The organism is Janthinobacterium sp. GW823-FHT01H08 (assembly GCF_058797855.1).
On record NZ_CM179504.1, the window covers coordinates 4,832,780 to 5,294,152 of the forward strand.

General features: G+C 63.7%; 396 protein-coding genes, 3 tRNA genes, 1 other RNA gene and 1 pseudogene (2 of these 401 only partly in view). 211 read left to right on the plus strand and 190 right to left on the minus strand.

Annotation, left to right across the window (positions count from 1 at the left end; genetic code table 11):
- From AC3RCG_RS21730 to AC3RCG_RS21750, 5 genes are all read right to left on the minus strand, one after another.
- Window positions 1-2,136, minus strand: the 5' portion of a protein-coding gene (locus AC3RCG_RS21730) for a hybrid sensor histidine kinase/response regulator (protein ID WP_492402023.1). The gene continues 1,263 nt to the left of window position 1, outside the view; the window shows 2,136 of its 3,399 coding nt (coding positions 1-2,136); it begins with the start codon at window positions 2,134-2,136; its stop codon lies off the left edge, out of view.
- Window positions 2,133-3,257: a hybrid sensor histidine kinase/response regulator gene (locus tag AC3RCG_RS21735; RefSeq protein ID WP_070312869.1), complete on the minus strand. Its 1,125-nt coding sequence runs from the start codon at window positions 3,255-3,257 to the stop codon at window positions 2,133-2,135. Before AC3RCG_RS21735 ends, AC3RCG_RS21730 begins: the two co-directional genes overlap by 4 nt.
- 106 nt (window positions 3,258-3,363) lie before the next feature.
- Window positions 3,364-3,972, minus strand: coding sequence for a chemotaxis protein CheB (locus tag AC3RCG_RS21740; RefSeq protein ID WP_070291833.1), 609 nt, complete (start codon window positions 3,970-3,972; stop codon window positions 3,364-3,366).
- A 1-nt stretch (window position 3,973) separates the two neighbouring features.
- The gene (locus tag AC3RCG_RS21745; RefSeq protein ID WP_200899269.1) at window positions 3,974-4,798 is read right to left on the minus strand and encodes a CheR family methyltransferase; all 825 of its coding nucleotides are present in this window, start codon (window positions 4,796-4,798) and stop codon (window positions 3,974-3,976) included.
- 140 nt (window positions 4,799-4,938) lie between these two features.
- Window positions 4,939-5,925 carry an aldo/keto reductase gene (locus AC3RCG_RS21750; protein ID WP_492402022.1) on the minus strand — a complete coding sequence of 329 codons (987 nt, stop codon included), beginning with the start codon at window positions 5,923-5,925 and terminating at the stop codon, window positions 4,939-4,941.
- 89 nt (window positions 5,926-6,014) lie between these two features.
- Between AC3RCG_RS21750 and AC3RCG_RS21755 the strand changes: the two genes are divergently transcribed.
- On the plus strand, window positions 6,015-6,905 hold the full coding sequence (locus AC3RCG_RS21755) for a LysR family transcriptional regulator (RefSeq protein ID WP_492402021.1): 891 nt from the start codon (window positions 6,015-6,017) through the stop codon (window positions 6,903-6,905).
- Window positions 6,906-6,972: 67 nt separating this feature from the next.
- Window positions 6,973-7,482, plus strand: coding sequence for a GAF domain-containing protein (locus AC3RCG_RS21760; RefSeq protein ID WP_492402071.1), 510 nt, complete (start codon window positions 6,973-6,975; stop codon window positions 7,480-7,482).
- On the opposite strand, the gene AC3RCG_RS21765 is transcribed toward AC3RCG_RS21760, so the two are convergent.
- Window positions 7,483-8,070, minus strand: coding sequence for an O-methyltransferase (locus AC3RCG_RS21765; RefSeq protein WP_492402020.1), 588 nt, complete (start codon window positions 8,068-8,070; stop codon window positions 7,483-7,485).
- 38 nt (window positions 8,071-8,108) lie between these two features.
- The gene (locus tag AC3RCG_RS21770) at window positions 8,109-8,999 is read right to left on the minus strand and encodes a DMT family transporter (RefSeq protein WP_070221066.1); all 891 of its coding nucleotides are present in this window, start codon (window positions 8,997-8,999) and stop codon (window positions 8,109-8,111) included.
- Between the two features lie 101 nt (window positions 9,000-9,100).
- Here AC3RCG_RS21770 and AC3RCG_RS21775 point away from each other — a divergent pair, with 101 nt between their 5' ends.
- Together AC3RCG_RS21775 and AC3RCG_RS21780 are read left to right on the plus strand one after the other, a co-directional pair.
- Complete coding sequence (locus AC3RCG_RS21775) at window positions 9,101-9,880, plus strand: AraC family transcriptional regulator (protein ID WP_070291837.1); 780 nt, start codon at window positions 9,101-9,103, stop codon at window positions 9,878-9,880.
- A gap of 81 nt (window positions 9,881-9,961) precedes the next feature.
- Window positions 9,962-12,424, plus strand: coding sequence for a tetratricopeptide repeat protein (locus AC3RCG_RS21780; protein ID WP_070291838.1), 2,463 nt, complete (start codon window positions 9,962-9,964; stop codon window positions 12,422-12,424).
- On the opposite strand, the gene AC3RCG_RS21785 is transcribed toward AC3RCG_RS21780, so the two are convergent.
- From AC3RCG_RS21785 to AC3RCG_RS21800, 4 genes are read right to left on the minus strand one after another with little or no spacing between them, the layout of a single operon-like run.
- Window positions 12,421-13,071, minus strand: coding sequence for an FABP family protein (locus tag AC3RCG_RS21785; RefSeq protein ID WP_070291839.1), 651 nt, complete (start codon window positions 13,069-13,071; stop codon window positions 12,421-12,423). The two genes, AC3RCG_RS21780 and AC3RCG_RS21785, sit on opposite strands and share 4 nt — an antisense overlap.
- A 56-nt stretch (window positions 13,072-13,127) precedes the next feature.
- Window positions 13,128-13,532: a hypothetical protein gene (locus tag AC3RCG_RS21790; RefSeq protein ID WP_492402018.1), complete on the minus strand. Its 405-nt coding sequence runs from the start codon at window positions 13,530-13,532 to the stop codon at window positions 13,128-13,130.
- A gap of 2 nt (window positions 13,533-13,534) precedes the next feature.
- Window positions 13,535-14,338 carry a type I methionyl aminopeptidase gene (gene map, locus AC3RCG_RS21795; protein ID WP_492402017.1) on the minus strand — a complete coding sequence of 268 codons (804 nt, stop codon included), beginning with the start codon at window positions 14,336-14,338 and terminating at the stop codon, window positions 13,535-13,537.
- A 17-nt stretch (window positions 14,339-14,355) separates the two neighbouring features.
- Window positions 14,356-14,955 (minus strand): TetR/AcrR family transcriptional regulator, encoded by a 600-nt coding sequence (locus AC3RCG_RS21800; protein ID WP_492402016.1) that lies wholly within the window; start codon window positions 14,953-14,955, stop codon window positions 14,356-14,358.
- A gap of 113 nt (window positions 14,956-15,068) precedes the next feature.
- On the opposite strand from AC3RCG_RS21800, the gene AC3RCG_RS21805 reads away from it, so the two are divergent.
- Both AC3RCG_RS21805 and AC3RCG_RS21810 read left to right on the plus strand, forming a co-directional pair.
- Window positions 15,069-16,583: an AMP nucleosidase gene (locus tag AC3RCG_RS21805; RefSeq protein ID WP_070221052.1), complete on the plus strand. Its 1,515-nt coding sequence runs from the start codon at window positions 15,069-15,071 to the stop codon at window positions 16,581-16,583.
- Window positions 16,584-17,015: 432 nt separating this feature from the next.
- The gene (locus AC3RCG_RS21810; RefSeq protein ID WP_070312843.1) at window positions 17,016-19,538 is read left to right on the plus strand and encodes a TonB-dependent receptor; all 2,523 of its coding nucleotides are present in this window, start codon (window positions 17,016-17,018) and stop codon (window positions 19,536-19,538) included.
- A gap of 97 nt (window positions 19,539-19,635) precedes the next feature.
- Here AC3RCG_RS21810 and AC3RCG_RS21815 read toward each other — a convergent pair whose 3' ends face one another.
- The 3 genes from AC3RCG_RS21815 to AC3RCG_RS21825 form a co-directional block, all read right to left on the minus strand.
- Window positions 19,636-20,604 (minus strand): IS1595 family transposase, encoded by a 969-nt coding sequence (locus tag AC3RCG_RS21815; RefSeq protein WP_070308398.1) that lies wholly within the window; start codon window positions 20,602-20,604, stop codon window positions 19,636-19,638.
- A 140-nt stretch (window positions 20,605-20,744) separates the two neighbouring features.
- The gene (locus tag AC3RCG_RS21820) at window positions 20,745-21,215 is read right to left on the minus strand and encodes a cyanophycin metabolism-associated DUF1854 family protein (protein WP_070221406.1); all 471 of its coding nucleotides are present in this window, start codon (window positions 21,213-21,215) and stop codon (window positions 20,745-20,747) included.
- A gap of 2 nt (window positions 21,216-21,217) precedes the next feature.
- Window positions 21,218-23,488, minus strand: a complete 2,271-nt coding sequence (locus AC3RCG_RS21825; protein WP_083286938.1) for a cyanophycin metabolism-associated ABC transporter — start codon at window positions 23,486-23,488, stop codon at window positions 21,218-21,220.
- Between the two features lie 467 nt (window positions 23,489-23,955).
- On the opposite strand from AC3RCG_RS21825, the gene AC3RCG_RS21830 reads away from it, so the two are divergent.
- The 6 genes from AC3RCG_RS21830 (at window position 23,956) to AC3RCG_RS21855 (ending at window position 34,646) form a co-directional block, all read left to right on the plus strand.
- Entirely contained in the window at window positions 23,956-26,133 is a 2,178-nt protein-coding gene (locus tag AC3RCG_RS21830) for a cyanophycin synthetase (RefSeq protein ID WP_492402015.1), read from the plus strand.
- A 57-nt stretch (window positions 26,134-26,190) separates the two neighbouring features.
- Window positions 26,191-28,761, plus strand: a complete 2,571-nt coding sequence (gene cphA, locus AC3RCG_RS21835; RefSeq protein ID WP_070221408.1) for a cyanophycin synthetase — start codon at window positions 26,191-26,193, stop codon at window positions 28,759-28,761.
- A 282-nt stretch (window positions 28,762-29,043) separates the two neighbouring features.
- On the plus strand, window positions 29,044-31,710 hold the full coding sequence (locus AC3RCG_RS21840) for a TonB-dependent receptor (RefSeq protein WP_492402014.1): 2,667 nt from the start codon (window positions 29,044-29,046) through the stop codon (window positions 31,708-31,710).
- 304 nt (window positions 31,711-32,014) lie between these two features.
- Entirely contained in the window at window positions 32,015-32,299 is a 285-nt protein-coding gene (locus AC3RCG_RS21845; protein ID WP_139143546.1) for a hypothetical protein, read from the plus strand.
- Window positions 32,300-32,343: 44 nt separating this feature from the next.
- A complete protein-coding gene (locus AC3RCG_RS21850) occupies window positions 32,344-33,240 on the plus strand; it encodes a MurR/RpiR family transcriptional regulator (RefSeq protein WP_492402013.1) in 897 nt (298 codons plus the stop codon).
- Between the two features lie 83 nt (window positions 33,241-33,323).
- A complete protein-coding gene (locus AC3RCG_RS21855; protein WP_492402011.1) occupies window positions 33,324-34,646 on the plus strand; it encodes an aspartate aminotransferase family protein in 1,323 nt (440 codons plus the stop codon).
- Here AC3RCG_RS21855 and AC3RCG_RS21860 read toward each other — a convergent pair.
- From AC3RCG_RS21860 to tssF, 6 genes are all read right to left on the minus strand, one after another.
- Window positions 34,643-34,906 (minus strand): PAAR domain-containing protein, encoded by a 264-nt coding sequence (locus AC3RCG_RS21860; RefSeq protein WP_070221412.1) that lies wholly within the window; start codon window positions 34,904-34,906, stop codon window positions 34,643-34,645. The genes AC3RCG_RS21855 and AC3RCG_RS21860 overlap by 4 nt on opposite strands.
- A 19-nt stretch (window positions 34,907-34,925) precedes the next feature.
- Window positions 34,926-35,741, minus strand: coding sequence for a hypothetical protein (locus AC3RCG_RS21865; protein ID WP_492402010.1), 816 nt, complete (start codon window positions 35,739-35,741; stop codon window positions 34,926-34,928).
- 595 nt (window positions 35,742-36,336) lie between these two features.
- Complete coding sequence (locus AC3RCG_RS21870; RefSeq protein WP_070311017.1) at window positions 36,337-38,586, minus strand: T6SS effector phospholipase Tle3 domain-containing protein; 2,250 nt, start codon at window positions 38,584-38,586, stop codon at window positions 36,337-36,339.
- A 24-nt stretch (window positions 38,587-38,610) separates the two neighbouring features.
- Complete coding sequence (locus AC3RCG_RS21875) at window positions 38,611-41,355, minus strand: type VI secretion system Vgr family protein (protein ID WP_492402009.1); 2,745 nt, start codon at window positions 41,353-41,355, stop codon at window positions 38,611-38,613.
- A gap of 48 nt (window positions 41,356-41,403) precedes the next feature.
- Window positions 41,404-42,432: a type VI secretion system baseplate subunit TssG gene (gene tssG / locus AC3RCG_RS21880; RefSeq protein ID WP_083286936.1), complete on the minus strand. Its 1,029-nt coding sequence runs from the start codon at window positions 42,430-42,432 to the stop codon at window positions 41,404-41,406.
- Window positions 42,393-44,225 (minus strand): type VI secretion system baseplate subunit TssF, encoded by a 1,833-nt coding sequence (gene tssF / locus AC3RCG_RS21885; protein ID WP_492402008.1) that lies wholly within the window; start codon window positions 44,223-44,225, stop codon window positions 42,393-42,395. Before tssF ends, tssG begins: the two co-directional genes overlap by 40 nt.
- Before the next feature lie 291 nt (window positions 44,226-44,516).
- Here tssF and AC3RCG_RS21890 point away from each other — a divergent pair, with 291 nt between their 5' ends.
- Window positions 44,517-46,751, plus strand: a complete 2,235-nt coding sequence (locus AC3RCG_RS21890) for a serine/threonine protein kinase (RefSeq protein WP_492402006.1) — start codon at window positions 44,517-44,519, stop codon at window positions 46,749-46,751.
- Window positions 46,752-46,768: 17 nt separating this feature from the next.
- On the plus strand, window positions 46,769-47,305 hold the full coding sequence (locus AC3RCG_RS21895; RefSeq protein WP_070221418.1) for a hypothetical protein: 537 nt from the start codon (window positions 46,769-46,771) through the stop codon (window positions 47,303-47,305).
- 285 nt (window positions 47,306-47,590) lie between these two features.
- Here the strand turns inward: AC3RCG_RS21895 and AC3RCG_RS21900 are convergent, their stop codons facing one another.
- Together AC3RCG_RS21900 and AC3RCG_RS21905 are read right to left on the minus strand one after the other, a co-directional pair.
- Window positions 47,591-47,905, minus strand: coding sequence for a hypothetical protein (locus tag AC3RCG_RS21900; protein ID WP_492402004.1), 315 nt, complete (start codon window positions 47,903-47,905; stop codon window positions 47,591-47,593).
- A gap of 340 nt (window positions 47,906-48,245) precedes the next feature.
- Window positions 48,246-50,000, minus strand: coding sequence for a hypothetical protein (locus AC3RCG_RS21905; protein WP_492402002.1), 1,755 nt, complete (start codon window positions 49,998-50,000; stop codon window positions 48,246-48,248).
- Between the two features lie 501 nt (window positions 50,001-50,501).
- On the opposite strand from AC3RCG_RS21905, the gene mutS reads away from it, so the two are divergent.
- Window positions 50,502-53,192 carry a DNA mismatch repair protein MutS gene (mutS, locus tag AC3RCG_RS21910; RefSeq protein WP_492402001.1) on the plus strand — a complete coding sequence of 897 codons (2,691 nt, stop codon included), beginning with the start codon at window positions 50,502-50,504 and terminating at the stop codon, window positions 53,190-53,192.
- Complete coding sequence (locus AC3RCG_RS21915) at window positions 53,189-54,226, plus strand: hypothetical protein (RefSeq protein WP_492402000.1); 1,038 nt, start codon at window positions 53,189-53,191, stop codon at window positions 54,224-54,226. Before mutS ends, AC3RCG_RS21915 begins: the two co-directional genes overlap by 4 nt.
- Before the next feature lie 339 nt (window positions 54,227-54,565).
- Here AC3RCG_RS21915 and AC3RCG_RS21920 read toward each other — a convergent pair whose 3' ends face one another.
- A complete protein-coding gene (locus tag AC3RCG_RS21920; protein ID WP_070221423.1) occupies window positions 54,566-55,111 on the minus strand; it encodes an FKBP-type peptidyl-prolyl cis-trans isomerase in 546 nt (181 codons plus the stop codon).
- A gap of 93 nt (window positions 55,112-55,204) precedes the next feature.
- Between AC3RCG_RS21920 and AC3RCG_RS21925 the strand changes: the two genes are divergently transcribed.
- On the plus strand, window positions 55,205-56,326 hold the full coding sequence (locus AC3RCG_RS21925; RefSeq protein ID WP_070311005.1) for a cupin domain-containing protein: 1,122 nt from the start codon (window positions 55,205-55,207) through the stop codon (window positions 56,324-56,326).
- 353 nt (window positions 56,327-56,679) lie between these two features.
- Complete coding sequence (locus tag AC3RCG_RS21930; RefSeq protein WP_071650198.1) at window positions 56,680-56,934, plus strand: hypothetical protein; 255 nt, start codon at window positions 56,680-56,682, stop codon at window positions 56,932-56,934.
- A 168-nt stretch (window positions 56,935-57,102) separates the two neighbouring features.
- On the opposite strand, the gene bamC is transcribed toward AC3RCG_RS21930, so the two are convergent.
- The 8 genes from bamC to AC3RCG_RS21970 form a co-directional block, all read right to left on the minus strand.
- Window positions 57,103-58,296: an NlpB/DapX family lipoprotein gene (gene bamC, locus AC3RCG_RS21935; protein WP_099408978.1), complete on the minus strand. Its 1,194-nt coding sequence runs from the start codon at window positions 58,294-58,296 to the stop codon at window positions 57,103-57,105.
- Window positions 58,297-58,377: 81 nt separating this feature from the next.
- Window positions 58,378-59,256 carry a 4-hydroxy-tetrahydrodipicolinate synthase gene (dapA, locus tag AC3RCG_RS21940; RefSeq protein ID WP_492401999.1) on the minus strand — a complete coding sequence of 293 codons (879 nt, stop codon included), beginning with the start codon at window positions 59,254-59,256 and terminating at the stop codon, window positions 58,378-58,380.
- Between the two features lie 84 nt (window positions 59,257-59,340).
- Window positions 59,341-59,913: a class I SAM-dependent methyltransferase gene (locus tag AC3RCG_RS21945; RefSeq protein WP_070291804.1), complete on the minus strand. Its 573-nt coding sequence runs from the start codon at window positions 59,911-59,913 to the stop codon at window positions 59,341-59,343.
- Between the two features lie 42 nt (window positions 59,914-59,955).
- Window positions 59,956-60,633 carry a site-2 protease family protein gene (locus tag AC3RCG_RS21950; RefSeq protein ID WP_070221427.1) on the minus strand — a complete coding sequence of 226 codons (678 nt, stop codon included), beginning with the start codon at window positions 60,631-60,633 and terminating at the stop codon, window positions 59,956-59,958.
- Window positions 60,634-60,727: 94 nt separating this feature from the next.
- A complete protein-coding gene (locus AC3RCG_RS21955; protein ID WP_070221428.1) occupies window positions 60,728-61,351 on the minus strand; it encodes an L-threonylcarbamoyladenylate synthase in 624 nt (207 codons plus the stop codon).
- 38 nt (window positions 61,352-61,389) lie between these two features.
- The gene (gene htpX / locus AC3RCG_RS21960; RefSeq protein ID WP_426055581.1) at window positions 61,390-62,274 is read right to left on the minus strand and encodes a protease HtpX; all 885 of its coding nucleotides are present in this window, start codon (window positions 62,272-62,274) and stop codon (window positions 61,390-61,392) included.
- 213 nt (window positions 62,275-62,487) lie between these two features.
- Window positions 62,488-63,321 carry a 3',5'-nucleoside bisphosphate phosphatase gene (locus tag AC3RCG_RS21965; protein ID WP_070291791.1) on the minus strand — a complete coding sequence of 278 codons (834 nt, stop codon included), beginning with the start codon at window positions 63,319-63,321 and terminating at the stop codon, window positions 62,488-62,490.
- Between the two features lie 90 nt (window positions 63,322-63,411).
- Window positions 63,412-64,287 carry an alpha/beta fold hydrolase gene (locus tag AC3RCG_RS21970; RefSeq protein ID WP_230505710.1) on the minus strand — a complete coding sequence of 292 codons (876 nt, stop codon included), beginning with the start codon at window positions 64,285-64,287 and terminating at the stop codon, window positions 63,412-63,414.
- A gap of 207 nt (window positions 64,288-64,494) precedes the next feature.
- Here AC3RCG_RS21970 and AC3RCG_RS21975 point away from each other — a divergent pair, with 207 nt between their 5' ends.
- From AC3RCG_RS21975 to AC3RCG_RS21995, 5 genes are all read left to right on the plus strand, one after another.
- The gene (locus tag AC3RCG_RS21975) at window positions 64,495-65,019 is read left to right on the plus strand and encodes a gamma carbonic anhydrase family protein (RefSeq protein WP_070221433.1); all 525 of its coding nucleotides are present in this window, start codon (window positions 64,495-64,497) and stop codon (window positions 65,017-65,019) included.
- A gap of 4 nt (window positions 65,020-65,023) precedes the next feature.
- Complete coding sequence (gene hslO, locus AC3RCG_RS21980; protein ID WP_070291788.1) at window positions 65,024-66,004, plus strand: Hsp33 family molecular chaperone HslO; 981 nt, start codon at window positions 65,024-65,026, stop codon at window positions 66,002-66,004.
- A 151-nt stretch (window positions 66,005-66,155) separates the two neighbouring features.
- The gene (locus AC3RCG_RS21985; protein WP_492401998.1) at window positions 66,156-68,570 is read left to right on the plus strand and encodes a TonB-dependent receptor; all 2,415 of its coding nucleotides are present in this window, start codon (window positions 66,156-66,158) and stop codon (window positions 68,568-68,570) included.
- Window positions 68,571-68,593: 23 nt separating this feature from the next.
- On the plus strand, window positions 68,594-69,712 hold the full coding sequence (locus AC3RCG_RS21990) for a glycerophosphodiester phosphodiesterase (RefSeq protein ID WP_492402069.1): 1,119 nt from the start codon (window positions 68,594-68,596) through the stop codon (window positions 69,710-69,712).
- A gap of 152 nt (window positions 69,713-69,864) precedes the next feature.
- Window positions 69,865-70,146, plus strand: coding sequence for a hypothetical protein (locus AC3RCG_RS21995; RefSeq protein ID WP_070291786.1), 282 nt, complete (start codon window positions 69,865-69,867; stop codon window positions 70,144-70,146).
- A gap of 230 nt (window positions 70,147-70,376) precedes the next feature.
- On the opposite strand, the gene ftsB is transcribed toward AC3RCG_RS21995, so the two are convergent.
- From ftsB to pyrG, 3 genes are all read right to left on the minus strand, one after another.
- The gene (ftsB, locus tag AC3RCG_RS22000; RefSeq protein ID WP_070221436.1) at window positions 70,377-70,700 is read right to left on the minus strand and encodes a cell division protein FtsB; all 324 of its coding nucleotides are present in this window, start codon (window positions 70,698-70,700) and stop codon (window positions 70,377-70,379) included.
- 61 nt (window positions 70,701-70,761) lie between these two features.
- Window positions 70,762-72,045 (minus strand): phosphopyruvate hydratase, encoded by a 1,284-nt coding sequence (gene eno / locus AC3RCG_RS22005; RefSeq protein ID WP_070260371.1) that lies wholly within the window; start codon window positions 72,043-72,045, stop codon window positions 70,762-70,764.
- A 140-nt stretch (window positions 72,046-72,185) separates the two neighbouring features.
- Window positions 72,186-73,838, minus strand: coding sequence for a CTP synthase (pyrG, locus tag AC3RCG_RS22010; RefSeq protein WP_492401997.1), 1,653 nt, complete (start codon window positions 73,836-73,838; stop codon window positions 72,186-72,188).
- Between the two features lie 246 nt (window positions 73,839-74,084).
- On the opposite strand from pyrG, the gene AC3RCG_RS22015 reads away from it, so the two are divergent.
- Entirely contained in the window at window positions 74,085-74,492 is a 408-nt protein-coding gene (locus AC3RCG_RS22015) for a PRC-barrel domain-containing protein (protein ID WP_070221439.1), read from the plus strand.
- Between the two features lie 113 nt (window positions 74,493-74,605).
- Here AC3RCG_RS22015 and AC3RCG_RS22020 read toward each other — a convergent pair whose 3' ends face one another.
- The 5 genes from AC3RCG_RS22020 to AC3RCG_RS22040 all read right to left on the minus strand — a co-directional run bounded on the left by AC3RCG_RS22020 (window position 74,606) and on the right by AC3RCG_RS22040 (window position 79,916).
- Complete coding sequence (locus tag AC3RCG_RS22020) at window positions 74,606-76,861, minus strand: TonB-dependent receptor domain-containing protein (protein ID WP_492401996.1); 2,256 nt, start codon at window positions 76,859-76,861, stop codon at window positions 74,606-74,608.
- Between the two features lie 50 nt (window positions 76,862-76,911).
- On the minus strand, window positions 76,912-77,685 hold the full coding sequence (locus tag AC3RCG_RS22025; protein WP_492401995.1) for an energy transducer TonB family protein: 774 nt from the start codon (window positions 77,683-77,685) through the stop codon (window positions 76,912-76,914).
- Complete coding sequence (gene exbD / locus AC3RCG_RS22030) at window positions 77,682-78,107, minus strand: TonB system transport protein ExbD (RefSeq protein ID WP_230505702.1); 426 nt, start codon at window positions 78,105-78,107, stop codon at window positions 77,682-77,684. Before exbD ends, AC3RCG_RS22025 begins: the two co-directional genes overlap by 4 nt.
- 3 nt (window positions 78,108-78,110) lie before the next feature.
- On the minus strand, window positions 78,111-78,866 hold the full coding sequence (exbB, locus tag AC3RCG_RS22035; protein WP_492401994.1) for a tonB-system energizer ExbB: 756 nt from the start codon (window positions 78,864-78,866) through the stop codon (window positions 78,111-78,113).
- A gap of 141 nt (window positions 78,867-79,007) precedes the next feature.
- Window positions 79,008-79,916 carry a ChaN family lipoprotein gene (locus AC3RCG_RS22040; RefSeq protein ID WP_492401993.1) on the minus strand — a complete coding sequence of 303 codons (909 nt, stop codon included), beginning with the start codon at window positions 79,914-79,916 and terminating at the stop codon, window positions 79,008-79,010.
- Window positions 79,917-80,097: 181 nt separating this feature from the next.
- Between AC3RCG_RS22040 and AC3RCG_RS22045 the strand changes: the two genes are divergently transcribed.
- Entirely contained in the window at window positions 80,098-81,507 is a 1,410-nt protein-coding gene (locus AC3RCG_RS22045) for an FAD-binding oxidoreductase (protein WP_492401992.1), read from the plus strand.
- 70 nt (window positions 81,508-81,577) lie between these two features.
- Here the strand turns inward: AC3RCG_RS22045 and AC3RCG_RS22050 are convergent, their stop codons facing one another.
- The 4 genes from AC3RCG_RS22050 to AC3RCG_RS22065 form a co-directional block, all read right to left on the minus strand.
- Window positions 81,578-82,051, minus strand: a complete 474-nt coding sequence (locus AC3RCG_RS22050; protein ID WP_492401991.1) for a GNAT family N-acetyltransferase — start codon at window positions 82,049-82,051, stop codon at window positions 81,578-81,580.
- 39 nt (window positions 82,052-82,090) lie between these two features.
- Window positions 82,091-85,246 (minus strand): error-prone DNA polymerase, encoded by a 3,156-nt coding sequence (locus AC3RCG_RS22055; protein ID WP_492401990.1) that lies wholly within the window; start codon window positions 85,244-85,246, stop codon window positions 82,091-82,093.
- A 165-nt stretch (window positions 85,247-85,411) separates the two neighbouring features.
- Window positions 85,412-85,762, minus strand: a complete 351-nt coding sequence (locus AC3RCG_RS22060; RefSeq protein ID WP_219136869.1) for an HVO_A0114 family putative DNA-binding protein — start codon at window positions 85,760-85,762, stop codon at window positions 85,412-85,414.
- Entirely contained in the window at window positions 85,759-86,124 is a 366-nt protein-coding gene (locus AC3RCG_RS22065) for a toxin-antitoxin system TumE family protein (protein ID WP_409028062.1), read from the minus strand. The genes AC3RCG_RS22060 and AC3RCG_RS22065 overlap by 4 nt, the downstream gene beginning before the upstream one ends.
- Window positions 86,125-86,266: 142 nt before the next feature.
- Between AC3RCG_RS22065 and AC3RCG_RS22070 the strand changes: the two genes are divergently transcribed.
- The gene (locus tag AC3RCG_RS22070; protein ID WP_492401989.1) at window positions 86,267-87,052 is read left to right on the plus strand and encodes a PhzF family phenazine biosynthesis protein; all 786 of its coding nucleotides are present in this window, start codon (window positions 86,267-86,269) and stop codon (window positions 87,050-87,052) included.
- 177 nt (window positions 87,053-87,229) lie between these two features.
- Window positions 87,230-89,632, plus strand: coding sequence for a TonB-dependent receptor plug domain-containing protein (locus AC3RCG_RS22075; RefSeq protein ID WP_492401988.1), 2,403 nt, complete (start codon window positions 87,230-87,232; stop codon window positions 89,630-89,632).
- A gap of 86 nt (window positions 89,633-89,718) precedes the next feature.
- Here AC3RCG_RS22075 and AC3RCG_RS22080 read toward each other — a convergent pair whose 3' ends face one another.
- Entirely contained in the window at window positions 89,719-90,345 is a 627-nt protein-coding gene (locus tag AC3RCG_RS22080; protein ID WP_492401987.1) for a hypothetical protein, read from the minus strand.
- A 129-nt stretch (window positions 90,346-90,474) separates the two neighbouring features.
- Between AC3RCG_RS22080 and AC3RCG_RS22085 the strand changes: the two genes are divergently transcribed.
- Together AC3RCG_RS22085 and AC3RCG_RS22090 are read left to right on the plus strand one after the other, a co-directional pair.
- Entirely contained in the window at window positions 90,475-92,673 is a 2,199-nt protein-coding gene (locus AC3RCG_RS22085; protein WP_492401986.1) for an OsmC domain/YcaO domain-containing protein, read from the plus strand.
- Between the two features lie 15 nt (window positions 92,674-92,688).
- On the plus strand, window positions 92,689-93,288 hold the full coding sequence (locus tag AC3RCG_RS22090; protein WP_492401985.1) for a 2-hydroxychromene-2-carboxylate isomerase: 600 nt from the start codon (window positions 92,689-92,691) through the stop codon (window positions 93,286-93,288).
- Window positions 93,289-93,290: 2 nt separating this feature from the next.
- Here the strand turns inward: AC3RCG_RS22090 and coaD are convergent, their stop codons facing one another.
- The 5 genes from coaD to AC3RCG_RS22115 all read right to left on the minus strand — a co-directional run bounded on the left by coaD (window position 93,291) and on the right by AC3RCG_RS22115 (window position 98,832).
- Complete coding sequence (coaD, locus tag AC3RCG_RS22095; RefSeq protein WP_492401984.1) at window positions 93,291-94,439, minus strand: pantetheine-phosphate adenylyltransferase; 1,149 nt, start codon at window positions 94,437-94,439, stop codon at window positions 93,291-93,293.
- Window positions 94,440-94,535: 96 nt separating this feature from the next.
- A complete protein-coding gene (locus AC3RCG_RS22100; protein ID WP_492402067.1) occupies window positions 94,536-95,867 on the minus strand; it encodes an ATP-binding protein in 1,332 nt (443 codons plus the stop codon).
- 2 nt (window positions 95,868-95,869) lie between these two features.
- The gene (locus tag AC3RCG_RS22105) at window positions 95,870-96,529 is read right to left on the minus strand and encodes a response regulator (RefSeq protein ID WP_034750756.1); all 660 of its coding nucleotides are present in this window, start codon (window positions 96,527-96,529) and stop codon (window positions 95,870-95,872) included.
- A 73-nt stretch (window positions 96,530-96,602) separates the two neighbouring features.
- Window positions 96,603-98,120 carry a Do family serine endopeptidase gene (locus AC3RCG_RS22110; RefSeq protein ID WP_436540849.1) on the minus strand — a complete coding sequence of 506 codons (1,518 nt, stop codon included), beginning with the start codon at window positions 98,118-98,120 and terminating at the stop codon, window positions 96,603-96,605.
- Between the two features lie 247 nt (window positions 98,121-98,367).
- Entirely contained in the window at window positions 98,368-98,832 is a 465-nt protein-coding gene (locus tag AC3RCG_RS22115; RefSeq protein ID WP_121670224.1) for an Hsp20 family protein, read from the minus strand.
- Between the two features lie 208 nt (window positions 98,833-99,040).
- Here AC3RCG_RS22115 and AC3RCG_RS22120 point away from each other — a divergent pair, with 208 nt between their 5' ends.
- Both AC3RCG_RS22120 and AC3RCG_RS22125 read left to right on the plus strand, forming a co-directional pair.
- Window positions 99,041-100,924, plus strand: coding sequence for a M61 family metallopeptidase (locus AC3RCG_RS22120; RefSeq protein ID WP_492401982.1), 1,884 nt, complete (start codon window positions 99,041-99,043; stop codon window positions 100,922-100,924).
- Between the two features lie 70 nt (window positions 100,925-100,994).
- Window positions 100,995-101,345, plus strand: coding sequence for a hypothetical protein (locus AC3RCG_RS22125; protein WP_230505688.1), 351 nt, complete (start codon window positions 100,995-100,997; stop codon window positions 101,343-101,345).
- Window positions 101,346-101,543: 198 nt separating this feature from the next.
- On the opposite strand, the gene AC3RCG_RS22130 is transcribed toward AC3RCG_RS22125, so the two are convergent.
- The 4 genes from AC3RCG_RS22130 to imuA all read right to left on the minus strand — a co-directional run bounded on the left by AC3RCG_RS22130 (window position 101,544) and on the right by imuA (window position 105,286).
- Window positions 101,544-102,302: an alpha/beta hydrolase family protein gene (locus tag AC3RCG_RS22130; protein WP_492401981.1), complete on the minus strand. Its 759-nt coding sequence runs from the start codon at window positions 102,300-102,302 to the stop codon at window positions 101,544-101,546.
- 70 nt (window positions 102,303-102,372) lie between these two features.
- Window positions 102,373-103,077, minus strand: coding sequence for a glutathione S-transferase N-terminal domain-containing protein (locus tag AC3RCG_RS22135; RefSeq protein ID WP_492401980.1), 705 nt, complete (start codon window positions 103,075-103,077; stop codon window positions 102,373-102,375).
- 81 nt (window positions 103,078-103,158) lie between these two features.
- Window positions 103,159-104,646, minus strand: a complete 1,488-nt coding sequence (locus tag AC3RCG_RS22140; protein WP_492401979.1) for a Y-family DNA polymerase — start codon at window positions 104,644-104,646, stop codon at window positions 103,159-103,161.
- Window positions 104,576-105,286 (minus strand): translesion DNA synthesis-associated protein ImuA, encoded by a 711-nt coding sequence (imuA, locus tag AC3RCG_RS22145; protein WP_070310954.1) that lies wholly within the window; start codon window positions 105,284-105,286, stop codon window positions 104,576-104,578. Before imuA ends, AC3RCG_RS22140 begins: the two co-directional genes overlap by 71 nt.
- Before the next feature lie 206 nt (window positions 105,287-105,492).
- Between imuA and AC3RCG_RS22150 the strand changes: the two genes are divergently transcribed.
- On the plus strand, window positions 105,493-106,758 hold the full coding sequence (locus AC3RCG_RS22150) for a putative Na+/H+ antiporter (protein WP_070310952.1): 1,266 nt from the start codon (window positions 105,493-105,495) through the stop codon (window positions 106,756-106,758).
- 51 nt (window positions 106,759-106,809) lie between these two features.
- Here the strand turns inward: AC3RCG_RS22150 and AC3RCG_RS22155 are convergent, their stop codons facing one another.
- The 3 genes from AC3RCG_RS22155 to AC3RCG_RS22165 all read right to left on the minus strand — a co-directional run bounded on the left by AC3RCG_RS22155 (window position 106,810) and on the right by AC3RCG_RS22165 (window position 111,612).
- Window positions 106,810-108,843 carry a GNAT family N-acetyltransferase gene (locus AC3RCG_RS22155; protein WP_409028052.1) on the minus strand — a complete coding sequence of 678 codons (2,034 nt, stop codon included), beginning with the start codon at window positions 108,841-108,843 and terminating at the stop codon, window positions 106,810-106,812.
- Window positions 108,844-108,921: 78 nt separating this feature from the next.
- Window positions 108,922-110,136: an MFS transporter gene (locus AC3RCG_RS22160; RefSeq protein ID WP_492401978.1), complete on the minus strand. Its 1,215-nt coding sequence runs from the start codon at window positions 110,134-110,136 to the stop codon at window positions 108,922-108,924.
- 288 nt (window positions 110,137-110,424) lie between these two features.
- Window positions 110,425-111,612 carry an extracellular catalytic domain type 1 short-chain-length polyhydroxyalkanoate depolymerase gene (locus AC3RCG_RS22165; protein WP_121670232.1) on the minus strand — a complete coding sequence of 396 codons (1,188 nt, stop codon included), beginning with the start codon at window positions 111,610-111,612 and terminating at the stop codon, window positions 110,425-110,427.
- A gap of 412 nt (window positions 111,613-112,024) precedes the next feature.
- Between AC3RCG_RS22165 and AC3RCG_RS22170 the strand changes: the two genes are divergently transcribed.
- Window positions 112,025-112,609, plus strand: coding sequence for a PRC-barrel domain-containing protein (locus AC3RCG_RS22170; protein WP_070221465.1), 585 nt, complete (start codon window positions 112,025-112,027; stop codon window positions 112,607-112,609).
- A 189-nt stretch (window positions 112,610-112,798) separates the two neighbouring features.
- Here the strand turns inward: AC3RCG_RS22170 and hrpA are convergent, their stop codons facing one another.
- A complete protein-coding gene (gene hrpA / locus AC3RCG_RS22175; protein ID WP_492401977.1) occupies window positions 112,799-117,007 on the minus strand; it encodes an ATP-dependent RNA helicase HrpA in 4,209 nt (1,402 codons plus the stop codon).
- Between the two features lie 56 nt (window positions 117,008-117,063).
- On the opposite strand from hrpA, the gene argA reads away from it, so the two are divergent.
- The gene (argA, locus tag AC3RCG_RS22180; protein WP_046685875.1) at window positions 117,064-118,374 is read left to right on the plus strand and encodes an amino-acid N-acetyltransferase; all 1,311 of its coding nucleotides are present in this window, start codon (window positions 117,064-117,066) and stop codon (window positions 118,372-118,374) included.
- 73 nt (window positions 118,375-118,447) lie between these two features.
- Here the strand turns inward: argA and AC3RCG_RS22185 are convergent, their stop codons facing one another.
- The 3 genes from AC3RCG_RS22185 to kdsA all read right to left on the minus strand — a co-directional run bounded on the left by AC3RCG_RS22185 (window position 118,448) and on the right by kdsA (window position 125,763).
- Complete coding sequence (locus tag AC3RCG_RS22185) at window positions 118,448-120,193, minus strand: ShlB/FhaC/HecB family hemolysin secretion/activation protein (RefSeq protein ID WP_083293701.1); 1,746 nt, start codon at window positions 120,191-120,193, stop codon at window positions 118,448-118,450.
- Window positions 120,194-124,678, minus strand: coding sequence for a two-partner secretion domain-containing protein (locus AC3RCG_RS22190; RefSeq protein ID WP_492401976.1), 4,485 nt, complete (start codon window positions 124,676-124,678; stop codon window positions 120,194-120,196). It lies immediately after the preceding gene.
- A 239-nt stretch (window positions 124,679-124,917) separates the two neighbouring features.
- Complete coding sequence (gene kdsA / locus AC3RCG_RS22195; RefSeq protein ID WP_034750794.1) at window positions 124,918-125,763, minus strand: 3-deoxy-8-phosphooctulonate synthase; 846 nt, start codon at window positions 125,761-125,763, stop codon at window positions 124,918-124,920.
- A gap of 219 nt (window positions 125,764-125,982) precedes the next feature.
- Here kdsA and AC3RCG_RS22200 point away from each other — a divergent pair, with 219 nt between their 5' ends.
- Both AC3RCG_RS22200 and AC3RCG_RS22205 read left to right on the plus strand, forming a co-directional pair.
- Window positions 125,983-126,255: an oxidative damage protection protein gene (locus AC3RCG_RS22200; RefSeq protein ID WP_034750797.1), complete on the plus strand. Its 273-nt coding sequence runs from the start codon at window positions 125,983-125,985 to the stop codon at window positions 126,253-126,255.
- A gap of 171 nt (window positions 126,256-126,426) precedes the next feature.
- On the plus strand, window positions 126,427-126,951 hold the full coding sequence (locus AC3RCG_RS22205) for a DUF6622 family protein (protein WP_492401975.1): 525 nt from the start codon (window positions 126,427-126,429) through the stop codon (window positions 126,949-126,951).
- Window positions 126,952-126,982: 31 nt separating this feature from the next.
- Here AC3RCG_RS22205 and rpiA read toward each other — a convergent pair whose 3' ends face one another.
- Window positions 126,983-127,666: a ribose-5-phosphate isomerase RpiA gene (gene rpiA / locus AC3RCG_RS22210; RefSeq protein ID WP_492401973.1), complete on the minus strand. Its 684-nt coding sequence runs from the start codon at window positions 127,664-127,666 to the stop codon at window positions 126,983-126,985.
- A gap of 208 nt (window positions 127,667-127,874) precedes the next feature.
- Between rpiA and AC3RCG_RS22215 the strand changes: the two genes are divergently transcribed.
- The 23 genes from AC3RCG_RS22215 (at window position 127,875) to AC3RCG_RS22325 (ending at window position 147,928) form a co-directional block, all read left to right on the plus strand.
- Entirely contained in the window at window positions 127,875-128,243 is a 369-nt protein-coding gene (locus AC3RCG_RS22215) for a response regulator (RefSeq protein WP_070222443.1), read from the plus strand.
- A gap of 2 nt (window positions 128,244-128,245) precedes the next feature.
- A complete protein-coding gene (locus AC3RCG_RS22220; RefSeq protein WP_070222465.1) occupies window positions 128,246-128,872 on the plus strand; it encodes a chemotaxis protein CheC in 627 nt (208 codons plus the stop codon).
- Between the two features lie 5 nt (window positions 128,873-128,877).
- Window positions 128,878-129,837 carry a diguanylate cyclase gene (locus tag AC3RCG_RS22225; protein WP_492401972.1) on the plus strand — a complete coding sequence of 320 codons (960 nt, stop codon included), beginning with the start codon at window positions 128,878-128,880 and terminating at the stop codon, window positions 129,835-129,837.
- Between the two features lie 149 nt (window positions 129,838-129,986).
- Window positions 129,987-131,654, plus strand: coding sequence for a sensor histidine kinase (locus tag AC3RCG_RS22230; RefSeq protein WP_139142972.1), 1,668 nt, complete (start codon window positions 129,987-129,989; stop codon window positions 131,652-131,654).
- Window positions 131,651-132,352: a response regulator gene (locus AC3RCG_RS22235; protein WP_070222441.1), complete on the plus strand. Its 702-nt coding sequence runs from the start codon at window positions 131,651-131,653 to the stop codon at window positions 132,350-132,352. Before AC3RCG_RS22230 ends, AC3RCG_RS22235 begins: the two co-directional genes overlap by 4 nt.
- Window positions 132,353-132,604: 252 nt before the next feature.
- Complete coding sequence (locus tag AC3RCG_RS22240) at window positions 132,605-132,751, plus strand: hypothetical protein (protein WP_157814672.1); 147 nt, start codon at window positions 132,605-132,607, stop codon at window positions 132,749-132,751.
- A 75-nt stretch (window positions 132,752-132,826) separates the two neighbouring features.
- Window positions 132,827-133,000 (plus strand): Flp family type IVb pilin, encoded by a 174-nt coding sequence (locus AC3RCG_RS22245; RefSeq protein ID WP_070222439.1) that lies wholly within the window; start codon window positions 132,827-132,829, stop codon window positions 132,998-133,000.
- 94 nt (window positions 133,001-133,094) lie between these two features.
- Entirely contained in the window at window positions 133,095-133,268 is a 174-nt protein-coding gene (locus tag AC3RCG_RS22250; protein ID WP_071654391.1) for a Flp family type IVb pilin, read from the plus strand.
- The gene (locus tag AC3RCG_RS22255) at window positions 133,265-134,335 is read left to right on the plus strand and encodes a phosphatase PAP2 family protein (protein ID WP_492401970.1); all 1,071 of its coding nucleotides are present in this window, start codon (window positions 133,265-133,267) and stop codon (window positions 134,333-134,335) included. Before AC3RCG_RS22250 ends, AC3RCG_RS22255 begins: the two co-directional genes overlap by 4 nt.
- Window positions 134,332-134,919, plus strand: coding sequence for an A24 family peptidase (locus AC3RCG_RS22260; protein WP_492401969.1), 588 nt, complete (start codon window positions 134,332-134,334; stop codon window positions 134,917-134,919). Before AC3RCG_RS22255 ends, AC3RCG_RS22260 begins: the two co-directional genes overlap by 4 nt.
- A 40-nt stretch (window positions 134,920-134,959) precedes the next feature.
- Entirely contained in the window at window positions 134,960-135,580 is a 621-nt protein-coding gene (locus tag AC3RCG_RS22265) for a methyltransferase family protein (protein ID WP_070222435.1), read from the plus strand.
- A 31-nt stretch (window positions 135,581-135,611) separates the two neighbouring features.
- Entirely contained in the window at window positions 135,612-136,958 is a 1,347-nt protein-coding gene (locus tag AC3RCG_RS22270) for a DUF8689 domain-containing protein (RefSeq protein ID WP_070222432.1), read from the plus strand.
- Entirely contained in the window at window positions 136,955-137,803 is an 849-nt protein-coding gene (cpaB, locus tag AC3RCG_RS22275) for a Flp pilus assembly protein CpaB (protein WP_070313226.1), read from the plus strand. The genes AC3RCG_RS22270 and cpaB overlap by 4 nt, the downstream gene beginning before the upstream one ends.
- A gap of 22 nt (window positions 137,804-137,825) precedes the next feature.
- The gene (locus AC3RCG_RS22280; RefSeq protein WP_070289156.1) at window positions 137,826-139,427 is read left to right on the plus strand and encodes a type II and III secretion system protein family protein; all 1,602 of its coding nucleotides are present in this window, start codon (window positions 137,826-137,828) and stop codon (window positions 139,425-139,427) included.
- 9 nt (window positions 139,428-139,436) lie between these two features.
- Window positions 139,437-139,721 (plus strand): hypothetical protein, encoded by a 285-nt coding sequence (locus tag AC3RCG_RS22285; RefSeq protein ID WP_070222427.1) that lies wholly within the window; start codon window positions 139,437-139,439, stop codon window positions 139,719-139,721.
- A gap of 46 nt (window positions 139,722-139,767) precedes the next feature.
- On the plus strand, window positions 139,768-141,318 hold the full coding sequence (locus AC3RCG_RS22290; protein ID WP_121670235.1) for a pilus assembly protein TadG-related protein: 1,551 nt from the start codon (window positions 139,768-139,770) through the stop codon (window positions 141,316-141,318).
- Window positions 141,319-141,325: 7 nt separating this feature from the next.
- Window positions 141,326-141,793: a TadE/TadG family type IV pilus assembly protein gene (locus AC3RCG_RS22295; protein WP_070289154.1), complete on the plus strand. Its 468-nt coding sequence runs from the start codon at window positions 141,326-141,328 to the stop codon at window positions 141,791-141,793.
- A 10-nt stretch (window positions 141,794-141,803) separates the two neighbouring features.
- Window positions 141,804-142,322: a TadE/TadG family type IV pilus assembly protein gene (locus AC3RCG_RS22300; protein ID WP_121670236.1), complete on the plus strand. Its 519-nt coding sequence runs from the start codon at window positions 141,804-141,806 to the stop codon at window positions 142,320-142,322.
- 36 nt (window positions 142,323-142,358) lie between these two features.
- Window positions 142,359-143,510 carry a CpaE/TadZ family protein gene (locus AC3RCG_RS22305; protein WP_070222419.1) on the plus strand — a complete coding sequence of 384 codons (1,152 nt, stop codon included), beginning with the start codon at window positions 142,359-142,361 and terminating at the stop codon, window positions 143,508-143,510.
- A 53-nt stretch (window positions 143,511-143,563) separates the two neighbouring features.
- Entirely contained in the window at window positions 143,564-144,931 is a 1,368-nt protein-coding gene (locus AC3RCG_RS22310) for a TadA family conjugal transfer-associated ATPase (RefSeq protein WP_070222417.1), read from the plus strand.
- A gap of 10 nt (window positions 144,932-144,941) precedes the next feature.
- A complete protein-coding gene (locus AC3RCG_RS22315) occupies window positions 144,942-145,916 on the plus strand; it encodes a type II secretion system F family protein (RefSeq protein ID WP_070289153.1) in 975 nt (324 codons plus the stop codon).
- A gap of 19 nt (window positions 145,917-145,935) precedes the next feature.
- A complete protein-coding gene (locus tag AC3RCG_RS22320) occupies window positions 145,936-146,883 on the plus strand; it encodes a type II secretion system F family protein (protein ID WP_070289152.1) in 948 nt (315 codons plus the stop codon).
- A gap of 13 nt (window positions 146,884-146,896) precedes the next feature.
- Complete coding sequence (locus AC3RCG_RS22325) at window positions 146,897-147,928, plus strand: LytR C-terminal domain-containing protein (protein ID WP_492401967.1); 1,032 nt, start codon at window positions 146,897-146,899, stop codon at window positions 147,926-147,928.
- 8 nt (window positions 147,929-147,936) lie between these two features.
- On the opposite strand, the gene AC3RCG_RS22330 is transcribed toward AC3RCG_RS22325, so the two are convergent.
- The 3 genes from AC3RCG_RS22330 to edd form a co-directional block, all read right to left on the minus strand.
- Window positions 147,937-148,449, minus strand: a complete 513-nt coding sequence (locus AC3RCG_RS22330; protein ID WP_492401965.1) for a Rhs element Vgr protein — start codon at window positions 148,447-148,449, stop codon at window positions 147,937-147,939.
- Window positions 148,450-148,511: 62 nt separating this feature from the next.
- On the minus strand, window positions 148,512-149,141 hold the full coding sequence (eda, locus tag AC3RCG_RS22335) for a bifunctional 4-hydroxy-2-oxoglutarate aldolase/2-dehydro-3-deoxy-phosphogluconate aldolase (protein ID WP_070222407.1): 630 nt from the start codon (window positions 149,139-149,141) through the stop codon (window positions 148,512-148,514).
- A 3-nt stretch (window positions 149,142-149,144) separates the two neighbouring features.
- Window positions 149,145-151,058: a phosphogluconate dehydratase gene (gene edd, locus AC3RCG_RS22340; protein WP_070222405.1), complete on the minus strand. Its 1,914-nt coding sequence runs from the start codon at window positions 151,056-151,058 to the stop codon at window positions 149,145-149,147.
- 337 nt (window positions 151,059-151,395) lie between these two features.
- On the opposite strand from edd, the gene pgi reads away from it, so the two are divergent.
- Window positions 151,396-153,060 carry a glucose-6-phosphate isomerase gene (pgi, locus tag AC3RCG_RS22345; RefSeq protein WP_492401964.1) on the plus strand — a complete coding sequence of 555 codons (1,665 nt, stop codon included), beginning with the start codon at window positions 151,396-151,398 and terminating at the stop codon, window positions 153,058-153,060.
- Window positions 153,061-153,074: 14 nt separating this feature from the next.
- Window positions 153,075-153,971 carry an SMP-30/gluconolactonase/LRE family protein gene (locus tag AC3RCG_RS22350; protein WP_492401963.1) on the plus strand — a complete coding sequence of 299 codons (897 nt, stop codon included), beginning with the start codon at window positions 153,075-153,077 and terminating at the stop codon, window positions 153,969-153,971.
- 128 nt (window positions 153,972-154,099) lie between these two features.
- On the opposite strand, the gene AC3RCG_RS22355 is transcribed toward AC3RCG_RS22350, so the two are convergent.
- Entirely contained in the window at window positions 154,100-155,053 is a 954-nt protein-coding gene (locus AC3RCG_RS22355) for a chemotaxis protein (protein ID WP_070222400.1), read from the minus strand.
- 172 nt (window positions 155,054-155,225) lie between these two features.
- Between AC3RCG_RS22355 and AC3RCG_RS22360 the strand changes: the two genes are divergently transcribed.
- The 4 genes from AC3RCG_RS22360 to tal all read left to right on the plus strand — a co-directional run bounded on the left by AC3RCG_RS22360 (window position 155,226) and on the right by tal (window position 159,139).
- Complete coding sequence (locus AC3RCG_RS22360) at window positions 155,226-155,519, plus strand: hypothetical protein (RefSeq protein ID WP_492401962.1); 294 nt, start codon at window positions 155,226-155,228, stop codon at window positions 155,517-155,519.
- Window positions 155,520-155,615: 96 nt separating this feature from the next.
- Window positions 155,616-157,088 (plus strand): glucose-6-phosphate dehydrogenase, encoded by a 1,473-nt coding sequence (gene zwf / locus AC3RCG_RS22365; protein WP_034750861.1) that lies wholly within the window; start codon window positions 155,616-155,618, stop codon window positions 157,086-157,088.
- Window positions 157,089-157,218: 130 nt separating this feature from the next.
- The gene (locus tag AC3RCG_RS22370) at window positions 157,219-158,073 is read left to right on the plus strand and encodes an SIS domain-containing protein (RefSeq protein WP_034750862.1); all 855 of its coding nucleotides are present in this window, start codon (window positions 157,219-157,221) and stop codon (window positions 158,071-158,073) included.
- Between the two features lie 130 nt (window positions 158,074-158,203).
- Complete coding sequence (tal, locus tag AC3RCG_RS22375; protein ID WP_070222399.1) at window positions 158,204-159,139, plus strand: transaldolase; 936 nt, start codon at window positions 158,204-158,206, stop codon at window positions 159,137-159,139.
- A 154-nt stretch (window positions 159,140-159,293) separates the two neighbouring features.
- On the opposite strand, the gene AC3RCG_RS22380 is transcribed toward tal, so the two are convergent.
- Window positions 159,294-160,145, minus strand: a complete 852-nt coding sequence (locus tag AC3RCG_RS22380; RefSeq protein WP_121670240.1) for a hypothetical protein — start codon at window positions 160,143-160,145, stop codon at window positions 159,294-159,296.
- Window positions 160,146-160,349: 204 nt separating this feature from the next.
- Here AC3RCG_RS22380 and AC3RCG_RS22385 point away from each other — a divergent pair, with 204 nt between their 5' ends.
- The 3 genes from AC3RCG_RS22385 (at window position 160,350) to AC3RCG_RS22395 (ending at window position 164,621) form a co-directional block, all read left to right on the plus strand.
- Window positions 160,350-161,423: a patatin-like phospholipase family protein gene (locus tag AC3RCG_RS22385; RefSeq protein ID WP_070289145.1), complete on the plus strand. Its 1,074-nt coding sequence runs from the start codon at window positions 160,350-160,352 to the stop codon at window positions 161,421-161,423.
- A gap of 122 nt (window positions 161,424-161,545) precedes the next feature.
- Window positions 161,546-163,279, plus strand: a complete 1,734-nt coding sequence (locus AC3RCG_RS22390; protein WP_070222396.1) for a methyl-accepting chemotaxis protein — start codon at window positions 161,546-161,548, stop codon at window positions 163,277-163,279.
- A gap of 166 nt (window positions 163,280-163,445) precedes the next feature.
- Window positions 163,446-164,621, plus strand: a complete 1,176-nt coding sequence (locus tag AC3RCG_RS22395) for a tetratricopeptide repeat protein (RefSeq protein WP_409028039.1) — start codon at window positions 163,446-163,448, stop codon at window positions 164,619-164,621.
- Here AC3RCG_RS22395 and hemW read toward each other — a convergent pair.
- From hemW to rph, 3 genes are all read right to left on the minus strand, one after another.
- The gene (gene hemW / locus AC3RCG_RS22400; protein WP_492401959.1) at window positions 164,618-165,892 is read right to left on the minus strand and encodes a radical SAM family heme chaperone HemW; all 1,275 of its coding nucleotides are present in this window, start codon (window positions 165,890-165,892) and stop codon (window positions 164,618-164,620) included. The two genes, AC3RCG_RS22395 and hemW, sit on opposite strands and share 4 nt — an antisense overlap.
- Window positions 165,889-166,473 carry an RdgB/HAM1 family non-canonical purine NTP pyrophosphatase gene (gene rdgB / locus AC3RCG_RS22405; RefSeq protein WP_070222390.1) on the minus strand — a complete coding sequence of 195 codons (585 nt, stop codon included), beginning with the start codon at window positions 166,471-166,473 and terminating at the stop codon, window positions 165,889-165,891. The genes hemW and rdgB overlap by 4 nt, the downstream gene beginning before the upstream one ends.
- A gap of 138 nt (window positions 166,474-166,611) precedes the next feature.
- The gene (gene rph / locus AC3RCG_RS22410) at window positions 166,612-167,340 is read right to left on the minus strand and encodes a ribonuclease PH (protein WP_046685905.1); all 729 of its coding nucleotides are present in this window, start codon (window positions 167,338-167,340) and stop codon (window positions 166,612-166,614) included.
- Window positions 167,341-167,642: 302 nt separating this feature from the next.
- Here rph and AC3RCG_RS22415 point away from each other — a divergent pair, with 302 nt between their 5' ends.
- Together AC3RCG_RS22415 and AC3RCG_RS22420 are read left to right on the plus strand one after the other, a co-directional pair.
- Complete coding sequence (locus AC3RCG_RS22415; RefSeq protein ID WP_070222388.1) at window positions 167,643-168,533, plus strand: YicC/YloC family endoribonuclease; 891 nt, start codon at window positions 167,643-167,645, stop codon at window positions 168,531-168,533.
- A gap of 3 nt (window positions 168,534-168,536) precedes the next feature.
- Window positions 168,537-168,863: a hypothetical protein gene (locus AC3RCG_RS22420; RefSeq protein ID WP_070222386.1), complete on the plus strand. Its 327-nt coding sequence runs from the start codon at window positions 168,537-168,539 to the stop codon at window positions 168,861-168,863.
- 15 nt (window positions 168,864-168,878) lie between these two features.
- Here the strand turns inward: AC3RCG_RS22420 and AC3RCG_RS22425 are convergent, their stop codons facing one another.
- On the minus strand, window positions 168,879-169,289 hold the full coding sequence (locus AC3RCG_RS22425) for a DoxX family protein (protein ID WP_071650226.1): 411 nt from the start codon (window positions 169,287-169,289) through the stop codon (window positions 168,879-168,881).
- A 199-nt stretch (window positions 169,290-169,488) separates the two neighbouring features.
- On the opposite strand from AC3RCG_RS22425, the gene gmk reads away from it, so the two are divergent.
- From gmk to AC3RCG_RS22440, 3 genes are all read left to right on the plus strand, one after another.
- Complete coding sequence (gene gmk / locus AC3RCG_RS22430) at window positions 169,489-170,127, plus strand: guanylate kinase (protein WP_080753685.1); 639 nt, start codon at window positions 169,489-169,491, stop codon at window positions 170,125-170,127.
- Window positions 170,128-170,185: 58 nt separating this feature from the next.
- A complete protein-coding gene (rpoZ, locus tag AC3RCG_RS22435; RefSeq protein WP_010400723.1) occupies window positions 170,186-170,389 on the plus strand; it encodes a DNA-directed RNA polymerase subunit omega in 204 nt (67 codons plus the stop codon).
- A gap of 82 nt (window positions 170,390-170,471) precedes the next feature.
- Window positions 170,472-172,754 carry a RelA/SpoT family protein gene (locus AC3RCG_RS22440; RefSeq protein WP_070222384.1) on the plus strand — a complete coding sequence of 761 codons (2,283 nt, stop codon included), beginning with the start codon at window positions 170,472-170,474 and terminating at the stop codon, window positions 172,752-172,754.
- A 100-nt stretch (window positions 172,755-172,854) separates the two neighbouring features.
- On the opposite strand, the gene AC3RCG_RS22445 is transcribed toward AC3RCG_RS22440, so the two are convergent.
- Window positions 172,855-173,499, minus strand: coding sequence for a transposase (locus AC3RCG_RS22445; protein ID WP_071653818.1), 645 nt, complete (start codon window positions 173,497-173,499; stop codon window positions 172,855-172,857).
- A 71-nt stretch (window positions 173,500-173,570) separates the two neighbouring features.
- Window positions 173,571-174,137, minus strand: a complete 567-nt coding sequence (gene greB, locus AC3RCG_RS22450) for a transcription elongation factor GreB (RefSeq protein ID WP_492401956.1) — start codon at window positions 174,135-174,137, stop codon at window positions 173,571-173,573.
- A 115-nt stretch (window positions 174,138-174,252) separates the two neighbouring features.
- Between greB and AC3RCG_RS22455 the strand changes: the two genes are divergently transcribed.
- The 12 genes from AC3RCG_RS22455 to AC3RCG_RS22510 all read left to right on the plus strand — a co-directional run bounded on the left by AC3RCG_RS22455 (window position 174,253) and on the right by AC3RCG_RS22510 (window position 187,129).
- Window positions 174,253-174,840: a hypothetical protein gene (locus tag AC3RCG_RS22455; RefSeq protein ID WP_492401955.1), complete on the plus strand. Its 588-nt coding sequence runs from the start codon at window positions 174,253-174,255 to the stop codon at window positions 174,838-174,840.
- A 17-nt stretch (window positions 174,841-174,857) separates the two neighbouring features.
- Window positions 174,858-176,360: a sensor histidine kinase gene (locus tag AC3RCG_RS22460; protein WP_492401954.1), complete on the plus strand. Its 1,503-nt coding sequence runs from the start codon at window positions 174,858-174,860 to the stop codon at window positions 176,358-176,360.
- A gap of 30 nt (window positions 176,361-176,390) precedes the next feature.
- Complete coding sequence (locus tag AC3RCG_RS22465; RefSeq protein WP_034753998.1) at window positions 176,391-177,038, plus strand: response regulator; 648 nt, start codon at window positions 176,391-176,393, stop codon at window positions 177,036-177,038.
- Between the two features lie 201 nt (window positions 177,039-177,239).
- Window positions 177,240-178,811 (plus strand): diguanylate cyclase, encoded by a 1,572-nt coding sequence (locus tag AC3RCG_RS22470; RefSeq protein WP_070222378.1) that lies wholly within the window; start codon window positions 177,240-177,242, stop codon window positions 178,809-178,811.
- 342 nt (window positions 178,812-179,153) lie between these two features.
- Window positions 179,154-180,665, plus strand: a complete 1,512-nt coding sequence (locus tag AC3RCG_RS22475) for a flagellin N-terminal helical domain-containing protein (protein ID WP_070222376.1) — start codon at window positions 179,154-179,156, stop codon at window positions 180,663-180,665.
- Window positions 180,666-180,749: 84 nt separating this feature from the next.
- Window positions 180,750-181,121, plus strand: coding sequence for a flagellar protein FlaG (locus AC3RCG_RS22480; RefSeq protein ID WP_070289140.1), 372 nt, complete (start codon window positions 180,750-180,752; stop codon window positions 181,119-181,121).
- Between the two features lie 231 nt (window positions 181,122-181,352).
- Window positions 181,353-184,034, plus strand: coding sequence for a flagellar filament capping protein FliD (gene fliD / locus AC3RCG_RS22485; RefSeq protein ID WP_254679472.1), 2,682 nt, complete (start codon window positions 181,353-181,355; stop codon window positions 184,032-184,034).
- A gap of 22 nt (window positions 184,035-184,056) precedes the next feature.
- The gene (gene fliS / locus AC3RCG_RS22490; RefSeq protein WP_070222372.1) at window positions 184,057-184,503 is read left to right on the plus strand and encodes a flagellar export chaperone FliS; all 447 of its coding nucleotides are present in this window, start codon (window positions 184,057-184,059) and stop codon (window positions 184,501-184,503) included.
- A 3-nt stretch (window positions 184,504-184,506) separates the two neighbouring features.
- Window positions 184,507-184,833 (plus strand): flagellar protein FliT, encoded by a 327-nt coding sequence (locus AC3RCG_RS22495; RefSeq protein ID WP_070289139.1) that lies wholly within the window; start codon window positions 184,507-184,509, stop codon window positions 184,831-184,833.
- Between the two features lie 26 nt (window positions 184,834-184,859).
- Complete coding sequence (gene fliK / locus AC3RCG_RS22500; RefSeq protein WP_070222369.1) at window positions 184,860-186,038, plus strand: flagellar hook-length control protein FliK; 1,179 nt, start codon at window positions 184,860-184,862, stop codon at window positions 186,036-186,038.
- Complete coding sequence (locus tag AC3RCG_RS22505) at window positions 186,031-186,357, plus strand: EscU/YscU/HrcU family type III secretion system export apparatus switch protein (RefSeq protein WP_035821344.1); 327 nt, start codon at window positions 186,031-186,033, stop codon at window positions 186,355-186,357. The genes fliK and AC3RCG_RS22505 overlap by 8 nt, the downstream gene beginning before the upstream one ends.
- 25 nt (window positions 186,358-186,382) lie before the next feature.
- Window positions 186,383-187,129: a flagellar brake protein gene (locus AC3RCG_RS22510; RefSeq protein ID WP_083287058.1), complete on the plus strand. Its 747-nt coding sequence runs from the start codon at window positions 186,383-186,385 to the stop codon at window positions 187,127-187,129.
- A gap of 139 nt (window positions 187,130-187,268) precedes the next feature.
- On the opposite strand, the gene fliE is transcribed toward AC3RCG_RS22510, so the two are convergent.
- The gene (fliE, locus tag AC3RCG_RS22515; protein WP_230502628.1) at window positions 187,269-187,571 is read right to left on the minus strand and encodes a flagellar hook-basal body complex protein FliE; all 303 of its coding nucleotides are present in this window, start codon (window positions 187,569-187,571) and stop codon (window positions 187,269-187,271) included.
- Between the two features lie 328 nt (window positions 187,572-187,899).
- Here fliE and fliF point away from each other — a divergent pair, with 328 nt between their 5' ends.
- From fliF to fliR, 13 genes are all read left to right on the plus strand, one after another.
- Complete coding sequence (gene fliF / locus AC3RCG_RS22520) at window positions 187,900-189,615, plus strand: flagellar basal-body MS-ring/collar protein FliF (protein WP_070289137.1); 1,716 nt, start codon at window positions 187,900-187,902, stop codon at window positions 189,613-189,615.
- Window positions 189,608-190,606 (plus strand): flagellar motor switch protein FliG, encoded by a 999-nt coding sequence (fliG, locus tag AC3RCG_RS22525; protein ID WP_034754023.1) that lies wholly within the window; start codon window positions 189,608-189,610, stop codon window positions 190,604-190,606. Before fliF ends, fliG begins: the two co-directional genes overlap by 8 nt.
- 43 nt (window positions 190,607-190,649) lie before the next feature.
- Window positions 190,650-191,351 (plus strand): flagellar assembly protein FliH, encoded by a 702-nt coding sequence (locus AC3RCG_RS22530; RefSeq protein ID WP_070222451.1) that lies wholly within the window; start codon window positions 190,650-190,652, stop codon window positions 191,349-191,351.
- A gap of 89 nt (window positions 191,352-191,440) precedes the next feature.
- A complete protein-coding gene (gene fliI, locus AC3RCG_RS22535; RefSeq protein WP_227742184.1) occupies window positions 191,441-192,757 on the plus strand; it encodes a flagellar protein export ATPase FliI in 1,317 nt (438 codons plus the stop codon).
- Between the two features lie 32 nt (window positions 192,758-192,789).
- A complete protein-coding gene (gene fliJ, locus AC3RCG_RS22540) occupies window positions 192,790-193,230 on the plus strand; it encodes a flagellar export protein FliJ (RefSeq protein ID WP_070289135.1) in 441 nt (146 codons plus the stop codon).
- A 19-nt stretch (window positions 193,231-193,249) separates the two neighbouring features.
- Window positions 193,250-194,536, plus strand: coding sequence for a flagellar hook-length control protein FliK (locus AC3RCG_RS22545; protein ID WP_492401952.1), 1,287 nt, complete (start codon window positions 193,250-193,252; stop codon window positions 194,534-194,536).
- A gap of 186 nt (window positions 194,537-194,722) precedes the next feature.
- Window positions 194,723-195,235: a flagellar basal body-associated protein FliL gene (fliL, locus tag AC3RCG_RS22550; RefSeq protein ID WP_070220126.1), complete on the plus strand. Its 513-nt coding sequence runs from the start codon at window positions 194,723-194,725 to the stop codon at window positions 195,233-195,235.
- Window positions 195,236-195,241: 6 nt separating this feature from the next.
- Window positions 195,242-196,228, plus strand: coding sequence for a flagellar motor switch protein FliM (fliM, locus tag AC3RCG_RS22555; protein WP_070220128.1), 987 nt, complete (start codon window positions 195,242-195,244; stop codon window positions 196,226-196,228).
- 50 nt (window positions 196,229-196,278) lie between these two features.
- Window positions 196,279-196,713, plus strand: coding sequence for a flagellar motor switch protein FliN (gene fliN, locus AC3RCG_RS22560; protein ID WP_070220130.1), 435 nt, complete (start codon window positions 196,279-196,281; stop codon window positions 196,711-196,713).
- Window positions 196,710-197,312 (plus strand): flagellar biosynthetic protein FliO, encoded by a 603-nt coding sequence (gene fliO, locus AC3RCG_RS22565; RefSeq protein ID WP_492401951.1) that lies wholly within the window; start codon window positions 196,710-196,712, stop codon window positions 197,310-197,312. Before fliN ends, fliO begins: the two co-directional genes overlap by 4 nt.
- Window positions 197,302-198,078 carry a flagellar type III secretion system pore protein FliP gene (gene fliP, locus AC3RCG_RS22570; protein WP_070220134.1) on the plus strand — a complete coding sequence of 259 codons (777 nt, stop codon included), beginning with the start codon at window positions 197,302-197,304 and terminating at the stop codon, window positions 198,076-198,078. Before fliO ends, fliP begins: the two co-directional genes overlap by 11 nt.
- A gap of 10 nt (window positions 198,079-198,088) precedes the next feature.
- The gene (gene fliQ, locus AC3RCG_RS22575; protein WP_034754044.1) at window positions 198,089-198,358 is read left to right on the plus strand and encodes a flagellar biosynthesis protein FliQ; all 270 of its coding nucleotides are present in this window, start codon (window positions 198,089-198,091) and stop codon (window positions 198,356-198,358) included.
- Between the two features lie 16 nt (window positions 198,359-198,374).
- Window positions 198,375-199,235 (plus strand): flagellar biosynthetic protein FliR, encoded by an 861-nt coding sequence (gene fliR, locus AC3RCG_RS22580; protein WP_492401949.1) that lies wholly within the window; start codon window positions 198,375-198,377, stop codon window positions 199,233-199,235.
- Here fliR and AC3RCG_RS22585 read toward each other — a convergent pair whose 3' ends face one another.
- A complete protein-coding gene (locus tag AC3RCG_RS22585; RefSeq protein WP_070289131.1) occupies window positions 199,236-199,889 on the minus strand; it encodes a LysE/ArgO family amino acid transporter in 654 nt (217 codons plus the stop codon). It abuts the gene before it with no gap.
- Between the two features lie 73 nt (window positions 199,890-199,962).
- On the opposite strand from AC3RCG_RS22585, the gene AC3RCG_RS22590 reads away from it, so the two are divergent.
- Window positions 199,963-200,865, plus strand: a complete 903-nt coding sequence (locus AC3RCG_RS22590; protein ID WP_492401947.1) for a LysR family transcriptional regulator ArgP — start codon at window positions 199,963-199,965, stop codon at window positions 200,863-200,865.
- A 9-nt stretch (window positions 200,866-200,874) separates the two neighbouring features.
- Here the strand turns inward: AC3RCG_RS22590 and AC3RCG_RS22595 are convergent, their stop codons facing one another.
- The 13 genes from AC3RCG_RS22595 to flgB form a co-directional block, all read right to left on the minus strand.
- Window positions 200,875-202,134, minus strand: a complete 1,260-nt coding sequence (locus tag AC3RCG_RS22595; RefSeq protein ID WP_409028032.1) for an MFS transporter — start codon at window positions 202,132-202,134, stop codon at window positions 200,875-200,877.
- Window positions 202,135-202,182: 48 nt separating this feature from the next.
- Complete coding sequence (locus AC3RCG_RS22600) at window positions 202,183-202,626, minus strand: MarR family winged helix-turn-helix transcriptional regulator (protein WP_492401946.1); 444 nt, start codon at window positions 202,624-202,626, stop codon at window positions 202,183-202,185.
- A 168-nt stretch (window positions 202,627-202,794) separates the two neighbouring features.
- Window positions 202,795-204,036 carry a flagellar hook-associated protein FlgL gene (flgL, locus tag AC3RCG_RS22605; protein ID WP_070220145.1) on the minus strand — a complete coding sequence of 414 codons (1,242 nt, stop codon included), beginning with the start codon at window positions 204,034-204,036 and terminating at the stop codon, window positions 202,795-202,797.
- Window positions 204,037-204,087: 51 nt separating this feature from the next.
- Entirely contained in the window at window positions 204,088-206,055 is a 1,968-nt protein-coding gene (gene flgK / locus AC3RCG_RS22610; RefSeq protein WP_070220147.1) for a flagellar hook-associated protein FlgK, read from the minus strand.
- 88 nt (window positions 206,056-206,143) lie between these two features.
- Complete coding sequence (gene flgJ / locus AC3RCG_RS22615) at window positions 206,144-207,070, minus strand: flagellar assembly peptidoglycan hydrolase FlgJ (protein WP_070220149.1); 927 nt, start codon at window positions 207,068-207,070, stop codon at window positions 206,144-206,146.
- 10 nt (window positions 207,071-207,080) lie between these two features.
- The gene (locus AC3RCG_RS22620) at window positions 207,081-208,196 is read right to left on the minus strand and encodes a flagellar basal body P-ring protein FlgI (RefSeq protein WP_070220151.1); all 1,116 of its coding nucleotides are present in this window, start codon (window positions 208,194-208,196) and stop codon (window positions 207,081-207,083) included.
- Between the two features lie 2 nt (window positions 208,197-208,198).
- Complete coding sequence (locus tag AC3RCG_RS22625; protein ID WP_070220153.1) at window positions 208,199-208,849, minus strand: flagellar basal body L-ring protein FlgH; 651 nt, start codon at window positions 208,847-208,849, stop codon at window positions 208,199-208,201.
- 50 nt (window positions 208,850-208,899) lie between these two features.
- Window positions 208,900-209,682 (minus strand): flagellar basal-body rod protein FlgG, encoded by a 783-nt coding sequence (flgG, locus tag AC3RCG_RS22630; RefSeq protein WP_070220155.1) that lies wholly within the window; start codon window positions 209,680-209,682, stop codon window positions 208,900-208,902.
- Between the two features lie 232 nt (window positions 209,683-209,914).
- The gene (locus tag AC3RCG_RS22635; RefSeq protein WP_034787153.1) at window positions 209,915-210,658 is read right to left on the minus strand and encodes a flagellar basal body rod protein FlgF; all 744 of its coding nucleotides are present in this window, start codon (window positions 210,656-210,658) and stop codon (window positions 209,915-209,917) included.
- Window positions 210,659-210,733: 75 nt separating this feature from the next.
- On the minus strand, window positions 210,734-212,281 hold the full coding sequence (locus AC3RCG_RS22640) for a flagellar hook protein FlgE (protein ID WP_070220157.1): 1,548 nt from the start codon (window positions 212,279-212,281) through the stop codon (window positions 210,734-210,736).
- A gap of 54 nt (window positions 212,282-212,335) precedes the next feature.
- Entirely contained in the window at window positions 212,336-213,034 is a 699-nt protein-coding gene (locus tag AC3RCG_RS22645; RefSeq protein WP_070220159.1) for a flagellar hook assembly protein FlgD, read from the minus strand.
- Window positions 213,035-213,049: 15 nt separating this feature from the next.
- Window positions 213,050-213,451 (minus strand): flagellar basal body rod protein FlgC, encoded by a 402-nt coding sequence (gene flgC / locus AC3RCG_RS22650; protein WP_034754081.1) that lies wholly within the window; start codon window positions 213,449-213,451, stop codon window positions 213,050-213,052.
- Window positions 213,452-213,453: 2 nt separating this feature from the next.
- A complete protein-coding gene (flgB, locus tag AC3RCG_RS22655; protein ID WP_070220161.1) occupies window positions 213,454-213,906 on the minus strand; it encodes a flagellar basal body rod protein FlgB in 453 nt (150 codons plus the stop codon).
- 190 nt (window positions 213,907-214,096) lie between these two features.
- Between flgB and flgA the strand changes: the two genes are divergently transcribed.
- The 4 genes from flgA to AC3RCG_RS22675 all read left to right on the plus strand — a co-directional run bounded on the left by flgA (window position 214,097) and on the right by AC3RCG_RS22675 (window position 216,679).
- Window positions 214,097-214,792 carry a flagellar basal body P-ring formation chaperone FlgA gene (flgA, locus tag AC3RCG_RS22660; RefSeq protein WP_070220163.1) on the plus strand — a complete coding sequence of 232 codons (696 nt, stop codon included), beginning with the start codon at window positions 214,097-214,099 and terminating at the stop codon, window positions 214,790-214,792.
- A gap of 111 nt (window positions 214,793-214,903) precedes the next feature.
- A complete protein-coding gene (gene flgM, locus AC3RCG_RS22665; RefSeq protein WP_034754089.1) occupies window positions 214,904-215,212 on the plus strand; it encodes a flagellar biosynthesis anti-sigma factor FlgM in 309 nt (102 codons plus the stop codon).
- Window positions 215,213-215,220: 8 nt separating this feature from the next.
- A complete protein-coding gene (locus AC3RCG_RS22670) occupies window positions 215,221-215,688 on the plus strand; it encodes a flagella synthesis protein FlgN (RefSeq protein WP_070220165.1) in 468 nt (155 codons plus the stop codon).
- A 427-nt stretch (window positions 215,689-216,115) separates the two neighbouring features.
- Window positions 216,116-216,679 (plus strand): FxDxF family PEP-CTERM protein, encoded by a 564-nt coding sequence (locus AC3RCG_RS22675; RefSeq protein ID WP_070220166.1) that lies wholly within the window; start codon window positions 216,116-216,118, stop codon window positions 216,677-216,679.
- A gap of 133 nt (window positions 216,680-216,812) precedes the next feature.
- Here the strand turns inward: AC3RCG_RS22675 and AC3RCG_RS22680 are convergent, their stop codons facing one another.
- From AC3RCG_RS22680 to AC3RCG_RS22730, 11 genes and pseudogenes are all read right to left on the minus strand, one after another.
- Window positions 216,813-217,670 carry a hypothetical protein gene (locus tag AC3RCG_RS22680; protein ID WP_492401943.1) on the minus strand — a complete coding sequence of 286 codons (858 nt, stop codon included), beginning with the start codon at window positions 217,668-217,670 and terminating at the stop codon, window positions 216,813-216,815.
- Between the two features lie 71 nt (window positions 217,671-217,741).
- Window positions 217,742-218,104 (minus strand): translation initiation factor Sui1, encoded by a 363-nt coding sequence (locus tag AC3RCG_RS22685; RefSeq protein ID WP_070220168.1) that lies wholly within the window; start codon window positions 218,102-218,104, stop codon window positions 217,742-217,744.
- Window positions 218,105-218,166: 62 nt separating this feature from the next.
- Window positions 218,167-218,955, minus strand: a pseudogene (motD, locus tag AC3RCG_RS22690) (flagellar motor protein MotD).
- A 5-nt stretch (window positions 218,956-218,960) separates the two neighbouring features.
- A complete protein-coding gene (locus AC3RCG_RS22695; RefSeq protein ID WP_046685945.1) occupies window positions 218,961-219,707 on the minus strand; it encodes a flagellar motor protein in 747 nt (248 codons plus the stop codon).
- Entirely contained in the window at window positions 219,689-220,420 is a 732-nt protein-coding gene (locus AC3RCG_RS22700) for an RNA polymerase sigma factor FliA (protein ID WP_010400804.1), read from the minus strand. Before AC3RCG_RS22700 ends, AC3RCG_RS22695 begins: the two co-directional genes overlap by 19 nt.
- A gap of 45 nt (window positions 220,421-220,465) precedes the next feature.
- A complete protein-coding gene (locus tag AC3RCG_RS22705) occupies window positions 220,466-221,329 on the minus strand; it encodes a MinD/ParA family ATP-binding protein (RefSeq protein WP_070220170.1) in 864 nt (287 codons plus the stop codon).
- Window positions 221,322-222,650 (minus strand): flagellar biosynthesis GTPase FlhF, encoded by a 1,329-nt coding sequence (gene flhF, locus AC3RCG_RS22710; RefSeq protein ID WP_070220172.1) that lies wholly within the window; start codon window positions 222,648-222,650, stop codon window positions 221,322-221,324. The genes AC3RCG_RS22705 and flhF overlap by 8 nt, the downstream gene beginning before the upstream one ends.
- A gap of 312 nt (window positions 222,651-222,962) precedes the next feature.
- Window positions 222,963-225,059 carry a flagellar biosynthesis protein FlhA gene (gene flhA / locus AC3RCG_RS22715; RefSeq protein ID WP_070289125.1) on the minus strand — a complete coding sequence of 699 codons (2,097 nt, stop codon included), beginning with the start codon at window positions 225,057-225,059 and terminating at the stop codon, window positions 222,963-222,965.
- Complete coding sequence (gene flhB / locus AC3RCG_RS22720; protein ID WP_070220176.1) at window positions 225,056-226,249, minus strand: flagellar biosynthesis protein FlhB; 1,194 nt, start codon at window positions 226,247-226,249, stop codon at window positions 225,056-225,058. Before flhB ends, flhA begins: the two co-directional genes overlap by 4 nt.
- 139 nt (window positions 226,250-226,388) lie before the next feature.
- On the minus strand, window positions 226,389-227,387 hold the full coding sequence (locus AC3RCG_RS22725) for a fumarylacetoacetate hydrolase family protein (protein ID WP_492401942.1): 999 nt from the start codon (window positions 227,385-227,387) through the stop codon (window positions 226,389-226,391).
- Between the two features lie 88 nt (window positions 227,388-227,475).
- A complete protein-coding gene (locus tag AC3RCG_RS22730) occupies window positions 227,476-228,186 on the minus strand; it encodes a pseudouridine synthase (RefSeq protein WP_492401941.1) in 711 nt (236 codons plus the stop codon).
- 245 nt (window positions 228,187-228,431) lie between these two features.
- Between AC3RCG_RS22730 and AC3RCG_RS22735 the strand changes: the two genes are divergently transcribed.
- Entirely contained in the window at window positions 228,432-228,809 is a 378-nt protein-coding gene (locus tag AC3RCG_RS22735; protein ID WP_492401940.1) for a hypothetical protein, read from the plus strand.
- 377 nt (window positions 228,810-229,186) lie between these two features.
- Here the strand turns inward: AC3RCG_RS22735 and AC3RCG_RS22740 are convergent, their stop codons facing one another.
- From AC3RCG_RS22740 to AC3RCG_RS22755, 4 genes are all read right to left on the minus strand, one after another.
- Window positions 229,187-230,188 (minus strand): S49 family peptidase, encoded by a 1,002-nt coding sequence (locus tag AC3RCG_RS22740; RefSeq protein WP_070220183.1) that lies wholly within the window; start codon window positions 230,186-230,188, stop codon window positions 229,187-229,189.
- A gap of 41 nt (window positions 230,189-230,229) precedes the next feature.
- Window positions 230,230-230,607: a Rieske (2Fe-2S) protein gene (locus AC3RCG_RS22745; protein ID WP_070289122.1), complete on the minus strand. Its 378-nt coding sequence runs from the start codon at window positions 230,605-230,607 to the stop codon at window positions 230,230-230,232.
- Window positions 230,604-231,263, minus strand: a complete 660-nt coding sequence (locus tag AC3RCG_RS22750; protein WP_070289164.1) for an HAD-IA family hydrolase — start codon at window positions 231,261-231,263, stop codon at window positions 230,604-230,606. The genes AC3RCG_RS22745 and AC3RCG_RS22750 overlap by 4 nt, the downstream gene beginning before the upstream one ends.
- Window positions 231,264-231,368: 105 nt before the next feature.
- A complete protein-coding gene (locus AC3RCG_RS22755; protein ID WP_070220186.1) occupies window positions 231,369-232,364 on the minus strand; it encodes an RluA family pseudouridine synthase in 996 nt (331 codons plus the stop codon).
- 691 nt (window positions 232,365-233,055) lie between these two features.
- Here AC3RCG_RS22755 and AC3RCG_RS22760 point away from each other — a divergent pair.
- The 12 genes from AC3RCG_RS22760 to AC3RCG_RS22815 all read left to right on the plus strand — a co-directional run bounded on the left by AC3RCG_RS22760 (window position 233,056) and on the right by AC3RCG_RS22815 (window position 256,128).
- Window positions 233,056-236,196, plus strand: a complete 3,141-nt coding sequence (locus AC3RCG_RS22760; protein WP_492401939.1) for an Rne/Rng family ribonuclease — start codon at window positions 233,056-233,058, stop codon at window positions 236,194-236,196.
- A gap of 88 nt (window positions 236,197-236,284) precedes the next feature.
- On the plus strand, window positions 236,285-237,625 hold the full coding sequence (gene chrA / locus AC3RCG_RS22765) for a chromate efflux transporter (protein WP_492401937.1): 1,341 nt from the start codon (window positions 236,285-236,287) through the stop codon (window positions 237,623-237,625).
- 499 nt (window positions 237,626-238,124) lie between these two features.
- A complete protein-coding gene (locus tag AC3RCG_RS22770) occupies window positions 238,125-239,624 on the plus strand; it encodes a TolC family protein (protein ID WP_492401936.1) in 1,500 nt (499 codons plus the stop codon).
- The gene (locus AC3RCG_RS22775) at window positions 239,621-240,403 is read left to right on the plus strand and encodes an efflux RND transporter periplasmic adaptor subunit (protein ID WP_409028023.1); all 783 of its coding nucleotides are present in this window, start codon (window positions 239,621-239,623) and stop codon (window positions 240,401-240,403) included. The genes AC3RCG_RS22770 and AC3RCG_RS22775 overlap by 4 nt, the downstream gene beginning before the upstream one ends.
- Before the next feature lie 34 nt (window positions 240,404-240,437).
- The gene (locus tag AC3RCG_RS22780; protein ID WP_070220194.1) at window positions 240,438-241,286 is read left to right on the plus strand and encodes a phage tail protein; all 849 of its coding nucleotides are present in this window, start codon (window positions 240,438-240,440) and stop codon (window positions 241,284-241,286) included.
- A gap of 65 nt (window positions 241,287-241,351) precedes the next feature.
- Window positions 241,352-242,365, plus strand: a complete 1,014-nt coding sequence (locus AC3RCG_RS22785; RefSeq protein ID WP_492401935.1) for a tetratricopeptide repeat protein — start codon at window positions 241,352-241,354, stop codon at window positions 242,363-242,365.
- 1 nt (window position 242,366) lies between these two features.
- Window positions 242,367-248,339 carry an Ig-like domain-containing protein gene (locus tag AC3RCG_RS22790; RefSeq protein ID WP_492401934.1) on the plus strand — a complete coding sequence of 1,991 codons (5,973 nt, stop codon included), beginning with the start codon at window positions 242,367-242,369 and terminating at the stop codon, window positions 248,337-248,339.
- Window positions 248,336-249,703 carry an efflux RND transporter periplasmic adaptor subunit gene (locus AC3RCG_RS22795; RefSeq protein WP_070289116.1) on the plus strand — a complete coding sequence of 456 codons (1,368 nt, stop codon included), beginning with the start codon at window positions 248,336-248,338 and terminating at the stop codon, window positions 249,701-249,703. Before AC3RCG_RS22790 ends, AC3RCG_RS22795 begins: the two co-directional genes overlap by 4 nt.
- 11 nt (window positions 249,704-249,714) lie before the next feature.
- Window positions 249,715-251,808 carry a site-2 protease family protein gene (locus AC3RCG_RS22800; protein WP_492401933.1) on the plus strand — a complete coding sequence of 698 codons (2,094 nt, stop codon included), beginning with the start codon at window positions 249,715-249,717 and terminating at the stop codon, window positions 251,806-251,808.
- A 99-nt stretch (window positions 251,809-251,907) separates the two neighbouring features.
- Window positions 251,908-253,029: a GTP 3',8-cyclase MoaA gene (gene moaA, locus AC3RCG_RS22805; RefSeq protein ID WP_492401932.1), complete on the plus strand. Its 1,122-nt coding sequence runs from the start codon at window positions 251,908-251,910 to the stop codon at window positions 253,027-253,029.
- A 62-nt stretch (window positions 253,030-253,091) separates the two neighbouring features.
- Window positions 253,092-254,939, plus strand: a complete 1,848-nt coding sequence (moeA, locus tag AC3RCG_RS22810; protein WP_492401931.1) for a molybdopterin molybdotransferase MoeA — start codon at window positions 253,092-253,094, stop codon at window positions 254,937-254,939.
- 322 nt (window positions 254,940-255,261) lie between these two features.
- The gene (locus AC3RCG_RS22815; RefSeq protein ID WP_492401930.1) at window positions 255,262-256,128 is read left to right on the plus strand and encodes an MHFG family PEP-CTERM protein; all 867 of its coding nucleotides are present in this window, start codon (window positions 255,262-255,264) and stop codon (window positions 256,126-256,128) included.
- A gap of 9 nt (window positions 256,129-256,137) precedes the next feature.
- Here the strand turns inward: AC3RCG_RS22815 and AC3RCG_RS22820 are convergent, their stop codons facing one another.
- Together AC3RCG_RS22820 and AC3RCG_RS22825 are read right to left on the minus strand one after the other, a co-directional pair.
- Window positions 256,138-257,514 carry a DNA recombination protein RmuC gene (locus AC3RCG_RS22820; protein ID WP_492401929.1) on the minus strand — a complete coding sequence of 459 codons (1,377 nt, stop codon included), beginning with the start codon at window positions 257,512-257,514 and terminating at the stop codon, window positions 256,138-256,140.
- Window positions 257,515-257,518: 4 nt separating this feature from the next.
- Window positions 257,519-257,914, minus strand: a complete 396-nt coding sequence (locus tag AC3RCG_RS22825) for a group II truncated hemoglobin (RefSeq protein ID WP_070224562.1) — start codon at window positions 257,912-257,914, stop codon at window positions 257,519-257,521.
- 132 nt (window positions 257,915-258,046) lie between these two features.
- Between AC3RCG_RS22825 and AC3RCG_RS22830 the strand changes: the two genes are divergently transcribed.
- Genes AC3RCG_RS22830 through AC3RCG_RS22840 form a run of 3 tightly spaced genes read left to right on the plus strand, consistent with a single transcriptional unit; the run spans window position 258,047 to window position 260,199 of the window.
- The gene (locus AC3RCG_RS22830; protein WP_492401928.1) at window positions 258,047-259,315 is read left to right on the plus strand and encodes an MFS transporter; all 1,269 of its coding nucleotides are present in this window, start codon (window positions 258,047-258,049) and stop codon (window positions 259,313-259,315) included.
- A 12-nt stretch (window positions 259,316-259,327) separates the two neighbouring features.
- Window positions 259,328-259,675: a GIY-YIG nuclease family protein gene (locus tag AC3RCG_RS22835; protein ID WP_492401926.1), complete on the plus strand. Its 348-nt coding sequence runs from the start codon at window positions 259,328-259,330 to the stop codon at window positions 259,673-259,675.
- Between the two features lie 56 nt (window positions 259,676-259,731).
- The gene (locus tag AC3RCG_RS22840; RefSeq protein WP_492401925.1) at window positions 259,732-260,199 is read left to right on the plus strand and encodes a MarR family winged helix-turn-helix transcriptional regulator; all 468 of its coding nucleotides are present in this window, start codon (window positions 259,732-259,734) and stop codon (window positions 260,197-260,199) included.
- Between the two features lie 6 nt (window positions 260,200-260,205).
- Here the strand turns inward: AC3RCG_RS22840 and cqsA are convergent, their stop codons facing one another.
- Entirely contained in the window at window positions 260,206-261,450 is a 1,245-nt protein-coding gene (gene cqsA, locus AC3RCG_RS22845) for an alpha-hydroxyketone-type quorum-sensing autoinducer synthase (RefSeq protein ID WP_492401924.1), read from the minus strand.
- Between the two features lie 132 nt (window positions 261,451-261,582).
- On the opposite strand from cqsA, the gene AC3RCG_RS22850 reads away from it, so the two are divergent.
- On the plus strand, window positions 261,583-262,932 hold the full coding sequence (locus AC3RCG_RS22850; protein WP_492401923.1) for a sensor histidine kinase: 1,350 nt from the start codon (window positions 261,583-261,585) through the stop codon (window positions 262,930-262,932).
- Window positions 262,933-262,935: 3 nt separating this feature from the next.
- Window positions 262,936-263,943, plus strand: a complete 1,008-nt coding sequence (locus AC3RCG_RS22855) for a response regulator (RefSeq protein WP_070289106.1) — start codon at window positions 262,936-262,938, stop codon at window positions 263,941-263,943.
- Here AC3RCG_RS22855 and AC3RCG_RS22860 read toward each other — a convergent pair.
- A complete protein-coding gene (locus tag AC3RCG_RS22860; RefSeq protein ID WP_492401921.1) occupies window positions 263,940-266,471 on the minus strand; it encodes an ABC transporter permease in 2,532 nt (843 codons plus the stop codon). The genes AC3RCG_RS22855 and AC3RCG_RS22860 overlap by 4 nt on opposite strands.
- A gap of 36 nt (window positions 266,472-266,507) precedes the next feature.
- On the minus strand, window positions 266,508-267,539 hold the full coding sequence (locus tag AC3RCG_RS22865) for an adenosine deaminase (RefSeq protein WP_492401919.1): 1,032 nt from the start codon (window positions 267,537-267,539) through the stop codon (window positions 266,508-266,510).
- Between the two features lie 570 nt (window positions 267,540-268,109).
- On the opposite strand from AC3RCG_RS22865, the gene AC3RCG_RS22870 reads away from it, so the two are divergent.
- The 14 genes from AC3RCG_RS22870 to AC3RCG_RS22935 all read left to right on the plus strand — a co-directional run bounded on the left by AC3RCG_RS22870 (window position 268,110) and on the right by AC3RCG_RS22935 (window position 285,009).
- Window positions 268,110-270,032: a PrkA family serine protein kinase gene (locus AC3RCG_RS22870; protein ID WP_492401917.1), complete on the plus strand. Its 1,923-nt coding sequence runs from the start codon at window positions 268,110-268,112 to the stop codon at window positions 270,030-270,032.
- A 72-nt stretch (window positions 270,033-270,104) separates the two neighbouring features.
- On the plus strand, window positions 270,105-271,373 hold the full coding sequence (locus AC3RCG_RS22875; RefSeq protein WP_070224543.1) for a YeaH/YhbH family protein: 1,269 nt from the start codon (window positions 270,105-270,107) through the stop codon (window positions 271,371-271,373).
- On the plus strand, window positions 271,373-272,974 hold the full coding sequence (locus AC3RCG_RS22880) for a SpoVR family protein (protein ID WP_046686270.1): 1,602 nt from the start codon (window positions 271,373-271,375) through the stop codon (window positions 272,972-272,974). The genes AC3RCG_RS22875 and AC3RCG_RS22880 overlap by 1 nt, the downstream gene beginning before the upstream one ends.
- A gap of 539 nt (window positions 272,975-273,513) precedes the next feature.
- Window positions 273,514-274,170, plus strand: a complete 657-nt coding sequence (locus AC3RCG_RS22885) for an energy transducer TonB (protein WP_034754161.1) — start codon at window positions 273,514-273,516, stop codon at window positions 274,168-274,170.
- Window positions 274,171-274,256: 86 nt separating this feature from the next.
- Window positions 274,257-275,189: a MotA/TolQ/ExbB proton channel family protein gene (locus tag AC3RCG_RS22890; protein WP_166448878.1), complete on the plus strand. Its 933-nt coding sequence runs from the start codon at window positions 274,257-274,259 to the stop codon at window positions 275,187-275,189.
- 5 nt (window positions 275,190-275,194) lie between these two features.
- Window positions 275,195-275,623 carry an ExbD/TolR family protein gene (locus tag AC3RCG_RS22895; protein WP_034754165.1) on the plus strand — a complete coding sequence of 143 codons (429 nt, stop codon included), beginning with the start codon at window positions 275,195-275,197 and terminating at the stop codon, window positions 275,621-275,623.
- Window positions 275,624-275,728: 105 nt separating this feature from the next.
- Window positions 275,729-276,160 carry an ExbD/TolR family protein gene (locus AC3RCG_RS22900; protein ID WP_176741207.1) on the plus strand — a complete coding sequence of 144 codons (432 nt, stop codon included), beginning with the start codon at window positions 275,729-275,731 and terminating at the stop codon, window positions 276,158-276,160.
- Between the two features lie 78 nt (window positions 276,161-276,238).
- A complete protein-coding gene (locus AC3RCG_RS22905; protein WP_070289101.1) occupies window positions 276,239-277,450 on the plus strand; it encodes a tetratricopeptide repeat protein in 1,212 nt (403 codons plus the stop codon).
- Between the two features lie 190 nt (window positions 277,451-277,640).
- The gene (locus tag AC3RCG_RS22910; RefSeq protein ID WP_070289100.1) at window positions 277,641-278,612 is read left to right on the plus strand and encodes a bifunctional riboflavin kinase/FAD synthetase; all 972 of its coding nucleotides are present in this window, start codon (window positions 277,641-277,643) and stop codon (window positions 278,610-278,612) included.
- Window positions 278,613-278,679: 67 nt separating this feature from the next.
- Window positions 278,680-281,580, plus strand: coding sequence for an isoleucine--tRNA ligase (gene ileS, locus AC3RCG_RS22915; protein ID WP_492401915.1), 2,901 nt, complete (start codon window positions 278,680-278,682; stop codon window positions 281,578-281,580).
- A gap of 83 nt (window positions 281,581-281,663) precedes the next feature.
- Window positions 281,664-282,173, plus strand: coding sequence for a signal peptidase II (gene lspA / locus AC3RCG_RS22920; protein WP_070224538.1), 510 nt, complete (start codon window positions 281,664-281,666; stop codon window positions 282,171-282,173).
- Window positions 282,174-282,190: 17 nt separating this feature from the next.
- Window positions 282,191-283,411 (plus strand): bifunctional phosphopantothenoylcysteine decarboxylase/phosphopantothenate--cysteine ligase CoaBC, encoded by a 1,221-nt coding sequence (coaBC, locus tag AC3RCG_RS22925; RefSeq protein WP_070312164.1) that lies wholly within the window; start codon window positions 282,191-282,193, stop codon window positions 283,409-283,411.
- A 32-nt stretch (window positions 283,412-283,443) separates the two neighbouring features.
- Window positions 283,444-283,893 carry a dUTP diphosphatase gene (dut, locus tag AC3RCG_RS22930; protein WP_070312166.1) on the plus strand — a complete coding sequence of 150 codons (450 nt, stop codon included), beginning with the start codon at window positions 283,444-283,446 and terminating at the stop codon, window positions 283,891-283,893.
- 12 nt (window positions 283,894-283,905) lie between these two features.
- On the plus strand, window positions 283,906-285,009 hold the full coding sequence (locus AC3RCG_RS22935; protein ID WP_492401914.1) for a M48 family metalloprotease: 1,104 nt from the start codon (window positions 283,906-283,908) through the stop codon (window positions 285,007-285,009).
- Between the two features lie 31 nt (window positions 285,010-285,040).
- On the opposite strand, the gene AC3RCG_RS22940 is transcribed toward AC3RCG_RS22935, so the two are convergent.
- On the minus strand, window positions 285,041-285,181 hold the full coding sequence (locus AC3RCG_RS22940; protein WP_162995759.1) for a hypothetical protein: 141 nt from the start codon (window positions 285,179-285,181) through the stop codon (window positions 285,041-285,043).
- A gap of 98 nt (window positions 285,182-285,279) precedes the next feature.
- Between AC3RCG_RS22940 and AC3RCG_RS22945 the strand changes: the two genes are divergently transcribed.
- The 5 genes from AC3RCG_RS22945 (at window position 285,280) to AC3RCG_RS22965 (ending at window position 289,031) form a co-directional block, all read left to right on the plus strand.
- Window positions 285,280-286,287, plus strand: coding sequence for an XdhC family protein (locus AC3RCG_RS22945; RefSeq protein WP_492401912.1), 1,008 nt, complete (start codon window positions 285,280-285,282; stop codon window positions 286,285-286,287).
- A gap of 66 nt (window positions 286,288-286,353) precedes the next feature.
- A complete protein-coding gene (locus AC3RCG_RS22950; protein WP_492401910.1) occupies window positions 286,354-287,271 on the plus strand; it encodes a DNA-3-methyladenine glycosylase 2 in 918 nt (305 codons plus the stop codon).
- Between the two features lie 57 nt (window positions 287,272-287,328).
- On the plus strand, window positions 287,329-287,694 hold the full coding sequence (locus tag AC3RCG_RS22955) for a COG4315 family predicted lipoprotein (RefSeq protein WP_409028005.1): 366 nt from the start codon (window positions 287,329-287,331) through the stop codon (window positions 287,692-287,694).
- Between the two features lie 21 nt (window positions 287,695-287,715).
- Window positions 287,716-288,237 carry an RNA polymerase sigma factor gene (locus AC3RCG_RS22960; protein ID WP_409028004.1) on the plus strand — a complete coding sequence of 174 codons (522 nt, stop codon included), beginning with the start codon at window positions 287,716-287,718 and terminating at the stop codon, window positions 288,235-288,237.
- Window positions 288,234-289,031, plus strand: coding sequence for an anti-sigma factor family protein (locus AC3RCG_RS22965; RefSeq protein WP_492401909.1), 798 nt, complete (start codon window positions 288,234-288,236; stop codon window positions 289,029-289,031). Before AC3RCG_RS22960 ends, AC3RCG_RS22965 begins: the two co-directional genes overlap by 4 nt.
- Here AC3RCG_RS22965 and AC3RCG_RS22970 read toward each other — a convergent pair.
- Window positions 289,028-290,254: an MFS transporter gene (locus AC3RCG_RS22970; RefSeq protein WP_492401908.1), complete on the minus strand. Its 1,227-nt coding sequence runs from the start codon at window positions 290,252-290,254 to the stop codon at window positions 289,028-289,030. The genes AC3RCG_RS22965 and AC3RCG_RS22970 overlap by 4 nt on opposite strands.
- Before the next feature lie 110 nt (window positions 290,255-290,364).
- Between AC3RCG_RS22970 and AC3RCG_RS22975 the strand changes: the two genes are divergently transcribed.
- Window positions 290,365-291,165 (plus strand): helix-turn-helix transcriptional regulator, encoded by an 801-nt coding sequence (locus AC3RCG_RS22975; RefSeq protein ID WP_492401907.1) that lies wholly within the window; start codon window positions 290,365-290,367, stop codon window positions 291,163-291,165.
- A 46-nt stretch (window positions 291,166-291,211) separates the two neighbouring features.
- Here the strand turns inward: AC3RCG_RS22975 and AC3RCG_RS22980 are convergent.
- Both AC3RCG_RS22980 and AC3RCG_RS22985 read right to left on the minus strand, forming a co-directional pair.
- Window positions 291,212-291,288, minus strand: a tRNA-Met gene (locus tag AC3RCG_RS22980).
- A 141-nt stretch (window positions 291,289-291,429) separates the two neighbouring features.
- Window positions 291,430-291,506: transfer RNA gene (locus AC3RCG_RS22985), tRNA-Met, on the minus strand.
- A 196-nt stretch (window positions 291,507-291,702) separates the two neighbouring features.
- On the opposite strand from AC3RCG_RS22985, the gene AC3RCG_RS22990 reads away from it, so the two are divergent.
- The 3 genes from AC3RCG_RS22990 (at window position 291,703) to AC3RCG_RS23000 (ending at window position 293,835) form a co-directional block, all read left to right on the plus strand.
- Window positions 291,703-292,281, plus strand: coding sequence for an NUDIX hydrolase (locus tag AC3RCG_RS22990; RefSeq protein ID WP_034747557.1), 579 nt, complete (start codon window positions 291,703-291,705; stop codon window positions 292,279-292,281).
- A 30-nt stretch (window positions 292,282-292,311) separates the two neighbouring features.
- On the plus strand, window positions 292,312-293,028 hold the full coding sequence (aat, locus tag AC3RCG_RS22995; protein ID WP_409028000.1) for a leucyl/phenylalanyl-tRNA--protein transferase: 717 nt from the start codon (window positions 292,312-292,314) through the stop codon (window positions 293,026-293,028).
- An 84-nt stretch (window positions 293,029-293,112) separates the two neighbouring features.
- Window positions 293,113-293,835, plus strand: coding sequence for an arginyltransferase (locus tag AC3RCG_RS23000; RefSeq protein WP_070224525.1), 723 nt, complete (start codon window positions 293,113-293,115; stop codon window positions 293,833-293,835).
- Between the two features lie 1,027 nt (window positions 293,836-294,862).
- Here the strand turns inward: AC3RCG_RS23000 and AC3RCG_RS23005 are convergent.
- Window positions 294,863-296,401 carry a PDZ domain-containing protein gene (locus AC3RCG_RS23005; RefSeq protein WP_492401906.1) on the minus strand — a complete coding sequence of 513 codons (1,539 nt, stop codon included), beginning with the start codon at window positions 296,399-296,401 and terminating at the stop codon, window positions 294,863-294,865.
- Window positions 296,402-296,521: 120 nt separating this feature from the next.
- Window positions 296,522-298,174 carry a S41 family peptidase gene (locus AC3RCG_RS23010; protein ID WP_492401905.1) on the minus strand — a complete coding sequence of 551 codons (1,653 nt, stop codon included), beginning with the start codon at window positions 298,172-298,174 and terminating at the stop codon, window positions 296,522-296,524.
- A 203-nt stretch (window positions 298,175-298,377) separates the two neighbouring features.
- Here AC3RCG_RS23010 and AC3RCG_RS23015 point away from each other — a divergent pair, with 203 nt between their 5' ends.
- The 3 genes from AC3RCG_RS23015 (at window position 298,378) to AC3RCG_RS23025 (ending at window position 303,191) form a co-directional block, all read left to right on the plus strand.
- Window positions 298,378-299,427 (plus strand): quinone-dependent dihydroorotate dehydrogenase, encoded by a 1,050-nt coding sequence (locus AC3RCG_RS23015; protein ID WP_121670284.1) that lies wholly within the window; start codon window positions 298,378-298,380, stop codon window positions 299,425-299,427.
- A complete protein-coding gene (locus AC3RCG_RS23020) occupies window positions 299,427-300,473 on the plus strand; it encodes an aldo/keto reductase (protein ID WP_121671176.1) in 1,047 nt (348 codons plus the stop codon). The genes AC3RCG_RS23015 and AC3RCG_RS23020 overlap by 1 nt, the downstream gene beginning before the upstream one ends.
- 294 nt (window positions 300,474-300,767) lie before the next feature.
- On the plus strand, window positions 300,768-303,191 hold the full coding sequence (locus tag AC3RCG_RS23025) for a TonB-dependent receptor plug domain-containing protein (protein WP_492401904.1): 2,424 nt from the start codon (window positions 300,768-300,770) through the stop codon (window positions 303,189-303,191).
- A gap of 83 nt (window positions 303,192-303,274) precedes the next feature.
- Here the strand turns inward: AC3RCG_RS23025 and AC3RCG_RS23030 are convergent, their stop codons facing one another.
- Window positions 303,275-303,832, minus strand: coding sequence for a PEP-CTERM sorting domain-containing protein (locus tag AC3RCG_RS23030; RefSeq protein ID WP_240453434.1), 558 nt, complete (start codon window positions 303,830-303,832; stop codon window positions 303,275-303,277).
- Between the two features lie 338 nt (window positions 303,833-304,170).
- On the opposite strand from AC3RCG_RS23030, the gene AC3RCG_RS23035 reads away from it, so the two are divergent.
- Complete coding sequence (locus AC3RCG_RS23035; protein ID WP_070224516.1) at window positions 304,171-304,782, plus strand: immunity protein Imm33 domain-containing protein; 612 nt, start codon at window positions 304,171-304,173, stop codon at window positions 304,780-304,782.
- On the plus strand, window positions 304,779-305,132 hold the full coding sequence (locus AC3RCG_RS23040) for an MmcQ/YjbR family DNA-binding protein (RefSeq protein WP_070224515.1): 354 nt from the start codon (window positions 304,779-304,781) through the stop codon (window positions 305,130-305,132). Before AC3RCG_RS23035 ends, AC3RCG_RS23040 begins: the two co-directional genes overlap by 4 nt.
- On the opposite strand, the gene AC3RCG_RS23045 is transcribed toward AC3RCG_RS23040, so the two are convergent.
- The 8 genes from AC3RCG_RS23045 to AC3RCG_RS23080 all read right to left on the minus strand — a co-directional run bounded on the left by AC3RCG_RS23045 (window position 305,129) and on the right by AC3RCG_RS23080 (window position 311,970).
- Window positions 305,129-306,061 carry a CysB family HTH-type transcriptional regulator gene (locus tag AC3RCG_RS23045; RefSeq protein WP_070224514.1) on the minus strand — a complete coding sequence of 311 codons (933 nt, stop codon included), beginning with the start codon at window positions 306,059-306,061 and terminating at the stop codon, window positions 305,129-305,131. The two genes, AC3RCG_RS23040 and AC3RCG_RS23045, sit on opposite strands and share 4 nt — an antisense overlap.
- Before the next feature lie 13 nt (window positions 306,062-306,074).
- Window positions 306,075-307,145 (minus strand): sulfate/molybdate ABC transporter ATP-binding protein, encoded by a 1,071-nt coding sequence (locus AC3RCG_RS23050; RefSeq protein ID WP_034747519.1) that lies wholly within the window; start codon window positions 307,143-307,145, stop codon window positions 306,075-306,077.
- Between the two features lies 1 nt (window position 307,146).
- Window positions 307,147-308,073, minus strand: a complete 927-nt coding sequence (cysW, locus tag AC3RCG_RS23055) for a sulfate ABC transporter permease subunit CysW (protein ID WP_492401901.1) — start codon at window positions 308,071-308,073, stop codon at window positions 307,147-307,149.
- Window positions 308,070-308,879, minus strand: a complete 810-nt coding sequence (cysT, locus tag AC3RCG_RS23060) for a sulfate ABC transporter permease subunit CysT (RefSeq protein WP_070224513.1) — start codon at window positions 308,877-308,879, stop codon at window positions 308,070-308,072. The genes cysW and cysT overlap by 4 nt, the downstream gene beginning before the upstream one ends.
- Before the next feature lie 279 nt (window positions 308,880-309,158).
- Window positions 309,159-309,797 carry a peroxiredoxin gene (locus AC3RCG_RS23065; protein WP_070224512.1) on the minus strand — a complete coding sequence of 213 codons (639 nt, stop codon included), beginning with the start codon at window positions 309,795-309,797 and terminating at the stop codon, window positions 309,159-309,161.
- 43 nt (window positions 309,798-309,840) lie between these two features.
- Window positions 309,841-310,407 (minus strand): RBBP9/YdeN family alpha/beta hydrolase, encoded by a 567-nt coding sequence (locus AC3RCG_RS23070; RefSeq protein ID WP_070224511.1) that lies wholly within the window; start codon window positions 310,405-310,407, stop codon window positions 309,841-309,843.
- A gap of 44 nt (window positions 310,408-310,451) precedes the next feature.
- On the minus strand, window positions 310,452-311,456 hold the full coding sequence (locus AC3RCG_RS23075; protein WP_070224510.1) for a sulfate ABC transporter substrate-binding protein: 1,005 nt from the start codon (window positions 311,454-311,456) through the stop codon (window positions 310,452-310,454).
- A gap of 130 nt (window positions 311,457-311,586) precedes the next feature.
- Window positions 311,587-311,970: a diacylglycerol kinase gene (locus AC3RCG_RS23080; protein WP_070224509.1), complete on the minus strand. Its 384-nt coding sequence runs from the start codon at window positions 311,968-311,970 to the stop codon at window positions 311,587-311,589.
- 153 nt (window positions 311,971-312,123) lie between these two features.
- Between AC3RCG_RS23080 and AC3RCG_RS23085 the strand changes: the two genes are divergently transcribed.
- Complete coding sequence (locus AC3RCG_RS23085) at window positions 312,124-312,903, plus strand: IclR family transcriptional regulator (RefSeq protein WP_046685991.1); 780 nt, start codon at window positions 312,124-312,126, stop codon at window positions 312,901-312,903.
- A gap of 104 nt (window positions 312,904-313,007) precedes the next feature.
- On the opposite strand, the gene pbpG is transcribed toward AC3RCG_RS23085, so the two are convergent.
- The 3 genes from pbpG to AC3RCG_RS23100 all read right to left on the minus strand — a co-directional run bounded on the left by pbpG (window position 313,008) and on the right by AC3RCG_RS23100 (window position 315,919).
- Entirely contained in the window at window positions 313,008-314,081 is a 1,074-nt protein-coding gene (gene pbpG, locus AC3RCG_RS23090; protein WP_492401898.1) for a D-alanyl-D-alanine endopeptidase, read from the minus strand.
- 177 nt (window positions 314,082-314,258) lie between these two features.
- Complete coding sequence (locus AC3RCG_RS23095) at window positions 314,259-314,978, minus strand: nitroreductase (protein ID WP_492401897.1); 720 nt, start codon at window positions 314,976-314,978, stop codon at window positions 314,259-314,261.
- 14 nt (window positions 314,979-314,992) lie between these two features.
- Window positions 314,993-315,919, minus strand: coding sequence for a DMT family transporter (locus AC3RCG_RS23100; protein WP_409027992.1), 927 nt, complete (start codon window positions 315,917-315,919; stop codon window positions 314,993-314,995).
- Between the two features lie 351 nt (window positions 315,920-316,270).
- On the opposite strand from AC3RCG_RS23100, the gene AC3RCG_RS23105 reads away from it, so the two are divergent.
- Entirely contained in the window at window positions 316,271-316,837 is a 567-nt protein-coding gene (locus tag AC3RCG_RS23105; RefSeq protein WP_070224506.1) for a phasin family protein, read from the plus strand.
- A 153-nt stretch (window positions 316,838-316,990) separates the two neighbouring features.
- Here the strand turns inward: AC3RCG_RS23105 and AC3RCG_RS23110 are convergent, their stop codons facing one another.
- The 6 genes from AC3RCG_RS23110 to AC3RCG_RS23135 all read right to left on the minus strand — a co-directional run bounded on the left by AC3RCG_RS23110 (window position 316,991) and on the right by AC3RCG_RS23135 (window position 322,383).
- Complete coding sequence (locus tag AC3RCG_RS23110) at window positions 316,991-317,710, minus strand: ABC transporter ATP-binding protein (RefSeq protein WP_070289244.1); 720 nt, start codon at window positions 317,708-317,710, stop codon at window positions 316,991-316,993.
- Complete coding sequence (locus AC3RCG_RS23115) at window positions 317,707-318,480, minus strand: ABC transporter ATP-binding protein (protein WP_034747484.1); 774 nt, start codon at window positions 318,478-318,480, stop codon at window positions 317,707-317,709. Before AC3RCG_RS23115 ends, AC3RCG_RS23110 begins: the two co-directional genes overlap by 4 nt.
- A gap of 12 nt (window positions 318,481-318,492) precedes the next feature.
- Window positions 318,493-319,710, minus strand: coding sequence for an ABC transporter permease subunit (locus tag AC3RCG_RS23120; protein ID WP_230502517.1), 1,218 nt, complete (start codon window positions 319,708-319,710; stop codon window positions 318,493-318,495).
- 31 nt (window positions 319,711-319,741) lie between these two features.
- The gene (locus tag AC3RCG_RS23125; RefSeq protein WP_070224504.1) at window positions 319,742-320,671 is read right to left on the minus strand and encodes a branched-chain amino acid ABC transporter permease; all 930 of its coding nucleotides are present in this window, start codon (window positions 320,669-320,671) and stop codon (window positions 319,742-319,744) included.
- Window positions 320,672-320,970: 299 nt separating this feature from the next.
- On the minus strand, window positions 320,971-321,918 hold the full coding sequence (ispH, locus tag AC3RCG_RS23130) for a 4-hydroxy-3-methylbut-2-enyl diphosphate reductase (RefSeq protein WP_070312810.1): 948 nt from the start codon (window positions 321,916-321,918) through the stop codon (window positions 320,971-320,973).
- 9 nt (window positions 321,919-321,927) lie between these two features.
- Window positions 321,928-322,383 (minus strand): FKBP-type peptidyl-prolyl cis-trans isomerase, encoded by a 456-nt coding sequence (locus AC3RCG_RS23135; RefSeq protein ID WP_070224501.1) that lies wholly within the window; start codon window positions 322,381-322,383, stop codon window positions 321,928-321,930.
- 120 nt (window positions 322,384-322,503) lie between these two features.
- Between AC3RCG_RS23135 and radC the strand changes: the two genes are divergently transcribed.
- From radC to rpmG, 3 genes are all read left to right on the plus strand, one after another.
- Entirely contained in the window at window positions 322,504-323,178 is a 675-nt protein-coding gene (radC, locus tag AC3RCG_RS23140; RefSeq protein ID WP_070301434.1) for a RadC family protein, read from the plus strand.
- 247 nt (window positions 323,179-323,425) lie between these two features.
- Window positions 323,426-323,662 (plus strand): 50S ribosomal protein L28, encoded by a 237-nt coding sequence (rpmB, locus tag AC3RCG_RS23145; protein WP_010400928.1) that lies wholly within the window; start codon window positions 323,426-323,428, stop codon window positions 323,660-323,662.
- A gap of 22 nt (window positions 323,663-323,684) precedes the next feature.
- Window positions 323,685-323,852, plus strand: a complete 168-nt coding sequence (gene rpmG / locus AC3RCG_RS23150) for a 50S ribosomal protein L33 (RefSeq protein WP_010400929.1) — start codon at window positions 323,685-323,687, stop codon at window positions 323,850-323,852.
- 132 nt (window positions 323,853-323,984) lie between these two features.
- Here rpmG and AC3RCG_RS23155 read toward each other — a convergent pair whose 3' ends face one another.
- The 5 genes from AC3RCG_RS23155 to AC3RCG_RS23175 all read right to left on the minus strand — a co-directional run bounded on the left by AC3RCG_RS23155 (window position 323,985) and on the right by AC3RCG_RS23175 (window position 329,312).
- The gene (locus AC3RCG_RS23155; RefSeq protein ID WP_416054748.1) at window positions 323,985-325,154 is read right to left on the minus strand and encodes a DesA family fatty acid desaturase; all 1,170 of its coding nucleotides are present in this window, start codon (window positions 325,152-325,154) and stop codon (window positions 323,985-323,987) included.
- A 172-nt stretch (window positions 325,155-325,326) separates the two neighbouring features.
- A complete protein-coding gene (locus AC3RCG_RS23160; RefSeq protein WP_492401895.1) occupies window positions 325,327-326,685 on the minus strand; it encodes a mechanosensitive ion channel family protein in 1,359 nt (452 codons plus the stop codon).
- 122 nt (window positions 326,686-326,807) lie between these two features.
- The gene (locus AC3RCG_RS23165) at window positions 326,808-328,127 is read right to left on the minus strand and encodes an RsmB/NOP family class I SAM-dependent RNA methyltransferase (RefSeq protein ID WP_070312812.1); all 1,320 of its coding nucleotides are present in this window, start codon (window positions 328,125-328,127) and stop codon (window positions 326,808-326,810) included.
- Window positions 328,128-328,148: 21 nt separating this feature from the next.
- Window positions 328,149-328,757 carry a phosphoribosylglycinamide formyltransferase gene (gene purN / locus AC3RCG_RS23170; RefSeq protein ID WP_230502511.1) on the minus strand — a complete coding sequence of 203 codons (609 nt, stop codon included), beginning with the start codon at window positions 328,755-328,757 and terminating at the stop codon, window positions 328,149-328,151.
- A gap of 156 nt (window positions 328,758-328,913) precedes the next feature.
- Window positions 328,914-329,312 carry a barstar family protein gene (locus AC3RCG_RS23175; protein WP_034747450.1) on the minus strand — a complete coding sequence of 133 codons (399 nt, stop codon included), beginning with the start codon at window positions 329,310-329,312 and terminating at the stop codon, window positions 328,914-328,916.
- A 401-nt stretch (window positions 329,313-329,713) separates the two neighbouring features.
- On the opposite strand from AC3RCG_RS23175, the gene AC3RCG_RS23180 reads away from it, so the two are divergent.
- The 6 genes from AC3RCG_RS23180 to AC3RCG_RS23205 all read left to right on the plus strand — a co-directional run bounded on the left by AC3RCG_RS23180 (window position 329,714) and on the right by AC3RCG_RS23205 (window position 336,865).
- The gene (locus AC3RCG_RS23180; RefSeq protein WP_070224495.1) at window positions 329,714-330,226 is read left to right on the plus strand and encodes a glycine zipper 2TM domain-containing protein; all 513 of its coding nucleotides are present in this window, start codon (window positions 329,714-329,716) and stop codon (window positions 330,224-330,226) included.
- A 97-nt stretch (window positions 330,227-330,323) separates the two neighbouring features.
- Window positions 330,324-331,112: a class I SAM-dependent methyltransferase gene (locus AC3RCG_RS23185; protein WP_492401894.1), complete on the plus strand. Its 789-nt coding sequence runs from the start codon at window positions 330,324-330,326 to the stop codon at window positions 331,110-331,112.
- 47 nt (window positions 331,113-331,159) lie between these two features.
- Window positions 331,160-332,926, plus strand: a complete 1,767-nt coding sequence (locus tag AC3RCG_RS23190; protein ID WP_492401893.1) for a GspE/PulE family protein — start codon at window positions 331,160-331,162, stop codon at window positions 332,924-332,926.
- A 68-nt stretch (window positions 332,927-332,994) separates the two neighbouring features.
- A tRNA-Lys gene (locus tag AC3RCG_RS23195) sits at window positions 332,995-333,070 on the plus strand.
- 707 nt (window positions 333,071-333,777) lie between these two features.
- Window positions 333,778-336,165, plus strand: a complete 2,388-nt coding sequence (locus AC3RCG_RS23200) for a BACON domain-containing protein (RefSeq protein WP_409027989.1) — start codon at window positions 333,778-333,780, stop codon at window positions 336,163-336,165.
- Window positions 336,166-336,460: 295 nt separating this feature from the next.
- Complete coding sequence (locus tag AC3RCG_RS23205) at window positions 336,461-336,865, plus strand: hypothetical protein (protein ID WP_139142976.1); 405 nt, start codon at window positions 336,461-336,463, stop codon at window positions 336,863-336,865.
- Between the two features lies 1 nt (window position 336,866).
- On the opposite strand, the gene AC3RCG_RS23210 is transcribed toward AC3RCG_RS23205, so the two are convergent.
- Together AC3RCG_RS23210 and AC3RCG_RS23215 are read right to left on the minus strand one after the other, a co-directional pair.
- On the minus strand, window positions 336,867-337,370 hold the full coding sequence (locus AC3RCG_RS23210; protein ID WP_492401892.1) for a hypothetical protein: 504 nt from the start codon (window positions 337,368-337,370) through the stop codon (window positions 336,867-336,869).
- A 3-nt stretch (window positions 337,371-337,373) separates the two neighbouring features.
- Window positions 337,374-338,420, minus strand: coding sequence for a lysozyme inhibitor LprI family protein (locus AC3RCG_RS23215; protein WP_492401891.1), 1,047 nt, complete (start codon window positions 338,418-338,420; stop codon window positions 337,374-337,376).
- 174 nt (window positions 338,421-338,594) lie between these two features.
- Here AC3RCG_RS23215 and AC3RCG_RS23220 point away from each other — a divergent pair, with 174 nt between their 5' ends.
- The gene (locus tag AC3RCG_RS23220) at window positions 338,595-340,754 is read left to right on the plus strand and encodes a prolyl oligopeptidase family serine peptidase (protein ID WP_492401890.1); all 2,160 of its coding nucleotides are present in this window, start codon (window positions 338,595-338,597) and stop codon (window positions 340,752-340,754) included.
- Between the two features lie 58 nt (window positions 340,755-340,812).
- On the opposite strand, the gene AC3RCG_RS23225 is transcribed toward AC3RCG_RS23220, so the two are convergent.
- The 5 genes from AC3RCG_RS23225 to AC3RCG_RS23245 form a co-directional block, all read right to left on the minus strand.
- Window positions 340,813-342,105: an MFS transporter gene (locus AC3RCG_RS23225; protein WP_492401889.1), complete on the minus strand. Its 1,293-nt coding sequence runs from the start codon at window positions 342,103-342,105 to the stop codon at window positions 340,813-340,815.
- Between the two features lie 154 nt (window positions 342,106-342,259).
- Window positions 342,260-342,991, minus strand: coding sequence for a BON domain-containing protein (locus AC3RCG_RS23230; RefSeq protein ID WP_492401888.1), 732 nt, complete (start codon window positions 342,989-342,991; stop codon window positions 342,260-342,262).
- Window positions 342,992-343,095: 104 nt separating this feature from the next.
- Window positions 343,096-343,800, minus strand: coding sequence for a hypothetical protein (locus AC3RCG_RS23235; RefSeq protein ID WP_492401887.1), 705 nt, complete (start codon window positions 343,798-343,800; stop codon window positions 343,096-343,098).
- Window positions 343,801-343,953: 153 nt separating this feature from the next.
- Window positions 343,954-345,687 carry a dipeptidyl-peptidase 3 family protein gene (locus AC3RCG_RS23240; RefSeq protein ID WP_121670301.1) on the minus strand — a complete coding sequence of 578 codons (1,734 nt, stop codon included), beginning with the start codon at window positions 345,685-345,687 and terminating at the stop codon, window positions 343,954-343,956.
- Window positions 345,688-345,781: 94 nt separating this feature from the next.
- Window positions 345,782-346,381, minus strand: a complete 600-nt coding sequence (locus AC3RCG_RS23245; RefSeq protein WP_492401886.1) for a short chain dehydrogenase — start codon at window positions 346,379-346,381, stop codon at window positions 345,782-345,784.
- A gap of 112 nt (window positions 346,382-346,493) precedes the next feature.
- On the opposite strand from AC3RCG_RS23245, the gene AC3RCG_RS23250 reads away from it, so the two are divergent.
- A complete protein-coding gene (locus AC3RCG_RS23250) occupies window positions 346,494-347,411 on the plus strand; it encodes a LysR family transcriptional regulator (protein ID WP_492401885.1) in 918 nt (305 codons plus the stop codon).
- A gap of 9 nt (window positions 347,412-347,420) precedes the next feature.
- Here AC3RCG_RS23250 and AC3RCG_RS23255 read toward each other — a convergent pair whose 3' ends face one another.
- Genes AC3RCG_RS23255 through AC3RCG_RS23265 form a run of 3 tightly spaced genes read right to left on the minus strand, consistent with a single transcriptional unit; the run spans window position 347,421 to window position 351,739 of the window.
- On the minus strand, window positions 347,421-348,893 hold the full coding sequence (locus tag AC3RCG_RS23255; protein ID WP_492401883.1) for an efflux transporter outer membrane subunit: 1,473 nt from the start codon (window positions 348,891-348,893) through the stop codon (window positions 347,421-347,423).
- A gap of 41 nt (window positions 348,894-348,934) precedes the next feature.
- Window positions 348,935-350,533, minus strand: coding sequence for a DHA2 family efflux MFS transporter permease subunit (locus AC3RCG_RS23260; protein WP_070289212.1), 1,599 nt, complete (start codon window positions 350,531-350,533; stop codon window positions 348,935-348,937).
- Between the two features lie 6 nt (window positions 350,534-350,539).
- Complete coding sequence (locus AC3RCG_RS23265; protein ID WP_070223739.1) at window positions 350,540-351,739, minus strand: HlyD family secretion protein; 1,200 nt, start codon at window positions 351,737-351,739, stop codon at window positions 350,540-350,542.
- A 144-nt stretch (window positions 351,740-351,883) separates the two neighbouring features.
- On the opposite strand from AC3RCG_RS23265, the gene AC3RCG_RS23270 reads away from it, so the two are divergent.
- Window positions 351,884-352,603 carry a TetR/AcrR family transcriptional regulator gene (locus AC3RCG_RS23270; protein ID WP_070312825.1) on the plus strand — a complete coding sequence of 240 codons (720 nt, stop codon included), beginning with the start codon at window positions 351,884-351,886 and terminating at the stop codon, window positions 352,601-352,603.
- Window positions 352,604-352,626: 23 nt separating this feature from the next.
- Here the strand turns inward: AC3RCG_RS23270 and AC3RCG_RS23275 are convergent, their stop codons facing one another.
- The 5 genes from AC3RCG_RS23275 to aceE all read right to left on the minus strand — a co-directional run bounded on the left by AC3RCG_RS23275 (window position 352,627) and on the right by aceE (window position 361,022).
- On the minus strand, window positions 352,627-353,796 hold the full coding sequence (locus AC3RCG_RS23275) for a hypothetical protein (RefSeq protein WP_492401881.1): 1,170 nt from the start codon (window positions 353,794-353,796) through the stop codon (window positions 352,627-352,629).
- 693 nt (window positions 353,797-354,489) lie between these two features.
- A complete protein-coding gene (locus AC3RCG_RS23280; protein ID WP_492401878.1) occupies window positions 354,490-354,618 on the minus strand; it encodes a hypothetical protein in 129 nt (42 codons plus the stop codon).
- A 153-nt stretch (window positions 354,619-354,771) separates the two neighbouring features.
- Window positions 354,772-356,559: a dihydrolipoyl dehydrogenase gene (gene lpdA / locus AC3RCG_RS23285; RefSeq protein ID WP_492490378.1), complete on the minus strand. Its 1,788-nt coding sequence runs from the start codon at window positions 356,557-356,559 to the stop codon at window positions 354,772-354,774.
- A gap of 10 nt (window positions 356,560-356,569) precedes the next feature.
- Window positions 356,570-358,231, minus strand: a complete 1,662-nt coding sequence (gene aceF, locus AC3RCG_RS23290) for a dihydrolipoyllysine-residue acetyltransferase (RefSeq protein ID WP_409027978.1) — start codon at window positions 358,229-358,231, stop codon at window positions 356,570-356,572.
- A 94-nt stretch (window positions 358,232-358,325) separates the two neighbouring features.
- Window positions 358,326-361,022 (minus strand): pyruvate dehydrogenase (acetyl-transferring), homodimeric type, encoded by a 2,697-nt coding sequence (gene aceE, locus AC3RCG_RS23295; RefSeq protein ID WP_099408847.1) that lies wholly within the window; start codon window positions 361,020-361,022, stop codon window positions 358,326-358,328.
- Between the two features lie 790 nt (window positions 361,023-361,812).
- Here aceE and folD point away from each other — a divergent pair.
- The 5 genes from folD to AC3RCG_RS23320 all read left to right on the plus strand — a co-directional run bounded on the left by folD (window position 361,813) and on the right by AC3RCG_RS23320 (window position 367,152).
- Window positions 361,813-362,658: a bifunctional methylenetetrahydrofolate dehydrogenase/methenyltetrahydrofolate cyclohydrolase FolD gene (gene folD, locus AC3RCG_RS23300; protein ID WP_070221908.1), complete on the plus strand. Its 846-nt coding sequence runs from the start codon at window positions 361,813-361,815 to the stop codon at window positions 362,656-362,658.
- A gap of 79 nt (window positions 362,659-362,737) precedes the next feature.
- Entirely contained in the window at window positions 362,738-364,822 is a 2,085-nt protein-coding gene (locus tag AC3RCG_RS23305) for a M3 family metallopeptidase (protein WP_492401875.1), read from the plus strand.
- Window positions 364,823-364,830: 8 nt separating this feature from the next.
- A complete protein-coding gene (locus AC3RCG_RS23310) occupies window positions 364,831-365,256 on the plus strand; it encodes a DNA polymerase III subunit chi (RefSeq protein WP_492401874.1) in 426 nt (141 codons plus the stop codon).
- Complete coding sequence (locus tag AC3RCG_RS23315) at window positions 365,253-365,627, plus strand: DUF2486 family protein (RefSeq protein WP_070289206.1); 375 nt, start codon at window positions 365,253-365,255, stop codon at window positions 365,625-365,627. Before AC3RCG_RS23310 ends, AC3RCG_RS23315 begins: the two co-directional genes overlap by 4 nt.
- A gap of 382 nt (window positions 365,628-366,009) precedes the next feature.
- Window positions 366,010-367,152, plus strand: a complete 1,143-nt coding sequence (locus tag AC3RCG_RS23320) for a branched-chain amino acid ABC transporter substrate-binding protein (protein WP_070289205.1) — start codon at window positions 366,010-366,012, stop codon at window positions 367,150-367,152.
- On the opposite strand, the gene AC3RCG_RS23325 is transcribed toward AC3RCG_RS23320, so the two are convergent.
- Complete coding sequence (locus tag AC3RCG_RS23325) at window positions 367,145-368,047, minus strand: LysR family transcriptional regulator (protein WP_492401872.1); 903 nt, start codon at window positions 368,045-368,047, stop codon at window positions 367,145-367,147. The genes AC3RCG_RS23320 and AC3RCG_RS23325 overlap by 8 nt on opposite strands.
- A gap of 108 nt (window positions 368,048-368,155) precedes the next feature.
- Between AC3RCG_RS23325 and AC3RCG_RS23330 the strand changes: the two genes are divergently transcribed.
- Entirely contained in the window at window positions 368,156-369,163 is a 1,008-nt protein-coding gene (locus AC3RCG_RS23330; protein WP_492402065.1) for an NAD(P)H-binding protein, read from the plus strand.
- A 21-nt stretch (window positions 369,164-369,184) separates the two neighbouring features.
- Here AC3RCG_RS23330 and AC3RCG_RS23335 read toward each other — a convergent pair whose 3' ends face one another.
- Together AC3RCG_RS23335 and ilvD are read right to left on the minus strand one after the other, a co-directional pair.
- On the minus strand, window positions 369,185-369,496 hold the full coding sequence (locus AC3RCG_RS23335) for a c-type cytochrome (RefSeq protein ID WP_070221905.1): 312 nt from the start codon (window positions 369,494-369,496) through the stop codon (window positions 369,185-369,187).
- A 220-nt stretch (window positions 369,497-369,716) separates the two neighbouring features.
- Window positions 369,717-371,582, minus strand: a complete 1,866-nt coding sequence (ilvD, locus tag AC3RCG_RS23340; RefSeq protein WP_492401871.1) for a dihydroxy-acid dehydratase — start codon at window positions 371,580-371,582, stop codon at window positions 369,717-369,719.
- A gap of 173 nt (window positions 371,583-371,755) precedes the next feature.
- On the opposite strand from ilvD, the gene AC3RCG_RS23345 reads away from it, so the two are divergent.
- Window positions 371,756-372,667 (plus strand): LysR family transcriptional regulator, encoded by a 912-nt coding sequence (locus tag AC3RCG_RS23345; RefSeq protein ID WP_230502471.1) that lies wholly within the window; start codon window positions 371,756-371,758, stop codon window positions 372,665-372,667.
- 79 nt (window positions 372,668-372,746) lie between these two features.
- Complete coding sequence (lgt, locus tag AC3RCG_RS23350) at window positions 372,747-373,571, plus strand: prolipoprotein diacylglyceryl transferase (protein WP_070311784.1); 825 nt, start codon at window positions 372,747-372,749, stop codon at window positions 373,569-373,571.
- A gap of 8 nt (window positions 373,572-373,579) precedes the next feature.
- On the opposite strand, the gene AC3RCG_RS23355 is transcribed toward lgt, so the two are convergent.
- From AC3RCG_RS23355 to AC3RCG_RS23375, 5 genes are all read right to left on the minus strand, one after another.
- Window positions 373,580-374,044, minus strand: a complete 465-nt coding sequence (locus tag AC3RCG_RS23355) for an EVE domain-containing protein (protein ID WP_070289203.1) — start codon at window positions 374,042-374,044, stop codon at window positions 373,580-373,582.
- 90 nt (window positions 374,045-374,134) lie between these two features.
- Window positions 374,135-374,312: non-coding RNA, 6S RNA (gene ssrS, locus AC3RCG_RS23360), on the minus strand.
- Window positions 374,313-374,501: 189 nt separating this feature from the next.
- Complete coding sequence (locus tag AC3RCG_RS23365; RefSeq protein WP_034747344.1) at window positions 374,502-374,813, minus strand: cell division protein ZapA; 312 nt, start codon at window positions 374,811-374,813, stop codon at window positions 374,502-374,504.
- Window positions 374,813-375,076: a DUF904 domain-containing protein gene (locus tag AC3RCG_RS23370; protein ID WP_070289202.1), complete on the minus strand. Its 264-nt coding sequence runs from the start codon at window positions 375,074-375,076 to the stop codon at window positions 374,813-374,815. The genes AC3RCG_RS23365 and AC3RCG_RS23370 overlap by 1 nt, the downstream gene beginning before the upstream one ends.
- A gap of 156 nt (window positions 375,077-375,232) precedes the next feature.
- Window positions 375,233-375,979, minus strand: a complete 747-nt coding sequence (locus AC3RCG_RS23375) for a hypothetical protein (protein ID WP_121670310.1) — start codon at window positions 375,977-375,979, stop codon at window positions 375,233-375,235.
- Between the two features lie 524 nt (window positions 375,980-376,503).
- Here AC3RCG_RS23375 and groES point away from each other — a divergent pair.
- From groES to AC3RCG_RS23390, 3 genes are all read left to right on the plus strand, one after another.
- On the plus strand, window positions 376,504-376,794 hold the full coding sequence (groES, locus tag AC3RCG_RS23380) for a co-chaperone GroES (RefSeq protein ID WP_010400979.1): 291 nt from the start codon (window positions 376,504-376,506) through the stop codon (window positions 376,792-376,794).
- Window positions 376,795-376,844: 50 nt separating this feature from the next.
- Window positions 376,845-378,494, plus strand: a complete 1,650-nt coding sequence (gene groL, locus AC3RCG_RS23385; protein WP_070221899.1) for a chaperonin GroEL — start codon at window positions 376,845-376,847, stop codon at window positions 378,492-378,494.
- 221 nt (window positions 378,495-378,715) lie between these two features.
- Window positions 378,716-379,189: a hypothetical protein gene (locus AC3RCG_RS23390; RefSeq protein WP_070289263.1), complete on the plus strand. Its 474-nt coding sequence runs from the start codon at window positions 378,716-378,718 to the stop codon at window positions 379,187-379,189.
- A gap of 4 nt (window positions 379,190-379,193) precedes the next feature.
- Here the strand turns inward: AC3RCG_RS23390 and AC3RCG_RS23395 are convergent, their stop codons facing one another.
- Together AC3RCG_RS23395 and AC3RCG_RS23400 are read right to left on the minus strand one after the other, a co-directional pair.
- Complete coding sequence (locus tag AC3RCG_RS23395; RefSeq protein WP_492401866.1) at window positions 379,194-380,432, minus strand: MFS transporter; 1,239 nt, start codon at window positions 380,430-380,432, stop codon at window positions 379,194-379,196.
- The gene (locus AC3RCG_RS23400; RefSeq protein WP_070289199.1) at window positions 380,429-380,968 is read right to left on the minus strand and encodes a PadR family transcriptional regulator; all 540 of its coding nucleotides are present in this window, start codon (window positions 380,966-380,968) and stop codon (window positions 380,429-380,431) included. The genes AC3RCG_RS23395 and AC3RCG_RS23400 overlap by 4 nt, the downstream gene beginning before the upstream one ends.
- Before the next feature lie 100 nt (window positions 380,969-381,068).
- Between AC3RCG_RS23400 and AC3RCG_RS23405 the strand changes: the two genes are divergently transcribed.
- Both AC3RCG_RS23405 and AC3RCG_RS23410 read left to right on the plus strand, forming a co-directional pair.
- Window positions 381,069-381,638, plus strand: a complete 570-nt coding sequence (locus AC3RCG_RS23405) for a GNAT family N-acetyltransferase (RefSeq protein ID WP_492401864.1) — start codon at window positions 381,069-381,071, stop codon at window positions 381,636-381,638.
- Window positions 381,639-381,756: 118 nt separating this feature from the next.
- Window positions 381,757-383,295, plus strand: coding sequence for a POT-type proton-dependent oligopeptide transporter (locus tag AC3RCG_RS23410; protein ID WP_162995845.1), 1,539 nt, complete (start codon window positions 381,757-381,759; stop codon window positions 383,293-383,295).
- A gap of 111 nt (window positions 383,296-383,406) precedes the next feature.
- Here AC3RCG_RS23410 and AC3RCG_RS23415 read toward each other — a convergent pair whose 3' ends face one another.
- Window positions 383,407-385,038, minus strand: coding sequence for an alpha-D-glucose phosphate-specific phosphoglucomutase (locus AC3RCG_RS23415; RefSeq protein WP_070289196.1), 1,632 nt, complete (start codon window positions 385,036-385,038; stop codon window positions 383,407-383,409).
- A 168-nt stretch (window positions 385,039-385,206) separates the two neighbouring features.
- On the opposite strand from AC3RCG_RS23415, the gene AC3RCG_RS23420 reads away from it, so the two are divergent.
- The 8 genes from AC3RCG_RS23420 (at window position 385,207) to AC3RCG_RS23455 (ending at window position 394,980) form a co-directional block, all read left to right on the plus strand.
- Window positions 385,207-385,701, plus strand: coding sequence for a sigma-70 family RNA polymerase sigma factor (locus AC3RCG_RS23420; protein ID WP_176741193.1), 495 nt, complete (start codon window positions 385,207-385,209; stop codon window positions 385,699-385,701).
- A gap of 8 nt (window positions 385,702-385,709) precedes the next feature.
- On the plus strand, window positions 385,710-386,804 hold the full coding sequence (locus AC3RCG_RS23425; protein WP_492401862.1) for a FecR family protein: 1,095 nt from the start codon (window positions 385,710-385,712) through the stop codon (window positions 386,802-386,804).
- Window positions 386,805-386,889: 85 nt separating this feature from the next.
- On the plus strand, window positions 386,890-389,313 hold the full coding sequence (locus AC3RCG_RS23430) for a TonB-dependent siderophore receptor (protein WP_070289194.1): 2,424 nt from the start codon (window positions 386,890-386,892) through the stop codon (window positions 389,311-389,313).
- Between the two features lie 274 nt (window positions 389,314-389,587).
- Entirely contained in the window at window positions 389,588-391,849 is a 2,262-nt protein-coding gene (locus tag AC3RCG_RS23435) for a TonB-dependent siderophore receptor (RefSeq protein ID WP_409027968.1), read from the plus strand.
- 59 nt (window positions 391,850-391,908) lie between these two features.
- Window positions 391,909-392,655, plus strand: coding sequence for a DUF4198 domain-containing protein (locus AC3RCG_RS23440; protein ID WP_492401860.1), 747 nt, complete (start codon window positions 391,909-391,911; stop codon window positions 392,653-392,655).
- Between the two features lie 2 nt (window positions 392,656-392,657).
- Window positions 392,658-392,993: a DUF3649 domain-containing protein gene (locus AC3RCG_RS23445; RefSeq protein WP_070289192.1), complete on the plus strand. Its 336-nt coding sequence runs from the start codon at window positions 392,658-392,660 to the stop codon at window positions 392,991-392,993.
- The gene (locus tag AC3RCG_RS23450) at window positions 392,990-394,612 is read left to right on the plus strand and encodes a PepSY-associated TM helix domain-containing protein (protein ID WP_492401858.1); all 1,623 of its coding nucleotides are present in this window, start codon (window positions 392,990-392,992) and stop codon (window positions 394,610-394,612) included. Before AC3RCG_RS23445 ends, AC3RCG_RS23450 begins: the two co-directional genes overlap by 4 nt.
- Complete coding sequence (locus tag AC3RCG_RS23455) at window positions 394,612-394,980, plus strand: DUF3325 domain-containing protein (RefSeq protein ID WP_070221888.1); 369 nt, start codon at window positions 394,612-394,614, stop codon at window positions 394,978-394,980. Before AC3RCG_RS23450 ends, AC3RCG_RS23455 begins: the two co-directional genes overlap by 1 nt.
- Here AC3RCG_RS23455 and AC3RCG_RS23460 read toward each other — a convergent pair.
- The 12 genes from AC3RCG_RS23460 to AC3RCG_RS23515 form a co-directional block, all read right to left on the minus strand.
- Window positions 394,967-396,775 carry a putative bifunctional diguanylate cyclase/phosphodiesterase gene (locus AC3RCG_RS23460; RefSeq protein WP_492401857.1) on the minus strand — a complete coding sequence of 603 codons (1,809 nt, stop codon included), beginning with the start codon at window positions 396,773-396,775 and terminating at the stop codon, window positions 394,967-394,969. The genes AC3RCG_RS23455 and AC3RCG_RS23460 overlap by 14 nt on opposite strands.
- 168 nt (window positions 396,776-396,943) lie before the next feature.
- The gene (locus AC3RCG_RS23465; RefSeq protein ID WP_492401855.1) at window positions 396,944-398,572 is read right to left on the minus strand and encodes a methyl-accepting chemotaxis protein; all 1,629 of its coding nucleotides are present in this window, start codon (window positions 398,570-398,572) and stop codon (window positions 396,944-396,946) included.
- Window positions 398,573-398,798: 226 nt separating this feature from the next.
- Window positions 398,799-400,274: a xylulokinase gene (xylB, locus tag AC3RCG_RS23470; protein WP_492401854.1), complete on the minus strand. Its 1,476-nt coding sequence runs from the start codon at window positions 400,272-400,274 to the stop codon at window positions 398,799-398,801.
- 17 nt (window positions 400,275-400,291) lie between these two features.
- Window positions 400,292-401,182, minus strand: a complete 891-nt coding sequence (locus tag AC3RCG_RS23475) for an AraC family transcriptional regulator (RefSeq protein WP_070289188.1) — start codon at window positions 401,180-401,182, stop codon at window positions 400,292-400,294.
- A 35-nt stretch (window positions 401,183-401,217) separates the two neighbouring features.
- Window positions 401,218-402,354 (minus strand): ABC transporter ATP-binding protein, encoded by a 1,137-nt coding sequence (locus tag AC3RCG_RS23480; protein ID WP_492401852.1) that lies wholly within the window; start codon window positions 402,352-402,354, stop codon window positions 401,218-401,220.
- Between the two features lie 2 nt (window positions 402,355-402,356).
- Complete coding sequence (locus tag AC3RCG_RS23485) at window positions 402,357-403,397, minus strand: NAD(P)-dependent alcohol dehydrogenase (protein ID WP_492401851.1); 1,041 nt, start codon at window positions 403,395-403,397, stop codon at window positions 402,357-402,359.
- 10 nt (window positions 403,398-403,407) lie between these two features.
- Window positions 403,408-404,235, minus strand: a complete 828-nt coding sequence (locus tag AC3RCG_RS23490) for a carbohydrate ABC transporter permease (protein WP_070221883.1) — start codon at window positions 404,233-404,235, stop codon at window positions 403,408-403,410.
- Entirely contained in the window at window positions 404,223-405,113 is an 891-nt protein-coding gene (locus AC3RCG_RS23495; RefSeq protein ID WP_492402063.1) for a carbohydrate ABC transporter permease, read from the minus strand. Before AC3RCG_RS23495 ends, AC3RCG_RS23490 begins: the two co-directional genes overlap by 13 nt.
- A 120-nt stretch (window positions 405,114-405,233) precedes the next feature.
- Window positions 405,234-406,478, minus strand: coding sequence for an ABC transporter substrate-binding protein (locus AC3RCG_RS23500; protein ID WP_492402062.1), 1,245 nt, complete (start codon window positions 406,476-406,478; stop codon window positions 405,234-405,236).
- A 173-nt stretch (window positions 406,479-406,651) separates the two neighbouring features.
- Complete coding sequence (locus AC3RCG_RS23505) at window positions 406,652-407,182, minus strand: GNAT family N-acetyltransferase (RefSeq protein WP_492401850.1); 531 nt, start codon at window positions 407,180-407,182, stop codon at window positions 406,652-406,654.
- A gap of 8 nt (window positions 407,183-407,190) precedes the next feature.
- Window positions 407,191-407,709 carry a GNAT family N-acetyltransferase gene (locus tag AC3RCG_RS23510; protein WP_070221881.1) on the minus strand — a complete coding sequence of 173 codons (519 nt, stop codon included), beginning with the start codon at window positions 407,707-407,709 and terminating at the stop codon, window positions 407,191-407,193.
- 36 nt (window positions 407,710-407,745) lie between these two features.
- On the minus strand, window positions 407,746-409,020 hold the full coding sequence (locus tag AC3RCG_RS23515) for an amidohydrolase family protein (RefSeq protein WP_409027957.1): 1,275 nt from the start codon (window positions 409,018-409,020) through the stop codon (window positions 407,746-407,748).
- Between the two features lie 382 nt (window positions 409,021-409,402).
- On the opposite strand from AC3RCG_RS23515, the gene phaP reads away from it, so the two are divergent.
- The 5 genes from phaP to AC3RCG_RS23540 all read left to right on the plus strand — a co-directional run bounded on the left by phaP (window position 409,403) and on the right by AC3RCG_RS23540 (window position 418,072).
- Window positions 409,403-410,293, plus strand: coding sequence for a TIGR01841 family phasin (phaP, locus tag AC3RCG_RS23520; protein WP_492401847.1), 891 nt, complete (start codon window positions 409,403-409,405; stop codon window positions 410,291-410,293).
- Window positions 410,294-410,458: 165 nt separating this feature from the next.
- Window positions 410,459-412,210: an ABC transporter ATP-binding protein gene (locus AC3RCG_RS23525; protein WP_070218015.1), complete on the plus strand. Its 1,752-nt coding sequence runs from the start codon at window positions 410,459-410,461 to the stop codon at window positions 412,208-412,210.
- Entirely contained in the window at window positions 412,200-414,008 is a 1,809-nt protein-coding gene (locus AC3RCG_RS23530; RefSeq protein WP_492401846.1) for an ABC transporter ATP-binding protein, read from the plus strand. Before AC3RCG_RS23525 ends, AC3RCG_RS23530 begins: the two co-directional genes overlap by 11 nt.
- A 126-nt stretch (window positions 414,009-414,134) precedes the next feature.
- Window positions 414,135-415,835 carry a methyl-accepting chemotaxis protein gene (locus AC3RCG_RS23535; RefSeq protein WP_492401845.1) on the plus strand — a complete coding sequence of 567 codons (1,701 nt, stop codon included), beginning with the start codon at window positions 414,135-414,137 and terminating at the stop codon, window positions 415,833-415,835.
- A gap of 383 nt (window positions 415,836-416,218) precedes the next feature.
- Window positions 416,219-418,072 carry a tetratricopeptide repeat-containing diguanylate cyclase gene (locus tag AC3RCG_RS23540; protein WP_070312841.1) on the plus strand — a complete coding sequence of 618 codons (1,854 nt, stop codon included), beginning with the start codon at window positions 416,219-416,221 and terminating at the stop codon, window positions 418,070-418,072.
- A gap of 57 nt (window positions 418,073-418,129) precedes the next feature.
- Here AC3RCG_RS23540 and AC3RCG_RS23545 read toward each other — a convergent pair whose 3' ends face one another.
- Both AC3RCG_RS23545 and AC3RCG_RS23550 read right to left on the minus strand, forming a co-directional pair.
- Window positions 418,130-418,459 (minus strand): hypothetical protein, encoded by a 330-nt coding sequence (locus AC3RCG_RS23545; protein WP_070312834.1) that lies wholly within the window; start codon window positions 418,457-418,459, stop codon window positions 418,130-418,132.
- A 149-nt stretch (window positions 418,460-418,608) separates the two neighbouring features.
- Window positions 418,609-419,877 carry a cytochrome-c peroxidase gene (locus tag AC3RCG_RS23550; RefSeq protein WP_492401843.1) on the minus strand — a complete coding sequence of 423 codons (1,269 nt, stop codon included), beginning with the start codon at window positions 419,875-419,877 and terminating at the stop codon, window positions 418,609-418,611.
- 164 nt (window positions 419,878-420,041) lie between these two features.
- Between AC3RCG_RS23550 and acpA the strand changes: the two genes are divergently transcribed.
- Window positions 420,042-422,162, plus strand: a complete 2,121-nt coding sequence (acpA, locus tag AC3RCG_RS23555; RefSeq protein ID WP_070289180.1) for an acid phosphatase — start codon at window positions 420,042-420,044, stop codon at window positions 422,160-422,162.
- A gap of 56 nt (window positions 422,163-422,218) precedes the next feature.
- Here acpA and AC3RCG_RS23560 read toward each other — a convergent pair whose 3' ends face one another.
- Window positions 422,219-423,136 (minus strand): hypothetical protein, encoded by a 918-nt coding sequence (locus AC3RCG_RS23560; protein WP_492401842.1) that lies wholly within the window; start codon window positions 423,134-423,136, stop codon window positions 422,219-422,221.
- Between the two features lie 180 nt (window positions 423,137-423,316).
- Here AC3RCG_RS23560 and AC3RCG_RS23565 point away from each other — a divergent pair, with 180 nt between their 5' ends.
- Both AC3RCG_RS23565 and AC3RCG_RS23570 read left to right on the plus strand, forming a co-directional pair.
- Window positions 423,317-424,189: a hypothetical protein gene (locus AC3RCG_RS23565; protein WP_070289178.1), complete on the plus strand. Its 873-nt coding sequence runs from the start codon at window positions 423,317-423,319 to the stop codon at window positions 424,187-424,189.
- Window positions 424,186-425,688 carry a hypothetical protein gene (locus AC3RCG_RS23570; RefSeq protein WP_070310371.1) on the plus strand — a complete coding sequence of 501 codons (1,503 nt, stop codon included), beginning with the start codon at window positions 424,186-424,188 and terminating at the stop codon, window positions 425,686-425,688. The genes AC3RCG_RS23565 and AC3RCG_RS23570 overlap by 4 nt, the downstream gene beginning before the upstream one ends.
- A gap of 321 nt (window positions 425,689-426,009) precedes the next feature.
- Here the strand turns inward: AC3RCG_RS23570 and AC3RCG_RS23575 are convergent, their stop codons facing one another.
- A complete protein-coding gene (locus AC3RCG_RS23575) occupies window positions 426,010-426,429 on the minus strand; it encodes a hypothetical protein (RefSeq protein WP_083287041.1) in 420 nt (139 codons plus the stop codon).
- 315 nt (window positions 426,430-426,744) lie between these two features.
- On the opposite strand from AC3RCG_RS23575, the gene AC3RCG_RS23580 reads away from it, so the two are divergent.
- Complete coding sequence (locus tag AC3RCG_RS23580) at window positions 426,745-427,815, plus strand: M29 family metallopeptidase (protein WP_492401840.1); 1,071 nt, start codon at window positions 426,745-426,747, stop codon at window positions 427,813-427,815.
- Window positions 427,816-427,818: 3 nt separating this feature from the next.
- Here the strand turns inward: AC3RCG_RS23580 and AC3RCG_RS23585 are convergent, their stop codons facing one another.
- Window positions 427,819-428,778: a LysR family transcriptional regulator gene (locus tag AC3RCG_RS23585; protein ID WP_492401839.1), complete on the minus strand. Its 960-nt coding sequence runs from the start codon at window positions 428,776-428,778 to the stop codon at window positions 427,819-427,821.
- 109 nt (window positions 428,779-428,887) lie between these two features.
- On the opposite strand from AC3RCG_RS23585, the gene AC3RCG_RS23590 reads away from it, so the two are divergent.
- On the plus strand, window positions 428,888-429,727 hold the full coding sequence (locus tag AC3RCG_RS23590) for a phytanoyl-CoA dioxygenase family protein (protein WP_492401838.1): 840 nt from the start codon (window positions 428,888-428,890) through the stop codon (window positions 429,725-429,727).
- Entirely contained in the window at window positions 429,727-430,548 is an 822-nt protein-coding gene (locus AC3RCG_RS23595; RefSeq protein WP_492401837.1) for a sugar phosphate isomerase/epimerase family protein, read from the plus strand. Before AC3RCG_RS23590 ends, AC3RCG_RS23595 begins: the two co-directional genes overlap by 1 nt.
- On the opposite strand, the gene AC3RCG_RS23600 is transcribed toward AC3RCG_RS23595, so the two are convergent.
- Window positions 430,533-431,471: a LysR family transcriptional regulator gene (locus AC3RCG_RS23600; RefSeq protein ID WP_070289172.1), complete on the minus strand. Its 939-nt coding sequence runs from the start codon at window positions 431,469-431,471 to the stop codon at window positions 430,533-430,535. The two genes, AC3RCG_RS23595 and AC3RCG_RS23600, sit on opposite strands and share 16 nt — an antisense overlap.
- A 130-nt stretch (window positions 431,472-431,601) precedes the next feature.
- Between AC3RCG_RS23600 and AC3RCG_RS23605 the strand changes: the two genes are divergently transcribed.
- From AC3RCG_RS23605 to AC3RCG_RS23660, 12 genes are all read left to right on the plus strand, one after another.
- Window positions 431,602-432,477, plus strand: a complete 876-nt coding sequence (locus AC3RCG_RS23605) for an aldo/keto reductase family oxidoreductase (RefSeq protein WP_492401836.1) — start codon at window positions 431,602-431,604, stop codon at window positions 432,475-432,477.
- Between the two features lie 21 nt (window positions 432,478-432,498).
- The gene (locus tag AC3RCG_RS23610; protein WP_492401834.1) at window positions 432,499-432,954 is read left to right on the plus strand and encodes a MarR family winged helix-turn-helix transcriptional regulator; all 456 of its coding nucleotides are present in this window, start codon (window positions 432,499-432,501) and stop codon (window positions 432,952-432,954) included.
- Window positions 432,955-433,129: 175 nt separating this feature from the next.
- Window positions 433,130-434,095, plus strand: coding sequence for an IS1595 family transposase (locus tag AC3RCG_RS23615; RefSeq protein ID WP_492401833.1), 966 nt, complete (start codon window positions 433,130-433,132; stop codon window positions 434,093-434,095).
- A 265-nt stretch (window positions 434,096-434,360) separates the two neighbouring features.
- The gene (locus AC3RCG_RS23620) at window positions 434,361-434,849 is read left to right on the plus strand and encodes a DUF6702 family protein (protein ID WP_492401831.1); all 489 of its coding nucleotides are present in this window, start codon (window positions 434,361-434,363) and stop codon (window positions 434,847-434,849) included.
- Between the two features lie 14 nt (window positions 434,850-434,863).
- Window positions 434,864-436,900, plus strand: coding sequence for a TonB-dependent receptor (locus AC3RCG_RS23625; protein WP_492401830.1), 2,037 nt, complete (start codon window positions 434,864-434,866; stop codon window positions 436,898-436,900).
- 103 nt (window positions 436,901-437,003) lie between these two features.
- The gene (locus AC3RCG_RS23630; protein WP_070223489.1) at window positions 437,004-437,738 is read left to right on the plus strand and encodes a 2OG-Fe dioxygenase family protein; all 735 of its coding nucleotides are present in this window, start codon (window positions 437,004-437,006) and stop codon (window positions 437,736-437,738) included.
- A 142-nt stretch (window positions 437,739-437,880) separates the two neighbouring features.
- A complete protein-coding gene (locus AC3RCG_RS23635) occupies window positions 437,881-439,242 on the plus strand; it encodes a hybrid sensor histidine kinase/response regulator (RefSeq protein ID WP_070310347.1) in 1,362 nt (453 codons plus the stop codon).
- 262 nt (window positions 439,243-439,504) lie between these two features.
- Window positions 439,505-440,227, plus strand: coding sequence for a CerR family C-terminal domain-containing protein (locus AC3RCG_RS23640; RefSeq protein ID WP_492401828.1), 723 nt, complete (start codon window positions 439,505-439,507; stop codon window positions 440,225-440,227).
- Window positions 440,224-441,639 carry an efflux transporter outer membrane subunit gene (locus tag AC3RCG_RS23645; RefSeq protein WP_492401826.1) on the plus strand — a complete coding sequence of 472 codons (1,416 nt, stop codon included), beginning with the start codon at window positions 440,224-440,226 and terminating at the stop codon, window positions 441,637-441,639. The genes AC3RCG_RS23640 and AC3RCG_RS23645 overlap by 4 nt, the downstream gene beginning before the upstream one ends.
- A 13-nt stretch (window positions 441,640-441,652) precedes the next feature.
- The gene (locus AC3RCG_RS23650; RefSeq protein ID WP_492401824.1) at window positions 441,653-442,837 is read left to right on the plus strand and encodes an efflux RND transporter periplasmic adaptor subunit; all 1,185 of its coding nucleotides are present in this window, start codon (window positions 441,653-441,655) and stop codon (window positions 442,835-442,837) included.
- An 8-nt stretch (window positions 442,838-442,845) separates the two neighbouring features.
- Entirely contained in the window at window positions 442,846-445,962 is a 3,117-nt protein-coding gene (locus tag AC3RCG_RS23655) for an efflux RND transporter permease subunit (protein WP_492401823.1), read from the plus strand.
- A gap of 131 nt (window positions 445,963-446,093) precedes the next feature.
- The gene (locus AC3RCG_RS23660; RefSeq protein WP_492401822.1) at window positions 446,094-447,065 is read left to right on the plus strand and encodes a hypothetical protein; all 972 of its coding nucleotides are present in this window, start codon (window positions 446,094-446,096) and stop codon (window positions 447,063-447,065) included.
- Window positions 447,066-447,083: 18 nt separating this feature from the next.
- On the opposite strand, the gene AC3RCG_RS23665 is transcribed toward AC3RCG_RS23660, so the two are convergent.
- From AC3RCG_RS23665 to AC3RCG_RS23695, 7 genes are all read right to left on the minus strand, one after another.
- Window positions 447,084-447,824, minus strand: coding sequence for a hypothetical protein (locus tag AC3RCG_RS23665; RefSeq protein WP_492401820.1), 741 nt, complete (start codon window positions 447,822-447,824; stop codon window positions 447,084-447,086).
- 95 nt (window positions 447,825-447,919) lie between these two features.
- Entirely contained in the window at window positions 447,920-449,314 is a 1,395-nt protein-coding gene (locus AC3RCG_RS23670) for an efflux transporter outer membrane subunit (protein ID WP_492401819.1), read from the minus strand.
- A complete protein-coding gene (locus AC3RCG_RS23675) occupies window positions 449,311-450,507 on the minus strand; it encodes an HlyD family secretion protein (RefSeq protein WP_070310334.1) in 1,197 nt (398 codons plus the stop codon). The genes AC3RCG_RS23670 and AC3RCG_RS23675 overlap by 4 nt, the downstream gene beginning before the upstream one ends.
- Complete coding sequence (locus AC3RCG_RS23680; protein ID WP_492401818.1) at window positions 450,494-452,188, minus strand: MFS transporter; 1,695 nt, start codon at window positions 452,186-452,188, stop codon at window positions 450,494-450,496. Before AC3RCG_RS23680 ends, AC3RCG_RS23675 begins: the two co-directional genes overlap by 14 nt.
- Before the next feature lie 188 nt (window positions 452,189-452,376).
- Window positions 452,377-454,788: a catalase gene (locus AC3RCG_RS23685; protein ID WP_492401817.1), complete on the minus strand. Its 2,412-nt coding sequence runs from the start codon at window positions 454,786-454,788 to the stop codon at window positions 452,377-452,379.
- Window positions 454,789-455,029: 241 nt separating this feature from the next.
- Window positions 455,030-455,383 (minus strand): ElaB/YgaM/YqjD family protein, encoded by a 354-nt coding sequence (locus AC3RCG_RS23690; RefSeq protein ID WP_230502386.1) that lies wholly within the window; start codon window positions 455,381-455,383, stop codon window positions 455,030-455,032.
- Between the two features lie 331 nt (window positions 455,384-455,714).
- Window positions 455,715-456,128, minus strand: a complete 414-nt coding sequence (locus AC3RCG_RS23695; RefSeq protein WP_230502384.1) for a DoxX family protein — start codon at window positions 456,126-456,128, stop codon at window positions 455,715-455,717.
- Window positions 456,129-456,312: 184 nt separating this feature from the next.
- On the opposite strand from AC3RCG_RS23695, the gene AC3RCG_RS23700 reads away from it, so the two are divergent.
- The 3 genes from AC3RCG_RS23700 (at window position 456,313) to AC3RCG_RS23710 (ending at window position 458,853) form a co-directional block, all read left to right on the plus strand.
- A complete protein-coding gene (locus AC3RCG_RS23700) occupies window positions 456,313-457,293 on the plus strand; it encodes an alpha/beta fold hydrolase (protein WP_492401816.1) in 981 nt (326 codons plus the stop codon).
- Between the two features lie 163 nt (window positions 457,294-457,456).
- Complete coding sequence (locus AC3RCG_RS23705; protein WP_492401815.1) at window positions 457,457-458,200, plus strand: sensor histidine kinase; 744 nt, start codon at window positions 457,457-457,459, stop codon at window positions 458,198-458,200.
- A gap of 8 nt (window positions 458,201-458,208) precedes the next feature.
- A complete protein-coding gene (locus tag AC3RCG_RS23710; protein ID WP_121670342.1) occupies window positions 458,209-458,853 on the plus strand; it encodes a response regulator in 645 nt (214 codons plus the stop codon).
- Between the two features lie 22 nt (window positions 458,854-458,875).
- On the opposite strand, the gene AC3RCG_RS23715 is transcribed toward AC3RCG_RS23710, so the two are convergent.
- Together AC3RCG_RS23715 and AC3RCG_RS23720 are read right to left on the minus strand one after the other, a co-directional pair.
- The gene (locus AC3RCG_RS23715; protein ID WP_492401814.1) at window positions 458,876-459,157 is read right to left on the minus strand and encodes a XapX domain-containing protein; all 282 of its coding nucleotides are present in this window, start codon (window positions 459,155-459,157) and stop codon (window positions 458,876-458,878) included.
- 72 nt (window positions 459,158-459,229) lie between these two features.
- Window positions 459,230-459,916: a hydrolase gene (locus AC3RCG_RS23720; RefSeq protein ID WP_035828118.1), complete on the minus strand. Its 687-nt coding sequence runs from the start codon at window positions 459,914-459,916 to the stop codon at window positions 459,230-459,232.
- Window positions 459,917-460,114: 198 nt separating this feature from the next.
- Between AC3RCG_RS23720 and AC3RCG_RS23725 the strand changes: the two genes are divergently transcribed.
- The gene (locus AC3RCG_RS23725; protein ID WP_492401812.1) at window positions 460,115-460,747 is read left to right on the plus strand and encodes a response regulator; all 633 of its coding nucleotides are present in this window, start codon (window positions 460,115-460,117) and stop codon (window positions 460,745-460,747) included.
- On the opposite strand, the gene AC3RCG_RS23730 is transcribed toward AC3RCG_RS23725, so the two are convergent.
- Window positions 460,721-461,373: the 3' end of a sensor histidine kinase gene (locus AC3RCG_RS23730; RefSeq protein WP_492401811.1), read on the minus strand. 2,422 nt of this gene lie beyond the right edge of the window; 653 of the gene's 3,075 nt are visible here — the last part of the coding sequence; its start codon lies off the right edge, out of view — the gene reads right to left on this strand; the stop codon is at window positions 460,721-460,723. The genes AC3RCG_RS23725 and AC3RCG_RS23730 overlap by 27 nt on opposite strands.

Consider the following 461,373-nt stretch of genomic DNA (forward strand, 5'->3'; position numbering starts at 1 on the left):
GTTCTCGATCTGGCTGCGGTCGACCAGAGTATTCCACAGCCCGCCGCCGCCCACCAGCACGATGTCGATCGCTTCGCCCAGCGCGCGCCGCAGCAGCGCATCCATGTTGCGCACCACGCGGGTCAGGTCGGCCACCACGGGTTTCAACGGTTGACGCCGCGCAAAGGCCAGCAGGTGCGACGACAATTTGGCGCCCCGCTCGACGGCGGCAATCGCCGTGTCCAGGCGCTGGCGCATGAGGCCATCCGTGCCCGCCAGATGCTGCAGCAAGTGCAAATTGCCGGAAATAATTTGCAGCACATTATTGAAATCGTGCGCGATGCCGCCCGTCAACTGGCCCACGGCTTCCATCTTTTGCGCCTGGCGCAACGCGTCTTCGGCCTTGGTGCGCTCACCGACTTCCTGTTCGACCCGGTGCTCGAGCGTTTCGTTCAATTCATGCAGCGCTTTTTCCACGCGGCGCCGGTCCGTGATGTCCGTCTTGACGGCGATCAGGGAACGCGTATGACCCTGCTCATCGACGAGGCGGCTGACATTGCTCGACACCCACACTTGCGTGCCGTCGGGCTTCAGGTAGCGCTTTTCCAGCGAAAACGACTCGCCCGTTTCCACCAGACGCTGGAACAGCACGTTGTTGCCGGGCACGTCCGCCGGATGCATGATGTCGTTCATGTTCAGGCTCAGCAGTTCCTCGGCGGAACGCCCCAGCATGCAGCACAGGGCACCGTTGACCCTCTGGAAACTGCCATCGAGGCCCAGCTCGGACAAGCCCACCGAGGCCTGGCCGAAAATGGCCGCCATGCGCTCCTGGCTGGCGTTGAGTTCGTCCTCGATCTGGCGCCGCTCCGTCACGTCGAACGACACGCCCACGTAGCGGCGCTGGCCCGGCATGCGGCCGGCCACCACCTCGCCCTGGCGCGCGATCCAGCGCAGCGCGCCATCGGCGGGGCGGCGGATGCGGTACTCGACGTATTCGAGGGGATTGGGCGCGACGTCAAGTTTGCTTGGTCCGACCTTTTGCTGGTCGCGCGCATCAACCAGGCTCACCAGCAGGCGTTCCGTCACTTCCACCTCGTCGGCAATGCCCCACAGGCGGCGGAACGTGGGCGACACCACCATCGCGCCCGTCTCGGGGAACCATTCGAAGGTGCCGATGCCGCCCGCCTGCTGGGCCAGGCGCAGCCGCTCCTCGCCTTCCATGCGTTCGGTCACGTCGATGCCTTCGACGAGGATGCCCGTCACCACGCCCTCTTCATCCTTGATGGGCTGGTACACGAAATCGATCTGGCGCTGGCCCGTCTGCCCGTCCGCCGCCTGCAAGTCCACCTTCACCTGGCGCCCCTCGTAAGGTTCTCCCGTGCGGTAGACCTGGTCGAGCAGCTCGATGAAACCTTGCTCCTTGACTTCAGGCAAGGCCGCTTCGACTGTCTTGCCCAGCACATCGCGGTGCCCGACCAGACGCAGATAATGCTCGTTCGCCAATTCGAACACGTGCTGCGGCCCGCGCAGCAGGGCCATGAAACTCGGCGCCTGCTGGAACAGGGCGCGCAGCAGCGCCCGCTCCTCGCCCAGGCGGCGGTTGGCCGCGCGCACGGCCTCGCTCTCGGCCTGCAAGGTGGTGTTGAGTTGGCCCAGCTCGGCCGTGGCCAGCTTCAGCTGGCGCCCCTCCTCCATGCGCGCCGTCAATTCCAGCGCCGTGCACAGCACGCCGTCGACCTGGCCGTCGGCGCCATGCACGGGCGTGTAGAACAGGTCGAAACAGACGTCCGTGCGCTGTCCGCCGCGCAACAACGGCAAACAGCATTCGCGGTGCACCTGCGTCTCGCCGCGCAGTCCCGCTTCGAGGATGCGCGCGTTCCAGTCCCAGATTTCCGGCCAGATGCCCGGCACCGTGCCGCCCAGCGCCGCCGGATGGCGCTCGCCTGCGATCTGGATGTAGTCGTCGTTGTAAATCATGACGTGCTGCGGGCCCCACATCAGCACCATCGCCATGGGCGAATTGAGCACGATGTCGACACTGGTGCGCAGATGGGCGGGCCAGCCATCGACGGCGCCCAGGCTGGTGGCGGACCAGTCGCGCTCGCGCACCAGTTCCCCCATGCTGCCGCCGCCGCGCGGCCAGGCTGGCGCGCTCATGTCGCCCGTCCCGCTTGCACGCACACCTGGCACTGGCGCGGAATGCGCACGGTCGCCAGCGTGCCCTGCGCGGCCGTCGAACTGAGCTCGAGCGTGCCGCCATGGGCCTTGACGAACATGTTTGCCGTGTACAGGCCCAGTCCCAGGCCCTGCCCCGTCCGGCGCTTCTCGCCCGCCTGCTGGAACGGTTCGAACAGGGTCGGCAGCAAGGTGGCGGGAATGACGCCACGATTGGCGATGCGCAATTCAATACTGCCGGCGTCCCGTCCGTCGAGGGCCAGTTGCACGGGCGCGCCCGGCTCGCCATGCGTGATGGCATTGTTTAACAGATTCGAGATGACTTGCGACAGCAGGCCCGCGTCGCATTGCCCGTGCAGCTCGCCCACGCTGCTGACCTCGACCAGCGGCGCCTGACCGGCCGTCTCGCATTCCTCGACGATGGCGCGCGCCAGCGCCAGGTAGTCGTGCATGCTGCCGCGCAATTCCATCGTGCCGGAACGGATGCGCGCCAGGTCCAGCAACTGGTCGACCATGCGCGCCATGCGCTTGGCGCTGCTTTCGATGCGCTGCGCCGTGACGATCACCTTCGGGTGGTCGCTCATCATCGGCAACAGCATGGCGCCGTTCATCACCACCGACAAGGGCGTGCGCAAGTCGTGACCCAGCACGGCCGTGAACAGTTCATTCAGGTGCAGCGCATGCTTGAGTTCGTCGAGCTGGGCCGACAATTCGCGTTTCTGCTGGTAGAGCTGCACCAGCACCGCCACCTTGCTTTGCAAGGCTTTCACGTCGATGGGCTTGTAGAGAAAGTCGACGGCGCCCGCCTCGTAGCCGCGGAAACTGTAGCTCGGCTCGCGCGACGCGGCCGTGAGAAAAATCAAGGGAATGCTGCGCGTGCGTTCGCTGCCGCGTATCAGCTCGGCCAGCTCGAAACCATCCATCTGCGGCATTTGCACGTCGATCAGGGCCAGCGCCACTTCATGCGTCAACAGCAGTTCCAGCGCTTGCGCGCCCGAGCTGGCCTTCAGGATGACAATGCCGGGCCGCGCCAGCACGGCTTCGGCGGCAACCAGGTTTTGCGCGATGTCGTCAACGACGAGGATATGAATAGGAGCGGTCACGGAATCATCTTCAGGCATCGCAACGGCAAGACGCCATCGTGTTTCGATATGGACATAAACATTGTTTCAATTCTCACATATATTACACGCACTACACTATTCCCATTCACTTGTGTTCGCCATCGCCGAGCAATGCCAGGCTGGCGGCCATTTGCGGCAAATCGAGCACGCGGTCGGCGCCGGCCAGCTTGAGCGCGGCGGCCGGCATGATGCCACAACTGGCCCGCTGCGGGTCTTGCACCCAGGCGCTGCCGCCCAGCTGCCGCACGCGCGCCAGGCCCGCCGCGCCGTCGGCCGAGGCGCCCGTCAGGATGATGGCCAGCATGGCGCGCCGGTAGGCATACGCAGCCGTTTCCAGCAAGACATCGATCGATGGGCGCGAAAAATACACGGGCGCTTCCTGTGACAGGGAAAAACAGCCATCGGGCTCGACTTGCAGGTGGTAGTCGGGCGGCGCGAAATACACGACGCCGGGTTGCAGCGGTTCCTTGTCCTGCGCTTCGCGCAAGGGCAGCTGGCAACGTTCCGCGTACAACTGCGGCAACTGGCTCGAGCGGCCCGGCGCCAGGTGCAGCACCACCACCACGGCCGCGCGGCAGGTGGCGGGCAAGGCGCGCAGCACGATGCCCAGCGCTTCTACGCCGCCGGCCGAAGCGCCGATGGCGATCAGGCGCAGGCCGGCCGGCGGTGGCGCGACGTCGGAGCTCGGCAGCATGTCAGGCACGCTGGAAGATGCGTTCGGCCGGGCTCAGCTCGTTAAAGCTGTCCGCATGGCGGCTGAAATGCAGGCTTTCCTTCATGCCCAGACCCAGGAAGCCCCGGTTCACCAGCGCTTCGTGGAACAGGCCCAGGCTGCGGTCCTGCAAATCTTTATTGAAATAAATCATCACGTTACGGCAGGAAACCATGTGCACCTCCGAAAACACGCTGTCCGTCGCCAGGCTGTGGTCGGCGAAAACGAACTGGCGCCGCAAGCGCCGGTCAAAGATGGCGCCCTTGTAGGCGGCCGTGTAATAGTCGGACAGCGAGCGCTTGCCGCCCGCCAGCTGATAATTCTCGCTGAACTGGGCGATGCGCTCGACCGGATAGATACCCGCTTCCGCGGCGGCCAGCGCTTCCACATTGATGTCGGTCGCATAAATCATGCTGCGCTCGAGCAAGCCTTCCTCTTCCAGCAAGATGGCCAGCGACCACACCTCTTCGCCGCTGCTGCAGCCGGCCACCCAGATCTTGATCGAGGGATAGGTGTGCAGGATGGGCACGACTTTTTCGCGCAAGGCGCGGAAATACGCGGGATCGCGGAACATCTCGCTCACCTGCACCGTAAAAAATTGCAGCATCTGCGCGAACATGGCCGGCTCGTGCAAGATGCGGTCCTGCAATTGCGACAGGCTGGCGCAGCCGAAGCGCTCCATGGCCTGACGCATGCGCCGGCGCAGGGAGGCCACGGAATAATCGCGGAAATCGTGCTGATAGCGCAGCAATATTCCCTCAAGCAATAATTTCAGTTCTATATCGAAAATATCGTCATCTAACAACATCCACCTCATCGGATACCTGACCGTTGAACACGGGGCAACACGCACCGTGCAGTCACTGCCAAATGCTAGCAGATCGTCGCCGATTATCCCGCAGGAAAAGCGTCAGTTAGGTACGCTGGCGTACGCTAGATCCAATTTTTTCACGCGTCCACGCCCTTCATGCCTTCCTCCGTATAGCGCGCGCCCGCCGCCATGCCCAGGGGAAAGGCCGCGTTCATCGCCGCCAGCTCCGCCCCGTCCAGCCGCACGGCCAGCGCGCCCAGGTTGTCGTGCAGGTAGGCGATGCGCTTGGTGCCGGGGATGGGAATGATGTCGTCGCCTTGCGCCAGCAGCCAGGCCAGCGCCAGCTGGGCCGGCGTGCAGCCTTTGGCGCGCGCGATGTCCCTGACCTGCGCGACGATGGCCTGGTTATGCGCCAGGTTGTCGGCGGCAAAACGGGGATTGAAGTGGCGGAAATCTCCCGCGTCGAGACTGGCCGCATCGGCGATGGCGCCCGTCAGGAAACCGCGCCCCAGCGGGCTGTAGGCAAAGAAACTGGCGCCCACGTCGCGGCAGGCGGCCAGTACGCCCTGCTCCGGCTCGCGCGTCCACAGCGAGTATTCGCTCTGCAAGGCCGCCACGGGGCAGAGCGCCGCCGCGCGCCGCAAAGTGGCGGCGCTCACTTCGCACAGGCCCACGGCGCGAATTTTTCCTTCTTGCCGCAATTGCGCCAGCGCTCCCATCGACTCTGCCAACGGCGTATCGAGGTTCAGGCGGTGCAGGTAAAACAGGTCGATGCTCTCCACGCCCAGGCGCGCCAGCGACGCTTCGCACGCCTGGCGGATGTAGGCGGGGGAATTGTCGACGCGGCGCGCATAGCTGCCCGGCTCGCGCGCCAGGCCGCACTTGGTGGCGACCAGCGCCTGGCCTGGGTGGCGCGCCAGGAAACGTCCCAGCAATTGCTCGTTGTGGCCAAAACCGTAGGCGTCGGCCGTGTCGAACAGGGTCACGCCCGCCGCCAGGGCCGCTTCCAGGGTGGCCATCGATTGCGCCTCGTCCGTGGCGCCATAAAATTCCGACATGCCCATGCAGCCCAGGCCCAGTGCCGAACTGTTCAAGCCGCTATTACCGATGCGTCGTTGTTGCATGCTGCTCTCCTCATGTGTTGACTCGATGCAGCCAGTCTAGGCCGTGCCGGCTGGCGGGGGAATGCGCGATTTCGTGATACCTTTCTGGTATGAGAGCCCTCGACACCCACGCCCTGACCCTGTTTTGCGCCGTCGCCCGTTGCCTGAACTTTCGCCAGGCGGCCGAACAATTGCACATGACCCAGCCGCCCTTGTCGCGCGCCATCAAGACACTGGAAGAAAAACTGGGCGTGCGCCTGTTCGAGCGCGACACGCAGGGCGTGGCCTTGACGCAGGCGGGCCGCACCCTGCTGCCGCAGGCGCTGCACATCCTCGACTTGCTGGAGACGGCGCACACGTCGCTGCAGCGTGATGCCGCCCCCGCACGCCTGCGCCTGGGTCTGACCAGCTCCGTGGCGGCCGGCCTGTTCCGCCCGCTGCTGGCGGCGCTGGAGGCGCAACTGGGCAATGTCCGGCTGGAACTGACGGCGGCGCCGTCGCCGCGCCTGGTGGCTGGCGTGCGCAAGGGCCAGCTCGACGCGGCCCTGCTCGCGCTGCCCAGCGCCACGTTCGAACTGGCCGTGCAGCCGCTGGCGCGCCAGCCCATGATGCTGGCCCTGCCCGCCGGGCACCGGCTGGCGAAGAAGCGCAAGCTCAGTCTGACCGACATCGCGGCAGAATCGATTTACTGGTTCGAACGGGCGCGCCAGCCCGCCTTCTTCGACCATTGCCAGCAAGTGTTTCGCCGCCATGGCTTCGCGCCCGCCTTCCTGCGCGAAGCGCCCGACCACCATGTGCTGCTCGGTGACGTGGCGGCCGGCAAGGGCATGGCGCTGCTGGCCGACTCGTTCCGCGCGCTGCGCCTCGCTGGCGTGGCCTACCGGCCATTGGCGGAGGGCGAGGAATTGGCGGCCGGCATCGGGCTGGCCTGGCGGGAAGAGCACGGCCATGCGGCCCTGCCCCTGCTGCGCCGGCTGGCGCAGGAACACCTGCAAAAGTGAGGGTCACACGCGGATGCGCCAGACGCGCTACCATAGCGCCTTCCCCATTTTGCGCTCCACCACGACCATGACGTTTACCCTCAGCGACGCCGCCTACGGCACCGATACCCCCGAAGCCAAGCAAGCCATGTATGCGGACCTGCGTTCGCAGCTGCAAGGCTTGCTGTCGGGCGAAACCGACTTCATCGCCAATACGGCCAACTTCAGTTCGCTGGTCTTCCACACGATGCCGGGCCTGAACTGGGCCGGCTTTTATTTCCTCAAGGGGGAGGAACTGGTGCTGGGACCGTTCCAGGGCAAGCCGGCCTGCATCCGCATCAAGAAGGGCCGCGGCGTATGCGGCACCACCGTGGTCGAAGGCAAGTCCATCGTCGTGCAGGATGTGCACGCGTTTCCCGGCCACATCGCCTGCGACGTCAATTCCCGTTCGGAACTGGTCGTGCCCGTGTTTGCACACGGCGAGATCGTCGGCGTGTTCGACCTCGACAGTCCTTTGACCGGCCGTTTCGATGACGTCGACGCGCAAGGCGTCGAATCGCTGGTGCGCGTGCTGGAAGCGGCTATCGTCGCTGAATAATCAGTTGCCGGACTTGACGGCGATGAATTCGCCCTTGCCGACAGTCGCCAGGCACGCCGTGTAGCGGCTGTCGGCGCGGATGGCTTCGATGAAGCCGGCCATGTCCGCGTAGTGCGAACTGGCGTTGTCGACCACCAGCACGCCGCCCGCCGCCAGCACCCGGTCCAGCTGCGGCCACCATTGTGCATATTGCTGGCGCGCGGAATCGAGGAAGATGAAATCGTAGGCGCCGTCCGCCGCATCGCGCAGCACGTCACCCGCGTCCGCCAGCAGCTGACCGATCACGCCTTGCAATTGCGCGCGCACGAAGTTGTCGTGCGCCATGTCGAACTTGTCCTGCGCCTTTTCCACCGTCACCACGCTGCCGCCCAGCGCCTGCGCCGCGCGCGCCAGCCACAGGGTCGAGTAACCGTTCGAGGTGCCGATTTCCAGCAGCCGGCGCGCGCCGCGCGCGTGCACGAGCACGGCCAGCAATTCGCCCGTATCGCGCGTGATATTGAGCATGCGGCTGGCGCGTTCCGTGTGCGCCGCATCGTTGCTGCTGCCGAAGGCTTCGAGTTCGCTCAACAGGGTATCAATGTCCGGCATGATGGCTCCTTGTGAAAAACATCAGCATAGCAAAAAAACTAGGCGCTGGCGCGGCGCAGGGGGCGCTTCAGGGTTTGCACCATCACCACACCCAGCAGGGTCACGCCGCCGCCGATCACATCGTAGCTGTGTAAGGTTTCACCGAGAAACAGCATGGCGATGATCACCGTGAACACGGGCAGCAGATTCATCAGGGTGGTGGCGCGGCTGGGGCCCAGCTTGGCCAGGCCATGCATCCACAAAAACGGCGCGATGATCGATGCGGGGATGCCGGCGAACAGCACCAGCGGCAAGCCGGCGCCCGTGACGGGCGGCGCCGACTGGCTCAGGTAATACACGAACAGCACGGGCACGGCGCACCAGACCTGGATCAGCAAGGAGTGCCAGTTATTCAGAGGAATCTTCCAGCGCTTGAGCAGCACGCCGTAGCCCGCATACGACAGGCAGGCCAGCAGCATCAGCGCGTCGCCCAAGGCCGCGCCATGGGCGATCAGGGCGGCCGGGTCGCCATGGCTGAGCAGGTAGCCAAGTCCCAGCAAGGACACGATGCCGCCGAACACGCCGCCCACGGTAGGCGCCTCTTTCAGCACCAGCACGGACAGGCCCACGGCCAGCAGCGGCATCATCGACGCGAGGATGCCCATGTTGGTGGCCGTCGTCGTCTGTGCGGCGATGTAGGCGAGGCACTGGTACATGACCATGCCCAGCATGCCCAGCACAAACAGTTTGCCCAGATACGGTGTCACCACGGCCCGCTGCTTCCACACGGCGCGTCCAAACACGAGCGCCAGCAGCACCCCGGCCAGCAGCCAGCGGAAGAACGAGATGGCGGCCGGATCGATCACGCCCACGGCCAGCTTGCTGACGATGGTATTGATGGCCCAGATCAGCACGGCGATCACGGGAAACAGATAATGCTTGGCTTGCATGCGGCGGACTCCAGATTTCAATACCGCCATTTTCGCATGGTCTGATTCCATGGATATAATGCATATCGGACAATCGATGCGAAGAACAGGACAAAGACACCATGGCCAGCAACCAGCATTTCCCCGCCGTTTCCGACGCCCTGCCCTATCCCGTGTACTTTCGCCTCGACGATTATCACGCGCACCAGCAGTTCGATTACCAGAGCCATCCGTGGGGCCAGCTCACCTATTGTTCCACGGGCGTGATGGAAATCATGGTGGCGGGCCAGCGCTATCTGTCGCCGCCCCAGTACGCCGTGTGGATACCGCCCGAGACCCTGCACGACGGCTATATCCGCCAGGACGTCGTGTTTCACTCCGCCTACATCGATGCCAGCCTGTGCGCGCAGCTGCCGGCCCAGCCGTGCGCGCTGGTATTGAGTCCCCTGCTCAAAGCCATCCTCGGCGACTTCGCCGACAGAAACGTCACCACGCCCGCCACCGCAGCCGACCAGCGCCTGGCGCAAGTGCTGGTCGACCAGCTGCAGCTGGCGCCGTGCAGCCGCAACTACCTGCCCGGCAGCGACGAGCCCGTCATCGCGGCCTTGCTGGCGGCCCTGCAGGCGGAGCCGGGAAGTAATCGCTCACTGGCCGAGTGGGCCGCGCAATTGCACGTCACCGAGCGTACTCTGGCACGCCGCTGCCAGCGCGAGCTGGGCATGCCGTTCGGCGAATGGCGCCAGCGCCAGCGCTTCCTGGCGGCCCTGCCCCTGCTGGAACAGGGAGAAACCGTGCAGGCGATCGCGCTGGAACTGGGCTACAGCACGGCCTCCGCCTTCATCGCCATGTTCCGCCGCCAGAGCGGCGGCACGCCGGACCAGTTCCGCCGCGGCCTGCGCTGAAAAAGCGGCTCCGCTTTGTCATGCTTTGTCATATGAGGATGCTAAAATTCAAACATCTTTCCAGAGAGCAAAAGGACGCGCATGAACCCCAGCACCGAGACGGCCCATGAAACCCAAGGCATCGAGGATGCGCCGCAGGTGACAGAGACGGCCGTGGCGGCGCCAGCGCCCGTCAAGCTCGGCAAGGAAGACATCCCCACCGTATTGGGCAAGCTGCGCACGCTGGTGCAGGACAAGACGCGTTTCGAGCCGCACGACATCACGCCGCTGGGCGAGGAAGACGTGCTGCAGGATTTTTCCCTGCAAGCCAATTACGCGCTCGAAGCGCGCTTCGAACAGCGCGTCATCAACGGCTATTTCACGCCCTCGGGCAATGACTGCCGATGTGGCTCCCACGAGGTGGGAGCGCTCGCTCACGCGCAGGAGAAGGAACGGCTGCGCCGCGCGGCGGGCAAGCTCGACAATGCCTTGCGCCAGGCGGGCCAGGCCTACAACGCCATCGAAGCGGGCGCCTACCTGCCGCACGCCGTCAAGTACTGGCACCTCGATACGTGCGTCCCCTGTTCGGGCAAAGGCCGCATCGGCTGCCACACCTGCCACGGCGCGACGACGGAAACATGCTGGAACTGCCACGGCGGGCGCACCGTCAGCTGCGACGCTTACGGCTGCTACGGCAGCGGCAAGGTGTCGTGCTCGTATTGCAGCGGCAGCGGCACGGTGGCCGAGCAAGTCACCGATTACATCACGGTGCAAGTGCCCACTACCACCTACAGCAACGGCAGCTCGCACACGAGCTACCACAGCGAAACGCGCACGCAATACCGCACCGAGCATCGCAATTGCTACCATTGCAGCTTCGGCAAGGTCACGTGCAACACCTGCCACGGTTCCGGCAACATCAATTGCGGCACCTGCCGCGCCAGCGGCAAGGTTACATGCCGCACTTGCAGCGGCGCGGGCGACTTGCGCTGCAACCCGTGCGACGGCTCCGGCAAGGTGGGCACGGCGGCCTGGGTCGACGTGCACGTGACGCCCGGCTACAGCGTCAGCCTGCCCAAGCCGGCGCCCGATGACGCGCGCCGCATCCGCGACAAGGAGAGCGTGCACTCACTGGCGGCCATTGCCAGCAGCCTGGCCCTGGCAAAAGTGAGCATTTACAATGAAGACCAGCCGCAGGAAGTCGACGCCCTGTATGCTGCCAAGCTGCGTATCGTGCGCCTGGACGCATCGTGCAACGCGGAAAAACACCACCTGGTGGCGTACGGCACGGACTTGCGCTGGCTGACCCTGGACGATATCGTGGAAAAGCTGCTGCGCGGCGACCTCAAGGCGCTCAGCGATGCGCTGGCCGGCAGCGCCGACGACGGCCTGTTCTCGGCCCACGTGCAGGGGCTATTGACGCCGCTACGCGACGTGGCCGCCTCGGAACTGAATGCGGACGTGATCGAGTCTGTCCTCAGCGGCGACGCGGATCACGCCCACGTCGATGTCGTCTCCGCCGACTATGCCAACAATGTGCGCACCTGCGTGCTCGGCGCCCTGCGCCAGGTCTACACGCGGCTGGCCAAGCAATTCTGGTGGAAAAGCGCGCTGGCCGCGCTGGCCGCCGCCATCGCCGCCTGGTTCTTCGCCGGCCGCGGCGCGGCCGCCGTTGCCGGCCTGCTCGTCACGGGCGCCGGCTACTGGCTGTTCAACCGCAAGGTGAAAAGCGTGCTCAGTGAAGCGCTGGGCGGCCAGCAGCAGGCCGCACGCGCCATGGGCATCGCCGGCAAGGGCCGCCGCAACCAGCTGGCGCAAGTGCTGATCCTCGCCCCCGCCAGCGTGGCCGTGCTGGCCGCCAGCTATGGCTTGCCCGTGCGCGTGCGCCCCGCTGCGCCTCCGCAGCAGGCGGCCATGGCCTCGGCGCCCGTTGCGCCCCATGCACCGGCCGCCGTGCCGCAGGACGCAAGTGCCGCCAAGGCCGTCAAGCTGTACGAAAATGGCGACAAGGCACAGGCGCTGGCCATGCTGGAAAGCCTGGTCGGCAAGGGCGACGCGGGCGCGTATGGTCTGTATGGCTGGATGCTGCTGATGGGCGAAGGCAAGCCCGGCCCCGTCACGGCGCCGACGGCGCAGCAGCGCGAAGCGCGCCAGGTGGCCGCCAAGCCCCTGGTCGGCAAGGGCCTGCTGAAGAACGACAGTTATGCGCTGACGGCGAAGGGCGTGATGCTGGCCGAAGGCTGGCAGGAACCGCGCAACATGGCGCGCGGGCTCGACCTGCTGAAACAGGCCGCGAACAAGGGCAATGCGCAAGCGATGCACTTATTGGGCCTGTACCACGTGCGCGGTTACCAGATTCCCGTCAATCACAAGGAAGCGCGCAAATGGTTCACCCTGGCCGCCGACAAGGGCAGCGCGGGCGACATCTACAACCTGGGACTGATGGACTGGGAAGGCGCCGGATTAAAACGCCCGGACCGCGCCAGCGCCATGCAGCGCTGGAAGATCGCGGCCGCCATGGGCGAGGAACGCGCGATCAAGGCCGTCGCCCAGGGACAGCCTTAAGCGGCGGCTGCCGCCAGCGCCTGCAGGGCCATCGGGTTCGGCGTGGGCTCGCCGACTTTCGTCAGCAGGTTGCGGTCCGTGTGGTGGAACGGTTCATCCTTGCCGCGAATGAGCATGACCGTGTCTTCATCGTAGCCCCAGGTGCCGTCGGCGTGGATATCGACCTTGATCCGGTATTCGACGGTGGTGAACGCGTGTTCGAGGAAGGGGTTCGAGCAGATGCCGTAGGCCGTCGAATCGCGCTTGGCCACCAGTTCGAAACTGGTGGCGTCCGCCGTCGTCGTGCCCGACGCCATGGCGATCTGGCCGCGCGGGATGGCCAGGGTCTGGATCACGGCGCCCGTGGCCGGCTCCCACAGCCAGTAGCCCACCTGCTCATGATAGGTTTTCACTTGGTCCGGCTTGGTGATGTGGATGTAGTAACGCAAGCCGTAGAACAGTTGCGGGCCGTTGGTGACGGGGTCGATCGGCTGCAGTTCGATGCGCTCGACGAAGGCCTGCTTGCGCGGACCGTCCGCTTTCGGCTTGACGTCCAGGCCGCGCGTGCCCGTCCAGATGCCGGCCATGCCGGTCAGCGGTCCCAGGTTGTTCAGGGTGTGCACGTCGGCGGACGGCTCGGTGTAGATATCTTCGGGAAAATCGCTCATGCGGAAGTCTTCAAAATGGGGCAACAGTGCTTGCCGCCATTGTAAGACGCAGGCCGCTATCTGGGAAAGAGCGTGATGTGGCGTTCGATGAACAGCAAGGCCGCTGCCGCCAGCGCGGGGCGCTGCGTTTCGAACACGGCCGCATCGCGCGTTTGCAGCAGGTTGGCGGCCGCCTCGGGCAGGCCCAATTCGCCGGCGACGAACGCCGCCACCGCGTCGATATTCGCGTACAGGGCGCTGTCGAAGCCTTCCCAGTCCACGTAGGCCAGCCACTCGGCCAGGGTCAGCACTTGGGCGACGGGCGGCGCCAGGGCCGCGATGCGTTCAGAACGCAGCACGCTGTCGTCGCGGATGCCTTCCTGCTGCAGGACGGCCAGCGCCACCTGCTGCAGCGCGTCTTCGGGATCGTGCCGGTACTTGTTCAGCAGGCGCTGCGTCAGGCTGGTACTGGCCGCATCCATGCTCAGACCAGCGGCTCGGTCGAACCGGTCAGGGTAAAGATTTCAAAGCCCGTTTCCGTCACGCCCAGCGAATGCTCGAACTGCGCCGACAGCGAACGGTCTTTCGTCACCGTCGTCCATTTGTCGGGCAAGACCTTGACCTGGTAGCTGCCCACGTTGAGCATCGGTTCAATCGTAAAGATCATGCCCGGTTCGAGCACGATGCCCGTGCCGGCGCGGCCGTAGTGCAGCACTTGCGGCGTGTCGTGGAAGACCTGGCCCACGCCATGGCCGCAGAAGTCGCGCACGGAGGAAAAGCCCTGCGCCTTGGCCACCGCCTCGATAGCGGCGCCCACGTCGCCCAGGGTCGCGCCCGGGCGCACGGTGTGGATGCCGGCCATCATGGCGTCATACGCCGTGTTGACGAGGCGGTTGGCCAGGATGGACACGGCGCCCACCTTGAAGGTGCGGCTGGTGTCGCCGAACCAGCCGTTGAATTTCGGCGTCACGTCGATGTTCAGGATGTCACCCACCTTCAGGATCTTGGTCTCGGACGGGATGCCGTGCGTGACTACGTGATTGACGGAGATGCAGCTGGCGTGCTTGTAGCCGTGGTAGTCGATGGTGCCGGGGATGGCGCCGGCGGCGCGCATGAATTCCTCGCACAAGGCGTCGAGTTTGGCCGTCGACACGCCCGGTTTGACGAAAGGCGCGATGTAGTCGAGCGTGTCGGCGGCGATGCGGCCGGCCGCACGCATGCCGATAAAACCTTCTTCGTCGTGCAGCGGGATTTTCTTGCCGTGTTCAAGCTGGGTGGAATAGCGCATGGGGATTCTTTTCTTTGTTAGTGTGATGTGGAATGCAAGGCCCAGCCGCGCACGGCATCGTGCGAGGCGCGCAGCATGGCGTCGACGCTGGCCGGTATCGGCCGCTCCTGGGTCAGGTAGGGCTTGACGACGGCCACGGGCGCGTCGATCAGCACGAATTTGAGCAGCATGTGATCGAGGTCCAGCTCCGTGGTGGCGGGCATGGCTTCGGCGCAGCGCACAAAGCAGGCGTCGAGCGCCGCCTGCTCCTCTTCCACGGCGGCCAGCAACTCCTCGCTGAGGCCACCGCTGAAATCGGGGCTGTCCGCGCATTGCAGCAGGAAGCGCGCATACACGGGCTTGCGCCGGCACCAGTCCAGCAGACCGTGCACGCCGGCCCAGGTGTCGCCGCCGAGCCAGCGGCTGGCCACTTCCTCGCGGAAGTCGCTTTTCACGCGCAGCCAGGCGCGCGCCAGGATGGCGTTGCGCGAATCGAAGCGGTGATACACGGAGCCGATGGGCGCGCCGGCCTTGACGGCGATGGCAGCCATCGACACGGCGCCCACGCCGCACTGGGCGGCGACGGCGATCGCGCTGTCGATGAAGTTGTCTTCGTTGAATTTGGCTAGTCTGACCATTCAAATAGAATACAGATTCTATTTGAATCCGTCAAGCGCCCCCGATATGCGCCAACATGAGTTGCCTTGCTGCCTTACAATGGTATGCACGAACCGCTACAAGGAGAATCCGCTTGCTTACGCCCCCCTTCATCGCCTCCTCCCGCTTCGACGATCCACGCCTGGCGTTGGAACAGGTGCAAGCCATCTACCGCAGCAGCATCGAACACTTGCGCGACGCGCTGCAGCGCTTTGTCGCCGGCGAAGACATGCACGAACGGGTGCGCGCCTGCTACCCCTTCGTGCGCATCCAGACCGACACCGTGGCGCGCGCCGACTCGCCGCTGGCCTACGGTTTTGTCGCCGGTCCCGGCGTGTTCGAGACCACGCTGACGCGCCCCGACCTGTTCGGCGACTATTATCTCGACCAGTTCACGCTGCTGCTGAAAAACCATAACAGCGGCCAAAAGGTACATCTGGAAGTGGGCGTCAGCGCCCAGCCCATCCCCGTGCATTTCTCGTTCGCCGAGCATGACCATATCGAGGGCAATATGGATGCGGGCCGCCGCCTGGCCATGCGCGACCTGTTCGACCTGCCCGACCTGTCGGCCATGGACGACGGCATCGCCAACGGCACGCACGAACCGGCGCACGGCGAAGCGCAGCCCCTGTCGCTGTTCACGGGACCGCGCGTCGATTATTCGCTGCAGCGCCTGCGCCACTACAGCGGCACCTCGCCGCAGCATTTCCAGAACTTCGTCCTGTTTACCAATTACCAGTTCTATATCGACGAATTCATCCGCCTGGGCCACGCCATGATGGACCGCGCGCCCGATGCGGCCGCGCCATCGGACGACGATGGCTACGTCGCCTTTGTCGAACCGGGCAACGTGGTCACGCGCCGTGTGGGCCAGACGGTCGAGAGCGAGGATGCGCTGGGCGCCGCCCCGCCGCGCCTGCCGCAGATGCCCGCCTACCACCTGCTGCGCGCGGACGGCAGCGGCATCACCATGGTCAATATCGGTGTCGGTCCGGCCAACGCGAAGACCATTACCGACCATATCGCCGTGCTGCGCCCGCACGCCTGGCTGATGCTCGGCCATTGCGCGGGCCTGCGCACCACGCAAAGCCTGGGCGATTACGTGCTGGCGCACGCGTATGTGCGCGAAGACCACGTGCTCGACGAAGACTTGCCGCTGTGGGTGCCGATCCCGCCGCTGGCGGAAATCCAGCAGGCGCTGCAAACGGCAGTGGCGGAAATCACCCAACTGACGGGGCATGACTTGAAACACATCATGCGCACGGGGACCGTGGCCAGCACGGACAACCGCAATTGGGAACTGCTGCCGCAGCGCACGCCGGAGCGCCGCTTCAGCCAGAGCCGCGCCATCGCGCTGGACATGGAAAGCGCGACGATCGCCGCCAACGGCTTCCGTTTCCGCGTGCCGTACGGCACCCTGCTGTGCGTGAGCGACAAGCCGCTGCACGGCGAAATCAAGCTGCCCGGCATGGCCAATCACTTCTACCGCGAAAGAGTCGACCAGCATCTGCGCATCGGCATCCGCGCCGTGGAACTGCTGCGCCGCCAGGGCGTGGACCGCCTGCACAGCCGAAAATTGCGCAGTTTTGCGGAAGTGGCGTTTCAATAAGCGCGCTTCCCCGTCATGCCGGCCGCCCTCCACGGGCGGCTTTTTTTTGCCCGTAGCGCTGACGCAATGCGGCAGGCAATCGTCGCAACGACACTATAAAACGTCACAAAAAAACAACAGATGTCTAGATCGGCATTATAAAAAAACAAAACTATCCACGCTTTTTTTGCTAATGGGAAAATTAAATTTATTTAACAATTGAAATTTAATGATTTCCTGCCATACACAAATCAAATTCATCCAGCGTCATTCTTCGAAGAGAGAATCCATACGCAAAAAGCAGAGCCGTCTTGACAGCCCAAGGCGAAAAATGGTCTGATGAATTGTAAATTTAAGCTGCTAAATTTATAAACATGGTAATTTTGAAAATACTTTCAAATAGCTAAATAAAAACCCTAAGGAAACTAAAGTTTCCTAGTTGGAGGATGGACAATGATTGAAAAGAAATTAAGCAAATCCTTGCGCATGATGTTTGCCGGCACTTTGGTCATGAGCGCAGGCTTCATGCACCAGGCCGCTCAAGCGCAGGAAGCCAAGGCTGACGAGAAATTGCAGCGCGTGGTCGTCACCGGTTCCGCCATCAAGCGCGTGGATGCCGAAACGGCCGCACCGGTGGAGATTTACACCAAAAAAGATATCGAGCGCACGGGCGCCACCAGCGTTGCCGAATTGGTCAAGAATCTGGCCTCGATCGACATCAATGATCAAGGCGAGCTGAGCGCCAACTCGCCTTCCGGTTCCGGCACCACCAACATCAAGATGCGCGGCTTGAGCGAACGCAACGTGCTGATCCTCTTGAACGGCCGCCGCCTGCCAACCAATGCGCTGGCTGACGGTTCGGGCGCGGGCGCCGCGGTCGACGTCAACGCTATCCCGCTGAGCGCGCTGGAACGCATTGAAATCCTGAAGGACGGCGGATCCGCCATTTATGGCGCCGATGCGGTGGCCGGCGTGATGAACTTCATCACCAAAAAGAACTACCAGGGCCTGGAAGCGAAGACCAGCTATGGTCAAAGCTCGCGCTCGGACGCCAAGGAAAAGACGGCCAACCTCGTGTACGGTTTTGGCGACTACGACACCCAGGGCTTCAACGTACTGGCCACGGTCGACGTGTTCAAGCGCGATCCGATCTACCGCAAGGACCGCGACCTGACCCGTTCGGCCGACTTCCGCCGCTTTGGCGGCCCGGATGGCCGCAGCGGCTTCCATCCTAGCGGCAATATCGCCGGCGGCGGCACCCTGGTGCCATGCCCACCGGACGATTTGAGCAACGGCTCCTGCCGTTTCGACGTCAACAAGACCTTGCTGACCTCGACCAACGGCGCCGATCGCGTCAGCGGCATGCTGATCGGCAGCCTGAAAATCAGCGACAACATCCGCGCGTTCGCGGAATTTACCTATTCCGAAAGCAAGGATGACTTCGAAGCTCAGGCTGCTCCGGGCAACTTCGTAGTCAATGGCAAGACCGTTGCCGGCCGCTTTATGCAAATGGGTCCTCGCAAGACCAACCGCAAGGGCACAATGACCCAGTTCTCGACGGGCCTGGAAGGCACGACGCGCGGCATCGACTGGGACGTCGCCATCGGCAAGGGCGTAAGCAAGGCCACCAACCGCGATTCGAACTACGCACATTACGATCTGTTCAACGAAGCGATCGAGAATGGTTCGATCGACCCGACCCGCACCGACAACCCGCAAGCCGCCGTCGACAAGATTCGCCTGACGCCTACGCGCGCCGGCAAATCGGAACTGACCTTCTTCAACGCCAAGGCCTCGGCGCCGATCATGGACCTGGCTGGCGGTGCGATGGCCTACGCCGTCGGCGTGTCGTACAACAAGGAAACGCTGAGCGACCAGCCCGACCAGAACCAGATCGATGGCCTGGTCTTCGGCAGCATCCAGCAAGCCTCCGTGAAGGCGGACCGCAATTCCAAGGGCATCTTCGGCGAACTGTCGATTCCCTTCCTGAAAAACGTCGAAGCTCAGGTCGCCTTGCGCTATGACGACATCTCGAATGTCGGCAGCAAGACCAGCCCGAAACTGGCTTTGCGCTACCAGCCGCTGAACAACCTGATGTTCCGCGGTTCGTATGCAGGCAGCTACCTGGCGCCATCGCTGAAACAGATGTATGGCGGCGTCGATGCCGGTGCCTATACGACGAACGACAAGGAAATCTGCAATGCCTTCCCTTCGATTTCCGGCAATTGCACCAACTTCTCCTACTACCAGGTCTCCGGCTCCAACAAGGACTTGAAACCTGAAACGGGCAAGACCTATAACCTGGGCGTGGTGTTCTCGCCAGTGAACTCGCTGACGGTCAGCATCGATTACTTCAAGATCGACAAGAAGAACGAGATCGGTACCCTGACGGAAACCAAGGCGATCGAGCGCGGCAACGTCGAAATCAAGAATGGCGACGCGCGCATCCTGCTGAACAACCAGAACCTGGCTACCACCGAAGTACGCGGTTTCGATACGGACGTACGCTACACCTCGCCGCAAACGATGTTCGGCAAGTTCACGATCCGCAATGCGTCCACCGTCTACACCCGCATGGAAACGCAGGATACGGAAACGGATCCGGTGCAAAGCACGCTGAAGACGTTCATGAACCCGAAATACCGCAACACGTTTACTGCGAGCCTGGAAAAGGACAATATGTCCGGCTCCCTGGTCATTCGCACGACGGGCGACATGATCGACTCTGACAAGCGCCGCGAAGAAATCAAGCCGGGCACCCGCACGATTCCTTCGCACACGGAAGTCGATCTGACGGGCCAGTACGTGGCGATGCAAAACCTGACCTTCACGGCCGGCATCAAGAATCTGTTCGACAAAATGCCGCCGTTTAGCGCAATGGGCGCGGGTAACCAGTACGGCACCCTGGGCTTTGCTCAGCTGTACAACGTGCGCGGCCGTTACTTCTACATCGGCGCAGGCTACAAGTTCATGTAATGTAGCGCAATCCCCGGCAGCCTGAAATGGCTGCCGGTACTGCCCCCGAAAGCCGCACGAGAGTGCGGCTTTTTTCATGCCCGGCAGACGAAAAAAGCTATGTCACCGTCAAATGTGGGAACTCGCCCAATGTTGCCTTCAATAATGTTTCTGGGGAGCGGATGCGCCCGGCGTCGAGTATCCAGCGCCAGCCCAGGTAATTCGGCAGGTAGCGCGTCGCCACGCCGTGAAAGGGGCCTAGCCATGCCCGCAGGCGGCTGTGATACGCGTTGACGTTCTGCACGTGGGCGGCGCCCTGCACGCGGATGCCTGCGCGCACATTGACGGCCTGGTGACTGATGCCCGCTTCACGCGCGAAGGCGCGATAGGCAGCGTGGTCGTCGGTGACCAGCAAGATGTCCTTGTCGATCACCGGCGGCAGGCAGGCATGCAGCTGCGCCTTGGTCAGCGCCCCTTTTCCCGCGACGAAATCGCGGGTTTGTCCCGTGCGGTCGCGCGCCACCAGGATGCAGACTTGTTCACTGGAAATGCCGTGCTTGCGGGCATGGCCGCCACGGCGGCGCGCCGGACGCGTCAGATGCCGCGCGCCCTTTTCCGATTCCAGCACATACAGCTCGTCCGCTTCGGCGATGCCATGCAGGCAATGGGGCCGGTCCGTCTTGGCCAGGCTTAAAAACCGGTGGCGCCAGCGAAAGGCGGTGTTGCGGTGCACGCCCAGCTGGCTTGCTGCCTTGCGCACGGAAGCCGACTCGAGCAGGCAGTTGGCGTAGTCGAGCCACAAGGTCTTGTGGCGCAAGCGGGCCAGCGGTGTGCCGGTGAGCGCATTGAAGGTGCGCCCGCACGGCACGCAACGGTAGCGCTGCAGTCCGTGCGCATGACCGTGCCGGTGCGCATGACTGCTGTTGCAGGCAGGACAGTGCAACCGCTGCCGGGCTACGCTTTCGACCAGTGCCACGGCGGCGTTCTGCGATCCTGCCCCGCGCAGCAGAGCAGTGCTCGCCAAACGCTGGCGACGGCTCAGTGCGGCGAACTGGGCGATGAAGGTTTTCCATTCGGCTGGCTGCATGGAAGGCTCCCGTTTGTCTGATATGTACAGTCAGACAGCCGGGGCTGGGGAAGATTCCTTGAGTTCCCCTATTTGTCGGGGACAGAGCCTAAAAAAAAACCGCTGCAGGCAGCGGTTTTCAGGTAACTCCAACGCTTACCTTACAGGAAGCGGTCGAGTATCTTGCGCGTCGTCTTGTCGATATTAAACATGTCGCGTATCAAAAAGTGGATGCCGTGGTTGTCGGCGATCAAGAGCGACGCGGCACCGATGCGGCGGATGTCTTCCTCGCCTTTCAGCACGAATTGCGTCTCGCCCCGGTCCGTGTCGACATGCCAGGTGCATGGCGTGGCGAAGCTGGAGACGCTTTTCACGCGCGCGATCTCGGGCATGAATTCGCGTCCTTCCAGCTCTTCCTGCAGCAGGCTGCGCGCCGGCTCCGGCATGGCGTCGAGGCGGTCGATCCACGCCACTTCCTTGCCGTTGCCCAGCACCAGCGAAATGCCTTCGTCCGGCGACTGGATGGGGAAGGCGCGCACGGGCGCCACGCCTTCAAAGACCTGGCCGTCCGCGTCCGTCATCACCAGCTTGCCGAAAGGGTCGCGGCTTAATGTAAAAGTTGTACTGGCCATGCTTATTCCTTGTCATCCAGGGCGAGTTCGTTGTTGCGCGCCTGTGCTTCGTAGAGGCGGAAATAGGCGCCCTCTTTCGCCATCAGTTCATCGTGACTGCCCACTTCGACGACCTGGCCACGGTCCAGCACCACCAGACGGTCGGCCCGGTGCAGGGTCGACAGCCTGTGCGCGATGGCGATCGTCGTGCGGCCCTGCACCAGATTGTCGAGCGCCTTCTGGATCTCTTTTTCCGTTTCCGAATCGACCGACGATGTCGCTTCATCCATGATCAGGATGCGCGGGTCGATCAGCAGGGCGCGGGCGATCGAGATGCGCTGGCGTTCGCCGCCGGACAAGCCCTGGCCACGTTCGCCCACCATCGAATCGTAGCCTTGCGGCAGGCGCAAGATGAATTCGTGCGCATGCGCGGCGCGCGCGGCGGCGATGATCTCCTGGCGCGTCGCATGCGGTTTGCCGTAGGCGATATTTTCCGCGATGGTACCGAAGAACAGGAACGGTTCCTGCAGCACCAGGCCGATATTGCGGCGGTAGTCGGACACGGCGAACGAACGGATGTCGACGCCGTCGAGCAAGATCGCCCCTTCCGACACGTCGTAGAAACGGCAGATCAGGTTGACCAGCGTGCTCTTGCCCGAACCGCTGTGGCCCACCAGGCCGATCATCTCGCCCGCCTTGATGTTCAGGGTGATGCCGCGGTTGACGGCGCGGTTGCCATAGCGGAAACCGACTTCGCGCAAATCGATCCTGCCTTCGATCTTCTCCAGTTTCACGGGCTGCGCCGGTTCCGGTACGCTCGACACATGGTCGAGGATGTCGAAGATGCGCTTGGCGGCGGACGCCGATTTCTGCGTCACGGAGACGATGCGGCTCATCGAATCGAGGCGGCCGTAGAAGCGCGTGCTGTAGGCGATGAAGGCGGTCAGCACGCCGACGGTGATTTCGCCGCGCGACAGCTGCCAGATGCCGAAGCACCAGATGACCAATAAGCCCATCTCCGTCAGGAAGGAAACGGTCGGCGAGAACAGCGACCAGACCTTGTTCAACTTGTCGTTGACGGCCAGGTTGTGCGCGTTGGCGTCGCGGAAGCGGGCCGCTTCGCGCTTTTCCTGCGCAAACGCTTTGACGACTCGAATGCCGGGGATGGTATCGGCCAGCACGTTGGTCACTTCGCTCCACACGCGGTCGATCTTTTCAAAGCCCGTGCGCAAGCGGTCGCGCACCAGGTGGATCATCCAGGCGATGAACGGCAGCGGCGCCAGGGTCATGATGGCCAGCCACGGATTCATCGACCACAGGATCACGCCCGTCATGATGATCATCAGCACGTCGGAAGCGAAATCGAGCAAGTGCAGCGAGAGGAAGACGCAGATGCGGTCGCTGCCGCTGCCGATGCGCGCCATCAGGTCGCCCGTGCGCTTGCCGCCGAAAAATTCCAGCGACAGCTTCATCAGGTGTTCATAGGTGGCCGAGCGCAAGTCGGCGCCCATGCGTTCGGACACCAGGGCCAGCACATAGGTCTTGCCCCAGCCCAGCAGCCAGGCCAGCAGGGCCGAACCGAGCAAGCCGCTCATGTAGTACACCACCAGCCACGGATCGATATGCTTGCCGTTCTGATACGGGATCAGCACATTGTCCATCAGCGGCGCCGTCAGGTAGGGCGGAATCATGTGCGCGGCCGTGGAGAGCAGCATCAGCATGAAGCCCAGGGCCAGCTGGCCACGGTAGGGATGGGCGAAACGCCACAGGCGGAACAGGGTCCAGGTCGATGGCGGCGTATGCAGCACCTTGGCGCAGATCGGACATTCTTCCTGCTCCGGCTCCAGAGGCGCCTTGCAGCTCGGACACACTTCCTGCTCCGCTTCCAGCACGGGCTGGCCCGTCAGGTGGCTGTCGAGGCGCTCGACGAACTGTTCCAGCACGCGGATCGCATGCAGATTCTGGCCCAGGGTAAAACGCCACGACGCCAGGCGGCCGTGGTCGTCGAACAATTCCAGGTGGCCGACGCCGGCGTGGTCGTGGTGCGTCAGGCGCAGTCCGTGGCGGAAAGACCAACTTTTCCAGGTGGTATCGCCCGGGGAACGGGCCAGTAAACGCTTCTCTGTGACAACAATTATGCCTTTTGTGAAACGTAATCGCGCATCGAGGTCAACCTCAACGCTACTTAAAACGTTCTCCCCTGGAGAAAGCTTGCTTTCCACTTCCGCCAGCCAGTGTTCCGGCAGCGAGGTAAGGGGAATAGTTGTTGCAGGAACACTCAGTTCAGTTGTCATCGTAAAGCATACTCCGGCTCGAGGCCAAGCCCTTCAGGGCGGGATTTGGGGGATGGGGCAGACGCCCGATCAATGTTTGTGTATTGCGCGATGGCGAGGTAGATGCACCAGTGGCAATTTCCTGTATTGTATCGAATGGATGCCTGCAGGTAATGAATGATGGCAAAACGGAGCAAAAAAATGCGCGGCCATCGTACAGGGGCAAGTATACAACAGCCCGCTGTTGCGCAAATGCTCCAGCTTAGCCCGGAGTCGGTAACTTTATAACAAGTATGGCAACAATTAGTAACAATTAGAATGACAACACCAGCAGAATACGAGAAGCAAACGCGACAAGAGGCCGCTAAAAGTGGCACACTGCGCATACCCGGGATAAAGAACCAAGCACGAGCCTGAAAAGACTCTGTAAAGCCAACATAAAGTATCTGGCGCCCAGACGCCTGGCTTGTTATCAAGAAACCACTTACATGATCAAGAAGAAGAACATCGAATTCGTCCGCGTCACCCACTTGCGCGGCCCCAACATCTGGACTTACCGCCCGGTGATTGAAGCCTGGGTCGACATCGGCGAACTGGAAGACTATCCATCGAATACCCTGCCCGGCCTGTACGAGCGCCTGGTGGCGTGGCTGCCCGGCATGATCGAGCACCGCTGCGGCGTGGGCGAACGGGGCGGCTTTTTCGAGCGCCTGCGCGAAGGCACATGGTCGGCTCACATCCTCGAACACGTGGTGCTGGAACTGCAAAACCTGGCCGGCATGCGCACGGGCTTCGGCCAGACGCGCTCGACCAGCCAGCGCGGCGTCTACAAGATGGCCTTCCGCACGCGCGAAGAGCACGTGGGCCGCGCCGCCCTGGCCTCCGCGCGCGAACTGCTGATGGCCGCCATCAATGATGAAGCCTACGACCTGGAAGCGGCCCTGGCGCCGCTGCGCGACATGGTCGACTCGCGTTGCCTGGGCCCGAGCACGGCGAGCATCGTCGATGCCGCCACCGAGCGCCGCATCCCTTCCCTGCGCCTGAACGACGGCAACCTGGTGCAGCTGGGCCACGGCGCCGCGCAGCGCCGCATCTGGACGGCCGAAACAGACCGCACCAGCGCGATTGCCGAAGGCATCGCCAGCGACAAGGATCTGACCAAATTCCTGCTCAAATCGTGCGGCGTGCGCGTGCCCGAAGGCAGCCTGGTGCGCAGCGCCGAAGCGGCCTGGGAAGAAGCGCAGGACATCGGCGTGCCCGTCGTCGTCAAGCCGTATGACGGCAACCATGGCCGCGGCGTGTCGCTGAACCTGATGACCGAAAGCGACGTGAAGGCGGCCTATGAACTGGCCGCGCGCAAGGGCGACAGCTCGGCCGTGCTGGTGGAAAGCTTCATCACGGGCGACGAACACCGTCTGCTCGTCGTCGGCAACAAGCTGATCGCGGCCGCCAAGGGCGAATCCCTATGGGTCGACGGCGATGGCACTTCCAGCGTGCTGGAACTGGTGAACACGCAGATCAATACCGATCCACGCCGCGGCGAAGGCGAAGATTTCCCGCTCGGCACCGTCAAGCCGCATGAATCGGGCGAGATCATTCTCGAACTGCAGCGCCAGGGCATGACCGCCCTGTCCGTGCCGCAGGCGGGCCAGAAAGTGCTGATCCAGCCGAACGGCAACGTGGCCATCGACGTCACGGACGACGTGCACCCGTCCGTCGTACATGCAGCCCTGCTGGCCGCGCGCGTGGTCGGCCTCGATATCGCCGGCATCGACCTGGTGACGAAGGATATTACCCGTCCCCTGGAAGAGCAGCGCGGCGCCATCATCGAAGTCAATGCCAGCCCCGGCCTGCTGGCGCACATCAAGCCAGGCGTGGGCCAGCCCCGCCCTGTCGGCGCGGCCATCGTCGACCACCTGTTCGCGGCCGAGGAAACGGGCCGCATTCCGCTGATCGGCGTGACGGGCACGCGCGGCACCAGCCTGATCGTGCGCATGCTGTGCAAACTGCTCAACCTGTCGGGCCTGCATACGGGCGCCGTCTGCAGCGAAGGCATGTATCTGGACCAGCGCCGCGTCGTCAGCAGCGATTGCGTGAACTGGGACGCGGGCCAGCGCCTGCTGCTCAACCGCACCGTGCAGACGGCCCTGTTCGAGAGCAATCCGCGCATGATCCTGGCCGAAGGCCTGGCCTACGACAAGTGCCAGATCGGCGTCGTCACGGACATGGGCAGCCTCGATAGCGTCAAGGATTTCGACGTGCTGGACGAAGCGGGCCTGTACAAGGCCGTGCGCAGCCAGGTCGACGTGGTCGTGCCGACGGGCGTGGCCGTGCTCAACGCCGCCAACGCGCACGTGCTGGAACTGGCCGAACTGTGCGACGGCACGGTGACCCTGTATGCGCAGGATGGCAGCTTGCCCGCCATTGCGGCGCAACTGGCCGCCGGCCAGCGCGCCGTATTCGTGCGCGGCAACCACATCGTGCTGGCCGAAGGCGGCATCGAAACGGTCCTGCTGTGCCTGGACCTGCTGAAACCGGCCACGGCCGGCAATGTCGACAGCGTACTGGCCGTCGCGGCCGCCGCCTGGGCCCTGAACCTGCCCGTCGACCTGATTTGCGCCGGCTTGCGTACCTTCGACGCGGCCCCCGGCTGCATCGGGAATTAAGACTCAAGCCCGGCTACGGCCGGGCCCACAAGAACACAACAGGATTACGGTTTAATTATGGAAGTATCTCGCGTACGGGCCTTGCGGGGCCCTAACCTCTGGAGCCACGACACCGCCGTGGAAGCCATTGTTTCCTGCACCACGCAGGAACTCGACATCGCCCAGCTGCCCGGCTTCGAAGCCCGCCTGCGCGCACTCTTTCCGCAACTGAGCCCGCTGCAACCGCTGGGCAATTACAACGCCGCGCCGATGGCGCAGGTGCTGGAACTGGCGGCGCTGGGCCTGCAGGCGCAAGCCGGCTGCCCCGTCACCTTCAGCCGCACCACGCCGACCCTGGAAACGGGCATCTTCCAGGTCGTCGTCGAATACTCGGAAGAAGCCGTCGGCCGCCTGGCCCTGGAACTGGCGCAGCAGCTGTGCCGCGCCGCGCTCGACGATGCGCCGTTCGACCTGGCCGGCGCCCTGCACCAGCTGCAGGAACTCGATGAAGACGTGCGCCTGGGCCCTTCGACGGGCGCCATCGTCAACGCCGCCGTGGCCCGCAACATCCCGTTCCGCCGCCTGACCGAAGGCAGCCTGGTGACGTTCGGCTGGGGCAGCAAGCAGCGCAAGATCCAGGCCGCCGAAATGGACGGCACCAGCGCGATTGCCGAAGCCATCGCGCAGGACAAGGAACTGACGAAAAAACTGCTCGATTCGGCCGGCGTGCCCGTGCCGCAAGGCCGTGTCGCCGTCGACGCGGACGACGCCTGGGCCGCCGCCTGCGAGATCGGCCTGCCCGTCGTCGTGAAACCGAAGGATGGCAACCAGGGCAAGGGCGTTACCGTCAATGTCACCACGCGCGAGCAGCTGACGGCCGGCTTCCTCGCGGCGCAGGAATTCCGCGACGACATCCTCGTCGAACGCTATCTGCCGGGCCACGATTTCCGCTTGCTCGTCATCGGCAACAAGATGGTGGCAGCGGCCCGCCGCGACCCGCCGCAAGTCGTGGGCGACGGCCAGCACACGGTGCGCGAACTGGTCGACCAGGTCAACCTGGACCCGCGCCGCGGCAGCGGCCACGCCACCTCGCTGACGAAAATCCGCTTCGACGACATCGCCCTGGCCAGCCTGGCCAAGCAGGGCTACGTGGCCGACTCCGTGCCGCCCGTGGGCCAGCGCGTGATCTTGCGCAATAACGCCAACCTGTCGACGGGCGGCTCGGCCACCGACGTCACCGTCGACGTGCATCCGGAAGTGGCGGCGCGCGCCGTCGCGGCCGCGCACATGGTGGGCCTCGATATCTGCGGCGTGGACGTCGTTTCCGACAGCATTCTGAAACCGCTGGAAGAGCAGAACGCCGGCATTGTCGAAGTCAACGCAGCACCGGGTTTGCGCATGCACCTGGCGCCGTCGTTCGGCAAGCCGCGTCCCGTCGGCGAAGCCATCATCGCCGCCATGTTCGCCGAAGGCGACGATGGCCGCATTCCCGTCGTCGCCGTCACCGGCACCAACGGCAAGACCACCACCGTGCGCCTGATCGCCCACCTGCTGACCACCTCCGGCCTGCGCACCGGCATGACGAACACGGATGGCGTGTACATCGAAGGACGCCAGATCGACAGCGGCGACTGCAGCGGCCCGCGCAGCGCGCGCAACGTGCTGCTGCACCCGGACGTGGACGCGGCCGTATTCGAGACGGCGCGCGGCGGCATGCTGCGCGAAGGCCTGGCCTTCGACCGCTGCCAGGTCGCCGTGGTGACGAATATCGGCGCGGGCGACCACCTGGGCCTGAACTACATCACCACCGTGGAAGACCTGGCGGTATTGAAGCGCGTGATCGTGCAGAACGTGGCTGACAGCGGCGTGGCCGTGCTGAACGCCACCGACCCGGCCGTGGCCCGCATGGCCAAGAATTGCAGCGGCACGGTGACCTTCTTCGCCGCCGACAAGACGCATCCCGTGATGGCCACGCACCGCGCGCAGGGCAACCGCGTCGTGTACGTGGAAGACGGCAAGCTGGTCGCGGCGCAAGGCAAGGAACGCCACGAAATCGCCCTGTCGCAAGTGCCCATCACGCGCAACGGCGCCATCGGCTTCCAGGTCGACAACGTCATGGCGTCGCTGGCCGCCGCCTGGGCCGTGGGCCTGGACTGGAAAACCATCGCGCTGGGCCTGAAAACCTTTGCCAATGAAGCCGACAACGCGCCGGGCCGCTTCAACGTGTTCGACTATCGTGGCGCCACGCTGATCGCCGACTACGGCCACAATCCGGACGCCATCCTGGCGCTGGTGCAGGCCGTCGAAAGCATGCCGGCCAAGCGCCGCTCGGTGGTCATCAGCGGCGCCGGCGACCGCCGCGACGAAGACATCCGTCAGCAGACGGAAATCCTCGGCGCCGCCTTCGACGACGTGCTGCTGTACCAGGACCAGTGCCAGCGCGGCCGCGCCGACGGTGAAGTCGTGGCCTTGCTGCGCCAGGGCCTGGACGGCGCCAAGCGCACCAGCCATATCGATGAAATCAACGGCGAATTCGTCGCCATCGACAAGGCCCTGGCGCGTTTGAGCGAAGGCGATCTGTGCCTGATCCTGATCGACCAGGTGGAAGAAGCGCTGGCGCACATCGCCAAGCGCGTCGCCGAAGCGTAAGCGCGCCAACTGCGCACAAGGGCGGCCTGCGGGCCGCCTTTTTTTTCGCTCCTGCGCGGCCGGCGCACCGGCGCGCATTTCATCGGCAGCGAACAGCGATGCCTGGGTGCGCCGCCAGGGCGCATGAATGCAGCAGGGATACCGGAATTGATATTGACTTCGCAAAAGAAGTCATTTGTGGGGCAAAGTCATTCCCACCTACCATGTTTCTTGAGCAGGTTCCAGCTCTGGCGGCGACTGCCGCAGCGTTCTCAACATAACTAAAATACAGGTGGAGACAAGATGAAGCAATCGATGGCAACGGGCACCCGCACGTCCCGGCACAACACACGTCTGACCTTGAAGGCCACAGTGGCCGCGCTGGCCGGCGCCGGCCTGCTGAGCAGCGCGTCCGTCTGGGCGCAACAGGCGCCCGCCGCGGAAACACCAGCGGCAGAAGTGGTAGAAACAGCACCGGCGGCAGCGCCAGCCGACAGCGGCATCGCCGTCGTCGCCGTCACGGGCGTGCGCAGGGCGGCACAGAGCGCGCAGACGATCAAGAAAAACAACGACCAGGTGGTCGACTCCATCGTCGCCGATGAAATCGGCAAATTCCCCGACAAGAACGTGGCCGAAATCCTCGGCCGCGTGACGGGCGTGCAGATCCGCCGCGAAAGCGGCGAGGCGGGCACCGTCATCATCCGCGGCTTGCCCGGCGTGGTGACCCTGCTCAACGGCCGCGAGATGTTCACCTCGGTGGGCCGCAGCCTGTACCTGGCCGACATTCCGACGGCCATGTTGCAGCGCGTGGACGTGTACAAATCGCAGGGCGCCGACATGGTCGAAGGCGGCACGGCCGGCGTGATCGACGTGCGCACCAACCGCCCGTTCGACTTCAAGGGCTTTACGGCATCGGGCAATGTGCGCGCCGAACACCGCGACAAGGCCGGCTCGACGGACCCGAACGTCAGCGGCATGGTCTCGAACCGCTGGAAGACCCCATACGGCGAATTCGGCGCCCTGCTCGGCCTGTCCTACCAGCGCGGCAGATACTATGACGAGACGATCTGGAACGCCGAACCCGTCAAACGCCCCGAAGCGGGCAACATCACGGGCCCCGATTCCGTCGGCATGATCCCGACCGTGGGCGACCGCAAGCGCTACGCGGCCAATGCCGCTTTCCAGTGGCGCCCGAACTCGCAGGTGGAAGTGTATGCGGAAGGCATGTCGACCCTGATCAAGCATGCGTTCGACAGCCAGTTCTTCGTCGGTTCGCTGCCCTGGGGCCAGAACCCGGACATCACCCTGATCCCCGGTACCAGCCAGGCGGCCACGGTGGGCAAGATCGACGGCCCGTGGTCGCCGTTTACCCTCGGTTCGACACAGGCGCGGCGCGACCGCTCGATCGGTTCGCAAGGCGCCATCGGCGCGCGCTGGGACATCACGCCGCAGCTACGCGCCACCACGGAGCTGGCGCGCACGGTGAGCAACTTCGAGCGCGAATTTCCCATCCTCGACTTCCTCGCCCACCCGACCAGCGTGATCGGCAGCACGAATGTGAACGGCGGCGCGCAGATCAGCTACCCCGGCTACAACATGCTGGACCCGAAGAACTACACGCTGCTCGGCTTCTACGATAACCACAGCCACGACGAAGGCAGCTCGACCGACTGGCGCGGCGACCTTACCTACGACATGGACAGCACGGGCTTTTTCCGCGAATTTTCGGGCGGCGTGCGCCTGGCCAAGCGCAAGGCCGAATCGATCCGCGAAAAAAATGGCCAGGGCGGGTTGATGTCGATTATGACTGCGGACGCGATTCCCGGCCTGGCTTGCGCCTCGCACGAGAACACGGGCAACTTCGGCCTGCAAAGCTGGCTCACGCCCTGCCGCGACTTCATGCTCAACAACACGGCCGCGCTGCGCCAGCTGTTTACGGGCAGCAGCGAACGCAGCCCGGACGATCCGATGACCCACTACAAGGATGTGGAAAAAACCAATGCCGTCTACGGCAAGGCGCGCATCGGCTTTGACCTGGCGCAGGTACCGGTCGATGGCACGCTGGGCGTGCGCGTGGTGCAGACCAAGCAGGACTTGCAAGGCAATTCCTCGCAAAACGGCATCGTCACGCCCGTGCGCGTGAAGACGTCGGATACGGACGTGCTGCCCAGCCTGACCCTGAAAGCCCTGCTGCGCCAGGACCTGATCGCCCGCCTGACCGCCGGCAAAGCCGTGCAGCGCCCGAACTTCGCCGACTTCAACCCCGGCGTGAGCCTGGGCCAGAGCCTGGAAATGGTGCGCCCGACTGGCAGCGGCGGCAATCCCGACCTCAAACCCGTGGAAGGCAAGAACCTCGATGCAGCGCTGGAATGGTATTTCGCCCAGACGGGTTCCGTCACGGCCACCGTGTTCCGCCACAATTTCAAGAACTACATCCTCTCCGGCTCGGCCAAGGAAACGTACGGCGGCATCGAGTACGACATCACGCGTCCGCGCAACACCTCGAAGGGCCATCTGCAAGGTCTGGAAATGGCTTACCAGCAGTTCTACGACAAGCTGCCCGGCTGGATGAGCGGACTGGGCCTGCAGGCGAACGCCACCTACATGACGGGCGAGCTGGAAGAGTTGAATGGCAGCGTGCACCCGTTCACGGGCATGTCGAAGTGGTCGGCCAATATCGTCGGCCTGTACGAACAGGGACCGTGGTCGGCGCGCCTGGCCTACAGCTGGCGCGACAAATATGTCGACGACTACAACTACCGCGGCAAGGGCATCCACCTGACCGTGGCGCCGACCAAGACCCTGGACGCATCGGTCTCGTACAAGCTCAACCCGAACACCACGGTAACGCTGGACGCGAACAACCTGCTCGACTCGACCTACCGCGACTACCACGACACGCCCGACTATGTGCGCGATGTGCGGCGCTATGACAAGGTCGTCGGTTTGTCCGTCCGCTGGAGCTACTAGTGGACACCTGACCAAACCGGCTGCGCGGCGCGCTTTGCGGCCGGCGATGCTCACGGCACTACAGTGCCGTTGCGCTTCTCGGCCACAAATCACTGCCGCTCGCGATGGTTTTGTCAGGCGTCGAGACGTTGTTAAAAACAATATACCTTTCTTCCTTCGAGGGTTTTCAGCGCCAGCCGGCAACGGTTGGCGTTTTTTTTGCTTTGTGGAATCTATCCGCCATAGGAATTGATCTGGCGCAAAGTGGTGGCGCCCGGGCGCTTTTATGCTGGCAGCTTGACCAGCGAACCCGGCGGGGGACAGCATGCGCGATGCACGGCACGTCGATATACAGTTATTTCAACCCGACATCCCGGTACGGCTCGACATGCGCACGGCGGCGCTGGTCGAACATGCGCTGGCCTTGCAGGAAATGGCCGGCACGGGCGCCGCCGCCCTGTTTTTGCATTGCCACGACGTGCCGCTGCCCACCGCCTTGCGCGTGCTGACGACGGGACCGCGCCGCAAACCGGCCGGGCCGCATCTGTTTGCCCGCCTGCGTCCGCGCACGGCCGCCCGGGTGCAGGGCGCGCCGCTACCGGCGCGCTGACGAATCCTGTACCATCGCCGCAACCTATCAAATGAGGCACGGCGATGCAGGCAGCGACACCCTACGATTCCTATGCGGCACTGATGGACCTGATCAAGGCGCGCCATGCGGAACTGAGCCCGCAATTCCAGGCCGGTGCCCGCTACCTGGCCGACCATCCGGACGAAGTGGCCGTCTCATCGATGCGCAGCATCGCCGCGCGCGCGCAGGTGCAGTCGGCCGCCCTCGTGCGCCTGGCGCAGCAGCTGGGCTTTGCCGGCTGGCCCGAACTGAAAGCCATCTTCGTCGAACGCCTGCGCGCGGGCCAGGCCGGCTATGCGGCAAAGGCGGGCGCGCTGGCCGGCAAAGAGGGGAAAGAGCGCGACCTGGTCACGGAAGTGTTCACGGCGCAGCAGCGCAACCTGGCCGCCACGGAAAGCGCCAACCACACCGCCCTGGACACGGCCGCCAGCCTGCTGCAGGCGGCACCCCGCGTGCACGTGGCCGGCTTTCGCGCCGCCCATCCGATCGCCTACACCCTGCACTACCTGTACCGGCTGGTGCGCCCCAGCGTGCAGCTGCTGAGCGGCCAGGGCGGCACCCTGGAAATGGACTTGCGCGCCCTGCAGGCGGGCGAAGCCGTCGTCATCGTCAGCTTCGCGCCGTATTCGAGCGAAGCGCTGCTGGTGGCGCAGGCGGCGCGCCAGGCCGGCTGCCAGGTCGTCGCCATCAGCGACAGCGCCATGTCGCCGCTGGCCCTGCAGGCAGACGCCAGCATCGTCATCGCCGTCGACAGCCCCTCGTTCTTCCCTTCCATCGTGGCCGGCGTCGCTGCCGTGGAAAGCCTGGTGGAATTGCTGGTGGCGCGCGCGGGGCCGGATGCCGTCACGGCCATCGGCGCGGCGGAAAGCCAGCTGCGGGCGCTGGGCGCCTATGCAAAAACATCGAATGATGCAAATTAAAACAAAATACATCAATCGTTGCAATGCGGCGCAACGCCTCCTATAATCGGCCATTCCCCCTTTGCCGATAAGAAAGCGATGCCATGAGCCATGTCTTCCACCGCAGCCTGACCGCCACCTACCCTGTCGCCGCGGGCGGCGACGGTCCCTACCTGATCGATGCCGACGGCAAGCGCTACCTGGACGCCTGCGGTGGCGCCGCCGTCTCTTGCCTCGGCCATTCGGATGCGGCCGTGACCGCCGCCGTGCAGCGGCAGATTGCCACGATGGCGTACGCGCACAGCGCGTTTTTCACCAGCGCACCGATGGAGCAGCTGGCCGATTTTCTCGTCGCGCGGGCGCCAGACGGCATCGACAGCGTGTATTTCGTCTCGGGCGGTTCGGAAGCGGTGGAAAGCGCGCTGAAAATGGCGCGCCAGTATTTCGTCGAGCGGGGCCAGCCGCAGCGCCGCCACGTCATCGCGCGCCGCCAGAGCTATCACGGCAACACCCTGGGCGCGCTGGCCACAGGCGGCAACGCCTGGCGCCGCCAGCAGTTCGAACCGCTGCTGATTGGCGTGACCCACGTATCACCCTGCTATGCCTGGCGCGACCAGCAGGCGCATGAAACGGATGCTGATTACGTGGCGCGCCTGGGCCAGGAGCTGGAAGACCATATCGCCGCACTGGGCGCGGAGAACGTCATGGCCTTCATCGCCGAGCCCGTCGTCGGCGCCACGGCCGGCGCCCTGCCCGCCGTCGCCGGCTATTTTGCGCGCATGCGCGCCATCTGCCAGCGCCACGGCATCCTCCTGATCCTCGACGAAGTCATGTGCGGCATGGGGCGCACGGGCAGCCTGTTCGCCTGCGAGCAGGAAGCCATCACTGCCGACCTGATCTGCATCGCCAAGGGCCTGGGCGCCGGCTACCAGCCCATCGGCGCCGTGATGGTGTCGAAGGACATCCGCGAGACCATCCGCGCCGGCACGGGCTTCTTCCAGCACGGCCACACGTATATCGGCCACGCCACGGCCTGCGCCGCCGCCCTGGCCGTGCAGCGGCAGATCGAGGAGCGCGATTTATTGGCCAACGTGCGCGCCATGGGCAGCTTGCTGCAGGAGCGGCTGCGCCAGCGTTTCGGCGAGCACCCGCACGTGGGCGACATCCGCGGCCGCGGCCTGTTCCTGGGGCTGGAACTGGTGCAGGAGCGCGCCGGCAAGCAGCCGTTCGACCCGGCCCGCCGCCTGCACGCGCGCATCAAGGCGCAAGCCATGCAGAACGGGCTGATGTGCTACCCCATGGGCGGCACCATCGACGGCCTGCACGGCGACCACATCCTGCTGGCGCCGCCCTACATCATCGACACCAGCCACGTCGAGGAAATCGTTGACAAGATGGGCATGGCCATCGACGCCTGCATCAGCTAAGGCCGCCCACTGTTGCCCACGGTAGAGATCAGGCTGGCGCCGCAGCTCGTCTTGTGCCCCTCGAAGGCCACGGGCACGCCATCGATCAGCACCTGCGGATCGCCCTCGGCGATCACGCAGCGCACATGGCCCTTGATCGGGCAGACGCAAGGGTCGCCCTTGCGCGCCACGGCCACGCCCAGCACCGTGCTGTTCGGCGCCGCGCCTACCACCTTGCCGCCGTGGCTGGTGGGGTCGTTCAAGCGGATCACGCCGCGCATATTGCCTCCTGATCGCGTTTCACTGTGAAAACCCCTGGTAATACTCGGGCGCATCGTGGCGCAAGCCCCACCAGGGCAGATATGCATGGTTGCCGCTGCGCGCGCGGAACCACGGTTTGTCGGGCCGGATCGGCCGCACGACGGCGGGCGGCGCCACCACCAGCGCCACGGGGGCAAGCAGGTCGCTGGTGCCGGCCACCAGCACGGGTTTACCGAAATGGTGCGCGTAAGCGATGCCCAGCGCCACGTTCGTCAGCGCCGTGCCCGCGCCCGTCTCGCCCAGCACGGCCGTCAGATTGAAGCTTTGCTTCAGCAGATCGAATTCCGGCAATTGCACGGTAAGCGTCTGCGCCAGCGCAGCGAGCCGCGCGGACGAATCCTGATGCGTATTGCCAGCGTCGTGGATGACATAACCGATCCCGGTCTCCGCTTGATTGGCCTTAGCCGCAGCCTCTTCGATGGCCGCCGTCCACGCCTGCACCAGTCGCGGCGGTTCGCCCTTTTTGACTTCAAAATCGGCAACCTTCTTGGCACTCGGATAGCCGAGCCACGCCAGCGGCGCCCGCTCCGTCTTGTAGTCGGGACCGGCCAGCACCAGCAGCACGAGGTTCTCGTTGATCTGCCGGTCCAGGGGACGGCTGGGCGCATCCCAATTCATGGCCCAGACGGTTTCCTTGGGGTGGGTTTGCAGATAGTCGAGCGCGGCGGAAAGTGACGTGAAACCGGCGTTGGGGCCGCCCATGGTGACGCGGACGTCGGGTGGGGTGGAGCGGGTCCACAGGGTGGGAGAGTGGATGTTGCCGATGCTAAAAGTCCTTGCAACTCTTTTGCGCACAAATGCTATCGTTTCGACCGGATCGAGCTTACCTTCTGGCAGGGCATATTCGATATGAATACCAGCCAACTCTCGCCAGCGTGATTTGTCCTCGGCTGAATGAACGTTATAAAAATATTCCGAGTCGGAGTAATACACATCATGGTACAAGTTCATTAACTCATTAATGTATTTTTCATGGTATCCATCGAAAGTTTCAGAGCCTTCATTACCTATAGCAATGGAGGCAATACTCTGCAACTTAGAATATTTTTCAGGTTTTTCTTTTACCATATCATCGTTCGGATTAGGCCGTGCCAGGCCAAGGGTCCAAAGTAGCTGCCATTCAGTGGGATAGTCTCTACGATGCAAAGGATTTAACCATTGCAACCCGACTACCTGAGCCAGAAATGGTCTCTGCACTAAAGATCCATCAATAGGAACGACAGGAGTCACTATGTTTGCCGATGTACGTAAACGGGCGCAAGCTGACAAAACTAAAACAATCAAAAACGCACCGAGTATAGATAACAATATAGATCTAGCCATGACATGATCTCCAACAAGATAAATATTTACTTAATATTTAGGAATTTATATGAAATGTGATTTCTCTTTATAAAAATGCTCGTTCACCGAAATTAGGACGAGAATCAAGAGCAGGGTTCTCTCTCACGTCAACTATGGATACAGGAAGATTTCCTTCTCCACCAGTCTGCTGAGACCATTGAGTAATGGTCAAACCATGCAATTTCCCATCATTAAAATATTCTTCGAACAATTTAGCGGATTCAGTATTATTTAGTGCCCTCAACAACCGCCAATCCGCCGCCACCCTCAACTTGCGCAGCTGGTCCGGCTTGATGCGGCACACGCCCACCGCCACGTCATACGCAAGCGCCCGCTCTGAGTGCATGGGGTTGGTCAGGATGGTGGAATGGTCGGTGGCGTAGGCGCCGGCCTGACTGGACATCATTTCCCCTACCCGCGTGCTGCGCCATTGCAGGTACTCGGCGTCGGGCGTGGCGTTGGGCATTTCCTGTTGCACTTTTTGACCCTCGGGACTTTTCCCTTCCCGTACGGCTTGCGCGCGTATCACCGCGCGCTGCTCGAATCGCAGGCGCGCCTCGTCATCGGCCGTGCCCCTGGCCCTGTCCATGCGTTTGGCTTCGTTTTTCCCAGCCAGCCCCTGCAAGCCGCCGGGCGGAATCTCATGATCGGCAAGGTAATCGTCGCCGGGCGCGCGTTGCTTGCCGGCCTGGCGCGATTCGCCGGGCGGCTCGTAGCCTTCGTCGAATTCCTCGCTGGTCTGGCCAAAGCGCAAGGACTGCGGCTTAAAGGGCGGCAGCAAGTCGGGCGCGTTCAGTTCGATTTTCCAATCTTTGTGGGGCGAGGCATTGCAGGGGCTGCGAGCCAGGCCCGTGGCCACGATGAACAGGGGCGCAAACCCGACCGTCAGGATGGTGGACAAGCGGCTCTCCTGACTGGCCTCGACGCCCTGTTTAATGGAATACGACGCATATTTCTGCGCCGGAAACCAGAAATCGTTGCCGCCCGACGCAGGCTTGCGCCAGTGATCGCGCCAGTAGTGATAGCTGCCCTGCTTGCCCACCTCAAAACCCTGGGCAAACACGCGCTGCACGCACACGCCTGCCGCCTCGGTGGCAGCCAGTTCGCCGCCGTCCTTGCCGTCCTTGGCCAGCGAACCCGACAGGCCGCGCCAGCCGATGCCCTCGATGGCCACGGACGACACCACCACATCGTGCGGATTGCAATAGATGGTCACCCTGCCATACGATGATTTCTTGCCGCCCCGGGCGGCGCCGGCAATCCCGTATTGCTCGCGGTCCGCCGCGGCGGAAAAACCGTGCTCCAGATTGGCCATGCAGCGGTCGATTTCCTCGTCCGTCTGCACCTCGCCCAGGCTGGCGCGCTGGCCGATGATGGCAAAGAAGTTTTTCAAGGTGGCGATGCGCGCCTGCACCGTCACCCTGCCCGTGCTGCCGTCCGCCGCGCGCAGGTTGCCGGCCACCCAGTTCTCGGCGCTATTGCATTTCGCCAGGCTGTACGGCGAATTACAAATCACATAGTTGTCGGCCACGCAGGGAACGCCATCCACCTTGGGCAGACGGGTGCCCAGAAAGGCCGCCGCCATCGCCACCATCGTGCCCTGGCTGTGGCACACGATGGTGACGGGCACGTCGGCCTGCTGTTGGCGGATGGCTTCGACCAGCTTGGCCAGGCGGTAGGCGGCCAGCACGAAATACGGGCGCGGCGGGCAGCTGTACACTTGCCGTTCCGGGAAGGGATTCATGTGCTGGATGGTGTTCCACAAGAATAAACCCTCGCTCAGCCCGTCCTTCCACAGGTCGGCCAGCGCGCTGCAGCCATTGGCAAACGGCCCGCCACCCCAGTAATTGTCTTCGTTCAGGTAGATGCACTTGCCGTATTGCTGCAGTTCCTCGCCGGAAGCCTTGTAGCCCCAGCGAAAACGGATCACGGGAGAAAAAGTGCCGGCATCGCGGATCAAGGTATCGGCCGACATCTCCGGATGGAGAAAGCCTTCGGCCGTGATTTCGGCGCCATAGCTGACCGGCTTCAGTTCGCCGCCTTCCACGCCACGGTGCTGCATATGATGGCAGGAACGCTTGAGGCGTTCGTTGAGGCCGTTGCACAGTCCCTCTTCGGCCGCCGCGTACCACTCGCCATCGGAATTGACGCCGTGCACGAAGATCACGATGCCGGGCAGCGGCAGTTGCTGCAGCGTGTCCCGGTCGCTGCTCTGGAAATTGGCGTTGCAGGAAAACTGACCGAGGATATCGATTTCGGGGTCGTCGCACAGCGGCGGGTGGGGATCGAATTGCATGGTGTGCTCTCCAGTGACGGGGGTTCAGGAACGGCGGCGGAAGAAAAATCCCTTCAGCCGCTGCAGGTGGTCGGTCGCCACCTTCGGCCCGCGCCCGTCGGCACCGCTGACGCCCGTCAAGGGACTGTCGCCTTCGCGCTCGATGTGCACTTCCACGCCTTCGACGGGCAAGCCGTCGGTGGGACGCAGCAAGCGCGGCACGCGGCCCAGCTCGCCTTCGCCGAAGGTGGGCAGTTCCGCCTTCATGCTGGCCGGGCCGCTCCAGTGGTGGCCATCGGTCTTCACCGTCAGTGCGCCGGGACCGCCCAGTTCCACCGCGCCGCCGGACAGTTTCAGGTAGGCGCCACCCGCCGTCATGAAGGTGATTTCGTCCTGCGCCATGCCGACCAGGCGCGTGCCGGCCGTCAGGCGGATGTCCTTGGCGGCGTCCGCCTGCAGCAGGTCGTGCTGGCTTTGCAGAAAAAATTTGCCGAAATGGGCCACCTGCACGATGCCATCCTGGTGCGCGAACAGGGAAATGCCCTTGCCCCCGTTGACGTTGCAGCGCTGGGCCGCGCTCAGTTGCAGATGCTGCTGGGCCACCATGTCGATATTCGCGCCCGCGTTGCCGGCAATGGTCCGGGGCGTGCTCAGCGCCACACCCTCGGGCGCCGTGATGCTGACGGCGGGCTGGTCGGCGGCAATCGCCGCTCCCAGCGCCTTGCTGCCGGCCGCGTCCAGCGCCAGTGCCTGGTGCTGGGCGGCAAACTCGCCCAAGGAGCTAAACAATTCCAGGCACTCCTTCATCACGGCGGCATGCTCGTTGCCGTCGAGCTGCTTGCCGCTGGCACCCAGCTGTTTCCAGGCCGAAATCAGCAGCGAGCGGGCCGTGCGCACGCTGCCGCTGGCGTCGCTGCGCAATTCAAAGCCGTCGCCGCGCTGCCGCCCTACGCCGTCGCTGCGCGGCTCGGTCAGGTAGCCGAGGTTCAATTGCGTGGCCGCCTGGTCGCTGGCCAGTTGCGCGCTGATTTGCGACGGCGTGTCGTCAAAGCACAGCTGGTTGCCGCGCCCGCCCCGCACTTCGCGGCTGCGCATGCCGGACAGATAACGGTTGCCCGGCAAGGCGCCGCGGCTGCTCAGGCCGGGTGGCGCGCCCACGGCGTTGTACAGCTGGCCCACGATGATGGGCCGGTCCGGGTCGCCGCCAAGAAAATCGATCAGCACTTCCGCGCCGATGCGTGGCAAGCTCAAGGTGCCGCATTGTTTGCCGCTGCCCGGGCCATTGCCGGTCCAGCTCGACGCCACGCGCACCCAGGCCGAATCGCGCTCCGTATCGGAAGCACCGGAACCGTTGGCATGCGCGTGGTCCGGCGCGCGCGTCGCAACAAAACGCACCTTGACGCGCCCCAGCGCATCGCAATGCACTTCCTCGCCGGCAGGCCCGACGACCAGCGCGCTTTGCAGGCGGACGACGGGGAAATCGCTGCGCGGATCAAAAGCGGGCACGATGGCGATGCCACGCCGCACGCAGGTAAAACGGTTGCGGTAGCGCAAAGCCGCCTGGCCATCGGCGCCGGCCCCTTGTGCCAGAGCGGCATCGCACTGCCAGCCGCTCTGTGCAAACAGGCGCCCGACCCTGGCATCGAGCCCTGTCGGCAAGTTATTGCTGGCAGCCACGCTCAAGGCCGTGATGACGAAACTGCGCTCGGCCACCGGGTGGCAGTCGATATCGGCATGCCCTTCCAGGCTGAACCATTGGCCCGCGCAAAAGTCGCGCACGCAGCCTTCTCCCTGGAAACACTTGCTGTCCATGTCGTGACGTGCCATCGCCAGCTGGCCCAATTGCCGCAATTCGTCATTGCTGCCGGCGGCCAGCGGCGGCTCCACGATATAGTCGTCGAGACTGGCCGCCAGGCGATTGCCATTCCCGCCCTGATCTGCTCCGCTGTGAGACTGCGTGGCCATGAACTGCGGACTGTGCGGGTGGCCATCGTCCCAGCTGTAGCATTCGAACTTTCCCGCTTGCAAGCGACGCACCGCACTCCAGGCCGTCACGGTATCCCTTTCCTCGGTGGCGTCGTCGCGGTGATAGCGTACCGTGCCGGCCGCATTTTCCGGCAGGCGGCTGGCGTCGTCGAACAGCAGCAGAGCATGCATGGGCATGGTGGTGGCGTTCGCGCTGGCGGTCGCTGCCGCCTGGAAACACCAGGCGATGCCGCGGCGCCTGAGCAGGCGGCGGATAAAGGCGGCATCGGATTCATTGTGCTGCATCGTGAATTCGCGCACGGGCAAGCTGCGCGCCGCCAGCGCCGCATCGATGGTGAGATCCAGGCTGGCGGCGAGCACGCTATTGCCCTGCCGCCACTCCTCAAACAGGAGCTGCACGATCTGCAATTCATGCTTGTTGCGAAACACGCGCGTGTTGACGCGTTTTTCCATCAACGCCAGGCCGTCGCGCAGCACCAGTTGATAGGTCGCCAGACCGCCATCGCTTTGCCCCGCGCTCGCTTCGGCGACGATGCCGCAGACCCTGCGCAGCTGCCCCTGGTCCGTCACGATCTGCAATTCGGCCGGCACGGCGATGAACTGTTTCAGCGGCAACCGCGCTTCGGTGGCGACGCACAGGATGCGGTATTCCAGGCCACCGCAGACGGCCTCGCTTCCGCTGATGCGCTGCGGCAGCAAGACATCCTCATTGCTGCCTTCCGGATAAGCGAGGCGCAGCCGCAAGGCTCGGTTACCAGCGGTCAAGGCCTTGTCCACGGCCAGCCATTGCGCGAAGTCTTCCATGGTTTTCTTCCTTCCAGCGGTCATCGGGGCACAATATGTATGGCGGTCTCAGGCGGAACCATCGAATCGTATGTCGTAATGCATGTCGTCACGGTCGCGAGCCGGCAGCTTGCCGGCCAGAAAGGCATCCTGCGCCAGGCAGGCGCCCATGCCCAGGACGCAGGTGCGCACGTCTTCCCGCCGCAGCACCAGGCGTATCTCGAAGCCCACGCCGGGCAAGCCGAACAGCGCCAGCATCTGGCGCAGGGCCAGCGCGCCCGTCCGGCCGGGCAAGAAATCCTCGTAGACACGGCGCTCCAACGGTCCCAGCACCAGGCGCACGCGCAAGTCGGCGCGCCGGCAGCGCTCGCCCAGCATGGCGCCGTGCCCCAGCCGGGCGTGCGCGGTGGCCAGCAGGGTGCGCTCCTGCGGCGCGCGCCGGAACCAGGCACCCACAAAACGCTGCATGCGCACGGGCACGCCAAAATACTCGGCCAGCACCGCCTGCATCACGTCGGCCGCCACGGGCCGATGCCGCAGCAAGGCCGCGTAATGGGCCAGCACATGCGCAGGCAAGCCATCCGCCTGCCGTGCCACCTCGGCAGGCCAGGCACCGGCCAGGGCCAGTTGCAGGGGCAGGAAATCGCCGCCGTTGGCGTCCATCTGGCATTCGATGCGGTAACGTGCCCAGGCCTGGTAAAACAGGGCCAGCGCGCGCTGCGACAGCGTATCGAGCCAGTCACGGGGACCGCCATCGCCCGTTTGCCGTTCGTGGCGGGCGAACGTTTCCGTGTAATGCAGCGGCAAGCTGCCATGCACGCCCAAAAAACCCAGCATTGCCGCTCGCACATGCACCTGCGTATGACCATCTGCTTCCTGCTCCAGCCACAGCTGTTCGATTTCTCCCGGCGCAAACGACAGCGATGCGCTGCCATGCAGGCGCAGGCAATCATCAAACACCTGCTCCTGCGAGATACCCTGCTGCATCAGCCAGGCAGACAGCAGCCGCACCGCCTGAAAGAAAGTGGTGCCGGACGGGTCGGCCAGCAGGCGCGCGACTACACCAGCGCCTGGTTTCCATTGCGGGGCAGGCAGCACAGCAACTCCTTTCCAGTCTTCTGCGACAAGACGATCAGGCGGGTAAACGAGCCCAGGTGCACGTACAGTCCGAGAAAACGTTCGATCACCTGGGCAAACGCATGCAAGCCGCTGCCGACAAAGGCTTCCTCATCGACGGATAGCAGGACGTCAATGCCGAACACCAGGCTGCCGCCCGCCTCGTCGTGCAGCCAGGTACTGGCGGCGCGCTGGCGCAGTCCGGTCATGCCCGCGATCTGGCGCGCGGCGCTGGCCGAACCGGGCAAGTTGTACAACTCGAGTATTTGCTTGAAGAGCGGCAAACCCTGCTCGCTCAGCGACTGATGATTCAGGGACAGTTGCGCGATCAGCCGCCAGTGCGACGCCACTCCCGCAGGGAAGCGGCCTGCAGCGCTGGGCTTGCGCAGCAGGCGCACCGGCAAGGCGCTGGCCATGCCGTCATGGCGCAAATCGCCAGCGGCATTGCCGAACACCAGGCGGCTGGGCAAATCGCGGTTGCTGCAGGTGAGCATGATGGACACCGTTTGCGTCGCGTCGTGCAGCGGCTGCATGGCGCCATCGACAAAGGCGATGCGCATGTCATAGCCGGGATTGCTCAGCGCCATGTCTTCGTCGCGCCGCGTCACCCAGTAGCGCCCCTGACGGCCGCCCGCCTCGCCGTGGCGCATCGAATAGAACGGGTGAAACGTGTCCAGCGTGGCACCCTGCGGCGTTTCACCGAGCACCTGCACACTGTCGACGCTGTGGATATCGTAGCAATGCGCCTGCCTGACCGATGGCAGCAGCACATGCTCAGCGCTCGTGTGCGTCAGGCGGATGGGATTGGCCGCCTGGCGGAACAGGTTGACGACGGGCGTGCATCCCAACACCAGATGCCTTGCCGACAGCGGCCGCAGGATGCGCGCGATATCCGTATCGACCTGCACCTCGGCCAGCAGCAGATGCACGGTGCAACGCCGGCACGCCGGAGGCAACAGGGGACGCATCGCGGCCATATCCAGGTCGACGAAATTGAATTTATCCGGGAAGGCAAACCATTCGCCCAGCAGGCGGTAAGCGGGATGCGATGCGGCCGGGGCCGGTATCAAGGCGTCTTCGGCGGAAAAACCGACCGGATGCAAGGGCACCGCGTCCAGCGCATGCCAGGCGCCATCGACTTCCACACAGGCGCGCCGGGTGCGCAGGAACAGGCTGTCGCGCAAGGTGGCGCAAAACGCAGGCTCGCCGTCGAGGAACAGACGCAGCATCGACAGCGGCAGCCCATCCAGCGTGGCTGTGGCGCCCGTCGCTTCGAGCGTGATGCTGATCGCCGCCCCCAAATCCGGCGTCAGGCGCAATGCGGGCGGCGCCGACACGATGGACTGAAAGCGCACGTCGGACAGGCGCAGCGGCGCCACGGCGACATCGTAGACAGTGGTGAACTTGCAGGTGACTCCCTGATGCTCGGCAGCATGCATGACTGTGCCGTGCGGGATCATGGCCGGCTCGGTCACCGTCGCAAGGTCGTTATCGATGCGGGCAATGGCGCAGGCAGGAAACGGGCGCAAATAATGGGGGAAATTCACTTCCAGCAAGGTTTCGCTGAAGGTGCCGAAACCATCAGCCAGCCGTTTGGCCGTACGTGCGTTGAACATGGCAAACGCCTGCAGCATGCGCGCCAGGTGCGGGTCGCCCGTGTCTCCGCCCTGGATGCCCAGCGCCCCCGCGATGGCCGGATAGCGCCGGGCAAACGCCTCGTTGTGCGCATGCAAGGTGCCCAGCTCGTGCTCGTAAAATTGCAACAACTCATCCATGCCAGCTCCCAACGCCTGACCCGCATATGTAGGTACAGCCCCATCAGCATTATTGAGGAAGCGGGGAAAAGGAAAATTGAGTTTGAACAAGATTGCAAGCATGAATCGGCAAGCAATGCCTTGCCCACGGCAGCAACTTTTGTTCACTCCTTGTCAATACCAATTGACTTATTCGAAACAATCGTTTTAAATCAGGAAGTTACTCAAAATCAATCATTTTGCGCACAAAGCCATCGCAATTCCCTTCCCGATGCCTGCTGCGCACCTTGATGCACTCTGAAGCCAAGGTATATGGAACTGCTCGACTCCCTGCGTCAGACCCCGTCGCAAGACGACACGATCAGCGGTCACTACGAAGTGCGCCGCTTGCTGGGTGAAGGCGGTTTCGGCCATGTATTCGAAGCGTGGGATTCCAAGCTGTGCCGTAGCGTGGCGCTGAAGCGCCTGAAACCGCAAGCCGATGTGCTGCATCCCGAAAAACTCATCAATGAAGCGCGCCTGGCCGCCTCGCTCAGGCATGCAGCCTTCGTACGCATTTTCGCCATCGAAGGCCAGGGCACGAGCCAGTCCATCGTCATGGAACTGGTCGAAGGCCAGACCCTGGGGCAATTCATGCACAGCGGCAAGGCTGACCTGCAGTCTGCGCTCGACATCGCCTACCAGATCGCCGACGCCATGGACGAGGCGCATGCGATGGACTTGGTCCATGGCGACCTGAAACCATCGAACCTGATGCTGGAAGCAAACGGCAGGGTGCGCATCCTCGACTTCGGCCTGGCGCGCCACATCGACCCGCAAGCCACACAAACGACCACCCTGTGCGACCTGCAGGGCACGATCGCCTACATGGCACCCGAACGCCTGATGGGCCGCCTGCCCGACACGCGCGGCGACGTGTATGCCTTGGGCGCCATGCTCTACGAAATGCTGGCCGGCCAGCGCCACTTCGCCCACCTGAACGGCCTGGCCCTGGCCGCCGCCCACATGCAGGCAACAGAACCGTGGCCCGACCTGCCGGACTCCGTCCCGCCCGCCATCAACGCCCTCGTGCGCGCGATGACGGCGCACGATCCGGCCGAACGGCCACGCACCATGCGCGACGTGCGCGAGGCGATAGGGGGGGGGCACAGAGAGACGACAACATTGGCAACACCTGTCGTGGCGACGCCACCGCCAGTAGATGTGGCGCCCGCAGTCTCCATCCGCTTGCCCATTCCACGCAAGCGCACATTACAAATCACTGCCGGGATTGCGCTGCTGGCTTTGGCTGCATGGCAAATGCCAATCATTTCTTCCACAGTGAAGTCATTCATCACAGCCAAAGAAGCGCCCGCACCTTTTTCGGAAATCGCCAGCATGGCAGCCGGTATGGAAGCTCTGCGGGTTTTCGACCGCGAGACCAGCCAGACGCAAGCGATCGAACATTTCAACACGGTACTCAAGCATAGTCCGCACAATGCGGCCGCAGCGGCAGGTCTCTCTCTCGCCTACAGCCTGCGCTATATTGGCGATGGCCGCGATGATACCTGGCTCCAGCGCGCCGATGCCAGTGCCCAGCAGGCCCTGATGTCCGACAATCAAGTGGCACTGGCCCATGTCGCCCATGCTTGGGTTCTGGATCTTCAAGGCAAGCAGGATGCGGCAATGCAGGCAACGGCGATTGCGCTCAATCTCGATCCACATAATATGCTGGGACTTGCAGGCAAAGCGCGCCTGTTGATACAGGCAAGTAAATTTGACTTGGCTCAAGTGACGCTGGACAAGGCCATCGAAATTTATCCACGCGAACGCCTTTTCCCTTTGCTCTTAGGCATGATGCGTTATCGTCAAACAGATTATGCAATGGCAGAGCAAGCCTTCCGCACCAGCATAAAACTGGACCCGCAATCGTCAAACGCCTACGCCTATCTGAATGCGGTTCTCCTACGCCAGAATCGCAATGATGAGGCACTTCAAGTACTTCAACAAGGCTTGCAACTACAACCGCATTGGGAGCTATACAGCAACCTTGGTACAAGCCTCTTTGCGAAAGGCGACTATTTAGGAGCAGTGCAGGCTTTTGAAAATGCAGTCTCATCCAATAAGGGTGGCCCTGGCATTTATATGCTTTGGGCTAACCTTGCCGATGCACAACGTTGGATCCCTGCACAAGCCGCCGCCTCCAAAAAATCTTATCAACGCGCAGTCACATTGCTCAAGCCGATATTGGCGCGCCAGCCTGACAATGCCACCTTTAACTCCCGTATGGCGCTGTACTCAGCCTATCTGGGAGAAAAAAAATATGCCATGGAACGGATGCGGCAAGCTATTTCAATTGCACCTGACAGCGCTGATGTCCATTTCAGAGCAGCCTTGACCCATGAGTTACTTGGCAATCGTACAGAAGCGATTCAGGCAGTGCTACATGCCTCCAAACTCGGCTACCCCATCAACCTGATCGATTCGGCCCCCGATCTGTTGAACCTGCGGCGAGATGCCCGCTACCAGCAATTTCTTATCAACATGGAAAGAGATAGTAAAAAATGACACTTGTAAGCCCTTGGATGAAGCTATCCGTACACTTCGATGCAGATCAAATCACCAACCAATTGGATTACAGCTTCACCTCGTGCGATGGAACGGCAGACCCCCGCCACGGTCCCTACATGGGCGGCGTACACTTCCAGAAAGGCCAGCACGTTTACCTCGACGTTACCTGCTGTGGCTCCAAGGAAAGCGGCTTCACCTCGTTCCAGATCGTCGACTGCTGCATCATCACCGTACCGCAATTGACGCAAATCGGTCCGAAAGTACCGACCGTGTACTCGCCGCCATCCCCATTCTTGCAAGCCGTGGGCGCCACCTATCATTTACCACTGGACTTCGAAATTCAGCAACTGCTGGGCGAACCGGAACTGCCGCCCCTGCACCGCATCCGCCAGGAGTGGAAACACAATCTGGACGTAGGCTATGCTGCCGGTCGCTGGGAATTGTCCTTCGTCATGACCGTGCGCATTATGCGCGGCGAAGACGTTCAACCGGAACTGCGCGTATTTTCTTTCGACCCGGAAAGTTCGGTCGGCGGTACCGTCGCTCTTTAAGGTCTGGCACCACTGGCTGAAACAGAAACGCATTACTGGAACAGGGCGCGAGCCCTTACGCGCCACTACCCTGTAAAACGCGAATGACGCCAGGCTTTATGTCAGCACACAAGCTAGTGTGCTGACCGTCAGTAGTAGACGCGTTGTTGGCTGGAGATATTCCTTCCTCGCAGGTATCTACTCCGCCTCGGCCGACTTTGAAAAATGGACGTGTCCCGCGACCTTCGCCAGTTCCAGTGCCAAATTTCAGTAATATGGATGGTGACATAACCATTCTGACGCCACTCACTTCCTTGTCCTGACCGCATCGAAATAAAAGCCGTTCCAATAGACCAGGATGCGGCCCGGTTCCTTCAAAAAGAGGTGGGTGCAGCAGACGTCGATCGCCGTGACCGGCTCGGGCAACCCCATGTTTGCCGAGCTCACATGCCCCTGCTCTCGAAACGAGCGCGCCAAGTCGTTGACGCTTCGCTTGTAGGTCGGCGATGCACACGCCGCTCCATTAAAAACGAACTTGTCCTTGGTGACCGCGACGGTTTTGCCGATCAACGCGCGCGCCTGCCGGTCCGACATCGAGGCGATGTCGGCGGCGTCGATCACCTTCGTCAACCGCTACTGGCCAAGGATGTCAACGTTGAGCTCGGCTCCGGCGCGCACGCCAGGAACTGACTCGGCATCCACAGCCGCCGTTCCGACGGATGCCCACACCAGCCCCACGAGGAAGAGCGCGAGACCACCTGCAATTTGCGGATCCTTCCAGGAACGGCGCTCAGCGACATGACTCTTCCTTTCGTGATGTGGTCCTGATGCTCTGTGGCCTTATGCTGCGTGCCTTTGGTGCTGTGGCCAAGTGCTGAGCCTGAGCTGGCGGGCTACTTCGCCGCGTCGCGGAAAGGTGTGCGTTGCTGGTATGGTCGGTGAGAAAAGTCTATCCAATCGATTAAGTGTAGGGACGTATGACGCGCAGCGTGGCGTTTCCCCTCATGCGGCACCATAGCGATGCAGATGGCAATGCTAGATCAAATCCATACCTCGCCTGCTCTCGGTCTTGTTTTTCGCGCGGCAGTTGCGCCAGATTGCCACCGGCCATCGTGTAAAAATAGTCCAGAACCTGATTTGGGTCTTCGAGCTTCAGCATAGTGTGATGCCGATGCTCGGGCAGGACGATGGCCACGGCATGCGGCCCGCCTGTCCACATGCTACGCTCTATTGCGCCCCTTTGCAGTAGCCTGCGGAACAGATTCCATTCGTAGATTGCGACACCATCGATCTGATAAGCGCTGAAAGACGGCAGCGTGTGCACAACGACATAATGCGAGTTCGCGAGAATATGCTGGTCGGTCAGCCTGATATCGCCCAGTGCGCCCTTAATCTTTGCAAGCACGTCCTTTTCCGTAAGTCGTTGGCGCAAGGCGACCAGTCGCTTCACGCCTTTCGTCAGCGGCCAATTCTTGCCGCCCCAATAATTCAATTCATCGCCCAGATCAGCCGTACGGCTATTGCGCTTCCACTTCGCCTGGATGAAAAATATCTGCCGCCGCGCCACCTCGAAAATGATCAGGTCGCAGTCGTACATCTTGCCTTTGCCATTTTCGCTCCGCTTGAATCCGGCCCGCACCACATAATCCGCTGGAGAAACGCGTCGCGTGATGTATTCCGTAATTTCCTTTTCAAATTTTTCGCCGAGGTCACGGGCCTGCTCCCCGCTCAGGGCGGCGGATTTGCAGCAATGGACCGCGTGTCCGAGCCCCGTTTTTCCCAGGCTCAGACAGCCGCCAGCGTGCACGTAAATGCCGCGATTAGATGGAATAGCAGCGGCGCGATCAGCCAGCACGAGGTTCAGCAGGTCTCGATCAAGTTCAAGTCGCTCACATAGAGCATCGTTCGGTATGACGCCCGCTTCGTCGGCGAGTCGGACAATTTCAAGCAGCGCAAACCAACGGCACAGTTCGCGCGCGCCGCTGATCAGTTCCGACGAGGAGGCATCGCGTGCCATATACGCGCCGATAGAGAAGAAACTGTCCAGAAAAGCGTCTTCCAGCGTGTCGAGCAGCTCGGGCCGCAACAGTGTCAGGATGCTGGCGGTGCGGGTCAGGTCGCCATGACGCAGGTGGGTAATAACGTCACGCAGCACCAGCGTCAACGACAGTTGAGACTGCGCCTCCATGGTCGTTGTGATCGTCCGGTTGTACAAGATTTCTCCACCGTGCGGCGTGAAGGAAAACGTCACCAGTTGGCGCGTTACCTGCGCTTCCAATATCCCCATCAGCGTCAGGAAGACCACTTCCTGGAAGCTGAATGCACGCACGGCAACCCGGCTGCTGTCAGCGTCGAGCTTGAACCGCTGGTTTGGCTGCTCGCTGCGCTGATGAACGAAGTCGGCGTGATCGCGGACGAGTTCCTCCAGCAGTTCGACCTGTCGGGCGAGCACCAGTTCCGGAACCAGCGGAAGTTGGTCAGGTCCCAACTGCGCGACCTGCTGAAAGACGCGCTCAGCCTGGTGCACCTGCGACAACAATGTTCCACCTCGCCACGTCGGCATTGAGCCTGCCAGCGCCCGATAAACCTGCGCCAGATGCGGCAACCGGTCAGCCACCAGCGCACAACTTTCGTCGGTAAAGGGCTTTCTAAAAAAACGGGAAAGTGTCTTCCTTTCCGGCTCTTCCAGCATGGCGGCATCGAGATATATCAGCATGGGCAACAGAAAGCGATGGCATCAGGTCGAATAATGATAAACGAGTTTATGATTGTTGCCACCTGTTGCTTTTGAGAGCGGCCCTATGACCAGCGTCTTTCCAGCTGCAATCGCCAGAGCGCAGCATGCCAAGATTGACTGGGCCCACGAATAACGATGGCCACTTCGCGAAATGGAGAGCGGAGCCTCCCCGTCCCGAAACACTCGCTCGATGGTCTACTTGAAGACTTGCTCTGCAAAGGCGGCCACGGCCACGGCCAAAGCAAGCACATCGTCTTGCGAAATGGAAATAGAATTTCATTCTACCCAGGCCGCCCCGACCTCCACGAGCGCGGCTTTTTCACACCCGCACGCAATACCCCGCCCCGCCCGCCGAAAGCGGTAAAATGACGGCCTTGAACCCAAGCTCCGCCCCACTGGCGCGGCCTAGCACACACAACAGCACCACCCACAGCCCGGCAGGCATGCCTTCCCTGCGGCCGGACCAACGACAAAGAACACATGACCACCGTCCCAAAAGAAATCAACGCCGCCGCGGCAAAGAAGAATTCGGCTGAAAAGCTCACGCCCATGATGCAACAATATTTAGGCATCAAGGAAAACCACCCGACGATGTTGGTCTTCTACCGCATGGGCGATTTCTATGAGTTGTTTTTCGAAGATGCGGAAAAAGCGGCGCGCCTGCTGGGCATTACCCTGACGGCGCGCGGCGTGGCCAGCGGCAACCCCATCAAGATGTGCGGCGTGCCGTTTCACTCGCTCGACGGCTATCTGGCCAAGCTGGTCAAGCTGGGCGAGTCGGTGGCCATTTGCGAACAGATCGGCGACCCGGCCACCAGCAAGGGGCCCGTCGAGCGCAAGGTCATGCGCGTGGTCACGCCCGGCACCCTGACGGATGCGGACTTGCTGCCCGAAAAGGCCGAGCGCCCGCTGCTGGCCATGTGCAGCATCACGCAGCGCAAGACAGTGACGACGGGCCTGGCCTGGCTGTCGCTGGCCAGCGGCGCCTTGAAACTGATGGAGTTTTCCGGCGACAGCGCCACCGTGGCGGCGCGCCTGCAGCAGGAATTGGAACGCATCGTGCCCGCTGAAATTCTCAGCGGCGACAACGGCAACCTGTTCGACGACTATGCGGGCACCCACATCAACCGCGTGCCGGACTGGCATTTCGACGTGGTGGGCGGCCACAAGGCCCTGCTCGATCAATTGGGCGTGGCGACCCTGACGGGCTTTGGCGCCGATGGCCTCGGCGCCGCGTTCGGCGCGGCCGGCGCGCTGCTGCGCTATGCGCAATCGACGCAAGGGCGGGGCTTGCAGCACGTGCGCTCCTTGACGACGGAAACGGAAAGCGAATTCATCGGCCTGGACGCGGCCACGCGCCGCAACCTGGAATTGACGGAAACCATCCGCGGGCAGGAATCGCCGACCTTGTTCTCTCTGCTGGATCATTGCCGCACGGCCATGGGTTCGCGCATGCTGCGCCACTGGCTGCACCATGCGCGGCGCGACCAGAACGTGGCGCGCGCGCGCCATGAAGCGATTGCCGCGCTGGCGCAAAGCGAAGCGGCCGGTCCGCTCGCCGCCACGCTGGCGCAAGTACCCGATATCGAACGCATCACCACACGCATCGCCCTGCTGTCGGCGCGTCCGCGCGACCTGGCCGCCCTGCGCGACGGCCTGCTGCAACTGCCGGCCCTGCGCGGCGACGTGGTCCGTTGTTATGGTCCTGGCCAAGGCGGCGAAAGTGGTTTGCTGGCCGCCATCCACGGAGCCCTGGCCACGCCGGCCGCCTGTCTGGACTTGCTGGTGCGCGCCGTGGCGCAGGAACCTGCCGCCATGGTGCGCGACGGCGGCGTGTTCGCCACCGGCTTCGATGCGGAACTCGATGAACTGCGCGCGCTGTCGGAAAACGCGGGCCAGTTCCTGCTCGACCTGGAAACGCGCGAACGCGCGCGCACGGGCATCGCCAACCTGCGCGTCGAATACAACAAGGTGCACGGCTTCTATATCGAAGTCACGCACGGCCAGACGGACAAGGTGCCGGACGACTACCGCCGCCGCCAGACCCTGAAAAACGCCGAGCGCTACATCACGCCGGAACTCAAAGTGTTCGAAGACAAGGCCCTGTCGGCGCAAGACAAGGCCCTCGTGCGCGAAAAGCTGCTGTACGACCTGCTGCTGGCCGACCTGGCGCCGCACATCGGCACCTTGCAGACGATTTCGCAGGGCCTGGCCCAGCTCGACACCCTGAACGCGCTGACGGAACATGCGCAGCAGCACAACTGGGCCGCGCCGCAACTGGTCGACGAGCCGTGCATCAACATCGTCGAAGGCCGCCACCCCGTGGTGGAAAAGCAGATCGAACGCTTCATCGCCAACGATTGCCGCCTCGTCAACGAACGCCGCCTGCTGCTGATTACCGGCCCGAACATGGGCGGTAAATCGACGTTCATGCGCCAGGTGGCATTGATCACCCTGCTGGCCTACGTGGGCAGCTACGTGCCGGCAGCGTCCGCCACCATCGGCCCCATCGACCGCATCTTCACGCGTATCGGCGCCACCGACGACCTGGCCGGCGGACGCTCGACCTTCATGGTGGAAATGACGGAATCGGCAGCGATTTTGAACGGCGCCACCGAGCATTCGCTGGTGCTGATGGATGAAGTGGGCCGCGGCACCTCGACCTTCGACGGCCTGGCCCTGGCCTGGGCCATCGCGCGCCATCTGATCGACAGCAGCCGCAGTTTCACTCTGTTCGCCACGCATTACTTTGAGCTGACGCAATTGCCGGACAGCCATCCGAGCGCAGCCAACGTGCATCTGTCCGCCGTCGAGCACAAGGACAGCATCGTCTTCCTGCACGCCGTGCAAGCCGGTCCCGCTTCGCAAAGCTACGGCTTGCAGGTGGCCCAGCTGGCCGGCGTGCCGCAACCCGTGATCAAGGCGGCGCGCAAGCACCTGGCGCGCCTGGAAGCGCAGGCGCTCGACGCCACGCCGCAGCGCGACCTGTTCGCCGCCCCGGCCGCCGATCCGTATGCGCAGGAAGAAGAAGAGGCAACGGCGCCGCTGGCGGCGCTGAACGCGGCACAGCAAGCCCTGCTCGACGCCATCGCCGACCTCGATCCCGACGCGCTCACGCCGCGCGATGCGCTGGAGCAGCTGTATCAGTTGAAACGGCTGGCCGCCGCATGACGATCCGGCGCGGCACGATCCGCCTGCTGGCCGCCGGCTTGCTGGCCGTCAGCCTGCCATGGCAAGCGGCGCTGGCCGCCCCTGGCGACCAGGCCGGCTTCGAGTTTGCCGTGCTGGGCCATTCCTTCAACGCGGGGCCCGACGATGGCCCCCTGAAAAAAGCCATCGCGGACACCAGCGCTTTCAACGCGTCCTTCGTGGTGGCCACCGGCATCAAGGCCGCCAGCGAATCGTGCAGCGACAAGCTGTACAGCCAACGCAAGGACTTGCTGGACGCCAGCAGTCCGCCGCTGATCGTCTCGCTGTCGGCCAGCGACTGGGCCAACTGCCGCAATTCGCGCGGCCGCATCAACGCCATCGAGCGCCTGAACCGCCTGCGCGACGTGTATTTCGCCGACGACCAGAGCCTGGGCCAGCGCAAGCTGACCCTTTCACGATTGTCATCGACGGCGAAATTCCGCAGCTATGCGGAAAATGCCCACTGGGAGTACGGCGGCGTGCTGTTTGCCACCATCAACCTGCCCGCGAATAACAACCATTTCCTGCCAGAAGCCGGCCGCAACAGCGAATTCGAAGACCGGCTGGTCGCCAACCGTTCCTGGCTGCAGCGCCTGTTCGCCATGGCGCAACGCAAGAAACTCGACGGCATCGTGCTGTTTTCCGATGGCGACATGGGCGTGCTCGATGAAGACGACAATTCGCTGCTGCCCAGCTTTAGTTCTAAACAGGATGGTTTTGCCGGACCGCGCAAGCAGGTGCGCACCCTGGCGAAGAAGTTCAGCGGCAAGGTGTTATTGATCGATACGCAGCGCGAAGCCGAAGCGGACGGCAAGGAAGGCAAAAACAAAAAGGCCGCGGCCAGGACGGACGCGCCAAAAATCAGCTGGAAAGGCAACCTGGGCCACGTCAGCATCGACAACGACTGGTCCGCCATCGCCGTACGGCCCGGCAAGACGCCATTCTTTGAGGTACGTCAACGTGCCACCCGCCCATCGGCGCAAGCGCGCGCCAGGGCGTCGACTGTGCGCCGATAAACGTGCGCCGCAATAGATAAAGGCCGGCACGCAGCCAGCCTTTATCTAACAAACAACAGGCGTTACGACCAACAAACGTCACGACGCCTGACAAAACCGTAGCGAGCGGCAGTGATTTGTGGCCGAGAAGCGCAACCGTACTCTAGTACGGTGAGCATCGCCCGCCGCAAAGCGCGCCGCGCAGCAGGTTTGGTCGGGTGTTACCCACCAGCGTTACGATGCCTGACAAAACCGTCGCGAGCAGCTGCGCGGCGTGGCCGAGAAGCGCAACCGTACTTAAAGTACGGTGAGCATCGCCGGCCGTGCCCCGCTGCGCGCAGTAGGTTTGGTCAGGAGTCCTCAGTGGATCGGGTGGGTGCGAAAGTGATCGCCCTCTTCGCCTTCATCATCTTCATCGCCATGGTCGTGGCCGTGTGCGCCATGCACGTGGCCATGGGCGATTTCTTCTTCGGTGGCTTCGCGCACGTCAGCGACGGTCAGCGAGAAGCGCAGCGCGATGCCGGCCAGTGGATGGTTGCCGTCCAGCACCACTTTGTCGTCGGCGATATCGGTCACGGTGAAGATCATCGCTTCTTCGTCCGGCGAATCGCTTTCCGGCATGCCTTCGAACTGCATGCCCACTTCCAGCGGCTCAGGCAGGCGATTACGTGGCTCGACCTTGACCAGGGCTGGATCGTATTCACCGAAAGCATCATCCGGTTCGATCTGGATCGTGTTGGAATAGCCAACTTCCTTGCCGTCGAGCTCTTCTTCGATCTTCGGCAGGGTGTTTTCATAATCACCGTGCAGGTAGACCATCGGCTGACGGCCGTCTTCGATCAGATTGTCTTGCGCGTCTGACAGTTTGTAGTTGACAGTCACGACCGTATTTTTGGCAATCTTCATTATGCTTCCTTTCATTGTATAAGCTGGCAAATTATACCTTCACGCCGCCAACGGCAGGCGCATTCCTGCATTTCCGGTTGTTATAATGGGCGCATGAAAAAATTAACTCTCCTCGGCGATATCACGCCGGCGCAATTCCTGCGCGACTACTGGCATAAAAAACCCTTATTGATCCGTCAAGCCGTGCCTGGCTTCAAGGCGCTGTTCGATGTCAAGGCCCTGACCGAGCTGGCTGCCCTGGACCACGTGGAATCGCGTCTGGTCAGCCATGCGGATGGACACTGGAACATGCAGCAAGGTCCGCTGACCAGCCTGCCCTCGCTGAAACAGAAGGAATGGACCTTGCTGGTGCAGGGCGCCAACTTGCACAGCGCCAAGGCAGATGCCCTGCTGCGCCAGTTCCGCTTCCTGCCCGACGCGCGCCTGGACGACCTGATGGTCAGCTTCGCCACCGATGGCGGCGGCGTGGGCCCGCATTTCGATTCCTATGACGTGTTCCTGCTGCAAGGCCAGGGCAAGCGCCACTGGCGCATCGGTGCGCAGAAGGACCTGAGCCTCATCGACGGCTTGCCGCTGAAAATCCTCAGCAACTTCACGCCCGACGAAGAATTCACGCTGGAACCGGGCGACATGCTGTATTTGCCGCCCCACTACGCGCACGACGGCGTGGCCATCGGCGACTGCCAGACGTATTCGATCGGTTTCCGCTCGCCATCGTTCCAGGAACTGGGCGAAGCTTTCCTGCAATTCATGGCCGATTCGATCGACTTGCCGGGCATTTACAGCGATCCCGACCTGAAAGCGTCGGGCAAGCCGGCGGAAATCCCCCGTGAAATGCTCAGCACCATCGCGGAAGAAATGAACAAGGTGCGCTTCACGGAAGAAGACGTGACCATTTTCCTGGGCGAACACCTGTCGGAACCGAAGCACAATGTGTTTTTCACGCCGCTGTCCAAGCCGCTGACGGTGGGCCGCTTCGCGGACGCCGCACAGAAAAAGGGTGTCGTGTTGTCGCGCAAGACGCTGATGCTGTATCGTGGCAAGAATGTCTTCATCAATGGCGAATCGTTTGCCATTGGCAAGGCCGACAAAACGGCCCTGGAAACCTTGGCCAACGAACGCGCCCTCGATGGCGCCGCCGTAGCACAGGCGTCCGATGACGTGATGGATGCTTTGTATACCTGGTATCAGGATGGCTGGATCGAACTGGCTTGAATGAGCGTGTCGTAGCAAAGTGGTATTACAGTAGGTAAAATAACAGCTTCTGCGCCAGCGCAATGAAACATATTATTTTTATATCGTTTTGTCGCGCTTTCGCAAATCGCTTACACTTGCTTGCAATTTGCTTCGGCAAATATTGCGATATCACAAAATAGTTGCGAATTTGCCTCTTGCTCCTATTGCGACGCACCAAAAATCGCTATAATATTCGGTTAGGAAGTTTCCGTTGTCTGGCAGGCACCACCTGGTACGAAAAGCCTTCGAAGACGACCTAACGAGCGATAATTACCGGTAATTATTCATCGCAACAATATTGATTTATTTTTTGAAATAATTAAGGAAAACAAATGAAAAAATCCCTGCTGATCGCCTCCCTGATGGTTGTTGCTCTGGCTGCTTGCAGCAAAAAAGAAGAAGCTCCTGCACCAGCACCAGTAGTTGAAACCCCAGCACCAGCACCAGCAGTTGAAGCTGCTCCAGCTGCTGCTGCTGACGCTGCTGCTTCGGCCGCTACCGACGCTGCTGCTGCTGCTTCGAGCGCTGCTTCGGCCGCTTCGGACGCTGCTGCTGCCGCTTCGGCTGCTGCATCGGCTGCTAAGTAATTAGCACCCAGCACTAGAGAAAGCCGGCCTTCGGGCCGGCTTTTTTGCGTCCGGCGTTTTATCCGCAGGATAAAACGCCGGACGCAGGCAATAAAAAGGCTGGCCCGGTTTCCCGGGCCAGCCTTTTTAATGCGCGGCAGGTTCTGATGCCTGCCGCGAATGTAGCGCTTATTTCAACTGGTCGTTCAGCAGACCCAGGATCTTCTCGGCCACTGGCGAGGTATCGGGTTTGCCTTCGTTGCTGAGGACGCTGACCAAGCTGGTCGAGCCAGTGCCGGCCTTGACCAGGACGCGGTAGCGCTGCGCTTCCTTGTCCTTGTCGGACGACGAGCCCCAGCTGAACAGCTTCGAGAAGAAGCCATCTTTCTTGACCGCGTCCGGATCGACGTAACGCACGAAATACGTGCCTTGCGTGCGGTCGCGGTCTTCCACGGTGAAGCCGACGCGGTCCAGCGCCAGGCCGACACGGCGCCAGGCGCGGTCAAAACCTTCATCGACTTCGATGCCGCGCGTCTGGGTGGCGGCGTCGCCCACCAGCTTGGCGTGCTGCGGCTGCACGATGGCGGCATCGACGGCCGTCTTCGCTTGCGCATCGTCGCTGGCCGCGCCCAGGCGCGTCATCAGCTTGGCCAGGAATTGCGCTTCCAGGCCCGGATCGTTCGGGCGAGCGGTCCAGGTGGTGGTTTCCTTGTCGCGGCCGGTGACAACCTCTTCCACGCCGCGGTGGCTGATGTAGATCTCGGTCGAGCCGTCGGCCAGGCGCTCCACGCGGGTACGGAACTTGTCTTTTTCACCGGTCGAGTACAGCGAATCGAAGGCCTTGCCGATGGTGCTGCGGATAAAGTCTTGCGGCACCTTGGCGCGGTTTTCGTTCCACTCGGTTTCCATGATGCCAGCCGTCGGCTGGTCGACGGCAATGGTAAAGCCCGAATCTTCCCAGAATTGCTTGAGCTGCGGCCACAGCACTTCAGGCGACTGCTTGACGACCAGCCAGCGCTGGTTGCCCGCGCGCTCGACCTTCACGCCGCCTGCCGTGACCGGCACCACGCCGACCACGCCGTCGGCGCCCACGACGACCGGGGTACCGGCCGTGGCATTGCGCTGCGCGTTGTAGCCGGACGCCGTGGCCACGCCGTTTTTCGCATCCGGCAAGGAGTAGCGGTTGTCCTGCTGCAATTGCGTCAGGTCAGGCGGCACGTCCAGGGTGCCGGCTTTCTTGACCGACTTGTAGTCGACCTTGTCGCCGCCGACTACCGAACTGATCATGCCGCAGCCCGCGAGGCTGGCTGCGACGGCGCCGATGACGATGCCGCGGACGGCGATGGTGGCAGGCGCCGATTGGTTTTTCTTGCAATTAGTCATGTCGTAACTGGATAAGAAGCTAAGTAGCAGCTGGAATCAGGGAAGGTCCGGACTGGTCAAGTCCGGGCTTGAAGTTCGGCCTTAAGACAGGACGCCGGCGTCGCGCAAGGCATCGCGCACGGTGGCATGGCAATTTTCAGCCAGTCGCACCAGTGGCAAGCGTATGCCGGCAGGCATCAGGCCCATTTCGGCCATCGCCCATTTGACGGGCACCGGGTTGGGCTCGACAAACAATTTCTGGTGCAGAGGGAAAACTTTGTTATTGATGGCAATCGCCGTGGCACGCTCGCCCGCCATGGCCGCGACGCACAGTTCGTGCATGGCACGCGGCGCGACGTTGGCCGTCACGGAAATGTTGCCGTGGCCGCCGCAGAACATCAGCGCCATGGCCGTCGGATCGTCGCCCGAGTACACGGCGAAGTCGGCCGGCACCAGGCGCAGCAGGTCGATGCCGCGGCCGATATTGCCGGTCGCATCTTTGACGCCGACGATATTCGGGATGGCGGACAGGCGCACGATGGTCTCGTTGCTCATGTCGGCAACCGTGCGGCCCGGCACGTTGTACAGGATGACGGGGATATCGACGGCTTCGGCGATAGCCTTGAAGTGCTGGTACATGCCTTCCTGGGTAGGACGGTTGTAGTACGGCACCACTTGCAAGACAGCATCGGCGCCCGCTTCTTTCGCGTAACGCGTCAGTTTGATGGCCTCGGCCGTGGAGTTGCCTCCGGCACCGGCGATGATAGGAATGCGTCCCTTGGCATGTTCGACGGTCAACTGGATCAGTTCGCAGTGTTCCTCCACGCTGACTGTTGCCGATTCGCCCGTTGTGCCAACGATGACGATGCCATCCGTACCCTCGGCGATATGCCAGTCGATCAGCTTGCGCAGACCTGGAAAGTCCAGACTGCCGTCTGCGTGCATCGGGGTGACGATTGCTACAATGCTGCCCTTGATCATAGTAAGTTTATAGCGCCGATAAATAAAACAACGATTGTAGCGGATAGCCCGCGCCTGTGGTGCATTCTGACATAGTATGGCCGCTCAAAACGTCGGCAGCAAGGCTGCCAACCGTGGAAAATCCGGCCGGACGGCACAAATTCGTTGCACCAGAGCAGCTTTTGGCTGTTCGACGCGCCCATCTTCATACGCTACCACACGCAAACCCTGCTGCACCGCCCAGGTCAGCATTTCGCCTTCCTTGAGCAGGAATTTCGGATTCGACGGCTTGCCGAACTGCTCATTACCCTCGGCAAACGTTTCATACAGCAGCACGCCATCGGGCGCCAGGCTGGCAATCATGGCTTCCAGCAACGGCCGGTGCAGATAATTGGTGACGACGATGCCGGCAAAGCGGCCAGGAGCGAAGGGCCACACGGCGCCCGGCGCCTCCAGGTCCACCAGCGAGGTGGTGATACCCGTGCCGGCCGCCTTTTCCAGCATTTCAGGATCATGGTCGAGCGCGAGCACCGGGTGGCCCAGGCTCACCAGGTGGCGCGCATGGCGGCCTGCGCCGCAGGCCAGGTCCAGCACTTCGCCGCCCGGGATCAGGGGTGCCCAGCGGCGCAGCCAGCCGGAAATCGTTTCAGTGTCTACTATTGGTTCAATTGCTTGCATCGGTACTTCCATCAATTATTTACAACCATCCAGTTGCTTGCATCAAGTCAACAGGGCCGTCAGGGGCGTGACCACGGTGACAAAAATGCCTATGACAAATTCGATCGCCGTCAGCAGGGCGCGGTTCAGGATGCCTGTGTACATCAGCAGCACCAGGGCGCCGAACACATACAGGCTGTAGCGCTCGATGCTGGCGTACGGGCGCGCCAGCTGCATCGGCAGCAAGCCCGTCATGATGCGTCCGCCATCGAGCGGCGGCACGGGAATCAGGTTAAAGACGAACATGGCCGCATTGACGCTGACGCCGGCGCCCGCCATCTTGCGGAAAAACATGCCCATTTCCGTCGGCGGCAGCACGCTGAGCACGACAAAGGCGATCATCCAGCCCAGGCCCATGACGAAATTGGCGCCAGGCCCGGCAAACGCCACCCAGGCCATCTGTTTCTTCGGATTGCGCAGGCGGCTGAAATCGACGGGCACCGGCTTGGCATAGCCGAACGGTACCTGGATCGTGAAATACAGTATCAAGGGCAGCAGGATCGTGCCGAAAGGATCGATATGCCGGATCGGATTGAGGCTCAGCCTGCCCTCGTTCGAGGCCGTGGGGTCGCCGAAATAGCGGGCGGCGTAGCCATGCGCCGCCTCATGCAGGGAAATGGCAAACAGCACCGGCACCAGGTACACCGCAACGGTCTGGACTATCGTATTGAAATCGCTCATGACCGCGATTCTACCAGAGGAGTCCCAGGCCCTTTCTTACGTTGTCATTAAGAACAAATGAAGAGCTGCGCCGCAACAGGTGGGCAATGCCCCTCTACAAGCCCAGCACGGCAGGGTCGCCGCGTCCCACGCGCACCACTTCCGGCTCTGGCCCCGTCAGGTCGATCACGGTGCTGGGGCCGTGCGCGCAGACGCCGCCGTCGATGATCAGGTCGACCAGTTTTTCCAGGCGTTCGCGGATGGTGTCGGCATCCGTCAGGCTCTCCTCGTCGCCGGGCAGGGTCAATGTCGCACCCAGCAGCGGCTGGCCCAGCTCTTCCAGCAGGCATTGCACGATGCGGTGCTGCGGCACGCGCAGGCCGATGGTCTTGCGCGAAGGATGGCTGAGGCGGCGCGGCACTTCCTTGGTCGCTTCCAGGATGAAGGTGTAGGCGCCCGGCGTGGCCGCCTTGAGCAGGCGGAACTGGCGGTTGTCGACTCTGGCATACACGCCCAGCTCGCTCAAGTCGCGGCACAGCAAGGTCAGATGGTGCTTTTCATCCACGCCACGGATGCGGCGCAGGCGCTCGACGGCGCCCTTGTCGTCGAGCTGGCACACCAGCGCGTAGCAGGAATCGGTGGGCAAGGCCACGACGCCGCCGGACTGGATGATCTGGGCCGCCTGCTTGATCAGGCGCAATTGCGGATTCTCAGGGTGAATCTGGAAAAATTGACTCATGTGTAAGCGTTCTGGCGAACCAGCTTGTTAAGTTAGCATTATTGTACGCCGCGCAGCGCGGCGATACGTTGTTCGATGGGCGGATGGGTGGCGAACAGCGCGCCCCAGCCGCCATTGCCGCCGCTGATGCCCAGCGCCTGCATCGATTGCGGCAGTTCGCCCGGCGGCACGCCGCCCAGGCGGGCCAGCGCATGCATCATCGGCGTGGGGCTGCCCAGCAGCTTGGCTGAACCGGCATCGGCGCGGAATTCGCGCTGGCGCGAGAACCAGGCGACGATGATGGAAGCGAGCAAGCCGAAGATCACTTCGCACACCATCACGGTCACAAAGTAACCGATGCCGCGCCCGCCGCCTTCGCGGTTGTTATTTTTCAACAGCACATTGTCGACAAAGAAACCCACTACGCGGGCCATGAAGACGACAAAGGTATTCACCACGCCCTGGATCAGGGTCAAGGTGACCATGTCGCCATTGGCAACGTGGGCGATCTCGTGGCCCAGCACGGCCTCGACTTCATCGCGGTTCATGCTTTGCAGCAAACCGGTGGACACGGCCACCAGCGCCGAATTCTTGAAAGCGCCCGTGGCAAACGCATTCGCGTCGCCTTCGTACACGGCCACCTCCGGCATGGCGATGCCGGCCCGCTCGGACAGCGCACGCACGGTATTGACCAGCCACAACTCCGTCGAGGACGTCGGGTTGTCGATCACGCGCGCGCCCGTGCTCCACTTGGCCATGGGCTTGCTGATCAACAGAGAAAAGATGGACCCGGTGAAACCCACCACCAGCGAAAACACCAGCAGGCTGCCCAGGTTCAGCGTACTGCCGCGCGCCGGATTGCCCACGCCCAACAAGCTGAGGACGAGCGACAGCACCAGCATCACGGCCAGGTTGGTTGCGATAAAAAGGACGATACGTTTCATGGGCGATGGCTCCAGATGACTATGTATAACAAGAATAACAAAAAGATATGCACGCAAACGCAGATTTCAAGCAGCGACACGACGGCGCATCGGCAGCCAGGAAAATCGTCGCGAGCGGCAGTGATTTGTGGCCGAGAAGCGCAACCGTACTGGAGTACGGTGAGCATCGCCGGCCGCAAAGCGCGCCGCGCAGCAGATTTGCCTGGCTGTCAGCTAAAACCAGTCGTGCCAGATGGGGGTTACGTTGGCAGGCAACGGCGGCAACATGGCAAAATCCACGCGCGATTCGCCCGGCGCATGGAAATCCGTGCCGCGCGAGGCGAGGAAGCCGTAGGCATTGGCCAGCTGCGCGTATTCCGGATACTGGTCCGGACTGTGGCTGCCCGTGACGACTTCGATGGCCGCGCCGCCGAGCTGCTTGAATTCATCGAACAGCACGCCTTGCGCCATGTCGCTGAAGCGGTAGCGGCCCGGATGGGCGATGACGGCCACGCCGCCCGCCCCGCGTATCCAGCCCACGGCTTCGGCCAGGGTGGCCCAGCGGTGCTCGACATAGCCCGGCTTGCCTTCCGACAGGTATTTCTTGAACACGTCGGGGATATTCGCGCATTTGCCCGTTTCCACGATGTAGCGGGCAAAGTGCGTGCGCGACATCAGATCGGGGTTGCCGACGAATTTCAAGGCCCCTTCATAGGCGTCGGGGATGCCGGCCAGGTCCAGCTGGCGGGCAATCTCGCGGCCGCGCGCGTCGCGCCCCGAACGCGTCTGGTGCAAGCCCTGCACGAGGCCCGGGTTGTTTTCATCGACTTGCAAGCCCACGATGTGCACGGTTTCGCCGGCCCACGTGATCGAGATTTCCACGCCGGCCACGAAACGCATGCCCAGGTCCAGCGCGGCCGCGCGCGCGGCGGCGACGCCCGATACTTCATCGTGGTCCGTCAGCGCCCACACATCGACGCCCGCCTTGCGCGCGTGCGCAGCCACGGCGGCCGGTGACAGCACGCCGTCAGAGATATTCGAATGACAATGCAGGTCGACTTTAAGCATGTGAAAACAATACCCTGCACGGGCTCAGCATGGAAGAAGTTTTCATTGTACGCTGCTTGTCAAATCGCGCTGCGGCGTTCCCGATACACATCAGGTCAAAAATGCTTCCACCAGGCGCGCCAGTGCCGCCGGCTGATCATGATGCAGCATGTGGCCCGCGTCCAGCATCATCTCGCAGCGCACATCCTTGATGCAGGCCAAACGCCGGTCGATCTCGATGCGCGCCTGTTCCTTGGGCCCCATCCATTGCCACATATTCGTCTCAATAGCTTCCACCCACAGCACGGGCGCCGTGATGCGGCGCCAGCAGGCCATCACTTCTTCCACCTGGTACAGGATGGGATTGACGCGCTTGTGCTGCGGGTCGCCCATGATGTCCCACTCCCCCGCCTCGTTCTGCGCCGACCAGTGTTCGGCGAGAAAGGCCGCGCGGTCGTCCGGCAGGCGCGGATTGGTCTTTTGCAGGCGCTCGGCTACGGCCTTTTGCGTGGGATAACTGCGCATGGCGGGCGGCTCGCGCAATTCATCCAGCCACTTGGCGTAGCGGCCCGGCGCCTGCTCCGGTTTTGTTGCCATCATGCCGAAGCCCTCCAGGTTGATGAAGCGGCTGATGCGCTCAGGCCGCACGCCCGCGTACAGGCCAGCCACGTTGGCGCCCATGCTGTGACCGAGCAGGTTAACGGGCGCGTCCGGCGAATAGTGCAGCAGCATGGCGTCCAGGTCGGCCAGGTAGTCGGGGAACCAGTAGGTGTCCGATTGCGTGTAATCGCTCAGGCCAAAGCCGCGCCAGTCGGGCGCGATCACGTGCCAGTCGCCGTGCAACTCGTCGACGACGAACTGGAACGAGGCGGCCACGTCCATCCAGCCGTGCACCATGAACAGGATGGGCGCGCCTTCGCGGCCCCAGTGGCGCACATGCGTGCGGGCGCCGCGGATGTTGATGAATTCGGAACGGGAAAGTTTCATGGGTTTCATCTGATTGCCTGCCTTGAAAGTGGCGCAGATGGCGCCACATGCTGTGTCTGTAGATAGGATGGACATAAAAGTACGACCGTTCGATAATTATACCGGATTGACGGTCGGCGCTCGGACTTGTCCTGCAACAGCGTAAAATAGCGCAAAACTTTCGCGTCCGGCCGCGCCCGGCGCTTCCACCACCGCCACAGGCTGACGATGACACTCTACCAATTGGGCGACTATGCGCCGCAGATTGATGCTTCCGCTTTTGTTGCCGACACGGCCAACGTGATCGGCAAGGTGACCCTGGAAGCGAATACCTCCGTATGGTTCGGCGCCACGATTCGCGGCGACAACGAACGCATCACCGTGGGCGCCAACAGCAATGTGCAGGAAGGCGCCGTGCTGCACACGGACCCGGGCTACCCGCTGGACATCGGCCGGAACGTGACCATTGGCCACCAGGCAATGTTGCATGGCTGCACGATCGGCGATGGCGCCCTGATCGGCATCCAGGCCGTGATCCTGAATGGCGCGAAGATCGGCAAAAACTGCCTGGTCGGCGCGGGCGCGCTGGTCACGGAAGGCAAGGAATTTCCCGACAATATGCTGATCATCGGCTCACCGGCGAAAGCCGTGCGGGCCCTGACGGCAGACGATATCACCAGGCTACAAGGCAACGCCGTGAACTATGTGCAGCGCGGCCAGCTATTTAATACGCAACTCAAGAAGATTGGATAAGAGAATGACGACTGAAACCACGGGCGCCGTCAGCGCAGCCGCCACCGGCCAGGATACCCTGCAAAAATTTATTTTCGACAATGCCGCCGTGCGCGGCCAGTTCATCGACGTATCGACCACCTGGCAGGAAGTGGTGTCGCGCCACGCCTACCCCACGGCCGTGAAAAAAGTGCTGGGCGAAATGGTGGCCGCCGCCGCCCTGCTGTCGGCCAACCTGAAATTCAACGGCTCCATCATCATGCAAATCCACGGTGACGGTCCCGTGCGCCTGATGGTGGTCGAATGCGATTCCGACCTTCGCCTGCGCGCCACGGCCAAGCTGGACCCGGACGCCGCCATTCCCGACGTGGCCACCGTGCCGCAATTGCTCAACGCCACGGGCAAGGGCCGCTTCATCATCACCCTGGACCCGGCCGACAAGGTGCCTGGCCAGCAACCGTACCAGGGCATCGTGCCGCTGGACGGCGACGACATGGCCACCGTGATCGAAAACTACATGTTGCGTTCGGAACAGCTCGACACGCGTCTGTGGCTGGCCACGGACGACACCGTCTCGCGCGGCCTGCTGCTGCAAAAACTGCCGCACCATGGCGGCAAGGCCGAGGCGACGCCCGTCTCGGAAGAAGACGCGCTCGACACGTGGAACCGCGCCGTGATGCTGGCATCGACCCTGAAAGAGGCGGAAATCCTGTCGACGGACATCGATACCCTGATGCAGCGCTTGTTCTGGGAAGAAACGATCCGCGTGTTCGATCCGCTGCACCCGAGCTTCCATTGCAGCTGCACGCGCGAAAAAGTGGGCAATATGCTCAAAATGCTGGGCGAGGAAGAAGTCAACAGCACCCTGGAAGAAGTGGGGCAAGTGGGAGTGAACTGCGATTTCTGCGGCCAGCATTACGAATTCGACAAGGTCGATTGCGCGCAGCTGTTCATCACGGATGCGCCGGCCGAGGTCTTGATTCCGCCAGCCGCCAGCATCAACTAAGCATTACAGTTTCGCCATGAATCTGCCGCGCCGCCCTTGAGGCGGCGCAATCGTTTCCACTGTCATCGTTCCGTCATCAGTTCGTCATCAGCCCGTCACGCGCCGCCGTTACGCTGCGCAGCTTGTATTACTTCCCACTTTCCACAGGCTGATGATGACCACCCACTTGACGCTGGCCCTGCGCCGCCATTCCTTCCACGTTTTGCTGGGCGCGTGCGCCGCGGGCTTGAGCTTGCCGGCCCTGGCGCAAACGGCCGTGGCCGCCGCCGTGGCATCCGCCACGACCGACATGGCAGCCGCTGCCGCCCCGGCTGCCGACGACAACGCCCCGATGGCCACCGTGGAGATTTCCTCGCGCAAGACGCGCTCCTCGGTTGCCCTGAGCAAGAATGAAATCCAGAAAATCCTGCCCGGCACGAATCCCCTCAAAGCCCTGCAAACCTTGCCAGGCGTCAGCTTCCAGACGGCCGATCCTTGGGGCAACAACGAGCAGAACCTGTCGCTGTTCGTGCATGGCTTTTCCGGCCAGCAACTCGGTTACACCATGGATGGCGTGCCGCTGGGCGACCAGCAGTACGGCAACTACAACGGCCTGTCGCCGCAGCGCGCCGTCATCAGCGAAAACGTGCGCAGCGTCGTGCTGTCCTCGGGTGCGGGCGACCTGGCGACGGCCTCGACCAGCAACCTGGGCGGCACCATCGAGACGTATTCCAGCGATCCGCTGGCCACGCAAGGCGCCAGCCTGCAGCAGACGGTGGGCAGCCACCGCACCTCGCGCACATTTGCCCGCTACGACACGGGCGTTTTCGGCGACGGCAGCAGCGCCTATTTTTCCATCCTGCACCACGAAGCGCGCGCCTGGGATTTCGATGCGTGCCAGGGCGGCGACCAGTTCAATGCCAAATACGTCAACCGCAGCGAGGCGGGCAAGCTGACCCTGTTCTTCAATTACTCGGACAAGATCGAGCCGAACGAAGACAGCACCGTGCACGTGGCGGGCGAAACGAGCGCACCGTACACGCGCCCCTTCCTGTACCCCGACTTCAAGGCGGCCCTGAACTACCTGTCGCCCACGGGCGCGACGCCTGCCGCGGACGGCAACAATTACCGCAATTACTACAGCGATGCGCAGCGCACCGATTACCTGGCCTACGCCAAGTTCGACGCAAACTTGTCAGATGGCATGACCTGGTCCAACCAGGTGTATTACCACAAGGATGACGGCGCCGGCGTGGTGGCCGGCCCCATCGGCGTGGCCGGCTTGCCGGGCCTGTTCAGCGTGTACTACCCGAAACAGAACCTGAAACAAGTGTTCGGCAACTCGGGCTACGCCGTGCGCACCACGGAATACGACATCAAGCGCGGCGGCTTCATTTCCACCGTGCGCAAGGAAATTGGCGAGCATCAGCTGGAAGCGGGCCTGTGGCTGGAACAGAACCGCTCGTCCGCCTACCGCCGCTGGTATGCGCTGGACGTCAACAACCCCACCTCGCCGTATGACCGCCCCAGCAATCCTTTGATCACGCAGTACGGCAGCGAGATCGACAACAAGGTGGTCCAGCTGCACCTGCAGGATGAATGGCGCATCCGCCCCGATATCGCCCTGCAGGCCGGTTTCAAGTCCAGCCTGCAGTTTGCCGACGGTCAATTCCCCGTGCAGCCGGCGCTGGGCGCCATCGCGGGCGGCTCGACGGCCTTGCCGGTCGGCACCATCAACACGAAAAAATGGTTCTTGCCGCAAGTGGGCGCGCGCTGGGACTTCACGCCGCAAGACCAGCTGTACTTCAACATCCAGAAAAACATGCGCCAGTTCGTCACCTATGGCGGCGGCGGCGCCTCGCCGTGGAGCTTGTCGAGTCAGGCCGCGTTTGATCTGTTCAAGCGCGACGCCAAGCCGGAAACGGCCCTCACCTATGAAGTGGGCGTGCGCGGCAGCCATCCTTTGAGCCTGGGCGCCATCACGGCCATCGATGGTCAGGTCAACGTCTACCACGTCGATTTCAGCAACCGCTTGCTGCAGATCAGCCCCACGCCCGTGATTTCGTCCATCATCGGCGGCAATCCCGTGCTGGCCAACGTGGGCAGCGTGCGCACGGACGGCATCGATATCGCAGGTACTATCCACTTCGGCAACAATTTTTCGTTCTACAATGCCCTGTCGTACAACCGCTCGCAGTACGCGGACAATTACAACAATGGCGCCGCGCTGGTCTTGACCGCCGGCAAGAACGTGCCCGGCTCGCCGGAATGGCTGAACAAGTTCGTGGCTTCGGCCACGTTTGGCGATATCGAAGTGCAACTGACGGGAGACTATGTGGGCAAGCGCTACGCGACGTACACCAACGATTTGTCGGTCCCCAGCTATTTCCTGATGGGCCTGGGAGTGTCGGGCAAGCTGCCGGCCATGGCCGGCTGGCTGAAAAACCCGCGCTGGCGCGTGAACGTCAGCAACCTGGCCAACCGCGAAGGATCGCTGAACGTGGTCGTGGGCGCGGCCGACAAGACGTACAACACCTTCCCCATCGCCCCGCGCCAGGGCTTCCTGACCTTGACGGCGGACTTCTGATGCGCGCGCCGCATCTCGCCCCTGTGCTGCCGCAACGGCACTTTTCGCGCCGCAACTTCGTCCAGGCGGCCGTGGGCGGCCTGGCCCTGGCGGCAGCACCGGGCTTTGCCGCCGGCCTGCTGGCCACGCCCCCGAGCCGCCCGCTCGTGTTCGCCCACCGGGGCGCCAGCGCCCTGCGCCCCGAGCATACCCTGGCGTCGTACGCCAAGGCCATCCTCGACGGTGCCGACTACGTCGAGCCGGACCTGGTGGCCACGCGCGACGGCATCCTCGTGGCGCGCCACGAAAGCAACCTGATCGACACCACCGACGTGGCGCGCCGGCCCGAGTTTGCCAGCCGGCGCGGCAAGAAGATGGTCGACGGCGAATGGCACGAAGGCTGGTTCGTTGACGACTTCACCCTGGCGGAACTGAAAACCCTGCGCGCCATCGAACGCTTGCCGAAAGTCCGCACCGGCAACACCTTGTACGATGGACAATTCCAGATCCCCACGTGGGAAGAAATCATCGATTTTGTTGCAGCGCAATCTACCGCCAGCGGCCGCGTCATCGGCCTCGTGCCGGAGCTGAAAAGCTCGACCTACTTCCGCGATGCGGGCCTGGCGCTGGAAGACCGTTTCCTGTCGACCATGCTGGCGCACGAATACACGCGCCGCGCGCCGATCGAAATCCAGTCCTTCGAAGTGGCGAATTTAAAGTACCTGCGCGAGAAGCTGGGACGGCGCGCCAACGTGCGCCTGATGCAGCTGGTGGTGGGCGGCGACGTGCGTCCGATGGATGTCGTCAAGGCGGGCGGAAAGCTGACGTTCGGGCAGATGACCACGCCGGCCGGCCTGCGCGACATCGCCGCCTACGCGGACGTGGTGGCGCCGCCAACGCGAGCAATCATCCCGCTGGACGCCGACCAGCGCCTGGCAAAACCCTCGTCCATCGTCGACGATGCGCACCAGGCGGGCTTGCTGCTGCACACGTGGACCTTCCGCCCGGAAAACCGTTTCCTGGCGGCCGACTTCCGCGATGGCAATGGCGAGAATGCGCGCAACGAAGCCGGTTCCGTGGCGGAGATGCGGCGTTACATCGAGACGGGACTGGACGGCTTTTTCAGCGACGATCCCGGTCTGGGACGCATCGCCGCCGGATAAACATTTGGTAACAAATTCTTTTTCAGGGCGTGGCTGGCGGCTACGCCCTTATTATTCGTTTCTTGAATTTCTGAAATTGGAATTTGAAATTAGACATATATCGCCAACTCCATTATTGTGCAATGCAACAACAGACCATTCATGGAGGGCATATGTCCACTTTTACCAACACCTACAGCAACGACAACGACAACTACTTCAGCAACCTGGGCCGTGCGACGCGCGCCTTCCTGGGCGCCCTGCTCGCTTCCAAGCCGTACAGCGAACTGGCCCAGAAGGAAGTCATCGCCAGCGCGACGACCAGCGCCGACGACGAACGCTATGTACGCCCAAGCAAGCGCGATTTCGCCCTGCTGAACTCGGAAGCAAACCGCTACGAAAAGCTGATGCCTAACCTCGCAGCCGAGTTGCGTTTCTTGGCCTCGCGCGGCTAACTAAATACTGAAAGGATTTTTATATGATGTTTCTCGAAACCGCACTGATCGCCGTAGCCGTCGTCGTTACCGGCATCCATTTCTACCTGATCTCGACCGGCAAGGCGCGTTTCTGATCAGCAAGCAACAAGGCAGTCGTGTATAGCAGTAGAAAGTAAGAAGTACCAGGTAGTAATACAGCTGTGATATGTCAGCCTGGCAATCGGTTCAGGCTGGCAAGTGGGAAGTACTCAGTGCGGCGCGGCAGCGTCCACCGGCGTTTCCTGCAGTGGCGGGGTTTGTCCCTTGCGCACGATCTGCACGAAAATCTCATTCTGTTTGACCATGCCCAGCTCATAGCGGGCACGCTCCTCGACGGCGCCCGTACCATCTTTCAGGTCGCGCACTTCGGATTCGAGCTTGGCGTTGCGCGCCTTCAATTCCATATTCTTTTTATTCGCCACCGCCACCTGGGCTTCCATGTCGGCAACGCGCAGCCAGCCGCCTTTACCCAGCCAGAGGGGAAATTGGATCAGCAGCAGCAGGGCTGCCAGGGCAAGCGTAATCAGGCGCATGGGGTAGTCGGTTAACAAACCGGCCGGATTTCTCCGGCCGGCCAGTGGGTTTTACATCAGCTTACTTCAGATTATAGAACGCATCGCGGCCAGGGTAGCTGGCGATGTCGCCCAGGTCTTCCTCGATACGCAGCAGCTGGTTGTACTTGGCCATGCGGTCCGAACGCGACATCGAGCCGGTCTTGATCTGCAGGGCGTTCGTGGCAACGGCGATATCGGCGATGGTCGAATCTTCCGTTTCGCCCGAGCGGTGCGAAATGACGGCCGTGTAGCCGGCGCGCTTGGCCATTTCGATGGCGGCGAAGGTTTCCGTCAGCGTGCCGATCTGGTTGATCTTGATCAGGATCGAGTTGGCGATGCCTTTCGAGATGCCTTCTTTCAAGATCTTGGTGTTGGTGACATACAGGTCGTCGCCGACCAGTTGCACTTTCTTGCCCAGTTCCTTGGTGAGGATCGCCCAGCCGTCCCAGTCGCCTTCATGCATCGCGTCTTCGATCGAGATGATCGGGTACTTGTCGCACCAGGTCGCCAGCAGGTTGGTGAACTCGGTAGCCGTCAGGCTCAGGCCTTCGCCTTCCATTTCGTACTTGCCGTTCTTGTAGAACTCGGACGCGGCGCAATCGAGGCCGATGGCGATCTGCGTGCCTGGCTCGTAGCCCGCTTCTTCGATGGCCTGGATGATCAGCTTGATGGCTTCCTCATGGTTGGCCAAGGATGGCGCGAAACCGCCTTCGTCGCCCACGTTGGTATTCAGGCCCTTCTTGTGCAGGATCTTTTTCAGCGTGTGGAACACTTCCGCGCCGTAACGGACGGCTTCCTTGAACGATGGGGCGCCCACGGGAATGATCATGAATTCCTGGATGTCCAGGTTGTTGTCGGCGTGCGCGCCGCCGTTGATGACGTTCATCATCGGCACCGGCATCTGCATGGCGCCCGAACCGCCGAAATAGCGGTACAGCGGCAAGCCCGCTTCTTCGGCGGCAGCCTTGGCGACGGCCATGGAGACGGCCAGGATGGCGTTGGCGCCCAGGCGCGATTTGTTTTCCGTGCCGTCCAGGTCGATCAGGGTACGGTCCAGGAAAGCCTGTTCATTGGCATCCAGGCCCATGATGGCTTCGGAGATTTCGGTATTGATGTTTTCGCATGCTTGCAGCACGCCCTTGCCGAAGTAGCGCTTGGCATCGCCATCGCGCAATTCCACGGCTTCGCGCGAACCGGTCGAGGCACCCGACGGCACGGCCGCACGGCCCATCACGCCCGATTCCAGCAACACATCGCATTCGACGGTCGGGTTACCGCGCGAGTCCAGGATTTCGCGACCGATAATATCAACAATAGCACTCATGTCATTCTCCAAAGTTAAGCGTAACAGGGGCTGCACACTGCGTTCTGATGCGCAATTGCACAAAGGGGGCAAAGAAACTCCCGGCGGGAACCATCTGGCCGGGAGCTGTCTTACGGGTAATACTGTCGTGATCGACCGCGTTATTGCGCAGCGGCGTTGGCTTCTTTGTGCGCCAGCGCTGCCTTGATGAACGAGGTAAACAACGGATGGCCGGTGCGTGGCGTCGACTTGAACTCGGGATGGTATTGCACGCCCATATACCATGGGTGGGCATTTTCACCCGTGCGTGGCAATTCCATGATTTCGCACAAATCTTCGCTCGGCGTGCGGGCCGAGACGATCAGGCCAGCCGCTTCGACACGGGCCAGGTAGTGATTATTGGCTTCGTAGCGATGGCGGTGACGCTCGGTCACCACGCTGCCGTAGATCTCGGCGGCGAGGGTGCCCGGATTGACGGCGCAGGTCTGCGCGCCCAGGCGCATGGTACCGCCCAGGTCCGAGTTTTCATCGCGCAACTCGACTTTACCATCGTGGTTTTGCCACTCATTGATCAGTGCAACGACCGGTTGATCCGTATCAAGGTCGAACTCGGTCGAATTCGCGTTCGGCATGCCAGCCTTGTTGCGCGCGTATTCGATCAGGGCCACTTGCATGCCCAGGCAGATGCCCAGGTAAGGGATCTTGTGCTCACGGGCGAACTGGGCCGCCTTGATCTTGCCTTCCACGCCGCGCTTGCCGAAGCCGCCCGGTACCAGGATGGCATCGTACTTGCCCAGGTTGTCGCAACCGGTCGTTTCGATTTCTTCCGAATCGATGTACTCGATGTTGACGCGGCTTTCCGTGTGGATGCCGGCGTGGCGCAGCGCTTCGATCAGCGACTTGTACGACTCGGTCAGCTCGACATACTTGCCGACCATGCCGACGGTCACTTCCGCCTTCGGGTGCTCCATCGTGTAGATCAGCTTGCTCCAGATCGACAGGTCGGCCGGTGCGGGATCGAGATCCAGCGCATCGCAGATGATCTTGTCGAGGCCCTGGTCGTGCAGCATTTGCGGCACTTTGTAGATGGTGTCGACGTCCCACACGGAAATGACGGCGTCTTCCTCGATGTTCGAGAACAGCGAGATTTTCGCGCGCTCGTCTTCCGGGATGGCGCGGTCGGCGCGGCACAGCAAGGCGTTGGGCAAGATGCCGATTTCACGCAGCTTTTGCACCGAGTGCTGGGTCGGCTTGGTTTTCAGTTCACCGGCCGAGGCGATGTACGGCACCAGGGTCAGGTGGACGAACGCCGTGTTCTTGCGGCCGGCGCGCAGGCTCAGCTGACGCGCCGCTTCCAGGAATGGCAACGATTCGATATCGCCGACGGTGCCGCCGATTTCGCACAGGGCCACGTCGTAGCCTTCGGCGCCACGGCGGATGTAATCCTGGATTTCATTGGTGATATGCGGGATCACCTGCACGGTCTTGCCCAGATATTCGCCCCGGCGTTCCTTGCGGATCACCGATTCATAGATCTGGCCAGTGGTGAAGTTATTCACCTTTTTCATGCGGGTGGAGATGAAGCGCTCGTAGTGACCGAGGTCGAGGTCGGTTTCGGCCCCGTCGTCGGTGACGAATACTTCACCGTGTTGCATAGGGCTCATCGTGCCAGGATCGACGTTGATGTACGGGTCGAGCTTGAGCATGGTGACTTTAAGGCCGCGCGATTCGAGGATCGCGGCGAGGGAGGCGGCGGCAATCCCTTTTCCAAGGGAGGACACAACGCCACCAGTGACGAAGACAAATTTGGTCATTGCAGATGGTGCCGAACGGCACGTGCGGGAAATTGAAATTATACACTAAAGCCCGCCTGCGTCGCCCCCCGCGCGCGGAAATTTGCGCCAAATACCGACTATCCCTCCCCCTCCTGCTGTCTACGCACAACAAAATTACCCGATAGCAAGAATTGAAATATTTCCAATTCCATACTTTGTGTGGGCGAGCGAACAGACCCTGCCGCGCCCTGGCGGCAGACTGGGATTTTTCAACAGGAGGTCACCATGAGCTACGAAGAACGCGACGCCTACGGCATGTATGTCAACCGCGGCCACAAAGGCCCCGGCCCTGAACTGATGGGTGCCGACACCCTGATCGGCGACCATGTGCACAACGCCAAGGATGAACACCTGGGCGAAATCAAGGAAATCATGATCGACATGCGCAGCGGCAAGATCGCTTATGCCGTCATGTCGCACGGCGGTGTCTTCACCATCGGCGAAAAACTGTTCGCCGTGCCCTGGGAAGCGCTGCTGCTCGACACCGTCAACAAGCGCTTCACCCTGAACGTCGACAAGGAACGCATCGAAAACGCGCCCGGCTTCGATACCGATAACTGGCCGAACATGGCGGACCAGACGTGGGCCAATTCGATCCACAGTTACTACGGCACGACGCCGCGCGAGTATTAAACAGGCAGCCTCATTTGGGGTCAGGCCCGCCGGGGGCGTGCGGTCCAATGGGCCGCATGCCGATTCCAGAGGAACTGACCCCTGCTTTAAGGCGTCGCAGCTTTAGTAAAAAACTAGAACCGGTACTCCAGCCCCGCCACATACGTCCTGCCCCGCGCCGTGCTCAGCGGCGTGTTGTCCTGCGACTGCGACGGCATCGAGTTCAGGCGGTTCAGCGCTTCCGAAAAATCCTTGTTCATGGCGTTCTGCACGGACAGGCGCAGGAACAAGTTTTTCGACATCTGGTAACTCGCATACAAGTCGATCACGGCCGGAATCTTCGGATTGTCGGCCTTCAGCACTTCACCCGTCGCTTCATCAGCTTCGTTGTCCGGCGACAAGCGGCGGTTCGACCCCGTGTGCTTGATGATCGCGCCGATCTCCATTTTATTGTCCAGCAAACGCGTGCCCACGTCGAGATTGTAATAAGTGCTGGGCAGCTCGCTGATGTCGGCCGCGCCAAACCAGGCGCTGGCGATCGAGGTGGGCTGGCTGGTCTTTTCACGCGTGTACGACAGGCGCGCATACGCCGAGCCCAGCTGGTACTGCGCTTCCAGCTCCCAGCCCCGCGTGCGCACGGGCGTGGCCGAGTTAATGTAGATATACATATTCGTCATGTAGTCATCGACATTCTGCCAATCATTGGCAAGCACTTCCGCGATATTGCACTTGCGGCCGCGGTCGCACACGAGGAAGGACTGGCTGGTGATATAGCCATCGATCTTGCTCTTGAAATACAGCGCCTTGAAATTCAGCACGTCATTCTTGCTCAGCAAGCCATGCAGGCTGGAATTGAAGCCCAGCTGATAGGTCGTCGCTTTCTCGCCCTTCAGAAACGGGTTCATCGAAGCCCCGCCGTCATTCGAGAAAAACACTTCCTGCGGATTCGGCCCGCGCATGGTGCGCTCGGCGCTGGCAAACGGCTGGAACCACGGCGTCACTTGCGCGGAAACGAGCAGCGAAGGATTGATGCCGTGTTCCTTCAGTGCAATGTGCGAAGCCCCTTGCGGGAAACATTTCACGCGTTCATCGCAGGCCGGCTTGTAGCCCGTCAATTCAAAACGCGTGGTGTTCAGCCCCGCGTTGACTTGGTAGATGCCGCGGTTGTATTGCAGGCCCGCATACAAGCTGCTGATCTTTTGCACGCCTTCGGGGCCGAAGGTATTGTTTTCAATCGATTGCTTGTTCGCATCCGGGTTGTCCGGATCGTCGACGAGGCTTTCCACGTGCTTGCTGTACTTGTTGCGCATCAACTTGCCGCCCACCGTCACCAGCGCATCGCCGCCGGCCAGCTTGAAGCTGCTCGTGTTGTTGATGTCGATGGCATCGGCGCGGTTGGCCGCATTCGTGTTGATGAAATTGGTCAGCGCTTCGGGCATGTATTTCTGGTTGCCACGGCTGCTGCTGGCCACCACATTGAGGTCGATCAATTCCGAAAACGGCGTGTAGTGATATTTGACGTAGTAGTCATCACTCTGGATATCGCGGCGCGTAAACGTGTTGCGGTAATCGCGTGCCGACAGTTCCAGCGAGTGGAAGTCGCTCAATCTGAGATCCAGCTTGAGCAACTGCGATTTCGGTTTTTGCTTGTAATAGCGGTTGTAGCCGAAACCGAATTCCTCGCTGTTGACGCCCTTCGCATTCTTGTAGTTGTTGCCGATTACGCTGGCGCTGGTGGCGGCCATGAAGCCTACGCTGCCGCCATCGAAGGCCGGGTTTTTCATGGCCACGGCCAGCATGGCGCTGCGCCCCACGCCGTTATTCCCTGTCGACATCTTCGTGCGCGCGCCCACCTTTTCGCCGGCGAAGACCACGTCATCGACGCCGATGGTGCGGAAGTTGGTGCTGCCGGCCAGCGCATTGACGCCGTCGCCGCCGACGACATTGCCGCGTGACACGTCCACGCCGATGATGAAGTTCGGATCGATCAGGGCGCCGAACTGGCTGCTGGGCACGCCGCCGTGCGACACGGACGACGGTGCGCTGCCATAGTAATTCTGGCTCACGCCATCGACCATCATGTTGATGCGGCCCACGCCCGACAAGCCGCGGATGTTGACGCTGACGGCGCCCTGCGCCGGATCGATCTGGGTAAACGTGCCCGGCATGCTGCGCACGATCTGGTCCACGGGTTGCAAGCGCGTGTCCGCGCCGCGCGCGCTGACGGCGCCCGGTTTTTCCAGCGCCTGCTGTTCCACAGGAATATTTTCACCCGATACATTCAGCGGCGAAAACACGACCTTGCCGTCGCTACTCTCTTGCGCCCATGCCTGCTGCGCCAGCAACGCCATGCAGACGCCCACGGCTCGTGTCATTGTCTTGATATGCATACACCCTCGATTTGTTATGGTTGGATTTTTAATGAATACAATCGGCATCCTCATGCCTTGTCCTGCCCTGGCTCCAGCTTGAACGACACGGGCAAGGTGACGGTCACCGTGCCCTGGTGCAATACATTGTCGGGCGGCGCCGGCAGCGGCTGCGCGCGCTGCAGCACTTGCAGCGCTTCGCGGTCGAGCAGCACAGTGCCCGATGAAGTGACCAGTTCGCTGGCCAGCAGCTTGCCGTCGCGGTCCACCTGGAAGCGTACCCAGGCGGCGCCGGCCCGCTTGCGCTGGCGCGCGTCGCCCGGATAGCGTTTGAAATGGGCCAGGTGGCTGAGCACCCGGCTTTGCCAGCTGGCGGGCGCAGCGCTGGCGGGCGGCGTGTCGCTGTCGAACGGCGCCGCCTGCGGACCGCGCACGGTGCTTGGCGCCGGCGTGGCGCTGCTGCTGGCCTGGGCTTGCATGGACGCTTCCCTGGCGGCATCCTTGCCGGGATCTGGCGACGGACTGGCTTCTGCCTTCGCTTCTTTTTCGGCCGCGACGATTTGCGGCGCGGCGGCGCGCGCCAGCACGGGCAACGCTTCTTGCCCGGTCGTACTCTTTTTCGGTTGGGCTGCGCTGGACGCGGCCGACTGGCGCGCCCCTGCCGCTGCCGCCTGTTGCGTCTCCGGCGACATCGCTTGCGCGGCAAATACGACCATCACGCTGGCGGGCGGCTGCGCGGGCGCGACAGCGACGGGCTGCCAGGCCGCACACAGCAGCAGCGACAGTGCGGTAGCCGCCACCAGCGACGTGGCGATGCCCCAGCTCAATACCGGACGGGGATTCACCCTTCCTCCCGGGCCACCAGGCCCACTTTCAGATAGCCGGCCTGGCGCAGGGCATCCATCACGCCCAGCACGTCTTCATACGCGGCTTGCTTGTCGGCCTGGAAGAACAGCGTACGCTGGCGGTCGCCGCCCGTCTGTGCATCGAGGAGGCGACCCAGCTGCCCGCGCGCCACAGGCGACTCGCCCAGGTACAGGCTGTGGTCGGCTTTCAGGGAAACGAACACCGGTTTTTCGGGGCGCGGCTCGGGCTTGGCCGTGGCGGCCGGCAAGTCGATCTTCAGGTCGACGGTGGCCAGCGGCGAGACCACCATGAAGATGATCAAGAGCACCAGCATCACGTCAATGAAGGGCGTGACATTGATCTCACTCAATTCCGGCATGTCGGCCGTGTCGTCGTCCTGCGATGGGAAAAGGCTGGCCATGGCTCAGGCCTGCTGGCGCACGTCGAGGTCGCGGCTCAGCATCAGCAGCACTTGCGCGGAAGCGGCCCGCAGCTGCGCCTTGTACTGATTGATGCCACGGCTCAAGACGTTGTAGATGACGACGGCGGGTATCGCCGCCACCAGGCCCAGCGCTGTCGCCAGCAAGGCTTCCGCGATACCGGGCGCGACGGTCGCCAGATTCGTGCTCTGGCTGACGGCGATGCCGATAAAGCTGTTCATGATGCCCCACACGGTGCCGAACAGCCCCACGAACGGTGCCACGGCGCCTATGCTCGCCAGCAAGCCGATGCCTTGCGCCATGCTGCGTACCTTGTGCGCGATCAATTGCTCCTGGCGAAACCCGGCACGCTCCTTCAGGGCCGCCGCCGGCGCGCTGGCATGCGACAGACTCAGTTCCTGCTGCACCTCGGCCAGCAGCTGCTGCGCCAGCGAATTGCTGCCTGCGCCCTCCACTTTGACGGCCGCGTCCGGCAAGGACGTTGCCGTCTTCAGCATGGCGACGGCTTGCGCCGCCGCGCGCCGCGCTTGCAGCAAGCTGGCGCCCTTCACCAGCAAGACCACCCAGGTGGCCAGCGCGGCGAGCAGCAAGCCGATGAGCACGCTTTTGACGATCTGGTCGGCGGCGAAGAACATGCCCAGCGGCGACATATCGTGCGGCAAGGCGGACGCTTGCGCCGTGGCATGGAACAGGGAAAGAAACACGCCGCCGGCGGCGGCTTTGATACAGAGGATACGCATGGGAGCTTCAACAGGTAACAGGCATGGCTGCGCCAACGGCGCGCACGCGCATGCAAAAAAATCGGAAAAACTACCTGGCTGCTGCGAAGAAGCTTGCTGGGGAGGAGTGCCGGGCTGAACGCCCGGCGGAGTTACAACGGATTACTTGGCGCTGGCGACGGCGGGTGCCGCCACCGGCGTGTACCACACAAAATCCGCCTGCGGCGCCAGCACCGTGGCGCCCTGCTGGGCGAGCACCAGTACCAGCGGCGCGGGGCCGCCCGTCAAGTCCTGTACATGCAGCGGCACGCCCAGGTCCTTGTGCGCATGGTAGGCGCCGGCGATCAGCACGGCGGGCGCGGGCGCGGCCAGCAGGCGCTCGGCCATGCGGCGGTCGCGCTGCTGCTGCACCGACAGCATGGCGGCCAGGCGCGGCGCATCGATCTGGTTGTCGTGCATGACGCGGATGATGTCTTTGAGTTTGTCATGCACCTTGCCATCATTGGCCAGATTCGAATGCTTGCCCTGCACGGCCGGCTGGTCGACAAACAGTTGCTTGATCTCGCTGCGGTCCAGGTTGGCAGACCAGACGGGATACGGCGCGCGCATCACGGTCATGACCAGGTCGCCATATTGCGCCCACTTCCAGCCCGGCTGCCAGGCCAGCAGCTCGGCCACGTGTTCGGGGCGCACGACGGGGTCCGTCTGCAGCCACGGCTTGACCTTGTCCACCTTCGCTTGCTGGTCCGGGTTCAGCATTTCCAGCAGCACGCTGCCTTGCGGACGCTGGCCCTGCAATTGCTGCAACAGCCACTGCTCGATCCGGTGGTGGCTGAGCTGGTCATGCTGCTCGCCGACGATGACCCTCGGGGCGGCGGCCAGCCGGGCCAGCAATTGCTCGGCAGTCAAGCGCTGGCCGCTGCGCAGGTCGACGATCTCGCCCAGCTGGCGCACGTCTTGCACAGTAGCGGATGCCGCAGTCGTGGTACTCAGCGGAGCGACGCTGCTGCAGGCGCTCAGCGCCAGCACGCAGACGGGCAGGACGGCGGCGAGGGACAGGGGGAATTTCATGGCATGGCCTTTCGGGTGGAAGCATGCATTGCAAAATAACTACTGGCGGGCATTTTAATAGAAATGATTCTCATTTACAACCTATGCACGGCGCACCATGCAAAATTTTTACAACTGGCAAAAATAGTGCTTCGGTGAAATCCCCGGGCGCGGAGTAGAATAAAAAAAACGGAGGACTTGCGTGAATCAAACTGACCAGTTGGCGGTACTGAAAAAACCGCTGCCCGTATCCCTTGCTGCCGTACTTTCCCTGATCTTTGCCGACCGCTTTTCCATGACGCAAGCCATGCGCGCACACCATGGCCGCGACGAGTCGAGCTATCCCCCCATGCTGCCCGATGCCGTCATCTTCGCCCATTCCACCGAGGAAGTGGCGGCCGCCGTCAAGCTGTGCAGCGCGCACGACGTGCCCGTCATCGCCTACGGCAGCGGCACCTCGCTCGAAGGCCATGTGCTGGCCCTGCATGGCGGCGTGACGATTGATCTGTCGCAAATGAATCACATGGTCGCCGTGCATAGTGAAGACTTGACGGCCACCGTGCAGGCGGGCGTCACGCGGAAGCAGTTGAACGAGGAAATCCGCGACACGGGCCTGTTCTTTCCCATAGACCCGGGCGCCAATGCCTCGCTGGGCGGCATGGCAGCCACGCGCGCCTCGGGCACGAACGCCGTGCGCTACGGCACCATGCGCGAAAACGTGCTGGCCCTGACGGTGGTGACGGCCGACGGGCGCATCATCAAGACGGGGACCAGGGCGAAAAAATCGTCGGCCGGCTACGACCTGACGCGTTTATTTGTCGGCAGCGAAGGGACCCTGGGCATCATCACGGAAGTGACCGTGAAACTGTATCCGCTGCCCGAAGCGATCTCGGCCGCAGTGTGCTCGTTCCCCGGCACGGGCGAGGCCGTCAGCGCCGTGATCCAGGCCATCCAGATGGGTATTCCCGTGGCCAGGGTCGAGTTTCTCGATGAAAATGGCGTGAAAGCCATCAATGCCTACGACAAGATGGCCTTGCCGGAAAAACCCTTGCTGCTGTTTGAATTCCACGGCACGCCGGCCAGTGTGGCCGAGCAGGCGCAGCTGGTGCAAGCCATCACGGCGGAACATGGCGCCAGCGATTTCGAATGGGCCAGCCGTCCCGAAGAGCGCTCGCGCCTGTGGGCCGCTCGCCACAACGCGTATTTCGCCCTGCTGCAGATGCGGCCGGGCAGCCGCGCCATTTCCACCGACTGCTGCGTGCCGATTTCGCGCCTGGCCGAATGCATCCTCGCCACCAAGGCCGATTGCGAGGCGCAGGGCCTCGTCTATGCCATCATCGGCCACGTGGGCGACGGCAATTTCCACGTGCAGATGCTGGTCGACCCCGACGACCCGGCCGACATCGCGCGCGCCGAAAAGGTCAACAGCGACATGGTCACGCGCGCCATCGGCATGGACGGCACGTGCACGGGCGAGCATGGCGTGGGCATGCACAAGATGGCTTTCCTCGTGGAAGAACATGGCGAGGGCGCCATCGACACCATGCGCGCCCTCAAGCACGCGCTCGATCCGAAGAACATCATGAATCCAGGCAAGATCGTGCGCTGGTAAAGAAGCGCCATAAGCCTGCAAGCAAAAAATGGGGTCAGACCCGCCGGGTCTGACCCCAGCCTTGGCCATTTTACAACTCCATGCGCATCGGCACGAAAGCGATGCCGCCCGTTTCCACCTTCGGCCCCGTGGCGACAAAGCCCAGGCTTTGATACAGGGGCAAGGCGTAGGCCGAGGAATTGACGGTAAACGCCGTCACATCGCCCCTGGCCAGCGACGCGTCGCGGGCTGCCTGCCACAAACGGCGCGCCATGCCGCGCCGGTGCAGGGCGCGCGGCACGAACATGTGGAACAGATGCGTGTTGTCGCGCATGGCCACCACGCCGGCCAGTTCGCCGTCGATATGAGCGAGCTGGTAGGCGTAATTGGGCAGCGACAGATAGCCTTCGATGGCGGGCTGGCGGCAGTTCTCGATGAACTTTTCCGCCCCCGCGCCGTCCGGGTGCAGGGTCAAAAAGGGCATCAAGTCGTCGATCAGGGCGACGATAGCGGGCGCGTCGGCGACCAGGGCGGGACGCAGTGTCGGTTCGGGTAAAGTAGTCATATGACAATCATGCCACCGCCTGGACGATATTGACAAGCCTCAACAAAAATCGCGGCTGCTGGTCCGCAAGCGCCCCAGCAAATGCGACATATCGACCAGGTGCTTGGCCACCAGGTTGCGCACGATGCCCTCCCTTTGCCACACGCCATACACGCCCAGCAGCGGCGCGCTCAGCACTTCGCGCCGCTGGCTTTCCACCAGGTCGGGCCAGACGATGACGTTGACGGTGCCCGTCTCGTCTTCCAGGGTCATGAAGATGACGCCCTTGGCCGTGCCCGGACGCTGGCGCACGGTGACGATGCCGCAGGCGCGCGCCACTTGCCCGCTCGTGTACGTCATCAGCGTGGACGCCGGCATGAAGCGCTGTTCCAGCAATTGTTTGCGCAGCAGCGCCAGCGGATGGCGGCCCAGAGTCAGGCCTTGCGCGCGGTAGTCGCTGACGATGCTCTCGCCTTCCGTCGGCGCGGCCAGCACGGGCAAATCTTCCTCTTGCGTGGTATCGCGCAGCAAGTCCCTGTCGGGCACGGCGCCGGCCGCCTGCCACAGGGCTTCGCGCCGGTGCCCGGCCAGCGCATGCAGCGCGTTGCCGGCAGCGAGCACCTGCAAGTCATGGCGGTCCAGGCCGCCACGCCGGGCCAGGTCGGCCACATCGACGAAGGCGGCGATGGCGCGCGCATCCTCGATGCGCCGGGCGGCCTCCGCGCGCATGCCGAACAGGCTGTTCAAGCCCAGGCGCACGGCCGGTGCATCACGCTGCCCGCCCTGCCCTGCCGGCGCTTCCAGCGCTGCCTCCCAGCCGCTGACGGCCACGTCGACGGGCAGCACCTGCACGCCATGGCGGCGCGCATCCTGCACCAGTTGCGAGGGACTGTAAAAACCCATGGGCTGGCTGTTGAGCAAGGCGCACAGAAAGGCAGCCGGTTCGTGGCATTTCAGCCAGGAACTGGCGTAGGTCAGCAGCGCGAAACTGGCCGCGTGCGACTCGGGAAAGCCGTATTCGCCAAAGCCCTCGATCTGACTGAAGATGGCCTCCGCGAACTCCCGTTTATACGCATTTTTGACCATCGTTTCGACGATGCGTTCCTTGTAATTGTTCATGCCGCCCTTGCGTTTCCAGGCCGCCATGGCGCGCCGCAGCTCATCGGCCTCGCCGGGCGTGAAATCGGCCGCGATGATGGCCACCTGCATCACTTGCTCCTGGAAAATCGGGATGCCCAGGGTGCGCCCCAGCGCCTTGTCCAGGCCCTTCGGATACTCGACCGGCTCTTTCTGCTGGCGCCGCTGCAGATACGGATGCACCATGCCGCCCTGGATGGGGCCGGGGCGCACCAGCGCCACCTCGATGACGAGGTCGTAGAATTCTCGGGGACGCAGCCGGGGCAGCATGCTCATCTGCGCGCGCGACTCGATCTGGAATACGCCGATGGTGTCCGCCTGGCACATCATGTCGTAGGTGGCGGGGTCTTCGCGAGGAATATCCTGCAGGCGAAATTCCTCGCCGCGCCGCCCACTGACCAGTTCCAGGGCGCGGCGCAGGGCCGACAGCATGCCCAGCGCCAGCACGTCGACCTTCATCAGGCCCAGTTCTTCCAGGTCGTTCTTGTCCCACTCGATGACGCTGCGTTCGGCCATGGTCGCGTTTTCAATCGGCACCAGGCGCGACAGCTTTCCCTGAGCGATGACAAAGCCGCCCGGATGCTGCGACAGATGGCGGGGAAAGCCCAGCAGCTGCTGCGCCAGGCCCGCCCACTGCTGCGACAATTCCGCTTCCGGGTCCAGCCCGCATTCGGCCAGGCGCTCCAGCAGATCGCGCTTGCCGTCGAACCAGCGATGCGCCTTGGCCACTTTTTCCACGATGGCCAGATCGATTCCCAGCGCCCGCCCGCTGTCGCGCAAGGCACTCTTCGGCCGGTAGCTGATCACCACGGCGGCCAGCGCGGCCCGCTCGCGGCCATATTTTCCGTAGATATATTGAATCACCTCTTCGCGCCGCTGGTGCTCGAAATCGACGTCGATGTCGGGCGGCTCGTTGCGCTCGCGCGACATGAAGCGCCCGACCAGGCAATTGCCGCGCGCCGGGTCCACTTCCGTGATGTGCAGACAATAGCAGACGGCCGAATTGGCGGCCGAACCCCGGCCCTGGCACAGGATGTTTTGCGAGCGCGCAAAGCGCACGATGTCGTAGACGGTCAAAAAATACGCTTCGTAGGAAAGATCCCGGATCAGCTCCAGCTCCTGCTCGATCTGCTCCTGCACGTTGGCTGGAATACCGAGCGGAAAGCGCAGCCGCGCGCCCGCATACGTTTCTTCGCGCAGATACGTCGCCGGCGTGTGGCCGTGCGGCACCAGCTCGACGGGATAGTCATAACGCAGGCTGTCGAGCGAAAACGTGCACAGTTTGGCGATGCGTACGGTTTCCGCCAGCGCTTGCGGCGGATACACATTGGCCAGGCGCAAGCGCGCGCGCAGATGCTGCTCCGCATTTTGCGCCAACGCATAGCCGCACTCGCCCACGGGTTTGCCCACGCGGATCGCGCACAGGGTGTCGAGCAGGGGCTTGCGCGACCGCACGTGCATGCACACATGGCCGACGGCTGCCACGGACAAGCCCAGCGCCTGCGCCGCCTCCTGCACGGCGCTGCGGTGCGCGTCATCCTGCGCCCGCTGCAGCAGGTTCAGGCCGATCCAGCTGCGCTCGCGGCCAAAGGTGGACGCCATCCACTCACCCTGCGCGCGCACGGTTTCCGCCTCGGCCGCATAGCTGGGCAGCAAGATCATCAGACAGCCGGGCAAGCCCCGCAAATGGGCAAACTCCGCCGATGGCGCGGTGAAATCATCGGGCGTCAGCAGATAGCGCCCCTTGGCCGCCCGCGTGCGCGCCATGGTGATCAGTTCCGACAAGTTGCCGTAACCATCGATATCGCGCACCAGGGCCAGCAGGGACGGCCCCGGACTGCCGTCGGCCTGCGTCAAATGGAAATGCGCGCCGATAATCAGGTGAAAACCGGCCCGCTTGGCCACCGCATGGGCGCGCACGACGCCGGCCAGCGAACACTCGTCCGTGATGGCCAGCGCCTTGTAACCGAGCTGCACGGAGCGCGCGACCAGCTCTTCCGCATGCGAGGCCCCATGCAGGAAGCTGAAATTGCTCAGGCAGTACAACTCAGCATACTCGGGTAAGACGGCGCCCCACATGATCTACCTCAATACTGTATATAAACACAGCATATTATACTCATCTGGAATCAAGTAGCCGGCTCCAGTCGGATAGTGTTCATTTTGATAGGCACACGGAGCGTCTGCCGGCCCGCGCTAGGCTTTGGCCTGTCGCATGACGGACCACATTGATAGTCCGGCAAATCAGTTAGCAACTATGCGAAACTCCGTCGCTGTGGCTACGGGGCGAACTTGATTTCGCTCCCGTTTCAATTCCACGATGCCGTAATTGGACATTGTTTTCAATGTGCGTGACAGGTTGCTCGGTTTACGGCCCGTTATCTCAGCCAATGCAGAGATGGATTCCGGTTGCGTTTCCAGAATCACGTGCAATAACGCCCGGTTTTCGTCGCTCAGGACTTCCGCCAGCGATTTGATCGAAGTGAACCAGACCTTGGGCTCATCCGCCTTCGGTTTATATATGCCGCGAGCGATGGCGAGCACGCGTTCGCGGATTTTCTCTTGCGGCATGATGCCAATAAAAATCGGTTTCATTGCTTTTTTACCTCCAGCAAAATGCGATCCACGTCAGCAAAGAAATCATTGATGAGATGCTGTGCATCCTTGAATTCGTATGGCACTCCCTGATCTGACGGATGCCGGTGTTTATGGTCGAATGCCACGATACGTCCCGCATATTTGAATTTCTTTGGCGGCTTTACCATGTGCGCATTGTCGTAACCGAGGATGCGTTTGCCATACGGTTCGTGCAGCGTCAGCGAGTAGCGTATGCCGTGAGGAATCTCATCCGACACCTCCGTCCGCCTGGCTTCTATCTTGATCCAATAACCGCCATCCTGGTCGAGGATGGAGCCATCCAGGTCCAGCAATGTATCAATGGCAGGATCGGTCCTCATGCGGGAAGTATATCATCTGCTGATATGTCACTTCCACGAAAGCGTCAATAGGCGCAGCCTTTGACTCCATCCAGCCAAGACATCGCGAAGCTTTGCACTTATTTTCGTTTATGCTGGTGTTTTATCTTGCCCATCGAGCGCCATGATCGTCCACTTATTAAAATGTTTCGGCACCGTACCCGGCGGCGGCAATGCGGCACTGGTCGTGGAAAACGACGGCAGCGGCGAAACGGCGCGCCAGACCTTCGCGCGCGAACGCCAGGTCAGCGCCTGCGTCTTCCTCGACCGGCAGGCGGACGGTGCCATCGTGCTCGACTATTTTTATCCGCACACGCGCAGTCCCTTGTGCCTGCACGCCACCCTGGCGGCCGCGCACGTGCTGCTGACGGCGCCCGGCGCGCCGGCGGCGCTGACGGTGAGCACGGCCATGCGCGGGCAAGCCTTGCAGCTGGTGCGCCGCGCGGAAGGGATATTCATCGGCTTGACATCGCAGCCGGCACCGGTCGTCATGCTGGAAAAATATGTGCCGTCGGAACTGATGGGCCAGCACATGCACTTGCTGTCGCCGCCCGTGATCGCGTCCGTCGGCAGCCCGAAGCTGCTGCTGGAAGTGGCCGACCGCACCACCCTGCGCGCGCTGCGGCCTAACCTGGAACTGATCGCCGACTGGAGCGCCTTGCATCAGGTCAGCGGCTGCTATGCGTATTGCCGCACGGGCGAGAGCGAATATGAAGGACGCAACTTCAACCACCGCGACCCGGCGCTGGAAGACAGCGCCACGGGCGTGGCGGCAGGCGCGCTATCGGCACATTTGCAACAGTCGCTGCGTCTGCATCAGGGCCACGTGACGCAGAAGCCGTGTCTGATCGAGGTGCAATACAGCACGCAGGCAATCTGGGTGGGCGGCATGGTGCAACGCAGCACCTGAACGGGGCATCGCGCACCAGTACAAGGCAAGCCCAGCAGCGCCCAAAAGAGAATCAACCAGGAAACAACAGTTACAGCAAATTTGTAATAACAAAACAAAGTATCGCTGGTGAATGCTGAAATGATGGCACTAGAATCAAGTCACGAATCTTGCTCATCAGCCAATTGGAGATACTGCGTGCCGACCCTCACCACCTTGCGTAAAGCCATCCTCATCAGCCTGTACGGCAGCGCCGCCCTGGCCGCCGTCAGTCCCGCCGCCATGGCCCAGAGCACGGAAGCGGCCGCCACGGACGGTCCCGTGCAAACGGTCAGCGTGGTCGGCTCGCGCCGGGTCGCCAGCTCCGCCACCGATACCATGGTGCCCGTCGATATCATTCCGATTTCCAAGGTGGCCGAGCAAGGCGGCCAGTTTGATCTGGCGCAATCGCTGCAATACATTTCGCCCTCGTTCAACTCCACGCGCCAGACGGGCGCCGACGGGGCCGACCTGATCGATTCGGCCGCCCTGCGCGGCCTCGGCTCCGACCAGACCCTGGTGCTGGTGAATGGCAAGCGGCGCCACACGACGGCCCTGGTCAACCTGTTCGGTGCGCGCAACCGCGGCAACACGGGCACGGACATGAATGCGATTCCTTTGCTGGCGATCAAGAACGTGCAAGTGCTGCGCGACGGCGCGGCCGCCCAGTACGGCTCGGACGCCATTGCCGGCGTGATCGACATCGAACTGAAGAAAAGCCTGGGCTGCGAAGCGGTGGCCGGCTACAGCCAGTACTCGGAAGGCGACGGCAAGAATTACATGACGTCCGCCTACTGCGGCATCGCGCTGGGCGACAAGGGCACGCTTGCCATCACGGGCGAATACCTGGACCGGGGCCGCTCGAACCGGGCCGACGCGGACAGCATGCGCATCATCGGCGACACCAAGTCCAAGAACAAGACCCTGTACGTCAATGGCGACTACGCCACCAGCGGCACGGGCAAGCTGTACTTCACGGCCGGCGCGCAGACGCGCGACGCGTCCAGCGCCGCGTTCGGCCGGGGCGGCATCGGCAGCGACGACATCCCTGCGCGCAATTCGGCCGCCATGTACCCGGACGGTTTCGTACCGTTCATTAACGGCAAGATCGACGACCAGTACGCCACCATCGGCCACCGCAGCCAGATCGGCGAATGGCATGCGGACTTTTCGCAAACCTATGGCTACAACAAGATGCGCTACGACATCAGCCATACCCTGAACGCCTCGATCGCCAACCTCGACCTGATGAACGGCGGCAAGGGCGTCAGCGCCAGCAGCTTTGACGCGGGCGGCTTCTCGTTCCAGCAGCTGACCAGCAACGCCGATTTCAGCCGCTACTACGATACGGTGATGAGCGGCATGAACGTGGCCTTCGGCGCCGAGTACCGCAGCGAGGAATACAAGATCATGGCCGGCGAACCGGGCTCCTACATCGACGCCGACGGCGTGGGCGTGGGCGGCAACGGCCGCAGCCAGGGCTTTCCCGGCTTCCAGCCCAGCGACGCCACCAAGGCCAAGCGCCACAGCATCGCCGCGTATGGCGACGTAGAACTGGACTGGACGGAACGTCTGAAAACCCAGGCCGCCCTGCGCTACGAAAAATTCAGCGATTTCGGTTCCACCGTGACGGGCAAGCTGGCCGCCAGCTACAAAGTGGCGCCCAACGTGCTGCTGCGCGGCTCGGCCAGCACGGGCTTCCGCGCACCGTCGCTGCAGCAAGTGTATTTCTCGTCCACCTTTACCGACTTCGTCAGCGGCGTCGCCACCGACGTGGTGCTGGCGCCCAATGGCGGCGCCGTCGCCAACGCGGCCGGCATTCCCAAGCTGAAAGAGGAAAAATCCACCAGCTTTACGTTTGGCGCTACCTGGACGCCGACGCAGGCCATTTCCGTGACGGCCGACTTGTACAATATCAAGATCAAGGACCGCATCGTGCTGTCGGGCCGCTTCAATGCCGGTAACTATCCTGACCTGGCCGCGCGCCTGGCCCTGCTGGGCGTGACGGAAGCGCAATTTTTCGTCAATTCCGTCGACACGCGCACGCGTGGCCTGGACCTGACGGCCTCGCACAAGGGAGAATTCGCCGGCAACCGCCTGAACACCTTCCTGGCCTTGAATTTGAGCAAAACGGAAGTGACGAAAGTCAAGACGCCCGCCTCGCTGACGGGCTTTGAAGACGTGCTGCTGTCCGAACGCGAACGCCTGTTCATCGAACAGGGCGGCCCACGTTCGAAAGCCACGCTGGGCTTCGATTACATCACGGGCAAGCTGGAGTCGGACTTGCGCATCATTTATTTTGGCCCGCAAACCCTGGGCACCTTCAGCGGCACGGCCGAGGGCGTACCGAACGCCCGCTACGCGGCCAAGACCTCGGCCGACCTGAGCTTCACCTACAGCATCAATAAAAATACCAAGCTGACCTTCGGCGGCAACAACATCTTCAACGTCAAGCCCACCACGCAAAACGCGGACGAAACGGATAACGGCTTCAAATACGACAGCGTGCAGTTCGGCCTGAACGGCGCCTCGTATTTCGGACGGCTGTGGGTGAAGTTCTGATCATCCTGTGCGCATAAGAAAACAGCGGAAAACAGCGGCTGCGCCAGCATGGGCAGCCGCTGTTTTTTATGCCGACATCCACGTCTTCACGTCCAATCCGGATTGTCGCTTGACTTGAAATGATGAAACAGCGAATCGTAACGCCAGCCATCCTCGGCCACGACACTGCAATCGGTGGCGCGTACGCAGTCATGCAGCAATTTGACTGGATCAGCAATAACAGGAACAGGTAATGTATCCAATATCCGTTTCCTGGCAGCAGGAAACTCGGCGTATTCCTCTGCAAAGTCCTGTTCGCTGAACCGAGCGGTCCGGCGCATCTCTTGCAAGTTGCCACGATCTGAAAACTTGAGCAGGTCGCGCCAGTAAGGCAGCGCCAGCATCATGGCAATCAGCTCCGTGAGATTGGCGGCGATACAGCCCGCCTGCCCCTCGGATGTAACATACAGGACAGGGCGTCGGTCGACCTCGCCATCGCCGTACGCCAGAAAAACGCCACCACTGCTTTCACCGGCCAGTACCATGAAAGGATGTTCTGGCTGCAGCGTGATCCAGGAGCTGTCCCGAGCGGCGCGGCCAAGGTCAAAATCGCAATACGATGCGAGCTCGTCCATCACAGTTTGCGATTTTTGTATATCAGCAAGAATAATCATAATAGAGAAACAACCTTCAGTGCGATAGGTGAAAAGCCATGGACTATCCGCTTGCTTCATAGCGGAACGTGCCCCCTTGGCCCACCCCAGCGGCTCCCGGCCAGCACGGCCGCGGTGAACAATCTTTGCCCTGCGGCGGAAAGCAAGGATAATAGCGCCTAACTCATAAGCACAGTATTGGATTACCTCATGGAAATTAAAGTCAACTTTCTCGACAAGCTGCGTCTCGAAGCCAAGTTCGACGATTTTACGGTCATCGCCGACCAGCCCATCCGCTACAAGGGCGATGGCTCGGCGCCTGGCCCGTTCGATTACTTTTTGGCATCGTCGGCACTGTGCGCCGCGTACTTCGTGAAGTTGTATTGCGATACGCGCAATATTTCCACGGAAAATATCCGTCTGTCGCAAAACAATATCGTCGATCCGGAAAACCGCTACCAGCAGATTTTCAAGATCCAGGTCGAGCTGCCGGCCGATATCTCGGCCAAGGACCGCCAGGGCATCCTGCGCTCGATCGACCGTTGCACGGTGAAAAAAGTGGTGCAGACGGGTCCCGAGTTCGTCATTGAAGAAGTCGAGAACCTGGATGCCGATGCCCAGGCCTTGCTGGCCCTGAATCCGGCCCCGGGCGCGAGTACCTATATCGTCGGCAAGGATTTGCCGCTGGAACAGACCATCGCCAATATGTCGGGCCTGCTGGCGGGCCTGGGCATCAAGATTGAAATCGCCTCGTGGCGCAACATCATTCCGAATGTCTGGTCGCTGCATATCCGCGATGCGCATTCGCCCATGTGCTTTACCAACGGCAAGGGCGCAACCAAGGAAAGCGCGCTGGCGTCGGCCCTGGGCGAGTATATCGAGCGCCTCAGCAACAACCATTTCTACGCGGGGTCGTTCTGGGGCGAGGACATCGCCAACGCGGATTTTGTCCATTACCCGAACGAGCGCTGGTTCAAGCCGGGCCGCAAGGATGCGCTGCCGAAGGAAATCCTCGATGCGTACACCCTGGGCATCTACGACCCCGATGGCGAACTGCGCGGCTCGCACCTGATCGACACCAATTCCGGCAATGCCGAGCGCGGCATCTGCTCGCTGCCATACGTGCGCCATTCCGACGGCGAGGTCGTGTATTTCCCGTCGAACCTGATCGAAAATCTATATGTCAGCAATGGCATGAGCGCCGGCAATACTTTGGTCGAAGCCCAGGTGCAATGTCTGTCGGAAATTTTCGAACGGGCCGTCAAGCGCGAAATCATCGAAGGTGAGATCGCCCTGCCCGACGTGCCGCAGGAAGTGCTGGCGAAATACCCGGGCATCCTGGCGGGCATACAGGGGCTGGAAGAACAGGGTTTCCCCGTGCTGGTGAAAGATGCGTCGCTGGGCGGCGTGTACCCGGTGATGTGCGTCACCCTGATGAACCCGCGCACGGGCGGCGTGTTTGCCTCGTTCGGCGCGCACCCTAGCCTGGAAGTGGCGCTCGAGCGCAGCCTGACGGAATTGCTGCAGGGCCGCAGTTTCGAAGGCTTGAACGACTTGCCGCAGCCGACGTTTGCCAGCGAAGCCGTCACCGAGCCGAACAACTTCGTCGAACACTTCATCGATTCGAGCGGCATCGTCTCGTGGCGCTTTTTCAGCGCCAAGGCCGATTACGATTTTGTCGAATGGGATTTTTCCGGCCACGGCGAAAACTCGAATGCCGAGGAAGCGGCGACCCTGTTCGCCATCCTCGCCGACATGGGCAAGGAAGTGTACACGGCCGTGTATGACCAGCTGGGCGCCACCGCCTGCCGCATCCTCGTGCCCGGTTATTCCGAGGTGTATCCGGTCGAAGATTTGATCTGGGACAACACCAACAAGGCGCTACTGTTCCGCGCCGACATCCTGAACCTGCATAAGCTGGACGATGCCAGCCTGGAAGACTTGCTCGACCGGCTGGAAAACAGCGAGCTCGACGAGTACGGCGACATCGCCACCCTGATCGGCATCGAGTTTGACGAAAACACGGTGTGGGGCCAGCTGACGACCCTGGAATTGAAGCTGCTGATTCATCTCGCCTTGCAGCAATTCGAGGAAGCGAAAGAACTAGTGGAAACCTTCCTGCAGTACAACGACAACACGCTCGAACGCAAACTGTTCTATCAAGCCTTGAACGTGGTGCTGGAGGTGGAACTCGATGACGAGCTGGAACTGGACGATTACGTGGTCAATTTCCGCCGCATGTTTGGCAACGCCCGCATGGACGCGGTGCTGGGCTCGGTGGACGGCAGCGTGCGCTTCTTCGGCCTGACCCCGACCAGCATGCAGCTGGAAGGCCTCGACAGGCACCAGCGCCTGATCGACAGCTTCAAGAAACTGCACGCGGCGCGCGCCAAGGCGGCTGCCGCCTGACCCAGGAGCGATACCATGGCCGCACTGGAATTCTGGTTCGATTTCGGCAGCAACTACAGCTACCTGAGCGCCATGCGCATCGAAGCGCTGGCGCGCGAAAAGCAGGTCCATGTGATCTGGAAACCCTTCCTGCTGGGCGTCGTCTTCAAGGCGCTGGGCTGGGAGACGTCGCCCTTCGTCCTGCAAAAAATTAAGGGCGACTACACGTGGCGCGACATGGCGCGCCAGTGCGAAAAGTACGGCTTGCCATGGCAGCAGCCGGGCGTCTTCCCCCGCACGGCCCTGCTGCCCATGCGCGTGGCGCTGATCGGCGCGGACCAGGGGTGGATTGCGCCCTTTGCGCGCAGCATGATGACGATGAATTTTGCCGCGGACCGCGATATCGACAACACCGAGGCCGTCAGCGAGGCTTTGCAGGAACTGGGGCTCGATGCACGCGCCATCCTGGCGCTGGCTTTGACACAGGACAACAAGCTACGGCTGCGCCGCCAGACTGAGCAGGCACAAGCGCTGAAGCTGTTCGGTGCCCCCAGTTTCCTCAGCGGCGGCGAACTCTTCTGGGGCAACGACCGGCTCGACGATGCGCTGGCGCATGCGGCAGCCAGCCGCCGTTAAACTCAGCCGCCCGCCAGCGCTGCGATCTCTTTCTGCATGTTGTCAATCGCCCGCTCGTTGTACTGGTCGGCGAAATACGCATCGCCAAACAGCTGGCCCGCCTGTGCCTTGGCGCACAGATGCTGCAGGGCCAGTCCCCGCTGTTCGTTGAAGCGCACGGGGTCCACGTGCGCGTATTCTCTTCCGATAGCTTGCGTGTAGGCGTGATACACCTCTTCATCCTGGCCGAGGATGGCCAGGTCGGCGCTGAGCATGGCGTCTTTCAGCGCGTGGCTGATGCCGGGACCCTGGAAATGGTCGGTGGCGCGTATCAATTGCGCCACATCCTGATTATCGCCCGCATCGAGGCCGCTGGCCAGCCACAGCTGGGCACTCGCCTCTTCGCTCGAATACAGGGCATCGTCGTCGTGGTTGTAGACGGCGTCGTGGAACCAGAACGCCTTCTTGACCAGCGCGCTGTCGCGCTTGGGCGCAAAGGTGTTATCGGCCCACACGCGGATCTCGGACAGGCCGTGCACCAGATGGTCGAGGTTGTGATAATGGCGGTCCCCGCCGCCGTACGCCTGCGGCCCGGTCAAGTGCGCGAACCAGTGATCCGCCAGCGCGATGTCGGCCTGCGAGGCTGTCGCGTAGTGCCACAACGCTTCCCACTCCTTGCGCAGGCAGTCGAGTATCCATGCCTGGTAGGCCGGACCGGGAACGAATTTCTTCATGGTCCAGTTCCAGCCGACAGGCCCTTCCAGCGCCTTGACGAAGCTGGAACTGACGGAGCCGAGGTCGCGCGGCGGCATGACGAAGATCGTCTTGGCGCCCTGCAACACGTCCACATTGGTTTGCTGGATCAGGTTTTCATAGTCGAAATCAGCCGTCGTGCGGATGCCGCGGATCAGGTAGTCGCAGCCGTGCTTTTTCGCCGCGCGCGCCGTGTAGTCGCCCTTGACGATGACCACCTGTACATTGTCCCAGCCGCACTCGCGCGCGCTCTGCTCGATGATGCGCTTGCGGTCTTCGGCGGGAAATTGGGGACGCTTGGCGGGGTTTTGCGACAGGAACACGATCACCTCGTCGGCGAGCGAACGCGCTTCGCCGATCACCCACATGTGGCCGTTGGTGATGGGGTCGAGGGTTCCTGAAAATCCGATTCTCTGCATGCTGCGCTCCGTGGTCTGGTTCTGCTTGTTTCGCAGACAATATAGGGCCACGGCGCGCGCGTCAATGCAACATGCTAAAGATCATGATCAAAACGCTCATTTCACGGCTTGCGGGAATTCCACGCGCACGGACAGGCCGCCCAGGCGCTCGGATTTGTCGAGCACCAGACGCGCGCCATGGCGCTCGGCGATGGCCTTGATGATGGCCAGCCCCAGGCCGCTGCCGTTGGCGTCCGTGCCGGGCACGCGGTAGAAGCGGCTGAAGACGCGCTCGCGCTCTTCGGGCGGGATGCCGGGGCCGCTGTCTTCCACCGATAACGTCACGCCGACGGGGCTGGCGCGCAGGTCGATGTCGACGGTGCCGCCCTGCGGCGTGTACTTGATGGCGTTGTCGACCAGGTTGCGCAGCATGATGTTGAGCGCATCGGCCTGGCCGGCCACCTTGGCCGGGTCCATGTGGTGCAGGCCCAGGTCGATCTTGCGCGCCTGCGCGATGCCGGCCATGTCGCCCAGCGCGCGCTTGACGACGTCGTTCAAGTCCACCGCCTGCAGCTGGTCGCCGCTGGCGGCGCTCGCTTCCTGGCGCGCCAGCACCAGCAGCTGCTCGACCAGGCGCGTGGCCCGCTCGATGCCGGCGCTCACGCGGCTGATCGCCAGGCTGCGCTTTTCTTCCGATTCGGCCCGTTCCAGGCTCAATACCTGCAGTTTCAATGCCGCCAGCGGCGTGCGCAATTCATGCGCGGCATCGGCGACGAAATGCTGCTGTGCGTCGAACGCCGTCTTGACACGGCCGAACAGCAAATTGAGTTCATGCACCAGGGGCCGCACTTCGTCGGGCAAGCCCGCTTCCGATACGGGAGATAAATCGTCCGCCTGGCGCGCCGCCACCTGCTTGCGCACGCGCGAGACGGGCGCCAGCGAACCGCTGACGACCCACCACACGACGAGCATCAGGATAGGCGCCATCAGGGCAATCGGCCCCACCGTGCGCAGCGCAAGGCTGCCGGCCATGCGCTTGCGCACGGCCATGTCCTGGGCGATCTGCACGGTCTGGGAACTGGTTTGCACGGAAAAGATGCGGTAAGTCGTGCCGTTGGCTTTCACGTTCGAAAAGCCCAGCACGGCGCGCTGCGGCAATTCCGCGCGCGTGATCGAGCGGAACACCTGCACGCCGTCCGGCGTCCACACCTGCACCACCATGTCGTTGTTGACAGGGTCGGCCGGCAAGGCTTGCGCGTGGTTGGCCAGCGGCGCGCCGGAGCGCAGCGACAGGGCCATCTGCTGCATGTGGTAATCAAAAATCTGGTCGGCGTCGTACAGGGCGCTGCGGTAGGCGATCGAGGCCTGCGCCAGGGCCGCCATGATGATGGCCGCCAGCAAAAACCACAGCAGGCGGCCGCGCAGCGAGTGCGTCACCGTAACCTTCATCCTCATGCCTTGGGCACCATGTAGCCGAGGCCGCGCACGTTCTGGATCAAGTCGCTGCCCAGCTTCTTGCGCAAGCCATGGATATACACTTCCACGGCATTGCTGTTGACTTCATCTTTCCAGCTGTACAGCTTTTCTTCCAGCTGCGCGCGCGACAGCACGATGCCGGGGCGCGCGATCAACGCTTCCAGCACGGCCCATTCGCGCGCCGACAGGTTGACGGGATGGCCTTCGGCGATCACTTCGCGCGTCAGCGGATTGATGGAGACGCCCTGGTGCTCGAAGACCGGTTCCGGCCGTCCCGAGGCGCGCCGCAGCAAGGCGCGGATGCGCGCCAGCAATTCGTCGAGGTCATACGGTTTCAAGACGTAATCGTCGGCGCCCGCGTCGAGGCCGGCGATGCGCTGCTCGATGGCGTCGCGCGCCGTGGCGACCAGCACCGGCGTGTCGAGCTTGCGCAAGCGCATCGAGCGCAGCACGTCGAGACCGTCCTTGCGGGGCAAGCCCAGGTCCAGCAGCACCAGGTCATAGGTCTGCGTCTGCAGGGCCGTATCAGCCATGTCGCCATCCTTGACCCAGTCCACCGCGTAATGCTCGGCGCGCAGCAAGTCGAGCACCACCTCGCCGATCATCGTGTCGTCTTCTACCAGCAATAGCCGCATGGCCGCTCCTTTTTTATTTATTTGCCCCATAGCGGAAGGCTGGGGTCAGACCCGGCGGGTCTGACCCCGGTATTTACCCCAGCCGCACGGGAATGAATATCTTGTCCGGGCCGCGCTGTATCAGCAAGGCCACCGACTTGGCGGATTTTTCCACCACGTCGCGCACCTGCTCGACCGTGTTGACGGGACGGCCATTGACCGACAATAGCACGTCGCCCGGCTGCACTCCGGCATTCGCGGCGGCACCGCCCGCGTCTTCCACCAGCAGGCCGGCGCTGATGCCCGCCTCGCGTTTTTCATCCGATTGTAACGGACGCAGGGCCAGGCCCAGCTTTACCTTGCCGGCGGCGCTGTCGCTCTTCGCCACTTCGGCCACCTTGTCGGCCGCATTGCCCAGGGTTGCCGTCAGGCTGACGATCTTGCCGTCACGCCAGACATCCATGCTGATCTTGTCGCCTGGCAAGGACGTGCCCACCAGCGCCGGCAAGTCGGCCGAGCCGATGATGCGCTGGCCATTCACCTTACGCACCACGTCGCCCGATTTCAGTCCCGCCTTGTCGGCCGGGCTGCCCCGCTCGACGTTGGCCACCAGCGCGCCTTCCGGCGTGGCCAGCTTGAACGAATCGGCAAAGCCCTGGTTGACTTCCTGCACCGTCACGCCCAGCTTGGCATGGCTGGCCTTGCCCGTGGCGACGATCTGGTCCTTGATGCGGCCGGCCAGGTCGATCGGGATGGCGAACGACAAGCCCTGGAAGCCGCCCGTCTGGCTGTAGATCTGCGAATTGATGCCGACCACTTCGCCGCGCGTGTTGAACAGGGGGCCGCCCGAGTTGCCCGGGTTCACCGCCACGTCCGTCTGGATGAACGGTACATTGCTGTCGTCGGGCAGCGAGCGGCCCTTGGCGCTGACCACGCCGGCCGTCACCGTGCTGTCGAAACCGTATGGCGAACCGATGGCCAGCACCCACTCGCCCACTTTCAGGTCGCTCGAATGGCCGAGCGGCACGACGGGCAGGTTATTCGCGTCGATTTTCAGCACGGCGATATCGGTCTTCGGATCCGTGCCGAGCACCTTGGCGCGGAATTCGCGGCGGTCGTTGAGCTTGACGGTCACTTCGCGCGCATCGCGCACCACGTGGGCATTCGTCATGATGACGCCGTCGGGGCTGACGATGAAGCCGGAACCGAGGCCGTGCGTGGGCACGTCGCGGCCGCCCCGCTGCCCGCCTTGCGGCCCCTGGAAGCGGCGGAAAAATTCAAAGAAGGGGTCGTTGCCGAAATCGTCGTTGCCGGCCTGGGCCGATGGGTCGTAGGCCACCTTGGTGCTGCCCGTGACGCTGATATTGACGACGGCCGGGCTGTTGCGCGCGGCGATCTGGCTAAAGTCGGGCAAGGCCACCAGCGGCGCGCTGGCGGCGGGCGCCACGGCCGCAGCCACGGGGGCGGCGGGGGCGCCAGCGGCGGCGGCATTCGCGCCGGCATTGTTCTGATGCACCACCATGGCGCCGCCGGCGCCCAGCACACCGATCGCGGCCAGCGCGGCTACGGTGCGTTTGATTTTCAGGGATGCGGTATTCGTTTGCTGTTCCATGAATTGCTCCTCATTCAATGAGATTTTGATGTATGCAATAGTGGGCCACGAGTCTTAGGCGGTGCTTAACATTTTTCTATTTGGAAACAGGCATTTGCGCCTTTAAGCAGGGTTTAATCTTGCGTGCCGCGTGACAATCAATGGAAGCCCGAATGGGCTCCGGACGTGACACTGGCCGGATCAACCGGCCAGTATTTTACTGCATGGGAGAAGCTAGCCCGGGCGCCCTAGGGGCGCCGCGATCAGATCAGGCTGCCTGGCGCTGTTCCAGCACACTGACGGTATCGCTGCCGGTGCCGCTGCCGATCTCGATCTTGCGCGGTTTCAGCGCTTCCGGCACTTCGCGCACCAGGTCGATGGTCAGCATGCCGTTTTCAAACGTGGCGCCCGTGACCTTCACGTGGTTGGCCAGCTGGAAACGCTGTTCGAAGTCGCGGGCAGCGATGCCGCGGTGCAAGAACGTGCGCTCGACGCCATCTTTCTGCTTGCGGCCCGTGACGTGCAGCGAGTCGCGTTCGGTGATGATGTCGATTTCTTCGCGCGAGAAGCCGGCCAATGCCATCACGATACGGTATTTATCTTCCGACACCAGTTCGATGTTGTAAGGCGGATAGCTCGGTTGCGCATCGGCGCGTTGTTCGTTGAGCAGCTGTGCCAGGCGGTCAAAGCCGATGGCGGAACGGTACAGGGGAGCAAGGTCAAAAGTACGCATGATAAATATCCTTTTCAAATGAAGCGATAAGAGGGGCGGACCTCACCATGAGCATCCGCCTGTTACCGATATACGGCCTCTCCAGTCCCTTTCAAGGCCTTGAAATTGGCGTAAAACGCCCCAGACGCCCTCAAATTTGTAAGAAATTTTTACAGAATGCTAGACTCGCCCTTTGTCCTCCCCGCCGCCCCGTCCCATGCCCCGCTCCATGCCCTATTCCCGTGCCGTCCTGTCCCTGTCCTTCTCGCTTCTCGTTTCCACTGCGGCCCAGGCCGCCTCGCCCACTGCTCCCCCCATCGTGCTGCAGGTGGACGCCAGCAATGTGGCGCAGCAACTGTTCAGCATCCGCGCAAGCATTCCCGCCGCGCCCGGCAAGCTGACCTTGCTGTATCCGCAATGGGTACCGGGCAACCACGGCCCCAGCGGCCCGCTGAACCAGCTGGCCGGCCTGCGCCTGTCCGCCAACGGCGCGCCCCTGGAGTGGCGGCGCGACCCCGTCAATATGTTCGCTTTTCACCTCGACGTGCCGGCCGGCGCCACGGCCGTGGAAGCGCAATACCAGCTACTCTCGCCCGTCGACACGAGCCAGGGCCGCATCACCATGACAAGCGCCATGCTGGGCGTGCAATGGCATGCGATGACCCTGTATCCGGCCGGGCGCGCCGCGCGCGACATTCTCGTGCAACCGAGCCTGACCCTGCCGGCCGGCTGGGAATTTGCCAGCGCCCTGGAAGTGCGCGCGCGGGCGGCCACGCCGGCCAGCCAGCAAGTCGATTTCGAGCCGCTGGACCTTGACACCCTGGTCGACTCGCCCGTCTTTGCCGGCCGCCATGTCGAGCGCATCGACCTCGACCCTGGCGCCAAGGTGCCCGTGCTGCTGAACGTGATGGCCGACAGCGCCGACAGCCTGGAAGCGTCGCCGCAGCAAGTCGAGCAACACCGGGCCATGCTGCAGCAAGCCTACAAATTGTTCGGCGCGCGCCACTACCGCCACTATGATTTCCTGCTGGCCTTGAGCGACGAGTTCGGCGGCATCGGCCGCGAACACCTGCAGTCGAGCGAAAACGGCGTCAAGCCCGGCTATTTCAGCGAGTGGGACAAGAACGAGGCGGGCCGCGTGCTGCTGCCGCACGAGCTGGTGCACTCGTGGAACGGCAAGTTCCGCCGTCCCGCCGGTCAGGACACGCCGGATTTCAACACGCCGCTGCAAAACAGCCTGCTGTGGGTCTACGAAGGCCAGACGCAATATTGGGGCAATGTGCTGGCGGCCCGTTCCGGCCTGGTGGCGCCAGCCAACATGCGCGACCTGTTCGCCGCCACGGCAGCCCATTACGACGTGATGCCCGGGCGCAGCTGGCGCACCATGCAGGATACGACGAACGATCCCATCATCAATGGCCGGCGCCCCATAGCCTGGAGCAGCTGGCAGCGCGACGAGGATTACTATATGGAAGGCGCGCTGATCTGGCTCGACGTCGACACCACCATCCGCGCACTGTCCCACGAGCGCCGCTCGCTGGACGACTTCGCCCGCAGTTTCTTTGGCATGCAGGATGGCAGCACCACGCCCCTGCCCTACACCTTCGAGGATGTGGTGGCGGCCCTGAACGCCGTGCAGCCGCACGACTGGGCCGCCTTTTTTCGCACGCGCCTGGAGAGCCACGGCCCCGGCGCACCGCTCGATGGCCTGGCCCGCGCCGGCTGGAAACTCGTCTACCGCGACACGCCGACGCCGTTCCTGAAAGCGAATGAAGAGCGCAGCGAGAGCACGGACCTGAGCTATTCGCTGGGTTTGACGATCGACAAGGATGGCAAGCTGGGCAAGCTGCTGTGGGACGGCCCCGCCTTCCAGGCAGGTTTGTCCGGCAATACGACCTTGCTCGCCGTGAATGGCACAGCTTACACGCCCAAGCTGCTGAAAGCGGCCATCCAGGCGGCCAGGACGAGCCCGCAACCGATCAACTTGCTGGTCAAAAAGGGCAAGCAATTCGAGACGGTAGCGCTCGACTACCACGGCGGCTTGCGCTACCCGCAACTGGAACGCATCGACGGCACGCGCGACCGCCTGTCGGCCATCCTGCAGGCGCGCTGAGGCGGAGATTGCCCGGCGATTTTGCACCGCGCCCCCTATGCGGGGCCGGCTTTTGGTGTATGCTGGCGGCATGAACAATGACACCGACATCCAGCTCAGCGGCCCCTTCAAGGCCACCGACGGCTCCGGCCGTGCCCATGACATCAAGGCCATCCGCATCTTCGACGAAGGCTACGGCATCATCGACGTCTACGTCGACTTCGCCGCCCCGCTCGAAACGGGCGCCTACAAGGACAAGACCCTGGTCGGCCACATCCTGGCCCGCTTGCGCAGCCTCGGCTACGTGGGCCCCGACTTCGGCCATGGCGACCTGGGCTTGCAAGACAAGAAACTGATCGTCCTGGAAGCGCCCGAGGAATTTTCCGCCTTTGCCGTCAGCAAGGGCTGGAAGGATCTTTCGGCCGAATTTGACGAAGACTGAGAACACCTGACCAAATCTACTGCGCGTCGCGCTTTGCGGCCGGCGATGCTCACCGTGCTTTAGCACGGCTGCGCTTCTCGGCCACAAATCACTGCCGCTCGCTACGATTTTGTCAGGTGTTGTAAAGTACCAATAGTATCTGCGCCGCGCCAGCTTCTGCTGACGCGGCGTTTTTCATGGGCGACCGCTTAGTTCAGCTTAGTTGATATAACGCGCGCTCCACGCGGCGATGACATTGGCGACATAGGCCGCATCATCGCGCCCCGTCAATAAGTGGTCGGCATCGTCGAGCGAGACGAAGCTTTTCGGGTGCTTGGCTGCCGTAAAGATATCCATCGCGTTCGACAGGCTTACCGTCGTGTCGTTCGGCGCGTGCATCACCAGCAGGGCGCGGCGCAGGCCGGCGATGTGCTCCTTTAAACTGTGGCTGCCAGCGTCGTCGACGAATTGCTGGCGGATGCGGAAAGGCCGCCCTTCAAGCTGCACCAGCGCTTCGCCTTCGGCGGCGATTCGCTCCAGATGCTCGCTGAACATGCGCGTCACGTAGGCGGGCGTGCTCGGCGCGGCCAGGGTGGCAATGGCCGTCGCTTCCGGCACGTGCGCGGCAGCGGCCAGCACGGCGGCGCCGCCCAGGCTGTGGCCGATCAGCAATTGCGGCGCAGCATGTTTTGCCCGCAGGAAATCGGCGGCGGCGATCAAATCGTCCACATTCGACGAGAAATTCGTGGCGGCAAACTCGCCCTCGCTGGCGCCCAGTCCCGTGAAGTCGAAGCGCAGCACGGCGATGCCGTGTTCCGTCAAGCCTTGCGCGATGCGCCGCGCGGCCAGCACATCCTTGCCGCAGGTAAAACAGTGGGCGAACAGCGCGTACGCGCGGATGGCGCCGTCGGGCGCGTCGAGGCGCGCCGCCAGCACATGGCCGTGGGCGCCGGGAAAATCTTGCCGGGTGGATTTCATTGTCTCAGATCAAAGCTGCCGCGCAGGGCGACCGATGGCGCATTGTAGCGCCGGCCGGCCGCCGCCTGTTTTAACCACGCTTGGGAATATCCACGCCCCTGGCAACGGCTGGCCTGGCCAGGAACGCGTCCAGCGCGCGCTGCACGTTCGGGAAATTATCAAAACCGACCAGGTCGCCGGCGCCATAGAAACCCACCAGGCAGCGCACCCACGGGAAGATGGCAATGTCGGCAATCGTGTACTGACTGCCCATGATCCAGTCGCGGCCCTGCAGGCGCTGCTCGAGCACGCCCAGCAAACGCTTCGCTTCGCCCAGGTAGCGTTCGAGCGGACGCTTGTCTTCGTATTCCTTGCCGGCGAATTTGTGGAAGAAGCCCACCTGGCCGAACATGGGGCCGATACCGCCCATCTGGAACATCAGCCATTGGATGGTTTCGTAGCGCAGGCCCGCGTCCTGCGGCAGGAACTTGCCCGTCTTTTCGGCCAGGTACAGCAGGATGGCGCCCGACTCGAACAGGGCCAGCGGCTTGCCGTCGGGACCGTTCGGGTCGAGGATGGCGGGAATCTTGTTATTGGGATTGAGGGACAGGAAGGCGGGCGACAGCTGGTCGTTTTGCTCGAAGCTGACCAGGTGCGGCTCATACGCCAGGCCCAGCTCTTCCAGCAGGATCGACACCTTGATGCCGTTCGGCGTGGGCAGCGAGTACAGCTGCAGGCGCTCGGGGTGCCGGGCAGGCCATTTTTGGGTGATGGGAAAGTCGGAAAGCGGTGTCATGGATATCCTTCATTTCAATTAAAGACGCGACGCAAGAAAGCAAGTATAGCCAAGCATGGCCGTTTCAGCAGGACAGCCCTTTCAGCCAAACAAACCATGCAAAAACCAGCGCGGCGCGGCGTCTTCGCCGCTGCCGGCGATGCGTTCGCGATAGACCCAGTAATGGGCGTGGTCGAGGCCTTCCGCAATGAAATAATCGCGCGCCTGCGACTGGCCCCACCAGCCCGCTTCGATGCGTTCGGCCACGGATACCATTTTCAAGGGCGAGCCATAGAAGGGCCGGTGCTCGCGCATTAACAGGGCGATGGGCTGGGCCAGCAGCCAGCCGGGACGGGGCATGCCGGACAAGCCGGGCGGCAAGTCGGGTGGCGCGTTCTTGCCACTGCCCCTGGCCGGCAGCGGCAGCCACTGGTTGGCCGCCTCGGGGCGGTAATCGGCGCGCGGTGCGGCCTGCAAGACATTGTCTGTGCCCAGGCGCGCCACCAGCAATTCCAGCAGGCGCTGACGCTCCTGCGGCGTGCCGCCCGGCTCGGGGAACAGGCCCTCGCTGGGCGGCGCCATCGCTTGCACCTGCAGCGCTTCCAGGCTCAGGCCGATCACCGGCGCCTCCAGCGCCAGCTGCGCCAGGCGTTCCTTGAGCAAACGCACCAAGTGCTCGTCGCGCCAGACGGCTTCGCCCAGCGCCAGATCGATGACGGTGGGCGGGCGCGCCACCCTGCCCCGCTCGTGCGCCAGCAGCAGCTGTATGCGCTCGACGGCAAATTGCCGCGCGCACAGCCAGCCCGTCATTTGCTGCAGCAGTCGGCGCGCGCCGAACAGCAGCGCGTCGGCGTGCTCCACGCGGTCGAACAGTTCCAGGCTGGCGCGGAACGTGGGCGGCGCTTCGAGCCAGACGAACAGTTCCGTGCTGTGGCCATGCGCGTCGTCGAGCATGTCCAGCAAGGCCCCGCCGCAACGGCGCTGCAAGCCGGGCCGGGGCAAGTGGCGCAGCTGCCCCAGGGTGCGGCAGCCGATGCCCTCGAACCAGTCGAGCCAGGGGCGCGCGGGCGGCAGCAAGGCGCACGGCAGGTCATCGAGGCGGCGCACCAGGCTGGCCATGCTCAAGGTCCGGCCCCGGCGCGTACCGGCGCGCGCCAGCAGCCAGGCACCGCGTGCCGTGGGGGCGCACGACAGCTGGGCCGTGTAACCGAGCGCGCGCAAGCTGGCCGCGATGTGCCGGCACAGGGCGCGCACGCCGCCGAACAGGCGCAGGCTGGCGCCCGCGTCGACGAGCAGGGTCGCTTCCTCGCCCTGCGCCACCAGCGGCGAATATTGCAGCAGCGCCAGCGCCACCGCCTGCAGGGCGTGCGCTTCCAGCTCGGGCGAGCGCTCGTGCAAACGCGCCTGCGGTGCCAGCATCAGCGCGCCCGCCCGGCGCATGCCGGGCCGGATGCCGGCCGCCAAGGCCAGCGGCGACAGGGCCATCACTTGCTCCTGCTCCAGCACCACGCCGAGGTGGTCAGCCGACCAGCGCGGGCAAAATACTTCGAGCGGGAGCCGGGGCAGGCACAGGCCGATCCAGAGTCGCATGGCGCAGCAGTAAAGAAGGAGGTTGCAGGGGCAGGAACAACGGCGCGTCGCGCTGCGGTCCCCGGCGCTTGATGAAGCCGATCTCGATGCCGCCGGCGGCCGGGCGCACGGACAGGCGCAGCGGCGCGGGCGACGCATCCTGCGCGCCGTGCAGGGGGCGCAGCATGCAGAACAGGGTGTTGCCCGACTGCGCCGCCAGGTGCAGCCGGCGCAGGCTGTCGGCGCGCACGTGCGATTGCCAGAACAGCAGGGCGCCGCACGTGCCGCTGCGCAAGATGTTCTCGGCCGCCCACAGGGCATCCTTGCTGCCGGCGCTTTTGAGCCACAGCAGCTGCGACGGCGCCAGCCCCTGCGCGGCCAGGGCCAGCGCCTGCGGCGGATGGGGCGGCTGCAGCAGCACGATGGGCAAGCCCGGCAGCTGCGCCAGCGCGGGCGCCAGCAGCCGCAATTCGCCGCTGCCCGGCTGCTGCACCAGCAGATCGATGAGGCTGCCGCTGGGCCAGCCGCCGCCGGGCAGCTGCGCCGACAGGGCGGCAAAGCCCGTATCCAGGCAGCGCGCGGCACCCTGGCCCAGCTGCGATGCGCGCCATAAAGACGGATGCAGGGCTTCCGGCGACGCCATCAATTCGGAATGTTGCATAATTGAATATCAAGATGAATACTGTATGCATATACAGTACTATCCAGCCCTGCTTTTGGCAAGGCTTATCTGCCAGATAGCGCGCCCGGGGCCGCTACGCCATGTCCGAAAAACCCCGTTTCTGGCATCGATTGCTGTACCATAAGCACTCTCCTTACCGCTCGGCAATGCACCGGGCGGCTTCCTCCGTCCATAAGGAAACGCATTTGACCACCATCCAAATCATCAGCGCCATCGTCTTCGGCCTTGCGCTCATCCACACCTTCGCCGCCAAATCGTTTGAAACATTATCGCGGCGCCACCCCCGCCATGCGGGCTTGCTGCATCTGCTGGGCGAAGTGGAAGTCGTGTTCGGCTTCTGGGCCTTCATCCTGATCATCATCATGGCCTTTGTCTCGGGCAGCGATGCGGCCATCGAGTATGCCGAGTCGCGCCATTACACGGAACCGCTGTTCGTCTTTGTCGTCATGGTCGTGGCCGCCTCGCGCCCCGTGCTCGACGCCGTGCAGCGCCTGTTGAAAGGCGTGGCGCGCGTGATGCCGCTGCGCACGGAACTGGCCCTCGTCTGGCTGGGCCTGGCGCTCGTGCCCCTGACGGGCTCGCTGATCACGGAACCGGCCGCCATGACCCTGGCCGCGCTGATGCTGGCGCCGCAAATCTTCCGTCCGGGCATTCCTGAATGGCTGAAATACGGCGCCTTGGGCGTGCTGTTCGTCAACGTTTCCATCGGCGGTACCCTGACCTCGTATGCGGCACCACCCGTGCTGATGGTGGCCACCACGTGGAACTGGGACAGCGCCTTCATGGCCACCCATTTCGGCTGGAAAGCCGCCATCGCCGTGCTGGTCAATGCCACGGGCGTAAGCATTTTGCTGCGCAAATACCTGCATAGCAACACCTCCGACATCAAGCCGAAAGCCGGTGAAGTCGAAGCGCCGAAAGTGCCGCTGGCCGTCAGCCTCGTGCACATGATCGTGCTGGCCGGCGTCGTCACCCTGGCGCATCATCCCGTGCTGTTCATCGGCCTGTTCCTGTTCTTCCTCGGCTTCGTGCAGGCGTATGAACGCTATCAAAGCCCGCTGATCCTGAAGGAAGGCTTATTGGTCGGCTTCTTCCTCGGCGGCCTGGTGGTACTGGGCGGCATGCAGCAATGGTGGCTGCAACCGATCGTCTCGAGTCTGAAGCCGCTGGCCCTGTTCTTCGGCGCCCTGGGCTTGACGGCGATCACGGACAATGCGGCCCTCACCTACCTCGGTTCACTGATCGTCGGCATGACGGACGAAGCGAAATACATGCTGATGGCGGGCGCCGTGGCCGGCGGCGGCCTGACCGTCATCGCCAATGCGCCGAACCCGGCCGGCGTGGCCCTGCTGCGCCGCGGCTTCAAGGATGAATCGATCGGCGCCGTCGGCCTGCTGGCGGGCGCCCTGCTGCCGACGGCCGTGGCGGGCCTGGCCTTCCTGGCCTTGTAAGCACCCTCGCGGGGCGGCTGCCGGCCGCCCCTGCTCTCCCTCAGTTTCCCCTCAGTTTCCCTCATACACGAGGAAATGCAGCCGGTCATAGAACAGGCTGTAGGCATAGTCGAACGTGCCCACGCTGCGAAAACCCTTGTGCAGATACACTTGCAGCGCTTCGCTCTTTTCCCACACCGTCAGGGTGATGCGCGCGCAGCCCTTGCGGCTGGCCAGGTCGCGGATTTCATGGAACATTTGCCGGAACAGGCCCTGGCCCCGGTATTTCTCGTCGATGGCCAGGCTGCTGACGAAACAGTCGTCGGCGCGCGCATGCGCGAGCACGAAGGCGTCATACGCATCGTCGAGCGCCTTCATGTCATCGCGGTAATATGACACGGCGCCGCAGGCCTGGAACTCGTCCATCGTCGCGGCCGTGAAAAAGCCGATGAAGCGCTCGTCCTCGTCATGCAGGCCGTGGATGTGCGCCAGATACGGATCGATGTTTTGCCGCCGCTGCAATTCGACGAACTGCAGATTGAGTTTATTTCCAAAAGAGCAGTATTCCAGATAACTGGTGGCAAACAGCAGTTTGGCCATGCGGTTCTTCGTCTCGTCGCCCAGCAATTCACCTGCCACCAGCTTGAGCGGCGCATGCGACAGCAAGCCCGCCTGCGCCTCGTCACCGGGCGGGGCGGCATCGCTGACGGCCGGCATGCGGCTGCCGTGGCGACCGACGGTGGGGCGCCAGAAATTGCCGGCGGCAATATGCTGCGAACGGTGGGCCAGCAGGTAGCGGCAAAAGACGTCATTTACGCGATCGAGCTGCGGATCGCTTGAGAGCACCGAGTAATAGTGGAAATGATCGATGTCCGCCCGCAGCTGGGCCGCATACGCCATGCGCGGCACTTCCTCGATGTCGAACACGTCGACGATGTCGGGCAGGCGCAAAGGATCGTCGAGCTGCCAGTCGATGTCATCGAGCCGCGCCACGCAGCGCGCATACGCGCGCCGCTCTTCGTCGCTCAAGGGGATGTGCATGCCGGTAATGATATCGTCCAGCAAGCGCATGCCGCGGATGCCGCCCGCCACCGCTTCGCGCACGCCGTCATACAGCACGCAATAGCGCTGGTAGAACTCGGCATGGCTGAGCAGGGTCACGCCCAGGTTTTTCTTCCATTCGGCATAGAACTGGCCGAACAGCTGCGCCTCGAATTGCGGACAGGAACGGGGAATCTGCGCATCGATGCCCGCATAGGCGAGGTTCACATTACGCTGGATCACGCGCAACGCGGCGTCGTTTTTCTTGGCGATCAGCATGCCCGTTTCATCGAGAAACAGATTCATCCAGCTGACATGCCGGCGCTCTTCGCTGTCATCACTCTTGCGCTGGAAATAGTCGGGCACTTCCGGCTTCATCAGGAAAATCGTCGCCGGATTGTGCGGGATCGTATCGACGTCCATGTACATGCCGCCGTATTCGCACATGATGAGGATGCGGAAATAATCGGACAGGGTGGCGAAGTAGCGCTGCGTATGCAGGGTGTCGAGGATGTCGAAGCGGGCCGGTGCGAAATCGAGCGCCAGCGCGCGCAGCGAGTTGATGTGCAGGGTCGTGCCGCCGATGGCGTAGCGGCCTATCGTGTAACGCCCGGCGCCGCCCGTGGGGCTGAAGCGTTCGTCATTGCGCAGCTGCTGCGCATCCCACACCCACAGGATGGAGACATACGGCGCGCCGCCGTTGTGCCGTACTTCTTCCAGCGCCGCGCCCCACTGCCCGATCGCGTCAAATGCGATGGCCGGCAGCGGCCCGCCCATCCAGATGCGGTGCAGGTAGCGCTCGTCGTCGCCGAGGGCGCGCGTGGGGATGCAGCTGAGCGAGGAACAGCTTGCCGCATTGAAATGGTTAAAGTTCAGACCGACGAAGCTGCGCAGGGCGGCGATCCCCGCCTGGTGTTCCGCGGCCAGTTGTTCCAGATCAATGCCAGGGGGCCGCACATCGGCCAGAGTGATGTAATCGAGCTTCAGCCGGTTGATGCGGAACTCGTATTCCAGGTTGAAAATCTTTGCTTGATCGTGTTTTGAGGCCAGGTCATCTATTTTCATGGGCGCACCATTTTCCGCAGGAGAGTGTCAATAAACGTCGCAGGGGGTAAAACAAGGTCGAGAACATGCGCTGCGCCATCAGTGCCGGGCCAGCCGCACCTCGCTTTCCCGGCGCTCCGCCATGCCCCGCGTAAACAACAGCAGGCAGGCGGCGATGACCACGATGACGGGAATATTCAGCAGCGCATACGTTTCCAGCACATAGCCGAAGCGCTGGCACAGCACGTTGTACAGCTGCAGCCAGGCGGACAGATAGATGCAGTACAGCAAGCTCATGGCGGCCGTCGTCAATGTCATCGACTCCTTGCTGGCCGTGATCGCGCTGCGGATCAAGGCGCCGTTGAACAGGCCGAAGCCGATGGAATAGACAAACATGCAGGCCGCAAACACATCGACGTGATGGCGGCCCGCGCCGGCGCCCAGCATGCCGGCCGCCGCGATCAGCCCTCCCATGCGCAGTAGATGGACGAGCGGAAAATCCTGGCGCAGGCGCTGGATGGCGATGCTGCTGAGGACAAAGCCCGACAGAATCACGCATTGCAGCGCGATATAGGTGGCGTAGGACGCGCCCATTTCCTGCAGCACGAAGATGGGCGAAAAGCCGATCCAGGCCGTCAGGGGCACGGTGGCCAGGCCGGCCGTGAACATGCCGAACATGAAGCGCCCGTTGCTGAAAATGGCGGCATAGCTGCGCACGATGGCGGCAAGGTCCAGGCGCGTGACCGTCGGCGCCGCGCGCGGCATGGTCTTGAACAGGCCCAGCAGGGACAACAGCGCCAGCAGGCCGGAGAGGAAAAACACATAGCGCCAGTCCAGCCGGCTGATGATGGCGCTGCCGAGGATGGGACCGGCCAGGGGCGCAAGGATGGTGGTGCTCGACAGAATGCTGCTGAGCTTGACGGCGGCCATGTCGTCGAACAGTTCATGGATCATGGCATAGCCGACGAAGATGAAGCAGCAGCCCATGCCCTGGATGAAGCGCACGGCGAGAAATTGCTCGATCGAGGCGGTCAATGGCACGGCCAAGGTGGCCAGCAGGAACAAGGCATTGCCGGTCAACACCAGCTTGCGCTTGCCGATGCAGTCGGCCAATGGCCCCAGGAAAATCTGCAGGGAACTGCCGCCCAGCAAATACAGGCTCAGGGACAGGGGGACAAACTTTTTCTCCGCCTGGAACTCGTCGACGATGCCCAGCATCGCCGGCATGATCATGTCGTTCGACAGATAGATGTTCAGTTCGAAGACGAGAAAAAACGCAAAAAACCACAGCAACTGCTTGGACTTGATGGACATGGCGCGTTCCGTAACGTGGGTGGCTGCCGTCAGTGCATGCCAGCCGTCGGGGCATGGGACGGCGGACACATCTCACACTGAAAACGTATACCAATTGTATACCAATTAGTATTTTTAACGCCGATTTTTGTGATTTTTAAATACCGCAGCAATACCACTTACGATAATTCCATGGCATTGCGGGAATGGCGCCTGCCCTGAAAAGGGCGCGCCAGCATGCCGGCGCGTTGGCGCGGGCATGCCGGGAAGGGAAAAACGATGCGTACCAGTGGGCGCGCGGCGAGCCGCTTACCGGCGGCGGTGGCCGGCGAAGAAATCGAGCAGCATCTTGCTGGCGTCGGGCTTGGCCTTGTCGTTGAACGGCAGGCTGGCGTCGCCGCCGCTCCACGCGTGCTCAAGGTGCTCGATCTGCGCCACGCGCAGCAGCACCTGCTTGCCCACCTGATAGTCGTGCAGCGCATAGGCATGGGCCGGATTGCGCCCGCCCGCAGCGCCGCCGGGCAGGCGCTGCGCCGTTACCAGCGTGTCGGCGGGCATGCGGTTCACACGCACGCTCTGGCGTACCAGCTGCGTCTGGTTAATGGGACGCACCACCTTGTCGGACAGCCCTTGCAGCAGGATGGTGGGCAGGCGGGGGAACGCGGGCTGGCGCGCCAGCACTTCATCGATGGCCGCATCGGCGCGGGCACTGGCGCCATGCTGCATCACGCCCAGCGCGCCGATCAGGTTATGGCCGGCGCCAAACACAGGACCCGAATGCAGGCCCAGCGCGGCGAACAGATGCGGGTGATTCAGGGCCACGATATGCGCCATGCCGGCGCCGGCGGAAATGCCACAGATGTAGATGCGCGCGCGGTCGATCGCATAGCGGGCCGCCACCTGCTCGATGGCGCCGACGATCAGGCGCACATCGCCGCCGCCCTCCTGCGTCAGCTTGTCGTACCACTTCCAGCAGCGGCGCGCATGCGCGCGCAGCGATTGCTGCGGATACAGCACGGCATAGCCCTTGCGCTCGGCCAGGCGGTTCATGCGCGTGCCGTCGGCAAACTGCGTGGCGCTCTGCTCGCAGCCGTGCAGCATCACCAGCAGCGGCCGGCCACGGCTGCGCATGGCGGCGCTCGGCGCTTTTTCGGGCAGGTACAAAAAATAAGGCAGGCGCCGTCCGGGCAACTGCCCCAGTTCCGCCAACGGCGCGTAGTGGGCGGCCAGCCACTTGCCCGGCGGGGGCGCCGTTCGCTTGCGCACGCGCGGTGGCGACAGGGGCGTGGCAAACGGCGCCAGCGAGGGCACGGCGTCGCTGGCGGGCCTGGCGCGCGGCGTCGGCCTGGTCTTGGCCACAGGCTTGCTGCGGGGCTTGGCCCTGGGCTTGGCAGGCACGGGCCCGAACAGCACCTTGGCCAGCTTGGTTGCCGTGCGCTGCTGTGCCTTACCGGCGCGCAATAGCCCGCGCAGCCATTTGGTGGCGGGCTTTACCATGGCGCTCGGCGCGCGTGTCTTGGTGGAGCGTACCGCAAGTTCATCCCTCTGCATCGTTGCATCGTCAGCATGTGCGGCCTCCTCCGTAGAACGCATAGAGTACCGCAATTGGCCGACCACACCGTACGTTTGCACACGGATAAAAGTGCCGCTAAGTAATCCTCAGGAAATTATTGTGAATTTATGACGAACAGAACCGGATGCTATGCAAGGCGTCCACTGCAACGCAGTGCGAGCACTGCTAGCAGTGGGCAAGCCTCGTCGGCCACCTTGCAGAGCGCCGGTTATGGAAGTCAGAAATCATAATAATTTATTGGGGGTTACTTAACACCATTGAGGCAGATCAAACGCGAACAGGTGCGTAAGCTTAATCTGCATGTTCGATCAGCATTTCACCAGAGGAGAGAACACCATGAGCTATCTGGACCGCGACATCCTGGGCATGTACCGCAACCACGACGGCCCGGGGCCAGCCCTGATGGGGGCCGACACCCTGATCGGGGACGAAGTCTACAATCACAACGACGAGGAGCTGGGTGACATCAAGGAAATCATGCTCGACATGCGCACCGGCCAGATCGCCTATGCCGTGCTGTCGTTCGGCGGCATCCTGGGCATGGGCGACAAATTGTTTGCCGTGCCCTGGGAACGCCTGACCCTGGACACCGTCAACAAGCGCTTCCTGCTCAACGTGGACAAAGACCTGCTGAAAAACGCTCCCGGCTTCGACAAGAACAACTGGCCCGACATGGGCAGCGATGCCTGGAACCAGCAGATGGAAGCGTTCTATGGCAGCGGCACGCGCTACAGCAGCGGCGCCATGGCCGGCAGCCGCATGCCATCGGGCAGCGACCTGCGCGGTGGCGCCAGCCTGCAATCGGGCAGCGAAGGCAGCCTGTCCGGCAGCTCCATGAGCGGCAGCCGCGCCGGCACCAGCAGCCAGAGCGGCTCGCGCTCATCGCTCAGCGACGATGATCTCAATAAAGATAGAACGTAGATCGGGCAGGTCGCACAGGTCGCACAGGTCGCACTGGTCGGGTAGGTCCGGTAGGTCGGATTAGCGGCGCAGCCGCGTAATCCGACACCACCAGCGACACCGTTAACAGCAGCGCACCATCCAGCGCACCATCGCCCAGGCCAACGATGACGTCGGATTACGCGCGCCCTGCGGACGCGCTAATCCGACCTACCGCTGCATCGATTCCCACACCTTCTGCAAACGCTTGGCAGACACGGGCATCGGCGTGCGCAGTTCCTGCGCAAACAGCGACACGCGCAGCTCTTCCAGCATCCAGCGGAACTCGACCAGTTTCGGATCCGTGTTCTTGCCGGCCTGGCGGTCCTTGGCCTGGCGCAAATACGGCGCGGCGGCCGATTGCCATTCGGCCATCAACTTGGTGTCGCGGGCGGGGTCGGCGCGCAGTTTTTCCAGGCGTACATTGATCGCTTTTAAGTAGCGGGGGAAATGCGCGAGCTGCGTGTATTCGTTTTCCGTCAGGAAACGTTTATGCACGAGTCCCTGCAGCTGCGCCTGGATATCGGTGGCCGCCGCTGCGGGAATATTTTGCAGCCGCTTCGGCAAGCCGTGGAATTCCGTCAGCACTTGCGACAGCAAACGGGCGATTTCATTGACCAGCAAGACCAGGCGCGACTTGCCTTCCGCCTGTCGCTTGGCAAACGAGGCGGCGTCCAGCGGCAGCGGATCTTGCAAGCAAGCAATGTCGAGCGCCTTGTTGATGATTTGCTCGCGCAACTCTTCCTGCGAACCCAGGGCCATGAATTGCATGCCCATCTGCTGCAAGCCGGGGATGCTTTTCTCGACGTACTTGATCTGCTCCTTCATTTGCAGCGCAAATAAACGGCGCAAACCGACCTTGTGCGTACGCGCGGCCACCGTCGGATCATCAAACACTTCCAGGTCGCAATGCGTGCCCTTGTCGACGAGGGCAGGGAAACCGATCAAGGTCAGCTTGCCCTGCACGATTTCCAGCAACTCCGGCAATTCGCCGAAGGTCCAGGCCGTCAAACCCATGTGCTGCGAGACGGTGGCGTTCGGAGGCGCCGGCGCGGCGGCGGATGCGCCCTTGCCTGCTGCGACTGTAGCGCCCTGTGCCTGCAGCCGCGACGCCACTTGCGCGCCCGCCACCTTGGCGCCGGGCGTGCCCGTGCCGGAGACGCCCGACACTTCGGCCAGCTTCTGGAAACTCTGGCGCGCCTGGCCGCCGAATTCCGCCTGCAGGGTGGCCAGGTTGCGGCCCATGTCCAGCTGGCGGCCATGCTCGTCGATCACCTTGAAATTCATGAAGTGATGGGCAGGCAGGGTTTCCGGCTTGAAGTCCGTCGTCAGCACATTGATCGTGATCTGCGTGCGGATGTCGAGGATGATGGCGTCGATCAGGTCACCGCGGCCGAACACGCCCGCTTCATGCACGCGCTCGCAGAATTTCGCCGCGTAATCGGGCAGCGGCACGCAGTGGCGGCGCAGCTTTTGCGGCAAGGATTTTAATAGCAGATGCACTTTTTCCTTCAGCATGCCCGGCACCAGCCATTCGCAGCGCTCGCGCGGCAGCTGGTTCAGCGCGTACAGCGGCACCGATAACGTCACGCCATCGCGCACGCTGCCCGGCTCGAAGTGGTACGTCAAGCCCATTTCCAGGCCCGTCACGGACATGGTTTTCGGGAACAGATCCGTCGTCACGCCGGCCGCCTCGTGGCGCATCAGCTCTTCGCGGTTCAGGTACAGCAGCTTCGGGTTGTCGCGCGTGGCCTCTTTATGCCATTTCTCGAAACCGGCGCCATTGCACACGTCCGCCGGCAGCAGCTTGTCGTAGAAGGCGGCGATCAGCTCATCGTCGACCAGCACGTCCAGGCGGCGCGACTTGTGCTCGAGGTTTTCGATATCCTTGATCAGCTTGTGGTTGTGCGCAAAGAATGGCGCGCGCGTGTCGAAGTCGCCGCCGACGAGGGCGTCGCGGATGAAGATTTCGCGTGCTTCCGGCAAGTTGAAATTGCCGTAGTTGATGCGGCGCTGGCTGTACACCACCAGCCCGTACAAGGTCGCCCGTTCCGATGCCGTCACTTGCGCCGAACGTTTTTCCCAGCGCGGCTCGCCCCACGATTTCTTCAGCAGGTGCTCGCCCACTTTTTCCAGCCACTCGGGCTGGATCTGCGCCACGCAGCGCGCGTACAGCCGCGTCGTGTCGACCAGTTCGGCGGCCATGATCCACTTGCCCGGCTTTTTCAGCAGCGAAGAACCGGGCCAGATGTGGAACTTGATGCCGCGCGCGCCCAGATACCCGGCACCCGGCTCGTCCTCGCCCTTGAAACCGATATTGCCCAGCAAACCGGTCAGCAAGGCCATGTGCAGATTGTCGTAGGTGGCGGGCGCTTCATTCAGGCGCCAGCCCTGCTCCTTGACGATGGTCAGCAGTTGCGAGTGCACGTCGCGCCATTCGCGCAGGCGCATCTGCGACAGGAAATTCGTGCGGCAATTATCCTGCAGCTGGCGGTTGGTTTTCTTGTGCTCGATGGCGGACTCGAACCAGCGCCAGATCTTCAGGTAGCTGAGGAACTCCGACTTTTCATCGGCAAACTTCTTGTGCGCCTCGTCGGCCGCCTGCTGGTGTTCCATCGGGCGGTCGCGCGGGTCCTGCACGGACAACGCGGAGGCGACGATCAGCACTTCCGTCAGACACGCGTTATCGAGCGCGGCCAGGATCATGCGGCCCACGCGCGGGTCCAGCGGCAGCTTGGCCAGCTTGTTGCCCAGCGCCGTCAGTTTATTGACTTCATCGACGGCACCGAGTTCCTGCAGTAGCTGGTAGCCGTCGGCGATGGCGCGCGCCAGCGGCGGCTCGATGAAGGGGAAGGTTTCCACGTCCGTCAGGTGCAGCGACTTCATGCGCAGGATGACGGCGGCCAGCGAGGAGCGCAGGATTTCCGGCTCCGTGAATTTCGGGCGCAGCAGATAATCCTGCTCTTCGTACAGACGGATGCACACGCCGTCGGCCACGCGGCCGCAACGGCCGGCGCGCTGGTTGGCGGCCGACTGGGCGATCGGTTCGACCTGCAGCTGTTCGACCTTGTTGCGGTAGCTGTAGCGTTTCACGCGCGCCAGGCCCGCGTCGACCACGTAGCGGATGCCGGGCACCGTCAGCGAGGTTTCCGCCACGTTGGTGGCCAGCACGATGCGGCGCGCATTGCTGGTCTTGAAGACGCGTTCCTGCTCCTCGGCCGACAGGCGGGCGAACAGGGGCAGGATTTCCACGTGCGGCGGATGGTGCTTGCGCAGCGCTTCGGCGCAGTCGCGGATTTCGCGCTCGCCGGGCAGGAACACCAGCACGTCGCCCGAGCCGATGCGGCACAGCTCTTCCACGCCATCGACGACGGCATCCATCAAGTCGCGCTTTTCGCGCGCGGCGGCGGTGCGCTGGCCCGGCTTGTCGGCATTGCTGCCTGCGCCAGGCATGGCCACCTGCTCGCGCTCCACGGGACGGTAGCGCACTTCCACCTGGTACAGACGGCCCGACACTTCGATCACGGGTGCCGGTTTTTCCGGCGTGCCGAAATGGCGCGAGAAGCGCTCGGCATCGATGGTGGCCGAGGTGATGATGATCTTCAGGTCGGGCCGGCGCGGCAGCAACTGTTTCAAGTAACCCAACAGGAAGTCGATATTCAGGCTGCGTTCATGCGCTTCATCGATGATGATGGTGTCGTAGTTTTTCAACAAGGGGTCGGTCTGCGTCTCGGCCAGCAGGATACCGTCCGTCATCAGCTTGACGGACGCGCCACGGCTCAGGGTGTCGTTAAAGCGCACCTTGAAACCCACCGTTTCGCCCAAGGGCGTGCCCAGTTCTTGCGCGATGCGCTTGGCCGTCGACGAGGCGGCAATCCGGCGCGGCTGCGTGTGACCGATCATGCCCTTCTGTCCGCGTCCCAGCTCCAGGCAAATCTTCGGCAACTGCGTCGTCTTGCCGGACCCCGTCTCGCCCGAGACGATGATGACCTGGTTTTCCGTCAAGGCCTTGGCGATTTCTTCGCGCCGGCCCGAAACGGGCAAGTCTTCCGGATACGTAATCGGTGGCAGCGGGTTGCGGAAGGCCTTTTCCGCCTCGCGCGCGGCGCGGGCCGCGTCGCGGCTCTCGCGGCTTTCGCGGCTGGCCTGGTCATCGCGCGGCGCCTGCCCCTCGCGCGGCGGACGCGGCGCGCGCTGCTGCTGTTGCTGTCGCTGTTGCTCTTTCTGCTGTTCCGCGCGTGGCGGCTGCTGCCTTTGCTGGCTCACGGGCGGGCGCTGGCGGCCTTGCGCAGGCGTGGCGGCAGGCGTGGCAACACCCCCGCTGGCGGGCACATTTGCAACGGTGGAAGGAGGGGAAGACTTATTGCTGGCTGAAGACATTGTTTTTTACAGGTATTTTAAGCGCGCACATCGCGCAGCGAATTATAATGCGCTTAATGGAAAACCCTACCCAATTCGTCCAATGGCTGCGCTCCGTCGCGCCCTACATCCACGCCTTTCGCGGCAAGACCTTCGTGGTCGCCTTCCCCGGTGAACTCGTCAGCGCCGGGGCGCTGCAGGTGCTGGCCCATGATTTGTCCCTGCTGCATGCGCTGGACATCAATGTCACCGTCGTCTACGGCTCGCGGCCGCAGGTGGCGGAACAACTGGCCTTGCGTAACGTCGAAGGCCGCTTCCACAACGGCGTGCGCATCACGGACATCGCCGCGCTGGAATGCGCCAAGGAAGCGGCCGGCGAGCTGCGCCTCGATATCGAGGCCGCGTTCAGCCAGGGCTTGCCGAACACGCCCATGTCGCATGCGGCCATCCGTATCATTTCCGGCAACTTCATCACGGCGCGCCCGCTGGGCGTGATCGATGGCGTGGACCTGGAACTGACGGGCATCACGCGCAAGGTCGACGCCGAAACCATCCATTCCATCCTTGGTTCGGACGGCCTGGTGCTGCTCTCGCCACTGGGCTTCTCGCCCACGGGCGAAGCGTTTAATCTCACCATGGAAGACGTGGCGTGCAGCGCCGCCATCGCCCTGCACGCGGACAAGCTGATCTTTATTACCGAAACGCCGATGATGGAAGACGCCACGGGCGTGGAAATCCGCGAACTGTCGTCGCACCAGGCCGAAGCCGTGCTGATGGCCGGCTTCCTGCCCGACGCCACGGCGTTCTACCTGAAGCATTGCGTCAAGGCTTGCCACAACGGCGTCGAGCGCTCGCACATCGTGCCGTTCTCGATGGACGGTTCCGCCCTGCTGGAATTGTTTACCCATGATGGCGTGGGCACGATGATCAGCCATGAAAACCTGGAAAGCCTGCGCCAGGCCACCATCGAAGACGTGGGCGGCATCATCAAACTGATCGAACCGTTGGAAGCGGACGGCACTTTGGTGAAGCGGGGCCGCGAGCTGATCGAGCGCGAAATCGATTATTTCTCCGTCATCGAGCATGACGGCGTGATCTTCGGCTGCGCCGCCCTGTACCCGTTCCCCGCGCAAAAGATGGCGGAAATGGCATGTTTGACGGTCAACCCGGAAGTGCAAGCCCAGGGCGACGGCGAGCGCATCCTGAAACACATGGAAAACCGCGCGCGCGCCGCCGGCCTGAACAAACTGTTCGTGCTGACCACGCGCACCTCGCACTGGTTCAAGAAGCGGGGCTTCGTGCCGGCCACCGTCGACGATCTGCCGAAGGACCGCCAGCATATGTATAACTGGCAGCGCAAGTCGCAGGTGTTGATCAAGACCCTGTAATCGGCGTCACTGAACACGCAAAAAGCCTGGCATTGCCAGGCTTTTTGCATTGCAGACAAGGGCAGCCGATAGCTTACCTTACCCAGCCTGCCTGGAACAGCAGGCGCGTGCGCGATGCCGATTCGCTGCTCGGCACCCCGCCTACCGTGCGGTGCACCAGTTGCAGGTTAAGCAGGATGCCGCCAGCCATGGCGCTCAGGCCCAGGCCGATATCGCCCAGCTTGCGCGAGGCGACGCCGCCGGCCGGCGCCGCGACCGACCTGGCCCAGCCATAGTCGCTAAAGATGCTGCCGCTCAGCTGCGCCGTGCCGCCGCCCGCCAGCGGCCGGGCCAGTTCGGCGCGCAGCAGCGCCGCATGGTCGCCACTGAGTTCGCCGATCGGATACGCGGCTACGCCACCGTCGCCGGAAATGCTCATGCGCTCGACGCCATCGAGGCTTTTATTGTTCAGCGACGCCTGCGCCTTGACGCTGGTGGTCAGCAGGAATTGCGACGGCAGCACGCTGACGCGCGACGCCGCCAGATTCAGCCTGGCATAGCCGCCCTGCGTATCGGCGCCGGCCGCATCGAGCGCTTCGGCAGCCGCTTCCTTGAAGTGCAAGCGCCCCACCGTCAGGCTGGCGCTGCTCTGGGTCAAGCCATCCCAGCCCAGCAAGGCATGCATACGCCGGTCCGCGATGCTGGCGCTGATGCTGCTCAACTGCTTGCCCACCGAGGTGCGCGTGGCACCGATTTCATCCTTTAAATCCTTGTACGCCACGCCCAGGCCCGCTTCCACCGTGTGCTCGCGGGTACGCTTGAGCGGCTTACTCAGGAGCAAGTCCACGCCATTGGCGTTGCCAGAGGCGTCAAGCGCGGCATACACGTCGCTGAGTTCATAGGTAGTGCGGCTGAGCGCCCCTTCGACGCGGGCGCCGTCCGTGCCCAGCAACATCGAATAGCCAAGACGGCCGTTCAGCAAGCCACTGTTGCGCGTGGCCATGCCGCTGGCCGACAGGCGGTCGCCGCGGCCGCTGGGCGAATTCCAGTCGGCATTGAAACGCAGGCGCTGCTTGCCCGTGTACGTAGAGCCATAGTTATCCAGCAACACGTAGCCGCCCCAGGCGGGCGTGGCCTCGGTACGGATGGCAAAATCCGAGGTGCCGACCTGCTCGCCCGGCATCACGTCGGCCTGCACCACCTTGACGCCAGGCGTGTCATTGATGATCAACATCGCCCGCTCCAGGGTATCGAGGGACACGACATCGTGCCGCCTGGCCTGGTCCAGCAAGCCTTGCACCACGCTATCGTGCACGCGCGAAGTATTGCTGAGGATAAATTTTCCGTATTGACCTTCCACCACGCGAATGATCAACTTGCCATCAGTCAATTCCTGCGCCGGGATATAGGCGCGCGCCACAAAGTAGCCGGCGGCACGGTAATGGCGCGTGATACGGGTGGCCATCTCTTCGAGCTGGGCCAGGGTCAGCGTCCGGCCCAGCTCCGGCTGCAGCAGCGCCAGCAGAGTGGCGCTGTCAATGGCGTGGTTGCCCTCCAGCACGAACTGCGTCACCCTGACCTTGCTGGCGGCATCGCCGGTCAAGGCCTGCAGCGGTGGCGCGGCCGGCACGCCGCCCAGCGCAGGCAGGGACGGCGGCGGCGTCACCGGCGGCGGCACCGGCTGGCTCTGGCGCACGACGTCGCCGATGGTCGGTACCTGCTGGGCCTGCGCCATGGCGGTCGCGCCCAAGGCCAGGCCCAGCGCCAGCGACATGGCCGTGCGTTTGCATGCCGCCCGGCGGGCGGTGGGGACGATGGAGGTACGGATAAGCATGCTCATTTATTGGGCCTTCACGACAAACAGCAACTGGTCCACGCCATCGGGCAACTTGACGCCGCCATTGACGATCTCCATCAGGGAATTGCGGCTGACGGGCAAGCGCAATGGCTGCGATCCGCCATTGCCTTGGGCGCCGGCTGGCTGCAGCAAGCGCTGGGTTTGCGCCAGGGTAAGACTTTCGCTCATCTCGTTCGCGCCGGGACTGTACAGCACGCTCAGCGGCGCATTCGCGCCAAAGGCGGCGCCCAGTGGCACGGCACTGCTATTCACGGTGGGTGGCACGGAAACGAACGGGATCAAGTCGCTTTGCAACGACAGGCCGGCATCGCGCAAGACCTCGCGCTTGCTGGGAACGCTGGTCCGGGAAACCTCGCCTATGGTGCTGGCCAGGCTCGCCTTTGGCGCTTCCGGCGTTTCCGGTGTTTCCGCTTCCAGCGGGAGGATCTCCACGGTGCCGCTGGCATTCGCGCCGGCCAGCGTGTAATTGCTGTTGGACACAGTCAAGCCCGACAAGCCGACGATGGATTGCTTGCCCGCCTCCTTGGAAGACAGCGTCGCCTTGCCGCCCAGCACGGCGCTGTCGCCGGCCAGCACGCCGTTCAAGGCCAGCAAATTGGCGGCCGCATCCGCAGTGTCGTCAAACGCCCGGCTCGCGCCAGAGACTGCCGCTACATTGACGGGCAAGGCCGTGATGGCCACGCTGCCGGCAGGCAGCACGCCGCTCAAGGTGTAATTGGCATTGTCCAGGCTCAAGGTACCCAGGCCGCTGATGGATTGCGTACCGACATTCTTGCCTGCCAGTAGCGCATTGCCGCTCAGGCTGGCGCTATCGCCCGCCAGCACCCCGGCCAGGTTCAGCAGGCCGGCGGCCGCATTCACGCTGCCGTCGTAGCGACGCGTGGCGCCGCCAGCCGCATTCACGCTGACCGCGCGCGGCGTCACCAGCACGCTGGCGCCCAGGCTGGCTGGCGCGAACGTGTAGTTGCTGTTGTCCAGCACAAGGTCCGCATAGCCTGCCAGCGCCTGCGTACCGGCGTTGCGCGACGCCAGGGTAGCTGTGCCGCTCAGGTTGACGGTGTCGCCACCGAGCACATTCGTGATCTGCAGCAAGCTGGCGTTGAGCTTGTCGGTCGCGTCGTATTCCTTGCCGCCCAGGCTGGCGAGATGCACTTCCAGCGCACGGATGGTCGCCGCCAAATTGATGGTCGGCGTGGACAGGATGTAATTGCTGGCCAGGCCCGCGTTGGCGCCGCTGCCGTCGCCTACCAGCAAGCTGGCCGCCACCGTGCGGGCGCCGGCGTTGGCGCTGTCGAAGGTGCCGCTGGCCGACAGCGACAGGTTTTCGCCATTCACAAGGCCCACCAGGGTGCCGGCATTGATGCTGGCCGCGTTCGTGCGGTCATACGTCTTGTTGGCGGCGCCGATGCCGGCAATGGTCAGCACGGCCGGCGTGATCGACAGGGTACCCGTGCTGTAGGTGATGTCATAATCGCTCAGCTTGCCATAGCCGGCGCCCAGGGTCGGCGCGAACAGGCTGGCGCCGTAATTGAGCGTGCCGACGGAGGTGGTGGGCAGCAAGGCCGCACTCCAGTCGACGCCGCTCACGCATGCCAGGTTGTTGTCGCAGCCGCTCACCGTCCAGCCGCCTGTCAGGACTGGATTGGCCCCGCCATAGGTTTTCGTCAAGGCCGGGTTGTTCAGCGTGATGGTGATCGGATCGACGTAGCCAAACGTGCGCAAGACGGGATAGCCGTCATTGAGCGTTGCCTTGCGTCCCCATACTCCGCTGTGGAAGGTGAAATCCCAGCTGCTGGTGATAAATGTATTGCTATCTTTCATTTGCGCCGTGGTCTTGCCCGTGCCGTCGCCACTGCTGTTCTGCCCGCTGGTCTGTGTATCCCAGAAACTGTTGCTGACGCCGCCGATGCTGACACCCATCAAGCCGCCCACGCCCGCGCCCGGGCTGCTCACGAGGCCGGTCGAGTAGCTCTTGTCGACGGTTCCCAGGTTGTTGCCGATCAAACCGCCCACATAATTGCCGCTGGTACTGACGGCGCTGCGGGAATAGGTATTGACGACGTTGTTGCCATAATTTAAGCCAATCAGGCCGCCGACATTGTCGCCGCTGGCATTGACGGTACCGCTCGTATAACTGGTATTGACTTCATTGTCCGGCGTGGCGGTGCCACCGGCGGCGCTACTTCGGCCGATCAAGCCGCCCACCGTGCTCGTGCCGGTAACGGCGCCGCTGGCGTAGCTGCCGCTGACCTTGCCGTTATTGTTGTTGCCGACCAGGCCGCCCGTATTCGTGGTGCCGGTCACGGTGGCGGTGGCGTAGCTGCCGGTGACTCTGCCGCTGTTGTTATTGCCGACCAGGCCGCCCGTGTCGCCCTTGCCATTGACGCTGCCGCCGGCATGGCTGTCGACGATGTAGCCGTAATCGTTTTGCCCGACCAGGCCGCCAGTCCAGGTGCCGGCCGTATTCGTCACCGTGGCGTTGGCATAGCTGTTGGCCAGGGTGATCTGGTATGCCAGGTAACCGGTCAGTCCGCCGATGTTATTGCCCTGCGAATTGACCGTGCCGTCGAAATGCAGGCGGGTGAGCGTGCCATCGAAGATCGCACCGATCAGGCCGCCCACGTAACCGCCCGGCCCCGTCACGCTGCCTGCGGCGTAGCTGTTGTAAACGCTGCCCATGTTCAATCCGATCAACGCCCCCACGCCCTGATTGGCGCTGACCACCGCATTCGACATCGCCACGTTGCGCACCCGCCCGTTGTTGCTGCCAAACAGGCCAACATACGTGCCGGACGGCTGGGTGATGCGCAAGCCGCTGACGGTATGACCCAGGCCGTCGAACACGCCGGAGAGGGATACGGGAGCGAAGCCGGCGCCGCCGTTCCAGCCGCTGGTGGCGCTGGCGTCGATATTGCCGGCCAGTGCATAGTGGCCGCCGGCGCCGCCGTTGATGCCCTGCAAATCGAGGCTGCTGGTGCTGCCGGCGCTGCCCAGCGCATTGATCAGGGTATAGCCGATGTTATTAATCGTCAGCAACCCCGTACCGGCGCGGTCGACATCGATGCGGCCCTTGAAGACGCCGGCGTCATCGATACCCACCAGCACATTCTTGCTCGTGTTAAACGTCGGGCTGCCGGGATTGAAGTTGTAGCCTGTTTTCAGGTTCAAGGTCGAACTGCCGGTGGCGCTCATGACGGCGTTGACATTGATGTCGCCGTGCGCTTCCAGGGTCAGCTGGTTGGCGTTCCAGGCCAGCGGCGCGTTGACGTGGATATCGCCCGCTTCGCTGCCGGCCGCCTGGGTCTGAATCGTGACATTGCCGGCAGCCAGCGCCGCTTGCAGGGTATCGACGCCGATGCCGCTCGCGCCTTGCGCGGCGCTGCCGCTGCCGATCGTGAAATCGGTGGGGTCGATCAGCCAGGAGCCGCTGCGGCCCGCAACGGCGCTGCTGTCGACGCGCGTGCCGTCAGCCACGCGCAGCACCGGCCCCGAGGTTTCGATGAAGCCGCCATTGCCGCCCTGCGGCGCGCTGGCATCGAGCTTGCCGGCCACTTCCACGGCGCCGCCTTCGCCCAGCAGGAAAATCCGTCCGCCGCGCTCGTTGATGGTGCGCGCGCGCACTTCGCCCGTGTTGTTGACGACGGTACTCAACAGGCCGTCGGCGCCTTTCGCCGTCAGCACCACCAGGCCGCCATCGGCGTGCACGGCGTTGCCATTGGCGACCAGCGCGGCCAGCGCCGCCTCATCGACGGCCACGCCCACCAACGCGCCGCCGTCGAAAGTCAGGCTGACCTTGTTGCCGGCCGCCAGCGCCACCGTCCCCAGCCTGGCGCTGATCACGCCGTCATTGCGCACTCGCGCGCCCAATAACGCGATGTAGCCGCCATCCCTGGCGTTCAGACTGCCCAGATTGCGGACGGCGCCGCCCTTGCCGGTGAAACTGGTCTTGCCTGCCAGAAAATCGGCATCGCCGAGATTGAGCGTGCTCGCTACCAGGCCCGCCGTATCGACTCTGGCGCCCTTGCCGAACAGCACGCCATTCGGATTCAAAATGAACACCTGGCCATTCGCATGCAGCGCGCCGTCGATGACCGAGCCTTCATTGCCCCGGACCCGGTTCAAGGTCACGGCGGCGGCATTCGGCTGCACGAAATTGACCCTGGCATCCTTGCCGATCGAAAAACTGTTCCACTCGATGGCCGCCTTGCCGCTGGCCTGGGTTACGGTCATGGCCGCGCCCTGCTGGCCGACGTGCGCCTGTCCCGCCGTCACCACGGCGCCGCTGGGCAAGGCCGTGGCGGCAAGGTCCGCCGCCTGCGCCGCGCCGCCCAGCATCACGCCGGTCAGCACGCTGGCCAGCAGCGTCCCTGTGGTGCCGGAGCGCTTGCCCCCGCTGCCGGCATGTTCTGCCACGACCATGACCGCGTTGCGGCGGCGGTTCCATACCGTGCGATGAATTCGATTCATGTGATGTTCCGATCTGACGTGATGACATCGGGGCTTGCCAGGACTTTTCGGCAAAAGCAATTAATGGCATTATAAAATGCTGCAAGTAAGCAATTTCGACAAATTCTCCCCATCGGGCGTTAACACAACACGCATGCCAGACAACAGCACCCGCAGCCGCTGCAGGCAAAAAAAAACACCACCGGAACCGGTGGTGTTTTTGCTCACAGAACGCGCGAAAAACAGCTGCTAGTGACTAGTTACTTGATATTCAGCGGCGCAAACGACTTGACCAGATCGTCGAGCGCCTTCAATTGCGCCAGGAACGGTTCCAGCTGGTCCAGCGGCAAGGCGCTGGGGCCGTCGCAGCGGGCATTGTCCGGGTCCGGATGGGCTTCCAGGAACAGGCCGGCGATGCCGACGGCCAGGCCGGCGCGGGCCAGGTCGGCCACCTGCTGGCGGCGGCCGCCCGAAGCGGCGCCGCCGGGATCACGCTGCTGCAGGGCGTGCGTGACGTCGAAGATGATGGGCAGGTCGTCGCAGGTCTTTTTCATGACGCCAAAGCCCAGCATGTCGACCACCAGGTTGTCGTAGCCGAGGCAAGTGCCGCGGTCGCACAGGATCAATTGGTCGTTGCCCGCTTCCTTGAATTTCTCGACGATATTGGCCATCTGGCCTGGGCTCAAAAATTGCGGCTTCTTGATGTTGATCACTTTACCCGTTTTCGCCAGCGCCACGACGAGGTCCGTCTGACGCGCCAGGAAGGCGGGCAATTGCAGCACGTCGACCACTTCGGCCACCTGCTGCGCCTGCCATGGCTCATGCACGTCGGTAATCACGGGTACGCCGAACGCCGCCTTGACGTCCTGGAAGATGCGCATGCCTTCTTCCAGGCCTGGTCCCCGGTAGGAATGGATCGAGGAACGGTTGGCCTTGTCGAAGCTGGCCTTGAACACATAGGGAATGCCCAGTTTTTGCGTGACGCGCACATATTCTTCGCAGGCGCGCATGGCAAGATCACGCGATTCGAGCACGTTGATGCCGCCAAACAGCGCGAAGCTGCCGGTATTGCTGACATCGATGCCATGGACTTTCACTGAGGTCATAGGGATTCCATATTGGTTAATTGTTACTACTTGCTTGGAAGAGGCGCAGCCAGCGGCTGGCGCGATAAGGCATCTTACTAGCTAGGGCGGCGCAGATCAAATTTGATCCAGCGCAAGGGCGCGGCAAACGGCGTGTCGCCAGGCCGCGACGACCCCGCGAGGGCAGGCGCAAAGTGCCTTATAATCACGCTTTATCTCTACACTGATTCAGGAGCACAGATGGCCCGCACGATCCACTGCATCAAACTCAACAAGGAAGCCGAAGGACTGGATTTCCCGCCGTACCCGGGCGAACTGGGCAAGAAGATTTACGAATCCGTGTCGAAGGAAGCATGGGCCGCCTGGCTCAAGCACCAGACCATGCTGGTCAATGAAAACCGTTTGAACCTGGCCGACGCGCGCGCCCGCAAATACCTGGCCACGCAGATGGAAAAGCATTTCTTCGGCGATGGCGCCGATGCCGCCATGGGCTACGTGCCGCCAACGGAATAAGTTTTATCGCTTGCCCGTGGCCGCCGCGTCACGGGCAGTTTCACCTGCGTTTCACGCCCTCCTCCGCTGTTTCACGGCACCGCCTCCCCGTTTCGTCGCACACCGCTCGCCGCCCATGCCGCCCGCTGGCACAGTACGTCCATCGACAACCTCACTCCAAAGGCGGACACCATGTTGCAGCACATCTTCAGCCACACTCCCCTCTACGTCTGGGCCATCCTGGGCTTGCTCGTGTACCGGGGCGTGCTGGCCAGCCGCGCACGCGAAGTGACCTTGCGCAAGCTGTGCATCATTCCCCTGGTCATGCTGGCCCTGTCGCTGAGCGGCGTGCAGGGCAGTTTCGGCCTGGCCGGCGTGGCGCCGTTCGCCTGGGCCGCCGGCGCCCTGGCCGGCGCGGCGCTGGCATGGACACTGAGCGATGCGCGCAAGATCGTCGCCATACCCGAACGGACCAGCGTGCTGCGCCCCGGCAGCTGGGTGCCGTTGATGCTGATGATGAGTATCTTTTGCATGAAGTATGCGGTGGCCGTGACCCTGGCCATCGCGCCGGCCTACGCCCATGCGACCGGCTTCATCGTGCCCGTCTGCCTCGCCTATGGCTGCTTCAGCGGCATCTTCCTCGGCGGCTTGCTGCGCACCGTGGCCGTGTACCGTCAGGCACACATGACAAGCGGCCCGCAAGGGGCCGCCGTGTAAGACAAGTGCAAATGCCGGCGAACGCCGGCTATCACCTTAAGTACGCCAAGGTACGCACGCCTTCCGGCATGCCCAGCAGGCAGACATTCGCGCCGCGCACAGCGAACAGGCCGACGGCGATGACGCCGACGATCTGGTTGATCTGCTGTTCCAGCGCCACCGGGTCGGCGATCTGCAAGCCCAGCACGTCGATGATCTCGCCGCCGTTGTCGGTGATGAAGGCTTCCGTGCTGCCAGGCTTCAGGCGCAAGCGTGGCGTGCCGCCCAGCGCGGCCAGCTGGCGCGAGACGGCGGCGCGCGCCATCGGCACCACTTCCACCGGCAGCGGGAAGGCACCGAGGGTCTCGACGAGCTTGGAGCCGTCGGCGATGCAGACGAACTGTTTCGCGACGGACGCGACGATCTTTTCACGCGTCAATGCCGCGCCGCCGCCCTTGATCATGGCGCCGCTGGCCGTGATTTCATCGGCGCCATCGATGTAGACGGCGATCGACTCGACGTCGTTCAGGTCGAAGACGGGAATGCCATGACCGGCCAGGCGCGCGGCCGTCGCTTCGGACGACGCGACCGTCCCCTTGATGCGGTCCTTGATCTTGGCCAGTTCATCGATGAAAAAGTTGGCGGTGGAACCGGTGCCGACACCGATGATTTCACCGTCCACCACATAGTTAATGGCGGCGCGGGCTACGGCTTGCTTCAATTCGTCTTGGGTCATGGCAAAAAAAGGCTAAAGTGAGGAATGCCGCTATTTTAACGGATTGCCGGCCCGGCCAGCCGGCCATGATGACGGACCTGGCGACGGGATACAACAGGCAAGTGGAAAAGACTTGCCCCAAGGCAATTGCCCAGCCAATTACTCTCTATGCCCTCTAAAATATGCGAAAATGGAACGATTGACCGATATGACGTTTCAGGAATAGCACATGAATCACAGTAAGCAGGTACTTGTTGTCGATGACAGCCGGGTTTCACGTCTGATGTCGCATCAGTTCATCCTCAGCAAACATGCCGACTGGCAAGTGATTGAGGCGGCGACGGGTGAGGAAGCCCTGGAAAAAGTCAAGACTGTCAGCCCTGTGCTGATATTACTGGATGTCAACATGCCCGGCATGGGCGGTGTGGCGGCGGCGGAACAATTGCGCGCGCTGTGCCCCCAAACGCACATCGTTCTCGTCACGGCGAACGTGCAAAACGCCATCCGCAACCGCGCCATCGAACTTCGTGTCGGCTTCATGGAAAAACCGATCACGGAAACCCGCATCCACCAGCTGATCGAGTCACTGGGACTGTGAGCATGGTCAATCTCTCCGAACTGGAAAACGATGCCCTCGTGGAGATATTCAACATCGGGGTGGGCCATGCGGCCGCCGCGATGAGCGAGATCGTCAATGAAGAAGTCACCATGTCGGTGCCGTCGATCACTTTTCTGAACCGTGCCGATGCGGCTGCCCTGCTGGGCAGCAAGAAGGATGGCGAACGCATCTGCGGCGTCAGCCAGCATTACGATGGCGCCTTCGCCACCGAAGCCATCCTGATGTTCCCGGAAGATAAAAGCCTGGAAATCGTGCGCCTGATGGTGGGCGACGCCATGCCGCTGCAGGAACTGACGGAGATGGAACAGGAAGCGATGAGCGAAATCGGCAACATCATCCTCAATTCCTGCGTAGGGACTTTGGCCAACCTGTTCGACAGCGAACTGCATGGCTCGCTGCCCCTGTACCACGTGGGCACCAGCGCGGAAATCCTGTCTTCGTTCGGCGGCCACGATGACGAGGCCGTCGTACTGATGCTGCATATCGACTTCGTGCTGTCCAAGCACCAGATCCACGGTTATGTGGCATTCGTGCTCGACCTGTCCGCCCTGCACGACCTGAAGCAGCAGGTCAGCCACTATCTGGCCAAGGTCCTGGGACAGGCGTGACGATCATGCCCGATGCCTTACACCGACTCGCCCTGCTCGAGAGCATACTCGGCGCCGTCAACCTGGGCGCCATCGTGCTCGACGAGCAGCACCGCATCGTGCTGTGGAACCACTGGATGGCGCGCCACTCGGCATGCCAGGCCGACGCCGTGCTGGGCCAGGATTTCTTCACCGTCTATCCGGAACTGCGCCACAAGCGCATCGATTCGGCCATCACCCAGGCCCTGCGCGACAATTTCCAGTCGCTGCTGTCGCAAACCCTGCACAAGGCGCCGTTTCCCCTGTACACGCATGGCGCGGCCGAAGGCCGGGAGCGCATGCAGCAGGCGATCGCCGTCACGCCGATCAATTTGCCCGATTCGCCGCGCCACTGCCTGATCCAGATCAATGATGTCACCATCGCCGTGGGCCGCGAAAAGCTGCTGCGCGAACAGACCATGGTCTTGCGTTCGCAAACCTTTGCCGACGGCTTGACAGGCATCGCCAACCGCCGCCACTTCGACGTGGCGATCGAGAAGGAAATGCGGCGCGCCATGCGCACGGGCAGCCCCCTGTCGTTGCTGATGATCGATATCGATCACTTCAAGGATTACAACGACCATTACGGCCACCAGCAAGGTGATGATTGCCTGATCCGCGTCGCGGCCGAACTGGCCGCCATCCTGCAGCGCCCCACAGACTTGCTGGCGCGCTATGGCGGCGAGGAATTTGCCGCCATCCTGCCCGACACAGACGCGGCGCAGGCGCTGCGCATGGCCGAGGTAATCCGCCAGCACGCGGCCGGACTGCGCATTCCGCATGCCAAGACGGGCAATGAGGTCGAGCACATCACGGTCAGCATCGGCATCGCCACCCAGCACCCGCAGCAGCAGCCGACCATCTCCGCCCTGATCGGCGCCGCCGACCGCGCCCTGTACCTGGCCAAGGGCGCCGGGCGCAACCGCGTGATGGTGCAGCCGCTGTAAAAAAAGCAACGCAAGACAAAGGATTCCAGTAGACATCTTTATGGCGTGTGCGTAGACTCGTCATTGATTGCAGCAACAATAACAAGAATTTATCTGTGGTATCTATCCCTGCGCATGGCTCACCATGCGGGACATGGCCAGGAGCGCTTGTGAATCTCGATCCTCCCCTCAGATCCGGCTTGCCGGGTGCCGGCATGGATACGACCATGGTCAACGGCATGCGCCTGCTGCTGTCGAGCGCCACCTTGCTGACCCTGTTCATCGACCCCGAAAGCGCCGGCAAGCTGAGCAAGATTACCTGGCTGATCTTTTCCGCCTACACCATGCACAGCCTGCTGCTCTACGTGCTGGCCGTGCTGGGCTTCAGCCTGCCCCAGGACATCTTGCTGTACTGGCTCGACGTGGCCTGGTATGCGCTGATCGTGTTTTCCACCAGCAGCCACAACAATTTATTCTTCCTGTTTTTTTTCTTTGCCATCCTGACCTCGTCGTTCCAGCGGGGCTTCGAGGAAGGCGCGCGCGTGACCCTGGCCTCGGCCGGCCTGTTCGCCGCCACGGCCCTGTTCGGCGAATCGGATGCGGAGCTGTCGCGCCTGCTGCTGCGTACCACCTTCCTGCTGGCGCTCGGCTACATGATCGCCTACTGGGGCGGTTCGGCCATCACGCAGCGCAGCCACCTGGCGCTGCTGCGCGATGTCAGCCAGCTGTCCAATCCGCGCTTCGGCGTCGACCAGACCATTACCTCCGTGCTGGAAAAAACCCGCAGTTATTTCAACGGCCGCAGCTGCCTGCTGATCATGCAGGACAAGGGCACGCGGGTCTGGTCGCTGCGCAGCGTGCTGCAAACGGCAACGGGCGTCGTGCACACCAGCTCGCTCCTCAGCGATGACGCGGCCAGTCCCCTGCTCGCTTTCCCGCACGATAAAATCGCCTTGTACAACCAGCCCGCCGGCCGCTGGCTGCCGTGGACAGGCGGCGCGCGCATGCTCGATCCCGACAGCGGACGCTGGCTGCGGCACGACGACGCGGCAGGCGACCGCCTGGCCGAGCTGCTCGAAGCGCACGCCTTCATCAGCGCACCGCTGCCCCTGCGCAATGGCAAGGGCCGCATCTTCATCGTCTCCGCCACCAGCATGAGCAAGACGGACGCCCTGTTTCTCAGTCATATCGGCGCGCAGGCGTTTCCCGTCATTGAAAACATCGACCTGCTCGACCGCCTGGCGTCGCAGGCGGCCTCGCGCGAGCGCGAAAAGATCGCCCGCGACCTGCATGACACGGCCGTGCAGCCGTACATCGGCCTGCGCCACGGCCTGGCCGCCCTGCGCAACGAAGCCACGCCCGGCAACCCGCTGCTGCCCGAACTGGAAAAACTGATCATCATGTCGGGCCAGGTGATCGCCGACCTGCGCAGCTACGCGCGCACGTTCAAGAACGGCCAGGTGCAAAGCGAGCCGGAACTGCTGGTCGCACTGCGCCGCCAGGCCACGCAGATCCGCGAATTCTATGGCATCGATATCGCCCTGCAAATCGAAGGCGACCTGCACATCAACGACCGCCTGGCGGCCGAGGTGTTCCAGATCGTCAACGAAGGCATGAGCAATATCCGCAAGCATACGTCGGCGCGCCACGGCGCCGTCAAGCTGACCTGCGTGCAGGGCGCGCTGCACATCAGCATCGACAACGAATGCGCCGCCGCGCACGTCCCCGATTTTCTGCCCGACTCGCTGGCCGAACGGGCAGCTGCCCTGGGTGGCACGGCCCGCGTCACGCATGGCATGCTGGGCAACACCTCCGTGCAGATCGAGATCCCCATATGAACGACTTACGCTACACGCCCCCGGCCAGCCATGTCATCAGCGTCATGCTGGTGGACGATCACAAGACCATGCTGTGGGGCCTGGAGCGGCTGATCGGCGGCGAGCACTCGGGCATGCGCGTGGTCGCCACGGCGTCCGACAGCGCCGAGGCGCTGGAGCAGGCGAAGGCGCTGCAACCGGATGTGATCGTGCTGGACCTGGACCTGGGCGGCATCAGCTCGCTGGCCATCCTGCCCGCGCTGGCGCAGTGCGGCAGCACGCGCGTGCTGGTGCTGACGGCCAGCCACGACCAGGCCGTCCTGGACCAGACGGTGCTGAAAGGCGCGCGCGGCATCGTCAGCAAGGATGCGCCGGCGGAGATGGTGCTGAAGGCCATCGAAAAGGTATACCAGGGCGAGCTGTGGCTGGAACACGCGATGCTGGGACGCATGCTGACGCAGCTGACCCAGCCCGGCGGCGGCTCGGCGCAAGCCATCGCCATCGCCAGCCTGACCCTCAAGGAAAGAAAGATCATCGCCGCGCTGGTGCACGGCAGCGGCACGCCGGCCAAGCTGCTGGCGGACCAGCTGTTCATCTCCGAACACACCCTGCGCAACCACCTGACGTCGATCTACCGCAAGCTGGGCGTATACAACCGCCTGGAACTGTACGCCTACGCCACCAAGCACCAGCTGGGCCAATTGCCGCCCGGCGCCTGACGCCGCTGTCCCCCGGCACGGCCACTGCCCGGCCGCGCACTCCCTCCGCCGCCCCCTTCGCCAGCCACCGGCGCTGCCTGCGCCCGCGCGCCCGCGCGCCAGACTCGACCATGACAATTGTCACGAAAAAAACAAGCAATTCCTCCTTGCAATAAAAGGATGTTCTTCTGATGTAGATCAAGGTGCCAACTTCTATAGTGGATTTACCGGAGTGCAAATCACCGCGCGGCCCACCACGACACGGAGCACAGCATGCGCCTTGACAAGTTTCTTCCGACAGCCCTGATCACCTATTTGCAGGGCAAGGAAAAGGCTGCGTTCTACCGCTATGCCCTGGTGGCGGCCCTCATGGCGGTGGTGTGCATCATCGGACTGCTCGCACTGGGCGAAAGCCCATGAGAGCGTAGCAACAGGAAGCAACACCGCCATGCCGTTTTACCCACCGTCGTAGCTTAACCACCACCAGGAGTTGTCATGAACCTCATCAAAAACTTTATCCGCGAAGAAGATGGCGTCACCGCAATCGAATATGGCCTGATCGCCGCCCTGATCGCCGTGGTGATCATCGCCGCCATCACCATCGTCGGCACGCAGCTGAAAAAAACCTTCAGCACCATCGGCACCAAGCTGACCACCGCCAATGCCTGACGCGGTGCCGTCCGGGCCGGCCCAGCGCCAGCCCGGACTACGCTTCCCCATATTTCCGGCACGCCCACCTTGATACCGCCTAGCGAGGCCCATCGTGAAATCTCTCTTCAGCCGTTTATCCGACGAGTCCGCCGTTACAGCGATCGAATACGCGTTGCTGGCGGGCCTGATCGCGGCAGTGCTGGTGGTCACGATCACCGTGCTGGGCGACCAGGTCAAGCTGCTGTTTGTCTACGTCAAGGACCAAGTGGTCCTGGCCCTGTCATGAACACCCTGCGCGCCTCGCTGCGCACCCACCGCGCCCTGCTGCTGATCGTGCTGCTGTACGCCGCCGCCGCGACCTTGCTGGCCGGCGGCCTGCCCAGCGCATCGGAGATCCTCAACGTGCTGGCCGGCTTCTTCGTGGCCATCCTCACGGGTCCCGTCTTCATCCTGTGCGGCTACACCATCCACGTCATGGTGATGAAACGCCCGCACCGCCTGTGCCACTATCTGTACCACGATCTGCGCCGCTACCTGAGCAACGAGCGCCTGCTGCACGCGCTGCCGGCCATGCTGCTGATTCCCGTCTTCGCCTCCAGCTTCACCGTCTTCAAGGGCGCCATTCCGCGCCTGCACCCCTACACCTGGGATGCCACCCTGTCCGCCTGGGACATGGCGCTGCATGGCGGCATGGCCCCATGGGAAAGGCTGCAGCCGCTGCTGGGCCACCCGCTCGTCACGGGCTTGCTCAACTTCAGCTACCACTTCTGGTTCTTCCTGTTCTACGCCATCCTGTACTGGCTGATCCTCGACACGCGCCGCCCGCTGCTGCGCATGCAGTTCCTGCTCAGCTTTGCGCTGACCTGGATCGCCCTGGGCAGCATCCTGGCCGTGCTGTTTGCCTCGGTCGGTCCCTGCTACTACGGCCACCTGCACGCCAGCGATCCGTATGCGCCGCTGATGGCCTACCTGCATGACGCCAACCAGCACGTTCCCGTCTGGGCCCTGCAGGTGCAGGAGATGCTGTGGCAAGGCTATCAAAGCAAGGGGGCGAACGGCGAACTGGGGATCTCCGCCATGCCCAGCATGCATGTGGCCACCGCCGTGCTGATGGCCATCATGGGCTGGAAGGTCAGCCGCGCCGCAGGGATCGCCCTGTCTGCCTTCGCCGTGCTGATCCTGCTCGGCTCCATCCACCTGGGCTGGCACTATGCGCTCGACGGCTATGTGGGTGCGGCCGGCGCGGCGCTGGTGTGGCGCCTGGTGGGACGGCTGCTGGGCAGCCAGGCTACAGCACCGGCCATGCACATGGCCACGGCGCCCTGCATGAGCAAGGAAGGACTGACGTCATGAACGCCCACCTGCCCATGCTGCTGTGCCTGGCCGTGCTGGCCACCCTGCTCGCCAGCGCCCTGTGGCACGACCTGCGCACGCGCCGCATCCCGAACCGGCTGGTGTTGTGGGGCACGCTGGCGGGCTTGATCCTGAACAGCTTCGTGCCGCCAGGTAGCGGCCTGTTCGACGCCTCCTTCGGCGGCCTGGGACTGCTGCAGGCGCTGGCCGGCGCCGCCGCCGGACTGGCCCTGCTGCTGCCCATGTACCTGCTGCGCGCCCTGGGCGCCGGCGACGTCAAGCTGATGGCCATGTGCGGCGCCTTCCTCGGTCCCGACGCCGTGCTCGAAGCGGCCCTGCTGACCTTCCTGTGCGGCGGCGTGCTGGCCCTGGCCGCCGCGCTGGCCGGCCAGCGCCTGCGCCAGGTGCTGAAAAACACCTGGCACATGATGCTGGGCGCGCTGCTGCACAGCCTGGCCGGCGGCGCCGCCACGATCGCCGAACCGCCGCCGGCCACCGGCAAGCTGGCCTACGCCTTCGCCATTGCCAGCGGCACCGGCTTGCAGGTCTTCCTGCAATACACCCACCTGTGGAGCCTGCGCTGAAACGCGCCGCTCCGACGACCAGCCACCATAGGACCCGACCATGGACACCCTCGCCACCCTCTGCCACTCCCGCCACGCCAGCCTGTTCACCAGCATCGCCATGGCTTGCCTGTGGACGTTCTTTGCCAGCGCCCACGTGGTGGGATTCCTGCACAGCGGCGACTGGAGCTATCTGCTGTTCTGCGCCGCCGAAACCCTGGCCGCCCTGTTCTTCATCGTGCGTTCGGCCCCCGTCAGCGTCTCCACCGATGCGGGCGACTGGCTGCTGGCCATCGGCGCCACCTTCGCGCCCTTCCTTCTGTCCCCCGCCGACATGGCCATCTGGCCCGGCGCGCGCTACCTGCTGGCCGTCGGCAGCCTGCTGCAAATCGCCGGCCTGCTGTCGCTGAACCGCAGCTTCGGCCTGGTGGCGGCGCAGCGCGAGATCAAGACGGGCGGTGTCTACCGCGTGATACGACATCCGCTGTATGCCAGCTACCTGATTTCCCTGAGCGGCTACCTGCTGGCCAACACTTCGCCCGCCAACACCGTCATCTATGTCGCGACGATGGGCATGATGGTGATGCGCCTGCTGCGCGAAGAGCGTTTCCTGTCCGCCGACGTGCGCTACCGCGTCTACATGCGCCAGGTGAAGTACCGCCTGCTGCCCTTCATCTTCTGATATCCGGCCATCCGAGCGAGGAGTATCCATCATGCCTGACACCTATCCAGAACGCAGCGACGGCGGCGGCGTCGAACCGGCGGCCAAGCGCGCGCCACGCACGGTCGAGGAAACGGGATTGCCCTTCCTGTTCCTGGTCGAACTGCTGGTCAAGATACTCTTCCTGCGCGGCCAGATCGGCCTGCCCGCCCTGTCGACGCACGTGAAACTGGGCGCCGGCGTGCTCGAACCGCTGCTCACCTTCATGCGCGCCGAAAAGCTGTGCGAAGCGCGCCGCAACGGCGGCAGCGGCACCGACGCCGACCTGTATTACCTGCTGGGCGACCAGGGCCGCCTGCGCGCCGCCGAATACATGCGCCGCAACGCCTACAGCGGTCCCGCCCCCGTCACCCTGGCCGATTACAGCAACCAGGTGCTGGCGCAAAGCGTGGCCGACATGCATGTCACGCGCGACGACGTGCAGCGCGAATTTCGCGACGTGGTGGCCAGTTCGGCCGTGCTCGACCAGCTGGGCGCAGCGATGAATTCCGGACGCGCCCTGTTCTTTCACGGCCCCGCCGGCAGCGGCAAGAGCTACCTGGCCGAGCGCCTGAACGGCTTGCTCAGCGGCGCCATCGCCCTGCCCCATGCCGTGATGGTCGACGGCGAAGTGCTGCCCTTCCTCGACCCCATGCTGCACACCCTGTCAAACAAAGGCCGCGTGCCATCCGACCCGCGCTGGGTGCGCGCCGAACGCCCCGCCGTGCTGACGGGCGGCGAGCTGACGCTCGACATGCTGGACCTGCAATTCGACCAGGGCACCCGCCTTTACCAGGCGCCGCCGCACCTGAAGGCCAACAACGGCATCTTCATCATCGACGACCTGGGCCGCCAGCGCTGCTCGCCCGTGGAACTGATGAACCGCTGGATCGTGCCGATGGCGCGCCACATCGATTACCTGTCGCTGCACACGGGCTACAAATTCCCCGTGCCCTTCGACGTCATCGTCGTGTTCTCGTCGAACCTGGCGCCGCAGCAGCTGGCCGACGATTCCTTCCTGCGCCGCATCGGCTACAAGATCCATGTGGGTCCCCTGAGCGCCTACCACTACCTGGCCGTGTTCCGCAGCACCTGCGCCCAGCTGGGCATCAATTTCGACGAAGCCTCCTACACCTACCTGCTGCACCTGCATAGCCTCTACAAGCGGCCCTTGCTCGCCTGCTATCCGCGCGACATCCTCGCGCAGGTCTGCGACCAGGCGCGTTATGAAGACCACCCGGCGCAACTGTCTCCGGAAGTCCTGTTCTGGGCATGGCAAAACTATTTCGGCAGCGATAACGACCTCGCAAGCACACACACCGGACCGGCAGCGGTCCAGCACAAAGGGGAAGCAAAATGAGAAACGCACGCGCTCTGACGATGATGGCCATTGCGGTCATCCTGGCGTTCGCCGCGGTCATCGTGGCCGCGCGCTGGATCAATGCCCAAGCCTCGGGCAACATCAACAAGGTGGCCGTGGCCCAGGTCGACATCAGCCTGGGGGCGCGTCTCACGCCCGACATGGTGCGCATGGTCGACTGGCCATCGAACGCGCTGCCGCCCGGTGCCATCAACGATCCGAAACTGCTGGAAACGCGCGTCACGCGCACCAGCATCCAGCACGGCGAACCGATCATGGAAGGCAAGCTGGCGCCTCCCGGCACGCAAGGGGGCCTGTCGGCCGTCGTCGCCGAGGGCAAGCGCGCCATGACCGTGCGCGTCAACGACGTGGTGGGCGTGGCCGGCTTCGCCCTGCCCGGCAACTTCGTCGACATCCTCGTCAACACCCAGGGCGAAGGGGCCCGCAAGACGCCGGACCGCGATCCGAACATTTCCAAGATCGTGCTCGAACGCATCCTCGTGCTGGCCATCGCCCAGGAATCGAGCCGCGACGACACCAAGCCCAAGGTGGTCAACGCCGTGACCCTGGAGCTGACGCCGGACCAGGCTGAAAAACTCGACCTGGCGCGCAGCGTGGGCACCCTGTCGCTGGTGCTGCGCAATCAGGTCGAGGACAAGCCCGTCAACACGGAAGGCGCCACCAAGTCCAGCTTGCTCGATGAAAAGGTCGCCATGGCCGCCCCCGCCGCCATGGTGCAAGCCAAGCCGCTGCCACGCCGCCGTCCCGCCGCCGCACCCGCGCCTCAGGCCGGTCCACGCGTCGATGTCATCAAGGGGCTGGAACGCAGCTCCCAACAATTCTAACCTGCACCAGAGGAGTCACGCCATGAGCACATATTGCACAGCAAGCGGAAGCCGGGTACTGAGCCTGGCGCTTGCCCTCGCCATGATCGGCGCCCTGGCGCCCCAGGCACGCGGCGAACCCGTCGCCGCTGCCGCCACCGCCGCCGGCACCGACACGGGCGCCGCCAGGAGCAGCCGGGCCGCCGCCCGGCCCAGGGCCACGCCGCCGCAAAGCGAATCGCGCGCCGGCCGCACCGAAATGGCGCCGCAAATGAGCCTGGCCGAAGGCAAGTCGACCCTGATGCGCCTGCCGTTCGCCGCCAGCCGCATGTCCGTCGGCGACCCGCGCATCGCCGACGTCATCCTGCTCAATCCCAACGAGGTGTACCTGCTGGGGCGTTCCGTCGGCACCACCAACCTGATCCTGTGGAACAAGAGCAATGACGCCACCATCATCGACCTGGCCGTCGGCATCGACAGCAGCAGCCTGCAGGCACGCATGGCCGAACTGCTGCCGAACGAAAAAATCCACGTCACGGTGGCGGGCGACACCCTGATCCTGTCGGGCATGGTCAGCGACGTCGTCAAGGCCGACCAGGCCCTGTCGCTGGCCAACGCCTATGTACAGCGCAGCGCCCGCAGCGGCGCGGCCAGCTCCGGCGCCGCGCCAGCCGCAGGCGCGGGCGCCGCCGCTGCCGCTCCCGCCGCCACGCCCGATGCGGCCGCACCGCGCGTGATCAACCTGCTGTCGATCGCCGCGCCGCAGCAGGTGATGCTGGAAGTGAAGGTGGCCGAAGTGTCGAAGGTGCTGGTCGACCAGCTGGGCGCCAGTCTGGGCATCAACAAGACCATCGGCAGCTGGTCGTATTCGCTGCTGTCCAGCCTTCTCAGCAACAATCCCAGCGGCTTGAGCGGCGCCAGCAAGAACAACTTCTTCAACCTCGACGCGCAAAAACGCGATGGTCTGATCAAGGTGCTGGCCGAACCGAACATCATGGCCATCAGCGGCCAGGAGGCCAGCTTCCTGGCCGGCGGCAAAATCTTCATCCCCGTCAGCCAGAGCAACAATAACGGCGTGCCCACCATCACCCTGGAAGAGAAGGAATTCGGCGTGGCCGTGAAATTCACGCCCACCGTGCTCGATGGGGGGCGCATCAACCTGAAGGTGGCGCCGGAAGTGTCGGACCTGAACAAGGACGGCATCGGCATCACCGCCACCGGCATCTCGGCCACGGCCATCCTGCCCTCGTTCACGACGCGGCGCGCCACCACCACGGTGCAGCTGTTCGACGGCCAGAGCTTCGCCATCGGCGGCCTGATCAAGAACAACGTGACCAGCAATATCAAGGCCCTGCCAGGCCTGGGCGAAGTGCCCGTGCTGGGCGCCCTGTTCCGCAGCACGGACTTCCAGACGGACCGCTCGGAACTGGTCTTCATCATCACGCCGCACCTGGTCAAGCCGCTGCCAGCCGACTACAAGCTGCCCACCGACGGCTACATCCAGCCGACGCGCGGCGACATGTTCATGCAGGGAAAAATGGAAGGCAGCGCGCCCACTCCTGCTGCCGCCCCCGCAGCGCCGGCAGCGCCCATGCAGCCGCAAGCGGCCGCGCCCCAGTCCGCCGCCGGCTTCGACCTCAAATAGGAGAACACCATGAAAACCGCACATTGCCTGCCTTGCGCCACCCTGCTGTCGCTATTGCTGTTAGCCGGCTGCGCCGCCACCACCACGCCCGTGCTCGATTCGCACTTCGGCGAATCGGTGGCCCTGCTCAAGGCGCAGCAGATCATGTATCCGGACGCCTACCGCAACATGGACCCCGTCAGCGGCATCGACGGCAAGGCCGGCGCGAGCGCCTACCAGCGCTACCAGAAATCGTTCGCCGCGCCGGAACCGCAGCCGAATGTCTTCACCATCGGCGTGGGCGGACGCCAGTAGGCGCCAGTTTCGCGACGCACTCCCCCCAGGCCACCAGGAGACAGCCATGAAGACCGCATTTCGCAGGCACGACAAGCAGCAGGGCGCGATCGCCATCGTGCTGGGGCTGACCCTGGTGGTGCTGTTCGCCATGGGCGGCCTGGTGCTGGACCTGGGCCACCTGTACATCGCCAAGACGGAACTGCAGAACGGCGCCGACAGCGCCGCCCTGGCGGGCGCCGTGGAACTCAATCAAAGCGCCGCCGGCATCGACAACGCGCAGACGAAGGCCATCGCCATCGCGCAAAAGAACCGCTACGATTTTTCCACCGCGCTGACCATCACGGCCGCCAACATCAGCTTCGGCCCCAGCCCGGACGGTCCCTGGTCGTCCGGCGCCAGCGCCCGCACCAGCCCGCAGGGCCAGACCTTCATCCGCGTCGACACGGGCAGCAAGACCTTCGCCACCTACCTGATGGGCATCGCCGGCATCGCCAGCACCAGCACCTCGGGCGTGGCCGTGGCGGGGCGCTTCGTCAACGACGTCACGCCGATCGGCGTGTGCGCCGTCGATCCGGCCAACAAGACGGCGCAATACACGTATCCGGCCGCGCCGGCCGGCACGGGCCTGACGGAGCTGGTGGAATTCGGCTTTCGCCGCGGCGTCACCTACAACCTGTTCGGCCTCAATCCGCTGGGCGGGCCGTCCGATCCCTACCTGATCAACCCCGTCGACGCGCCGCCCGGCAGCTGCAGCGCCTCGCACGCGAGCGCCGCCTCCACCGCGCCATTCATGTGCACGGGCAGCAGCGCCGTCATCACCAGCGGCACGGGCCAGGTCTACACGAACACGGGGCTGACGGCTTCGCTGGCCGCCTCGCTCAATTCGCGCTTCGACGACTACGGCGGGCCATCCGTGTGCGACCCCGCGACGGCGCCGCCCGACACCAACATCAAGGAATATCCGTGCGTGGGCGCCGCGTCGCCCTGCGCCGCCGCTGCCGCCAACTCGCCGCCCACCGGCTGGATGCAGCCGGGCGCCAGCACCTTGCCCAGCCAGCAGCCGGTCAGCCTGGCCGGCAACAAACCGAATTACCAGCTGCCGTCAGCCGGTCCCGTCCCGGCACCGTCGGCCACGTTCGCGCAGTTCGCCGGCTACGGCGTGCTGTGGTCCTACGGCCCCGCCTACCAAAGCAATGGCGCCACCCCGGCCAAGGCCGGCACGGCCTACAGCGTCGCGGACGGCAACGCCAACCCCATGTACAGCACGGCCAAGGCGAATTACTTCGACACGGCCAGCTACCCCGTCAGCGCCGGCGCCGGCTTTCCTGCCAGTACGCCGCCTGCGCCATACAACCAGACCAGCGGCCCCACGTTCCAGGCGCCATCGGTGGCCCATCCGGGCCAGCGCAACCGCCGCATCCTCAACGTGGTGCTGGTCGACTGCCGCACGGCGCCCGTCGGGCCGGCTTCGTGCGGCACCATGAACGCGGTCGGTATCGGCAAATTCTTCATGACGATGAAAGCCGATTTCAGCGGCGGCACCAAGCGCCTCGACGTCGAGTTCGCGGGCCTGATCGAGCCCGTGCCGAATTCCGAAATCAAACTCTACAAGTGAGGCGGCCATGCGCATCCACCTTTCCCCTCTCAGCCAGCGCGGCGGCGCCGCCGTCGAATTCGGCATCGTGCTGGCACTGCTGATCACCCTGCTGGCCGGCATCTTCGGCTTCGGCCGCGCTTTTTGGTACTACGACGCGCTGAACAAGGCCACGCGCGACGCGGCGCGCAACATGTCCGTCAAGGCCAAGGCCGGCATCGCCTCGCAGGGCGTGCCGGCGGCCAGACAGACGGTGGCCGATGCGGCCGTCAGCGCCGGCATCAGCGACTTCACCACGGCCAACGTGACGGTCACCTGCCTGGACGCGGCATTCAACGACAGCAGTTGCACCGACGGCACGGCGCCGGGCGGCATCCGCGTCGAAGTCGTCAACTACACGCTGTCGGTGGGCCAGTACCTGCCCTTCGTGATCGGCGCAGCCAGCACCTATGCCACGCCGCTCGCACCGCGCACCACCATGCGCTACATGCTGTAAGGAGAACGCCATGCGCCACCGCCTTTCATCGTCTCCTCCAGCCGGGCTCCAGCGCGGCGCCGCCGCCGTCGAATTCGCCCTGGTGTCGCTGCTGTTTTTCACCCTGCTGTTCGGCATCCTGGAATTCGGCCGCATGCTGTACCTGTACAACACGGTGCAGGAAGTGAGCCGCCGCGCCGCGCGCGAAGCGGTGGTGCGCTGGATCGACCAGACCGACGCCGTCAAGACCCTGGCCCTGTTCGGCGGCACGGCCCTGCCGGCCGCGCCCGAACTGACGGCTGCCAACATCACCATCCGCTACCTGAACAAGAGCGGCGCCGAAGTGACCTTGCCGCCGACTGACCCGGGCGACAACCTGTCGGCCTGCGGCGACATCACGCGCACGGCCAGCTGCATCGACAGCGTGCGCGTATCGATCGACAACGTCAGCTACACGCCGATGGTCAGCCTGTTCGGCTTTCTGAATATCGCCGTGCCAGCCTCGGTGGTGGTCATGCACGCCGAAAGCCTGGGCTTCCAGATCAACTGAACGCCTTTACCGAATGCCTTTACCGGGGAGTACCAAGTGAATATCGTCATCGTCTCGAAGAATGAAGCCCAGCTCAAGCGGCTGACCCGTTTGCTGCGCGAACGCAGCGCGGCCGACCGCGTCTCGCTGCTGGCGAGCATACCGGATGTGTTCGACAACGGCGTCACGCCGGACTTGCTGCTGCTGGAGCAGGAGCAGACGGGCGAGGCGGAGCTGGAACGGCTCGAACTGCTGGGCGGGCGCCATCCGAACCTGGCCATCATCGTGCAATGTCCGCAGCAAAGTCCGCAATTCCTGCTGCGCTCGATGCGCGCCGGCGTGCGCGAAGTGCTGCAGCCCGACGACGACGCGGCCCTGTGCGCCGCCTTGCGCCGCATCGAGGACAAGCTGCAGAAACAGGTCACGCGCAAGGGCCAGGTGCTGGCCTTCGTCTCGTGCAAGGGCGGCAGCGGCGCCACCTTCATCGCCGCCAACCTCGGCTACGCGCTGGCCGCCGGCGAACAGCGCAAGGTGGCGCTGTTCGACCTGAACCTGCAGTTCGGCGACGCCGCCCTGTTCGTCTCGGACCACAAGCCGGCCACCACCCTGTCGCAGCTGTCGCAGCAGATCGTGCGCCTCGATGCGTCGCTGCTCAGCGCCAGCATGATCCAGATCACGCCCGCCTACAGCGTGCTGGCCGCCGCCGACGACCCGGCCCATGCGGCCGACGTCGAGGCCGACCATATCGACCGGCTGCTGACCCTGGCGCGCAGCCAGTACGACTACATCCTGCTCGACGTGGGACGCGGACTCGACCCCGTCAGCGTGCGCGCGCTGGACCGGGCCGACCTGATCTTCCCCGTGCTGCAGGCAACCTTGCCGTATGTGCGCGACGGCAAGCGCCTGCTCGACGTGTTCCGCGGCCTCGGCTACCGCGAAGACAAGGTCCGCCTGATCCTGAACCGCTATGCCAGCAGCGACAGCATCCGCGTGGCCGACCTCGAGGCGGCGTATGGCAAGCACGTCTACAAATCCATCCCCAACCACTATGAAGCGGTGGCGGCCTCCGTCAGCCAGGGCGTGCCCATTCTGAAGCTGACGCCGCACAACGCCGTCTCGCGCGCCCTGCAGGAACTGGCCGCCAGCCTGGCAGGCGAAACCCCGCCCGCCGCGCAAAGCTGGGTTTCGCGGCTGCTCGCGCGCGCCTGAGGCTCCAGCCTGATCCTCGAGCCTGATACCGCCCCACTCACCGGAGACCGACCATGACTGCCGAAAAACTCACCCTGCGGGACCGCCTGGGCTATGCCCAGGATGACGCCAGCCTGAATGACGATGCCGCGCACCAGGGCGCAGCGAGCCACAGCTACCAGCAGCTCAAGCACCGCACCCACCAGGCGCTGCTCGACCGCGTTGACCTGGAGGGCATGCAGCGCCTGTCGCGCGAGCAGATCCGCGAAGAGCTGAAAATCCTCGTCAGCGACGTGCTCACGGAAGACAATGTGGTGATCAACGAGCTGGAACGGCGCTCGCTGATCCGCGACATCCAGGACGAGGTGCTCGGCTTCGGCCCGCTCGAACCGCTGCTGGCCGATCCCGGCGTGTCCGACATCCTCGTCAACACCTACCGCCAGGTGTATGTCGAGCGCCATGGCCGCCTGGAGCTGAGCGACGTCTGCTTCACCGACGACGCCCACCTGATGAAGATCATCGACAAGATCGTCTCGCGCGTGGGCCGGCGCATCGACGAATCGAGTCCCATGGTCGATGCGCGCCTGCCCGACGGTTCGCGCGTGAACGCCATCATCCCGCCGCTGGCCATCGACGGCCCCGTGATGTCGATCCGGCGCTTCTCGGCCCAGCCGCTGCGCCTGGCCGACCTGCTGCTCAAGCACAGCCTGACGGAGGAAATGAGCACCACCCTGCAGGCGCTGGGCAAGGCCAAGGTCAACATCCTGATCTCGGGCGGCACGGGCAGCGGCAAGACCACCATGCTCAATGCGATTTCCGGTTTCATCAGCACGGCCGAACGCATCGTCACCATCGAGGACGCGGCCGAACTGCAGATGCAGCAGCCGCACGTGGTACGCCTGGAAACGCGGCCCGCGAACATCGAGGGCAAGGGCGAGGTAACGCAAAGGGCGCTGGTGCGCAACGCGCTGCGCATGCGCCCCGACCGCATCATCCTGGGCGAGGTGCGCGGCGCCGAGGCGCTCGACATGCTGGGCGCCATGAACACGGGCCATGAAGGCTCGATGGCCACCATCCACGCGAACACCCCGCGCGACGCGCTGACGCGGCTGGAAAACATGATCAGCATGGCTTCCGCGGCCCTGCCAGTGAAAGCCATGCGCCAGCAGATCAGTTCAGCCATCAGCGTGGTGGTGCAGGTATCGCGCCTGACGGACGGCAAGCGCAAGGTCACGTCGATCCAGGAAATCACGGGCATGGAAGGCGAGATGATCACCATGCAGGAAATCTTCACCTTCCGCCAGACGGGCATCGGCGAGGACGGCACGGTGCAGGGGCATTTCCATGCCAGCGGCGTGCGGCCGCGTTTCCTGGAACGCCTGCGCGCCTTCGGCATCAGCCTGCCGGAAACCCTGTTCGATCCCGCCCGCCAGTACCATTAAGGGGAGCATCATGGACTATCTCTATTACGTATTCGCCATCCTCACCTTCATCGCCGTGGTACTGCTGATCGAGGGCGTGTACCTGGCATGGAACACCTCGCGCGGCCCGGAAGCGGAAAGGGTCGCGCGCCGCCTGCGCATCATGTCGGCCGGCGCGCATGGCGACACGGGCAGTTCGATGATCAAGAAGCGCCTGCTGAGCGACACCCCGGCCCTGCAGCGCGTGCTGCTCAGCGTGCCCCGCGTGCATGCGCTCGACCGCCTGCTGGAGCAGTCGGGCCTGAGCTGGAGCGTGGCCAGCTTCGCCGGCGTGATGCTGGCCACGGCCGGCGCCGCATTTTTGCTGCTCAGCTACCTCAGTGTGCCGTGGCTGCTGCTCCTGCCGCTGGTGGCCGGCGCGGCACTGCTGCCGCTACTGGTGGTCTTGCGCGCCAAGGCCAAGCGCCTGCAGCGCATCGAGCAGCAATTGCCCGACGCGCTGGATCTGATGGCGCGCGCCCTGCGCGCCGGCCATGCCTTCCCCACCGCCCTGAAAATGGTCGGCGATGAAATGAACGCGCCGCTGGCCGTGGAATTTCGCGCCACCTTCGACGAAGTCAATTTCGGCATCGCCATGCAGGACGCCCTGATGAACCTGGCCACGCGCGTGCCCAGCACGGACTTGCGCTACTTCGTCATCGCCGTGCTGATCCAGCGCGAAACGGGCGGCAACCTGGCCGAACTGCTCGACAGCATCAGCCGCATCATCCGCGAGCGCATCAAGCTGCTGGGACAGGTGCGCGTGCTGTCGGCCGAAGGCAAGCTGTCGGCCTGGATCCTGTCGCTGCTGCCCTTCGGCGCGGCGGCCATGATCCACCTGACCAATCCGCAGTTCCTGGAAATGCTGTTCGTCGACCCGGGCGGACGCAAGATGCTCGCCGGCGCCCTGGTGATGATGGTGTGCGGCATCCTGGTCATGCGCAATATCATCCGCATCCGCGTCTGAGCCCGCAAGGAGAACCCTCATGAATCCCGTGCATATCGCCTTTCTCGCCCTGCTCTTCATTGCCGTCTTCGGCACCGTGCTGGTGGCCATGCGCAGCTTTGCGCCCGATCCCTTGCGCCAGCGCATGGACAACGCCACCGGCAAGAGCGCGGCGGCGCCCGGCGCATCGGCGCCCAGCCCCTGGCTGGCGCGCATGGTGCGCCTGAGCGGCCCCCTGGCCAAACTGTCGCTGCCCGAGCAGGGCTGGGAAGGCTCGGTGATGCGCCGGCGCTTCATGAATGCCGGCCTGCGCCAGGCGTCGGCGCCCATCCTGTTCTTTTCCGCCAAGACCATGCTGGCCATCGGCCTGCCCCTGCTGCTGTTCCTGGGACTGAGCGCCTCGGGCAGCCAGATGGCGGGCAAGGCATTGCTGTTCTGGCTGCTGATCGTGGCCGCCATCGGCTACTACCTGCCCAATATCGTGCTGGCACAAATGATCAAGCGGCGCCAGCGCGATATCTTCGAAAGCTTTCCCGATGCGCTGGATTTGATGACGGTGTGCGTGGAAGCGGGCCTGGCCATGGATGCGGCGCTGGCCCGGGTGGCGGCCGAGATCGCCCTGAAAAGCGCCGTGCTGGCCGAGGAATTGCATCTGGTGATGCTGGAACTGCGCGCCGGTAACACCAAGGAGCGGGCGCTGCGCAACCTGGCCCTGCGCACGGGCGTCGAGGATGTCGACGCGCTGGTGGCCATGCTGATCCAGGCCGAGCGCTTCGGCACCAGCATCGCCGCCTCGCTGCGCGTGCAGTCGGACCAGCTGCGCACCAAGCGCCGCCAGATGGCCGAGGAAGAAGCGGCGAAGATCGCCCTCAAGCTGCTGTTCCCGCTGATCTTTTTCATCTTCCCTTCGCTGCTGGTCGTCCTGATGGGGCCAGCCTTCCTGCAAATTTACCGCGTGCTCCTGCCCAGCATGGGCAGCGGCAGCTGACCGGAGAACCGCCATGTCACAGCACACCACCCTGATGCTCATGCTCGCCTGCGCCGGCCTGCTGCCCGCCTGCGGCCACCTGCCCGGTCCCGCCAGCCAGCACAGCCAGGCAAATCACGCCGCCCCGCCCCAGGCGCGCGGCGATGACAGCCCCGCCGCCCGCAGCGCCGCGTTCTGCAAGCTGGGCAAGCGCATGCAGGAACTGGGCGACCCGCGCGCGGCACTGGCCGCCTACCGCGAAGCGCTGCTGCTTGAGCCCGACTCGGCCGATGCACGCAATGGCGCCGCCGTGCTGCACGCGCAGCTGGGCCAGCTGGACACGGCGCGCACCATGCTGCAGGCGCTGGCGCAAGAAGCGCCGACGGCCCGGACCTACAACAACCTCGGCTACGTGCTGTACCTGCAGGGCGATTACGCCCAGGCGGCCAGCGTGCTGCGCCAGTCGCTGCAGCTCGACAATGGCCAGCAGCCGGCGCGCGCCAACCTGGATCTCACCATCGCGGCGCTGGCGCGCAGCATAGCGACGGTCGATGCGGCCGATGCCACCGCGGACGCCGTCGCGCCCGATCTGGCGCCGGCGCCCAAGCCGGCGGCACCGGCCAGCCGCCTGCAGCTGACGCAGTCGCAGCCGAATATCTTCACGCTGAGCTGGCGCGACACGCCCGTGGCGCCACGCGCCGCGCCGGCCGCCGTGCCCGCCCTGGCGAAGCAGGCGACGCCCCTGCCACGGCTGGAAGTCATCAACGGCAATGGAGAAACAGGGATGGCGGCGCGCATGCGCGGCATGCTGGGCGGCATGGGCATCAGCGTGCAGCGGCTGGGCAACCAGCGGCCGTACGGCATCCAGGCCAGCAGCATCGTCTACCGCCCCGGCCATGCGCAGGCGGCCGCCGCCCTGGCGCTGGTCTTGGGCGGCATGCCGCAACTGCAGGCGGCCGGCGACAGCGGCATCGGCGCGGGCGCCGACCTGCGTTTATTGCTGGGCAAGGATGCGGCGGCCAGCCTGCGCGCGCCGGACGTGCGCCTGGCATCGAACGCGCAGTAACGGCGGCATCAGCGCGGCAGCAGGCGGCGGTCGGCGGGGTTGATCAGGAAGCCTTGCAGGATGTCCTGCAGCTGCGGCAGCTTCGCCACGTAGGCGGGAATGCCCAGCTGGCGCGCGCCGAAGTAGTGGGCGATGATGTCGCCCTGCTGCTCCATGTTGAAGTCGGACAGGACGCCGCCTGCCTGCGCATCGTAGCGGTAGGCGCGCTGGGCAATGTAGCCGCCGCGCAGCGCCAGCAGCACGCCATGCAGCAGCACGCCGTAGCCGAGCTGGTACTGCCACACGTGCACCATCTCGTGGATGAAGAACAGCTTGCCGCTGTTGCCTTCGCGGGAAAAATCGTCGCGGTACTGGGCCGGCATGAAGTGCAGGCTGCCGCGCGGCGTCATCGCCGTGTTCTGGTCCTGCAGGCCGAACGGTAGAAAGGAGCCGCGCACGACGCGCACGCGCGCATAGTCGATGGCGCCCTGGAAGACGCTGCGGGCCATGGCGGTTTCGCCGATGGTGAGGGGGCGGCGCAAGACTCGCATAAGAAGAAGAGAAGAAAGCGCGGCAAGCGTAAAGCCTGCCGCGCCGGTGCCGCTTAAGCCAATCGAAGACCGCTGGCCGCCTTGGCGATTTCCGTGATGCGGTCCCAGTTGCCGGCCGCGATCGCGTCTTTCGGCGTCAGCCACGAGCCGCCCACGCAGGCGACGTTCTTGCACGCCAGGAACTGCGACGCCGTCTCTTGCGAGATGCCGCCCGTCGGGCAGAACGTGATGTCCGGCAGCGGGCCGTAGATCGCGTTGAGCATGCCGATGCCGCCCGCCGGTACGGCCGGGAACAGTTTCAGCTGCTGGAAGCCGTTTTCACGCGCCGCCATCACTTCGCCTGGCGTCATCACGCCTGGCAGCAAGGGCAGGCCGCTGCTTTTCGCCGCCGCCACCAGGGCGCTGGTCAGGCCCGGCGAAACGCCGAAGACGGCGCCCGCATCACGTGCCTGGACGAATTCCTCGGGACGGGTCAGGGTGCCGACGCCGACGATGGCGCCCGGCACGGCCGACATGGCGCGGATCGCTTCGAGGCCGTGCTTGGTGCGCAGCGTCACTTCCAGCACGCGGATGCCGCCCGCCACCAGCGCGCGCGCCAGCGGTACGGCGTGTTCAGGATCGTCGATCGCAATCACGGGGATCACGCTCGAGGTGCGCATAATTTCCAGTAGTGTCATGGTCATCTCTTATTTCCTAGCCAAAAAGTCTTCATCGGAACCCGGTACGGTATCGCCGACATTGTCGGCGTCGTGCAAGGCGACGGTGGTGGGAATCGGCGACGGCAGGCCGAAGGTGGTGGCACCCTCTTCCGCCGCGCTGACGGTGGAACGGAACATGGAAAACAGCTCGCGGCCCATGCCGACGTGGTTCGGCGACAGGTCGGCCGTGACCAGCGCACGCGCGTGCCAGACGTCGGCCGGCACCAGCGCCTCCAGTACGCCCGTGAAGGCGTCGAGACGGATGATGTCGCCGTCGCGCACGAGGCCCAGCGGGCCGCCGGCGAGGATTTCAGGCGAGACGTGGATGGCGGCCGGCACCTTGCCCGACGCGCCCGACATGCGGCCATCGGTGACCAGCGCCACGTGACGGCCCGCATCCTGCAGGTTGGCCAGCGCCGGGGTCAGCGCATGCAGTTCCGGCATGCCGTTGGCGCGCGGACCCTGGAAGCGCAGCACGGCGACGAAATCGCGGTCCAGCGTGCCGGCCTTGTAGGCGGCCATGAAGTCTTCCTGCGAATTGAATACCAGGGCAGGCGCTTCGACCGTGCGGTGCTGCGGCTTGACGGCCGACACCTTCATCACGGCGCGGCCCAGGTTGCCCGCCACCAGGACCATGCCGCCGTCCGGCGCGAAAGGATTGCTGGCCGGGCGCAGCACGTTTTCGTCGGCGCTGGCGGCCGGCGCATCTTTCCAGAAGACCTTGCCGTCTTCGCCGAGGAACGGCTCCATGCAGTGCGCGCGCAAGCCGTGGCCCAGGATGGTGTTGACGTCTTCGTGCAGCAAGCCCGCGTCCAGCAATTCGCGGATCAGATAACCGGTACCGCCGGCAGCGTGAAAATGGTTCACGTCGGCGTCGCCGTTCGGGTAGATGCGCGTGAGCATCGGCACGATGGCCGACAGTTCGTTGAAATCGTTCCAGTCGATGACGATGCCGGCCGCCTTGGCGATCGCCACCAGGTGCAGGGTGTGATTGGTCGAGCCGCCCGTGGCCAGCAAGCCCACGACGGCGTTGACGATACATTTCTCGTCGACGATATGGCCGACTGGCAAGTAGCTGCCGCTTTGCGCCGTGATGACGGCCGCGCGCTGGGCGGCGGCCCTGGTCAGCGCATCGCGCAGCGGCGTGTTCGGCGTGATGAAGGCGGCGCCCGGCAAATGCAGGCCCATCACTTCCATCAGCATCTGGTTGCTGTTCGCCGTACCGTAGAAGGTACAGGTGCCGGCGCCATGGTAGGCTTTCGACTCGCCTTCGAGCAAGTCTTCGCGCGTGGCCTTGCCTTGCGCATACAGCTGGCGCACCTTGGCTTTTTCCTGGTTCGACAGGCCCGACGTCATCGGACCGGCCGGCACGAAGACGGCCGGCAAATGGCCGAAGTGCAGCGCGCCGATCAACAGGCCCGGCACGATCTTGTCGCACACGCCCAGGTACAGGGCGGCGTCGAACATATTGTGCGACAGCGCCACGGCAGTCGACATGGCGATGGTGTCGCGCGAAAACAGCGACAGTTCCATGCCCGGCTGGCCTTGCGTCACGCCATCGCACATGGCGGGCACGCCGCCGGCGAACTGGGCGACGGCGCCCACTTCGCGCACGGCTTGCTTGATGATCTGCGGGAAGCCTTCGAAGGGCTGGTGCGCCGACAGCATGTCGTTGTACGAGGAAACGATGGCCACGGACGGCTTCTTGTATTCCTTCAGCGACAGCTTGTCGTTGGCGGGAAAGGCGGCAAAGCCGTGCGCCAGGTTGGTGCACGACAGGGCGCCGCGCTGCACGCCCTGGATGCGGGCCGCATCCAGATGCGCCAGGTAGGCGCCGCGCGATGGCCGGCTGCGCGCGATGATGCGCGCTGTTACGGATTCGACTACTGGATGCAGCGCCATATGGATTTCCTTAAAAATGAGTATTTCGTGAAATTTTACTACAAAATGGTGAAGAAGAAGCACTCTTGCATGGGCCGACCGCACAAATAAGCCACGGATTGCGGCGTATCAAGGCAAGCCCGGCAAATATCGCGTATCGGCAGCTGTCAACATAGCTCTTATATGGCACGGGCGCAATCGCTAAAAAAAGCACAACAAAAATCGGCTTCACGTCACAAACTGTAGTGAAATTACGTTTTTCTGATGTATTATTCTCATACCAATGCCGGACCCGCTGTTCGCCACCACGAACGCGCCGCGCTCCTTTCAACCGAGACAAGCACCCAAGCCGACCGCCATGCGCCAGCCAGCACCTACTCCTGCCATCACCGCCACCGCCAGTTTCCAGTCCCTGCAAGCGCATAGCGCCAGCCTGCGCGAAGTGCATCTGCGCCAGCTGTTCGCCGCCGACCCCGCACGTTTTTCGACGATGACGGTCGATGCGGCCGGCCTGCTGCTCGATTACTCGAAGAACCGGGTCGACGCCACCGCCATGGCGCTGCTGATGGACCTGGCCCGCGAGCGCGGCGTGGAAGCGCAGCGCGAAGCCATGTTCACTGGCGAGAAAATCAATCTTACCGAACATCGGGCCGTTCTGCATACCGCCTTGCGCGCGCCGCGCGGCACCAGGCTGGTGGTCGATGGCCAGGATATCGATGCTGACGTGCAAGATGTACTGCAGCGCGTCAAGGCATTTACGGACAAGGTCCGCAATGGCAGCTGGCTCGGCTACACGGGCAAGCCCATCTGCGACATCGTTAATATCGGCATCGGCGGCTCGGACCTGGGCCCGAAAATGGCGTGCCTGGCGCTGCGCTCGTATGCCAACCCGGGACTGGAAATGCACTTCGTTTCCAACGTCGACGGTCACGACATGGAAGCGACCCTGTCGAAAGTCGATCCGGAAACCACCCTGTTCATTGTTGCCTCGAAAACCTTTGTTACCGCTGAAACCATGCTCAACGCCAACACGGCGCGCGCCTGGTTCCTGCTCGAAGGCGAAGAAAAGGATCTGGCGCAACACTTTGTGGCCGTGTCGACCAACACGCAAGCCATCGTCGACTTCGGCATTTCGCCGGACAATATGTTCCCGTTCTGGGACTGGGTCGGCGGCCGTTATTCCGTCTGGTCCTCGATCGGCCTGGCCGTGGCCCTGTCCGTCGGTTTTGAATATTTCAGCGATTTCCTCGCCGGCGCGCATGCGATGGACCAGCATTTCCGCCAGGCGCCCCTGGAAGACAACATGCCCGTCGTGCTGGCCATGGTCGGCTTCTGGAACCGCCAGTTCCTCGATTGCGGCTCCGTTTCCATCGCACCGTATCACCAGGACCTGAGCCGCTTCGCCGCCTACCTGCAACAGCTGGACATGGAAAGCAACGGCAAGCGCGTCACCAAGGATGGCGTGCCCGTCGACGTGCCGACCGGCCCCGTCATCTGGGGCGATTGCGGCACGAATGCCCAGCACGCGTATTTCCAGCTGCTGCACCAGGGCACGGACATCACCCCCATCGACTTCATCGCCGCCCTGCGCGCCACGCACGATTTGCCGGGCCACCACGATGCCCTGCTGGCGAACTGCTTCGCCCAGTCGGAAGCCTTCATGACGGGCAAGACGGCCGAGGAAGTGCGCCTTGACCTGCAGGCGCAGGGCTTGCCGGAAAGCGAAATCGAAGCGCTGGTGCCGCACAAGACTTTCCCCGGCAACCGCCCCAGCAACACCATTTTGATGGACCAACTGACCCCGACCACCCTGGGCGCCCTGATCGCCTTGTACGAACACAAGACCTTCGTGCAGGGCGTCTTGTGGAACGTCAACAGTTTCGACCAGTGGGGCGTGGAACTGGGCAAGGTGCTGGCCAAGAAAATCCAGGCCGAACTGACGGGCGAAGCCCGTCCCGACCACCACGACAGCTCGACCAATGGCTTGATTGCCTTGGCGAAAGCCGCCAAGGCGGCGTATTAACTTAATTGAGGTTTATGAATATTTACGAAATCAAAGTAGTCAGCGACAAGGCCATGCAAGTGGGCGAATGCCCGCTCTGGCATGGCAAGGAAGCGGCCCTGTACTGGGTGGACATCGATGGCCGCGCCGTGCACCGGCTGCACCCGGCCAGCGGCAAGCATGCGCAGTGGACCATGCCGACGGAACCGTCGGCGCTGGCCATCAACGCCGGCGGCGGCCTGATCGTCGCCCTGCGCAGCGGCTTTGCCCACCTCGACACGAAGACGGGCAGCCTGGCGCACATCGCGCCGGCGCCGTTCGACATGGCCACCACGCGCTTCAACGACGGCAAGGTTGACCCGGCCGGCCGTTTCTGGGTCGGCACGATTTTCGAGCCGCGCAACACTGACGCAGCGGAAATGTTCGTGCTGGAAAAGGGACAAGTGCGCAAGGTCTGGTCGGGCGGCATGACCGTGTCGAACGGCCTGGGCTTCAGTCCCGACGGGCGCACCATGTATCACTCGGATACCACCACGCACCGCATCGACCGTTTCGACTTCGATGCGGCCACGGGAGCCATTTCCGCGCCACAACCGTTCCAGCGCTTTTCCATGGACAAGAAGGCGTTTGATTACGGCGGGCGCCCCGATGGCGCGGCCGTCGACAGCGAAGGCAATTACTGGTCGGCCATGTTTGAAGGCGGCAAGATCTTGCGCTTCGCCCCCGACGGCCATTTGCTGGGCGAAATTACCGTGCCCGTGCGCTGCCCCACCATGGTGACGTTCGGCGGCCCCGACCTGCGCACCCTGTACATCACCAGCGCCAGCCACAACCGCTCGGCAGCAGAAATCGCCGACTATCCGTTGACGGGTCACGTGCTGTCCGTGCGCGTGGACGTGGCAGGCCAGCCGGAAACGCCTTACCAGGCGTAACACGGTCAGGTATGAAAAAGCGCCGGCACCCGCGAGGGTCCGGCGCTTTTTTAACGCTCACGTAGGTCGGATTAGCGGGGCAAGGCCCCGCGTAATCCGACAACAGTGTTGGCCATGGTGCCGTCGGATTACCGCGACAGCACCTTGCGGATCGTCTCCGCCAATTCAGCCGCGACGAACTTGGCCACATAACCGTCGGCGCCCACGCCCTTGACGTGGTCTTCGTTGGTCGAGCCCGTCAGCGACGAGTGGATCACCACGGGAATGTTGGAGAAGCGGCCATCGTTCTTGATGTTGCGCGTCAGGGTAAAGCCGTCCATTTCCGGCATTTCCAGGTCGGTCAGCACGAGCGCGACCTTGTCTTTCGCCGTCTTGCCTTCGGTGGCCGCCTGGGCCGAGATCGCTTGCAGGCGCTCCCACGCTTCCTTGCCCGTCTTGGTCATGATGAAAGGCACGCCCATCGCTTCGAGGCCCTTTTCGATCAACGAGCGGGCCAGCGAGGAATCGTCGGCCGCGAGAATCACGGCGCCGGCCGGCAAGCGCACTTGCGGGCCGATGCTGTTTTCGTCCACGTCCGGATCGCCCGACGGCAGCACATTGCGCAAGATTTGCTCCACGTCCAGCACTTGCGCCAGGCGGGTCTTGTCCGTGTCGCCATCGAGGCGGGCGATGCTGGTGACGAGGCCGCCGCCGACGCTCGATTCGGCCGACAAGACCTGATTCCATTCGAGGCGCACGATTTCATCGACCTCTTCCACGGCAAACGCCTGTGTCGAGCGGGCAAATTCCGTCACCATCAGGATCTTCAAGCCGCTGCTCTTGCAACCGACTGCCATCGGCAAGTCGATCACGGGAACGATCTGACCACGGATATTGACCACGCCCAGCATGTGCGGGTGTGAACCAGCCACCGCCGTGATGGCCGGCATTTCCATGATTTCACGGACTTTGAACACATTGATGCCGAACAGTTCGCGGCTGGCCGAGTGATCACTGGTCCCCAGCTTGAACAGGAACAGTTCGAATTTGTTATTGCCTGTCAGGCTGGTGCGTTCATCGACATCTTGCTGCATTGAATTCATTGTGTCCCCTTGAGCCGTCTTGTAAAGTTAAGTCGCCCGCCCCTGATGCTGCGGACAGTGCGGACTGCACGTCGCATGGACGCCGGACGGCGGGTTTGGGGCATGGCCGGCGCTAACGGTGCAGTGTATATCGTACAACTTCATACAACCAATAGTTGCTATCGATTCGAGCTTGAATTATACGTTTTTTTACTTTCTTCAAAGCTACTTTACGCTGCCAACGGCGATCCTGACAGCATTTCTTGATTTCCTTGTTGCTACAGCGCAAATGATGACGGAGAGAATCGAAAATTTCCCTGGCAACCATGGTTGCTTTGCAAAGCCGATAACCAGCATGACGCTGCGCCAGCGCCGGCGAACGGCATATAATGGCCATGCCGGCATCGCAGGCAGGCATACCGGGCAAAATGGCGACGGCAGCGGATGGAATGTAGTAAAATTTCTTGCAATTGCCTGTTATACGTAGTAAATTTACACCATCGATTATAGTAGCGACAGACTGGCACTTCCGGTCGGCTTTCTCCCCGCTCCGGCCCTTTTACTTTTGCGACGACACTCACTTATGGCACTTACCGATTTTGACCTGGTCCTGTTTGGCGGCAGCGGCGATTTAGCAATGCGCAAGTTGTTGCCTGCAATGTATGCGCGCGACGTCGCGAACGATTTGCCGCCGACGGCGCGCATCATCTGTGTGGGGCGCCAGGACAGCGGCCAGGATGCCTTCCTGAAAATGGTGGAGACCAATTCGCGTCCCCACATCAAGGCCAGCACCCTGAACGCCGCCACCTGGAGCAAGTTCTGCGCACGCATCGTGTATGTGTCGCTCAACGCCAGCGATGCGGCCACGTACGCGCCGCTGGTCGAAGCGCTGCGCGGCGACGCCGACCTGACGCGCGTGTACTACCTGGCGACGCCGCCGCATCTGTTTGCCTTGATATGCGACAACCTGGAAGACAACGGTCTGGTCACGCCGAATTCGCGCGTGGTGCTGGAAAAGCCGCTGGGCCGCGACCTGGCCAGCGCCAAGCAGATCAATGCCGAAGTGGGCAAGGTCTTCCAGGAATCGCAGATCTACCGTATCGACCATTACCTGGGCAAGGAAACCGTGCAGAACTTGCTGGCCCTGCGCTTCGGCAACATCCTGTTCGAACCGCTGTGGCGCCGCGAATGGATTTCCGACGTGCAGATCACCATCGCCGAAAAGCTGGGCGTGGGCAACCGCATGGGTTACTACGACACCTCGGGCGCGCTGCGCGACATGCTGCAAAACCACTTGCTGCAGTTGCTGTGCATCGTCGCTATGGAACCGCCGACCTCGATCGCGCCGGACGCCGTGCGTGATGAAAAGCTGCAAGTGCTGCGCTCGCTGAAAAAATTCACACCGACCACCCTGGCGCAAAACATCGTGCGCGGCCAGTACCGCGCCGGCCACGTCGATGGCGCCACAGTGCCGAGCTACCGCGACGAGCCCGATGCGCCGGAACATTCGCGCACCGAAACCTTCGTTGCGCTGAAGGCGGAAATCGACACCTGGCGCTGGGCCGGCGTGCCGTTCTACCTGCGCACGGGCAAACGCATGGCCGACAGCCTGGCCGAGATCGTCGTGCGCTTCAAGCAGATTCCGCATTCGATCTTCAACCAGCCGACGTCCAGCTTCCAGCCGAACTGCCTGGTGATCCGTTTGCAGCCGGACGAAGGCTTGCGCATGAACCTGATGGCGAAAACCCCGGGCGACGGCATGCGCTTGAAACCGGCGGAACTGGAACTCGATTTCCGCGAATCGTTCAAGACCCCGCGCATGGACGCCTACGAGCGTTTGCTGCTCGACGTCCTGCGCGGCCAGCTGACCCTGTTCATGCGCGGCGACGAGCTGGAAGCGGCCTGGGAATGGGTCGAGCCGATTCTCGACAACTGGGAACAGAACGACAGCGCGCCGATTCCGTACACGGCCGGCACCTGGGGCCCGGCGGCCGCCAGCGCCCTGATCGGCCGCGATGGCTTGCAGTGGCGTGAAGAGGCCTTGCCAGAGGACTGAAGCCGTTAAGATTTGGCTTAACCCTGAACGGCGAAATACTGGGGTCGGACCCTGAGGGTCCGACCCCGGAACTTTGCTTTTGGGGTGAAAAGGACGCAAACTTACGGCATTACTGCCAGAAGATCAATCAATGCTACTCGATTCCATCCGCACCCAGCTCGATTCGCTCTCCAAGTCGGAGAAAAAGGTCGCGCTGGCCGTGCTTGACCAGCCCAACCAGACGGTCAGCCAGAACATCACGGCGCTGGCGAAAAGCGCGCAGGTGTCGGAACCGACCGTGGTGCGCTTTTGCCGCACGCTGGGCTATGACGGCTGGCATGAATTCAAGCTGAAACTGGCGCAGGGCCTGGCGCTGGCCATGCCGGGCGCGAATGAGCAGCCGGCGCAGGACGACCTGGCGGCCGACCTGGTGAATAAAATCTGCAGCCGCTCGATCAATACCCTGCTCGACCTGCGCAACAACCTGAATCCGGAAGCGATACAGCGCGCACTCGACATCCTCTCGCGCGCCAGCAAGATCGAATTCTATGGGCAGGGCACGTCGGGCATCGTGGCGGCCGACGCGCAGCACAAGTTCTTCCGTTCGGGCGTACCGACGGTGGCCTACAGCGACCCGAACATCCACAGCATCGCGGCGGCCCTGCTGCGCGGCGGCGACTGCCTGGTGGCCATCTCGCAGCGCGGCAACAGCCCCGCCCTGGTGCGCTCAGTGAAACTGGCGCGCCGCGGCGGCGCCGACGTTGTCGTGCTGGCCCCATCGGGCACGCCGCTGGCCGACCTGGCGACCGTGCTGATCCCGATCGACCTGGTCTTCAACACCGACCCCTACACGCCCATTTCGGCGCGCCTGGCCTACCTGGTCGTGATCGACGTGCTGGCCGTGGGCCTGGCCCTGCAACGGGGACCGGAATTCCGAAAGAAGATGCAGAATGCGCAAAAGGCGCTGCAGGAATTCGACATGCAGTTTGATTCGTTTATCGGCTAAAAAGCGGCAATCCGGGGCCAGACCCGCCGGGTCCGACCCCGGCACTTTAGCCCTTGGGTTAAAAGCGCCGCCACCGTCCCGCATTCGGTACAATACCCTGGCAAGCCCATTCACTCTTTCCTGTGCAGCCATGAACCAACTCGAACAACTGAAGCAATTTACTACCGTGGTGGCCGACACCGGCGACTTCCAATCGATCCAGGCCTACACGCCGCGCGATGCGACGACGAATCCGTCGCTGATCCTGAAGGCCGTGCAGAAGGATGAATACAAGCCGCTGCTGGAAAAGGCCGTGAGCGACCATCCGAACGCCTCGACCACCGAGATCATCGACCGCCTGCTGATCGCCTTTGGCGTGGAAATCCTGCAAACCATCCCCGGCCGCGTCTCCACCGAGGTCGATGCGCGCCTGTCGTTCGACACGCAGGGCACGGTGGCCAAGGGCCGCGACCTGATCGCCCTGTATTCGAACGCGGGCATACCACGCGAGCGCGTGCTGATCAAGATCGCCTCCACCTGGGAAGGCATCCGCGCCGCCGCCATCCTGGAAAAGGAAGGCATCCGCTGCAACATGACCCTGCTGTTCTCGCTGGCCCAGGCGATTGCCTGCGCCGAAGCGGGCGCCCAGCTCATTTCCCCGTTCGTCGGCCGCATCTACGACTGGTACAAGAAATCGACGGGCATCGACTACATGGGCGCGGAAGACCCGGGCGTGCAATCGGTGCGCCGCATCTACAATTACTACCGCAAGTTCGGCTACAAGACCGAGGTGATGGGCGCAAGCTTCCGCAACACGTCGCAAATTCTCGAACTGGCCGGCTGCGACCTGCTCACCATCAGCCCCGACCTGCTGCAAAAGCTGGCCGACAGCGATGCGCCGGTGGAACGCAAGCTGAGCGCCGAAGCGGCGCCATCGACCAATATCGTGCAAATGTCGCTGAACGAAGAAGCCTTCCGCTTCATGATGAATGAAGACGCGATGGCGACGGAAAAACTGGCCGAAGGCATCCGCGCCTTCTGCGTCGATTCCGGCAAGCTGAAACAGATGATCGCGGCGCTGCGGTAATCGCATCATTCCGACCGGCGAAAAAAAGCGGCGCCGTGCATTGCACGGACGCCGCTTTTTTTATTCTAGTCGTCCTCGTTGGCCTCAGGGCGACTGACGGCACCATTGCGAGCGGCCGCAAATCACGACGCGCAGCAGGTGCCGTCAGGCGTCATCAAGAGCAACGGAAGGTGGCCACGCCCTGGTAGTTGGCGCCATTCGCCAGCTGCGCCTTGTAGGCGGCGATCAGCAGATAGCGGCCAGCGCCGCCGTCGCCCAGCATCAGCTGCGCGCCCGTGCCATTCGACAGGTAGCCACCGGTGATGCTGCTCGACGCGGCCGACGCCATGGTCGTCGAAGCCGATACCTTGCCCGTGCTGCCGCCGGCGCTGGCGTCGATGGCCAGCACGACCTTGGCGCCCGAGGCATCGAAGGACATGCTGGCAGTGCCGCTGGCCGTGCCGAAGTTGGCGGTCGACGAGACGCTGCTGCCGCCCGTATAGCTAGGCGCCGTGAACGTGCCTGCATCGCAGGTGAAGGTGCCGGTCGCTGGCAGCGCGGCGAGCACGTTATAGGCGACGTAATGCCCACTGGCATTGTTGCCGCTCAACGTAGTGGCGCCCGTACTATTGCTGAACGCGCCCTTGAACCAGCGTCCCTGCGCAAAGGCCGCGTCGCCGCTGATTTCGCGCGTCACGGCCGGGTTGCCGGTGAAGACGATGCCGCTGATCGTGCTCAGGGCGCCGGAGGCATCCTGTACCAGCGGGCTGGCCTTGCCACTGCTCTGCAAGCCGATCGACGTAAAGATGTAGCGGCTGTTGTCGCCATTGGCGAAACGGGCGCTGACGGCCCCCGTGTTTTCGCCGGTGGCCGTTGGCACGACGGGAACGACGGGCGCCACCGGATCGGCAGGCTTGGCCGTATTCACGACAGCCGTCGTGTCGGATGGGGAAGACGAACCGCCGCCACCGCAAGCGGCGAGCGAAGCGGCGATCAGGGTCAGAACAAAAGCGTGATTCAGTTGCATACGATTCCAATAAAAAAAGCAAGACATAAGGAATCCTTGGCACATGCCAAAAATTCAACGTCCAATATTATGCAACATTTCTCAATAGAATGGTTGCCTTAAAGAAATTTATTAATACTAACAATGTGACTATACCGAGCGCGTCTGTGCCGTGTCGCCGCGCTGGCGGTAAAATACCTGGCTACAGGCCGCCAGCGACTACTCATGCAATCACCGATCACCATCCGCCTGGGCCGCCGCGCCCGGGCGCGCATCGCCGAAAACGGGGTGCGCGCCAGCGACATCGCCATCGTTCCCGCCGCCGCGGGCGGGCCGAAAGGCTTGATCCTGCACCAGCTCGATTGCTGGCTGTTCGGCGACTTCCTGGCGCAGGCGCCGCGCCCGCGCCAGTTCGTCGGCGCCTCGATCGGCGCCTGGCGCATGGCCGCCGCCGTGTTCCCCGACCCGGTGGCCGCGCAGCGCCGCCTGGTGCGCGAATACGTGGGCCAGCGCTATCCCGACAAACCCGATGCGGCGCACGTGAGCCGCACGTGCCGTGCCCTGCTCGACGCCGTCCTCGATGGCCAGGATGCGCAACTGCTGCGGCACGAGCGCCATAGCCTGTCGGTGCTGGCCGTGCGCGGCATCGGCGCGCTGGCGCAACCTGGCAAATGGCGCGACCGGCGCGGCTTCCTGCTGGCGGCCGCCGGCAACGCTGTGGCGCGCGCGCGGCTGGCCGCCTCGCTGGAACGCACCGTGTTCCATGCCGGACCGGACGGCGCCAGCTGGCTGCGCTCGCGCTTCGACGCCTTTCATTCGCATTTCGTGCCGCTGGCGCAGGACAACCTGCGCGACGCGCTGCTCGCTTCCGGCTCCATCCCGCTGGTGCTCGACGCGGTCACGGACATCGCCGGCGCGCCGCCAGGGCGCTACTGGGACGGCGGCCTGGTCGACTATCATTTGCACCTGCCCTACCAGCGCGAACCGGACCTGGTGCTGTACCCGCATTTTGCCGACCATATCGTGCCGGGCTGGCTGGACAAGACCATGCCCTGGCGCCGCGCGCGCCGCGGCGATGGCGCACTCGACAACATGATCCTCGTCTCGCCCTCGCCCGCCTTCGTGGCCAGCCTGCCCAACGGCAAATTGCCGGACCGGCGCGACTTCCCCCATTACGGCCAGGACCACGCGGCGCGCATGCGCGACTGGCGCCGCGCCATCGCGGAAAGCGAGCGCATGGCGGCCGCCTTCGCCCGCTGGGCCGAGCAGCCGGACCTGCGCCAGGCGGGCGAGCTGTAGCACGGGCGTGGCTGCAACAGGCGCAAAGACAAGCGCGCTTTTCCCTCGCCTCTTGGTCACTTATCAGTGCATACTATGTCGCACAGGCAACCTTTAATCCCTCTGCGACAGGAGCTCCAACCATGCACGCCCTCTCCCACCTCCGTATCGGCACACGCCTGGCTGCAGGCTTCGCGCTGGTGCTGCTGCTGTCCGTGATCTCCACCTCGTACGCGCTGTACAGCGCCAGCGTGAATGCCGAAGCGACGCGGCAAATGATGGAAAAGCCGCTGGCCAAGGAACGCCTCGTATCGGACTGGTACGTACTGATTTACTCGGCCATCGCGCGCACTTCGATGATCGCCAGGAGCACGGATGAAACCCTGTCGAACGTGTTTGCCGACACCATCGCCGACAGCACCAAGCAGGGCGGCGAGCTGCTGAAGCAAATCGAAACCCTGCTCGTCAGCGACGAGGAAAAGGCCATCTTCAAGGCGTCCATTGCCGAACGCGTCAAGTACCAGGATGCCAAGACCCTGGTGATGAATGCGCGCAAGGGCGGCAATGCGGCGCAGGCGGAAAGCGTCTACCGCGACAGCTTCGCGCCGGCCGCCGCCAAGTACCAGAACAACGTCAAGGCCCTGCTGTCGCAGCAGCGCCAGGCCATCGACGCCACGGCGCACGCGATCGAGGCGGCCAACGGGCGCAGCTTCACCCTGCTACTGACCTTGTGCGCGCTGGTGGTGGCGCTGGGCAGCGTCTGCGCCTGGCTGATCACGCGTTCGATCACGCAGCCGTTGAAGGCCGCCGTGAAGGTGGCCGAAACGGTGGCCGACGGCGACTTGCGCACGCATTTCGGCACGCCTGCCAGCGATGAAATCGGCGACCTGATGCGCGCGCTGCACGGCATGAACGAGGCGCTGCGCAAGGTGGTGTCGGAAGTGCAGACGGGCACCAATGCGATCGCCACGGCGTCGGGCGAAATCGCCGCCGGCAACCAGGATCTGTCGGCGCGCACGGAACAGCAGGCCAGTTCGCTGGAAGAGACGGCGTCGTCGATGGAAGAATTGACCAGCACCGTCAAGCAGAATGCGGACAACGCGCGCCAGGCCAACCAGATGGCGGTGGCCGCATCCGGCGTGGCCGAACGGGGCGGCGGCATCGTCAGCCAGGTGGTCGACACCATGGGCGCCATCGATACGGCCTCGACGAAAATCGTCGACATCATCGGCGTCATCGACGGCATCGCCTTCCAGACGAATATCCTGGCCCTGAACGCGGCCGTCGAAGCGGCGCGCGCCGGCGAGCAGGGGCGCGGCTTTGCCGTCGTCGCCACGGAAGTGCGCAGCCTGGCGCAGCGCTCGGCCGCGGCGGCGCGCGAAATCAAGACCCTGATCGGCGACTCGGTGGAACAGGTCAACAACGGCACGCGGCTGGTGCAGCAGGCCGGCAGCACCATGGGCGAAGTGGTCGACAGCGTGCGCAGGGTCACCGACATCATGGCCGAGATCACTGCCGCCAGCGCCGAGCAAAGCATGGGCATCGACCAGGTCAACCAGGCCATCGCGCAGATGGACCAGGTGACGCAGCAAAATGCGGCGCTGGTGGAAGAAGCGGCGGCGGCAGCCGAAAGCATGCAGGACCAGGCGGCGCGCCTGGCGCAGGTGGCGGCCGGCTTCCAGCTCGAGCACGTGGCCACGGCGGCGCCGGTGCGCGCCGCGCGGCCGGCCAGGGCCGCCATTGCCACCACGCAAAAACTCGCGCCACGCCCGCCCCAGGCCAGGGCCGGCAAACCCGCAGCACCCAAGGCGGCCGGCGCCGCGGCGCGCAAAACGCCATCGCACATCGCCGGCGAGCAGGACTGGGAAGAGTTTTAAGCCCGAGGTTTTAAGTCTGGCGTTACACCCGCTTTCCAGCACCGTGCAGGCGGCGGCAAGGCGCTTGAAACCATTTGACAGCGGCGCCAGGCGCGCCGATACTGGTTTCAGGTGGGACTGGCGCGCCACCGCGACATGAGACAGCCGGCGCCTCCAGGGAGAGACCATGCGCCCCTATCTTGTTTTCGCCGCTTGCTTCAAGCGCCTGGGCGCCGCCCTGCTCTGCGGCGCTTTGGCGGCCTGCAGCGTAGCACCGCCAGCCAGCCTGCCCCCCATCTTCAACGACGGCGATTTCGCGCCGGCCGCCGCCATCGACGCCAGCCAGGTCTTTGCCATCGACGAGACCATGCGCCAGTATGTGCGCACGCAAGTGCGGCGCGAAGCGCGCAACAAGAATGACCGCGCGGCCCTGTATGACGCCCTGTACGACAAGAGCAGGCTGAAACTCGAGTACGATGCGGCCATGACCCGCAATGCGCGCGAAACGTTCGCCGCGCGTCAGGGGAACTGCCTGTCGCTGGTGATCATGACGGCGGCGCTGGCGCATGAAATGGGCTTGCAGGTGCGCTACCAGGAGGTGCTCGGTGAAGAAAGCTGGAGCCGCAGCGGCGACATGTATTTTGTCGCCGGCCACGTCAACCTGGTACTGGGCCAGCGGCTGGACGACAAATCCGGCAGGTACGATGCCAAGGGCATGATGGTGATCGATTTCCTGCCGTCCTCGGAGATAGGCGGCTACCGCACGCGAGAACTCGACGAAGCGACCGTGCTCGCCATGTACATGAACAACCGCGCCGCCGAAACCATGAGCGAGGGCCAGCTGAATCAGGCATACTGGTGGGCCCGGGCAGCGCTGCTGCAAGACTCCTCGTTCAGCGGCGCCTACAACACCCTGGGCGTGATCCAGTTCCGCCATGGCGACCTGGCGCAAGCGCGGCGCACTTTCGCCCATGCGCTGACGCGCACGCCGGACAACACGGTGCTGCTGTCGAACCTGGCGCAGGTGCTGGAAGCGTCCGGCCTGCCCGAAGAAGCGCTGCCGCTGCGCCGGCGCCTGCTGGCGCTGCAGCCGCAGCCGCCTTTCCACTACTTCAACCTGGGCAAGGCGGCCATGCAGCAAAACGATTACGTGCGGGCGATACAGCTGTTTTCACGTGAAATCGCGCGCGACCCGTACTACCACGAATTTCACTTCTGGCTGGCGCAAGCCTATGCGCGCCTGGGCCAGATGGAGCAGGCCGGCAAGCAGCTGGAACTGGCGATGAACAACAGCACCACGCGCAGCGACCATACTCTGTATGCGGCCAAGCTGCAGCGCCTGCGCGCCGTCACCACGCATTAATCCTCCAGGAACATCTGCTGCAGGTCATTCAGGAAGCACAATCCCCGTTCCGTCGGACGGATGACCTGGTGGTCGCGGTACAGCAAGCCTTTCGCTTCGGCCGCATTGAGCGGCTGCTCGATGGCGTTGAGGGCCAGGCCCGTACGCTCGGCGAACAGGTTCGGCGCAAAGCCCTGCGTCAGGCGCAGGGTATTCAACATGAATTCGAAGCCCATTTCCTCGCGCGCCAGTTCACGCTCTTCCTGCACCGGATTACCGGCCAGTACCGCGTCCATGTAGGCGCGCGGCTGCTTGTAGCGGGCCTGGCGCAGCACGCGGTGCGGGAACGAAATCTTCGAGTGCGCGCCCGCGCCGATGCCGAGATAGTCGCCAAATTCCCAGTAATTGCGGTTGTGGCGTGCCTGGCGGCCCGGCTGCGCATAGGCCGACACTTCGTAGCGGCCATAGCCGGCCTGCGCGGCGCGCGCGGCCACCATGTCGGCGATATCGGCGCTCTCGTCGTCGTCCGGCAGCGCGGGCGGATACTTGGCGAACAGGGTGTTCGGTTCCAGGGTCAGGTGGTACAGCGACAGGTGCGGCGGCGCGAACGACAGCGCCGTCTCCAGGTCCTGCCGCGCTTCGTCCAGCGTCTGCGTGGGCAGCGCGTACATCAGGTCGAGGTTGAAATTGTCGAAGTTGGCATGCGCGATCTCCACCGCGCGGCGCGCCTCGCTGTCGTCATGGATGCGCCCCAGCGCCTGCAGATGGCGGCCATTGAAGCTCTGGATGCCGACCGACAGCCGGTTGATGCCGCTGGCCCGGTAAGACTTGAATTTTTCCGCTTCAAAGGTGCCCGGATTGGCTTCCATGGTGATTTCGCAATCGGGCTCCAATGGCAGCAGGGTGCGCACGTCCGACATCAGCCGGTCCAGGCCCGCCGCCGACATCAGGCTGGGCGTGCCGCCGCCGATGAAGATGGTGTGGATCTTGCGGCCCCAGATCAGCGGCAGCGCCATCTCCAGGTCCAGCCGCATGGCCGCCAGGTATTCGGCTTCCGGCAGGTCGCCGCGCACCTCGTGCGAATTGAAGTCGCAATACGGGCATTTTTTCACGCACCACGGAAAGTGAATGTACAGCGACAGCGGCGGCAGGGCCGTCAGGTTCAGCGCGCCCGGCTGCAGGTACTTCAGGGCCGCCCCGGCCGCGCCGGAAATGCCTTCCTGCGGCGCGGGCCTGGCTGCCGACCTGGCGGCCGATTGGGCAACGGCGCCCACCAGTTTGATCGGGATCATCGCAGCTTTTCCACCAGCGCGCGCAGGGCCTGGCCGCGGTGCGACAGCGCGTTCTTTTCATCGGACGTCAGTTCGGCCGCGCACTTGCCCAGCGCGGGAATGAAGAAATGCGGATCGTAGCCGAAGCCGCCGTTGCCGCGTGGCGTGGCGATCATCTCGCCGTTCCAGCGGCCGTCGGCGATCACGGGCTGCGGGTCGTCCGCATGGCGCACATACACCAGCACGCAGTAGTAATACGCGGACTTGTCGGCATGCGCCTCAAGGTCGGCGATCAGCCTGGCGCTGTTGGCCGCATCCGATTTCGGCTCGCCCGCATAGCGGGCCGAGTACACGCCGGGCGCGCCGCCGAGTGCATTGACGCACACGCCCGAATCGTCTGCCAGCGCCGGCAAGCCCGTCAGGCGAGATGCGTGGCGCGCCTTTTGCAGGGCGTTTTCAACGAAGGTGTGGAACGGTTCGTCGCTTTCCGGCACATCGTATTCGCCCTGGGCGTGGACGGAAAAACCGATGGTCGATAGCAGCTCGTTGAATTCCTTGAGCTTGCCGGCGTTGTTGGAGGCGAGGATGAGGCGTTGGGTCATGTCAATAGTCCGGTTGAAGTGCCGACATTGTAAACCTTTTGCGCTCCCCTCACCCTGGCCCGCCGCTGCCGAAAAAAACGGCAGGTGCGGGCTTTTTGCCCGGCGCAGCGGGCGAAGACATGTAAATCTATGTAAAGATTACATGCCGAGAGCTTGCTTTTGCAGGGCGATCAGATCGGCGATGCCGCCCTGCGCCAGGTCCAGCAGGCGGTTCATGCCGGCGCGGTCGAAGGCGGCGCCTTCGGCCGTGCCCTGCACTTCGATGAAGTGGCCCGCTTCCGTCATCACCACATTCATGTCCGTGTCGCAGCCCGAGTCTTCCACGTAGTCGAGGTCCAGCACCGGCATGCCCTGGTAGACGCCCACCGAGATGGCGGCGACGAAGCTTTTCACGGGGATGGCGGCAATCGCGCCGCGCGCCTGCAGCTGGGAAAACGCGTCATACGCGGCCACCATGGCACCCGTGATCGAGGCCGTGCGCGTGCCGCCGTCGGCCTGGATCACGTCGCAATCGAGGTGCAGGGTGCGTTCGCCGAACGCCTGCAAATCGAAGGCGGCGCGCAGCGAGCGGCCGATCAGGCGCTGGATTTCCTGCGTGCGGCCCGACTGCTTGCCGCGCGCCGCTTCGCGGTCCATGCGCGTGTGCGTCGAGCGCGGCAGCATGCCGTACTCGGCCGTCAACCAGCCCTGGCCCTTGCCCTTCAGGAAGCCCGGCACCTTGTCTTCGATGCTGGCTGTACAGATGACCTTGGTGTCGCCGCACTCGATCAGCACCGACCCTTCGGCATGTTTGGTGTACTGGCGGGTGATGCGGATGGCGCGCAGCGCATCGACGGCGCGGCCGCTCGGGCGGGATTCGAATGTCATGGGGATGTCCTGTGTGATTGGGGTTGCGGCAGCGATTCTACCACCGCGCGCGCGCCCATTTGCAGCCATGCAACAGCGCAGGGCGCAATGGCGGGCGGCGCACACATGATCCCTACAATCCTGCCCCGCCAAACACAATTTTCTTTACAATGCCGTAAAACGCACACTATTCAGCAATTTTCAGGCCATCGGGCACTTCGGTCCTGTTTCGCGGCGCGGGCAGTATTGCCTGCGCTGGCTGATTAAGTGTATAAGTGACTGTATACAAGATCAAATCGGGGAATCCTTTGAGCATTTCAAGCATGACAGGCTACGCGGTTGCCACCAGCGAAGGTGCTGCAGGCACACTGACAATTGAAATCAAGAGCGTCAACTCACGCTTTCTCGACCTGCAATTCCGGATCAACGACGATCTGCGGGCCTTGGAACCTGACTTGCGCGCCGCCGTCATGTCCGCCATCACGCGCGGCAAAGTCGAGGTACGCCTGAGCTTTGGCCGCAAGGCTGCGACCGCCGGCACGCAGGCGCTGAACGTGCCCCTGCTGACCGAACTGGCGCGCCTGCAAAACGAAGTGGGCCAGCATTTTGTCTCCGCCCCCGTCATGACGGTGGCAGAACTGCTGCGCTGGCCTGGCGTCATCGAAGAAGCGCAAGTGGGACAGGAGTCCCTGCAGGCGGACGTGGGCGCGCTGACCAAGCGCACCGTGGCCGCCTTCGTCGACAGCCGCAAGCGCGAAGGCGCGGCGCTCGAAGCGGTGCTGGTGTCGCGCATCGAAGCGATGGAAGCCATCGTCAAGCGCATCACGCCCTTGATTCCGCAAGTGGTGGCGGCCTTCCAGCAAAAAGCCATCGAGCGCATGCAGGATGCGCTGGGCCTGGCCAGCCAGGGCTCGAATTCGGCCCTGTCGCGCCAGGACGCCATGGAACGCATCCGCCAGGAAGTGATCTTGTACGGCATCCGCATCGATGTGTCCGAAGAACTGGCGCGCCTGTCGGCCCACCTGGGCGAAACGCGCCACATCCTCACCAAGGGCGGGCAAGTGGGCAAGCGCCTCGACTTCATGATGCAGGAACTCAACCGCGAAGCCAATACGCTGGGCGCCAAGGCCTCCGTCAAGGAACTGGCCGACGCCTCGATGGACTTGAAGCTGCTGATCGAGCAGATGCGCGAACAGGTGCAGAACCTGGAATAAGCCATGACCGCACCACGCATCCTGACGCTCGCCAGCGTCACCCTGGCGCTGCTGGCGGCAGGCGCGCAAGCGCAACCTGCGCAGCAGCCGTCGCCGTATGCGGTTGAAGGCTGCGCCTCCGGGTGTTTCGCTCTCAAGGAACGCGGCGCCGCCATCTACACGGGCGCCGACGCCGCCTCCTACCGCATCTGCTCGCGCAGCAACCTGGGCGCGGAAGTCTCGGTCGACAGCGCCATCGTGCGCATCAGCAACCGCGACTGCACCGATGTGAATGGACGGGCCATCGTGCTCAATAGCGGCGAAATCGCCCTGGGCCGGCTGCCCCGCTGAGACAGGGCATGCAACTTACGCCAGGCGCGCTCCGGTGCGCGCCCTGTCGCTGGCGGCGATGACGACGCAGGCGACAAACAGCACGATGCTGTACTCCACGCCGCCGGCGCCATGCTCGCCCACGAACCAGCCCTTGGCCGCATGCACGATGACGATGCCGCCAAGGCAGATCACCATCAGGCCGGCCGCCGCCCAGCGCATGTATTTGCCGGCGATGAGCAAACTGCCGCAAACGATCTCGACGATGGTAATCGCCCACACGACAGCCAGGCCATAGATAAATCCCTTGTCTTCCAGAAAACCGGCAAAGCGGGGAATGGTGCCGTTGGCGATGCGCGTGATGGCGTGCGCCATGAACATCACGGCGATGGCCACGCGCAGCAACAGCATGGCCTGGGCAATACTGAGAAACGGGAAATTTTTCATGCGCACATCCTGTCGATAAAGAAAAAATATTCCAAATTAGATAACTATTTCTTCAGGATAACAAGCAAAAAATGCGCAGGCGCGGCGGCCAGGCGCATCGCAGGGCTGGCTCGCCGCCTTGCCTCTTGGTAAAATACCGAATTGGGCGGCGCCCATGCAAGCGCACACGCCGCCATCACACGCAAATGGAAAGATCCGCATGAGCCACCCTACCGCCTTCTCCGGCAGCCTGTTCGTGGTCGCCGCGCCATCGGGCGCCGGCAAATCGACACTGGTCAATGCATTGCTGGCGCAAGAGCCCGGCATCAAATTGTCGATCTCGACCACCACGCGCGCCCCGCGTCCGGGCGAGCAGCATGGCCGCGAGTACTATTTCACGACGGCGGAAGACTTTGTCGCGCGCGCCGACCAGGGCGAATTCCTGGAATGGGCGGAAGTGCATGGCAACTACTACGGCACTTCGCGCATCATGGTGGAACAGCAAATGGCCGCCGGCACCGATATCCTGCTGGAAATCGACTGGCAGGGCGCGCGCCAGGTGCGCAAGCAATTTCCCCGCGCGGCCGGCATTTTCATCCTGCCGCCATCGATCGATGCGCTGGAAGAACGCCTGAACAAGCGCGGCCAGGACGAGCCGCACGTGATCACGCGCCGCCTGCTGGCGGCCGGCGGCGAAATCGCACACGCTCCCGAGTTCGAGTATGTTATTATCAATGAAGAGTTTACGGTCGCTTTGTCCGAACTGAGCGCGATCGTGAGAGCGGCCCGTTGCCGGTTTGCGCAACAAGCGGCCCGCAACGCATCGCTATTCGCCCAGCTGGGCCTGCACGCAGAGTAAAAACGCTGCAACGGCACGCCAGTTCACACAGCACCACGCAAAAATTTTAGGAGTTACTATGGCCCGTATCACAATCGAAGATTGCCTGAAGCAGATCCCTAACCGTTTCCAGCTGACCCTGGCTGCGACCTATCGCGCACGTCAGTTGTTGCAAGGCCACACCCCAAAGGTGGAAGCCAAGGACAAGCCTACCGTCGTCGCACTGCGTGAAATCGCTGCCGGTAAAGTCGGCATCGAAATGCTGAAAAAGGTCCCGATGTAAGTGGGAACCCGCGTGCCGGAACAGTGCTGACCCCTGGTTCTACCGTATTCTTTATTCACACTGTGAAGCAACGCGACGTTTTATGAGTCTGACCCCAGCCGACACGACTTCCGCAGCACTGCCGCCCCTGGCCTCGCGCCAGGCGGCAAAATCGCAGGGCGCTTCCGCGCCCGGCGCCGGCACGTCCGGCAGCAACACCCCCGCAGCACCGCCAGCGCCCGCCCTCGGCGTGGCTTCCGTCAGCCATCTGGCCGACAAGCTGGCCGAATACCTGTCTCCCGCCGACCTGAAAAAAGTCAAGGAAGCCTACCGCTTCTCCGACGAAATGCACCTGGGCCAGATGCGCCGCTCGGGCGAGCCGTATATCTCGCATCCGATCGCCGTCGCCGAAATCTGCGCCGACTGGAAGCTCGACGCGCAAGCCATCATGGCCGCCCTGCTGCATGACGTCATGGAAGACCAGGACGTCAAGAAGGAAGAATTGATCGAGCGCTTCGGCGCTCCGGTGGCGCACCTGGTCGACGGCCTGTCGAAACTGGAAAAGATCGAATTCCAGAGCCAGATCGAGGCGCAGGCGGAAAACTTCCGCAAGATGCTGCTGGCCATGGCGTCCGACGTGCGCGTGATCCTGATCAAGCTGGCCGACCGCCTGCACAATATGCGCACCCTGGACTTCATGACGGCGGCGAAAAAACGCCGCATCGCCAGCGAGACCATGGAAGTGTACGTGCCGATCGCGCACCGTCTCGGCCTGAACAACATCTACCACGAGCTGCAGGACCTGTCGTTCTCGCACCTGTATCCGATGCGCTACCGCACCCTGGCGAAAGCCGTCAAGGCGGCGCGCGGCAACCGGCGCGAGGTGGTCAACAAGATCATGGAAGCGGTGAAAAGCACCTTGTCCATGGCCGAGCTCGAAGCCGACGTCACGGGCCGCGAAAAGACCCTGTACGACATCTATAAAAAGATGCGCAGCAAGCATTTGTCGTTCTCGCAAGTGCTGGACGTGTACGGTTTCCGCGTGGTGGTGGGCAGCTTTGCCGACTGTTACGTGACCCTGGGCACCCTGCACAGCCTGTACAAACCCATGCCGGGCAAGTTCAAGGATTACATCGCGATCCGCAAGCTGAACGGCTACCAGTCGCTGCACACGACCGTCATCGGCCCGTACGGCACGCCCGTGGAATTCCAGATCCGCACGCAGGAAATGCACCGCACGGCCGAGTCCGGCGTGGCGGCGCACTGGCTGTACAAGAGCGGCGAATCGAACCCGTCCGACCTGCAGCAGCGCACCCATGCGTGGCTGCAATCGCTGCTCGACATCCAGCAGCAGACGGGCGACTCGGCCGAATTCCTCGAACACGTCAAGGTCGACCTGTTCCCCGATTCCGTCTACGTGTTTACGCCGAAGTCGAAGATCATCGCCCTGCCGCGCGGCGCCACGGCCATCGACTTCGCCTACTCGATCCACACGGGCATCGGCGACCAGACCGTGGCCGTCAAGATCAACAACGAAACCTCGCCCCTGCGCACCGAGCTGCACAATGGCGACATCGTCGAAATCATCACCGATTCCTCGTCGCGCCCCAGCCCGACGTGGCTGTCGTTCGTGCGCACCGGCAAGGCCCGTTCGGCCATCCGCCACCATCTGCGCACGATCAACCTGCCCGAATCGATCGCCCTGGGCCAGCAACTGCTGTCACAGGCGCTGCACACCCTGAACATCGACGCCGACCTGCAAGCGCCACTGGTCGAACGCCTGCTCAACGAATCGAGCGCCAATTCCATGGACGAGCTGTACGCGGACATCGGCATCGGCAAGCGCATGGCCACCCTGGTGGCGCGCCACATCTTCGGCTTGATCGGCGGCGAAGCGGCCAGCATGCCCGTGGAACACAATAGCGGCAGCGAACTGGACCCCGTCACCATCTGCGGCAGCGAAGGCGTGTCCGTGCAACTGGCGCCCTGCTGCCTGCCGATTCCCGGCGACCAGATCATCGGCCAGCTGCGCCGCGACCAGGGCTTGCTCGTGCACACGAGCGACTGCTCGCAAGCGAAACGCCAGCGCGCCAAGGAACCGGACCGCTGGATCGCCGTGCGCTGGGGAACCGAACTGAACCGCCGCTTCGACTGCCGCATCAAGGTCTTGATCAACAGCGAACGGGGCATCCTCGCCCGCGTGGCCGCCGAAATCGGCGAATCGGACGCCAACATCATCTATGTCGGCATGGACGAAGACAAGGACAACGTGCTCGACCAGCTGCGCTTCACCGTGCAGGTCAAGGACAGGGTCCACCTGGCCGCCCTGCTTCGCAATGTGCGCAGAGTGGCCGGCGTCAACCGCATCCTGCGCGAGCGTAACTGATTCACGCGGCAACAAGCTGGGGTCAGACCCGCCGGGGGAATACGTCCCAATGGGACGTATTCCGATCGCGAAGCGACTGACCCCGGATCTCCGCTGCGGGCTACCGGTTCAGTTCCGCAACGCGTCGTAAAAACGCCTGATCCCCCACCGCAAATTCAGCATTGACTGCTTCTCGCAGTTGTCCGATGCAGCGATCGCCTAATTCATCCTGAAATAACGATTGGTATGTCTTTTGCCGCTCAAGCACATCACATCCAAGTTGCATATATAAAGAATGCGGAGACAGCAGATCATCATGCACGCCCTGCGCATTGCTTCGATAACTGGACCAGCAATATTGACCAGGCAATGCCACGATACCGGCCCTGACAGGGTTAAGTTCGATATAGCGCTGGCAAATCAATAAATAACGCTCGCCCTGTACCAAGCAAGATTTGTAGCGGCCCTCCCACAAACTGCCGGTGCGGCCATAACGCCAGTTGAAATACTGCACATAACGCTGGTTCAGCATTTTCATCAGCAACGACAGGGACGTTGTGCTTTGCGTGGAAAGCAATAGATGCACATGATTATTCATCAGCACATACGCATGCAGATGGCATGGTGCAAGCGCCAAACAACTGTGCAGATAATCCAGATAACGCTGCTTGTCTTGCCCATCAAGAAAGCAGGCTTGGCGATTCACGCCACGTTGCACCACATGTAAGGGAACGCCGGGCAAGACGAGCCGAAGGCGACGGGGCATGGCAACTCCTGATACCAACTGAATGGTCAGTGTGCCAGCGCGCGCCTCTGGCGTCCTGCGTCACCGCAAGCTTACCCCTCCCCCGGCGCCGGATACGTCACTTCCAGCAACTCCAGTTCCTGCTCGCCCAGCGGCGTGTTGAGGGTGATCACATCGCCTTCGCGCGCCTTGGTGATGGTGCGGGCCATGGGCGAGACCCAGCTGATCTTGCCGTTCAGGGGGTCGAATTCGTCGATGCCGACGATGGTGATGGTGTGCGTTTCGCCGTCGCTGGTGCGGTAGGTTACCGTGGCGCCGAAAAACACCTGGTCGTTGCCATGGTGCACGCTGGGATCGACGATGGCGGCCAGGTCCATGCGTTTGGTGAGGAAGCGGATGCGGCGGTCGATTTCGCGCAGCCGGCGCTTGCCATAGATATAGTCGCCATTTTCCGAACGGTCGCCATTCGACGCCGCCCAATGGACGATGCGCACCACTTCCGGACGGTCGACGTCGATCAGCTGCAGCAGCTCTTCCTTGATGCGCTGGTAGCCGGACGGCGTGATGTAGTTCTTGGCGCCGGCGGGAATGGCCAGCGCCAGCGCGACCGCTTCTTCATCGTCGTCGTTGTCCGATTCTTTTACAAAGGCTTTATTCATCCGCCTATTGTAGCCCCGCCAGGAAGCCATGGGCACACGGGATGCGGGCGCAGGCGGGCTTTTTTGACGTATCATCGTGGCAATCGCGGCAAACGTGGGCCGCACACGGAGACGGATGAAAAAAATCTACAGAGTCAGGCGCTGGCTGTTCGCGCCGCTGGTCTACCTGGCCGCCATCTGCCTGCTGATCGAGGAATGGCTATGGGCGACGGGCGCGCGCATCATGCAGGTGGTGTCGCAATTCCCTCCCCTGCATGCGCTTGAAGCGTGGATCAAGCGCCTGCCCCCGTACTGGGCGCTGGCCATCTTCGTGCTGCCGGCCGTGCTGCTGTTTCCCGTCAAGCTGCTGGCCCTGCTGGCGATCGCGCGCGGCCATGCGTTTTCCGGCATCGGCGTGATCATCATCGCCAAGCTGGGCGGCGCGGCCGCCGTCGCGCGCCTGTATTCGCTGACGCGCCCTACCCTGCTCAGTTTGCCGTGGTTTGCGCGCTGGCATGGCCTCTTCATGGAAACCAAGGACCGCTGGATCGCCCGGCTGCGCGCCACGCGCCCTTGGCGCCGTGTCAGCCGCCTGTCGGCCGCCCTGGGCCGCGCCCGCCGCGCCTGGTGGCAGCGCTTGCGCAAGGGCACGCCAGGGCGTCATAATTCCCGCCCAGCCAGGGTGCTGCGCCGCTTTGCCGCCTTCTGGCGCGCCCGCCGCTGATGAAGAAAGGCAACTCCATGCACGACACTCCCCGGCTGGCCCCCGCCCTGCGCGCGGCGGCGCCGGAAATCTACCTGTACGACGCGGCCAGCTTGCAATTGCTGGACGCCAACGATGCCGCCTGCGACAACTTGCAGTATGCGCGCAAGGAATTGCTGGCGATGACGCCCTTCACGCTGGCGCCGCAGCTCGACGCGCAGCAGCTGGCCGCCGTGCTGGCCACTCTGGACGACAGCATCGGCGCGCAAGCCCGGCTGCACGTGCAGCAGCGGCGCCGCGATGGCAGCCTGTATTCGCTCAGCCTGCACCTGTCGCGCGCCCAGCGCCAGGGGCGCCCCCTGTTGCTGGCCGAGGGCGAAGACTTGCGCACGCCGCAGGCGACGGCCGCCGCCCTGGCGCAGGTGCAGTCGCGCTTCAACGCCATCGTCTCGAATACGCCGGGCCTCGTGTACCAGTTCTGCCTGCATGCGGATGGACGGGCGTCCTTTGCCTACCTGAGCGAAGGCTGCCAGGCCCTGCTGGGCCTGAGCCCGGCGCTGCTGCATGCGCGCCCGGAACTGTTTTACCAGTTGATCCTGGCCGACGACCGCGCTTCGTATCTGGAATCGATGCAAGCCTCAAAAAGCGCCTTGTGGAGCTGGAACTGGGAAGGCCGGATCTGGATCGATGCCTGGAAGGACGTCAAATGGATCAACCTGCGCTCGACGCCGCGCGCGCTGGCCGACGGCACGGTGCAGTGGGAAGGCATCATGACGAATATCACGGAAAGCCGGCTGGAACAGATCGAAGTGCGCCAGTCGCGCGCCCGCCTGGCCGAGCTGACGGCGCATATCGACAAGGTCAAGGAACACGAACGCACGCGCCTGGCGCGCGAATTGCACGATGACCTGGGCGGCAATTTGACGGCGATCAAGATGGCGCTGGCCATGCTGGCGCGCCGCCTGCCGCCGGACGACCCGCTGCTGCAGGAAAAGGCCGACTATGTCGATGCCCTGGTCGACCGCAGCATCGACGCCGTGCACCGCATTTCGCTGGACTTGCGCCCCTCCATGCTGGACCTGGGCCTGGTCGCCGCGCTGGACTGGCAGGTCAAGGAATTCGCGCGCCAGGCCGGCATCGAGTGCCAGTTCATTTCCAACCGCCAGCACATCGAACTGGAGCTGGACCAGGCGACCAGCCTGTTCCGCATCGCCCAGGAGGCGCTGACGAATATCGCCAAGCATGCGCAGGCGAGCAAGGTCAGCGTGCACCTGGCCCGGCAGCGCCAGCATATCAGCCTGACCATCGCCGACAATGGCGTCGGCATGCGCCTGTCCGACCGCGCCAAGCCGCAGTCGTTCGGCATCCGCGGCATGGCCGAACGGGCCAGCGCGCTGGGCGGCAGCCTGAGCCTGATGGATGGGCCGGACGGCGGCACCATCCTGAGCATAAAAATCCGTCTGACCACCCCGCGAGAGGCGATAATAGCGGCTGCAGCCAGTGCGCCCGCGCACAGCGGGCCGCCGCCAGACGCGGCCTAGTGGGTGAATTAGATAGGAAACAATGCAGTCATGAAAGAAAAAGCCACCATCCGGGTATTCATCGCCGACGATCACGCGATCGTGCGCGAAGGCTTGAAGCAAATCCTCGCCGACACGAAGGACATCATCGTGGCCGGCGAAGCTGAAAATGGCCACGACGCCATCAAACTGTTCCGCGGCTCGAAATGCCAGGTGTTGTTGCTTGACATCTCCCTGCCCGACCGCAGCGGCATCGAGGTACTCAAGCAGATCAAGAAGGAAAAGCCGGAACTGGCCGTGCTGATGCTGTCCATGCACCGCGAAGACCAGTATGCCATCCGTTCGCTCAAGGCGGGCGCGGCCGGCTACCTGACGAAACAGAGCGCGCCGCGCGAGCTGGTCACGGCCATCCGGCAAGTGGCGCAAGGGTTGAAATACATCAGCGCCTCGCTGGCGCAGGAACTGGCCAACACGGTGGGCGAAGACCACGAAACGGCCTTGCACGACACCTTGTCGGACCGCGAGTACCAGACGCTGGTCATGATTGCCTCGGGCAAGGCGGTGGGCGCCATCGCCGAAGAGCTCAAATTGTCCGTGAAAACCGTCAGCGAATACCGCGCCCGCTTGCTGGTCAAGATGAAGCTCAAGAATAGCGCGGAACTGACGCATTACGCCATCCGCAACCAGCTGGTGGATTGACGGCAAAGCGGCATGCCCGCTGGCATCGGGCGAATTGACAGGACTTCTCCTTGCTTCTCGCACAATAAGTTCTTTGCCAACTCGCATATCATGAGGATAATGAGAAATATCTAAAAAGGCTGTGCCTACATGTCCAGTAAATTGCCATCCTCACCAGCAGGCGCTCCCGCTGGCGCCACGAATACCGCCGCCGCTGCGGCGATGAACCCGGCCGATATCGCCCGCGAAGCGTTTCGCCGCCTGGCCACGCGCCGCATCGCCCCCACGCCGAGCGCCTACCGCGACATCTACAATGAAATCGCGGGCATCAGCGAAGCGGCCGAGACGCCGGCTACGCCGGGAGCCGTACTGGCCGCCAGCGCACCCACGGAGAGCGGCGCGGAAAACGTCCTCACGCAATTCGCCGCCAAGATGAGCGAATCGGCGGGCGAACTGGGCGACTTTGGCAAGCGTTTCCAGCGCGCCCTGAAAGCGCGCGACTGGGATGGCTATGCACGTACCCTGGCGCAACTGGCCGAGAAACAGGTCAAGAAAAGCGGCGGCATCGAATTGCCGCCCCTGCCGGACGGCGAACAGACGCGCACCCTGCGTGAATTGCTCAGCCGCACCCTGGGCTTTGCCGTCGCCACCTTGCTGACGGGCACGCCCGCGCTGGTGGAAGAGGCAGAGTCCCTGGGCGCGGCCATCAAGCTGGCCCACACGGAAGAAGCGCTGAACGAAGCGGCCCTGCGCCTGAAACAGCTGTGCTACCAGATCGAACTGAAAAGCGGCGACACGGCCGAGCAGCAGGAATTGTTGCTGCGCCTGTTCAAGCTGCTGCTCGACAACGTCAGCCAGCTGCTCGACGACGACAGCTGGCTGCGCGGCCAGGTCGACGCCGTGCAGAACCTGATCGCCGGTCCGCTCGACCAGCGCGCGCTGGAAGACGCCACGCGCAGCCTGAAGGAAGTCATCTACAAGCAAAGCCAGCTCAAGCACAGCCTGTCCGACGTCAAGCTGACGGTCAAGAACATGATGATGACCTTCATCGACCGCCTGGGGCAAGTGGCGGCCAGCACGGGCGACTTCCACGAAAAGATCGGCGGCTATTCGGAAAAGATCAGCCAGGCGGAAAATATCAGCGAGTTGAACAGCGTTCTCGACGAAGTCTTGCGCGAAACGCGCATGGTGCAGAACGAGGCCTTGCGCGCGCGCGACAAGATGGTGCTGGCGCGCCAGGAAGTGCAGGATGCGGAACAGCGTATCCACACGCTGGAAGCGAAGCTCCAGCATATGAGCGAACTGGTGCGGGAAGACCAGCTGACGGGCAGCCTGAACCGTCGCGGCCTGGACGACGTGTTCGAGCGCGAGACGGCCCGCTCGGACCGCCGCGGCACGCCGCTGTGCATCGCCATGCTGGACCTGGACGACTTCAAGCGCCTGAACGACACCTATGGCCACCTGGCCGGCGACGCCGCGCTGAAACACCTGGTGAAAATCGTCAAGGAAACCCTGCGCTCGATGGACGTCATCGCCCGCTTCGGCGGCGAGGAATTCCTCATCCTGCTGCCGGAAACCACGGTCGAAGCGGCCTCATCGACGATGACGCGGCTGCAACGCGAGCTGACCCGGCATTTCTTCCTGCACGACAACGAAAAAGTCCTGATCACCTTCTCCGCCGGCGTGGCCCTGCGCCTGCCCAACGAAGACCAGGCCGAACTCGTCAAACGCGCCGACCGCGCCATGTACCAGGCCAAGCAGACGGGCAAGAATCGGGTGGTGGTGGCGGATTGACGCCCGCCCGCTTCGCCACATGCCGTCCCGCCACTCGGCCGGACGGCATTTTTCATGGCATAAACAACAACACCCCTCACCCCCTGCAGCATGCCGCCAGCGTCCGCGCGATATGAAAATAAAACTATTTTTACCCTCAAGTTTTCTCAAACGCCGTCGTTTAGCGCGCGGCCAGCAGCAAACTGAAGGGCTAAAAATTAAAATTTAAAGCACTTTCCGCTATAAATTTTCCCGCAGAGCAACCGTTACCCTAAACAACAGCGGCTTGATTGTCCCGGAACAGCGGGGCAGGCCAAAGTGAACGGCACTTAGCACAATGTAGTATCTGTTTGGAGAATTAACATGGCTGCAGTAATTAATACCAACATTGCCTCCCTGAACTCACAGCGCAACCTGTCGACGTCGCAATCGGCCTTGACCACCTCGCTGCAACGTCTGTCTTCCGGTATGCGCATCAACAGCGCCAAGGATGACGCTGCTGGTCTGGCGATTTCCGACCGCATGACGTCGCAAATCCGCGGCATGACGCAGGCAACCCGCAATGCAAACGACGGCGTCTCGCTGGCTCAAACGGCCGAGGGTGCACTGTCGAGCTCGGGCGACATCCTGCAACGTATCCGCGAACTGGCAGTTCAATCGTCGAACGCCACCAACTCGTCGAGCGACCGTCAGGCTCTGCAAACCGAGGTTGGTCAACTGGGTTCGGAATTGAACCGCATCGCTCAAACCACTTCGTTCAACGGCCAGGCGCTGCTGGACGGCACCATGGGCACGGCCAACTTCCAGGTCGGCGCGGACGCGAATCAGCTGATTTCGGCCAGCGGCGCAAACTTCCTGACCAATACCTACGGCAACAACCGTATTGAGAATGATGCTGTTGCAGTCAAAGCAACGTCAACCAACGTTGCCGATGCAAAAGCCATCACCATCAACGGCAAGCTCGGTTCCGCCACCTACACTACGGCTACCGCTGCCGTAGGTCCTCCAGCTGTCCTGTCGGACACGGCTAAATCGATCGCTGCTGGCATCAACCAGAAAACCAGCGCTACCGGTGTCACCGCTACGGCAAAAACGGAAACCAACCTGGCCCTGGCCGCCGAATCGTACTCGTTCCAGATCGCATCGGACAACGATCCAGCCCAGACTCCTGTCACCGTGTCCTTCGCAGTTGGCGGCAGCGCAAGCAGCGCCACCGACTTCGCAGCAGGCATCAACGCCATCAATGCCCAATCGGCAAAGACCGGCGTGACGGCTCAGTACGACACGAAAAACGGCGGTATTAAGCTGAGCAATGCCAATGGCGCTGACATCAAGCTCACCAACGGCGCTACTGCGAACACCAAGTTCGATGTCGCAAGCTACAAGCTCGACGGCACCAAGACCACAGCGGTCGATAACAAAGGCGCTGTAGCTGTCGCTGTTGCAAACGGCACCGTGACGTTCGACTCGGACAGCAGCTTCTCCGTCACCGATGCCGGTTCCGGTCTGGGTCTGGGTGCGACTGGTGCAGGCGCCGCCAACCAAGGTTCGTCACTGAAGTCCGTCGCGTCGATCGACATCACGACGTTCGATGGCGCTCAGCTGGCCTTGAAAATCGCCGATGCAGCCTTGTCGACGGTCAATGGCCAACGTGCTCAGTACGGTGCATTGCAATCGCGCTTCGCTTCGGCGATCTCGAACCTGCAATCGACCACGGAAAACCTGTCGGCATCGCGCAGCCGCATCGTCGATACGGACTTTGCGTCGGAAACGGCCAACATGACCCGCGGCCAGATCCTGCAACAAGCTGGTACGGCCATGCTGGCGCAAGCGAACTCGCTGCCAAACGGCGTCCTGAGTCTGCTGCGCGGCTAATCTCCGATTAGCCAGGCAACAGCGTAGAACTCTGATTCCCCTGCCGGATTTTTTCGGCAGGGGAATTTTCACTAGGAGAGCACCATGACTATCGATACGATAGCGGCCGCCTCCGCGGCCAGGATAGACAAGAGTTACACCGCGACGGATACGTCGGCGGCGCGCCCGGCAACGCCACGCACGACGACGGAAAACGACGCAGTTGCACCACAACAAGCCAGCAAAGAACCCAGCCGCGAGCAGTTGAACAAGGCGGTATCGGAGCTGAACCAGTCATCGCAAATAAAAACGCAAGGCATTGAATTTTCCATCGACGAGGACAGCCAACGCACGGTGGTCAAGGTCATCGACCAGGAAACCAAAGAAGTGCTGCGCCAGATTCCCACCCGGGAAGCGCTGGAGCTGGCCAAGACGTTCGATTCGGCCAAGGGTTCCCTGATTAGCCAAAGCGCATAAGATGATGGCATTGTCCACGGAAGCGCAGCATCGTGGCAGCACGCATCAGCAGTTTACCGGGGCCAGGTAGCCTGACTACCGGGCCTCGTATTTTATTACAAATACAGCAATATTCCCTTTTTTCCTCCCGCCTTTTCGTTTCGCCTGAAAACAGCGCGGTAATTCCCCCTCTCAAGTCCTGATTGATTCTGCCGATAACAGCTTATATTAGCGTTTTCCTAGGAGCATTCCGTGGCCATCACCCCTACAATTTCATCCGTTGGCATCGCCGCCGGCGCCAGCGGCCTGGACGTGAACGCCATCATCGACAAGCTGATGGCGGCCGAAGCCGTGCCACTGAATACCTTTGACAAGAAAACAGCGTCCTACCAGGCCAAGCTCAGCGCGCTGGGAACGCTCAGCGGTTCCGTCAGCAGTTTTCAGAGTTCGCTGTCGGCACTGACCAACTCGAATAACTTCCGCGCCGTCAGTGCCACGCCATCGGACCCGCTGGTGTTGTCGGCCAGCGCTGGCGCCAAGGCAGTGGCCGGCAGCTACAACATTAATGTTTCCCAGCTGGCCCAGGCCCAGACACTCACGTCCGGCGGCATGGCCAGCAAACTGTCGACCATCGGCAGCGGCGCCAAGACCACGGTGTCCTTCCAGCTTGGCGCACTCGCCGGCGGCACATTTGGTGTAACAGGCACGGCACTGGGCGGCAGCACCCTGCTCACGGGCGTCAGCAACGGCTCGCTGATTATCAATGGCACGGCCATCCCGACCGATGCCAGCACCAAGAGCGCGCGTGCGCTGGCCGACGCCATCAACGCCAAGAGCAGCACCACGGGCGTGACGGCCACTGCCCAGCCGACGGCCAGCAGCGCCAGCATGTTCACCGGTTTCGGCAACATTGCCACCGGCGCGGACGGCACGTATTCACTGTCGGTTGGCGGCATCGAGATCGTTACGCAAGGCAACGGCGTTGCCGCAGGCAGCGGCATCACGGCCGCTTCGCTCGATACGACACTGGCGGGCCCGAATGCCGTCTCGAACGCGCTGGCCGCCGCGAATATCACCGTCACAGGCACGGCAGCTGGCGGCAATCTGCAATTTACGCGCGCCGATGGTTCCAATATCAATATCGAGGAAGTGGTCACGGGCAGCACCATGGGCGGCATCGGCCATGCCTCCAATGCCGCCAACAGCGGTTCGAACGTGACGATTGCCAGTTCGATCACCCTGGCTTCGGGCAATGCCAGCCCCATCACCATCGCCGGCAGCAATCCAGCGGCAGCCGGACTGACGGCAGGTTCGGGCGGCGCCTATATGAATACGGGCTTCACGCAGGATGGCACGCAAGCCACTGGTTCGGTGGTGATCGACTCCACCAACAACACCTTGCAGGGCATACGCGACGCCATCAACAACGCCAGTCTCGGCGTGACCGCCAGCATCGTTTCCGATGGCAGCGACAAGCCGTATCACTTGGTGCTCAGCTCGACAAAGACGGGCGCCAATTCAGCCATGAAGATCACACTCAGCGGCAGTGATGGCCAGCCCGCCGACAGCGCCTTGAGCGGTTTGCTGGCCTACGATGTGGCTGGCGCACAAAACTTGAAACAGAACAGCGCGGCCCAGAACACCATGTTCAGCGTCAACGGCATCGCCATCACCAGCAGTTCGAACAGCGTCGATACGGCGATCGAAGGCGTCACCTTGGGCATTACCAAAATAGGCACGTCCAGCCTGTCGGTGGCCAAAGATACAACAACGGTCAAAACCAGCATCACCGCCTTCGTCAAGGCCTACAACGATCTGAACACCGCGATCGGCAAAATGACGGCGTATAACCCCGATACCAAGACTGGCGGGGTTCTGCTCGGCGACTCCACCGTGCAATCGATCCAGACCCAGTTGCGTCGGCAGCTGGGCGTGCCGATTACAGGCCTGGGCAGCAGCATGAACACCTTGAGCCAGGTGGGTATCTCCTTTCAGAAGGATGGCAACCTGACTCTGGATACAAGCAAACTCGACAAGGCGATCAGCGCGAACTTCAGCGACATCGCCGGCCTGTTCTCGGCCATCGGCAAGGCCAGCGACAGCAACGTCGCGTTTACCAGCTCGACCGCGGCCACCAAGCCCGGGACCTATGACCTGACCATCACCACCATGGCCAGCCAGGGTTCGCTCACATCGGATGCTGCGATACCGGCCAGCACCACGATTGCCAGCGATACCACCTGGAATGTCACCGTGAACGATACGGAACCCTCGGCCGCGAAGAACACGGCCAAGGTGACGATCCCGGCCGGCACCTACACCCCGACGCAGCTGGCATCACTGGTGCAATCGTCAATCAACGGCATCAAAGCTTTCTCGGACAATGGCACCACGGTTTCCGCCGCGATCGATGGCACCGGCAAACTGGTCCTTTCCTCAAGTCGCTATGGTTCCGTCTCCAACCTCGCCGTGAGCAGCGACACCGGGACTGGCATTGGAACCCTGTTTGGCACAGCCAAACCCGTCAAAGGCAGCGACGTGGCCGGTACGCTGGGCGGGCAACCGGTCGTCGGCTCGGGCCAGACTCTGACGGGCGCCCCGGGCTCGCCAGCCGAAGGCTTGAAAATTGAAGTCACCGGAGGCGTCATCGGCTCGCGCGGCACGGTCAGCTTTTCGCAAGGGTATGCCTACCAATTGAACAACCTGGCGACTTCCTTCCTGGGCACGGATGGCATGATCACCGGACGTACGAACGGCATCAATGAAACCCTGAAGTCAGTGGCGGCGCAGCGCGACAAATTCAGCGCAAAATTGACCGAAATCGAAGCACGCTACCGCGCCCAATACACGCGCCTCGACGTTACGCTAAGCAAATTGCAGTCCACGCAAACTTATTTGACCCAGCAGTTGGCTTCCATCGCCGCCAACCGTTAAGCGCTATCATCAGGAGAAATATATGTTTGGAACCCAACAACGCGGCGTCAACGCCTATGCCAAGGTCGGCCTGGAAACGGGCATCGGCTCGGCCTCGCCGCACAAGCTGATCGTCATGCTGTACGACGGCGCCCTGGTGGCCGTGCTCAGCGCGCAGATGCACATGAATTCAGGCAACATCCCGGAAAAGGGCAAATCCATCTCGAAAGCCATCCAGATCATCGACAATGGCTTGCGCGCCAGCCTGGACAAGGAAGTGGGCGGCCAGATCGCCGAAGGCCTCGACGCCCTGTATGAATACATGAGCGCGCGTCTGCTGGCGGCCAACATCCGCAACGATCTTGGCATGCTGGAGGAAGTACAGCGCCTGCTGACCGACCTGCGCGAAACCTGGAACGCCATCGGCGCCACGCCGGCCGCCATTCCCGGCGCCGATTTAAAACGTATGCCCAGCCTTGCGAGCGCCTGATCCATGATGACCCACCAAGAAGTCCTGACCACCTACGAAGCCATGCAGACCCTGACGGGCCGGATGGTGACCGCCGCCACCAACGCCGACTGGGACGAGCTCGAAGCGCTGGAACAGCGCATCAGCGCGCATGTGGCCACGCTGAAGGCGAACGAAGAAAAAGTCGTGCTGGAGACCGCCGGCCGCCAGCGCAAGGTCGCCCTGATCAAGCAGATACTGGAAGACGACCGCAAGATCCGCGACCTGACCATGCCGTGGATGGCGCAATTGTCCAAGCTGATCAACAGCACGGGCACCGAGCGGCGCCTGGCCAACGCCTACGGCGTCTAAACGCCCACGGGGCAAGGCTAGCTATCATGTTGCCGAAGATGGATGCGATCGGCATGACGCCCCTGACCCCGGTCAAGCCCACGCGGGCTGCCGATGCCGTCGCCGACCCGCGCCAGGCCGAGTTCCAGCGCTCGCTGCAGGGACTGATCGGCAAATCCATGCAGGGACAAGTGCTGGCCCGCATGGGCGACGGCAGCTTTCTCGTGCGCGTGGCCGGCACGCCAGCCCGCATGCAGCTGCCCGCGGGCGCCCAGGCGGGCACGGAAATCCCGCTGACCTTGATTGGCATCAATCCCCGCCCTTCTTTTCAAATCGGCAATAACCGCGACCAGCCCGCCAGCGCCCTGCTGACATATGCGGACGCGGAAGCCGAGCCCGAGGCTGCCGACCTGCGCGGCCCCCAGGCCGGCGCCGCCCAGGCCGGCACGCGCGCCAGCAGCACGGCCGCCACCCTGCTCAGCCGCGCACCGCTGACGCCAGCCAATCTGCTGCCCGCCCTGGCCGGCGACACGCCGGCGCCGGAGCTGAGCACGACCGCGCGCGCCATCAGCACAGTGCTCAGCCAAGCGGAAAGCGTGCCCGGCGCGCCCCTGTCCCTGGTCGGCAAGACGCCGCTGATGGCCTTGCCAAGCGCCGCCCCGGCCCAGGTGGCCCAGAAACTGCAGGATGCCGTCGGCAGCAGCGGCCTGTTCTATGAATCGCATGTGGCCGAATGGGCCGAGGGCAAGCGGCCGCTGGCCTCGCTGTTGCTGGAACCGCAAATGCAGAAGGCGGCTCAGGGCGAGACGGCCAGGACGGGCACCGACCTGGCATCGGCGCAACTGATCAATTTGCAGCTGCATACGCACGAACAGGCGCGCGTGCAATGGCAGGGCGAAGCCTGGCCCGGGCAGAAGATGCAGTGGGATATCAGCCGCGATGCGCCGGAAGGACAGCAGCACGAGAGCCGTGACGCCGACGAGGAAGCGACGGCCTGGCGCAGCAATGTGCGCTTCCAGTTCCCCCTGCTGGGCGACTTGGCCGCGCACGTGGTGTTGCAGGGCGGCAGCGTGGCCATCCAGCTGCAAGCGGGCAGCGAAGGCAGCGCCGATACCTTGCGCCAGCATGCGGCGCGGCTGGAAGCGTCGCTGGCCGCGGCCGGATGGCCATTGTCATCCTTGACGATCGCCGGCAAGCCGCAGGCGGCTGGAGAAGACGATGCTTGACGACACCAAGCGCAAGGTGCCGCAGACAGCCGTTGCCCTCGCTTACCAGAGCGGCACGCCGGCGCCCAAGGTGGTGGCCAAGGGCAGCGGCCTGATCGCGGACCAGATCATCAGCACGGCGCGCGAACACGGCGTCTTCGTGCATGAGTCGAAGGAATTGGTGGCGCTGCTGATGGATGTCGACCTGGACCGCCAGATTCCGCCCGGCCTGTATCGGGCGATTGCGGAACTGCTGGCCTGGTTATATCATATTGAATCTGCGAATGGCGGGCCGATTCCGCCGCCGCCCGACACCAGCGTCAACCTCACCGATACATAGACAGGCATCAATGCAAGCACATATTATGGATTCCGGCCTCGAAAACTGGCACGATTTTGAAGTGGAATCGCGGCGGGAAATCATTGCCTTGCTGCGCGGCATCAGCGAAAAGAACCAGCTGATCCGCATGCTGATCCACGGTGAGTCCGATGTGTGCGTCACGTCCATCCTGGAAGTCGATGCCGACCACAACACCGTCATCCTCGACCGTTCCGTGAACGCCGACCAGAACCGGCGCATGGTGGCCGCCACCGGTATTTCGTTTGAAACCTCGCTCGACAAGATCCGCATCCTGTTTGCCAGCGCCCTGGTGGAAGAGTGCAACCATGGCGGCACGCCCGCCCTGAAAATTGCCATACCTGAAACACTGATCCGCCTGCAGCGGCGCGAGTATTACCGCATGACGACGCCCGTGAGCAATCCCGTGCGCGTCTCGATTCCCCTGCCACCCTCGCTGGGCGGCGCCGACACCCTGTTTCCGCTGGCCGACATCAGCTGCGGCGGCATCGCCATCCTCGACAATAAACTGATGCTGGGCGAGACCATCGGCAGGGACTATCCCGGTTGCCGCATCGACCTGCCCGATGTCGGCATCGTCACCGCGACTTTGCAAATTCGCAATTCGCTGGACATGACCCTGCTCAACAACAAGCTGAACCGCCGCCTCGGCTGCCAGTTCGTCGACCTGCCGCGCAGCATGCTGGCGCACGTGCAGCGCTATATCACGCGCCTTGAACGAGAACGCAATGCGCGCATGGCGGGGCTGGGTTAATTCAATCCAGAGTCAAAACTTAACGTTTCGCAAAAGCGTAGCGAGCGGCGATGATTTGCGGCCGAGACGCGCAGCTGTGCTGTAGCACAGCGAGCATCGCAGGCCGCAAAGCGCGCCGCGCAGTAGCTTTAGCGATACGTTAAACTTGCATATTCATGATCTCATGATATGCAGCAACTAATTTATTCCTTACCTGCACCGTCGCCTGGAATTCGATGCTCGACTTTTGCATCGATACCATCACGTCCGACAGGCTGACCTTTTCGTCACCCATGGTAAAGCGCTGGCCCAGCGCCGACGAAGCCTGTTGCGCGCCGCTCACGGAGTCCAGTGCGCTCTTGAAGGCATCGGCAAAATTCACCTTCGCCGCCGGCATCTCGGTCTGGATCGCCGGTATTTTCGCCTCCGGCCGCGTGGCCGCCGACTTCAGTTGCGCGATCATCGCCTCGATCCTGCTGCTATCGATACCGCCTGTTTTCACTTCGCCTCCCGATTCTGGTGTGCTTCATAACTGTTCCATGCCTGTTGCACCCAGAGAACAAAACCCTGGCTTGCAAGGCAACGACGGGTACAATAACTTCCGTCACATGTTGCCAGGGTTCCACAATACCAGCGCCAACGCCAGCCGCTCGGCCGAGCAGGCGGCAAAAGCGCCTTCTATTTGGACGATTGAAGCGCGTGACAGTGGCGGATAATTCTGCATATCGCCCCCTCCTCCAGTGGAAGCGGCCCCCACTCACTACCCAACATACGCGCCCCGGAAGGCAATCATGGCTGTAGCCGAAGAAATCGATGTGAACCGCATACCACCGGAACCGGCGCCTGGCCGCTCGCCCGTGGAGTCCGTGCAAGCTTTCGCCAAGACGCCGATGGGCAAGAATTTCCTGCGCGGTCTGGGCGTGGCGGCACTGGTTGCCATCGGCGTGGCCCTGTACATGTGGAACCAGCCGCCCGAGTACAAGGTCCTGTTTTCCAACTACACGGACCGCGACGGCGGCGCCATCACCGCATCGCTGGACCAGCTTGGCATCAAGCACAAGTTTTCCGAAGGCGGCGGCGCCATTCTCGTGCCGTCCGAGCAAGTCCATGACGCGCGCCTGAAACTGGCCGCGCAAGGCTTGCCGAAGGGCGGCAACGTGGGCTTCGAGCTGATGGAAAACCAGAAGCTCGGTGTCTCGCAATTCCTCGAACAGGTCAATTTCCAGCGCGCCCTCGAGGGCGAACTGGCGAAATCGATCGAATCCGTGTCCGCCGTCGATACGGCGCGTGTCCACCTGGCGCTGCCCAAACCGTCCGTCTTCGTGCGCGAACAGCAAAAACCGACGGCTTCCGTGCTGCTGAACCTGCACCCGGGCCGCGGCCTGGACCAGCTGCAGGTGAGCGCCATCGTGCACCTGGTGGCGTCGAGCGTGCCGGAATTGCTGCCAATCAATGTCACTGTGGTCGACCAGGCCGGCACCCTGCTGTCGAACCAGGAAAAGGACAAGGACCGCGCCAACGGCATCAAGAGCCTGGACCCGAACCAGCTGAAATACGTGCAGCAATTGCAGCAAAGCGTGATCAAGCAGGTCGAATCGATCTTGCTGCCCATCGTCGGCGAAGGCAATGTGCGCGCCGAAGCGACGGCCGATGTCGATTTCTCGCAAAGCGAACAGGCGGCCGAAACCTACAAGCCGAATTCGCCGCCGGAAGCGTCCACCATCCGCAGCCAGCAAACGAGCGAATCGACGGGCGCCGGCAATGCCAACCCGTCCGGCGTGCCGGGCGCGCTGTCGAACCAGCCGCCAGGCGTGGCGACGGCGCCATTGACGGCCGAGGCGCCGGGCGCCCCGGCTGGCGCGCCGACGGCGCCGACACAGAAGGAATCGACGACGAATTATGAAGTCGACAAGACTGTGCGCTACGAGCAGAAATCCATGGGCGGCCTGCGCCGCCTGTCGGTGGCCGTCGTCGTCAACTACCGCCGCAGCTTCGACAAGGATGGCAAGGTCACGGTCAAGCCGATTTCCCCTGCCGAAATGGTCCAGATCAACAATCTGGTCAAGGAAGCGATGGGCTACAACAAGGAGCGCGGCGACAGCTTCAGCGTGGCCAACTCGCCGTTCGACGGCATCGACCGCGCGCCGGAAGGCAAGCTCGAGTGGTGGCGCGACCCGGCCAACTTGCCGCTGGCCAAGGAACTGGCGAAATTCCTCATCACGGCCCTGATCCTGCTGTACATCTTCATCAAGATCGTGCGCCCGATGCTGCGCCCCGTGATGCGCAAGATCGACGATTTCGGCGCCCCGCCGCCCGTCATCGAACCGGAACTGGCCAAGGAGGGCGAAGAAAACGAAGTCCTGCTCAGCGAAGCGGAGCTGGAAGAACTGGAAGAAGATACGGCGCGCGGTTATCGCGAAAACCTGGCGATGGCCAGAAAACTGGCGCAGGAAGACCCGCGCGTGGTGGCCAACGTAATCAAAGCATGGATAGGCAATAATGACTGAGACAACGGGACTGCAAAAAGCATCGATCCTGATGCTGGCACTGGGCGAGAGCGAAGCGGCCGAGGTCATGAAATTCCTCGGCCCGCGCGAAGTGCTGAAACTGGGCGCCGCCATGGCCACCATGAAGGGCATCGCGCACGAGCAGGTGGTCGAGGTGCTCGGCGACTTCCGCGCGCAGACGGAACTCAATTCCACCGTCGGCCTCGATTCGGACGAATATATCCGGCAAGTGCTGACCAAGGCGCTGGGCGACGACAAGGCATCCGTGCTGCTGTCGCGCATCCTGGGCGGCAAGGATGCCTCCGGCATCGAATCGCTGAAATGGATGGACTCGCAATCCGTGTCCGAGCTGATCCGCAACGAACACCCGCAGATCATCGCCACCATCCTCGTCCACCTGGAACGCGACCAGGCCTGCGAAATCCTCGGCCACTTCACGGACCGCCTGCGCAACGACGTGGTCTTGCGCATCGCCACCCTGGACGGCGTGCAGCCGGCCGCCTTGCGCGAACTCAACGACGTGCTGACGAAACTGCTGTCGGGTAACGAAAACATCAAGAAATCGTCGCTGGGCGGCGTGCGCGCGGCAGCCGAAATCCTGAACTTCATGAGCGGCGAGCAGGAAGGCTCCGTCATGGACAATATCAAGAACTACGACAACGACATGGCGCAAAAGATCATGGACGAAATGTTCGTGTTCGACAACGTGATCGATATCGACGACCGCGGCATCCAGCTGCTGCTGCGCGAAGTGCAGTCGGAAATGCTGATCATCGCCCTGAAGGGCGCCTCGCAGGAACTGCGCGACAAGATCTTCAAGAACATGTCGCAGCGCGCCGGCGAGATGATGCGCGAAGACCTCGAATCGAAAGGCCCCGTGCGCCTGTCGGAAGTGGAATCGCAGCAGAAACAGATCCTGCAGATCGTGCGCCGCCTGGCGGACGAGGGACAGATTGTCTTAGGCGGAAAAGGCGAGGATTCGTTTGTCTAATTTGATTCCCAAAGAGCAGCAAACCGCTTACCAGCGCTGGGAAATGACCTCGTTTGGCGACGAGCGCCCCAGCGTGGTGGCGGCGCGCAAGCTGCTCGAACCCGATCCCGAACCGGAATTCGATCCATTTGCCGAGCTGCACGAGGAAGAGCCGGCCCCGCCGCTCGAATACCCGACGCAGGAAGAACTCGACGCCATCCGCGAGGAAGCGCGCGCCACGGCCTTCGAGGAAGGCCGCGCTGCCGGCTATGCGGAAGGCCACGCGGCCGGGCATGCCGACGGCCATGCCGAATCGTATGCACAAGGCAAGGCTGCCTCGGCCGTGGAACTGGCGCACCTGCAAACCATCGCCGTCGACTTCGGCACGGCCGTGCACCAGGCCGACGAACTGATCGCCAACGACGTGATGGAACTGGCCCTGCAGCTGGCCAAGGGCATGCTCAAGACCGCCTTGCCCGTGCGCCCCGAACTGATGCTGCCGATGGTGCGCGAAGCCATCGAATACTTGCCTGTGCTGCAACAACCGGCCTTGCTGATGCTCAACCCGGAAGACGCGCAAGTAGTACGCGACGGTATCGGCGATGAACTCGACAAAGGTGGCTGGCGCGTCATCGAAGACCCGTCCGTGGAACGCGGCGGTTGCAAGATCGACACGGCCAGCAATCAGATCGACGCGCAGGCATCCACCCGCTGGCAGCGCCTGACGCATGCGCTGGGCAAAGACCTGGACTGGCTGGCGCCGTGAGCGAGCCCGTCAAAGGCCCCACTGCCCATGCGGCGCGCTGGCGCGCCTACCTGAGCGATTGTTCGGCCGTGGTCGGCTTTGTCGAACCGATGCAAATTTCAGGCCGCGTCACGCGCGTGGCCGGCCTGGTGATGGAAGCCGTGGGCTTGCGCCTGGCCGTCGGCGCCGCCTGTACCGTGCCGCTGCCCAATGGTGGCCGGGTCGAGGCGGAAGTGGTGGGTTTTGAAGGCGACCGCCTGTTTTTGATGCCGCAAAGCGACGTCGAGGGCATCGTGCCCGGCACGCGCGTGTTTTCCGTCGAGCCGGCCATCCCCCGCCCCGGCAGCGTGGCGCACCCGCGCCGCCGCCCCAGCGACCGCGCGCGCCATCTGCCCGTGGGGCCGCAGCTGCTGGGCCGCGTGCTCGATGGCGCGGGCCGTCCGCTTGACCAGCTGGGCCCGCTGCACACGACCGACAGCGCCCCCATCAACGTACGCCCCGCCAATCCCCTGGGCCGCGCGCCCATCGTCGATACGCTCGACGTGGGCGTGCGCTCGATCAACGCGATGCTGACCGTGGGCCGCGGCCAGCGCATGGGCCTGTTCGCCGGTTCCGGCGTCGGCAAGAGCGTGCTGCTGGGCATGATGGCCCGCTACACGGAGGCGGACGTGATCGTCGTCGGCCTGATCGGCGAACGGGGCCGCGAAGTGAAGGAATTCATCGAACAAATCCTCGGCCCCGAAGGCCTGGCCCGTTCCGTCGTCGTGGCCGCGCCGGCCGACACGCCGCCGCTGATGCGCCTGCAAGGGGCCGCGTATGCGACGGCGATTGCCGAACATTTCCGCGATCAGGGGCAAAATGTGCTGTTGATCATGGATTCGCTGACCCGCTACGCCATGGCGCAGCGCGAAATCGCCCTGGCCATCGGCGAGCCGCCCGCCACCAAGGGCTATCCGCCATCCGTCTTCGCCAAGCTGCCCGTGCTGGTGGAACGGGCCGGCAATGGCGAGGAAGGCGGCGGCTCGATCACGGCCTTCTACACCGTGCTGACCGAGGGCGACGACCAGCAGGACCCGATCGCCGACTCGGCGCGCGCCATTCTGGACGGGCATATCGTGCTCAACCGCCGCCTGGCCGAGGCGGGCCATTATCCGGCCATCGACATCGAGCAATCGATTTCGCGCGCCGCCCACTCGATCACCACGCACGAGCACCAGCAGCAGGCGCGCAAGCTGAAACAACTGTATTCGCGCTACGAGCGCAGCCGCGACCTGATCAGCGTGGGCGCCTACAGCGCCGGCACCGACCCCGTGCTGGACCAGGCCATCGCCCTGCATGAAAAGATCGAGGCGTTTTTGCAACAGCAAATCACGGAGCGGGTCAGCATGGATGAGAGCTTGGGGCAACTTACCGCTCTATTCGACTGATTAGGACTTGCATAGCGGGAATATAATCAGCCATGGCTTCTCCTTCCCAACTTGCTACCCTGATCGACCTTGCCCAGCGCGAAACCGACGATTGCGCCAAGCGCCTGGGCGCGGCCCTGAAAGCGCTCGACGATTGCCGCCAGAAACTCGACATGCTGTCCGGCTACCGCGACGACTATGCCAAGCGCTTCGAGGCGAGCATGAGCAACGGCATCACGCCCATGGCTTACCGCAACTTCCAGGCCTTCATGGTCAAGCTCGACAGCGCCATCCTGGGCCAGCAGCAAGTGGTCGAGCATGCGCAGGCGCGCAGCGAGAATGAAAAGATGCGCTGGCAGCTGGCCGAACGCAAGCGCATGTCGTACACCACCCTGAACAACCGGGCGCAGGAACAGGCGCTGAAGCTGGAAAACAAGCGCGACCAGAAAGCAATGGATGAGCACGCGGCGAGACAAGCCTATTACAAACGCTAAGCAACACTGAGGCAGCATCATGCAAACCCAGCCAACACCGATTTCCCAGATCATCTCGCCAAACGCCACGCCCGGTGCCGCCAACCGCAGCCAGCCCTCCACCAGCGGCGCGGCGGGCGACTTCCAGCGCACCCTGAACCGCCAGATCGAGCAACGCCAGGCCAGCCGTAATATGGCGCAAGCACCAGCGCCGGCACGCCCCGCCAGCCCTGCGGCCGCGCCAGCACCCGCGACGCCGGCGCCCGCCAATGAAGCGAAGCCGGCGCAAGCGGGCACCGAACAGGCGGCCAGCAGCGAACAGCCGCCCGCACCAGCTACCGAGGCGGCGCCCCCCGCCAACGGCGACAATGACAGCGCCACGGCAGAGGCCAGCGTGCCCGCCGTTCCCGCGACGACAGTCACGCCGCCAGCCGATCCGGCCGCCGAGATGCTGGCCCTCGTAGGCAGCATCCAGCTGGCCATCCAACCGCCGGCGCCAGCCGCCAAGGCCGTGCCGGAACTGCCGGCGCGCGCCAGCGTCAAGGCCGACGGCAAGGGCCTGGCAACCGGGCCGTTACTGGCAGCCGGCCAGGGCAGCGGCAAGGCAGCCGCCACCGTCATCGCGCAAGCGGACAGCGGCGACTTTGCCGACAGCCTGGGCCAGGCCCAGGGCAAGGCGGCCGCCACACCAGGCGCCAGCGTGCCGGCAGGCAAGGCCGAGCCGGGCAAGCTGGCCATCGACGCCCAGCTGGCGGCCACCGCCAAGGCGGGCGCCGCCGTAGCCGAACCCATCCTCAAGGAAACGCCTGCCGACCTGAGCCGCCTTGCGGCCCAGTTGCAGCCGGGCGCGCTGCAGCAGGCCGCGGCCGCCGTGGCCGTGCCGGCCGACAAGCTGACGGGCCGGGTCGGCTCGCCGGCCTGGGACCAGCAACTGGGGCAGAAAGTCGTGTGGATGGCGGCCGGCGGCGACCAGAGCGCCACCCTGACCCTGAATCCGCCCGATCTGGGCCCCGTGCAGGTGGTCCTGACGGTCACCAATGACCAGGCCGATGCCGCCTTCATGTCGGCCCAGCCGGAAGTACGCCAGGCGCTGGAAGCGGCCATGCCGCGCCTGCGCGAAATGATGAGCGAAGCAGGCATCGCCTTCGGCAGCGCCACCGTCTCGGCCGGCACGCCGGAACAGCAAAACCATGGCGAGCGCGCCGCCTCGGGCGAACGCCGTGGCAATGGTCAGGGTGGCGGCACCTCCGGCGGCGAGATCGCCATCGCGCCGGCAGCCGGCGGCCGCAACCGACCCAGCCTGAGTGCCGTGGATACCTTTGCCTGACGACAATTCGTCGTCCGCAGGCCACAGGCGCGCGCCGCGGCATAACTTTTCGTATAAAAACAGCGAGTTGAGGGCGCTTCCGCCCTCTTTTCACTGCATCCTTCTGCGCAGAATTTGCCGATAATGACATAATGGCGTCGTGATCCACTTCCATGCACCCGAGTACCATTGAAAGCAAATCCAAAAATGAAAGCAGATCCGAAAGCAGATGCAGGCCTGGCCCCCGCCGGCGCCTCGAAAAAGAAGCTTCTGATCATCGTGCTGGCCTCGGTGCTGGTGGCCGGCGGCATCGGCGGCGGTGCCGCCTGGTACTTCTTGCATGGCAAGGCCGATAAAGAAGAAGCGGCGCCGAGCAAGAAAAAACACGCCGCTTCCAAGGCAGGTCCGCCCGTTTTCGTTCCCGTCGATGCCTTCACCGTCAACTTGCAGCCGGAAAATGGCGAGCAATATCTGCAGATCGCGTTTACCCTGCAGGTGGGCAGTCCGGAAGAAATGGATAGCATCAAGCTGAACATGCCGAAAGTGCGCAGCCGCTTGTTGCTGCTGCTGTCCGGCAAGAAGGCCTCCGAACTCAATACCGTGGAAGGCAAGCAGCAGCTGGCGGCCGAAATCATCAATCAGGTGAACCAGCCGTTCGAGGACAAAGGGCCGGAGCAGGACGTGACGGACGTATTATTTACCGCATTCATCATTCAATAAGCAGCCATGGCCGATAATTTCCTCTCCCAGGAAGAAGTCGATGCCCTTCTGAAGGGCGTCAACGGAGACCAGGACGACGCGCAGACGCCGGAAGATGTCACGGGAGTTCGTACCTACAACCTGGCAACCCAGGAGCGCATCGTGCGCGGCCGGATGCCGACGTTGGAAATTATCAACGAGCGTTTCGCCCGGCTGCTGCGCGTGGGCCTGTTCAACTTCCTGCGCCGCAGCGCCGAGGTGTCGGTCGGGTCCGTGCGCGTCTCGAAGTACAGCGAGTTCATCCGTAATCTGGTGGTGCCGACCAATCTGAACCTGGTGCACATGAAGCCGCTGCGCGGCACGGCCCTGATGGTCTTCGATCCGGGCCTCGTCTTCCTGCTGGTCGACAACCTGTTCGGCGGCGACGGACGCTTCCATACCCGCGTCGAAGGGCGCGACTTTACGCAGACGGAGCAGCGCATCATCCTGCGCATCCTCGATATCGTCTTCGAGGCCTATACCAAGTCGTGGGAGCCGGTCTTCCCCGTCGAATTCGAATATATCCGTTCAGAAATGAACACGCAGTTCGCCAACATCGCCACGCCGAACGAGGTGGTGGTGGCGTCCACGTTTACGGTGGAACTGGGCTCCGTTTCCGGACAGATCCACTTCTGCATGCCGTATTCGATGATCGAGCCGATCCGCGATTCGCTGACCTCGAGCCTGCAGGGCGAGGCGCTGGAAGTGGACAAGCGCTGGATCCGCCTGATGACGCAGCAGATCCAGATCGCCGAAGTCGAGCTGGTGGCCTCGCTGGGCACGGCGCGCGTGTCGTTCGACGAGATTTTGAACATGAAGGTGGGCGACATCATCCCCCTGAATATTCCCGAACTGATCGCCGCCACCGTCGATGGCGTGCCCGTGATGGATTGCACGTATGGCGTGTTGAACGGACAATATGCGCTCAAAGTCGAAAAGTTGCTGGCGAATGCCGACAATATGAATAACCATTAAGAAATACCCGGATCGCGCTGCGGTCCGTATCTGTACAACAGGAGAAACACATGTCTGACAACCAAGACGACCAAAGCGCGGAAGACGATTGGGGCGCGGCCATTGCCGAGCAGGCCAAGGCGGAAGCCGAAGCGCTGCAGAACCAGGCCGCCACTACGGCCAGCGCGGCGAGCGCCGCCGTGTTCAAGGACTTTTCCAAGCAGGCATCGAAGTCGGAAACGCACAACGATATCGATTTCATCCTCGATATTCCCGTGCAGCTGACGGTCGAACTGGGCCGCACCAAGATCGCCATCAAGAACCTGCTGCAACTGGCGCAGGGTTCCGTGGTCGAGCTCGACGGCCTGGCCGGCGAACCGATGGACGTGCTGGTCAACGGCTGCCTGATCGCCCAGGGCGAAGTGGTGGTGGTCAATGACAAGTTCGGCATCCGCCTGACCGACATCATCACGCCTTCCGAACGCATCCGAAAATTGAATAAATGAAGCCTGGCCTGTTGATTTCCACCGTGCTGCCGCTCCTGGCGGCATGCAGCATTGCCCACGCGGAACCGGCAGCCGCGTCGGCGCCGGCGGCCAGCGCCGCCAGCGCTTCCGTCGCGGCAGCAAGCGAGACACCGCCCGTTGCCGCAGCAACGGTGCCGCCCGTTGCCGCAGCAACGGTGCCGGCCACCTCGCCTGCCGCCGCCCTGCCCGCCATGCCGGCGGGTGCGCCCATGACGATGGCGCCGACAAGCTCGGCCGGCAGCCTGCTGCAAACCATCTTCGCGCTGATGTTCGTGCTGGCCCTGCTGATCGGCCTGGCCTGGTTCATGAAACGCTATGGCCCCAAGGTCATGGGCGGCAACAACAAGATGCGCGTCGTCAGCTCGCTCAACCTGGGCGGACGCGAACGCATCGTCCTCGTCGAAGTGGCCGACCAGTGGATCGTCGTCGGCGCCTCGCCCGGCAGGATCAACGCGCTGGCCACCATGCCGCGCCAGGAAGGCGAGTTGCCGCAACTGGCGACGGCGCAAAACGGCCCCGCGGCCGCCAATTTTTCCGAGTGGCTGAAACAGACCATCGAAAAACGCAATGGGAAATAAGCAGCAGATGGCGTGGTCCACCTTGAAGACTCCCCTGACCTGGCTACTGGCGGCCGCCGCTCTGGCCTTGCCGCTGTGGGCGCTGGCCGAACCGGGCATCCCGGCCTTCAACAGCACGCCGGCGCCGGGCGGCGGCCAGAATTACTCGCTGCCGGTGCAGACGCTCATCCTGATGACGTCGCTCACCTTCCTGCCGGCGGCCCTCTTGATGATGACCTGCTTTACGCGCATCATCATCGTGCTGTCCCTGCTGCGCCAGGCCATCGGCACGCAATCGGCGCCGCCGAACCAGGTGCTGGTGGGGCTGGCCCTGTTTTTGACCCTGTTCGTCATGGGCCCCGTGTTCGACAAGATCTACACGGATGCGTATCAACCGTATCAGGAAAACAAGATCAGCATGCAGCAGGCGATGGACAAGGGCGTCGATCCCCTGAAAACCTTCATGCTCAAGCAGACGCGCCAGGCCGACCTGGCCCTGTTCGCCAAGATGTCGCGCTCGGCGGCCCTGCAAGGTCCGGAAGACGTGCCGCTGCGCATCCTCGTGCCCGCCTTCGTCACCAGCGAACTGAAGACGGCGTTCCAGATCGGCTTTGCCATCTTCATCCCGTTTTTGATCATTGACATGGTGGTCGCCAGCGTGCTGATGTCGATGGGGATGATGATGATGTCGCCGGCGACGATCTCGCTGCCGTTCAAGCTGATGCTGTTCGTGCTCGTCGACGGCTGGCAGTTGCTGCTGGGCTCGCTGTCCCAGAGTTTTTACTAGGGGAAGTACGATGACACCCGAAAGCGTCATGACCCTGGGCCGCCATGCGATGGAAATCACCCTGATGGTGGCCGCGCCCATGCTGCTCGTCGCCCTCATCATCGGCTTGATCGTCAGTATTTTCCAGGCGGCCACGCAGATCAACGAGGCGACCCTGTCCTTCATTCCCAAGCTGGTCGGCATCTTCGTCGCCATCGTCGTGGCCGGCCCGTGGATGCTGTCCGTCATGCTCGACTACATGCGCCAGGTGTTCACGGGCATCCCGAACCTGGTCGGCTAGTGCAGCGATTGTTGCCATGCTGACCCTGTCGAGCATCGAACTGAACACGTGGATCGCAGCACTGCTGTGGCCACTTAGCCGCATCCTCGGCCTGATCGCGGCCGCCCCCCTGTTCGGCAACGCGGCCGTGCCGGCCACCGTCAAGGTGACCCTGGGCGCCCTGCTGGCCATGATCATCGCCCCCACCGTGCCGGCCTTGCCTGCCATCAACCCGATGTCCCTGCCCGGCTTACTGATCCTCACGCAAGAGATGCTGGTCGGGCTGGCCATGGGTTTTTCCATCCGCATCGTGTTTTCCGCCATTGAAATGGCCGGTGAACTCAGCAGTCTGACCATGGGCCTGGGCTTCGCCTCGTTCTTCGATCCGCAAACCAAGGGCAGGTCGTCTGCCATCAGCCAGTTCCTCGTCATGCTGGCCACCTTGATGTTTTTGACCGTCAACGGCCATCTGGTCTTGCTGGCGGCGCTGGCGGAAAGCTTCGTCAGCCTGCCGATTTCATCGAGTCCCATCAGCGGCGGCGGTTTCCAGCAATTGGCGGCCTGGGGCGGGGAAATCTTCCGTTCCGGCCTGCAAATTTCGCTGCCCATCATCGCCGCCCTGCTGCTGACCAACGTGGCGCTGGGCATCTTGACGCGGGCCGCGCCGCAGCTGAACATTTTCGGTATCGGTTTCCCCGTCACCCTGGGCGTGGGCTTGCTGGTGATCGGCATGGTCCTGCCCTATCTGGCCACGCCGTTCCAGAACATGTTCCTGCGCGGCATAGAAACGGCGCGCTTGCTGCCGCGCGGCTTTGCCACGCGCGACCGGCCGCCGCCGCCGGCGCCGCCGCATCCCCTGCGCCCGGCAGCGCCGACGCCGCTGCCGCCCACGCGCTGATCAAGGCTGCCAGCCCAGCGCGTGGCGCAGCAGCAGCGCCGACAACACGAACATGGTCACGCCGATCAAGCCATCGAGCACTTGCCAGGCCCGGGGCCGTGCAAACCACGGCGCCAGCCAGCGCGCGCCATAGCCCAACGATGCAAACCACAGCAGGCTGGCCGCGCTGGCACCGGCGATGAAGCAGCCACGCAGCGCGCCCGGTTGCTGGGCGCCGATGCTTCCCACCAGCAAGACCGTATCCAGATAGACATGGGGATTGAGCAAGGTAAATGCGGCCGCCTGGGCCAGGATGGCGCCCAGCGCCAGCCCGGCACCGCCTTCGGCCGCGCGCAGCTGCTGCGGCCGGCGCGCGCGCCGCAGCGCTTGCCAACCGTAGACGGCCAGGAAAACGGCGCCGCCCAATGCCAGCGCACTGGCCAGCAAGGGGCGCTGCCCCAGCGCATGGGCCATGCCCAACACGCCGGCGGCAATCAGGGCCGCGTCGGCCAGCGCGCAAAACAGCACGATGGCGCCCACATGTTCGCGGCGCAAGCCTTGCCGCAAGACAAAGGCATTTTGCGAGCCGATGGCAACGATGAGTCCCAGGCCCAGGGTCAAGCCCTGGAGAAAGACGGAAAAAACGAGTGGGGTGGTGGCGGTCGACAGTGTCATGCAGCGATCTTGCCAGCCGCACGCAATGAAGGCAAACTACCTTTACTGCAGTAAGTTAAGGAAAACTTCATTCATGCTCGATTATGCCGCCCTCGCCGCTTTGGCCGCCGTCCTCCGCGAAGGCAGTTTCGAGCGCGCCGCACGCGCCTTGCACGTGACGCCATCGGCCATTTCGCAGCGTATCCGCCTGCTGGAAGAGCGCGTCGGCTGCGCGCTGGTGATACGCGACCAGCCCTGCCGCGCCACGGAAACGGGACGGCGCCTGTGCCAGCACGTGGACCAGGTGCAGCTGCTCGAACAGGATTTGCAGGGCACCTTGCCGGCGCTGGCGCAGACAGCACTGGGCGTGTCGCGCGCCAGCGTGCCCATCGCCGTGAATGCCGACAGCCTGGCCACCTGGCTGACGCCCGCCATCGCCGCCTTTGCGGTCGGGCACCCGGTGCTGCTGCAAGTGGCCGTCGACGACCAGGACCATACGGCCGAATGGCTGCGCAGCGGCGCCGTGCTGGCCGCCGTCAGCGCCACGGCCCGGCCCGCATCGGGCTGCAACAGCCGCCCGCTGGGCGCCATGCGCTACCTGGCCGCCGCCAGTCCCGCCTTCCTGCAGCGCTATTTTGCCCACGGCGTGGGCGCCGCCAGCCTGGCGCTGGCACCCAGCCTCGTCTTCAATGCCAAGGACGAACTGCAGGCGCGCTGGGTGCGGCGCCTGTGCCACCGGCACGTGGAACTGCCGCGCCATGCCCTGCCTTCGTCGCATGCCTTCGTCACGGCCGCCCTGGCCGGCATGGGCTGGGGCTTGCACCCGCAGGCGCTGATCCAGCCGCATCTTGACAATGGCAGCCTGGTCGAACTGCTGCCGGATACCCCGCTCGATATCGCCCTGTACTGGCATACGGCGCGCGCCGCCTCCGGCCTGCTCGACGGCTTGAGCGCAGCCATCGTGGCCGCCGCCCGCACGGGCCTGCTGCCGCCCTGACGGACCGCCTCAATGCTGGTCGCTGCTGAATGCGAAGCGCCGGCGCCGCAGGTCGACGTTCAGGCGCAACTGGTGATGTTTGACCAGGTAGCGCACGCCGACGAAGGCTGCCGCCAGGCCCGACAGGGCACCGATGCCCAACGCCCAGCGCGGGCCGAAGGTGTCGGCCACCCAGCCCACGATGGGTGCGCCCAGCGGCGTGCCGCCTGCCGAGATCGCCAAAAGGATGGCCATCACGCGGCCCCGCATGGCGGGCGCCGTCGACAGTTGCACGCTGCTGTTGACGCTGGTGGTAAACGTTTGCGCGGCGATGCCGATGACCACCAGCATCATGCCGAACAGCCAGTAATTGGGCATCACGGCGGCCAGCGCGCAGGCCAGCCCGAACAGCGCGGCCGCCCCCAGCAGCAGCGCCAGCGTGGGCTGGCCGCGCCCCGCCGCCAGCAGGGCGCCGGCCACGGAGCCGCATGCCATCACGGAGCTGAGCACGCCATACTGGCCGGCGCCCGCATGGAAAGCCGTCACGGACATGGTCGAGAGGAAAATCGGGAAGTTCAGGCCAAAGGTGCCGATCAGAAACAGCATCAGCAGGATGGCCATCAGGTCGGGCCGCTGGCGCACGTAGCGGAAACCCTCGCCGAGGCTGGCGCGCGTGGCCTTGACGCGCGGCGCACGGCGCAGCAGTTCCACGCGCAGCAGCAACAGCGAACCGATCACGGCGGCAAAACTGACGGCGTTGATGATGAAGACCCAGCCGCTGCCGACGCTGCTGATCAACAAGCCGGCGACGGCCGGGCCCAGCATGCGCGCCGCATTGAACGAGGTGGAGTTGAGCGCCACGGCGTTCGTCAGATCTTCCTCGCCGACGATTTCAGCCACGAAAGTCTGGCGCACGGGCGAATCGAAGGCCGTCACGCAGCCCAGCAGGAAAGCAAACACATACACATGCCACAGTTGTACCAGACCGCTGATGCACAACATCCCGAGTCCCAGCGCCAGCAAGCCCATGGCCGCCTGCGTGCACAGCAGCAGTTTCCTGCGGTCGAGCAGGTCGGCCGCCATGCCCGTCAGGGGCAGCAACAGCAGCTGCGGGCCGAATTGCAAGGCCATGACGATGCCGACGGCGCTGGCATTGTGCTGCGTCAATTCGCTCAGCACCAGCCAATCCTGCGCCGTGCGCTGCATCCACGTGCCGATATTCGACACGAGGGCGCCGCCGGCCCAGATACGGTAATTGGGAATGCGTAGCGAACGGAATGTGCTGTTCATCTGGGCGTGCGGGCTCCTTGCCGGGGTCGTGGTGAAAAATTCAGCGGATCACTCCGCCAAGCGTTTGAGTAAGGCCACCGCCTTGTCGAGCTCGGTGACTTCGGCCGGCGTGAGCCGGGTTTCGATGGTGCGCGCCAGCCAGTCTTCGCGTACGGCGCGGCTCGCCGCGATCCAGGCGCGGCAGCTGTCCGTCAGGGTCAATAGCGTCTGCCGGCCATCGAGCGGATCGGGCGAACCCGTCACCATCCGCGCTTGCGTCAAGGCTTGCACGGTGGCGGCCATGGACTGGGGGCGCATGCCTTCGGCGCGCGCCAGGCTGCTGACGGTGGCGGGGCCGTCGCGCTCGAGACGGCTGAGCACGGATGCCTGCGACATGCTGACGTCCCCCAGGTGCGCCTCTTCGCGCAGGCGGCGGCGCAATTTGCCGACCAGGATGCGCAATTCGCCGGCCAGTTGCAGAACTTGTTCGTGGTTTTCTTGCGCGGTGGTCATGGTGGCCGTGTGGTGTATCAACGGACTCCACTATAACAGATATGCAGTTAGACTGCACAGTTTGCCTGCATACATTATCAGAACAGCCAGATTCCGCGCGCAAAAAAGCCGGGGCGGGAGATGCACTCCCTGCCCCGGCTTGCCGGCCCATCCCGCGATGCCGGTGCGTCAGCTGATGTAATTGAACAGCGACAAGCCCGAGATCGAAGTGAACGATTTTTGCGCCGCCTGCAGGGTCACTTGCTGCTGGCTGAAGGTGGAAATGGCTTTCACCATGTCCAGGTCTTGCAGGTCCGACAAGGTGGTGGCGTACTGGATGTCGAGATCGTCGCCGGCGCTGTCGAGGTAATCGAGTTCCTTCATGCGGGAACCGACATCGGCGCGCACGGACAGCACATTGTCATAGGCCGTATCGAGGATATTGTGCGCGGCGTTCAAGCCGTTCGTCAGGCGCGCCTGGCCCGCATCGCCGCTGCCAGGCTGGCGCAGCACGCCGATCAGGTTTTTCACGGTGGTAAACAACGATTCCTTGGCGCTCGGCTCCAGGGTAAAGCTGTCCAGGTCGGCCGGCTTGCCCGTGATGTTCACTTGCTGGCCGTCGAAGGTGATGGCGTCGCCCGCCTTGTAGGGGATGGGCACGGCAGGATTGGGCACCGTCTGGCCCAGGGTGGCGTCGGTGACGGTATAGGTGGTGACGGCGTCCGTTCCCGTGCCCGTGACCTTGAAGTCGATCGAATACTTGTGTCCCGTCAATGCCGACGGGTCCGTCACCGTGCCGCCCGAAATCACGCCCGAGCCGCCGCGCGTGAAGTTGGCGGTAGCGGCGGCCGTCGTGAACTTGCCGTTGCCCGTCAGGTTGTTTTCAAACACGGTGGCGCCGGAATCGCTGGTGGCCAGGTAGCGCGCCGAACCCACCTGCAATTCGCGCTGTCCCTGGTCGCCCACATAGCTGGCGCCCGTCGGCGTCTGGCTGAATGGCTGGGTCGTGGATTTGTAGCCGGAAAACAGGTAGCCGCCCGCGCCGTCGGCCGTATTCGCGATGCCCAGCAAGTCGGTCAGCCGGCCTTCCAGCTCCCTCGCCAGGGTATCGCGGTCGACATCCTTCAGGGAAGGGTTACCGGCCTTGAGCACCAGGTCCTTCACGTCGGCGATCAGCGAGGTGGTGCTGGCCAGCGCCAGCTCTTCCTGCGACAGGAAGTTCTTCGCATTCGAACGGTTCGTCACGAACTGGGTGTTGATCGATTGCGACTGCGTCACTTCCAGCGCGCGCGCCGAGGCGATCGGATCGTCGGCCGGCGTCAGGTTGCGGCGGTTCGACGACAGCTGCATCTGCGTACGGTTCAAGGCGCCCTGCAGATTGTTCAGCTGCGAGCTGCCCTGGTCATAAATCATTCGTGTGCTGATGCGCATGATGCTGCCCTTCCAGAAAGCCGCCGCGCGCTACGTCGCGGCAAAAATTGATTAACGTCCCAGGCCGATGACCACGTCGAACAGGGTGCTGGCGATCTGCATGACCTTGCCGCACGCCTGGTAGGACTGCTGGTAACGCAGCAGGTTGGCCGCCTCTTCATCGAGGTTGACGCCGGAAACGGCCTGCTGCTGGGTGCTGACCTGCTGCAGCAAGGCCAGGCTGGCCAGGCCGCTCACCTGCACTTCGCGCGTCTTGTTGCCCACGAAGCTGACGGTTTGCGCATACGAACCCTGGAACGTGGCATTGCCGCCATCGAGGATATTCTTCGTCTGCAAGCCCGCCAGCAGCGCGGCATTGCGGTTGTCGCCCACGCCGCCCGTATTGGGCTTGATGACGAAGGTATCGCCCTGCGCCGGCGTGCCCGTCATGCTGACATTGATGCCGCCAAAGCTGAAGTTGTCGCCTTCCGTGTAGGGGATGTTCGCCGTGCCGGCCGGATAGGTCGTGGTCGCGCCATTCAAGCCCTTGACCGTCACCGCCTGGCCTGCCGGGAAACCCGTCAGCGAGGTGGTCGCCTTGTCATACGTCAAGGTCAGGGGACCGGTCAGGGCATTGCCCGGCGTCAGGTAGGCCTTGTCGACGGAGCCGGCGCTGAGCTTGCCGGAACCCGTATTGGCCACCGGCGCCGAGGTGGCGATCGGCGCGGCGGCCGCGATCTTGTTGCGGTCGGTGATCAGCACGTTCAAGCCGGCCGCGCCATTCGCCGTCGGCTTGATGACGTAGTTGTCGCCTTGGGCGGCCGTGCCTGAGATCGAGAAATCGACGCCGTCGATGGTTTGCGGCCCCGTTTGCGGATACGGATTGATGATGGTGTGCGTGCCGTCGGATTCGCGCGTTACCACATAGTTGCTGCCGTCGTATTTCAGGCTGTAATCGCTGGCCGTCAGCTTGGTCGGGTCGCTGACCTTGGCCGACAGCACCGTGGTGCTGCTGGCGTTGTTGCCGCGGTCGGCACCGATCACGGGGTCGGGTATCTTGAAAAAATCGCCGCCCATGGCGCCATTCAAGTCCTGGCCCAGCTTGTGCTGGTCGTTGAAGGTGCTGGCCAGCGCGATGGCGACCTTGCCCAGCGAGTTCTGGACATTGTCCAGCGTACCGCTGCGAAATTCCAGCAAGCCGCCCAGCGAACCGCCGGTCAGGGAACTGTCCGGCAGCACGGTGACGGTGCTGCCCGTGACATAGCCCACCTCAATGCGGTTCGGGTCCGTCCGCGAAGGCGTGGCCGCCAGTTCGAAGCTGCGGTCCGCCACCACCAGGGGCTGGCCGGCGCCGATGGAAATGGTGACGGTATTGTTGGCGGCGGGCTGCACCGTCGCCTTCACATATTTGTTCAATTCCGTGATCAGCTGGTCGCGCTGGTCCAGCAGATCGTTGGGCTGGTTGCTGGCATCGACCGACAACTGGGAAATCGACTTGTTCAGCTCGGCGAGCTGCTTGGCATAGGTATTGATCACCGTCACATTCGACGTGATCTGCGAATTGACGCCGTCACCGATCTCCGTCAGGCGCGCGCTCAGACCCTGAAAGCGCGAAGCGAGCGAGCCGGCGCTCGACAGCAGCGCCTGGCGCGACGCGACCGACGAGGGATTCGAGCTGAAATCCTGCACGCCCTTGAAAAAATCCTGCATGGCGGGCGACAGACCGGCCGTGGGATCGGCCAGCAGATTGTCGATCTGGCTGATCTGCGTGTAATACGTGTCGAGCGCACTGGTCGCGCTTTGCGCGGAATTGACCTGAGTGGCCATGAAGCTGTCGTACTGGCGCTTGATCTGCGACACTTCCGTGCCCGTGCCGACAAAGCCATAGCCGGCATAGTTGGACTGCGACGTCTGCTGCAGCACCACCTGGCGGCTATAGCCGGCCACGTTGGCGTTGGTGATGTTATGCCCGGTCGTCGACAGGCCCACCTGCGCTGCAAGCAAACCGCTCTTACCGATGCTGAGTAGATTCGAAGTCATGGTGTCTTATTGGTTACCGTCAAATGTATTTACGGCAGCCGCGGCGAAAACTTGAAGCGCGCGGCTTGCGCAGGGGACAGGCGGGGAATTAGCCGACCAGCGAATTTTTAATAATTTTTGTCAATTTGGCAGCGTAATTCGGGTCCGTCGCGTAGCCGGCCTTTTGCAAGCCCTGGGCAAACGTGCTGGCGTCGCCCGCGCTGGCCAGCACTTTTTCGTAGCGCTTGTTGTTGGTAATCAACTGCGCATAATCCTTGAAGCTGTCCGCGTAGCTGTCGTAGGCGCGGAATTTTTCCACCTTGCGCTGCGCCTTGCCATTTACATATTCCGTGGTGACGGCTTCCGTGACCTTGCCCTTCCAGTCGCTCGACGCCTTGATGCCGAACAGGTTGTGGCTGCTGCTGCCGTCGCGGCTGATGATTTCGCGCTTGCCCCAGCCCGTTTCCAGCGCCGCCTGGCCCAGCATGAACTTGGCCGGGATGCCGGTGGCGCGGCTCGCCTCTTCCGCATGCACGCCCAGCTTTTCCTGGAAGGCGCGCACGTGCGGCGCCTGCGTGGCGTTGGCCTTGTCGCTCAGGGTCTTGCCGGTGCCGGCGGCGCTGCCTGCACCCTCGGTCAGCGCACCCTGCTGCTGGCGGAACGCGGCCAGGGCCTGCGCCATGCTCGACGAACGGGGCGACGGCGCTTCGGCGCCGTCGGCGGCCAGCGCCTGGTTCGACGACGACAATTGACGGATCAGCACGTCCGCCAGGCCCGTGCCCCGCTTGGCCAGGTTCTGGCTCGTCTGCTGGTCCAGCATCGAGGTGTACATCTTGCTCTGCTGGCTATCCATGATGCCGTCCTGCGGCGTGGCCTCGCGCATGCTTTTCATCATCATGTTGATGAACATGGCTTCGAATTGCGTGGCCGCCTCTTTCAGGGCGGCGGGGTCCTTCGCCTTGGCGGACTGGCGCAAGCCATCCATGCCCTTGACGTCATAGGCGGCGGTATTGCTGAGGTCGGTTTGGCTGATCATGGCGTGTCCATCAAATGATTTCGAGTTCGGCGCGCAGCGAACCTGCCGCCTTCATCGCCTGCAGGATGGCCAGCAAGTCTTGCGGCGAGGCGCCGATGGCATTCAAGGCCTTGACCACGTCGGACAGCGAAGCGCCGCCCTTGACCAGCATCACCTTGCCCGGTTCCTTCTTGATATCGATCTGCGCCGTCTGCGTGACCACCGTGCGTCCGCCCGACAGCGGCGCCGGCTGGCTCACCTGCGGCTCGACATTGATGGTGACGGACAGGTTGCCATGCGAAATGGCGCACGTTTCCAGCGTCACGGACTGGTTCATCACGACGGAACCGGTGCGCGCATTCATGATGACCTTGGCCGCCAGGCGGGCCGGATTGACTTCGATGCTTTCCAGCTGGCCCAGGAAGGACACGCGCTGGTCGCTGCCGCCCGGCGACTGCACCTGGATCACGCGCCCGTCCAGCGCGGCGGCCGTGCCGGCGCCGTAGCGGCTGTTGATGGCGTCGACCACGCGGCTGGCCGTGGCGAAATCGGTGGCGTTCAATTCCAGGCGTATCGTGTTGTTGGCGCCCAGCACCGAAGGCACGGTACGCTCGACCGTGGCGCCGCCCGAAATGCGGCCCACGCTCAGGTGATTGATGACGACGGAGCTGCCGGCCGCCTGCGCGCCCACGCCGCCCACCAGCACGTTGCCCTGCGCCATGCCGTACACCTGGCCGTCGGCGCCCTTCAATGGCGTCATCAATAAAGTGCCGCCGCGCAAACTTTTCGCATTGCCCATCGACGAGACCGTCACGTCGAGCAGCTGGCCCGGCTGGGCAAACGCGGGCAAGGCCGTCGTCACCATCACGGCGGCCACGTTTTTCAGCTGCAAACTGGTGCCTTGTGGCAAGTTAATGCCCTGCTGCTGCAGCATCGCCGCCACGCTCTGGATGGTGAATGGCGTTTGCGTGGTCTGGTCGCCGCTGCCGTCGAGGCCGACGACGAGGCCATAGCCCATCAGCTGATTCTGGCGCACGCCAGCGATGCTGGCCAGGTCCTTGATGCGCTCGGCCTGCGCCACGGGCGCCAGCAGGGAGATGGCCAGGCCGAAAACAGCGGCAAAGCGGGGAAAAGTAAAAGTGGCCATGATCAGAACGGCAGCAGGCTGAGGAAGAAACGCGACGCCATCGAGGCCATTTCGGCGCGGTCGATCTGGCTGTTGGTGCGGTATTCGACGCGCGCGTCGGCCACCTGGGTCGATGGCACGACGTTGCCCGTGCCGATGGTATCGGGATTGACCATGCCCGAGAAGCGGATGAATTCCGTGCCCTTGTTCATGGCGATCTGTTTCTCGCCGGCCACGATCAGGTTACCGTTCGGCAGCACTTCAATCACCGTCACGCCGATCGTGCCGGAAAAGGTGTTGCTGGCGGACTGGTTGTCGCCGTCCGCAAACTTGGTGGCGCCATTCGCCGAGACGGTGCCGCCCAGACGGCCCTGCAGCATGCCTGGCGTGGAAAAGCCCACGCTGCCCGACTTGTTGCCGGAACTGGCGCCCGCCTTGACGGCGTTCGTGCGCTCGGTGATGGCGATCGTCATGGTGTCGCCCACGTGGCGCGCGCGGCGGTCTTCGAAGGCGGGACGGTAGGTCGACGGCTGGTAGATGGAGCCGTTGCTGACGACCACGGGTTCGGGCATCGGCGCGCGCGTGGTGGTCGGGTACTGCACGATCGAGGTGGGCGTGATGGCGCAGCCGGACAGCAGGACTGCGGACAACAGGGCGATGATGGGGTATTGCATGACGAACCTCCGCTGCCATCCGGCGGCGGATGGCATGACGACTATGAAAATTAAAGTTGCGACAATTTCTGCAGCATTTGATCGGACGTGGTGATGGCCTTGCTGTTGATCTCGTAAGCGCGCTGCGTCTGGATCATGTTGACCATTTCCTCGGCCACGTTGACGTTCGACGTTTCGATATAGCCCTGCATCAGCACGCCGGCGCCGTTGGTGCCCGGGGTGTTGGTCTGCGCCACGCCGGAGGCGCCCGTTTCCATGTACAGGTTTTCGCCCTTCGATTCCAGGCCGGCCGGATTGACGAAGGTGGTCAGCTGCAACGAGCCGATTTGCGATGGCGCAACAGTGTCGGGCAAGGTGACGGAGACGGTGCCGTCGCGCGCCACGGTCAGGCTCAGCGCATTGGTCGGCACGGTGATGGCGGGCTGGATGACGAAACCTTCGGAAGTGACGAGCTGGCCGTTGGCATCGGTCTGGAAGGAGCCGTCACGCGTGTAGGCGGTGGCGCCGTCCGGCAGCAGCACCTGGAAAAAGCCCGTGCCGTTGACCATCACATCGCGTGAATTGCCCGACGCCTGGGGATTGCCCTGCGTATGGATGCGTTCGGTAGCCACGGTGCGTACGCCCGTGCCGATCTGCAGGCCCGATGGCAGCTGGGTCTGCTGCGACGATTGCGCGCCCGGCTGGCGCACATTTTGATACAGCAAGTCTTCAAACACGGCGCGCGACTTCTTGAAGCCTGTGGTGCTGACGTTGGCCAGGTTATTGGCGATCACGTCCATCTGCGTCTGCTGCGCTTCCAGGCCGGTCTTGGCTATCCAAAGGGAACGAATCATGATTTTTCTCCAATAACGGCGCTAAGTAATTCTCGGGAAATTAGTGTGAATTTATGACAAACAGAACCGGATGCTATGCAAGGCGCTCGCTGCGACGCAGTGCGAGCACTGCTAGCAGCGAGCAACGCCGCAGAGCGCAGGTTATGGAAGTCAGAAATCACAATAATTTATTGGGGGTTACTTAATCAGCCCTGTAGACTATTTCTATGTGACCATTATGCGGTGGCCCCCATCAATTCAAAGCGAGGATCTGGGTGGCTTTCGCCGCGTTATTCTCGGCATTCTTCAACAAGCTCATTTGCGTTTCGAACTGGCGCGCCAGGGCGATCATGCTGACCATGGAGTCGACAGGGCTGACATTGCTGCCTTCCAGGGCACCGGTGGTCAGCTTGACGGCCTGGTCTGCCTGCGCCACCGTGCCATCCTTCAGACGGAACAGGCCGTCGTCGCCGCGCACCAGTTGCTGCTCGGGCGGGTTGACCAGCTTGATGCGTCCCAGCACCGTCGACGGGCCTGGCGGCACGTCCGTGGATATCGTGCCCACCGTACCGTCGCTGGCGATGGCCACCGTCACGCCGGGCGGAATGGCCATGGGGCCCGTATCGCCCTGCACCATCAGGCCCGACTGCGTCTGCAGCATGCCGTTTTCATTGAGCTTCAGGGCGCCGTTGCGCGTGTAGGCTTCGGAACCATCGGCCGACTGCACCGCGATCCAGCCGCCGTTTTCCACGGCCACGTCGAGCGCGCGGCCCGTGTGCTGCATCGGGCCTTGCGTGAAGTCGGAACCGACCGTCGAATCGACGACGAAGGCGCGCGTCGGCATCATGCCGTCGGCCACCACGGGCACGGCGCGGAACGAGTCGAGCTGAGCGCGGAAACCCGTGCTGGTGGCGTTCGCCAGGTTGTTCGCCGTGGTCGCCTGCTTGTCCAGGATGTGCTTGGCGCCGGAGCCGGCGGTGTAGATGAGACGGTCCATTTTTTATTTCTCCTGTTGCCTTCAACCCAAGGCAGAAAGCTGGGGTCAGACCCGGCGGGTCTGACCCCGGTACTATTAACGCAGGTTGACGAGTGTTTGCATGACGGAATCCTGCGTCTTGATGGTCTGCGCATTCGCCTGGTAGGCGCGCTGGGCCGTGATCATGTTGACCAGTTCGGCCGTCAGGTCCACGTTCGACACTTCCACGGCCGAGGCGCGCAAGTCGCCCAGGCCGCCCGAGCTCGGCTCGCCCGTCATCGGGCTGCCTGAAGTCGAGCTTTCCGCCCAGGCATTGTTGCCCAGCGGCTCAAGGCCATTCGGATTGGAAAACTTGGTCAGCACCACCTGGCCCAGGTCGCGCGTCTTGCCGTTGTTGTACTGGCCCTGGATCACGCCATCGGAACCCACGACGAAACGGTCCAGCTGGCCAGCCGCATAGCCATCGGCCACGGTGCGCTTTTCGCTGGTGGACGAACTGAGCTGGGTCGAATTGGTGAAGTCGACCTTGATCGCCAGATTCGCGTTCGCGCCCGTGGCGGGGAAGACGGGCAGGTTGACCGTCACCGGCAGGGTTTGCGGCGGCGTCAGGGCCAGCATGGCGGCCTTGTCCAGGCTCCCGACGCTGTTGAACACCAGCGACGCCGACTTCACGGCGGGCACTTCCGTCACCGCGGAGATCCTGCTGTCGATCTGGTCCGGCGTGAGGCTGGAATTGACGCCGTTGGGCACGGCGCTGCCATAGGTGGCGCTGATGGCGGCAAGCTGGGCCGGGCTGGCGCCGGCCGCGGCGGCGGCGGTGCGTATGGCGACACCGGCCGCATTGCCATAGGCAACGGCGGCGGCCGTGATATTGGCGGGCACCAGCGGCACGGCCGTGACGGCGGCCTGATAGGCGGCGCGCGCGGCCAGCGAGGCGGCATCGGTTTGCGCAGCGGCGACCACTTTCGCGCTGGTGATTTCCTTGCCGTCAGTGGCCGTGTAGACATCCCAGGTATTGGTACCCGTCTTGACGTAGAAATTGGACATGGTGTGGGAGTTGCCCAGCGAATCGTAGACGGGCACGGGGAATTGCTTGGTCCACGACTTTTGCTCGCCCACGGTGAACGGCACCACGGTCGGCATGGCCGAATTGGAATCGAGGTTGACCTGGGTATCGACCTTGGTGGTCGCCTGCGGCGCCATGTCGGACGGGTCGATCTGCAGCGGCACGGTGGCGCCGGCCAGGATCTTGCCGTTCACATCGGCCGGATAACCCGTCAGCTGGGCTTTCTGGGCATTGACGATGAAACCGTTCTTGTCGACCTGGAACTGGCCGTTGCGCGAGTACTGGATGGCGCCGTTCACGCTGGTGCGGAAGAAACCGCCGCCGTTGATGGCGATGTCGAGCGGATTGGACGAACTTTCCAGGTTACCCTGGTTGAACAACTGCGCCACCTGCGACACGGACACGCCGATACCGGGCTGGTTGCCGCCCACGCCATACAGCGAGTTGGCATAGATGTCGGCGAACTGCGCCTGCGATTGCTTGAAACCCACGGTGGCCGAGTTGGCGATGTTGTTACCGATGACGTCCAGCGATTTGGCGGCGCCGTTCAAGCCGCTCAGGCCTTGTTGGAAAGACATTGTGTTCTCCTGGTAGAAAATAGGGGTAGAGGGTCTACGCTACAAATGAGCGGCTTACAAAATCTGTTTCACATCGGCCATGGTGATACTGCCCACGCCCGGCACATTCAACTTCACGCCGCCGGCGCCCGTCGACACGCTGGCGACCGAACCGAACATCAGCGCCGCCGCATCGGTCAGCTTGGCGCCGCCCCGCTTGGCTTCCACCGAGAACGTATAGGCGCCGTCAGGCAGCACGATGTTCTTGCCGTCCTTGTCGAGCTCGGCCGTGGAGCCGTTCCAGCCCAGCGGCAAGGTACCCGCGTCCTGCGGGCCCAGGTCGATGGAATGGACTTCCTTGCCCGTACTGTTGTAGATGGTGACCTTGACGCTGTCGGCCGGCGTCGCCAGGTCCACGCCCAGCAGGGCCGCGCTCTTGCTCAGGTTAATGCTCTTGCCTGCAGTCAAGACGCCGTGGCCGATGATATTGGCCGCCTGCATGGATTCGGCTTGCTGGTAGCTGGTCTTGAGCGTTTCCAGCGTGGTATTGAGCTTGTTGACGCCCGTCACCGTGGACAGCTGGGCCAACTGGCTGGTCAGCTGCGCATTGTCCAGCGGGTTCATCGGATCCTGGTTTTGCAGCTGGGTCACCAGCAGGGTCAGGAATTTGTTCGTTTCTTCCTCGACGCTGCCCTTCGCGGCCGTGGTCTTCTTCGGATTCATCGTCGCCATCAGGTCGGTGGTGACGGTTTTGCTCGTATCGATGGTTGCCATAATGGTCAGTCAGCCTTATTGGCCGATGGTGAGGGTTTTCAGGAGCAGCGACTTGGCCGCGTTCATGGTTTCCACGTTGGTCTGGTACGAGCGCGAGGCCGACAGCATGTTGACCATCTCGTCGACCGTATTCACGTTGGGCATGGTGACGTAGCCCTTCTCGTCGGCCAGCGGATTCTTCGGGTCGTACACCAGCTTCATCGGCGACGGATCTTCGATCACCTTCTGCACCTTGACGGCCGTGGCGCCGTTGGCCATGGGCACGGCTTCGAACACCACCTGCTTGGCGCGGTAGGCTTCGCCCGTGGCGCTGGTGGCGCTGTCGGCATTGGCCAGGTTGCTGGCCACCGTGTTCAGGCGCTGCGCCTGGGCGCTCATGGCCGAACCGGAAACATTGAAAATATTAAATAGCGACATGATTATTGTCCTCCCTGGATGGCCGTCAGCATGCCCTTGATCTGCGAGTTGAGGAACGTTACGGCCGCCTCGTAGCGGATGGCGTTATCGGCAAAGGCATTGCGCTCGAGGTCCATGTCGACCGTGTTGCCATCGACGGCGCCCTGGGCCGGCGCGCGGTACAGCAGCGGCGTGCCGTCGGCCAGGGTCTCGACCTTGCCGCCCGTGCTGCCACCCACGGCGGCGGCGACGCCCTTGCCCGGCATATGCTGCGGCGCCGTGCCCTTCAGGGCCGGCTGCACGCCATCCTTGCGTGCCATCGCTCCCTTCAGCGCGCTGGCGAAATCGACGTCGCGCGCCTTGTAGTTGGGCGTGTCGGCATTGGCGATATTCGAGGCGAGCAATTCCTGGCGCGTCGAGCGCAGGCTCAGCGCCGTCTCGTTGAAGCGCATGTAATCGTCGAGTTTCCCTATCATGTCAGGCTCCGGAAAGATCTGCCACTGGCGCCTGAGATGGCGGAAGGATGGCGGTATAGTGATGACAGGAAACATAGTACGGCGCCCGCCGGCAAGACCATCGCCGGATCAGACCGTACTTTTACCCCTTAATCGTCGCTTCAAACGGGGCGGCGCGCACTATCATGGCACTATTCCAGAGGCCTATACCATGAAAACACCGCTTGCTTTCTTCTTCGCTCTTGCCGCCCTGCCACTGCTGGCGCAGGCGCAAAACGCCGGCCGGCAGACGCCGGAAGCGCTGCGCAACAGCGTGGAACAATTCCTGCAAGTGCAAAGCAACGGCTTGCCGGGCAAGGTGACGGTCACCGTCGGCGCCGTCGATCCGCGCCTGAACCTGGCCGCCTGCCCCGCGCCGCAAGCCTTTATGGCGCCAGGCGCGCGCGCCTGGGGCAAGACGACCGTGGGCGTGCGCTGCACGGCCCCCTCCAACTGGACCATCTATCTGCAGGCGAACGTGGCCGTCGTGGGCGACTATGTGGCCAGCGCCGTGCCGCTGGCGCAAGGGCAAGCCATCGATGCCAGCCAGCTGGTGACGATGCAGGGCGACCTGGCAGCATTGCCGGCAGGCATCGCCACAGACATGGCCCAGGTCGTGGGCGCCAGCACGAATATTTCCTTGCCGCCAGGCACGCCGATGCGCCTCGACACCCTGCGCCGCAAGCCGGTGGTGATGCAGGGCCAGCTGGTGCGCGTCGTTTCCAGCGGCAACGGTTTCCAAGTGGCATCAGAAGGACGCGCCATCGGCAGCGCCGGCGACGGTCAGACGGTACAGGTGCGCACGCAGAGCGGCCAGCAGATCAGCGGTGTGGCGCGGGCTGGCGGCATGGTGGAGGTTGCCTTTTAAACTCGGATGGACAGCGATATTGTGGTCTGGCGCACTAAAGTTTCGGAAGAAGGTGCCGATAAAGACACATATCCCGGAGTTTTTTGACTTCGACCAGACGAGGATCACGCTGTGAAAATTACCGATAACACCATTAAAAGCAATCCCGGCCTGCCGGTGGCGCCCGCGAATACCTCGGGCGCCCGGAATGCCGAGAAAGCCCAGGCAACACCGACAACGTCGGACAATGTACGCCTGTCGCCGCAAGGACAGGCATTAGCGGCCAGTGCAACTGCCGGCAGCGGCGCCGTGTTCGACACGAAGAAAGTCGAACGCATCAAGCTGGCGATCGCCGACGGCCAGTTCCAGGTCAACTCTGAAAAAGTGGCGGACGGTCTCCTCGACACGGTCAAGGACTTGCTGCACTCACGAAATAGATAGGTTACCTCATGCAATCAGTGACTCCGTTTTCCAGCCTGCGCGACGAGCAACAGCTCATGACCACATTGCTGGCATTGATGAAAGAAGAACAGCGGCATCTGGTTGCGGCTGACATCGATGCAATCACGGAGCTCACGGCCCGCAAGACGGCGCTCGTCGGACAATTGAGCCAGCTGGCGGCGCAACGCCACCAGGCGCTGGCGGCGGCGGGCTTCACGGCCGCCGAAGCGGGCATGGAAGACTGGTTGGTCAGCACCAGCGACGCCGAGGCGGCGCCCCTGTGGAAAGCCCTGCTCGAGACGACGCGCGAAGCGAAGGAACAGAACCGGCTGAACAGCCTGCTGGTCAACAAACACATGCTGCACACGCAAGGCGCCCTGAACGCCATGCGCCCCACTGCCCAAAGCGGCAATTTCTACGGCCCCAGCGGCCAACCGATGGCAAACACGGCCAGCCGGCGCGTCGTCATCGGCTAAGCGCCTCCCGTCTTCCCCCAGCGCAGGCAACAACAGCGACAGGCACAGCAATAAGCCATTGCTGCACGCCTGACGCCGTCCCGAACAGCGGCCCCATATCACGACCATCCTGCACATCACCGCCGCGCCGCCCCTCCAGGGAGGCTGCGGCGGAGCCGGCATGCCCGCACTCCCGCCACAACGCCGCACGCAGAAACAACAGCGCCCCCCCTTCACGCCCACACATTTGAGCACGCTCAAACTTGAGGGGAATGATGACTATATGCTAATCCCTAGCATACGCCGCACCAATACATGGTGGGACTTTCCTCGCCGACACGAACATCATTCCCGCAGGCATAGCTAATCCATTGCACGCGTCCGGCTTGCGCTTTTGCGCTACGCCATGACGCACACCACTTCAACTGCAAGTACACAGGAGCATGATATGAACTCTCTCTCAGTAACCAAGGCTGGCGCGGCGCTGCTGCTCGGCTGCACCCTGCTGGCGCCAGCCGCGCAGGCCGAGACGCAAGCCGTGTTCTACAACCATCTCGTATCGACGGCCGTGGTGGCCACGCCGCTGCTGGCGCAAGACACCTTGTTCGTCGACACCTTCACGACAGAGCGCGGCTCGCTGCTGCAAACGACCACGTTTACGGTCGGCAGCGGCGTGCAATCGTTCACGGGCAACGCCGCCTGGCTGGTCACGGGCGCCAGCGAATTCGGTCCCCGCCTGACTGGCGTCAACATCGACTTGTTCGACTCCAGCAACAACCTGGTGCAATCGGATACGTTCACGGGCGTACTGGGCAGCTTCGCCCATTCCACCTTCAACGGCCTGCTGGGACCTGGCACCTATACCCTGGTAGCAAGCGGCCTCGGCGTGCGTGATTCCGTGCTGGACATTTCCATCACTACGGCCGTGCCCGAACCGGAAACCTACGGCATGCTGCTGGCGGGACTGGGGCTGATCGGGTATAGCGTACGGCGCCGCAAGACGGCTGCCTGACCCGCACCCGGCGCCTGCAAGCACTGCCGTAGCTGGCAGACCTGGCGCCGGTGCGGCGACGCCATGCACGGACTGGCCTATGCACGGACCGGCTTATGCACGGGCCAGCCTGTGCAGGGGCTGGTCTACGCACTCAACCGTGCGTGGGCCGGCCCGTATGCTGACGGAATTTCGCGGCGATGCCATTCGCCTTGATCAGGGCGGCGGCCTGCTGCTCGGGTGTCAACTCGTTTTGCAGCCAGTGCCAGTAGCTGTCCTGGTAGGGATTCGTGGTGCCGGGCGTGAGGATGTCGTCGTAGACCATGCGCAGGGCCAGCAGGTAGCCATACGCTTGCGGCGCGTCTTTCTGCACCACGTCGCCATCGCGCAGGTAGGCCATCATCAGGGTCGACACGCTGGTCAGTTCCGCCTCATCCGCCTGCGCCGTCAGCTGGGCGATGGCTTGCCGCTTCCATGCCTGCACCAGCGGATCATCGGGACGGTTGCGCAGCGCGCTGCGGTCGCCGAACGGACCTTCCGACAGGAACAGGGTAGCCGCGCCCGGTACGCCGCCTTGCGCGGCAGTGGCCAGGTAGCCGAGGCGGTCCTCGCGCTGGCGCTGCGTCAGACCCGCGCACAGCTGCTGCTGGACGGTTTTTTCTTCCACCGTCATCTCGCGCCCCAACTCGAATTCCATCCCCGGCAAACGGTTTTCGCGCTGGAAGACGATGCAGTCGTCGATCAGGTTGTAGGCCGCATACGCGTCCTCCGGCTTGCCGCTGGCGCCCAGGCGTTCGAGCCGCTGTGCCAGGGACACGACAACGGGCGCGGCATCGGCGACCGGGGTGGCGTCGATATTCAAATACGACGCCAGGCTGCGTCCCGCCGGCGCGCTGGCGGCAGCGGTGGCGCCAGTGTCCGGCGCGCCGCCATCGGGTGCGGGCCAGTACACGAGCGCCAGCACTGCCGCGATGGCAGCGGCGATGGCAATACCGGTCAGTTTGCTGTTCATATGAGGTCGCGCATAAAAGGAAATGCACGTTACCACAGGCGAACGGCAGCTGGCCGCACGCCTCCGCACGCTCAGCCGCCGGCCTTTTTCGGCTGGTGGCCCAGCTTGGCCAGCGCCGCCATCACCGTTTCGACATGGTCGCCCTGCACTTCGATCACGCCATCCTTGACCGTGCCGCCCGAGCCGCATTGCGTGCGCAGCTGCTTGCCCAGCAGGGCCAGCGCGATGGCGTCCAGCGCCAAGCCCTTGACCACGGTCACGCTCTTGCCGCCGCGGCCCTTGGTCTGGCGCGACACGCGCACCACGCCATCGCCCGCCGGCGCCGTCCTGGCTTGCGCCTTGCACGCGCATTGCGCCAGCGGCTGGCGGCAGGCGGGACACATGCGGCCCGTTTCAGTGGAATAGACGAGACCGCCCAGGGAGCTGCTTTTCATGATGGAGAGATAATAGGTAGAAATAAAGGAAAGATGGCCGCGCTTGTAGCAAGCGGCGGCGTTCAGTTGGCGGGAACCGGTGCCGGCGCCACAGGCGCCGTCGGCACTTCCGTCACCGTTTCCGGGATTCCCGAGAGGATCGTCACGGCGACCCGGCGGTTGCGCGCGCGCCCTTCCGGGGTTTCGTTGGGCGCCACGGGGATATTGTCGGCGTGGCCCACCGCCGTCAGGCGCGACGCCTGCACGCCGCTGGCGATGAACAGGCGCACCACGGCGCTGGCGCGCGCGGCCGACAATTCCCAGTTCGAGGCAAAATTGGAATTGCTGATCGGCTGCACATCCGTATGCCCTTCCACCTGCACGTCGTGCGTATCATCCTTGAGCAGCACGGCGACGGCGCGCAGGGCCTGGTCCGATTCCGCCGTCAGGCGCGCCGCGCCCGGGTCGAACAACACGCTGGCATTGATTTCCACGCTCACGCCGCGGCTCGTCTGCGTGACCCGCACCTTGCCTTCCTTGACCAGCGGCGCCAGGGTGGACGTGAGGTCCTGCGCCAGGCGCGTCATGTGTTCGCGCTCGCGGCGGATGGCTTCCGTGCGGCGTTTCAGGGCGGGATTCGGCAACGGGATCGCCTGCGGCGCTTCCATGATGATGGGCGGCGCGCCCTTTTCCAGGCTGAAGGCCTGGCCGATGGCGTTCTGGAAGACGCGGTATTTGCCTTCGTTGACTTGCGAAATCGCGTACATCACGACGAAGAACGCGAACAGCAAAGTGATGAAGTCGGCATACTAGATCAGCCAGCGGTCCTGGTTGTCCGGTTCCTCGTCATACTTCCTGCGCGCGCGCCGCATCATGGTCAGTGCTCGTGCAGCAGGCTGGACACGCGCTCTTCGATGATGCGCGTATGGTCGCCCGTGGCGATGTCGTACAGCACGGCGGCCGTGATTTCATACTGCAGCACGCGGCGCGAGACGATGGCCTTGAGTTTATTGGCCACCGGCAGGAACAGCAGATTGGCCAGGCCCACGCCATAAATCGTCGAGACGAAGGCCACGGCGATGCCGCTGCCCAGTTTGCTCGGGTCGGTGAGGTTTTCCATCACGTGGATCAGACCCAGCACGGCACCCAGGATGCCGATGGTGGGCGAATAGCCGGCCGCCGATTCCCACACCTTGACGGCCTGGCGCTCGGCCATTTCGTAGGCGGAAATTTCCACGTCGAGCAGCTGGCGCAGCTTGTCGGGCGCGATGCCGTCGACGATCATGCGCAAGCCCTTGGCGTTGAAGCGGTCGGCCGTGTTTTCCATCAGGCGCTCGAGCGCCAGCGGACCGTCGCGGCGCGCCGTCAGGCTCCATTGACCGATGTCGCGCGCCAGCGCGGCGCGCGTGTCGGCGGGCGGCAGGAAGACCCAGCGCAGCATTTCCAGGCCGCGCACGAAGGTGCGCAACCGCGTCTGCAGCAGCACGGCGCCGAAGGTGCCGATGATGACGATGGCGAAGGCGGCCGGCTGCAGCAGGGAGGCCATCTTGCCGCCTTCCAGTGCCTGGCCGACCAGCAGGCCCGCCAGCGCCAGCGCCAGCCCGATTACGCTGGACCAGTCCACGCCTGCTCCCTCAAGGTTGCGCGCAGGCGCGCGACGGCCTGGGTATGCAGCTGCGAGACGCGCGATTCGGAAACGCCCATCACCGCGCCGATCTCCTTCAGGTTCAGCTCTTCTTCGTAATACAGGCCCATGAGTATTTTCTCGCGTGGTGGCAGCGCGTCGATGGCATCGATCACGGATTGCCGGAAATCGGTATCGAGCAGGGAACGCAAGGGGTCGCTGTCCTCGTCCACGCAGTGGCGGTCGAGGAAGCTGTCATTGCCGTCCGGATCATGAAAGTCTTCGTAATACACGAGCTGGTGGCCGCCGCCGTCGCCCAGCATTTCCTGGTAGTCGGCCAGCGACATCTTGAGCAGCTTCGCCACTTCCGATTCCGTCGGCGGATGGCCGAGGCGCTGCTGCAAGGTGCTCATCGCCTCCTCGATCTTGCGCATGTTCTGGCGCATGCTGCGCGGCAGCCAGTCGCTGGTGCGCAATTCGTCGAGCATGGCGCCGCGGATGCGCAGCACGGCATAGGTCTCGAACTGCGCGCCATGCGTCTCTTCATAGCGGCTAATGGCATCGAGCAGGCCGATCATGCCGGCCTGGATCAGGTCATCGACCTCGACCGAAGGCGGCAATTTCGCCTTCATATGGTGCGCCAGACGCTTCACCAGCGGAATGTGCTCCGTCAGCAAATAGTCCTTGTTCGATTTCCCTTTGACCGTGTACATAGGCTGCTTATTGTTTTCTCATCTTATCTGGTGCTGCGGTTCGATTCAGGCGCTGAACTGGTGCGGGCTCCCCGTCTGGTACAAGGTGCCGCCAAGCACCGGCGCCGCCGAACGGGCCAGCCGCTCGGCCAGTCCGCGAAACGCCACCGAAGCGCCCGCCAGCGGAAACGCATCGACCACGCTGCGGCCCAGGCGCGCCGCGCGGTGCAGATATTCATCGGCGGGCACGGAACCCATCGAGGTCAGCTTCACGGCCAGGTAGCGGCTCGCCGCCTGTGCCATATTATCGTATACCACTTTTGCCTCGGATTCGGAAGCGCCCGTGACGAGAATGCCGAACGGGCGGCGTCCCAGTTCCTGGCTCAGGCGCTTGATCAGGCAGTACGCCGCCTTGATCGAGGTGGCGCTGGTCGACACTTGCACGACGATATCCGACGAGGCCATCAAGGGCACGGGGAAGCAATCGCCCTCGTCGGCCACGACGCCGTCGACCAGCACGATGCCGCTCTGGCGCGCCAGCACCTCGAAAGTCTTGCCCAGGCGGCGCAATTCGTCCTCGCCCGCATAGTCCATGCTGTCCATCAGGTGGTTGCGCGCGCCCAGGCTGGCCACGCCGAAGCCTTGCGGCACCTGGTGGATGACCTGGTTCAGGCCGCACTGCTGGCGCGCCACGTCGCGCAGGCTGGCGCCGTGCGCCAGTCCCAGCCGTGCAGCCACGCCATCGCTGCCGCCGCTGGCGTCAAGCAGCAGCACGTCATTGCCGCCATAGGCGAGCGAAGCGCCCAGGTTGACCAGCATGGCGCCCTTGTCGTCCTGCGGCGTGGCCGAGAGGAACGTCATGACGCGCGGCTGCGGGCCGGCCAGCATGCGGCGCAAGCCCTCGGCCTGGTCGAAATCGAAATTAGCCAAGGTGCACCCCGCGCGCTTCATTGTTGCGGGCGGCCGCCTGCGCCATCAGGAGCGGCAGTTCGGCGTCGGAAAACTGCGTGGCCGCCGAGTCGCGCTTGAGCTTGAAGGCGCGGTCGATCAGGTAGCCGCGGTCGGCCAGGTACAGGTCTTCCGGCACGCGCTGGCCGTTCGACACATAAAACAGGTTCAGCTTCTGGCGGATCACCACGTCGAGCACGTTGCCGATCGACGCCGCTTCATCGAGCTTGGTCATGATGCAGCCGGCCAGGCCGCTGCCCTGGTAGGCGCGCACTACTTCGTTCAACGTTTCCTGCGTCGCCGTGGAGTTCAGGCACAGCAAACGCTTCACGTCGGCGCCGGCGCCCGACAGCATGGCCACCTGTTCCGTCACCATCTGGTCGCGCTGGCTCACGCCCACGGTATCGATCAGCACCGTGTGCTTGTTCTTGAGTTCCTTCAGGGCGATGCGCAAGTCCGCTTCGTCCTTCACCGAATGCACCATCACGCCGAGGATCTTGCCGTAGATGCGCAGCTGTTCGTGCGCGCCGATACGGTAGGCGTCCGTGGTGATCAGAGCCAGCTTTTCCGGGCCGTGGCGCATCACGCAGCGGGCCGCCAGCTTGGCCGTGCTGGTGGTCTTGCCGACACCGGTCGGGCCGACCAGCGCGAACACGCCGCCCTGCTCCAGCATGGCGTCTTCATTGGCGACCGTGTTCAGGTTGCGGCTCAGGACGGTCTTGATCCAGCGCATGCTTTGCGCACCGTCGAGGCCGGCGGGCAGCTTGTCGATCAGGTAGCGCGCCAGGCTGGCCGAGAAGCCGGCCGCCAGCATTTCGCGCAGCACGACGGCTTTTTGCGGCTCGCGCTGCTGCGTCGAACCCCACGAAATTTCCGCCAGCTGGGTTTCCATCATGCCGCGCATGGCGCGGATTTCATTCATCATGCCGCTCATCTCGGCGGCGGCGTTTTCCTTGACGTGCGCCAGCGCGCTGGCCATCATCTGCTGCATGCGGGCCATGTCCACTGGCTCGCCGGCTGCCTGGCGCGGCGCGGCAGGACGTGGCGCGGCCGGGCGCTGGGCCGGGGCGGCCGGACGTTGCGGCGTGGCGAACTGGGTCTGCAACTGGGGACGGGGCTGGGCCATTTCGGACGCGGCCGGCGGCGAGGCCAGCGAAGCGGCATCGTCATTGGCCAGCGCGAGGATTTCCACCACGCCATCGGTCTGGCGGTTCGACAGGATCACGGCGTCGGGACCCAATGCTTCGCGCACCTTGCGCAGCGCATCGCGCGACGAGGCGCCCGTAAATTTCTTCACATTCATGACCGGCCTCCCAAGGCGGGGGTGGCGCAATATTGGCTGAACTGTGTGACCATCATCGACTCCTGTTGCTTGGGTGCTGTCTTCCACATGGACACAGATCACCCGGACAGTTTCTATTATTAGCGATGCTTGCAGGAAATGATCGAAGGAACAGGACGGGAAAGTACCCGTTATTCAGTTTGCCGGCAGGAAATTGATGTTTATTTGACCAAAAGCAAGGGCTGAGAAGCTGGGGTCAGACCCCCACTAACGCTAACGCAAAGCTCCGCGCTAACGCTGGAGGGGGTCTGACCCCGGTACTAATGCTGTCGACTATTGCGCCCCCACCAGCGCCGTGACGCGGATCGTCTTGGTTTCCGGCACTTCCGCATGCGACAGCACTTTGAGCTGCGGCAAGGCGCGGCGCAGGAAGCGCGACAGCAGGGCGCGCAGCGGCGCCGGCACCAGCAGCACGGGCGTCAGGCCCAGCGCTTCCTGCTGCTGCGCGGCCAGGCCCGCCTGGTGGGCGATGGTATCGGCCAGGCCCGGCTCGATGCCGGCGCCGTCGCCGCCATTGCCCATCGCCTGCATCAGCAGGCGCTCCAGGCGGCTGTCGAGGGTCATCACGGACAACTCGGCCGCACCGGGGAACAGCTGCTGCACGATGGCGCGGCCCAGCGAGACGCGCACCAGCGCCGTCAGGTCGTTCGGGTCTTGCGTATGGACCGTATGCTCGGCCAGGGTTTCGATGATGGTGCGCATGTCGCGGATGTGCACGCCCTCGGCCAGCAGGTTCTGCAGCACTTTCTGCAGGGTCGACAGCGACAGCATCTTCGGCACCAGGTCTTCCACCAGGCGCGGCGCATCCTTGCCCAGGTGGTCGAGCAGCGACTGTACTTCCGCGCGGCCCAGCAGCTCGGACGCATGCGAGGTGATCAGGTGATTCAAGTGCGTGGCCACCACGGTGCCCGCATCGACGACCGTGTAGCCCATCGATTGGGCCTGGTCGCGCAGGCTGGCGTCGATCCAGGTGGCAGGCAAGCCGAACGCGGGGTCGCTCGTGGCCAGGCCCGGCAAGGTGCCGCTGGCCATGCCGGGATTGATCGCCAGGAACTGGCCGTTGAACGCTTCGCCCACGCCCACTTCCACGCCCTTGAGGGTGATGCGGTAGGCGGACGGCTTCAATTCCAGATTGTCGCGGATATGCACGGGCGGCGCCAGAAAGCCCACTTCCTGGGCAAATTTCTTGCGGATGCCTTTGATGCGCTTGAGCAATTCGCCGCCCTGCGTCTTGTCGACCAGGGGGATCAAACGGTAGCCCACTTCCAGGCCCAGGGTGTCGACGGGCATGATGTCTTGCCAGCTGGCTTCCTCCTGCTCGGGCGCCACCGTGGCTGGCGGCGCTTCGGCCGGCTTTTCGGCCGCCGCTTTTTCCTGCGTGCGTTTCTTGCTGATCAAATACGCGGAGCCGGCCAGCAGCGAGGCCAGCAGGATGAAGACCATGTTCGGCATGCCGGGAATCAGGCCCATGCCGCCGATGATGCCGGCGGTAATGTACAACACTTGCGGTTTCGCAAACAATTGCCCCACCAACTGGGTGCCGATGTCCTGTTCGCTGGCCACGCGCGAGACGACGATACCGGCCGCCGTGGAAATGATCAGCGAAGGAATCTGCGCCACCAGGCCGTCACCGATGGCCAGCAGGGTGTAGTTCTTCAGTGCATCGGCAAAGCCCATGTCATGCTGCAGCAAGCCCACCAGCAGGCCGCCGACGATATTGATGACGGTCACCATGATGCCGGCGATGGCGTCGCCGCGCACGTATTTGCTGGCGCCGTCCATGGCGCCGTAGAATTCCGCTTCCTGCGCCACTTCCGTGCGGCGGCGGCGCGCTTCGTCTTCGCCGATCAGGCCGGCGTTCAGGTCGGCATCGATGGCCATCTGCTTACCAGGCATCGCGTCCAGCGCGAAGCGGGCGCCCACCTCGGCGATACGGCCCGCACCCTTGGTCACGACGGTAAAGTTGATGATCGTCAAAATAATGAAGACCACGATACCGACCGTGTAGTTGCCGCCAATCAAGAAATGACCGAACGCTTCGATCACCTTACCGGCCGCGTCGGCGCCCGTATGGCCTTCCGTCAGCACGACGCGCGTGGACGCCACGTTCAGCGACAGGCGCAGCATGGTCGACACGAGCAGGATGGTCGGGAAGGCCATGAAGTCGAGCGGCTTGACCGTGTACAGCGCCGTCAGCAGCACGATGATGGACAGCGCGATATTAAAGCTGAAGAAAATGTCGAGGATGAAGGCCGGCAGCGGCAACACCATCATCGCCAGCAGCATGATGATGATGATCGGCGCGGCGACACCCTTGCTGGCATTGTTGCCCATTCCGCTGAGCCAGGCTGGCAATCTCAGGCCGTTCATGGTGTGCTTCCTTTATTCTTGTCTGCCGCGTCTGCCGCGGGTTTGGTCTGCGATGCGGGGTCGAGCGGATCGAGCTCGGGCGGCACGTCGAGTTTTTTCGGCTTGTCGGGGCGCTCGCCATGGCCGTTGCCGTAGCTGCGCAGCTGGAACACGTAGGCCAGTACTTCGGCCACGGCGCCGTACAGCGCCTCGGGAATCTCGTCGCCGATGTCCGTGTGCTTGTACAGCGCGCGCGCCAGGGCTGGCGCTTCCAGGATGGCGACCTTGTGTTCGCCCGCCAGTTCACGGATCTTCGCCGCCACTTCGTCGATACCCTTGGCCACCACCTGCGGCGCGCCGCGCGAATTCTCGCCATACTTCAAGGCCACGGCGTAGTGGGTCGGATTGGTCACCACCACGTCGGCCGTCGGCACGTCGGCCATCATGCGGCGGCGCGACATTTCATGCTGCATCTGGCGTATCTTCGCCTTGATCTGCGGATTGCCGTCCGACTCCTTCGCCTCTTGCTTGACTTCCTGCAAGGACATTTTCATCTTGTTGGCGTAATGCCACATCTGGTACGGACCATCGATGGCGGCGATCAGGCCCAGCGCGCCGACGATCAGCAGGAAGGCCGTGATCAGCAGGCTGATCAGATGGGCCGAACCGGCGCGCAGGGATTCCACCGACAGGCCCAGCACGGCATCCTTTTGATGCTGCATCACCATCCAGGCGACGACGCCGACGACGAGGGTCTTGGCGATGGCCTTGAGCAGCTCCACCAGCGCATTCTTCGAAAACATATTGCCCAGGCCGCGAATCGGGTTGAGCTTGCCAAAATTGGGGGTGAACGCCTTGGAACTGAACAGCCAGCCGCCCACCAGCACGGGCGACGCGAGGGCGACGAGCATGATGGCCGCGGCGTACGGCAGGCAGGTCAGCAGAACGGAACCCACGTCGTAGCCGATGCGCAACATCATCGCGTCGGGATTGAGGATTTGCTCCCGGTCCAGGGTCAGCCCGGAAACCATGACAGCCGTCAGCCGCCGCACGATGGCGTCGCCGGCAAACCACAGACAGCAGCCGGACGCCATCAACACCGTAAACGTGGCCACTTCACGCGATCGCGGAACGTCGCCTTCCTCACGCGCCTGCTCGAGGCGCTTCGGTGACGCGGCTTCGGTCTTTTCTGCGTCGCTGTCTTCCGACATCAATCAACTCCGGTGAAGTCCTGCAGCCTGGCTAGGCGCAATACGGACTGGGCATGACGCATTATCGGTTCAAGCGGGCGCGCGCCATCGGCGGAACAGGGGGGCAAATCCCCTGTATTTCCTTTACTCTCCGGTAACCTTAGCGGGACTTGCGCGCCTCGGCCTGTTTCACCGTCTGCTCGATGGCGCCAAACAGCGACTTGCCGTCATCGCCCAGCATTTCCAAACGAACAACATCACCAAACAGCAAGTACGGCGTGCTGGCGACGCCATCGGCGATCATCTCCTGGTTACGTCGCTCAACGATGCTGGAAAATCCCTTCTTGATCTCCTTGTTGGCGACGCCGCCTGCGCTGACCACACTGCCGGCGCGCGCGTTGCGCGTCTGGCACAGATGGGCGAGCATTTGCGGGTAATTGAACGCCATGTCGGCGCCCGCGTGGGGCTGGCCCGTCAACTTGCCGTTCAGGCTGCAACGCAGCGCGTAGTGCACTTTGCCGCCGCGCCAGGCGTCGCCCAGTTCGTCTGGCGTGACGGCGACGGGCGAGCACGCCATGGCCGGCTTCGCCTGCAGGAAGCCGTAGCCGCTCGCCTGTTCGTCCGGCGCCAGGTTGCGCAAGGTGATGTCGTTGACCAGCATCAACAGCTTGATGTTCAGGTGCGCCTGGTCCGGCGTCGAGCCCATGGCCACGTCGTCCGTGATGGCGGCGATGCCCGCTTCGTAATCGATGCCCCACTGCTCGTGCGCCAGGCAGATGTCGTCGTGGGCGCCGAGGAAATCGTCGCTGGCCCCCTGGTACAGTCGCGGCGATTCGCGCAGATTCGCGGGCACTTCAGTTCCCGCCGCCTTGCAGGCCCGTTCGATCTGCTGCAGATAAGAAGCGCCGGCCACGCGCAAACTGCTGCGCGGCAAAGGCGCCATGCAGTTGGCGGGATCGAACTCGAAGGCGCGATGGCCGCGGCCGCTATTGATGGTCTGGTACAACAAGTCCAGCTGGGGCGCGATGAAACTCCAGTCGTCGAGCGCCTTTTGCAGGGTCGAGGCGATGCCGTCGGCCAGATGGGCCGTTTTCAGGTCGCGCGAGACGACAGCCAGCTGGCCATCGCGCGTGCCATCGTTCAGGGTTGCTAATTTCATGTAGGGAAAACTTCGTCAAATGCAGGCAATTGAAGGCTAAAGACGCCAAAAAGCCGGGATATTCCCGGCTTTGACGGTCAGAAGAGTTTTACGCGAGGAGAGCGATCTGCTCGGGCGTCAGGTAACACCACTCGCCTTCCGCAATGCCCAGCGATTCCAGGGTCAGGCTGCCGATGGCGGAACGGTGCAGCGCGCTGCAATGGTTGCCGGCGGCGGCCAGCATGCGCTTGACCTGGTGGTATTTGCCTTGCTCGAGCACGATTTCCAGCTGGTACTCGCCGCGCTTGACACAGACGAGGGCGGCCAGCGGGGCCGGTTCGTCGTGCAATTGCACGCCGGCCAGCAGCAGGGCCACCAGTTCATCGGTCACGGGCTCTTGCGTCGTGGCCTGGTAAATTTTCGGAACGTGACGCTTCGGCGACGATTGGGCATGGATAAAGGGGCCATCGTCGGACATCAGCAGCATGCCCGTCGTATCGTGGTCGAGCCGGCCGACGGGCTGGACTTCGCGCCAGGTAAACTGTTCCGGCAGCAGGGTCAGCACGCCGGGATGATGGCTGGGTTTGCGCGAGCATTCGAAGTTGGCGGGCTTATTCAGCGCCAGGTACAGGTGGGCGCGGTACACCCACTCTTCTTCGAACACATGCAGCACCAGGCCGTCGGTCTCGACGGTGGTGCGGTAACTGGTCTGGGTGACGCCATCGATGACGACATCGCCATCTTCGATAAGGGAACGGCAATATTTACGGGTGCCAAAACCCTGCGATTGCAGGATGCGGTCTAGGGATAATTTACTCATGGGCGTGACTTTACCAGAAGCGGCTGGCAGCGTGAAGCGGCCCTGTACCAGGCCGCCGAGGTCGCACCAGCCTTGCGCAGGCACAGATGAGCTGAAGTGCAAGGTGAGATTTCGATATAAATGGTCAATTCCTTTGAGAAATATCAAGCGCTTGGAATATCGCATTGATAGACTGAAACTTCGTTAGGAATCCGCCTAACGAGCTTTAGGAATAATAACCAGGCAACGACTCACAAGGACATTGTATGAAGCATACCGATACCATCGCCTTAGAAGGCAGCATCGCCGACATGCGCCAGCGCATCGCTACGGAACAGGCGGCCATGCACAAGGTCAGACTCGGCGTGGCGCGTTGGAGCAACACTCCTGCGCAGCAGGACGGGGGCGCAACGCCGTCGCCTGCGAGCCAGTCGCACTGGCATGCCGAGGCCCAATGCCATTTCATGTGCTGGCTGGAGCTGGGCGGTTTTGCGCAAACGGATGCGGAAACCGAGAACGTGCCGGCGCCCGCCATGGCGGACACGCCGCCTGACATCAGTTCCGGCGCCAACGCCAGCACCATCGCGACGCCGGCCCGGCAGGCAAGCAGCGTGTCCGCGCACTGCAACGGCTGCGCCGTCTGAAACCGGCCTATTCAACCAGCCATGCCCTGCCCTCGCATGCCTGCCTTGCCAGCACGCCCAGACACCACATCCGGCAACACCGGTCCATCCGGCACGAAAGAGGAACAAAAGGAAACGGCGGCATTGCGCCGCCGTTCCCAAGCCCCATCGGGACTTTAGTGAGGAATGTAAATTCACTCAAAACCACATCTGCGATGCGGCGAGTAGTTCCAAGACTTGCCAATCAAGTTAGTACTGACAACATAGTTGATATATCGCCCCTCCTTGAAAAGAACTACGCTTTCACTATAGCCCAAGCAGCCCCATTTTCAAGCCAATTTACCACCTTATTGAAAATCATTCTCGACTGGCTTGCCTGCCAGCCAAGAGTGATGTCCTCAGCGCAACGCCGGTTGTGACTGCTGCACGGCCGCCTTCATGGCGCCCGCGCCCATGGCGGCGCCAAACTTTTTGAGCACGCGCTCCGGCAAGCCTTCATGTTGCGTGTAGTCGACGATGTCTTCCGCCTTGACGACGTCGCGCGCCACGCTGTCGACCGTGCCGAAATCGTCGGCCAGGCCCATTTCCACGGCTTTCGCCCCCGTCCAGTACAGGCCCGAGAAGGTATCGGCCGTTTCCTTCAGGCGCTTGCCCCGTCCCGCCCGCACCACCTCGATGAATTGCTGGTGGATTTCATTGAGCATGCCTTGCGCATACGCCTTGTGCTTTTCCGTCAGGGGGCTGAACGGGTCCATGAAGCCCTTGTTCTCGCCCGCCGTCAGCAGACGCCGCTCGACGCCCACCTTTTCCATCACGCCCGTAAAGCCGAAGCCATCCATCAGCACGCCGATCGAGCCGACCACGCTGGCCTTGTTGACATAGATGCGGTCGGCGGCGGCGGCGATGTAATAGCCGCCCGAGGCGCACATTTCATCGACCACCACATATAAAGGCTTGTCCGGATAGCCCTTGCGCAAGCGCTGCATCTCGTCGACGATCATGCCCGCCTGCACGGGACTGCCGCCCGGACTATTAATATGCAGCACCACGGCCACGGAGCCGCTATCGGAAAACGCCTTGTCCAGCGCGGGGATGACGACGGCGGCCGAGCCGCTGCCTTCGGACTCGATGGCGCCGCTGATGTCGATCAGGGCCGTGTGGCGGCCCAGGGTCTCGCTGTCGTCGGCCGTGTTGTAGTCATAAAACACCCACAGCGCAAACAGCACGATCAGCAGGCCGAAGACCTTGAAGAAGATGCTCCAGCGGCGGTGCGCGCGCTGCTCTTGCAAAGTGGCAAATACCAGCTTTTCCAGCACGTCGCGCTCCCAGTTGCCTGCAGGGGCGCCGTGGCCGGCGGCTGGCGCGCTGCTGTCCAGCTTGTCATTCGTGTTTTCGCTCATGGTTCACTTTGTTTAAATTGCAATAATGCCTGCACCGGGCTTCAGGCCGGCAGCGGCTGGACATACTCGTCGGGCTGCCAATACAGCTGGCCGTCGCGCTCGGTCACGGGTATCGGACGCAAGCGGCCGCCCTTGCAGGGGCCGCCCGCGCAGTAGCCGCTCTCCGGCACATAGATGGCGCCATGCGTCGAACACATCAGATACAAGCCGCTGGACTCGAAAAACTCGCCCTCGGCCCAGTCCAGCTCGATGGGCACATGGGCGCAGCGGTTCAGGTAGCCATACGCCTTGCCGCCGTGGCGCACGACAAAGCCCGTGGTCGTTTCGCCGCCGGCCGAGACGGGAAAGCGCACGCCCTTGCCGCCATCGGCCACGGCGTCGGCCGCACAAATGAACACATCGACAACGTCGCTCATCATGCGTGCTCGCTCAGCCATTGGTGCAGATCGGCCACCGTGGCGGCCGAATACAGGGGATGGCAAGCCTGCAACTGCGCCACCGGATGCGCTCCATACTCTACGGCAATACCCGCCGCACCCGCATTGCTTGCCATCAACAAATCATGGCTGGTGTCGCCGATCATCACGGTACGGCGCATATCCTGCCCCAGTTCGCGCGTCAGCTCCTGCAGCATGGCCGGATGGGGCTTGGAAAACGTTTCATCGGCGCAGCGCGTCGCATCGAACAGCGACAGCAGCTTGACGGCATTCAGCGAACGATTCAGGCCGACACGGCTCTTGCCCGTGGCGACGGCGAGAAAGTACGCTTGCTGCGAGAGTTCCAGCAGCATCTCGTGTACGCCGGGAAACAGGGTCAGCTCATGGTCGCGCGACAGATAGTGATAGCGGTAGCGCTCGGCCATGCGCGCATGGTATTTCGGCTCCACGTCGGGCATCACCAGCTGCATCGCTTCCTGCAAACCCAGGCCGATCACATGCGAGGCCAGCAACTCGGTGGGAATGGGCAAGCCCAGGTCTTTGGCCGATGCCTGGATGCACTTGACGATGGTCGAGGTACTGTCTATCAGGGTACCGTCCCAATCGAAGACGATCAGATCAAATTGCTTTCTTGCCATGTTTCCCGACGGCATAGCCGCCGGCTCCTTGAGAATGAATGATGGCGACTGACTACCTTGTGAGTAGTGTCGCGCGCACGCGGTGGATCGTTAAGTAACTCCCAATTATCGTGCGGCTACGGCCAATGGTTTGCCCAAGCTTACCAAGAAACGCTCGCATTCGGCAGCCAGCGGCGCGTTCAGGGTCATCGTCTTGCCCGTCTCCGGATGCGTAAACGTGATCTGGTGCGCGTGCAGGAACATGCGTTTCAGGGCGCCGCGCGTGCTGTCGGCCTTCAACAGGGCACGGTTGAGGGCAAAGTCGCCATATTTATCGTCGCCGGCGATGGGGAAACCGGACGACGACAGGTGCACGCGGATCTGGTGCGTGCGTCCCGTCTTCAATTCCGCTTCCAGCAAGGCGAAGTTGTGATATTTATGCAACAGTGAAAACACCGTGTGCGACGCCAGGCCATCGGCCTGCACGGCCACCCGGCGCTCGCCTTCGGCCGTCGTATATTTATGCAGCGGCAACTTGATATGCTGGCGCGCATTCTTCCAGTCGCCGGCCACCAGCACCAGGTAGCGCTTGTCGGTAAGGCCGTCGCGCATCTGCTCGTGCAGGTTGGTCAGCGCCGTGCGTTTCTTTGCCAGCAACAGCAAGCCGGACGTGTCGCGGTCCAGGCGGTGCACCAGTTCCAGGAACTTGGCGTCGGGGCGCGAGGCGCGCAATTGCTCGATCACGCCGAACGATACGCCCGAGCCGCCATGCACGGCCACGCCGGCCGGCTTGTCGATGACGAGCAGCTGCGCATCTTCGAAGATGATCTTGAATTCGGCGGCCGGCGCGCCCGTGGGCGCCTTTTCGGCCACGCGCACGGGTGGAATGCGCACCACGTCGCCGGCGGCGAGGCGGTACAGCTGATCGATACGGCCTTTATTCACGCGCACCTCTCCCGATCGCAAGATCCGGTAGATGTGGCTTTTAGGCACTCCCTTGCACACTCTTAATAAGTAGTTGTCGATGCGCTGGCCTGCTTCTTCCTCGGCGATCGTTACGAATTGGGCTTGCGGCTGAACCGGGGGTGTTGAAGGGGGAACAACATCATTTTGACTCTTCATTTACTATGTCTTCCCAGAAATCTCTCTAAGTCCTTCATTTTGAATATATAATTGTTTTTGCTGCGGCCCTGGCTGCTGCGAGTGTAAGAATAAAAGCACATTTTACACAGGGGCGTCTCCACCGGCCTCGCCAAATTGCAAATTCGGTGGAAAAAAATGTATATGCACCATCCCTGCGCGAATCAAGGTTGCACCGTAGTTGTAATCGGATAACGCGTGGAGATGCTGAAGTGAGTGTGGGATTATAAGGATAAGTACCCGTTAGCGCGACTTATCGAGTCGGGCTCGCGGGTTGATGAAGTTGATAACGCTTGCCGTTTTCGCCAAACCCGTATGCGGTCACCTGAGGTTGTCGATGAATAGGCTGAGGCCAAGCCTCGCCATCGCGATCCCTGTAATGAGCCGGCTTACGATTTGGCTCTGAATTTGCTGACCACTTGCATTCTCTGCCCCCGATGCAGTTCATTCTCATCCGGGCTGTTACAGATGAGTTGCAAGTGTCCCGTGCACTCGGCATGACGATTGACCTCACCGCGCCTGTTGCGGCCGTAACGTATACCTCGTACGCGTTGTTGCTCCGCACGCCTGGGCATTTCCCCCGCCAGCACTCCCGTTCTCGCATATATCCCTGTACTTCGCCGCTTCCCCGGAAGCGGCTTTGAGATGGCCTACGGGTCGCGGAGTTATAAAAATGAAACGCATGTTGTTTAATGCCACGCAGCAAGAAGAACTGCGCGTAGCGATTGTCGACGGACAAAAACTGATCGACATCGATATCGAGACAGCCGGGCGCGAACAGCGCAAATCCAACATCTACAAGGGCGTGATCACGCGCATCGAGCCATCGCTCGAAGCGTGCTTCGTCAGCTATGGCGAAGACCGCCACGGCTTCCTGCCTTTCAAGGAAGTTGCCCGCACGTATTTCCGCGAAGGCGTCGACGTCCGTAACGCCTCCGTCAAGGAAGCGCTGCGCGAAGGCCAGGAAATCATGGTGCAAGTGGAAAAGGAAGAGCGCGGCAACAAGGGCGCCGCCCTGACCTCGTTCGTCTCGCTGGCCGGCCGTTACCTGGTATTGATGCCGAACAACCCGCGTGGCGGTGGCGTATCGCGCCGCGTGGAAGGGGAAGAGCGCCAGGAATTGCGCGAAACCATGGATAAACTGGACTTGCCTGCTGGCATGTCCGTGATCGCCCGCACCGCCGGCATCGGCCGCAACGTCGATGAACTGCAGTGGGACTTGAATTACCTGATGCAACTGTGGCGCGCCATCGAAGGCGCCGGCAAGTCGGCCAACGGCGCGTTCCTGATCTACCAGGAATCGTCGCTCGTCATCCGCGCCATCCGCGACTACTTCCAGCCCGACATCGGCGAGATCCTGATCGACACCGACGAGATCTACGACCAGGCGCACCAGTTCATGAGCCACGTGATGCCCGACATGGTGCACCGCGTAAAACGCTACAGCGACGACGTGCCGCTGTTCTCGCGCTTCCAGATCGAACATCAGATCGAAACGGCCTACAGCCGCACCGTGCCGCTGCCATCGGGCGGCGCCATCGTCATCGACCACACGGAAGCGCTGGTCTCCGTCGACGTCAACTCGGCCCGCGCCACGCGCGGCTCGGACATCGAGACGACCGCCTTCAACACCAACTGCGAAGCGGCCGAAGAAGTGGCCCGCCAGCTGCGTTTGCGCGATTTGGGCGGCTTGATCGTCATCGACTTCATCGACATGGAAGTGGCGAAAAATCAACGCGAAGTGGAACAGCGCCTCAAGGATGCGCTGCACCATGACCGTGCCCGTGTACAAATGGGCAAGATTTCCCGCTTCGGCCTGATGGAACTGTCGCGCCAGCGCCTGCGCCCTTCGCTGTCCGAAGGCTCGCACGTGACGTGCCCGCGCTGCTCCGGCACCGGCCACATCCGCGACACGGAATCGTCAGCCCTGCAGGTGCTGCGCATCATCCAGGAAGAGGCGATGAAGGAAAACTCGGCCACCATCCACGTACAGGTGCCTGTGGACGTGGGCGCCTTCCTGCTCAACGAAAAGCGCGGCGAAGTACTCAAAATCGAGAACCGTCACCGCATCGCCGTGATCCTGATCCCGAACAAGCATCTGGAAACGCCGCACTACAAGCTGGAACGCATCAAGCACGACGATCCGCGTCTGGAAGACAGCCAGGCCAGCTACAACCTGGCCGAAAGCGCTGAAACCGACATGGCGTACAGCAAGCGCCAGAAGGAAGAAGCGAAGCCGCGTCAGGAAGCCGTCGTCAAGACGATCACCCCTGACCAGCCGGCACCGCTGGTCGAGCGCAAGCCCGTCGAAGCAAAACCGGCCCCGGTGGCCGCGCCTGCCGCGCCGCAAGGCCTGATCGCCAAGATCATCAGCTTCTTCACCGGCGCCCCGGCACCGGTGGCGCCAGCGCCTGCCCCTGTCGCACCGGCCAAGCCGGCCGGCACCGACCGCGGCGACCGCAACAGCCGTGGCCCGCGTGGCCGCGGCCGTAACGGCAAGCCTGGCCGCGAAGAGCGCGAACCTGGCCAGGGCCGCCCAGCCCAGGACGATGCGGCGAAAGAAGCGGAAGCACTGGAAAAGGCGGCCCGTCCGCCACGCCCACCGCGTCCGCCACGCGAACCGCGTGAAGCCCGCGAGAACGGCGATACGGCAGCGGCACCACGCGAACGGGGCGAGCGTCCTGAACGCGCGGAACGTCCCGAGCGCGCCGAGCGCCCGGAACGTGCCGAGCGTCCGCCACGCCAGCCACGCGAAGGCCGCGAACCACGCGCCGACAAGGCTGTAGTTGCTGAAGTGAAAGCTGAAGAGCTGGCCCTGGTTGGCGCCAGCGCCAGCGCGGTAAATGTCGTCGTGGCGTCGAACGGCCCGGACGCTGATGCCGCGCCAACGAGCTTGCTGAAAGCGCCGGCAAATGCCGGCCCTGAAGGCGAAGAGACGGAAACCGACGTGGAAGGCGAAGAACCGCGCCGCCGCCGCCGTCGTGGTGGCCGCAACCGCAACCGCCGCGACCGCGAAACGGGCGAGCTGATCGAATCGGCAAACGGCGAGAACGAAGGCCAGGACACGCCAGTGATCAGCTTTACGGTCGCTCCTGCGCCGGAAGCCGCAACGGATGCTGCGCCGGTCGCCGTCGTGGCTGCCGCCGCGGTCGTCGTCGCTGCGCCGGTGGAAGCTGCCGTCGTGGAAGTGGTGGAAGTGGTGGAAGTGGCCAAGGTGGTCGACATCGCCAAGGTCGAGGAAGCCGCTCCTGCCGCTGAAGCCGCGCCAGTTGCTGCACCGGTCGTAGCGCAAGCCCCTGTCGAAGTGGCTGCAGCGCAAGCTGAACCAGCCGCTGCCGAGCCAGCGCCAGCTGCCGAGTACAGCTTTGCCGAGAAAGCGGAAGCCGCACCGGCGCCAGCGCCTGCTCCAGCGGAAGTCATCGTCGAAGCGGCACCGGTCGAGGAAACGGTTGCTGTCGTGGAAACCGTCGCCGTGGCTGAAGAAGTTCCAGCAGCAGCGCCAGTCGCCGAAGCGGCGCCGGCCGTGGCGCAAGCCGCACCGGTAGTTGCCGAAGCTGCTCCTGCTCCTGCACCTGCACCTGTCGTTGCTCCAGCTTCCGCACCGGCTCCATCGCCGGTGCCTGCGCCGCTGGACCTGGACGCAGTGCTCGGTTCGGCCGGCCTGACCCTGGCTGCCACCGATCCGGAAAAACTGCGCCTGGCGCAGGAAGCGGCCGCCAAGGCAGTCGCTCCCGTGCGCAAGCCGCGCGAACGCAAGCCATTGCCGCCGCAATCGGATGAGCCGTTGATCCAGGTCAACACGCAACGTCCATAAGCGCGCCGGGTTCGCCCAGCCGCCAATGATGAAAGGGGGAGCTCAGGCTTCCCCTTTTTTACGTCCCCACCTTTGCCAGCCAGCCGCCATGCACGAGAACGCCAACCTTCCCCCTCCCGCCCCCGTCAGCCTGCGCAGCGCCTTCTGGTACTGGCTCAAGCTGGGCTGCGTCAGCTTTGGCGGCCCGGCCGGCCAGATCGCCATGATGCATGCGGAACTGGTGGAAAAGCGGCGCTGGATTTCGGAGCAGCGTTTCCTGCACGCCCTCAATTACTGCATGCTGCTGCCGGGGCCGGAAGCGACCCAGCTGGCCATCTACATCGGCTGGCTGATGCACCGCACGCGCGGCGCCCTGGTGGCGGGCCTGCTGTTTTTGCTGCCCTCGCTGCTGGTGCTGATCGGCCTGTCATGGTTGTACATGGCGTATGGCAACGTGGGCGCCATCGCCGGCATCCTGTACGGCATCAAGCCGGCCGTCGTCGCCATCGTGCTGGCGGCCGCCTGGCGCCTGGGCCGGCGCACCTTGCGCAGCCCCGGCCTGATCGCCATCGCGGCGGCGGCATTTGTCGCCATCGCCGCGCTACGGCTGCCATTTCCGCTGATCGTGCTCGCCGCCGCCCTGCTGGGCATGGCGGGCGGTCGCTGGCTGCCGGGCCATTTTCATGCCAGCGGTACCTCGCATGGCGGTGCGGCCCGCTACGGCGCCGCCCTGATCGATGACGACACGCCCACGCCGGACCACGCGCGCTTCCGCTGGCCGCGCCTGCTTGGCACGGCCGCCGTGGGCCTGGCGCTGGCCTTCTTCGCCTGGCTGGGCCTGGCACTGGCGGGCGGGGCGGACCAGCCGCTGGCGCAGATGGGCGTGTTTTTCAGCAAGGCCGCCTTGCTCACGTTCGGCGGCGCGTACGCCGTGCTGCCCTATCTGGTGCAGGGCGCCGCCGACCACTACCACTGGATTACGAGCGCGCAGATGATGGATGGCCTGGCGCTGGGCGAGACGACGCCCGGCCCCCTGATCATGATCGTCGCCTTCATCGGCTTTGTCGGCGGCTGGAGCCATGCCGTGACGGGAGAGCAGCTGTGGCTGGCGGGCATATGCGGCGCGTTCGTCGCCAGCTGGTTTACCTTCCTGCCCTCATTTATCTTCATCCTGGCCGGTGCGCCGCTGGTGGAGGCGTCGCGCGGCAATTTGCGCCTGAGCGCGCCGTTGACGGCCATCTCGGCGGCCGTGGTGGGCGTCATCGCCAGCCTGGCCCTGTTCTTTGGCCGCCATGTGTTCTGGCAAGCAAATCCGCTGCCCCACTGGGATTGGCTGGCGATGATCATCGCGCTGGCAGCCGGCGTGGCGCTGATCAGGTTTCAAGTGGGAACCATCAAATTGCTGCTGGTCTGCGCCGCCATCGGCCTGGCGCGTGCCTGGCTGGCTTGAACACGGAAGCGTCGCGCCAGACAATCATCGCATCCCGCCGGCATCAACAGAATCTCCACCAACAAGCGCGGAGGATATTATTTCCTTATTATTAATAATCAGGATTTGATGCAGGTTAATTTAATTGGCGGCATATATATACCATTAATAAATAGAATATTTATTTCAGCAATTTAGTATCTCCCCATTCTCACGCCAGCAACCAGACCTGAACCCGGCAGGCATGGCACCACGCTCTGTGCGGCTGCCCCCACCTGCGAGCGCAGCCGCATCGTGATCGATTGCCATGCCCGCCCGACATATCATTCTCAAATAAATAAATGTGGCATATATGCAACAAATGAAAAATTGATTATTTGAATGAGTGCGACGTCATATACTTACTCGAAAGAAAATTACTGTTTCACCGTCATTAACCCGGCAGTTTCCTCGAGAATATCCATTAATGCGCGCTCAACAATTACATCATCCCATGCCCACTTCCGCGATCAGGACACTCATGCTCGGCTGCGCCAGCTTATGGCTGCTGAGCGCTTGCTCGACACTCGACGTCGGCACCGCCAAGCTTTCCACGGCAGAGGTCAGCGCCACGCTGCAGGACGACAAGGCGGCCCTGGCGCGCGACGTGGAGGCGCTGAACGGCCCCCTGACCCTCGATGGCGCCATCGCCCGCGCCATCAAATACAACGCCGAACGCCGCTACAAGGCCATGGAGGAAGCCGTTGCCATGGGCACCTTCGAGGCAGGGCAGTTCGACATGCTGCCCAAGCTGATCGCCTCGGCCGGCTACCGCGACCGCAACAATGACCTGATTACGCGCAGCGTCGATTCCGTCACGGGCGCGCCGTCGCTGGCCAATCCCTACATCTCGTCCAGCCGCCAGGTGCTGAGCACGGAACTGGGCATTTCCTGGAGCCTGCTCGATTTCGGCCAGAGCTACTACGCGGCGCGGCAGAATGCGGACCGCGTGATGATCGCCGGCGAGCGCCGCCGCAAGGCCCTGCACAACCTGATACTCGACGTGCGCACAGCCTACTGGCGCGTGGTGGCGGCGCAGAAGCTGGTGCCCCTGCTGCGCAGCACCATCGCCGAATCGGAAGCGGCCCTGAAGGATGCGCGCACGGCGGAGAGCGACCGCATCCGTTCGCCACTGGAACCGTTGCGCTACCAGCGCCAGCTGCTGGAAAACCTGCGCCTGCTGGAAACCATCGAGCAGGAACTGTCGACGGCGCGCGTGGAACTGGCGGCCCTGACCGCCCTGCCGCTGAGCAGCGGCTATAGCGTGGTCGAAGCGGGCGGCGACGTCAACACGGCCTGGCTGAACCAGCCGATCGAAAAAATGGAAGAAGTGGCGCTGCTGCGCAATCCCGACCTGCGCGAAGGCATCTACAACGCCCGCATCGCCCAGCAGGAAACCCGGCGCACCATGCTCAAGCTGTTCCCCGGCCTGTCCTTCAACTATGGCGTCAAGCACAGCAACGACGATTACCTGATCCATCAGAACTGGAACGAGGCCGGCGCGCAGATCTCGTTCAACCTGCTGGGCCTGTTATCGGCGCCGGCGCAGATGCGCCTGGCCGACGCGGGCGTGAGCCTGGCCAACCAGCGCCGCATGGCCATGCAGATGGCGGTGCTGAGCCAGCTTCATATTGCTCGTCAGCAATACGCCAACACGGCCCGCCAGTATGAGCGCGCCGACGCCATCGCCGAAGTGGACGGACGTATCGCCCAGCACATCGCCAATCAGGCCGAGGCGCAGAAACAGTCGGCGCTGGACCGCATTTCGCAGCAAAGCACGGCCGTCCTGTCGCAGCTGCGCCGCTACCAGGCACTGTCGAACGCGCAGGCCGCCGCATCGCGCCTGCAAGCGACCCTGGGCATGGAACCGGTGGTCAACGGCTCGTCCGACATGCCGCTGGCCGAACTGACGGCGGCCGTCGCGCAATCGCTGCAGACCTGGAACCAGGCCCAGCTGCCATCGCCTGAGGACCGTCCATGAAGTTGGTCGCACCCGCAATACGCATGACCCTGGCCGGCGCGCTGGCCCTGACCTTGCAGCACGCCGCGCTGGCCGCCGCGCCGCAGCCGGCCAGCGCCGGCGCCACGCTGGAAACGCGGGAAATCCGCGCCCAGCTGGCGCCGCGCCGCTACACCACCCTGGCCGCCGAGATCGGCGCCAAGATCAACCGCCTGCCGCTGCCGGAAGGCGCGGCCTTCAAGCAGGGACAGTTGCTGGTGCAGTTCGACTGCGTGCTGCAGCAGGCGCAGCTGGCCAAGGCGGAAGCGGCGCGGATGGCGGCCGAGACCAACTGGCAGGGCAACCAGAAACTCGCCGACCTCAATTCCGTGGGCAAGGTCGAACTCGACATTTCCAGGGCAGAAGCGCTCAAGGCGCAGGCCGAAGTGGCCGCCAACCGGGCATTGCTGGGCAAATGCCAGATCGTCGCGCCGTTCGCCGGCCGCATCGCCGAGCAGAAGGCGCGCGAGCAGCAGTACGTGCAGCCGGGCCAGGCCCTGCTGGAAATTCTGGACGACAGCACCCTGGTGCTGGAATTCATCATTCCATCTCGCTGGATGAGCTGGGTGCGCAACGGCACGCCCTTCCAGGTCAGCATCGACGAAACGGGCAAGAGCTATCCGGCCAAGGTGCAGCGCATCGGCGCCCGCGTCGACCCCGTCAGCCAGTCCGTCAAGCTGAGCGCCGTCATCGACGGGCGCTTCGGCGAACTGGTGGCCGGCATGAGCGGCAAGGTGCTGATGCAGCCGCCGGCAAAATGATTTTTTCACCCTGCTTAGACCAAAAGGAGAGCCCATGAAATCTCGTCCGCACCGCGTCGCCCGCTGCCTGACGCTCGCTGCCGTTGCCGCAGCCGCAGCCAGCTGGAGCACGGCCAGCTATGCCTGCCCCGCCGAACCCTATGTTTCCAGCATCTGCGTGATGGCCTGGACCCGCAATGACCTGTACGGCTACTTGCCGGCCAACGGCCAGTCCCTCAACGTCAACCAGAATGCCGCGCTGTACTCGCTGCTGGGCACGACCTATGGCGGCAGCGGCAACACCACCTTCAACCTGCCGGACCTGCGCGGCCGCACCGTGATCGGTGCCGGCACCGTCGACGCCAACACCAGCTACACGGTGGGCCAGAAGGTAGGCACCGTCAGCGCCACCCTGACCATGGCCAATCTGCCGGCCCATGCGCATACCTTGCCGGCGGTCGACTTGAGCAAGGTCAGCGGCTCGGTCAACCTGGCTCAGACGACCGGCACGCCCACCACCATTTCGATGGCGCCCGTCACCTACACCGCCAATACCAGTGCGCTGACACTGACGCTGAAAGCCAGCAGCGCCGCGGGTGCGTCGGCCACGCCGCTGGCCGGCGGCGTGCCGGGAGCGGTAAATACCCCGGTGGCGAAGCTGTATAACACCAGCGCACCCGACGTGGTCATGGGCGGCGGCTCCCTGGGCGGCAGCATTACCGTCACCTCCGCCGGCTCGCCTGCCATTACGCTGGCCGGTACCGCCCCGGTGACGCTGAACGGCTCCCTGCCGGCAGCCGTCAGCGGCCCTGCAGGCACGGGCGCCGCGTTCAGCATCATGCAGCCGTCCATGGCCATGTATTACTACATCGCCTCCGTCGGCATCTACCCGCAGTCGAACTGACGGACCTCGCCACCTAACCTTGTGTTGCGCGGCCGCCTCCGAGCGGAGCGGCCGCCGAAATCATCATGCAGCCATACCGCCTCTTTCAAGTCTTGCTGTCCCTGACGCTGCTGGCGGCGCCGGGCGCGCGCGCCGGGCGGCCGGCCGACCATGCCCTGCCGCTGCAAGCCGCATATGCCTTGCTGGCCAAGGGCGACTATGCCAGCGCCTACCCGGCCTTCCTGCGCCACGCGGAGAACAATCCCCTCGCCCAGTTCACCCTGGCCCAGTTCCACCAGAATGGCTGGGGCCGGCCAGCCGACCCCGACACCGCCTGCGCGTGGTTCGGCAAGGCCGCCCAGGGCAAGATACCGACGGCCCTGCATTTCGCCGGCGACTGCCTGATGCGCACTCCGGACACGCCAGGCAATGCCGCCGCCGCGCTGTCCAGCTACCTGGCCGCCGCCGCGAACGGCCACCTCATTTCACTGTGCTCGGCCAGCGAATTCTATGTCCGCGGCCGCTACGTCGCCCGGGACGTGCCGCACGGCCTGGCGCTGTGCGCCCAGGCGGCGCAGGCCGGTTCGCCGCCGGCCATGCTGAAACTGGCCAATTACCTGCGCAACGACCGCGACGTGCCGCACGACGCGGCCATGGCGCGCCACTGGTACCGCATGGCGGCGGAACGCCAGATCGACGAGGCGCGCTACCAGCTGGCCATCATGCAAGCGCAGGGAGAAGGCGGCGAAGCCGAGGGCGAGGCGGCGCTGCTTGCCCTGGAAGAACTGGCGAGCAAGGGCTATGTCCCCGCCTACCTGCCCACGGCGACGCTGTACGCCCACCTGCCGCCCGACGCCGATACGGGCGCGCCCGGCGCCGCCAACCTGGCCAAGATTTATCTGTGGGCCAGCGCCGCCCGCAGCCGCCTGAGCGAGCCCGCCCTGCAAGACCAGGCGCGGCAGCTGCAAGACCAGGTGCTGGCCATCATGCCGCCCGAATGGCGGCCGGCGCTCGACCGCAAGATCGACGCCCACCTCGCCCAATTCGCCGCCCCGGGCACGCCGCTCAAGCGCGCCCGTCACGTATCACCAGGAGCCTGACATGAACCATTCCCTCTTCCCTGCCGCGGCAACGACTTCCGTACGCCGTCCGCTGCGCCGCGCCTCGCAACTGCTGCCGCTGGAGCAGCGCTTCATGTTCGACGGCGCCGTGGCCGACGCCGCCCACGCGGCGCAGGCGCACGAAAGCGCACCGCTGCCGCTACCGCCGGCCGTGACGGTGCGCGCGGCCGAGCCGGCCAAGGACCAGGGCAAGAAGGAAGTGGTGCTGATCGACACCTCGGTGGACAACTACAAGAGCCTGGAGGCGGGCGTGCGCGCCGGCGTCGGCATCGTCGAATTCGACGGCAGCCGAGACGGCCTGGCGCAGATCGCGCAATGGGCGGCCAGCCAGAGCGGAATCGACGCGATCCACATCCTGTCGCATGGATCCGAAGGCACCATCAATCTCGGCACCGCGCGCCTGACCGATGCCTCCCTGTCGTCGGTTGCCGTCCGATCGGAACTGGCGCAGCTGGGCCAGGCCCTGAGCGCCGACGGCGACTTGCTGCTGTATGGCTGCGATGTCGCCGCCGGCGGCCATAACCCGCTGATCGCCGACCTGGCGCGCATCACGGGCGCCGATGTCGCGGCGTCGCGGGACGCCACCGGCGCGGCAGCCATCGGCGGCAACTGGACGCTCGAAGCGCATGCCGGCAAGATCGACGCCAAAGCGCTGGACATCGCCGACTACCAGGGCCTGCTCACACAGGTCAGCTTCTCCGGCAGCGACGCCGACTACAGCTCGACCACCGTGGTCAAACAGGTTAACGGCCAAAACGTCACGTTTTACGGCGGCGCCAGCGCCGGCGGCCTGGGCATTGACGGCACCTACGGCACCGACGGGCTGTATGCCTACCAGGGGCCCACCAATGAAGTCAGGCTGACGGTCACCATCGCTTCCGGCTACACCTTCGACATCAGCTCGTTCGATGTCGGCGTCCTGACCGGCTCGCTGACGATCAACTTAACGTATGGCAACAACACCACAGACACGCTCACAGTGAACTCGCTGGCCAACGGCTGGCAGACCCTGCTCAATTCCGGCCTGAGCAAACCGATCAACGACGTCAAGCAGGTGGTGTTCAGTTCCGGCGATTTCGGTCTGTTCCAGAATTTCGACATCACCGACGTCAAGGCTATTTCGCACCCGCCCACGGTCACGGTCAGCAGCGCCAGCCTGTCGGACGACACCGGCACCAGCGGCAGCGACTTCATCACCAAGACCGCCGCGCAAATCATCAGCGGCACGCTGTCGACCACGCTGAGCACGGGCGAAAAGGTCCAGGTGTCATATGACAACGGCAGCAGCTGGAGCGACGCCACCACCTACACGATCGGCTCCAGCAGCTGGAGCACCGTCACCACGCTGGCCGGCAGCAGCACCTTCCAGGCCCGCGTCACCAACGCCGACGGCTCCAGCACCGCCTACACGCACAGCTACACGCTCGACACCACGGCGCCGACCACGTCCTTCACCGGCATCTCCTTGTCGGCCGACACCGGCGTCAACAGCACCGACTTCATCACCAAGACAGCCAGCCAGACCATCACCGCCACGCTCAGCGGCGCGCCGGCCGGCACCGACGTGGTCTGGGGTTCGGTCAACGGCGGCGCCAGCTGGACCGACGTCACCAGCAAGGTTGCCGGCACCACGCTGACCTGGAACGGCGCCACTCTGGGCGCAGGCAGCAACGCCATCATGTTCAAGGTGACCGACGCGGCGGGCAACGACAGTTCGCTGAGCTTCCAGAACTACACGCTCGACACCACCGCACCCACCACCAGCGTGGCCACGGTCAGCTTTTCGGCCGATACCGGCACGTCGCCGACCGACTTCATCACCAAAACGGCGGCGCAGACCATCAGCGGCACCCTGTCGGCCAACCTGGCCAGCGGCGAGAGCGTGCTCGTCTCGCTCGACAACGGCACCACCTGGGCCGCCGCCAGCGCCACCGTGGGCCAGAACACCTGGTGGCTGGCCCGCACGCTCAGCGCCAGCAGCACGCTGAAGGTCAAGGTCAGCGACACGGCCGGCAACGACGGCGCCGTGCTGTCGCAAGCCTATACCTTCGATACCGGTTCGCCGACCATCACCTTCAGCGGCCTGGCGCTGTCGGCCGACACGGGCGCCAGCGCCAGCGACTTCATCACCAAGACGGCGGCGCAGACCATCGGCGCCACCCTGAGCACCACCTTGGCCGCCGGCGACATCGTCTACGGCTCGCTGGACAACGGCGGCAGCTGGACCGACATCACCAGCAAGGTCAGCGGCACGAGCCTGAGCTGGACCGGCGTCACCTTGGCCGGCAGCGACACGCTGCAGCTGAAGGTCGTCGACGCCGCCGGCAACACCGGCAGCGTCAAGACCCAGGCCTACATGTTCGATACCAGCACGCCGGCCACGCCCGGCACACCGGTGCTGGCCACGGCCAGCGACACCGGCGTGCAGAACAACGACAGCATCACCAGCGACACCACGCCGACGCTGAGCGGCACGGCCGAGAACGGCAGCACCGTCACCGTGTTCGACGGCGCCACGCTGCTGGGCACCGTCACCGCCGGCGCCGGCGGCTGGACGCTGACCACCGGCGCGCTGGCCCAAGGCTCCCACACCATCACGGTCGTGTCCACCGACACCGCCGGCAACGCCTCGGCCGCCTCGGCCGCGCTGACGATCGCGGTCGACACCACCGCCCCGGCCGTCGCCACTGTGGCGGTGCCGGCCAACGGCACCTACTACAGCGGCGGCGCGCTGGACTTCACGGTCAACTTCGACGAGGCCGTCCTTGTCGACACCACCGGCGGCACGCCGCGCATCGCCCTCGTGGTCGGCGCCACTACCCGCTACGCCGACTACGTGTCCGGCTCCGGCACCAGCGCGCTGCTGTTCCGCTACACCGTGCCCAGCGGCGACATCGACACCAACGGCATCACGGTCGGCGCACTGTCGACCCACGGCGGCACGCTGCGCGACACGGCCGGCAACGACGCCGTGGTCACGCTCAACAGCGTCGGCAGCACGGCCGGCGTCAATGTCGACGGCAGCAACCCCAGCGTCACCGGCGTCGGCGCCAGCACCGCCGACGGCGCCTACGGCGCCGGCCAGACCATCACCATCACGGTCGACTTCTCCACCGCGGTCAACGTCGACACCACGGGCGGCACGCCGACCCTGGCGCTCGACGGCGGCGGCCAGGCCACCTATGCCGGCGGCTCGGGCACCAGCACGCTGACGTTCAGCTACACGGTCGGCGCCGGCCAGAACAGCGCCGATCTCGACTACAGCTCGAGCGCCGCGCTGGTGCTCAACGGCGCCACCATCGTCGATGCCGGCGGCGCCAACCAGCCGGCCGACGTCACGCTGGCCACGCCGGGCACGGCCGGCTCGCTGGGCGCCAACAAGGACCTCGTCATCGACTCCGCCGCGCCGACCAACACCGTGGCCAACGCCACCTTCTCGGCCGACACCGGCACTTCCGGCACCGACTTCATCACCAGGACCGCGGCCCAGACCATCAGCGGCACGCTGGCGGCCAACCTGGCGGCCGGCGAGAACGTCTACGTCTCGCTCGACAACGGCGGCAGCTGGAACCTGGCCACGGCCAGCACCGGCACCAACACCTGGTCGCTGGCCGGCCAGACGCTGTCGGGCAGCGGTACCCTGAAAGTGCGCGTCACCGACGCCGCCGGCAACAACGGCACCGCCTACGCGCAAGCCTATGTGCTCGACACCATGGCGCCGACCACCAGCTTCAGCGGCATCGCGCTGTCGGCCGACACCGGCGCCAGCAACACCGACCTGATCACCAACACCGCGGCGCAGACCATCAGCGCCACCCTCAGCGGCGCGCCGGCCGCCGGCGACATCGTCTACGGCTCGCTCGACAACGGCGCCACCTGGACCGACATCACCAGCAAGGTGTCCGGCACCACGCTGACCTGGACCGGCGTCACCCTGGCCGCCAGCGACACCTTGAAGCTGCGCGTCACCGACGCGGCCGGCAACAATGGCGCTGCCACCAGCACGGCCTACGTGCTCGACACAAGCGCCCCCGCCACCAGCGTGGCTGGCATCGCTTTTTCCGCCGACAGCGGCGCCTCGTCCACCGATTTCATCACCAACGTGGCGGCGCAAACCGTCAGCGGCACCCTGTCGGCCAACCTGGCCAGCGGCGAGCGCGTGCTCGTCTCGCTCGACAACGGCGCCACCTGGGCCACCGCCGCCGCCACCGTCGGCCAGAACACCTGGTCGCTGGCCGGCCAGACCCTGACCTCCAGCAACACCCTGCTGGTCAAGGTGGCCGATACGGCCGGCAATGACGGCGTCGCGGCGAGCCAGGCGTATATCTATGACACGGCAGCCGGCGTGCCCACCGTGGCCACCTTGGCGACGATGAGCACCGCGCCCGTGCTGAGCGGCTCGGCGACGCTGTCGGCGGGCGAAACCATGACCGTCTCCGTCGGCGGCGCCACCTATGCCGTCGTTCCCGCGGCGGGCGCCTGGAGCCTGGACCTGGCCACCGCCGTACCGCTCAGCGGCACACTCACGCTGGCCCTGAACCAGCGCTACGAGGTGGTGGCGAGCGTCACCGACCTGGCCGGCAACGTCGCCAGCGACAGCAGCAATGGCGAACTCACCATCGGCACGCTCCTGACCCCGCCCACGACCGGCGTCACCGGCACCACGCTGTCGGCCGACACGGGCGCCAGCGACAGCGACTTCATCACCAACGTGGCCGCGCAAACGATCAGCGGCACGCTGTCCGCGCCGCTGGCCGCCGGCCAGCGCGTCGAAGTCTCGCTCGACGGCGGCGCCAGCTGGCGCAGCGCGGCGGCTACCGGCGGCGCGACGGCGTGGTCGATCAATGTCACGCTGGGCGGCAGCGGCACCCTCATGGCGCGCGTCAGCAACGACGCCGGCAACGGTCCCGCCTTCGCGCAAGCGTATGTGCTCGACACCGTCGCCCCCGTCGCCACGGCCACCTCGGCCACGCTATCGGGCGAGAATGTGCTTGGCGGCAACCTCTCGGCGCCGCTGGCGGCCGGCGAATCGGTACTCGTCTCGCGCGATGGCGGCGCCAGCTGGCAGGCGGCTGGCGTGGCCGGCAACAGCTGGTCGCTGGCCGGCGTCGCCGCCGGCCAGGTGCAAGTGGTGGTGCGCGATACGGCCGGCAACAACGGCGCCATCCTGGCGGCGCAAGTGAGCGTACCGGTGACGCCGCCCGTCGTGGTGCCGCCCGTGGTGGCGCCGCCCGTGCGCGTGCTGCCGGAAGCCCCCGCGCCGGCGGACAAGGTTGCCGAAAAGGCCCCCGCCAGCGCTGCCGCCGGAGCCCTTCCCGGCGTGCTGGCGCCGGACACGCTGGCGCTGTTCAGCCCGAGCAGCGGCGCCAACGGCGGCCGAGCGGCCGACGTTGCCAGGAACCCGCTGGCCCCCGTCAGCATCGCCGCCCTGACCAACCCCGCCATGCTGCTGACGGCCTTCACGCCGACCGGCTTGCCGGAACTGCCGTCGCGCAGCGATGCGCTGCTCTCGCAGGTGCCGATCGGCGACAAGGCGTTCGGCAGCGGCGAACGTATCGCGGTGCAACTGGCGCCCGACACCTTCGTGCAGTCCGGCGGCGGCACGCCGTTCCAGCTCAGCGCGCAGCAGACCGACGGCAGGCCCCTGCCTGCCTGGATCAGGTTCGACAGCCGCGCGGCGCGCTTCGAGGGAACGGCGCCGCCGGGCTTCGAAGGCACGCTGCACTTCACGGTCACGGCGCGCGACGCCCAGGGACGCGTCGCCGTGCAGACCTTCAAGATCGTCATCACCAGGGATGGCCAGGTCATCAAGACCTCGGCGCGCGACGCCGGCCCGGCCGACCCCGTGGGACGTCCCGGCCTGAGCGCGCAGCTGGGCGCCGTGCACGGCGCGGGCGCCGAGCGCCTGGCGGCGTTGTCGCGTAGCGCGGCGGCGGCGAAAGCGCATGCATGAACGACGCGGTGGCATTTGATCCCCTGCTGACCTTGCTCGAACTGGCCCAGCGCGCACGCGCCGCGGCCAGCGCCAATGAACTGGCCTTCCTGCTGGTGAACGACAGCCGCGCGCTGGCGCCGTACCGCCAGGCGGCGCTGTGGTTCGACGCCGGCGGCGTGCACACCCTGTCCGGCGTGGTGGAAGTGGAAGCCAACGCCCCGTATGCCCAGTGGCTCGGGCAGCTGTGCCGGGCGCTGGCAGAGCGCCATGCGGACGCCGCGCCGCTGGCCGTCGAGGCCGCGCAACTGCCGCCCGCCATCGCCGCCGCCTGGGACGAATGGCTGCCCGTGGCCGTCACCTGGGTGCCGCTGCGCGCCACGGGCCGCGCCGGCGGGCAGGCGGGCCTGCTGCTGGCCGGCGACGCGCCGCTGCAGCCAGGGCAGCTGGCCCTGCTCACCGAATGGGCCGATATCTGGCAGCATGCGTGGCGCGCCAGGCAAGGTCCCGCGCGCTGGTCGCCGGCGGCGCTGCCGGCGCGGCTGCGGCTGTGGTGGCAGGGCGATGGACAAGGCCAGCGCTGGCGCCGCCGGCTGGGCGCCGCGCTGGCAGTGCTGGCGGTGCTGCTGTTTCCCGTGCGCCTGACGGTACTGGCGCCGGGCGAGCTGGTGGCGGCCAATCCGGCCACCATCCGCGCACCCCTCGATGGCGTGATCGCCGAATTTTCCGTGCGCCCGAATCAGGTCGTGCGCGCCGGCCAGCCCCTGTTCTCGTTCGACCAGGCGCCCATCGGCAGCCGCCTCGACGTCGCGCGCGAAGGGCTGGCCACGGCGCAGGCCGAGTACCGGCAGACGGCGCAGATGATACTCAACGACCCGCGCGCCAAGACGCAGCTGGCCGCGCTGCTGGGCAAGATCGCCGAGAAGCAGGCGCAGGCAGCGTTCCTGGAGGGCCAGGCGCAGCGCTCGCGCGTGCTGGCCCCGCATGCCGGCATCGCCCTGTTCGACGACCCGTCGGAATGGATAGGCCGGCCCGTGCAGACGGGCGAACGCATCATGCAGGTGGCGGCCGCCGACGACGTGGAGATCGAAGCGTGGGTGCCGATCGGCGACGCCATTCCGCTGGCCGAGCGGGCCCCGCTCAAGCTGTACCTGGCCGCCGCGCCGCTGACGCCGCTCGAAGCGTATGTGCGCTACATGAGCCACCGCGCCACCGCGCGCCCCGACGGCAGCTATGCCTACCGCGTGCGCGCCAGGCTGGACGGCGCCACCGGCCAGCGCATCGGCCTGAAGGGCACGGCCAAGCTGGGCGGCGAACGGGTGCCGCTGCTCTACTGGATACTGCGACGGCCGCTGGCCAGCATCCGCCAGTTCATCGCCCTGTAGAACGGAACCGCATGCACGCCTTACCCTTGCTGCGCCAGGAGCTGTCCATCCATGCCGGCCCACGCCTGCCCGACGGCCAGCCCAGCTGGACCTTGCACGACCCCGTGCGCAACCTGTTCTTCCAGCTCGACTGGCCCAGCTTCGAGATGCTGCGCCGCTGGGAGAACAACGACGCCCAGGCCCTCATCGACGACATCAACCAAAGCACCACCCTGCAACTCGATGGCGGCGCCATCGAGCGCCTGCTCGACTTCCTGCGCGAGCAGCAGCTGCTGCAGCCGCGCCAGGGCGCCGCGGCGGCGATGGCGGCCACGCGCCAGCGCGGCAGCTGGCAGCAATGGCTGCTGCATAACTACCTGTTTTTCCGCATCCCGCTGGTGCGCCCTGACCGCTGGCTGGACTGGCTCGCGCCGCGCCTCGGGTGGCTGTTTTCGCCCGCCTTCCGCTGGCTGACGCTGGCCGCCGGCCTGCTGGGAGTGGCCGGCGCCTACCGCGACTGGGAACGCTTTTCCGCCACCCTGCTCGACACGCTGAGCTGGCATGGTGCCCTGCTGTACGGCGCCGCCATCACCTTCGCCAAAGTCTGCCATGAGATGGGCCACGCGCTGACGGCCAAGCGCTACGGCTGCCGCGTGCCGACCATGGGCCTGGCCTTCCTGGTGATGTGGCCCGTGGCGTACACGGACACCAACGAAGTGTGGAAGCTGGCGCGCCGCGAGCAGCGCCTGGCCGTGGCGGGCGCCGGCATCATGACGGAACTGATGATCGCCGCCTGGGCCACGCTGGCCTGGACCTGGCTGCCCGATGGCGGCCCCAAGCAGGTCGCCTTCCTGCTTTCGACCACCACCTGGATCACCACCGTGGCCATCAATGCCAGTCCCTTCATGCGCTTTGACGGCTACTTCCTGCTGTCCGATTACCTGGGCCTGCCCAACCTGCACAGCCGCGCATTCGCGCTGGCCCGCTGGGACTTGCGCGAACGCCTGTTCGCGCTGAACGAGCCGGCGCCGGAATCGTTTCCGCCGCGCCGGCGCGCCGGCCTGATCCTGTTCGCCTGGGCCGTATGGCTCTACCGGCTGGTGCTGTTTCTGGGCATCGCCGCACTCGTGTACCACTTCTTCATCAAGGCCGTCGGCATCCTGCTGTTCCTCGTCGAGATCTGCTGGTTTGTCGCGCTGCCGCTGTGGCGCGAACTGCAGGTGTGGCGCTCGCGCCGCGACGCCCTGCGGCACAGCCGCCGCGCCTGGCGCAGCGCCGGCCTGGCCGCGCTGCTGCCGCTGCTGCTGATGCTGCCGTGGCCGGACCGGGTGCTGACCTCCGGCGTGCTGCAGCCGCAGGCGCGCCTGGCGCTGTACGCGCCCGCGCACGCGGCGCTCGAAGCGCTGCCGGTGGCCAATGGCCAGCGCGTCGCCGCCGGCCAGCCCCTACTGCGCCTGTCATCGCCCGAACTGGCGCTGCGCGAAGGCGAGACGGGCGCGCGCCAGGACTTGCTGGCATGGCAATCGGCGGCGGCGGGCCTGGACGCCGCCAGCCGCAAGGACTGGCAAGTGCTGAACGACCAGCTGGCCTACGCCAGCGCCGAGCATGCGACGGTGGGCGCGGACTTGCAGCGCTACCGGCCGCTGGCGCCGTTCGCGGGCGTGCTGGTCGACGTCGATCCCGACCTGCGGCCCGGCGAATGGCTCAAAGGGCAGGAATATCTGGGTTCGCTGGTGGGCGCCGGGCGCTGGCAGGTGGTGGCCTACGTCGACCAGGATGCCGTGCGGCGCATCGCGCGCGGCGACCGTGCCCTGTTCCTCGCCGACGGCCTGGCCGGCCCCGCCCTGCGCCTGACCGTGGCCAGCATCGACCGCGATGCCAGCCGCACCCTGAACGAGCCGGAACTGGCGGCGCTGTTCGGCGGCGACGTGCTGGTGCGCGAAAAGAACGGCGTGCTGTATCCCGAACAGGCCGTGTACCGGGTGCTGCTCCATGCGGACGCCGAACTGCCGGCCAGCAGCCCTGCCTGGCGCGGCAGGGTCGCCATCGCCGGGGAATGGGAAGCGCCGGCATGGCGTTTCCTGCGCGCGGCCGCGGGCGTGGCGCGCCGCGAAGCGGGTTTCTAGCCGGCCGCCGACGACCGCGCCCCGATCGTGGTATGGTTAGCGAATCAGGCGGCCCTTATGCGGCGCCGGAATTAGAAAAACAGCAAGATTATTAGGCTCATGTCAGAAAAAATCATCATGATGACGGAGCGGCGACGGGCCGCTCCGGCCATCCCGGCCGCCCTGGAAGCGCCAACAGGCCTGCTGAACGATCAACTGGGCCGGCCCCTGCACGACTTGCGCATCTCGATCACCGACCGCTGCAATTTCCGTTGCGTGTACTGCATGCCGAAGGACGTGTTCGACAAGAACCACGTGTATCTGCCGCACACGGATTTGCTGTCGTTCGAGGAAATCACGCGCATCGCGCGCCTGTTCGTCGCGCACGGCGTGGAAAAGATCCGCCTGACGGGCGGCGAGCCGCTGCTGCGCAAGAATATCGAAAAGCTCATCGCCATGCTGGCCGCACTGCGCACGCCGTCGGGCCAGCCGCTGGACCTGACCTTGACGACCAACGGTTCCTTGCTGGCCAGAAAGGCGCAAGCCCTGAAGGATGCGGGCCTGAACCGCGTCACCGTGTCGCTCGATTCGCTCGACGACGCCACCTTCAAGCGCATGAACGACGTCGATTTCGCCGTGGCCGACGTGCTGCACGGCATCGATGCCGCGCATGCGGCGGGCCTGGGACCGATCAAGATCAACATGGTCGTCAAGGCCGGCATGAACGAGCAGGAAATCGTGCCCATGGCGCGCCACTTCAAGGGCACGCCCTACATCTTGCGCTTCATCGAATACATGGACGTGGGCGCCTCGAACGGCTGGAACTTGCAGGAAGTCATCCCGTCGGCCGAGGTGGTGCGCCGTATCGGCGAACACATGCCCTTGCTGCCCATCGACCCGAACTACACGGGCGAGACGGCGGCGCGCTGGCGCTACGCCGATGGCGGCGGCGAAATCGGCCTCATTTCCAGCGTCACGCAAGCGTTCTGCGCCGACTGCAGCCGCGCCCGCCTCTCGACCGAAGGCAAGCTGTACACGTGTCTGTTCGCCAGCAGCGGCCACGACTTGCGCAGCCTGCTGCGCGGCGGCCACAGCGACGCGGAAATTTCCTCGGCCGTGGCGCAGCTGTGGCGCGGCCGCGCCGACCGCTATTCGCAATTGCGCACCAGCCAGACGGATCTGACGGGCGGCGCGCTTGAGCACGGTAAAAAGAAAGTGGAAATGTCGTACATCGGCGGCTGAATCGGGCGCGGCGCACGCCCGCCGCTGCTACCATGGCGCATGCACCCATTTTCCTACCTGACATGATCAACAAACACGATATTACCGGCCTGATCCTGGCCGGCGGCCTGGGCACGCGCATGGGCCAGCGCGACAAGGGCATGCTGCCCCTGCATGGCCAGCCCCTGGCGCGCCACGTGCTGCAGCGCCTGGCGCCGCAAGTGGGCCAGCTGGCCATCAGCGTCCACGCCGATGCCGGCGATTACGCGCGCTTCGGCCTGCCAGTCTGGCCGGACGTGCTGCCGGGCCAGCTGGGTCCGCTGGCAGGTTTACACAGCGGCATGCAGCACGCCGGCACGCCCTACCTGCTCACCGTGCCGTGCGATTCGCCCCTGCTGCCGCCCGACCTGGCCGCGCGCCTGGCCGCCGGCCTGGTCGAGAACGATGCCGACCTGGCCATCGCCGTCACCGAGGAAACCGATCCGGCGACGGGGTCGGCCGTGCGCCGGCCGCATCCCGTCTTTTGCCTGGTGAAAACATCGGCCCTGCCCCAGCTCGATGCCTACCTGCGCGGCGGCGAACGCCGCATGCGCACCTGGCACGGCCCCTTGAAGCTGGCCGAAGTGCTGTTCGAGGATGGCGCCGCGTTCGGCAACATCAATACGCCGGACCAGCTGGCCGCCTTGCAGACGCGGGGCTTGAGCGTGCCGATGGCGCAAGCCATCCTGGCCGGCAGCGTCACGCCCGTGGCCGGGATCGAGGAATTGCCGCTGCCGCAGGCGTTCGAGCGCATGCTGGCGGCCGACATCATCTCGCCCATCAGCGTGCCCGCGCACGACAATTCCGCCATGGATGGCTATGCGCTGCACGGTGCCGACCTGGGCGGCGACACGCCAGTGACTTTGGCCGTGGTCGACACCATCCTGGCGGGCCGTCCCGGCACGGTCAAAGTGGAGCGCGGCCAATGCGCGCGCATCATGACGGGCGCCGTCATGCCCGACGGCTGCGACAGCGTGGTGCCGCAGGAACTGGTGCTACAAGTCCATGAAACCAGCATCACGCTGGCGCCGGACTGCATCCGCCCCGGCGACAACCGCCGCTTCAAGGGCGAAGACTTGATGCAGGGCCAGCCGGCCTTGCTGCAAGGCAAGATACTCGGACCGGCCGAACTGGGCCTGCTGGCCTCGCTGGGCATCGCCACCGTCCCCGTGCGCCGCCGCCTGCGCGTGGCCTTCTTTTCCACGGGCGACGAATTGCGCTCGATCGGCGAGCCGCTCGATGCGGGCTGCATCTACGACAGCAACCGCTACACCCTGCTGGGCATGCTGACCCGCCTCGGCTGCGAGGTGCTCGACATGGGCATCGTCAAGGACAATCCGCAGGCGCTGGAAGCGGCCCTGCGCGGCGCCTGCGCCAAGGCCGACGTCATCATCACCTCGGGCGGCGTGTCCAGCGGCGCGGCCGATTTTACGCGCGAGATCCTGGCCCGCCTCGGCGACGTGGCTTTCTGGCAAATCAACATGCGCCCGGGCCGCCCCATGGCCTTTGGCCGGATTGCCAGCGAGGGCGACACGGCCTTGCTGCTGGGCCTGCCCGGCAACCCGGTGGCCGTGATGGCGGCGTTTTATTTCCTCGCCCGCCCCACCCTGCTGCGCCTGATGGGCGCCGACGCGGACACGGCCAGCCTGCCCCTGCTGCAGGTGGCGGCGCAGGCACCGATCCGCAAGAAACGGGGCCGCACGGAATACCAGCGCGGCATCGTCGAGCGCGGCGCGGACGGGCGCCAGCACGTGCGTGTGACGGGCGCGCAAGGCTCGGGCATCCTGCGCTCGATGACGCAAGCCAATTGCATGATCGTGCTGCATGAGGCGCAAGGCCACGTGGCGGCAGGCGACCTCGTCGATATTGTGCTGTTCCATGGCCTGATGTAAGCAACTGCCCCTCCCCCTCTCCTTGACGGCCCGCCCTGCGCGGGCCGTTTGCATTTCCCCTTCGCAATCAATTTGCTCCTGCGCGGCACACCTGCGCCCGCCGAGATAAAAATATTAATCATTTCTCGTCAAAATAAATCAATAAACACAACACTAATTGTAATAATTTTATTTATTAGTTGATATTGAAGTTTCTTCGGTGATAACATTCGAACTCACGCAAAAGTTCAATTTTGATATTGTTTTCACGAGGAAACTAACAATGAAACACGGCCCATGGTTGGCGAGTACCTGCATGCTGGGTGCGGCAGTCCTATTCGGCATGTTGTCTCTGGCTCCCCTGCCCGCGTATGCGAAAGGCGTGGCCCGCGCCGACGTGCTGGACAACTGCAACTGGAACCGTCCCGGCGTCGACCCGTTCATGGGTGACGTGGTGGCGGCCGTGGACCGCTATACGGATATCGCGCAGCCCGTGCGCGAACAATTGAAGGCGCGCATGCGCGCGCGCCAGTACGATGAGATCGTGGTGATCAGCCGCGACGCCATCCGCGGCAAGGGCAATTACAACGCGCGCATCAGCGACATGCATTTCGGCCCCGGCCGCGTCTGCCGCAACGTCACGCGTGCGGGCTGGAACGAGCAGATGCAGGAACGGGGACTCGTGTATTGCGTGCAGGGCCAGTGCATCCTGGTGCCGACGATTTGCCGCAACGTCAGCCGCATCACGCAGGCGCCCGCGTCGGCGCCGCCAGCCGCCGGCGCAGCTCCCGGTGGTGCCGCTCCCGGCGGTGCAGCACCCGTTGCCGCCGCGCCCGCAGCCCCGGAAACGGCAGGCGTGCCCCTGATCGACAATCCCGACGCCTTGCGCGGCGGCTCGTTCACGGGCGGCGCCATGCCGCCCGAGGTGGCCAGCATTCCTTTCCTGCCCTTCGATTATGTGCGTACCGCCGGTGGCATCACGCCGCCTGCCGGCATGGGCGGCGGCGGCGGCGGTGGTGGCGGAAGCGTGCCGCCGGACCGGGGCAGCAGCATCATCGTGCCGCCCACCGTGATCATCCCTAGCTTGCCACCGACGGTGCCGACCGTCTTGCCGGCCGTGCCGGAACCGCAAACCTGGGGCATGCTGCTGGCGGGACTGGCGCTGATCGGCTACAGCGCGCTGCGCCGCCGCACTGCGCGGGCAGCCTGAGGCGGCGCGCTACTCGCCGTCGCCGGCGCCGCCGTCCGCCTTACCCAGCAGCAAGGCGGCCGCCTCGCCCGGCAAGGCTTCCACGGATTTCAATTTGCGCGCCATCTGCCGGCTGCGCACTTCCGCGCTTTCGATATTCTTCGCCGCCTTTTCCAGGGTCAGCCGGGTTTGCGACAGCACGTCGCCGAACTTGCCGAACTCCGTCTTGACGGCGCCCAGCACTTGCCACACTTCGGACGAGCGCTTTTCCAGCGCCAGGGTGCGGAAACCCATCTGCAGACTGTTGAGCAAGGCCGTCAGGGTCGATGGCCCGGCAATGCTGACCCGGTGCACGCGCTGCAATTCGTCGGCCAGGCCCGGGCGGCGCAGCACTTCCGCATACAGTCCCTCGGTAGGCAGGAAGAGGATGGCGAAATCCGTCGTCAGCGGCGGCGCCAGGTATTTCTCGGCGATGGTTTTCGCTTCGCCCCGCACGGCCCGCTCCAGTTCGCGGCCGGCCAGGGCCACGGCGTCCGCATCGGCCCGCTCGGCCGCCTCGACCAGGCGCTCATACTGTTCCTTGGGAAATTTCGCGTCGATGGGCATCCACACGGGCGGCCCGCCGTCGACCATGCCCGGCAACTTCAGGGCGAATTCCACGCGCGCGCCGCTGCCCGGCAACGTTTCCACGTTCTTCGCGTACTGGTCGACAGTAAGTACCTGCTCCAGCAGCATTTCCAGCTGCACTTCGCCCCAGGTGCCGCGCGTCTTGACGTTGGTGAGCACCCGCTTCAAATCGCCCACGCCCAGCGCCAGCTGCTGCATTTCGCCGAGTCCCTGGTGGACTTTTTCCAGCCGCTCCGACACTTGCTGGAACGAGGCGGAAAGGCGCGTTTCCAGCGTCGCGTGCAGTTTCTCGTCGACCGTCTTGCGCATCTCTTCCAGCCGCGCGCCATTGTCGGCCTGCAAGTCGCGGATCTTGTTCTCCAAGGTGGCGCGCACTTCCAGCATGCGCTGCGCATTCGATTCCGTCAGCTGGGCCAGGGTCTGATTGGTGCTCTCGGCGAAGCGCGCCAGGCTTTGCGCCTGCTCTTCGCGTCCCACTTTCCCCTGCGCCTGCATCTGCGTGCGCAGGCTGTCGAGCTGCTGCAGGGTCGCCGCCTGGAATTGCGCCAGGCCGGCGGCCAGGTCTTGCCGCGTGGCTTGCGCCGATGCCTGCAATTGCAGCCGCACTTCGCGCTCGACCCGGTCGATGCGTTCCAGGCTTTGCTGCTGGTGCTGCTGCACCAGCGCCAGGGTGGTGGCGCCATCGCCGGCCGCGCCACGCGGGCGCAGCAGCAGCAAGAACAACAGGACGATGGCGGCGATGGCGGCGCCCAGCAGGCTGTAGAACTCGATTGGGCTCATGGGATCAGTCAGCTTTGTTGCGCATCCAGTCGGCCGTCTGATAGAACGATTCCATCAGGCGCACGCGCAAGGATTCTTCGATGCCCGTGTCTTCCATGGCCCAGGCCATGGCGCGCAGCCACTGGTCGCGCTCGCTGGTGCCGATGGCATACGGCAAGTGACGCGCGCGCAGGCGCGGGTGGCCGAATTTCTCGATATACAAATCCGGGCCGCCCATCCAGCCCGTCAGGAAGAAATACAGCTTGTCGCGCGAGCCGTCCGTCGAGGGCGGATGCATGACGCGGATGCCGGCGAACTCGGCTTCGAGTTCCATCAAGTCATAAAAACGGTCGACCATTTCACGCAGCACGGGGGCGCCGCCGATGGTCTCGTACAGGGTGGGGGCAGTGGTATCAGTCATGGCCGCCATGATAGCGCAAGCATCGGCGCTCCATGCAGCGCCAGCGCTCCCTGCCGCAATAAATGGCAATATACTTGACTACTCAAGCTTTTATCAACTACTATGCAATTTTAAAACAGGGACAAGACGAATATGCCAACCGCCACAGACACTGATTTGCTGCGCAATACCAACTTCCGCTGGCTGCTGGGCGGCGGACTCATCTCCATGCTGGGCGACCAGTTCAGCATGCTGGCCCTGCCCTGGCTGGTGCTGAGCCTGACGGGCGATAGCCTCAGCCTCGGTATCGCCGTGGCCCTGATGGGGGCGCCGCGCGCCGTGCTCATCTTGCTGGGTGGCACCATCGCCGACCGTTATTCGCCCCGGCGCGTGCTGCTGCTGAGCAAATATGCGAACGCCGCCATCCTGCTGGCACTGGCGGGACTGCTGTGGCTGGACCAGGCCAGCCTGGCGTTCGCGTATGCGGCCGCGCTGGCACTGGGCATCGCGTCCGCCTTCGGCATCCCGGCCGGCACGGCCATCCTGCCGCAAGCCGTGCCTGCACCGTCGTTGCAGAAAGCCAATGGTTTGCAGATGGGTGTGCGCCAGCTGTCCTTGCTGGCCGGTCCCCTGCTGGCGGCGCTCGTGCTGGGCGCCCGCGGTACCGGGCAGCACACCTCCCTGGCGGCGCTGGCCGCCGCCTTTGCCATCGATGCGCTGACGTTTGTGTTTTCCGCCTGGACCTTGCGCCAAGTCAAGCTGCGGCCGCTGCCCGCGGCTGCGGCGCCGCACGGCATGTGGCGCGACATGGCGGCGGGCCTGGCCATGGTGTGGCGCGACTTGCCCCTGCGCAGCTGTTATGCCTACTGGGCGCTGGTGGCCTTCTTCGTCATGGGGCCGCTGCAGGTGGCCCTGCCCGTGCTGGCCAGCGAACGCCTGCACGGTGCCTCGACGCTCGGTTTGCTGATGGGCGCACACTGCGCCGGCACCCTGGCCGGCATGCTGGCGTCCAGCCTGGGCGGCGCCTGGCTGCGCCGCCATTTCGGCGCCACCTTGCTGCTCGTCGACGCTGTCGTCGGCTGCCTGCTGATGGCGCTGGGACAGATCAGCACCGGCTGGCACGGCGCGGCCCTGCTGGCCGTCACGGGCATGCTGGGCGGCTATGTGCAGGTGGCCATCTTTACGTGGATACAGCGGCGGGTGGCGCCTGCCATGCTGGGCCGGGCGATGGCGCTGTTCATGGGCATCTTCCTGGGACTGGCGCCCCTGTCGGCGGCGGCCACGGGCGCGCTGCTGCGCCACCTGAGCGTGGGCGAGCTGTTCTGCGGCGGGGGCGCCCTGCTGCTGGCCGCCGCCGTGGCCGCCACCCTGCTGACCGACATTCCCCGCATCGCGGGCAGCACTTCCGTATCGTCACATTGAGAAAGTTCCACCATGGATAAAACACGACAAACGGCCCTGAAAGCGGCCTACCGGCAACAGCTGCCCGCGCTGGGCATCATCGCGCTGTGCCATTTGCCCAGCGGGCGCACCCTGCTCGAACGCAGCCGCAACGCGCCCGGCACGCTGAACCGCCACCGCTTCGAACTGAACCTGGGCAAGCACCGCAATGCGTGCCTGCAGGCGGACTGGCGGCACGACGGCGCGGCGGCTTTTCGCTTCGACATCATCGACACCGTCGATCAATCCGCCGATCCCGCCTTCGATACGGATGCCGAGCTGGACGCCCTGCTGGCCCTGCACCAGGCGCAGCTGCTGGAACAAGGGCAATCCCTGTATTGAGCGGCCATGCTTTACACTTGCGCACTCAAGCACTGCGCAGCCAATACAAGGAAAACATGACCGATCTCACTTCCCCGCCGCCGGACGGCGCCAGCGCACTGGACTTTTGCCTGCGCCTGGCACGCGCCCAGGCGCTCATCGTGCGCCGCTTCGACAGCATCCTGGGCAATCTGCATGGCCTCAGTTTCAGCGATTACCAATTGCTGTACCACCTGCAGCGGGCGCCTGGCGGGCGCCTGCGCCGCATCGACCTGGCCGAGCGCCTGGCGCTGACGGCGTCCGGCATCACGCGCTCGCTGATGCCGCTGGAAAAGATTGGCCTGGTGGCGCGCCAGGCCGACCAGCGCGATGCGCGCGTCGGCTATGCCGCCATCACCGAGGCGGGGCAGGCGCTGCTGGTCCACGCCGATGCGACGGCGCAGGCGCTGGCGCAGGAATTGCTGGGCAGCGCCAGCGCGGACCAGCTCGCGCCACTGTCCCTGCTGTTGGGCGCTATCGCCGGCAAGCAGCCCTCTAACGGCTGACGCGCGCTACACCAGCGCCAGCTTGCGCAGGCGCCGCGTCGACGGCCAGCGCGCCATGCCCGTCTCGTCGCGGATGGCGGCGCAGGCGGCCAGCACTCTTGCGCACTCATCCTCGCGCAAGCCCGCATTCAGGGTCAAACGCACCAGCGAACGGTTCTTCGGCGTGGCTGGCGCACAGAAGACGGCGCCATAGATGCCGTGCCGCTCCAGCGCCTTGCGCAGGATCAAGGTATCGGGTTCGCTGCCCGCTTCCAGCGCGATGATCTGCTCGGTGCCGTCGCTGACGTTGTAGCCGAGATCCATCAGCCCCTGGCGCAGCTGCACGCTGTGGCGGTGCAAGGCGGTGCGGCGGCCATCGGCGGCGCGGATGAAATCGAGCGCCGCATCGAACCACGCCAGCTCGTGTTCGAGCAGGCAGGAACTGAAGATGGCGGGCCGCGAGGCGGACAGGAAATATCCCTTGAAGCGGGCCGAACAGGTGATCAGCCCGGCCCGCCCCGCGAACGCCTTGGCCAGCGACGCCGTGCGGAAATGGACCCTGTCGGCCAGGCCCAGCTCCGCCACCAGCCCCGCGCCCTGCGGGCCGTGCGTGCCCAGCGAGTGCGATTCGTCGACGATCAGCATGCTGCCGCTGCGCTCGGCGATTTCCACCATGTCCCGCAGCGGCGCGACGCTGCCGTTGGTGCTATACAGCGCATCGACGATGATGATGCCGGGGCCATGCTTGTCGAGCTGGCGCTGCAGGTGGGCGCCATCGTTGTGCAGGAAGGCGACGGGCACGGCTTGCGCCGATTGCACGCCTTCCCACAGCGAAGCGTGCGCCTGCATGTCCAGGTACACGGGGATGCCGGGCCCGGCCAGGCTTTGCAGCAAGCCCACGTTGGCGGCCCAACCCGACTGCGCCAGCACGCACGCTTCGCTGCCGAGAAACTCCGCGAATTTTTGTTCGAGGAGGTGCTGGCGGCTGCCTTCCTGCAGGAATACGGACGACATCAGCATGGCGCCGCCGCCCTGCAAGACGCGCGCCTGGGCCGCCAGCAGCGCCGCCTCGCCGGCGATGTTCAGGTAATCATTGCCAGCGAGCATCACGGCACTGGCCGGCATGGCTTGCCATTCATGCAGGTGTTCGCCGCCAAGCAGCTTCTCGATGCGCTCGACATAGTGCTCATCCATGCGCGCACGCACGAAGGCGGGCATCAGTTGTTCGGCGTGGATGGCGCGGGACGACAGGGGGGAAAGGGCGTGTGACATAGGAACTCCTGATTGGTTGCGGTGGGAACTACCGCGTCCAACATGCGCGAGTCATCAGGCAAGTGTTTGATACAGCTCAACAGTTGTGCCGATATCCTGCTGATACAGAGGGAACCCGCCGATCATGTTGCATTGACACGCTTCAACGAACACGCCCCCTTGATCATGATGCACGCGCAGTCCCCTTCCGGAAAACGGTGGCAAGGCAAGCTGCTCCAGCCTTTCCTGCATTTCCACGATGCCATCGAACACACGCCCGTGCGGCGCGCCCAAGTGCGCACCCTGGCGCTCATCGGTGCGCTGGGCATGCCACTGTATTACGCACTGTGGCATTATTTCTTTCCGCAAGAATACGAATCGCCGCTGCTGCGCAGCGTGGCAGCGCTGCTGTTCCTGCCCGCGCTATGGCCTGGCCGTTTCAGCAATACCTGGTTCAGCGTCTACCTGTTCCTGGGGCTGACTTTCGAGCTGCCGTTTTTCTTCACGTACATGTTCCTGATGAACCACGCCTCTGCCATGTGGATGCATTCGCTGCTGGTGGCGCTGGTCGTGCTGTTTCACTTCGATACGCGCATCGCCATCCTCGCCTATCTGAGCGGTACCGTGCTGGCCTGCCTGGCGTTTGCCGTCGCCGGCGATCCCGCCTTTTTGCTCAGCCGCGACGTCTTGCAGCAATTGCCCGTGCACTGGTTCACGATTGTCGTGTTATCGGTGGTCAAGGTGGGGCGCCATGTGGGCGCGCAAGAGAAACTGGCCGGGCTGGCTGCCGGGCTGGGCAGCGTGGCGCACGAATTGCGCACGCCCCTCGTCAGCGTCGAGGCGAATGTGCGCGGGCTGCAGCGGGGGCTGCAAGGGGCGCAAGGCCAGCCATCCGATGCGGACAGCCTGGACGCGCTGGCGCGCATCCGCTTCGAAGTGCGCCATATGCACCACATGATCGATCTGTTCCTGCTCAGCGCCAGCGCCGTCAACCGCAAGCTCGAAGCGAACGAGACGGTCGCCATGCATGACAGCGTCACGTCCGTCCTGCGCCGCTATCCCTTTACCAGCACGGCGCAGCGCGACATCGTCAAGGTCGACGTGCGCGCCGACTTCAGCTTTTCCGGCCAGTCCGAACTGTGCGTGGTCATCCTGCTGAACTTGCTGCGCAATGCCTTGAAAGGCATCCAGCGCGCCGGCAAGGGCCGCGTGCGCATCATCATCGATGGCGCGCGGCCCGTGCCGCGCCTGCTGTTCATCGATACGGGCTGCGGCATCGCGGCCAGCCGATTGCCGCTGATCTTCGACCGTTTCTATTCCTATCCCGCGCACAACGGCAGCGGCGTCGGCCTGGCCCTGTGCCGGCAAATCATGCAAGCCTGGCATGCGCGCATCAGTTGCGTCGCGCGCGAAGGCGCCTACGCCATCTTCGTGCTGGAATTTCCCCAGCCCCTGCCCGTGCCCACGCACAACCGTTTTCCATCCATCCACCGCGCGAGGTGACGCATGCAACTGCCCGTCTACACCCATCCGACCCTGACCGTATTGATCGACGACAGCGATTCCTTCCTGAAAAGCCTGGCGTTCCAGCTCGATCCCAGCCTGGCGCGCAAGACTTTCCACGACACGAGCAGCGCGCTGCACTGGCTGCGCCAGAGTACGCAGCCGGGCGAGACGCCGCTGCACGTCAATTTCGACACGCAAAACCTGCCGCCCGACCAGTGCAACGTGGCGCTCGACATCGAACGCATCTGGCGCATCAGCGGCCAGGCGCAGCGCTTTGCCGTGCCTTCCGTGCTGGTGGTCGATTATTCGATGCCGCAGATGAATGGCCTGGAATTCTGCCAGGCCGTGCGCGACTTGCCGTGCAAGAAGATTCTATTTACGGGCGCGGCCGATGAAAAGGTGGCCGTGACGGCCTTCAACCGGGGCTTGATCGACCGCTACATCAAGAAGAGCGACGACGATGCGCTCGACATTCTGGAACAGGAAATCGTTGCCCTGCAGCGCGAATTCTTCCTGCAGCAATCGGAAACCGTGCGCGATCTGCTGATGCTGCACGACTACAGTTTCCTGCAAGATGAGGCGCTGGCCGCCGTCGTGCACGAGCTGTGCCAGCGCCACGGCTTCGTCGAGTTTTATATTTTCCCCAATCCCAGCGGCATCCTGTTCTTCACGCGCGACGGCCACGCCAAGCTGATGATCATCGAGACGGAACGCAGCCTACACACGCAGTATGAAATGGCGCGCGACAGCGACGCGCCCGATTCATTGCTGCAGGCCCTGCTGGAAATGCGCGTGATTCCCTACTTTTCCGACGCCAACAGCGACGGCATGTACGCGGCGCAGATAGGCGAGAACTGGTTTCGCTACTGCGCCGCGCCCACCATCTGCCTGGGCGGCGTGACGTATTTCTGGGCCCTGTTCGACGTGCCGGCGCACCAGCTGGGGCAGCCGGTGATGTCCTACGCGCAATTTCTGCGCGCAGGCGCGGGCGACGGCGTCATTGTTTAGCCTTCCCTTAAGGTCTGCAGCGGCGGATGTTTCAAGACATTGCGCAAACCCAGCCAGCCGCCGGCGATCGCGCACAGGGCGCCGGCCAGCAGGCCAAAGGCCCACACGCCCGGCGCGAAGCTCCAGGCGAACTTGAACTGGTACGTCGCCAGCGCCCAGCCCATGGCCGCCGCGCCCGATGCGGCCAGCAGGCCGGCCAGCGCGCCGACGAGGGAAAACTCGATCAGCTGCGCCTGCGCCAGCTGGCGCCGCGTGGCGCCCAGGGCGCGCAGCAGGCCCGCTTCGCGCGTGCGCTCGTCCTGCGAGCCCATCAGGGCCGCATACAGCACCAGCAAGCCCGAGGACAAAGTGAAGGCAAACAGGAATTCGACGGCCGTCACCACCTGGTCCAGCACGCCCTGGATTTGTTTCAGCACGCCGCCCACGTCGACCACCGTCAAATTCGGATAGTCGCGCAGCAGGGCGTTGCCCAGGTCCGCCTGCGCCGGCGGCAGGTGGAAGGCCGTGATCCACGTCTGCGGCGTGTCCGCCATGGCGGCCGGATTGATGATGACAAAGAAATTGACGCGCATCGAGCCCCATTCCAGCTTGCGCAAGCTGGTAATGGCCGCTTCGACGCTCTGGCCGGCGATGTCGAAGCGCAGCTTGTCGCCCAGCTTCAGCTTCAATGTCTTGGCGATGCCCTCTTCCACCGACGCTTCCGCCGGCGCGCCGGGCTTGTCGCTGAACCACTTGCCGGCCACCAGCTTGTTTTCTTCCTGCATCGTGGCCATCGTCGACAGATTGAATTCGCGGTCGGCCAGGCCCTTGGCGCGGTCATCCTCGTACGTGCTTTCCGTGATGGCGTTGCCGTTCACGGCCACCAGGCGCCCGCGTATCATCGGATACAACGGTGCGTTGGCCACGCCCGCCTGCGCCAGGCGCGCGGCGATCGGGTCTTTCTGCTCGGGCAAGATATTGATCATGAAGCGGTTCGGCGCATCGGGCGGCGTGGCGTTGCGCCAGGCCACCATCAGGTCGCCGCGCACCACCGTCAGCAGCAGCAAGGCCATCAGGCCCAGGGCCAGGGACACCACCTGGATGACGGTGGCGCCCGGGCGGCGCTGCAATGACGTGACGGCAAAGCGCCAGCCCTGGTGCTTGAAGGCGCCGCGCAGGGACTTCAGCGACTTGATGCCCAGCCAGCCGGCCAGGGCGAACAGGGCGAAGCCTCCCAGAAAACCGGCCGCCGTCAGCAGCGCGAGTTTCACGTCGCCCGCCTGCCACAACAGCAGCACGACGAAGGCGGCGATGCCGAGGCCGTAGGTGGCCAGGGCCAGCGCCTGCGGCGGCTCCTGCTCGCGGCGGATCACGCGGTTATGGGGCACATTGCGCAACTGCAAAATCGGCGGCAGGGCAAAGCCCAGCAACAGCAGCATGCCGGTGGCCACGCCCTGCAGCGCGGGCAGCATGGACACGGGCGGCAAGTCGCTCTGCACGAGCTTGCCCAACAGCTCCAGCAGCACCAGGTGGCCGCCGAAGCCCACCATCACGCCGATCACGCTGCCCACCAGGCCCACCAATAAAAATTCGATCACGTACATGGCCGTGACCTGGTTTTGCGTCAAGCCCAGGCAGCGCAGCATGGCGCAGGCGTCGAGGTGGCGCAGCATGAAGCGGCGCGCCGCCATGGCCACGGCGACGGCCGCCAGCATGGCCGACAGCAGGCCGACGAGCGACAGAAAACGGTCGGCGCGGTCCAGGGTCGATTGCATCTGCGGGCTGCCCGATTCCAGCGATTCGATGCGCACGCCTTTGATGGACTGCGCCTTGATCTGGCTTTCCAGCGAGGTTTGATATTGCGCAAGCTCGGCCGCCTTGGCGGGCGGCGCCGACAGCAGCAGCCTGTACGACACGCGCGAGCCGTTCTGCACCAGCGCCGTGGCGGCCAGGTCGCTCAAGGGCAGCATCACGCGGGGAGCGAAGTTGAGGAACGATGCGCCGCGGTCCGGTTCGCTGGCGATCAATTGCGTGACGGTAAAGGCCTTGTCGCCCAGGGTCAGGGTGTCGCCCAGCTTCGCGTTCAGACTGGACAGGATAGCCGCATCGACCCACACGGTGCCGGGCGCAGGCACCTGATCCGTGGGCCGCCCCACGGCATCCTGTGCTTCGCTCGGTTTGGTCGTGATTTTCAGCTTGCCCCGCTGCGGGTAGCCGGGCGAGACGGCCTTGATGGACGCCAGTTGCGACAGCGATCGCTCGCCCTCGCCCGCCTGCGCCATGCTGGGAAACGTCACCGTGTCGGCCAGGATAAAACCGCGCTTCTGCGCTTCGGCGCGCCAGGCCGCATTGACGGGCTGGTCGGCGCTGATGACGAGGTCGGCCCCCAGCAGCTGGTGCGCGTCGCGGTTCAGGCCCGCGCGCAGGCGGTCGACGAAGAAGCCGACGGCCGACAAGGCCGCCACGGCGACGATCAGCGCGACGAGCAGGAAACGCAGTTGCCCGGCGCGCCAGTCGCGGCCGGTCATTTTCAGGGAGAGGCGGAACATGGGCGGCGGGTCTTTATGCGAGTTGGTTGTGATGCGTTATTGCGCGATGCCGTGAGCGGCGGCGTGCTGCGCGAAATACGCATCGACGGTGGCAAGAAACGCGTCTTTTTGCGCCTGCGGCAGGAAGGCGGCGATGAAACCGTTGCGCGCCAAGCGTTGCGCGTGGGACAGGCCCAGCGGCAAGGCATCGAAGATGGCGTCGAAATTGTCATTCATGTAGCCGCCGAAATACGCGGGATCGTCCGAGTTCACCGTCACCAGCAGACCGGCGTCGAGCAGTTGCACCAGGTTATGGTCATGCATCTGGTCGAACACGCGCAGCTTGGTGTTCGACAGGGGGCAGACGGTGAGCGCGATCTGTTCGCGCGCCAGGCGGGCCGTCAGTTCCGCGTCTTCCAGGCAGCGCACGCCATGGTCGATGCGTTCGACTTTCAAGTCGTCAAGCGCGGTGCGGATATAGGCCGGCGGGCCTTCTTCGCCCGCGTGGGCCACCAGGTGCAGGCCCAGCTCGCGGCAACGGGCAAACACGCGCGAGAATTTCTCGGGCGGATTGCCCACTTCCGACGAGTCGAGGCCGATGCCGATGAACTTGTCGCGGTGCGGCAGCGCGTCTTCCAGGGTCTCGAACGCCTCTGCCTCGCTCAGGTGGCGCAGGAAGCACAGGATCAGGGCCGCGCTGACGGGGCTATCCTGGCAGGCGCGGTGGATGCCGTTGATCATGTCGGCCATCGGCACGCCGCGCGCCGTGTGCGTCTGCGGGTCGAAGAAGATTTCCGTGTGCAAGACGTTATCGGCTTCGGCGCGGCGCAGGTAGGCTTGCGTCATATCATAGAAATCCTGCTCTTTCAAGAGCACGCTTGCGCCAGCGTAATAAATGTCGAGAAAAGACTGTAAATCCGTAAAAGCATAGGCGCTGCGCAAGTGTTCCACAGATTCATAGCCCAGCGGCACGCCATTGCGCTCGGCCAGTGCGAAAATCAGTTCTGGCTCCAGCGAGCCTTCGATATGGATATGCAATTCGGCTTTCGGCATGCCGCGGATGATCGCGCGCAATTGGGGGTTCATCATGGGTGTTCCTTATAGGGTGACGATAAAAATGCTGGCACGCGCGCGCGGCGCGCAGGGCCATCAGACATGCAGGCATCTTAGCGCAAGATGGCCGGCCTCACCGGCGCCCGGCCGCCGTGGCGCCGGCAACGGCAGCGCCACGGCATGCACCGGCACGCGCTGGCGAATTGTCGTATGATGATTTAAAAGGGACAAAAAGGTTCATTGAAATCGATGGAAAATTTGATGATTTATCCAATTAAATCAACAATTTACAAACAAGTATTAAGGATATGCTGACATATCTTTTGACTTCCTGATCCTTTAGAGCAATAATAAATTTCATGGGGTAATGGTAGGTGCAACAAGCGCTATCAACAGTGAAAAAAAAGCCGGCTGGCCACGTCAGCGCACGGCATCAAGCGCCAGTTTTTTGGTCCGGGCAATCCGGACTCGCAAAGACAGCCGGGCTTGAAACAACAATAAAAATCGGTACGAGGTACAGGAAAAGTTCAGACGGCAAGCCCAGGCGAGTGCCAGGCGGGCGGCCATGGTGACTGGCAGTTCAGGTTTACATTAAAGGACATTGACATGACCATTTTTGATAACTATGCAGCACGCTACGAGCGCACCCGCGAAGAGGAAATGTCGCTCACCGAGTACCTGGCCCTGTGCAAGAAGGACAAGCTGACGTATGCCAGCGCGCCCGAACGCATGCTGGCCGCCATCGGCGAGCCGCAGCTGGTCGACACGCGCAACGACACGCGCTTGTCGCGCATCTTCGCCAACAAGGTGATCAAGATCTACCCCGCCTTCCGCGAGTTCTACGGCACCGAGGAAGTCATCGAGCAAGTCGTCTCGTATTTCCGCCACGCGGCGCAAGGCCTGGAAGAACGCAAGCAGATCCTGTACTTGCTGGGGCCCGTCGGCGGCGGCAAGTCGTCGATCGCGGAAAAACTCAAGTCGCTGATGGAACACGTGCCCTTCTATTGCCTGAAAGGGTCGCCCGTCAACGAATCGCCGCTGGGCCTGTTCAACGAGGAAGAGGACGGCACCATCCTGGAAGAGGATTACGGCATCCCGCGCCGCTACCTGCGCAACATCCCCAGCCCGTGGGCCGTGAAACGCCTGCATGAATACAATGGCGATATCAACCAGTTCCGCGTCGTCAAGCGCTACCCGTCCGTGCTGAAGCAGATCTCCATCTCGAAAACGGAGCCGGGCGACGAAAACAACCAGGATATTTCCTCGCTGGTGGGCAAGGTCGACATCCGCAAGCTGGAAGACTATGCGCAGGACGACCCCGATGCCTACAGCTATTCGGGCGGCCTGTGCCTGGCCAACCAGGGCTTGATGGAATTCGTGGAAATGTTCAAGGCGCCCATCAAGGTGCTGCATCCGCTGCTGACGGCCACGCAGGAAGGCAACTACAAGGGCACGGAAGGCTTCGGCGCGATACCGTTCGACGGCATCATCCTCGCTCACTCGAACGAGTCGGAATGGAAAACGTTCAAAAACAACCGCAACAACGAGGCGTTTCTTGATCGTATCTATATAGTCAAGGTGCCGTACTGCCTGCGCGTCTCCGACGAAATCAAGATCTACGACAAGCTGGTGGCCAATTCCTCGCTGGTGAAAGCCCCGTGCGCGCCCGGCACCCTGCGCATGATGGCGCAGTTCGCCATCCTGTCGCGCCTGAAAGACCCGGAAAACTCGAGCATTTTCTCGAAGATGCTCGTCTACGATGGCGAAAACCTCAAGGATACGGACCCGAAAGCCAAGTCCATGCACGAATATGTCGATTACGCGGGCGTGGACGAGGGCATGAACGGGCTGTCGACGCGCTTTGCCTTCAAGATCCTGTCGAAAGTGTTCAACTTTGACAATTCCGAAGTGGCCGCCAATCCCGTGCACTTATTATATGTACTGGAACAGCAGGTAGAGCGCGAGCAGTTCGCGCCGGAACTCGAGCAGCGCTACTTCTCCTATATTAAAGAGCACCTGGCGCAGCGCTACGTGGAATTCATCGGCAAGGAGATCCAGACGGCGTACCTGGAAAGCTATTCGGAATACGGGCAGAATATTTTCGACCGCTATGTGACGTTCGCCGATTTCTGGATACAGGACCAGGAATACCGCGATCCGGACACAGGCGAAAGTTTTGATCGCGAATCGCTGAACAATGAGCTGGAAAAGATCGAGAAGCCGGCGGGCATTTCCAATCCGAAGGATTTCCGCAACGAAATCGTCAACTTCGGGCTGCGTGCGCGGGCCTCGAACGGCGGCAAGAATCCCGCCTGGACCAGTTATGAAAAGTTCCGCACGGTGATCGAAAAGAAAATGTTTTCGAATACGGAGGAATTGCTGCCCGTGATTTCCTTCAATGCCAAGGCCAGCGCCGACGATGCCAACAAGCACGCCGACTTCGTGGCCCGCATGGTGGAAAAAGGCTATACGGCCAAGCAGGTACGCCTGTTATGCGAATGGTACTTGCGAGTACGCAAGTCATCCTAGCGCGGACAGCGGAGGCGCGCTCCGGCCTGACGACCGGCGGGGCGCGCAAGACGAGAAGCAAGGAGGCACCCTTTGACATACCTTATCGACAGGCGCTTGCAAAGCAAGAATAAATCCGCCGTCAACCGCGAGCGTTTCCTGCGGCGTTACAAGGGCCAGATCAAGGATGCCGTGGGGCGCGCCATCAAGGGGCGCTCGATCACGGACGTCGAGAATGGCGAGAAGGTCAGCATCCCCGTCAAGGACGTGGGCGAACCGTCGTTTGGCCACGCGCATGGCGGCGTATGGGAAGTGGTCAATCCCGGCAACAAGGAATACCTGAAAGGCGACCAGATCGCCCGGCCGAAAGGCGGCGGTGGCGGCGGGCGGGGCAAGGCGGGCAATAGCGACGAGACGACGGAAGACGATTTCATCTTCGAATTGTCGCGCGAAGAATTCATGAATTATTTCTTCGAAGACCTGGAATTGCCGCACATGGTGAAAACCCAGCTGACGGCCACCACGGAATTCAAGAACCAGCGCGCCGGCTACAATATGTCGGGCACCCCATCGAACATCCACGTGCTGCGCTCCCTGCGCGGCGCGCTGGGACGGCGCATCGCCGTCGGCGGCGGCGCCCGCAAGCAGCTGGCGCAGGCCGAGGAAGACCTGGCCGTCCTGCTGCACGAAGGCGCGCCCGACAGCGACCCGCTCGTCACGGAACTGCGCCGCCTGATCCACCACCTGCACACGCGCCTGCTGGCGATTCCCTTCATCGACCCGTTCGACTTGCGCTACAGCAACCGCATCAAGGTGCCCAAGCCGATGACGCAAGCCGTCATGTTCTGCATCATGGACGTCTCCGGCTCCATGGACGAATCGCGCAAGGACACGGCCAAGCGCTTCTTCATCCTGTTATATCTGTTCCTCAAGCGCGTCTACGACAAGATCGAGGTGGTCTTCATCCGCCACCATACGGCGGCGGCGGAGGTCGACGAGCATGAATTCTTCAATTCGCGCGAGTCCGGCGGCACCGTCGTGTCCTCCGCGCTGCACTTGCTCAACACCATCATCGACGAACGCTATGGCGCCGGGCAATGGAACAGCTATGTCGCGCAGGCGTCCGACGGCGACAATTGGGACAACGATTCCATGCTGTGCCGCCAGTTGCTGATCAACACCATCATGCCCAAGGTGCAGTACTACACCTATGTCGAGATCACCGACGGCCCGCAGCAAAACCTGTGGGAGCAGTATGCGGGCGTGCTCGACCATCACGCCCATTTCGCCATGCAAAAGATCGTCACGCCGGCCGATATCTACCCGGTCTTCCGCGAACTGTTCAAGAAACAGGTGAAATGATGAGTGCAGCCTTTGACCGCGCCAGCAATACTCCGGGCGAACCGTTCGTGCGCCTGCGCCACCCGAACGCCCTGCCCGAGCAGTCGGAATGGACGTTCGAGCTGATCGAGCAAATCCACGAGGAAATCCGCCGCGTAGCGAAACAGTTTGGCCTCGACACCTATCCGAACCAGCTGGAAATCATTACGGCCGAACAGATGATGGATGCCTACACCTCGGTCGGCATGCCCGTCTCCTACAACCATTGGTCGTTCGGCAAGCATTTTTTATCTACCGAGAAAAGCTACAAGCGGGGCCAGATGGGCCTGGCCTACGAGATCGTCATCAACTCCAATCCGTGCATCGCCTATTTAATGGAGGAGAACAGCCTGACCATGCAGTCGCTGGTGATCGCGCATGCGGCCTACGGCCATAACTCCTTTTTTAAAGGCAATTACCTGTTCCGCGCCTGGACGGATGCGGACGCCATCATCGACTATATGGTGTTTGCCAAGAATTACATCGCCGAATGCGAGCAGCGCCATGGCGTCGATGCCGTGGAATTGCTGCTCGACTCGTGCCACGCCATCCAGAACTATGGCGTGGACCGCTACAAGCGCCCGGCGAAACTGTCGATGGCGAAGGAATATGCGCGCCAGAAAGAGCGCGAAGCCTATGTGCAGTCGCAGATCAACCAGCTGTGGCGCACCCTGCCCCGGCGCGACGAGGACGAAGACGAGGACGACCAGCGCAAGGCCGCCCCCCGCTTTCCGCCCGAACCCGAGGAAAACCTGCTGTACTTTATCGAGAAGTACGCGCCGCTGCTGGAACCGTGGCAGCGCGAGATGGTGCGCATCGTGCGCAAGATTTCCCAGTATTTCTATCCGCAGCGGCAAACTCAGGTCATGAACGAAGGCTGGGCCACCTTCTGGCATTACACGATATTGAACCAGCTCTACGACGAAGGCGTGGTGGGCGACGGCTTCATGATGGAATTTCTGAAAAGCCATACCAACGTGGTCTACCAGCCGCCCATCGACAGCCCGTATTACAGCGGCATCAACCCGTATGCGCTGGGTTTTGCCATGATGAGCGACATCCGCCGCATCTGCGAGCACCCGACGGACGAAGACCGCGCCTGGTTCCCCGACATGGCCGGCAGCGACTGGCGCAAGAGCCTGGACTTTGCCATGCGCAATTTCAAGGATGAAAGCTTCATCGCCCAGTATTTGTCGCCGCGGCTGATCCGCGAATTCCATTTCTTTGCCGTGCTCGACGACGACAAGAATGAAAAGCTGGCCATTTCCGCCATCCACGACGATGCCGGCTACCGCTACGTGCGCCAGCAGCTGGCAGAACAGTACAACCTGGGCAACCGCGAGCCGAACATCCAGGTCTGGTCCGTCAACACGCGCGACGACCGCGCATTGACCTTGCGCCACACGCAGTTCCAGCGCCGCCCGCTGAACCAGCAGGCGGCCGAGGTGCTCAAGCACGTGGCGCGGCTGTGGGGCTTTGATGTCCACCTCGATACGGTCGACCCGCAGGGCGTCGTCCTGGGTACTCTGAATTGCCGGCGGGAAAAACGCAACCGGCGCGACGACCCTGTCGTCCGGCCATGAAATGATTTATTGATAATAATCAATGGCAAGAATATAAGCGTTTCCTATGCCTACATAGGAATTCCGTATGGCCTGGCGGCGTCAAAAGGGCCGCCGGGACCGCCTTTTTTGACCTGGATAAAGTCCCTTCCGCACCCGTTTGGTGCGTGCGCGCCGCTAAGTGGTCTGGTTCCGAGCTAAAACATTTCCTAAAAGAAAGATTTTCCTCCAAATTTAGCGGTTTCCATATTGAATATCACGAAATATAATTCCGCCAGATGGGCACATCGGAGAACTTAGCAGTGGTAGCCCAAAACGGCTGTAAAAAACCGATAAGACCGCCTTTTTTTATGTCCGAAAGCGTGCAAAGATGACATAAGCAAGTACGTTTTCAGGGCGCAAAAGCGCCAAAAATTTAACCGGTTTTAGGCGTTAAAAATCTGTGTAAAATAAAGAATTCGTATGTATAATTCGGCGACGTCCCGGATACGGCTGGAGCTTTGTGTCGTCATTTTGGGGTTCAGTTGCAAGACAAGAGATGGTATTTGGAGAAAGCAGGCATGAATTTTTCGAACGAGAAAAGTCCCAAGAACTACACAGGCATCACTATCGTTGTCCTGCTGCACGTTCTCGCGGCTTACGGGATCGTGACGGGCTTGGGCAAGCGGTTGGTCACCAAAATGATGGAACCGGTTGAAACCAAGATTATCGAGGAAGTCAAACCGCCTCCACCGAAGGATCTTCCACCGCCACCACCGCCGCCAGAAATGAAAGCGCCACCGCCGCCATTCATTCCGCCAGTCGAGGTGAACGTGCAGCAGCCGCCACCACAGCAGAACGTGATTGCAAATACGACTGCCGTGAAGCCAGCCACGAATGTATTGGCACCGCCAGCACCGCCTGCACAGCCTGCGCCAACTCCTGGACCAGCCAAATCGGTGCGTACGCCGGCCGTGGTTGACTTCAGTGTCTGCGAAAAGCCGGCTTATCCAAAGTCGTCGCAGCGCAATGAGGAAACCGGTGTGGTGACACTGTCGTTCCTGATCGGTGTAGACGGCAAGGTCGCTGATTCGAAGATCGTGAAGTCCAGCGGCTTCAGAGACCTGGACAAAGCCGCAGTGCAAGGTATTAGCCGCTGTACATTTAAGCCGGCAACAGTTGACGGCAAGCCGGAACAAGGCTGGCAGCAAATGCAATACGTTTGGTCGCTGGATTAAAACCCGAGGCAGTTATCCCCTGTCTCACACTATGATTTCGTTGTCATTACGTTCAGCGATCTGTTATTTTTAATTTTGGAGGAAGCATGTTTAAGAATACCCGTTTGTCCGCATTTTTTGCCGCGGTTCTGTTGTCCGTTACCGCTACTACCGCTCTGGTAGCAGCTCCGGCATTCGCTGACGCGCCAGCATCGGCTGCCGCTTCGGCTCCAGCGGCAGACGCTGCAGCAGCACCAGCACCAGCTGCTGACGCAGCCGCTCCAGCAGCAGACGCAGCAGCTCCAGCCGCTGACGCAGCAGCTCCAGCCAAAACCGAAGAAGTCCACAACCCGTTCGGCCTGCAAGCAGTGTGGGACGGCGGCTTCGTGCCACGCGCCACCCTGATCATCCTGGCCATCATGTCGATCGGCAGCTGGTACATCATCATCACCAAGCTGATGGATCAAATGAAGATCTTCAAGCAAGCGAAAGAAACCGCTGCCAAATTCTGGAAAGCTCCTTCGATCGCTGCTGGTTCGGCAACCCTGACCGAAGGCTCGCCATTCCGCTTCATCGCTGAATCGGGCACCAAGGCAACGGCTCACCATGACGGCGCCCTGCTGGAACAAATCGACCTGTCGACCTGGGTGACGATGTCGATCCAGCGCGCTTCGGACAAAGTCCAGTCGCGTCTGCAAGATGGCCTGTCGTTCCTGGCAACCGTTGGTTCGACCGCACCGTTTATCGGTCTGTTCGGTACCGTTTGGGGTATTTATGGCGCGCTGACCAACATCGGCATGACCGGTAACGCGTCGATCGATAAAGTTGCAGGTCCAGTTGGTGAAGCACTGATCATGACCGCTTTCGGTCTGCTGGTCGCCGTTCCTGCCGTTCTGGGTTACAACTGGCTGGTGCGTCGTAACAAAACCGCAATGGAAGACGTACGCTCGTTCAGCGCCGACGTTCACTCGGTACTGATCTCCGGCGCAATGTCGACCAGCGAAGCTGGCCGTGCTGCCGGCGCTAAAAAGATCGGATAAGAATCATGTCGATGTCCGTCGGCTCCGACAGCGGAGATGAAGATCAAGTAATGTCAGAAATCAACACGACGCCGCTCGTCGACATCATGTTGGTTTTGCTGATCATTTTCTTGATCACCAGTCCGGTTGTCCTCAAATTGCAGAAAATCGATCTGCCGATCGAGGCCAACCAAGCCCTTCAAAGCAAGCCAGAAAACGTCAACATCGTTGTCAACAAGGATGGCGAGATTTATCTGGGCCAGAAGAAACTGAAAGATACGAGCGAACTGTTCGATTATCTGAAAGTTGAAGCAGTGAAAGTACCGCAGCCGGAAGTACACGTTCGTGGCGACCAAGAAACACGCTACGAATCGATCGGCCGGGTTATTTACACGACCCAACGTGCCGGGATCCAGAAGGTCGGCTTCATCACCGAACCACCTGACAAGGGCTGATAGCGACTGGCAGCGGCGTCCCGGCAACACGGGGACGCCACTGCCGGAAGCTGACCGGGCGGCAGTTTCGCCCGGTGCTTCGTTGGACTTCTTAAAGGAAACACTATGAGTATGAATGTCGGTTCGGGAAGCGCTCCAGGCGCGGATCCGGAACCAATGATGGAACTGAACATGACGCCCCTCATCGACGTGATGCTGGTGCTGATTATCATGTTGATCATCACGATTCCTAAGCAAAACCACTCGGTGAACTTGAACATGCCGGTCGGCACCCCGCCGCCACCGACAACCGAACCAGTGGTCGTCACGATCGATGTCGATTTTGACGGTACGATCTTGTGGGACAATCAGGTCGTTCCTGACCGCGCTTCGCTGGAAGCCAAGCTGAGCAACGTTGCTGCGCAAGCAGACCAGCCGGAAGTGCATCTGCGTCCGAACAAGCTGGTGGAATACAAAGTCGTCGCCGGTGTGATGGCGTCGGCGCAGCGTCTGGGCGTGACCAAAATCGGTCTGGTCGGCAACGAGCAATTCCAGTAAGCTGCAGCAATCAGGTTCTCTTTACATCCGAATAGGCAGGACTTCCTGCCTATTCGCTTTTTACTGAAAGACTTTCTTATGTCCAAGTTTCGTCTCGCTCATCTCGGCCTCGTCATGGCCGCTATCGGTTTTACCGCAGCAACTCCCGTAATCGGCCTGGGCTCGCTGGCATACGCCGCGGACACCGTGCGTGCCGAAGTGGGCAAGCCACTGCAAGAAGCGCAAAAACTCGCTAGCAGCGGCAAAAACAAGGAAGCGCTGGCCAAGCTGCGCGAAGCTGACAGCGTCGGCGGCAAGACCGCCTTTGAAAGCTACCAGATCGAGCGCGTGCGCGCCTCGGCCGCTGCCGCCGCCGGCGACAACGGCACCGCCATCAAGGCTTTCGAAGCCGTCATCAATTCCGGCCGCCTGAGCGCCGCCGAAGCCCCCAAATTCACGCAAGCGCTGGCAGGCATGTACTACCGCGCCAAGGACTGGCCGAACACCATCACCTGGATCAAACGTTCGCTGAAAGACCGCGAAGATCCACAGATGCGCGAACTGCTGATCCAGACCTACTACGTCAGCGGCAACTACGCCGAAGCGGCGAAAGAGCTGCAAGCGCGCGGCGGCAACTCGGAATCGAGCCTGCAAATGCTGGCCAACATCCAGTTGAAGCAGAACGACAAGGCCGGCTACGTGGCCACCCTGGAAAAACTGGCCGGCAGCTATCCGAAGACCAGCTACTGGGCCGACCTGCTGAACCGCGTTTCCGGCAAGCCTGGCTTCTCGCAACGCCTGGGCCTGGACGTCCAGCGTCTGCGCCTGGCCAACGGCCTGTTCACCAAGCCGTCCGAATACATGGAAATCAGCCAGTTGGCCTTGCAAGCAGGCAATCCTGGCGAAGCGCTGAGCATCATCGAACAGGGCTACAAAAAAGGCGTGCTGGGCACCGGCGCCGATGCCGCCCGTCACCAGCGCCTGAAAGACCTGGCCCTGAAGACCCAGGCTGACCTGAAGGCCAACGCAGCCAAGTCGGAAGCGGAATACGTCAAGAACAAGGACGCCGACAGCTTGAGCAAGCTGGGCTTCGCCCTGGTCTACGATGGCCAGGCAGAAAAAGGCCTGGGCTTGATGAATGACGCCGTGAAACTGGGCACCGCCAAGTATCCGGAAGAAGCCAAGCTGCACCTGGGCATCGCCTACATCCACGCCGGCAAGAAAGCCAACGCATCGACGGCACTCAAAGCCGTCAAGGGCACGGATGGCGCGGCTGACCTGGCCCGCTACTGGGCATTGATGAATAAATAAGATAATATCCCCAGGATATTGTCGGGCAGCTAGTCGAGTGCCCTCCACCAAAAGCGTTGCCGGCACCCTTGCCGGCAACGCTTTTTATCATTTCAGCAGGGAAATTACCCCTGCGGCTGCCCTGCCGGGTGTGCATCCCTGAAACAGTCCGTATAATCCCCCTTTTGGCACAGTTTTTCATCAGATTCCTATGAAGGTATTCCGCGGACTTCCCAATGCCCAGGCACGAGCGCCTTGCGCTCTGACCATCGGCAATTTTGACGGTGTCCACATCGGCCATCAGGCCTTGCTGGCGCGCGTGCGCGAAGCTGCCACTGAACTCGGCATCGAAGCGGCCGTGATGACGTTCGAACCGCACCCGCGCGAATTCTTCGCGCAGCGCGCGGGCGACCTGTCGAAGGCGCCGCAGCGCATCGCCAACCTGCGCGACAAGCTGCAGTCGCTGGATGACGCCGGCATCGACCGCGTGGTCGTCGAGCACTTCAGCGCCCAGTTCGCCGCCTTGACGCCGCAGGAATTCACGGAAAAAGTCCTCGTTGACGGCTTGCACGTGAAATGGCTGATGGTCGGCGACGACTTCTGCTATGGCGCCCGGCGCGCCGGCGACGTCGCCATGCTGCAGGAAGCGGGCCGCGAATACGGTTTCCACGTAGAAACTTTGCCGACGGTGATGAACGGCAGCACGCGCATCTCCTCGTCGGCCGTGCGCCTGGCCCTGGCCGCCGGCGATTTCCCGCTGGCCACGCAGCTGCTGGGCCATCCGTACGCCATATCCGGCCACGTGATCCACGGCCAGAAGCTGGGCCGCACACTCGGTTTCCCCACCCTGAACCTGCGCGTGGCGCACCGCCCCGCCCTGTCCGGCATCTTCATCGTGCAGGTGCACGGCCTGGGACCAGTACCGCTGCCGGCCGTGGCCAGCCTGGGCGTGCGTCCCACCGTCGACGACAGCGGCCGCGTCTTGCTGGAGGTGCATCTGTTCGATTTCGCCCAGTCCTGCTACGGCAAGCTGGTACGCGTGGAGTTCCTGGAAAAGCTGCGCGACGAAGAAAAGTACGACGACTTGCCCACTCTGACGGCCGCCATCGAGCGCGACTCGAACCAGGCGCGCGCCTATTTTGAGCAGCGCAGCGGCGCCATTACCGCCACCGACCGAATTTGACGCCGGCCAACTCCGTCGCCTGGCGGCTCCTGCCGCCGCAAACCATTCAATATCATTAAAGAAGACTATGTCCGATCAAAACAAGCCAGCCACGCCCAAGCAGAACAAGAAGCCTGAAAGCAAATACCCGGTCAACATGACGGAAACACCATTCCCGATGCGCGGCGACATGGCCAAGCGCGAGCCGCAATGGGTACAGCAATGGCAAGACAAGAAGATTTACGAGCGCGTGCGCAAGGCTGCCGCCGGCCGTCCGAAATTCATCCTGCATGACGGCCCGCCGTACGCGAATGGCGACATCCACCTGGGCCACGCCGTCAACAAGATCCTGAAGGACATGGTCGTCAAATCGCGCTCGCTGGCCGGCTTCGACGCGCCGTATGTGCCGGGCTGGGATTGCCACGGCATGCCGATCGAGATCCAGATCGAAAAATTGCACGGCAAGAATCTGCCGACGGCTGAAGTCCTGGAAAAGGCACGCGCCTACGCCAACGTGCAGGTCGAGCGCCAGAAGAAGGATTTCATTCGCCTAGGCGTGCTGGGCGAGTGGGACAACCCCTACCTGACCATGGCGCACGGCAATGAAGCCGACGAGCTGCGCGCGCTGGGCAAGCTGCTGGAAAAAGGCTATGTCTACCGCGGCCTGAAACCGGTCAACTGGTGCTTCGACTGCCAGTCGGCGCTGGCCGAAGCGGAAGTGGAATACGCGGAAAAACGCGATCCCGCCATCGACGTCGGGTTCAAGTTCGCCGAGCCGGAAAAACTGGCGGCCGCCTTTGGCCTGCCGTCCCTGCCGACCGATAACGGTTTCATCGTCATCTGGACCACCACCCCGTGGACCATCCCGTCGAACCAGGCGCTCAACGTGCACCCGGAAGTCAAATATTCGCTGGTGAAGACCGAGCGCGATGGCCAGCCATTGCTGCTGATCCTGGCGCAAGACCTGGTCGTCGCCAGCCTGGCGCGCTTCAAGCTCGAAGGCACGACGATCGCCACCTGCGACGGCGCGGCCCTGGCCGGCATCAGCTTCCGCCACCCGCTGCACGCGAGCGACGCTTTCTACGACCGTTTGTCGCCCTTGTACCTGGCCGAATACGTGACCACGGAAAGCGGCACGGGCGTGGTGCACTCGGCGCCAGCCTACGGCCTGGACGACTTTATCTCGTGCAAGGCACACGGCATGAAGGATGACGACATCATCAAGCCCGTCATGGGCGACGGCAAGTTCGCCTCGACCCTGCCCCTGTTCGGCGGCATGACCATCTGGGAAGCGTCTAAGCCGATCTGCAACGCCTTGCGCGAAGCGGGCGCGCTGTTCGAAGTCAAGATGTTCGACCACAGCTACATGCACTGCTGGCGCCATAAGACGCCGATCATCTACCGCGCCACGTCGCAGTGGTTCGCCGGCATGGACGTGACGCCGAAAGACGGCGGCGCGACCCTGCGCGAGACGGCCTTGAAAGGCATCGCCGACACCGAGTTCTTCCCGGACTGGGGCCAGGCGCGCCTGCACGGCATGATCGCCAACCGTCCCGACTGGACCCTGTCGCGCCAGCGCCAGTGGGGCGTGCCGATGGCCTTCATCGTGCACAAGGAAACGGGCGACCTGCATCCGCGCACGCCGGAACTGCTGGAGCAAGTGGCCAAGCTGATCGAAAAGAACGGCATCGAGGCATGGCAGGCGCTGGACCTGAAAGACCTGATCGGCGACGAAGCGGCCATCTACGCCAAGAACAAGGATACCCTGGACGTATGGTTCGATTCCGGCGCCACGCACCAGACGGTGCTGGGCGGCCCGCAAGGCCACGGTTCGCACTCGACGCAGCTGCAGTTCCCGGCCGACCTGTACCTGGAAGGCTCGGACCAGCATCGCGGCTGGTTCCACTCGTCGCTGCTGGTGTCGTCGATGCTGAACGGCCGCCCGCCGTACAAGGCCCTGCTGACGCACGGCTTCACGGTCGACGGCGAAGGCAAGAAGATGTCCAAGTCGCTGGGCAACACGCTGGCGCCGCAAAAGATCTCGGACACCCTGGGCGCGGACATCCTGCGCCTGTGGATCGCCTCGACCGACTACACGGGCGAACTGTCGATCTCCGATGAAATCCTCAAACGCGTGACGGAATCGTACCGCCGCATCCGCAACACCCTGCGCTTCCTGCTGGCGAACACCTCGGACTTCAATCCGGCCACGGACGCCGTGCCGGTGGCAGAGATGTTCGAAATCGACCGCTATGCGCTGGCCAACATGGCATCGCTGCAGCAGCAGATCGAGAACAACTATGCGCGCTACGAGTTCCACCCCGTCGTGTCGAAGCTGCAGACGTACTGCTCGGAAGACCTGGGCGGCTTCTACCTGGACATCCTGAAAGACCGTCTGTACACCTCGGGCTTGACGTCGCACGCGCGCCGTTCGGCGCAGACGGCCCTGTGGCACATCACGCAAAGCCTGCTGCGCCTGATGGCCCCGGCCCTGTCATTCACGGCCGAAGAAGCATGGGCCGTCTTCGCCGGCGCGGATGCTTATGCCGCCAGCGATGAAACCATCTTCACGCAAACCTGGTGGCAGCTGCCGGAAGTGTCGGACGCGACCGCCCTGCTGGAGAAATACACGGCCCTGCGCGCCGTGCGCACGGACGTCACCAAACAGCTGGAAGACTTGCGCACCTCGGGCGCCATCGGCTCCTCGCTGCAGGCGGAACTGACGATCAAGGCCGCGCCGATGAGGTACAAGCTGTTGACCACCCTGGGCGACGACTTGAAATTCGTCTTCATCACCTCGCAGGCCACCGTGGCCGAAGTGGCAGACGAAGCAGCCGAGGAAGTGGTCGTGGCCGCGTCGACGGCGCCGAAGTGCGAGCGCTGCTGGCACTACCGTGCGGACGTGGGCACGGACGCCGCACATGCTACCCTGTGCGGCCGCTGCGTCAGCAACCTGTTTGGAAAAGGCGAATCGCGCCGTTTCGCATAGACTGTCATCCCGGGGCGCTGCCTGCGTCCCACTTCCAACCGCCGCCTGCTGCCAGGCGGCGGCTTTATCTTCCCTGGAAAAATATGGCCACTAAAAACCGTTTTTCATCGAAATCGTCCTCCTCGGCGTCGCTCGTGCCCTGGCTGGGCATCGCCGCCATCGTCATCCTGTTCGACCAGATCACCAAGATCACGATCCTGAAGACCTTCCGCTACGCGCAAGAGATGGTCATCACCTCGTATTTCAACCTGGTGCTCGCGTATAACAAGGGCGCCGCGTTCAGCTTCCTGTCCGACCAGGGCGGCTGGCAGCGCTATTTCTTCACCGGCATCGCCCTGGCGGCCGCCATCTACATCATCTATCTGCTGAAAAAGCACGCCGGCCAGCGCATGTTCTGCTGGGCCCTGGCGCTGATCCTCGGCGGCGCGCTGGGCAACGCCATCGACCGCCTGGTGTACGGTCACGTGGTCGATTTCCTCGACTTCCACTGGAAAAGCTGGGGCCATTTCCCCGCTTTCAATATCGCCGACAGCGCCATCTGCATCGGCGCGGCCCTGTTCATCATCGATGAACTGCGCCGGGTAAACAAATAAACACGCGGGAGAACGGCATGGAATTGTCCGGCAAAAAAATCGTCCTGGGACTTTCGGGCGGCGTCGCCTGCTACAAGGCGGCGGAACTGTGCCGCGCGCTGACGAAGGCCGGCGCCTCGGTGCAGGTGGTCATGACGGATGCCGCCAGCCACTTCATCACGGCCGTGACCATGCAGGCGCTGTCCGGCCACCCCGTGCACACGAGCCAGTGGGATGCGCGCATAGCCAACAACATGGCGCATATCGATTTGACGCGCCACGCGGACGCCATCCTGATCGCGCCGTGCTCGGCCGATTTTCTGCGTAAACTCGCCCATGGCGTGTGCGACGACCTGCTGTCGACCCTGTGCCTGGCCCGTCCCTCCCACCTGCCCTTGCTCGTGGCGCCGGCCATGAACGTGGAAATGTGGCAGAACCCCGCCACGCAGCGCAATGTGCAGCAGCTGCGCGACGACGGCATCACCCTGTTCGGCCCGGCCGCCGGCGAACAGGCCTGCGGCGAAACTGGCCTGGGCCGCATGCTGGAGCCGGAACAGCTCTTGACGGAGCTGATCGCCGCCTTCCAGCCGAAAGTCCTGGCGGGCAAGCGCGTGCTGGTCACGGCCGGCCCCACTTTCGAGGCCATCGACCCCGTGCGCGGCATCACCAATCTGTCCTCGGGCAAGATGGGCTATGCGGTGGCGCGCGCGGCGCGCGAAGCGGGCGCCGAGGTGCTGCTCATTTCCGGCCCGACGGCCCTGGACGCGCCGTTCGGCGTGCGCCGCATCGACGTGCAAAGCGCGCAGCAGATGCATGATGCGGTACTGGCCCACGTCGACGGCCAGCATGTCTTCGTCGCCGTGGCCGCCGTGGCAGACTGGCGCGTGGCCAACGCCAGCGACCAGAAGATGAAAAAGCAGGCCGACGGCTCCGTGCCCGAACTGCAGTTCGTGCAAAATCCCGACATCCTGGCCACCGTGGCGGCGCGCACCAACCTGGCCGGCTATCCGTACTGCGTGGGCTTTGCCGCCGAATCGGAAAACCTGGTGGAATTCGGCTCGGTCAAGCGCGAGAAAAAAGGCATTCCCCTGCTGGTCGGCAATATCGGTCAGAACACGTTTGGCCAGGACGACAACACCATCATCCTGTTCGACGAGGAAGGCCATACCGTGCTGCCGCGCGCCTCGAAACTGAACCTGGCGCGCCAGCTGATTTCGGAAATCTCGAAGCGGATCGCCAGGAATTCGCTGCTCAAATAATCTTTTTTATACGCTTTAGCTCATTTAGATTCATGAAAAATATCGACATCAAGATCCTCGACGCCCGCATGCAAGAACTGCTGCCGGCCTACGCCACCCCGGGCAGCGCGGGACTCGACCTGCGCGCCTGCATCAACGAGGCCATCACCATCGAAGCGGGTCAGACGGTGCTCATTCCGACCGGCCTGGCCATTCACATCGGCGACCCCTCGTATGCGGCCATGATTTTGCCGCGCAGCGGCATGGGCCACAAAAACGGCATCGTATTGGGGAATCTGGTAGGCTTGATCGACTCCGATTACCAGGGCCAGCTGATGGTATCGACCTGGAACCGGGGCCAGAGCGCTTTCACGCTCAATCCCATGGAACGCCTGGCGCAACTGATTATCGTGCCGGTGCTGCAAGTGGGCTTTAACGTCGTCGAGGAATTCGGCGACAGCGAACGCGGTGTTGGCGGTTTCGGCAGCACCGGCAAACATTAAGGATTGACACTTATGCCAGGTTTCCGCCATCTGATCCCAGCCCCAACCTCGCTGCGCCGACTGGCCACTCCCCTCCTGTTGGCCGGCGCGGCCATTCTGGCCGGCTGCACCACGCCGGCGACGAATGTCAGCGGCCCGTTCAACGTCGTGCCGGCGCCCGATGCGCCCGCGCCGACGGCGCAGCAAAGGGCGGCGCAGGAAGAACTGGTGAAGATGGTGGCGCTGCAGGACCGCCTGTCGAAAGTGTCGGCGCCCCTGCTGATCAATAATGCGGACCTGTGCAAGACGTATGCGCGCAACCTGCTGGGCTTCACGGCGCAGAACAAGTATTCCTACCCCGGCATCTATGCCGACGCGGCGCAGGCGGCACTCGGCTACGGCGAGCAGATGCAGGTGTCCGGCGTCTTGCCGGGCAGTGGCGCCGCGCGCGCCGGCTTGCGCAAGGGCGACGGCTTGCTGGCCGCCGAAGGCAAGCCGCTGCCGGCCGGCCCGAAAGCGGAAGGCCCGTTCGGCGCCATCGTCGGCCCGCTGGCCTCGAAAAGCGCGAGCCTGAACATGACCATCGCCCGCGACGGCCAGCAGCAAGACCTCAAAATTCCCGTCACGCGCGCCTGCGCCTTCCGCGTCGCCCTGGGCAATGCGGACAATATCAACGCGTATTCGGACGGTTCGCGCATCATGCTCACGCGCGGCATGGTCAATGCGGCGCAAAACGATGAAGGCATCGCCTTCGTCATCGCCCGCGAAATGGCGCACAACATCCTCGACCACGCGCGCAGCCAGCGCACGGCGGGTACGGCCGGCAGCATCATCGACAGCCTGGGCGCCGTGCAGCCCGACGTATCGATGCTGACGGGCGCCGCCGGCATCAAGGCCATGCCGCAGGAACTCGACGTGCAAGCCGACACCCTGGCCATCTACCTGCTGGCGCGCGCCGGCTACAACGTCGACAACGCCGCCCGCTTCTGGCAGCGTCTGGCCACGCAAGTGCCGGTCACGGTCGCCAACGGCTACACGGCCCTGCACCCGGGCACCAACTCGCGCATGGCGGCCGTCAACCGCGCCGTCATCGACGTGCGCGCCAAGCAGGCGGCGAAGAAGCCGTTGAAGCCTTAAACGCCAAAGGCGCCTGATGCAGCAGGTTTGCTCAGGCGCCGGGGAAGTTCGGGAAATAGGTGCCCATTACCCAGGTCAGGGCGCCGCAAAACACCACCGCCAGGAACAGGGCGATGAGCAGTTTGCCAAACTTGGGGATGCCGTCATCTTGCGTCTTTTGGTCGTTCGACATGAAAACTCTCCGCAGGCTGTTGGAGAGCGTAGTATAGCCACAATATTGAAGAATATTCCATACTTTGCCGCCTGCCTGCGGCTTTCCTTCCGCGCCCCATGGACAGCATCGACCTCGAAGTTCTGAAAACCAGCGCCGCCTGGCTCGCCGCCGGGCACCGCTGCGAACTCGTCACCGTCATCAAGACCTGGGGCTCCAGCCCCCGCCCCGTGGGCGCCACCCTGGCCATCTGCGACGATGGCACGGTGGTCGGCTCCGTCTCCGGCGGCTGCATCGAGGATGACTTGATCGACACCGTGCGCGTGCACGGCATCATGCGCACCTTGCCGGAAATCGTCAGCTACGGCATCAGCGCCGACGAGGCGCACCGCTTCGGCCTGCCCTGCGGCGGCACCATCGAACTGGCCATCGAGCCGCTGCACGCGGACAGCAAGGTGGCCGAACTGCTGGCACGCCTGGAAGCGCATGAACTCGTCGAGCGCCGCCTCGACCTGCGCAGCGGCGCCGTCACCCTGCAGCGCGCCACGCCGGGCGCCGTGCTGGCCCTGGAAGGCGCGGTGCTCACCACGCAGCACGGCCCGCGCTGGCGATTGCTGATCATCGGCGCCAGCCAGCTGTCGCGCTTCGTGGCGCAGATCGCCACGGCCATGGATTACCACGTCATCGTCTGCGACCCGCGCGAGGAATACCGGGGCGGCTGGAACGTACCGGGCGTGCCCCTGCTGCACGCCATGCCGGACGACCTGGTGCTGGAATTAAAACTCGACAGCCGCAGCGCCGTCGTCGCCCTCACGCACGACCCCAAGCTCGACGACCTGGCCCTGATGGAAGCATTGAAATCGCCGGCTTTTTATGTCGGCGCCATCGGCTCGCGCGCGAATAACGCCAAGCGCCGCGAACGGCTGCTGCAGTTCGACGTCAGCGCCGAGCAGCTGGCGCGCCTGCATGGCCCCATCGGCCTGTACATCGGCAGCAAGACGCCGGCCGAAATCGCCATTTCCATCCTGGCCGAGCTGACGGCCGTGAAAAATGGCGTGCCCGACGCGCTGCAGATCCAGCACGCGGCGGCCCTGAGCCCGCCCACCACCGATATCTGCGCCCGCTAAGGACCGCAGCAAGAAACGCGGTGCGCCGGCGGCGCGCCCCTGCTACCTTCACTGAATTTGGCCACCATGACCCTGCTGCACTGGACCCTCCCCCTGCCCGCCGGCTACCGCCGCGACGACGTCATCGCCTTTCACAGCCGCGATACGGAAGGCGTGGCCGAACAGGTCACCGGTACGGGCCTGCGCAAGGGCATCCTGCTGCACGGCGTGCCCGTGGTGCTGGACGTGGCCTTCGCGGACGCCGCGGCCGTCTGCCGCGCCGAGATCGACGGCAGCGCCAGCGACGCCCTGCACACGGCGCTGCATGGCGCCCTGCTCAACATCCTCGGCCTGCGCATCGACCCGCAACCCTTCGCGCAGCTGGCCGCCGCCGATCCGCTGCTGGCGCCGTTGATCCGGCTTAACCCGGGATTGCGCATCGTGCAATCGGCCAGCCCGTTCGAGGCGCTGACCTGGGCCATCATCGGCCAGCAGATCAATCTGCCGTTCGCCATTTCCCTGCGCCGCACCTTCATTCTGCAGGCGGGGCGCCGGCATGGCAGCGGCTTGTGGTGCTACCCGGAGGCGCGCGACGTGGCGCGGCTGGACATCGAGGATTTGACCAGCCGCAAATTCTCGCGCGCCAAGGCGGAAACCGTGCTGCGCCTGGCGCATCTCGTCGATGACGGGGAATTGTCGCTGGAACTGCCACCTTCCGGCGACGTGGCGGCCATTTCGCAGGCGCTGCTGGCCGTCAAGGGCATCGGCCCGTGGACCGTCAATTACGCGCTGCTGCGCGGCTACGGCTATGCCGACTGCTCGCTGCACGGCGACGTGGCCATCCGCGCCGCCCTGCAAAAGCTGCTCGGCGAAGAAACGAAACCGGACATGGCGCGCACGGAACAATGGCTGCGCCAGTACGCGCCGCACCGCACCATGGCGGCCGCCCACCTGTGGGCCAGCCTGCATGCGCCGGCAAAAAATATGTCAGACGAGCGGGAATAAACGGCGGCCGGCACGCGTCTATCCCTTGCAAGCCCCCAAAACCTCAAGGAGATCATCATGCGCTTTACTGCTATCGCCACCCTCGCCGCCCTGTTGTCCGCCCCCCTCGCCTTCGCCGCCGACGTCATGCCCGCCAACGGCATGCTGGTCAATGCCAGCGGCATGACCGTGTATGTGTTCGACAAGGATGTCGCCGACAGCGGCAAGAGCGCCTGCAGCGGCGGCTGCCTGGTGGCCTGGCCCGCCGTCATCGCCACCGACGCGGCGCCCGCCGCCCCGTATGGCAGCATCAAGCGCGAAGACAACGGCGCCATGCAGCTGACGTACAAGGGCAAGCCCCTGTACCTGTACAAGGAAGACAAGAAGCCGGGCGACGTGGCCGGCGACAATTTCAAGAACGTGTGGCACGTCGTCAAGCCGTAAGCAGCCCTGCCCGCCGCCACGATGACCACGCAAGAGGATAGCCGTCAGCTGCAAGCGTGCCTGCCCGGCCTGCGCCGCTATGCGCGCGCGCTGGCGGGCGCCCTGCACGCGGACGACCTGGTGCAGGACACCGTGGAGCGGGCGTGGCGCAAGCTGGACCAGCGCGTCGGCGAGATGCGGCCCTGGCTGTTCTCCATCATGCATAACCTGCACGTGGACCAGTTGCGCCGCCCCGGCCTGGCGCTGCAGGAGCTCGACGACGATACCGTGCTGCCCGCGCCGGAGCGCGCGCCCGGGCAAGCCATCGCCATCGGCGAGATGGATGCGGCGCTGGCCCGTTTGCCGCTGGGGCAGCGCGAAGTCATCCTGCTCGTCGCGCTCGAACAGATGCCGTACGAGCAGGTGGCGGCCACCCTCGACATTCCTGTCGGCACCGTGATGTCGCGTTTGTCGCGCGGGCGCGACAAGCTGCGCACCCTGCTCGACGGCCGCCCTGCCGGCAGCCAGGGCAGCGGCCCACCCACCCTGAAAGTCGTGAAATGACAACGCAAGCCATCAGCGAAGCGCAATTGCACGCCCTGGCCGACGGCGTCCTGCCCGAAGACCAGCGCGCGGCCGTCGACGCCCACCTGCGCGCGCATCCCGGGGACGCCGCCAGGGTCGATGCGTGGCGCGAACAGAACCGGCAATTGCGCGCCCTGTTCGATCCCGTGCTGGACGACGCTGTGCCCCCGGCGCTGCTGCAGGCGGCGGCCCCGCCGGCGGCGAACGGTGCCTGGCAGCGCCCCGCCATGCAGGCGGCAGCGGCCGTCGTGCTGGTGCTCGCGGGCGGCGCGGGCGGCTGGCTGCTGCGCGGCGATGGCGGCGATGGCGGCGACATGCGGAGCGCCAGCGCCAGCCCCATCTCCCTGGCGCGCAGCGCCGCCATCGCCCATGCCGTCTACACGCCGGAAGTGCGCCACCCCGTCGAGGTGGGGGCGGAACAGGAGGCCCACCTGGTGCAATGGCTGTCGAAACGCCTGGGCAGCAAATTGCAGCCGCCTGCGCTGTCGCCGCTCGGCTATCACCTGATCGGCGGGCGTTTGCTGCCCGGCGATGGCGACGGCCCCGTGGCGCAATTCATGTATGAAGATGGCAAAGGCCTGCGCCTGACCCTGTACGTGGCAAAAGAACGGGCCGGCAAGCAGGAAACGGCCTTCCGCTACAAGCAGGAAAAGGACTTGAGCGTGTTTTACTGGATCGACGGCCAGCTCGGTTATGCCCTCTCGGCGAGCCTGCCCAAACAGGAACTGGGCAAGATCGCCGACGCCGTGTACGCGCAGCTGGAAAGTCACTAAACAGACTCTTCCATTTTCCGGAATTCTGCAATCCATTTCACGCCGCACCATTGCAGCAGCAACGCTGCGGTGGCGACCAGGGCGGCGCAGGCCGCCAGCAGCCACACGGGCCAGTCCAGCAGGAGCAGTACCCCGCCTGCTGCGGCGCCGATGGCGCTGCCCAGGTACAGCGCCGATTCGTTGAGGGCGATGGCCAGGTTGCCGTCGCCCTGCCGCGCGCGCACGGCCAGCAACTGCTGGTTCTGCGGCACTTGCAGAGCCCAGCCAGCCGCGCCCCACAGCACGATAGGCGCCAGCATCAGCCAGGCCGACCAGCCGGCCGCCAGCGGCAGCGCGCACAAGGCCAGCGCCAGCAGCAGCAAGATGAGCCTAGTCAGTCTCGGTGCAGCCACCTTGTCCGCCCATCGCCCGACCAGCACGCTGCCCGCGATTCCCCCCGCACCCCACGCCCACAGGAAGGGCGTGGGGGAAATTTCCGCGCCGTGCGCGGACCACGCCAGCAGCGGCGCGATAAACGTGTACATGCCCAGGCTGGCGATGGCCGCCAGCAGCGACACGAGCAGGATGGCCAGCACCTGCCCATCGGCCAGCAAGGCCAGCTTGCGGCGCAGCGAGGTCGCCGGTACTTCCGGCAGCGCGGGCAGTTTCCACAGCAAGCCCGCCAGCGCCAGCGCACCGAGCATGGCAACCAGCCACAGGGCCGCCGTCCAGCCCAGCTGCTGCGCCAACAGCAAGCTCAATGGCACGCCCAGCACCGTGCCGCCCGCCATGCCGCCCATGATCGCGCCGATGGCCTTGCCACGCTGCCGCGGCGCCGACACGCCCGCCGCCGCCGCGATGCCCAGCGCCAGGTAGACGCCGGCGCCGATGCCGGCCATGGCCCGCCAGGCCAGCAGACTGGAAAATCCTGCTGCCAGCGCGCTGGCCCCGTTCGCCAGCACGAACACGCCCAAGGCGAGTAACAGGCCGGAGCGTTGCGCGCGCGCCGGCAGCAAGGCCACGGCCAGGGGCGAGCCGAGGCCATAGGCCAGGGTGAACGCCGTCACCAGCTGAGCGGCCATCGCCAGGGACACGGAAAAGGCGCCGGCGATCATCGGCATCAGGCCTGCCGTCACATACGACGCCATGCCCAGCGCGAACGCGCCCACGGCGATCAGGTAGACGGTGACAGGCAGCGCGGAGTCGGCAGGCACTGCGGCACGGGAGGAAGAATAGTCAGACATGGGCACGCTTTCGGGAAGAAAGCAGGCATTTTGGAATACAATATAAACAATTACAATTTAACTGTTTATGCTATTACTGGCAGCAACAGGCTCACCGGAAAACCCCCACCATGCGCACTTTGGCCCGCACCCGCCACGAACTGGCCGCCTACCTGCAGGCGCGCCGCGCGCGGCTGTCGCCCGAGGACGTAGGCTTGCCTGGCGGCGGGCGGCGCAGGACGCCGGGCTTGCGCCGCGAAGAAGTGGCGGCGCTGGCCGGCGTGGGGCTGACCTGGTACACCTGGCTGGAGCAGGGGCGCGACATCGGCGTCTCGAGCGCCTTTCTCGACAAGCTGGCCGAAGTGCTGAAACTGGACGCAGGCGAGCGCCGCCACCTGTTCCTGCTGGCGCATGCGCGTCCGCCGGCCGAAGAGGGCAAGACGTTTTGCGTGGTGCCGCCGCCCGTGCGCCGATTGATGCACGAACTGGCGCATCCGGCCTATGTGCTCAACCTGCGCTGGGACGTGCTGGCGTTCAATGCGGGCGCGGACGCCCTGTTCGGCTTTGGCGCGCATGTGCCGGCGCGCCGCAACCTGCTATGGTTGCTGTTTAGCGACCCACTGCTGCGCTCGCGCTTCACGGCCTGGGAAGAGCAGGCGGCGCTGATGCTGTCGAGCTTTCGCCGCGACTACGCGCGCGCCACGCAGGAAGCGGATATCCACGCGCTGGTGGAGGAACTGGAAAAGGTCTCGCCCGAGTTCAAGCAGTGGTGGCGCCGCCATGACGTGCATGCGCCGTGCGCCGGCGTGCGCCGCCTGGACGTCGGCGGCGAGCAGGTCGCCTACGAGCACACCTCGCTGACCATCGATGCGGACCGCCACTTGCGGCTGATCGTGTATGCGCGCCAGCAGGCAGAAGACCTCGCGCCGTAAACGAAAAAACCGCTAGCCCTCTTGCGAGGAACCAGCGGCTTCGAATTGGTTGCGGGGACAGGATTTGAACCTGTGACCTTCGGGTTATGAGCCCGACGAGCTGCCAGACTGCTCCACCCCGCACTCGAATTATATACCAGATTGTTGCGCGGCGTAAAGGCGTGAATTGACAATGTCATTCCTGCCCCGTCCACCGGAGCGTGTCCGTGACCAGCAATGGAAAAAGCCGCTGATCTTTTGCAAGAATCAGCGGCTTTCCGGTATTGGTTGCGGGGACAGGATTTGAACCTGTGACCTTCGGGTTATGAGCCCGACGAGCTGCCAGACTGCTCCACCCCGCACTCGAATTATAAGGGCAAACGGGTGGCTTAGGCAATAGCTATCTCAACTTCGACTGCAATAGAGCTATTAAATTAAAATACATTAAAAAAGGTCAGCCAATTACCGGGGAGCATTGTGTCCGCCCGTCACGCCACAGAGCGCGCAATCGGTGTACAGTAAGCGTTACACTAGTCACCCATTTTCCGAAGCCAGCCCATGAAATTCTGCTCCGAATGCGCCCACCCTGTCAGCCTGTCCATTCCGGAAGGCGACAACCGTCCCCGCTATGTGTGCGCCAACTGCGACGCCATCCATTACCAGAACCCGAAAATGGTGGTCGGCTCGATTCCCGTCTGGGAAGAAGATGGCCAGTTGCAGGTGTTGCTGTGCAAGCGGGCCATCGAGCCGCGCCTCGGCTACTGGACCCTGCCGGCCGGCTTCATGGAAAACGACGAGACGACGTCCGACGCGGCCGAGCGCGAAACGGTGGAGGAAGCGGGCGCGAATATCGAACTGGGTCCCCTGTTTTCGCTGCTCAACGTGCAGCGCGTGCACCAGGTGCACCTGTTCTACCTGGCGCGCCTGCGCGACCTCGATTTCGCGCCCGGCATCGAAAGTCTGGACGTGCAGCTGTTTACGGAAGCGCAAATTCCGTGGGACGACCTGGCCTTCCCCACCATCCGCGCCACCTTGGAACTGTTCTTTGCCGACCGCGTGAAAATCCGCGAAGGCGGCAGCTATGGTGTGCATACGGGCGACATCACGCGCCCGATGGCGCGCGCGGATGCCGAGTAAGCCCCCACCACCCGCCATTTTTGACGCCGCATGATTCCCTGGCTCGACATCCACACCCCGTTCCCCGACGTCTCGCGCGCCCTGACCGACGAAGCGCCCGGCCTGCTGGCAGCCGGCGCCGACCTGTCGCCCGCGCGCCTGCTCGACGCCTACAAGCACGGCATCTTCCCCTGGTTTTCCGAGGGCCAGCCCATTCTGTGGTGGAGCACCGATCCGCGCATGGTGCTGATGACGGCGGACTTCAAGGTCTCCGACAGCCTGGCCAAGGCCATCCGCAAGGTCGAGCGCAGCGCTGCCACGGACGGGCGCTGGCAGCTGCGCTTCGACGGCGATTTCGACGCCGTCATGCGCGCCTGCGCGGCGCCGCGCAAGGATGGCCCGGGCACCTGGATTTCCGACGAGATCATCGCCGGCTACACGGGCTTGCACAAGCTGGGCTACGCCCACTCGTCCGAGCTGTGGCTGGACGGCGAACTGGTGGGCGGCGCGTATGGCGTGTCGATCGGACGCATGTTCTATGGCGAATCGATGTTCGCCCGCGTCTCGGATGGATCGAAGATCGCGCTGGCCCACCTCGTGCGCTTTTTGCAGGCCCGCGGCGTGACCATGATTGACTGCCAGCAAGAAACGAAACACCTGGCCTCGCTGGGCGCGGCGCCCATTTCGCGCGCCCGCTTCCTGGCCCATGTGAGGAGCGCCATTGAAGCAGCGCAAATCACCGATTGGCATGCTGCGCCACCGGCGTAAAAAAGCTATGATATCTCCAGGCACACCGCCAGGCACACCGCCAGGCACATTTCCATTGCTGCGGACAGACCAGACAGGATCAGCATGACGCACCTGAACGAACTACCGTTTGCCACCCTGCAGTTCTACACGACGGCACCGTATCCGTGCAGCTACCTGGACGACCGCCAGGCCCGCTCGCAGGTGGCCACGCCTTCGCACCTGATCAACAGCGACGTGTATTCGGAACTGGTGCGCAACGGCTTTCGCCGTAGCGGTATTTTCACCTACCGCCCGTATTGCGACGGCTGCCAGGCCTGCATCCCCGTGCGCGTGGTGACGCAATCGTTCACGCCCAACCGCAACCAGCGCCGCGCCTGGAACCGCCACGCCAACCTGCAGGCGGGCGTGGCCACTTTGTCCTTCCTCGACGAGCACTACGAACTGTATCTGCGCTACCAGAGCACGCGCCACGCGGGCGGCGGCATGGACCAGGACAGCCGCGACCAGTACGCGCAATTCCTGCTCCAAAGCCGGGTCAACACGCGCCTGGTGGAGTTCCGCGAGCCTGACGGCACCCTGCGCATGGTCAGCATCATCGACGTGCTGGCCGATGGCCTGTCGTCCGTCTACACGTTTTTCGATCCCGACGTGCCGGGCGCCTCGTACGGCACCTACAACGTGCTATGGCAAATCGCCCAGGCGCGCGAACTGAACCTGCCTTACATCTACCTGGGTTACTGGATAGAACAGAGTCCGAAGATGGCGTATAAAATCAACTTCAAGCCGCTGGAAGCGCGGATCAAGGGACAGTGGGTGATCATGTAAGGTGGGTCGGATTAGCGCGCAAGCGCGTAATCCGGCGCTGCAAAGCCAACAATGGTGTCGGATTACGCTGCGCTAATCCGACCTACCGGCGAACAATCGCGAGAGTCTGCCCCCTGCACTTCAGCTTACTTGCTCTTGTCCGGAAACACCGGACGCGCAGGCCGCACGGGCGGGTTCTTCGCCAGCCGCTGGAAGCGCGCGTCAAGGGGCAGTGGGTGATCATGTAAGGTAGGTCGGATTAGCGCGCAAGCGCATAATCCGACGCTGCAAAGCCAACAATGGTGTCGGATTACGCTGCGCTAATCCGACCTACCGGCGAACAATCGCGAGGGTCTGCCCCCTGCACTTCAGCTTACTTGCTCTTGTCCGGAAACGCCGGACGTGCAGGCCGCACGGGCGGGTTCTTCGCCAGCGCTGGAAGCGCGTCAAGGGACAGTGGGCGATCATGTAAGGTAGGTCGGATTAGCGCGCAAGCGCATAATCCGACGCTGCAAAGCGAACAATGGTGTCGGATTACGCTGCGCTAATCCGACCTACCGGCGAACAATCGCGAGGGTCTGCCCCTGCACTTCAGCTTACTTGCTCTTGTCCGGAAACACCGGACGCGCAGGCCGCACGGGCGGGTTCTTCGCCAGCGCTGGAAGCGCACGTCAAGGGGCAGTGGGTGATCATGTAAGGTAGGTCGGATTAGCGCGCAAGCGCATAATCCGACGCTGCAAAGCCAACAATGGTGTCGGATTACGCTGCGCTAATCCGACCTACCGGCGAACAATCGCGAGGGTCTGGCCCCTGCACTTCAGCTTACTTGCTTTTATCCGGAAACGCCGGACGCGCAGGCCGCACGGGCGGGTTCTTCGCCAGCGCTGGAAGCGCACGTCAAGGGACAGTGGGCGATCATGTAAGGTGGGTCGGATTAGCGCGCAAGCGCGTAATCCGACGCTGCAAAGCCAACAATGGGGTCGGATTACGCTGCGCTAATCCGATCTACCGGCGAACAATCGCGAGGGTCTGCCCCCTGCACTTCAGCTTACTTGCTCTTGTCCGGAAACGCCGGACGCGCAGGCCGCACGGGCGGGTTTTTCGCCAGTTCGGCCTGGATCACCTCGATCGCCTTTTCAAGCTGCGGATCGCGGCCGGCGATGACGTCGGCCGGCGTTTGCTCGACTTCGATATCGGGCGGCACGCCTTCGTTTTCCACGCCCCAGCCGTTTTCGCGCGTCCAGAACGCCAGGTTCGGCGCCGTGATCGTGCCGCCATCCATCAGCACGGGGAAGCCGAGGATGCCCACCAGGCCACCCCACGTCGCCTTGCCGATCAGCGGACCCATGTTATTTTTGCGGAACATCCACGGCAGCAGGTCGCCGCCCGAGCCGGCCATCTCGTCGATCAGCATGGCGCGCGGTCCCTGGATAGAGGCGGACGGCGTCTTCATGTCGGCGCCGTAGCGCATGGTCCACCAGGCGATTTCCTTCTTCTGCAGGATCTCGATGTAGTAATCGGCCACGCTGCCGCCACCGTTAAAGCGCTCGTCGACGATGATGGCCTGCTTGTCCGCCTGCGGGAAGAAATAGCGCTTGAAGTAGGTGTGGCCCAGCCCCGCCGTATTGGGCACGTACACGTACGCCACCTTGCCGTTGGTGGCCGCATTGACCTTGCGCATATTGCCTTCGATCCAGTCGCGGTTGCGCAAGGCATCCTCGGCCGGCACGGGCACCACGGTGATCGTGCGCGCGCCCTTGCCGTCGGCCGAGGGTCCCACGGTCAGGTCGATGGCCTTGCCGGCCGTGTTCTCGAAGGCGCTGTAGATATTCGTCGGCGGCGCCAGCGGGCGGCTGTCGACGGCCAGCAGGTATTCGCCCGCCTTGACGTTCAGGCCCGGCTCCGTCAGCGGCGCGCGCAGGGCCGGATTCCAGTTCAATCCGCCATACACCTTCTTGAAGCGGTAATGGCCGTCGCTCACGTCATAGTCGGCGCCCAGCAGCCCGCCCGGCACCTTCTTCGCCTCGATAAAGTCGTCGCCGCCGCCGCCACGGTGGTGACCCACGGCCAGTTCGCTGCACATCCACTGGATCAGGCGGTTCAGGTCCGCGCGGCTCGACAGCTCGGGCAGGAACACGGCGTACTTGTCGCGCATGGCCTTCCAGTCCACGCCATGCATGCCCGGGTCATAGAAGTAATCGCGGTTGATGCGCCACACTTCATTGAAAATCTGCGTCCATTCGGCACGCGGATCGGCCTTGACTTCGATGGCGTCGACCTTGATCTTGCCTTCGCCGGGCGCCAGCAGCTTGCCCGTGGCCGAGCCCATGGCCCAGTTGTCCTTGTGGCGGTACAGCAGCTTCTTGCCGTCGGCCGACACGTCGAAATCATCGGCTTCGGCCACCACGGTTTCGGCCTTGCGCTCCTTCAGGTCGAAGCGCTGCACGGCCTTCTTGCCGTCGCTTTCGCGCAGCAAAAAGATCTGCCCCGCGGCGCCGGCCGCCAGGCTGGAAAACTGCGCGGCCGGCAGCGGCAGGTCGACGATACGCGTGGCGATGCCGTCGAAATCAATGTGGATCGGTGCCACGGGGGCCACCGCCACTTTCGGGTCGTCGCGGCCCGTCTTCGGATCGATCTTCGGCTCGCTCTTCGGCTCCGCTTCCGCCTTCGCCGTGTCTTTTTTACTCTCCGCGCTGGCCGCCTTTTCCTAGTCGCTTTCCTTGATCAGCGGCGACGGCAAGTCGCGCCGCAGCACGGCCATCCACACGGTGCGCGTCACCAGGTTGTCTTCGTTCTGCTGCGAGAACCAGTTGTTGCTGGGCCCCGCATTCGTCGAGGCGAAGAAGTACAGGTATTTGCCGCTCTTGTCGAACACGGGCTGGGCCACGTCGGACAGGCCATCGGTCACGGGCATGGACTTGTTCTGCTCGACGGAATAGATGTAGGCGCTGCGCGTGTAGGTGGGCGAATTGAGCGTATAAGCCAGCCAGCGCGAATCGGGCGCCCACGCGGCGCGCATGCTCTTGTCCACGCCATACATCGGCTCCGTGGCGATTTTTTGCACCTTGCCGTTGCCGACGTCGATCACGTACATGCTCCAGCCATTGTCGGCAAACGCGATCTTTTTGCTGTCGGGCGACCAGACGGCGTTGTCATAGAAGCCGCTGCCATTGAGCTTGAACTTGCGCACGGCGCCCTTGCCATCCTGCGCCCGCACATGCAGCTCGTATTCGCCCGACTCGTCCGAGAAATATGCGACCGAGCGGCCATCGGGCGACCAGATCGGCGTGCGCTCGTGGGCGCCGGCCGTCTGCGTCAGGTTGCGCACGTCGCCCTTGTCGGCGGGGATAGTGACGATCTCGCCCCGGTACTCGAAGGCGATGCGCGCGCCCGACGGCGAAATCGACGCGTCGCGGATGTATTTCGCGTTCTTCACCCAGCGGGGCCGCGCCTGCCCCAGGTCGCTGGCCACGCCGATGGTGAGCTTGTGCGCCTGGCCGCTGGCGATGTCGAAAGAGTGCAGATACCCGGCCTGCTCGTAGACGATGGTGCCGTTCGCGGCCGACGCGTTGAGCACGGGGAAATCCGCGTGCCGCGTCAGCTGGCGCACGGCTTTCGTCTTGACGTCATACGCAAACAGGTTGAATTCGCCGTTGCGGTCCGAGCGGAAGTACACGCTGTCGCCTATCCATATCGGGTCGACGTCGTTCGAGCGCGTGGTCGGCTGGGGGATTTTTTCGATCGACTTGTCGCTGGACGAAAACAGCCACAGCCAGGAATTGGTGCCGCCCCGGTAGCGCTTCCACTGCTTGAAGGCCGGCATCAGGGGGTTGTAGGCGATGCGCTTGCCATCGGGCGAATACGTGGCACGCGAGGCATTCGGGATTTCCAGCTGCGTTTCCACGCCGCCCGCCACGGGCACCGTAAACAGCTTCTGGAAGCGGTTGTTGAAGGCGGCGCGGGGCGAGGTGAACATCACGGCCTGGCCATCGGGCGTGAACGATTGCGCCAGATCAACACCGGGGTGGAAAGTCAGGCGCCGCGGCACGCCGCCCGCCGCCGCGATCACATACACGTCGACATTGCCGTCGATGTTCGCGCTGTACGCGATCAGGCTGCCGTCGGGCGAAAAGACGGGATTCGATTTGTCGCCCAGGTCCGACGTCAAGCGCCGCGCGCCGCCGCCGTCCAAGTTGGACAGCCACAGGTCGCCCGCGTAGATGAAGGCGATGTGGCGGCTGGAGACGGCCGGTTCGCTCAGCATGCGGGTGTCTTGCGTATTGGGCAGGGCCAGGGCCGGGTGGCTTAGCAGCAGTGCGCTGGCGGCCGCGATGGCGGTCAGGATGCGTGTCTTTTTCAATCGATGTCTCGCTTATGAAGTAAAGGGAACAGGGAAGAAACAGGAAAGTCCAGGGCCCGATGCAGATTATCAAGGGATCAATATTGCATCAGACCAACAAGAACTATACACCCGGCCGCCGCGCGGAACACGGTAAAATACGGCACTTATTTCGCGCGCCGCCAGCCCTTCCCGGCGGCCCGCACACCTACTCAAAGCGCCCCATGTCTGAAAAATTCCTGTACTCCCTCGCCCGCCCGCTGCTGTTTTCGATGGATGCCGAAGCGGCCCACCATTTCACCCTGCCCGCCCTGAAACGCGCCAGCGCGCTGGGCCTGACGAAGCTGGCCGGCAAACCGGCCGCTGATCCGCGCACGGTGATGGGCATCACCTTCCCGAACCCCGTCGGTCTGGCCGCCGGCCTGGACAAGGATGGCGCCTACATCGACGCACTGGCCGACCTGGGTTTCGGCTCGATCGAAGTGGGCACCGTCACGCCGCGCGCGCAGGCGGGCAATCCGAAACCGCGCATGTTCCGCCTGCCGCAGGCGCAGGGCATCATCAACCGCATGGGTTTCAATAATGGCGGCGTGGACGCCTTTGTGGCCAATGTGCAGGCGTCGAAGTTTTACCAGAACCGCGCCGGCGTGCTGGGCCTGAACATCGGCAAGAACGCCGACACGCCCATCGAGCGCGCGGCCGACGACTATCTGCTGTGCCTGGAAAAAGTCTACCCCTACGCCAGCTATGTGACGGTGAATATCTCGTCGCCGAACACCAAGAATTTGCGCCAGCTGCAGGGTGCGTCGGAACTCGACGCCCTGCTGTCGCAACTGAAGGATGCCCAGGCGCGCCTGGCGGACAAGCACAAGCGCTACGTGCCGCTGGCCCTGAAGATCGCGCCGGACATGGATGGCGAACAGGTGAAAAGCATCGCCGAGTCGCTCACGCGCCACCAGATCGACGGCGTCATCGCCACCAATACGACCCTGTCGCGCAGTGCCGTTGAAGGCATGCAGCACGGCGCCGAAGCGGGCGGCCTGTCGGGCGCGCCCGTGTTCGAGCTGTCGAACAATGTGATCCGTTTGCTGAAGGCGGAACTGGGCGACGCCCTGCCCATCATCGGCGTGGGCGGCATCATGCAGGGCAAGGATGCTTTGGCCAAGTTCGAATCGGGCGCGCAGCTGGTGCAGCTGTACAGCGGCCTGATCTACGCCGGTCCCGCCCTGATCAAGGATTGCGCGCGCGCGCTGCGCGGCAAACAGGCGAAATGATCGCCAAGGTCAAGCTGGGCGCCAGCAGCCTGGAAGTGAGCACAATCTGCCTGGGCACGATGACCTTCGGCGAGCAGAACAGCGAAGCCGAAGCCCACAGCCAGCTCGATTACGCGCTCGAACGGGGCATCAACTTCGTCGACACGGCGGAGATGTATCCGGTGATGGCCAGTGCGCAAACGCAGGGCAGCACGGAACGCTACATCGGCAGCTGGCTGAAGAAAAGCGGCAGGCGCAGTCAGATCGTCCTGGCCAGCAAGGTGGCCGGGCCGAACTCGCGCATGCACTGGATACGCAAGGGCAAGACGGATCACGACGCGGTCAACATCCGCGCTGCCGTCGAAGACAGTTTGCGCCGGCTGCAGACGGAGCATATTGACCTGTATCAATTGCACTGGCCCAGCCGCAATCTGCCCATCTTCGGCGCCAGCGTGTACAACCCGCGCAAGGAACACGCGTCGGTCGCCATCGAAGAGACACTGGCCGTGCTGGGCAAGCTGGTCGAGGAAGGCAAGATCGGCCACATCGGCGTGTCGAATGAATCGTCGTGGGGCGTGTGCGAATACATCAAGCAGGCCGAGCTGAAAGGCTTGCCGCGCATCGTTTCGATCCAGAACCTGTACAACCTGACGGCGCGCCATTTCGAGACGAGCCTGCTCGACGAAACCTGCCACCGCGAGAACGTCAGCTTGCTGGCCTACAGCCCGCTGGCGTTCGGCCAGCTGACAGCGAAGTACCTCGACAATCCACAAGCCAGGGGCCGCCTGACGCGCTTCCCGGCCGGCTGGAGTCCCCGCTACGTGCGCCCCGCCACCATCGAGGCGGCCCGGCAATATGCGGCGCTGGCCCGCGCGCACGGCCTGACGCCGGCGCAGCTGGCACTCGCGTGGTGCTACTCGCGCTGGTTCGTCGCGTCGACCATCATCGGCGCCACCAGCGTGGCGCAGTTGCAGCAAAATATCGATGCGCATCACCTCACCTTGTCGCCGGAACTGGTGGCGGCCGTCGACGCCATCCACGCCAGTCTGCCCAATCCGGGACAGTAAGGCCCGCCGTCTGGCGGCGCATGCCGTCGCCAGGCTCCCCACGCTCATCGCAGATAGTCGTATTTATACAACAGCCGGCAATTTACTGCTGTGCAGCATTGCGGCCTTGCCGTGCCCGGTCGTATGCTGGAAACGAGGCCATATGCGCTACGCGCACCATGTTGACGTCTTTCAGATATTTATTGCATATCGATAGACAGAACGATTCGTAAGCACGCCGCGTGCCCACTGTTAATCTGATTGCATCACCGGACCGCCATGGTCCGCGCAACCACAACCGAAGAGATATCGTCGATGAGTTCAAGCACCGCCCGCTCCCAGCGTCCCGCCCTCCCCATAAAAACCGTGATCGCCGCCAGCCTGGTCGCCTGCTTCAGCCTGCCGATGCAGGCGCAAGCGCAGCAAGAGCTGCCGGCCGAAGGCGAATTGCAATCGGTGGTCGTCACCGGCACCTTCGCCAAGAACCGCCGCACCATCGATTCCGAATCGCCGATCGACATCCTCACTTCGCGTGACCTGCAAAGCACGGGTTCGGGCGAACTGGCCACCGTGCTGGCGCGCCTGCTGCCATCGCTGAACTTTGCCCGCGCCACGGGCGCCGACGCCAGCGACGCCGTGCGGCCGGCCCAGTTGCGCGGCCTGTCGCCCGACCAGACCCTGGTACTGGTGAACGGCAAGCGTCGCTATACCTCGGCCGTCGTCAACGTCAACGGCTCGCTGGGCCGCGGCTCGGCGCCGGTCGACCTGAACGCCATTCCCCTGGCCGCTATCGACCACGTGGAAGTGCTGCGCGATGGCGCGGCGGCCCAGTACGGCTCCGACGCGATTGCCGGCGTGATCAACATCATCCTGAAAAAAGGCGCGGCCGGCGGCGATATCGAAGTGGGTTATGGCCAGACGCAGGAACGCGACGGCAAGCAAAAATCCATCAAGGGTTCGGCCGGCTTCGCCCTGGGCGAGGACGGCTGGGTGCGCGTCTCGGCCGAAGTGGCGGAACGCGACCCGACCAACCGCGCCGGTGCCGATTTCCGCAACCCGCTGGAACCGCGCTACGGCAAGGTCAACCAGCGCTATGGCGACCCGGAAAGCAAGCCGGCAACGATTTTCCTCAACAGCGAATACCACATCAGCGACAACCTCGACTGGTATGCCTTCGGCAACTACGGCAAGCGCGACACGTCGGCCGCCGCCACCTGGCGCACGGCGCTGATCACGGACCCGAATAATTCGAAGCAGTTTGTCCAGCGCACGCCGCTCTTCCCGGAAGGCTTTTTGCCATTGCAAAACAGCACCCTGACGGACCAGTCCCTGGTGACGGGCTTGCGCGGCGAAGCGGCCGGCTGGCGCTGGGATGCCAGCCTCAATTACGGCAGCAACAAGTTCGAGCTGGACCTGGACAACACGGTCAACCAGTCGCTGGGCGCCAACAGCCCCACGCATTTCTATGCGGGCTCGCTGAAAAACGAACAAACGGTGTTCAACCTCGATGCGGCGCGCGAATTTCCTGTCTCTTTCTTTACGGGTCCGCTGACGGTGGCCGTGGGCGCCGAAGCGCGCCATGAAAAATACAGCATCGGCGCCGGCGATGAAGCATCGTACACGGGCGGCGGTTCGCAAGGCTTTGCCGGCTTCCGTCCTGTCAACGCGGGCAGCCACTCGCGCCACAACGAGTCGGTCTATGTGAACCTGGAAGCGGAAGCGACGAAGAAACTGTCGGGCGGCGTGGCCCTGCGCCATGAGCGCTACAGCGATTTCGGCAGCACCACCTCGGCCAAGGGTTCCGCGCGCTATGCCTTCACGGACGCCCTGTCCCTGCGCGGCACCGTGTCGAGCGGCTTCCGCGCGCCGTCGCTGGCGCAGCAGTACTACACCATCACCACCACCAATTTCCAGGTCGTCAACGGCGTCAACACGCCGATCGAGACGGGCACCTTCGCCGTCAACACGCCGCAGGCGCGCGCTCTGGGCGCACAGGATCTGAAACCGGAAAAGGCACGCAACTACAGCCTGGGCCTGCAGTTCCAGCCGACCCGCAACTTCACCACGACGGTGGACGCCTACCGCATCGACATCGACAACCGCATCCTGTTCTCGGCCAATCTGGTCCTCAACAATGCATTGAAAAACGTCCTGGCCGCACAAGGCACGCCTGTGGGCTCGGGACGCTATTTCACCAACGCCGTCGATACGCGCACGGAAGGCGTGGACATCGTCAGCACCTACCGCATCGACCTGCAGGACAAGGACCGCCTCGACCTCACCGTGGCGTACAACCACAACAAGAGCACGGTACAGAAAATCGCCGGCAATCCGGACATCCTGACGGCCAACAACCTGAAACTGATCGACCGCCAGAGCATCGACCGCATCACGGTGGCCTCGCCGAAGGACAAGTTCAGCCTGGCCGCCGACTACGGCTTCGGCATCTGGAATGCGCACGGCGTCGTGACCCGCTACGGCAGCTTCACCGTGCCGCAGAACGACGTCAAGCTGGACCAGACGTATGACCCGCAATGGGTGCTGGACGTGTCCGGTTCCGTGAAACTGGGCAAGAACTGGCGCCTGGTGGCCGGCATCGACAACGTCACCAACCGCTATCCGGCGCAAGTGACGAGCGCGGGCAACCTGAACGTCAACGGTACCCAGCCTTACAGCATCTTCGCGCCGAACGGTTTCAACGGCCGCTATTACTACGCCAAGGCTGGCTATAGCTGGTAAATACCGCTCCGCCATGCAAAAAGCCCGCGCATCTTCCGATGCGCGGGCATTTTTCATGTCTTGCGCCCGCAGGCGCTGCAGGCTCAGGCGCGGCGGCGGCGCGCGGCAAAACCGACCAGGCCCAGGCCCAGCATCAACATGCCGTAGGTCGCTGGCTCAGGCACGGCCGAGACGGAACTGTAGGCGCGGAAATTGCTCAGGCCGCGCGGCAGGTTGTTGATGGTGATAAGCGTATTGGCGGCCAGCGGCGCGTCCCAGTGGAACAGCAGTTCGCCACGGCCATAGTGCACGGCCAGGTAGTCAAAGCTGGACTTGACGGTGAACGAACCGGACTTACCGCTTTCCAGGTCGCCCTGGGCGGCAAAGACCAGGGAACCGGTGCCGCTGGATGGCAGACCAAACTTGCTGCTGACCAAGCTCTGGATGGCGGCCGCGCTTTGCGGGCCGGACGGGTTGGCGCCGTCAAACACCCAGACCGAGTCCGCTGCCACGCTGCCGTAGGTGACGGTCTTGCCGCCCACCAGGAAGCCGCTCATGGCGGGATCGGTGATTTCCACCCAGTTCGCCGCCTGGGCCAATGGCGCCAGGCAAGCCGAGACAGCAAGGCAGAGACCCAGCACAGCATGTTTAGTCGTGTTCATAATTTCCCCTATTGATAAATTTCAAAAAACACAATGTTGATTATATTTTTGTTATATTTTTTTGCGATTGAGCAAAAGATATCATTCAGGAAATCAAAATGCAATAAAAGAAACAAATTTTACCATTGGTATTTTCAATCGGTCTCATCAGTTTCTTGCCGAGTCCGGCTATGAAGGGGCTTGCCGCCCTCCTTGCCATGACCGGGCGCTGGTCGGGGAAGCAGGATTGTTGTAGATCAGCACATGCCAAGCGGCAATGGCAAGCCTGCAGGTATGCGTGGTCATCCTGACACGCAATCGGCTACCATGGGGTTTACTCTTCTTGATGACGGATAACCATGCCCAGCTGGCACCTGGCAGACGCCGCCGAACTGGCGGCGCGCCATCCCTACACATTCTATAAATCGCCGCCCGAAGCCATCGCCCAGGTGCGCCCCGGCGAGGTGGTCAAGCTGATCTTCGCCTTCCACAGCGACGATCCGCAGGCGCCGGGCGCCGAGCGCATGTGGGTGCTGGTCGACACGGTCGAGCCGCATGGGCACTTTACGGGCAAGCTCGACAACATGCCCGGCTACATCGCCGATTTGCGCGCCAAAGACCCCATCGCCTTCGCGGCGCGCCACATCATCAATACCCAGCACGACGATGACGATAACCTCGTCAACCGCTACGCGGGCCTGTGCTTCGTCACGAAACGCGTGCTGGAAGACGGCGCGCCCGTCGGCTACCTGTACCGCGAAGCGCCGGACAACGACGACGACAGCGGCTGGCGCTTCACGGCCAACGACGAGAGCGACGACTACATCAACGACAGCGCCAACGTGGCCCTCGTGTCGCTGGGCGCCGTGCTCAGCGTGGACGACCGTTTTATTGCGCTGCTGGACGCCCCTGCCGGCGCGGCCTATGCCTTCGACCGCAACACGCAACAATTCATGGCGGTGGACGAATGACAACAGATGAACTGAAGGAATTTTGCGCGGCCCTGCCCGGCGCGCAAGCCGTGCTGTACGGTGCGCCGTCGAACATCCTCGTGTATGAAGTGAGCGGCAAGAAGTTTGCCTATTTCAAGACCAGCGCACCGGAACAGTGGCGTTTCAGCCTGCGCGCCAGCGCCGGGCGTTTCATTGAACTGACGGACATGCCGGGCGTCAAACCGGCCCGCTACATGGGCCGCTTTCACTGGGTCACCATCGTCGACGTGGCGCGCTTCCCCACCGATTACCTGGCGGAACTGGTGCAGGATAGCTACGCGCGCGCCGTGGCCAGCCTGACGCGCGTGCAAAAGGCGGCCATCGCCTAGAGGGCTTCCTCGCCCGCCATGGCGCGGTCGATGTCTTCGCGCGTCAGGTCCGGCGCCAGCTGCAGGATGAACTCGTAGGCGTAGGCACGCAGGTAGGCGCCTCGGCGCACGGCCAGGCGCGTCGTGTTGGTGGCGAACAGATGCGACGCTTCCACCGCGCGCAACCCTTTGTCGCGGCCATGGTCGAAGGCCATCGAGGCGACGATGCCCACGCCCAGGCCCAGCGCCACGTATTGCTTGATGACATCCGAATCCATGGCCGTCAAAATGATGTCGGTCGTCACGCCCGCCTTGGCGAACGCATCGTCGATATGGCCGCGTCCCGTGAACCCCTTGTCGTAGGTAATCAACGGATATTTCGCCAGGTCTTCCAGGCGGATCGGCGAGTGCTCGAGCAGCGGGTGGCCGTCCGGCACGACGATCAGATGGCTCCAGCGGTAGCACGGGAACGACACGAGGTCGGGGAACTGGCTCAAGCCCTCCGTGGCGATGCCGATATCGGTCTTGCCCGACAGCACCCATTCCGCGATATGCTCGGGCGCGCTTTGCTGCAGCGCGATGCGCACATCGGGGAAGGCGGCGCGAAAGCCCTGCACCACTTTCGGCAACGCATAGCGCGCCTGCGTGTGCGTGGCCGCCACCGATAACGTTCCGCTGGTCTGGCCGCTGTATTCGAGGCTGGCCTGCTGCAGGTTTTCCGCCTCGATCAGGAGGCGGTCGACGATCTTCAAAATGCCCTTGCCCGGCTCCGTCAAGCCCGTCAAGCGCTTGCCGTTGCGCTCGAAAATCACCACGCCCAGCTCGTCCTCGAGTTCGCGGATCTGCCGGCTCACGCCCGGCTGCGACGTGAACAGCGCGTTGGCCACTTCCGTCAGGTTATAGCCGCGGCGGGCCGCTTCGCGGATCGAACGCAGTTGTTGAAAGTTCATATATTTTCAGCCTTTAGGTTCTTGTTGGTTCAACGAACACGTGGAGGCGTTTCGGGCGGACTACCAAGGTTTCGCCTTCCTTCAGCTGCAAATGAGTAAAACGCTCGTTCGACATCACCGCTTCAATCAGCTCGCTGTTATCGACGCGCTGCAAGTCCAGCTGGGCCAGCGGGCCGATCGCATGGGCGCGGCTCAGCTTGACCACGATGCCTTCGGCGCCCTGCGTGTAACGGTCGATTTCCAGGTCGTGCGGACGCACATAGGCCGTGCCCTTGCTGTCGCTCACGCCCGCATAATCGGGCACTTCGAAGCTGGCGTCGCCCGTCGCCATCACGCCGTCATGCACGCGGCCGTGGAACAGGTTGACGTTGCCGAGGAAACCGTACACGAACGGCGAGGCCGGGTGGTTATAGACTTGTTCCGGGGAACCGAGTTGCTCGACGGTACCCTTGTTCATCAGCACGACCTGGTCGGCCACTTCCAGCGCCTCTTCCTGGTCATGCGTGACAAAAATACTGGTCACGTGCAAGTCGTCATGCAGGCGGCGCAGCCAGCGGCGCAATTCCTTGCGCACCTTGGCGTCGAGCGCGCCGAACGGTTCGTCGAGCAGCAGCACGCGCGGCTCGACAGCGAGGGCGCGCGCCAGGGCGATGCGCTGGCGTTGTCCGCCCGACAGTTGCGGCGGATAGCGGTCGGCCAGCCAGTCCAGCTGCACCAGCTCCAGCAAATCTTTCACTTTACGGCGGATCTGGTCTTCCGACGGCCGTTCGCTGCGCGACTTCACGCGCAGGCCAAACGCCACGTTTTCGAATACCGTCATGTGCTTGAACAGCGCATAGTGCTGAAAGACGAAACCGACCTGCCGCTCGCGCACGTGGCGGTTCGACGCGTCTTCCGCATCGAGCAGCACCTGGCCGCTGTCCGGATGTTCCAGGCCGGCTATGATACGCAGCAAGGTGGTCTTGCCGCAACCGGACGGGCCCAGCAGGGCCGTCAATTCGCCGGCGGGAAAGTCCAGCGAGATATTGTCGAGGGCGACGAAATCGCCGAAGCGCTTGTGGATGTTTTTAACTGCGATGGTCATATCAGTGCTCCGTAGAACGTAAGGCGGAATCGTCGGCGTCGCTCTCGTTCAAACGCCACTCAATAAAGGCTTTCAGGGCCAGGGTCACCAGGGCCAGCAGGGCCAGCAGCGAGGCGACGGCAAACGCGGCGGCGAAGTTGTACTCGTTGTACAGAATCTCCACCTGCAGCGGCATGGTGTTCGTTTCGCCGCGGATATGGCCGGAGACCACGGACACGGCGCCGAACTCGCCCATGGCGCGGGCGTTACACAGGATCACGCCATACAGCAAGCCCCACTTGATATTCGGCAAGGTGACTCTGCGGAAAGTGTTCCAGCCCGAGGCACCCAGCACGATGGCGGCCTCTTCCTCTTCGCTGCCCTGCGACTGCATCAGCGGGATCAGTTCGCGCGCCACGAACGGGAAGGTGATGAAGATGGTGGCCAGCACGATGCCGGGCACGGCGAACAGGATCTTGATGTCGTGCGCCTGCAGCCACGGGCCGAACCAGCCCTGGGCGCCGAACATCAGCACATAGATCAGGCCGGAAATCACGGGCGAGACGGAAAACGGCAAGTCGATCAGGGTCAGCAAAATGCTCTTGCCGCGGAAGTCGAACTTGGCGATGCACCAGGAAGCGGCCACGCCGAATACCAGGTTCAGCGGCACGGCGATGGCGGCCGTGATCAGGGTCAACTTGATCGCGGAAATGGCGTCCGGATCGATGATGGCGGCGATATACGCTTCCCAGCCCTTCTTGAACGCTTCCGCAAACACGGCCACCAGGGGCACGATCAGGAAAGCCGTCAGAAACAGCAAGGCGATGGTGATCAATACCGTGCGCACCCACAATGGTTCCAGCACGACGGGGCCGACATTCGGCTCGAAGCGGCGCGCTGTCGGCCGCGCAGTGTCCACGCCAGCGGCGGCAGTCGTATTCGTACTCATGATTTCTTCGCCTTTCCGCGCGTCCATGCTTGCAGCAGGTTAATCGTCAACAACAGCAGGAAAGACACCACCAGCATCACCACGGCGATGGCCGTGGCGCCTGCGTAATCGTATTGCTCCAGCTTGGTAATAATGAACAGCGGCGTGATTTCCGACACCATCGGCATGTTGCCGGCGATAAAGATCACGGAACCGTACTCGCCCGTGGCTCGGGCAAAGGCCAAGGCAAAGCCCGTCAGCAACGATGGCAGAATCGTGGGGAAGATGACGCGGATGAATGTTTGCAGGGAATTGGCGCCCAGGCTGGCGGCCGCTTCTTCGAGTTCCTTTTCCGCGTCTTCCAGCACCGGCTGCACGGTGCGCACGACGAAGGGCAAGCCGATAAAGGTCAGCGCCACCACCACGCCCAGCGGCGTGAACGCCACCTTGATGCCCAGCACGCCTTCGATGAACTGGCCGAACCAGCCGTTCGACGAATACAGGGCCGTCAGGGTGATGCCGGCCACGGCCGTCGGCAAGGCGAACGGCAAGTCGACGAGCGCATCGATGATGCGCTTGCCGGGAAACTTGTAGCGCACGAGCACCCAGGCCAGGATGCCGCCAAACACCACGTTCAGCAGGGCGGCGATCAGCGAGGCGCCAAACGTCAAGCGGTACGAGGCCATCACGCGCTCGGACGTGACGGCGCTGAAGAAGGCGTCCCATGTCATGGTGAAGGTTTTCAGGAACACCGAGGACAAGGGAATGAGGACGATCAAGGCCAGGTAAAAGAGCGTGAAGCCCAGTGACAGCTTAAACCCCGGCATGACCCGAAACGGCGCTCCGCGCGCCTTGGGCGGCGCTAGTGTTGCTTCAGACATGGAAACCCCTTCTTATTACATTTTTGAGTTATAGGGCGCAATAATCACATGCAATCGTTATAAAAAGAACTAACCATTTCTCATTTGCTTAGATGGATTTTGCATACTTGCCGGCAGAATCTGCAGACGAAAAAAAACGCACCGGCGAGGTGCGTTTTTGCTTCTTAGACATATTTATACCCGAGACAAATGCTGGGGTCAGACCCGACGGGTCTGACCCCGGAATTACTTGTTGGGCTGCGGCGTGAGGCGCAGATATGGCTTGGCGGCCGTAAAGCCCTTCGGATATTTCTGCTTGATCACGTCCGGGTCTTGCACGGTCAATGGAATGATGACGTCGTCGCCATCGTTCCAGTTGCCGGGCGTGGCCACCGTGTAGCCGTCCGTCAGCTGCAGGGCGTCGATGACGCGCAGAATTTCATTGAAATTGCGGCCCGTGCTGAGCGGATACGTGAGGATCAGCCGCACTTTCTTGTTCGGGTCGATGATGAAGACGGAGCGCACGGTGGCCGTGACGGACTGTTCCGGGTGGATCATGTCGTACAGCACCGACACTTTCTTGTCGACGTCGGCGATGATGGGAAAGCCCACGACCGTATTTTGCGTCTCTTCGATATCCTTGATCCAGCTCTTGTGCGACTCGGCCGCGTCCACGGACAGGGCGATGGCTTTCACGTTGCGCTTGTCGAATTCCGGCTTGAGCTTGGCCGTCAGGCCCAGTTCCGTCGTGCACACGGGGGTAAAGTCGGCCGGGTGGGAAAACAGCACCACCCAGGAATTGCCCGCCCACTCGTGGAACTTGAGCGGACCGATCGAGCTGTCTTGTTCAAAATCAGGGGCGACATCGCCCAGGCGTAAAGTCATCGTGATCTCCTTCAGAAGTTGTGTGGCGAAGATGTTCGTCGTATCAGGCTGCCTGACGGTGGCGCTTGTCGCTTTGTGCCAGATCAAACAGTGTTTGCAGCTGCGCCTGGCCGTAGACCCAGTCGCCAAGGCGCGATTCGGCGTTGATATGGCCCAACGCACCGCCATCAATATACTTGCAATTCCAGCGCCGCGCCCACTGCGCCGCGTGTTCGGCCGTCATCCACGGGTCCGTCTGGCTGGCGATCAGGATGCCGGGGCAAGGCAGCCGCTTTTGCGGCAATGCCTTCGCCACGCCAAACTTGTCGGGGTCGGCCGGCCCCACCAGCAGCACGCCGGCCACGCCCTGCGGGTCGCGCGCCAGGCTGTGCGCCGTCGTCAGGCAGCCGAAGCTGTGGGCGACGATCAGGGTGGGGCGCGCATCCTGCCGCCGCACCTGGTCCAGGCGCGCCGACCAGGTCGCCAGGTCGGGTTCATTCCAGTCGTCCTGCTCGACCCGCTCGAATTGCGGATACAGGCGCTGCCAGCGGCTCTGCCAGTGCTCGGGACCGCTGTTATGCAAGCCCGGCACGATCAGTACCCGGTAATCGGAAAAGCTGCGCAGCGCCATGATGGTTCCTTTTAGTAACGGTCTGGCAATCGTGCCATCCGGTATTACTTAGGCTGGTAGATCTGGTCGAAGATGCCGCCGTCGGCAAAGTGCGCCTTCTGTGCCGCCGTCCAGCCGCCGGCCACCTGCTCGATGGTGAACAGGTTGACCTTGGCGAACTGCGACGCGTATTTCTTTGCCGCCTTGTCCGTTGCCGGACGGTAGTAATTCTTGGCGATGATGTCTTGCGCCTCGTCCGTGTACAGGTAGTTCAGGTAAGCCTCGGCCACCTTGCGCGTGCCATGCTTGTCGGCAAACTTGTCGACGACGGCCACGGGCGGCTCGGCCAGGATGCTGACGGACGGCGTGATGATGTCGAACTTGGTCGGACCCAGCTCCTTGACGGCGAGATACGCCTCGTTTTCCCAGGCGATCAGCACGTCGCCGATACCGCGCTCGACGAAGGTGGTGGTGGCGCCGCGCGCGCCGGAATCGAGCACGGGCACGTTTTTATACAGTTTGCCGAGGAAATCCTTGGCCTTCGCTTCGCTGCCGCCCGGCTGGCGCAAGGCATAGCCCCAGGCTGCCAAGTGGTTCCAGCGGGCGCCGCCCGAGGTTTTCGGATTCGGCGTGATGACGGACACGCCCGGCTTGATCAGGTCATTCCAATCCTTGATGCCTTTCGGGTTGCCCTTGCGCACCAGGAAGACGATGGTCGAGGTGTAAGGCGAGCTGTTGTGCGCCAGGCGCTTTTGCCAGTCGGCGGCCAGCAGCTTGTGCTCGGCCAGGGCGTCGATGTCATAGGCCAGGGCCAACGTCACCACGTCCGCTTCCAGGCCGTCGATGACGGCGCGCGCCTGCTTGCCGGAGCCGCCGTGCGATTGCTTGATCTTGACGTTGTCGCCCGTCTTGCCTTTCCATTCCTTGGCAAATGCCGTATTCACATCCTGGTACAGCTCGCGCGTCGGGTCGTACGACACGTTGAGCAGGGTGATATCGGCAGCCTGCGCCGTTTGCAGAATGGCAAACGCGCTGATGGCGGCGGCAATGATGATTTTTTTCGACAGCATCTAAGATCCCCGTATGGTTGAACTTTCAGAGCCACCAGATTACGGCGCAACGGCCGCAAAGAGAACGAAGCGTTTCGCCGTTTGATATGCGATTTTCGCATATGGACGGCGCGCAACGGGGATTTAGTGCTTAATAAAAACGGTTGAACAGCACCACGGACCATGTGGCAAAGGCCAGGATACACGTGAGCAGCACGGCGGCGCTGCCGAAGTCCTTGGCGTTTTTCGACAGCGGATGGCGCTCGAGCGAGATGCGGTCGACCACGGCTTCGATTGCCGAATTGATCAGTTCGACGATCAGCACCAGCAGCAGCACGCCGATCAGCACCAGCTTTTCAAAGGCGGAGATGCGCAGCAGCAAGGCGATCACGGTGCCGACGACGAACAGGCCCAGTTCCTGGCGGAACGCGTGTTCATGCCGCCAGGCCGCTTTCAAGCCGTCGAGCGAGTAGAAAAAGGCGGAAAAAATCCGTTTCAAGCCGCTTTTGCTCTTGAATTCATTGACAGGTTGCATAGTTTTCCATGGTTCAAAGTCCATCCAGCCGCCAATTATGACGGCCAACATGAGAATTGTGACAATTTATTCGCTGAATATCTCGGAACATTTCACTATTTTTTCACATCATGGTATAAAGATGCATGAATACTGCATTGCACCAAATCCATCATGAAAATTGAACCGGTCGCAGCCCCAAAGACGACGATCCAGGTGATCGAACGCATGGTCGCCCTGCTTGATGCCCTGGCCAAATATTCGGACCCGGTCAGCCTGAAGGAATTGTCGAAAGTGTCCGGCCTGCACCCCTCAACGGCGCACCGCATCCTCAACGACATGGTGCTCACACGCTTCGTCGACCGCATCGAACCGGGCACGTATCGGCTGGGCATGCGCCTGCTGGAACTGGGCAATGTGGTGAAAAGCCGCCTCAGCGTGCGCGAAGCGGCGCTCGATTTCATGCGCCAGCTGCACAAGAAAACCCAGCAAACGATCAACCTGTCCGTGCGCCAGGGCGACGAGATCGTCTACATCGACCGCGCCTTTTCCGAGCGCTCGGGCATGCAGGTGGTGCGCGCCATCGGCGGCCGCGGCCCGCTGCACCTGACATCGACGGGCAAGCTGTTCCTGTCCGTCGATGAACCGAAAGCCATCCGCGCGTATGCCACGCGCACGGGGCTGGCCGGGCACAACAAGAATTCCATCACGGATCTGCAAAAGCTCGAGCGTGAGCTGAGCCTGGTGCGTGAACGCGGCTATGCGCGCGACAATGAAGAGCTGGAACTGGGCGTGCGCTGCATGGCCGCCGGCATCCGCGACGATTCGGGCAAACTGATCGCCGGCCTGTCGATCTCCGCCCCCGCCGACCGCCTGCAGGATGAGTGGCTGGTGGACCTGGTGGAAACGGCGAATCAGATTTCCGTCACCCTGGGTTTTATTCCACAGGACTAAAGCTGGGGTCAGTCTTACAAGATCGGAATTTCCTCCGTTGAGGAAATTCCCCCGGCGGGTCTGACCCCAGTCGACGCCGCCATGGACATTCGCATTAAACTTAATTAACCGCCGGGCAGACTCATGTTGGCGGGTTTGAGTGCCTCCAGCCACTTGCGCATGCGTCCCGCATCGGCCGTACGCGACTGTTTCCCCTTGGAATCGAGGAAGACCATGATCACGGCCCGTCCTTCGATGACGGCCTGCATCATCAGACAACGTCCCGCCTCATTGATGAAGCCCGTCTTTTGCAAGCCGATTTCCCAGCCCGGATTGGCCACCAGGTGATTCGTATTGCCAAATTGCATGGGCTGGCCGCTGGCTTCGACGATGGCTTTCGGGTCCGTCGAGTACTCGCGCAGCAGCGGATGGCGGAAGGCGGCCATGGCCAGCTTGCCCAAGTCGCGCGCGCTGGCCACGTTCATTTTCGACAAGCCGCTGGAATCGACGTAATGCGTATCCATCATGCCCAGCTGGCGCGCCTTGCTGTTCATGGCGTCGACAAAGGCCGGCAAGCCGCCCGGATAATTGCGGCCCAGCGCCGAAGCGGCGCGGTTTTCCGAGCTCATCAGCGCGATGTGCAGCATATTCGCGCGCGTCAATTGCGAGCCCACTTTCAGGCGCGAGCTGCTGAACTTGGCGCGGTCGACGTCCTCGTCCGTAATCGTCAGCACTTCATCCATGTCCTGGCGCGCTTCGACCACCACCAGGCCCGTCATCATCTTGGTGATGGAGGCGATGGGCAGGGCGACATTCGAATTCTTTTCAAACAGCACTTCCGAATTGTTCTGGTCCAGCACCAGCGCCACGCTCGACTTGAGATCGAGCGGATCGCGCGTGAGGTTCAGGCCCGCCAGGTCGCCCATGGTCGGCATCGGGGCGGCCATGGGCACGGCCACGCTGCTGACTTTTTGATAGATGACCTTGCGTTTGCCGCGCACCATGACGACCCGGCGCACGCTCTTTTCGCGTGGCGCGGCCGTCGCGCCCTTGCGCAGCACGATCTTGATTTTCTTGGTGTTGTGTTTCTTGGAGGCTGAGGATTTGCCGTTCGCTTCCCTGGCGTGCACGGCCGCAGCCGGCGCCAATGCAAACAGCAGGGAAGCCAGGATACCCAGCGCAAGTTTAAACTTAGCCATTCGATAATTCCCCGTGAAGCTGTTGCCTTATTGCAGTGTAGCGAAATGCAGAGTATTCGCAAGCCTATTTAACAGTTAGGACAGTATTTATTGCAGCACTGAAATACAAATCGTTGGCGATCAGCAAACAAGCTCATCTTTGAGCGGCTGTTTGCCGGCGTCCATCGCCAGCAATGTCTATTTGTCCATGAATTTAACAAAACCGGCCAGCGGCTCGCGTTCCGTGCTCAGGCGGTTCTCGATCTTGTCCGGGTCGGCATGGCCGAGGGCCATGCCGCATACCACCATTTCGCTGGCCGGTATGCCCAGCTCGTCGCGGATGATGTCATGGTAATGGATGAAGGCCGCTTGCGGGCACGTGTCGAGTCCCCGCGCACGCGCCGCCAGCATGATATTTTGCAAGAACATGCCGTAATCGAGCCAGGAACCCTGTTCCAGCACCCGCTCGATGGTAAAGATCAGGCCCACGGGCGCATCGAAAAACTGGAAATTGCGTCCATGCTGGGCCGCCATGCCGGCCGTGTCGCCCCGCTCCAGCCCCAGCAGCTGATACAGGTCCAGGCCGATCTTGCGGCGGCGCTCGATGAACGGCGCCGTCCAATGGCGCGGGTAATAGGTATACGACGCCGTGCGCGCGGGCGCATCGGGCGCCTTCGGCGCATCGTAGGCGGCCAGGATGCGGCGCGACAGGCGCAACCGCGCCTCGCCCGACAGCACGTAGACTTTCCACGGCTGCATATTGGCACCCGAGGGCGCGCGCGCCGCCACTTCCAGGATGCGCGCGATATCGCCCTGCGCCACCGGCGTGGGTAAAAAGGCGCGGATCGAACGGCGCGACAGGATGACGCTATCGACGGCTTGCTGCGCCGCCTGTGTTTCAGATACTGGCTTGCTCACTGCGCTGCTCCCTGCTATTTCTTGACTACAAACACCACACCGACCACGGCCACCAGCATGCCGGCGATGCCCAGCATATTAAAGGCTTCGCCAAACATCAGCCAGGCCATCACGGCGGTCGTGGGCGGCGTCAGGTACAGCAAACCCGTCACTTTCGTCGCGTCGCTGCGGCGGATCAGGGCGAACAGCAGGAAGATGGCGCCGATCGACAGCACGAGTACCGACCACAGCAAGGCACCAATAAAATTCGCCGTCCATTGCACATTGCTGAAATGCAGGTCCAAACCTTCGTAATACAAGGCGAATGGCAAGACCACGACGATGGAAGCGGCAAACTGCACCACCGTGCCGGTGCGCAAGTCGAACTGAGGACAGTGGCGTTTTTGATACATGGTGCCGGCCGTCATCGACAGCAGGGCGAACACGCACAGCAGCACGCTTTCCACCGTCAGGCCCACGAGGTTGATCTTCGCGTAGACGACCAGGGCCACGCCCAGCAAGCCAAAGAACAGGCCCAGCCACTGGCGCGGGCGCACGGATTCGCCGATCAGCGGCGCGGCGCAGGCCGTCAGCACAGGCTGCATGCCGACGATCAGGGCCGACAGGCCGGCCGGCATGCCCAGCTTGATGGCGCACCAGACGCCAGCCAGGTAGCCGGCCTGCATCAGGATGCCGGCCACGGCGATCTGGCGGAACTGCCCCACGGGCCACGGCGCGCGCAACAGCAGCACCAGCGGCAGCAGGATCACCAGCACGCCCAGGAAGCGCAGCAGCAAAAAGGTCAGCGGCGGTGCGTACGGCAAGCCGAACTTGGCCACGATAAAACCTGTGCTCCATAACAACACGAAGAAACCAGGCAAGGCCATCGGTGCCAGGGTCGTCAGGAAAGGGGTTTTGGAGGCTTTGCCGCTGGCGCCAGCCGCGGCGGGAAGATTGGACATGGTATCAACTCGGGAAACAGGATCGGCACCGGAGAGCTGCGCCAGTGCGGGAGGCAAAGTCTAGCATGCTGCGCCGCGATCGTCCCCGCAGCCATTGGAAATGATAGTTTAGACATAAACCATTGACACGTAGAAATCAAATATTTCTCTTTAGAAACAATGACTTTTGATGCAAATCTATTCAATTGTTGCATCGCACAAGAAACGCTTGACTTCGTTTTTTTTCGCCGTAGAATAGGGTTTGTTGCGTTGCACAATTCTTGTTCAGCTTGAAAAATTTAGATTCACCTGCTTTCCCAAACGGTACACGCAGCATCAAATTAACCAGATTTCGATTTTTTGGAGATTTATATGTTTTCAATTCCTGAGCAATTTTCGTCCGCTACCAAAGCCAACCTGGAAGCCCAATTCGCCCTGTTCTCGTCGCTGACGGGCAAAGCCTTCGAAGGCATCGAAAAGATCGTCGAACTGAACCTGACCGCTGCCAAGGCAACGCTGGAAGAATCGACCGCCGCCGCCAAGCAATTGCTGTCGGCAAAAGATCCACAAGAATTCTTCTCGCTGAGCGCTGCTCAAGCCCAGCCTAGCGCCGAAAAAGCCATCGCTTACGGCCGTCACCTGGCTGCCATCACGTCGGGCACGCAAGCCGAGTTCAGCAAAGCTGCTGAAACGCAAATCGCTGAAACCAACCGTAAAGTCCTGTCCCTGGTGGAAGAAGTCACCAAGAACGCGCCAGCCGGTTCGGAAAACGCCGTTGCCATCCTGAAAAGCGCCATCGGCAACGCCAATGCAGGCTACGAGCAGTTCTCGAAAACCAGCAAGCAAGCCGTCGAAGCCATCGAAGCGAACCTGACCTCGGCCGTGAACCAGTTCACGCAAGCGGCTGAAAAAGTCGTGCCGCGCGCTGCCGCCAAGTAATTCCTGCGCGACCGCCACGGCGGTCCGCTAAGTAATCCTCGGGGGTTACTTTAGTACCAGCTCCTCCAGGCATCCATCCCGCACTTCCCTGACGGATGCCATTATGCCCCAGCCCTGCTGGGGCATTTTTTATGCGCTTTTACTTTCCCGCCCTTACTCTCCCAGATACGCCGCCTTCACGCGCGGATCGTCGAGCATGGCCGCCGCATTGCCGCCCATGGTGACCAGGCCGGAATCCATCACATAGCCGCGGTGCGCCGCCTGCAGGGCCAAACGGGCATTCTGTTCGACCAGCAAGATCGTGATGCCTTCGGACGACACCTTGCGGATCACCTCGAAGATTTTCTCGACCATGATGGGCGACAAGCCCATCGACGGCTCGTCGAGCAGCAGCAGCTTCGGATGGCTCATCAGGGCGCGCGCCATGGCCAGCATCTGCTGCTCGCCGCCCGACAGGGTGCCCGCCATCTGCGCCGCCCGCTCCTTGAGGCGTGGAAACACGTCGAACCACTTGGCAATGTCGTCTTCGACACCAACCTTGTCCGTGCGCGTGTAGGCGCCCATCATGAGGTTTTCGCGGATCGACATGCGGGTAAACACGCCCCGCCCTTCCGGCACCATGGCCAGCTTCCGCTCCACCAGGTGAAACGACTTCGTGCCCTTGAGCGATTCGCCCAGGTAACTGATCGTGCCTTCGATCTTGCACGCAGGCAAAGTGCCCGTGATGGCTTTCAAGGTCGTCGTCTTGCCGGCGCCGTTCGCGCCGATCAGGGCGATCAGCTCGCCCTGGTTGACTTCCAGGTCGATGCCTTTCACGGCCTTGATGCCGCCGTAAGCCACGTGCAGGCCCGCCACCTTCAATATATTGCTCATGCGTGCGATCCCCCCAGATAAGCCTCAATGACGGCCGGGTTTTGTTGTATTTCGGCCGGCAAGCCTTCCGCGATGCGCTTGCCATACTCGAGCACCGTGATGCGGTCGCACAGTCCCATCATCAGTTTCACGTCGTGCTCGATCAACAGCACGGTCTTTCCTTCAGCCTTGATTTTCACCAGCAACTCGCGCAGGGCCAGCTTCTCCGTGGCATTCATGCCGGCCGCCGGCTCGTCGAGTGCCAGCAGTTGCGGGTCGGTGGCCAGCGCGCGGGCGATTTCCAGGCGCCGTTGGTCGCCGTACGACAAGAAGCGCGCCGTGCGGCTGGCGAACTGGGCGATGCCGACGAAATCGAGCAGCTCCATCGCCCGCTTGCGGATCGATGCTTCTTCCTCGCGCGCCGCCTTGTGGCGGAAGATGGCGCCGAACACGCCCTGGTGCGAGCGCACGTGGCGCCCCACCATGACGTTTTCCAGCGCCGTCATGTCGCCAAACAGGCGGATGTTCTGAAACGTGCGCGCGATGCCCGCCTTGGCCACCTTGTGCGGCGCGGACGGCGAATACGGCTTGCCGGCCAGCTCGAAAGTGCCCGTGTCGGGCTGGTACAGGCCCGTGATCACGTTGAAGAAGGTCGTCTTGCCGGCACCGTTCGGGCCGATCAAGCCATAGATCTGCCCTTGTCGGATGGTAATGCCCACATCGGTGAGCGCCTGCAAGCCGCCGAAACGTTTATTTACGCCAGCGATATTGAGAATGATCTGTTCGCTCATGCTATCCCTCCCTTACGCGGACACGACGCCGGTGGATTTGTTGGGCTGGTCGACATCGTGGTCGGGCCGGTCTTCGTGCTTCGGCGATGGCCACAAGCCGGCGGGACGTATAAGCATAATAAGTACCATGGCCAGACCGTACAGCAACTGGCGCAAGACTTCAGCGTCGATGATGATCTCGCCAAACAGCGCCTTCTGCGCCGGCTCGACGACATGGCGCAACACTTCGGGTATCGAAGCAAGGATCACGCCGCCGAGGATCACGCCAGGGATATGGCCGATGCCGCCCAGCACGACCATGGCCAGCACGGCGATCGATTCCGTCAAGGAGAACGATTCCGGCGCGACAAAGCCCTGGAACGAGGCAAACATGGCGCCCGCCACGCCGCCGAACGAGGCGCCCATGGAAAAGGCCAGCAATTTGACGTTGCGCGTATTGATGCCCATGGCCTTGGCGGCGATCTCGTCTTCGCGGATGGCCACCCAGGCGCGGCCCAGGCGCGAATGCTGGAGGCGCTTGGTGACGAACACGACAGCGATGCACAGGAAGAGAAACAAAAAGTAATAGGCGTTCACGGACGGCATGGAAAAACCGGCCACCGTCACGGTGCTGTTGGTGCCCGCCTCGCCCGCCAGGTTGACGCCGAAGATGCGGATGGGGTCAACCATGTTGATGCCTTGCACGCCATTCGTGAAATTGATGGGCTCATTCAAGTTGCCCATGAAAATACGGATGATCTCGCCAAAGCCCAGGGTCACGATAGCCAGATAGTCGCCGCGCAACTTGAGCGTTGGCGCGCCCAGCAGGGCGCCGAACAGACCGGCCACGGCAGCGGCCAGGGGCACGATGATCCAGATCGACAGGTGGACGCCGTTTTCGCGGATTTCCGGCCCCATCAGTTGCACCAGGGTTTCACCCAGCACGGGATACTGATTTACCACCGATTCGAGCAGGATGGCGAACTGGGGCGACGCCAGCAAGGCCGTCAGGTAGGCGCCCACGGCGTAGAAGGCGATGTAGCCGAGGTCGAGCAGGCCGGCAAAGCCGACGACGATGTTCAAGCCCAGGGCCAGCATGATGTACAGCAAGGCCATGTCGACGATGCGCACCCACGAATTGCCGAACTGGGCGGCAAAAAACGGGAACACCATCAGCAGCGCGGCCAGGCCCAGCATGCCGGCGTAGGCTTTGGTCGGATTTTTCTTAGCGTCAAAATCGAGTAGTGCCATGATGGTCAACTCCTTGTTTTTATGGATGACGTCAGGCGCGGTCGGCCACGCGTTCGCCCATGATGCCGGACGGGCGCAGGGTCAGCACGATGATCAGCACGATGAAGGCAAAGATATCCTGGTAATTGCTACCGAGGAAACCAGCGGTGAGATAGGCGATATACCCGGCACCAAGGCTCTCGATGAGGCCCAGCAGGATGCCGCCCAGCATGGCGCCATAGATATTGCCGATGCCGCCCAGCACGGCCGCGCAAAATGCCTTCAGCCCGGGAAGCGCTCCCATCGAAAACTTTACCGAGGCATAGTTGGCGCCCCACATCACGCCCGCCACGGCGGCCAGCGCGGCGCCAATGGCGAACGTGGCGACGATGACCTTGTCGGAATCGACACCCATGAGGCCCGCCACGCGAGGATTCTCCGCCGTGGCCCGCATGGCGCGGCCCATCTTGGTTTTCTCAATAAGTAAGACCAGGGATCCCATGGAAATGGCGGCCAGGGCCAGCAGCAATACTTGCGTTTGGGAAATAACAGCGCCACCGATGTGCAGCGGGTCGGTCGACAGCAACTGGGGAAATGGCAGCGGATTGCGCGTCCAGATCATCATGGCGAAGGTTTGCAGCAGGATGGAGACGCCGATGGCGGTAATCAGGGGAGCGAGGCGGGGGGCGTTGCGCAGGCGGCGGTAGGCGACCCGCTCGATGAAGATGTTGACCAGAATACAAATGGGGATGGCGCCGAGGATGGCGGTGGCCAGTTTCAAATAGCCGGGCCAGTCCGGCACATAAATGCCCAGCAGCTTGAGAATGGTCAAGCCCACCATGGCGCCGATCATGAGCACGTCGCCGTGGGCGAAGTTGATCAGGTTCAACACGCCATACACCATGGTGTAACCGAGGGCGATCAAGGCATACATGCTGCCCAACACCAAGCCGTTGATGATTTGCTGGATGAATGTATCCATGGTCAGATTGCCCTATCAAATATGCATTTTTCGGGAACAACTTCCGCCGGAACATGTCGCTGATAAAAAAACGGCACCGGAGGAAGAAATCCTGCAGTGCCATCCCTGGACCGTTCTCACCAGCATGGTGCACGCACTCAAAACGCGCGTGACCTTGCTTAGTCATAACGACAACATATTCAAGCTTGAGGCAATCATAACGATCTTTTGCAAAAACTAAACTTGGAATAAAACGATCATTTCCGAATTAAATTTTGTTTTGAGGTGACTCCTCATCGATACTCAATCGTCCCGCAGGCTCAGGCGACGTCGCGCTTGATGCCATCGAGGCCTTTCGGCATCGGGAACGTGACGGCTTCCTGCACGCCATCGAGGGGGCGCACGCTCTTCACGCCGCACTCTTTCAAGCGGTCGATGACGGCTTGCACCAGCACCTCGGGCGCCGAGGCGCCAGCCGTGACACCCACGCGCAGCTTGCCTTCCAGCCAGGCGGGGTCGATCTGCGAGGCATTGTCGACCATGTAGGCAGGCGTGCCCATCTTCTCGGCCACTTCGCGCAAGCGGTTCGAATTCGAGCTGTTCGGGCTGCCCACAACGATCACCACTTCCACTTGCGGCGCCATGAATTTCACGGCTTCCTGGCGGTTCGTGGTGGCGTAGCAAATGTCGCCTTTTTTCGGCTCGGCGATATTCGGATATTTCGCTTTCAAGGCCGCAATAATGTCGCTAGTGTCGTCAACTGACAACGTTGTTTGCGAAACGTAGGCCAGGCTCTCCGGATTGGCGACCTGCAATTTCGCCACATCTTCGAGTGTTTCCACCAGATGCATGCCCATATCGGCCTGGCCCATCGTGCCTTCCACCTCGGGATGGCCGTCGTGGCCGATCATGATGATCTCGCGGCCTTCGCGGCGCATCTTGCCCACTTCCATGTGCACCTTGGTGACGAGCGGGCAAGTGGCATCAAAAATGCTCAGGCCGCGCGCTTCCGCCTCGGCGCGTACGGCTTTCGACACGCCATGCGCGGAAAACACGAGCGTATTGCCAGCAGGCACGTCGTCGAGGTCATCGATGAAGATGGCGCCCTTGTTGCGCAAGTCGGCCACCACATAGGCGTTGTGGACGATTTCATGGCGCACGTAGATCGGTGCGCCAAATTGCTGCAAGGCGCGCTCGACGATTTCGATCGCCCGGTCGACGCCAGCACAGAAACCGCGCGGCTGGGCCAGTAACAGTTCTTTATCCATCGCTATTCCTTACAGGACCGAAATGAGCTTGACTTCAAAACGCAACGGCTGGCCGGCCAGCGGATGGTTGAAATCGAACAGGGCGGAGTCCTCGCGCATTTCGCGCAGCACGCCGGCAAAACGGCCGCCGCCCGGCGCGGCGAAGTCGACCAGGTCGCCGATCTTGTAGTCGGCGCCCGGCACGGAGTTTTCGTCCAGGGTCGCGCGCGAAACGGACTGCACCAGCTCGGGATTGCGCTCGCCAAAGCCTTCGCCGGCCGCCAGCTCGAACGTCTGGTGCGTGCCTTCAGGCAAGCCCAGCAGACGCTGCTCAAGGAATGGCGCCAGCTGGCCCTGTCCCAGCATCAAGGTAGCAGGATTTCCGCTGAAGGTAGTGACAATATCAGTACCGTCAACAGTAGCAAGACGATAATGCAGGGTGAGGTAAGCCGCTTCGGTGACGACTGCTGGTTGCTCGTTGGACATAGTAGTTTTCAGGTAACTGGTGCAAAACGATATTGTAAGCCACACTGGCCGCGCCTGCCCCATGGCTTCGTCAAAGAAGGCCACACTGGGGCGCGCGCCGGTGCCAAACAGGAGAACAGCATGGGCATCAAGGATTGGCCGGCCGGCGAACGGCCGCGCGAACGCCTGATCGAGGATGGCGCGCAATCGCTGTCGGACGCGGAATTGCTGGCCGTCTTCCTGCGCACGGGCGTGCGCGGCAAGAGCGCCGTCGAGCTGGCGCGCGACACGGTCGAGCACTTCGGCTCCCTGCGGGGCCTGTTTGGCGCCAGCCTAGTGAGTTTTTCCGCCGTGCACGGCATGGGTAGCGCCAAGTTCGCGCAGCTGCAAGCGGTGCTGGAACTGGCGCGGCGCGCCATCATCGAGGACTTGCAGGCGGGACAAGCCCTCAATTCGCCGCACGCCGTCAAAGACTATTTGCGCCTGACCCTGGGCAACCTGGCGCATGAAGCGTTTCACGTGTTGTTTTTGGACGTCAAGAACCGCCTGATCACGACACAGGAAATGTTTCGCGGCACCCTCACCCACACCAGCGTGTATCCACGCGAAGTGGTGAAACAGGCGCTGCTGCACAACGCGGCCAGCGTCATGCTGGCCCATAACCACCCGTCCGGCACGCCGGAACCGAGCGAGTCGGATCTATTACTGACGCGCGCGCTGGTGCAAGCCCTGTCGCTGGTGGACGTGCGCATCCTCGACCATTTCGTCGTGGCCGGGCGGCAAGTGCATTCGTTTGCGGAACACGGCCAGATCTAAGCCGGCGCCAGCCGATTCACAGTTAACCATGTGTAAACAAGGACATACGTGACAGCAGAGGGACTGTTATCTAGCAGTAAACGACGCGGTTTACCAGCGGCTTCCCTATGAAGAATAGACAGACGTCAAATTGTTAAATTTTTTCAATACAACATGACACAATTGTTTTTCGCAAGTCATTGATAAATCTGCTTATTTTGGATATACTCTCGTTTTTCCAATTTGGAATATCTTTAAGGAGTGCGCCATGGCACGTGTTTGCCAAGTCACTGGGAAGAAGCCGATGGTCGGCAACAATGTTTCCCATGCAAACAACAAAACCAAACGTCGTTTTTTGCCTAACTTGCAGAATCGTCGTATTTTTGTTGAATCTGAAAACCGCTGGGTCTCCCTGCGTTTGTCCAACGCCGGTCTGCGCGTCATCGATAAAGTCGGCATCGACGCCGTATTGGTCGATATGCGCGCTCGTGGCGAAAAAGTCTAATTAGCAGAATAAGGGAGCTATCATGGCAAAATCAGGCCGCGACAAAATCAAGTTAGAATCGACCGCCGGTACGGGTCACTTCTACACGACTACCAAAAACAAGCGTACGACGCCTGCGAAAATGGAGATCATGAAATTCGATCCTAAAGCACGCAAGCACGTCACGTACAAAGAAACCAAAATCAAGTAATTGATCTTGTGTTCTGTAAAAAGAGCCGCTCCGATGAGCGGTTTTTTTTCGCCCTGATTTTTACGCCCCTTCCCTTGTGCCGGGACGAAAAAAAGGCCCTGGAAACCAGGGCCTCGATATGCGGCAGCTTACCTATGCATAACTGCGCAGGCGCAAGGAGAAATCCTGCAGCGACTGGATACCCGACGCTTCGGCGCGCGCGCACCAGTCTTGCAGCTTTTGCAGCAATTGCTCGCGCGTGAAGTGCGAACGCTCCCAGATGGCGCCCAGCTCCACGCGCATGTGGTGCATGGTTTCCAGTGCCTTGCTGTGCTGGAACAATTCCGACAGCTGCTCGTGGTGCGCGTCGGCCAGCTTGCCCGGCTCGCGCTGCATCAGCTTGCGCGACGATTTCAGGAAGCGCTTTTCCAGCTCGGCCTTGTGCTTCAGGTGTTCCAGCTCTTCCTTCCAGGCATGCTTGATCGATTTCGCATACTTGGCCATCACGTCGTAGCGGTTGGCGATGACCGATTGCAAGGTCTCGAAGTCCGCTTCCAGCTTGCCGTGCGAGAACTTCGGTTCCGGCGCCAGCTTTTTCACCTTGGCCAGGCCCAGCATTTCTAGCGCGCGGATGTACGCCCAGCCGATATCGATTTCATACCATTTCGACGACAGCTTGGCCGACGTGGCATAGGTATGGTGATTGTTGTGCAACTCTTCGCCGCCGATCAGGATGCCGAACGGAATGATGTTGGTGGCCGCATCGGCGCAATCGTAGTTGCGGTAGCCCCAGTAGTGGCCGATGCCGTTGATGATGCCGGCCGCCGTGATGGGGATCCACATCATTTGCACGGCCCACACGGAAATGCCGATCACGCCGAACAACACGAAATTGATGACGAACAGCGACACCACGCCCAGCCAGCTGTACTTGGTGTACAGGTTGCGCTCGATCCAGTCCGTCGGCGTGCCGTGGCCATATTTGGCCATGGTTTCCATGTTCTTCGATTCAGCGCGGTACAGCTCGGCGCCTTCCCAGAACACTTTCTTGATGCCGCGCGTCACGGGGCTGTGCGGATCTTCTTCCGTATCGCACTTGGCATGGTGCTTGCGGTGAATGGCGGCCCACTCCTTGGTGACCTGGCCCGTCGTCAGCCACAGCCAGAAACGGAAGAAATGGCTGGGAATCGCATGCAATTCCAGCGCGCGGTGGGCCTGGTGGCGGTGCAGGTAAATCGTGACGCTGGCGATCGTGATGTGCGTGACCACCATGGTGTACAGGAAAACTTGCCATGCGGACAGATCGGTAATGCCAGTGGCCATGAACTGCAAAACGTCGTGTAAAACGGAACTCAATGTCATTACTACTACTCCAAGTGGACAGGGCGTGCGCACGGTCGCTCCAGTGACTCTGGAGGTCCGGCAGAGTTAATTTTAGGCGTGATTGTACGCCCTAATGGGTGCTATCAGGCAAAAACGGAGGCAGGCAGCGAGGTTAAGGCTGGGTGCCGGATGGCGGGGACTCACCGTCTGCCGCGCTGGCGAGCGGGGCAGGAGGCGTACCAACAATACGCAATTCGCGTTGCGGAAACGGTACAGTGACCTTATGTTCCTGCAAGGTGCGCCAGATGGCGCGGTTCACATTCGACTTCACGCCGCCCGTGCCGTTTTCCGGATCCGCGATCCAGAAACCGATCTGCACGTCGAGACCGTCGGCGCCGAAACGCACGAGCGTCGCCGAGGGCGGATTGCTTTGCGACACACGCGGCACCTTGGCCGTCGCCGCTTCCAGCAAGGGGAAGATGACATCGAGATCCGTTTCATAGCCCACCGACACGGCCGTCGACAGCCAGACCATGCGGTTGCTCAGCGACATGTTCTGCACGCCGCCGGAAATCAGCATCTCATTCGGCACAATGGATTCAACGCCATCGCCACCCAATAACACAGTATAGCGCGTATTGATCTGCGTGACCTTGCCCGTGAATTGACCGACGGTGATCATGTCGCCGATGGTCAGGCTGCGGTCGAGCAGGATGATGAAACCGGAGACGAAGTTCGCGGCGATCTTTTGCAAGCCGAAGCCCAGCGCCACGCCGAAGGCGCCGCCGAACACGGACAGCACCGTCAAGTCGATGCCCACCAGCGACAGGCTGACCAGCACGGAAACGAGAATCAGCACGGCACGCCCCATGCGCGACAGCACCACGCGCAGGGACGTGTGCAAGCCCTGCATTTTCATCAGGCGCTCGTCGAGCGAGGTGCCGGCCCACATGGCCAGCACCAGCAGCACGGCGACCGAAATAGCGGCTTGCAAGATGGCAGCCACGGACACCTTGTTGCGTCCCAGCGGCACGACGATGCTTTCCAGGAAGGTATGCAGTTCCGGCCACAGGCCCGTGATGTACAGGGCCATGCCGGCCCACACCACCACCGTGAAAATCTTTTCCAGCAACAACATGGTGGGACTGATGTCGCCATGACGGGCAAAAATGCGGCGCAGCACATAAAAGCCGAAGCGCACCAGCGCCATCGACGTGCACAGGGGGATGGCAATGCTGAGCAGGTTCACCGACTGAAACTTGGCCAGGAAATGTTGCGCAATGCCCAGCAGCATGGCCGCCAGGACGGGCGTCAAAATGCGGATGAAACTGTCCGTGCGCTGCAAGGTTTCCGGCGTGGCGGGCGTGGCCGCCGCTTCCGCCCGCTTATGCAGGAACACGCGCAACTGCCGCACCAGCAGCCAGCTCAGCGCCAGGCAGGCAAGGATGACCAGCGCCTGCCACAGGATGGCCGGTTGGCGGAAATCATTGACAAAATCAGTGATCAGATTGAGCAGCGGGGTTTCATTCATGGCGGATGCGGTCCGGAAGGTGGGACGAAGATGGTACGGATGGGGAGTGATCCCATGCCGCCAGGCGGGCTGGCGGCATTGAAGGGCGCCGCTGCAGGGTGCAGCGGCGACCCGTGACAGGCTTACTCGGCTGGTTCAGCGTCAACGTCGCCGGCCGGCTTTTCATCGGCGTAGACTTTTTTCGGCATGACCTTGCGCTCGAACACGGCGGCGAAGAAGCCGTCCGTCTGGTGCAGGTGCGGCAGCAGTTTCAGGTAGTCGCCCATTTCCAGCTCGATCTTCTGTTCGGCCAGCACCTTGCTCATCGGCACCAGGGTGAAGTCGGGGTTGGCCGCCAGGAATTGCTCGGCGATCTGATCGTTTTCTTCGTTCAGGAAGCTGCAGGTGGCGTACACGAGGCGGCCGCCGCCCTTGACCAGGCGCGCCGCGCCGGCCAGGATGGCTGCCTGCTTGGCTTGCAGCTCGACGATGGAGTTCGGCTGCTGGCGCCATTTGACGTCCGGATTGCGGCGCAGGGTGCCCAGGCCGCTGCACGGGGCATCGACCAGCACGCGGTCGATCTTGCCGGCCAGGCGCTTGATCTTGGCATCGCGCTCATGCGCGATCTGCACCGGATGCACGTTCGACAGGCCGCTGCGGGCCATGCGCGGCTTGAGCTTGGCCAGACGCTTTTCCGATACGTCGAACGCGTACAAGCGGCCCGTGTTGCGCATCAGCGCGCCCAATGCGAGCGTCTTGCCGCCCGCGCCGGCACAGAAATCGACCACCATCTCGCCGCGCTTGGCGCCGACGATCTGCGACAGGATCTGGCTGCCTTCATCCTGCACTTCGATGGCGCCGCTCTGGAACAATGGCAGGTTTTGCAGCGATGGCTTCTTGATCACGCGCAAGCCCAGCGGCGCAAACGGCGTCGGCGTGCTGAGAATCGGCGCTTCGGCCAGGGCCAGCATCACGTCTTCGCGCGTGGCCTTGAGCGAATTGACGCGCAAGTCCAGCGGCGCCGGCGCGTTCAGCGCATCGGCCAGCTTCATGGTTTCCGCTTCGCCGAACTGGGCGATCAGCTTGTCGAACAGCCAGGTCGGCATATTGGCGCGCATGTTCGCCGGCATCAGGCTGCGGTCGATCTGCGTGATGCGTTCCAGCCATTCCACTTCTTCTTCCGTCAGGCCGCCCAAGGAGTCGGCGCCCACGGCTTCGGCCAGGCCGAGGATGGTCAGGCGGCGCATGGTCGGGCCGCTGCCCGCTTCGGCGAAATCGGTAAAGAACGATTTATTGCGCAGCACGGCATAAATGCCTTCGGCGATGGCGCCGCGTTCGCGCGAACCGAGGCGCGGATGGTCGCGGAAATAGCGCGACAGGGTGGTGTCGGCCGGGGCCGTGAAACGTAAAATTTCGCGCAACACTTCTTCAGCATTGGCAAGTATCGCTGGTGGCAATCTCATTGTTATTCTTCCTGTAATATTTTATTGAGGGTCCACGCGGACCTGGCCATGCTCGACCGACAGTTTATCGTCAATGAACAGGCGGATGGCGCGCGGGTAAAGCAGATGTTCCTGTACCAGCACGCGCGCCGATAAGCTGTCTTCTGTGTCGCCCGGCAAGACGGGGACTGTCGCGCTCGCCACGGCCGGGCCATGATCGAGCTCGGCAGTTACGAAATGCACGGTCGCGCCGTGTTCCGTCACGCCCGCCTCGAGCGCCTGGCGGTGCGTCGCCATGCCCGGGAACAGCGGCAGCAGCGACGGGTGGATATTGAGCATGCGCCCCGCGTAATGCTCGACGAAGGGCGGCGTCAGGATGCGCATGAAACCGGCCAGCACGACCAGGTCGGGGGTGTAGCCGTCGATCACGGCTTGCAGCGCCGCATCGAACTGTTCGCGGCTGGCATAATCCTTGTTGGCAACGACTGCGGTCGCTATCCCATGTTCCGCGGCAAAAACCAGTCCCTGGGCATCGGCCCGGTTACTGATGACGGCGGCAATACGGGCTGGCCATTGCTCGGCTTGCGCCGCGCGCACGACCGCTTCCATGTTGCTGCCGCGTCCGGAAATGAGGATAACGATATTTTTCATAGCGCGCATTGTACCCGCTATGGCGATGCGAACCAAGAAAGGCCGCTATTATTGTTGCGGCGCAACATACCGGCCGGGCCGCCGCCGCTGCCCGATTACGCCGCCCGATCAGGGCATGAAAGGCTGGTTTGACGCCTCCGCGGCGTGAGTAGGTGCTTACTCGAACGAATAGAAGACGCGGAACGGGACTTTCTTTTCGGCCCAGTAGTCGGCCGCGTCGCGGAACACGTCGAGCAGGATCTCGCGCGCTTCCTTGTCGAATTTTTGCGTATTTGGCAATTGCTCGAGCACCACCAGGAAGCCCGTCTGCGTGCCCGCCTTGAACATGGTGTCCGTCAGGCACAGGCGCAGGGCATCGAAATTCTTCGCCAGGTTTTTCGGAAACAGGAAGGCTTCCGCAATAATGCCGATGACTTGTTGTTTGGTCTGTCCAGCGTTGCAATGCGCATATAAAAAGTGCTGCCCGAGACGGATCGCCTCGTCTTGTAATTCGGTCACGCGAAAGGCACGGATGGACTGGACAAGGTTGGGCGGCACGGTTAGTAACAAACTCATTTTTCCCTCAAATCGACCTGTTATGTATGGATTTTTTCTAGCTGCTCTTCTTATTGCATCCCCGCACGCGGGTCAATGCGCACGCGGTGATTCGATCTGTATCAACTTTTATGCGATTCAGTGCGATTTTATCTAAGCCATACGCGTATTAGGGTAACGTGTTGTCCTGCATGAATCAACCCGAATATGATGTCAAACGCAAGATTTGTTACAAACCGCTGGTTTCAAGTCACTTCAACATCTTGTATCGATTGAAAGTGCATGTTACAGACTGTGGGGCAAGGGGCTTGGGCTGTTACATTTTGTTGCCATGCGAAACACTTGCCCCGGTCTGGCGGGATTACTATAGTCCCAAGTTGTAAAAAATACCCTGAAAGATTCTCTAGATAACGAGGTTACAAATGAACTTGCAAGCCAAATTGATGTTGTCAGCCGTTTGTCTCGGCACATTGCCACTCGCCCAGGCCGCCGACTTTGAAGATTTCGGCAAGGTCGTACGCGTCGTGCCGCAAGTGGAACAGATCAACCGTCCACGCCAGGAATGCCGTACGGAATACGTGCAAGTCCAAGCACCGCCGCAACAGCGCAGCGCTGGCGGCTCCATCGTCGGCGGTATCGCCGGCGCCCTGCTCGGTAGCCAGGTCGGTGGCGGCAATGGCCGCACGGCAGCAGCAGCGGCCGGCGCGATCGCCGGCGCCGTCGTGGGCGACCGCGTCGACAACCAGAACAATTACCAGGGCGGCATGCAGGAACAAGCCGTCAAGCAATGCCGTCAGGTCGACCACTGGGAATCGCGCAACAATGGCTACCAGGTCACCTACGACTACCGTGGCCGCAACTACACGAGCATCATGTCCTACGATCCGGGCGAGCGCATCCGTCTGCGCGTCTCGATCGAGCCAGCTCAGCAGTAAGCGTAACAACCGGCCCCTACCATGCCAGCCCCAGCGGCTGGCATTTTTTATGGCGCCCCGGCACGGGCTATAATGCGGCACACTTTCAGGCCGCCCTATGCTTATCAAACGAAAATCCATCGAACAAGTCGAATCCTCGCGCCCTGCGCGCAAGCCCCGTTACGCCCCTGTCACCCTGTCGGAAATGGATGGCGTGCGCTATCTGCATTTCGGCACGGAATGGGTGCAGGGCGCCATGCGCATCCGCAAGCCGGATTGGCCGGAACTCGAATACGCGCAGCAGATGATGGCGTGGATGCTGTGGATCGCGCAGCCGCAGCGCATCGCCCAGCTGGGCCTGGGCACGGCCGCGCTGACCAAGTTCTGCTACCGCCAGTTCCCGCAGGCGCAAGTCGAGGCCATCGAACTCAATCCTTCCGTCATCACCATCTGCGCCTCGATGTTCAAGCTGCCGCCCAACGACGAGCGCCTGCACGTGCGCGAGATGGATGCGCTCGACTACGTCAACGATGAAGCCAACCACGGCACCCTGGACGCCCTGCAGGTGGACCTGTACGACGCCACGGCACGCGGTCCCGTGCTCGACAGCGCCGATTTCTATGCCGCCTGCTGCGCTTGCCTGGCGCCGCACGGCATCATGACGGTCAACCTGTTTGGCGACCATCCCAGCTACGCAAAGAACATCAAGGCGATGAAGTTTGCGTTTGCACAGGTGATCTGCCTGCCGGAAGTCCATGATGGGAACGTGGTGGCGATCGCGTTCAAGACGAAAGTGGCACTCGATGCCGAAGCGCAAGCCGCCTTGCTCGAACGCGCCAAGCAGATCGTCGCCGAGACCAAGCTGCCCGCCAAGTCCTGGGTCAAGGGCATCGTCAGCACCCTGTAAGCGCCGGCATTCCCAGGCATGGCCGGCAGTCCTGAAAGACGCCGGCCATGCCCGCTTCCCCTCCTCCCTCTCCCATCTCGCCCGACACGCCACTGGAACTGCCGCAACTGCTGGCCTGGCTGCAGGCAGACGGCTTGCTTGACGCTGCGCAAGCGGCCGCCATCGCCACCCAGGCCGCCCTGCTGCCGGCGCCCGCCTTGCATCCGCTGTGCAGCATCGCCCACGGCGCACTGACGCTCGATACCCTGTGCGCGTGGCTGGCGCAACGCGCAAGCTTGCCGTATCTGCGCATCGATCCCCTGCACATCGATTTCAGCCAGGTGGCCGACGTCATGACGGCCGGCTATGCGGCCCGCTTCAACATCCTGCCCGTGGAAAGCACCGTGGAGCGCATCGTCATCGCCACGGCCCAGCCGTATGCGCTGGCTTGGCAGGCGCAGCTGGGCAACCTGGCGCCGCGCAAGCTGAGCCTGGTCATCGCCAACCCGCTGCACATCGCCGACGCCATCGCGCAATTTTTCAGCCTGGCCACTTCCGTCAAGGTGGCCCGGCAAGCATCCACGCAAGACCTGGCGCTGCGCCACAATTTCGAGCAGCTGGTGGAGCTGGGACGCAACAAGACCAGCCTCGATGCCAACGACCAGCACGTGGTGCGCATCGTCGACTGGCTGTGGCAATACGCGTTCGCCCAGCGCGCGTCCGACATCCACCTGGAACCGAAGCGCGACGCGGGCCTCGTGCGCCTGCGCATTGACGGCCGCCTGCACCAGGCCTACCAGCTGCCGCCCGTGGTATTGCTGGCCATGACGGCGCGCATCAAGTTGCTAGGGCGCATGGACGTGGTGGAAAAGCGCCGCCCGCAGGATGGCCGAATCAAGACGCGCAATGCGCAGGGCCAGGAAGTCGAGCTGCGCCTGTCGACCTTGCCCACGGCCTTCGGCGAAAAGCTCGTCATGCGCATCTTCGATCCGGAAGTGGCCGTCAAGAGTCTCGCCGAACTGGGTTTTCCGCCCGCGGACGCCGAACGCTGGCGCCAGCTGACGGCGCGCACGCACGGCATCGTGCTGGTCACGGGTCCCACGGGCTCGGGCAAGACCAGCACCCTGTACAGCACCCTGAAGGCGCTGGCCGGCAGCGAAGTCAATGTGTGCACGGTGGAAGACCCCATCGAAATGGTCGAGCCGGCCTTCAACCAGATGCAGGTGCAAACCCAGGCCGGCATCGAACTGTCGTTTGCCGACGGCGTGCGGGCGCTGATGCGGCAAGATCCCGACATCATCATGGTCGGCGAGATCCGCGACCTGGCCACGGCCGAGATGGCCATCCAGGCGGCGCTGACGGGCCACTTGGTGCTGTCGACCCTGCATACCAACGACGCGCCCTCGGCCGTCATGCGCCTGCTGGAACTGGGCTTGCCCGCCTATCTGCTGGAAGCGTGCCTGATCGGCGTGCTGGCGCAGCGCCTGCTGCGCTGCCTGTGTCCGGCCTGCAAACAGCCGGGCGGCGCCCCGGACGACGCGTCATGGCAGCGCCTGACGGGCGGCCAGCTGGAACGCCCCCGCGCCATGTACCGCCCCGCCGGCTGCCCCCTGTGCCGCCACAGCGGCTATCTGGGGCGGGCCGGCATTTATGAACTGCTGAGCGTGACGGAAACGTTCGGCCAGCTCATCAAGGCGGGCGCCGACCTGCACGCCTTGCGCCGCCAAAGCATCCTCGACGGCATGACGCCGCTGCGCCTCGCCGGCGCGCGCAAGATCATCGATGGCACGACCAGCATCGACGAAGTGCTGAAGCTCACGGCCGCCCTGCATTGAGCCATCTTCATTTTCGTGCAGGAATGCTTTGCATTCTTTTTCAACTGATATATAATGCGGCCTCTTTCGGGTCGTTAGCTCAGCTGGTAGAGCAGCGGACTTTTAATCCGTTGGTCGCAGGTTCGAATCCCGCACGGCCTACCACGAATACAGCAGTACAGATCAGGGTTAGCAAACTATCGTTTGCTAACCCTTTTTTGCGTCTTTATCCGTGATATTGCCCACATGGGGGAAATGTGCCCCGGTCACCGCCAAGTGCAGAAACTCTCCCGGCACTGCCTTAACCCATGTTTCTAAAGGACGGACAAGCAAGCATTGAGCCGCGCCTTGCGCAACACTCCCAAACCCGTGAGGAAATAAGACGCATGCCCATGGCAATGGCGCGCCACCGCGATGCCAACGTGCTCGTTGCAAATACAGCACGCGCTTCCTCCCCTCCAGCATATCCAGCTCGCCAGCTTCAACGATGCCATACAGGCAATGCGTCGAGAATGCCATTACTTGCAAAAAAGAAAATAAATAAAGGAAATTAATTATTGGCAACTAAATGCTATTCAAACAATTTGAAATAAGCAATAATGCCTCTCTCTTAATGATTACCTCCGACAAAAATGGCGTCCGTTCTTTTCAGGTACAGCATTTCGCGCGCACTGGCATACTTGCTCGCAACCACATTAATGGCTGGCTGTGGCGGCGGTGGTAGCCCAAGCGGTGGAGGCGACGGAAGCAGCGGCGTTGCCCCTCCGGTGCCAGTTACCCCGACGCCCACGCCAACATTGACATTCAGCGTGCCGACGGCCGCCGCTACCGCCGATGAGGGGAGCACGAAGGCATTGTCATTGCTAGCGACTGTGAACACGCCATCGGAATTTCAAAATGTAAACAGTGTGTTCGCCTACGTCATCGATACGACAGGCGTGATACTGCCGGAGGTACAATTTTCCCAGCTAAGCCCAGGCAGTTACAGCATTCTGCTCCAAACTGCGCCGACGCTGCCCATCGGAAAACATACAGGCACTTTTTCAGTCAAAGTTTGCAAGGATGCCGCTTGTACGCAACACTTCCCCGGTTCGCCGATGCAGTTGCCATATGCGATCACTGTCGTGCCGATACCCTTGTCACCAATGACAGTGGCGCCACTTGGCCTTCTCAACGCGACCATTTCTGAGGGAAATCCGGCGCCAGCGCCCGTCACTGTCAACGTCAGCGCGAAAAGTCGCACATGGACTGTGAACACGAACGCGGCATGGATCAAGCTCTCGACGGCAGCAGGTAACGGCGTCAGCTCGTTTACTGTCGGCTACGATGTTTCCGCGCTGACATTTGGCGTCCAGACAGGCACTATCGTAGTCACAAGCAGCGACGGGCAAATCGCCTCGCTGCCTGTCAGTGCCGAATTGCTGCCTGCCGCTTTTTCCATTGATCACGGCCAGATTACCTTCAATGGCATCAACGGCGCTCCCATTGCGGCAGCGCCCGTTAAATTTACGGCACCTAACCTAGCGGCGAACTGGAAAGCCACCGCCAGCGCGGCATGGCTAGGAGTGACCCCGACGAGCGGCACCACACCTGCCATTGCATCGGTATATGTCGACCCGGCGAACGGCAAGCTTGCCAGCGGCCGACACGATGCAATGTTAACGATTACCGCACCGAACGTCAGCGACAGCAAAGTTCCTGTCACGCTGAACTTGACGAAAGCCACCTTAACGTCCTCGATTGACAGCATCACGCTGGGAGGACCTTATGGCCGCTCGCCTGCGTCGACAGCAAGCCTGACGCTGAATCTCAACACCATGGCGAACGCTTATCCCTGGTCGTTCTCGGCACTGCCTGCATGGCTGGGCGCGAGCGCTACCAGCGGTACGGTGAATCAGGCTGGCAGCAGCATTGTGTTTTCGCAAATCGGCGCCAACCAGCCCATCGGAACCAGTGCCACGACCTTGACCGCGAGCACGCAAGTCAATGGCGATACCATCTCGGTACCAGTCACCATCACCGCCCAGCGCGATACGCGCAAACTGCTGTTCTCGGAAGTCGGCGTCGGGCTGTCTTCCACCCCAGGCTGGTCACGCCTGTCGCGCAAGGTCACCGTGCGCGACAACTTCGGGCTAACCCCTGCATGGACTGCCAGTTCCGACAAGGCATGGCTGTCCGTGCAACGCAGCGGAAATGCGCTGACGCTGACGGCCGATCCATCCACTTTACCGGTCGACGCCATCAGCTATGCCACCGTCAGCCTGGCCAGCGAGAATGGTATTCAGACTTCAGAGCAGCTGCATGTTGCGATCTGGAAAGGAAGCGTCACGCCGGCCGTCACGACGAAATTGACGAAGACCTACAGCCACCTCAAGACCGATCCGATCCGACCTTTGCTGTATGCAAACAACGGCACAGGCGATATCGATGTGTATAACATCTATTCCGCCACCCAAGTCGGCACCATCAGCAACCTCGGTGGCGCGATGGGAGACATGACCATCAGCCCGAATGGCCGGCATCTTTACACCTACGATACCGCCAATCGGAATATCATCGTCGTGGACCTGGCTACGCTGACGAAAAAAACCAGTTGGCCAATGGCAGCAGCAGTCCAGCAATCGTCGGCCTTGCTGGCCCTGCGGCCAAATGGCGTAGAGATTGTGGCAGCAGCGGACGGCAAGGCATACCTGGCCAGCACAGGCGCCGTGGCGGGCATGATCGGCAACGCCGACAGCATGGCAGCATCGAGCGACGGAAGCCGCCTCTACTTGCAAGATTCAGGCTATAGCCCGGCATCGGTAAGCGCAATTGTAGTTGACTACGCCGATATTGGTGGCGGTGCCCTGTTCAGCGCTTCGGCGGGCTCCGCCGGCTTCATCAACGGCGCATCGAATGGACAAGACATCGCGGTCAGCGCTGACGGCATGCGCCTGTATGTCGCGTCGGCTGCACCTTACCGCTGCAGCAGCGTAAAACCGTCGGACCTGAGCTTCATCGGCAGCCTCAGCGGCGGAGATGCCTACCCCAACAACGTCGAGGTGGGCAGCGATGATCGCGTTTACTGCGGCATCTCAGGCTGGTATTCGAGCGCCGACGTATGGGTGCACGACGCAAACGGCATGCTGCTCAAGAGTTTCAAGTTTGCCGGGTACGCGAGGAGCCTGATGACCCGCACCCTGGGTATTTCCGCTGATGGACTCATGATGGTGGGCCAGACAGACGACCCCCTGCTGGTATTTGTACCAGTAGGCCCATAAGGGGAGTGGCGGCGGAAATACTCCCTGCTTCGGCTGGTTGAGGTTCTTTTGAATATAGTATTCCTTGTCCATGGCAACAGGAACCATTAATCCACTGCTGCCACGAAGACAGCAGTACGCACAGGGTTGGCAAACTAGCATTTTCCAACCCTTTTTTGCGTAAATTCGACCAGAGACAAGCTGAGCGAAAGCAGTGCGTGACGGATGCGGAAAGAATCTCCCCGCGAGCAATGCAATCGTGCGCCGCCAGTGCCGATATACTGGCGCATCTGCTGACGATACGGAAAGACGCACTGTGAAACTTGCCACCCTGCTATCCCCCCTGCTGTGCTCTTTGTTGCTGCCAGCCCAGGCGCAAACGCCCATCGTGCTCGACGGCCAGTACAGCGCGCGCACGGACGAGATGAGTCTGGAAATCATCGGCAACCGCGTCTGCTTCGCGCCCGACAAGGCGCAGTGGGGCCGCTTGCCCCGCCCTGCCGCCACGCACGATGCGTGGTTTTGTTTCAGCAACGACGCCGAGGCGCGCCGCCTGCTGCGCGTGCCCGCGCGCCAGGCCGACAATTGCGGCTGGCAAGCGCGTGCGCGCATCGTCATCGATACCTATCAACCGTACGTCGAGCAAGGCGACGGCAACGACATGGCGCGCCTGGCGTCAGTGGTCAAAGTGGCGCAGCCGAACGCCATCGCCTGCGAATGAATCAACCGAGTTCGTATTCTTGCAGATAGCGGGCGAACAGTTCCCCATCGGCCAGCGGACACGCAAACCCCGCACCCCAGTCGGCCAGCAGCAACTGCTCCTTCAAGGGCAGCAGCAACAGCTCCGGCATGCCGTCGCTGCACCACAGGTCGCACACGATGCCCTTGTCGTCCAGGCCCGCGAATACTGTTTCCGTCTTGTCGCCGCCAAAGGCCAGCACGTTCTTGCATTCCACGCGGTAACTGCTGTAGCCCGTGTAGACGGCGTCGTACGGCGGCAAGGCATGGTCCAGCGCCAGGCGCAGCTGCTCGGCCGTCAGGCCCAGCGCGCGCAGTGGCGACGGTGGCGCCTTGATCACGTACATGTCCGTCCAGCCGGCGCCGCTGCGGTGCGCATCGGCGAACGCCTGCTGCTCGCCCATCTGCGTCAAGCAGTGCTGTAAATTATCCAGCGGCAGCAGTTCGATCATGCAATAGTCATCTTCGTGGTAGTAGGCTTCCCGCATGCCTCAATTCTCCAGCAAGTCTTGCAATTGCGCATTGCGCCGCGACGTCAGCCGGCCGGCCCAGGTCTCGCTGGTGACGGACGGATAGCGCACGGCGCCAAAATTCATCCAGGCATCGCGGTACGCCAGCCACAGGCGCTGGGTGGCGCGGATGCCGTCCTTGTCCACGGCGCCCGCATAGGTGGACGCGGGCTTTTTCATCAGCTTGCCGTAGATGGCGTTGAGTTCCTTGTCGAGCGCCGCCGCCTGCTCCTTCGTCATGCTGGCAGGCAGCTTGCCCCCTTCGTATTCGCGCAAGTCCTGCGCCAATAAGTCGAGCTCGGCCGTGCGGGCGGCAATGCTCAGGGCGGCGCGCGCCGTGCCGCTCAAGTCCGTTTCATTGGCCGCACGCGCATCGGCAAACTTGCTTGCCGCCGCCTGCAGCTTTTGCAGCGACGCTTGCGCCACGGCCGGCATGCTTGCGCTGACCTTGCCTGTCGCCTGCGCGCGCACGCGCTGCTTTTGCCGCGCATCGATGGCGCTGCACACGCCCATCATGTAGCCGCTGGTGATGTCGTCGCACAAGTCGATCATGCCGCGTCCGCTGGCATTGATCTTCTGCAAGTGTTCGATGCGGCCCTGCATCTCGGCCGGCGCCGCATCGATGCTGCACGCATACTTGAGGGCCAGCAGCGGGTCCTTCTGCACGCCTTGCCCGTTCTGATACAGCATCATCAGCACGGCGCTGTTCTGCGTGGCCATCGCGCAATGGCGCGCGGGGCGCCAGTCGGCCGGCTTGGGCGAGGACATACTCTTGGTATCGTAATACAGGTCCGTCGCCTGGCATTGCTGCAACGATGCCACGGTGGACGGCGCCGGCAGGTCGGCCGGCGGCGGTGCCGCATCCTTGACCTTCAGGCAGCCCGCATACCAGGCCGTGCTTTCCGCCTGGCCCACGCCCATGGCGCTGGTGTTCGGGTACGGAGCAGACGCAGCAGCAAAAACCGGGGCAGCCAGCAGGCAGCTCGCGCCCAGCAAGGCCGTTTTCAATAAGGGTAGACAAATTTTCATGTTCTATCGGCGCCAGCGTGAGTAAAGCGGCAAGTTTAACTGATCAGCCAGGCTGCGCACGCCCGATACACGCCCATCGTGCCTGGTAAGTAACGGTTCATGGCCTTGGCAGTGGCCGAATCGATGGGCAATAATGTTGCCCGCTGTACTTTTTTCACTACCCGGACCACGCCCATGACCTCACCCCGTCTTCGCCGTTCCCTCGGCTCCCTGCTGATCGCAGCAGCCTGCGCCTCGCTGGCCCACGCCGCCGATACCAAGGCCACAACCCCAGTTGCCGCCACGCAAACGCAAGCCAGACACGCCATCACGCATGAAGACGTGTGGCTGATGAAACGGGTGGGCGCGCCCGTCGCCAGCCCGGACGGGCGCTGGGCCGTGTTTTCCGTGGTCGACAGCGCCTACGATAGCAAGGAACAATGGTCGGACCTGTGGATCAAGTCGCTGCTTGACGACAGCCCCGCGCGCCGCCTGACGTATTCCAAGGGCGGCGAAAGCGCCGTGGCCTGGTCGCCGGACAGCCGCCAGTTGGTGTTTGTCGCCAAGCGCGACGGCGATGAAGCGGGACAGATCTACCGCCTCGACGTGGCCGCCGGCGGCGAAGCGCAGCGCCTGACCTTGCTCACCCTGGGCGCGCGCATGCCGAAATGGAGCCCGGACGGCAAGCAATTGCTGTTCATCAGCGACATCTATCCAGGCAACAAGACGGAAGCCGACGTCAAGCAAAGCGCGAAAGAGCGCAAGGACCGCAAAGTCAGTGCCCGTTCGTATGAAACGACGGCGCCCCGCTATTTCGACAAATGGCTGACGGACAAGCAGGTGCGCCTGTTCATCGTCGATGCACAGCCTGAGACGAAAGGTGAAAACACGCCGCGCGACATCCTGTCGGGCACGCAACTGGTCACTCTGCCCGGCTTTGGCGGCGGCCAGGGCGACGAGGGACAATCCTTGGACGCCGTCTGGACGCCCGATGGCAAGGCCGTCGTCTTCAACGCGGCCACCAACCGCGATGCGGCGCAGCGCGAAGCCGTCTACTCGCAACTGTATCTGCTGCCCGTGGCCGGCGGCGAAGCGCAGCGCTTGACGCAGGACAAACATAGCTACGGTTCCCTGAAATTTGCGGCCGATGGCAAGACCCTGTTCGCCTTGAGCGATGCGCAAACGCCCGGCAAGGTGTATGACGTGAAGCGCCTGGCCAGCTTCGCCTGGCCGATGAGCACCCCCGCGCCGGCCATCCTGACGGCCAAGCTGGACCGCTCGATTTCGCGCTACGTGCTGCCCGAAGGCGGCAAGCGCGTCATCTTCAGCTACGAGCATGCGGGCCTGGAAAAGCTGTACTCGATCGATACCAAAGGCGGCGAGGTGCGCGAAGAGCCATCCTTGCCGACGGGCACCATCAATTCGCTGAGCAGCGGCGGCAAGGCTTTGGTCGGCGTGTGGGAGTCCAGCATCAACCCGCCGGAAATCTATGCGTTCAATGGCAAGCAGCCGAAACGGCTGACGGCTTTCAATACGGACAAGGCAGACAAGATCGACTGGCAGGCGCCCGAGCACTTCTGGTTCACCACGGCCGACGGCCGCCGTATCCACAACATGCTCGTCAAGCCCGCGAATTTCGATCCGAACAAGAAATATCCGCTGTTTACCGTCATCCACGGCGGCGCGGCCAGCATGTGGCGCGACCAGTTCGTGCTGCGCTGGAACTATCACTTGCTGGCCAAGCCAGGCTACGTTGTCTTGCTGACCGATTACAAGGGTTCCACCGGCTATGGCGAGGAATTCTCGCGCTCGATCCAGTTCGACCCATTGAAGGGTCCGGGCGATGAAGTCAACCAGGGCGTCGATGAAGCCATCAAGAAATACCCGTTCATCGACAGCACGAAACTGGCCGCCGGCGGCGCCAGCTATGGCGGCCACCTGGCCAACTGGCTGCAGGCAACCACCACGCGCTACAAGGCCATCGTCTCGCACGCGGGCGAAATGGATTTGATCATGCAGTGGGGCACCAGCGATGGCGGTTTCGGCCGTGAAACGAATGCAGGCGGCCCCGTCTGGTCGAACCTGCCCGTGTGGCGCGACCAAAGCCCGGTCATGCAAGCGGGCAACCACGAAAAAGGCACGGGCTTTACCACCCCCATCCTGATCACCGTGGGCGAGCTCGACTACCGCGTGCCGGCCAACAATGCCCTGATGAACTTTGCCGTGCAACAGCGCCTGAACGTGCCGGCGAAATTGCTGGTGTTCCCGGATGAAAACCACTGGATTTTAAAAGGCGAGAACAGCCGTTTCTTCTACAGCGAAGTCGAGGGCTGGCTCGCCAAATACCTCAAGTAAATCCTGAAACGTTCTTGAAATGAAAAGCCAGGCTCCGCACATGCGGGCCTGGCTTTTTTCATGCGGGCTGGACGGCGGCCACGGCCGCCTTCTGCCGCTGGATCGCCAGCACCAGCAGCGCGGCCAGCAGGCAGGCGGCGCCGGCCGCGAACAGGGCCGGATTGTAGGTCAGCATCAGGGTGCGGATGCGGCCCGCGCCGTACGCGGCCACGGCGGCGCCCAGCTGGTGGCCCGCGAAGATCCAGCCGAACACCATGCCCGCCCGCTCCCGGCCAAACGTGGCGCCCACCAGTTTCACGGTCGGCGGCACGGTGGCGATCCAGTCCAGGCCGTAAAACATGGCGAACAGGGACAGGCCGTACAGGGTGAATTCCGAATACGGCAGCCAGAACAGGGACAGCCCCCGCAAGCCGTAGTACCAGAACAGCAGTTTGCGGTTGTCATAGCGGTCCGACAGCCAGCCGGACAAGATTGTGCCGAACAGATCGAAGGCGCCCATCATGGCCAGCACGGAGGCGGCCGGCACGGCGGACATGCCCGAGTCGCCGCACAGGGAAATGAAGTGCGTCTGGATCAGGCCGTTGGTGCTGAGGCCGCAGATGAAGAAGGTGCCAAACAATATCCAGAAGGTACGATTGGAAGCCACGCTGCGCAGTATCAAAAAAGGCGTGGCGAACGTCATGGCGGCCGCCGGCGCCGCCATCAGGGGCGTGGCCGGGTCGGCGCCATACGGGCGCAAGGCCACGTCCTGCGGCCGGTTGCGCATGCACAGGAAGGCCAGCACGGCAACGATGGCGCAGCTGGCAAACACGGGCATGACGGCCGTGCGCCAGCCGAAATGCTCGATCAGCCAGGCACCCACGGGCAGGAACAGCAGCTGGCCCGTGGCCGAGCTGGCCGTCAGCACGCCCACCACCAGGCCCCGGTGCGTCTCGAACCAGCGGTTCGCCACCACGGCGCTCAAGACCAGCGCCGTCATGCCCGAACCCAGCCCCAGCAGGATGCCCCACAGGGCCACCAGCTGCCACAACTGCGTCATGCGCGTGGCCAGCACCATGCCGCAAGCGATCAGCCCCAGCGCCACGCAGATGACATTGCGCAAGCCGAAGCGCTCCATCAGGATGGCGGCAAACGGCCCCATCAAGCCAAACAGCACGAAGCGCACGGCCAGGGCCGAGGAAATCTGCTCGGCATCCCAGCCGAACTCGCGGCTCAGCGGCTGCATCAGCGCGCCCGGCAAGCCCAGCGCGGCAGACGATGTCAGGGCCGTGAGGAAGGTGATGGCGACGATGACCCAGGCGAAATGGATGCCGCGCCGCTCCAGCCATTGCGAAAAGGGAAGAGAAAGCATGCTGTCCTCATGAGAAAAAATGGATGCCGGTCACTACCAGCCGGTGGGATTTTTCTCATGTTATATTATGATCGTAATTTATACAATCAAAAAACTGGAGCGACACTGCTGCGTGCCGCTCCAGTCCTGGCTTTAACGCTGCGCAGAATGGGGCTTACTTGACCTTCAAGCCATTCTTCACATCCGTCACGCCTTCCACGCTGCGGGCCAGGTCGGCGGCTTTTTTCACTTGCGCCTGGGAAGGCACGAAGCCGCTGAGCATGACAACGCCATTCACCGTTTCCACGTGCACGTCGAGCGCCTTCAAGTCGTTGTCCTTGACGAGGTCAGCCTTGATCTTGGTGGTGATGACGGAGTCGGCCACGGCCGTCTTGGTGCTGCCGGCCGCATTGCGCGTCACGCAGGCGGCCTTGGCCGTCGCATCCATGGCGTCGCAATTCTCCTTCGTCGTGGCGGGCGGATTCTGCGCCACGTTGGTGCCGGCCTTGGCGCCCGTATTGGCGTCGGCCAGCGCGGCCGTCTTCGCCGCCTTGGCATCGTTCATGCATGTGGTTTTATCTGCGCCCGTGCGGTCGCCGCACTTGGCCTTGGCCAGGTCATACTCGGCATTGGCGACATCCTTGCGGGCCTTGGTCAGCTCGCGCGGCGTGTTGCGGTATTGGGCCACGGCATCCGATTCGGCCTTGGCGCGCGCCACCTTGGCTTCTTCCACGCAGACTTTTTTCGCGTTGCCGCTGTGGCTGCCGCAGGCGGCCTTGGCCTGCTTGTAGTCACTTGACGCCTTGTCCGTCAAACTCTTGTACGAGGCATCCTGCGCATACGCGGGCGCGGCGGCAAGCAGGGCGCTGGCACTGGCGGCCAGCATGAGTGCGATCATTTTGTTCATGATGGTTCCTCTCTGGTTAGTTGATGCCCAGATTAGACCCCTGCCGCGCGCAAAGCTCCGTGCGACAGCACACGCTGACAGTCCATTCGCTTAAAAATCACCGTTTATTTGTCGCCGCTCAAACCCATCCGCCACAATACTTGCGCCTGTTCAAATGGTGAAACGGCCCCATCAAATGCGCCTGCGCCATCGGCCAGCGCCAGCCATGCCTGTGTGGCGTGGGAACTGCCTACACCGCCGCCCGCAGCCTCGCCTGCCGCGCGCACGCCGCGCATCCAGGCCAGCACATCCTGATACTGGCCGGGGTGGCGTACATGCATCCAGGCCAGGGCCACCAGGTCCGCATACCCCTCTTCGCGGCGCGTCTCGCGCAGCTCCTGCGCCAGCGCAGCCAACTTGCCGCGCTGCCTGCTGCGCGGCTCGACAAAGCCGCGCGGCAAGGCATGCCAGTCGCCCTGCGCATAGCGCCGGCAATGGCCGATCTCATGCGCCGTCATCGCTTCCATCATCAGGCCCTGGCGCGCGGGCGGCACGCCTTCCAAGACACTGTCCGCCTGCGCATTGCCGCGCAAGGACAGCACCAGCTTGCAGCGCCCCCCTTCGTAGCCCAGCGCCAGCGGCACGGCGCCGGGCGCATCCTGCGGCTGCACGATGATATCGATGGGCAAACCTTGCGCACGCGCAAACGCGATGACGGGCTGGCCCGCCTGCAGCCAGCGCGTTTCCAAATCGGTCAGCTGGGCGGCAGCCACGGCAGGCAAAGGAGAGAAAGCGATGAGCAAGCTCATCAGCAATAGCGGATTCAGCATGAAATAGGCGGGAAGAAAGGAGGATTTACCACTGCAGAGTAAGCGGTGGATGTATTTCCACAAGGAAAAACTGGCAACTTTTCGCAAATAAAGACGAAAAAAAACCGGTGCGCAAGGCACCGGCTTTTCAGACTGATAATAATCAAGGTCAGCTTATTTCTTCGCCGCCTTATCCAGCGCGCGGGCCGTGACGAATTCCGGGCGGATATCGTTGGGCACGGCCTTCATCTTGTCGAGCGCCACCTGCACCTCAGGGCGGATGACAACGTATTTCGTCATCATCGCTTGCGCGCGCGCATAGTCGCCCGTCGCCTCGATGGTCAGAAATTCACGGTCCAGGTCGATCACGGCCTGCTTGATCTTCGCAAAATCGACGCCGAATTTGCCGTCGCCCAGCGACACAAAACCGCCCTTGTCGAGGATGTAATTCATCTGGATGGCCATGCCGCGCGCATGCGAATCCGTCAGGCCGAAATGCAGCGTGCGGAAACCGGAGGCAAGGAAGGTGTTGTACAGCTTGCGTTCGGCCGCCTCGCCCTGGCCCAGGGTGTCGTTGAGCTGGCCCTTGTCCATCATGTAGCGCAGCGCGAACAGGCCCGTGATATCGGCCTTGGCTTCCTCGATGGTGGAATACGCTTCCTTCAAGTCCTGGCGCGGCGTCGATGGCTTGCCGTCGACCACGGTGGCGTGCGGGCCCAGGCCGTGCATGATTTCATGCGCGAGGATGTGCGTGAAGAAGGAATTGAAATCGACGTCCTGCTGCGCTTCCGGCGTGAGCACCAGTTTCGAGATCGGCGTCAGGGTGGCCTTGAACTTGGCTTCCTGCACGTTCTTCAGCATCACGCGCTTGGAGCCGCGCGCGCTGATGATGCGCTCGTCATTGGGCAAGTTGTAGGCGGCCGTCTGCACGGCCATGTTGCCGTCGCCGGCGCCATACACCTGGTTGACCACCACCATCGGCGCCAGCGCGCCCACTTTCGGGTTGCGGTACTGGGCGTCGAGCGGCAGGTTGTCTTCCAGCTCCTGCATGTGCTTGGCGAAGAAGTTGAGCTTTTGCGTCTCGGCCTGGTCGCGGATGTTCACGTAGGCTTCGAACGCGGCCTTGTAGCCGAACAGCTCATCGTTATACGTTTCATACGGGCCGATGGTGATGTCGACGGGCGAATCGAGGTCCATCCAGGCGAAGTCGGACGGCAGATAGTCGTTGTCGAGGAAAGCCTTGGCGCGCAGGGTGAGGAATTTCTTCAGCGATGCATTGTCCGTGGCGGCCGCCGCTTCATCGAGCAATTTGGCCAGCTGTTTCAGCTCCACCTTGTATTCGTCCGAATACTTGACGGTCTGGTATTTGCCATCCTTGCCCGCGCGGATGGTGGTAAAAAACCATTGCGCCTGCTGCTTGTCCTCTGGCGACAAGCCATTCATCCACGTTTCCAGGCTGGCCTTGGTGGCGCCCTGCGGATAGAAGTTGCCCGCTTCCGGCTTGTGCGCAGGAATGGCGATGCCCGCATAGCTGGCCGGCATGAACGAGGCGTGCGCGTCGAGCACCGACCATGGCCCCTTGTTGATCCAGAAATAATTCAGGCGGGCCTGACCCAGGGCCGACTTGTCCTTCTTCAGGGCCGCCCACAGCGCTTCATTGCCGGACCAGCGCTGGCGCAGCTGCAGCACGTCGACCAGCTTGGCCGCTTCGACCAGTTTGGCGATGGCCTGGCGGTCGCCTGCGGACAGGTGGGTGACGTCGGCCGTCAGCGCGACGGGGGCGTAGCGGGCGCTCATGGCCGTCAGTTGTTGCGCGGTGGCCGGGGTGGCTGGCGCGGCCGCTGGCGTTGTTGCGCAGGCGCTGCCGACGGCGGCAGCCATCAGCAGGGGAATCAGGAGTTTTTTCATGGGGCCTCGGTTAAATTCTGGGGTCAGACCCGGCGGGTCTGACCCCAAGTGAGGCAAATTGTAATCCACCAATGCCCCCGCCTGCAGCGCTGGCTTACCAGACCTTGTACACCTGCCCCGTCTGCGCCCCTTCCACGCTGCGGCTGTAGGCCAGGGCCACGCGGCTGGCGGCGGCCGGCTCGAAGCCGTAGAAGAAGGGGCCGTACGATTCCAGCGACTCGGCCAGCACCGTCGGGCTGACGACATTGATGCGCACGCCGCGCGCCAATTCGATGGCGGCGCCCCTGACAAAACCTTCCACGGCCGCGTTGGTCATGCTGGCGGCCGTGCCGAAGCGGATCGGCTGCTCGGCCACGATGCCGCTGGTCAAGGTAATCGAGCCGCCGTCGTTCAGGTATTCCTGCGCCACCAGCGCCACATTGACCTGACCCATCAGCTTGCTGTCCAGGCCCAGGCGGAATTGCTCAGGAGTAAATTCGCTCAGCGGGCCGAAATGCAGCTTGCCGGCCGTCACGACAACGGCATCGACCTTGCCGATGCGCTTGAACAAGGCGCGCACTTGCGCGATGTCGCCCATGTCGGCCTGGTGCGTGCCGCTGCGGCTGCCCACTTCGATGATTTCATGGCGTTGCGCCAGTTGGGCGGCGACGGCCGTGCCGATGGTGCCGCTGGCGCCGATGATGACGATTTTCATGCTGCTTCCTTGTGTGGGTTGAACGATGGAGCCAGTATGCGCCGCTTACAAAAAGGAATAAATACGCTAGAATTTACAAGATTACTAATCTATAGTTTGCAATCTGGAAGCCATGGATAAATTGCGCAGCATGGAGATTTTTGTCGCCGTCGTCGATGCAGGCAGTTTCACGGCCGCCGCCGAGGCGTTCCAGATTTCGCCCGTGATGGTGGGCAAGCACATCAAATACCTGGAAGAGCGGCTGGGCGCGCGGCTGCTGGCGCGCACCACGCGGCGGCAAAGCCTGACGGAAATCGGCCAGCAGTATGCGGAACAGTGCCGCCAGATCCTGGCCAGCATCCATGCGGCCGAACGGGGTGCGGAAGCCATGCGCGCGGCGCCGCGCGGCAAGCTGAAGATCACGGCGCCCGTGTCCTTCGGCAGCGAGTGCATCGCGCCGCTGATGGCCGACTACCTCGATGCGTATCCGGAAGTGAGCCTGGAACTGAACCTGAACGACAGGATGGTGGACCTAGTGGAAGAAGGGTTCGATGCGGCCATCCGCATCGGCAAGCTGGAAGATTCCGCCATGGTGGCGCGCGTGCTGCGGCCGTATGCGATGGTGATCTGCGCCGCGCCCGCCTACCTGGCCAGACACGGCACGCCGCGCACGCCGGCCGACCTGGCACGCCACGAATGCCTGGACTTCATGCAGTGGACGCGCCACGTGCGCTGGCGCCTGGCCAGGAGCGGCGACGATGATGGCAGCCCCGTGCGCGAAAGCCGCTTCCGCTCGAACAATGGTCAGGCGCTGCGCGTGGCAGCCCTGCACGGCTTCGGCATCGTCATGCAGGCGGAGATCCTGATGGCCGGCGATATCACCGCCGGCAGGCTGGTGCCGCTGCTGGCCGGCTACGTGCCGGCGCCCCGCCCCATGCACCTCGTGTATGCGCGCGACCGCCAGCCCACGCCGAAGCTGACGACCTTCATCGATTTTCTGCTGGAACGCTACGGGCCGGCGGCGACACCGCCACCGGCCACGCTCACGTAACCGTCGTACTTAGTTGGCCTTCGCGGCGGGCGCGGACGCCAGCCTGGCCAGCTCGCCGTCCGGCTGCCAGCCGGCACCCAGCGAGCGGGCCACGGCGACCGTCGCCAGCAGGCGCTGAGTCTTGATCTGCGCGGCGGCACGGTCCGCCGCCAGCGAACTGCGCTGGGCATCGGTGACGTCCAGGTAGGTCGAGATGCCGCGCTCGTAGCGCGTGCGCGCCACCAGGTAGGCGCGCGCCGCCGCTGCCTGCGACAGGGCCTGGGCATCGCCCTGCAACTGGCGCTGCTCCACGTCGGATAAGGCGTCTTCCACTTCGCGCAAGGCCGTCAGCAGCTTCGTTTCGTGGTTCGCCACGGCTTCCGCATAGCGCGCCTTGGACAGGTCCAGATTGGCCTGGTTGCGGCCGCCGTCGAAGATCGGCAGGGACAGGGCCAGCGGGCCAAAGCTGAACTGGCGCGAACCGCCCTGCGCCAGGTCGCGCAGTTTTTCCGAGGCGTAGCCGAAATTGCCCGTCAATTGCAGCGACGGGTAAAACGCGCCTTCTGCCACGCCCACTTGCGCGTTCGCCGCGCGCAGGCCCGCCACGCTGGACACGAGGTCCGGACGGTGCGCCAGCAGGCTGGCGGGCAAGCCGACAGGGATGGCGGGCGGCAGCGGCAAGCTGGAAGGCTCGGCGGCCACCGGCAATTGCAGCGCCGACGGCGGCTTGCCCGTCAGGGCGGCCAGGCTGTTTTCCAGCTGGTTGCGCTGGCGTTTGACTTCATGCAGGTCGGCCTGCGCGTTCGACAGTTCGACTTTCGCGCGCGCCAGGTCCAGCTCATTCGTCAGCCCTGCATTGAAGCGCGCCTCGACCAGCTGCGCCGACTCGCGCCGCGTGTCCAGGGCGCCATTCAGGATGGCCATTTCCGCGTCCAGCCCGCGCAGCTGCCAGTAATTGCTGGCCACTTGCGACGACAGCATCAGCAGCACGCCGTCGCGGTCGGCCTGCGCCGCCAGCGCCTGCGAATCGGCCGCTTCGACCATGCGTTTCACGCGGCCCAGCAGGTCGACTTCATACGACAGCGAGCCGCCCACGGAAAAGTTATTGCCGCTGATCGAGCGGTTGCCCAAGGCCAGGCCCTGCGAGGTGTTGGCCGAGGTGCGCGAGTTCGAGATGCCCGTGCTGACGTTCACGCTCGGGCCCTGGTTGGCGCGCGCCGTGCCGCTTTGCGCCAGCGCCTGCAGCAGGCGCTCGCCCGCCGCTTTTACGCTGGGATTGTCCTGCAGCGCGCTCTGTTCCAGGCGGTTCAGGGTGGCGTCGCCGTAGATGCTCCACCACTCTTTGGGCAGCTGCGCGGCATCCGCGGCGGCGGCACCATGGCGGAAGGTGTCGGCGCCGGCCACATTCGCCGGTGCCGTGAAATCCTGGCCCACGGTGCCGCAGGCGGCAAGCAGCACGGCCAGCGAGGCGGCTGCGGCGATTTTGGTCATAACTGTGTTCATGATGTGTACCTTCTTGTTCTTGAGGTGGCTGCGTGCGGCGCTCAATGACCGCCGCCACCGCCACCAGGAGCTTTGAGTTTGTCGGCCAGCCACAGGGGCACGATGCAGGCCAGCAGGATGGCGCCGATCAGGAAGAAGCCATCGTTGTAAGCCATCACATACGCTTCGCGGCGCACGATGCCGTCGATCGCCTGCAAGGCCTGGTTGCCGGCCGTGACGGCGTCATAGCCCTTGGCCATGAACGACGACGTCAGCTGGTCGATGCGCAGCTGCGTGGCGCTCGAATACGCATTGATCGCTTCGCCCAGGCGCTGCGAGTGGAAGTGTTCGCGGGTGCTCAGGGCCGTGGCCAGCAGGGCAATGCCGATCGAGCCGCCCAGGTTGCGCGTCATGTTGAACAGGCTCGATGCGGACGGCATGTCCTTCGGCGCGATGCCCTTCATGGCGAAGTTCGACAGGGTCAGCATGACGAAGGGCTGGCCCAGCGCGCGCACGACCTGCGACCACAGCAGCTGGTCGTAGCCGGTGGACGCATCCATGTAGGCATTCATCATGCACGAGCCGCCGAACAGCAAGAGGCCGAACGAGCACAGGATGCGGTTGTCCACCACGGACGAGAGCTTGGCGACAAACGGCATGATGAACAGCTGCGGCAAGCCCACCCACATGATGACTTCACCGATCTGCATCGGCGAATAGCCGGCGATCTGGCCCAGGAACAGGGGCAGCAAAAAGGCCGAGCCGTACAGGCCCATGCCCGTCACGGCCGACAGCACGGTGGCGACCAAAAAGTTACGCTGGCCGTACAGGCCCAGGTTGACGAACGGCTCGGCGCGCGTGGCGCTGGTGACGACCCAGCCCAGGATGCCCGTCAGGGCCAGCGCGGCGAAGGTGATGATGAAACCCGAGTCGAACCAGTCCTTTGAATTGCCCTCTTCCAGGAAGATCGTCAGGCAGCCCAGGCCCAGGGCCATGAAGAAGATGCCCAGCCAGTCGGCCTTCCAGAACATCTCGAGCTTCATCGGCTCCTTGTCCAGGCCATAGATCATGCCGGCTATCAGCAGCACGCCCGGCACCCAGTTGATGTAGAAGATCGAGGGCCAGCCATACAGCTCGGAGAGGTAGCCGCCCAGGGTCGGGCCCATGGCCGGCGCCAGGGTCGCCGTCAGGCCGAAGATGGCCATGCCGACGGCGCGCTTCGACGGCGGCAGCTTGAGCATCACCAGGGTGAACGCCATCGGTATCAGGGCGCCGCCCGTGAACCCCTGCAGCATGCGGAAGACGATCATGCTTTCCAGGTTCCAGGCCGTGCCGCACAGGGTGGAGAACAGCAGGAAGAAAGCGGTGGTGCCGATCATGTAGGTACGCAGTCCGAACACGCGCGCCAGCAGCGCGGTGAGGGGAATGACGATAATTTCCGCCACCAGGTAGGCCGTGGAAATCCACGACCCCTCTTCCTGGGTGGCCGACAGCGAGCCAAGGATATCCTTGAGCGAGGAGTTGGTGATCTGGATGTCGAGCACCGCCATGAAGGCGCCCAGCATGCCGGCGGCGACCGCCAGCCAGGTGCGCCCGGAGACTTTCTCGTCAATCACGGGAAACGCTGGCGGCTTCGCCAGCGTGGTGGAAGGGCTGCTCATGGAAGCTTAGCGGGCGGTGGTCTGTGCGGCAGGAGCGGCGGCGTGGCGCGGGGCCTCGGCCTTGTCAGACGCGGGCTGGTTCACTTCCACTTCGGCGATCACCGACATGCCCGGCACCAGGCGGCCATTCATGGCCTTGATGTCTTCCGGCTGGAAGACGATTTTCACGGGCACGCGCTGGACGATCTTGGTGAAGTTGCCGGTGGCGTTATCGGCCGGCAGCAGGGCGAATTGCGCGCCCGAGGCAGGGGCGAAGCTGTCCACGGTGCCCACGAGTTTCTTGCCCGGCATGGCGTCGATGGTCACGTGCACGCTCTGGCCGCGGTGCAGGTCGGCCAGCTGGGTTTCCTTGAAGTTGGCGGTGACCCAGACGTTGTCCTGCACGATGGCCGTCAATTGCTGGCCAGGCTGCACGCGCATGCCCGTTTCCACGTTGCGCTTGCCGATGCGGCCGGCGACGGGCGCCAGGATGCGGTTGTATTGCAGCTGCTGTTCCGCGTCCTTCAATTGCACGCGCAGCACGGCCACTTGTGCCTTGGCCACGTCGCGCGCAGCTTGCGCCGCACCGATCTGCGACTTGGCGGCCGAGGCGCTGTCGCGGCGGGCGGCCAGGTCGGCCACGGCACTCGAGCGGGCCGCGTTGGCCGCGTCGAGTTCCGCCTTCGAGACGGCTTTCATCTGGCTCGTGTACAGCTGGCCATAACGGTCCGCATCCTGTTTCGCGCGCAGCAATTGCGCATCGGCTTGCGCCACTTGCGCCTGGGCGGCACTCGCTTGCGCCTGCACTTGGGCGATCTGCGCGTCCGCTTGCAGCACTTGCTGCTCGGCGCTGGCGATCTGCGCGGCGATCTGCTCGGTTTTCACGCGCTGGTCGAACGGGTCGAGTTCGGCGATCACGTCGCCCTCTTTCACGATTTGATTGTCGTCGATGAAGACCTTGGTAACGACGCCGGAAATGCGCGCCGAGACGGGATGCACGTGGCCGGCCACATAGGCGTTTTCCGTTTCCACGAAATAGTGGCTGCGGTACCACATGCGCGCGCCGGCGCCCAGCGCGACGAGGACGATCAGGCCGGCGATGATTTTGACGCGGTTATTCGGTGGTGCGGAGCTGGCGGAAGCGGCGGGCGTGGAAGGTGCGGCGGGGGCTGCGGGTGGGACGGCGCTCAGCACCTTGTGCTCTGCTTGGCCTGGCTGGTTGGACATACTCGCTCCGAAAATGAAATGATATAGGTTCATTATTGGGCAAAGAAAAGGCAAAGTCAAGAAATGAAACGATTGCATTTCATTTTAATTTGCACTACAGTGTGAGCCATCACTTACCTTCCACCTTATAAAGAGACCCAGACCATGTCCGATCCCGGCCTCAGCGATACCTTGCCTACCGATACAGAATCCGACGCCGCCGCTCAGGAGCTTTCCTGCTGCGGCAAGCCAGCCGGCCGCCCGCGCGCGGCCGACATGGAAGCGCGCATGGAAAACCTGCTGCACACGGCCGGCTGCCTGTTTCTGGAAAAAGGGTATGGGAAGGTCAGCCTGGAAATGATCGCCCGCGAAGCCCATGTGGCCGTGCGCACGATTTATGTGAAATTTGGCGGCAAGTCGGGCTTGTTCAATGCCGTGGTGGAATTGCGCCGCGCCGCCTACTTCTCGACCATGCCGGCGCTGGAAACGGATATGCGGCCCCTGCCCGCCATTTTGAGCGAGTTCGGCCTGCTGTTCGTGCAACTGGTCACCATGCCGGCGGCGATCCGCCTCAATCGCATGGTGGTGGCCGAAGCGGCCACGCACCCGGAACTGGCGGAAACGTTTTACAAGGTGGGACCGGGACAGACGCGCGAGATGCTGACCAAGTTTTTCAGCCGCCCCGACATCGCGCCCCTGTTTCGCGCGGAGCTGACCCCATCCATGCTGGCGCTGCACCTGCTCAATTGCCTGCTGGGCGACCAGATGTCGCGCCTGCTATTCCCGCCACAGGCGCAGCCGGATGTCGCACAGCTGCGCACAAAGGTTGCACTCAGCCTGGACCTGTTCCTGCGCGGCACCCTGCGCCAGCCGCTGGCGGACTGACGCGGCACGGCTGGCCCCGGAAGTCAGCCAGGGCGGCTGCAGTCTTCCGGCAGCGCCGCTTCGACCTGTTCATCGTTCAAGCCCAGCGCACGCAGGAAAGGCTGGGCCGCCGACACGCCATCAACGCTGAGTGAAGACTCACTTCCATCGTAGCGGTCCGGGCCGTAGCGCATCAGGTCGAACGAGGTTTCAAAGCGTTGCGCCAGGAAATACGTGCGGAAGTAATCGAAGGAAAACGCCACCTGGCCATCGGCACACAGCAGCAAGCCATGCGCATACAGCGGCGCCAGCCAGTCCCCGGCCGCCATGCTCCAGCCCTTCACGCCGCAATAGTCGCTGACAAAACGCTCGAGCTCCACCTCGCTGAGGAACACGCTCTTGGCTTCGAACATCACGAACGCCAGCTCGATGAGGAATTCGCGCGCATCGGCAGCGACGCCGGCGTCCTCGCGCCGTTGCGCGCCCGCCTTGCCCAGCAAGCCATCGAGATAGGCGCGATCGCCTGCCAGCTGCGGCAGCAAGGTGGCAAATACATACTCGGCATCCACCTGCCCCGTTTCCTGGCCGTTCGGCGTGTACAGCACCGACAGGGCGAAGTTCTTGCTCACGTCATCGAACTCGCGCAGCGACACCGTCCACTGCGTGCCTGCCCCGCCGCCATCCGCCTCGCCCGTGGCGAACTCGAGCACGGAAAATGCCGCCATCTGGCCATTCGCACCGTACAGGCTGCCTGGATTACTCTTGAACAGGATCCCCAGCGACTTCATCAGCGAACTGGCATCGCCCGTATGCTGGTGGCCATGGAACACGGCGTGGATATTCTTGTAGTGCGCGCGCTGCTCGGCACTGGCGTGCTCGTCGGCAGAGAAAAAGCTGAAGCCGGCATTGCCCAGCGCCGCCGCGGCGACACCCTGCGCGCGGCTGCCCGGCACCAGGTAGAAACGCGCACCGGGCAAGCTGGCCGCCTGCAGCAAGGGGCGCAGGAAGTATTCGTAGACGTACACGGGTGTCGTGCCGGCACAGGCGTCCGGCGCCACCAGCTGGCCCGTGAAGAAAATCGCATCGATCCTCTTGCCCGCCGCCAGGATAGCGGCCACATCCTGGTACAAGGCATGCAGCATCACGGCTTGCTCTTGCTCATCAGCCCGGCGCAAACGGACATCGGCGATATGAAGGGCGGTAAATTTTCTCATCGTTGCAAAACTTTCTTAGAGCCTATCCCAATAAGGAGCGTCTTCTGCTGGCAGTTCATCAGGAGCGCTGACAAGGCGTGAGGAAGATGCGTAGCGAGCCACGCGACGACTACCCGCTTCCGAGGGGCGCCAGCAAGGGATGTATTCATCTGCTGGGACAGGCTCCTGGTACAGCGGAACTTGACCGATTCCCATGCTGGCAACATTGCTGGAAAAATCGCACGCGTTCATAGAAGCAAAACATGGTTACAGACCGTCATTCTGCCATTTTTTCCATACGGCAATACTCACCAATTTTCACATGGTGCCGCCGCGCCACGTTTTACCCTGCTGAAGGTCAAGGGAAATAAAAAAAAGTCGGGAACACGTCCCGTTTTTTTGTACTGAAAGTTAATTTTTTATCAGTGCTTGCGCGGCGGCGGCAAGTCCATGCACACGCTTTCGTACACTTCGGTGCGCTTTTGCCAACCTGCCGATCGACTCGCCCGGGGTCGGGTGCGGGTGGATGGTCTTGCCGATGTCGGTGCCGTCGCAGGCCATTTCGATGGCCAGTGCGATTTCGCCGCTTCATTTTTCACCTGTCGCCCGCATGCTTGCCGACGATGGTGCCAACGGTGAAGTATTTAATCGTATTTGGACAATAAAAAACCCCGCAATCGCTTGCGGGGTTTTGAGTGTCACAGCGCTACAACATCAGCGCTTGCGCGGCGGCGGCAAGTCCGTGCACACGCCTTCGTACACTTCGGCGGCCATACCGATCGACTCGCCCGGGGTCGGGTGCGGGTGGATGGTCTTGCCGATATCGGTGCCATCGCAGGCCATTTCGATGGCCAGCGCGATTTCGCCGCTTCATTTTTCACCTGTCGCCCGCATGCGTGCCGACGATGGTGCCAACGGTGAAGTATTTAATCGTATCTGGACAATAAAAAACCCCGCAATCGCTTGCGGGGTTTTGAGTGTCACAGCGCTACAACATCAGCGCTTGCGCGGCGGCGGCAAGTCCGTGCACACGCCTTCGTACACTTCGGCTGCCATACCAATCGATTCGCCCAGGGTCGGGTGCGGGTGGATGGTCTTGCCGATGTCGGTGCCGTCGCAGCCCATTTCGATGGCCAGCGCGATTTCGCCGATCATGTCGCCCGCATGCGTGCCGACGATGGTGCCGCCGATGATGCGGTGCGTTTCCGCGTCGAACAGCAGCTTGGTGAAGCCTTCGGCGCGGCCGTTGGCCACGGCGCGGCCGGAAGCGGCCCATGGGAAGTGGCCCTTCTCGACCTTGATGCCCTTGGCTTTCGCTTCGTCTTCCGTGATGCCGGCCCATGCCACTTCCGGGTCGGTGTAGGCGACCGACGGGATCACCTTGACGTCGAAGTGCGACTTCTGGCCGGAAGCTGCTTCGGCGGCCACGTGGGCTTCATGCACGGCCTTGTGCGCCAGCATCGGCTGGCCGACCAGGTCGCCGATGGCGAAGATGTTCGGCACGTTGGTGCGCATCTGGCTGTCGACTTCGATGAAGCCGCGGTCGGTGACGTTCACGCCGGCCTTGTCGGCAGCGAGCTTCTTGCCGTTCGGGCTGCGGCCCACGGCGACGAGCACCAGGTCGTAGACTTGCGGTGCCGGTGCCGTGGCACCCGCTTCAGCCGCTTCGAACGTGACCTTGATGCCTTCCGGCAACGCCTCGACGGCGACCGTCTTGGTCTTGGTCATGATGTTGTCGAAGCGCTTCTCGTTGAACTTCTGCCATACCTTGACGGCGTCGCGGTCCGCGCCCTGCATCAGGCCATCCATCATTTCGACCACGTCGATGCGCGCGCCGAAGGTCGAGTAGACAGTCGCCATTTCCAGGCCGATGATGCCGCCGCCGATGACCAGCATGCGTTTCGGGATCTGGCGCAATTCCAGCGCGCCCGTCGAATCGACGATGCGCGGGTCTTCCGGCACGAACGGCAGCTTCACCACGGACGAACCGGCGGCGATGATGGCCTGCTTGAACTGCACGACCTTTTTAGAACCGTCGCCTGCCGTCACTTCGATGTGGTTCGCGGAGAGGAACTGGCCCACGCCGGTGACGACCTGCGTCTTGCGCGCCTTGGCCATGCCGGCCAGGCCGCCCGTCATGTTCGAGATCACGCCTTCCTTGTACTTGCGTACCTGGTCGATGTCGATCGTCGGCTTGGCGAACGTCACGCCCGTATTGGACATGTGCGCCGTTTCGTCGATGACGGATGCCACGTGCAGCAGCGCCTTGGACGGGATGCAGCCCACGTTCAGGCACACGCCGCCCAGGGTGGCGTAGCGCTCGACGATGACCGTCGTCATGCCCAGGTCGGCCGCGCGGAACGCCGCCGAGTAGCCGCCAGGACCGCCGCCCAATACCATCATGTCGACGTCGATGTCGACCTGGCCGCTGTAATTGCCGGCCGGGATGGCGGCGGCAACTGGTGCCGCCGCAGGGGCCGCAGCGGCTGCCGGAGCGGCTGCCGCCGGTGCAGGAGCGGCAGCTGGCGCGGCAGCGGCCACGCCTTCCGACGCTTCCACCACCAGCAGCGCGCTGCCTTCGGCGATCTTGTCGCCGACCTTGACCTTGACTTCCTTGACGACGCCCGCGTGGGTCGATGGAATCTCCATGCTGGCCTTGTCCGATTCGACCGTGATCAGGGACTGGTCCACCTTGATGGTGTCGCCCACCTTGACCATCAGTTCGATGACTTCGACTTCCTTGAAGTCGCCGATATTCGGTACTTTTACCTCTACTGTGCTCATCAATCGCTCCTTACAGCAGAATTTTGCGCATGTCGGCCAGGACTTCGCCGAGGTACACGGAGAATCGCGCGCCCATCGCACCATCGACCACGCGGTGGTCGTAGGACAGCGAGGTGCCCATCATCAAACGCGGCTGGAAGGCCTTGCCATCCCATACCGGCTTGATCGAGGCTTTCGACAGACCCAGAATCGCCACTTCCGGCGCGTTGACGATAGGCGTGAAGTGCGTGCCGCCGATGCCGCCCAGGGACGAAATCGTGAAGCTGGCGCCCTGCATGTCGGCCGGTTTCAGCTTGCCTTCGCGCGCCTGCAGCGACAGTTCCGTCATTTCGCGGGCGATCTGCGAGACCGACTTCTGGTCCGCGCCCTTGATCACAGGTACCACCAGGCCGTTCGGCGTGTCGGCCGCGAAGCCGATGTTGTAGTACTGCTTGAGGATCAGGTTTTCGCCCTTGGCGTCGAGCGAGGCGTTAAACGCGGGGAATTTCTTCAGCGCGGCGACGGAAGCCTTGATGACGAAGGCCAGCATGGTCAGCTTGGCCGCATCCTTGTTCTTTGCATTGGCCGCGTTGGTGTCGACGCGGAACGCTTCCAGATCCGTCACGTCCGCTTCGTCGAACTGCGTGACGTGCGGGATCATGACCCAGTTGCGGTGCAGGTTCGGACCCGAGATTTTCTTGATGCGCGACAGCGGCAGCAATTCGGTCGTGCCGAACTTGCTGAAATCCAGCGACGGCCATGGCAGCAGATCCAGGCCCACGCCGGAACCGCCTTTGGCAGCGGCTGGAGCATTTGGTGCGGCAACGGCGCCCGACATCACGCCCTTGACGAAGTTCTGCACGTCTTCCTGGGTGATGCGGCCCTTCGGACCGGAACCGCCCACGCGGGCCAGGTCCACGCCCAGTTCGCGCGCGAACTTGCGGATCGATGGCGACGCGTGCGCCAGCTTGCCGTTCACGGCAGGTGCGGCGGCTGGAGCGGCAGCGACCGGCGCCGAAGCGACGGCGGCGGCTGGTGCGGCGGCAGCTTGCGCGGCCGGCGCAGGCGCGGCGGCAGGAGCAGCGGCCGGGGCGGCAGCGCCACCGGTCGTTTCCACCACCAGCACCAGACTACCCTTGGCAACCTTGTCGCCGACCTTGACTTTCAATTCCTTGACGATACCGGCATGGCTCGATGGAATTTCCATGCTGGCCTTGTCCGATTCGACCGTCAGCAGCGACTGGTCGACCTTGATCGTGTCGCCGACCTTGACCATCAGTTCGATGACTTCGACTTCCTTGAAGTCGCCGATATCGGGCACGGTCACGTCGACCAGGGCCGGCGCGCCGGCTGGGGCGGCAGGCGCAGGCGCGGCCGCAGGAGCGGCGGCAGGGGCGGCTTCAGCGGCAGGTGCCGGGGCGGCAGCGGCGGCAGGCGCCGGGGCCGAGGCGTCGTCCGCCACTTCCAGCAGCAGGACCAGCGAGCCTTCGGCGATCTTGTCGCCCACGTTGACTTTCAATTCCTTGACGACACCGGCGTGGCTCGATGGGATTTCCATGCTGGCCTTGTCCGATTCGACCGTGATGAGGGACTGGTCGACCTTGACCGTGTCGCCTGGCTTGACCATCAGTTCAATGATCTCGACTTCCTTGAAATCGCCGATATCCGGGACTTTGACTTCCACAATGCTCATAGCTTGCTCCGTTATTTTATTTGTCAGATGGACCCGCACACACGCCAGGGCGGCACTTTCGCACCGCCCTGGCATCATCGGGTCCGCACAACGATTACTGGGTCACCGGATTCGGTTTGTTCGCGTCGATGCCGTACTTGGCGATCGCCTGCTCCACCACCGACACGTCGATCTTGCCTTCGTCAGCCAGCGATTTGAGCGCGGCCACAGTGACATAATAACGGTTCACTTCGAAGAACTCGCGCAGCTTGGCGCGGCTGTCCGAGCGGCCAAAGCCATCGGTACCGAGCACTTTGTAGGTGCGGCCCTTCGGCATGAAGGCGCGGATCTGTTCTGCAAATGCGCGCATGTAGTCGGTCGTGGCAACGATCGGGCCATCCGTGTCCTGCATCAGCGACGTCACGTACGGCACGCGCTGCTGTTTCGACGGGTTGACCATGTTCCAGCGTTCCGCATCCTGGCCATCGCGGGCCACCAGGGTCAGCGACGGCGCCGACCATACGTCCGCGGCCACGCCCCAGTCGTTTTCCAGCAATTCGGCGGCGAAGATCGATTCGCGCAGGATGGTGCCGCAACCGATCAGCTGTACGCGCAGCTTGGCGTCAGCCTTGCCTTCCTGCAGCTTGTACATGCCTTTCAGGATGCCTTCTTCCTGGCCCGGCTTGATGCCTGGCTGGGCGTAGTTCTCGTTCATGATCGTGATGTAGTAGAACACATCTTCCTGGTTGGCGATCATGCGGCGCAGGCCGTCCTGGATGATGACGGCGACTTCATGGCTGAAGGTCGGGTCGTACGGCATGCAGGTCGGGATGGTCGCGGCGAAGATATGGCTGTGGCCATCTTCGTGCTGCAAGCCTTCGCCGTTCAGCGTCGTGCGGCCGGCCGTGCCGCCCATCAGGAAGCCACGGGCGCGCATGTCGGCCGAAGCCCATACCTGGTCGCCGATGCGCTGGAAGCCGAACATCGAGTAGAAGGTGTAGAACGGGATCATGATGCGGTCGTTGGTCGAATACGACGTCGCCGCGGCGATCCACGAGCTCATGCCGCCCGCTTCGTTGATGCCTTCCTGCAGGATCTGGCCGGCCTTGTCTTCGCGGTAGTACATGACCTGGTCCTTGTCGACCGGCTCGTACAACTGGCCTTTCGGGTTGTAGATGCCGATCTGGCGGAATAGGCCTTCCATGCCGAAGGTACGCGATTCATCGACCAGGATAGGCACGACGCGCTGGCCCAGGTTCGGGTCTTTCAGCAGGGTCGAAATGACGCGCACGAACGCTTGCGTGGTCGAGATTTCGCGGCCTTCCGGCGTCGCTTCCAGCACGTTCTTGAACGCGTCCAGGCCAGGCACGGGCAGGGTTTCTTCCGCTTTCTGGCGGCGCTGCGGCAGGTAGCCGCCCAGGGCCTTGCGGCGCTCGTGCAGGTAGACCATTTCCGGCGCGTCGTCGGCCGGCTTGAAGAACGGGATATCGGCCAGCTTGTCGTCAGGGATAGGCAGCGAGAAGCGGTCGCGCATTTCGCGGATGGCTTCGTCGTCCAGTTTTTTCGTCTGGTGCGCCGTGTTGCGCGCTTCGCCCGACTTGCCCATGCCGTAGCCCTTGATGGTTTTCACCAGCAGGACGGTCGGCTGGCCCTTGTGTTCCTGGGCGATCTTGAAGGCCGCGTAGATCTTGTGCGGATCGTGGCCGCCGCGGGTCAGGCGCCAGATGTCGTCGTCCGTCATGTTGGCAACCATTTCCAGCAGCTTCGGATGCTTGCCGAAGAAGTGCTTGCGCACGTAGGCGCCGTCTTTCGCCTTGTAGTTCTGGTATTCGCCGTCGACGGTTTCCATCATCACGCGCTGCAGGATGCCTTCTTTATCTTGCGCCAGCAGGGCGTCCCAGCCCGGGCCCCAGATGACCTTGACGACGTTCCAGCCCGCGCCACGGAATTCGCCTTCCAGTTCCTGGATGATCTTGGTGTTGCCGCGCACGGGGCCGTCCAGGCGCTGCAGGTTGCAGTTGACCACGATGACCAGGTTGTCGAGCATGTCGCGTGCGGCCAGGCCGATCGCGCCCAAGGACTCTGGCTCGTCCATCTCGCCATCGCCGCAGAAGGCCCAGATCTTGCGGTTGTCGGTCTTGGCGATGCCGCGTGCGTGCAGGTATTTCAGGAAGCGCGCCTGGTAGATCGCCATGTGCGGGCCCAGGCCCATCGACACGGTCGGGAACTGCCAGAAGTCAGGCATCAGCTTTGGATGCGGGTACGAGGACAGGCCCTTGCCGTCGACTTCCTTGCGGAAGTTCAGCATTTGCTCTTCCGTCAAACGGCCTTCGAGGAAGGCGCGCGCGTAGACGCCGGGCGAGGAGTGGCCCTGGATGTACAGCAGGTCGCCGCCGTGGTCGGCCGTCGGCGCGTGCCAGAAGTGGTTGAAACCGATGCCCAGCATGTTCGCCAGCGAAGCGAACGAGGACAAGTGGCCGCCCAGGTCGCCGTCGGCGCGGTTGGCCTTGACCACCATGGCCATGGCGTTCCAGCGCATCCACGAGCGCAGGCGCTCTTCGTATTCCAGGTTGCCGGGGCAGTGTGCTTCTTGCTTGGTGGGGATGGTATTGACGTAGGCGGTGGTGCTGGAGAACGGGATCTGGGCGCCGCGGCGGCGGGCCAGGTCAACCATGCGCTCCATCAGGTAATGCGCGCGTTCCGGACCTTCATTTTCCAGCACGGCTTCGAGCGCGTCCAGCCACTCCTTGGTTTCCTGCATATCCGGGTCGGTGCCGATCTGTGTCGTTACCTGGTTCAGTTGAGCTGACATCTGTTGAGTCTCCTTTGTGAACGCCCCACCCCGATTTTCCGGATCGCTGTCGGACGGTATTTCGCTGATTATTTACTATTAAGTCGGTTTAGTGTGGGGATTCTAACAGCGTATTTAGTATTTTTCAAATTACGATATAGCATTTCATATCATGAAATCACCCTATGAAATTTATGCTGCACTGCCGCAAATTCTGTCCGGAAATTAGGGTGATCAAAGTGCCAAAAACGGCGCCAAAGAACCGCAGGCCCTTGCGCTCCCTAGGCCACCAGCACACCAGCAAAACGCATTAACGCCCCAGTCGTCCGCACAGGCATACCGGGCCAAGCGGGCCTGAAAAATGTCGAGGGCAAGGCGCGGCGACGCAGACAGTACGCCAGTACGGCAAGGAGCTGCAACGCCGCCATCGGCATTTTCTCAGGCTCGCGTCTCCGGCCCGCTTTTATGCCGGGCCAAGCGGGCCTGAAAAACGTCGAGGGCAAGGCGCAGCGACACAGACAGTACGCCAGTACGGCAAGGAGCTGCAACGCCGCCATCGGCATTTTCTCAGGCTCGCGTCTCCGGCCCGCTTTTATGCCGGGCCAAGCGGGCCTGAAAAACGTCGAGGGCAAGGCGCGGCGACGCAGACAGTACGCCAGTACGGCAAGGAGCTGCAACGCCGCCATCGGCATTTTCTCAGGCCCGCGTCTCCGGACCGCTGTTGTTAAGCCTTTGCATAGCCAAAACCGCCCCTTTGCGCCGCCCGGCTTTATAATCTGTCTTTTCCCTCCCACATCTCTCAGCCCCTACCATGCCAGCACAACTGATCGACGGAATCGCCCTCTCCCAAAAACTGCGCAGCGAAATCGCCACGCGCGCCGCCGCCCTCACGGCCAAGGGCACCCAGCCCGGCCTGGCCGTGATCCTCGTCGGCGAAGACCCGGCCAGCCAGGTATATGTCCGCAACAAGGTCAAGGCGTGCGGCGACGTGGGTTTCCACTCGGTGCTGGAAAAATATGAAGCGGACCTGTCGGAAGCCGACTTGCTGGCACGCATCGCCAGCCTGAACGCCGATCCCGCCATCCACGGCATCCTCGTGCAAATGCCGTTGCCCAAGCACATCAACCCGCACAAGGTCATCGAAGCGATCGCCACGACGAAAGACGTGGACGGCTATTCCGTCCTGAGCGCCGGCGAACTGATGACGGGCTTGCCCGGCTTCCGCCCTTGCACACCGTACGGCTGCATGAAACTGATCGAAAGCACGGGCGTCGACTTGCGCGGCAAGCACGCCGTCGTCATCGGCCGCAGCAACACGGTCGGCAAGCCGATGGCCCTGCTGCTCTTGCAAGCGAACGCTACCGTCACCATCTGCCATAGTGCGACCCCGGACCTGGGCCTGTACACGCGCCAGGCGGACGTGGTCGTGGCCGCCGTCGGCCGCCGCAACACCCTGACGGCCGACATGGTCAAGCCGGGCGCCATCGTCATCGACGTGGGCATGAACCGCGACGATGACGGCAAGCTGTGCGGCGACGTGGATTTTGCCGGAGTGAAAGAAATCGCCTCCCACATCACCCCGGTACCGGGTGGCGTGGGTCCGATGACGATCACCATGTTGCTCATGAATACCGTCGAGGCCGCAGAGCGCATTTAAGAGGAGCACCTGAGACAATGCTCATGGCGGCGTTGCCTGGCCTTGAACATTTTTCAGGCGCTCCATATATGAAGACAGAATGGACGAACCGACGATGAACACCAATCCCCTGCTTGATTTTTCCGGCCTGCCACGCTTCGACGCGATCACGCACGAGCATGTCACGCCCGCCATCGATACCCTCCTGGAACAGGCGCGCGCCACCGTGGCGCAGCTGGAAGCGCCCATGGAAGAAGTGAGCTGGGACAACTTCGTCGCGCCCCAGGACAAGATCGCCGAAACCCTGGGCCGCGCCTGGAGCATCGTCAACCATTTAAATAGCGTGATCGATACGCCCGAACTGCGCGCCGCCTACAATGCGAACCTGCCCAAGGTGACGGAATTCTTGACCGAACTGGGCCAGAACGAAATCCTCTTCGGCAAATACAAGCAATTGCAGGCCCGCGCCGATTTCGCCAACCTGTCGCCGGCGCGCCGGCGCATCGTCGAGAATGCCGTGCGCGACTTCCGCCTGGGCGGCGCCGAGTTGCCCGAGGACAAGAAAGAGCGCTTCGGCGCCATCCAGGAAGAACATGCGGCCGTAGGTACGCGTTTTTCCGAAAACGTGCTCGACGCCACGAATGACTACAAGTTGCTGGTCGAGAACGAAAGCGACCTGGCCGGCTTGCCCGACGACGTGAAGGCGGCCGCGCGCGCCGCCGCCGACAAAGCCGGCAAGCAAGGCTATGAATTCTCGCTGCACTTCCCGTCCTACTACCCGATCCTGCAATTTGCCGACAAGCGCGCGCTGCGCGAAACCATCTACCGCGCCAACGCCACCAAGGCATCGGACCAGGGCGACGTCTTCAGCAAGAAAGAGGACTGGGACAATACTCAGAACATCGTCACCTTGTTGCGTCTGCGCAACGAAGAGGCAAAACTGCTCGGCTACGCCAATTTCGCCGAAGTGTCGCTGGTCTCCAAGATGGCCACTTCGCCCGCGCAAGTCATCGCCTTCCTGGAAGACCTGGCCAAGCGCGCGCGTCCGTTCGCCGAGAAGGACCTGGCCGAGCTGAAACAATTCGCCCGCGAAGAACTGGGCATCGCCGAACTGCAGGCGTGGGACGTGCCGTACGCCTCCGAAAAACTGCAGGAGCGCCGTTACGCGTTCTCGGCCCAGGAAGTCAAACAATATTTCCCTGAACACAAGGTGATCGACGGCCTGTTCCGCCAGATCCAGAACCTGTTCGCGGTCGAGATCAAACTGGATACGGCGCCCGTCTGGCACCCGGACGTGCGTTTTTACCGCATCGAGCGCGACGGCCAGCTGGTGGGCCAGTTCTACCTGGACCTGTATGCGCGTGCCGGCAAGAGCGGCGGCGCCTGGATGGACGACGCGCGCGGCCGCCGCGCCGACGCACAGCACGTGCAGACGCCGATCGCCTACCTGACCTGCAATTTCACGGAACCGGCCGTGGTCGATGGCCAGGCACAGCCTGCATTGTTCACCCACGATGAAGTCATTACCCTGTTCCACGAGTTCGGCCACGGCCTGCACCATATGCTGACCGTCGTCGACGAACTGGGCGTGTCGGGCATCGCCGGCGTCGAATGGGATGCCGTCGAACTGCCGTCGCAATTCATGGAAAATTTCTGCTGGGAATGGGAAGTGCTCGAACACATGACGGCGCATGCCGTCACGGGCGAGCCGCTGCCGCGCGCCCTGTATGACAAGATGCTGGCGGCCAAGAATTTCCAGTCCGGCTTGCAAACCCTGCGCCAGGTGGAATTCTCCCTGCTCGACATGCATCTGCACTATGACTACGATGCCGGCACGGGCCAGAGCGTGCAGCAGCTGATCGACGGCGTGCGCGCCAAGTTCGCGCTGATCATCCCGCCCGCCTTCAACCGCTTCCAGAATTCCTTCGGGCATATCTTCTCCGGCGGCTACGCGGCTGGCTACTACAGCTACAAATGGGCCGAGGTGCTGTCCGCAGACGCCTATGCGGCATTCGAGGAAGCCAGGGCGCTGGGACCGGCCGCCACCACGGCGGCGGGCAAGCGTTATCTGCAGGAAATCCTGTCCGTCGGCGGCTCGCGCCCCGCGCTGGAATCGTTCACGGCCTTCCGCGGCCGCGAACCGAGCATCGACGCCCTGCTGCGCCACAGCGGCATGGCAGCGTGAAGGGCGACATGACGCGCGTCGACTTTCATACCAACGTGCCGGACAAGCTGGCCTACGCCTGCCGTCTGGCACGCAAGGCGTATATGGCCGGCAACAAGGTGGTCGTGCTGGTGCAAGATGGCACCCAGCTCGACGCCTTGAACAGCGCCATGTGGACCATTTCCGCCACGGATTTCCTGCCGCACGTGCTGGCCGGCGACCCGCTGGCCCCGCAAACGCCCATCATCCTGACCGATGACGCGGCCGCCGAGCTGCCGCACCACGACATCCTCGTCAACCTGTCGCAGCTGCCGCCCGCCAATTACGCCGATTTCCAGCGCGTCTTCGAGATCGTCTCCATGGATGAACAGGATGCGCAGGCGGGCCGCCAGCGCTTCCTGCACTACCGACAGCAAGACGTGCAGCCGACCCACTTCGTGGCAGGGAAGACATGAGCCAGCAGCCATTCGACCAGGGCATCCCCCTGTTGACAGAGGTGCTGCTGGGGCCGGAAGTGGCCGAGGCCGTCGCGCCCGCCGCAGCGGCGCCTGCCGTCGAGGAAGCGCCGGCGTTGCCGCCTACGGTGGCGCAGCCCGACTGGGACGCCATCGAACAGCGGCTCACGCAGCGCATCCTGCATCAGGTGCAGGGCAAGATCGACCATCTGCTGGAAGAGCGCATCGCCCACGTCCTGCAGACGGCCCTGCAAAACGCCCTGATCGGCATGCGCGGCGCCCTGCGCGAAGACTTGCAGCAATCGCTGGAACAGATCGTCGCGCATGCGGTCAGCCATGAGCTCGGGCATTTGCATCCGCCGGCTCAGTAAGCACACACCTGTCGTTGCGACCATTTCATCACCGACAAAAATCTGGGGTCAGACCCGACGGGTCTGACCCCGGCATTCCCCGTCCTTGCCGTTGGGTTATGAGCATGCCGCGCAATGTCGGGTTACGCGCTGCGCGCTAACCCGACCTACCCCGACCTGCCCGACCTACCCTATTCTTTCCTCCAACGCCATTCTTTGGTGCGCTCGCGCCTGCGAAATCGGTGCATCGCGCCTCACTTTGGTGATTGTTGCGACAAAATGTAAAAAGCCCGAAATGCGGCTTTGCGCCGCCTGTTTTTTGTTGTACCTTTCTTCACACGTACCGCCATTCGAAGCGGTTTTCACGAGACGCCGCCGTATCTTTATCCATTGGAGAATGTTTATGCTGCTCAAGACCAAAGTCCTTCCTCTCGCCCTCGCCCTCGCCTTTGCCGGCCATGCGGGCGCGCAGGAAATCATCAAGATCGGCCACGTCGCCCCGGTCTCTGGCGCCAGCTCCCACCTGGGCAAGGATAACGAGAACGCGGCCAAGATGGCCATCGAGGATTTGAACGCCAAAGGCTTCAAGATCGACGGCAAAGCCGTGAAATTCGTGCTGGTGCCCGAAGATGACGCGGCCGATCCCAAGCAGGGCACGGCCGTGGCGCAAAAGCTGGTCGACGCCAAGGTCAACGGCGTCGTCGGCCACCTGAACTCGGGCACGACGATTCCCGCCTCGCGCATTTACTTCAATGCCGGCATCCCGCAGATTTCGCCGGCCGCCACCAACCCGACCTATACCCAGCAAAAATTCAACACGGCCTTCCGCGTCGTGGCCAATGACAACAAGCTGGGGGGCACCCTGGGCGCATATGCCGTGGGCAAGCTGCAGGCGAAGAAAATCGCCGTCATCGACGACCGCACGGCCTACGGCCAGGGCGTGGCGGAACAGTTCGTCAAGGGCGCCAAGAAGGCGGCGCCAGGCGTGCAAATCGTCGGCAAGGAATTTACCAATGCCAACGCGACGGACTTCAATGCGATTTTGACCAGCATCAAGTCGAAAAATCCCGACCTGATCTTCTTCGGCGGCATGGATTCCGTGGGCGGCCCCATGCTGCGCCAGATGAAGGCGCTGGGCATCAAGGCCAAGTTCATGGGCGGCGACGGCCTGTGCACGGAACCGCTGGGCAAGCTGGCGGGCGACGCCGTCGGCGAAGACATGGTCACCTGCGCGGAAGCGGGCGGCGTGACGGGCGCGCAGCAAAAAGGCATGGACGATTTCCGCGCCCGCTACAAGCAGAAATACAATATGGAAGTGCAGCTGTACGCGCCATACGTCTACGATGCCGTGATGACCATGGCCACCGCCATGCAGGATGCGAAATCGTCGAAACCGTCCGTCTACCTGCCGTATCTGGCCAAGGTGCACTACCAGGGCGTGACGGGGCCGATCTCGTTCGACGCCAACGGCGACATCAAGGATGGCGCGCTGACGCTCTTCACGTATCGGGATGGCAAGAAAACCAAGATGGAAGTGGTCAAGTAAGCGGCTGCCCGGCCACGTAAGCCAGTAAACCTTCGGCCAGCGCGTCGAAGGTGGCGCGGCAGCGCAGGCTGCCGCGCAAGTCTTCATGCATGGTGACCCAGGTTTCCATCGGCAGCGAAAACGCTTGCGGCAGCACGCGCCGCAGAGCCGGATCGCGCGCCGCCAGCCCCGCCTGGCACACGCCGATGCCGGCGCCCGCCCGTATCCATGCCAGTTGCGCCAGGTCGCTGTCGCTGCGCCAGGCAAAGCTTTCCCGCGTAAATCCCTGGAAGGCCGCGCCCGCGTTGCGCACGAAGGGGCTCGCCTCGTCGTAGCCGATGACGGCGTGTTGCGCCAGATCAAGCAATCGCGCCGGCGTGCCATGGCGTGCCAGATAATCGGCGTGCGCATGCAGGCCCAGTTCGATCTCGCCCACTTTGCGCGCCACCAGCTGCTCCTGGCGCGGACGCAGCATGCGCACGGCGATATCCGCCTCGCGGCGCAGCAAATCCTGCACCTTGTTACTTAATACTAATTCAATGGTCAGGCCCGGATGGCGCGCGCGCAAGCGGGCCAGGATGGGCGGCAGCACTTCCACGCCCACCACTTCGCTGGCCGCGATGCGCACGACGCCGGCCACGCCCTGCCCCTGGCTGCTGGCCGCGCGCTCCATCAGGGCGGCAGTGTGCTCCATGGTTTCCGCATGGGGACGCAGCGCCAGCGCCACTTCCGTGGGCAGCAAGCCCTGCTGCGAGCGCGTAAACAGCGTCGCACCCAGCGCCTGCTCCAGGGCCGCGATATGCCGGCCGGCGGTGGGCTGCGTGATGCCCAGCGCGCGGGCGGCGCCGGAGAGCGAACCGTGCTTCAGCACGGCCAGCAAGGAGCGGTAGTATTCCCAGGCAATGGATGGGTTCATGGCGTCAACTTGGTCATACATAAATGTATAGCTTGTACGCGATGTTCGTCAATTCCCAATTAGCCCAGCGCGGCAGATACTGGCGTCATCAACCACACGGAGGTCATGATGGAGAACACGAAAACAGTATTGGTACTGGGCGCCACAGGCGGCATCGGCGGCGAGATGGTGCGCCAGCTACTGGCGGCGGGCTGGCAGGTGCGCGCCCTGACGCGGGGAGAAACGCCATCGCCACGGCGAGATAACATCGAGTGGCTGCGCGGCGACGCGCTGTCGCGCACTGACGTGCTGACGGCCGCCAAAGGCTGCGCCGTCATCGTGCACGCCGTCAACCCGCCCGGCTACCGGAACTGGGGCCAGCTGGTGCTGCCCATGCTCGACAACACGATTGCCGCGGCGACGGCCGAAGGCGCCACCATCGTGCTGCCCGGCACCGTGTACAACTTCGGCCCGGACGCCTTTCCCGTGCTGGCGGAAGACGCGCCGCAACGTCCGCTCACGCGCAAGGGCGCCATCCGCGTGGAACTGGAAGCACGGCTGGAACGGGCCAGCACGCAGGGCGCGCGCGTGCTGATCGTGCGCGCGGGCGACTTCTTCGGTCCCCATGCCGGCAATAACTGGTTTTCGCAGGGACTGGTGAAACCAGGCCAGAGCGTGCGCAAGGTGCTGTATCCGGGCGCGCCCGGCGTGGGCCACCAGTGGTCCTACCTGCCCGACGTGGCGCGCACGATGGTGCAATTGCTGGCTTTACGCGCCACCTTGCCCGCGTTTGCGCGCTTTCACATGGCCGGCCACTGGGACCACGACGGCCGGCAAATGACGGGGGCGATCGCCCGCGTGGTGGAACAGGCGACAGGAGCGGCGCCCGCTCTCCGGCGTTTTCCGTGGTGGCTGGTGGCGCTGGCGTCGCCGTTCGTGGCGACCTTGCGCGAAATGCGCGAGATGCGCTATCTGTGGCAAACGCCTCTATCCATGGACAATGCGCGGCTGCAGGCCGTGCTGGGCCAGGAGCCGCATACGCCGCTCGACGAGGCGGTGCGGGCGACACTGGAGGGCATGGGCAATCTGCATAAAACAGCGGGCAAAAAAAACGCGCCGGGATTGCCGGCGCGCTAATTGCAGGTACTGCGGCACAGATTATTTCTGTGCCAGTACCCATTTAACCAGGGTATGGGCTTCCGCATCGCTCACTTGCGGGTTGGCTGGCATCGGGATCGCGCCCCAGGTGCCGGAACCGCCCTTCATGACTTTCGCCGCGAGCTTGGCTTCCGCGTCTTTCTGACCAGCGTACTTGGCAGCCACGTCCTTGAACGCAGGGCCCACCAGTTTCGTGCTCACCGCGTGGCAAGCCATGCAGTTCTTTGCTTTCGCCAAGTCCGGATTGGCCAACGCTGCTTGCGATGCCAGAGCCGATACGGTCAATACACTCACCAACATAAAACGTTTCATTGTCTTTTCTCCAAAGTTACTTCCTGCGGCATTTTACTGTGTTTCCGCAGATGCACCACGAGCCCAGATCAAGCGTTTCAATGTAGTCACGCAATGTCGTCAGAAGGCATAGCTATTCTGCCCCATCTGCGCGCATATGACCATGTTGTTTGTAAGGCGATGTAACGACAGGCGGCCCCGCATCGTCAAACGGGGCCGGCCGTCGCACTGACGCAACAGATCAGCGTTTTTTCAGCTGCGACAGATCCCGCACGGCGCCCCGGTCGGCCGACGTCGTCAGCGCGGCATACGCCTGCAGCGCCTGCGACACGTAGCGCTCGCGGTTGACGGGCAGCCAGGCCGCGTCGCCCTTCGCTTCCATGGCGGCGCGGCGCGCGGCCAGCTCGGCAGCCGTGATGCGCAGGTTGATGGTGCGCTCGGGGATGTCGATGTCGATGAAATCGCCCTCTTCCACCAGGCCGATGGCACCGCCTTCTGCTGCTTCCGGCGAGGCGTGGCCGATCACCAGGCCCGAAGAACCGCCCGAGAAGCGCCCGTCCGTGAACAGCGCGCACGCCTTGCCCAGACCCTTCGACTTGATGTACGAGGTCGGATACAGCATTTCCTGCATGCCGGGGCCGCCTTTCGGGCCTTCGTAGCGGATGATGACGACGTCGCCTTCATGCACGGTGTCTTCCAGGATGGCAGCGACGGCCGCGTCCTGGCTTTCGAACACGCGCGCCTTGCCCGAGAATTTCAAGATGCTTTCGTCGACGCCCGCCGTCTTGACGATGCAGCCCTTTTCCGCAAGGTTGCCGTACAAGACGGCCAGGCCGCCATCCTGCGAGTAGGCGTGGGCCTTGTCGCGGATGCAGCCCGTGCTGCGGTCCGTGTCGACGGCCGCGAAGCGCTCGGACTGCGAAAACGCCGTCTGCGTCGGCACGCCGCCCGGCGCGGCGCGGAACAGTTCATGCACGGCGGGGTTATCCGTGCACATGATGTCGTTTTGCGCGATGGCGTCGGCCAGGGTCGGCGCGTGGATCGTCGGCAAAGTCGTGTTGAGCAGGCCGGCGCGCGCCAGTTCGCCCAAAATGCCCACGATGCCGCCCGCGCGGTGCACGTCTTCGATATGGTATTTGTCCGTCATCGGCGCCACCTTGCACAGGCAAGGCACCTTGCGCGAAATGCGGTCGATGTCGGCCATCGTGAATTCCACTTCCGCCTCGTGCGCGGCGGCCAGCAGGTGCAGCACGGTGTTGGTCGAGCCGCCCATCGAGACGTCGAGCGCCATGGCGTTTTCAAACGCGGCCTTGGTGGCGATGGAACGGGGCAGCACCGAGTAATCGTCCTGCTCGTAATGGCGCTTGGCCAGTTCCACGATCAGACGGCCCGCGCGCAGGAACAGCTGCTGGCGGTCCGAGTGCGTAGCCAGGATGGTGCCGTTGCCGGGCAGGGCCAGGCCCAGCGCCTCGGTCAGACAGTTCATCGAGTTGGCCGTAAACATGCCGGAACACGAACCGCAGGTCGGGCAGGCCGAACGTTCGATCTCGGCCACGTCGGCGTCCGAGACGGTGCTGTCGCCCGCCTTGATCATGGCGTCGACCAGGTCCAGCTTGATGATCTTCTGCGTGCCGTTGACCACCTTGACGACCTTGCCCGCTTCCATGGGCCCGCCGGAAATAAACACGACGGGGATATTGATGCGCATGGCGGCCATCAGCATGCCCGGCGTGATCTTGTCGCAGTTCGAGATGCAGACCATGGCGTCGGCGCAGTGGGCGTTGACCATGTATTCGACGGAATCGGCGATCAGGTCGCGCGAAGGCAGCGAATACAGCATGCCGCCGTGACCCATGGCGATGCCGTCATCGACGGCGATGGTGTTGAATTCCTTGGCCACGCCGCCGGCCGCCTCGATCTCGCGCGCCACCATCTGTCCCAGGTCTTTCAGGTGCACGTGACCGGGCACGAACTGGGTAAACGAGTTGACGACGGCGATGATCGGTTTGTCGAAGTCGCCGTCCTTCATGCCGGTGGCGCGCCACAGGGCGCGGGCGCCAGCCATGTTGCGGCCGTGGGTGGTGGTGCGGGAGCGGTATTGCGGCATGATGGGGTCCTTCCAAGGATGATTGATGCCTGACTGCGCGGATTTCCAGCAAAACCCTGCATGCAGTGGGGGTACGCCAGATTGCCTTGCGCGCGCCCCACTGTCAAATATATGATGCACGTGCCTGTGAGTCGTTTTACATATCACAGCATTCAATCTGCATGGAAACGCATATGAACCTTGAACTGCGCCAGTTGCGCTATTTCGTCACCGTCGCCGAGGAGCTGCACTTCGGCCGCGCCGCCGCGCGCCTGCACATGACGCAGCCGCCCCTGTCGCAAACCATCATGGCCCTGGAAGAACAGCTGGGCGCCCCGCTGTTCGTGCGCACGCGCCGCGAGGTGCAGCTGACGCCGGCCGGCACGGCCCTGCTGCCCGAGGCGCGCCGGCTGCTGGCGCAGGCGCAAGACTTGCCCGCCTTGGTGCGGCGCGCCGCGCAGGGCGAGGCGGGACGTCTGAGCCTGGCTTTTGTCTCCTCGGCCGACTACAGCGTGCTGCCGCCATTGCTGCGCGCGTATCAGACGGCCTATCCGCAGGTGCAGATCGCGCTGCAGGAAGCCACCTCGGACCTGCAGCTCGATGAACTGCTGGCCGGGCGCACGGATGCGGGCCTGCTGATCCCGCCCCTGCCCGAGAAGGCGAAAGGGGAGCTCGATTACCTGCCCGTGCTGGCCGAGCCGCTGGTGCTGGCCGCGCCGTCCGGCCTCGCCATCCTGAACACGCCGGGCCCCGTGCGCCTGCGCGACCTGCCGCCCCTGCCCCTGATTATTTTTCCGCGCGCGATCTCGCCCGCCCTGCACGACGCGATCCTCGGCGTGTTCCGCGCGGCCGGCATCACGCCGCAGATCGGCCAGGAAGCGATCCAGATGCAAACCATCGTCAGCCTCGTCTCGGCTGGCATGGGCATCGCGCTTGTGCCACAATCGGTATCGAATCTGATGCGCCCGGGCGTAGAATACAGGCCGCTGCAGGACGCCACGCCGCTGGTGGAAACGGGCCTGGCCTGGCGCCGCGACAATCCGTCCGCCGTGCTGCAAGGTTTCCTGGCGCTGCTGCGCAAGCAGATCAGCGCTGCCGCCGATTAAATTAAGTGGCCGCTAAGGCAAAAAACCGCCAGCGCCCTCATACTACGCAACCTTGGCTTTAAACAAAGAAAGAAACCCCATGCTGATACACCCGATGCCCGACCCGATAGCCATCCAGATCGGTCCGCTTGCCGTGCACTGGTACGGCCTGATGTATGTGCTGGCCTTTGCCCTGTTCATTATCCTGGGCAGAGTGCGCATCAAGCAGCCGCATATCGCCGTGCTGGGCTGGAAGAAGGAAGACCTCGACGACATGCTGTTCTACGGCATGCTGGGCGTGGTGATCGGCGGACGCCTGGGTGAAGTGCTGTTCTACCGTCCCGAATACTTCCTGCACAATCCGCTCGAGATCTTCATGGTCTGGCATGGCGGCATGTCCTTCCATGGCGGCTTCCTCGGCGTCATCCTGGCCATGTACTTGTGGAGCCGCAAGGCGGGCCGCAACCTGTTCGACGTGCTCGACTTCATCGCGCCGCTGGTGCCGCTCGGCTACGCGGCCGGCCGCCTGGGCAACTTCATCAATGCCGAACTGCCGGGCCGCATCGCGCCGGAAACCCTGCCGTGGGCCATGCAGTGGCCGGGCATTCCGTATCCCGTGCACCCGTCGCCGATCTACCAGATGCTGGTCGACGGCATTTTGGTGTTCATCATCCTGTGGCTGTATGCGCGCAAGCAGCGCCCGCGCATGGCCGTGGGCGCCATGTTCACCCTGCTGTACGGCTGCGCGCGCTTCTTCACGGAATACTTCCGCACGCCGGACTGGGAAGTCGTGTGGCTGGGCGTGCCGATCACCTCGGGCCAGATGCTGTCCCTGCCGATGATCGTCGGCGCCATCGCGCTGCTGGTGTGGGCATATAAAAGCCAGGTGATGGGCACGCCGCCCACCAAGGCCCGCGCTGCCTGATGAACAGTTTAAGCCTGTAACCTGCTTGTAATCACTTTCCATTGCGCCGGCGTTACCGGCGTGATGGACAGTCGGCTGCCCTTCTTGAGCAGCAGCATGTCTTCCAGCTCCGGCATCTGGCGCATCTCGGACAGGGGCAACAGCGCCGTCTTCTTCAGGCCCCGCACGTCGACGCTGATCCAGCGCGGCTGTTCCTGCGTGGCCTTGGCATCGAAATACTTGCCGCCCTCTTCAAACTGGCTGTGATCGGGATACGCGCCGCTGGCCACTTCGGCCACGCCCGCCACGCCCGGCTGCGGGCAGCTCGAGTGATAAAACAGCACGCCATCGCCGACCTGCATGCCATCGCGCATGAAGTTGCGCGCCTGGTAGTTGCGCACGCCGAACCAGGGCATGGTGTGCCCGGGCGCGGCCATCAGGTCGTCGATGCTCACTTCATCGGGTTCGGATTTCATCAGCCAGTATTGTTTCATGCGGACTCCGTGTGAAAGCGCCAGACGTAAAAAAACGGTTGCGCAGGATGCGGCAACCGTTTTCAGTTGTACTTACAAATGTAATGCAAATTGGGCCCCGCCTGTGCCGCTATGCCGGCATCCCGAACCAAACGGTTCAAGGTGGTCACGTTAGTTCAATTTCGGGTTCGTCGAACGAGCGACGCTCACTCCCATCAAACAAAATTCGCAACCGATGCGCATAAATGGTTCAAGGAATATATGGCAATCGCGAACACCGCAGGGTAGACCCAAGTTTACTCCTTTGATCGCGCATCGCAAAGACAAATCGTACCGTGTCCGCTTAAAATCCAATTAATAACACTGAACAAAACCGTAGCGAGCGGCGATGAATTGTGGTCGAGAAGCGCAACTGTGCGAATGCACAGAGAGCATCGCAGGCCGCAAGGCGCGACGCGTAGTAGGTTTGGTTCGGTGTTTAAAAAAGGTTTTCCTGGGGCGTCAATGCGCTGTCCAGAACGGTGTGCATGGCCGAGATCTTTTGCTTCACTTCCAGGATCGTCAGTTCCGACAGCGGACCTTGCGGCGACTTCACGGAAAGGAATTCCGCGGCCACGCCCAGGGCGGCCAGCACGGCGATGCGGTCATTGCCCTTGACCTTGCCCGCGTCGCGGATGGCTTTCATTTTGCTATCGAGATAGATCGCCGCTTCGCGCAGCGCGCGCTCTTCGCCGTCGCGGCAGACCATGCTGTAGGACTGGCCCATGATATTGACATCGACACGCGGCATTACGCTTCCTTCTCGTTCTCGGCAAGATAGGCGCCTGCCTCCGAAGCGGCTTGCTCCAGGCCGGCTTGCACCAGTTCGGGAATTTTTTCCAGCAACGCCTCGACCCGCTCCTGCGCCTCGCGCATGCGCTGCACATACAGGGCGTTCTCGGCGGCCAGCGCGGCATTGTCCTTGCGCAGTTGCGCGTTTTCACGGCGCAGCGCATGGGTCATTTCGGCCAGCAGGCCTATTTTGTCGGATAATTCGTTGAATTCGGAAATCATCCCGCCACTATAGGGCGGACGCTCCATGGGCGTCAATCGAATCACGCCGCTGTCACACATATTTACATCAATGCAGGTCAGTTGCCGTGAAATACACGCTTTTTCCGGCGCGTTTCGCCATCTGCACGCATCCGCCGGCGCCGCGATGGCAGCGTTTTACTCGTCGACGTAATCGGGTTCGATATCGAGACCGCCATAGCGGTTTTCGCACGAGCGGCGCGTCAATTCCTGCTTGCCGCTCTTGCCATCAAGCACCATCGTCAAGTCGCGGCAAGTACGGTGGTAGCTGCCAGGTTTGGCGTCCGTCCGCGAGGGCGTCAAAGTGACGCGCAAGGGCACGGCATTGCCCAGCCCCTTGTTGCTCCATTCACGGCTCTTGCCATCCTCTTCATCTTTCAAGGTGCGCACGGCGGCCGTCAGCAAGGATTTCTGTTCCTTCGCATTCAGCTTGGCGATGGTCACGTCGGACAGGAAAGGCGGATACACGACGGGCGCCGGGTCCTTGCCCTGCACATCCCAACGGCCGCTGTTCTGCGAACACGTACGGCGGCTCAGGTCTTGCGACTTGTCGCCCGCCGTGACGACGAATTTCAGGTCGCGGCAGATGTGCGCCTTCAGGCTGTGTTCCGTCATGCCGGAGTTGCTGAAGTTATATGTGACTTTCACCCGCACGCCACGGTCGCCGCCGTTGTCCCACACATGCGCTTCCTGGTCGTCGTCGTCCTTGTTGAGGTCGTTGAACAGCTCGTTGAGCAGCATGTCCTTTTCCAGCGGCGTCAGGGTCGCCACGGTGATCTCGTCGAGAATCGTGGGCGTTTGCGCGGCGGCATTGCCCAGGCAGGCGAGGCCGACGAGGGCGGCACCGAGCAGGCGCAGGGCGGGACGGGAAAGAGTCGATGGCATGGTGTGCTTTCTGGTACAGGGGAATATTGATATGCAATTGCAATCATCTTATCAAAGTCCATAGCAAAACTCTGTTTCCTGTGCGTACAGGAACGCCGTTCGCCTGACGGGCATGCTAGAGTCGCGCCTGTTGCTGACGCCCGGGAACGAGGCTTGCGTTTGCGCAAACCCTGCGTAAATGCAGGCTGCGTAGAACGTCCAAGCTTATCTTCCCGGAGAATAAGCCCTTGAATAAGCCCCCTACCGTCCCTATAATTAGCACTCGTTAGTAGAGAGTGCTAACAAACTCTTTCGTAGCAATCCTCAAGACATGATGGTGTCTGCCGGGCAACAGCAGGGAACGCTACGCGGCGGGCGACGCCGCGATGCCACCACTGCCCAGCGCCGGCATGCACCCGATGCCATGGGGTTTGCTTGACCGTTGCGGGCTGCTTTCAACGGCGGTCACTGAAAGCACGCCTGGCGCTGTGCCAGGCATGTATTCATTTAGCAACACCTATCCATTGAACTTTAAGGAGTTTTGTATGAATCTGCGCCCATTGAACGATCGCGTCATCGTCAAACGCCTCGACCAGGAAACCAAGACTGCGTCCGGCCTCATCATTCCTGATGCAGCTGCTGAAAAACCGGATCAAGGCGAAGTCCTTGCCGTAGGCAATGGCAAGATTCTCGACGACGGCAAAGTCCGTCCTCTGGATGTCAAAGTGGGCGACCGCGTCCTGTTCGGCAAGTACGCCGGCCAAACCGTCAAAGTTGACGGCGATGAGCTGCTGGTCATGCGCGAAGAAGACATCATGGCGATCGTCGTCAAGTAATTGTTTCCACGTTGTAGACAGATACATCCCGAAACTCAGGAGAATTGAACATGGCAGCTAAAGAAGTAGTATTCGGCGACGCAGCGCGCGCCAAGATGGTCGAAGGCGTCAACATCCTCGCCAACGCAGTCAAAGTCACCTTGGGCCCGAAAGGCCGCAACGTCGTGCTGGAGCGCTCGTTCGGCGCCCCTACCGTCACCAAGGATGGTGTGTCGGTAGCGAAAGAAGTTGAACTCAAAGACAAGCTCATGAACATGGGCGCGCAAATGGTCAAGGAAGTGGCTTCCCGCACCAGCGACAACGCCGGCGACGGCACCACCACCGCGACCGTGCTGGCACAAGCCATCGTGCGCGAAGGCATGAAGTTCGTTGCCGCCGGCATGAACCCGATGGACCTGAAGCGCGGTATCGACAAAGCTGTTGCAGCGACCGTCGAAGAACTGGCGAAAATCGCCCGTCCTTGCACCACGACCAAGGAAATCGCCCAGGTTGGCGCGATCTCGGCGAACTCGGACTACTCGATCGGCGAGCGTATCGCTGAAGCGATGGAAAAAGTCGGCAAAGAAGGCGTCATCACCGTTGAAGACGGCAAGTCGCTGAACGACGAGCTGGACATCGTTGAAGGCATGCAGTTCGACCGCGGCTACCTGTCGCCATACTTCATCAACAACCCAGAGAAGCAAGTTGCCGTCCTGGACAGCCCATTCGTCCTGCTGTGCGACAAGAAAATCTCGAACATCCGTGACCTGCTGCCGGTACTGGAACAAGTCGCCAAGGCTGGCCGTCCACTGCTGATCATCGCGGAAGACATCGAAGGCGAAGCGCTGGCTACCCTGGTTGTGAACAACATCCGCGGCATCCTGAAAACCTGCGCAGTGAAAGCACCAGGCTTCGGCGACCGCCGCAAAGCCATGCTGGAAGACATCGCTGTCCTGACGGGCGGCCAGGTGATCGCTGAAGAAGTCGGCCTGACCCTGGAAAAAGTGACCCTGGCCGAACTGGGTCAGGCGAAACGCATCGAAGTGGGCAAGGAAAACACCATCGTCATCGATGGCGCCGGCGAAGCTGCCTCGATCGAAGCACGCGTGAAACAAGTGCGTGTACAGATCGAAGAAGCGACCTCGGACTACGACCGTGAAAAACTGCAAGAGCGCGTGGCCAAACTGGCTGGCGGCGTTGCCGTGATCAAGGTTGGCGCAGCCACCGAAGTCGAAATGAAAGAGAAGAAAGCCCGCGTTGAAGATGCACTGCACGCCACGCGCGCTGCCGTGGAAGAAGGCATCGTGCCAGGCGGCGGCGTAGCCCTGCTGCGCGCACGCGCCAACATCACGGTCAAGGGCGACAATCCTGATCAAGACGCTGGTATCAAGATCGTCCTGCGCGCAATGGAAGAGCCGCTGCGCATGATCGTGCAAAACGCCGGCGAAGAAGCTTCGGTCGTCGTGGCAGCCGTCCTGGCTGGCGCGGGCAACTACGGCTACAACGCTGCCAACGGCACGTATGGCGACATGGTGGAAATGGGCGTTCTGGACCCAGCCAAAGTGACCCGTTCGGCGCTGCAAAACGCCGCTTCGATCGCTTCGCTGATGCTGACGACCGACTGCATGGTCTGCGAAATCGCTGACGACAAGGCAGCCGGCGGCATGGGCGGCGGCATGGGTGGTATGGGCGGCATGGGCGGCATGGACGGCATGATGTAATGTCCTGCGGCCAGTCGCGCAGGCGACGGCGCACCTGGCCGCATACGCCGGGACAGGGCTGGCAGGCCAAAAGCTGCCAGCGCCTCCCCGGCGGCCCCGAAAGCCACCTCCCACGGAAGGTGGCTTTTTTTCGTCTTGCTTTTTAGAAATTTCAACGATTGCCCGCCTGCACGTTTTGCTTTAGCATGGCCGCCATCGTCCCTCTTTCTCACGCCACCATCATGCAGCCACGCGCCTCTTCTTCCAAAACCACCATCATCGCCGGCATCCTGGCCGGCTTGCTGGCCGCCGGGCTCGGCGCTTTCTACCTGCACCAGCAAGGCGCGCCGCACGGCACCAATGCCCCGGCCGCGAGCAGCCAGGCGGCGCCAGAACAGAGCGCGCGCGCCGTCGATGCGCTGATGGCATTGCCGGAAATCAAGGCCTGGTCGGCGCATATCGAAAAGGCTTCGGGCGGCCGCGCCCACGGCGCCGTGATGGAAACGTCGCCCGACGTGCGTCTCATCGATGGCAAGCCCTACTATGACCTGAACTTTGTGGAAAACACGCCAGACGCGGCGCACCGCTGGGAGAGTTTCGTCGTCTCCCAGGATGGCAAGCGCATCCTCGTCGATGACGTCGTCAGCGGTGAGCTGATCAGCCTGGAACAATGGCGCAAGGACAATGCGCCCATGCAGCGCATCGCCACGCAGTAACTGCCTACGCCGGCGCGCCCTGCGGCGGCGCGCCGCGCACGCGCGCCACCCACCACACCGTCCACAGCGACAAGCCCGCCGCCAGCCAGCCATTGATGCCGTAGCCGCTGATGTGGCCGGCCGCATCCGTCTGCAGGGTCAGGCCGCCCAGCCAGGCGCCCAGGCCGCTGCCAAAGCTTTGCAGAGCCGAATTGGCGCTGAGAAACGCGCCCCGCTTGTGCGTTTCCGGGATGGTCGTCAGCAGCGCCTGCAGCGGCACCATGCGGCCCGAGACGAGGGCCATAAAGAAGGGAAACGCCAGCATCAGCCCCAGCAGCGGCAGCTGGGGCAAGTGCGTCATGAACAGCAGCGGCGCAATCGACAGCAGGGACACCCAGCGGTACACCTGCTGCTTGCCGGCCCGGTCCGCCCAGCGGCCGATCAGGCGCGCAGTAAAGATCGTGGCGCAGCCGCCCGCCAGATACACCCAGGTGACATCGGCCGGCGCCAGCCCCATATTGCCCACGAGCACGGGCGAAATGAAGGGAATGACCAGCATGCCGGCCGTCATGTTGACAATCGACAAGGAGAACGCTTTCAGGTGGCGCCGCTCGCGGAACAGCGCCAGCAGGTTCGGCAGCACCTGGCGCAGCGGCGTGGGAGCGGCGCCCATGTGCGCCGTGAGCGAGGGCAGCACGCGCGCCGCGCCCAGCCAGACCAGCAGCGACAGCACGACCAGCAGGAAAAACGGCGAGGCCCAGCCAAAGTGCGCGGCCAGCACCACGCCGATGGGTACGCCTCCCACGGCCGCCATGGCAAACGAGGTCATGACGATGCCCGTGGCCGCGCCGCGCCGCTCGGAAGGAATCACGTCGCCGATGATGGCCATGACCATGGCGCCCAGCACGCCGCCCGTCAGCCCTGCAAACGCGCGCGACCACAGCAGCACATAAAAGTTCGGCGCCAGCGCGCAAGCGAGGTTCGACAAGGTGAACAGGCAAAACATGGTCAGCAGCAGCTTCTTGCGGTCAAAGCGGTCGATATACGTGGCCGCCAGCAAGCCGGACAGGCCCGCGCACCAGGCGTAGGCGGAAACGGCGCCCGAGACGGCGGCCGGGCCGATGTGGAACGCCTGCATCAGCTGAGGCGCCAGCGGCATCATCACCATGAAATCCATGATGACGGTAAATTGCGTCAGCGCAAGCAGCCACAGCATCGTGCGCTCGCGCGCCGGCGTCAGCAAGGGAACAGGCGCGGCCGTCATGCCAGCGCCTCGATATCGGTACGGGCCTGGCGCAGGATGGCGCGGATGGCATCGAGGCGCCCGGCATCCGGCTCGCCCGCGCGCCCGCGCGCCAGCACGGCCGCCTTCAGTTCGTGCATCAGGTGGCGCAAATCGTCGTCCGCGCTGGCCGGCGCATCGACCCTGGCGGCAATCGCGTCGACATAGGCGCGGTTCGCCTCCAGGAAACCCCGTCCCTCGGGCGTGATGCTGTGCAGCTTCTTGTTGCCATCGAGGCTGACGGCCACATAGCCGTGGCCCACGAGGCCGTGCATGAGCGGATAGATGGCGCCGGGACTCGGGGCATACGCGCCGCCGGCGCGCTGTTCGATGGCCTTGATGATGTCGTAGCCGTGGCGCGGCTTGTCGGCGATCAATTGCAGCACCAGGTAGCGCAAGGTGCCCGCGTCAAACATTTTCGGTCCGCGGGCAACGGAATGGCCAGGCGTGCCTGGCGCATCGCCCTGGCCATGGGCTGCCGCGCGCACGGGGTGCATCCCGTGCAGAAGATGGAACATGATGATTCCTTAAGATATATCGCAATAAGATATATCTTATGGTCGAAAACGCAGCAACGCAAGGTTTACTTTCTGGCATCGAAGCCCGATACTCGCCCACATGTCCGCCATCATTGTCCGCCCCCTGACGCCCGACGACGTTGCCGCCTACCGCGCGCTGCGCCTGGCCGGCATCGCCGAACTGCCCGCCGCCTTCTGCACCACGCACGCGGTGGAGAGCGGCTTGCCGCTGGCACGGATAGCCGAGCGCTTGCGCATCACGCCCCACCAAATAATATTTGGCGCTTTCGACAAGGATCAATTGATCGGCATTGCCGGCCTGCGCCGCGAACCGATCGCCGTCGTGCATGACAAGGCCAGCCTGTGGAGCGTATACGTGGCGCCGCAGGCGCGCGGGCGCGGCGCTGCACGACAACTGCTGCAGGCCGCCATCGCCCATGCCTGCGCCATCCCCGAACTGGCCCGCCTGCGCCTGGCCGTGGCGCAGGACAACCACGCGGCATTGACCCTGTACCTGGGCTGCGGCTTTACCCTGGCGGACGGCCCCGCATCGGACGGCATGCTGCAAATGCAGCTGTGGCTGCCGCGCCCGGCGTGTGCAAGTGCAAGCGCAAGTGCCGAAAGTAATGTCTTTATGAAAATCAATACCTTACAAATCCCTGCGAAATAGCGGACAGGCCGTTTTTTCTGTTGCAAGCAAACGCGGCAGGCCTTAGCATCGCGGCTTACAAAAAAAACTTGGGGGAGAGCCAATGTCATCGGCCGAGACACAAACCGCCACAGGCAAAATGCCGCGGCAAATACCGTACATCATCGCCAACGAAGGCTGCGAACGCTTCAGCTTTTACGGCATGCGCAACATCCTGACGCCATTCCTCATCAGCACCCTGCTGCTGATGATCCCGATCGACCAGCGCACGGGCGAAGCCAAGCACGTGTTCCACACCTTCGTCATCGGCGTGTATTTCTTCCCGCTGCTGGGCGGCTGGCTGGCCGACCGCTTCTTCGGCAAGTACAACACCATCTTCTGGCTCAGCCTCGTGTATTGCGCGGGCCACGCCTGCCTGGCCCTGTTTGAAAACAGCGTCAACGGCTTCTATTTCGGCCTGTTCCTGATCGCCTTCGGTTCCGGCGGCATCAAGCCGCTCGTCGCCTCGTTCGTCGGCGACCAGTTCGACCAGACCAACAAGCACAAGGCCAAGCTGGTCTTCGACCTGTTCTACTGGATCATCAACTTCGGCTCCTTCTTCGCCTCGCTGCTGATGCCGATGTTCCTGCGCGACTTCGGCCCGTCGATCGCCTTCGGCATCCCCGGCCTGATGATGCTGGCCGCCACCGTCGTCTTCTGGATGGGCGCCAAGAAATACGTGCACGTGCCGCCGGCGCCGCCGAATCCCGATTCGTTCACCCGCGTGGCCCGCACGGCACTGCTGGCGCGCGTCGACGGCGGTTCGCGTCCCGGCCTGTACGTCGCCTACGTGGGCGTGATCGGCGCCCTGTACGCGTTCTACAGCATTCCCGAATGGGGCTTCGTGATTTCCGCGTGTACGGCGCTGGTCTTGCTGCTGGCCTTCGGCAGCATCGGCACGGCCATGCAGCTGGAACGCGCGCGCGGCATCCACCCGGACGAAGCCGTCGAAGGCGTGCGCGCCGTGCTGCGCATCCTCGTCATCTTCGCCCTCGTCACGCCGTTCTTCTCGCTGTTCGACCAGAAGGCCTCGACGTGGATCGTGCAGGCGAACACCATGGAAAAACCAAGCTGGTTCCTGCCGGCGCAGATGCAGGCGCTGAACCCGATGCTGGTGATGCTGCTGATCCCGTTCAACAACCTGGTGCTGTACCCGATGCTCAACCGCTTCGGCCTGGAAGCGACGGCCCTGCGCCGCATGACGGCCGGTATCGGCTTTTCCTCGCTGGCGTGGATCGTCATCGGCTTGCTGCAGCTGGCCCTCGACAGCGGCAACGCCGTCTCCATCATGTGGCAGATCCTGCCGTACGCCCTGCTGACGTTCGGCGAAGTGCTGGTCTCGGCCACGGGCCTGGAGTTTGCGTACAGCCAGGCGCCCGTGTCGATGAAGGGCGCCATCATGAGCTTCTGGAACCTGTCGACCACGGTGGGCAACCTGTGGGTGCTGATCGTCAACCGCAGCGTCATGAATGAAGGCGTGATCGGCAAGATCGCCGAGAGCGGCATCAGCGTGACGGCTTTCCAGATGTTCTTCTTCGCCGCCTTTGCCGCCGTCGCCATGCTGGCCTTCGGCCTGTATGCGAAGCGCTACAAGATGGTGGACAACTACCGCCAGGCGGCTGTCCCGGGCAAGGCGTAATCATACAAGTAGGTCGGATTAGCCCAAAGGGCGTAATCCGACAACGCTGCTGACAATGTCGTCGGATTACGCGTGGCGATGCCACGCTAATCCGACCTACGCGCCCTTTTTTTACGTCGTCACCGTCGGCGCGTCGCGCCCCGTGCGTGCGCGGATCTGCGCCACTTGCTCGGCCACGGCGATCAATCCCGCCAGCGCTTGCTGGGTCGGGATGTCATGCTGCGCGGGATCGGCCTCGTAGCGCTCCAGGTACAGGCGCAGGGTGGCGCCCTCGGTGCCCGTGCCGGACAGGCGCAGCACGATGCGCGCGCCGTCCGTCATGACGATGCGGATGCCCTGCTGCGTCGCCACGGAACCGTCGACGGGGTCCGTGTAGCTGAAATCGTCGGCCAGCGCCACCGTGTAGCCATCGAACTGCTGGCCCGGCAAGGCGGCCAGCCGGCCGCGCACGGCCGCCATCAGCTGCGCCGCGCCAGCGCTGTCGATGTCTTCATAGTCGTGGCGCGAGTAGTAGTTGCGGCCATAGGTGGCCCAATGCGCGCGCACGATGTCTTCCACCGATTGTTTTTTCTCCGCCAGCAGGTTAAGCCAGAACAGCACGGCCCACAGGCCATCCTTTTCGCGCACGTGGTTCGAACCCGTGCCGTAGCTCTCTTCGCCGCACAGGGTGGCCATGCCGGCGTCGAGCAGGGTGCCGAAGAATTTCCAGCCTGTCGGCGTCTCGTAGCAGGGGATGCCCAGCGCGCTGGCGACCCGGTCGGCCGCGCCCGACGTCGGCATCGAGCGGGCGATACCCTTCAAGCCCCCACGGTAGCCGGGCGACACGGTGGCGTTGGCGGCCAGGATGGCCAGGCTGTCCGATGGCGTGACGTCGAAGCGCCGGCCGACGATCATGTTGCGGTCGCCGTCGCCGTCCGAGGCGGCGCCGAAGTCGGGCGCATCGTCGCCGGCCATGCGCGCGATCAGTTCCTGCGCGTTGACGGGATTCGGGTCCGGATGGCCGCCGCCGAAGTCTTCCAGCGGCACGCCGTTGATGACGCTGCCCTTGGGTGCCCCCAGCATGCCTTCCAGGATGGCCGTCGCATACGGGCCGGAAACGGCGTGCATGCCGTCAAAGCAGATGCGCAGGCCGCCTGCGAACAGGGCGCGGATGGCGTCGAAGTCGAACAGCTGCTGCATCAGTTCAGCGTAATCAAGCACGGGGTCGATCACTTCGACCGTCATCTGCTCGATGCGCACAGTGCCCAAGGCGTCGAGGTCGATGTCGGCCGCGTCGCTGATGCGGTATTCGGTGAGCGTTTGCGTGCGCGCAAACATGGCTTCCGTGACCTTTTCGGGCGCCGGGCCGCCATTGGAGATGTTGTACTTGATGCCGAAATCGCCATCGGGGCCGCCCGGATTATGGCTGGCCGACAGGATGATGCCGCCGCTGGCGCCATGCTTGCGGATCACGCAGCTGACGGCCGGCGTCGACAAAATGCCGCCCTGCCCCAGCAGCACGCGCGCGTAGCCGTGCGCGGCCGCCATGCGCAGCACCGTCTGGATGGCGGCGCGGTTGTAGTAACGCCCGTCGCCGCCCAGCACCAGGGTCTGGCCGCGGCAGTCTCCCAGCGTGTCGAACACGCTTTGCACGAAGTTTTCCAGGTACTGCGGGGCGCTGAAGACCGCCACCTTCTTGCGCAAGCCGGAGGTGCCGGGCCGCTGGCCCGCCACCGGCGCCGTATTAATAACTTGAATAGCCATCTTGCCTCCCTGTTAACTTCCCATGTTAACCGATGCCGGCCGCCCTACAAAGCGTTGTACGCCTGCCACGGTGCGGCAAGCCGCTTAACGCCGCATCCCCGTATATCGTATAATGAGAATCATTCTCATATGCGGCATTCCTCGCTGCGGACTCAGACATCGGACGCCGTGGTTGCACGCTATTACCAAGAACTGTTGAACTTTTGCTGGCGCAGCTTGCGCAACCGCGAGGCTGCCTTGGACCTGGTGCAGGAAAGCTATGCGCGCGTGCTGGGCGAACAGGCCGTGCGCGAACCGCGCGCGCTGCTGTACCGCACGGCGCGCAACCTGATGATCGACCAGCACCGCCGCGCCGCCCTGCGCCAGCACGAGGAACTTGACGCCCTGCCGGAAGCGGCGCATCCGGCAGGACCGCTGCATTTGCAGCCGGACCAGGCGCTCGAAAGCAGCCAGGACTGGCAAGCCTGCGTGGCCGCCATCGACGCCCTGCCGCCGCGCTGCCGCGACGCCTTCGTGCTGCACGTCTTCGAGGAATTGCCGCACGCGCAGATCGCCGCGCGCATGGGCATTTCCGTGAGCATGGTGGAAAAACATATCGCGCGCGGCATGCTCAGTTGCCGGGCGCAGTTGCTGCAGTTGCATTCCTTGCGGGAAGCCACATAATGGCGCCCATGACCGCCCGCCCGCCCCGCCATGATTTCGGCCCCTCCGCCCAGGACGAGGCGGACTTGCGCGAGTACGCCGACTTTGCCGCCACGCAGGACGGTGTGGCGTTGGCCGCTGCAAGCTGGTTTGGCCGGCGCGGCAACCTCGATGCACAGCAACAAGCCGAGTTTGCCGCCTGGCTGGCGGCCGATGCGCGTCACGCCCAGGAGTATGCGCAGCTCAAAGACACGCACCGCGCCGTGCGCCGGATTCCCGCGCACGTCGCCGCGCGCTGGGCGGTGCCCCAGGCTTCCCCTGCGCCAGTGTCCGCTCCCCGCCGGCACTGGCTGCGCGCCTTGCCGTATGCGGCCGCCGCCATGCTGCTGCTCGGCGTGGGCGCGGGCGGCTACCAGTGGTGGCAGCAACCCACGTTCAGCCAGTCGTATGCCACGGCGCGGGGCCAGCGCCTGGCCGTCGCCCTGCCCGACGGCAGCAAGCTGCAGCTCGACACGGCCACGCAGCTGCACGTCACCGTGTACCGCCAGCGGCGCGAAGTGCGCCTGGCGCAGGGCGAAGCGCTGTTCCAGGTGCAATCAAAGCAAGGGCAGCCGTTCGACGTGCTCAGCGGCCCTTTGACGGTGACGGTGGTGGGTACACAGTTTGCCGTGCGCAACACCCTGGCCCAGGACGGCCAGCTGCGCGTGGCCGTGCAGCATGGCCACGTGCGCGTGGCGGGCGCGCGGCAAGAGCAAGTCGACCTGACGGTCGGCCAGGGCGTCAGCAGCGATGCCGGCGGCCGCCTGTCGGCCGTCGCCAGCCTGGCGCCCGGCAGCGTGGCGCCTTGGCGCGACGGCAGGATCACCTTCGACAACGTGCCGCTGGGCGCGGCGCTGGCCGAGTTCGAGCGCTATGGCGACACGGGCCTGCTCGTGCGCGATCCGGCCGTGGCGCGCCTGCGCATCGGCGGCAGCTTCAGCCTGACCCAGCTCGACCGCTTTGCCGCCGCCCTGCCCCAGCTGCTGCCCGTGCAGCTCGTGCACAGCGGCACTGCCAGCGAGATCCGCATGGCGGCAACAATGCCTGCGCAGGCGCCCGCCATGCATCTGCAACAAAATAAATGAAAATAAGTCGCATTCGCAGGTGAGGATTTTATCCACTGCCGCGTCTACCAGGTGTATCGACAACAAGTAACCTGGAGAATGCCGCATGTGGTCCCCCCGCTTCAATCTGCAACCTGCCCCCCTCGCCTTGGCCGCCATGCTGGCCCTGGGCACGCTCAGCGCCGCACAGGCGCAAACTTTGCCCACCGTCAAACTGTCCATCGCCGCCCAGCCGCTGGGGCAAGCCCTGAATGAACTGGCGCGGCAAGCCAATCTGCAACTGCTGTTTTCGCCCGACCTGGTGGCCGGCAAGACGGCGCCCGCCATCAACGCCACGCTCAGCGTGCGCGACGGCCTCGATCGTCTGCTGGCCGGCAGCGGGCTGCAGGCTTCGATCGACGGCAATGCGGTCATCATCAAGGCGGCGCCCAAGGCCACGGGCGAAACGGCGACCCTGTCGGAAATCACCGTGACGGCCAATGGCGAGCGCACGGCCACCAGCGAAGGCACGGGCGCCTACACGACGCGCGCCGTGACCCTGGCGGGCGCGGAACGCGCGCTGCGCGACACGCCGCAATCGGTGTCGGTGGTCACGCGCCAGCAGATGGATGACAAGAACCTGTTCACCCTGGACCAGGTGCTGGAGCAAAGCACGGGCCTGACGCGCATGAACCGCAGCTTCGGCTCGCATGAATTCCTGTCGCGCGGCAATGCCCTGTCTTACCTGATCGATGGCATGCCCGGCATTTCCGACAATGCCACGGGCTGGCTGATCCCCGACATGGCCGTGTATGACCGCGTCGAAATCCTGCGCGGTTCGGCCGGCCTGATCGTCGGCGCCGGCACGCCGGGCGGCGTGGCCAACCTGGTGCGCAAGCGCCCGCGCGCCGAAGCCCATGCGGACGTGACGGCCACCGCGGGCAGCTGGAACCAGCGCCGCATCGAACTCGACGCAGGCGCGCCGCTGAACGCGGCCGGTACCGTGCGCGGGCGCGCGCTGGTGGCCTATGAAGACCGCGATTACTTCTATGACGCGGCGCACAGCCGCATGCCCCTGTTCTACGGCATCGTCGAGGCGGACCTCGACGCCGCCACCACCGTGCGCGCCGGCGCGCGCCGCCAGCACACGGTGACGGACGGCTACTGGCTGTTCGGCCTGCCCCGCTACAGCGACGGCGCGACCTTGCCCGTGCGGCGCTCGACGTCGCTGGCGCAGGACTGGAACCGCCACGACGCCACCATCGGTGAACTGTTCGCCGACCTCGAACACCGTTTTGGCGGCGACTGGAAGGCCAAAGTTGCCCTCAACCGCACGTATGGGGCCTTCGACCAGCAGGCGGCCATCGTGCGCGGCAGCATAGCCCCCGCCACGCAGCAAGGGGCGCGCCTGTACTCGGTCAACTACCGCAAGCAGGATATCGTCACCACGGGCCTGGACGCCAACGTGGGCGGCAGCTTCCAGGCCTGGGGCGGCAGGCATGAGGTACTGCTGGGCATGAATGCCTCGCGCGCCGTCACCGACGATCATGCGGCCTCGACCTCGCCCGGCCTGCCCTTCGACGTCTTCCATCCGAACAATACGCTGCTTGCCCGTCCCCCGCATCCGACCTGGGACTCGCTGCCGCACCTGAACGAGCAGCACTACGGCGCCTACGCCAGCACGCGCTGGGAACTGCGGCCTGACCTGCATCTGCTGCTGGGCGGCCGCCTGAGCTGGTTCGACAAGCAGACCACGGGCAAGCTGGAGACCGACCCCGTCAGCCGTTACAAGGAAAGCCGCGAATTCACGCCGTACGCGGGCCTGGTCCTCGACCTCGACAAGCGCTGGTCCGTGTACGGCAGCTACGCCAGCATCTTCCAGCCGCAGAGCCTGTACTACACGCTGGGCGGACAACCGTTGAAACCCGTCGTCGGCGACACCTATGAAGCGGGCGTGAAGGGCGAGCTGTACGACGGCCGCCTGAACGTGGCGCTGGCCGCTTTCCGCATCGACAAGCGCGACACGGCCGTGTACGACGAGGCCAGCAACGACGATTGCCTGAAGTGGGACGTGACGGGCAGCTGCTACCGCAATGGCCGCCCCATCCGCAGCACGGGCATCGACGCGGACGCCAGCGGCGAAGTGCTGCCGGGCTGGCAGCTGTCGTCCGGCTACACCTACAATATCGCGCGCGGCGAAGGCGACGAAACGCCGCCCACCGTCACGCCCAAGCACATGCTGCGCGTATCGACCAGCTACCGCCTGCCCGGCGCCTGGAACCACTGGACGGTGGGCGGCGGCGTCTCGGCGCAAAGCGGTTATGTCTACCGGGCCGATGACAATCCCGACGTGCGTTTCCGCAATGGCGGACGCGCGGTGTGGGACGCGCGCGCCGCGTATATTTTCAACCGCCACTGGAGCGCCAGCCTCAGCATCGCCAATGTAACGGACAAGACCTACTGGGCCGCCACGGGTGAATTGCGCCGTGGTAACTACTTCGGCGAACCGCGCAACATCATCCTCACCGTGCGCTACACGCCGGCGCTGTAAGCGCCCGCGCAGCCAGCATCGCGCGCCACGGCCGCCCCCAGTACCGGGCGGCCGTGCGCGTTTACAACATCGCACTCTTGCATGTCTCACAACCCCGCACTATAATAAGAATAGTTCTCATTCACATTTAGACTCGCCAGAGTCTGCACGCAGTCGCCTGACTGCCATATGGCTGGATGACACGCTGCGCCAGCCAGGCCACACCGCCAAGCAAGCCTCCCCTACCAAAAACGCCCGCCGTCCGACGGCGGGCATGCGAGAAGAAGGATGTTTCATGGCGCGAGCAGTTTCGCTGGCCGGCATGGTGGCCGGCCCGTTTTCCCCAACCGTTGGCAATACCGCCCTGCGTCCGCTGGCCGCCGCCGTGCAGGCGGCATTGCTGGCGGCGGCCCTGGGCGCAGGCACGGCCCTGGCCGCCGATACGAGCGCCAAGCCGGAGGAAGCCACCCTGAGCGAAATCAAGGTGCAAGCCCAGCAAGACAAGGCATCGACGGAGCACACGGGTTCCTACACGACAAGGGAAATGGCCACGGCCACGCGCATGGGCCTGTCGATGCGCGAAACGCCGCAATCGATTTCCGTGGTGACGCGCCAGCGCATGGACGACATGGGCTTGAACAGCCTGGCCGAGGTGCTGGTGCAGTCGACGGGCGTGACGGTGCAGGAAAACGACAGCGAACGCACGAGTTTTTCCGCGCGCGGCTTTTCCATCGGCAATTATCAGATCGACGGCGTGGCCGTCAATTCCGGGTCGAATGCGCTGTTCGACACGGCCATCTATGACCGCATCGAAATCGTGCGCGGCGCCACGGGCCTGGTCAGCGGCAATGGCGACCCGTCGGCCACCATCAACATGCTGCACAAGCGTCCCGGCAAGGAATTTTCCGCCTCGGCCGGCCTGACCGTCGGTTCCTGGCGCAAGGTCCGGCTCGAAGGCGACATCAGCGCACCGCTGAATGCGGACGGCAGCATCCGCGGAAGAGTCGTGGTGGCCGGCCAGAACCGCCATTCCTACATGGACCTGTACAAGGAACGCAAGCTGGCGGGCGCCGTCATCGTCGAGGCGGATCTGACGCCGGCAACGTTGCTCACGGCCGGCATCGACTATCAAAAGAACACGCCGAAAGGCACGAGCTGGGGCACCACGCCCCTGTTCTTCGCGGACGGCACGCCGGCCAACATGCCCCGCTCGTTCAATATGGCGGCCAAGTGGAGCAGCTGGGAACGCGAGTTTCAGAACAAGTACGTCTACCTCGAGCACCGCTTCGCCAGCGACTGGAAGCTCAAGGCCGCCTACGGGCGCCTCGACAGCTCCTCGAACGGCAAGCTGTTCTACGGCGGCAGCGGCTATCCGAAACGCGACGGCAGCGGCCTGGAAGTCTGGAGCGGCGCCTTCCCCTACGAGGAAAAGCAGGACAATTTCGACCTGTCGGCCAATGGCAGCTTCCCCCTGTTCGGCCGCCGGCACGACCTGGTGCTGGGCGTGAACGGCTGGAAGCGAAAGGGCACGACGAATGAAACCTTGCTGCCCGATCCGCTGCCGTTCGCCACCACCATCCCCGACTTCCGCAACTGGACGGGCGACGTGCCCGAGCCGGCGCTCACGCGCACGGGCGCGCGCGACGTCGCCACCACGAAACAGTCGGGCGCCTTCATCGCCACGCGCATCAACGTCGCCGACAGCGTCAAGGTGCTGGCCGGCGCGCGCGTGTCGAAGTGGGAAACGTATAACGACCGTTACGACACCCAAGGCCGTTTTGTGAAGCGCAGCTCCGCGTATAAAACAGACGACGTCGTCACGCCGTATGCGGGCCTGGTGCTCGACGTGAGCAAGAGCACGTCGCTGTACGCCAGCTATACCGACCTGTTCAAGCCGCAAAACCTGAAGGACAAGAACAACGCCTTCCTCGACCCGATCACGGGCAGCAACGTGGAAGCGGGCGTGAAGAGCGAATTCCTCGACGGCGCCGTCAATGCCTCGTTCGCCGTGTATGAGGCCAAGCAGGACAATCTGGGCGAGGAAGACAAGTCGGTGCCGCCGACCTTCGTGCTGCCGGACGGCAGCCGTCCGTATATATCGACGGGCAAGGGCACGAAAAGCAAAGGTTACGAAGCGGAAGTGTCGGGCAGCCCCTTGCGCGGCTGGCAGCTGTTCGCAGGCTACACGCACAGCAGCTCGAAGACGGGCAAGGGCGTGGTGACCAACACCATCCAGCCGACCAACATGCTGCGCGTCTCGACCACCTACCGCCTGCCGGGCGAGCTGCAAAATCTCACCATCGGCGGCGGCTTGAACTGGCAGAGCGAGATCTGGACGATGGCCACCCTGCCGAACAAGAGCAAGATCCGCGTCAGCCAGGGCAGCTACGTGCTGGCCAACCTGATGGCGCGCTACCAGATCAGCCCGAAACTGTCGGCCAGCCTGAACGTCAACAACCTGTTCGACAAGACGTATTTCCGCCGCGTGGGCTTCTATAACGGCGGCTATTACGGCGAGCCGCGCAACGTGGCGCTGAACCTGCGCTACCAGTACTGATGCACCGCCGGCCGCTTTTTCCACTCACATAACAAGATAAGCAAGATAAGGGATACACCATGCACATCGCTTCCATCGCGCGCCCCGGCGCCCTCGCCACCGCCCTGCTGGGCGCGGCCCTCGCTTGCGGCAGCGCCAGCGCGCACCAGATCTGGCTGCAGCAGGACGGCAAGGCGGCCAGCGTGTACTTCGGCGAATTCGGCGACAACCTGCGCGAAGCGTCGCCCGGTCTGCTGGACAAGTTCAGCATCAAGAACGTGACGTGGCTGTCGGCCAAGGGCGCGCAGCCGCTGCAGGCGAGCAAGACGGCGGGCGCCTTCCTCCTCAATGGCAAGGTGGGCGCCGGCGAAAGTATCATCGTCGAGGAAAACGCCTACCCGTCATGGGAAGAGAAAAAGGATGGCAAGACCACGCGCACCGTGTGGGTGCCGGCCGCGCGCCTGATCGCCGACGGCAAGGCGCAAGCACCCGCGCTGACCCTGGACCTGGTGCCGACCGGCACACCGGGCCAGTTCCAGGTCAGCTACCAGGGCAAGCCGCTGGCGCAGGCCAAGGTCAACGCCGTGGTGCAGTCGGGCTGGGGCAAGGAAGCGTGGAGCGATGCGCAAGGCCTGGTCAGCTTCCCGCTGCCATGGCAAGGCACGTATGTGCTGGAAGTGCAGCACACGGACAAGACGGCCGGACAGCGCGGCGCGCAAACGTATGACAAAGCCATGTTCGTGACCACCCTGAGCCTGGTGCAGCCGCAAGGCGTGACGTCGCTGCCGGCCGGCCCAGCCCAGCCGCCGAGCAAGGATCACGACTGACCATGCAAGCGCCTGCCATCATTAAAATGCCGCGCCTGCGGCTCTCCGCCGGGGTCATGTACCGCCTCGGCGTGGCGTCGCGCAGCGTGGCCGCCATCGCTGGCGGCTACGTGCTGGCCGCACTGATCACCATGCTGCTGTCGGTGAGCCTGCCCATGGCCCGTTCCGAAGCCGTCATGACGGCCACCCTGCTGTCGTTTGCCATCTACACCTGCGCCGTGATGTGGGTCTTCGCCACGCGCAGCGCCCTGCGCGCATGGCTGGGTCTCCTGATTCCGGCCGCCGTCATCGCCGCCATCCTGCAGTCGATGGGCGCACTATCCTGGAGTCTCGCATGAAAGAAGGTTTCCGCCAGTCGATGGCATGGCTGCACACCTGGTCCGGCCTGCTCGTCTGCTGGATCCTGCTGCTGGTGTTTTGCGCCGGCACGGCCAGCTACTACCGCAATGAAATCACCTTGTGGATGCAGCCCGAGCTGCACGGCGCCGCCGCCAGCGAAGTGAGCACCGAGGAAGCGGCCAAGGTCGCGCAGCAGGCGATGCAGGAGCGTGCCGACGGCGCCACGCGCTGGTTCATCAGCTTGCCCGGCGAGCGCAGCCCCGCCACGCAGCTGGGCTGGAGCAAGCCGTCGCAACCGGGCGAAAAGAAACGCGGACGGCGCGGCAATTTTCATAGCGAAAAAGCCGACCCGGCCACGGGCCAGGTGCTATCGAAGCCGCGCGAGACGCGCGGCGGCGAATTCCTCTACCGCCTGCATTTCGACCTGCACTACATGTCGGCCATCTGGGGCCGCTGGATCGTGGGTTTCTGCGCCATGTTCATGTTCGTCTCCATCATCAGCGGCATCGTCACGCACAAGCGCATCTTCAAGGACCTGTTTACCTTCCGGCCGAAAAAGGGCCAGCGCTCATGGCTCGACGCGCATAACGTGACGGCAGTGCTGGCCCTGCCCTACCACATCATGATCACCTACACGGGCCTGGTCACCCTGATGTTCCTGTACATGCCGTCCGGCGTCACGGCCGCCTACAAGGGCGACCAGGACGCCTTCTTCGCCGAAGCCTTCCCGGGCCGCTCGGGCGACAGCAAGCCGGCCGGCGTGGCCGCGCCGCTGACGCCGATCGCGCCCCTCGTGCGCCAGGCGGAACAGCAGTGGGGCGGCAAGGTCGAGCGCATCTCCGTCAATCATCCGGGCGACGCCAACGCCACCATCACGCTGACGCGCGCCGGCGGACGCGACATGTCGTCGAAGCAGCCGTCGATGGAATTCGACGGCGTGTCCGGCAAGCTGCTGTCGACCGACGGCGAGGCGCAGCCTGGCGCGGCCGCCACGCAAGGCGTGATGGTCGGCCTGCACGTCGCGCATTTCGGCGGCCCGCTGCTGCGCGCCCTGTTCTTCCTCTCCGGCCTGGCCGGCTGCGCCATGGTCGCCACGGGCGCCCTGCTGTGGGCCGTCAAGACGCGCCAGAAGCAGGCCAAGGCGCTGGCCGCCGGCAAGCGCGCCAGCTTCGGCCTGCGCCTGGTCGAAGCGCTCAACATCGGCGCCATCGCCGGCATCCCGATCGCCTTCGGCGCCTACTTCTGGGCCAACCGCCTGCTGCCGGCGGCGATGGAGGAGCGCTCGAAAGAGGAAATCGCCTGCTTCTTCGGCGCCTGGGCCCTGGCCGCCATCATCGCCCAGCTGCGCCCGTCGCGTGCCATGTGGCGCATGCAGCTGGCCGCCGGCGCCTTCCTGCTCGCGGCGCTGCCCGTGCTGAACGTCTTCACCACCCATTCGCACCTGGGCGTGACCCTGTTCCTGGGGCGCGGCCCCGTGGCGGTGGCCGCCTTCGACCTGGTGGTGCTGGTGCTGGGCCTGGGCCTCGCGTATGCGGCGTTCAAATTGAAACCGCTGCCCGTGAAAGCCTCCAAACCAGCACCGGCCAAGCCGGCGCCGACGACGATGGAGGCCGCTTGATGGAACTGTTAGCCAATTTCCTCGTCTTCGCGCTGTGCTACGCGGGCCTGTCTTCGCTGTGCCTGGCCATGGACCGCCACTACGCCGACCTGCACGGGCGCGGCGCCGAACCGCCCGCCCCGCTGCGCCGCCGCCTGCAGTGGACGGGCTGGTTGGCGCTGGCGGCCGGCCTGGCCTGGGCCATGCACATCGCCGGCGGCGGCTATGGCCTCGTCTACTGGGTCGGCAGCCTGACGGGCTGCGGCTTGCTGCTGATCTGGCTGCTGCCGTATGCGCCGCGCCAGGCCATGCGCCTGGCGCGCGTCATCGGCGGCGCGGCCGTGCTGGCCGCCGTGCTGCTGGCGGCGCTGTCCGTCAGGCCGGGCTAGGCGACTTGAGCAGCGCCTCGATGCCTTCGGGCGCCATGGCGCGGCCGAGAAAATAGCCGAACGCCTCGTCGCAGCCCATCTCGGCCAGCAGTTCCAGCTGCTCGCCGCTTTCCACGCCGCCGGCGATGGTGCGCAGTCCGAGCGTGCGCGCCATCGCCACGATGGCGCGCACCATGGCGCCATCGCCGCCCGGCTTGTCCAGGTCGTCGATGAAACACTTTTCGATCTTCACGGCATCCGTGGGAAAGCGTTTCAGGTAAGTGAGCGAAGCGTCGCCCGTGCCGAAATCGCTGATGGCAATCGCCATGCCCAGCTGGCGGAACTGGCGCAGTATCAGCTCGCAGTTCTGGTTGCTGTCGATCAGAATGCCGGCGGCGATTTCCAGTTCGATGCAATGGCCCGGCACGCCGGCCGCCTGCAGCGCGGCGGCGAAATTGCGCGCGATATCGCGCTGGTAGAACTGGCGCGCCGACAGGCTGACGGACACCGTCAGCATCTGCCCCTGCGCAATCCAGCCGCGCGCCTGCTCCACGGCCGTGGCCAGCACCCAGGCGCCCACCGGCAGGATCAAGGCGCTTTCCTCCAGCACCGGCAAGAAGTCGAGCGGCATCATCAAGCCCAGTTCCGGGTGCTTCCAGCGCAGCAATGCCTTCACGCCCGTGATCCTGCGCGTCTTCAAGTCCATGCGCGGCTGGTAGTACAACACGAACTCGTTGCGTTCGAGCGCATGGCGCAGGGCCGTCTCGAGGATGGTGCGCGAATACGACTGCGTCTGCATGCGCGGCGCATAGCGCTGGCAAGTGCCGGGGGCGTGGCGCTTGGCCGCATACATGGCCAGGTCGGCCTTTTCGATCAGCGCATTGACGTCGTCGTCGTCGTCCGGATACAGGGCCACGCCCACGCTGGCCGCCACCGACAGGCTGTACTCGCCGATGACGAAGGGCGCGGCGATGGCGGCGACGATCTTTTCGGCCACCCGTTCGGCATCGTGCGCCGTGCGCAGTTCCGTCAGCAGGATGATGAATTCGTCGCCGCCCTGGCGCGCCACCGTATCGACCTTGCGCACGCATTGCTGCACCCGGCGCGCGAACTCCGTCAGCACCTGGTCGCCCACGTCGTGCCCCAGGCTGTCGTTGATGGATTTAAAACGGTCGATGTCGACGAACAGCACGGCCAGCAAACCCTGGTGGCGGCGCGCGTAGGCGATGCCGTGCTCGAAGCGGATCTGGAAATGCAGGCGGTTCGGCAGTCCCGTCAAGCCATCGTGGTGGGCGATGAATTCCAGCTGCTGCTCGGCGCGCCTGCGGGCCGACACATCGTGCAGCAGCAGCACCGCGCCGCCCTGCGCCAGCGGCGCGCAGCTGTACTGCACGTCGATGCGCTTGCCGTCGAGATGGCGCAGCAGCACGGCGCCGCGCGCCACTTCCAGCACCTCCTGCCGCGCCACGCAGTCGCGCACCTGGCGCGCCGCATCGATGGGCGTGCCGTCATGGAACAGCGGCAGCAGCCCGGTCACGGGCTGGCCCAGTCCATCGTCGCCCAGCAGCCCGCCCATGGCGCTGGCGCGGGGATTCAGATACTGCACCACGCCGTCGTGGTCGGTGCCGATGACGGCCGCCGGCAAGGCGTGCAGCAGCGCCAGCGCCTCCGCCATGCGCCGCGCCTGCGCCGCCTGCAGCACCGCGCCGGTCGCATGGCGCATGCGCCACGTGCGCGCCGCGCGCCACTGGCAGGCCAGCAGCACGGCGAGCACCATGGTCAGGGTCAGGCACAGCGCCAGCAGCAGCGCCGTCATGCGTCACCCGGCAGGCGGAACGTAGGGAACATGGTTTTCCTTTGCAACGCGCGCCATGCGGCCGGGCGCAGATACATGCTGAAAGGAAATAGTATAAGAATTTTGGCGCGATATTTGCCTGATCGGGTGCCGCTTGACTGGCATCAAGCGGCGCAGGGCACGCCGGCTTCAGGCCAGCGACAGCTTTCGCGCCAGGGCGGCGCCGGCCGATGCGGCCACGCCGGGCGTGCCGTGCAGCTTGAAGATGCTGACGGCGTCGGCCAGGCTGGCCGCCTGCTGCTGCAGCGCGTCCGCCGCGGCGGCGGCCTGCTCCACCAGGGCCGCGTTCTGCTGCGTCACGCCATCCATCTGGCTGATGGCGATGCTGATCTGCTCGATGCCGTCGCGCTGTTCCACGCTGGCCACGGCGATCTCGCCGATGATGGCGTTGACGCGCTGCACGCTGCTCACCACCTCATCCATTGTGCGCCCGGCCTGGCCGGCCAGCACGCTGCCCTCTTCCACCGTGCGCACGGATTCGCCGATCAGCTGCTTGATTTCCATGGCCGCCGCGGCCGAGCGGTGCGCCAGGCTGCGCACTTCGCTGGCCACGACGGCGAAGCCGCGTCCCTGCTCGCCCGCGCGCGCCGCTTCCACCGCCGCATTCAGGGCCAGGATATTCGTCTGGAAGGCGATGCCGTCGATGACGGCGATGATGTCGACGATGCGCTTCGAGGAGGCATTGATATGGTTCATGGTCTGCACCACCTGCGCCACGGCCGCGCCGCCGCGCTGCGCCACGTCGGACGCGCCGCCGGCCAGCTGGCGCGCCTGGTCGGCGTTGTCGTTATTCTGCCGCACGGTGGTGGTCAGCTCGATCATCGAGGCGGCCGTTTCTTCCAGCGAACTGGCTTGTTCTTCCGTGCGCGACGACAGGTCCATATTGCCGCTGGCAATTTCACCGGACGCCAGGGCGATGGCGTCCGTGCCGACGCGTACCCTGCCGACGATGGCGGCCAGGTTGCCGCTCATCGCTTTCAGCGCACGCAGCAGGTCACCGATTTCATCGCGGCTGCCGCCGGCCACCACGGCGCGCAGGTCGCCGGCGGCCACTTGCTGGGCGATGCCGACGGCCGCACCCAGCGGCACCGTGATGCTGCGGATCAGCCACCACACGGTAACGCTGCCGACGACCAGCGTCACCAGCACGGTGACGAGCATGGCGATGCTGGCGCTGCGGTGCGCGGCGTCATCCTGCTCCTTCATTTGCGCCATCAGGCCGTGCGACTGCTTGCCGATGGCCGCGACGATGGCGTCGATCTGCCGCGTCGGTTCGCGGTCCATGCCCTTGACCAGCGCATCGACCGTCTGGGCGCTGTCGGCGCGCGCGCCGTCAAATTTTTGCAGCGCCGCCAGGTAGCTCACGCCCAGCGCATCGTGCGCCTGCAGCGAACGCTCGACGGGCGCGGTATCGAGTTTCAATGCCTCCATCATGGCCTGCAGGCCTTTCAATTCCTTGCGCGTCTGCGCGCCGCTGGCGACGAACGCTTCGCGGTAGCGCTGGAAGGCGGCCGCGTCGCCGCCGCGCAGCAGGATGTTTTTCCATTCCTGCACCTGGATCTTGAATTCCACCTGCGCGCTGCGCGCCGCGTCGACGGCTTCCGTCAGTGCCACGGAGCGCTGCATGGCTTCGTTGCTGCGCGCGCTGGCCGCGTCGAGCGCGCTCCAGCCGCGTGCGCCGACGAACACCAGCGCAAGAAAGAAGAAGGCGCCCAGCAGACCCAGGCGGACGGAGATTTTCAGATTCGCGAGTTGCATATGTTTCTCCCGGCGGCAAGAACAGGATGGCAACAAAGGCGTCGCCAAATCTATCCAATTCCCACCAAACAGGGAAATCATGCGGCCCGCCCCGCGAAAAACCAAGCGGCGCTTTCGCTAGAGAAACACTTTCAACATAGAAACAACAAATTACACGGGAAGATTGACTGTCTGGCCATATTCCCGCCGACGCAGCATGGCCGGGCCGGCAATCTTGCCGGCCACGTCAGCGCGTTGCCGCCGCCGCCCCCGCGAATTCTTCGCGCAACAGCGGATACAAACGCCGGTAGCGCGCCAGACGTTCGTCCAGCACACCGGAGGCCTGCGGCGCCACCGTTTCCTGCACGGCCGGGCGCGTGCACACTTGCGCAGGCGGCAAGCCCGTCGCCGCCATCTGCGCCAGGCGCGCCGCGCCCAGGGTGCCGCCGGCCACGCCGTGATCGTGGCGCAGCACGTGCAAGCCCGAGGCATTTGCGCACAGCTGGGCCCAGAAGCGGCTGCGCGAGCCGCCGCCGACGAACGACACTTCCTTCAGATGCGTGCCGGCGCTGCGCAGGGCCGCATTGCCGTCGGCCATGGCAAAGGCCACGCCTTCCATCACGCTGTAGGCCAGTTCCGCGCGCCCGTGTTCCGTCGACAATCCGAAAAACACGCCGCGCGCGGAAGCGTCGTTGTGCGGCGTGCGCTCACCGCTCAAATACGGCAGGAAGACGGGGGCCGGGCGCGCCTCGACGTTTTCCGCCAGCGTCACCAATTCGCCGATGTCGTTCGACTGCGTCAGCCGCGCCACCCAGCTGAGGCTGGATGCGGCGCTGAGGATCACGCTCATCTGGTGCCAGCGCTCGGGCAGGCAATGGCAGAACGCGTGCACGCCCTGGCCCGGATTGGGCGCGAAGCCGTCGCTGCCGGCGAACAGCACGCCCGAAGTCCCCAGCGACAGCAGGCCGGCGCCCGGCTCCACCACGCCCAGGCCGACAGCCGCCGCGGCGTTGTCGCCCGCGCCGCCGGCCAGCACGACCGCGTGCGCAATGCCCCATTCCTGGCACAGCGAGGGCCGCACCTGCGCGGCGGCATGGCTGCCTTCGACCAGGCGCGGCATGTGCTCACGCGTGAGGCCCGTGGCGGCCAGCATGCGTTCGGACCAGTCGCGTTTGGCCACGTCCAGCCACAGTGTGCCGGAAGCGTCGGACATGTCGGACACATACTCGCCCGTCAGACGCAGGGCCACGTAATCCTTGGGCAGCAGGACCTTGGCCGTGGCGCGGAACAGCGATGGCTCGTACTTTTGCAGCCACAGCAGCTTGGGCGCCGTGAAACCGGGCATGGCCTGGTTGCCCGTGATGGCGCGCGACTCGGGCACCAGCGCCTCGAGTTCCACGCATTCGGCAAAGGCGCGCGTGTCGTTCCACAGCATGGCCGCGCGCAGCACGTGCTGCTGCTTGTCGAGCAGGGTGGCGCCATGCATCTGGCCCGACAGGGCGATGCCGCGCAAGCCGGAAAACGCCACCGGCTGCGCGGCGCGGATGGCGGCGATCACGTCCAGCGTGGCATGCCACCAGTCTTCGGGATTCTGCTCCGACCAGCCGGGATGGGGGCTGGAGACGCGCAGGGTCACGCCAGCGCTGGCAAGGATGGTCTGCGCGTCATCGGTGAGGATGGCCTTGACTTCGGAAGTGCCGATATCGATACCGAGATAAGTCATTTGATTCCAAAAGAAAGTTAAGAATGGCCGTCGCCGGACGGCTCGGGCATGTTCATCAGCAGGCAGGAGCGGAACTTGGACGGCGACATCTGCTTGTGCGCCAAAAACTGGCGGTTGAAATTGGAAAGGTTGTTGAAGCCCGTGCGGTAGCAGATATCGGTGACCTTCATGTCCGTGTTCATCAGCAGCTCGCAGGCCAGCGCGATGCGCTCCTGGTTCACGTATTGAATGAACGAGGTGCCCGTATGCTTGCGGAAGAAACGCGTGAATTTCAAGGTGTTCATCTCCGCCACGTCGGCCACGTCCTGCTCGCAAAAATCGAGCGTGATGTTCTGCTTGATGTAGGCGAGCACCAGGTTGATGGTCGACGACATGTAGCGGCCTGCCTGCGCCAGATAGGTCACGCTGGCCAGGGGCCGCCGCTCGCGGCACTCGCACAGCTCGCCGAACAAACGCGTAAACAGTTCGACCCGGCGCAAGCCCTGCGCCGTCGTCAATTCCTTCATCAGCGGCACCAGGCGCAGCCCCAGCGCATCGGGAAATTGCAAGCCCCTGGCGGCCTCGCCCAGCAGGCTTTTCAGGGGCGCCATTTCCGGGAACAGCAGCGCGCAACGTTCGATGAAATCGCTGGAAAACTGCAGCACCAAATCGCGCTCGGGCAGCACCACGCCTTCCGGCAGTTCGCTGACCCAGTTATGCGGCAGGTTCGGCCCTGTCAGGATCAGATTGCCCGCCCCGTAACTGCCGATATGGTCGCCGATAAAAAATTTGCCGTTCGATGTGATGATGAAGTGCAGTTCGTACTCGGGATGAAAATGCCATTTCGCCACGGTGTGCGGAAAGCCGTGCGCCCACGCGCGAAACGATTCGTGGATCGGTTTGTGGATCAGTTCCAGGTCAGGCGTCACGGCAGTTCCCTTGCGCGGTCTCGTTGCCAGCTATTCTAACCACTTACCTGAGTACCGACCGCCACGGCCATCCCGCTGTCGGCGTCGAACAGGTGCATGTGCTCCTCGTCGAAGGCCAGCGCCAGGGTCTGCCCCACCTGCGCCGCGCTGTTGGCCGCATTCGCCGGCAGCAGGGCCGACAGGCTCAAGGCGCCGCACTGAAAGCTGATCAGCGCTTCGGCCCCCAGCAGCTCGACCAGGTCGATCACGCACGCCAGGCCATGCGTGCCTGACGGCTCCCGCGTTTGTGCCTGCGCTTGCGCCGCGCGCAAGTGGTTCGGGCGCAGGCCGAAGACCACGCGCGCACCCGCCTGCAGCGCCGCGAAGCGGGGCGACGTCAATGGCCAGCGGTAGCCGGCGCACACGAGCAGCGTTTGCCCGCCGTCTTTTTCGACGATGCCGTCGATGAAGTTCATGGCCGGCGTGCCGATGAAGCCAGCCGCGAACAGGGTGCGCGGATGGTTGTACAGTTCCGCCGGCGTGCCGATCTGCTCGATATGCCCGCCCTTCATCAGCACCACCCGGTCGGCCAGAGTCATGGCCTCGAGCTGGTCGTGCGTGACGTACAGGGTGGTGGTGCGCAGGCGACGGTGCAATCGCTTGATGTCGGCGCGCAGCTGCGCGCGCAGCTTGGCGTCCAGGTTCGACAGCGGCTCGTCGAACAGGAACACCTGCGGCGTCTTGATCATGGCACGCGCGATGGCCGTGCGCTGCTGCTGCCCGCCCGACATGGCGCGCGGCTTGCGTTCCAGCAGGCTGTCCAGGCTGAGGATGGCCGCCACCTCGCGCACGCGGCGCTCGATCTCGTCGTTCGGCACCTTCAGGCGGCGCAGGCCGAAGGCGATATTGTCGTACACCGTCATGTGCGGATACAGCGCGTAGTTCTGGAACACCATCGCCACGTTGCGCGCGCGCGGCGGCAAATCGTTGACGATGGCCCCGCCGATCAACAGCTCGCCGCCGCTGATGTCTTCCAGGCCCGCGATCATGCGCAGCAGGGTCGACTTGCCGCAGCCCGAAGGCCCCAGCAGGACGATGAATTCGCCGTCGGCGATCTCCAGGTCGAACGGCTGCAGCACGGCCGTCTTCTGGTCATAGGTCTTGTGCAACTGCCTGCAGGCGATGTTTGCCATGATCACTCTCCTGCCAGTTCGATTTGTATCTTGACGTCGCGCGGATGGCCCTGGGCCGCTTCCTCGAACGCCTGCACGCCGTCGGCAAAGCCGAAGGTGCGGGAAATGAAGGGCTTCACGTCGATCTTGCCCGAGGCGAGCAAGGCGATCGCGCGCGGGAAGATGTTCGCGTAGCGGAACACCGACTCGATGCGCACTTCCTTGGCCTGGATGGCGACGATATCGAAAGGGACGTTCTCGGGCGGCATGCCTACCAGCACCAGGCAGCCGTTCGGGCACAGCAGGTCGACGATGTGGTCGTAGGCGCGCATGCTGCCGCTGGCCTCGAAGACGATGTCGGCGCCCCAGCCATCCGTCAGCTCGCGCACCGTGTCGGCCAGGCTGGCCTGGCGCACGTCGACCGTGGTCACGGCGGCGTTATCGGCGAACAGGGCCAGCTTTTCCGGCACCAGGTCGGCCAGGATCACGCGCGAGCAGCCGCCCGCCAGCGCGGCCAGCGCAGTCATCGCGCCGATGGTACCGGCGCCGATGACTACCGCCACGTCGCCCGGCTTGATGGCCGCCTTCTTGGCCGCCTGCAGGCCGATGGCCAGCGGCTCGACGATCGCGCCTTCGCCGAAGCTGACGTTGTCGGGCAGCCTGAAGGTGAACGCGGCCGGGTGCACGACGTACGGCGTGAGGCAACCGTGGATGGGCGGCGTGGCCCAGAAACGCACGGCCGGGTCGAGGTTGTACAGGCCGCGCATGGTGGCCGGCGAGTCGAACTGCGGCACGCCCGGCTCCATGCAGACGCGGTCGCCCGCTTTCAAATGCGTCACCTCCCCCCCTACTTCCGCCACCACGCCGGACGCTTCGTGGCCGAGCACCATCGGCGCTTCGACGGCGAAGGGGCCGATCTTGCCGTGCTTGAAGTAATGCACGTCGCTGCCGCAGATGCCGACAGTATGAATCTTGATCTTCACGTCGCGCGGGCCGACGACGAGCGGCATGTCGATGTCGCGCAAGGTGATTTTTTCCGCCTGTTCCAGTACGAGTGCTTGCATGATGAATTCCTTATTTATGTTTGAGCATGGAGTTGAGCAGCCGTCCCAGGATGCCGACGAACAGCAGCGGCGGCAGCGCCAGCAGCACGGTGGAAGCGTTCACCACGCCCCACGGCACTTCCTGGCCCATCGAGGTAAACGCCGACGCCACCACGGGCAGGGTCATGCTTTTCGACGAGGTGAGCGCCAGCGCGATCATCAGTTCATTCCAGACCAGCACGAAGCTGAAGACGATGCCGCCCATCAGGGTCTTCGACGCTACCGGCAAGGCCACGTGCCAGAACACCTGGTAGGGGCCATAGCCATCCAGCGCGGCCGCTTCCTCGATCTCCTTCGGGATGCGGGCAAAGGCGGGAATCGACAGCCAGATGATGGTCGACAGGGTCACCAGCAGATACGTCACCACCATCGACAGGCGCGAGTCGTACAGGCCCAGGTCGATCCAGATCGAGATCAGCGGAATGGCGACGGCCACGGGCGGCAAAAAGCGCAGGGAGAGCAGGAAGAACTGGATATCCTTCTTCGCCGGAATCGGATAGCGGGCGATCGCATACGCGGCCGGCACACCGAGCACGGCGCCCAGCAACACGGCCACGCCGACGATGGCCACGCTGTTGCCCAGTCCCGTGAGTACCTCGGGGCTGGCCAGCACCTGCTGGTAATTGGCCAGGGTCGGGCTGAAGAAAAAGCGCGGCACGGGCGTGACGATGTCCATCAGCTCCTTGAAGGAATTGAGCACGGCCCACAGGATGGGAAACAGCGCCACCAGGATAATCACGGTGGTGATGGCGGTGGTGGTGACGGCGCCAGCGCCGCGCGTCAGAGTCAGTTTTCCCATTTGGCGACCCGCTTCCAGAGTAAAGTGAAGATGACAGTCGTGGCCAGCATCATCAGCACGGCCATGCTGGACGCGTACGACACCTTGCCCATCAGGCCGATGCCTTGCGCATACGCGTACATATCCAGCGTTTCGGTGGAGATGCCGGGGCCGCCCTTGGTCATCACGTAGATCAGGTCGAACGAGCGCAGCGACTCGACCATCTTGATGAACACGAGGCTCATGATGGGCACCTTCAGCATCGGCAGCGCGATGTAGGCATACACCTGGAGCGTGCTGGCGTAATCGAGGCGCGCCGCTTCCAGCGGTTCGGCGGGCAGGGTTTCGAGCAGCTTCAGGATGACGGCGCCGAAGAACAGGCCCCACTGCCAGATATCGACCAGCGCCACCGCATACAGGGCCGTGGCGGGGTCGGACAGCAAGGCCGTGCCGCCCAGGCCCACGCATTCGAGCAGCCAGTTGAGGATGCCCATCAGCGGCGAGTACATGAACTTCCAGATGAAGGCGGCCGACACGCGCGGCAGCAGCACGGGCACGATCAGGAGCAGCGCGAGAAGATCGCGCGTGCGTCCCTTGACTTTCTCGAACAGGAACACGGCCAGCAGCACGCCGACGAGCAGCGAGCCGGCCACGGTGACCACTTCCCAGATGGCCGATACCTGCACGGCATTGAGGAAGCGGCGGTCGCCGAACAGGCGGATGAAATTGGCGAAGCCGACGTAGTCGCTGTCGCTGTAGCGCAGCACGCGGTTTTGCAGGGCCAGGTTGATGGCGGCGATGCTGGGCACCAGGCCCAGGATCAGCAGGACCAGCAGCGGCAGCGTCAGGAACACGGCCGGCAGCCAGGTGTGGCGTTTCTTGCGGATGGTATGCGGCATGGTCATGGCTTTCAAACGAGAACGGACAAGCGCTGGCGTTACCCCAAAAGCAAGAGCTGGGGTCAGACCCGTCGGGTCTGACCCCTGGTTTTAGCTGGTGGAGTCGTTGGCGATATGGGCTTATTTACGCTTGCTGGCCCGCTGCATCACTTCCGTCGCGTACTCGTTGGCCTCATCGAGCGCGCTCTGCACGTCGCCGCGCGTGCCCGTAAACACTTCTTCCAGCACGACGCCCAGGTTGTCGCCGATGTCCGGCCACTCGGGGCTGGGCCAGATGGTGACGCGCGAGACGGGCGTGGTGTCCGTCAGGCCCGCCTGGATCTGCGGCTTGACGTGCTTGCGGAAGTACTCGCTGGCGATGGTGCTGCTGCGGTTGTAGTCGCTGAAGACGTTGTCCTTCAGGCGCGCCTGTTCCTGCTCCTTGCCCGTGGCCCAGGCGATGAACTTGCCGGCCGCCTGGCGCGTGCATTCATCCTTCGCGCCCGTGGCGGAGATGGCCAGGCCGTGGCCATACGCGGCCGATGGCAGCGGCGATGGCGGGCGCACATAGCCCACCTTGTCGACCACCGAGGATTTTTTCGGGTCTTCCATCCAGTCGGCGAACGGCGTCGATTCGATCATGAAGGCCACCTTGCCCGACCTGAATGCTTCGAGCGCATTGCTCCAGTCGTAGGTGGCGCCGCCCGGCGGCGAATACTTGAACAGTTCGCGGTACAGGGTGGTGGCTTTCACGGCCTGCGGCGAATTGAAGGCCGGCACGCCATTGTTTTCCCACTTGCCGCCGGCAGCCAGCATGAACGGCGCCCAGCGCCACACATTCATGCCCGAGCCGCGCTGGCCCCGCGCCGCCCAGCCATACACGTTCGGCGGGTTGTTCAGTTTTTTCACGGCGGCGACCAGTTCGTCGAGCGTCTTCGGCACGGCGATGCCGGCCTTTTCCAGCAGGTCGCGGCGGTAGAACAGGAAGTCGCTGCCACCGATCAGGGGCGCGAAATACGCCACGCCCTTGTACGAGGCGACGGCGCGGCGGCCCGGCAGGAAGTCGTCGTAATCGGCATCCTTGGGCAGGTATTTGAGCAGGGGGACCACCCAGCCGGCCGTGGCAAATTCAGCCACGTTGGCTTCGTCGATATAATAGATCTGGTAGGAGCCGGCCTTGGTGGAAGCGTCGAGCCTGGCCTTGGAGCGGCGGTCGTTTTCGCCGAAATAGCTGATCTGCACCTTGGTGCCGTTTTTCTTTTCATACTCGGCCAGGGTCTTTTCCATCACGGTCAGGCCCAGGCTTTTTTGCGCCAGCACCTTGAGGACGGGCACCGAGCAGCTTTGCGCCAATGCCGCCGGCATCGACGCGCAGGCGGCGGACATGATGCCGCCCCATGCAATAGCAGTAACGATTTTCATCACGAGTCTCCAGTTTTTATAGTCCGGCGGTCTTCCACCGGTATGCCAACTATAAAAACAAAGACCGCGCGCCACCACTACAAAAGACGCGGCTTTCTAAATACTTTTTTTCACTTTTCCGATACGGATTTGCCGCGTCAATCCAAACGAAAATCGCGGCGGTAGACATTCGTATCCCTACCATCGGGCTGGCGGCGCGTAAAGCGCTCGAAGCGCAGTCCCAGCTTGTTGAGCAGATTGATCGACGCCTGGTTCTGCAGCGACGTGATGCCGTACAGGGTGGGCAGGCGCAGCACGTGCTGCGCATGCCGCACGATGGCCGCCGTCGCCTCCCAGGCGTAGCCCTGGCCCCAGTAGGCAGGACGCATGGCGTAGCCGATATCGGGGCCGGGCAGGCTGTCGCGGCGCACCAGGCCGGCCATGCCCACGGGCGCGCCATCGCTGCGGCGCTCGACGATGTACAGCGAATAGCCATGCTCGCGGAACTGCGCCATCGGTCCCGACTCCAGCGCGGCACGGGACGCTTCCAGCGTGTCGATGTTGCGCTGGCCGATGTTGGCGATCCACGACGGGTCGTTGACCAGCTCCATGTAGAAGGCCGCATCGTCCAGGGTGGCGGTGCGCAGACGCAGACGGGGCGTCTCGATGACGGTAATCGGCTCTGTCATGGCGCCGCTCATGCCGGCCACTGCATCGGGTCGGTCAGCAGCTGGTACATCACGTAGGCGTCGACATAGCCGAGCTGCGCGTGGCGGTAGGCCAGCGGCAGGGTGGCGACCACCGTGAAACCCAGCTTTTTCCACAGCGTGACGGCGGCCAGGTTGGTGCTGACGACGAAGTTGAACTGCATCGCCAGGTAGCCCGCGCGGCGCGCCTCTTCCATGCAGTGCACGCCCATCAGGCGGCCCACGCCCACGCCTTGCGCGGCGGGATCGACCATGAACGAGGCATTGGCCACGTGCGATCCATGGCCCGGCTGGTTCGCCACCAGCTTGTACATGCCCAGCAGGCGCTCGCTGCCCATCACGGCGACGAAGCTTTGCACGCCGGGACCGAACCAGTAGGCGTGGCACTCTTCGCGCGTGGTCCCGGCGGGGAAGGTATAAGTGTCGCCGCCGGCGACCAGGGTCTGGAAGATCGGCCACATGGCGTCGAAATCGCCTTCATTGGCCGGACGGATATCAATTTCTTTCAAGGCGGTGCTCCCGATAACAAGTGATGGCCGATTGTATCAGCGCCCCAGGCGGAAGTTCACACTCTCGGGCCGCCCCGGCAGATGCAGGCGCGATTGCGCGCGCGGCGCCTCGCTGACGACTTTCCCGCGGCGCAGCACCAGGCGGCGCGCCGCGCGCAGGCGCAGCGCTTCCACCGTGGAGCCGCAATCGAGGATCAGCAAGTCCGCATGGCAGCCGGGCGCGATGCCGTAGCCGTCCAGGCCCAGGATGCGCGCCGGCGTCTCGGTGACTGCCAGGAAGCACTCGTGCATCGCCTGCTGGCCCGTCATCTGCGCCACGTGCAAACCCATGTGCGCCACTTCCAGCATGTCGCCGGAACCGAGGCTGTACCACGGGTCCATCACGCAGTCGTGGCCGAAGGCGACGGGGATGCCGGCGGCCAGCATCTCGGGCACGCGCGTCATGCCGCGCCGCTTCGGATACGTGTCGTGACGCGCCTGCAGGGTGATGTTGATGAGGGGGTTGGCGATGGCAGCCACGCCCGCCTCGCGGATCAGGGGCAGCAGTTTGCTCACATAATAATTGTCCATCGAATGCATCGACGTCAGGTGCGAGCCCGTCACCCTGCCCTGCAGCCCCAAGCGCTGGCTGTGGAAGGCCAGGGTTTCGATGTGGCGCGACAGCGGGTCGTCCGATTCGTCGCAATGCATGTCGACCATCAGGCCCCGCTCGCAGGCAAATTCGCACAGCAGGCGCACGGATTCCGCGCCGTCGGCCATGGTGCGCTCGAAATGCGGGATGCCGCCCACCACGTCGACGCCCATGGCGATCGCGCGTTTTAAATTATCGAAGGCGCCGGGACTGCGCAGGATGCCGTCCTGCGGAAAGGCCACCAGCTGCAAATCGAGATACGGCGCCACTTGCCGCTTGACGTCGAGCAGCGCTTCGACGGCCAGCAGGCGCGGGTCGCAGATATCCACGTGCGAGCGGATCGCCAGCAGGCCGCGCGCCACGGCCCAGTCGCAATACTGCAGGGCGCGTTCGACCAGCGCGTCCTGCGTCAGTTGCGGCTTCAGCTCGCCCCACAGGGCGATGCCTTCGAGCAGGGTGCCGGAGGCGTTGACGCGCGGCAGGCCATAGCTGAGCGTGGCGTCCATGTGGAAGTGGGCGTCGACGAAGGGCGGCGTGACGAGGTCGCCGGCGGCGTCGATCTCTTGCACGCCCGTCACGGGCAAGGCGGGGCCGACGGCGGCGATGCGGCCGCCCTCGATGGCGATATCGATGGCGCGGCGCCCGTCGGGCAGGCTGGCATTGCGGATGACTAGGTCCATGCGGACACTCCTTCGGTTGACGACTGTGTCTGGTGTTTCAGTGAATGATCATTTTATATATTCCCCGTGGATGTTGCAGTGCAAGAAACCAGCCACTGGCAAAAGCGTAGCCATAGATTCCTTGGCAACGCTTTGCGCGCGCGCAAACTTCCCGCAAATGCGGCCAGGCGCATGAATAGCGCAAACAGACGGCGCACGCCCTTGAGAAAATAACTTTCAACTAACTCGAATCACCGCTAGAATATTCATATTGCGTTGCATCATAAAAAGTCTATGATCAGCTATTCAGCACGCTACCCACTTTACAAAACGCGGCCAACTCTGGTTTTCGGGATTTTGCAGAGCGTTTTGCCAGCATTTTAATCCGTACAAAGGAGTAAATATGTTTCCGCTTCCTGAACAATTTTCCAGCGCCGCCAAGTCGCAACTGGAAAGCCAGCTGCAAATCTTCAGCCTTCTGACCAGCAAAGTCTTTGAAAGCGCCGAAAAAATCATCGCCCTGAACCTGAACGCCGGCAAGGCCGCCATCTCGCAGACGGCGGAAACGGCGCAGCACCTGCTCGTTACGCAGGACCCGCGCGACTTCTTCAGCTACAGCACCAGCCAGGCGCAGCCAAGCATCGAGAGCGTGCTGGCCTACAGCCGCCAGCTGTTCGGCATCGCCTCGGGCACGCAGGCGGAATTGCTGGCCTCGGCCAAGGCCCGCCTCGATGCGGCCGCGCCAGCCGCAGCAACGGTCCCGGCTCCTGCCGCAGCCAAACCTGTCCTGGCCGTCGCGGCGCCCGCGCCCGCTGCCGCGCCTGCCGCCGCGCCTGCCGCTGCGCCTGCACCAGCACCGGCCGCGGCGCCTTCCCCCGTTGCCGCCAAGCCTGCTGAAGTAGCCAAACCTGCCGCCGCCCCGGCAGCCAAACCGGAAGCAGCGCCTGCCAAGGCGGCCGAGAAGGTTGCCGACAAGCCTGCCGCCAAAGCGGTGGAAGCCAAGCCGGCGGCCAAACCGGCAGCCAAGCCTGAAGCAGCCAAGCACGCAGCGGCACCCTCCGCCGCACCAGCGAAAGCCGCCGCGCCAGCCCCCGCCAAGCCAGCCGCGAAGTCATTTCCTTCGAGCAAACCCGCCGCCAAGCCGGCCAGCACCGCCGGCAAGACCGTGGCCAAGGCCGCCGTGCAGCACGCCGCTGCGCCAGCGGCCAAGCCGGCAGCCAAGGCAGCGCCCAAGGGCACGCCATCGAAACAGCTCGACATGCTGGGCGGCGGCAAAGGCAGCGGCCGCAAGTAAGCCGCGCGCACGGCACTGACGCAGCAAAACAACGGGCTACGGCCCGTTTTTTGCGTGCTCGTCCACAGCGCGCTTTTCCGCCTTGTTGTATCCTACGCGTACTTTCCGTCCGCGTGCCCGTCCTTCCGCCCCGCGACACCCCATTACTCAAAACAAAAGGTAACCATGAGTTTATCGAGGCTCATCGCCGGCTTCGTGCGTCAGCATTGGCCGGCGTATGCCGCCGCCGCCGTCATGCTGACAGGCGTGGCAACACTGACCGTCTGGATCCCGCGCCGCGTGGGCGCCATCATCGACGCGCTGGCCGCACACCGCATGACGGCCGCCGAACTGTGGCTTGAGCTGCTGACTCTGCTCGCCGTCGGCGTCGTCATCTACTTCCTGCGCGTGGGCTGGCGCATCACCCTGTTCAAGGCCGCCTACCAGCTGGGCGTGATGCTGCGCACGCGCTTCTACACGCGCATGTCGCAGCAGGGCGCGTCGTTCTACCAGAACCAGCGCACGGGCGACCTGATGGCGCTGGCGACGAACGATATCGACGCCATCGAAATGGCCGCCGGCGAAGCCATGCTGGCCGGTTTCGACGGCACTTTGACCCTGCTGATGGTGCTCGGCATCATGCTGCTGGGCGTGGACTGGCGCCTGGCCTGCATCGCCCTCTTGCCCTTCCCGCTGATGGGACTGGCCTTCTGGCGCATTTCAAGCCATATCCATACGGCGTCGACGGATTCGCTGCAACGCTTTTCCGCGCTGAACGACCATGTGCAAGAGTCCTTGTCGGGCGTGCGCACCCTGCGCGCGCTGGGCCTGGAAGAGCGCAGCAGCAAGCAGTTCTCCACCCTGGCCGGCCATGCGGCCAACGCCAGCCTGACGGCGCAGCGCTGGGAAGCGGCGTACGAGCCGGCCGTCGGCCTGACCCTGACGGCGGCCACGGCGCTGACCCTGGGCCTGGGCGGCTACCTCGTGTGGCAAGACCAGCTGACCATCGGCGCGCTGACGAGCTTTTCCATGTACCTGGGCCAGCTGATCTGGCCCATGTTCGCCGCCGGCTGGGTACTGTCATTGATCGAACGGGGCCGCGCCGCCTGGCAGCGCCTGCAGCCGATGCTCGACGCGCCGCTGGCCATCGACGACCATGGCAGCATCGCCACGCTGACGCCCGGCCCCCTGCAATTGCAGGACGTCGGCTTTGCGTATGCGGGCCAGACGGCGCCGGCCCTGTCCGGCATTTCGCTGCGCTTGCAGCCGGGCCAGACCCTGGGCCTGGTCGGCCCGACGGGCAGCGGCAAGTCGACCCTGCTGCGCGTGCTGCTGCGCCAGGTCACGCCGCAATCGGGCACGGCCACGTGGAATGGGCACGCGCTGGACGCCTACACCTTGCACGCGTTGCGCGCGGCGATCAGCTGGGTGCCGCAGGAGTCCTTTTTATTCTCCGCCACCATCGCCGACAATATCGCGCTGGCCCGCCCCGGCGCCACGCGCGAGGAAGTGGAGCGGGCGGCGCAGCTGGCCGACATCCACGCGGACATTTTGCAGTTCCCCGAAGGCTATGCCACCCATGTGGGCGAAAAGGGCATCACCCTGTCCGGCGGCCAGCGCCAGCGCGTGGCGATTGCCCGCGCCCTGCTGGCCGACAACGGCTTGCTGCTGCTCGACGATGCGCTGTCCGCCGTCGACACGGGCACGGAAACGCGCATCCTGCAGCACCTGGAGGAATTGCGCCGCAAGCGCCCCGAGCGCAGCGCCATCATCGCCAGCCACCGCCTGAGCGCCGTCGTCAACGCGGACCTGATCCTCGTGCTGCGCGATGGCCACGTGACGGAAACGGGCAACCACGACGCGCTGATGCAGCGCGACGGCTGGTACGCCAGCCAGTGGCGCTATCAACAACTGGAGGCCAGCCTCGATGCCATCTAAGAACGACCAAGCCACCACCGCCACGCCATCCGTGCGCCGCCAGGCCGCGCAAGCCGTCGGCCTGCTGCGCCGCGCCGCCGCGCCGGACCTGCGCCATTTGTACTGGGCCACGTTCTGGCTGATCCTCGCCGCCGCCCTCGAAGTCACGGGTCCCATTTTAGGCAAGGCCCTGATCGACCAGCATCTGCTGCCGCGCCACCTGGACTGGACGCGCATGTCGCTGCTGCTGGGCGGCTGCCTGCTGACGGGCTGGGTCGCTTCCGGCCTGCGCTATTTGCAGCTGGTGCGCCTGTCCGGCCTGGCCATGCGCTCGGTGCAGCGCCTGCGCGAAACCGTCTACCAGCACGTGCTGCGCCTGCCGATGAGTTTTTTCGACCGCGCCATCACGGGCCAGCTGGTCAGCCGCGTCACCAACGACACGGAAGCGGTGAAATCGCTGTACGTGCAGGTGCTGTTCGTCATCCTCGACAGCTCCATCGTCCTGGTCGGCACCATGGCCGCCATGGCCTTCCTCGACTGGCGCTTGATGCTGATCGTGCTGGCCCTGCTGCCGGCCGTGCTGCTCATCGTCTTTTTGTACCAGCGCTGGAGCGCGCCGGCCGTCACGCGCGCGCGCGCCCTGCGCAGCGAGATCAACGGCCAGATCGCCGAATCGATCGGCGGCATGAGCGTGCTGCAGGCGAATAACGCGGAAAAGCGCTTCGGCGCGCGCTTCACGGGCATCAACCAGGACCACTACACGGCGCGCATGCAGGAATTGCGCGCCAACGCCTGGCTGCTGCGCCCCGCGCTCGACATGCTCAACATCGTGCTGCTGGCCGTCGTCATCTTCAGCTTCGGCCGCCGCGACATGGGTGCCGTGGAAGTGGGCGTGCTGTATGCATTCATCAGCTACATCGCGCGCGTGATCGAACCGCTGATCCAGATCACCATGCAGTTCAGCCAGCTGCAGCAGTCGGTGGTGGCCACGGCGCGCGTCTCGGCCCTGCTCGACGAAGCGCAGGCGCTGGAACACGCACAGGGAAGGGAGACACCGGCCCTGCGGCAGGCGAAAACGGGCAGCGACGTGCCCGCCGTCGACATCGCCCGCCTGACCTTCGCCTACGTGGAAAACCAGCCCGTGCTGCACGACCTGTCGCTGCAGATCCCGCAAGGCGCGTTCTTCGGCATCGTCGGCCACACGGGCAGCGGCAAGTCGACCCTGCTCTCCTTGCTGCTGCGCTTCTACCCCGTCACGCAGGGCAGCATCGCCATCAATGGCGTCGCCCTCGACAGCATCGACAACGAGCACTTCCGCGCCGACGTGGGCCTGGTGCCGCAAGACCCCTTCCTGCTGGCCGCCTCGGCACGCGAAAACATCGACATGGGCCGCGGCTACACGCAGCAGCAGATCGAGACGGCCGCGCGCGCCGCGCATGCGCACGACTTCATCGCGGCGCTGGAACACGGCTACGACACGCCGCTGGGCGAAGGCGGCTCGCGCCTGTCGTCGGGGCAGAAGCAGCTGATCGCGATTGCCCGCGCGCTGGCCGGCCAGCCGCGCATTTTGCTGCTCGACGAAGCGACGTCGCGCATCGATAGCCAGACGGAGCAGATCGTGCAGACGGCCCTCAACGAGTTGCGCGGCAAGGTCACCATCATCGCCATCGCCCACCGCCTGTCGACCATCCGCGAAGCGGACCGTATCATCGTGCTCAACCATGGCCGCATCACGGAAGCGGGACCGCACGAGGAACTGATGCAGATCGAAGGCGGCCTGTACCAGCGCCTCTACCTGCTGCAGCAACTGGCAATTTGATAGCCATGGGGCGCCGTTGCATGGCGCCACTTTTTTTCTGTACGGCATTAAAAATGCCGTACAGACGGGAGTATATTCATCTGGCGGGCAGCGCCAACGGCCCCAACCACACTTCCGGGGGATACCATGCGCAGCAAACTGTCGATCAGGAATATCTTTGCCGCCATTTTTCTGCTCAGCCTGGCGCTCTCCGTCATCAGCCTGTGGGCGCTGTTCCGCGTGGCGGGCAAGCAGGCCGAGGCGAACCGCGTCACTGAAACGCGCTACCAGTCCTACCTGCTGGCCGACGAACTGCGGCAAAGCTCGGACGACCTGACCCGGCTGGCCCGCACCTACGTCGTCACCGGCGACGCCAGGTACGAACAGCAATACCTGGACATCCTCGACATCCGCAATGGCAAGAAGCCGCGCCCCGCCCATTACGAGCGCATCTACTGGGACTTCGTGGCGGCAGGCGTGCCCGTGCCCGCATCGACGGGGCCCGCCGTGCCGCTGGCAGAACTGATGCGCAAGGCCGGCTTCAGCGAGCAGGAATTCGCCAAGCTGCGCGAAGCGCAAGCCAATTCGGACGGCCTGGTCAAGACCGAGGTGATCGCCATGAACGCCGTCAAGGGCCGCTTCGACGACGGCAGCGGCAACTTCACCAAAACCGGGCCGCCGGACCTGGAAATGGCCCGCGCCATCATGCACGATGCCCAATACCACAGCAACAAGGCGAAGATCATGCAGCCGGTGAATGAATTCCTCACCCTGCTCGACCAGCGCACGAGCGCGGCCGTGCAGACGGCGATGAGCGGCACTATGGCGGCCTATTCCGTGACGGTCGGCGTGCTGCTGGTATCCGTCATGGTCTCGCTGCTGTGCCTGTTCCTCGTGTACCGCCACATCAAGCGCAGCCTGGACCAGGCGATCGCCACGGCGCAGCTGATCGCCGGCGGCGACCTGAGCATCGACGCCGTCATCGAACGAGCCGATGAAATCGGCGTGCTGCTGCATGCGATGAACACCATTAACGCCAACCTGACGGGGCTGATCGGCGACATCCGCAGCGGCACCGGCGAAATGTCGGTGGCCACGCACGAAATCGCGCTGGGCAATGCGGACCTGTCCGCGCGCACGGAAGCGCAAGCCAGTTCCCTCGAAGAGACGGCCAGCTCGATGGAAACGCTGACGGCGACGGTGCGGCAAAACGCCAGCAACGCCGGCGAGGCGAACCAGCTGGCCGCCAGCGCCTCGGCCGTCGCCGTGCAGGGCGGCGCCGTCGTCGCCCAAGTGGTCAGCACGATGGGCGCGATCAAGGAAAGCTCGAGCCAGATCGCCGACATCATCGGCGTTATCGACGGCATCGCCTTCCAGACCAACATCCTGGCCCTGAACGCGGCCGTCGAGGCGGCGCGGGCAGGCGAACAGGGACGCGGCTTCGCCGTCGTCGCCGGCGAGGTGCGCAGCCTGGCCCACCGCAGCGCTGCCGCCGCCCAGGAAATCAAGACCTTGATCGGCGCCTCCGTGGAACGGGTCGACGCCGGCAGCAAGCTCGTCGACGAGGCGGGACGCACCATGGCGCTGGTGGTGGAATCGATCCAGAAGGTGGCCGCCATCATGAGCGAAATCACCAGCGCCAGCCACGAGCAAAGCGCGGGAATCAGCGAGGTCAACCAGGCGGTCACGCAGATGGACAACATCACGCAACAGAACGCCGCCCTGGTCGAGCAGGCGGCCGCCGCGGCCGAAAGCCTGCAGGAACAGGCACAAGCCCTGATCGCGGCCGTCGCCATCTTCCGCCTGAAAGGCAGCCCGCCGGCCACGGCCGCCCTGCCCCTGCGCTGACGTGCGGCCAAAGTGTGCACTTTCGCAAATTTCCGCGCACTGCATGATATTTCTGGATTGCAACAGAATATAATCTGTTACAGACAGGTGGTCATTGCGGGAGCGGGACGTTGGCAGGCAGACAGAGACGGGCATCATGGCGAAAGGCGCATTGGCTGCTGGTATTGGCCTGCTTGCTGCCGCCTGCCGCACACGCCCAGGTCAGCGACCTTGAGCAGTATCTTGCCGCCGTGCGCGACGACGGCCGCTACGTGCCCGCGCGCGCGCTGCAACGGCTGCAGGAAGTCGAAACGCAGGCGCGCAGCGCTCCCCTGCCCGTGCGCGCGGAATTCCTTACCCAACTGAGCAACGCCCGCATGCGCCTGGGGCAGAACGACATCGCCATGCAGCTGGCCGAGGAACTGATTGCCTACGCCCGCATGAACAAGAGCGACGTGGCGCTGGCAAAAGGCATACTCAACAAGGCCTACATCACGTTTGCCCGCAACGAGCGCCGCGCCTCGCACCTGCTGGCCTTTGAGGCGGAAAAGATTGCCAATGGCACGGACGACTTGCCCGTGCGCGTGCAAGCGACCATCAGCGCGGGCCAGTCGTGGGCCGAGGAAGGCAATTTTCCGTTTGCGCTGGCCAAGCTGCAGGCAGCCGTCGACCTGGCGCGCCAGAGCAAATCCCCGTCCAGCCTGGCCGCCGCCCTGAATGCCCTCACCCTGCTGTACACGCAGATGCGCGAATACGACAAGGGCTTCGAAGTGCTCGACGAATTGCTGGCAGTCTCCGCGAGACTGGCGTCACCGGGCCGCATGGCGCAGGCAAAGAATACGGAATACGGGCTGGCGCTCGACGCGCAGCAGCCGCAGCGGGGCCAGCGCGCACTGCTGGCGGCCCTGGCGCTGGAACGCCAGCTGGGCGCGCGCGGCATGGTGGCCGTCACCCTCGTCAACCTGTCGGACAGCTACCTCAAGGAAGGCGACTACGCGCGCGCCTTGCGCTATGCAAATGAAGCGATCACGGCGGCGGACCTCGTCAACGATGAACAGGTGGAGGCGACGGCGCGGCTGAACATCGGCCAGGCGCTGATCGGCCAGGGACGGCTGCAGGAAGGCAAGCAAAGCGTGGCCACGGGCCTGGCCTACTACGAACGCACGGCCAACCAGCCGGAAATGCAGGCCGTGCTGCTGGAATACGGCATGGCGCTGGAAAAGGCGGGCGACCTGCGCGGCGCCGTCACCGCGTACCACCGCGAGCGCGGCATTTCCAACCAGCTGTTCGAAAAGCAGCGGCAAAAGGCCGTGTATGAACTGCAAGAAAAGTATGAGGCGGAAAAGAAACAGCGCCAGATCGAGCTGCTGAGCCGCGAAAATCAGCTCAAGAGCACCGAAATCGACAACCGCCGTCTGCAGCAGCGCGTGTGGTGGCTGCTGGCGCTGGTACTGGCCATGGCGTCCGCCATCGTTGGCTTGCTGTACCGCAAGGTGCGCCATGCGAACGTGCAGCTGAAGGTGAAAAACCAGGAACTCAAGCGCCAGAGTTCGCGCGACCCGCTGACGGCCCTGTACAACCGCCGCCATTTCCAGGAATTCATGCGCAGCCATGCGGGCAAGCCGCAGCCCGCCTATGCCGGCGACGATGTCGTGGGCGCGCTGTTCCTGCTCGACGTCGACCACTTCAAGCACATCAACGACGCTTACGGCCATGCGGCGGGCGACCTGGTGCTGACGACGATCGCCGAAACCCTGCACGACGTGTTGCGCGAAACGGACATGATCGTGCGCTGGGGCGGCGAGGAATTCCTTGCCTTCCTGCCGGCCGTCGCGCGCGACGGGCTCGACGAGATCGCGCGGCGCATCCTCAACGGCATGGCGGCGCAACGCATCGACTACCAGGGCCAGACCATCGAAGTGCACGTGTCCGTGGGCTTTGCGCCCTATCCGCTGGCGCCGCTGGGACGGCCGCTCACGTGGGAACGCAGCGTCAACCTGATCGACATGGCGCTGTACCTGGCCAAGGCGCACGGGCGCAACCGGGCGTATGGCTTGCGCGGTTTTCATCATGTGGAAAGAACGACCCTGGAAGTGGTGGAGCAAGACCTGGAACGCGCGTGGCGCGACGGCTTTGTCGATTTGAGCGTGGTACTGGGGGGGACGGACGAGGCGGACAGGCCGGAGACGGCTGGAACGCAGACGTTGACGCCAGGCGGCCAAGGGGGCGATGGCGTCGCCGCAGCTGCCGTCACCTGACGACAGCTGCGGGAACCGGGCCGGCGTTAGCTGGTCCTGGCGCGGTGATGACGGTGATTACTTGTGCGCGGCGTCCTGCATCTTTTCACCGGCTTTTTCCACTTTCTTGCCGACGGCATCGGCCGCTTCGCTCATTTTCTTGTCGGCGTCAGCGGCGACCTGGTCCATCTTGGCGCCCGTATCGGAAGCGGCCTGGCTCACGGCGGCGTCAGCTTTGGTTGCTGCGGCCTTGATGTCGGCTTCAGCCTTGGCAGCGGCCGCATCGATCTTCTGGCCAGCTTGTTCCGCAGGACCGGCGGCGACATCGCTCTTCTTCTGGCAGGCAGCCAGGGCCACAACCATCATGCCGGCGGCGCACACGGTCATCCAATTTTTGCTTACTTTCATGGTATTCCCTTTCATTGTTATCAAAAGACACAGATCAGTTCGCAATATACACCTGCCTAAAATTTTCTAGCGTGCGCTAACGCACATAAAAACAGGCTTTTGTAGCGTAGTTGTAAGCAATGGTATCTTGATATCTTTTTGGCATGCGTTCAGTGTGCCGCGGGGGCCGGCCGATAGCCATCCGTCAAGGTATGCAGGAAGGCGATCACGTCGGCGATCTGCGCTTCGTTCAGGGCCGGCGCCTGGCCCGGCAGCCGGTCGAACGGCGCTTCCACGTTGACGTTCGCCTCGAGCCCCGGCGGCAAATCGTCGTATTTGCGCACCTTGCCGTTTCGCTCTGCCGGATACCATTTTTGCGGCGCCGTATCGCGCTGCACGTAAAAGCGCAGCACCTGCTCCAGACTGTCAAAACTGCCGTTGTGGAAAAATACCTTGCGCAGGGCGACATTGCGCAGGGACGGCGTCTTGAAGCTGCCGCAGTACTCCTTGTGCTCCATCAAGTCGGTGCGGTCCGGGCCGCACAAGCCCATGTCGAAGAACGCCGGGTCCGCATTGACGGGCAGCTTGCCATTGCGCGGCACGCCGATATTGATCAAGCCGTAATCGGTAAATTGGGGAAAGGCGCCGCCGGAAGTGATCTGGCTGATGTGGCAGGACGCGCAATTGCCCTTGCGCTCATCGTTGAACAGGGCCAGGCCGCGCGCTTCCTGCGGACTCAAAACGGCCTGCTTGCGCAAGACGGCGTCGTACTTGCTCGTGTACGGATAGAAATCTAGCGGGCTTTCCTGGAACACTTCCAGCGACATCAGCGCCCAGCGCAAGGCCTGGCCCGGCTGCTCGAAAATATCGGCGCCATACGTCTGGCGAAATTGCGCCGCCAGGGGGCCAGCGCGCAATTTGGCGACGACGGCGGCCGCGTCGCGGTTGCCCATCTCGCGTTGGGAGAGCAACGGCGCCAGCGCCTGCTCATGGCCGGACTGGGCGCGGCCATCCCAGTTGCGCCCGCCCGTGGGGCCCGCATCGACGCTGTCGTCGCCATCGTCGTCGTGATAGTGCTCGGTAAAGGCCGGTGCGGTCTGCAGGTAACGCAGCGAGGGCGCCGCGCGCGTGCCCGCATCCTTCAGCTCCGGGCCGCCCAGCTGCACCGCCAGCCCGTTCGGCGGCCCATACGCGTGCTCGGGACTGTGGCAGCTGGCGCACGACATCTTCCCCGACACGGACAGGCTGGGCTCGAAAAACATGGCGCGGCCCATGGCCGTCATCTGGGCCACGGAAGGCTGGCGTGGCAGGGTGGGCGCGTAGGCGCCCGCCAGATAGGCGGGCTTGGCCGCGGCTTCCTTTTGCGCTGCCGGATGGCAGGCGGCCAGCAGGCAGGCGGCTACAAAGGCGAGCAGCAGTGAGGGCTTCGTTTTCATCATGGGCTGGCAGCGTAGCAACGGTATGTGACCGCTGCGTGACAAGTCCCTGCAAAACGTAATGTATCAAGTCCGTACATTACGTCATGTAACAGACGCTGACATGTCACGCAGCTGACATATTGCCTGCCTAGCATGCGACGTTTTCCACCCAGAAGGCATGAACAATGAAACCGTACGCTCGCCCTGTCTTACGTCCCCTGCCAATCTTGCTGTCGCTGGGCCTGGCCGCCTGCGGCAGCAATTATGCGATCACGCCCAGCACCACGGGCCAGGTGATCGGCAGCTACTATGAAAACGCCCAGGTATGCCTGGAAAGCGGCACCGCCAAGCTGACCTGCGACAGCGCTTCGACTCCCGTGCGCACGGCCGCCGACGGCAGCTACACGCTCGACGGCCAGGGCGCCGTGCTGGTGACCGTCGGCACGGACGCCATCCGCCATGAAGCCATCGGCGACAGCGGCAGCAAGGTGACGCAAAAACTGCTGCTGCGCGCCCCCGCCGGCCACAGCGCCTTCGTCAGCGCCCTGTCGACGGAACTGGCGCAAGTCATGGACGGCAATGGCGGCGACTTTGCGGCCGCCAGCAGCAAGCTGGCCGCGCGCATCGGCGTGTCCGAAGCGGGCCTGGCGTCCGACTTCAACAAGGCCAGCGGCGACGAGCTGGCGAAACTGAAGGCGGAAAACGCCAGCGTGACGGCCTTGATCGCCAGCGCCAGCGCGCAGGCGGCACCGGCCGACGCGCTGGCCGCCCTGAACGGCGCCCTGGCGCTGAACAATATCCAGACCATCGTCGTCATCTACGCGGAAAACCGCGGCTTCGACAATCTGTACGGCCTGTTCCCGGGCGCGAACGGCGTGCCGGGCGTCAATCCCACGTCGACTTCCGCCTACGTGCCGCAGAAAGACTATGACGGCAGCACCCTGCCCGTGCTGCCGCCCACCTGGGGCGGCATGACGGCGGCCGGCCAGAGCACCGTCATCACGCAGGCGCAATCGGCCAACCTGCCGAACAAGCCGTTCCAGATCGACGATGCCGGCAGCCCCCTGTACCTGCCGCAATCGGTGATCACGCGCGACCTCGTGCACCGTTTCTATAACAACCAGATGCAGATCAACGGCGGCGCCAACGACAAATTCGCGGCCTATTCCGACGCGGGCGGCCTGTCGATGGGCTATTACGACGGCAGCAAGATGCAGCTGTGGGACATCGCCAAACAATATGCGCTGGCCGACAACCTGTTCATCGGCGCGTTTGGCGGCTCCTTCCTCACGCACCAGTATCTGATCTGCGCCTGCGCGCCCACGTATCCGAACGCCGACACCTCGGTGGCCAAGGGCTCGATCGCGAAGATCGACGTCGACGCCAACGGCAACTTCGTGCGCCTGACGCCGTCCGCCACGGCGCCGACCACGGTCCTGAACGGCGCGCCCGCCTACGCCAACGACGGCGCGCTGACGCCGGCAGACGGCACGGGCATGTTCTACGCCGTCAACACCATGCAGCCGCCGTTCCAGCCCAGCAGCAACGCCCCGGCATCGGCCGACAGCAGCAAGCTGTATGCGGACACGGGCAAGGCCAACACGCTGCCGCCGCAGACGCAGACGAATATCGGCGACTTGCTCTCAGGCAAAAATATCGACTGGGCCTGGTATGCGGGCGCCTGGAAGGACACGACGGCCCTGGCCACAGCCAGCGCGCGCGCCGGCAGCTTCCCGAATCCGCCGAACTTCCAGTTCCACCACCAGCCGTTTAACTATTTTGCCAACATGGATCCCGTGAAGGCGCCCGCCTACCGGGCCGCCCACCTGCGCGATTTCGATAGCCAGTTCCTGGCCGACGCGGGCGCCGGCAAGCTGCCGCCCGTGACCTTTTACAAGCCGCAGGGCAATTTGAACCAGCATGCTGGCTACGCCAGCGTGGCCGACGGCGACGCGCACATCGCCAGCGTCATCGCCCAGCTGAAGAAGAGTCCGCAGTGGAAGAACATGCTGGTCATCGTCACCTACGATGAAAACGGCGGCTTCTATGATCACGCCGCGCCGCCGAAGGGCGACCGCTGGGGCCCGGGCACGCGCGTACCGGCCATCCTCGTCTCGCCGTACGTGAAAAAGGGACTAGTTGACCATACGCAATACGATTCGGCTTCGATCCTGCGCGCCATCACGCACCGCTTCGCCCTGCCCGTGCTCGACGGCTTGAACACGCGCGACAAGGCGCTGGTGGCCAACGGCGGCAAGCCGATGGGCGACTTCAGCGCCGCGCTGGCGCTGGTGCCGCAAGAGTAGGGCTGAGTAGGTGTACCCGCCCGGCGTGGCCGCGGCGGGCGTTTTAGTTGTTGGCGCTACTGGCCCGGGGATGCATCGAGCAGCGAGCGTTCGAGCAATTGCGACAAGGCCGCGCGCAGCGCCTGCGTGCGCGCCGCCAGCTCGGGCCGCTTGTAGCGCTCGGCGGCGATCAGGCTGTTTTCCAGGCAGACGCGGTCGCCCTTGGCCAGGCAGGCGTCGGCCAGGTCGAGCTGGGCGCTGGCTTGCGCCACTTTCACTTTGGCGTCGAGTTCCAGGGTGTCTGGATCGTCGCCCCAGCGCTTCACATAAGCGGCCAGGCGCGTGGCGGCCAGCTCCGGCTTGCCCGCGTCGAGGGCCTGCTGGACGCTGCCTTGCAACGCCGTCCACGCCTGCGCCCGCTGCTGTTGCCTGTCGCAAGTAGCGGCGGACTTGCTGATATTCGCCTGCAAGCGCTTGATCTGCGCGGCGGGCGCCTTGGCGCTTTTCAGCACGGCCAGCGCGCTGCGCGCCCCATCCAGGTCGCACTGCGCCGCCAGCGCGGTGGCGGCCTCGACCTGTTCCGCCACGCTGGCCGGCTTGTCGGCCGGCTTGTTATAAAACCAGATACCGGTCAGCACCACGGCCGCCGCGATCCACGTACGCAAGCGCACGGGCGGGCGCGGCGGCGGCACCGAGCCCCTGCCGGCAGGCTTGGCGGGCGGCGCCTTGGCCGGTGCGGCAGCCGGCGGCGGGGCCGGCTGGGGAGCGGAAGCTGGCTGAGGGGCGGGTTGCGGCGGGGGTTGCGGCGCGGGTTGCGGCGTGGAAATCGGCGGGGCGACGGGCACCGGCGGCGGCATGCGCGGCACCGGCGGCGGCGCCACTACCTTCTCCAGAACAGGTGCTTGCGCCACCTGGCGCGCGCCGCAAAACGGACAATGCGCCACGCGCAGCGGCAAGGTCCGGCCGCAGGCGGCGTTGATGCAAACGTCATTCACTGTTTCAAGCACATTCCAACCTTTTCCTGGAGTCATTCCACTGCGTTCTGCCGCAATATTACCTTACGCGGCCAAGGCAACGGCGCACCGGCCCCGTGTTCCCTTGCCTTGATACCAATCAAAAAGCCTCCACCGCCGCGGCCTAAGCTACAAGCACAGGCCAAGGACAAGGAGAACGCCATGTCAGCCCACCTGATCATCGAAGACGGCCAGCCCTGGTGGGACAGCGCCGATATCTGGGTCGTGCCCGGCAATGATCCGAATGGCCCGCCCGGCGCGCCCATTGCCGGCACCAGCAATTACCTGTGGGGCCGCGTGCACAACACGGGCAACAGCGCCTCGAACGGCGTGCGCGTGGACTTTTACTGGGCCGATCCTTCCGGCCAGATCGCCGTCGGCGCCGCCACGCAGATCGGCTCCGCGTTTGCCGACTTGCCGCCCGGCGCCACGCAGGAAGTGCTGTGCCTGGTGCCGTGGGTGCCCGTCATCGTCAATGGCGGCCACGAATGCCTGCTGGCCGTGGCCCACGGGCCTGGCGACGTCAACCCGCTGCCCGACCCGCTGCCCAACGGTTTTCCCTTCCAGCCCAAGCAGCACGACCAGATCGCCCAGCGCAACGTCAACGTGGTGCTGGCGGCCAGGCGCGCGCAATTGCTGGCCATCGCGGTGGCGGCCCTGCCCCGCGAAACGAAAAAAGTGGAACTGCAGATCGAGTATGGCGGCGAGCTGCCGGAGCGCCTGCTGGCCACCCTCGGGCTTGAGCGATGGCAGCCGGCCAGGGACGCACAGCTGGTCGCAGGCCTGGCGCGTACGCCCCATTGCAATGGCGACGCGCCCGGCGAGCAAACACTGGTGCTGGAAGTGCCGCGCGGCCAGGCGCAGGCCGTGTATCTGAGCGTGCGCGCCGAAGCCTTGCCGCCACGCCAGTATGCGCTGCTGCGCGTGCTGGAAACCCAGGATGGCAAGCTGCTGGGCGGCGTCACGTATGTCGTCACCGACCTGGAGAAAGAGCAAGCGCAAGAACAGCAAAGCCCCGAGGAGCAAGCATCATGAGCGACACACCCCTGCAGGTGCTGACGCGGCCGTTCGCGATCGAGCCCGTCACCAATATCATGCTGCCCGATGGCATCTTCGACAATGCCATCTATGGCTTGCGCATTGCCGCCCACGTCACCAATATGTCCGGCAGCGCCCTGACGAATGTCACGGTGTACCTGGAAAGCGTGGGCGACCCCGGCATCGTGCCCGTGGCGCGCACCTTCTTCTTTGCCAGCATTCCCGCCGGCGCGGCCATGCTGGTCATGTGGGATGCCGATTTCCAGCATGCGGCGCCCGGCAAGAGGCTCGTCAGCTTTGTCGCCAAGGCGGACGGCTACACGCCGCACCGCTCGATCCAGCAAATCTTCGTGTCGCAGACGCGCTTTGACAGCACGACCAACACCTACACGTGTACGGTCGAGGAAGGCACGCTGGAACTGTCCAAGCCGCAGGGCCATCTGCCGGGCAAGCGCTGGGGCAGCACGGGCACGGATGGGAAGGAGTGCCGCTGCCCGCCCGGCCTGGGCCCCATCGTACCGACCGGCATGACCCTCGTCTGGACGCCGAACCCCGCCTATGCGGGCACGCATGGCGAGCTGCCGTTTTCCGACCCGTGGTGGAAGGTTCTCGCCATCATCATCGCCATCATCGCCGCGCTGGTGGCCATCATTGCCGCCGCGCTCGGCTCCGGCAAGGCCAGCTTCAGCGTGGGCGGCAGTTTCGAGGAAACGGAACCCGACGTGCATTGCTGTTCGCTGGAAGGGGCCGGCTCCGGCCAGCCCGAGTTCACGGTGGCGGGCGTGGCCTCGGCCATCGCTTCGGGCGCCATCGCCGTCGCCTGCTCCGATATCGCCGACCCGTTCTGGCGTGGTCAGGAAGCAACACCACCGGCCGCTGGCGAACTGACCCTGGCCGAGCGCGTGGTGGCGAAATGGGTGTTGCCGGAAGCGCCGAATGCGGGCCTGCCCTATACGGCCGACATCAGCTGGGAGTACGATCGTTTCACCACGGGCGCCACCTACCAGCATGCGGTGACCGAAACGCAAGTCAACATCCACGTGGCGGGGCCGGTGGAAACGGATACGCCCGCCGTCGTGCAAGCCTACGAACCGTTGTGGCTGCGCGCCAGTTTCAAGCGCGACAACGGCAATGTCTTCCGCGGCACGGAGCTGTATGCGTTCGTGCTGTTCCAGGCGCCGCAGGGCCTGTATTTCGTCGAATCGCTGACCGACGACGGCCTGGGCTTCGACCCGGGTGCCAACGACGGCGTCTATGCAGGCAGCCTGGACTTGAAGCGCGCTTACCGCACCCTGCTGCAATATGATCAAAAAGTCTACGGCACCTGGAGAGTCTTCGTCTTCGCCCAGGACGTCAACCTGACCAAGCCGGGCACGCCGCCCGAAATCGCCGCCCAGCACATCGGCGGCATGTTCGTCGCCAGCGCCATCGAAATCACCTTCGACGATACCCTGCCCTGCCCGCTCAAGGCGCAGGCGAATATCATCGTGGTGTAGCAAGGAGCGAGAAGCAAGAAGCGAAGTCAGGCGTAGGTCGCGTAGGTCGGATTAGCGGGGCAACGCCCCGCGTAATCCGACACATTGTTGACTCCAAGCCCACGCGACAGTGGCCGCGCAAGCATGCAGGGCCAAGCTCCGCCCCGAAGACAGTACGCCAGGACCGAGGGAAAGCCTACAAACTGTGGCCTTTCGTACAGCCATTCGTAAGCGCGCCAAGAGCGGCTGAGAAAATGCTCAGGGCTAGGCGCCGCCTCGAAGACAGTACGTCAGTACGGCGAGAGGCAGGCAACAACGCCTTGGGCGTTTTATCAGCCGCTCTTACACCTTGACCGCGTCGGCCTTGGCAATAACCGTGCGCGGAATGATATCCATCGCCGGACACGTATCCATCGCATCCGAATACGCGAGCCAGCGCTGCAGGCTTTCCATGCGGCGGATGGTGATGCCCTTGCCATTGATGTAGCCGATCTGCTCGAAATTGGCGGGGCTGGTGGTCAGTTTCGACACGGTGGGCGCATTGTCGACCAGGCGGTCGTAGGCCTTGCGCGCCTTGTGCTCCCACTTGGCCAGCGCGGGGTCGTCAAAGCGGTTGCTTTCAAAATACACGGTAATGGTGCGGTCGTGGTTGGCAAAGCCGACGATGGCCGCACCTTTGCGTATGGTCAACAGGACATCTTCCTTGACGCCTGTGACGGGAACGAACACGGCAGCACGGCCATCCGCATCCGGCCGCTCCATGGGAATATCTTGTCCGATTATGCTCATCACATCACACTCTTAGTCTTCGCCTGTTGGCTTGTTGTCCCTGCTTCACTGAAAGCATGCCACCGTGCGCATGCGCGCCTTTGCCGCTGCGCCGGGCCGCTTCCAGGCTCGCTGCCATGCCCTGTCATACCGTTTCATACCATTTTTCAAATAATACATTGCCGGAAAGCACTACACAAGATAATCAGGGGCGCGGCAGCCGCCTGTCCTCCGCCGGATGGGGAATGGTGACGGCCGGGGCAATCGCCTTATAATGCTGCGATTACTTCACGCCCCCACCTTCGCACCATGACGCTTCCCGAGAATGACACCAGCCGGCTCGACGCCATCAGCGCCGCCGCCACCGAAGTGGCCGCGCAAAACGTGGCCGACCTGCTGGCCATGGCCATCCGCCACCGCCCGGACGAACCGTCCCTGATCGTCTGCGACAAGCGCAGCTGGCTCAACGTGGTGCTGACGGAAGCGTACCGCCAGGCCTTGCCGGACGCCGCCTTCATCGATTTCGACGAGGTCACGCCCGACGCCGTGCTGGCCGCGTTTGCCGAACTGCCGGCCGGCAGCCTCGTTGTGCTGATCCAGTCGACCAGCTTCCGCCTGGAAGCGTTCCGCATCCGCATCGAACTGTTCAAGCGGGGCCTGAAAGTGATCGAGCACGTGCATCTGTCGCGCATGCCCGGCGTGCAGGGATTGCACTACATCGCCTCGCTGGCTTACGACCCGGCCTATTACCGCGGCGTCGGCCATGCACTGAAAGCGCGCATCGACGGCGCCCGCCACGGCATGGTCGACAGCGGCGGCGAGCAGCTGGTCTTCGCTTCCCCGTTCGAATCGGCCAAGCTCAATATCGGCGACTACAGCGGCATGAACAATATCGGCGGCCAGTTCCCCCTGGGCGAAGTATTTACGGAAGCGCAGGACCTGGAAGCGGTGAACGGGCGCGTGCGCATCTTCGTCTTCGGCGACACGCACTTCATGGTCAACCGCCCCGATACGCCGATCACCCTGATCATCGACAAGGGCAGAGTCACGGGCACGGAGCACGCCACGCCGGAATTTACCGCCATGCTCGAGATCATCCGCGCGCATGAAGGTGAAGTGTGGGTGCGCGAACTGGGCTTCGGCATGAACCGCGCCTTTTCGCGCGAGCAGCTGGTCAACGACATCGGCACGTATGAACGCATGTGCGGCATCCATCTGTCGCTGGGCGCCAAGCACGGCGTGTATACAAAACCGCAATTCAAGCGCAAGGATGCGCGCTACCACGTCGACATCTTCGCCATCACCGAAGCCGTTTATCTCGACGACGAGCGCGTGTATGCCGATGGCGCCTGGACGGTGGAACCGGTCGCGTTCAATTGACCGTCAGCTGAAAACTCCGGCCGCTGCCAGCTCGCGGTCCCACGGCGGCACGGGCTGGTATTCGGCCACCAGGAAATCGATCAGCGCGCGCACCTTGGGCGAAGGCTGGCGGCTGGCCGGATACAGGGCGCTCAAGTGGTTCAGGGGCAGCTCCCAGCCGGACAGCACGGGCAGCAGGCTGCCATCGAGCAGGTTGCGCCAGGCGAGAAACGTGGTGCTGTAGACGATGCCCAGCCCCCGCTGCGCCGCCTGGTGCAGCACCAGCCCATTATTCGCCGTAAACCCCGCCTGCACGCGCACGCTCACTTCCTCGCGCTGCTCCCCTGCTCCACGCAGGAAATGCCAGTTCGTGCCATCGGTCAGGTGGCTGAAATGCAGGCACTGATGCTGCAATAAATCTTGCGGCGTCTGCGGCACGCCCCATTGCGCCAGATAGGCGGGACTGGCGCACAGCACGGCGCGGCACGGCGCCAGCGGCCGCATGGCCAGCGCGCTGCTGTCCGGGATGCCGCCCACGCGTATCGTCAAGTCAAAACCGTGGCGTATCGGGTCGAGCAGCGCATCGTCGACAAACAGCTCGGCCCGCACCTGCGGGTGCAGCAAACTGAAACGGGCGACGGCATCGGCCAGCCAAGCGCTGCCGAAGCTCGATGGCGCCTGGATGCGCAGCGGCCCGGCCAGCTCCGCCCCCGCTCCCGCCTGCGCCACGTGCGCCACCATGCGCGCCGCTTCCTGCGCCTGGCTGACGGTGGCCATGCACGGCGCCAGGTAGGCGCGGCCCGCGTCCGTCAAACTCACTTCGCGCGTGGAGCGGTGCAGCAAGCGCGCGTTCAGGCGCTCTTCCAGCTGCATGATGGTCTTGCTGACCATGGCGCGCGTCAAACCCAGGCGCTGGCCCGCCACCGTAAAGCTGCGCTGGCGCGCCACCTCGACAAAGATTTCCATCGCTTTTAGTTGATCCATGTCAAAGATTGTCATCGCTTTGGCGACAATCTGTCAACCACTGGGCGATTGTTTGCGCACTGCCCCCATCCTACAATGGCGCCTTCTACCAATCTCCGGAGCCGCCGCCATGCTGACGATCGAACAACAGGAACAATACCAACGCGACGGCTACATCATCCTGCCCGATTTCAAGGGCACGGATGAAATCGCCGCCCTGCGCGCGCGCGCCGAGCAGATTGTCAACGAATTCGACCCCAGCGTCAGCCAGTCGATCTTCACCACGCGCGACCAGGCGAAGAACACCAACGATTATTTCCTCGCCTCCGACAACACCATCCGCTGCTTCTTCGAGGAAGAGGCGTTCGGCCCGGACGGCCAGCTGAAACAGGCGAAATCGCTGTCGATCAACAAGATCGGCCACGCCATGCACGACCTGGACCCCGTCTTCCGCGCTTTTTCGGCCGACCCGAAACTGGCCGAAGTGGCGCGCGACCTGGGCCTGGCGGATGCGCAGGTATGGCAATCGATGTATATATTTAAACAGCCCGGCATCGGCGGCGAAGTGCGCTGGCACCAGGACGCCACGTATTTCGAGACCACGCCGATCAGCGTGACCACGTTCTGGTTCGCGCTGGAAGACGCCACGCTGGACAACGGCTGCCTGTGGGCCGAACCGGGCGGCCACCGCGGCCCCCTGCGCGAACGCTTCATCCGCAACGGCGACCAGGTAAGAGTGGAAAAACTCGATGCCATGCCGTGGCCCGACGACAGCACGGCCGTGCCGTTGGAAGTCAAGGCCGGCGCCCTCGTCTGCTTCCACGGCTTGCTGCCCCACTACAGCGCGCCGAACCGCTCGCCCGTCTCGCGCCACGCCTACACCTTGCACGCCACCGACGGCCAGACCGAATACGCGGCGCACAACTGGATACAGCGCGACGCGGCGTTCCCCGTGCGGGGCTTCGTCTGATGCGCATCGACGTCTTTGCCGCCCACTGGGGCAATAACGAGCTGCCGCCCGACGTCTTCATCGACAGGGTACTGGCGACCGGCTTCGACGGCATCGAAATGTCGCTGCCGCTGGACGCCGCCCTGCGCGAGGAGTGGACGGGGCGCATCGCCGATGCGGGCCTGGACCTGATCGCCGCGCAGTGGGAAACCGTGTTCCACGGCGACTTCGAGCTGCACCGCGCCGCCCTGGCGGAACTGCTGGAAAACGCCTGCCTGGCGCGCCCCGTGCTGGTCAACACGCACACGGGCAAGGATTACTATACCCAGGCGCAGAACGCGGCATTGATCGACCTGGCCGCCGCCATCTCGGCAAAGCACGGCGTGCCCATCGTGCACGAGCTCCACCGCAGCCGCTTTTCCGGCCACCCGATGCTGCTGCTGCCGTATCTGCAGCAGTATCCGCACCTGCCCTTGACGGCCGACCTGTCGCACTGGTGCTGCGCCTGCGAATCGCTGCTGGAAGACCAGCCGCACACGCTGGCGCAAGTGCTGCCGCTGGTGCGCCACGTGCATGCGCGCGTTGGCCATGCGCAGGGTCCGCAGGTGGCCGACTTCCGCGCGCCGGAAGCCAAGCCGGCGCTCGACGCCCACCTGGCCTGGTGGGATGCCATCGTCGCGCTGCGCCGCGCGGCCGGCGCCGAGCGCATGACGTTCACGCCGGAATTCGGCCCCGCGCCGTACACGCAAACGCTGCCATACACGCAGCAGCCCGTGAGCGACGCGTGGGAACAGAACGTCGCCATGTTGCAGCTTTTACGCCAGCGCTATCCTGCGGATTGAGCAAGCGGCGGAAGCTGCGCAAAATTGGCCTGCACAAAATCGATGAAGGCGCGCAGCGGGGCCGGCAGGTGGCGCCGGCCCGCATAGTATAAAAACGGGCCGGGAAAAGGCATCGCCCAGTCTTCCAGCACGGGCCGCAGCTGGCCCGCATCGATATACGGCTGCAACCACTCTTCAAACAGATACACCAGACCATGGCCGGCGATGGCCATGCTGACCGCGAAGTCGGCCGCCGTCGGCGTGACGATCACGGGGCCGTCCGGCTCCACGCTCACTTTTTGCCCATCGCGTTCGAACTCCCATGGGGGAATCGCGCCACTGAGGAATTTTCCTAGCAGGCAGGCGTGCTGCAGCAGCTCGCGCGGATGCACGGGCACGCCCCGCTGCGCCAGGTAGGACGGTGCGCCCGCCACCGCGAAGCGCTGCGTGCGCGGGCCGATCGGGATGGCGATCATGTCCTGCTCCAGCCGCTCGCCATAGCGGATGCCAGCGTCGCAGCCACTGGCGACGACATCGACAAAATTATTATCGACCACCAGCTCGACCCTGATCTGCGGATAGGCGCGCAGGAACTGGTCGACCATGGGCTGCAAAAAGAAGCGCGCCGCGTTGACCGGCACGTTCAGGCGCAAGGTGCCGCGCGGACTGTCGCGCAAGTCGTTCAGCACGTCGAGCGCGCTGCTCACTTCCTCGAGCGCCGGACGCAAACGCGTCAGCAACAACGCGCCGGCTGCCGTCGGCGTCACGCTGCGCGTGGTGCGTTCCAGCAGGCGGATGCCCAGTTGCTGCTCCAGCCGCCGCAGCGCCTCGCTCAGCGCCGACGCCGACTGCCCGCTGGCACGCGCGGCCTGGCGAAAACCCCGGTGCTCGGCCACCAGGGCAAAGGCGGACAGGTCGGCCATGGAAGGGTTGTCTGCATGCATGAGGAGCGCTTTCACGGGATGAGATTGTGCGAAAATAAGTACAGCCTGTGCCGGATTGACCCGATTATCATACAGCGTATTCGCCCTTACGATGGCTGCTCCCGTCCCTTACCACCACACAGGAGCCCCCATGCACACGCATGACCCCGCCAGCGACCGCTTCACGCCCGCCCATTGCGACATCGCATTCAACCGCCTCGGCTACGGCGCCATGCAACTGGCCGGCCCGCACGTCTGGGGCCCGCCGAAGGACCGCGCCGCCGCCGTTGCCGTGCTGCGCGAAGCCGTCGAACTGGGCATCAACCATATCGACACGTCGGACTTTTACGGCCCCCACGTCACCAACCAGATCATCCGCGAAGCGCTGCATCCATACCGCGACGGCTTGACCATCGTCACCAAGATCGGCTTCGTGCGCGGCGCCGACCAGTCCTGGCTGCCGGCCGCATCGCCGCAGCAACTGCGCGACGCCGTGCACGACAACCTGCGCAACCTGGGCCTGGACGTGCTCGATGTGGTCAACCTGCGCGCGCCGGGCATGGAAGGCCCCGACGGCTCGTCGCTTGCCGAGCCGCTGTCCACACTGGTGCAGCTGCAGCGGGAAGGCCTGGTGCGCCATATCGGCCTGTCCAATGTCGATGCCGGTCAGGTGGCCGAGGCCCAGCGCATCGCTCCCATCGTCTGCGTGCAGAACCACTACAATCTGGCACACCGCGCAGACGATGCGCTGATCGACACCCTGGCCGCGCAAGGCATCGCCTACGTGCCCTTCTTCCCCCTGGGCGGCTTTTCGCCGCTGCAGTCCGATACCTTGAACCAGGTGGCGGCCGCCCTGCAAGCCACGCCGATGCAGGTGGCGCTGGCCTGGCTGCTGCAGCGCGCGCCGAATATGCTGGTCATTCCCGGCACCTCGTCCATGGCGCATCTGCGCGAGAATGTCGCCGCCGGCGCGCTCAGGCTCGACGCGCAGGCATTAGCGGCATTGGGGTCGCTTGCAACTAAGTAGCGCACTATATATACTGTGCCCATGGATACCACCCCCAACCCCTTGCACCAGGTGCCGCGCCTGGACGGCCAGCTGTGCTTTGCGCTGTACTCGACCTCGCTTGCCATGAACAAGCTGTACCGCAAGCTCCTGCGCAAGCTCGGCCTGACCTATTCGCAGTACCTGGTGATGATGGTGTTGTGGGAGCGCGACGGCCTGACGGTGTCGGAAGTGGGCGAGCGCCTGTTCCTGGACTCGGCCACCCTGACGCCCTTGCTCAAGCGCATGGAGCAATCGGGGCTGCTGACGCGCACGCGCGCCGCCAGCGACGAGCGCCAGGTCATCATTTCCCTCACGCAGCAGGGCGATCAGCTGCGCCACGAAGCGGCCCTGCTGCCTGAAGCCATCCTGACGGCCAGCCACTGCAGCGTGGAACAGATTGTGGACATGAAACAACAACTGAACCTGTTGCGCGACAGCCTGATGAAAAGTGAGTAAAAGCGCTGCTTTCCCGAGCAAAATCAGATAAAGCATCGCCCTGACGGCGCCCGGCAAAAGCCGGTCCATCATCCGCCCTTCTTTATGGCTCTGTCCCCGTTAAGTAGGGGAAGTTCAGGAATCTTCCTGTATCCCCGCTGTCTGACTGTGCATCGCAGACAAACGGGAGCCTTTCATGCAGATAGCTCAATGGAAAACCTTCATCGCCCAGTTCGCCGTACTGAACCGTCGCCAGCGCCTGGCGGGCATCGCTCTGCTGCGAGGAAGCGCACCGCAGGGCGCTGCCGCGGCACTGATCGAAAGCGTGGCCCGGCAGCGGTTGCACTGTCCTGCCTGCAATAGCAGTCGTGCTCACCTGCATGGCCATGCGCACGGACTGCAGCGCTACCGTTGCGTGCCGTGCGGCCGCACCTTCAATGCACTCACCGGCACGCCGCTGGCGCGCTTGCGCCATAAATCACTGTGGCTCGACTACGCCGACTGCCTGCTCGAATCGGCTTCCGTGCGCAAGGCGGCAAGCCAGCTGGGCGTGCACCGCAACACCGCCTTTCGCTGGCGCCACCGGTTTTTAAGCCTGGCCAAGACGGACCGGCCCCATTGCCTGCATGGCATCGCCGAAGCGGACGAGCTGTATGTGCTGGAGTCGGAAAAGGGATCGCGGCATCTGACCCGTGCGGCGCGCCGCCGTGGCGGTCATGCCCGCCGGCGTGGCATTTCCAATGAGCAGGTCTGCATCCTGGTGGCGCGCGACCGTACGGGAACCCTCGATTTCGTCACCGGAAAAGGGGCGCTGACGAAGGCGCAGGTGCGCCATTATTTATTGCCCATGATCGACAAGGATATCCTGTTGCTCACCGATGGCCATGCCGCCTATCGCGCCTTTGCCAAGGAAGCGGGGATCAGCCACCAGGCCGTCAATTTGCGCGCAGGCATCCGCGTGCAGGGCGCCGCGCATGTACAGAACGTCAATGCATATCACAGCCGCCTGCGGGCATGGCTACGCCCCTTTCACGGCGTGGCGACGCGCTATCTGCCGAATTACCTGGGCTGGCGCTGGATACTGGACGCCGGGCGTATCCGGTCGCCGGAAACATTATTGAAGGCAACACTGGGAGCATTCCCACATCTGATGGTGACATAGCCTTCTTTATTGCAAAGAGAAACAAGGACGGCCCCACCCTGCGTATAGAATAGTTGCCACTATTTCCTTACAACAACGTCAGGGTGACCATGCGCATACCTTTCTGCTCCCCCGAAGACCTACCGCACCGCCTCCTGCGCGCAAGGTCACGCCTTCGCGTGTGGAACTGTTCAAGAGCGAAAAAATCACCCAAGGAGAAGCTGATGCGCGACTTTCATCCGCCGTTGAAAGGCAAGAGCAATGGCCCGGCCAAGGGCGACGCGGCATGAAGCGCTGGCGTGCACTGACGGCCGTCACGCTGGCCTGCGCGAGCATGGCGGCCGCTGCCCATAACTTCCACATGGGCATCGCCGACATCAGCTATAACGCGGCCAGCGGCAGCACGGAAGTGGTCCACACCTACACGGGCCACGACGTCGAGGCGCTGCTGACGAATCTGTACCAGCGCCGGTTCGACCTGGGCCAGGAAGACAGCGAAGCGGCGCTGCGCCGCTATGTCGAAAAACAGTTTTACCTCTTGGGGCCGGACGGCAGGCGATTGCGCCTGAACTGGGTCGGCATGAAGGTCGATGCCGACAACGTGGTGATCTTCCAGGAGATCGAACGCACGCGCCTGGCCCCCGCCACGCGCATTCATAACCAGTTGCTGATCGACTTCCTGCCCAGCCAGCGCAATACCCTCAACGTGCAGGACAGCGGCAGCATCCAGACGCTGATCTTCGACCGCCAGAACACGGAATGGCCGATCCGCTAATCCCCGGCATACCCATGACGCCACGCTCCCTTCCCCTCCTCCTCGCGGCCCTGTTTTCCACCACCGCCGCCCACGCCGACGACCTCTTCCAGCGCGTGCTGGTCGACGGTTCGCGCCTGAACCAGCTGGGCGTGGCCGATTCGGCCAACGCGGGCAGCGTCACGCAACAGCAGCTCGACGCGCGCACCAGCTACCGGCCCGGCGAATTGCTCGAAGCCGTGCCGGGGCTGATCGTCAGCCAGCATAGCGGCGAGGGCAAGGCCAACCAGTTCTACCTGCGCGGCTTCAACCTCGATCACGGCACGGACTTGCGCACCACGGTCGACGAGATGCCTGTCAACCAGCGCAGCCATGGCCACGGCCAGGGCTGGACGGACCTGAACTTTTTGATCCCCGAACTGGCCATGCGCCTCGATTACAAGAAGGGACCGTATGCGGCGGCGCAAGGCGATTTTTCCTCGGCGGGCGCGGCGTCCGTCGTCTACGCGAACCGCCTGACGCAAGGCATCGCCAGCGCCGGCATCGGGCAAAACGGCTTTCGCCGCGCTCTGCTGGCCGACTCCATCGATGCGGGCGACGGCAGCCTGCTGTACGCGCTAGAAGCGCAGCATAACGATGGCCCGTTCACGCAGCCGGACCGCTACCGCAAGCGCAATGGCGTGCTGCGCTACAGCGAAGGCTATGCCAACAACGGCTTCAACGTCACGGCCATGGCATACGACGCCAGCTGGAACGCCACCGACCAGATTCCGCTGCGCGCCGTGCGCGACGGCAGCTTGGGCCGCTTCGACGCCGTCGATGCCAGCGACGGCGGCAAGGCGCAGCGCTACAGCCTGTCGGGCGCCTGGCACCAGACGACGGACGACGTGTCGTCCAGGGTCAGCGCGTACGTGATCGCCAACCGCCTGGCCCTGTTCTCGAACTTTACGTATGCGATGGACGATCCGCTCAACGGCGACCAGTTCGCCCAGCCCGACCGCCGCGTGACGGCCGGCCTCGACGCCAGCCACACCTGGCACCGCCACACGGACCGGGGCAGCAGCGACACCACCATCGGCCTGCAACTGCAGAACGACAATATCCACAATGGCCTGTACCACACGCGCCGGCGCCAGATCCTGTCGACCACGCGGCAAGACCATCTCGTCGAAACGAGCATCGGCGTGTATGGCGAAAACAGCACGCGCTGGTCGCGATCGCTGCGCACCGTGGCCGGCCTGCGCGCGGACGCCTACCGCTTCGACGTGCGCAGCGACCGCGCCGCCAATTCGGGCACGGCCAGCGACCATTTGTTCAGCCCCAGTCTGAGCGTGATCGCGGGGCCGTGGCGCGACACGGAAGCGTATGTCAACATCGGCAACGGTTTTCACAGTAACGACGCGCGCGGCACGACCATCACGGTCGATCCGAAGACGGGCGAGGCGGCTGGCAAGGTCACGCCCCTGGTGCGCTCGCGCGGGCTGGAACTGGGCTTGCGCAGCGCCGCCATCGCCGGCCTGCAAACCTCGCTGTCGCTGTACCGCCTGGACTTCGATTCCGAGCTGATGTTCATCGGTGACGCGGGCGCCACGCAGGCGGGCCGCCCCAGCCGCCGCTACGGCATCGAGTTTTCCAGCTACTACAAGGCGGCCCGCTGGCTGTCGCTGGACCTGGACCTCGCGTATGCGCGCGCACGCTCGCGCGGCAGCGACCCGGCGGGCGACTTCATCCCCGGCGCCATCGAAGGCGTGGCCCAGCTGGCCATGACGGTGACGCCGCCGGGACCGTGGTCGGGCTCCTTGCGCCTGCGCTACTTCGGCCCGCGCCCCCTGGTGGAAGACAACAGCGTGCGCTCCGCCGCCAGCGTGGGCTTGAACGGGCGCATCGCCTACCGGATCGACAAGACCCTGCGCATGGAAGTGGAAGGCTACAACCTGGCCAACCGGCGCGACGCGGCCATCGATTACTACTATGCCTCGCGCCTGCCCGGCGAAGCGCAGCCCGTGGACGATATCCACTTCCATCCGGTGGAATCGCGCTCGCTGCGTATGACCCTGGTAAAGAATTTTTAACTCAACAAGAATAATTCCTGTCGTACTGCACAGGAAACGCCGCGAAGTCGTAGAATGCCAGGCTGGATAAACTGAGACAGGCCGCATTGCGGCCGGCACCGCCATGAGCACTTCCGCACCGATCTTTACCGCCCCGTCCCACGTCAAGGAAGCCTTGCGCGATGACGGCTATGCCGTCCTGCGCCCGCAGGACGTGGCCGCGCTGGCCGGCTGCCCGCTGGACGCGCTGCGCGCGCTGGAACCAAGCTGGGATACCCTGGCGCTGGACAATTACCTGAAGGATGGCGGCCGCTATCGGCGCCGGCGCCATTCGTGCTTCGTGCAGGATGGCGAGCGCCTGACGCAGACGGCGCACCGTCCGCACTGGCAGCCGGTGGAATACAACGCCCTGCACGGCGGCATGCACCGCCTGTTCGAACCGGTCGACCCGGCCATCGTCGCGCAAGCGGCCTGGCAGCAGCTGATTCGCGCACTGGGCGACGCCTGCTCGCAGGTCAAGGGCCGCCAGCCGTGGTTCATCGAGGCGCACCAGTTCCGCATCGATACGACCGACGGCATCGGCCGCCCCACGCCGGAAGGCGCGCACCGCGACGGCGTCGATTTCGTCGCCGTGCTGCTGATCGGGCGCGAACAGGTCAAGGGCGGCGAGACGCGCATCTTCGAAGCGGAGGGCCCCAACGGCAAGCGCTTTACCCTGACCGAGCCATGGTCGCTGCTGCTGCTCGACGACGCTGCCGTGATCCACGAATCGACGCCGATCCAGCCCATCGGCGAACACGGCCACCGCGACACCCTCGTGCTGACCTATCGCGCCGGCCAGTTCCAGGGCGAAAACTGACAGGCGGCCACAGCATTCCCTGTGGGCAAAATAGTTACTTGGAAGTTACTTTTACAGACCTAAATCCGATATAGTCATACGATGTCGATATTGCGCGCTCACCGCGCCCAGCATCACCACACTGAAATCCTAGGAGAGGTCTGTGGACTCCAACAACCAAATCAAGCCTGACGAAATCGAGATCCTGATCGTCGAGGACAGCCCGACCCAGGCGGAGCGCTTGCGCCGCCTGATCCAGTCGCTGCACTATAACGCGCGCGTGGCGGCGAATGGCCAGCTGGCCCTGGCCGCCATCCGCGAGCGCAAGCCGCACCTGGTGCTGTCCGATATCGTCATGCCTGAAATGAATGGCTACGACCTGTGCCGCGCCATCAAGTCCGACCCGACCCTGCGCGACATCCCCGTGATCCTCGTCACCTCGCTCAACGACCCGAAGGACATCATCCGCGGCATCGAGTGCGGCGCCGACAATTTCATCCGCAAGCCTTACGCGGAAGACTACCTGCTCAACCGCATCAGCCACATGCTGATGAACCAGAAGCTGCGCAAGAACCAGAATGTGGAAATCGGCATCGCCCTGTACCTGGGCGACCAGAAGCACTTCATCAATGCGGAGCGCCAGCAAATCCTCGATTTGCTCATTTCCACATATGAACAGGCGGTGCAGGTCAACGGCGAACTGCAGGCGCGCGAACGCCAGGTGATCGAGCTGAACATGCGCCTGGCGCACCATGCGGCCGAACTGGAAACCATCAACCGCGAAATCGCCCTGAAAAACCTGGAACTGGCCGAGGCGAGCCGCATGAAGTCCGCCTTCATCGCCAACATGTCGCATGAACTGCGCACGCCGCTGAACGCCATCATTGGATTCACGGGCGCGCTGCTGATGAAACTGCCCGGCCCCCTGACGTCGGACCAGGACAAGCAGCTCAACACCATCCGCGCCAGCGCGCGTCACCTGCTCTCGCTGATCAACGACATCCTCGACGTGGCCAAGATCGAGGCGGGCAAACTGACCCTGTCGATCGAACCCGTGCACTGCCAGGATCTGATGGCCGAAGTGGCCGACACCCTGCGCCCGCTGGCCCAGCAAAAGGGCCTGGCGCTGGAAATGGCGCTGGGAGAAGCGGGCCGGCCGCCCGCCATCATCGAGACGGACCGCCGCGCACTGACGCAAATCCTCATCAACCTGCTCAACAACGCCATCAAGTTCACGGAACAGGGCACGGTGCGCATCAGCCTGGCCCAGCGCGAGGAAGACGGCGTGCTGGTGACGGAAATGAGCATCGCCGACAGCGGCGCCGGCATCAAGGAAGAAGACCAGGCCAAGCTGTTCCAGGCCTTCTCGCAACTCGATTCCACCTCCACGCGCCACGTGGAAGGCGCGGGACTGGGCCTGTACCTGTGCCAGAACCTGGCCAACGCCATCGGCGGCGCCCTGTTCTTCAACAGCGACTACGGCTCCGGCAGCACCTTCACGCTGGCACTGCGCAGCAAGGCCTGAGTTTCTGTGCGCCGCAGCATGAAATGCTGTTTTTTTGCCATCAGCAAGAGATGAATACAGTAGTTCTACGGTATTGCACCGCACCATTTTCAGCGCTATAGTGGAACTGTCTCCTCCAATTCGTTCCCTGAACATTGGATTCAGCCCGCGCCAGTTCGCGGGCTTTTTTTTGCCCGCGTTTTACCACATCTTCATCTTTCGTTAACTAAATCAAGCGATTTAGTTATATCAATCGTTTGAGATATATGATTAAATCTCCGACATGATTGAAAAAAACATTTCCCCAACACCAAGCGCCGACGACGGGCGCAAGCCCCGCTCCGATGGCGAGCAGTCGCGCGAGCGCCTGCTGCATAGCGCCATCCGCCTGTTTGCCGGGCAGGGCTACGCCAAGACCTCCACGCGCGAACTGGCGCAGGCGGCCGGCACCAACGCGGCGGCCATCCGCTATTATTTTGGCGACAAGGCGGGCCTGTACCGCGCCGCCTTCTCCCATCAACTATCGAATCCACAAGACAATATCGCCCTGTACGAGCAACCGCATTTCACCCTGCGCCAAAGTCTGGAAGGCTTTTATGCGCAATTGCTCGCCCCCATGCAGCAAGGAGAAATCGCGCGCGACTGCATGCGCCTGTGGTGCCGCGAGATGCTCGAACCGACGGGCCTGTGGGCGCGCGAGGTCGACCAGAACATCCGTGCCGAACACGAGGCGCTCACGCGCGTGCTGGCGCGCCACTTGGGCGCGCCAGCCAACAGCGACGACATGCACCGGCTGGCGTTTTCCATCGCCTCGCTGGCCCTGCAGCACATGGTGGGCGCCGACGTGCTGCACACCTTGCGCCCGCAACTGCTGGAATCGCCGCACGCGATCGACACCTGGCTGGCGCGCTTGACCGACTACGCGCTGGCCATGGCCGACGTGGAACGCCGGTGCCTGGCCACTCCCCCCTCTACCACTCAACGACAAGCAGAAGGACCAGCATGACGATTATTCGATGCACCGTTCAACGCGCCCTGGCCGCCGGCATCGTGCTGGCGCTGGGCGGTTGCGCCCTGCAAGGGCCGCCCGCCGCGGTGGCCGCCAGCGCACCCGCGCAGTGGCAGGCGCCGCTGCCGCACAACGGCAAGCTGACTGACCTGGCCAGCTGGTGGCAGGGCCAGGGCGACAGCCTGCTGGTGGAATTGATCACCGAGGCGCAACAGGTCAGCCCCACCATCGCCGCCGCCGGCACGCGCATCGTGCAGGCGCGCGCGGACAGCATCGCCAGCGGCGCCGCGCTGGCGCCCAAGCTCGACGCGACGGGCAGCGTGGTGCGCACCAGCCAGCAATCGGCGCAGCCCAGCGGCACCACCTCGCAGGCGGCCTTGCAGGCGTCGTGGGAAATCGACGTGTTTGGGGCCAACCGCGCCACGCGCGACGCGGCGCAGGAGCGCTACGGCAGCGCGCGCGCGCTCTGGCATGAGGCCCGCGTCTCGGTGGCCGCCGAAGTGGCGAACCAGTACTACGCCTTGCGCACCTGCCAGCAGTTGCAGGCCGTGGCCGAACAGGATGCGGCCTCGCGCCGCGACTCGGCACGCCTGACGGAGCTGAGCGCCGGCGCCGGTTTCCAGCCGCCCGCCAACGCCGCCCTGGCCCGCGCCAGCGCCGCCGAAGGCGCCAGCCGCGCCATCGAACAGCGCGCCGCCTGCGACGTGAACATCAAGGCGCTGGTCGCCCTGTCGGCCATGCCGGAAGCGTCGCTGCGCCAGAAGCTGGCGGCCAGCCCTGCCATCCTGCCCTCGCCGGTGGCGATAGCGGAACTGCCGGCACAAACCCTGGCCCAGCGTCCCGACATCTACAGCGCCGAACGCGAAGTGGCCGCCGCCAGCTTCGAAGTACGCGGCGCGCAGGCGCAGCGCTATCCCCGCCTGAGCCTGGCAGGCTCGATCGGCAAGGGCAATATCCGCGCCGGCGGCACCAGCATCACGGCCAGCACCTGGAGCATCGGCCCGCTGGCCGTCAGCCTGCCCATCTTCGACGGCGGCACCCGCCGCGCCCAGGTCGACGCGGCCACGGCGCGCTACGACGAAGCCGTGGTGAAATACCGCGCCGGCGTGCGCCAGGCCGTGCGCGAAGTGGAAGAGGCGCTGGTCAACCTGGCCAGCACGGACGCGCGCAGCGAGCATGCCAAAACCGCGCTGGAAGGCTACCGCGTGTCGTTCGTCGCCACCGAAGACCGCTACAGGAACGGCCTGGCCAGCCTGATCGAACTGGAAGACGCCCGCCGCACGCGCCTGGCCGCCGAAAACACGGTGGTCAACCTCGAGCGCGAACGCAGCGCCGCCTGGGTGGCGCTGTACCGCGCCGCCGGCGGCGGCTGGAACGGCAGCAGCACCATCGCCAACAACGCACCTTGACGGATACGACAACATGAAAAAACTGATTTTGACACCCACGGCATTCGCCCTGGCCGCCCTTTGCGTAATGCTGGGCGCGGGCGTGTCCCTGTACCCATCGGCTTGCACGGCAGCCGACGAGGCGAAGGACAAGAAGGCGGCGCAAAAACCCGCGCTGACCGTCACCACGGCCAAGCCGCAGACGGCCAGCCTGCCCATCAAGCTGAGCGCCAACGGCAACGTCGCCGCCTGGCAGGAAGCCGTCATCGGCAGCGAGTCGAACGGCTTGCGCCTCACCGACGTGCGCGTGAATGTCGGCGACGTCGTGCGCGCCGGCCAGGTGCTGGCCGTGTTCTCGAACGACACGGTGAACGCCGACGTGGCGCAGGCCAGAGCCGCCGTGCTGGAAGCGGAAGCGAATGCGGCCGAGGCGGCAGCCAACGCGCAGCGCGCCCGCTCGCTGCAAAGCACGGGCGCCATCAGCGCGCAGCAGATCAGCCAGTACCTGACGGCAGAACAGACGGCCAACGCGCGCATCGCGTCCGCCAGGGCGCAGCTGGCGTCGCAGCAGCTGCGCCTGAAATACACGCAGGTGGTGGCGCCCGACAGCGGCATCATTTCCTCGCGCTCGGCCACCGTGGGCTCGGTGGTGGGCGCCGGCACGGAATTGTTCCGCATGATCCGCCAGGGCCGCCTCGAATGGCGCGCCGAAGTGACGGCCACCGAGCTGCTCAATTTGAAACCAGGGACGCTGGCGCAAGTGAAGGCGGCCAATGGCAGCGTGTTGACGGGCAAGGTGCGCATGATCGCCCCCACGGTCGACCCGCAGACGCGTTCCGCCCTCGTGTACGTGGACCTGCCGGCCAGCACGGGCAACCATGCGCCGTTCAAGGCCGGCATGTACGCCAGCGGCGAATTTGAACTGGGCACCTCGGGCGCGCTGACGGTGCCGCAGCAGGCGATTGCCGTGCGCGACGGCTTCAGCTATGTCTTCCGCCTCAATCCCGACCAGCGGGTCAGCCAGATCAAGGTGCAGGCCGGACGGCGCCTGAGCGACCGCATCGAGATTTTAGGCGGCATCACGGCCGACACGACGATCGTCGTCAGCGGCGCCGGCTTCCTCAATGACGGCGACCTGGTACGCAATGTCGCCACCCCGGTAGCGGCACCGGCGGCAGCCAAGCCCGCTGCGCCGGCCGCCATGGCAGCGAAAAAGTAAGGCAAGCCATGAATTTTTCCTCCCTCTCGATCAAGAATCCGATCCCGGCCATCATGCTGTTCGCGCTGCTGACTTTGGCAGGCCTGCTGGCCTACAAGGCCAATCCGGTGCAGGATTTCCCCGACATCGAACTGCCCATCGTCACCGTCAGCGCGGTGCTGCCCGGCGCCGCGCCGGCCCAGCTGGAAACGGAAGTGGCGCGCAAGATCGAAGACTCCGTCGCCACTCTGCAAGGCGTGAAAAACATCTACACCAAGGTGCTCGATGGCGTCGTCACGGTGACCGTCGAATTCATCCTGGAAAAGCAGATCGCCGAAGCCGTCAACGACGTGCGCGACGCCGTCGCGCGGGTCAAGGCGGACATGCCGGCCGAGCTGCGCGATCCCACCGTCACCAAGGCGTCCACGGCCGGGCGCGTGGTGCTGACCTTTATCGCCACGGCAAAACCCGGCGTGGACAACCCGCTCGACTCTCCCGACCTGTCGTGGTTCGTCGACAACACGGTCGCCAAGCGCCTCCTGACCGTGCCCGGCGTGGGCGCCGTCACCCGCGTGGGCGGCGTCTACCGCGAAATCCAGGTGGAACTCGACGAAGCGCGCATGGCGGCCTTGAAGGTCTCGGCCCTCGACGTCTCGCGCCAGCTGCGCCTGGTGCAGCGCGAAGCGCCGGGCGGTAGGGGCGACATCAGCGGCGCCGAGCAGTCGGTGCGCACCATCGCCACCGTCAAGACGGCCGATGAACTGTCGCGCGTGGAAGTGCCGCTGCCGGACGGCCGCCATGTGCGCCTGGACCAGGTGGCCACCGTGCGCGACACCATCGCCGAACCGCGCGCGCTGGCCGAGCAGGATGGCAAGACCGTGGTCGCCTTCGAGGTGTTCCGCACCAAGGGCGCCAGCGAAGTGGCCGTCGCCAAGGGCGCGCGCGACGCCATCGCCGACCTGCAAAAGGAAAACCCCAACGTGGTGCTGCAGCAGTCGATCGACAACGCCTTCCCCGTCGAGGAAAACTTCGACGGTTCGATGGAACTGCTGTACGAAGGCGCGCTGCTGGCCGTGCTGGTGGTGTGGTGGTTCCTGCGCGACTGGCGCGCCACCCTGGTGGCCGCCGCCGCCCTGCCTCTGTCCGTGATGCCGGCCTTCCTCGGCATCTACTGGTTCGGCTACACGCTCAATACCGTCACCCTGCTGTCGCTGGCGCTGGTCGTCGGCGTGCTGGTCGACGATGCCATCGTGGAAATCGAAAACATCGAGCGCCATCTGCGCATGGGCAAGTCGCCCATGGAAGCGGCCATGGAAGCGGCCGACGAAATCGGCATGGCGGTGATCGCCACCACCTTCGCGCTGGTGGCCGTGTTCCTGCCGACGGCCTTCATGAGCGGCATTCCCGGCCTGTTCTTCAAGCAGTTCGGCTGGACGGCCGTGCTGGCCGTGCTGGCCTCGCTGGTGGTGGCGCGACTGCTCACGCCGATGATGGCGGCCTACATATTGAAACCGCTGCCGCACAAGGAAGAACAGGATGGCTGGCTGATGACGCGCTATCTGCGCGTGATGCGCTGGTGCCTGAACCACCGCGGCATCACGGCCATCGCCGCGGCCCTGTTCTTTGTCGGCGCCATCGCGCTCGTGCCGCTGCTGCCGACCGGTTTCGTGCCGGCTGCCGACCGCGCACAGACGCAGATCAACCTGGAACTGCCGCCCGGCTCCACCCTGGCGGAAACGCAGGCCGTGGCAGCGCTGGCGCGCGACGCGGCCATGCGCACACAAGGCATACAGGGCGTCTTCAGTTCGATCGGCGGGGGTTCCAGCGGCGACGCCTTCGCCCCCGGCGCGGCGGCCGAGGCGCGCCGCGCCGTGCTGACCCTGACCACCGTGCACCGCACGGAGCGCAAGGAATCGATGGCGGACCTGGAAACGCAGCTGCGCCACAAGCTCGATACGATCCCCGGCGCCCGCTTCACGGTGGGGCCGCCCGACACGGGCGTCAAGATGCAGCTGGTGCTGCGCTCGGAAGACCCGGTGGCGCTGATGGCCGCGGCGCAAAAGGTCGAGCGTGAACTGCGCGGCCTGAAAGGCATCGGCAACGTCAATTCCAGCGCCTCGCTGGTGCGTCCGGAAATCATCGTGCGCCCCGATTTCGCCAAGGCGGCCGACCTGGGCGTGACGGCGGCAGCGATCGGCGAAACCGTGCGCGTGGCCACGGCCGGCGACTACGATACGGACCTGACGAAAATGAACCTGCCGGAACGGCAGGTGCCGATCCGCGTCAAGCTGCCCAACAGCGTGCGCGCCGACCTGGCCGCCATCGAGCGCCTGACCGTGCCCGGCAAGAATGGCCCCGTGCGCCTGGCGAACGTGGCCACGGTGACGATGGAAAGCGGCCCGGCGCAGATCGACCGGTTGAACCGCAGCCGCAACGTCACCCTCGACGTGGAACTCGGTTCGCGCACGCTCGGCGAACTGAATGAAGAAGCGCGCGCGCTGCCGTCGATGAAGAATCTGCCGCCGTCCGTGAAGATCGCCGAACTGGGCGACGCGCAGGAAATGGCCTCGCTGTTCGCCAGCTTCGGCCTGGCCATGCTGATCGGCGTGCTGTGCATCTACTGCGTGCTGGTGCTGCTGTTCAAGGACTTCATGCAGCCGGTGACCATCCTGGCGGCGCTGCCGCTGTCGATCGGCGGCGCCTTCGTGGCGCTGCTGATCACGGGCAGCGCCCTGTCGATGCCGTCGATGATCGGCCTGATCATGCTGATGGGGATCGTCACAAAGAACTCCATCCTGCTGGTCGACTATGCGATCCTGGCGCGCCAGGCCGGCATGAACCGCTTCGACGCGCTGGTCGACGCCTGCCACAAGCGCAGCCGGCCCATCCTGATGACGACGATCGCCATGGGCGCCGGCATGATGCCGCTGGCGCTGGGCTGGGGCGCCGACCCCAGCTTCCGTTCGCCGATGGCCATTACCGTCATCGGCGGCCTGATCACCTCGACCTTATTGAGCCTGCTGGTGGTGCCGGCCGTGTTCACCTACATCGACGACCTGGAGCACCTGCTCAAGCGCGGCATGGCGAAACTGCGCCGCCAGAAGGCGCCGCTGCGGCGCGATGACAGGGTGGCGCTGGAAAAATAAGCGCCAAGGCTGATTGCAAAAACGCCCCCTGCGGGCAAGGAAGCGAGGGACCGGCCGCCAGGCCGCGCTCCCTCGCTTTCATCTATCTGGCATACTGCGCCCATTCTCCATGACCGCAATCTGCCCTGCCTATGAATTACCGCACCCCGCTCGTCCTGCTGATAGCCTCCGCACTGCTCGGCGCCTGCTCGGACAAGACCACCCCCGCCAGCGCCGGCCTGGCAGCCGACGTGGCAGCCGCCGTCCCCGCCGCCGCCGATGCAACGGCATCGGCCGAACACGTGCCGCCGCCGTCCGCCACCGCGCCCAGGACGGAAGCGATGAACACGCCGCAGGCGCGCGAGCGCGAAGCGACCATGATGCGCGCCGTCTTCGGCAAGGCCTACCGCGACGACAGCGACGATGCACTGGCCGACCTGCCCGATCCGGACAACCACGTCGACAAGCTCAGTTACGTGGTCAGCGCCGTCAGCCACAAGCTGCTGCCTGATGGCAGCGCCATCCTGGTGGCGAATGCGGAAACGGCCAACACGGAAGGCACGGCCGAATCGGCGCATGCCTCGCCGGGGCTGCTGAATGTCTTTTTCCTGGCGCCCAAGGGCACACCGGAAGACGGCCAGTGGCAAGTCGTGAAACGCCTGGAAAACATCGCCGCCCTGGGCTCGTCGGGGCAGCTCGGCGAAGTCCACTGGGTCATGCTGGGCGCGAACAAGCCGGGACTGGCGATCCGCTACGGCTATACGGGCCAGGGCTACACCATCACGCAACTGGCCCTGTTTGAAATCGGCGACGGCAAGGTCACCTCGCTCGATGGCGCCATCGACCTGTACTCGGACAATATGGGCGCCTGCGGACCTGAAACGGACGAGTGCTGGATGGTCAAGGGGAACTGGCGCTTCGCGCCGGCGCGCAATGGCGGCGCCTACGATGACTTGCTGATCGACTTCAAGGGCGCCTCCGAAAAGATCAAGCCGGGCGTCAAGGTCAAGCCGGACGAAGACCCGCCGCGCATCGCCACGCCACTGAACGGCCACGCGCGCTATGGCTTCGACGGCAAGGGGTACAAACTGCTTGAAGGGAAGAATCCAGTGCCTGGCGTGTAAGCCGGCACCGGCAAGCCATCAGCGGCGCGCCGCCTCCAGGCGCGCCAGCAGCGGCGCATACATCGCCCGCGTATGGCTGCTCCAGCGGGCCATGGCGCTGTCGATATCGAGCAGCAGGCGCTCCGACAGCACCTTGTCTCCCTGCTGCAGCGCCCAGATCGCGCACTCGGCGCGGCACTCGAAGCTGTTGTAGCGCGTCAGCGCATCGTCGAATTCCGCTTTCGCTTCTTGCTGTCGCCCGCTTTGCGCCAGCGCGCGCGCCGTCAGCAGGGACACCATCTCGGGACGGAAATGGATATCCGTGCGGCGGATGAATTCCAGGTGCGTCAGCGCTTCGGCGCCGCGCGCGCATTCCAGATAGGCGCGCGCCGCGCCCAGGCGAATTTCCAGGTCCGATGAAAACGCGCCCCGCAGGCAGGCTTCGTACGTCGCTGCCGCTTCCTGCGCATCGCCCGCCTCCAGCTGCGCGCTGGCCAGGCGCATCTGGTTTTGCGCCGTCGGCGTGTACTCGAAAGCCGCTTTCGCCTCGCGTAATTCGCGGTTCGGATCGAGCACCTGCACGGCCACCGAAGCGACCTTGCGCGCGCCTTGCGGCAGGCGCGAATTGGGCAGGTAGATGGCGAAAAAATACACCGCGCTGCCCAGCAGCGGGAACATGAATAAAATGAGCAGCCAGTACAGCTGCTGCCCGTTGCGCACCACGTGGATCGCAAAAAATACCGCGATCAGAATGTGGATGCCTATGCCAAAAATCGTCATGCTGCGACCTCGTTCGTTCGTGACGGGAGCAGCTGGCACGGCGCCGCCGCTTTCCCTGCTCAGAATATTACACTGGCCGCACCGTGCACACGCATCTATTGCGTCTGGGCCGACCAGCCGCCGCCCATGGCGCGGTACAGGTCGACCGAGGCGACGAGGATGCGCGTCTTCAGCTGCAGCAGCCCCACGTCGGCGCTGTACAGGGTGCGCTGGGCGTCGAGTTCTTCCAGGTACGAGGCGTAGCCATTGCGGTAGCGGTTATGCGCGATGCGCAGGGTGTCCGCCGCCGCGGCGCGGCGCGCGTCGTTTTCCACGGCTTGCTGCTGCAGGCGGTAGAGGGCGCCCAGGCTGTTCTCCGTTTCGGCGAACGCGTTGCGCACCACGTTTTCATATGCGTACACGAGCTGGTCGCGCTGCGCGCCGGCCGCATCCGTCTGCGCCTGCACGCGCCCGCCATCGAACAGGGGGCCGGCCGCCAAGGCCGTCAGGCGCCACAGGGCAGTGGGCGCATGCAGGAAATCGGTGAGCGTAGTCGCCTGCCCGCCGCCGGCCGCCGTCAGCTTGAACGAGGGCAGCAGCTGGTCGCGCGTGGCGGCCAGGCTGGCGTTGGCGGCCGCCAGGTTGTGTTCCGCGCGCGCGATGTCGGGCCGCCGGCGCAGCAGTTCGGACGGCAAGCCGGCCGGCACCCCAGGCGCGGCCAGCCCCGCCAGCGGCAAGCCGCGCGCGATGGGGCCGGGATTGCCGCCGACAAGGACAGCCAGCGCGTTTTCCTGTTCGAAAATCTGCCGCTGCAGCTGCGGCACCTGCTCGGCCGCCGCATGGTATTCCGATTGCGCCTGCAGCCATTCCAGGCGCGAGCTGTAGCCCACCTCGAACTGCTTGCGCGCCAGCTCGCGCGACTGTTCGCGCAGCTGCAGGGTCGATTGCGTCAACTCCAGCTGCGCGTCGAGGCCCCGCAGATTCAGGTAACTGGTCGCCACGCTGGCGGCGATCGACAGGGCCGCCGCATCGAGGCTGGCCTGCTCGGCGCGGTAACTCTCGCCGGCCGCGTCGCTCAGACTGGCCAGCCGGCCCCACACGTCGATTTCATAGCTGGCCTGCAGTTCGGCCTGGAAGACATTCGTCACATACGGCTTGCCGCTGGACGCCAGGGTGCGCGTGCGCGTGGGCGAACCGTCGAAGGCCAGATTGGGCGCGCGGTTCGCGTCGGCCTGCGCCAGGCGCGCGCGGTATTCCTGCACCCGGGCGCGCGCCACGCGCAAATCGCCATTGCGCGCCAGCGCCTCGCCCACCAGGTCGCTCAAGACCGGATCGCCGAAGGCTTGCCACCACAGTTGCTCGACATGGGCACCCGTCGCCGCAGGTGCGCCGACGGCTTGCGCGCGCCAGCCGGAAGGCAGCTGCAGTGCCGATGCGGGCTGCGGCGGCGCGTTGGCGGCGCAGCCGGCCAGCGCCAGCGCACCGGCCATCAGCAGGTGACGGCGCTTCATGGCTTGGCCTTCTTCGGTGCAGGCGGGGGCGCCGGATTGTCCGCCGAGTCATTCAGCACGGCCGACGTGTCGACGCTGACCACCACCGACATGCCCGGCACGAGGCGGCGCGCATTCGCCTGGCCCGGATCGATGCGGATGCGCACGGGAATGCGCTGGGCAATTTTGAGGTAGTTGCCCGTCGCGTTATCGGCCGGCAGCACGGAAAACTCGGACCCTGTGGCCGGCGAAATGCGCTCCACCTGGCCCGTCAGCACGGCGCCGTCGAGCGCGTCGACGTGGAAGGTGGCGCTTTGCCCTTCCTGCACGCCGTTCATCTGCGTTTCCTTGAAATTGGCGATGACCCACATCTGGCGCGGCACCAGCGCCATCAGCTGCGCGCCCGAATTCACATAGGCACCCTGGCGCACCGTCACCTGGCCCAGCTGGCCGTCGGAGGGCGCGACGATGCGCGTGTTATCGAGGTCGATCTTCGCCGCCTTGACGGCCGCCTGCGCGTTGGCCACGGCAGCCTCGAGCGCCTGCTTGTTGACCACCACGGAATGCACGCTTTGCTGGGCGATGTCGAGATTGGCGCGGGCCTGTGCCAGCGCGGCCGCCATCTGCGCCTGCGTGGCGCGCGACTGGTCGTGTTCGCGCTGCGACAGCGAACCGTCGGCCACCAGCTGCTCCACCCGGCTCAAGTCCGCGCTGGCCTTGCGCGCCTGCGCTTCCGCGTTGGCCAGCGCCGCCTCGCTGACGGAAATGCCCGCCTGCGCGCTGGCCTTCTGCTGCGCCCAGTTCGACAGCGCCGCCTGCTGCGCGGCCAGCTGGGCCTGCGCCTGCTCGTAGCGCTGCTGATAGATGCGGTCGTCGATGCGCACCAGCAGCTGGCCTTCCTTCACATCCATGAAGTCCTGCACCGTCACTTCCACCACATAGCCCGACAGCTGCGTGCCGATGATGGTCACCTGCCCCCGCACGGTGGCGTTTTCCGTCGTCACGATGGGACTGGTGAACGGCGGCAAACGCCACGCATACAGCACGATCAGCACGCCCACCAGGGCCACCGCTGCAAAGGCCAGCGCGGACAGCCACTGGTGACGCCGGTCCGGCTGCGGCGGCGTGCTGCTGGCCGCGGGCGCGGGTGGCGCTGCGGGTGCGGATGGCGGTGCAGGCGTCGGTACTGGCGGCGGGGTGTTATTTTCTGTCATTGCTCGGTTCCGAATTGGTAATGGGGACGATGGCCATGGCCGTCTGCGCATCGCGCACGGGGCCGACCAGGCGGCGCGCGCCGGTGGTGATGCGGGTCCAGAACTGGCTGACCAGCATCCAGATCAGGGTGGCGACGGCGACGCTGGCGATCATCAAAAAGACGTCGTTGTAGGCGAGGACATTGGCTTCGCGCGTGGCGACGGCGCCCAGGCGGGCCACGCCCTGGGCGCTGCGCAGCGCCGGGTCCGTCAGCACGCCGCCATAGCTTGCGGCACCGGACTGTACGCGCGCGGCCACCTGCGGGTCGAGCATGGTGAGGTGCTCGACCAGGTAGCTGGAATGGTATTTTTCGCGCGCCGTCTGGATGGTGCCGACGATGGCCGACCCGAGCAAGCCGCCCAGGTTCTGCGTCATGGTAAACATCACGGAAAAACTCACCAGGTTGCGCGGTTCGGCGATCACGGCGCCCATGCCGGCCACCATGGTGGGACCGAGGAAATACGTGCCGCCAAAGGCCAGCAGGAACTGGCTGACATACATGTTGGCGGGGCGCGTCTGGCTGGTGGCGTGCGCGTCGATCAGGGCACCGGCTGCGATCAGCAGCAGCGCGAACATCAGCGAGCGGTTCAGGGTGGCCGGATTGATCGTCAGCGCGCTGACCACCAGGCCCGCCACGCTGCCCAGCAGGACCACGATGAACAGGTTCTGCATCTGGTCCGTGTTCAGCCCCAGCGCCTGCAAAAAGCCCACGGCGCCCGTCGATTCGGACAGCACGACGCGAAACAGCAGCACCGATAAAAACAGCTTGGCGATCTTGCCCGTGGTGAGCCAGCGCGTGTTGAGCAGCGGGCGCGCGCGGTTATGCTCGATGGCCAGCGAGGCGGCGATCAGCACGATGGAGCCCGCCAGGCACACGCCCACCCACTCCGATTCCATCCACCACGCCGTGCGCCCCTGCGCCAGCACGGCGCACAGCAGGGCCACGCCGGGCGCGAACAGAATAAAGGTGAGGAAATCGAGCGGCTCGAACGTCTGCACGCGGTCGCCGGGCGGCAGCTTCAGGGCCAGCACGCAGCCCAGCGCCAGCAGGGCCAGTCCCAGCTCGAACAGGTACAGGCCGTGCCATTCGCCGATCTGCAGCAGTTCAGACGTGAAGATGCGCGCCAGCGGCAGCGCCAGCTGGGCAAAGCCCAGGCCCAGCACCACGCCTTTCAGGCGGTGCCGCGCGGGAAACGCCTGCAAGGTGTAGTACAGCCCCAGCACGCCCAGCGCGCCGCCCACCATGCCATGCGCGGCGCGCACGGCGATCGCCGAAGGCAAGGTATTGGCATACAAGTGGGCGAACGTCACCAGCGCATACAGCACCAGGAACGCTTCCGTAAACAGGCGCAGGCCGAATTGCTGGCGGAACTTCACCAGCAGCAGATTCATGGACACGATGGTCATCACGTAGGCGGCCGGCAGCCACTGCATCTGGTAGGCATAGGCGGCCAGCGAACCTTGCAGGTTCAGCAAATTGGCCGTCACCAGGCCATTACCGAGTCCCCCCGTCAGCGCGACGATCAGGCCGACGATGAAATACGCGACACGCTTGGGCGTCGAATGTTCGGGCATCGATGGCGACCCGGGCAAGGTCGGACGTTCGCCCGGCCCCCAGGTGCGAGGTGTGTACTTGTCCATGCGGTAATCGCGATCCGGTTTGCTGAAGCCGTTCTTTGCTGCAGTGATAGAAATAGTTGCAAATGAACAGTTCTAGTCAGCAGCATATCATCGCAGGACGTTTTTCTTGTTTACATTGTTGCGCACTGTTGCGCACGGTTACGCCAACGGGGCAAGCCAGGCCGGCCCCGTTGGCGCTCATGCGGGCATCACACGCGGGGCGGATCCGTTTCGCGCGCAAACGCCCGGTGCGCGGCCAGCGCCTTTTTAAAGGCCGCCACGCCTTTCGCCACGTCGCCCGCCGGTACGACGATGATGGCGGGGTCCGGCTTGCCGTCGGGCAGGGTCACCGGCACGCCAGCCTTGTCCAGCAAGCCCTTGCCCGCGCCGATGGCCAGCATCGGCTTGCAGTGCCGGTATTGCAGGCGCAGGAAGTCGAGCGCGTTCGCGTCGCTGCCCAACTGCTGCACGGCGCCCTGGCCATCCGGTATCACGACGGCGTCGAACAGCACGGACGGTCCCGTTTCGAGCGAGATTTCCACGTCGAGCGGCGCGCCGCCGCTCGTGTCGACTTTCCCCAGATGGCTGCCCACGAGGCGCGGCACGGCGCCCTCGGCCAGCAAGGATGCATAGATGTTGCGCACCTGCGCCCCATCGCTGCCCGGCCCGACGAGGATGGCCACGCGCAGGGTATGGATGCCCGTCTTGCCGGGGCGGAAAAAGAGCGACAGGGCCGGCGACGGCGGATACGCAGGAATCGGCAGCATGGACACGGGCGGCATGACGGGCGGCAGCGCCAGGCCAAGCGCATCGGCCAGGCGCTGCGCCAGGGTCTCGTCGACATTGCGCAGCATGGCGACGATGCGCTTGCGAATCGCCACCGTCTGCACCTTGCTCAGTTCAAAGCGGAACGCATGCACGATATGGTCTTGCTCGACCGGCGTCTGGCTGATCCAGAACAGCCGCGCCTGGCCATAGTGCTCGGCGAATTTCTCGGGCTTGCCGCGCACCTTGTCGCCCTCGGCGGAGGCGGGAAAACTGTTGAAGCCCCTGGCGCCGGCCTGGAACGGGCAGCCGCCGGCCAGCGAATTGGGCTCGTACGCGACCCGGCCCCGGTTGATGGCCTGGCGGTGGATGCCGTCGCGCTGGTTGTTGTGCACGGGTGCCAGCGGCGAGTTGATGGGGATTTCATGGAAGTTGGCGCCGCCCAGGCGCGTGATCTGCGTGTCGATATACGAGTGGATGCGGCCCTGCAGCAGCGGGTCGTTGGAAAAATCGATGCCGGGCACGATATGCGCCGTGCAAAAGGCCACCTGCTCCGTCTCGGCGAAAAAATTGTCGGGATTGCGGTTCAAGACCATTTTCCCGACGGGTATCAGGGGCACCACCTCTTCGGGAATCAGCTTGGTGGGGTCGAGCACGTCGAAGGGAAACGCTTCGGCCTGCGCTTCCGTGAAGACCTGGAACGACAGCTCGTATTCGGGATACTCGCCGCATTCGATCGATTCCCACAGGTCGCGCCGGTGGAAATCGGAATCGGCGCCGCTGATCTTGACGGCTTCGTCCCACACGAGCGAGTGCGTGCCGGCCATGGGCGACCAGTGGAATTTACAGAACACGGACTGGCCCTTGGCGTTCACGAGACGGAAGGTGTGCACGCCGAAGCCCTGCATCATGCGGTAGCTGCGTGGGATGGCGCGGTCGGACATGACCCACATCAGCATGTGCGTGATTTCCGGCGACAGCGAGGCGAAATCCCAGAAGGTGTCGTGCGCGCTGGCCGCCTGCGGCATGCCGTTGTGCGGCTCGGGCTTGACCGCATGGACCACATCGGGAAATTTCATCGCATCCTGGATGAAGAAGACGGGGATGTTGTTGCCGACCAGGTCCCAGTTGCCCTCGTCCGTATAAAACTTCACGGCAAAGCCGCGCACGTCGCGCGCCGTGTCGGTCGAGCCGCGCTCGCCGGCCACGGTGGAAAAGCGCACGAAGACGGGCGTGCGCTTGCCCGCCTTGGCGAACGGCGCGGCGCGCGTCAGCTTGCTTTGTTCCTTGTAGCATTCGAAATAGCCGTGGGCGGCCGAACCGCGCGCATGCACGACGCGCTCGGGGATGCGCTCATGGTCGAAATGCGTGAGCTTTTCACGCAGGATGAAATCTTCCATCAGCGTGGGGCCGCGCAAGCCCGCCTTCAGCGAGTTCTGGTTGTCGCCCACGGGCACGCCCTGGTTGGTCGTCAGCACGCAGCCGCTGTCGTCGCTGCGGGCGCCATCCAGCGAGCTATTCAGCGCATTCTCGCCCAACGCGGGCTGGCCATCGCCCGTCTTCGGCGACGCCAGCGTTTCGCCCGTGGTGCTGGCCGTGGCCAGCGGTTCGCCGGCCGCCACATGCACGCCTTCGATCGGCGTGCGCGCCGCCTCGCCATACTGGCCATCTTCCTTGGGATTGTCGGCCATGGCGGCGGACAGCTGCTGGCTGGCGGCCGTCTTTTGCAGCAGCGCGCGGGTCACGTTATTGTCCGTGCCCAGGCTGTTTGGCGCATTGCCGTCGGATGGGCCGGACATGCTGCTCAATACGGAACCCGCACCGTCCGTGGACGGCGTTTTCTTGGTGGTAGCCATTACATCTCCTGTGAGTAGTTTGCCCCGGGAAGTAACGCTACAACTCCCTCATTCAGCGCACGAACAGGGCAATCAAAATAATGATGGGAATAGGTATGCCAATCAACCACAACAAAATGGAGCGCATCATCACTCTCCTTTACTGCTTGCTACTACCTTGTGTGCGTGGGCGCTGGCCCTCTCCGCCATGACGGCGAAGGGAACAGCGCCCACGACAAATGCTTCCAGGAAGGCGTAAAACTTATTTACGCGAACCCAGCAATTTCGACAGGCCATAGCCGGCCGCGGCCGCAATCAGCAGGGACATGGCCGGGCGCTCGCGCACATAATCGCGGCCCGTTTCGCCGGCGCGCTGGCAGGCGACGCCCAGTTGCTTGCCGCGCGCCATCAGGCGCTCCGAGGCCTTGCTGACGGTGTCGCTGACTTGCTCGATGCGGTCGCCCACCTGGTCCACGCTGTCATGGGCGCGCGTGGCGACCTTGTCGGCCAGAGGCTGTGCCTGGCTAGCCACCTTGTCGATGGTGCGGTGCAAATCCTGGCGGGTATCCTGGGCGGTGCCGTTCATCTCGGAGCTGGTTTTTTCAATCGCGTTCATGATGGTTTCCTTTAATAGTGAATAAATCAACCATGCTCGATGCCGTGACCGAATCATGATTCTCCTCGCTTCTGGGAAAAAGAAGCGGCTAAACGCTGCCGGGCTGAGCCATATCAAACACTGGATCAGCAGCAAGCTGTTGGCACTACCTTAACCGCGCCCGCCGCGCGCCACCGTGCGCTGCCACACCTTGAGGCACAGACTTAAATTCCTGATGGAAATAACAATCCCCGCCGGCCTGGTGGGGCGGACGGGGATCGGGGTGAAATGGTGTTATTTAGGCGTAGGTCGGGTTAGCGGAGCGTAACCGACACATCGTTGACATCACCGCTTACGCCCGCAACCGCGCATCGAGCGAATAGCGTCCCGCGCCACTGATGGCAATGGTGCCGAAGACGATGATCAGCAGCCAGCCGAACTGCCCGTCGGCGATGCTCCAGTCCGGATGCACGAGCAGCATCGACACGCCCAGCAGGAACAGCAGGGGCAGGCAGGCCAGGCGCGTCAGCAGGCCGGCGGCAACCAGCAGCGGGCAGACGATTTCCGCGAACAGCGCGCAGTACAGGGTGACGGCGCGGCCCAGGTGCAGCGGGTCGTCGATGTGCGCCAGTTCCTCGGAAAAATGCAGCAGCTTGGGCAAACCGTGCACGTGCAGCACCAGCAGCGCGCCCGCCACGCGCGCAAACAGCAAGCCGGCATCGGGTAAAAAGGGGCCGGCCAGCGCCGCCATCCAGTGTTTCTTCATCTTCGCTCCAGTGGAAAAGGCAAGCGGCGCGGCGCGCCGCCGCCAGCCATCATAGGCAGGCGGAAGACCCGGCGCGACTGGTCTTTTGGCAGAGGCGCCGGCGCGCGCGAAGGCCTAGACTGGCCGCTGCCATCACTGGTCCAGGCCATCACTGGCCCCTCCCCCATCCCCGAAGGAAAGCATCATGTCGAAGAAAATCGAAGCCGAAGAAGTCAATTCCCGCCGCAAGCTGCTCGTCAGCGTCGCCGGTGTCGCCGCCGGTGCGGGCCTGCTGGCCGCCGGTGGCGCCAGCGCCGCCGCCAAGCCTGCCGCTGCCGCCGCCGCCGCGCCGGGCAAGCTCACCGTCAACAAGGTCACCGTCAAGGACGGCACCGTCATCCATTTCAAGGACTGGGGCACGGGCACGCCCGTCGTCTTCAGCCACGGCTGGCCATTGCAGGGCGACGCCTGGGAAGACCAGATGATGTTCCTGGCCAGCCACGGCTACCGCGTGATCGCGCACGACCGCCGCGGCCACGGCCTGTCGAGCCAGCCATGGCAGGGCAATGACATGGATACCTACGCCGACGACCTGGCCACCCTGCTCGACGCGCTCGACATCAAGGGCGCGACCCTGGTCGGCCATTCGACGGGCGGCGGCGAAGTGGCGCGCTATATCGGCCGCCATGGCGAAAAGCGCGTGGCCAAGGCCGTGCTGGTGGGCGCCGTGCCGCCGCAGATGGTCAAGTCGGACACCAATCCCGGCGGCTTGCCGATGTCCGTCTTCGACGGCATCCGCGCCGGCGTGCTGGCCGACCGTTCGCAATTCTTCAAGGATCTGACCGTGCCGTTCTTCGGCGCCAACCGTCACGGCAACAAGGTGTCGCAAGGCATGCGCGACACCTTCTGGCTGCAGGGCATGCAGTGCGGCATCAAGAACGCCTACGATTGCATCAAGCAGTTTTCCGAGACGGATTTCACTGCCGACCTGAAGAAAATCTCCGTGCCGACCCTGGTCGTGCACGGCGGCGACGACCAGATCGTGCCGATCGACGCTTCCGGCAAGGCCGCAGCCAAGCTCATCAAGAACGCCAGGCTGGTCATCTATGAAGGCGCGCCGCACGGCTTGCCGGCCACCCACAAGGACCGCCTGAACGAAGACTTGCTGGCCTTTATCAAGTCCTGACCCTCATCCGCTCCGCGCACCGTCGGCCCGCCCGGCGGTGTTTCCCGCCCCTGCCTTGCAAAAAAACCGTCCGCCTCCCCCATTCGTATAAGTGCCCCGGCGACGATGCCATGCATACTTGTTGCAATGCGGCATACGCCGCGACAGCGACAGGAGCACGGCGATGGCCAGCATGCATTATTTACCTCAGCAGCAAGACCCCGGCCTGGCACCGGCCCAGCGCATGGGCGGCATGGGCGGCATGGGCGAATTTGCCGCATCGGTCGCGCACGAGGTGCGCCAGCCGCTGGCGGCTATCGCGCTCAATGCCGATGCCGCCTTGCGCTGGCTCGACCACGATCCGCCCCGCCTCGACGAGGCGCGCGCGGCGCTGGCCCTGGTCGCCAGCGCCGGCAGCCATGCCAGCGCCGTGCTGCGCAGTGTGCATGGCCTGGCCTGCCATGCGCCGGGCACCCACGCGCAGTTTGTCGCCGACGACGCCGTACAGGAGCTGCTGCCGCTGCTGCGCGCGCCGCTGCAACGCCACGCCATCGACCTGCAAACGCGGCTGGCGCCGGGCCGCCCGCTGCTGCATGCGGACGCGGTGCAATTCCGGCAAGTCCTCCTGAACCTGCTGATGAACGCCATCGAAGCCTTGCAAGGCACCCGCGGCCGGCCGCGCACGGTGCTGCTGTCCTCGCGCCTCGATGAGGGCGTGCAGCATTTCAGCATCGCCGACAATGGCGCCGGCATCGCGCCGCAGGCGGCCGAGTACCTGTACCACGCCCTGTATTCCAGCAAGCCGGACGGCATGGGCATGGGCCTGGCCATCTGCCGGCGCATCCTCGACGCGCATGGCGGCCGCCTGTGGCATGCGCCTGGCGCGCCCCACGGCAGCGTCTTCCACTTCACCCTGCCAGCACCATGAGCACAAGCATGCACACGCCCCGCGACAACGACACCCCTATCTCGCTGCTGATCGCCGACGACCACCCGCTGATCCTGGCCGGCCTGGCCTCGCTGATCGCATCGCTGCCGGGTTTACGCCTGCTGGGCCAGGCCGGCACGGGCAGCGCCGCCGTGGCGCTGTACCGGGAGCTGCGTCCCGACGTGGTGCTGATGGATTTGAACATGCCGGAAATGCATGGCGTCGAAGCGATCGAGCGCATCTGCGCGGACGATGCGCAAGCGAAGATCGTCATCCTCACCACCTACCAGGGCGAGGACAGCGTGCACCGGGCCCTGCGCGCCGGCGCGCGCGGCTACCTGCTGAAGGATTCCGGCTTCCTGCAACTGACGCAATGCATCGGCCAGGTAGCCGCCGGCAGGCACTATCTGCCGCCGGAACTGGCGGCGCAGCAGGCCGGCCGCATCGAGGCGAACCGCCTGTCGAAACGCGAGCACGACATCCTGCTGCACCTGTCTGCGGGCAAGAGCAACAAGATGATCGCGCGCAGCGCCGGCATCGAGGTGGGCACCGTCAAATTTCACGTAAATAATATTTTGACCAAGCTCAACGTATCAAGCCGCACCGAGGCGGCCACGGTGGCCGCCCGGCGCGGCTTGCTGGGCGCGTTCTAGCGTTTTGACTCGGCAAACGGGTTCAGGCGGCGCCGTCGTCCTGCTGCTGCGACTGTGCCTTGGCCAATGTCGGCTTGGCTTCCACGCCGCTGATCTTCGGCACGCATTCGCTGCGCAGCCACGATACCGTCACGGCTTCGCCCGCCATCAGGCGCTTGACGCTGGGGACGATCTGTTCGCCGATCAGCATGCCCAGCAGGCCGATCAGGGCAATGGCTGGCGGCGCCGGCGAGCGTACCTGCAGGACGGCATAGATGATGCCAACCAGCAAGCCCACGGCCAGCGAAATCACATATAACTTCATGGCGCATTCCTTTCAATAAAAAAAACGCCGCACGCGGTCAGGCGCGCGGCGCATGGCATGGCCGCGCGGCGTTTACTTGGCCGGCACCGGCGCCAGGGTGGCGTGTTCGCCATGGATGCGCTGCGGCGCCTTGTGCACCATGGTGTAGGCATAATCGACGCCCATGCCGTAGGCGCCCGAATGTTCTCGCACGATGGCCATGACGGCATCATAGGTCGCCTTGTGGGCCCAGTCGCGCTGCCATTCCAGCAGCACCTGCTGCCACGTCACGGGCACCACGCCGGCCTGGATCATGCGCTGCATGGCGTAGTCGTGCGCTTCCTTCGAGGTGCCGCCCGATGCATCGGCCACCATGTAGATCTCGTAATCGCCTTCGAGCATCGCGCACAGGGCGAAGCTGTTGTTGCACACTTCCGTCCACAGGCCCGAGACGACGACTTTTTTCTTGCCGTTGGCGGCCAGCGCATCGCGCACCTTCTGGTCATCCCACGAATTCATCGAGCTGCGCTCGAGGATATCCTTGCCGGGGAAGACGTCCAGCAGTTCCGGATAGGTGTGGCCGGAGAAGCTTTCCGTTTCCACCGTGGTGATGATGGTGGGGATGTTGAACACCTTGGCGGCCTTGGCCAGGCCCACGGTATTGTTTTTCAGCGCCTGGCGGTCCATCGACTGCACGCCGAACGCCATTTGCGGCTGCTGGTCGATGAAGATGATCTGGCAATTGTCGGGGGTAAGGACTTCCAGTTTCGGATTGGTCATGATGTCATCCATGAAGAAAGGGTTGAGTGGGTACTGCCGTGCATCGTATGCCTGGCGGCGTGCCCGCACCACTATCTAAATATAGGCTCCCCCCGAGCAATCCCCCTCTGCAGGCTGGCGGGCGCTGCGGTAAAATACCTTTTGCTTACCATCTTCCGACGACTCTTGATCGATCACTCCTCTTTGCCAGGCAACGTCATGCGCAGCGATACGGCACCGATACGCGTCCTCATCGCCGACGACCACCAGTTGCTTCTCGACGGCATCGCGGCCCTGCTGCGCGCCTTTCCCGGCGTGGCGCTGGTGGGCCAGGCCACCGATGGCCAGCAGGCGGTGCAGCAATTTGACGCGCTGCAGCCCGATGTCACGCTGATGGATTTGCAGATGCCGCGCATGAGCGGTCTTGACGCCATCGGCGCCATCCGCACGCGCCATCCGCAGGCGCGCATCATCGTGCTGACCACCTACAAGGGCGATACGCAGGTGCTGCGCGCCATCCGCGCGGGCGCGTGCGGCTATGTGCTGAAAAGCGCGCTGCGCCACGAATTGCTGGCGGCGATACAGAACGTGCACGCGGGACGGCGCCACATCACGCCCGAGATCGAGGCGGAGCTGGCCCTGTATGCCTGCAGCGACGTGCTGTCGAACCGCGAACTGGACGTGCTCAAGCAGGTCGCGCAAGGCAATTCCAACCGCGAAACGGGCGCCCTGCTGCAGATCAAGGAAGAAACCGTCAAAGCGCACATGAGCACCATCCTCGCCAAGCTGGGCGCCAGGGACCGCACCCACGCCGTCACCATCGCGCTACGGCGTGGCATCCTCGACGCCTGAACGGCGCCAGCGCTGCCACCAGCGGCGCAAGGGCCCGTGCGCCGCCGGCCAGGCGCGCCGCGCCGGTACCCGCAGGCGCCACTGCGTGCCGTCCCCGTCGCGCCCGTCCACGGACAGGCGCGCACCGAGCCTGGCGGCGCGCTCGCGCATGCCGGGCATGCCCCAGTGTCCGGGAATCTGTCTGTTCGCCGCGACCACCGGCGGCAAGCCCTGGCCATCGTCGCGCACGACCAGTTCGATGCCGCCGCGCGCATAGCGCACCGCCACCTCGACCACCTGCGCACGCGCGTGCTGGAAGGCATTGCGCAGCGCTTCGCTGGCGATGCGGTAGATTTCGTGCGCGGCGCGGGCATGCAGCATGCGCGCCTCGCCCTCCTCCGCATAGCGGAACACGATGCCGTGCTGCGCCGCCAGCCGTTCGCCTTCGCGCCGCAGGATGGCGCTCCAGCGCGCACCGCCATCGTCGCCGGCGCGCAGGTCGTGCACATGGTCGCGCCCCTCGCCCAGCATGCGGTCGGCATCGTCGAGCGCGCGCAGCATGGCGGCGCGCGCGGGATCATCCTCGGCGATGGCCATGCTGGCATTGTGAAAGTGCAGGATCATCGCCTGCGTGCCCTGCAGCAGGG

Coding starts and splice junctions, on each gene's coding strand:
- AC3RCG_RS22960 (WP_409028004.1), top strand. CDS start 287,716: ATGACCACGCAAGAGGATAGCCGTCAGCTGCAAGCGTGCCTGCCCGGC.
- tal (WP_070222399.1), top strand. CDS start 158,204: ATGAACCAACTCGAACAACTGAAGCAATTTACTACCGTGGTGGCCGAC.
- AC3RCG_RS21745 (WP_200899269.1), bottom strand. CDS start 4,798: ATGTTGTTAGATGACGATATTTTCGATATAGAACTGAAATTATTGCTT.
- AC3RCG_RS22640 (WP_070220157.1), bottom strand. CDS start 212,281: ATGTCTTTCCAACAAGGCCTGAGCGGCTTGAACGGCGCCGCCAAATCG.
- pyrG (WP_492401997.1), bottom strand. CDS start 73,838: ATGACCAAATTTGTCTTCGTCACTGGTGGCGTTGTGTCCTCCCTTGGA.
- AC3RCG_RS22825 (WP_070224562.1), bottom strand. CDS start 257,914: ATGACTGATACCACTGCCCCCACCCTGTACGAGACCATCGGCGGCGCC.
- AC3RCG_RS21965 (WP_070291791.1), bottom strand. CDS start 63,321: ATGCTTAAAGTCGACCTGCATTGTCATTCGAATATCTCTGACGGCGTG.
- AC3RCG_RS23595 (WP_492401837.1), top strand. CDS start 429,727: ATGCGCATCGACGTCTTTGCCGCCCACTGGGGCAATAACGAGCTGCCG.
- AC3RCG_RS22780 (WP_070220194.1), top strand. CDS start 240,438: ATGAAATCTCGTCCGCACCGCGTCGCCCGCTGCCTGACGCTCGCTGCC.
- AC3RCG_RS23590 (WP_492401838.1), top strand. CDS start 428,888: ATGCTGACGATCGAACAACAGGAACAATACCAACGCGACGGCTACATC.
- AC3RCG_RS21905 (WP_492402002.1), bottom strand. CDS start 50,000: ATGCTGATATATCTCGATGCCGCCATGCTGGAAGAGCCGGAAAGGAAG.
- AC3RCG_RS22065 (WP_409028062.1), bottom strand. CDS start 86,124: ATGAGGACCGATCCTGCCATTGATACATTGCTGGACCTGGATGGCTCC.
- cqsA (WP_492401924.1), bottom strand. CDS start 261,450: ATGTCACACGCCCTTTCCCCCCTGTCGTCCCGCGCCATCCACGCCGAA.
- AC3RCG_RS22970 (WP_492401908.1), bottom strand. CDS start 290,254: ATGTCTGACTATTCTTCCTCCCGTGCCGCAGTGCCTGCCGACTCCGCG.
- AC3RCG_RS23565 (WP_070289178.1), top strand. CDS start 423,317: ATGTCAGCCCACCTGATCATCGAAGACGGCCAGCCCTGGTGGGACAGC.
- AC3RCG_RS22325 (WP_492401967.1), top strand. CDS start 146,897: ATGTCACAGCACACCACCCTGATGCTCATGCTCGCCTGCGCCGGCCTG.
- AC3RCG_RS22870 (WP_492401917.1), top strand. CDS start 268,110: ATGACCATTTTTGATAACTATGCAGCACGCTACGAGCGCACCCGCGAA.
- moaA (WP_492401932.1), top strand. CDS start 251,908: ATGTCAGAAAAAATCATCATGATGACGGAGCGGCGACGGGCCGCTCCG.
- AC3RCG_RS23685 (WP_492401817.1), bottom strand. CDS start 454,788: ATGGCTACCACCAAGAAAACGCCGTCCACGGACGGTGCGGGTTCCGTA.
- AC3RCG_RS22975 (WP_492401907.1), top strand. CDS start 290,365: ATGCGCACTTTGGCCCGCACCCGCCACGAACTGGCCGCCTACCTGCAG.
- AC3RCG_RS22415 (WP_070222388.1), top strand. CDS start 167,643: ATGACAGGCTACGCGGTTGCCACCAGCGAAGGTGCTGCAGGCACACTG.
- AC3RCG_RS22110 (WP_436540849.1), bottom strand. CDS start 98,120: ATGGAACAGCAAACGAATACCGCATCCCTGAAAATCAAACGCACCGTA.
- AC3RCG_RS22775 (WP_409028023.1), top strand. CDS start 239,621: ATGAAGTTGGTCGCACCCGCAATACGCATGACCCTGGCCGGCGCGCTG.
- AC3RCG_RS22840 (WP_492401925.1), top strand. CDS start 259,732: ATGACCGATCTCACTTCCCCGCCGCCGGACGGCGCCAGCGCACTGGAC.
- AC3RCG_RS22830 (WP_492401928.1), top strand. CDS start 258,047: ATGCCAACCGCCACAGACACTGATTTGCTGCGCAATACCAACTTCCGC.
- AC3RCG_RS23465 (WP_492401855.1), bottom strand. CDS start 398,572: ATGCAACTCGCGAATCTGAAAATCTCCGTCCGCCTGGGTCTGCTGGGC.
- AC3RCG_RS22815 (WP_492401930.1), top strand. CDS start 255,262: ATGTTGTCTCTGGCTCCCCTGCCCGCGTATGCGAAAGGCGTGGCCCGC.
- AC3RCG_RS22290 (WP_121670235.1), top strand. CDS start 139,768: ATGAAGACCGCATTTCGCAGGCACGACAAGCAGCAGGGCGCGATCGCC.
- AC3RCG_RS23505 (WP_492401850.1), bottom strand. CDS start 407,182: ATGACAGAGCCGATTACCGTCATCGAGACGCCCCGTCTGCGTCTGCGC.
- AC3RCG_RS22600 (WP_492401946.1), bottom strand. CDS start 202,626: ATGACCACCGCGCAAGAAAACCACGAACAAGTTCTGCAACTGGCCGGC.
- AC3RCG_RS23585 (WP_492401839.1), bottom strand. CDS start 428,778: ATGGATCAACTAAAAGCGATGGAAATCTTTGTCGAGGTGGCGCGCCAG.
- AC3RCG_RS23500 (WP_492402062.1), bottom strand. CDS start 406,478: ATGTCCGCCGCCTGCGCGTCGATGCCGGCGGCATTGGCGCAAAGCTGC.
- AC3RCG_RS22945 (WP_492401912.1), top strand. CDS start 285,280: ATGGACAGCATCGACCTCGAAGTTCTGAAAACCAGCGCCGCCTGGCTC.
- AC3RCG_RS22910 (WP_070289100.1), top strand. CDS start 277,641: ATGAAGGTATTCCGCGGACTTCCCAATGCCCAGGCACGAGCGCCTTGC.
- AC3RCG_RS22855 (WP_070289106.1), top strand. CDS start 262,936: ATGCAACTGCCCGTCTACACCCATCCGACCCTGACCGTATTGATCGAC.
- AC3RCG_RS23650 (WP_492401824.1), top strand. CDS start 441,653: ATGAAAAAACTGATTTTGACACCCACGGCATTCGCCCTGGCCGCCCTT.
- AC3RCG_RS22675 (WP_070220166.1), top strand. CDS start 216,116: ATGAACTCTCTCTCAGTAACCAAGGCTGGCGCGGCGCTGCTGCTCGGC.
- aceF (WP_409027978.1), bottom strand. CDS start 358,231: ATGAGCATTGTGGAAGTCAAAGTCCCGGATATCGGCGATTTCAAGGAA.
- AC3RCG_RS23230 (WP_492401888.1), bottom strand. CDS start 342,991: ATGAACAAAATGATCGCACTCATGCTGGCCGCCAGTGCCAGCGCCCTG.
- AC3RCG_RS22255 (WP_492401970.1), top strand. CDS start 133,265: ATGAACACCCTGCGCGCCTCGCTGCGCACCCACCGCGCCCTGCTGCTG.
- AC3RCG_RS22120 (WP_492401982.1), top strand. CDS start 99,041: ATGCCCTATTCCCGTGCCGTCCTGTCCCTGTCCTTCTCGCTTCTCGTT.
- groL (WP_070221899.1), top strand. CDS start 376,845: ATGGCAGCTAAAGAAGTAGTATTCGGCGACGCAGCGCGCGCCAAGATG.
- AC3RCG_RS23220 (WP_492401890.1), top strand. CDS start 338,595: ATGACCTCACCCCGTCTTCGCCGTTCCCTCGGCTCCCTGCTGATCGCA.
- AC3RCG_RS22590 (WP_492401947.1), top strand. CDS start 199,963: ATGCTCGATTATGCCGCCCTCGCCGCTTTGGCCGCCGTCCTCCGCGAA.
- fliQ (WP_034754044.1), top strand. CDS start 198,089: ATGACACCCGAAAGCGTCATGACCCTGGGCCGCCATGCGATGGAAATC.
- AC3RCG_RS22265 (WP_070222435.1), top strand. CDS start 134,960: ATGGACACCCTCGCCACCCTCTGCCACTCCCGCCACGCCAGCCTGTTC.
- AC3RCG_RS22070 (WP_492401989.1), top strand. CDS start 86,267: ATGATCGTCCACTTATTAAAATGTTTCGGCACCGTACCCGGCGGCGGC.
- AC3RCG_RS23705 (WP_492401815.1), top strand. CDS start 457,457: ATGGCCAGCATGCATTATTTACCTCAGCAGCAAGACCCCGGCCTGGCA.
- AC3RCG_RS23540 (WP_070312841.1), top strand. CDS start 416,219: ATGCAGCTGGCCGAGGAACTGATTGCCTACGCCCGCATGAACAAGAGC.
- AC3RCG_RS23115 (WP_034747484.1), bottom strand. CDS start 318,480: ATGAGCGAACAGATCATTCTCAATATCGCTGGCGTAAATAAACGTTTC.
- lpdA (WP_492490378.1), bottom strand. CDS start 356,559: ATGAGCACAGTAGAGGTAAAAGTACCGAATATCGGCGACTTCAAGGAA.
- coaBC (WP_070312164.1), top strand. CDS start 282,191: ATGGAATTGTCCGGCAAAAAAATCGTCCTGGGACTTTCGGGCGGCGTC.
- AC3RCG_RS21890 (WP_492402006.1), top strand. CDS start 44,517: ATGGAACTGCTCGACTCCCTGCGTCAGACCCCGTCGCAAGACGACACG.
- rdgB (WP_070222390.1), bottom strand. CDS start 166,473: ATGACCCAACGCCTCATCCTCGCCTCCAACAACGCCGGCAAGCTCAAG.
- htpX (WP_426055581.1), bottom strand. CDS start 62,274: ATGAAACGTATCGTCCTTTTTATCGCAACCAACCTGGCCGTGATGCTG.
- AC3RCG_RS22585 (WP_070289131.1), bottom strand. CDS start 199,889: ATGACACTGTCGACCGCCACCACCCCACTCGTTTTTTCCGTCTTTCTC.
- flgC (WP_034754081.1), bottom strand. CDS start 213,451: ATGTCGCTATTTAATATTTTCAATGTTTCCGGTTCGGCCATGAGCGCC.
- fliK (WP_070222369.1), top strand. CDS start 184,860: ATGTTGCCGAAGATGGATGCGATCGGCATGACGCCCCTGACCCCGGTC.
- fliO (WP_492401951.1), top strand. CDS start 196,710: ATGAAGCCTGGCCTGTTGATTTCCACCGTGCTGCCGCTCCTGGCGGCA.
- AC3RCG_RS22280 (WP_070289156.1), top strand. CDS start 137,826: ATGAGCACATATTGCACAGCAAGCGGAAGCCGGGTACTGAGCCTGGCG.
- AC3RCG_RS22545 (WP_492401952.1), top strand. CDS start 193,250: ATGCAAACCCAGCCAACACCGATTTCCCAGATCATCTCGCCAAACGCC.
- AC3RCG_RS21770 (WP_070221066.1), bottom strand. CDS start 8,999: ATGCAAGCCAAGCATTATCTGTTTCCCGTGATCGCCGTGCTGATCTGG.
- AC3RCG_RS22445 (WP_071653818.1), bottom strand. CDS start 173,499: ATGCCCCGTCGCCTTCGGCTCGTCTTGCCCGGCGTTCCCTTACATGTG.
- AC3RCG_RS23135 (WP_070224501.1), bottom strand. CDS start 322,383: ATGTCCAACGAGCAACCAGCAGTCGTCACCGAAGCGGCTTACCTCACC.
- ileS (WP_492401915.1), top strand. CDS start 278,680: ATGTCCGATCAAAACAAGCCAGCCACGCCCAAGCAGAACAAGAAGCCT.
- AC3RCG_RS22200 (WP_034750797.1), top strand. CDS start 125,983: ATGGCCCGCACGATCCACTGCATCAAACTCAACAAGGAAGCCGAAGGA.
- imuA (WP_070310954.1), bottom strand. CDS start 105,286: ATGCAACATTCCGAATTGATGGCGTCGCCGGAAGCCCTGCATCCGTCT.
- fliS (WP_070222372.1), top strand. CDS start 184,057: ATGTTTGGAACCCAACAACGCGGCGTCAACGCCTATGCCAAGGTCGGC.
- AC3RCG_RS23260 (WP_070289212.1), bottom strand. CDS start 350,533: ATGAGCAGCCCTTCCACCACGCTGGCGAAGCCGCCAGCGTTTCCCGTG.
- kdsA (WP_034750794.1), bottom strand. CDS start 125,763: ATGACCTCAGTGAAAGTCCATGGCATCGATGTCAGCAATACCGGCAGC.
- AC3RCG_RS23720 (WP_035828118.1), bottom strand. CDS start 459,916: ATGACCAATCCGAAACTGGAAGTCCTTACCCCCGACAATTGCCAGATC.
- fliR (WP_492401949.1), top strand. CDS start 198,375: ATGCTGACCCTGTCGAGCATCGAACTGAACACGTGGATCGCAGCACTG.
- AC3RCG_RS22285 (WP_070222427.1), top strand. CDS start 139,437: ATGAAAACCGCACATTGCCTGCCTTGCGCCACCCTGCTGTCGCTATTG.
- AC3RCG_RS22725 (WP_492401942.1), bottom strand. CDS start 227,387: ATGAAATTAGCAACCCTGAACGATGGCACGCGCGATGGCCAGCTGGCT.
- AC3RCG_RS23435 (WP_409027968.1), top strand. CDS start 389,588: ATGGCGCGAGCAGTTTCGCTGGCCGGCATGGTGGCCGGCCCGTTTTCC.
- AC3RCG_RS23120 (WP_230502517.1), bottom strand. CDS start 319,710: ATGGCACTACTCGATTTTGACGCTAAGAAAAATCCGACCAAAGCCTAC.
- dut (WP_070312166.1), top strand. CDS start 283,444: ATGAAAAATATCGACATCAAGATCCTCGACGCCCGCATGCAAGAACTG.
- AC3RCG_RS21920 (WP_070221423.1), bottom strand. CDS start 55,111: ATGAAGATTGCCAAAAATACGGTCGTGACTGTCAACTACAAACTGTCA.
- AC3RCG_RS23035 (WP_070224516.1), top strand. CDS start 304,171: ATGCCCAGCTGGCACCTGGCAGACGCCGCCGAACTGGCGGCGCGCCAT.
- fliG (WP_034754023.1), top strand. CDS start 189,608: ATGACTGAGACAACGGGACTGCAAAAAGCATCGATCCTGATGCTGGCA.
- AC3RCG_RS22100 (WP_492402067.1), bottom strand. CDS start 95,867: ATGAAGGTTACGGTGACGCACTCGCTGCGCGGCCGCCTGCTGTGGTTT.
- AC3RCG_RS22475 (WP_070222376.1), top strand. CDS start 179,154: ATGGCTGCAGTAATTAATACCAACATTGCCTCCCTGAACTCACAGCGC.
- flgK (WP_070220147.1), bottom strand. CDS start 206,055: ATGACTTCGAATCTACTCAGCATCGGTAAGAGCGGTTTGCTTGCAGCG.
- AC3RCG_RS22955 (WP_409028005.1), top strand. CDS start 287,329: ATGCGCTTTACTGCTATCGCCACCCTCGCCGCCCTGTTGTCCGCCCCC.
- AC3RCG_RS23070 (WP_070224511.1), bottom strand. CDS start 310,407: ATGGCGCTGCGCAGCTTTTCCGATTACCGGGTACTGATCGTGCCGGGC.
- AC3RCG_RS23440 (WP_492401860.1), top strand. CDS start 391,909: ATGCACATCGCTTCCATCGCGCGCCCCGGCGCCCTCGCCACCGCCCTG.
- AC3RCG_RS21985 (WP_492401998.1), top strand. CDS start 66,156: ATGATGACCACCCACTTGACGCTGGCCCTGCGCCGCCATTCCTTCCAC.
- AC3RCG_RS23410 (WP_162995845.1), top strand. CDS start 381,757: ATGCCGCGGCAAATACCGTACATCATCGCCAACGAAGGCTGCGAACGC.
- AC3RCG_RS23280 (WP_492401878.1), bottom strand. CDS start 354,618: ATGGCCTGCGATGGCACCGATATCGGCAAGACCATCCACCCGCACCCG.
- AC3RCG_RS23665 (WP_492401820.1), bottom strand. CDS start 447,824: ATGACGATTTTTGGCATAGGCATCCACATTCTGATCGCGGTATTTTTT.
- AC3RCG_RS22885 (WP_034754161.1), top strand. CDS start 273,514: ATGAATTTTTCGAACGAGAAAAGTCCCAAGAACTACACAGGCATCACT.
- fliP (WP_070220134.1), top strand. CDS start 197,302: ATGGGAAATAAGCAGCAGATGGCGTGGTCCACCTTGAAGACTCCCCTG.
- AC3RCG_RS23235 (WP_492401887.1), bottom strand. CDS start 343,800: ATGCTGAATCCGCTATTGCTGATGAGCTTGCTCATCGCTTTCTCTCCT.
- AC3RCG_RS23570 (WP_070310371.1), top strand. CDS start 424,186: ATGAGCGACACACCCCTGCAGGTGCTGACGCGGCCGTTCGCGATCGAG.
- AC3RCG_RS23530 (WP_492401846.1), top strand. CDS start 412,200: ATGCCATCTAAGAACGACCAAGCCACCACCGCCACGCCATCCGTGCGC.
- AC3RCG_RS22635 (WP_034787153.1), bottom strand. CDS start 210,658: ATGGACCGTCTCATCTACACCGCCGGCTCCGGCGCCAAGCACATCCTG.
- AC3RCG_RS23125 (WP_070224504.1), bottom strand. CDS start 320,671: ATGGATACATTCATCCAGCAAATCATCAACGGCTTGGTGTTGGGCAGC.
- AC3RCG_RS23415 (WP_070289196.1), bottom strand. CDS start 385,038: ATGGCTATTCAAGTTATTAATACGGCGCCGGTGGCGGGCCAGCGGCCC.
- AC3RCG_RS21895 (WP_070221418.1), top strand. CDS start 46,769: ATGAAGCTATCCGTACACTTCGATGCAGATCAAATCACCAACCAATTG.
- AC3RCG_RS22800 (WP_492401933.1), top strand. CDS start 249,715: ATGCACGCCTTACCCTTGCTGCGCCAGGAGCTGTCCATCCATGCCGGC.
- AC3RCG_RS22140 (WP_492401979.1), bottom strand. CDS start 104,646: ATGCGACTCTGGATCGGCCTGTGCCTGCCCCGGCTCCCGCTCGAAGTA.
- flgA (WP_070220163.1), top strand. CDS start 214,097: ATGAAAACACCGCTTGCTTTCTTCTTCGCTCTTGCCGCCCTGCCACTG.
- ilvD (WP_492401871.1), bottom strand. CDS start 371,582: ATGCCGCAATACCGCTCCCGCACCACCACCCACGGCCGCAACATGGCT.
- fliM (WP_070220128.1), top strand. CDS start 195,242: ATGGCCGATAATTTCCTCTCCCAGGAAGAAGTCGATGCCCTTCTGAAG.
- AC3RCG_RS22835 (WP_492401926.1), top strand. CDS start 259,328: ATGGATAAAACACGACAAACGGCCCTGAAAGCGGCCTACCGGCAACAG.
- AC3RCG_RS22745 (WP_070289122.1), bottom strand. CDS start 230,607: ATGATGAGCGACGTTGTCGATGTGTTCATTTGTGCGGCCGACGCCGTG.
- AC3RCG_RS22530 (WP_070222451.1), top strand. CDS start 190,650: ATGACCTCGTTTGGCGACGAGCGCCCCAGCGTGGTGGCGGCGCGCAAG.
- AC3RCG_RS22595 (WP_409028032.1), bottom strand. CDS start 202,134: ATGAACAGCACATTCCGTTCGCTACGCATTCCCAATTACCGTATCTGG.
- AC3RCG_RS22115 (WP_121670224.1), bottom strand. CDS start 98,832: ATGCGTACTTTTGACCTTGCTCCCCTGTACCGTTCCGCCATCGGCTTT.
- AC3RCG_RS22215 (WP_070222443.1), top strand. CDS start 127,875: ATGAATCACAGTAAGCAGGTACTTGTTGTCGATGACAGCCGGGTTTCA.
- AC3RCG_RS22270 (WP_070222432.1), top strand. CDS start 135,612: ATGCCTGACACCTATCCAGAACGCAGCGACGGCGGCGGCGTCGAACCG.
- exbD (WP_230505702.1), bottom strand. CDS start 78,107: ATGGCCAGCCTTTTCCCATCGCAGGACGACGACACGGCCGACATGCCG.
- AC3RCG_RS22165 (WP_121670232.1), bottom strand. CDS start 111,612: ATGGTAAAGCCCGCCACCAAATGGCTGCGCGGGCTATTGCGCGCCGGT.
- AC3RCG_RS23455 (WP_070221888.1), top strand. CDS start 394,612: ATGGAACTGTTAGCCAATTTCCTCGTCTTCGCGCTGTGCTACGCGGGC.
- AC3RCG_RS21830 (WP_492402015.1), top strand. CDS start 23,956: ATGATCAAGAAGAAGAACATCGAATTCGTCCGCGTCACCCACTTGCGC.
- AC3RCG_RS23630 (WP_070223489.1), top strand. CDS start 437,004: ATGAGCACTTCCGCACCGATCTTTACCGCCCCGTCCCACGTCAAGGAA.
- AC3RCG_RS23405 (WP_492401864.1), top strand. CDS start 381,069: ATGTCCGCCATCATTGTCCGCCCCCTGACGCCCGACGACGTTGCCGCC.
- AC3RCG_RS23515 (WP_409027957.1), bottom strand. CDS start 409,020: ATGGACCTAGTCATCCGCAATGCCAGCCTGCCCGACGGGCGCCGCGCC.
- AC3RCG_RS23155 (WP_416054748.1), bottom strand. CDS start 325,154: ATGGCCACTGGCATTACCGATCTGTCCGCATGGCAAGTTTTCCTGTAC.
- groES (WP_010400979.1), top strand. CDS start 376,504: ATGAATCTGCGCCCATTGAACGATCGCGTCATCGTCAAACGCCTCGAC.
- AC3RCG_RS22380 (WP_121670240.1), bottom strand. CDS start 160,145: ATGCAACTGAATCACGCTTTTGTTCTGACCCTGATCGCCGCTTCGCTC.
- AC3RCG_RS22245 (WP_070222439.1), top strand. CDS start 132,827: ATGAACCTCATCAAAAACTTTATCCGCGAAGAAGATGGCGTCACCGCA.
- AC3RCG_RS21930 (WP_071650198.1), top strand. CDS start 56,680: ATGAAAAAATCCCTGCTGATCGCCTCCCTGATGGTTGTTGCTCTGGCT.
- AC3RCG_RS23330 (WP_492402065.1), top strand. CDS start 368,156: ATGGAGAACACGAAAACAGTATTGGTACTGGGCGCCACAGGCGGCATC.
- AC3RCG_RS22155 (WP_409028052.1), bottom strand. CDS start 108,843: ATGAAAATAGATGACCTGGCCTCAAAACACGATCAAGCAAAGATTTTC.
- argA (WP_046685875.1), top strand. CDS start 117,064: ATGGAAAACCCTACCCAATTCGTCCAATGGCTGCGCTCCGTCGCGCCC.
- AC3RCG_RS21840 (WP_492402014.1), top strand. CDS start 29,044: ATGAAGCAATCGATGGCAACGGGCACCCGCACGTCCCGGCACAACACA.
- AC3RCG_RS22220 (WP_070222465.1), top strand. CDS start 128,246: ATGGTCAATCTCTCCGAACTGGAAAACGATGCCCTCGTGGAGATATTC.
- AC3RCG_RS22700 (WP_010400804.1), bottom strand. CDS start 220,420: ATGTACACGGTCAAAGGGAAATCGAACAAGGACTATTTGCTGACGGAG.
- flgB (WP_070220161.1), bottom strand. CDS start 213,906: ATGATAGGGAAACTCGACGATTACATGCGCTTCAACGAGACGGCGCTG.
- acpA (WP_070289180.1), top strand. CDS start 420,042: ATGAAACCGTACGCTCGCCCTGTCTTACGTCCCCTGCCAATCTTGCTG.
- AC3RCG_RS23615 (WP_492401833.1), top strand. CDS start 433,130: ATGCAGATAGCTCAATGGAAAACCTTCATCGCCCAGTTCGCCGTACTG.
- AC3RCG_RS22905 (WP_070289101.1), top strand. CDS start 276,239: ATGTCCAAGTTTCGTCTCGCTCATCTCGGCCTCGTCATGGCCGCTATC.
- AC3RCG_RS22470 (WP_070222378.1), top strand. CDS start 177,240: ATGAACCCGGCCGATATCGCCCGCGAAGCGTTTCGCCGCCTGGCCACG.
- AC3RCG_RS23080 (WP_070224509.1), bottom strand. CDS start 311,970: ATGCAACCTGTCAATGAATTCAAGAGCAAAAGCGGCTTGAAACGGATT.
- AC3RCG_RS23395 (WP_492401866.1), bottom strand. CDS start 380,432: ATGACGGCCGCGCCTGTTCCCTTGCTGACGCCGGCGCGCGAGCGCACG.
- tssF (WP_492402008.1), bottom strand. CDS start 44,225: ATGGATGAGTTGTTGCAATTTTACGAGCACGAGCTGGGCACCTTGCAT.
- AC3RCG_RS22015 (WP_070221439.1), top strand. CDS start 74,085: ATGAGCTACGAAGAACGCGACGCCTACGGCATGTATGTCAACCGCGGC.
- greB (WP_492401956.1), bottom strand. CDS start 174,137: ATGAATAAAGCCTTTGTAAAAGAATCGGACAACGACGACGATGAAGAA.
- rpiA (WP_492401973.1), bottom strand. CDS start 127,666: ATGACCCAAGACGAATTGAAGCAAGCCGTAGCCCGCGCCGCCATTAAC.
- flhB (WP_070220176.1), bottom strand. CDS start 226,249: ATGTCGGAAGACAGCGACGCAGAAAAGACCGAAGCCGCGTCACCGAAG.
- AC3RCG_RS23275 (WP_492401881.1), bottom strand. CDS start 353,796: ATGAGAAAATTTACCGCCCTTCATATCGCCGATGTCCGTTTGCGCCGG.
- AC3RCG_RS23185 (WP_492401894.1), top strand. CDS start 330,324: ATGCTTATCAAACGAAAATCCATCGAACAAGTCGAATCCTCGCGCCCT.
- AC3RCG_RS23700 (WP_492401816.1), top strand. CDS start 456,313: ATGTCGAAGAAAATCGAAGCCGAAGAAGTCAATTCCCGCCGCAAGCTG.
- AC3RCG_RS22260 (WP_492401969.1), top strand. CDS start 134,332: ATGAACGCCCACCTGCCCATGCTGCTGTGCCTGGCCGTGCTGGCCACC.
- AC3RCG_RS23645 (WP_492401826.1), top strand. CDS start 440,224: ATGACGATTATTCGATGCACCGTTCAACGCGCCCTGGCCGCCGGCATC.
- AC3RCG_RS22055 (WP_492401990.1), bottom strand. CDS start 85,246: ATGTGGGGCGCCGTCTTACCCGAGTATGCTGAGTTGTACTGCCTGAGC.
- AC3RCG_RS22505 (WP_035821344.1), top strand. CDS start 186,031: ATGCTTGACGACACCAAGCGCAAGGTGCCGCAGACAGCCGTTGCCCTC.
- AC3RCG_RS23425 (WP_492401862.1), top strand. CDS start 385,710: ATGACCGCCCGCCCGCCCCGCCATGATTTCGGCCCCTCCGCCCAGGAC.
- AC3RCG_RS23305 (WP_492401875.1), top strand. CDS start 362,738: ATGGACGAACCGACGATGAACACCAATCCCCTGCTTGATTTTTCCGGC.
- hslO (WP_070291788.1), top strand. CDS start 65,024: ATGACGACTGAAACCACGGGCGCCGTCAGCGCAGCCGCCACCGGCCAG.
- AC3RCG_RS23335 (WP_070221905.1), bottom strand. CDS start 369,496: ATGAAACGTTTTATGTTGGTGAGTGTATTGACCGTATCGGCTCTGGCA.
- exbB (WP_492401994.1), bottom strand. CDS start 78,866: ATGCGTATCCTCTGTATCAAAGCCGCCGCCGGCGGCGTGTTTCTTTCC.
- AC3RCG_RS22390 (WP_070222396.1), top strand. CDS start 161,546: ATGCACGCCCTCTCCCACCTCCGTATCGGCACACGCCTGGCTGCAGGC.
- AC3RCG_RS21875 (WP_492402009.1), bottom strand. CDS start 41,355: ATGGAAGACTTCGCGCAATGGCTGGCCGTGGACAAGGCCTTGACCGCT.
- aat (WP_409028000.1), top strand. CDS start 292,312: ATGATTCCCTGGCTCGACATCCACACCCCGTTCCCCGACGTCTCGCGC.
- AC3RCG_RS23605 (WP_492401836.1), top strand. CDS start 431,602: ATGCACACGCATGACCCCGCCAGCGACCGCTTCACGCCCGCCCATTGC.
- AC3RCG_RS21760 (WP_492402071.1), top strand. CDS start 6,973: ATGACGTTTACCCTCAGCGACGCCGCCTACGGCACCGATACCCCCGAA.
- AC3RCG_RS22950 (WP_492401910.1), top strand. CDS start 286,354: ATGACCCTGCTGCACTGGACCCTCCCCCTGCCCGCCGGCTACCGCCGC.
- edd (WP_070222405.1), bottom strand. CDS start 151,058: ATGGCGCTGCATCCAGTAGTCGAATCCGTAACAGCGCGCATCATCGCG.
- AC3RCG_RS22935 (WP_492401914.1), top strand. CDS start 283,906: ATGCCAGGTTTCCGCCATCTGATCCCAGCCCCAACCTCGCTGCGCCGA.
- AC3RCG_RS22440 (WP_070222384.1), top strand. CDS start 170,472: ATGAGTCTGACCCCAGCCGACACGACTTCCGCAGCACTGCCGCCCCTG.
- AC3RCG_RS22090 (WP_492401985.1), top strand. CDS start 92,689: ATGGCCGCACTGGAATTCTGGTTCGATTTCGGCAGCAACTACAGCTAC.
- AC3RCG_RS22790 (WP_492401934.1), top strand. CDS start 242,367: ATGAACCATTCCCTCTTCCCTGCCGCGGCAACGACTTCCGTACGCCGT.
- AC3RCG_RS23390 (WP_070289263.1), top strand. CDS start 378,716: ATGCAGCCACGCGCCTCTTCTTCCAAAACCACCATCATCGCCGGCATC.
- AC3RCG_RS22425 (WP_071650226.1), bottom strand. CDS start 169,289: ATGAAAAATTTCCCGTTTCTCAGTATTGCCCAGGCCATGCTGTTGCTG.
- AC3RCG_RS21775 (WP_070291837.1), top strand. CDS start 9,101: ATGGCCAGCAACCAGCATTTCCCCGCCGTTTCCGACGCCCTGCCCTAT.
- map (WP_492402017.1), bottom strand. CDS start 14,338: ATGCGCTATTCCACCCAGCTTGAACACGGCAAGAAAATCCCGCTGCAC.
- AC3RCG_RS23000 (WP_070224525.1), top strand. CDS start 293,113: ATGACGCACCTGAACGAACTACCGTTTGCCACCCTGCAGTTCTACACG.
- AC3RCG_RS22240 (WP_157814672.1), top strand. CDS start 132,605: ATGCGCCTTGACAAGTTTCTTCCGACAGCCCTGATCACCTATTTGCAG.
- AC3RCG_RS22625 (WP_070220153.1), bottom strand. CDS start 208,849: ATGCAATACCCCATCATCGCCCTGTTGTCCGCAGTCCTGCTGTCCGGC.
- AC3RCG_RS22125 (WP_230505688.1), top strand. CDS start 100,995: ATGAACAATGACACCGACATCCAGCTCAGCGGCCCCTTCAAGGCCACC.
- AC3RCG_RS23490 (WP_070221883.1), bottom strand. CDS start 404,235: ATGGGAAAACTGACTCTGACGCGCGGCGCTGGCGCCGTCACCACCACC.
- eno (WP_070260371.1), bottom strand. CDS start 72,045: ATGAGTGCTATTGTTGATATTATCGGTCGCGAAATCCTGGACTCGCGC.
- AC3RCG_RS23250 (WP_492401885.1), top strand. CDS start 346,494: ATGGATAAATTGCGCAGCATGGAGATTTTTGTCGCCGTCGTCGATGCA.
- AC3RCG_RS23450 (WP_492401858.1), top strand. CDS start 392,990: ATGAAAGAAGGTTTCCGCCAGTCGATGGCATGGCTGCACACCTGGTCC.
- AC3RCG_RS21855 (WP_492402011.1), top strand. CDS start 33,324: ATGAGCCATGTCTTCCACCGCAGCCTGACCGCCACCTACCCTGTCGCC.
- AC3RCG_RS21750 (WP_492402022.1), bottom strand. CDS start 5,925: ATGCAACAACGACGCATCGGTAATAGCGGCTTGAACAGTTCGGCACTG.
- cpaB (WP_070313226.1), top strand. CDS start 136,955: ATGAGAAACGCACGCGCTCTGACGATGATGGCCATTGCGGTCATCCTG.
- AC3RCG_RS23400 (WP_070289199.1), bottom strand. CDS start 380,968: ATGTTCCATCTTCTGCACGGGATGCACCCCGTGCGCGCGGCAGCCCAT.
- hrpA (WP_492401977.1), bottom strand. CDS start 117,007: ATGTCTTCAGCCAGCAATAAGTCTTCCCCTCCTTCCACCGTTGCAAAT.
- AC3RCG_RS23550 (WP_492401843.1), bottom strand. CDS start 419,877: ATGATGAAAACGAAGCCCTCACTGCTGCTCGCCTTTGTAGCCGCCTGC.
- AC3RCG_RS22750 (WP_070289164.1), bottom strand. CDS start 231,263: ATGGCAAGAAAGCAATTTGATCTGATCGTCTTCGATTGGGACGGTACC.
- AC3RCG_RS22040 (WP_492401993.1), bottom strand. CDS start 79,916: ATGAAATTCCCCCTGTCCCTCGCCGCCGTCCTGCCCGTCTGCGTGCTG.
- AC3RCG_RS23085 (WP_046685991.1), top strand. CDS start 312,124: ATGAAAATTGAACCGGTCGCAGCCCCAAAGACGACGATCCAGGTGATC.
- AC3RCG_RS21970 (WP_230505710.1), bottom strand. CDS start 64,287: ATGAAACTTTCCCGTTCCGAATTCATCAACATCCGCGGCGCCCGCACG.
- AC3RCG_RS21845 (WP_139143546.1), top strand. CDS start 32,015: ATGCGCGATGCACGGCACGTCGATATACAGTTATTTCAACCCGACATC.
- AC3RCG_RS22235 (WP_070222441.1), top strand. CDS start 131,651: ATGAACGACTTACGCTACACGCCCCCGGCCAGCCATGTCATCAGCGTC.
- AC3RCG_RS22310 (WP_070222417.1), top strand. CDS start 143,564: ATGACTGCCGAAAAACTCACCCTGCGGGACCGCCTGGGCTATGCCCAG.
- AC3RCG_RS23575 (WP_083287041.1), bottom strand. CDS start 426,429: ATGGAGCGGCCGGATGCGGATGGCCGTGCTGCCGTGTTCGTTCCCGTC.
- flgJ (WP_070220149.1), bottom strand. CDS start 207,070: ATGATCAGCCAAACCGACCTCAGCAATACCGCCGCCTATGACGTCAAG.
- zwf (WP_034750861.1), top strand. CDS start 155,616: ATGGCACTTACCGATTTTGACCTGGTCCTGTTTGGCGGCAGCGGCGAT.
- AC3RCG_RS21785 (WP_070291839.1), bottom strand. CDS start 13,071: ATGAGCGATTTTCCCGAAGATATCTACACCGAGCCGTCCGCCGACGTG.
- folD (WP_070221908.1), top strand. CDS start 361,813: ATGCCAGCACAACTGATCGACGGAATCGCCCTCTCCCAAAAACTGCGC.
- AC3RCG_RS22685 (WP_070220168.1), bottom strand. CDS start 218,104: ATGAAAAGCAGCTCCCTGGGCGGTCTCGTCTATTCCACTGAAACGGGC.
- AC3RCG_RS22370 (WP_034750862.1), top strand. CDS start 157,219: ATGCTACTCGATTCCATCCGCACCCAGCTCGATTCGCTCTCCAAGTCG.
- mutS (WP_492402001.1), top strand. CDS start 50,502: ATGACCACCGTCCCAAAAGAAATCAACGCCGCCGCGGCAAAGAAGAAT.
- AC3RCG_RS22190 (WP_492401976.1), bottom strand. CDS start 124,678: ATGAATCGAATTCATCGCACGGTATGGAACCGCCGCCGCAACGCGGTC.
- AC3RCG_RS21825 (WP_083286938.1), bottom strand. CDS start 23,488: ATGACAACTGAACTGAGTGTTCCTGCAACAACTATTCCCCTTACCTCG.
- AC3RCG_RS22300 (WP_121670236.1), top strand. CDS start 141,804: ATGCGCCACCGCCTTTCATCGTCTCCTCCAGCCGGGCTCCAGCGCGGC.
- AC3RCG_RS23255 (WP_492401883.1), bottom strand. CDS start 348,893: ATGAACACAGTTATGACCAAAATCGCCGCAGCCGCCTCGCTGGCCGTG.
- phaP (WP_492401847.1), top strand. CDS start 409,403: ATGTTTCCGCTTCCTGAACAATTTTCCAGCGCCGCCAAGTCGCAACTG.
- AC3RCG_RS22740 (WP_070220183.1), bottom strand. CDS start 230,188: ATGAGCGAAAACACGAATGACAAGCTGGACAGCAGCGCGCCAGCCGCC.
- AC3RCG_RS23460 (WP_492401857.1), bottom strand. CDS start 396,775: ATGACGGCGCTGCTGCTGGCGCTGTGCCTGACCCTGACCATGGTGCTC.
- AC3RCG_RS22170 (WP_070221465.1), top strand. CDS start 112,025: ATGAGCTATCTGGACCGCGACATCCTGGGCATGTACCGCAACCACGAC.
- AC3RCG_RS23545 (WP_070312834.1), bottom strand. CDS start 418,459: ATGAAAGTAAGCAAAAATTGGATGACCGTGTGCGCCGCCGGCATGATG.
- fliJ (WP_070289135.1), top strand. CDS start 192,790: ATGGCTTCTCCTTCCCAACTTGCTACCCTGATCGACCTTGCCCAGCGC.
- AC3RCG_RS22785 (WP_492401935.1), top strand. CDS start 241,352: ATGCAGCCATACCGCCTCTTTCAAGTCTTGCTGTCCCTGACGCTGCTG.
- AC3RCG_RS23315 (WP_070289206.1), top strand. CDS start 365,253: ATGAGCCAGCAGCCATTCGACCAGGGCATCCCCCTGTTGACAGAGGTG.
- AC3RCG_RS23325 (WP_492401872.1), bottom strand. CDS start 368,047: ATGAACCCATCCATTGCCTGGGAATACTACCGCTCCTTGCTGGCCGTG.
- AC3RCG_RS23225 (WP_492401889.1), bottom strand. CDS start 342,105: ATGCTTTCTCTTCCCTTTTCGCAATGGCTGGAGCGGCGCGGCATCCAT.
- AC3RCG_RS22890 (WP_166448878.1), top strand. CDS start 274,257: ATGTTTAAGAATACCCGTTTGTCCGCATTTTTTGCCGCGGTTCTGTTG.
- AC3RCG_RS23050 (WP_034747519.1), bottom strand. CDS start 307,145: ATGACCATCGCAGTTAAAAACATCCACAAGCGCTTCGGCGATTTCGTC.
- AC3RCG_RS22320 (WP_070289152.1), top strand. CDS start 145,936: ATGAATCCCGTGCATATCGCCTTTCTCGCCCTGCTCTTCATTGCCGTC.
- AC3RCG_RS23165 (WP_070312812.1), bottom strand. CDS start 328,127: ATGAGATTGCCACCAGCGATACTTGCCAATGCTGAAGAAGTGTTGCGC.
- AC3RCG_RS22730 (WP_492401941.1), bottom strand. CDS start 228,186: ATGAGTAAATTATCCCTAGACCGCATCCTGCAATCGCAGGGTTTTGGC.
- AC3RCG_RS23210 (WP_492401892.1), bottom strand. CDS start 337,370: ATGCGGGAAGCCTACTACCACGAAGATGACTATTGCATGATCGAACTG.
- xylB (WP_492401854.1), bottom strand. CDS start 400,274: ATGACTTATCTCGGTATCGATATCGGCACTTCCGAAGTCAAGGCCATC.
- AC3RCG_RS22350 (WP_492401963.1), top strand. CDS start 153,075: ATGAATATTTACGAAATCAAAGTAGTCAGCGACAAGGCCATGCAAGTG.
- lspA (WP_070224538.1), top strand. CDS start 281,664: ATGGCCACTAAAAACCGTTTTTCATCGAAATCGTCCTCCTCGGCGTCG.
- AC3RCG_RS21790 (WP_492402018.1), bottom strand. CDS start 13,532: ATGGATGCGGCCAGTACCAGCCTGACGCAGCGCCTGCTGAACAAGTAC.
- AC3RCG_RS21955 (WP_070221428.1), bottom strand. CDS start 61,351: ATGAGTCAATTTTTCCAGATTCACCCTGAGAATCCGCAATTGCGCCTG.
- AC3RCG_RS21870 (WP_070311017.1), bottom strand. CDS start 38,586: ATGCAATTCGATCCCCACCCGCCGCTGTGCGACGACCCCGAAATCGAT.
- eda (WP_070222407.1), bottom strand. CDS start 149,141: ATGACCATGACACTACTGGAAATTATGCGCACCTCGAGCGTGATCCCC.
- fliI (WP_227742184.1), top strand. CDS start 191,441: ATGCAAATTTCAGGCCGCGTCACGCGCGTGGCCGGCCTGGTGATGGAA.
- AC3RCG_RS23105 (WP_070224506.1), top strand. CDS start 316,271: ATGTTTTCAATTCCTGAGCAATTTTCGTCCGCTACCAAAGCCAACCTG.
- AC3RCG_RS21820 (WP_070221406.1), bottom strand. CDS start 21,215: ATGGCCAGTACAACTTTTACATTAAGCCGCGACCCTTTCGGCAAGCTG.
- AC3RCG_RS23265 (WP_070223739.1), bottom strand. CDS start 351,739: ATGTCCAACCAGCCAGGCCAAGCAGAGCACAAGGTGCTGAGCGCCGTC.
- AC3RCG_RS23655 (WP_492401823.1), top strand. CDS start 442,846: ATGAATTTTTCCTCCCTCTCGATCAAGAATCCGATCCCGGCCATCATG.
- AC3RCG_RS23075 (WP_070224510.1), bottom strand. CDS start 311,456: ATGCTGTCGAAAAAAATCATCATTGCCGCCGCCATCAGCGCGTTTGCC.
- AC3RCG_RS23535 (WP_492401845.1), top strand. CDS start 414,135: ATGCGCAGCAAACTGTCGATCAGGAATATCTTTGCCGCCATTTTTCTG.
- AC3RCG_RS23375 (WP_121670310.1), bottom strand. CDS start 375,979: ATGCCATCGACTCTTTCCCGTCCCGCCCTGCGCCTGCTCGGTGCCGCC.
- AC3RCG_RS23445 (WP_070289192.1), top strand. CDS start 392,658: ATGCAAGCGCCTGCCATCATTAAAATGCCGCGCCTGCGGCTCTCCGCC.
- AC3RCG_RS21915 (WP_492402000.1), top strand. CDS start 53,189: ATGACGATCCGGCGCGGCACGATCCGCCTGCTGGCCGCCGGCTTGCTG.
- AC3RCG_RS22130 (WP_492401981.1), bottom strand. CDS start 102,302: ATGAAATCCACCCGGCAAGATTTTCCCGGCGCCCACGGCCATGTGCTG.
- AC3RCG_RS21975 (WP_070221433.1), top strand. CDS start 64,495: ATGACACTCTACCAATTGGGCGACTATGCGCCGCAGATTGATGCTTCC.
- AC3RCG_RS21860 (WP_070221412.1), bottom strand. CDS start 34,906: ATGCGCGGCGTGATCCGCTTGAACGACCCCACCAGCCACGGCGGCAAG.
- AC3RCG_RS22495 (WP_070289139.1), top strand. CDS start 184,507: ATGATGACCCACCAAGAAGTCCTGACCACCTACGAAGCCATGCAGACC.
- AC3RCG_RS23695 (WP_230502384.1), bottom strand. CDS start 456,128: ATGAAGAAACACTGGATGGCGGCGCTGGCCGGCCCCTTTTTACCCGAT.
- AC3RCG_RS23580 (WP_492401840.1), top strand. CDS start 426,745: ATGACGCTTCCCGAGAATGACACCAGCCGGCTCGACGCCATCAGCGCC.
- AC3RCG_RS23345 (WP_230502471.1), top strand. CDS start 371,756: ATGAACCTTGAACTGCGCCAGTTGCGCTATTTCGTCACCGTCGCCGAG.
- AC3RCG_RS22020 (WP_492401996.1), bottom strand. CDS start 76,861: ATGCATATCAAGACAATGACACGAGCCGTGGGCGTCTGCATGGCGTTG.
- AC3RCG_RS21810 (WP_070312843.1), top strand. CDS start 17,016: ATGATTGAAAAGAAATTAAGCAAATCCTTGCGCATGATGTTTGCCGGC.
- gmk (WP_080753685.1), top strand. CDS start 169,489: ATGAGCCACCCTACCGCCTTCTCCGGCAGCCTGTTCGTGGTCGCCGCG.
- AC3RCG_RS21950 (WP_070221427.1), bottom strand. CDS start 60,633: ATGAGCGATTTCAATACGATAGTCCAGACCGTTGCGGTGTACCTGGTG.
- aceE (WP_099408847.1), bottom strand. CDS start 361,022: ATGTCAGCTCAACTGAACCAGGTAACGACACAGATCGGCACCGACCCG.
- AC3RCG_RS22735 (WP_492401940.1), top strand. CDS start 228,432: ATGAAGCATACCGATACCATCGCCTTAGAAGGCAGCATCGCCGACATG.
- AC3RCG_RS22880 (WP_046686270.1), top strand. CDS start 271,373: ATGAGTGCAGCCTTTGACCGCGCCAGCAATACTCCGGGCGAACCGTTC.
- cysW (WP_492401901.1), bottom strand. CDS start 308,073: ATGAGTACGAATACGACTGCCGCCGCTGGCGTGGACACTGCGCGGCCG.
- AC3RCG_RS21925 (WP_070311005.1), top strand. CDS start 55,205: ATGAAAAAATTAACTCTCCTCGGCGATATCACGCCGGCGCAATTCCTG.
- flhA (WP_070289125.1), bottom strand. CDS start 225,059: ATGAACGGCCTGAGATTGCCAGCCTGGCTCAGCGGAATGGGCAACAAT.
- AC3RCG_RS23640 (WP_492401828.1), top strand. CDS start 439,505: ATGATTGAAAAAAACATTTCCCCAACACCAAGCGCCGACGACGGGCGC.
- AC3RCG_RS21995 (WP_070291786.1), top strand. CDS start 69,865: ATGTCCACTTTTACCAACACCTACAGCAACGACAACGACAACTACTTC.
- AC3RCG_RS23045 (WP_070224514.1), bottom strand. CDS start 306,061: ATGAACTTTCAACAACTGCGTTCGATCCGCGAAGCGGCCCGCCGCGGC.
- AC3RCG_RS22105 (WP_034750756.1), bottom strand. CDS start 96,529: ATGCGGCTATTGCTGGTAGAAGACGACACGATGATCGGCGAGGTGGTG.
- radC (WP_070301434.1), top strand. CDS start 322,504: ATGGGCATCAAGGATTGGCCGGCCGGCGAACGGCCGCGCGAACGCCTG.
- ftsB (WP_070221436.1), bottom strand. CDS start 70,700: ATGCGCCTGATTACGCTTGCCCTGGCAGCCCTGCTGCTGCTGATCCAA.
- AC3RCG_RS23710 (WP_121670342.1), top strand. CDS start 458,209: ATGCACACGCCCCGCGACAACGACACCCCTATCTCGCTGCTGATCGCC.
- AC3RCG_RS22080 (WP_492401987.1), bottom strand. CDS start 90,345: ATGAAGCAAGCGGATAGTCCATGGCTTTTCACCTATCGCACTGAAGGT.
- moeA (WP_492401931.1), top strand. CDS start 253,092: ATGATCAACAAACACGATATTACCGGCCTGATCCTGGCCGGCGGCCTG.
- AC3RCG_RS22965 (WP_492401909.1), top strand. CDS start 288,234: ATGACAACGCAAGCCATCAGCGAAGCGCAATTGCACGCCCTGGCCGAC.
- AC3RCG_RS23175 (WP_034747450.1), bottom strand. CDS start 329,312: ATGAGTTTGTTACTAACCGTGCCGCCCAACCTTGTCCAGTCCATCCGT.
- chrA (WP_492401937.1), top strand. CDS start 236,285: ATGCACGAGAACGCCAACCTTCCCCCTCCCGCCCCCGTCAGCCTGCGC.
- AC3RCG_RS23310 (WP_492401874.1), top strand. CDS start 364,831: ATGACGCGCGTCGACTTTCATACCAACGTGCCGGACAAGCTGGCCTAC.
- AC3RCG_RS21765 (WP_492402020.1), bottom strand. CDS start 8,070: ATGCCGGACATTGATACCCTGTTGAGCGAACTCGAAGCCTTCGGCAGC.
- AC3RCG_RS22455 (WP_492401955.1), top strand. CDS start 174,253: ATGAAAAAAATCTACAGAGTCAGGCGCTGGCTGTTCGCGCCGCTGGTC.
- AC3RCG_RS22820 (WP_492401929.1), bottom strand. CDS start 257,514: ATGAGCCCAATCGAGTTCTACAGCCTGCTGGGCGCCGCCATCGCCGCC.
- AC3RCG_RS22770 (WP_492401936.1), top strand. CDS start 238,125: ATGCTCGGCTGCGCCAGCTTATGGCTGCTGAGCGCTTGCTCGACACTC.
- AC3RCG_RS21815 (WP_070308398.1), bottom strand. CDS start 20,604: ATGCAGCCAGCCGAATGGAAAACCTTCATCGCCCAGTTCGCCGCACTG.
- AC3RCG_RS23160 (WP_492401895.1), bottom strand. CDS start 326,685: ATGAATGAAACCCCGCTGCTCAATCTGATCACTGATTTTGTCAATGAT.
- AC3RCG_RS22680 (WP_492401943.1), bottom strand. CDS start 217,670: ATGAACAGCAAACTGACCGGTATTGCCATCGCCGCTGCCATCGCGGCA.
- AC3RCG_RS23355 (WP_070289203.1), bottom strand. CDS start 374,044: ATGAAACAATACTGGCTGATGAAATCCGAACCCGATGAAGTGAGCATC.
- AC3RCG_RS22670 (WP_070220165.1), top strand. CDS start 215,221: ATGCAATCAGTGACTCCGTTTTCCAGCCTGCGCGACGAGCAACAGCTC.
- AC3RCG_RS22860 (WP_492401921.1), bottom strand. CDS start 266,471: ATGTTCCGCCTCTCCCTGAAAATGACCGGCCGCGACTGGCGCGCCGGG.
- AC3RCG_RS23240 (WP_121670301.1), bottom strand. CDS start 345,687: ATGAAAAAACTCCTGATTCCCCTGCTGATGGCTGCCGCCGTCGGCAGC.
- AC3RCG_RS23365 (WP_034747344.1), bottom strand. CDS start 374,813: ATGCCGCGTGTCGATGTCAATATCATGGGCCAGTCCTACAGCATGGTC.
- AC3RCG_RS22795 (WP_070289116.1), top strand. CDS start 248,336: ATGAACGACGCGGTGGCATTTGATCCCCTGCTGACCTTGCTCGAACTG.
- AC3RCG_RS22160 (WP_492401978.1), bottom strand. CDS start 110,136: ATGTCCATCAAGTCCAAGCAGTTGCTGTGGTTTTTTGCGTTTTTTCTC.
- AC3RCG_RS23525 (WP_070218015.1), top strand. CDS start 410,459: ATGAGTTTATCGAGGCTCATCGCCGGCTTCGTGCGTCAGCATTGGCCG.
- AC3RCG_RS23600 (WP_070289172.1), bottom strand. CDS start 431,471: ATGCATGCAGACAACCCTTCCATGGCCGACCTGTCCGCCTTTGCCCTG.
- AC3RCG_RS23015 (WP_121670284.1), top strand. CDS start 298,378: ATGTCTGAAAAATTCCTGTACTCCCTCGCCCGCCCGCTGCTGTTTTCG.
- AC3RCG_RS22755 (WP_070220186.1), bottom strand. CDS start 232,364: ATGAAGAGTCAAAATGATGTTGTTCCCCCTTCAACACCCCCGGTTCAG.
- AC3RCG_RS23495 (WP_492402063.1), bottom strand. CDS start 405,113: ATGCCGCATACCATCCGCAAGAAACGCCACACCTGGCTGCCGGCCGTG.
- AC3RCG_RS21740 (WP_070291833.1), bottom strand. CDS start 3,972: ATGCTGCCGAGCTCCGACGTCGCGCCACCGCCGGCCGGCCTGCGCCTG.
- flgL (WP_070220145.1), bottom strand. CDS start 204,036: ATGCGCATCAGCACACGAATGATTTATGACCAGGGCAGCTCGCAGCTG.
- AC3RCG_RS22060 (WP_219136869.1), bottom strand. CDS start 85,762: ATGAAACCGATTTTTATTGGCATCATGCCGCAAGAGAAAATCCGCGAA.
- AC3RCG_RS23725 (WP_492401812.1), top strand. CDS start 460,115: ATGCGCAGCGATACGGCACCGATACGCGTCCTCATCGCCGACGACCAC.
- AC3RCG_RS23625 (WP_492401830.1), top strand. CDS start 434,864: ATGACGCCACGCTCCCTTCCCCTCCTCCTCGCGGCCCTGTTTTCCACC.
- AC3RCG_RS23675 (WP_070310334.1), bottom strand. CDS start 450,507: ATGACAGAAAATAACACCCCGCCGCCAGTACCGACGCCTGCACCGCCA.
- AC3RCG_RS23030 (WP_240453434.1), bottom strand. CDS start 303,832: ATGAACACGACTAAACATGCTGTGCTGGGTCTCTGCCTTGCTGTCTCG.
- ispH (WP_070312810.1), bottom strand. CDS start 321,918: ATGGATAAAGAACTGTTACTGGCCCAGCCGCGCGGTTTCTGTGCTGGC.
- fliE (WP_230502628.1), bottom strand. CDS start 187,571: ATGATCGCGCAACTGAAGTCGGCGGCCACGCGGCCGGAGGCGAAAATA.
- AC3RCG_RS22205 (WP_492401975.1), top strand. CDS start 126,427: ATGTTGCAGCACATCTTCAGCCACACTCCCCTCTACGTCTGGGCCATC.
- cysT (WP_070224513.1), bottom strand. CDS start 308,879: ATGCCGGGGTTTAAGCTGTCACTGGGCTTCACGCTCTTTTACCTGGCC.
- AC3RCG_RS23215 (WP_492401891.1), bottom strand. CDS start 338,420: ATGAAAATTTGTCTACCCTTATTGAAAACGGCCTTGCTGGGCGCGAGC.
- pbpG (WP_492401898.1), bottom strand. CDS start 314,081: ATGGCTAAGTTTAAACTTGCGCTGGGTATCCTGGCTTCCCTGCTGTTT.
- AC3RCG_RS22865 (WP_492401919.1), bottom strand. CDS start 267,539: ATGATGAACCCCCAATTGCGCGCGATCATCCGCGGCATGCCGAAAGCC.
- pgi (WP_492401964.1), top strand. CDS start 151,396: ATGCGCCAGCCAGCACCTACTCCTGCCATCACCGCCACCGCCAGTTTC.
- AC3RCG_RS23610 (WP_492401834.1), top strand. CDS start 432,499: ATGGATACCACCCCCAACCCCTTGCACCAGGTGCCGCGCCTGGACGGC.
- AC3RCG_RS22225 (WP_492401972.1), top strand. CDS start 128,878: ATGCCCGATGCCTTACACCGACTCGCCCTGCTCGAGAGCATACTCGGC.
- AC3RCG_RS21780 (WP_070291838.1), top strand. CDS start 9,962: ATGAACCCCAGCACCGAGACGGCCCATGAAACCCAAGGCATCGAGGAT.
- AC3RCG_RS22990 (WP_034747557.1), top strand. CDS start 291,703: ATGAAATTCTGCTCCGAATGCGCCCACCCTGTCAGCCTGTCCATTCCG.
- AC3RCG_RS22900 (WP_176741207.1), top strand. CDS start 275,729: ATGAGTATGAATGTCGGTTCGGGAAGCGCTCCAGGCGCGGATCCGGAA.
- coaD (WP_492401984.1), bottom strand. CDS start 94,439: ATGCAGAGAATCGGATTTTCAGGAACCCTCGACCCCATCACCAACGGC.
- hemW (WP_492401959.1), bottom strand. CDS start 165,892: ATGATCCCGATCAAACTGGTGGGCGCCGTTGCCCAATCGGCCGCCAGG.
- AC3RCG_RS23245 (WP_492401886.1), bottom strand. CDS start 346,381: ATGAAAATCGTCATCATCGGCGCCAGCGGCACCATCGGCACGGCCGTC.
- AC3RCG_RS22185 (WP_083293701.1), bottom strand. CDS start 120,193: ATGAGCATGCTTATCCGTACCTCCATCGTCCCCACCGCCCGCCGGGCG.
- AC3RCG_RS22295 (WP_070289154.1), top strand. CDS start 141,326: ATGCGCATCCACCTTTCCCCTCTCAGCCAGCGCGGCGGCGCCGCCGTC.
- AC3RCG_RS22420 (WP_070222386.1), top strand. CDS start 168,537: ATGACCGCACCACGCATCCTGACGCTCGCCAGCGTCACCCTGGCGCTG.
- dapA (WP_492401999.1), bottom strand. CDS start 59,256: ATGATCAAGGGCAGCATTGTAGCAATCGTCACCCCGATGCACGCAGAC.
- AC3RCG_RS23485 (WP_492401851.1), bottom strand. CDS start 403,397: ATGCAAGCACTCGTACTGGAACAGGCGGAAAAAATCACCTTGCGCGAC.
- AC3RCG_RS22480 (WP_070289140.1), top strand. CDS start 180,750: ATGACTATCGATACGATAGCGGCCGCCTCCGCGGCCAGGATAGACAAG.
- purN (WP_230502511.1), bottom strand. CDS start 328,757: ATGAAAAATATCGTTATCCTCATTTCCGGACGCGGCAGCAACATGGAA.
- AC3RCG_RS22645 (WP_070220159.1), bottom strand. CDS start 213,034: ATGGCAACCATCGATACGAGCAAAACCGTCACCACCGACCTGATGGCG.
- AC3RCG_RS23320 (WP_070289205.1), top strand. CDS start 366,010: ATGCTGCTCAAGACCAAAGTCCTTCCTCTCGCCCTCGCCCTCGCCTTT.
- AC3RCG_RS22385 (WP_070289145.1), top strand. CDS start 160,350: ATGCAATCACCGATCACCATCCGCCTGGGCCGCCGCGCCCGGGCGCGC.
- AC3RCG_RS23190 (WP_492401893.1), top strand. CDS start 331,160: ATGCCCGCTTCCCCTCCTCCCTCTCCCATCTCGCCCGACACGCCACTG.
- AC3RCG_RS23690 (WP_230502386.1), bottom strand. CDS start 455,383: ATGAACGCGATTGAAAAAACCAGCTCCGAGATGAACGGCACCGCCCAG.
- AC3RCG_RS22085 (WP_492401986.1), top strand. CDS start 90,475: ATGGAAATTAAAGTCAACTTTCTCGACAAGCTGCGTCTCGAAGCCAAG.
- lgt (WP_070311784.1), top strand. CDS start 372,747: ATGCTGATACACCCGATGCCCGACCCGATAGCCATCCAGATCGGTCCG.
- AC3RCG_RS23715 (WP_492401814.1), bottom strand. CDS start 459,157: ATGAAGTTATATGTGATTTCGCTGGCCGTGGGCTTGCTGGTTGGCATC.
- AC3RCG_RS23180 (WP_070224495.1), top strand. CDS start 329,714: ATGAACTTGCAAGCCAAATTGATGTTGTCAGCCGTTTGTCTCGGCACA.
- AC3RCG_RS23065 (WP_070224512.1), bottom strand. CDS start 309,797: ATGACTTTACGCCTGGGCGATGTCGCCCCTGATTTTGAACAAGACAGC.
- AC3RCG_RS22135 (WP_492401980.1), bottom strand. CDS start 103,077: ATGACACCGCTTTCCGACTTTCCCATCACCCAAAAATGGCCTGCCCGG.
- AC3RCG_RS23025 (WP_492401904.1), top strand. CDS start 300,768: ATGAGTTCAAGCACCGCCCGCTCCCAGCGTCCCGCCCTCCCCATAAAA.
- AC3RCG_RS21755 (WP_492402021.1), top strand. CDS start 6,015: ATGAGAGCCCTCGACACCCACGCCCTGACCCTGTTTTGCGCCGTCGCC.
- AC3RCG_RS22760 (WP_492401939.1), top strand. CDS start 233,056: ATGAAACGCATGTTGTTTAATGCCACGCAGCAAGAAGAACTGCGCGTA.
- fliN (WP_070220130.1), top strand. CDS start 196,279: ATGTCTGACAACCAAGACGACCAAAGCGCGGAAGACGATTGGGGCGCG.
- AC3RCG_RS23680 (WP_492401818.1), bottom strand. CDS start 452,188: ATGGACAAGTACACACCTCGCACCTGGGGGCCGGGCGAACGTCCGACC.
- AC3RCG_RS22460 (WP_492401954.1), top strand. CDS start 174,858: ATGCACGACACTCCCCGGCTGGCCCCCGCCCTGCGCGCGGCGGCGCCG.
- AC3RCG_RS22315 (WP_070289153.1), top strand. CDS start 144,942: ATGGACTATCTCTATTACGTATTCGCCATCCTCACCTTCATCGCCGTG.
- fliL (WP_070220126.1), top strand. CDS start 194,723: ATGAAAGCAGATCCGAAAGCAGATGCAGGCCTGGCCCCCGCCGGCGCC.
- AC3RCG_RS22510 (WP_083287058.1), top strand. CDS start 186,383: ATGGATTCCGGCCTCGAAAACTGGCACGATTTTGAAGTGGAATCGCGG.
- AC3RCG_RS22940 (WP_162995759.1), bottom strand. CDS start 285,181: ATGTCGAACGACCAAAAGACGCAAGATGACGGCATCCCCAAGTTTGGC.
- rpmB (WP_010400928.1), top strand. CDS start 323,426: ATGGCACGTGTTTGCCAAGTCACTGGGAAGAAGCCGATGGTCGGCAAC.
- AC3RCG_RS21850 (WP_492402013.1), top strand. CDS start 32,344: ATGCAGGCAGCGACACCCTACGATTCCTATGCGGCACTGATGGACCTG.
- flgG (WP_070220155.1), bottom strand. CDS start 209,682: ATGATTCGTTCCCTTTGGATAGCCAAGACCGGCCTGGAAGCGCAGCAG.
- AC3RCG_RS22620 (WP_070220151.1), bottom strand. CDS start 208,196: ATGGCCACTTTTACTTTTCCCCGCTTTGCCGCTGTTTTCGGCCTGGCC.
- fliF (WP_070289137.1), top strand. CDS start 187,900: ATGGCTGTAGCCGAAGAAATCGATGTGAACCGCATACCACCGGAACCG.
- AC3RCG_RS22050 (WP_492401991.1), bottom strand. CDS start 82,051: ATGACTACTTTACCCGAACCGACACTGCGTCCCGCCCTGGTCGCCGAC.
- AC3RCG_RS23270 (WP_070312825.1), top strand. CDS start 351,884: ATGTCCGATCCCGGCCTCAGCGATACCTTGCCTACCGATACAGAATCC.
- AC3RCG_RS22355 (WP_070222400.1), bottom strand. CDS start 155,053: ATGAATTCAATGCAGCAAGATGTCGATGAACGCACCAGCCTGACAGGC.
- AC3RCG_RS23660 (WP_492401822.1), top strand. CDS start 446,094: ATGAATTACCGCACCCCGCTCGTCCTGCTGATAGCCTCCGCACTGCTC.
- AC3RCG_RS23480 (WP_492401852.1), bottom strand. CDS start 402,354: ATGGCAAACATCGCCTGCAGGCAGTTGCACAAGACCTATGACCAGAAG.
- AC3RCG_RS21945 (WP_070291804.1), bottom strand. CDS start 59,913: ATGCAAGCAATTGAACCAATAGTAGACACTGAAACGATTTCCGGCTGG.
- AC3RCG_RS21800 (WP_492402016.1), bottom strand. CDS start 14,955: ATGGTCAGACTAGCCAAATTCAACGAAGACAACTTCATCGACAGCGCG.
- rpoZ (WP_010400723.1), top strand. CDS start 170,186: ATGGCCCGTATCACAATCGAAGATTGCCTGAAGCAGATCCCTAACCGT.
- AC3RCG_RS23100 (WP_409027992.1), bottom strand. CDS start 315,919: ATGTCCAATCTTCCCGCCGCGGCTGGCGCCAGCGGCAAAGCCTCCAAA.
- AC3RCG_RS22395 (WP_409028039.1), top strand. CDS start 163,446: ATGCGCCCCTATCTTGTTTTCGCCGCTTGCTTCAAGCGCCTGGGCGCC.
- cphA (WP_070221408.1), top strand. CDS start 26,191: ATGGAAGTATCTCGCGTACGGGCCTTGCGGGGCCCTAACCTCTGGAGC.
- rph (WP_046685905.1), bottom strand. CDS start 167,340: ATGACATTCGAATCCCGCCCGAGCGGCCGCGCCGTCGATGCGCTGCGC.
- AC3RCG_RS23370 (WP_070289202.1), bottom strand. CDS start 375,076: ATGATTTCCGAATTCAACGAATTATCCGACAAAATAGGCCTGCTGGCC.
- AC3RCG_RS22895 (WP_034754165.1), top strand. CDS start 275,195: ATGTCGATGTCCGTCGGCTCCGACAGCGGAGATGAAGATCAAGTAATG.
- rpmG (WP_010400929.1), top strand. CDS start 323,685: ATGGCAAAATCAGGCCGCGACAAAATCAAGTTAGAATCGACCGCCGGT.
- AC3RCG_RS22465 (WP_034753998.1), top strand. CDS start 176,391: ATGAAAGAAAAAGCCACCATCCGGGTATTCATCGCCGACGATCACGCG.
- AC3RCG_RS23110 (WP_070289244.1), bottom strand. CDS start 317,710: ATGAGCAATATATTGAAGGTGGCGGGCCTGCACGTGGCTTACGGCGGC.
- AC3RCG_RS23670 (WP_492401819.1), bottom strand. CDS start 449,314: ATGAAGCGCCGTCACCTGCTGATGGCCGGTGCGCTGGCGCTGGCCGGC.
- bamC (WP_099408978.1), bottom strand. CDS start 58,296: ATGACTAATTGCAAGAAAAACCAATCGGCGCCTGCCACCATCGCCGTC.
- AC3RCG_RS23040 (WP_070224515.1), top strand. CDS start 304,779: ATGACAACAGATGAACTGAAGGAATTTTGCGCGGCCCTGCCCGGCGCG.
- AC3RCG_RS23620 (WP_492401831.1), top strand. CDS start 434,361: ATGAAGCGCTGGCGTGCACTGACGGCCGTCACGCTGGCCTGCGCGAGC.
- AC3RCG_RS23430 (WP_070289194.1), top strand. CDS start 386,890: ATGTGGTCCCCCCGCTTCAATCTGCAACCTGCCCCCCTCGCCTTGGCC.
- flhF (WP_070220172.1), bottom strand. CDS start 222,650: ATGAATGTGAAGAAATTTACGGGCGCCTCGTCGCGCGATGCGCTGCGC.